We start from the raw sequence: 461,373 nt of genomic DNA, 5'->3' as shown, positions 1-461,373 counted from the left end.
CTGAAGGTAATTGTAACATTCTCAAAGTGTGACCTGTTGGTGCTGTGTCAAAAATGATATGATCATATTCATTAAAAGCTTTTTCATCAGTTATCATCCCAGAAAATTCATTAAAAGCTGCAATCTCTACAGTACACGAACCTGATAATTGCTCTTCCATGTTATCTATAACTGATTGCGGTAATTTACCTCTATATGGAGATATTACACTTTCCCTATATTCAGCTGCAGCAACTTCTGGTTCAAAATTTGCTACTGTTAAGTTTGGAACTTCTTTTATTTGAACACCTTTGTTATTTAATTCCGTATTAAATACATCTTGAAGGTTAGAAGCAGGATCAGTACTTACAAGCATAATATTTTTTCCTTGATCTGCTAAATTTAAAGCTACAGCGCAAGCTGTTGAAGTTTTACCAACCCCACCTTTTCCTGTAAAAAATAAATATTTAGTTAAGTTTACCTCTTTTATATCAAATGCTTTAAACATAATTTTCCTCCTCTTTCTAGCAACATCCATCCTTACATCCACAACTTTTTGTTGATTTCTTTATGCTAGCTTTCTTTATAGTAAGCTTTAAAGTATCTGAAGGTATGCCAAGCAAACTACAGAATTCCTCATTAGTCGGATACTTGCCCTCTTTAACTACAACTCCATCAACCATAATTATAGGTAAAGCTTCGACTCCCTTAGTATTTAAAATTTTATTTATTACTTTATTAGTTACAAATATCTGTGGATTATTAGTTAAATTATATCTCTCAATTACTATTCCTTTGTTTTTTAAGGTATTTAAGACAGTTGCAACTCTCAATAATTCTTTATCTACAGATGGTCCACAAACACCTGTTGAACAACACATTGCTGGATCAAATATTATCATTTTTTTCATTTTCATTAACTCCTTTATATTATAAATATAATTTAATTCTTATTTACAAGTACAATTTGATTTATTCTTACAAATGCAATCTTTCGTCTCTGTCACAAGATTCATCATAAACAATGTTAGCTTATTACAATTATTAATATTTAAGCTGTAATAATTCCAAAGCCCTTCTTTTCTAACTTCTACAAGACCACATTCACTTAATACTTTCATGTGATGCGAAAGGGTTGGTTGAGTAAAATCAAAATATTCTAGAATATCACATGCACATCTTTCACCACAGGATAATATATCAATTATTTTCAATCTGCTTGGATCGCATAGTGCTTTGAAAATTTTTGCATTTTCTTCATAATCCATCTTCATTCATACCTTTCCTATATAGATATATGTCTATATACTCAATATAGAACATCATCGATGCATTGTCAATATGACTTAGTTACTTAATTTACTTTTAACACAACTAAATATACAACAATCTATATAGTTATATTATTCAAGAACTAAATTACTGTTACAAAATAGTATTATGAAATTTTTATAGTACTTATACTAAGGCACAATCAAAAGATTACCAGAGTCTATTTATCTTACAACAAATAAAGCGATGTATTAACTACATCGCTTTATTTGCTATTATTTAAATTGAAAATGTTCATAGTTAAAATTTGAAATATTAAAATTACTATCTTTAAATTGCTTTTTTAAATTCTCTCGCATTGGTTTGGGTCCACAAAAATATACCTCTATGTCATCTTTTATATTTACAAAATTACTTATCTCTTTTACTGATAAAAATCCTTTTTCCTTTGAGTTACATAGATGTATTCTTAAGTTATCCTTACTTAAAGCCTGCAATTCATCTGTATAAGCTCCCTCTGCTTCATTATTATATGCATAGAAAAAGTCTATTGAAAAATTCTTATCTATATTAGACTGAGCAAAGCTCCTAAACGGTGTTACACCTATTCCTCCTGCAATCCATATTTGATTTTTTGCTCCAGTTCTATAATCAAACTTACCGTGTGGTCCTGATACTGAAAATTCACTTCCTACTTTAAGATTATCATATAATGCTTTAGTATCGTCTCCCAGCGCTTTAATTGTGAACTGTATATATCCTTTTTTTGGTGCCTGACTTATGGTAAATGGATGAGATAAAAACTTATTATCCTTATCTAATATCTTTAAGAAAGCAAATTGACCAGGCTTAAATTCCATATCATTTCCAAGTGCAGTTCCTGTTATCTCTAGAGTTCCATTAGCTACACTCTCTAACTTCTGTACTTTATATTTGTATTTAAAGGAAAGTTTTTCATAAAAGAATGTACTATAAGCTACAGATATTAATCCTATTAAATTTATAATGTCCATCCATATAGCATATGGTCTGATTGAAAATACAGCATAAGTTGCACTTCCATAATAATGATAAATTCCAAATGCATATGGGATAATCATGAATTTGTGAATAGTCTTCCATCTTTCATAATTTAGTTTTTTTGCAACGATGGCTATAATTATAAGAGCTATAAATAAATACATACTAAAAGTTCCAAACATAGCATAAGGATCTTTTACTCCTTTTATGCCTGATGCTCTTTCAGCTCTTTTTCCAATATCCATTGTAATATTATGAAAAATAGCTAAAAGAAGTGCGGATATACTTAAATATCTATGATAAATATATGATCTATCTAAACCATCAAATAAATTATCCAAAATCTTGTGTCTAGTAGAAATAAAATTAATAAATGCAAATGCAATTAAAGCAAATGATGCTAATAATTGTGAATATCCAGTCATGGCTGAAATTTCTCTTGTTGGTTCAATAAATAACCATGTTATCCAGGTTATTGCCATGCTTAATAGAATAATTGTAATCCCTAATTTCTTTTTCATAAGTTCCCTCCTTTAATTTTAGCGATAAGTAACTGTATACTATTCTTTAATTTAATATATAATATTAAGCTTCTGCAGATAATCATTATCTTGTAATTATTATTCTATAATTATTATAATACTCCTTCTAAGTTTCGTATAGTAACACAAATTTCTTTTATTCATAATCCATGATGAATATACATGTTCTTACCTCATAACTTATCTTTAGTGATAGAGTGTATTATACGTCCCCCCCTTACGTTAATATAATTCATTCCTCTATGTAACATTACCTTTCACTTATAACAATTGAAACATGAAAAATGTAACTTTAAAAAATCAAACTATAGTAAAATAGCATCCGGATTAAAAGCACATGGAATAAATACCTGCCATAAAAAAAGCCTACCCCATGCCATAAATTCACATACAGGTAGACTATAGTAATTACCTATGATTTTTACTAAAACTTGTTTAGTCACATGAACTACTCCATGATGATACTGGGGTGGTGCATATATAGAGTATACTTTAAGCGGCTTATTACCAGTATTTATAATATTATATCATGTATCAGCAGGTATCATAATTGCAAAACCATCACGTGCATTTACTTGAAACGCTAGATTATCTTTACTCATTCCCATTTTAATAACAGCTTGGCGGCCTTATTAATATTAACAACTAGCGTTTGTGACCCATAGTCTTTCATATAATATTCTTCACTAAAATGTCTACAGTGCTTATCATAAATCTATTTCTTAATGCTGCCACTATATCCTAGTAATGAAAAATACGATCTGAAAACAAGGTATATGATTTATCTATTATTATAATTCATTCAAATGTATAAAATAGCCTGTGCTTGTAACAATTTCATCTTTAATTAATTAGAATATACCGTTATTCACTCCATCTGTTAATCCCAAATCGTCTGCGCGGACAATTAATTTTATTATAAAGTCCTTCAATCTGATATTACTAATATCTTAATTATATAATTTACACATCTGCAATTTAAATTAATAAAATTACTCGCCGTAGCTTTTATCATCTCATGATGACATGTTCGTATACTCAATCCTTAAATTCAGGATATTTTTGTACACGTATTCTAACCCTGGTTTTAGTCTCTATATACATAGATATTTTTTTAGATTAATTAAATATTAAATAACCAAGATATATACTAAACCTGATCATATTGTATTATCCTATTGCAAATTTCTTCTTGAATTTCTCCGTTATCATTTTCAAAACTTTCTTTATCAAACTTTATACGAATTACTCTCTCATCAAGGTCTAAACACTCTTGAAATAATGAGTAAGATGGGAGATGGAATAAAGCTTTTTTATAGTCCCCTCTTTAGTTCTTTACAAATAAGCAATGCTATTTCGCGAACTTTTTCATATTCACTGTTACAAGCATTTATAATATAAGGTTTATACTCTTCCTTATAGTTATTACTCATATAATTCAGTGCGTTAACCTTCCATTTCCAAAGTTCATCTGGTGAAAGATAGAAAAATTTAGGTTGAACATTCTCACGATAAAAACTTTCTTCCATACTCAAAATATTTTCAGGAGTCAATTGAGAAGCTAATTCTTCAAGACCCAAAAATTCCTCAGATTCTTTCCACTTTCCTTTATTCATAGGACATGCATCTTGACAAATATCACATCCATAAATGCAATTTCCGAAAGTTTTTCTTAATGGTTCCTGATGAAGATTACGGCCTCCAAATGTAGTTAGAAATGAAATGCAAGTATTAGGCAGCATTGTATATGGTTCAGAAAGAGATTTAGTTGGGCAGCTCTCAATGCAACGCCTGCATCCTTTAGGGCACTCTGGAACATTATTAGTTTCCTTTAATTCCATTTCTTGATCTGTAACCCAAGCGTCTAAATGAACCCACGAACCCGATTCAGTATATAAAAAATTATTTCTTCTAATTATTCCAATTCCAGCTTCCTTAGCTGCCCAGCGCATTCCAACCACTCCAAATTTCTGGTCAGTTTCTACTTTTAAACCAAGCTCTTTCATATATTTATCCAATTCACGGTTATTCTGATATTCTTTTGTATTTTTATCTACACGTGTATCAACCAAATAAGCCTTAGCAATATTTCCCTTCAATTTTTCCGGGATCTTATATTTACCATATACAGCCGTAACTACTACAACCGACTTTGCCCATGGATATATTTCAAATATATCAATTAAACGATGTTGCATTTCGTAAAAAGGTCTTGATTGAGGAATTTTTTCCATACGCTCCTCAAATTTTTCAACATATCCCTTCATTAAGCTAATAGGAATAATACCACACTTTTCATATCCAAGTTCATAAGCTTTTTGTTGAATCATTTTTTCAATTGTTTTCATAATATTTAATCACATCCTGTAATAATTTTATAGTCAGTTGAAACTCTGCTATTAAGAGTAAACACCTCTTTCTAATACAATGACAATATTTTCAATCATATTAAGTCCCTCTGAAGCTAATCCAGATTTATCTGTAGATACAGATTTTGTAATAAAGTCTTAAAATGTTCTTATCATACAACTTAGAGTGGTACATGAATAATACTATTATTAAGCATAACCATAACTAATATTAGGCAAGTTACCATTGCCCCAAGATACGGATTTCCTGTTTTTCTAAAGAAATGACGGTTGAAATACGGAATAATAAACATTAATGGTATAAAACCAAAAAGTTGACCTACAAACAACCAATTTGTAGTCCAAAATACTTTTCCAGTAACTGCAAGATGTACATACTGAATAATCAAAAGCATAAGTAATCCTAAACAATTTTCCAAAGCACATATAAGTATACTTATCCACTCTTTTTGTCCACCAAAGCGACTGGCATAGTTTACGCGGATTGAATTATAAAGGAAAAAGATAATGAAAAATGGCAAATACATAAGTGAAACTAATAAAATAGTAGTATTAAGTGGTCTTACAGCTATTAATACAAATCTAAAATCCGTATGAAAAAATTTATAAGTTATTTCTACTAATCCGTAAAATGTACTAAATATACATATAGCTAATACAATAGTTTTTACTAATTTCTTTAAATCTATTTTTATATTCCATATTTCATTTTTCTTCCAATGAAGTTTATATGTAAAAGCAAAGATAATTAATCCAACAATTCCGTTGAATAGAGTCCAAAGTAGAATAGTATTATTAGCTTCTTCTGGAAACCACAAAGTATTTATTCCTTTACTAGCATTTCTAAACAGAAGATATGATATTTTGGGAATTGAATTATATGAAATAAACGCAATTAAAATAGCAGCAATAAATGTACCTGCAAAAATTATCTTCTCTTTCTTGTTATATAAAATTGGTTTAGGAATATTCTCTACAAGTGAACTGAATATTTTTGTACGCAGCAATATACCTGCAAATGGAACAATAAACAAAAATGCACCAACAAGTGCTATAAGGCTAAATATCTCTTTTATAAACCATATTTGATTTGTAGGCATAAGCGTATTATTTATATGAAAGCTAGTTGTAAAAAACTTTAGCATATCAGAAACATCTGAAGTATCGTATGGCTGAAATATATGATCTATTTTTTCATTATAAACCACTCTTAATGTTTTATTATCTGAATCACCATACATTTTACCAGTTTCAACTGATGAAATTTTATCTGATTCACTAAAAATACTATTAACCATTTCTAATGCCTCTGGTGAATTCTTCATGTGAGCATTATGATTTTGATTTCTGTATGAGCCTTCATCATAATAACCGTAGCTTAATCCTAGATTAGAATCTATATTCTTTAACGTCTTATTAGTTAAACTAAGATCATAGCCAACAATAAAAGCAGAAGATATTTTACTTGGTTTTTTATCTCTATTTGCTTCTTCACCAAAGTAAGCTGCCACCTGCAAAGCAGCATTTCCACCTGCTGAATGCCCAGTTACACCAATTCTTTCTTTATCAACATAATTAAACACATTAGTTTCTGTAATATATTTTATTATTGGTATAGCACCATATCCCTCTTCTCTAACACTGTCTTCACTTAAAGTGGTACTTGAATCACCTTGATTATAGGGGTCAATTGCAAGTGTAACTATTCCTCGACGAGCTAGTTCAAGTGAATTACTTATTTGAGTTTCTTTAGTTCGTGAGAACCCAGGTATTATAACTACCATAGGAGCCGGATTACTAGCTGTTGCTATTTTAGGTTTAAATAAATCAGCTTTAACCCACTGGCCATTTTCAGTAGGTATCTTAATTCCAATAACATCAATTTTATTCCCATCAGTCTGAATAAAGTAAGCACCAATACTTCCTATTAAAATAAGTATAAGAGCAATACATAATAAACGAATATCCCAATTCTTTATAGTTCTTTTTTGTATAATATCACCATTCATATTCTTCTCCTTTAGTTCTTTGTCTAATTGTTAAAGATCTCTTAATTCTTTCACAACATTCTCAGGTGATTTTCCACATACGGCTTCAACAAGATTCTTAGCAGCAACCATAGCCATATCAAACTGAGTTTTTTGAGTAGCAGTTCCAATGTGTGGAAGTGTCACTACATTAGGCATGTTAATTAATTCATTATCCAAACTGATGGGTTCTTTTTCATATACATCTAACCCTGCTCCAAATATTTTATTACTTTTAAGAGCATCTATAAGTGCTGTTTCATTTACGGTTTGTCCTCTTGATACATTTATAAAAACAGCAGTATTTTTCATCAATTTAAATTCTTCAAAATCTATTAAATGATAAGTTTCTTCTGTTAATGGAGTTAAGAGCACAATAAAATCAGACTTCTTTAAAATATCTTTAAAATCTGAATATTCTACTCCTAATGTCTCTTCCAAATCCATGCGTCTATTCCTGTTATGATATAAAACATTCATATCAAATCCAAATTTTGCTCTTTTAGCAACAACCTCTCCAATTCTTCCCATACCTATAATTCCCAAAGTTGACTGATGAACATCTATCCCATAAAAATTTTTATCAATGCTATTTTTCCACTTATTATTTTTTACATATTTATCTAATTGAGTTATTTTACGTGAAACAGATAAAATTAATCCAAAAACTAAGTCTGCAACACTGTTATTCATTACATTTGGTACATTAGTACCAATGACCTTTCTTTTCTTCATTATTTCTATATCAAAGTTATTATATCCAACTGTAAAATTACTTACGACCTTTAACCTTGGAGCATATTTAAGCAAATCCTCATCGATTTTAATACCCATAAGCAACACTCCATCTTTATCAAAAAGTTTATGCTTTAATTCATCTTTAGTTATATCTCTGTCAGCCTGCCATATTTCATATTCACAGTATTCACCGATATATGCTTCTACTTCTTTAGGTATTTTCATTGCAATAAATACTTTTGGTTTTTCCATGATATCATTTCCTCCTCTATAAAAAACATATTAATTATCATAATACTAGCAAATATAAGTTTATTTGTATAATTGATATTTTCAATAATACATTTCATTTTTATAAATGTATTATTATATTTTAAAATGTATATAGGATAAATTCTATTCACCTCAATAGTTCATTTTTTATGAACTATTACTTTGATTATTTCAATTTTACAAATGTTAATACCGATAATATACTAATTCTAATGCTATTAAGAAGCATATTTAAATTATATTATTGGGGGTTACAATGATCAGGTATATTCAAACTAAATTAAAATTTAATAAACTAAACTTTCACTACAGCTGGGTTATAATGCTAGTAACTTTTTTTACTTTGTTAATATCTTCTGGAATTCGTTCAACTTCAGGATTACTTATAATACCATTTGAGCAATATTTCGGATGGAATAGAGCATTTATTAGTTTTGCATTAGCAATTAATCTTGCATTATATGGTCTACTTGGCCCATTTTCTGTTGCTTTAACTAACATTTATGGTGCTAAACGTGTAATGATTATTTCACTAATATTATTGTTTTTGGGTACTTATCTATCTTCTTGGATGCAAACGCCAGTGCACCTGACAATACTTTGGGGAATAATTATCGGAATTGGATCGGGTTTAACCACTCAAGTTTTAGGATCAGTTATTGCTCATAGATGGTTTTCAAAACACAAAGGCTTGGTAATTGGAATTTTTGGTGCTAGCGGCTCTGCTGGTCAGCTTGTATTCTTACCTTTATTTGCAAAATTATTAGAAAATCACTCATGGAAATTTCTAATATACATTATCTCTTGTGCTGCTCTACTCACTTGTATATTAATATTTATATTTATGCGTGACAAACCAAATAATATGGAATCCTTAAAGCAAGATCCGCCTAAGGAAGTTTCTAACCATGTAGAAACTGGAGATAATCCGTTTAAATTAGTTTTTCATAGTTTAAGAACAAGTATCCATTCTAAAGAGTTTTGGTTATTGTCAATTAGTTTTTTCGTTTGTGGTGCCTCTACAAATGGATTAATAGGAACTCATTTTATACCTGCCTGCATGGATTGTGGAAGTACCGAAGTTTATGCCGCTGGATTATTATCAGTAATGGGTATTTTTGATATTTTCGGAACCACTCTTTCAGGATTGTTATCAGACCGCTTTGATAATAGATGGTTATTATTTTGGTATTATAGTTTACGTGGTTTTTCCTTAATACTTCTTCCGTTTGTTATTGGATCAAGTCATCTAGGTATTGATATTTTTGTAATATTCTATGGTTTAGATTGGGTGGCAACTGTACCACCAACTGTACGCCTATGTAACGATATATTTAAGGAAAATGGTAATATGGTATTTGGGTGGATAATGGCTATTCACCAACTAGGATCAGCAGTAGCAACAATTTATGGCGGGACATTATATACACTAACTGGTAATTACATTATTACTTTTATTTCAGGTGGTTTATTCTGCTTACTTGCTTCATTTATTGTTTTAAGATTAAATTCACCTCAAAAAAAAATTATAACTACATAATAAATTATAATTTTTAGACAATCTTTTAACATCATATAAAACATAGGTTGAAATTATTTTTCAACCTTAAAATTTTCTCTTACTAATTGGATAAATAATGACATTGCAGGACTGATCCATTTATTCTTATGGTGAGCATATATTGCTGTAATTTTATCATCTGAGCAACCTATCTTTATCTCTTTTAACTTTCCACTTTTTAGCTCTTCTTCTACCGTAAATCGCGGTAAAAATGAGACTCCTAAATTATTAATTACAGATTTTTTTATTGCTTCTATGCTCCAAAGCTCAATTGTATTATCTAGAAATATATTATTACTAAAAAAATAATTCTCAATTATTTGTCTATAAATAGATTCAACTTCATTAATTACAAGACTTGTCCTAACTTTTTGATTTTGTTTACAAAAATCTATATTTTCTTCTAAAAATGCTGGAGAACATACCAAAGCTAGACTAAAATTAGAAAGTTTTACTGAAAGCAAATTATTATTTTGAGCACCTACATCATACATTAAGCCAAGATCCACATTTCCATCCAATATAATATTTTTTATTGAGTAGCAATTCATGGCCATTATAGAAAGTTTTACATTAGGGGCTTTTTCTTTAAATAAACGTAAAACATCTTGTAACTTATAAGACATCAATGATTCTGCAACAGCGATTTTTAGTTCTCCTGTTATATTATTATTATATTTGCCGATATTTTCAATCTTTTTTACTGTATTAAGTAATTCATCCGCATGTGGTATCAGCTCTTTTCCAAGTGGGGTTAATATCATATTGCGTCCAATTTTTTCAAATAGCTTTATTGATAACTCCTGCTCTAACTGCTGAATTTGTGATGTAACAGTAGATTGTGTATAACCTAATTTTGCTGCAGCATTTGTAAAATTTCCTTCTTCAATAATGCTTTTAAATGTTTTAAAATGTCTAATATCCATTAATATCACTCCAGTCTCTATACTAAATACAATAATATATTTGAAAAAACGAATAGTCAAAGTAAATTAAACAAGTCGCTTCATAATTAGTTATGAGAAATATAAAATTATTAAAGCTTCCGATATAGCTGCATTGAGATGGTATAATGACTTTACCATCTCAATATTGATTTCATTTAGAGCTACAAAGCAATAACTTAATCAGTTCACCTTTTATTCCTAATGCATTGACACAAATTTAAGTCATTTACATTCTATAGTCTATTATAATTATTCCGGATAATAAATTACCATGCTCAAGCGACAAAGCTCATTGCCCGAATTTTTATATTTATGCGGTCTATCTGCTTTAAAACGTATAGAACCACTACCTTCAACAGATAGGACTTTGTCATTAACTTCCACACTCAGGCTTCCAGAAAACACAGTGATAAACTCTTGGGTTCCCTCAGGGTGCGCCTCAGCATCCAAATGACTTCCTTCATCAAGTTCAATATATAGTATTTCAAATCTACGGCTCCCATCAAATAAAAATATGGGATGGTTACGATAATGTCCATTATCCTCAAGTAAAGGTTGAATAGATTCCATAGGAATCACCTCGTATTCTGCTTCTGGCCTGCTCACTAGTTCAGTGAAAGAAATTTTTAACCCCATAGCAATCTTCCAGACTGTAGAAATCGTAGGATTGACATCTCCCCTCTCAATTTGCCCAAGCATACTTTTACTTACTCCTGATAATTTTGAAACTGAATCAAGACTCATCCTTCTTTGCTCTCGTAACCGCTTTAGATTATCAGCAACAATAGAATTTATATTATCCAATATTTTTACCTCCAAACCATTGACAGTATATTGGACAAGTTGTACAATATACTAAACAATGTATGATATACTGTTTTTTGTGTTCATTATATCATACGAAATTAAGGAGGTAAATAATTAATTATGAACTTTGCTGCATTCTTTTCATATGTTTTTCTAACAGCTTTGACACCTGGTCCTAACAATATAATGTCAATGACAAATGCAAGTAAATACGGTTTTAAAAAATCATTTCCATTTAACATGGGAGTTTTGTATGGATTTTTAATCGTCATGTCTTGTTGTGCTACATTTTCTAAAGCCCTATATGGTTTCATCCCATCTGTAAAGCCCGTGATGCTTTGCATTGGAGCAGCCTACATACTTTGGCTTGCCTGGACAATTTGGCGTGATAAGCCTCATGATGGAAAGAAAGGTCTGTCATTAACAAATACAGTAACTTCAGGCATGATCCTTCAATTTGTAAATGTAAAAGTTATTTTATACGGAATCACTGCCATGTCTTCTTTTGTCTTGCCATATTATCAGAATCTACCTATCATTGCCGTTTTTGTCTTGATTCTTGCTGTAATTGGTTTTGCTGGCACCTGCTGCTGGGCTATGTTTGGTGCTGCTTTTGAAAGCTTCTTTAATAACTATGGTAAAATCTTAAATGTAATCATGGCGTTGTTACTTGTATATTGTGCAGCAACAATGATTCTTGATATTTGGAAATAACCAAAAAAATAGTCTGACAAGAAGTTCTACTACAAAGCTATTTGCCAGGCTGAACTTTACCATTTATTCAAAGACAAGTTACTAAATTTGATGTAGCATAAACTTAAAAGACTGAAATAAGATTTAGTTTTGAAATCTTATTTCAGTCTTATTTTTTATTATAATTTTTGTAATATAATTTTCATCTATTAATCTTCATTACACTTGCATTTCCTATAGAACTCTTCTTTGTTTTCTTTGAAGAACTAGATTGGCTAAATTCATATAGAAATAATTATATAACAAAAAGTACCTATATTTCTATAGATACTTTTTAGTTAATTTATTTATACATTAGTAGTTGTAAGTGGCACGTATACTCTTGCTGCAAGTTCATCATCTAACATATATAATGCTGCTGGATTGTTCTCAGATCTCTTAAGTTTCTTTATAATATTATTCAGATTATTTTCTTCTTCAACTTGTTCATCAATAAACCATTTAAGTAAACTCTTAGTTGCATGTTCTTTCTCTTCTTCTGCTATATCAGCAATATTATATATTTTTCTTGTAACCAATTGTTCGTGAATATAAGCCATTTCAAAAACATGCGATACGTTATCAAAATTTGTATGCGGTTTTTCAATCTGTTCTAATTCTACTACACCATTTTTTTGGAATATGTAGTTATAGAATTTCATCGCATGATCTAATTCTTCTTTACTTTGAACTTTGAAAAAATTAGCACATCCAATTAAATCAATAGATTCACAATAAGCTGCCATTGCCAGGTAAGTGTATGCTGAGTATAATTCAAAATTAACTTGTTCATTAAGACTATTAAGTAATTTTTCGCTTAACATATCAACATCTCCTTAATAAAAAATATTTAAATTATATAAATTTAATTTTATACTCTATATTTACTTATTTTTAAATAATAATTATTATTGTCTACTTAAATTATATACCCTACATAATGATTTATCAAATTATATTTTGCAAATATATACATAATCTTTAGACTTTGGAAATGTAAAATCTATATCTTTAATAGAACCAACAAACACATTTAATTCTCTCTTTAAAAATAGATAAGGTTAAGTTAATTCACGCCTTTCACTTCTTCATTAATCTTTTTATTTTAATTATATAGAGTTTAAAAATAAATACTATTGATAAATGCAATCAAGTAAAAATAAACTTTTATTATAGTATAAACAGATTTAAATTATATATACTATTAATAAATAATGTAAACTAATTAATAATTAATATTTACAAAATGCAAAATAAAGTATATTATTAGATAATAAGGTAAGAGATGGATTGCCTAAAATTATTTTATAAGAGAGGTGGTTGCAATGAAATGTAACTTATTAATTGGAGGAAGCGCTGGACAAGGAATGGATACAGTGAGTGATTTCATTGAAAAAGCTCTAAAGAAATCTGGCTTTTATGTTTTTTCCAATAAAGATTATATGTCTAGAGTAAGAGGAGGGCACAATTTTACACAAATTAGATTTGGAGATGAACCAATTTATTCTCATATTGAAAAATTGGATCTAATACTTGCATTAGATAAGGATACAATAGAAATTCATAGAAATAATCTAAATAGTGATGGAATAGTAATTGCTGATGAATCTATTCAAGATGAGGATAGCAGACTAAAAAACTTTTCATTACTGAAAATTGCAAAAGATATAGGCTTACCAAAGTCATTTACTTTTGTTGCAGCAGGAGCGATATTAAAGTATTTTGGCATAAAAGGCCAATTTGATGAATTTATAGCAAAAAAACTTCCGGATATTATAAGAGATAAGAATATAGAGGCCTTTAAAAGAGGTAATGATTTAATTGATGAAAAGTTCACATTTACAGGAAAAGATCTATCAAAACATCTTATTATAAACGGTAATGATGCTATAGGGCTAGGTGCTCTAGTTGGCGGGGTGTCATTTTATTCAGCTTACCCAATGACTCCAGCTACTAGTGTAATGACATATCTTTCTAAGAAATCATTGGAGGCTGGCATAATTGTAGAACAAGCAGAAGATGAAATCAGCGCTATAAACATGGCAATTGGAGCATCCTATGCTGGAGCTAGAGCTATGACTGGTTCATCCGGTGGAGGAGTTTCGTTAATGGTTGAAGCTTTTGGTTTGGCTGGAATAACAGAAACACCTTTAGTTGTTATCGATTCACAAAGACCTGGTCCTGCTACCGGACTACCAACTAGGACGGAGCAAAGTGACTTAGGTTTCTTATTAGCTGCCTCGCAAGGAGAGTTTCCGAGAATAGTTTTGAGTGTTAGGAATGCTGAAGATGCCTTCTATCAAACTTTTAGGGCATTAAATTTAGCTGATAAGTATCAAACTCTAGTAATAATATTAACAGATCAATATCTTGCAGATTCTAAAATTACTGTTCCAAAATTTTCTCTTGAAGAACTTAAGATCGAAAGGCATATAAGCGATGGAAATGGAATTGATGAAGAGTATAAGAGATATAAGGTGACCGAATCCGGAATTTCACCACGATTAATTCCTGGAAAAATTGATGGACAAGTAGTTTTGATTGATAGTGATGAACATACTGAGTATGCTCATATAACAGAAGATGCTGAAATAAGAAATACTCAAATGGAAAAGAGAATGAGAAAATTAGATAAGTATCTAAAAGAGGACATACAAGAACCAGAATACATTGGAGAAGAAGATATAGACATACTTTTAGTTGGATGGGGATCTACTTACGGAGCAATAAAAGAATCAACTGAAACTTTAAATAGTTTAGGTTTAAAAGTAGGAGGAATTTCTTTTGGTGATATATACCCATTACCCGAAAAACTTTTAAGAAAGTATAGTGCTATAGCAAAGAAAATAATCAATGTAGAACAAAACTTTACAGGACAGCTAGGAAAACTTATAACCCAGGAAACAGGAATTTTAATGGATGACAGTATTTTAAAATACAGTGGTTCTCAGATAACTTCAAATGAGATAGTTACAAGATTATATAAGGAGGTGTAATTTATGATAGAGTTGAAATTATATGATAGTAAAGATGATAATACTTGGTGCCCAGGTTGCGGCAACTTTTCTATACTACAAGGAATAAAAGAGGCCGTATCAGAGCTAAATATTAAACCAGAAAAACTTATGATGGTATCTGGTATAGGTCAGGCTGCAAAAACTCCTCATTATATAAGAGCAAATGGATTTAATGGATTGCATGGAAGAGCGCTTCCACCTGCTCAAGCAATAAAAATGGTAAATCCCAAGCTTAACGTAATAGTTACTTCAGGAGATGGAGATGCTTATGGTGAAGGTGGAAATCATTTTATTCATAATATAAGAAGAAACTTAGATATTGTTCAATTAGTGCATGATAATCAAATTTATGGACTTACAAAAGGTCAAGGATCACCAACAACAGCAAGAGGACAGAAAACTTCCATGCAATTCGATGGTGTGATTTCTGAACCACTAAATCCTTTAGCTTTAGCCATAACGATTGGTGCAACCTTTGTTGCTAGAAGTTTTTCTGGAGACAAGGAACATTTAAAGAGTATGATAGAAGCAGCAATTAATCACAAAGGTTATGCCTTAATTGATATAATGCAGCCTTGTGTTAGCTTTAATAAGGTTAATACCTTTAAATGGTATAAAGACAGAGTTTATTATTTAGACGAAAATTATAATCCTAATGATAAAGGTGCAGCCATTATTAAAGCTATGGAGTTTGGAGATGATGGCATTCCACTAGGAATTTTATATAAAGAAGAAGGAAAACCTACATTTCATGATCTGCATCCAGTATTAAAAAGTGAGAATATAATGGTTGATAGAAAATGGATTCCAATTGATGGAGAAAAGTTTGTAGAGGAATTTATGTAGGATTTTTATGAAGCAATGATATAATTAAAATATATAAATAATAATATATTAGGAGGAATGAAAATGAAGAGTTTAAAAGGAAGTCAAACAGCTGAAAATTTAATGAAGTCATTTGCAGGAGAATGTCAGGCAAGAACCAGATATACTTATTATTCAAGTATTGCTAAGAAAGAGGGTTTTGTTCAAATATCAAATATATTTATGGAAACTGCAGAGCAAGAAAAAGAACATGCTAAAAGATTTTATAAATTTCTTAAAAATGATTTTGTGGACGAGCCAATAGAAATACAAGCGTCTTACCCAGTTTCATTCCATGATGAAACTCATAAGAACTTGCTTGCAGCTGCTGCTGGTGAAAATGAAGAATGGACAGAACTTTATCCATCCTTTGCAGAAATAGCAGAGAAGGAAGGGTATCCAGAAGTTGCAGCAGTTTATAGAAAAATACTTGAAGTAGAAGAACGTCATGAGATTAGATACAAAAAGCTCGCTAAGAATATTGAAGAAGGAAAAGTATTCAAAAAAGATGAAGTGACCCTTTGGAAATGTATTAATTGCGGATATATCTATGAAGGAACTGAAGCACCAATTTCATGTCCTGCTTGTGCACATCCACAATCATACTTTGAAGTATTCTCAGAGAATTATTAAACTTATCTGCATATCTAATTATTACATTAAATATTAATTAACTCGTTGTGCTAATTCAATTTACTAGCACAACGAGTTAAATTAAATTACATTGATTACTCTACCGAACAGTTTTTCCTCTTCTAATTTTTAATTGCATCCCTACATTGAAAATCAACGCTATGCTTAATAAAACTAGTGCAATTAGCATAATATTGTGTAAACCACTATACATAACTTGTCTCATAAGCGGTAATAAGTTTTTAGGTAAATCGCCTACACTTTGAGAGTCACTTAATTTATTTAACATATCAATTGTAATCTTTCCTTGAGTTTCAGCAACACCTTTATTTAGAGCATTATTCAAAATTACGCCATATATTGACGACATAAATGTTTGGCTTAAAATACGTAAAAGGTACGCAAATGAAGTTGCAATTGGAATATCTCGCTTCTCCGCATCTTGTTGTACACTAATTTGCAAAATATTAAAACTCAAACCTAAACCAAAACCTTCAAATGCCCCTGATACCAATAATAGCCATAATGGTATATTTACTCCAGCTAATACCATTATACTAAATGAAATTATAAAAGCTAAAGTTCCTAAAGCAACAATACGATATTTTCCTAATCGTGATTGCATGGATGATCCAACTACTGCACCAGCAAAGTTTGTAATAGAACCTGGAATCTGAGTCGCACCTCCAATTAAAGCACTCAAACCTATCAACCCTTGTGCCCACATTGGTATGTAAATATTAAAAGCAACGAATGCTCCCCATAAAAGAGCGAATAATATGAAATCAACTACTAACGGACCATTTTTAAACAATCTATTAGGAATTATAGGATCAGCTGCCTTTTCTTCAACTTTAAACAGTACTATCAATAAAATTAAACCAACTATAATCAATATACTAACTAAGCTTAATGAAGCTGTTTCTATAATTTGAATTCCCGTTAATAGTGTTACTAAACTAATTATCATAATACCAGCACCTAAATAATCAATTTTTTCACCTATAGAAATTCGTTTAGGCTCTTTAAAGAAAATTTGAACACTTAGTATTGAGATTAACGCAATTGGGACATTAATATAAAATACCCAATGCCAGCTAAAAGTATCTACTATCCAACCACCAATTAACGGTCCAATAATTGCTGCTGCACTAAAGCTTGCTGTAGCATATCCAATAACCTTTGACCTCTTCCTCAAATTCGTATACAAATCTGCATAAATAATAAACGGGATAGTATTCATTCCACCTGCACCTATTCCCATAATAGTTCTTGCAATCAAGAAAAGAATAATATTACTCGATAAGGCTTGAAATATTGAACCAGCTGCAAATAATAATGTGGCTATTTGATATGATCTTTTGTTTCCGATACGCTCCCCTAATTTACTCCAAAGTGGAGTTACCACTGCCATTCCTAATAAAAAAACTGCTACTATCCATCCCATGTATTGAATTCCATGTAAATCACTTATAATTGCTGGCAAAGCAGTGTTAACAATTGTCCCATCTAAACCTGCCATTGCATTTGATAGCAATAACGCCAGTGTTACAATTAAAATTCCTTTCTTATTCATCTTTTGAAAAATCCTCCTAACTAAACTTCAATTTGCACTATACAATCTATATGCAAACTTCATTCTTTGAATAAATATCCCACTTGCAAATGATACACCTCCTAATCATATTACAAAATGATTCCAAGCATTACATTATAAAAAAGCTCTTCCTCAAAATTAACTATTCAAAAACAATATGGAGCTAATCCATATTATAAATAATGCTATTTGCTTACTATATCTCTTAAAAAGCAAAAGCTGCAGCGTATAAATATTAATACACCACAGCTAAAGTTTTAAATATTATCTACCACATTACTTTCTTTTGTTTGACGAATAATTACTTAATTCCATGTTGCATTTTCAGTAAAGTCAATTCCTTGCCTAATTGTAGGCAAAACATACTATGTCTAAATTATAATAATTTTTAAATACCTTTATCTTTTAATAACCTTTATTATGACACATATATGTTTTTTTCTTAAATGACATACTAATTTTACAACTTAGAGTTAACACTAAGTCAATATGTTTTTTAATTTTTACGGCTAAAATGAAAATTATGCGTAATAATTTACGATTTCTAACTATACCAATTTCTTATAACTGCTGTACTTTCTTGACTTGGATAATAATGCTTATCACTGCTTTGTTCACCTATTGCAAATATAGAAAATCCTAAAAACCAATATATATTTTATTTCATAAATAAAAAAGAATGATCTACTAGGGTGTATAGACCATTCTGAATACTGATTAACATTTATTTAATAGGAGAATAAATAATGTTTAACTACTTTATATTTATATAATACTTGAGATTTGTGACAATAATATGGCAAAACTAAATTTATGTTATCTGCTGCCTTTAGCAACATTATTCATAAATACATCACAAATTAATAAAATTACTTTAGGCACATGAAAATTAATAACAATTCCAAAGTTGCAATGGATATTTTTCATCAGGCAAGGAGGCAAATTGACCTCATAGCGGGCTTATTAGGTCAATTTGCCGTCGCAGCATGGTGGAAAATAGACTGGCAAATGGACTCGTTATTTTTTGATTGTGTGCCTTACACATTTTTCAAAATCATTTTAATGGCAAAACATATTAATAGAAGTCCTATAATTATATTTAATAGTTGTATTCCATTAGTTGATAAGAATATTTTAGTGAAGCTTCCTATTAAATTAATTAGTGATAAAAAAAATATTGTAGATAAGAATGCTCCAAAGCCAAAAGAGTAAATATCCTGCTTTTTTATATTTTCTTCTGTAACTTTTGTTGAAAATATACCCGCCCAGAAAATTATTGTTAACGGATTCGATGAAGTAATTATAATTGCACTAGTAAATGCGTCAGTAGAAATCAAAATATCATGTATATTTAAGCTTGGTATAAATTCAATATTAAATTGATTTAATATAGTATTAAGACCAAAAATAAGCAAAATTATGGAACCAAACATTTTTAAACCTATCTTTACGTTCTTTCTATCAATTATTAAAGCTATACCAAGGACAGCAACAACAATAAAAAAGCCATCAACTAAAGCAACACCTAATACACCTATTTCCCCAATATAAAAGCCATTTAATGATGCCATTTGAAATATAAATAAGCAAACAGGTCCAATTGCAAATTGTAATAACATGCCAAATTTAAAACCTTTAAAAATCACTTTACTACCTCTTAAACATTAATGTCTTCTTTTAATGAAGAAAGAGCTATTATTGTATTTGATTTAATTACACCTTTTATATTTTTCAACATATTTGATATAAAATACTCAAGTGACTTGGTATCTTCTACAAGGATTTTTAATAAATAATCATACTCACCAGCAACATGATGACACTCTAATACAGAATTGTATTTAACAATGTCTTTTCTAAATCCATCTATATTTTCTGTCTTATCAATGTTAACAAAGACAAACGCTAAAAGCTTAAAATTAATTTTATCTCTATTAACTTTTATAGTGTATTTTTCAATTATATCTGCTTCCTCCATCTTTCTTATTCTTTCCGCTACAGCAGGAATAGATAGATTTACTTTTTTACTTATTTCTGAAGCAGATGCTCTACCATTTTCTTTTAATACATCAATAATTTTTAAATCAATTGTATCCATAACATTAAGCCACCTTTAAATTTATTTAATTAATGTTATTGTACAAATAAATTTAATTTAGATAAACAATTTCTAAAATTACGATAAAATATTAGGTATTTATAGTTATAACTTATAATATTTAAAGTTTATGATATTAATCTTAGTATTAAACTTAAATATATGTAAGTGGTTAATATTTGCTTTGTCTAATACATAAAATTTATATACTATGTATTACTAAATTAAATAAGATTTAATTTACACAAATTCCAATTCACTAAACGCTTTTATAAATTCTTTCACTCCATAATTCTCAAATTCTACTTCAATCATCATATCATCTTCCTTTAGGACTTTTCCCGTTCCGTATTTCTTGTGGCTTACCTTTTTAATTGATATTTCATTTATTTCTTCAACTACTGGTAATTCCACTTTTTCAGTAACCGAAGCTTCTTCTTTAATTCCTTGAGCCTTTGCCTCTTGAATTTGTTTTTTAAGTTCTTGAAGATTTACATTATTATTTTTAACCTTATCATTTTGGATTAATTTCTCTGGAATCATATGAATATATCTACTTTCTCCAGGCGCTGCCTTATGATAATCTGGATTTGTATAATAAGAAAGTTCTAGATAATCTTTTGCTCTAGTGATTCCAACAAAAAATAATCTTTGTTCCTCTTCTTCCTCCATATCTCTTGTATGAAGTGGAATTAACCCATAATTAACTCCTGTAATAAACACATAAGAAAACTCTAGACCTTTAGATGCATGTAAAGTCATAAGCTTAACAGCGTCTATATCGCTATTTATATCCTTCTTTAAAATATTTACTCCATATAAAGCTGATGAATTTATAAACTCTCTAAGTCCATCTAAAAATGGCATTTGTTTTTCTTTCACATATTCTATGATTATATCAAGCAACGCATTTATAGCTTCTTTATCATCTATATATGTAGCTGAAGTTGGCTTTATATACTTATCAAATTCAAAATAATTATAAATCTTTTCTGCCATCTTAATTTCAGAACATTTATTTAAAAATTCATGCATCTTTTCTAGTATTTCTGATTTAATTATGTTCTGCTCTTTAACTATCTTTCTTGCAGTCTTTTCTGTCATTTTCTCTCCATATTCTTTATTGCTAAGAACATAAATTGCAGAGGAAAAATCATTAGGATTTACGCAAAAACGAAATAATTTGATCATCCAATTTAACACTGGACTGTCACTTATGGTTTTCTTCATTGATACTTCAAAAGGAATATCATTTTTTAAAAACACATCTTCAAAGACCTGAGACTGGTTTTGTAGTCTATAAAAAATTGCAATCTCCTTATAAGGCACACCTGATTTATGTATTTCCTTGATCTTATCTACCAAATAACATGCTTCATTAAAAGGATTATAATGATTTTTAACTATGATTTTATTTTCAGTTTCTCTAGCACCCATTAAGCGGCTTCCATTTTGCTGAAAGCACCTTGCTGCTTCTAAAATAGCATTACTTGAACGATAATTTATTGGAAGGGAAAGCTCCTTTGCATTATATTTATGCTTTAATGTATAAACCACATTTAAAGAACTTCCACGCCAGGTGTAAATAACCTGATTTGGATCACCAACTGCAAATAACTTAGTATTTTCACCTTTTAACTTATCAATAAAATCAAGCTGTATTTTATCGCTGTCTTGAACCTCATCAATAATAATCCACTTAGGTTCTATTTTATGCTCACCTAATAATAAATTTGCATTTTGCAATATATCTGAAAAAGACATCTTATTTTGTTTTATCTTTTCTTCCTTTAGTAGCTCTATAAGCTTAAATATATCATCATCATAAGGAGAAATCTTTTCTTCCTCTTTCTCAATAACCATAGCTTGCTCAAGTCTCTTTTTTAAACGGTTCTTATATTTAATTTTGAGCTTTTCTTCTTGAATTATCTGCAAGGCAATGTCTAATTCCTCATCTGGCTCTATTACTAAGAAGTCTTTTTCATATCTTATTTTTTCAATTGGCAATACTTCTTTAAGTAAATTAAGGGCCACACTATGAAATGTTCCAAACCCCTCTAATTCCTCTGATTTTATACTCTCATCAGAAACCATTAATCTTTCTTTAATTTCATTTGCAGCTTTATTAGTAAAAGTTAATACAATCATATCTTTATAACTGATATTTTTTGCATAATGAAGATACACGATTTTTGAAATCAAAACTGTTGTTTTTCCACTTCCAACATTTGCATTTACAACACATGCATCACTTTCATCAAGTACTGCTTCTCTTTGATATTCATTTAATCTTTCTAGCTCTTTTTCATAATGCATGTTATTCTCCTATTCTGTAAGATCTTCATATCTTCTTTGTAATTTACTTTTTACATTTTTTCTATCTTCATCTATCTCTTCAAGTCTGACACTTAATTCAATTCCCATTGGAGCATCTGTATGGAAAGAAATAATATTTATTATGCTCTTTTTATTACTTTCTTCCATTACCCATTCTCTATAAAATGCATTATTTAAAACTAAAATTAAAGTACTATTATCTATTTCAACCTTAGGAATTGTACTTAAAAATTTTGCAAAAGCATCTCCATTCTCCTGCATATACTCACAGAATTCTTTCCATTTTTCCTGTAATTCATTAAACTTAAATGCTTTCTTAATAAATGTTGCTGGAGCATATTGTGCTAACTTAATATCCTTTGGTGCCTCTATTTCCTCTAATAAATTCTTAAGCCCCCATAGAACCATAGCTTTATTTAATTGATAATCTCCAATACATGCAGCGCAGCCATCATCACATGTACATCCCCCTAACATCTTGATTGCATTTTCAATAATATTTGCAGTTAAGTCAAATACTTTTTCAGAATAGCCAAGACCACCTACGTATTTATCATAAATAAACATATAAACTTCGCTATCATAATTTTGACTTATTTCAATTGCATTGTTAGACATTACAACACCTATGTCTTCCTGTTCTGTCATAGTTGCCATCATTGCTGCATTTTTAATTGCATAACATACACCTTCAAAATGATTATTTCTTATAAAGCCTCCATTTTGACTTTCCTGAAGGAGCCTTCTATATACTGTAACAACATTGTCAGGAATCCTTATCCAAGTGCTTTCTGTATCATAATCCTTTGATAATGGTTTTTCTAACTGTTCAAAACCTAAATTTTGATGATTGTGAAATTGCAGCTTTTTATACATATAAACTATTTCATCAACATTTACATCTCCAAAAGTCACTTTAGTACGTTCATATTCCATATCCTTGCTTCCTTGAATTATTCTTATATTTGTAGTGCCTCCTGGCATTGTATAATAATTTCCATTAAAAGGAATAGCAAAAGCAGTTCTACTTTCTAAGTCAAGCTTTACAACCTGATATTGAACTCCATCATGCATATAAATTGCTCCATTATGAATTTCACGAAAAGCCTGCATTTCATCCATTTCTGTAATTTCTTTATTGTTATCTTTATTTATAAGTTTGTACCTTGCTTTATCGATATTTCTTAGGCTGAAATCCCCTGCTGGAAATGAATTACCACACCATGCAAACTTTCCACTTTGATTTGTTAATTCACTTGCTCTGATTAAAACAGGAATTGTTTCACCTAAATCTGGAAAAATTGAAATATCATCTAAAGTTAATGGGATTTCAGCAGCTGCAGCACGTATATGTGCAAGTTCTATTAAAAGGTTATTCTTATCAATTACTGCATTTTCACTTCCACTTTCAAAAAGCCAGTCTGGATTAATTGCTATATACTGGTCAAAAGGCAGGTTATCAAAAATTAAATAATTTGTACTTTCAATTCCGCTTCTTCCTGCTCTTCCGCTCTGCTGCCAAAAAGATGCCCTAGTTCCTGGATATCCAACAATTACAGTTGTATCAATTTTACCAATATCTATTCCAAGCTCTAAAGCATTTGTTGATACTAAACCTCGCAGAACTCCAGTAATCATTTTATTTTCAATTTCTTTACGCTCAAGTGGAGTATATCCTCCTCTGTATCCAGATATCTTATCTTTTAAAGACGCTCCAAAAAAGTTTTCCGTCTCTAATTTATCTCTTGCTTCTTTTAATACAACCTCAACATTTCTTCTTGATTTGGCAAAAGCAATAAAGCTATTATCATTTTCCACTAAATCAGGTATTAAATCAGCAGCTACTGAAGTTGATTGCACCTGTCCATAATATTTTTTATCATTCCCCATAATCTTTGGTGGCTGCACAAGCTTATAATTTTTCTTTGGAGCTGGTGAACCATCCATGCAAACCTCAAGAAATTTATGTCCGCATATTTCTTCTGCAAGTTCAACTGGATTTGCTATAGTTGCTGAACTGCATAAATACTGAGGAGATGAATTATAATATCTGCACACCCTGCCAAGTCTTCTAAATACATTCGCAAGATGTGAGCCAAAAGCACCTCTATAAGTATGAAGTTCATCAATCACAATATATTTTAAATTAGAAAAGATAAAATCAAAACCAAACTTACTGTGATTCGGTAAAAATGCAGCATTTATCATTTCAGGATTAGTTAAAATGATATTAGCATTTTTTCTAATTCTGCTTCGTTCGTTTACAGGAGTATCCCCATCATAAACTCCTGCTGAAATCCTGTTAGACCCGAAATATTCTAAGTAAGGCAAAATCGCACGATACTGATCACTTGCAAGAGCTTTTGTAGGATATATAAAAATTGCCCTTGCTAAAGGATTCGATAAAATTTCTTGAATAACTGGTAGTAAAAAACTTAAAGTCTTTCCACTGGCTGTAGATGTAGTTATTACAATATTATTTCCTTCTACTGCTCTTTCAAACATTTCCCCTTGATGGCAATATAACTTTTCAATACCCTTTTTAGAAAGATAAGTACATAATTCTTGTGATAAGTTATTTGGGTAATCCACATAAACAGCTTCTCTTTTAGGAATTGTTTTATTGTATATGATTAACTCATTTATATTCATAAGTATAGCTCCTATTCTGCTAAATTACTAAATATTATATTAAAGCATAAATAATTACAGCTTAGTTTAATTCATAAAATAAACTAAGCTACATTCTTAGAAACATTTTTCATGTTACTAAGCTTTAGTGCGAACGTATATTCTTATTAAAATTATACTTAACATGGATTCTATTGTAAAGAGACCTTATTTTGTTTTTCCAAAATATTAATCATTAGAATACATAATTAAAGGCAGCTTAAATCATTTAAATTTAATCTGCCTTTAAAAATATTTATTTAGCTTGTAAAAACTCTTCATAAGTTTCTATTTTATCCTCTCTATTGTTCATTTGTAACCAGTTATTATAATTTGTAATATTAGCTTCTAGTTTCTTTAAATTTAGTATTGTTCCATTTTTCTTTTTGAGTTCTGCATACATATTAATCTTTATTAGATTTCCCATTTTCATCATCTCCTTGAATAATTAAGATATTATTTATTTTAAACATATTTTATCCTCACAATATTTTATAACTTTTTAATATTTATCTTTTGTTCATCACTTTGATATCCTTTGTATGATTTAAATTTAACATATTCTTTTATAATATTCAATAGTATTTAATAATAATTATCCATTTATTTTTCGACACGTCTAAATAAATTTTATACCTTGAATGTATACCCCTAGTGAAACAAATATAATATGTTTCACTAGGGGCATATATAATAATATGGTTGTTATATAAACAAATTAAATGTCTTAACATATTCTAGGTAGCATATGTGCTTCTAGATATAATATTTCTCTACGCTAGACTCTTAATTTTCACTTTGTTCTCCTTGGATGCTTTTAAGAATAGCAATTTGATCTTGTATCTCTTCCCTTTCTACATTGATTTTTGTCCATTCCCCAACTAAATTCCCATAAGTATGCTGAAGGTGATCATAAAGATTGTCAGAATGTATATGACTTCTAGAACTTACTATAACAGTAAACGTCTTAACTTTATTAATATTATTGGCTGCACATATGTTTTTTAATTCCTCTGAAATCTTACTTAATAAAATAGTATCATGCATATTTTCACTCCCCTTTTCTTTCATATACCTTATTCTTAATTATATATTTTTCTATTCTCTTCAAAATTTCTTTAGAAATAGCTTCTAATTTTTCTTGCAATACAAAGCTTAATCCAAAACCAAATTCAACTTCCTTTACCTCAATTGCATAAACTTCTCCTTTAGTACTAGGATAATAAAGTTTTAATAGATCCAAAAAACTATACTTATGCTGAGAGTATCCTTTTTTCTTAGAAATATAGGCATTTAGTGGAAAGCATGTAATCTCGCCAGGCTCTTTTCCATAACATGCTGAATCCAAAACAAAAATATAATCATCTTCTTGTACATTAGAAATTCCATATTGAACATCAGTTTCAACATAAATAACTTCAATTTCTCTTTCTAAAAGCCTCTCTTCTATAACTTTTGCTACTTCAATTCCTATAGCATCATCTTTCATTAAAATGTTTCCCATAGCAATAACCTTAATATTTGAGCATACATTTTTGTGAGTATCCTCTTCTTTGCTTTCAAAACCATTTACAGCTGTATTCAAACCAAAACCTCGACTATTTCTGTATCACCTGTGCTTCCAATTAAATGAGTTGCACACGATACGCATGGATCAAATGATCTTACAATACGTCCAATTTCTATAGGCTCTTTAACATTGTCTAATTTAGTTCCAATAAGTGCTCTTTCTACAGTTCCAGGAAGATTTGATTCATCTTTAGGCGACAAATTCCATACAGTAGGTGTTATGATATTATAATGATTGATAACTTTTTTATCTATTTCAATCCAATGTCCAAGAGCACCTCTAGTAGTATCAGTTAAACCCACCCCATAAGCTTTTTCTGGAATATCATAAGCCTTTTGATTATTTGGTTTTAGTTCTATTCTTTCAGCAAGTTTCTTTATTATTCCTAGTATCTTTTCTGTTTCTAGCACCCTTGCAATGTTTCTATCCATGCATGAATGTCCATTTGTGTATTCTCCACTAACTATTAAGCGTGCTAATGGTCCAACCTCCATAGGTAGACCTAAATAACGAGGAGCTTTTATAAAAGTGTATGCATATGGCTTAGATAAATCCACTTCTTCTAACCCTTCGTCCTTTTTATACCAGGAATAATGAATTTGCTCTGTAATTTTATCTGGTTCTAAATTATATTTAATATTATCCTTCATTACTCCTGGCTTAACATAAGTGATCTCTGGATCTTCATATTTATCAAATACTCCATAAGTCATAAAATATGGATAAGATTGTCCTTTTTTAAAATAATCAGAATAATATTTTGAGATGTTCTCTACATCTTCTTTCATTCTGGTTGTTACAAAGGATTCTATATTTTTAATGATACTTTTTATTTTTTCTAGCTTATATGCATCTATATTTACAGTTACTCCTCCTGCAAAAATCCCGTGATTATGAGGTGCCTTTCCTCCTAGAAGTGCTAATCCTTCATGAGCTAATCTGCTAAATTCAATACTTTTTACGTAGTCCTCTTCTATTTTTTTATTTATTCTTTCTGGAAGCCTGAACTCAGTATATTGTTGTTCTTCTACTAATTTTATACTCTCTATTTTTGCGTAACTAGGCATAGAAAGTAAATAAAAATGTCTTAAATGATTTTGTATAAACTCAAAGCCATGCAAAAGATCTCGAATATAATTATCATTTAAACTAACGGTTATCTTAAATGCATCTTCTAAAGCTAAAGTAGACGCCATAGAGTGAGCTGTAGAGCATATTCCACAAATTCTCTCTGTAAAATATATAGCATCTAAAGGTGCTCTTCCTTTTAACATTTTTTCAAATCCCCTAAAAAGCAATCCACTAGCATCTGCTTTAGCAATTGTGTTTCCGTCTACTTCTGCTTTTATTTCTAAAAAACCGCTTATTCTAGTTACTGGATCTATAGTTATTATTCTTCCCATATCCTCCTCCTTGTGGCACACTCAATAAAACAATTAATATGCTTGTCTATTATTTTATTTCATGTACCTAATACATTACAAAAGGTTCCATCCCGTCCGGAAACTGTGATTGCGCACATCCAATGCAATTTGTATTATCCCCAATAGGCCAATTAACGTAGCCATTCCATTTTCTCCTTGGACAATCAGTTTTTGTGACAGGACCTCTGCAGCCTAATTTGAACATACAACCTTCTTCTCCAAATTTTTGTGCAAATATGCCTTTATCAAAAAATCCTCGTCTTGTACAATTATCATGAATCGTAACTCCATAAAAAATAAGTGGCCTTCCTTCATCATCTAACTCAAGCATGCCATAACCAACTAAATGTGCTATAGTTCCAACTACCCAATCTGGATGACACGGACATCCAGGCAGCCTTATAACCTGACGATTTAAAACTTCCTGTACACTCTTACTTTCTGATGGATTCGGTTTTGCAGCAGATATACCCCCATGAGAAGCACAAGTCCCTACAGCTACAACATACTTTGCTTTTCCTCCAGCTAATTGTATTGCCTCTAATGCTGTAATATTTCTCCCACTATAATTGGCCAAAATGTTATAACGTCCATTTTCTTTTGTAGAAACTGCTCCATCTACTAATAATATAAATTCTGTATCTAGTGTTTCTAAAAATTTTTCAAATGCGAATTCTCCTTCTAAGCCCATAAGCGTGTTATTATAAGTAAAATTCACAATATCAGTTAAGATATCATAAAGTCCAGGATTTTCACTATTAAGTAAAGATATTATATTTCCTGAGCAGCCTGTTGCTTCTAGCCAAATAACATTCATCTTTTTGATATTTTTATTTTCAATTGCTTTTGCAACATCATTTGCAAATCTTTTTGAAGTATGAATTTTAACCTTTGTGAGTGGACATGATACTTTTCCACTAGTCAATTTAATTCCTCCAATGGATATTACTTTACTGCACTTTAAGTATTGAATTCTTCTTATCAGTTATAATAATTACAATATCAGCTTTTAAAATGTTTTTAATATTAAAACGAAGGTACATAAACATCTTTTCAGTTAAAAGTTTATGATTATAGTATTGTAAAAATGTATATAAACCAACTAAAAAAGAGATAAATTATTTTTCATTTTTTCCACCCATGGTCACTGTAGAGAGAGGAAATGGCCTTGGCTCATTTAATAGAATTTCCTGCTTATTACGATACAATAAGCAAATTAGAAGAAGATGCAAAAAATATTGGTCTATCAAAAATGCCATATACAGGCAAATAATTATACGCTATTACTAAAAATACTAATAAAAAAACTCCTACTGCATTTATTGTAGTAGAAGTTCTGAGTTTTCAAAAATATGCTTAAATGAGAATTTCATTCCCTTAAAACTATTCATATTTTTAAAACATTATCTATTTATTATAGTTATAATTTAAACTCCACATGCTAGCTTTATTTGTTAACAATGTGAAGTTTAATACTAAATTATGCAATTTTATAGATGAGCATTAACCTTATTTACTATATTATCTTTAGGCATAAAGCCTGCTAACTTTTCTACTGGCGCTCCATCTTTAAATATAATCATTGTTGGAACAGCTGATATACCATATTTATCTGCTACATTACCGCTTTCATCAATATCTAATTTGAAAAATTTAGCTTTATCTGACATTTCACTGCTAACACCTTCGAATACTGGACCTAACATCTTACATGGCCCACACCAAGTTGCAAAAAAGTCAACCACTACTATCCCTTTAGTATTTTCAACGTTTTTAGCAAATTCATTACTATTTATTATTTTTGCCATAATTAATTCCTCCAATTTAAATTATATACTTTATAATTTCCAATTTATTTATACTTTAATTATATTTTCATTCCTGTTCTTCTTCTGTGACTTAATCACTTAATAATGATTTAATTTCATTATCCAATTCTGCTTTAGTTATTTCCCCCATGTAATCTTTAATAATATATATGTTGCAATTGAAAATTTACAATGTACAATTCACAATTATGGTTGAAATCCTTACAGGATTTTTTCAATAATTGTGAATTGTGAACTGTACATTGCAATATATATCCATTATTATTGATAAACAAAGCTTAAGGAATAGATGCAACAGTGTTTATAATGTTTAAATAAAAAATAATAGACCAATATTTTCGAATACTGATCTATTGTTATTTTATATTTCATACATATAAATTTCAAAACCTCAAATTATTTCTTAATTTCTACGCTATTGCTTTTGCACCAGTGCTTGCAAAATCCTGCCTTTTTACTACACATAACTTTATCAGAACCACAGTTTGGGCAAATAACTCTATCCTGGTCATAATTTATTTCATAGATCGTCTCACATTCTGCACATTTAAATTTGCAAAGCTTTGTAGTATAGTGGCCTCCGTTTATTCTTATTGCCTTTCCTTCTGTTAAAGCTATAGCTACTTTTTTTCTTGCACTATCTATTATATTTTGAAAGGTCTGTCTTGATACCTGCATTTTTTCAGCACATTCTTCTTGATTTAATTCCTCAATATCTTTAAGTCTCATTGCTTCAAGCTCTTCTACCTTTAAAATCATTTCTTCAATTTGACATTTTGGCTTTCCCCATGGTACAAAGTAATCATCTTCTGGAAAAAACTCAACTCTTCGGAATTTTGTTGGTCTTGCCACTTTTTTATCCTCCCTGGATTATTATATATTTAAATTATTATAATACTAAAATCTGTTTCCGCTGTTTAACTATTTCATTATACTCAATTTAATAAAAAGCTTCAAATAGCATATACAATAACAAATCCATACTTTCACTATTCATGATTTTTTATCTTCAACCTATATATCTTATAAATTTATCTATTTTTTAAGCAGCATCATAAACATTTTATGTACATGCACATCTTTTCCTTATACTGCATTTTAAGTATATATTAATTATTTCCATATGACCTTATTTAATTTCAAATCCTAAGATTATGCATGATAAAAAGCATAAAAAAACTTAGCCTAAAGAAGCTAAACTTTCTTGTACTTTTAATAATGCCTTCAAATGCTACTGAACATTATACATGCCTTTACTCAATATACTTAAATATCGCTTCGTATGTTTTTGTTCTTCTTTTTGTATGTGATTTAATACGTCACGTACTTCGGTATCTTTAAATTCAAAAATTACGGTATCATAAGTTCCTGAAACATATTTTTCTGTTATTAATAAATCTGAACTTCATTGATAGAATCACTTTTGCAAAAAAAGAGAAGTCGGTTATTTTACCTTCCTCTCTTTTTTCTATTCAACAATTTTTAGAAATATTGCATATTTTCTATCTGCAACATTAATATGCTCACTTATCCATTCAAATAGAAAATCGATAATTTCTAAGATCACCTTTCTTTGATTATCATCTATATCTTTTTCATCTCTAGATGCAACTTCTTTTATCTTATATACATAAAATCCATGCTCTTCTTCCTGATCATGAATATGATCATAATTATATTCTTTAAGCATCTTTTCTTCATATTCAAAATGATATTTTGTATATTCTAATAGCTCATCAACTATTGTCATTATTTCATCATATCTATCATATCCATCATCTATTATTGCAATATCATATGCTCTTTTTCCTATTTCAAGCAGCTTCTTATGTTGTTTATCAATTTCCTCAATATTTAAATTATACTCTTCTTTCCATTGAAATGCTGATATTCTTTTCTTCTCCTTAATTATTAATGATATCGTCTTTTAACCATTTTGGAAATAAGGTTTTATTGTAAATCATGTAATTTATACTCACACTCATGCAAATAATACTTCTGCTGCTTCACTACTTTAGGATTAGACAAATTACAAATATGTAAGTTATATAAAGGCACCATTTAATAAGGCTAGCTATTCTCATTAGCTAGACTTATCATAGTGCTAAAAGTTTATTCATTTTTATAATCGCCCTTAAATATCTCCTCAAAACTCTCCATATATTTCTTATATTCATCAATAGTAAACTTAGGTTTAAACTCTTCCTTAATTTTCTTAGCTTCCTTTGCTTTTTCTTTTAGTAATCTATAGGCCGTTAAAGCCATGATTTTTGCAGTAGCAATATAAGCTATTTCATCATTTACTACCTTGAAATATTCTGAATGTAATCCACCTTCAACTCCTCCTGTTGCAAATTTTAATACTGGCATAATATGAGTCAAATCTCCAACATCACTAGAACCTGCTGTATGTTTATTAGGATCAGCTTCCTCAACCATTCCATTAGGCAGTATCTCATGTGCTATTTCTAAAATTTCTTTTGATGGCTTTAGAGGTATTACTGGAAGATAACCTGGTCCCGTAATTATCTCTATCTCCGCTCCAACTGCTAAAGCTCCAGACTTAAAGGCTCTATCGACTTTTCTGTTAGCATCTCTAATAGCTTCAACATTCTTTGCTCTGACTAAACTTTCAATTACTACCTCATCAGGAATTACATTCACCAATCCTCCTCCTTTAGTTATTATTGAATGAACTCTAACTGAATCTTCATCTTTAAAAGTTTCTCTTTGATATGCTATTGCATTCAAACCCAGTGAACTTGCATTTACAGCATTAATACCTAAATGTGGTGTTCCTGCTGCATGAGATGCTTTTCCTTTATATTTTGTAACTTTTGATACGAATCCATTGCTTGTACTATCTCCTACTACAATATCTGCTCCTGTAGGATCAGAATGATGTACTACAGAAAGGTCTATATCATTAAATGCTCCTATTCTAATAAGCTCGCTTTTACCTCCTCCATACTTAATTAAATTCTTTTCTTTTAATGAAAGTTTAAACTCTATTTCACCATACTCTTCAGCAGGTACCGCAAAAAACACTACATTTCCATCTAATGAATTCTTTATTTCATCATCTGACAACGCAATTGCTGCTCCTATGATTCCTGCCAATTGAGTATGATGCCCGCATGCGTGACAAGCTCCTGTTTTTTTATCAGCAAATGGGTTATCTGGTGATACAACAGCGTCTAATTCTCCAATTAATGCCAAATTTATCTTTTCTGTATTTCTCCTCTTTAAATACCCCTTTATACCAGTAATTGCAAGATTGGTTTCAATTTCTTCACTATTCTCTTTTAAAATTTCCAATACCTTTTCTGATGTTCTCTTTTCCTTATATCCAAGTTCTGGATGTATATATATATCTGTTGCAAAAGAAATAATTTTCTCTCTATTTTTATCAATAATATCTATAATCCTTTTTTCAATTTTATCCATCATTATTCTCCCCTTCTATAATCTCCTCAAAATTTCAATCTATTTTATTAGTACCTGCCTATTATTTTCTTTACAAATCCTTATATACTTTTAATTCAAAATACACAATTTGCATTCTATAATTGTTTGATAAAATTACTCTGTAATTTCTGTAATTCTCATTTTAAAAAGTTCTTATGCTGTTTTTTTATATTGTGAATTGAGAATTTTTTACCAATTTTTAACAATCTTAATTTCATCATTTTTTCAAATTACTGAAATTCTATAATCTCATATTCAATAAATCTAAGAGGCTACTCTCTTAAAAAAATTAATCAGAGTAACCATTTTTACATTAAATATTAATTATAATTGCTTATATAGCACTATATTATTTTATTTCATCTGGTATAAACCAGTAATTATTCTTATTGTGTTCTGCCATATAATCTTTGAAATCCTTAGATTTATAGGCCTCTACTATATCCTTTGCCCACTTGCTATCTTTGTTCTTTTCATCAACAACCACTTGAAGCTGTAATTCTTTACTAACATCTTCTGATAATAATGATTTTGAAGGATCTATTTTAGATGCATAAACCATACTTCCTGGAAGTACTGCAAAGTCTATATCATCTAATGCACGTGGAATTTGTGCAGAATCCATTAGTGTTATATCAAGATCATAAGTATTTTCACTGACATCATTTATAGTTAATGTTGTTGGGTTTGCATCTTCCTTTAATTTAATCCATCCAGCTTTTTTTAGCAGTCTAAAAGCTCTTGCTGTATTTGATGGATCATTAGGAATTGCTACTTTTTGACCTTTAGCTACTTGATCAATTGAAGTATGCTTATTTGAAAAAATTCCTGCTGGAACTGTTGGAATAGGCGTAATTGGAGTTAGTTTATTATTAGTTTCTTTATTAAAATTATTTGCATATGCACTGTGCTGATCTACATTAAAATCAATACTTCCTTCTGTTAATGCTACATCAGCTTGTCTCAAATCTGAAAAATTCACTTCTTTAATTGTATAACCATTCTTCTCTAATATAGGCTTAACAGCACTAGTGAATAGTTCACTATAAGGTCCAGGGGATATTCCGATTGTTAAATCCTTCTTTTCTGTAGCTTTTGTATCAGTACTTGCAGTACTTGCACTACTTCCGCATCCTGCTAACCCCAAAGCAAACAGACTTGTTGTTAGTCCTATAATAATTTTAGTAAATATATTCTTTTTCATTTTTATTCTCCTAACTTATTGATTATTTAGTTCTATTTTTATATTTCCCATCGTTTTAGTAGCATTTAAGGTCATAATAATTCTATTTATTCTTATAAATTTATAATGATTGACATCCTATTTGTTAATGCCTTCTCACCTTTCTAGCTAATTTATTTCCAAAATTCTGAATGGCTTGGACAAAAATTATTAATATTATTACCGTAATGAGGATTACTTTTGTATCAAATCTTTGATATCCATAAGAAATAGCCACATCACCTATTCCCCCAGCTCCGATGGTTCCTGCCATTGCAGTTGCTCCAATTAATCCAATTGTTGCTGTTGTCAGCGATAAAATTAAAGATCCCATTGCCTCTGGTAAAAGAAAATGCCATATTATTTGTACTGGCGTTGCCCCCATTGACTCTGCAGCCTCAATTATCCCATCATTAACTTCCAGCAAAGAATTTTCTATAAGCCTTGCAATATAAGGAATTATATATATTATAAGCGGAACAATTGCTGCTTTCGTTCCAATTGAAGTTCCAACAATAAGTCTTGTAAATGGAACAATTGCTGCAAGCAAAATTATAAATGGTACTGAACGAACAATATTAATCACATTATTTAACGCTGAGTATATAGCCTTGTTCTTAATAATTCCTCCCTTATTAGTAATAACAAGCAATATTCCAAGAGGAATTCCCAAAAGGGATCCAACCAAAAGCGATACACTTACCATTTGTAAAGTTTCAATAATAGCCTTAATAATCTGCGTTCCGGTTATTGTTGTCATATCAAAACCTCCTCAACTCCAACTTTTCTATCTTTCATATATTTATTAGCATTTTCTATATCTTCTTTTTCACCTTTTAATTCCACAATAAGATGCCCAAGTATATTCCCCTGTAATTCTGTAACATTAGCAAATAATATATTTGGCTGTACATTAAATTCACTACATGCTTCTGCAAGTATAGCCTTCTTTGAATTTTCACCTATAAATTTAAGTTTTAAGACTTTGCTATTCTCATCTTCACCATTAATTTCATCCAATATAACTTGTGGTACCTCATCATGGACAACAGTCCTAACAAAATTCTTTGTGGTTTGTTCTTTTGGATTACCAAATACTTCTAATAGATTGCCTTGTTCAATAATTTCTCCATTTTCCATAACAGCTACTTTATTACAAACTTCTCTAATTACAGCCATTTCATGAGTGATCATTAAGATCGTTATATTATACTCTCTATTTATTTTCTTCAGTAGCTGCAATATAGATCCTGTTGTCTGAGGATCTAATGCTGAAGTTGCCTCATCACATAAAAGTATTAATGGATTAGTAGCAAGTGCTCTCGCTATACCAATTCTTTGTTTTTGCCCTCCTGATAATTCACTAGGGTAAGCTTTAGCTTTATCCTCAAGTCCAACAAACTCTAATAGTTCATTTACCCTGCTCTCAATTTCATCCTTTGGTCTATGATTTAATACAAGAGGAATAGCAACATTTTCAAAAACGTTCTTAGACTCAAGTAAATTAAAATGTTGAAATATCATTCCTATCTGCTTTCTAACTTCACGAAGTTCTTTAGTTGTAAGCTTTCCCAAATTCTTATTATCAACAATCACTTCGCCTGAAGTAGGTTGTTCCAAGTAATTTACCATCCTTATTAACGTACTTTTTCCTGCTCCGCTAAATCCAATAACACCAAAAATATCTCCTTTATCAACTTGTAAGTTAACGCCCTTTAAAGCTTCTACTTTTGCACCCTTTTTATTAAATATTTTTTGTATGTTTTTCAACTCTATCATTAAAAGTCCTCCCTTTATATATAATAAAAAGACTTTACTATATATTCCCCATAGGATTAGTGTGTTTTATTGTTTTTAATTCTAACCATTTCTGTCTGAATTGTCAATATATTTTTTCACACTTTTTACTTTTCATCATAAAACATCATAAAACATCATAAAACATCATAATAATCAATAATATCCATCAAATTATATATAAATCTATTAGAGTAAAATATAGGAACAAGTAAAACTGCTATAAATAATATTAATTATCTATAGCAATTTTACTCCATATTACCATATTTACAAAGTTAAAATTCAATCTCTGGAAGACATTAAGGAAAGAGTCAATTCTCCAATACTGCATAATTCCTGTATGGTAGTATACTCCTCACATGAGTGACATTGATTCATAGCATTAGCTATAACTATTCCCTTTATGCCTTCTTTGGCTAATATATTATTATCGCTTCCACCAAAGGTTTCAACTAATTGCGGCTTAAGATTTTGTTCCTCGGATACTTTCAGGAATCTTTTTATTACAGAATGGTCTCTAGGTGCTTCATAAGCTTCACAATGAACCTCAATCTTAAAATCTACTTTTGCATCAATTGTTGAAGCTGAATTAATGAACTTTTGTTTAACCTGTTCTGCTAATTCCATAGCTTTTTCATTGGAATAACTTCTAATTTCACCCTTAACTATATATCTATTAGGTACTATATTAGTTGATATTCCGCCTTCTATTACTCCAATATTAATGGTAGTTTCTTCGTTTATTCTCCCCATTTTCAACCCATTTATTGAATTTGCTGCTACTAAAATTGCATGTATACCTTTTTCAGGCGAGAAGCCAGCATGTGAAGCCTTTCCATTTATTGTTGCAGAAAACGATAGAATTATAGGCGCCTTAAATGCTGCTAAACCTACTGGACCTGTTAAATCTAAAATATACCCTTCCTTTGATTTTATTTTAGAAAAATCAAATTCCTTTATACCTTTACAATATACTTCTTCTGCAACTGTAAATAAAATTTCTATGGGACGATGTGATATATTTTTATCTTTAATTGTCTGTAGTGCTTCTAATATTGCTGCTATTCCAGAACAATCATCAGCTCCCAATACAGTTTTCCATCACTTCTTATCTCTCCATTTTTATGAATCACAGCTACTTTACCATCGCAATGTTCTACAGAGTCCATATGAGAACAAAACAATAAAGGCTCTAAAGATATATTTCCTTCTTTGAAGGCATATATTATGGATATCCAAAGAATAAGTATAATCCTTAGTTTGGATATCTATACGCCAAGATATCCTATATATCATGTTTTCCAATCAAGCCGACTAAGCACTGTTATAGCATTACTATTATGCCATTCTTTAGACATTCGTTAAATAAAATATTCTAAGTAAATAGACTTATTTATATTAATTATACCTAATATAAATGACATGCCACAATATGCTCATCTTCCATTACTTTTAAAGTTGGTGCAGTTTCAGAACATATAGGTTTTGCATGTGGACATCTAGTGTGAAATCTACAACCTGATGGAACGTTCATTGGACTTGGTATATCACCTTCAATTATATTGGACGCAGCTTCTTTTGCTTTTTTAGGATCTGCTATAGGTATGGACGACAAGAGTCCCTTAGTATATGGGTGAAGTGGATTTTTGTACAAATCATTGCTTCTGCCTATTTCAACAATGCTACCTAGATACATTACCCCTATTCTATCTGAAATGTGCTTTACCATAGATAAATCATGAGCAACAAAAAGATAAGTTAAACCCATTTCTTTTTGCAAATCCTCAAGCATATTAACAACTTGAGCTTGTATAGATACATCTAAGGCTGATATTGGCTCATCACAGAGTACAAAATCTGGATTTGTTGATACTGCTCTTGCAATTCCAATTCTTTGACACTGTCCTCCACTAAATTCATGCGGAAATTTTTCCATATCAGCTTTTTTTAGTCCCACTATTTGAAGAAGATTTTCAATTTTTTCTGTTCTCTCTGCTTTACTTAAATTCGTATGTAAAGCTAATGGTTCATCAATTAGCTCTTTAGCATTCATATAAGGATTAAGTGATGAATATGGATCTTGAAATATAATCTGCATTTTTTTATAATATTCTCTCATTTGCTTTTTGCTTAATTTTGCAATATTAGTTCCCTCAAAAAATATATCTCCATCCGTCACATCATAAAGCCTAGTTATTGTTCTGCCCAAGGTAGATTTTCCACAGCCTGATTCTCCAACTAATCCAAATGTTTCTCCTCTTTTTATTTCCAACGAAACTCCATCTACAGCTTTTATAACATTGTTTTTATTATTAACAATTCCACTTTTAACTGGAAAATACTTTTTTAAATCTTTTACTTCTATTAATATGTCATTAATTTTATCCATATATTTTCTCCTTTCTGCAAATTGTTTTTGTTAAGTTAAGGCATATGAAAGAAAATAACAAACTTCAACTTTAATACTTTTTCTTTCTTAAAGATAAATAATAAATACTCGGTTTTACACTTCTTTTATAAGATTAACCTAATCTAATATACATTATTTAGCAAAAAGGCACCTACTCTTATGTGTTTCACTAAAACTGTTATATTCCGGCATTTTACTAACACACTCTGACTTTGCAAATACACATCTTTCTGCAAACGGACATCCCTTTGGAGGATTTAAAAGAGAAGGTGCTGAACCTTTTATTGGCTCTAATCTAATTTTCTCATCACCTTGTACCTTTGGTATTGAATTCAATAATGCTTTTGTATATGGATGCTTTGATGAATAAAAAATTTCTTCTGTAGTTCCTTCTTCCATTATTAAACCTCCATACATAACTGCAATCCTATTACATAAACTTGCTACTACTCCTAAGTCATGTGTTATAAGTATTACTGACATATTATTCTTGTCTTTAAGCGAATTTAAAAGTGCTAATATCTGAGCTTGAATAGTAACGTCAAGAGCTGTTGTTGGCTCATCGGCAATTAACAGTTTAGGATTGCATGCAAGTGCCATTGCTATCAATACTCTTTGTCTCATACCTCCACTGAATTCATGAGGATACTGGTTAATTCTTTTTTCAGGCATTGGTATTCCTACATCATTTAAAATGTCAATGGCCATTTTTTTAGCTTCCCTTTTATTAACGCCTTTATGCCTTACTAAAACCTCTATAATATGCTCCCCTATTTTCTTTAATGGATTTAAGGCTGTCATTGGATCTTGGAATATCATAGCTATTTCTTTTCCCTTAATTTTTCTCATTTCTTTTAAAGATAAATTTAATATGTCATTGCCTTCAAATAAAACTTCACCAGAATCTATTTTAGCATTTTGAGGTAGTATTCTCATTACAGATTTCATAAGAACACTTTTTCCGCTTCCTGATTCCCCAACGACACCTAAAATCTCTCCTGATTTTACTTCAATATTTACACCCCTTACAGCTTCTATTTTATTATTTTTACTGTAAAAGTTAGTTTTTAAATCTTTTATTTTAAGAAGAGCTTCATTACTCATAATATTATCTTTCACCTCCTGCTGTCTTAGGCTCCACAATTACTCTTAGAGTATTTCCAAGTTTATTAAAAGAATATATTGTTAGAATTATTAATACGCCTGGTAATATAGCCATATAGGCAGCACTTTGTAAATTAGCCTGTGCATTTTGAAGTAAATTTCCCCATGAAGACATTGGCTGCTGAATTCCAAGTCCTAAAAAACTCAATGAAGATTCTGTCATTATAGCATCAGCTATGCCTGTTGTTGAAGCTATTATAATAGTTGGAAATACACTTGGGATAATGTGCTTAAATATTATGGTTTTTGAAGATTGTCCAATAGAAATAGCATATAACACATATTCCCTTTCCTTTATTGAAAGTGTTTCTGCACGTACAAGTCTTGCAATCTCCATCCATGTAAATAAACCTATTACTATGATTATAGCTTGTAATCCTGGCTTTAAAAATATACTGATTACAGTTACAAGTATTAGCCAAGGAATAGATGATATTATGTCAACAAAACGCATTAAAATATTATCTATTTTCCCTCCAAAATATCCGCTTATTGTACCAACCAAGACTCCTATGGATGTAGATATTATCATTGCAAGAACTCCAACTATAAGTGACACTCTGCCTCCATATATAGTTCTAGTTAAATAGTCTCTTCCAAGTTCATCTGTCCCAAATAGATGACTTAAACTTGGAGATTGCAGCATATTAGCTGTATCTGTTGCATCAGGGTTTATAGGTATAAAAAATGCAAACACTGAAATAAATACTATAAAAATCAGAAAAATTATTGAAAAAATAGCACTCCTACTATTTTGAAGTTCGTTTATAAAATTCTTTATTCGTCTATTTTCCATATAATTTATCTTACACCCCTTATTCTTGGATCAACCAAGCTATATAATATATCAGATAATAAATTTCCGAGTATAACTAGTGTTGATGATAGCACTAAAACTGCCATAACGACAGGATAATCCATTCCCTTAATAGCTGTTATGAAATATGGACCAACACCAGGCCATCCAAAAACAGTTTCAGTTATCATACCTCCTGTTACAAGCATAGGTAATGCTATTCCTATCTTTGTGATTATAGGAAGTAATACATTTTTACATACATGCTTAAATAGTATTTCATGAGTACTTCCGCCAAAGGCATTTTGAACTGTTACATAATTTTGAGATATCTGGCCAATGGTTGAGGATCTTACATACCTTGTGAGTTGTGGCAAAAAGTACATAGTTAAAACAACACAAGGCATTATAAAATGAACTAGAAAATCAGAAAAAGATTGCTGTCCACCAATAGTATTCATCCCCAATATAGGAAATATTGAAAGCTTATATCCGAAAATAAATATAATTATCATGGCAAGCCAAAAAGTTGGCATTGCTATACCTATTGAACAAAAACCATCAATGATTTTGTCAATAACTTTATTTTTATTTGCTCCCGCTAATAAACCAAGAATTATCGAAATTACGACTGCCAATAAATATGATGGAAAAACCAATTTTACAGTAGCTGGTATTCTTGCAACCAACTCATTAGCTATACTCTCATGTGTAACTATTGAATATCCAAATTGTCCATTTAATATTCCTTTAAGCCATAAAAAATATTGAACATAAGCTGGTTTATCAAATCCATATTTTGCTTTTATTAAATTCACAGTTTCTTCTGGCATATTCGGAGTAGCCATCGCATCAATTGCATTATATGGAGCCAACTTAATAAAAGTAAAGCATATTATTGAAATTATTAAAAGCAATGGAATTGCTTGTACAATTCTCTTTAATATATATCTAGTCAATCCAATTTCACTTCCTTTTTACAAACTAATTATATGAGACTGCTACAAAATTAATTTTTAGCACTATTTCCGTGGATCTAATATATTGTGCTATTCTTCATTTTGCAACAGCCTCCTATGATTGTCCTATTAAAATTTTTATTGATTTTGCATTATTTAAACTGCAATTTTGACATATCTTCAAAAGTATATACTGGAACTAATGCAGCATCTTTTACCCCATCTATATTAGAGCTCATAACAAGTATTCTCTTATTTTCAAGGATAGGATAGAAATATCCATCATTCTGAATTTGTTTTTGAATCTCATTATAGATTTCTTTTCTCTTAGAATCATCTTTTTCTACTCTTCCTGCATTAAATAAATCAACTAATTTATTATCATCGAAATGGCTGTAGTTATGTGCACCTGGTATAAATAGTGAATTAAAGGTATCTGGATCTATTCCCATAATATATCCTCCAAGGAACATATCATAATCACTATTTTGATCTTTCATTTTTTGAGTTATAGCCGCATCTTCTCCTCCAGCAAGTTCAACATCTATTCCAACTGCTTTAAGGTTTTGTTGAATTATAGCAGCCTCTTTTTGATAAGGTACATTATTCCCAACATATCCTAGTTTAAGCTTAAGTCCAGAAACACCAGCTTTTGTTAAAAGTTCTTTTGCTTTATCTTGATTATAATCATATTTTTCTACATCATCTGTATGATATTTACTTTCATTTGGAAGGAACGTATAGGCTTCTTTAGCATATTCATCTGATCCAAAAGCAGCATTTATCATATCTTTTCTGTTAAGTGCATAGAATATAGCTTTCCTTACATCTTCATTTTGAAGTTTAGGTGATTTAGAATTCATTACCATATAGGCAATTCTACCTTCATCATAGGTATAAGTTGATAATTTATCGCTCTTTAAATCTTTTAAGTCAGCAGATTGAACAACTAGCGCATTTATTTCTCCCTTTTGAATAGAAAGCTTAGCAGTATTTGCATCTGGTATAGTCTTAAACACAATATTTTGTATCTTTGGTACACCTAAGAAATAGTCATCATTTTTAACAAGTTTAACATATTGCCCTGCTTTGTATTCCTCCAATTTATAAGGCCCAGTTCCTACTGGTTTTGCATTCTTTTCACTATTTTCAAAGTTTGTCTCTCCTTCATATATATGTTTAGGCATTATGAAAATATCCCCTAAAAGCTCCATTGCTGGTGCACTTACTTCTGGAAGTATGAAATTAACTGTATAGTCATCAACTTTTTCAACTTTTACAGGTTTACCATTAAATATTAATTGACTATATGCCCATCCAGCATTCTCTTCCTTTAACATTTCATTATATGTGAAAACTACATCATCAGCTGTAAATTTAGTACCATCACTCCACTTAACATCTTTTCTAAGTTTTGCAGTATATGTTAGCTTATCATCTGATGGTGTCATGCTCTCTGCTAAAAAATACTCAACTTTATCTGCATTATACATGTATAAGGGTGAGTATAAAGCTTTTATTTCCATCAATCCATAACGATCACTGGTTGTTATTACATTTACAGAATTACCTGGATCTCCATCAATACCATAGGTAAAGGTATCTTGGTTTGAAGAACTTGTTTCTGTTTTTGCGTTATTACTAGTTACACCGCATCCTGCAAGTATTGTCATTGCGGCAACTCCTGCGATTAAAATTTTTGATAATTTTCCTATTTTCATTTGTATTTCCCCTTGCCTTAATTAATATTTTTAGTTCGTATAAACTTTTTAATTTAACATAAAAGTAACTTTGCTAATCCCCTCATATAAACTCGTTTCATTTTTCCTACTAGCCCAATAGGATTTATGTATTTTGTTCAATTAATTCTAATCATTTTGATAAGAATTGTCAATACTAATTTCGGAATTCAATAATATTTTTATTCTTTAGCTATTATCAAAATTCACTAAAACCTCTCAATTATAAGTTATTACTTTAATGAGCAAAGTATTAGCAAATTATAATTAATACGAGAATAAAATCACAGACGACTGTGAAGTCAAAGTTTTTTTACTTATCCAGCTTTTCTAACATAAATTAAAAAGCTGGGCAGATGAATATAATAAAAAAACTAATGGCACAATGTAAATGAGTATCTACTCTTCACAACGTGTCATTAGCTCTTATAAATATTAATTTATCTTCATAAAAAAATAATCAAATTAGTGTACAAATCAAATTACTGAAATAAAAAGTAAAATAATAAATATCACTCTCACCATTTTAGATTGATTTGTCATAATTAAATAAACTAAAACCTTCTAAATCATTGATTACAAAATTCATACAAATCTGATGACAGAATATAATCTAATTCCTTTTCATTTGACCAGCCAAATTACAGTTCCAAGATTCATCAAACCATTTTTTAATTTGCCAGCTAGTATTAGCATAGTAAGTTGGAGTTGCAAAAACAACTGTTTTACTTTTTTTATATACTCATAATCTATATTTTCAACATCAAATATTCCTACTTCAATATTTTCAGTAGTTTTCATACCCTTAGGAATTTCTTCTGCCATTGTATGTGTCTTTCCTGTTTTACTAAAATAAATAATTGATAATTTCATCTTTAATATCCCCCCAAATTTGAATTTTACATTGATAATTTTTCAGGAAATAGTTTATCCTTATAATAAGATTCAGCTTGATATATAGCACCTAATGGATTATGTGCTAAAACCCTGTCTTTCACTGCAAAGATAGTTATTGGAGCTTCTGAATATTTTATAAACAAAGAATCATGTCCCACACACAATCCCAATAGGATATTTAAATCTGTTTTAGCTTTATTTAAAAATTCTGCTTGTCCAATTGGATTACACATTGGAACTTCTGACTTTATATCAATAAAATCTTTTGATACGCCTCCATTTTTACAGATTATTGAATTCACATTAAATCCATTATAACTTAAAACTTTACTTAAAATTTTAGCTTCGCTTGATAAACCAATGCAAAATGCAATACCTATATTTTTAAACTCACATCTATTAGCAAAATCCATTATCTCTTCTAATCTTGTCTTCTCACAATATCCTTCACTCACAACTAATGCTGATGCTTTAGCTATTTTCAGATTTTCTTCATCCTTATAAACTTCTTTAATTTTTTCAATTTGTTTATCAAGACTTGGACAATTCTTAGGCGCTTTATCTAATTCCTTCTTATTGCATGCATGAATAGCACATAAAGCACAATTGTACATATAATTCACTTCTTTCATTAATAAATTTTATAAAATATATAGTAATTTTTTGTATATGATAACTTTATTTACAACCATTCACATTTCAAAATTGAATAAATAAGTTGATCATACTTGTTTTCATCAATCCAATAATGCTCACGCAATTTTTACCATAATAAAATAATTATAACATATTCTCATATTAAGCATGATTTTACCTCTCATATAAATATTTTAATTTTTATTACAATAAAAATCCTGATTCCTAAGAATGCTTAATATTAAATCTTAGAATCAGGATTCACTATTTATTCTGCTTTTTATAATCATAAGCGTAATACATATGATTTTTGTTCTACTTAATTGCACTATAAAACTAATAAAATAGTATTAATTATTTAAAAAGACTAGGAAGAAACAATGAAATCTGCGGAACAAATGTTAAGATCATTAGAACTACAACCATAAGTCCATAAAATGGCATCAACGATTTTGTGATTTTTTCTATAGAAATCTCTCCAATAGAACAACCTACAAATAGTGTTGATCCAACTGGAGGTGTAAGCAATCCTATTCCGAGATTTAGCATTAATATTATTCCAAATTGAATTGGATCCATTCCAAAACGTGTTACTACTGGCAAAAGAATAGGAGTTGCAATTAGAATTAATGGTGCCATGTCCATTATGCATCCTAAAAATAGAAGTATTACATTTATTATAATGAATATTATTATTCTATTATCTGTAACTGCAAGTAGTGCGTTTGTAACTAACGTTGGCAGTTTAGTTACAGCAATCATATAGCTAAAGCCAGCTGAAGCAGCGATAAGTCCCATTACCATAGATATTGTTTTTACAGATTTTTTTAATATTGGTCCCATTGTTGATAAAGGTACATCTCTATAAACAAAAAATGTAATTATAAAGGCATAAACTGTTGCTAAAGCTGCTGATTCTGTAGCTGTACATATCCCTGACATAATACCACCCATGATTATTACGGCAGTCATAAGTCCAAGAATACCATCTTTTAACATAGATAATCCTTGTTTAAAGGGAATTCTTTCACTTTTAGGATACTTTCTCTTTAGTGCTATAATATAACTAAATACCATTACACATAACCCTAAAAATACACCAGGCACAATACCTGCTATGAATAAACTGCTTATTGATAAACCACCTGCTGCTAAGGAATATATAATCAGATTATGACTTGGAGGTACAAGAACTCCCTGAGTTGCTGAAACAATTGTTACATCAACTGCAAAATCCTTATCATAACCTTCCTTTTCCATCATTGGAATCATAATTGAGCCTATGGATGTTGTATCTGCAACTGATGAACCTGATAATCCTCCAAAGAAAAAGCATGCAAGCACATCAACCATAGCAAGTCCACCTCTTATTCTTCCTACTAATACCCTTGCAAAATTAACAAGTCTTGTAGAAATTCCACCTTGACCCATTATTTCTCCGGCAAGTATAAAAAAAGGAATTGTGATTAAAGAAAATGAACTAAGACCTTTTGCCATCTGCTGAACTACTGACATAATAGAAATGTGCATATATAAAGCTGCCACAACAGCTGATAATCCTAATGAAAAAGTTATTGGAACTCTTAATAATAATAAACCAAAGAACACACCTAATAGTATTAAAATCCCCACTGTATTTACCATAACTCTCCTCCGTTCCGTATTAGTTTTCTCTATTTAAAACCAAATTCATGATTCTTGCTATACAATAAAAACTTATCATTACACCCGAAACAGGGATACACATATATAAAAAGCCTGTTCTTATCTGTGTAGCTGGCATAATAGACATCATAGTATGACTGCTTAATTGTCCACCATAAAAAATCATAATCAAACCAAAAATAAGTACAGCAATTTCATCGAAATAATAAATAATCTTTTGTATCTTTCTTGGAAATAAATTAACCAATGCACTAATAGTTAAATGAATACCTCTTTTAACACCTATTGCACAAGCTATAAATCCCATCCAAATCATTAAAATTACTGAAGTTTCCTCTGACCAGCTTGGCGTAAACTTCAATACGTACCTGCAAAATACTTGTGAAAAAACAAGACAAACTAAAAACACTAAAATTCCTGAACAAATATATTCCATAATGAGGTCAATTCCATTTAAAAACTTTTTTACTTTATCCAATACTATCTCACTCCTTCAGTTAAATTAATAAAGGAACCCTCTTAGGATTATTAAACTAGTTTAATCAGGTTCCCTTATTATATAATTTACTTTTAGGTATATGAAAGAAAATAATAGGTTAATGTGTTTATCTATTATTTTTGATTATGGCTTATCTTATTTAAAAGTCTATTTTGTATTTATAATTAAATCAGTTATTTCTTTCCACTCTGGATGTTGATCATATAACGATTTAACTTTATCTTGGAATGCTTGTTTGTCATCCAATTTAGTTATAGTGACTTTTCCTGCAGCTGCAATTTTATCTTCAGCCTCTTTTTCTTGCTTTAACCATTCAGTCTTTTCTACTTCAGCTCCTGCTTTAGCTGCTTCTACTACTAATTTTTGATCATCAGTACTAATTTTATCCCAAGTCATTTTGCTCATTACCATAAGTTCAGGTACTCTTGTATGTTCATCAACTGTAATGTGAGTTGCAACTTCGTAATGATTAGTAGACAAATAGCTTGGCCAATTATTTTCAGCTCCATCTATTACTCCAGTCTGCAATGCACTATATACATCTCCGTATGCCATAGGCGTAGGTGATGCTCCTAACGCTTGAACTAAATCAAGCATAGGTTTACTTTCCTGCACTCTAATCTTTAATCCCTTTAAATCATCTGGAGTTTTTACATCTTTCTTTGTATTGTAAAAGTTTCTAGAACCAGCATCAAGCCATGCTAAGCCTACCATTTTACTATCAGACTCTAGACTATCAAGAAGCTTCTTTCCTGCATCTCCTTCTAAAGCTCTGAACATTTGATCTTTATCTTTAAACAAATATGGCTGTGCTACTGCTCCCATTAAGTTATTAAATTGAGCTAATTGCGAGCAGCTTGTACGAATAGCATCTATAGCTCCAAACTGGACTTGTTCAGTAGTACTGTTTTCATCTCCAAGCTGACCACCTATATATACTTCAACTTTAATTCTTCCATTTGTTTTTTCTTCCAACTGCTTTGCAAACTCTCTATCTCCAAGTACTGTAGGATATCCTTCTGGCTGATTATCAGCCATTCTTAATGTCATCGCTGGAGTTTCCTGTTTTGCTGTATCTGTGCTTGTTGTAGCAGTTTTATTTCCACATCCAGAAATCACTCCTATTGTAAACATAACACATGAAATTAAAGCAATAATTTTCTTTTTACTCATTTTTGTTCCCCCTTATGTATTTCTGATTTAATCATAAATTTTCCTGAAAACATTTTCAACGAGAACCATTTGCGAATTTATGCAATTTCTTGTCCTATTTAAATAATTTGAAATATTTTAAAAATACCCAGCTTAGGCACATGAAAGAAAATAATAGACCAAATATGCAAGTATACTGGACTGTTATTTTTTTGATTGTGCCTTAAAATAAATAACCTGAGCATTTTTACTCTAATTGGCGTACATATTGTTTAGGCGATATTTTCTCATATTTCTTGAAGGCTTTGCTAAAATAATTTACGTCAGCATATCCAACATCCATAGCTATCTTTTTAATAGGTATATTTTTTTCTTGAAGCATAGCTTTTGCCTTATCCATTCTAATTTTTATAATATATTCCCTTATAGGCATATGTTCATTTTTACTAAAAATTCTGCTTAAATAAAAAGTGCTCATAGACACATATTGCGCTAAGGTATCTAAGCTTATTTCCTTCATATAGTTTGTTTCTATATATTTTTTTACTTTTTCTACAACATCAATATTGTTGCTCTTTTTATATTTTTTTATGAAGCCTATTAAGTTTTTAATTGCCATACTTGTATAACTTCTTACTTCTGCCAGTTCACTTAAGTTAGCTAATTCTTTCAAAAGAGCATTTTTTCCAGATTCTTTACCAGTAAATTCATTTATATTATCAATTACAATGTTCAGCATATTAGATATACTTTCTTTAATTACACAGAAATCATAATTCTCTTTTTTCATTGTTAAATGATCTAAAACATTATCAAATTCAATATTAGCCCCATTTAAATCCTCATTTATGATTTTGCCACACAAAATATTATATTTGTTAATCCCTATGTCTTTCTTCTCTATGATTTTTGATATTTGTTTTAATGGAATTGATCTTTTAGCCTCTTTGTATGAATAGTACATTTTACTAGTCCCGTTATTTATAGATCCAATGCTAATTGCTAAATTCTCTCCTTCATTTAATTCTAGTTCATATGACAAATCATTCAAAATTCTCTTAAATCTTACACCTAAAATCTTACTGCCTAAGGATTCATCAAAAACAAAAGCAATAATGTTATTTAAGCACAATCCAACTATGCTATTGTTAAAAATCCCATTAAGTTTATTCTTTATTGTTCTAACATTTTTTTCTTCAAGTTTTCCAATCGTATCCAGACTAAATAATATACAACAAAACTCAGTACACTTAATGCTTAAAATTTCCGCATATTCTTTAAATTGTGTTTCTGTCATGGCCACTCCAAGTACTATATCTTCTATAACCTGTTTCTCTATATATGGAATTAATTTACTATAGTTTTTCTCTAATTTTTGATTTTTAGTTTCACTAGATACCTTAGATCCTGCTTTTTCAATAACCTTATCAAGGGAATGAAAAAATTCATTATTAGAAAATGGTTTTAATAGATAATCACTGACACCAATATTTATTGCCTTTTTAGCATAATCAAAGTAATTAAAGGCTGTTAATATTATGAATTCTGTATTCTTACATTGTTTTTTTATAATATTACTTGCTTCTAATCCATTTAATATGGGCATGTTAATATCCATAAATATGATATCTGGTCTAAGTAAAAGTGCTCTTTCTACTGCATCTCTTCCATTAGATACCTCATCAACTATCTGTATACAATGAGAATAATGCTTATCTAAAAGAAAACGTAAAGCTCTTCTTTCCAAGATTTCATCTTCAGCAATTAATAGCTTTAACATAACTTTCATCCCCCTAAATTGGAATTAATATTGCTACTTCAGTCCCTTGTGCTTTTTGACTTCTAATTTGTAATAAATCATCTCTGCTATAATATAGTTCCAGCCTCTTTTTTACGTTTAATATTCCTAGTCCTTTTTTTTCATCAGTTTGCTTATCCAATAACTTCCTTAATATTTCATTCTCCATGCCTATTCCATTGTCTTTAATCTTAATAGAAATAATTTGTTGTTCTTTTTTTATACAAATGCTTATTATCCCATCCTTGTCCTTTTCCTGCAGACCATGAATTATTGCATTCTCTAAAACAGGCTGTATAAGCATAGGTGGTAATTTTATTCCATCTATATTATTATCTATATCAAATACAAATGACATCTGATCCTGGAAGCGGGTTTCTTGAATTGTAATATAAGCTTTAATTGCATTTATTTCATCTTTTAACTCTACCAATTTATCTTTATAATATAAGTTATATCGCAATATCCTTGATGTAGCTTCTATAAGCTTTACAGTGTTATCAGCTGATTCAAACATTGCTATTCTTCCTATAGTATTTAATGTATTAAATAAAAAATGGGGATTTATCTGAGATTGAAGTGCTATTAGCTGTGTTTCCTTAATCAATTTATCTTTCTCTGCACTTTTACGCATTTCAATTTGATAATTATTCTCTATTTCAGCTTTTTCGTTTATTTCATTTATAAACTGTCTAATATTATTTTTCATTTTGTTAAAAGCATTTGCTAAACTATTCAAGTCATAATATTTCTGCTCCTCAATATCAGTTATTTCCCATCTTCCTGCAGATAATGCTTCTGCATAACTGCATAATTCTCCAATAGTTTTATTTAAATTTTTACTTATCACTATTGTAAAGCTAAAGCCAATTATCACAATCAATATTAGAAAACTATAGATATTTATTTGTTCATTCTTATAATTTATTAACTTAAGTTCATACTCTTTACTGCTATAATTTAAGTATGCTACTTCTAAAAGGCTTATATTATTGTTAATATATAAATCTGCTGTCTTCAATTCTATTAATCCATCATAAATTTGTGAAGCCATCTGCTTTGAATTCTTCACTTGATTTATTAAGTCAAGAGATCTATCTTTATAATTATCAAACATGTTCAATAAAATCCTTAAATAAATTCCGCTCTCTTTATCATTTTTCATAACTGGAGTAATTTCATTGATTATATCTGTGATCCTATAATTTGAGTCATTATATTTTATAATATCATTGTCATCTTTTGTTTTTATAAATGAATTAAAAGCATCTGAACTTTTTAAAAATTCTGTAGATAAATTATTAAGCTTAATATTAACACTTGCAAACTCATCATATTTATTAGATATAACATTCCTTTCATACAATGAAAAAATGCATCCAATACAAATGAATATAATAATGACTATGTAAGTAAGTTGAATCTTTTTTATCATATATACTTTCTTAATAGGCTTTTTAATTTTACTCATCCCCTTTTGTTGTATACAATTACATACGACTTAATTATATTATACTGATTTCAATTTAATTACATATTAACAATATTTTACTAGACGGATGTTAATCTAATTAATATATATCATTACTTTTGTAATAATGTTCCCAATAATACTATATATAATTAATCACAAGTAATATCAACAGAGTTTTAAGCTGCAAATAAATGCTTCCATTAAAATCATACGATAAAAAGGCAATAAACACTCTATCGTTGAATGTTCATTGCCTTTAAGTTTTCATGTAATATTTTCCAAGTTTCAACTGCATTTAAACCTTTCAATTTATTGTTATTTAATAATTCATCTTTATCCAAAGTAATCTTTCTCATCCAAACTTCTTAATTCTTATATTGTACCATAATTTCGATAATTACTCCGAAATAAAGACTATTACGGCTGCAATAATCAATTAAAGTAACAAAATTACTGTATATAAATAAGTGAAATAAAATTTACGCATCCAAATTTTAACTAATATTTGAATAATACTCTAAGACAATATTCCTTATTTGTAAAAATGAATTTTTTATAGAGACAAGATTCATTAATCATGTTATAATTTCTAGTGTTGTTAAAGTTTATATATCAATTTGCAATTTATAAGAAGTAAAATGTCATATTGAATTTTGCTTTTAATTATTAAATTTAAAATTTAGAATAAAAGAAGGAGAATATGAATGAAGAAAATAAAATTCGGCCTGGCATTACAAATTCTTGTTGGGCTTATACTTGGAATTATAGTGGGTGGATTGTTTTATGGTAATCCTGCTGTTGAGGCATATTTAAAGCCTATTGGAGATATTTTTATACGACTAATTAAAATGATAGTGGTTCCAATTGTTTTTTCATCCCTTGTAGTAGGTATTGCTGGAACAGGAGACATTAAACAAGTAGGTAGACTTGGAGGAAAAACCCTTCTTTATTTTGAGATAGTAACTACTATTGCTATTGTTTTAGGACTTTTCATAGCCAACGTAGTGCATCCAGGTACAGGAATAAATATGCAAGACCTTGCAAAGTCTAGCATTGATACTTATGTAAGTACTGCAGAAAATGTATCTCATCATAGCTTTGCAGATACATTTATAAATATAGTGCCTACTAATATTTTTGATTCACTTTCAAAGGGGGATATGCTTCCAGTTATTTTCTTTGCAGTTATGTTCGGTTTAGGAGCTGCTGCAATTGGTGAAAAAGGAAAACCCGTTATACAATTTGCTCAAGGTACAGCTGATGCAATGTTTTGGGTAACAAATCAAATAATGAAGACAGCACCTTTTGGAGTATTTGCTTTAATTGGTGTAACAGTTTCTAAGTTTGGACTTTCATCTTTAATTCCACTAGGAAAATTAATACTTACTACTTACAGTTCAATGATTTTATTTATACTAATAGTATTTGGATTAATTGCGAAATTAATTGGGACAAGTATCTTTTCAATCATAAGAATATTAAAAGACGAACTTATACTTGCTTATAGTACTGCAAGTTCCGAAACTGTTCTACCTAAAATCATGGAAAAGATGGAGAAATTCGGATGTCCTAAAGCCATTGCAACTTTTGTAGTACCAACAGGTTATTCTTTTAATTTGGACGGTTCTACCCTTTATCAAGCTATTGCAGCTATATTTATAGCTCAATTATATGGTATTAATTTATCTATACCTACCCAAATTAATTTAATGATTGTATTAATGCTTACTTCAAAAGGTATAGCAGGCGTACCAGGAGTATCTTTTGTAGTTCTTCTAGCTACTCTTGGTTCTGTTGGAATTCCAGCCGAAGGTTTAGCTTTTATAGCAGGAATAGATCGTATACTTGATATGGCTAGAACTGCTGTAAATGTATTAGGTAATTCTTTAGCAGTAGTTGTTGTATCAAAGTGGGAGGGGAAATATAATTCTATAAAAGCTCAAAAGTATATAGAATCAATTAAGAAAATTGCATAGCGATCGTTTAAAAAAATGAATTATTAAGTATTTATAATTGCAAATGGATGTCTCAGACTAGAAAATAGCTTCTAGGTGAGACATCCCTTATTATCATTTGGAGCTGCTCCATAATCTGTTACTGAATAAGCATTAGCTGGCTTTTGAATAGCTATCAGTCATGATTTTATTCCCATCCCTCCTTCCAGCCCTCTGTATGTAAACTAAATAAATATTATTTAAGAAGTTCATTCCAGTCCAAATTACTTTGCATAGTTAATGCGTCATAATCTGCTCCGAGCTTATCATGTTCCGGCCCAACTCCTAAGGATCTCATATGGCCTGCTCTCGCTGCTACTATCCCAACTTTTGAATCTTCAACTACAAGACACTCTTCATTCTTTAAATTTAACTTTCTTGCTGCTACAATAAATACCTCTGGATCTGGTTTTGATTTACTAACATCAAGCCCACAGCTCACCTCATTAATATACTTATTTAATCCAGTCTTCTCTAAGATAAGATGTGTATTTTTACTAGCCGAGCCAACTCCTATTTTTATTCCTCGGTGTTTAAGCATTTCTAATGTTTCTATAACGTCCTTTAAAACAGCTCTAGAATCTAATTTTTCCAATAATCCAATGTAATAATTATTTTTTTCTTCAGCAAACTTTTCTTTCTCTTCCTTTGAATAAATCACTTTTCCCTTTGAAAGTACAACTTCTAAGGACTCCATTCTGCTTACACCTTTTTGTCTTTCATTATCTTCCTTTGTATAATTAATAATGCCTAGTTTTTTAGCCAACATGTTCCACGCATCAAAATGCATTTCATCTGTTGATACTAATACCCCATCAAGATCAAAAATTACGCCTTTAATCATTTTATCTATCTCCTTTTCATATCTACTTTACTTGCTTGTACACTATCGATTTTATTTATTCGGTATACAATTTTGGGTTTTAATGTTAAAATATTAAACAAGGTTTAACCTTAAACTTCTCAAAGAGGTGGTTTAAATAATGGCAACAATTAAAGATATAGCTAAAGCTGTTGGCGTGAGCTTCACTACTGTTTCTAATGTAATTAATGGTAAACCTGGTCGTGTTTCAGCAGAAACTATAATAAAAATTAATAAAGCTATAGAAGAATTAGGATATGTTCCAAACATGTCGGCCCGTTCACTAGTTTCCAATTCTTCAAAAGTTATTGGTGTAATAAACCATATAGTTACTAACCACAATAGCAATTTTATGGAAGATCCATTTCATTCTATATTTATTGGAGCAATCGAATCTACTTTGCGAGAAAATGGTTATTATTTAATGTTACGTACTGTGGAGACAAGTCAAGACTTGATTTTTTTTCTTAGAAACTGGAATGTTGACGGTTTAATTTTGGCTGGTATTTTTGAGGACGATTTTTATGATGTATTGGCCAAACTTCATATTCCAATAATTTTAATAGACAGCTATATTTCTAATCCTAATATCTGCAATGTAAGTCTTGAAGACTTTAATGGTGGTTATATTGCTACTAAATATCTCATTGATCATGGTCATACAAATATAGCCTTTGCTTCACCTTCTATAAAATATAAAGGTGTTGTTTCAGAACGTTTTGAGGGTTACAAAAAAGCACTTTCAGAAGCTAACATAGAATTTAACAATAAACTTGTTTTTGAACAGGAAATTGACACTACTACAACTATTAACCTTGGAATATCTTTAGCAAGGCGAAATGATTTTACTGCAATATTTGCAACTGCTGATATACTTGCTGCTGGTATTATTACTGGTCTAAAGCAAGCTGGTAAAAGAGTTCCTGACGATATATCTGTCGTTGGCTTTGATGATATTAATTTATGTAATTTAATATCACCTGCCTTAACTACAATTCATCAAGATGCTCCATTAAAAGGTAGACTTGCGGTAAACTACATAATTGATAAACTTGAAAATAAGCCTATTAATAGGAAAGAAACTATTCTTCCGGTCAGACTTGTAGAGCGGGAAAGTGTAAAAACTATTTAAATTCAGCAGAGGAGTAGAAATATTCCCCTGCTAAATTAATTTAATCTCAGCCTCATTATTAATTATGTCAATTTGATATAATTTATTTAAATATAATACTTTAAAGCTAAGTCTTTTCCAATTAGCTGGCATGCAAGGCTTAGATTTTACTATTCCATCTTCAAAATATATTCCGCCAAAGCCTTCCACAACTGTCATGTATGCTCCACCTGAAGAAGCAGGATGAGTCCCCCCTATATAAATGAGTCCAGCCCATTGTTTACCCTTTCCTTCTATATCTGTAAGTGCTGACTTTAAGAAAAACTCATATGCTTTATCTGCTAATCCGCATTTGCATGCAACTAAGGCGTACATACACGCACTTAGGGATGATCCATGCTCTGTTCTTGGCTCATAATACTGCCAATTTTTAAGCAATACTTCCTTTAAATATTCCTCATGAAACAAGTTAAGCATTGTTATAACATCTGCCTGCTTTATAACCTTTGTATGAGATGCTATCCCATAAGCTCCTCCCCAATATTCCTTATCATCTATTAATCTTTCCCTTAATTTATCAATTTCTATATCTTCTAAACCGTCGTAGCCGTCAAATTGTGAAATTATTGATGTTTTATTATCAGGTATTGGTATATATATTTTATTAGCTGCGTCAGCAAATCTTACTTTTAATTCATCTAAATTATATTCTTTAATAATATTCCATTCCTTACTTTTAGCTATCTCTATTATTTTTATGGCACTTTCAAAGGTAAACTTAGCCATCCTATTAGTATAAGCATTATTATTAACTCTTTCATGATACTCATCAGGTCCTATTACATCTCTAAGTTCATATACCTCTGACTCCAGCTTAGTCAAAAGTAAATCGTAATAAAATTCTGCGCACTCTACTATTACCTTATCTCCGCCTTCGGCTAGTAACTCATAATCCCCTGTTTGATCAATATATTTCATAATTCCATGCACAATAGCCGAAGATATATGAATTTGCTTGTCCTTAAAAAAGGTTCTCATAGGGCGCCCTGTAAATACATCGGTTACATTATAGTCAGAACATGCATCATACCCGCCTTCTTGACTTTCCCATGCATAAAATGCTCCTTTATATCCATAAGACTCTGCTTTTCTTTTAGCTCCATCTAATGTATCAATTCTATATTTTAATAATGTTTTAGCTACCGTTGGTTCAGTATTTAAAAAGAAGTCTAGCATAAACATTTCTGTATCCCAGAATACTGCTCCTTTATAGGTTTGTCCTGATAATCCTCTTGCTGCAATTGAAAGGCTGTCAGAATGTCTAGGTGCTATGCAGTGAAGGTGGTATATAGAATAATTAAGTGCTTCCATTGCCCTATCATCACCATCTATAATAACCTCTGAAATTTTCCAAAGCTTTTCCCATTCATTTTTATGAACTTTCAATAAATCGTCGTAGCCTCTATTATATAAATCACTAGTGAGCATTTTTGCTTTCTTTAAGGCATCACCGCAATCTTTACTTGTATATATGCTAATAAATTTATATATTGTGTAACTTGAATTATTCTCAGCATCAATACTTATTTTTCTAAGTAACTTATTACCTTTCTCTATTTTTTCTTCGCACGCTTTAAAAGCATATTTAACTTTCTCACAGGTGTATACTTTATCTTTGTTTTCATGAGTTAAAGCCTCTTCAATCAAGGTGCCATCCTCAACTAAGCATGTAATTTTGTCATAGTGAGGGCCATTAATATTCCAAACATCTCCATCAATTCCCGTATATATATTGAGGTTTCCAGCACTTTCTGTAATGATGCTATATTTCATTAAGATAGAATGTTTGTCAGCCATTCCTGCAAATCTTTCAGCTTCAATTTTTAATTTTCCTTTTGGAGTACTAAAAGTTGTTTCGCATTTAAAAATTCCATGCCTATAATCTAAAATCATTCTATTATTTAAAGTTTTAGCATTTGGCAGACGATATTCCTTTCCATCAAATTCAATATAAGTGAATAAGGCATTTGGTGCATTAAGCGGTTCTCTCCATGAACTTCCCACTTGATCATAGATTCCAGACAAATTAATAGCCACAAATTGTTCCTTTTCATATTCAGGCAGTGTTCCTCGTATTCCTAGATATCCATTACCTATAAGAAACTTATTTCCATTTTCGGATATTCTATCTTTGCTATATTGATTTTCTTCTACTAACCAATTGATCATTCTACCCTCTCCATTCAATGGGAATATTTATAGATGTTCTTTCATCGCTTAAAGTTACCAATTTCCCATATACTTCAATCTGAAGCTTTGTGCCGTTTAATGTATAAAAACTTACATTTTCCTTGCTTACTTCTACTACAATTACATCATTGTGATAACCTAATCTAAAGGAATATCCTTTCCAGGCTTTAGGAATTGATGGATTGAAACTTAAAAGCTCTTTATCTGAACGCATACCACCAAAACCATATAAAATATTCATCCAGGCTCCAGCTATTGAAGTTGTATGTAAGCCTTCACGTGTATTGCGATTGTAATTATCCAAATCCATTCTTGTTGCAAAGCCAAAGAAATCATAGGCTTCTGCATGCTTTTTTAGCTGTGCTGCTAGTATTGAATGTACTGATGGTGAAAGGGAACTTTCATGAATACATCTAGGTTCATAATATTCATAATTAGCTTTTATCTGTTCCTCTGTAAATCTGTTATTATATAAGAACATTAGCATTAACACATCAGGCTGCTTGATCATATCATTACGATAAATCCTATCGTATGTCCAATGATTATATAATGGAAAATCCTCAACTGGAATATTATGAACATCAATATGTGGTAAATTAAAATATCCCTCATGCTGCTCAAAAAGTTTAGTTTCTTCATTATAAGGAATGCACATTTTTTCAGCAATTATATTCCAATTTGCCATTTCTTCCTGTTTTATATTAAACTCCTTAACTATAGCATCATAGAGACTTCTATTCTTGTTCTTTAATCTCTTTAATACATCTAGAGTATATTCGAGTGTAACTTTCCCCATATAATTTGTATAGCAATTATTATTGACCATCATTTGAAATTCATCAGGTCCCATTACGCCATAATAACCATACTTAGATTTATCACTATTCCAGTCTCCTCTTGTTGCAAGCATCCTGCTTATTTCTATTAATAATGGAATTCCTGTTTTAAATACAAATTCTTCATCTCCGGTTATATTCTCATAATGCCATATTGCATATGCAACTGCTGTTGATGCCTGAAGTTGTAAACTAGCATGCTGCCATAAACTACAGCATTCCCTTCCACTAATGGTTGCTATCGGAAAAAATGCACCTTCACAATCTAATTGTTTTGCTCTTTCTTGTGCCTCTGGTAATGTAATAAGTCTGAACTTTAATAAATGTTTAGCCGCTTCAACGTTGCTAAAAATATAAAATTGCAGGCAGTATGCCTCTGTATCCCAAAAAGAATTACCACTGTATGCTTCTCCAGTCAACCCTTTTGCGCCTATTATATCCCCCGGCTCAGCCCCCTGATAAGTTTGATGCATTTGAAATATACAAAATCTTATACCTTGCTCATTTAGTTCATCACCATCAATTACAATATCTGACTCTGCCCATATTCTATCCCACCAAGCTATACTTTTACTTTTAATATCATCATAAACAAGTGCTGTAATATTTTTCTTCTCTTCTTCACACTTAGTTTTTAACTCATTAAATACCATATACTTTTTATTCTTATTAACTATATTGTTAATAACTTTAGTAAAAATAGATTTTTCACCTTTAATAAGATTTATTGTGAATTTCTTCAATACTCTTTTTTCTTCAATAATATCTTCTTCATTTTTATATATACAATCAAATTTACAAGAAGAAAATACATTTTGATTTGTATTTATTGTAGTTCCTAATATGCTTAAATAACCTTTTCCACTATCAGAATTACTGCATTTCCACAAGTTTTCACCTGCCATATAATGAATATTTGTAAAATCTAGCCCTGAAATAATTTCAATATCACCGTTAAAATTAATTGGTGTAATACTTATTCTTTGCCCTGCTAAATGAACCTCTTCCATTGATAAGAAACGTTCAAATTCTAATTTCAATTCCTTCCCACTATTTAATTTCCATATAAATGAGCGGTTTAAAATACCTGTCTTTAAATCAAGTTCTCTTCTAAAATCTTTAATAATACATTTATTTATATTAAGCTGCTCGCCATCAATAATTATACGAGTATATAGCCAATCTACTGAATTCACCATAAATTCAGTCTTCTTTATTATTCCTTTATATGAAGGACCAACTACCGCTTGTTCTTCATATACACCATTAAAATAACTTCCAAGGAGGCTTTCTCCACTGTATCCTTCTTCAAAATATCCTCTTATACCCATATATTCATTGCCAAGAGAATATATAGATTCTGATACCTCTGAATAATCTTTATTAAATCCTTCTTCTATTATTTTCCACGGGTCTGTAATATAATATTTATCTGCAATCTTTGTCATGTCTTACTCCTTTACTGCACCTGCTGTGGCACCATCTGTAATTTGTTTTTGGAATATTGTAAATAAAATAATTGGTGGAATAATTGAGAATGCTACTGCCCTTAGCATGTCTATATCATTAACCTTATTTGAATTATGATATGCAAATAATTTAACCATAACAGTTTCCTTTTCAGTACCATTAAGTACTAAATATGGCAACAAGAAATCAGACCATGCTGCTGTAATTGTAAAAATCACAACTACCATAACTATTGGCTTTGAAAGTGGCAATATGATTTTAAAAAATATCTTAAACAACCCACATCCATCTAACTTAGCCGCTTCTATTAATTCATTTGGTAAACCTTCAAAGAAGTTTTTAAATAAAACCACATAAAATGCATTTGCACCAAATACAAACCATAATGGTATAAAAGAATCATTTAATCCTATTTTGTTTATATTTACAAACAATGCCACAATGCTTGATGTTGCTGGAATTAACAGACTCCACATTACCAGTCCTAGTACTATCTTGTGCCCTCTTGGCTTTATTATTGCTAGTACATAAGCTAAAAGCCCATTAAATATTACAGAACATATAACACTACCAACTACCACTATTGCAGAATTCACATAATAATTAACAAAATTTAATTTTTCCCATGTATCAACATATTGCTTTATATCAAAAAGTTTTGGAAGTATAGTAGCATCTATTCTAAATTCCTTAATATCCTTAAAACTCGCTAAGAATACCCATATGGAAGGGAATAGACATACTGCGACCATTAATAGACATAGTATAAAAATGATCACACAAAGTATTTTTGTTTTACTAGATTTAACATCATAATAACGAATTGCTCCATCTTGTTTTTCTTTATACTTACTAAAAAACATTATATTATCTCCCTTCCACTATTTTTTGCTTGCTGTTAGCTTAAAATATAGTCCACTTAGTGCTATAAGCACTATGCATACAACAACTGATAACGCTGCTGCTGCTGGAAAATTATAATCTCTAAATGCGAAATTATATACTAATTGCATAATTGAAATGCTTGCATTGTTTGGACCACCGTTTGTCATAACCATTGGCTCATAAAGAATTTGGAAAACTGATATTATTTGAAGAATAAGCATTGTTTTTGCAAGTGAAAATATTTTAGGAAGAGTAATATGTCTTATTCTCTGTAATACTGTTGTTCCATCTATTGTTGCAGCTTCATATAATTCTGGATTAATACTGCTTATACCTGCCATATAAATTAAAGCTGTAGCACCTGCACTCTTCCAAGTCATACTCACTACAATAAGAGGAATTGTTAACTTTGGATTGGTTAACCATAGCTGAGGATTGACGCCTATCTTTTCTAATAAAATATTTAATGTACCTGTTTGTCCAGGTTTAAAGAAAAATCCCCACATAATTACTGTTGCAAGTCCTGGCATAATATTAGGAAAATAAATTCCAACTCTGAATAAGCCTTTAAAATGAACCGTTTCACTTATGAGAATAGCTGAAATTATAGGTGCTATAAAGCCTATAATTAGTGACCAGCCAATATATGAAAAAGTATTTTTAAATGCAGCCCAAAAATCTGGATGTGATAATATGCTAAAATAATTATCTAAGCCCACAAATTTAACAAGCCTAATACCATCTGCTTTATATAGCGAAAGTCTAATGTTTTCTAGTAACGGATCCCATACAAAAAATGCAAATAAAACAAGTGTTGGAAGCATTATAATCCAGCCCATCAAATCATTTTTCTTAAAAAATTTATGTTTAACCTTAGTTTGAGGTTTCTTATCAGGCTCTAATAACTTTGGTATCAATTCTTCCACTTTTTTCACCTCCTTAGAGATCTTTAATTCAAAAGGGTAATCTTATAAAGAATACCCTCCTGATGAATTAAATAGACATTAATTAGTTAAAATATTGTGTATTGTGCAATTAAAATAATATTATTTATTAACTTTTTCATCTAAAATCTTTTGATAATTTTCATTAGCTGTTTTCATTAATGTTGGAACATCTGCATTTTTATCAGTGATTACTGCTTGAATTACTTTTGTTAATTCAGAATATAAATCTTGCGCTGATCCTGGCTCTTCCATTCTAAGATTTCCATCTTTACTAATGGCATCAAAGTATGAGCTATACATTTTTTCATCAACATTGCTATTATCTTTAATAACCTTATCTTGTGCATCCATTACGTCTTTATTAACCCAGCATGGGAATCTTTGAATAACAGGAACTCCACTATTAACTTTATTTTTTGCATCAGCTTCCATACCTGCAATAGAATCTTCTGTTGCAGTAGGCGCCTTTCCCATAATTTCAATGTAATCTAAAGCAGCATTAATTTCATCCTCTGTTGCATTTTTTGCGAACATATAAGGTGTACCACCAGACAATGAAAATTGAGCACCATTTGGTCCTGCTGGTATTGCAAACATTGCTAAATCTTTTGCAGGAAGACCATTATTTTCAGTAGGTTGGTTAACTGCATCATTTGCTGCAATATACATGCCAGCGGCTCCTGTACCTAATTCTGAAAAACCTGTACCCCAATCTTCATTTGTAGGATCTGCTGTAAGGCAATCATACTTCCACTTTAAATCTTTTACAAAATTCATTGCCTCTATAGCTTCTTTACTATCAACGTTTGATTTATATTTTCCATTTGAATCCACTGTACATAATGTAGCTCCAAATGCCCATGCTATATTTGAAAAATGCCATCCACCTGCTGCATCCTTAGCTAAAAGGCAAAATCCTGCTTTACCTGTTTTCTGCTTAATTGTTTGTGCGGTTTTTGCTAATTCATCCCAGGTCTTAGGAATAATAGGATATCCACTACTATCAACTAGTCCAGCTTCCTTAAATAATTCAACATTTGCCATGACACCTAATGCATATCCATCACGTGGAATGCCATATATTCTTCCATTGCTATCTGATAGAAGTTTCTTAATTTGTGGGTTAATTGCAGTGTCCCATCCACGTTTCTTCAATATATCCGTAATATCAGCAACATATCCTCCTTTAATAAGTTTTTGAGGCTCAGTATACCAGGTTTCAAATACAGTTGGTAAATTTCCCGCCTCAGCCATAGGTACAAATGTTTCTGTAGAATACTTATAATAATCAGGAACAACTTCAACATTAGGATCTTTTGCTTCTAATTTTGTTTTATACCCTTTGTGTAATTCAATCTCATCTTTCAAAGTATCTTCTGGCCAAAGACCCATTTTTAATTGAATCTTCCCATCTGATTTTGCAGTGCCGCTTGTACCTTGAGACTTTGAACCACACCCTGTAATCAATGTGGCTGCTAATGATGCAATTAACACCATGCCTAAGATTCGTTTAATTTTTTTCATAACTTTTCCCCTTCCTATTTTTTGATAAACACTTTTAAAGTTTAACGTTAAACTTAGCGTTTTATAATAGAATAATATTTAAGAATCCAAAGCTTGTACATTTTTAGTCATTTTAGTCTTAATAACGTTTTCAGTTTTACGTTAAACCTATTATAGCATCTATAGTAAATAGTGTCAATATATGGTTATCTATCTTCATAGTATTTTTTTAATAATTGATTTCTTGTATGAATCAAATCAACAATTAAATACTACTAAAAATTATATTTTATAAATAGTTCTAATAACTTTAACTGGTACCACTAGTTAAGTTACGCCCTATAATTCTTATTTCTCTGTTTGATATTTTTCTGCATGACAACTTTGTCATATGACATACTTGTCATGCAGAAAAATTTATGCTATGATGTCCTCAAGAGGAGATGATTTTATGCCTAAAGATACTTTCAAAAATTTGAATGAAGATAAAAAGCAAAGAATTTTTGATGCAGCTGTACAAGAATTTTCTACTTGTTCTTTCAGTGATGCATCTATTAATCAGATTATTAAAACAGCAGGAATACCACGTGGAAGTTTTTATCAATACTTTAATGATAAAGAAGACCTCTACTTATATATGATAGAAGAAATTTCAAATCAAAAGAAAAAGCTTATCCCTGAAAGAGTTTCAAATCCAGATGATGAGTTTTTTGAAACTTTTATACAAAAAACTAAAGAGTCACTTGAATTAGGTAAAGCTAAACCTGAATACACCAAGATAGGCATGCTCATGCAAATGGATAACTCTGAATTTATTGCTAAATTTCGTACTGCTTCCATTGAAAAGTATAGAAAACAACTAAAACATAATAAGGAATGCGGGCTTATAAGGCAGGAAGTTAATACTGATATAGTTTTGGATATGCTTTTCTCATATACCTTAGAGGAATATTTTAAAAGTGGCTTTGATGAAAATGAGTATTTAAAAAAGGTTATCGATGCCATTAATATAATCAAAGAAGGAATCAAAAATAAATAGGAACTAATAATAAAATTATCCAATTGCTTTATTCATTGAATTAAGGAGGAAAATAACTATGAATCCATATGTACTTGGTTTTCAAGATATTGATAAAACAAAGCTAGCAATTGTTGGAGGTAAAGGCTCTAACCTTGGTGAGTTATCTAGAATTGATGGAATAATTGTACCAGAAGGTTTTTGTGTTACTACTGAAGCCTATAAAAAAATAATTGGCAATAGTAGTGAATTTAATTCATTACTAAATGAATTATCCCTTTTAAATGCTAGTGATATAGAAAAAATCAGTGAAATAAGCGAAAAGATTCGTAAGGTCATTGAAGATATGACAATTCCAAAGGACATTGATGATGAAATAACCTTTCACCTTTCAAAACTTGGCGAAAGAAATGCTTATGCTGTACGTTCTAGTGCTACAGCAGAGGATTTACCAACTGCCTCATTTGCAGGACAGCAGGATACTTATTTAAACATTATGAGAAAGCCTTCTATTCTTAAACATATTAGTAAGTGTTGGGCATCACTGTTTACAGATAGAGCCGTAATCTACCGTATGCAAAATGACTTTGACCATAGCAAGGTTCAGTTATCTGTAGTTATTCAAAAAATGGTGTTTCCTCAAGCTGCAGGAATTATGTTTACAGCTGATCCTATTACATCTAATAGAAAGATTGTATCTATTGATGCCAGCTTTGGGCTTGGTGAAGCTTTGGTTTCAGGACTCGTGAATTCTGATATTTATAAAGTGCAGGAAAATAAAATTATTGATAAAAAAGTATCTGCTAAAAAACTTGCAATTTATGCATTAAAAGAAGGCGGTACTGAAGAAAGAGAGATTGAAGGCGAGCGTCAAAATATTCAGACACTGACAGATGATCAAATTTTGCAGCTTGAGCAGATGGGTAGAAAGATTGAGTCTTATTTTGGTCGTCCACAGGATATTGAGTGGTGCCTTTATGATGATAAATTCTATGTTGTTCAAAGTCGTCCAATTACTACTTTATATCCTACACCACAAGTTAATGATAATAAAAACCATGTTTATTTATCCTTTGCTCATAGACAAATGATGACAGAAGCCATGAGACCATTAGGTTTAAGTTTCTTCCAAATATTCTTTAAGCAATTTGGAATACAAACAAATATGCCCGTGATAGGCGGAAGATTGTATATGGATATATCCCATGATCTTGCTTCACCAATAGCAAGAAATCTTTTTATCAGTGGTTTAGACAAGGTAGATGTTTTGATGAAGAGTGCACTTATAAATCTTCAAAAACGAAAAGAATACCTTAAATCGCTTCCTAAAGGAAAGACATCTTTGAATGTAGAAGGAGGTATCCTATCTTTCGGAATTCAAATGATAAAAGAATATCTCAGAAATGATCCATCTTTTGTTGAAAAATCTGTAGCTGAAAATCAAGCACTGCTTAGGAATAAAGAACAAATATTTTCTTCTATTTCTGGAGAGGAGCTCTTTGATTTCATTGTAAAGGACATGAAGGATATAAGGGCTGCTATGTTTAAAGTCTATGGAGCTTATTTTGCAGGCTCTTATGCCTCTAACTGGATAAACAAAAATATGAAGAAATGGCTTGGTGAAAAAAGTGTAGCAGATACCCTCGCTCAATCAGTATCAAACAACGTTACTTCCGAAATGGGATTAGAGCTCCTTGATGTAGCTGATGTAATAAGACAGTATCCAGCTGTAATTAAATATCTTGAGAATGCAAAAAGAGAAACTTTCTTTGAAGATTTAAGTAAAATAGATGGAGGTAATATTGTCAGCGACTCTATTCACAGTTATCTTAAAAAATATGGTATGCGCTGCTCTGGAGAAATTGATATTACCAGAACAAGATGGAACGAAGACCCAATGCTTCTTGTTCCACTAATACTAAGCAATATAAAGAATTTTGAACCTAATGCCTACAGTGCTAAATTTGAACAAGGACTTCTTGAAGCTAAACAAAAAGAATCTGAAATATTAAGTCGCTTGAAGCAGCTGCCTGGTGGTAATAGGAAGTTAAAAAAGACAAAGAAAGTCATAAGTGTTTTACGTAATTTTGCTGGCTATAGAGAGTACAATAAATATCTTTTAATCTGTTATTTCTGGATTGTAAAACAGGCATTACTCAAAGAAGCCGAAACCTTAAAACAAGATGATGTAATCAAAGACATAGATGATATATATTATCTAACCTTTGATGAACTTAAAGAAGCAGTTAAAACAAAACATGTTGACTACGGCATCATAACTAAGAGAAAAGAAGAATATGAAATTTATAAGAAATTAACACCACCTCGTATAATGACTTCTGATGGAGAAATAATTTCAGGCGAATACGATACAGGTAATATGCCAAAAGGAGCAATAGCTGGAACTCCTGTTTCTTCTGGTATTGTTGAAGGGCGAGCTAGAGTTATTTTAAATATGAATGAAGCAAAAATAGAAGAAGGCAATATTTTAATTACAAAATTCACCGATCCAAGCTGGACACCAATCTTTGTTCTTGTTAAAGGTTTGGTAACAGAAGTAGGTGGAATGATGACTCATGGTGCTGTTGTTGCTAGAGAATATGGTCTTCCAGCAGTGGCAGGCGTAGATGACGCTACAAAACTTATCAAAGATGGTCAAAAAATTAGAATAAATGGAACTGAAGGTTATATAGAAATCTTATAGCCTGAAGATAAAATTTTCTGTTTCAGTAGGAATAAAAAAGTACAACTATATAAGCGACCCAATCTGGGCCGCTTTCATAAACTCTAAGACTGGAGGTACATACTCATGAAAAGAGAAAAGAAAATTACTAATACAACTCTTATATTGTTATTACTTGGACGGATGATATCCTATACTGGAACAGGAATTCAAATGTTGACTTTTTATACTCTCTCATAAAAATTAGTGACTCATTATAAGTGCTATACCTAACTCAGATAAACTAAAACAACCCACGAAAAATCCAAACTTGAAATATTCGTGAGTTCCATTCTGGAGACTATATATAGTCTCTAGAATTTATTTTTGTTATATATAGCTTTAAACAGCAACCTTAACTAGTGATTTCTTCTTCCATTTTCCTTGCTTATAACGAATGACACTTGCTATAGCTGTTATAGTCCAAGTCAATCCACTGGTTGTCCATACGCTCCAAACTCCCAAAAAAGGAATTATTGACAGGGCTCCTGAAAATCCAACTCTTCCTGCTACTTCCACAAAACCATTAATCATAGCATAAAATGCATCACCAGTGCCATTTAGCAATCCTCTTGTAATATAAATCATTCCAAGAGGGAAATATGCACAGCTGGTAATCTTTATTGCACTAGCTCCAAGAGTTATTACAGCTTCATCATTAACAAACACTTCCATGATAGCCCGTCCTCCAAGCTGAGCTGCTAAGAGTGCCAAAATACTGAATCCAGCTACTATTAAAATGCTTTTATGATATCCCTTTTTAACTCTATCCAATTTATCAGCACCCATATTCTGCCCTGAAAAAGTGGACATTGCTGCACCTAAAGAATTGAATGGCTGTTGTATGAGCTGCTCTACTCTGCTTGTAGCAGTGAAAGCTGCAACCGCTGTCTCTCCAAAGCCATTTACAACGCTCTGCAGAGCCACAAGAGATACTGCAATAGCTGAATTCTGAATTGCAACTGGGACGCCAATCTTTATACATTTAGTAATCATTGACTTATTTACCTTCCAGTGTTCCCTTTTTAATTTAAAATATGGGTTTTTAAGTACTGCAAAAACTATGCAGCCAACAGCAGCACATGCCTGAGAAATAACTGTAGCAAAAGCTGTCCCAGGTACACCAAATCCAAATTTAAGAACCAAAATCAAATCCAAAACAACATTAATTGCGCAGGAAACAATTAAGAAAATTAAAGGTGTTCTTGAATCACCCAGAGCCCTAAGCATAGCCGCTATAGCATTATAAGCAGCCACAGCTATCATCCCTCCAGATGCTATTCTTAAAAAAGCTACAGAATCATTTAAAATTTCTGGTGGTGTATTCAAAAGCTGTAACACCTGACGTGCCAAAACAACTCCCAGTATACTCATAATTACTCCAGATATTCCAATTACATAAGTTGAATTAGCTATAGCTCTTTTTACTTGTTCTTCTTCCTTAGCACCAAAATATTGTGAAATAAGAATTCCTATTCCAACGGATAACCCTAAACATACAGAGAAAAAAAGAAAGCATAAGGAACCACAAGCTCCTACTGCCGCTAAAGCATTAGCACCTACATACTTTCCTACAACAATTGAATCAATTAAGTTATAAAACTGCTGGAATACGTTTCCAGCAAGCATCGGCAAAGTAAATTTTATAATGTGAGAAACTTCATTCCCTTCTGTCATATCATCTACGTATTTTACTGACATAATTTAAAACTCTCCCTCTTTTGTCAACTTATATTCATAATACCAAAATTATTCACATATTTATATCTTACACTATATACCCAATTATTCAATACAGCATTTCCTTATACATATCCCTTGATTAATGCAACAGGAAGCTCCTTAGGCCTATTACACCTGCTTAATAAATCAACATACTGTTTTGTTCTAGAACTAATATAAAAGGCATGCATAATCTCAAGTACGTGATTAGCCAATTCCCCACTTACTCTTGTTTTTTCACCTGTTTGTATACAGTTTGCCATATCTGCAATTCCAATTCCTCTGCTATTTTCTATATACATATGAGTAAGAGAGACTCTTTAAATTCATTTTCATGAGCTAGTTTAAGCAGTACAGGACCTCCAAATGTATTAGGATCAGGAACTATAAGAGTTCCAAGTGTACCGTAGATTTCAATACGTGGTAACGTACTGCTCCATATATCAAAACTTGTTATCATTGTAACAATTGCACCGTTTCTGAATTCAATAGTACCTGTCACATGAGTCGGTACTTTCACATCCATCACCTTACCAAACTTTTTATCACTTGTTATAGTTCTTTTAGAAAAAGAGGTTTTTGCCATTCCACAAACAGTTTTTGCTTCTCCTAACAATGATACTAGAGCTGTAAGATAATATGGTCCCATATCAAACATTGGTCCACCGCCTTCTTCGTAATAGAACTCTGGATCTGGATGCCAGCTTTCATGTCCATGACAAGTCATAAAGGCTGTGGCTGCTACAGGAATGCCAATAATTCCATCATCTATAAGCTTTCTGCAAGTCTGAAGTCCTCCTCCCAAAAATGTATCTGGAGCACAGCAAAGCATAAGTTGCTTTTCCTTTGCAAGCTCTACAAGTTCCTTTCCTTGTTCTAGAGTAAGGGCTAAGGGCTTTTCCACATATACATGTTTTCCTGCAAGTAGGGCCTTCTTACATATTTCAAAGTGCATCTTAGGCACTGTTAAATTTAGTACTATTTGAATTTCTACATTCTCGAGCAATTCTTCAGTTGTTAAAACATGAGGAATACTATATTTTTCTGCAGCTGCTCTTGCACTTTTCCCATTCAAACTAGAGCATGCATATACTTCGGTGTTCACAAAAACCTTCGTTAAATTTTCAAAATATATTGAGCTTATATTTCCACAACCTATAACTCCAATTTTTACTTTATCCATTTTATACACCTTCCTTCCTAATTAATACTTATAATTTACATATAAATACAATCAAAATTTTCTTACCAATTAGTATACTACACTTACTTAATGAATTATGCTGGCAATATATTAATCTAATGTAGACATATATTGTATTAAAAAGATTAAAATTGCCTCTCAAAAATATAAGCAAGAGTTAATTGTTTTTTACCAAAAGGGAATTAACTTTGGAGTATTTAATGATTTAAATCCTGCTATATTAATTATGCAAGATGAGGCATTTTTTAAAGATATGCTAAATCCATTATATTTAATGAATAATAACTTAACTATACGTACTGCTATAAATGATTATTATAATTGCAAAAAAGTTCAAGTCCTTAAAGATCAATATCATAAATTTAGTGATGCTGAGTGGGAAGAGCTTTCAGAATATCTAGTTCAAAAAGTATCCTCAAGCATTATGTAAACTTAGATAAAAATTTTGTCTTTATAATAACTATATCTATATAACAATAAGATACCTGCAAGATACAAATTTTATATCTTGCAGGTATCTTATTGATATTTCTATAACATCTGATTTCAAAAAATATTACTCTATCCCATAAAATTCTTCCTTCTTATATCCAATATAAGTATCAGTTTCATCATTTATGGGAATAATTTTTATCATGAATAGATTATAATTGTAGCTTTACCTATTATTTTTATATACCTTATAATGTGGCTTTTCACAATTCTTTTCCCAAAAACCTTCTATTCCTAAATTTTTAATTTCTAGATTACCTTGGAGCCACTGCAGATATACTTCTTCTTCAAAAATTTTCTGTGTTTTATCACAGGGAAATTCAGCACATTCACCGCAATAATCAATATCATGTTCTTTTGTGCAATCAAGAATAAAGCATTCCTTTATACTACATCCATGATGTTCTCTGTTGCGACATCCTGAGCACTTACCAGCACTGTACTTTACCAACTCTTCTTGAAAGATTTTAAATCTTTCAAGCTCATTTGAAGAATGCTTTTCATAAAATTCATAGATACCTTCCATATATTTTGATAATTGTTTTGCTACTCTAGAAATCATCCCATGTTCATAAGCACTACAGGTATGGCACATTAAAGAACATGGAGCTATTTTTTCTAACAATTCTTTTTTCTTCACATTCTTATCCTCCTTATTATTAATCCTGCTAGGCTGAGTCAACAGAAATATATCTGTAATTAATTTTAATTGAGCATAATTATTAATGTTATTGCATGATGTATCATAAATTTCGCTAATTTATTCAAACTATATACATAATTATTTAATATAAATTAATTATTTTTCTAACAATATATGAATTTAAATTTCTTTTCCTTTTTCCAAAAGACAAATGAATAAAATTATATGCACCGTTATTCCATACGTTAAAATCATGGATACCTCCTTTGATAATTATCTCATAATAATTATCAATATTATCCCTGGCAATATCTGCAAGACTTTGAACCGCTTTCTCATATCCATATTTACCTGCTATTTTATCATCGTCTCCACAGGTAAGGTAAAGTAAATGTAACCTGTATTCACTTGATGCTATATTAGTACCCAATACTTTACCATCACTTGATGTAGGCGCATTTGAAAAAGCACCTATATAAGCAAACAAATCTTTCATACCTTGCGCTAAAACAGTCTTATCAAGTTTATTATCCCAATCACTCTTTGTTCCTGTATATACCGTTGAATCACACCTATAGCCACCAACAATCAAATTTAGTGCCTGCATTCCACCCATTGAAAGACCAGCGATGGCCCTATGCATTCGATTATATGCGATTCCTTTTAGCGACGTATTTTTTATATTTGCATACACATTATAATTAGCTTCAATGAAAGGTATCAAATCATATCTTAGCTCATAATCAAAATAATAGAAGCCAAGCATATTGATTCCTTCTGAATTAAATGAGCAGTCTGTCCAATCACATGTACTTCTACCCTCAGGAAATACCACAATCATTTTATATATATCACCATTTGCAATAAGATTATCAAATATGTTACATATAATAAAATTTCCATCAACCTTACCGTTGCTGTTTAACCATTCATAACGATTTCCACCTACTCCATGGAGTAGATACAATACATTATATTTCGTATCTTTATCATCTGGGTCATAACCTGCTGGCAAGTAAACATTACATTTCTTTGTTATCATCTCTCCCTTAACAGTTTCTCTTCCAACTTCCTCTGAACTTATATTTTGATCCGTCACTAATTGGCGTGAAAAATTAATATAATTTCTCACACCATATGAAACCTCGGTTATAGTTCCTTGAAGCTCCTTTTTAACTGCTTTTTTATATTCATTAGGTACAGTTGTCACATCAATATTCTTCATGTTTTATTCTGTATCCTTTCCTTTATTTTTACTTAATATAAAAAATTCTTATTCCATTCCATAAAATTCTTCCTTCTTATATCCAATATAAGTACCAGTTTGATCCTTTACAGGAATAATTTCCAGCATGCACAGATGATTAATTGAAATTTTCAATTCTATTTTGTAAACACCATCTTTTTCAAGTAATTTATAATCCATTTGAAGCGGTTCTGCTGAAGCCTGCACTATCTTTAATTGTTCTCTGTTTAGACTACGAGGCTTTCCAAGATTGCTCCAAGTCTGCATTGGATTTGCATGAACTCCTCCCACTTCCTTTTTAACTAAAACTGCCTGCTTCCCTGTTGCAGGTAATTTTAGAACATAGGCCTCATCAGATGATTCTTTACTATCCTGAAAGTCATTGAAGTTCCATCCAATAATTACATATCTGTCTTCATTTTTAGTAACAATCAAATTATCATCACGGTAAAGCAGCTCTTTCCCAGCCTTAGAGAAAAATTCAAAAGCATAAAAGGTTGGTTTCTTTATGGAATTCATTGAAATCAACCCAAATCCTCCATGGAACACTGATTTAGGAACATCCATCTCCTCGAATACATCACTGAATGTCCAATAGGAATAAGAATCTGCATACTCTCCTATTTCACTTAGAATACGAGCAATATATGCTGCATGAAAATCCGTATCATGAACTGGGCAAATTGGAACATATGAGCTATTGAATTCCGTTATATGAAGAGGCATATTAGAAATACGTGGATAATCCCCCATAATTCTTCTAGTCTCTTTTAGTTCATCAATCATTTGTGATGGTTTATTCACAGTATGATATATATAATGCCCTCGCTTAGTTGGCTGATTGGCAGTATAACAATGACGGGTAATAAAGTCTAGCGGTGAATTCTTTTCAATGCAGTGCTCAAAAAATGATCTAAGCCATTTTTCTGTTTCGACACCACAGATTGCTGGTCCACCAACCTGTATTCGTGAATCAACCTTTTTAACGGCCTCTGCTGAATAATCATAAAGGATGAAATATTCTTCCATGGTACCTGCCCAAAACGAGACATTAGGTTCATTCCATACTTCAACTGGCCATGTAATTACTTCTTCCCTGCCATATCTCTCTATTAGATGATTTAATGTAGTCGTAATGAGTTCTGCCCATCTTTCGTGGGATATTGGTGGAGTCACATTTCCTTTCCAATAAAACACAGTCTTATCTCCAGTTTTGAGCTTTTCTGGCATAAATCCAAGCTCTAAAAATGGCCTGATGCCATTTTCAAGATAAGTATCTATTATTCTATCTAAATAGGTAAAATTATAAAACGGATATGTCTTCCCATCCATTTCACATTCACGATATATTCCAACATCATCGCAAAATAATCCATGACCACGGATATACTTAAAATTTATGGACTGCTTAACTATTTTTAAATGGTCAATATATTCCTTTTGAAGAGCGAGCCCCATTCTGCCAGTGCCAACACAATATGTTACGTTGTTTTTAAAGGGCCTGCCTGAAGCTGGTATCTTAACTTCTTCTAACATATTAAATCCTCCTCAATTTAGCCTTTACTTTGTTATAGGATTGTACTCAAACCAAAAGAAATCCGCATAATTATTAGTTTTTTCTCCATTGCCGCTTCCATACATCCCAATAGTACATCCAACAAATCCATCAGCCACTTCCGTACTTAAATTTGTGGTATTCAAATTTTTATATAATAACTTATGGTCAGCTCCATCGATTCCATAATAAAAAGATAAATTTTGTCCTTTACTTACTAATTTTAAATACAATCTATTTGAACTTATTTGAATTTCATGAATTACAATATCTTCTCCATTACTACACTCTACGATTTGTAATACATCATTCCCATGTTTCTTTATATATTCATACCTAATATGATATTTATTATTTTGTACTATAGCTACTCCTGCGCTTTCCCTTTCAGCCATAGGCTTAAATTCCATCATAGTAGATACAACATAATAATAATCTTTTTGCCTAATTCCAATGTAAGCTGGATTATCCAAATCTTTTAATGACTGCTCATTTAAATATAAACGTAAACAACCTTCCCTCTCTGTAAGAGAATATAAATTTTCACTTGGATTTCTTAAAAACATCCAATTATTTTCTAATGTTTTTTCATAAAAATGATAACAACATTCTTTGGGCTCTATTTCATATTCTTCGAGTTCATGTTCCTGTTCTAATTGTAAAACGCCTGAACCAGGATTAACTACTGGCCAATCTTCTTCCCATATTACCTTTGCCAAAAATGTCTCTCTCCCAGTATTGCAATACCCATTACATGTTCTACTTGCGAGCATTACCATAAACCACTTATCATCTTGCGTTTTTACTAAATCTCCATGACCAACATTTTTTATTGGATATTTCATTCCTAAATGTCTATGCGTAAGAATTGGATTACGTGGATTTCCCTCGTATTCTCCGTAAATTGAAGTACTTCTGGCAATAGTAATACAATGTTCTGATGCAGTTCCTCCCTCTGCTATCATTAAATAATAATAATTATCCTTTTTATATAAATGAGGACCTTCTGGCCAAATTACATTTCTCATGGCACCTTTCCAAATTTTATGGCTATCTCCTACAAGACATAGATTGTTTAAATCCAATTCTTGAATCCAAATTTCCCAATCTCCATTGTAACGTACACCTTTTTGATTTGGTCTTGTGCCAACATAATATGCTCTTCCATCATCATCAAAAAATAAGCTTGGATCAATACCTTCTGCTCCTTCTAACACATAGGGATCAGACCATGGTCCTTCTGATTTCTCTGCTTTAACAATAAAATTACCACCATGAGGAACATTGGTTGTTATTAAATAATATATTCCATCATAATAACGTAATGTTGGTGCATATACTCCTTGTGAATGCTCTATACCTGTTAAATCCAGCTGCGATTTTCTATTAAGTATATTTCCTATCTGTTCCCAGTTAGCTAAATCCCTGCTATGGAATATTGGAACTCCTGGGAAGTACGCAAATGTAGATGTAACTAAATAAAAGTCTTCTCCTACTGCACATATTGATGGATCTGAATAAAATCCTGATAAAATTGGATTTCTTATTTTACTCATACCTGTCTCCTCCTACATCCAAATTCTATAATTTCCGCTTAACGCTAAAAAAGCAAATAAATATAGACAATTATCATAATATCTTCTATTCCCAGTTCTTAGAGGTGTATTCCAAAGTAAATCAACGCATTCTTTCCTGTACTTCCCCTTACTGGCTAATGAGGCCATTGCATTAGTTGCAATAATAGCTACTGGATGTAGCGCTTTTTCTTCAATGATAGTTCCATCAATTTCATACACCAAATCATTCTTCTCTTTAACTGTCTCACAGAAAAAGGTTTGAATTTTATCAGCACATTCACATTCCCAATCATAAGCTTCAAACCATTCATAATCTAATCCTAAGTTTGCTGCTACCCTATATGCATCACTATAATATCTTTCATGCTTATTTTTATTATATGGCTTTCCATCATAATATGAATATTCAGCAGCTAAGCCTGTAATAGGATGGCAAGCCTTCTTTAGAAATTTTCTGCTAGCTTTTGCTGCTTTCTTCCAAAATTGACCATCTTCTTCATTGCTCCAAATAGAAAACAATTCATAAAAATGAGGCAAATGATATGATGGATCTGTAAAATTAACTCCTGGTACAAATTTTATTAATTTATTTTCCTTATCCCACATTGGTTCTCCATCTTGGTTTTCTCCTTTGTGTATGCATTCATGGAGAATATCTTTTGCTTCCTTTGAATAATTAAAAATCCCGTCTCCGTCGCCCCATCTATGCGAAGCAAAAAATAATGCCATAGCAAAATATTCTTCACCATCAGAGGCTGGTCCATATGAATTTTTTTCTCCATTAGGACTTACGGACCATGCAAAATAACCTTTATTTAAGCCTTTATCCATATACATATAGGTTTTCGTCCATTTCCATAGTCTATCAAACTCTTCCTTCATATTCCTTTGAACACACATCATCATGGCATAAGACATTCCTTCTGTTCTTGCATCATTGTTTCCTGTATCCACGAAATATGCCATATCCTCCCCAAAGGGATGGTATAGTCTTTCATCATCATCTCCATAAAATATAGTATTGTAGATATTCTCTAATCTATTTTCAATATCACATGGAGCATATCCGCATTCCTTAAATACATTACTATACGAATTTGTTTTATAAGCACTCATTACAATTACTCCTCATATAATATAATTAAACATCTTAAATTTTTGTTAATTTTTATTCTTTTACCCCACCAATAGTAAGACCTGAAATGAAGTATTTTTGTAAGAATGGATAAATGAAAACGATTGGTAATGCTGTTACAATTGTAATAGCCGCACGAATAGATTGTGATGTTACAATACTTCCAGAATTTTTTGCTATATCAGCAGTACCAGCCCCCCCTTGTTGTGTTGCAGCCGATAAAACCTTCATAAGTTCATATTGAAGGGTTGTTAAAGATGGACTCTGTGCACAATAAAGCATAGAATCAAACCAAGAGTTCCATTGTCCAACTGCAATAAACAATGCAATTGTTGCAAGTGCAGGTTTACATAATGGTAAGATAATTTGAATAAAAATTCTAAACTCTCCTGCACCGTCAATTTTTGCAGATTCAACTAAGCTATCTGGCAAGCCATTCATATAAGTTCTTAAAACAATCATATTAAATGCAGCAACTAAGCCTGGTAAAATGTATACCAAAAAATTATTTGTTAAGTGTAAATCTTTCATTAATACATAGGTTGGAATCATTCCACCATTAACATACATTGTTAACACATATACTATTGAAAGCTGCTTTTTAAATATAAATTTTTTTCTACTTAAAACATATGCGAGCATTGCTGTTAAAAACACTTGTACTACTGTAGCAATTACAGTTCTTGAAACCGATATAAATGCTGCTTGTGTTAAGTTAGGGTTGTGAAATACTGTTTTATAGTTTTGAAGCGAAAATACTCTTGGCCATATATAAATACCACCTCTTACTGAATCAACACCATCATTGAATGAAATAGCTAATGTATTTAATATTGGATATAGAGTTACAACCACAAATATTGCCATAAATATTCCTATAATAGTGTCCCATATCTTATCATGTCTGCTTCTTTTTTTAGTCCCTACCATTTAAATTCTCCTCCTTTAGAATAGCCTTTCTTCTCCAACTGATTTTGCAAAACGATTTGCTATAAATATTAAGATTATACTTATTACACTTTTAAATATACCTGCTGCTGTAGCCAAGGAGTAATTACTTAAACTAATACCGTATTTCAAAACAAAAATATCTATTGTTTGAGATACATCTAGAATAAGACCATTTCCAAGTATATATTGAATTTCAAAACCTGCATTTACAACATTTCCAAGATTCATAATAAGTAATATAATTATTGTTGGCTTAATACCTGGCAATGTAACATGTAACATCTTTTTAAATCTTCCTGCTCCATCTATCTCCGCTGCTTCATATAAATCCGGATTAATAGCTGTGATCGCTGAAAGATAAATAATACTTCCCCAGCCAACTTCTTTCCAAACATTAGTTAATCCAACAATTCCCCAAAAGTATTTGGGATTTGCAAAGAAATTAATAGGTTGACTTATTACATGTAATCCCATTAATATTTGGTTTATAATGCCTGGATCTGGTGAAAGAATCATTTGTACAAGACCTGTTACGATTATCCATGAAAGAAAGTGTGGAAGATAAGATACTGTTTGTACAAATTTCTTAGCCAAAACTCTTCTCACTTCATTTAGCAATAATGCAAAGCCAATTGAACAAATAAAACTCAAGGCTAAATTAATTATGGCCATACATAATGTATTTCTTAAAACATTTAAAAAACTTGGATCTTTGAATAAAATTTTAAATTGGTCAAAACCGCACCAAGTCTGATCAAAGATGCCTTTTGCTGGTTTATACTTTTGAAATGCCATTACCCACCCAATAAGAGGTGCATAACAAAATACTGCAACCCATATTACAAATGGAATAGACATAATAATTAGAGTTTTCTGTTTCTTCATTTGTTCGAATATATTCTTTTTTGTTTTTATTTCTACATGTAATTTCGGATCTTTTACTCCTAATTCCATAATAATTCTCCCTTTTCTTATTTTTCTTATATTTTTTAATAATAGGGTATCTAAAAAGATACCCTATTTGTTATATATTATTTAGTTCTTGAATTTTTCTACTCTTCTCTTTACCTCTTTAGTAAGAGCATCTTCATATGCCTTTATATCTGCTTGAGTTGTTAATGTTGTTTGATACTCATTCCATGTTGAGTCAAAATCACTTGTGCTGCACATAACAACCTTTGGAAGCCATTTCTTTTTAATATCATCCATTTTTATCATTGCCATATTTTGTGGATCATCCGCAGACCAACCACCAGTTGCTGAATAAATTGGATACCAAGGTTCATTCTTTTCTGCTGGAACATTTAAAAAATCAGTCCATTTCTTATAACCATATCCATTTAAAACCTTCTTATCATCATCTGATAAAGTGGCTTCAAATTCACCTTGTTGTTGTTCTGGCCATATACAATTAATGCCATCATCTAAATAACCTGTAGCATATTGAGGGAAATAAGAGTATCTGCATTGATTAGCCTGCATCCAATCTTGATTTCTATAATTTTCTCTCTGCTCATCTGTCATATAAAATACACCTTTATCATCTACTTTATAATCTTTATCCTTTTCTCCCCACCATCTTAATGCTAATACATCATTGTCTAATAAATCATTTATAACTTTTAATGCTCCATCTACATCTTTACAGCTAGTTGTGATTCCAAGTCCACTTCCAGTATTAAAGGCTGGTTGAGCTCTATATTGTGGTTTTACATTAGGATCAAGGGTCAAACCTAATGGCACCCAAGTTTTCTCATCCATATGCTGTTGCTTTAATGCTTTTTCTGCATCTTCAAATTCCCAATGCTGATCAACCATTCCAAGCACTCTTCCTGTCGAAAGCTTTGATTTATATTGGTCATAAGATAATGTAAATGTTTCAGGATCTATAATTCCCTTATTATATTCTTCATTTAGTTTTTTAAAATATTTTTGTGCTTCTGGAATTGTATTATAGTTTTTAGCTGTAAGTGTTTCTTTATCTATAATTGCTTTTCCATCATTAGGGTATCCAGCTACGAATTGAGGTGGATTTTCCAAGCAGAAATATCTCCAATCATCACATAGAATATCAAAACCTATGGTTGGTTGTCCATTTATTGTTGGATTTGCCGCTTTATATTTCTCAATCAAATCAAAATATTGATCAACAGTTTTTATTTGTGGATAATTAGCCCATTCTAGAACTGCTTTTTGAATCCAGAAAGCCTCATCATTGTGTTGTACTTGTGTATCTTTTCCTCTAGTCTTTCCAAACTGCTGTATATAATAAATATGCCCATCAGGCTTTCTTAATTTTTCCCATTCATCAGGTGTTAAATAGTTTTTAATATTAGGATATTTGTCTATCTTATCTTCCAATGGAACAAGTGCACCTGCATCTACTAGCGCTTGAGTTCCTTCTCCTCCCTCAATAAAATCTGGATATTCACCTCCTGCAATCATTACCCCGATTCTTTCTTTAGCTGTTTGTCCTGTAAGCCATTGTTCATTTACTTTAGCTCCTATTTTTTCAGCTATTACATTTTTCACTCTGTCATTATCAGGAATTTCCTTTCCTGCAACAGCAAAGAACGCTGTAAATTCCTTAATTTTTCCATTACTAGTGCTTGTATCCTTTGTTTGATTACCACAACCTGCAAGAAGGCTTAATGATACAAATCCTGTTAAAAGCATACTAGTAATGAGTTTTGTTTTTTTCATTAAATTTCCCCCTATCATATTATTTAGATATTTATATTTTAATAATTATGAGCTTTATCTTGTAAACGTTTTGTTTACAAGATAAAGTTTATCATTTGTGCATACATCCAACAACCTAACAAATTATATAAAAAACATTAAAAATTATGCATTTGTACATATATTCCAACCAACAATAAATGCTGAAATAGTCATAAAGCCTGAAGTATTCTTCCATGGTTCCAGCCCAAGATGCAATATTAGGCTCATTCCATACTTCAATCGGCCATATGACTATTTCTTCTCTATCATATCTATCTATTAAATGATTTAATGTAGCTGTAATTAGTTCTGCCCACTTTTCATAGGATACAGGGCGTTACATATCACCTCACAATAATATCCATAATCACATTTCTTAACTCTGGATTTAAATCCTTTTCTTCTGTTAAATCAAGCACTGGATAATTATCAATATCAAAATGAACACGACGAAGTCCAGAAGATCTAGGTCCATTAACTCCTGGTCTCGCATGATAAGCATTCCATACATTTCCATCTTCATCTATAACATAAGAATTATGACCGGGACCGTATTCTCCTAGTGCACTTCTAGAAGTAAGTAGAGGATAATTTCCCTTTGTCCAACTAGCAGGATCTAACAAGTCTGCATTTTTATCTGCACATAGAATTCCTACAACATAAGTAGCATCTATCATTGCACTAGCAAAAGTTAAAAATACCTTTCCATCTCTTATCAAAGTAAATGGTCCTTCATCAACAAAAACATTGTTATTTGCCCAGCCATAATCTGGCTTAGAAATAACTACTGGATCACTTATTAGCTTCCATGGCTCCTTTGGATCAACTTTAGCAATATAAAGCCATGCCCCAATATCCTCTGGTAAAAATTCACGTTGTGACCAAACTACATAATACTCTCCGTCTATTTCGAAATTTGTCATATCAAGAGAAATGGTTTTCCCTTCTTCACATAAATAATTTCCATCTTTCTTTACTACACGGTGTGGCCTAGACCAATCTTTTGCATCCATTGGATTTCCATCCTTTTTTAGCTTCATAACATGTGATTCTTCATAAAAAAACTCTCCTGAGGTTGCCCCATGTAAGATATATAAATCTCCTTCAACTATGTGAAATTCTGGTGCCCATAAAAGACCTTTAATATCCTCATACATATTAGAATCAATTATCAATTTTTCTTCAGCCTTTAATAAATCTGGTATGTTATCTGCTTCTCTCATATATAAGCTGTGATTTCCATCAGCATCATTTGTTGCAATAAAATAATACTTTCCCTTCCATTTTCCTATACATGGGTCCGCACGGTCAGTAGCAATAGGGAATTCATAATGATCTTGATGTACTTTACCAGTTATTCTATACTTTCCTGACTTATTCCAATCTATTTCTGATAAATTCCAATCTACATTCTTCATGGCTGTTGTTCCATCACTATAAATAGCAGTAGCCTTCACAACTTTTAGTTCTTTTTCTGATGTAATATTCACACTTTCAGGTACTTTTATTTCCACATTAGTAGGCACTATAAGTTTACAAATAAGGTGATGTGCCACTTCCATCGATACACTTATAACATTCCTTGGTACTACTCCCTCTATTTCTGTATTAACATTTTCTATAACAAAGGCTTCTGTCTTTTCAGGTATCGAAGCACTGTTTATATTCAATATATCAGCAGTAAAATTCTTATAATAATTCCCACTTTCGTCACTCCAACAAATTATATAAACTTTTTTATCCTCATCATACTGGCATTTTATATCACTTATATAAGTGTCTCCTTTTAAATCAATCAATCCAATTTCCTTATACTGCAAAAGATCTGCTGAAGTAAATAGAAGCACTCGTCCTTTACTCTCCTCATCATTTTCACCCTCTGCCCCTGTACGTACAGCAAGAATTCCAAAAGTGCCGTCTGCCAAATAGAAAATATACGGATTTTTCAAGCTTTTTGCATTGAGAGATCCATTATCATTTTCTGTTGCTTTAGCAAATAAAATTCCCGAATTATGATTTAACTCCTGAAATCCCACTCCATCTTCACTGTAAGCAAGATGCATACTATATGCTAATTTTTCAGAATAAATCAAATTTTCCTGTGGTTTTCTTGTATAACAAAGTACATATTTTAAATCTTCTTTCTCTTTATATATCATAAAATATTTCTTCCTTTCTTAATTGATAAATTAATTTTTCATTTCAAAATGTTATACTTAAACTTCGAAAATTCAGCACTTCCACCAATTTCCTTTGTAGAGAACAGAAATAAACCAAAACGGCATCCAGCAAACTGATCCATCTTCCATACAAGATTATGTGTGATGCCAAGCTTTATCCATGCTTCTCCATCCTGATAGTAAAACTCACATTCATCTATTTTATTTTCGAAATTACCATATGCTTTTAGTGTTACTTTAGCATGTTTTACAGGAATTCTTCCATACTCCACTCCAGGCTCTTTATCTATTAAATTTCCAAAGATTGATTTATCATCAGTACATTTTGCTAACATTACTAAGTAAAATTGTTCATCTTCTTTTGTAAGTGCAATTAATCCATACGAACTAATTAGAAAACATAAGCCTGCATAATCACCATTCTTAAGTTCCTTGCCATCTAAAGTCACTATTGCCTCACTCTTTGGTCCCATGGCACGTTGTGTTAGAGTATTTACTGCATAATTTATGTTTGGAGAAACTTTTCCTGAATGAATACAATACACTCCAGGTTTTTCCATAACTGACCATAATTTATTATTTGGTATATGATTCCATTGCCAAAACTCTTTTAACTTAATCTTCCCCTTCTTATCAGGCTTATAAATAAAGTCATCATCTCCAACCAGTAATTTGTATTCATATCCTGGTTTATTATCTAGAATCTCAATGTATTGAGGTGCCTTTTCATTAAATACTGGGAAATCATTTTCAAAGTGCATTGGAACAATAACAGGTACACGTCCAACGGCACCACGATCTTGAAACAGCATAGCATACCACTTTCCATCTGGAGTATCCACTATTCCTCCTTGTGCTATACCAGAGTTATGAAATCCCATATCATCATCAAATACTTCTCCACCAACAAATTTTCCCTCTATAGAGTCAGATACAAAACATGCTTGAGTTCTATGCCCATTTTTAGACTTTAGCATGTGAATAAAAAAAGCATAATATTTACCATTAATTTTATAGAAATGGGCACCTTCGTAACCAAGATAATACTCTTGCGTTTCTCTTACAATTATTCTATCTAATCCATCTAACTTAGGACCTGAAAGGTCATCTTTCAATTCCGTAATATGAATTTCATTATTGCCATAAATTATATAAACTCTATCATCATCAAAAAGCAGTGAGCAGTCATGATAAAATCCTTCAATATTATTCTTTTCCCACGGACCTGTAATATCCATAGCTGTATATAGGTAAGTCTTATGAGTGTCATTTGCTACAAAACACACATAGAATTTTCCTTTATTATATCGCAGTGATGCTGCCCACATCCCCTTTCCATAAATTTGCTTATCATCTTCTAGCTTTTGCTCTCGTGTATCCTCTAAAATGTCATATACGTAAGTAGCTACTTCCCAATTAATAAGATTATATGAACGCAATATAACACAGCCTGGCATAAAATGCATTGTGGTACTAACCATATAGTAAGTATCATCTATTCTTATTGGATCAAGATCTGGATAATCAGCCCAAATAATCGGATTTTCACTCATAAACTTGTCTCCCTATCTTTAAATAATTCTTATATATAACAATAGCTCAATTAAGTTAAAAATTGTTTTCTATATTGTATTGGTGTTTTTTCTTTAATTTGAACAAATTTATTAATGAAATAATCCGGATTGCTATAACCAACTTTTTCAGCAATACTATAAACTCTATCATTGCTGCTTTTTAATAATTCTGCTGCTTTTTCAACCCTATATGTATTTAAATAATCTTTAAAACACACCTTATATTTCTTTTTAAAAATTTGTCCCAAATATGCGCTATTAATAAAATACTTTTCACTTAAATACTTTAAACTTAATTTTTCCATATAGTGCTCTGATATTTCCTTATCAACTTGACTTAAAATTCCTTGAACTGAATTTTGCCTCAATTGGCTTAAATACTTTGAAAACTCTAACGAAAAATCTTTTAAATGTTTTGCACTCCCTCTGCTTATTATTTGCTCGAAGGAAATTGAACTAATATATTTCATAACCTCTTCCTGATTATCTTCGAGATCTAACCTTCTTGCAATATTAACCAGATTACACAACAAATAATTTATATTTATGTTTATAATCTCCAAATCTATCTTGCACTCCCTAAAGCTATCATAAATTTTATCAACACATTTTATAATTTCTTCTTTATTATTTTCATCTATTTCATGGATTAAATCATCCATATATTGCTTTTCTACATCATAGCTAAGTTCCTTTTTTTCCATAATTTGATCATAATATGAAATAATATTTCCATTTGAAAAATCTGAAAATAATTTAGCTATAATTGCAGTTTTATATGACATTGACAATTCTCTAATACTGCTTACTTTCTCCCCAATGTAAATATAAAAATCATATTTTTGATTTTTCCTCATATCCTTTTGCAATTTTGCAATGTATTCATTTTCATTTAAACCGTACTCTTCTGCTAATTTTTTATCATATATAAATCCAATATCATAATAATTTTTATACTTGCTTCCATCAAAAATTACATTATAACAATTTTCTCCAAGCCATCTTATCATCTTCTTATAAAATACTTCTTTTCCATTTCGTTTTTCATCATCAGTAATATTGCTATAAGCGTCATCATAATAATTAATTTCTATGATTACATATCGTAAGTCTTTTGAAAAATTCTGATATTCATTAACATATTCTAAAGTAGCATTATCACATTTTCCATTTATGATCTCGCTTAAATATTTATCATACAAAACCTTATCTTTTGTTTTTTGTATGATTTTTTGATTTTCCTGCTTAATATATTCGTCTTTGAAGCTATTTAAAACTTTGATTAATTCATCTTTTCTAATGGGCTTTAAAACATAATCAGTTACATTGTATTTTATTGCTTTTTTAGCATATTCAAATTCATAGTAGCCGCTTAATACTATGAATTTAATTGTATTTGATATATTATTTCGTACATGTTCAATTAATTCAATACCATTCATTTCAGGCATTTTTATATCTACAATTATCAAATCTATCTCTTTTTTCTCTAATTCCTTTATTGCTTCAATACCATTTGCGGCTTCACCAATAATTTCATAACCATACTTTTCCCAATTAATTAGAATCTTAAGACCTTGGCGAATAAACGGTTCATCATCCACTATTAAGATTTTAATCATATTCCTTTTTCCCACCTTAATAATATTATTTTCTCATTAATTACATTGTTTTTTCATTAGTTCATCGAGGTAAATCTGTAATTTTACTTCCGTTCCTTTCTTTAACTTGCTATCAATTTTAAATTTCATATTATTATTGCAATACATCTTCAAACGCATATAAGTATTTAAAATACCAATACTCTTACTTCTATTGAGCATGTCCATTTCTGCATCTTTTAATTTATTCATAATCAAATTTAGTTCCTCTGCACTCATTCCACATCCTGAGTCTAATATTTCTATAAATAAACTGCTCTCATCTTTGATTATGTTAACATTAATCCCTGCTTTATATGATACTTCTTCAATTCCATGAACACACGCATTTTCAACAAACCCTAAAATAGATAACTTCGGTATTTTTATTCTTTTACATTCTTCCATAATATAAAAGCTATAAGATAATTTATCACCAAAACGATACTTTTGAATTTGAAGATAATTTTCTACAAATAGCATTTCATCTTCAATTGTAATAAAATCCTCCCCCCAATTTATTGTAGTTCGCAGTAATGTAGATAAATTTTCAATTACATCTGCAGTCTCTATTTCACCCTTTATCAAGCTTCTCATGCGAATACTCTCGAGGGTATTAAACATAAAATGAGGATTGACTTGACTTTGCAAAGCTTTTAGCTCCGCCTGCTTTTTAGCTAGTTCAAGCTTTTGCTTTTCTGCATCTCTCTTAAATACAACTTCTATTAGTTCCTTAATTCTTAAAACCATTAAATTATAGCTACGAATTAAATTTCCAATTTCATCATTGCCATAACTACATTGTATTGTGAAAAATTCCTCATTTTCTACCTTACCTAAATATTTACTAAGTAATGTTACTCTATGCCTAATAGAATACGATACTAAAAAAATAATAATAGTTGGTAGTAACAAATTAAATATTATTAATCCTAACAATATTTCTTTCCGTTCAGCAATTCTAGATAAAAGATTTATTTCATCTTCTGTAATAATAATATTCCACTCCTCATTTGCTGCTTTAAAGCTAAAAGAATCATTTAATTTGACTGCCTTATTTTCAATACAATCTACCGTATCAAATTCCTTCCATCCATCATTTGATACTTTATTAGAAAACAAAATAAAGTCTTTATTGCAAACATATAAATTGCCATCCATTTTCTCATTCAAAATATCATTGTATATTACATTATAATCTACATCTATTTTTAAAATATTTTCATTTTTAGAACTAAAGTTGTCTAACTTTCTAATAATACTAATAGTTCTAGGCATACTACTATTTTGAATAATCTTTTTATCATTATCATAATAAACTGAAATAGTCATATTTTTATTGTTATTACAAAATTGTTTATACCAGTCACTCTCTCGAATTTCCGGAGTCAATTTTCTAAAATTATTGCTATTGCTTATAGTATCATTATCTGTGTATATTGTAACTTGATATACATGCTGTGAATTATAGTAGTAATTGATTACATTATTTTGCAGCAAAAAATTATATTCTTCATAATATTGAAGAAGGTTATCATATTTTTGAGTAATAAACTGATTTAATCCTACATCCTTGTGTAAATGATTTGATACTAGTACGCAATTTTCTAACACTGCCTCTAAATTATATTTAACTCTATCTATGGCATATTCCATATTGGTCTTCTGTTCTTTTACTTCATTTTGTTTAATCGTTAAATAGAATACTGAATTGGTAACTATCATAGGAATTAACACACAAAACAAATATATTAATAATAATTTTGACTTAATACTATAATTATTTAGAACATCATATCTTTTCATATATATCTCTCCAGTCAAAATTACAAAATTTATTATATCTAATAATACATTATTATTGATTTCAAATCAACTAATTGTAATTTAAGTAAATTTTATCCATGAATTATTATAATTCTATTTTTAAAATTATAAATTGATGATTATCTTTAATTTTATAAAAATACTGTATATAGATTCACTCAATCCATATACAGTCTTTTATGATTTGTTTTTATAGTTCTATTTTTTAAATTTACATTTTATCAATACTAAGCTGCTCATCACATATTTAAAATAAAATCTACAATATCTTTTGAAACATTAGGATTAGAATAACTTTTTTGAGATATTTTAATTTCACTCAGTCTTTGTCCATTATTTGCAAGTAAGTCACTTATAATATACTTTATGCTTTTGTTGCCTGTACATACCACTCCAAGATTATATTTTTGCACAAATTCTGGATTTCCTTCTTCTTGACCTGGAAGTGCGCCTGTTATTACTAGAGGTACGTTACATGCAATAGCTTCCATCATGACATTAGGACTGCCTCTAGTAAATGCAATATCTGAAGATATCATTAGATCTTGTACATTTTCCGTAAATCCATAAATTTCAACCCTCCCCTTATACTTTTCTCCTAAGGTTTGTTCTAATCTATTCTTCAATTTTTTGTTTCGGCCTACAGCAATTTTTACAATACAATTGAAGTTATTAAGGAGAATTTCAGCTATCTTTCTCATGTTGCCTACACCTTCTCCCCCACTCATTATTAGGCATTTTAAAGGATTATACATATTATATTCCATATTAGATCTTATAACTTTATGAAATCTAGAACGTACTGGGAACCCTAAAGTTTTTACTTTTCCCTCAGAAATACCGTATTCTATGCACTTTTCTTTTGCTTCATAAGTTGGACTTATAATATAATCTGCTCTTTTATCTGCCCATAGTGGATATATACTTACAAGATCGGCAATTAGAGTAATGAATGGAATCTCAATATTATTTTTTTCTAATATATTAATAATGGATCCATTAAAATTTGGGTGAACAGATAAAATTAAATCTGGTTTTATTTTCTTTAATAGCTCCATAAAATTATGTTCTATTAATAATTCAACAGCTTCATTAACTAATGATGCTTTAATCATTGACAATTCCCATATAAGTTCCCATAAATTTTTAGAAGTTCTGGTTATAGGTCCATAGGATTTGCCTATTTTAAGCAATGTGCTTCCACCAAGTGAGAATCCATCTACAACATTAACATTAATCTCCTTGTTTTCTCTAAAGTTTTCACATAGAGACTCTGTTATACTCTTATGTCCATGACCTGTAAAATCAGATGAAATGATGAGTACATTTTTAATCATAATATCAATCCTCTCATTATTCAGATTATTAAATATGATAAGTTGTAATTACTAAGGCACAATCAAATCTGCCCGCTTACGAAGAATTAATTTAACTTTTCCAATATCCTGAACATTACTTTCAGCCATTTTTACATAGAATATTGCTGCTGGAATAAAAAAGATTTGAAATATAATAAGAGTGATTACATAATTGCTTGGTTCTCCTGCGTATTTTGATACAACTGTAAGTAAATAACCAATCCCAACATTGCCTAAAGTTCTACCTAAGCTGCTTGCAACATTAGCTATACTAAAAGCTGTTCCCCTGTGCTCTGGAAGATTCACATCTGTTATTAATGCAAGCCAGTTGGGTGTGTTTGCAGACTGGGCTGCTGAAGCAAGAAATGATAATACGAAAATTAAAGTCATCCAAGGATTCATAACTATCTGTTTCAGTAAACTTAATAAAATTGCTAATGTACTCTCATCGTATATTTCTAAGTTTTTCATTGGAATTGCAAACATTGCAGAATAAAGCGGCATTGCTATACATACAAAAAATGAAGTTAGTATCGCTCTTCCCTTGTAAGTTTTCCTTTGAAACTTATCCCCGAGATAACCAAAAAATCCTGTTGTTAGTCCACCTAATTGAAATAAGGCATAAAGATACCCAGCAACAATAATAGCTGTCGTATTACTGTACCCTTGCTGTTGAACTTTCGAAATATACAATGTAGGAAGCCATATTAAGCTTCCCGTAGAAATATTTAAGAAAAATCCTTGTAAAAGTAAAAATATATTGCTATTCTTTAAAATTATTTCTTTAAGCTGACTAATTTCTATCTTATAAATATAATTTTCCCCTTGTTTAACTAACTTTTCTAATTCAGGTTCTGATTCTCCGAGCCTTGGTTCTCTTATAAAAAGATATAAGCTAATTAATAAAAAGCCTACTATGCTTACTATTTCAAAGGGCTTTCTCCAACCTGAAGATGTACCAATTAATGATGCTATCAGCGCTCCTAAAATTCCTCCAAAACCTTGAGACATTCCCCAAAAGCTTAAAATCATTCCACGAAATTTATACGGAATATAATCGCTCAAAGTACTAAATCCAATTGATGATATGCATCCCAATCCTATTCCAGTTAAAACTTGAAAAATCAATAATTCAAGATAAGTACTGCTATAGGAAGTTAAAAGCACCGATGATGACCAAATAATAGTTCCTATAATAATAAGCTTTCTCCTATTAAGTCTGCCCGCAAGATATCCCCAATAAACTGATGATATTGAAGTTATTAAAATATTAATAGCCGAAACAATTCCAAGTTCAAATAAGCCTATATTTAAATCACTTGCAATTGAGGAGAATAATGTTGGAAATAATCCTATAATAACATTATCAAAAGCTGCTAGAGTTACAAAAACAAATATAGTATAAATCATCTTCCAATTAAGATTATTCATAGCGTCCAAGGCTCCTTTAGTTTAGTGCATATCTAAACATTATATAAGACTAAATTTTAAATGCTGCATTCTTTGAATCTAAGCTTAATAAATTTATATGGATTTTATTTTATAAATATATTTCTTTCTATATAAATTAACATTCCATGTATCAAAATTAACATTTATAATACATTTCAATGCTAATTTGTTCTGAAGTAATATTCATTCATATCTTAATAATATATATCTATATGATTCATATAATTTGAGGTAAGTAAATTATATGTTACAGTGATTTACATTCTTATATTTTAAATATTGATATAACTTCTAAAAGCTTATCTGTACATTCCTTTGTTTTAGCTGTTTGTTCTATAACCCCTTCTGTTAAATAGACTACATCATTTGACTTTGCTGCAATTGTAGTTGTTCCTGCTGCACCTTCATTTGTTGCCTGTGAAACTTCATTTATCGCTGTAATAATATTTCCTGTCCCACTAATTAGTTCCTTGGATATCTCCCCAATACTATTAACCAACTCATTAAATACTACAGCATCATTTCTATATTGCTCTCCTGCATCAACCAATTTATCATAATCTTCAATTACTTGATTTCCAATAAAGTTAATTACCTCATTTGATGTTTCCTTCAGATCATCTACAGCCCCAACTACTTCTTTGTTTATTTTTTGAATTTCTATTGCTGTCTCTTTTGAAGTTTCTGCAAGCTTTCTTATTTCCTCTGCTACAACAGCAAATCCTCTGCCAGCTTCTCCCGCTCTTGCTGATTCTATTGCTGCATTAAGTGCTAGCAGATTAGTTTCTTCTGTTATTTCTAGTATTTTACCTGTTAATTCATTTATTTTATCTACAGCTTTAGCTTTACCAACTGCTGTTTTTAAACCATCTTGCATTTTCAATGCTACACCATTTGATACTTCTTTAGATTTAATTGCATCTGATTTTAAATTTATTGCTCTTTCTTTGATTTCTTTTGCTGCCATTTCACCAGTCATTATATTTGCTTCCATAGTCTTTATTACAGTTTCCATGTTTGTTGATGATGCATTTACTTCTTCAGTTGAAGCTGCTGTTTCTTCCATACTTGCAGATAATTGTTCTGTAGTAGCAGATACATCAGAAATCATTATATTTAAATCATCAATCTTTTCTTTAGTCACATTAACTGAACTCAAAACTATATTACATTCATCATTTATTTCAGTTATTATATTTTTATAAGATTTTTGCATTTCACTAACCGATTTGAACATCTTACCTATTTCATCTTCTCTCTCAAGATACTTATTATCAATTTCTATTGTAAGATCTCCACTAGCTAATAGTCTCATCTGCTTCTCTGCATATTTTATGCCTTTTGTCATTTTCCTTATTACAAAACCTATTACTAATATCACAATTATCAGTGATATTAATGCCGCTGCTAAGATAACATTAAATATCTTATTGTAACTTTCTAGTATCTTTTCATTAGGAATCTCACTGCATAAAATCCAATTTGTTTTGGTATTTTCTAAATTGACAGGATATGATACCATTAGAACCTCTTTATTATCTTTTACTGACTTTCCATAAGTATAAGACTCTTTTCCTTGTGAAGTTTCACTTATAATTTTACCTAAATCATCACCACTTTCTTTAGCATCCTGCATTTTCAAGCTTGGATCTTCCCCACTAGCTATGTAAATCCCCTTGTTCGATATTAATTCAACAGTTCCACCAAGTGGCTTTTTCTCTAACACTAATTCCTCTAATGTATCAAGTTTATAATCTAGTGATATTACACCTAAAAATTTCCCTGTATCATCTAGTATCGGCATTGCTAAAGATACCATTGAGACGTCTTGTCCATTTACATTGTAGACTGTCGGTTCTGTAATATAAGTTCCTTTTAATTCTTTTGGCTTATTATACCAAGTCATATCTGTTTGATCATCATAAGCTGGTAAAACTACTACTTGATTACCATCCCTGCTTGCATATGGTATAAACATTCCATTCTCTGCAAATTCTTTTCTGCCTTTATACTCTTCATCTTTTCCATCAAATGCATTTGCTTCAAAGGCAACAGTCACTCCAAATACTTCAGGATGTTCATTTAATATTCCCTTCTGCATTTCAATAACTAAATCTCTGTTTTGTAAGTTAAGATCTATTTGCTTGATTAAAGAATTTCTTAGATCTTCTCCTATAACTTCTAATCCTTCAAAATTAGATGTAATCTGCGTTGCATATGATGACGTTATTTCTTTTGCTAACGTTTCACTATCATTTATGCTTTTTGATTTTATTTGTATTAGTATACTTGAGAATACCCCTATGTAACACATAAATATTACTGCCACTATAATTATGTTTATTTTAGTTCCAAAATTCATTTTTTTTATCATAGTCATATCCTCTCCTTTAGCGACATGTAAAGCTCTAAAATAAGTAGCTTCAGATATTAGTTATTTTTTTGTACTATTTAATCAAAATATATACTATTTTATAACTTAAAATCTATGCTTTAACTAAGATTTAATTCAATCTTAAGTGAATATTTACATTACTTAAATGTTCGTATAAATAAAAAATATATAGATTTTAAATAAATTTTGCTGTTAAATCATTTAAAACCTATATATTGATTGTGCCCTATCCTTTAAATCTTTGATAATGTCGTAGTTCCTGAAATAAGTAGTATATCTTTCATATTTAATGATACTGTGGAAAAAAATGAACTCATATTAGGAATATATAATATTCCTCCAAGCATTATTAAACATGCAATAGTTGAAATATTCATATATTTATTTTTCCTACTTTTATCATTTCTGCAATCGTACACAGTAAACATCTGTGAAATAACCAAATTAGTAAAAGCTAATGTCCTCGCCTTTTGCAAACTGGCTCCAAACAATAACGCCCCTTTAAATACTCCAAATGTTGCTAAACCAACTATAGCTCCTGTCTTTAATATATTTTTCTTAAGTTTCTTATCAATAATTTCATAATCGTTTGATATTGGAGGATTTTCCATTATATCCTTAGCTGGCTTTTCAAAAGTCAATGCTGCTCCCAATATAGATTCAGATACAACATCTATCCATAATATTTGTAAGGATAGAAGCATTGGAATACCACCAAGCACTGATGCAGATAATATAGCTATTATTTCCCCTAAACATCCTGTAAACAAATATCTCATTGAATTTCTTATATTCATATTTACTGTTCTGCCCTCTTCAATAGCTGCTACTATCGTTGAAAAATTATCGTCAGTAAGAATTATATCTGCTGTATCTCTAGCAACATCACTTCCGTTTTTTCCCATAGCTATTCCTATATCTGCTTCTTTAATAGCTGGTGCGTCATTCACACCATCACCTGTCATCGCGACTACTTTTCCTGCTTTCTTAAAAGCTTTTACTATTTTATACTTCTGCTCAGGTGACGTTCTTGCAAAAACTTGTATTTTATTAATTATAGAAGCTAATTCATCATCACTCATATCATTTAATTCAGTTCCTGACATTACTATCCCATCTGTTAAAAGTCCTATTTTTCTCCCTATAGCTGCGGCTGTATTTTTATTATCTCCTGTTATCATTACTACCTTTATACCTGCTCCTTCGCACTTTCTTATACATTCTTTTACTTCTTCCCTTGGCGGATCTTCCATACCGACTAATCCTAAAAATACAAAATTATTATCTATATTTTTACTGTCTTTTAATATTTTCTTATAAGCAAAAGCTAAGACTCTCAGTGCTTTTGATCCCATTTCATCTGCAATCTGCTGTAAATTTTCCTTATCATTGCTGGTAATCAATCTTTCACTACCATTCTCATAAATTCTTGTACATTTATCTAATACTTTACTTACTGAACCTTTACAATAAGCTTCTCTTTCTTCTTTGTCTTCAACTAAAACTGTCATGTATCTAGTTGAACTATCAAATGGAATTTCTTCTACTCTTTTATATTTATTAATTATCTCATCTACTGCCATATTATTTTTAGATGCAGCTATTAATAAAGCGCCTTCTGTTGGGTCACCATGAACCTGCCACTTTCCATCACAGTTAGATATGTTAGAGTTGTTGCAGAGTACACCCGCAGTTATTATTTTATCTAAAGATTCTTTTTTATTTATTTCTCCAGACTTAAGTATTATATCTCCTTTAGGCTTATATCCCGAACCTATAACCTCATATATATTATTATCAACATGAATTTCTTTAACAGTCATTTCATTCACAGTAAGAGTTCCTGTTTTATCACAACATATTATATCTGCAGCTCCCAGGCTCTCAACCGCCTGTAATTTCCTTACAATCGCATTCTTTGAGGCCATCTTTTGAACCGAAACAGACATAGCCGCTGTTACTACTGCTGGCAAACTTTCAGGTATTGCTCCTATAGCAAAACTTACTCCAAAGATAAATACTTGTACTAACGATAATCCTCTAAACGCTCCTAAAGCGCTTACCCCCATACAAATTACAAACGCTAATTTAGTAATTTTGTTAGTAAATTTCTTTATTTTCTTCTCAATAGGAGCAGATTCATTTTTTATATTCTGAAGCATAAATGCAATTTTTCCCATTTCAGTATTTAATCCTGTAGCAACGACAACAGCTGTGCCTCGACCAGATAGTATATTAGTCCCCATGTAAATCATATTATATCTATTAGCTAATTCTTCATCCTTATTACATATATCACTGCTTTTACAAACTGCTGCACTCTCACCTGTAAGAACTGCTTCTGAAGCCTTCAGGTCATAACATTCTATTATTCTAGCATCTGCCGGTACTTTTTCTCCTGCTTCAATAATAATTACGTCTCCCGGAACAACATACTTTGCATCTATAATATACCTTTTTCCATTACGTATTACTGTTGCATTGCGCACCATCATTTCTTTAAGAGAATATAAAGATTTTTCCGCTTTATGCTGCTGTAATGTGCTTAGTATAGTCTCAATAGCTGTAAGTCCCAAGATAGCTACTGCATCTGCAATCTGACCTAATATAAATGATAATGTTCCTACACCAACTAGTAATTTAGTAGAAAATTCATTAATGTTTTCAAAAACTCTCCTAATTAGTGATTTTTTTTTCGCTTCTGATATAACATTTAATCCTATTTCTCTTATTTTACTATCTACCTGGGCTTTTAAAAGACCATTTGCAAAATTAGTGCCAAGCTCTTTTTCAATATCAGATACTTTGATTGCGTGATAATCTTTACTGCTTGGTGATCTTGAAACTTTGTTAAGAGTTCCTTTTGCTTCATGTGTTTTTAGGTTTTTTTCTACATTTTCAAAATTTATAGCTTTTCTATGTTTTAAAGATGCTGCTTCTATATCTATGGGTTCACTGTTTTTTATTCTTGTGGAAATTAATCTATATATTTGTTTTTTTACAAATTGCTCATTTATTAGTTTATCGTCGTAAACAATTAATAAACTTCCTGTAAATGCATTTGCCTTACAATACTTAACTCCAATTATATTATTAGCTAATCTTTCTATATCTAAAGCTTTTTCTGCATCTCTATAAATATATTGTATATACACCCTTACTCTTTTATATAGTATTTCATTGTTAGTTATTTTATAAGCTAAAGACATCTTTTCCTCCTACTATTTTTATTTTACGTTAATTGTATGTTCCTCATTTGTTGAAAGATAAATAAATTTTTTCCAGCAAAAAAATATTTATTCATGAAAATCTTTGTATTCTTATAAATGCCAATATTTACATGAACATTTAATATTAAATTAACTTTAAATTTAAATAAATTTTACATTGGTCGTTTATTATCTTATTTGTAATCAAAATTAAATAGAGGCAGGTGTTGGCTATGGTAGCTAAAGAAGAATATGTTATGGGTATGCATATGCATTTAATCGAAGAAAAATGTATAGAAGTATTAGAGCAAGAACTTGATACATTTTTTGAAATACGTCTAAAATCTATTTATTTGATTTATGAGTCATATATAAGGGGTTATGTAAAAAACTTTAATGATGTTATTAAATGTCTTAATCTTTCTGAGCATGAGATAAAAGCTTTTATTGAAACTGTGATATATAAAATAAGTAAAATAATAAATTGTAGTTTTTCTAAATGTGCTATATATTTTAATAAGAATAATGAAAAGGAACAACATATTCATTGCGTTGAAAATAATATTAACGAATTTAGAAGAACAGAAAAAGTATTGAGCTTTTGTGAGTGGGTTTTAGATAAATCTTCATCAAAGATGTTTGAGGTATGCTGCCAGGGCAAAATAATTAACTATGCTTTTAATGGTTCGAATTTTCCCAAAAAAATTCTTGGCAGCATAAGTTTAAAAAATCAAAAACAAAAACATAGTGATATTATACTTGAACAATTAAAAGGTTTTTTACTAAATCTAAAATGTGATCTACGAAATGGTCTTCTTCAATTAATATTCTTTTTAATTAATTCAGAATACTAGCTTAAAAAAATCTTTATAGAACTATATGGTAAAGGCATACTTAAACTTGTTACCTAAATACTACTCTGATTATTCCTAATATCAAACCAATAAAAAATCCGCAAATTGCTCCATTTACTCTTATCCACTGCAAGTCATCTCCAACCTTATATTCTATTAATTCTATTAATGTCTTAGTGTCTATCTTTTCAATGTTTTCTTTTACAAGCTTTCCTATTTTCTCGTGATTATTATTAATATATTCTGATGCCTGCCCCTGTATATACTCCTCTAATTTATCTATTAATTCAACATTTGATAAAGCTTTTTCTATTACCTTATCTATTGATGGCAGCATTATTTTTTCTATATAATTATCATCATTAATATATATTAAAATTCTACTTTTTAATCCATTTAAGCTTTCTACTATAAAATCATTTAACTTAACATTATCAGGCACGCTGCTTTTAAACTCATCTATCTTTTGTATAATTATTTCATCGCTGCTAATACTCTTTATATTGTTCTCCATTAGTTCAAGAATCATTTTTCTGTTTAAACTATCTGACTTCTTTAAGTCATTAAGCGCAGAAATAATTAAATTTTGAACTATGCTGCCTATTTTATCCTTTCCTACAATATCTATTACTGTATTTAGCATGTATTGTTTTATCTTACTTGATCCTAATTTTTTTACAGTACTAAATACTATATCCCCTGCTTCCTTTTTTATTTCCTCTTTCTGTACTAATTCCGTGCATTTCTTAATCAAAGCATCTAGAATTTTTTCTTCATAATTATTCTGTAAAAATATTTTAACTCCTGTCTCCAGAAGTTTTCTAGAGTCTAACTTATTTAGATAACCTCCTATTAAATCGAGTAAGTATAATGAAAGTTTATCTATAGAAATATAATCTATGGTGCTTTTTATAATGTAGTTAATCTTTGATTTTACTTCTTTAGAATACATATTATTTTTACATATATTTAAAACCCTTCTTACAACATTCAACTCCTGAACCTTATTAATAATGCTGGCCTTATTCAATAAATTGTTCTCTACAATTGAAACCAAGGCTGTAGTTATTTTTTGACGATTCTTTGGCAGTAATGCAGTATGAGGAATTTGGATACCAAAAGGATAGCGAAAAAGTGCTGTTACTGCAAACCAATCTGCAATCCCACCTACTAGGCCTGCTTCAAATCCACTTCTAAGTATCATCATTATAATTATATTATCTGATGAAAATAGCGTAAGGAGAAAACCTGCAAACATAATAACTAATGATATTGAAGCCTTTTGATTAGTTTTTATTTTCATGTTATACCCTCCTCTTATTGTCAGTATGTAAAAATATTGCAAAATTTATACCATATATAAATTTTTTTAAATCCCTATTATATTTTCTTTATATATGGGTACAATAAATATTAAAATTTTATAAAAATAAATACTTTGGAGGTAATTTATATGGAAGAAATAGAAGAATTAAACCAAGAGATCAATGGACTTAAAGGAAAATACGACTCATTGCTTCAAAAATTGGATAGCATAGAAAAGGAAAATGCTCAAAAAGAAAATAATATTAAGCAAATGGAAAATAATTTTACAGTTATAAACAATAACCTAAAGGAACTTATGGAAAAAATCGATTCTGTGATTGAAGAAAAAGAAACAACTAAAATGTTCAGTAATACCAGAAAAAATAATTTTTCTTTTATGAACATGGTTGCCTCTCCAATGAGAAAAGCTACTGTTGGTACTATGCGCGCAGTTTTCTCCATGACTGATTACGCTTCAGAAAAGGTTGCTCATGCACGTGAGGGCTTAGAGGATATAGTTGCAGAAGCTCAATATGAAAATAAAAAAAGAAGATCAACCATGATGCCTAATGCTGAAGGTTAAAACCAAATATGAATATAAAAAAGTTATCGTCAATTCCAGGAAGAATACGTTTATATATAGAGGGGCTTAAAGGAAATTTAAGTGCAGTTATAAATATAAAAAATCTTCTAAAATCAATTCCTAGTATAGATTCAATTCATATTAATATAAAAACCGGAAATATATTGTTAACTTATGATTCATATTGTATTGATGAAGATTTGATATGCAATGTCATATCTTCATCACATATTAAAATAAATAATTTAAATAGTATAACTTATACTGAAAATAAATTAAATATTTTTTCCAAGGAATTATTTTCAGGTACAAAATCTCTATCTCACAGGCTTTTAGCCATATCAATATCTGCAGCTTCTTTTTTACTTTTTACGGCTGAACCTATTTATACTCTTTGTTCTCTTATTTTTGGGATTCCTGCAATATTATATATTAATTCATATGTTTCACTTAAGTACATATTAGAAAATGCTGCTTTAAATGATATTCATATTAAAGAAGCTAATTCTATAGAGCGTATTAGAAACATCAATTATATTTTAATACATCCCCAAATAGTATTTAATGATTGTTACTTAAAAAATCCAAAATTAATGGACCATCCTGAAATAGACGGTTTTATATATGCAAAAAAAGTAACTGATCCAATTAACATAGAAGCTAGAAGTTTAATAAAAAACCTGAGATATATTGGAATTAATAATATAGCTATTCTTGAAGATGATCAAAATAAGAAATTAATATTATATGCAAATAAAACACTTGGACTTTATAATATTAAAGAAGATGCTAAGCACAATAATTTAATAATTACTCAAGAAAACGTTTTCCCAAACATTAATGATATAGATAGAAGCCTTATATTAGGTATACTTCATGGCCTCAAATCTTCCAATAAAGATATTAACATAACTTGCCACGAATTATCTAAGATTCCATGGATAATTCAAGACTGTAGAATCAGCCAAGAATACTTAGTAAGATCTCAAGCTGTTGCTATAAGCATAAATATATTGGGCATCTTTTTTGCTTTAATCAAACATATAAATTTAAGTGGAACTATTCTCTTATATTTTCTAAATACATTTGGAAATTTATTTTATATTAGACATAAAACATTAATGCACACTAAAAAACAATATTAAGGAGTTACTATTTATGGAAAGCAAAAAAACTTTAGAAACAATTGAAATGGATTTATCATCTATAGAAAAAAGAGTCAACGAAATTATAACACTCAGCTTAAAAGCAATAAAGGAAGATCCGTCACTTGAAAAGGAAATACTAAATGCTTTTATGACTACATCTTCGAGAATAAGTAATTACTTTTTTAAGGAAACAGAAAATACTAATACTGAACATGTAGGCAAAGCCATAGTAAAATATGCAATGTTTAAAAAATTTTAATAACACTCTATTGTATAAATTGTATTTCAACGGACATAATTAGAAAAAGCATTATGTAATAACTGGAGGTATTTAAATGATATTAAATAATAAGAAATTGCTTTTGGGATTTACTTTAGGCTTTTTAGGTAATTCCTTATATAGTTCAATAAAAAAAAATACATTGAATTATTCTTCAAATAATAATAGCTTTTCTAGAAATACTATAAAAGATGATGATATAATTAATAGTTTTAAAGAACTAAAGGAACAAGCAGTTCTGCTTGAAAGCAGATTAAATGAATTAAAAAAATGATATTCATTTAATTCTAATATTGATGAGGTGATTTATTTTGGAATGCTTAAGTGCTTTACCAGGAAGAGTACGATTTAAGTCGTTAAATATATATTATAATACAGAGCTTTCAGAACACATAGAAAAATACATATTGAGCCTATATGGGGTAAAATCTACTAAAATCACCAAACGTACTGGCTCAATTCTAATTATGTATGATATTAAAAAAACAAACTTACATATACTTAAAGAAGATGTAGAAAATGCTCTCTCTACGAGCATTATTACAGATAATACCAAATTAAATAATTTCCAAGAATATTTTCATGCAATAGACAATAAAAAAAGATCCAAAAGAAAATTTTTATTTTGGAGCTTATTTTATATTTTTCTTAAAATAAAAAACTCTACTTATGGTAAGTTTCCAATAAGCAGAAATTTAACTGTACTCAAGGTTGCTTCTTTAGTGACCATTGTTAGTGGATATCCATTAATTAAAAAGCTATATAAAAAATTTGCAAAACCGCTGCCAGCAAATGAAGATATTTTACTAGAGCTTACTGCTTTATCTTTTACTATTATGAGAGAAAGCTCTAAAGGTATTTTAGTTCTTATGCTGAAAGCCTTAAATGACTACATTAAATTTTCTGCCGAAGTTGAAAGTAGAAAAGCACTGATAGATTCATATAATATTAATTATAAAATGGCTTGGATTAAATCGCTTAATGGAGATAAAATTTTAGTTTCAATAGATACCTTGAAAATTGGAGATTTTATTTATGGTAATACTGGTGAAGTGATACCTGTCGAAGGTATTATTGAAGATGGAAATGCAGTCATAAATACTTTATATCACTCAGGTCAGCCTATAATTTCACGTATAAGTAAAGGAGCTAAAATTCATGAGGGAACTGCAATAATTTCTGGTGAACTAACAATTAGAATCCTTAAATTACCAAACTTCACAGAAAAACAAGATATTTCACCGGAAAAATTTTATCTTAACAATAGAAGTAAAAAATTTCAAAGCAAAGTTACTAATTTTGCAATATGGGCTGCTGGTTTGAGTTATATATTCACCAATAATATTTTAAATGCATTCTCTGTATTTTTAGTATTAAGCCCTAAAGCCACATCAGTAGCTTTAAATTCTGGAATTAAGAACTACATCTCATTGCTAAACAAGAATGATATTTACTTAAGAAATCCAAATGTATTCCAGAACATATTGAATATAGATAAAGTTATCTTCGATAAAACAGGAACTTTAACCTATGGAAAAATGAATATTATATCAATAATATCATTTGATAATAAATATTCTAAAGAAGAACTTCTTAAGATATGCACTGCCTGTGAATATGAGCATTTTCATCCAATCTCTATAACATTACAAGATGCTTGCAGTAATTTTGAAATTAGTAAGCTTAATAATTCTGTACTTCTACCATCTGAAGGAATAAAAGCAAATTATGATAATAAAGAAATACTAATTGGTAATATGAAACTAATGGTGGATAATCAAATAGATATATCACAAGGTATAAAAAATTACATGGAATATCAAGAAAAATCGCTTCCCCCTATTTTTATAACTGTAAACAAAACTCTTACAGGCATGTTGATTATTGATGATATTATAAAGAAGGATTCTAGGGAGCTAATTAACAGACTACGATATGATGGAATAGATAATATCGCTATACTAACTGGAGACTCCTATTCAAAAGCACAAAAAGTAGGTCTTGAACTTGGAATATCACAAATATATGCCGATATGAATTACTGTGAAAAAGCTAATATAGTTAAAAATGAAAGTACTGAAAATACTGTTATGATGATTGGTGATGGAATTAATGATGCATTGGCTATGAAAGCTGCAGATGTTAGCGTAAGTTTTGCAAACAGCTCCTACGATATGATAAAACTTCACTCAGACTGCCTAATATATGATGATAATTTGACCAAACTTGCTGATTTAATATTTCTATCCAAAGCATCCTATATAGCTATTAATCGTACTATACTTTTCTCAAAGATATATAATATTACTCTTGGTTTTATTGCTTTTGCAGGTGGTTTAGATATATTTGCAGCAAAATCCCTAAATACTTTAAATTCACTATTAGTATTACTTCTTAATCAAAGGATTTATTATATAAGTCGCTAAAAAATTCAATATACATAAAATAAAGACTGTAATAAGATTTTATTTTCATTCTTATTACAGTCTATTGATTTATATATATGTTGCAATTATTTTTTCTATAAAAACTTTGATCTATAATTTATTAATTATACTAGCATTATAGGCTGCACCAAATCCATTATCTATATTTACTACGCTTACTCCACTAGCACAGCTATTTAGCATTGATAATAATGCTGAAATTCCACCAAGATTTGCTCCATAACCAACACTTGTTGGAACTGCTATTATAGGTTTGTCCACAAGACCACCTACAACACTTGCCAAAGCTCCTTCCATCCCGGCAATTACTATAACAACTTTTGCCCCTCTGATAACATCTAATCTTGAAAAGAGCCTGTGTATACCTGCAACACCTACATCTGTTATTTTAATTGCTTTATTTCCAAAGATTTTAGCAGTTTCATATGCTTCTTCTACTACTGGTAAATCAGAAGTTCCAGCTGCAACTATAGCTATATAACTTTCTGTAAGAGGCTGTTTTTTTTTATTTATTGTTATTGTTCGTCCAAGCTTATTATATTCTGCATCCTCACATATTTCCTTTACTGCATAAAACATTTCCTCAGTAGCCCTTGTACCTAATATGTTATTATTTTTTGTAAGCATGAATTTAACAATTTCTTTAACTTGTTCCACAGTTTTTCCTGCACAATATATAACTTCTGGATAGCCAACTCTTATTTCTCTATGATTATCTATTTTAGCAAATCCCAAATCTTTAAAAGGTAAATCTTCTAACTGCTCAAGAGCTTTGTCTATCTTAACTTTATTATTTTTAACACCTTCTAATAGATCTCTGATTTCTTCTTTATCCATTAAGACTTTTTCCTCCTTAATTTTCTATTACATTTTAATAGTTTATTACTGCCTTTAATCAACATACTATCTTTAATTATTAGAAATTTTATTTATAGTTTCGTTAAAGCTTCCTACTCTATAGCCTTGAAGATCTAACGAGACATATTTAAATCCGCACTCTTTTATATTCTTTGCAATATTATCTAAAAGCTCTTCATCAAATAATTTACTTCTATCAGATCTAGCCACTTCAATTCTTGCTAAATCCCCGTGACATCTGACTCTAATAGCTCTAAAACCTATGCTCATCATATATTTTTCTGCATTTTCAATTTTCTCAAAATCTTCTTCTCTTAATTCATTTCCATAAGGTATCCTTGTTAAAAGACATGCATATGGTGGCTTATCCCAAGTATTAAGTCCTAGTTCTTTTGAAAAAGCTCTTATTTCTGCCTTTGTTAATTTACATTCTAAAAGAGGACTTTTCACGTCTAATTCCTTTAAAGCTTTAAGTCCTGGTCTATAATCACTTATATCATCAAAATTTGTTCCATCAATTACACAGTCATAACCTTGCTTTTTAGCTACATCTAATATCATATTAAATACTGCTGTCTTACAAAGATAGCATCTATCTTCTGGATTAAACCTGATCGAATCAATAATTGGAGCCTTTATAATCTCATGCTGTACTCCAAGTTCCTTCACTAATTCCTCTGCTTCTGCTATTTCCCACTTTGGAATATACGGAGAAAGAATTGTTACAGCTTTTACTTTATCTCCAAGTGCTTCTTTAGCTGCTTTAAGTAAGAAAGTACTATCTACTCCTCCTGAAAATGCTAAAACCACTTTTCCTAGACCTTGTAAATACTTTTTTAATTCGATGTACTTTTCATTGTTTATCATTTATTTTACACCTCTCGCCCACAAATTTAATTTAAATCTTGTTTATCCGATAGCTAGCATCCGTAACCCTTAAGCTTCTTTAAGTTGCTGGTAACGGCTGCACGCTCCTGGACATTATGCCCCTTAAGGGTATAAGTTCCACTAAGATTCAGATGAGAATCAAACTTCATTTGAATCAATTCTCACTTGATATACTGCTTTATATACCTTATCAATAGATACATTTTTTTCTTTAGCTATAGTCTTGCATTCCTCATATTCCGGTTTATACTTCACCAATTTTCCTTTATAATAAGACTTTTTAATTGTAATATCTCCATACTCAGTTTTTACTTTTGAAAATTCTCGGTCTAGCATTATCTTTTCAACCTCATATTTTCTTATACCTATTGAAGTTGTTTCCTCAAATATAATGTCTAACACAGCTTTTTCACTCTGTTCATCAACTAATACGCTTAATTTTACTCCCGGTCTTCCCTTTTTCATAGATATAGATGTTTTAAATACATCTAAGGCTCCCGCCTCAAAAAGCTTTTCTTCTATGTATCCATAAATCTCTGGATTCATATCATCTATGTTAGTTTCCAAGATATATTGCTTTTCTACTTTCTCAAGACTTTCCGCATCTCCTAGATATATTCTTAAAACATTTGGAATTTCTAAATCTCTATGTCCTATTCCATATGCAATCTTTGTAATTGAGAAATCAACTTTTGAAGTAAATTCCTCGACATTTGCTGAAAGTATTGCTGCCCCAGTAGGAGTAGTTGTTTCAAATTGCACTATTCCAGTATTTATAGGAATATTCTTCAATATTTCTGTTGTTGCAGGGGCTGGCACTGGCATAAGACCATGAGCACATTTAACGAAACCACCTCCAACTTGAACTGGAGATGCAATAATTTTATCAACATTTAAATAATCTAAACAAATAGCTGCACCCACCATATCTACAATTGAGTCAATAGCTCCTACTTCATGAAAATGCACTTCATATAAAGCTTTTCCATGAACTTTAGCTTCTGCTTCTGCAACCTTCATAAACATTTTTAAACTAAGTTCCTTAACTCTATTACTTAAATCACTTGAATTTATTATACCTTCTATGTCCTTTAAGTTTCTATGGTGATGCTCGTGATTATGAGCATGCTCCTCATGATTATGCGTATGTCCATGACTATGATCATGTTCATGAGTATAATCATGTTCGTGAGCATGATTGCTATCATCATGATGGTGGTCATCTTCATTGTGATGATAATGCTCATGCGAATGTTCATGTAAAGCTTGCTCTGAAACATGTGCTTCATCTTTAAGTTCATCTTCTAATATAACATCCACTCTAGTTCCTGTTATTCCAAGTTTTGCAGCTTTTTCTACTCTTATTTCATATTCAGAATTTAAATTAAGTTTTGAAAGTTCCTTAACTAAATATTCCTTAGGTACACCTAAATCTATTAATGCCGCTAAATTCATATCACCACTTATGCCACAAAAACAATCGTAATATAAAATCTTCATGTTTATCACTCCTTATCGTTGTTTAAGCTTATTTGATTCATTTCTATCCTATTAAATTATATTATGAACATTTACATTATCAAAAATTTATTCTATTTCTCTATGCAAATGAAATATTCTCTAATTAAATATTACTATACTAAAAATCATATATATTCTTAGGGTTTTGATCCACTGCTTAAAATTCTTTAACTATATTTCTTAAGCCTATACCCCTAAAATATATATGATTTTATTAATTGGTGTTTTTAAATATCTTTTATATACTGTTTATGCAAATAATGCTTTAACATTTTTAAGTTCTTGACGAATCTTAATTGCTTGTGGACAATGACTTTCACATTTACCACACTCTACACACTTATCAGCTCTTTCTCCCTCAGCTAATCCACCAAATCCGCTATATCTAGCTTTTAATTCTTTTTCTGTAGCTGGAGTTACAAATATATTATATTCATTATAACATGAAAAATTCTTAGGGATATTTACACCAGCAGGACAAGGCATGCAGTATTCACAAGCTGTACAATTAACCTTTATTCTTTCCTTAAATGCATTCTTAACATTATCCATTATTTCTAACTCTTTTTCAGTTAATGAATTAGGCAATGCTTCACCTGCAACTCTTAAATTTTCTGTTACGTTATCCATAACATTCATACCACTTAAAACTACAGATACTTCTGGGTGGTTCCATACCCATCTTAATGCCCATTCTGCTGGAGATCTCTTAATTTCTGCTTTTTCAAAAGTATTCACAACTACTTCTGGTAGATTTCTTACTATCTTACCACCTCTAAGAGGCTCCATGATAACAACTCCTAACCCTCTATCTGCAGCATATTGTAATCCCTCTGTTCCAGCTTGAAATTCTTCATCGAGATAATTATATTGAATTTGGCAGAATGACCAATCATAATAATCTACTATATCTTTAAATACATCTAATTTATCATGGAAAGAAAAGCCTGCATATCTTATTCTTCCATCTTTAATTGCTGAATCTAAAAATTCATCTATTCCTAAATTTTTTAAATTTTCCCAAACACCTGCATTTAATGCATGCACTAAATAAAAATCTATTTTATCTGTTTGGAGACGTTCTAATTGTTCATTCAGATATTTGTCCATATCTTCTCTAGTCTTAATTAACCAACTAGGAAGCTTTGTTGCAAGGTTAACTTTTTCTCTATATCCATCCTTTAGCGCTCTTCCTACAAATGGTTCACTTTGTCCTCCATTACCCATACCTGTACCATGATAAGGATATGCAGTATCTACATAGTTAACTCCTTCATCAATAGCATGACGAATCATTTTTATGGCTTTCTCTTCATCAATTTTGGTAGTATCACCATCAATAATAGGTAATCTCATACATCCAAAGCCTAGAGCTGAAACCTTTTCATTTGTTTTACCCAATGTTCTGTATAACATACAAACCCCTCCAAAATAAATTAATATAATTAAACAAACAAGACATTGTTAATGAGTGGTAAAATCATTTTGGTTATTCCAGCTCTTTCACTAAATCTCATTTATTATTTTTATTATGTTATATTTTCAAATTCATTCTATCACTTAAAGTCAACTCAAAGTCAAGTATTTTTTAAATCTTGCGGTGTAAAATGAAAATGTAACTTCTTGATTGCAATAGTAAAGTCTTGCTTAATTACTTTAGTCTTGAGTTAGTTAAACTTAAATTTTATTAGCATTTTTTATTACTATTGCATATTAAATTGCCCAAAGAAAACTTACAATAATCATTGTCAAATGGGATTATGTTTAAGTTTTTCTCTTTTTAGTTTTATCAGAAACATAATCCCATTATTTTATTAATTTTTAATACTTATACATCTGTAAAATGCATAAAATATTATGCTTCAAATCCCTCAGCTACATCCTTTAAAGATTTTGTAATCTCAATATGTTGTGGGCAATGTCTTTCACATTGCTTACATCCTATACAATCAGAAGCTTTTCCATGCTCTAGAGTTAAATTATTATAGTAAACTTGCGAAATTCCAGGACCAAATTGTTTTTTATTATTATATAGAGAGAAGTATTTTGGTATTGGAATATTCTTTGGACATCCATCTACACAATACTGACATGCAGTACATGGAACTGCAATGCTACTATTAATAATATCTGTAGCCTTTTTTATAATCTCTTTTTCTTCATCATTTAAAGGCACGAAGTCTTTCATGTAATCCGTATTATCAAGAAGTTGCTCCATATTTGACATTCCACTTAGTACCATCATTATTCCTTCATGACTTGCTACAAATCTTATTGCCCATGATGGTACAGACATGTCTTTATGATATTCCTTGAATAACTTTTCTGCTTCCTCTGGCACCTTTGCAAGAGTTCCTCCTTTAATTGGTTCCATAACAACAACTTGTTTATTATGCTTTCTTGCGACTTCATAACATTTTCTAGATTGTATACTTTCATTATCCCAATCGATATAGTTGATTTGTAATTGAACAAAATCTACTTCTGGATGTGCAGTTAATATTTCATCTAGTAAATTTGCGTTATCATGAAAGGAGAAGCCCATATTTTTCACTTTTCCTTCTTCTTTCTTCTTTTGAACAAATGCAAAACTATCAAATTTTTGAGCTGTTTTATAATTTGCCAAACCTAAGTTATGAAGAAGATAATAATCAAAATAATCAACTCCGCACTTTTCTAACTGCTCGTCAAAAATTCTTTCTTGATCTCCTTCTTTTTTCAAAAACATAGTTGGAAGCTTTGATGCTACGGTGAAGCTGTCTCTTTTATGACGTTTTACTAAAGCTTCTCTTAAAGCTATCTCACTTTTAAATGCATGATACATATAAGCTGTATCAAAATAAGTAAAGCCTCTTTCTAAAAAGGTATCTACCATTTTATTTAGTGTTTCAAAATCAATGCTTTCTTGATTTTCTTGATCTTTTAATGGTAAACGCATGAAGCCAAATCCCAATTTCTTCTTTTCCATCTTTGTGTTCCTCCTTGATTTTTGCATTTTTTAAATAATTTCATGAATGCAGACAAATATCTTCGATATTTCTTTTATATTATTTTCTATACTCTAAAAATAATTATTCTTCATTCACTTATTTACTTATGCTAATTCTGTAAATTTTTACTCATAAGAAGTTTTATAAGGCACATGAAAATAAATAAGAATGCAATTTTAAATGCTTAACTTCTTCTTTAATTGTTGTACTTTACTTCCTTAAGATTCAGTCTAACACTTAGAGTTTACTCAAAGTCAAGTACTTTGAGTAAAACTATTTGTAAAATGAAAAGGTAACTTCTTGATTGCAATACTAAATTCTTGATTAATGACTTTAGTCTTGCACTATTTGTTAAATTTATACGAAGCGTATCCCTCTATATAAGAATTATTAAATAGCAAAGCTTATATCTCTAATTAACCAATAGCGATATAAGCTTTGTTTTATATTATGCCCTATATAATTTTAAAAATCTTGACGAAGCAGAAATCACAATTTCCTATTAGCAATTATACCGCATCAAAAAAACACATTTGGTCACTTTCTGGCAGACCTTTTAAGCAGTCAAACTTCTTAAGAAGTTCTATTGCGGCATTTCCAATCTTAGAACGCTTTCTTACATCTTCTATAGAGTTAAATTCCTTTTCTATAGCAGCATTTGCTATACCTTCAGCTGCCACATTTCCCATACCAGCTATACTGTTAATTGGAGGTCTTATACCATCTTCCTCAACTTGAAATTTTGTAGCATGAGACTTATATAAATCAATTGGAAGGAATTTAAAGCCTCTTTCATACATTTCTAGAACTATCTCTAAGTCATCATACATATCCTTATCCTTAGGAGCTGCATCATTACCAAGAGCCTGAATTTCCTGCATTTTTGCCTTAACCTTTTCTTTTCCAAATATCATGAACTCTGCATCGAAAGCTTTTGCTCTAATACTAAAGTATGTTGCATAATACGCCTGTGGTATATGCACCTTAAACCAGGCTATTCTAAAGGCCATCATTACATAAGCTGCTGCATGGGCTTTAGGGAACATGTATTTTATCTTCTTACAAGAATCTATATACCATTCAGGCACCTCATTTTCCCTCATTAGCGCTTCATATTCGCCCCATTTAGGTTCCTTTAATGCTTTTCCTTTACGTACTGTCTCCATTATCTTAAAGGCCGTGTTTGGCGGTAATCCTTTTTTAATAAGATAAACCATAATATCATCTCTTGTACACACCGCATCACTTATGCTGGTAATCACGCCACTATCAATTAAATCCTTAGCATTTCCAAGCCAAACATCAGTACCATGTGAAAGTCCTGATATACATAGTAAGTCTGCAAAAGTTCTTGGTTTTGTATCTACAAGCATTCCTCTAACAAACTTAGTACCAAACTCAGGAATTCCAAAGGTTCCTACCTCTGAATTTATCTGCTGTGGAGTCACTGAAAGAGCCTCTGTAGAGAAGAATAACGACATAGTTTCCTTATCATCCATAGGTATTTCATGTGGATTAACTCCAGTTATATCTTGAAGCATCCTTATAACTGTCGGATCATCATGCCCCAATATATCAAGCTTTAAAAGATTCTGGTCAATGGAGTGATAATCAAAATGCGTTGTTATAATATCTGAATTAGGATCATCAGCTGGATGCTGCACAGGGCAAAATTCAAATATTTCACGTCCCTTTGGTACAACTATAATTCCTCCTGGATGCTGACCTGTAGTTCTCTTTATACCAGTACAGCCTACTGAAATTCTCATTGTTTCAGCTTTATTTATAGGAAGGTTCTTTTCCTCATAATATTTTTTCACATAACCAAAAGCCGTTTTTTCTGCTATAGTACCTATTGTACCAGCCTTAAAGGTTGTGCCTTTACCGAAAATAACTTCTGTGTATCTGTGAGCTTTTGCCTGATATTCTCCTGAGAAGTTTAAATCTATATCTGGCTCTTTATCTCCATTAAAGCCTAAGAAAGTTTCAAATGGTATATCTATACCATCCTTATGTAGATTTTCTCCACATACAGGGCATACTTTATCAGGTAAGTCAAAACCATTTAAAACACCATAATCATTAAAATCAGAATGCTTACACTTAGGGCATCTATAATGTGGCGGAAGTGCATTTACCTCTGTTATACCTGTCATATTAGCTACAAAAGATGAACCAACTGACCCTCTGGAACCAACTAAGTATCCATCTTCATTTGATTTCCACACCAGTTTCTGAGCTATTATATACATTACGGAAAATCCATTTTTTATAATAGAATCAAGTTCTTTATCTAGCCTTGCTTGAACTATCTCTGGAAGAGGATCTCCATATAATTCATGAGCCTTTTCATAGGCTATATCTTTAATAGTCTGTTCACACCCTTCTATGTGCGGCGGACATTTTTCTGGAGATATCGGACTTATCTGCTCACACATATCTGCTACCTTATTAGTGTTTGTGACTACAACTTCATATGCCTTTTCTGCTCCCAAGTAATCAAATTCTTTAAGCATCTCCTCAGTAGTTCGTAAATATAATGGAGCTTGATCATCAGCATCCTTAAAGCCTTGACCTGCTTCTAGTATACGTCTATATATTTCATCTTCAGGATCCATAAAATGAACGTCTCCTGTTCCTACTACAGGTTTATTTAATTTTTCTGCAAGTCTTATAATCTTTTTATTAATCTCTTTTAGATATTCTTTGTTTGGTACCTGCTCCTGTCTTACTAAATAATCATTATTCCCTAGGGGCTGAATTTCTAAATAATCATAGAACTTTGCAATATTCTCTATTTCCTCTTCAGATTTTCCTAATAATATTGACTGATATAACTCACCTTCACTGCAGGCACTTCCAATTATTAAACCTTCAGAATACTTTTTAAACATGCTCTTTAATATACGTGGCTTTTTATAGAAATAATCTAAATGAGAATATGATACCAGTTTATATAAATTCTTTAAACCAACATAATCCTTTGCTAATATTATTGCATGGTAAGTTTTAACCTTTTTATAAGCTGCCTTCTTAGATTCTTCATCAGAAGCATATTCTTCTATATCTTCAAGTGTTTCTGCTCCTCTTTCCTTTAGCTTTTCAAGCATTATGTTAAATACCTTGACAGTGGTATCAACATCATCTAAGGCTCTATGAGCAACTTCCACCTTTATACCAAGATTTTTTGCAATTCTACCTAGTTTATAAGATTTAAACTCTGGAAAAATATCTTGGGCTAAAGACAAGGTATCTAAATAGGTAAAATCAAAATCGTGACCTAATACTCTAGCATTATGTTTTAAAAAGTTAATATCAAATTCAGCATTATGGGCAACTAAGACACATCCTTCAATAAATTCAAGCATTTTAGGAAATACCTCACCTATAGTTTCTGCATCTCTTACCATTTCATCAGTTATGTTAGTAATTTCTACAACTCTCATTGGAATTGATTTTTCAGGATTTACAAAAGTGCTGAATTTATCTATTACTTTTCCATCCTTAATTTTCATTATTCCTATTTCAGTAATTTTCTCTGTCTTTGGCGAAAAACCTGTAGTTTCTAAGTCCAGAACACAATAGGTTGTATCTATACTCTGTCCTTTTATATTTGTCACAGATGGTTTTTTATCAGGAGCTAGATAAGCTTCTACTCCATATATTATCTTCATATCTGGATTATCTCTTCCAAGGAGCTTATGTGCTTCTGGAAAGGACTGCACAACTCCATGATCAGTTATAGCAATAGATTTCATTCCCCAGCTCATGGCTCTCTTAATTAAATCAGTAGCACTAGTCATAGCATCCATCTGGCTCATCTGCGTATGCATGTGAAGTTCCACCCTCTTCACCTCTGCATTATCCATTCTTTTAGCCTTCTTAATTCCATCTGTTTCAATTACAGTATTAGCAATAAGTTCAACTTCATGAGAGAAATTACTATACCCTGCATTTCCTGCAAGTCTAAGCCCCTTTGCCTTTTTTATTCTAGAAAATACTTCATCATATTCACCTGGTTTACAGAATATCTTACAAGTCATTGAGTTTGACCCATCATATAAATCAAATGAAATTAACATCTTTCCGCTTCTTAATTCCTTTGCCTCAATGTTAGATATTTCACCCTCTAGGGCTATCCTTCCCTCATTTGGCGTAATATCATTAATTTTTATTATAGGCTCCTTAATATTAGCATTTCTCCCCATAATCAAGAATGGATTCTTCTTACTATCTCCCTCAACCTTTATTTCTGTCTTATTTTCAGGCACTTTAGGAGCTGCTTCAGCAGCTGGAGCATTTGTACCTTGAGTAGTTTTAATTTCTTTTAGCACCTTAATTTCATTTGCACGTTTGTCTTCTTGCATTTTTGCTATCTCTTCACTGCTTACTTTATCAATAAAGTTTATATTATATTGCATGCCATACAAACTTTTTATAGTCTTATTAATTTTTTTATCATACTCCATTGCTTTTAAGAATCCTGATACTGGAATTTTGAAATTAAAGTTTATTGTATTTCCTGCTATTTCATATTCACTATTATTTGCTGCTGCCTTTAAAGCAGGATATTTTTTAGACATAGAAAACACAATATTTTTGAGTTCTTCTTCTATTGGCCTTATGCTGACTCCATCACTATATTTTATAGTAATTCTAGAATCATTTAATTCAAACTTTTCTTTTATAAAATTATTAAAGCTCTCAATTTCTTCTATATCAATATAATCATCTGAACTGATTTCCATCTCTAAAATTTTAGTTTTCTTTCTCAAAACTACATTTTCTATAACGGCAGTATTTATCTTCCCACCAGATTCGTAATCACTAAAAGCTTCATTTACTTTTTTCATACCACTCATTATCCTTCTTTAAAAAATTTTTAGTATACTTATTATATTTGTCTTATATAACACCTATACTATTTTTTAAATCTCAACGAATTTATCTTTTGTAAAAAAATATCTTTTATTCTTTAAAATAATACATCTTTAAATATATCTTCAAAATAGTCCCTACAAATCTATATTTTTATAATCCGCTTATTAATCTAAGCACTTAAAATGCTCACAAATACGTGTTGTGCATCGCATCTATGAGCAAAAATCAAACAGTCAAATAAGGCACATTCTCAACGAAAATTTCACCTTTAAATTTATGAAAATATTTAAAAATCTATTTTACAATCGAACTTACTAATTATATCATCTTTTATAACAAATAGCATGATTAATTTTAAATAAAATCACCGTCATATATTTCTTTTGCTAATGGGAATGGTTCAAGTGCTCTTTCTAAAATTCCTTGTACATATCCAATAAGTACCCCATAATTTACAATAGGTATTTCATGTTTAACTGCGTTATCAATCCTTGAAAGCATTGCTGCTCTATTTAACATACATCCACCACAATGAATGATTAACTTATATTTTTTTATATCGTCAGTAAAAGAAGATCCTGAAGAGTATTCAAAATTTATTTGCTTACCAGTCATTTGACGTACCCATCTTGGAATTTTTACTGTTCCAATATCATCACATTGTTTATGATGAGTGCAGCCTTCTGAAATTAATACACTATCCCCATCTTCTAAGGATTCTATTGCTTTTGCACCTTTTACAAGCTCAATGAGGTTACCTTTATATCTTGCCTGCAATATTGAAAATGATGTAAGCTTTATATCCTTAGGTGTATCTGCTGATGCCTTTAAAAATACTTGTGAATCAGTTATAACAAGCTTAGGCTTTTTCTTTAAATTTTCAAGTGTTTCTCTTAATTCATGTTCTTTAGTTACAACAGCTATTGCATCACTTTCTATTACATCCCTTATAGTTTGCTGTTGTGGAAGAATAAGTCTTCCTTTAGGTGCTGCCTTATCAATAGGTGTAACAAGAACTACTATATCTCCAGGACTTATAAGATCTCCAACTAGCTTAAACTTATCCTCATCATCTGGTATTATATCTATGATTTTTTGCTTAAGTTCATCTATTCCGTCTTTACTTAATGCAGATGTAGAAATAATAGGTATGCCGATTTCTTTCTGTATCTCATCTATTTCTTCTTTTGTTCTGCTCTTTTGGTCTGCCTTATTAAAAATACATATTACTGGTATTTTCTTTTCTTTTAGCTGGCTTATTATAGCTTCGTCCTTATCTATTATTCCTCTAGTACTATCTACCACTACTAGAGCTACATCTGTCTTAGCTAAAACTTCAAGAGTTTTCTTTTTTCTTGATTCTCCTAATTCACTTTCATCATCAAGACCTGCTGTATCAATTATCATGCAAGGTCCTATAGGAAGAATTTCTATAGCTTTATAAACTGGATCAGTAGTTGTCCCCCTTACATCAGAAACAATAGAAATTTCCTGATTTGTAAGTGCATTTATGATACTTGATTTACCTGCATTTGTCATTCCAAACAAAGCAATATGTACTCTTTCTCCAGAAGGTGTTGTATTTAAACTCATATTATTACTCCTCTAAATATCGAATTTACAAGGTATTATAAGCCCCATGTCATGGCATTTTACAAGTACATTGTACCCAAAAAATATGGGTATCACTTTAATATTTTTATTTGGTTTCTTCTATTATAATATAAAATATTAATACATATTGCAAAGGTAATTCTTCATCTAATTTTTCATTTTCTTCGTCTGATGAAAAATAATCATGACATTTTGGACTCGTTATTTTCTTTCATATACCTAATTAAATTAGGCTCTACATAATTCTAGTATATGAGTTATAATAAATACAAATGAATTTTATTAAAATTTAATATGGAGGTTTTGAATGAAAAACAAGGATAAAATTACTTTAACTAAGGAACAACGAGCCGATATGATTTCTTCAATAAAAGAATATTTTTACAATGAAAGCGGAGAAGAATTAGGTGATTTAGCATCAGGTAATATATTAGATTTTTTTATAGATAAATTATCATTGGAATTTTACAATCAAGGGGTTTACGATTCTTATAAATATATGAATAGAAGTATAGATGATCTGCTATCAATCCAGAAGTATTAGAAATTTCGTCAATGAATGACGAAATTTTTTAAAAATTTTTAAAACTAATATTTTAGTAAAATGTGTTATTTAAATTAGAACTTATATATTGCAATGCATAATTTACACTTAACAATTTTAAGGAAAGTCGAGGACTTTTTTTCCTTAACTTTAAATTGTGAAATGTAAACTGATTAAAGGGGTGTTAATTTTGAATTATAGAATAGAACAAGACTTATTAGGTGAAAAAGAAATAGAAGATTCTGCCTACAGCGGAATAAATACAGCAAGAGCTTTAGAAAACTTCGATTTAAATAGTAAAACTGTAAATTTAAAGTTAATAAAAGAAATAGCTCTTATAAAAAAAGCTGCTGCCATGACACATAAAAAATTAAAACTACTTTCTCCTGAAAAAGCTGATGCAATAATAAATGCCAGCGAAGAAATCATAGAAGGAAAATTTGATGATGAGTTTAAAATCAGTGCCTTTCAAGGTGGAGCTGGTACTTCTACCAATATGAATGTGAATGAAGTTATTGCTAACAGAGCTATAGAGCTATTAGATGGAACTAAAGGAGATTATAATTTAGTACATCCTTTAAACCACGTTAATATGTCCCAATCAACTAATGATGTTTATCCTTCCGCTCTCAGAATTGCCGCAATTAGATTAATAAGAAAGTTAAGCAATTCTTTATCAAATTTGCAGGAAGCTCTTCAAATAAAGGAAAATGAATTTTCAGATATAATAAAACTTGGGAGAACTCAATTAATGGATGCACTGCCAATGACAGCAGGTCAAAGTTTTGGAGCATATTCTAAAGCAATAGAGAGAGACAGATGGAGAATATATAAAGTAGAAGAAAGATTAAGACAAATTAACCTTGGAGGTACTGCAATAGGAACGGGCCTCAATGCTACAAATAAATATGTATTTTTGCTTACAGATATTATTCAAGACCTTACTGGCCTTGGTATTGCAAGATCTGATTATCCAATGGACATTACACAGAACTGCGATATATTTGTAGAAACTTCTGGGCTTCTAAAATCCTGTAGTGTAAATCTCCTTAAAATTTCAAACGACTTAAGATTGCTGGGCTCTGGGCCTCGTGGTGGAATAGGAGAAATTATTCTACCAAAAATGCAGGCTGGTTCAACAATTATGCCTGGGAAAGTAAATCCAGTTATTCCCGAAATGGTAGCACAAGTCAGCATGAGAGTAATTTCTAATGATAGTGCTATAACTATGGCGAGCTCTATGGGGCAATTAGAACTAAATGCCTTTACTCCGCTTATAGCTGAATGTTTACTAGAATCTCTTGAACTTCTTGATAGAAGTGTAATAATTTTTAAAGAAAAATGTATAGATGAACTTAAAATAGATGAGGATAGATGTTTAGAAAATCTTGAGAATTCTTTGGTTTCTGCGACTGCTTTAGTTCCTTATTTAGGCTATGATAAATCTAGCTTAATATCCAAAAAGGCTTTAAATACTGGAAAAACCATAAGAGAAATTCTTTTGGAAGAAGGTATTTTACCTGTTGAAACTATAGACAAAATATTATCTCCTGCGGAATTAATAAGAACTCATATATCTGGAAAATAAACTATAGATATCTAACTTTAAATTTAAACTTATGTCATAACTAACCGAAAGGACAGGTACTCTGTTATTTCTGATGTGGTATATACTTCAATGTATAAATCTAATTATTATTTTATATTTATATGTAAAACCAATATTAATTTAACTTATGCCAGTAAATTTATTTAATATTTACTAAACTTAAACGTATCTCATACAGAGAAATCTGATACATATTAATTATAAGCTTGTTTTATATGTAGTATAATTTTATATACTTATTGATTTTTTGTATATACCTACATCAGAAATTACATAAGTCTAGATTCAAGGTTGTTCATCTAGGGAAAGAAACTATTTTATGACGATATGCTTCTGAACACTCCATATTCTTTAATCGTTCAATTACGGATTTATCGCCCCAAAAATGCATTGGATATACTTCATCTGTATCAGTGTTCTTCATAAAATAATCAAGCCCCAAATGGAATTTATCCTCTAGTCTAGGATCTAAAACCACAAAGGCAGCATCAAAATGTCTATTCTTTATTTTTGCTATCTCTTTTTCATACTGCCCTATATTATCTTTATGACTCTCTTCATCCTTATGATTCCAATACCATAAGTGAAGATCTCCAGCATGATAAATACTTTTTCCATCTGCGGTAACAATAAATGCAACGCCTTCATCTGTTGACTTTAAAGTTTCTATTTTTAAATCTGACATTTCAAGAATTTCATTACTGCCAATAAACTCAATTTTTTCATATGTGTTAATATCAACACCATTAGTATTAAAAAATGTACGTCCAAATTTACGCTTAATATCTCTTGATAATATATACTTAACATTAGGATATATTTTTAGTAACTGAAAAATTGACATGTTAAAATGATCTTGATGATTATGACTTGAAAATACATAAATTGTTTTTTTCTCATCAAAAACCGGAATCTGTCCTTTAAAATAATCAAATATCAAAATCACATTATCCAGCTCCACTGAAAAACAACTATGTTCAATATATGTAATCTTCACTTACATCATCCTCTCTATTAATTTATATTTTATAAATTATATCACAAAATAATAATTTAGCATTAAAATGATTTCCTGATTAATTATTTTGCTCACTTTGAAAAAGAGTATCTAAATTGGATATCCAATTTAGATACTCTTCACTAACATTTTAAGATTGAGTAAGTTTTCCTGTTGAATCTAAATAATACCATGTACCATTAGTATCTTGGAACCATCCAGTCCTCATAACACCACTTTTGTTTAAGTAATACCAGCTTCCATCTAAGTATAACCAGCCAGTTTTCATCTCTCCGTCTGAAGCAAAATAGTACCAATTATTATCAACATAAAGCCATCCAGTTACTGCATATCCATCCTTATCTAAATAATACTTCTTTCCAGTATTTGCATCAAACCACCATTGACTTTTTAATGCATCTCCAGTTCCATCTAGATACTGCCATTTACCATTAACTTGCTGCCACGAATTGTATTTACCTACACTGCCTCCGTTTACTGTTGCATTTGTATTGGTTTGAGTTACATTTGATGATTTTCCTCTATATACATTAAGTGTATAGGTTTCATTATCCTCATCGCCTTCAACATCTATTGTTATTGTATTATTACCTTCATTTAAGCTGATTGTTTTTTCAAAATTGTCATTTTCCTCCACAGATTCACCATTGATTTCAACTACATCATCATCATTTTTAGGAGTTGCTCTAACTAAAATTTCTTCAACTTTATCATCAACATTTACATTATAAGAATATTGATCTTCAGAAAAATCTATAGTCCCATCACTTAAGTAAATATCCTTTAAGTTTGCATACTCTTTATCCAGCTCTTCATCTGAAGGAATTACACCAGCCTTCTTTACATGAATTATATAAGTATGCTCACAATTAGTTACATCTCCATCATCATAAGCATCTTTATAATCATCTTCGCTTTTATAGGTTCTTAAGTACACATCTTCCGTATTTGAATCTATATTTATATATCCTCCAACATCTTCTCCCTTTTCTGTTTTATCATCTGACGTAAATTGTTTAACTACATATCCGCTGCCTTTAACATCTGCTGATATTTGAAAACCATCAGCCCCTGTGAGTTCTAGATAATAATCTTTTTCTGATGATAATGTTATCTCATCACCATAGTAGCTATCAAGTAATTTAATCTCACTTCCAGTACTTCTTGTTATAATTAATGAACTCAATTCTCCATCAGTGGCACTTCTATATGTCGATGCATATGCCTTAATACTTCCAAACATAAAATCATTGCTTGTCCCTATACATGAAACTGTTCCAATTACAAGAGTCAGCGCAATAATATTTCTAATACTCTTATGCATTCTCTTCCTCCTAATATATATACTAATAATATCTGCCTTAGCTACTATTTAGAGCTTGATAATACTATCCAAGGCTTTTGAAGATACTCTTCATTTTGATTATAAGCAATTATTGCGTTTCTTAAATCAATTTCTGCCTGCTCAGTGCTTACAACTTGTGCATTGTAATCTGATTCAGTAATCATTCCTAAGTCATACTTAAGCTTATAGTTGCTAAGCTGCTCATTATTTATTTCAATTTCTTTCTTGCAATAGTTAATACTATCCTCATAAGTTTGAAGATTTGTATAATATGATCTTAATTGTTCCTTGAAAGCTTTCTTCTCTTCACTTATTGCAACTTCATTTGAGTAATTATTTAATTTAGTATTTAAGTATGCTAATCTTGCCGCTAAAATATTTGTATATTGGCTTTGTGCACCATTATAAGCAGCAAGTTTCTCCTCATATTTTTGATATGCATTAACATCTGTATTAGAGTCAGATGGCTTTGAAGGCTTAGTTGCCTCTTCAGCGTCACTTTTTGCTTGATCTAAGTCATCTGTAGTTATATTATTATCTTTTTCATAATCTTTATCATAATAATCTTTACTAGTCTGAAGTAATTCTTCACTATACTTTAAATATGAATCAATAATATTGTCTAAATAGTCATCTAAAGATCCATCAATTTTAAATGGTTCAAAGTTAATATCTTTTTCTAACGTATATTGGCTAGCATCTTTTCCAGTTAATAATTGAAAAGCATATTGAGCATCTTTTAATTTATTTTGGTTTGTAGTTAAATCATTCTGCTCTTTTTGAATTGAAAGTTCAGTTGTTTTTATATCTATTGATGTTTTAATTCCTAAGCTTTGCTTTAAGTTTGCATCTTGAAGATTTTTATTGTCGACCGCTAATTTTTTTGTTGCCATATCTATCTGCATCTGGCTTGTAACAAGACTATTATACTGGTCAGTAACTTTTTGTGTTAAAGAATCTTCATCAAAATCTCTTTGCTGCTTTAACTTATTTAAAGTTTCATCAGCAGTATCATTATCATAATCTTCCTGATCATCACTGACATCATTAAAATCATCTTTGTCTTCATTAATGCCATTAATTTTATCTTGATACGATATTTTTTGTTCATCAAGTGCTAATGTATCGCTGATACTAATTGCTGCCTTTATAGCATCATCTAAAGTAAGAACATTTGACTTTGCAGTAGTTGTACTTGCTGCATTTGAAGCCGTAGTTGTAGTAGTAGATGGATTTGTTGTAGAATCTGCTGCAAATACTGGTATAATGCTTCCACTCATAACACTTACACCTATTGCAAATGCGATTATTTTATTTATATTTTTTCTCATGTTTAATCTCCTCTTTATTAATTTTTTAATATAAATTTACTTGACTAGTCGATATTTTCAATTTACTTTGTATTTTCTAATTAGACTTTGTATTCACATAAATACTATTTCTTTAGTATTTACGTAATTATATTCTACCTTGTTAATAATTAAATTTCAATAAATCAGTAATTGGAAAATTAATAAACAATATACAATTTCGGAAAATCAATTAATAATTTATAATACTCAATTAAGGAAGATATTCTTTCGGAATATCTTTAATAATATTTTTAAGAAAAGCCCGTAGGCTTTTCTTCCTTCATTCATTGATAATTGTACATCATCAATTATCATTTATGAGCTTACAAATTTAAATCTGTTGACTCTATTTCAGCTTTTGATGACTTTCTGCGAAATACTTTTCTAAATCTTCTTTTTAAACCATCAAGTAATGTGTACATAATTGGTACTACAAACAATGTTAATATTGTTGACGTAATTAATCCACCAATTATTGCTTCTGCCATCGGCTTACGCATTTCAGTACCTGATCCTGTAGCTAATACTGTAGGAATCATACCAAATATCATAGCTAAAGTAGTCATGATTATTGGTCGTAATCTTACAAGTCCTGCTTCTACTAGTGCTTCATTTCTCGGCATTCCTTCTTTAATTCTTTCCTTGGCTGCATCAACAAGCAAAATACCATTCTTAGCAACAAGTCCCATAAGCATTACTATACCTATTAAAGCCACCATACTTAATTGACTTCCTCCAATAAATAATCCTATTATTGCTCCAATCATTGCAAGTGGTAAAGCAAACATTATAGCTATTGGATCAACAAAACTCTCAAACTGTGCTGCCATAACTAAGTACAATAAAAGAATTGATAAAACTGAATTTTGTACCATACTAGTCATACTTTTCTGCATTGTTCCATTTGTTCCTCCGACGGATAATGAAACTCCTGCCGGCAATTCACTCTTTATCTTAGCTAAATATTGGTTTTGGAAAGTACCTGTAGCTGAACCTTTGACGTTACAAGAAAGTTCAACCTGTGCCTGTTTATTATATCTATGCAATGTTGAAGATGTTGTTCCTACAACTTTCTTAGTCACTTGGGTTATAGGGATCAGCTTACCGTTTGACCCTGAAACATAGATTCCATCAAGATCATTAAGATTTTTGCGCTGACCATCCTGAAGCATTACTTTAACATCATATCTATCTGTTCCACCATCATATTTAGTTACAGTAGAACCATTAAATAATGTACTTAATGTATTTGCAACATCTGAAGCATTAACTCCTAAATCCGCTGCCTTATTATGGTCTACGGTCATCTTTACTTCTGGTGTACCTGAGCTAGTATTAATACCAACATCGCTTGCTTGCGGATCTTTAGCCATCTCTGCTTTCATTTTTTCTGCAAAAGCTTGAACTTTTGTTCTATCATCTCCAACAAGATCGTAAGTTACATCTTTTGAACCTCTTCCGCCGCCTCCTCCCATGGATGCAGCTGATACTGTAATTTCCATTCCAGGTAAATTTGACATATCGCTTCTAAGCTTCTCTGATATATCTCTCGCACTATCCTTACGCTGTTTCTTATCTACCAATGTAATATTAACTGTTGCACTGCTATTATTAACTGTTGAATAAATATACTGTACTTCAGGATTCTTCTTAATGATCTCCTCAAGTTGTTTTGTTTTTTGTGAGGCATTATCTAAAGTAATTCCTGTATCAAAGTTTGCACTAACACTTATCCGTCCTTCGTCAGTTGTAGGCATCATTGCAAAGCCTAATGATGAAACAAGAAAAATGCTTCCAACAAACATTGCTCCACAAGCAAGCAATACTATCAATCTTTTATGAAGAAGAACAGCTAAGAGGTGTGAGTATTTCTCCGCCAAAGCATCAAATTTATCATTAAACGCTCTGAAAAATCTTCCAATAAATGTTTTGCTTTCTTTTTTTCCTGACTGTAGCATTTTAGATGACATCATAGGTACAAGGGTAAAGGATACAAATAATGAAACTGCCATACTAAAAACAATTGTAAGTGCAAATTCAATAAAGAATTTACCAAGTATTCCTTCTATCATTGCCATAGGGAAGAAAACTGCTATAACTGCTGAAGTTGTTGCTATTACGGCAAATCCAATTTCCGAGGTAGCATCTTTAGCTGCTTGTATTGGAGACTTACCCATATGCAGATGCCGTACAATATTTTCTATAACAACTATAGCATCATCAATTAAAAGTCCTACCGCTAGTGACATCGCCATTAAAGACATAGTGTTTAATGAGAAGTTCATCTCCTTCATACAAATAAAGGTGGTTATGATTGAAATTGGAAGGGATGATGCACTTATAAGAGTACTTTCCCATTCATTTAAGAATAAAAATACAATAATAACTGCTAATATACATCCCTCTTTAATAGTGTCCATAACGTCATTTACTGTATCTTGTATAGAAGTTGAGTTATCACTAACAACATCTACATGCATTCCATTAGGTAATGAAGCTTGAATCTGAGCTAATGCTGCTTTAACATCTTTTGCAACCTGAACAGTATTGGCACCAGACTGCTTAACTATATCAATACCAATTGATGGATTTCCTTGATAATAAGCCTGACTTTTTCTCTCCTCAATTCCATCTTCAACTGTTGCAATATCTTTTACTCTAATTTCTGTACCATTTTTATTAGATATTAAAATATTCTTAAAATCTTCTATTTTTTGTATTTTACTGGTTGTCGTAATAGATATTTGATTATCTCCATCAGTAACCTTTCCAGTAGATTGATCTATATTATCATTTTTAATAGCATTTACTACACTACTTGATGTAAGGCCATATTGCATAAGCTTGTTATTATCAAGTTTTATATGAATTTCTCTTGTATCCTCACCAGATACGTTTATCGCCCCAACACCGGAAACTGCATATAATTTTGTCTTTAATGTATTATCTACAAAATCTCCCATTTCTTGATTATCGTCTAAACCATAAGCAGCTATAGATATTATTGATTGTGCTGACATATCAAACTTAGAAATAATAGGATCATCAGCATCTGTTGGTAATTGTCCTCGAATACCTGAAACTTTATCTCTAACCTCCTGCGCTGCAACTTCACCATCTTTACTTAAATCAAATTCTATAACGGTTTGTGAGACACCTGAATTTACAGTCGAAGTTATATTCTGAACACCGGAAATTTGCTGTACTGCATCCTCTACTTTTTTTGTTATTTTACTTTCAATTTCTTCTGGTGTAGCTCCGCCTTCTGTAACTGCAACTGAAACATAAGGTAAATCAGCGTCTGGCATATCATTAAGTGGTAATTTTTCATAAGACATATAACCTAAAATAGTGAGGGCAATCATTATAACTGTTATAAATACAGGTCTTTTAATACTAATATTTGCAATATTCATTTGTCATCCCTCCTATTTAGAAGCTGTGTCTTCGGCACCGCCATCTTGTTTAGCAGATGTATCATCTGTTGTATCACTATCTTGTTTAACCACTGCATCTACTTCATTTCCATCTTGCAGTGTGCTTGTATTTGAAGTGATTATTTGATCACCGTCGTTTATACCAGATGTTATCTCTACACTATTATCATCAGTTTCTCCAATAGTTACCTTTGTTTTCTTAGCTATTCCATTATCATTTATAAATATTGAATAATCTCCTTCATTTCCAACCAATGCATTTACTGGTATAGTAATTACATCAGTAGTTTGTTCACTAACTAGAGTTACTTTTCCATAAATACCTGGTAATAAAGATTTATCACTATTATCTATTTTAACTTTGACATTGAAAACTCTTGAAGTTGCATCTGCTGCACCGTCCATAGTCTGTATGGTTCCATTATAGGTTTGATCACTTCCATCAACTGTAACTGTAGCTTCTTGTCCTATTTTCACACTACTTATTTTTTCTTGTGGTACCTGAATTGTTGCATATACAGATGATATGTCATTAACAGTTGCAAGGGCTGTACCTGTTGCTGCCATTTGTCCAACATTCATATTCTTTCCACTTATTACACCACTTATTGGTGCCTTAATTGCTGTATTAGCTAAATCACTTTGATACTTTTCTAGCGTTACCTGCTGTGCTTGTATATTGGCTTTTGCTGTTTCAATGTTTGCCTGGGCTGTCTGAATACTTGCATTTCCAGAATCATAATCAGCCTTATAAGAATTTAAAGTTTTTTCTGCTGTTTCAAGATCTGTCTGTGATATGGCTTTGTTATCAAAAAGAGTTTTTTGTCTGTCATAATTACGCTGAGCATCATCCACATTAATTTTTAATTTTTCTAGAGCTACTTGTGCTGAATTTAATGACTGTTCTGATGCCTGTTCCTGTTTTTCATATACAGCTATTGAAGCTTGCGCGGTTTTTATATTATTTTGTATATCCTGGTCATCTAAAGTTGCTATAGTATCACCTGCATTTACATATTGTCCATTGTCAACTGATACTGAAACAATTTTTGCTGAAAGTTTACTTGTTACTGTTCCTTGCTGATAAGCTTCTAACGTAGCTTTATATGTATCTCCTGCATTTTTTTCTGTTGTCTTAGCAGTTTGAACTTCTACTGAAGTTTTACTTACTGTAACTTGAGTCGTCTTGCCTTTTGAACTTGCTGATAGCTTGGTTCTAGCCACCACTACCCCACCTACTACAACTGCAATTATTACAGCATATATAACTATTTTTTTTACATTTTTCATTTCTATCCTCCCATTTTCTTAATAACAAATACTTCTTACTCATTAATTCTAAAAACAACATTCCATTTTAAGAATTAGATTTTCACTCTATAAAATACCTGGATAACTCCACACCTTCCATTTATATTTAATATTACTCAAAATAATCATAATAACTGATTATAGCATAGAATTATTAACTCAAGTTAAACTTTTCTATTTTACTTAAAATTTTTCAATCCATTTCTAATTCATAGTATAAAACAAATAAAATATGCCGTATTACAATAATATTTTTTAAACTCAAACATTTAAGATTGAATTTTAACTTATTATTAATAATTTTGTAATAAAACTTCAAATGTAAATCTAGAATATCCATTTGAAATTAAAGTATATATTTAAAATATTAACTCAATATTAACTAAATATTAATTTTCCCAAAAAATTTACTTAAATATTGATGCTCAACATACTTAATTTACAATACTTTAAAATGCATATAAAACATAGTATAATTAGTGTAATTATTCTGCATGGGGGGGAAATACAGATGTTTCACATTCTAATTGTAGAAGATGATAAAGAACTATGTGAATTATTTTCTACTGTATTACTTAAAAATGGATATAAAACAACCTGCTCAAAAGATGGTATTGAAGCTCTTGAAGTTTTAGATAAAGAATACATTGATTTAATTATTTCCGATATAATGATGCCTAATATGAATGGCTTTGAATTAGTTAAATCTATTCGAGATGCTCAATTTAATCTTCCTGTATTAATTATCACAGCAAAGGAAAGCTTTCAAGATAAACAACGAGGTTTTTCACTTGGAATAGATGATTATATGGTGAAACCTATAGATGTTAATGAAATGGTATTAAGAGTTGGTGCACTACTTAGGAGGGCTCAAATTATAAATGAGAGAAAACAATATATTGGCGAAACTATGCTTGAATTTGATTCCCTATCCGTATACCAACATGGAGAAGTAACAGTGCTTCCCCAAAAAGAATTCTACATATTATATAAACTAATTTGTTATCCAAACCACATATTTACAAGGCAACAGCTTATGGATGAAATTTGGGGAATTAATTCGGAAACAGATATTCGTACAGTAGATGTGCATATTAACCGCTTAAGAGAGCGTTTTAAGGATAATATAGATTTTGAAATTTCAACTGTAAGGGGACTTGGGTATAAAGTGGTGAAGAAACATGAATAATAATCATAGCTTTAAATTAGGTTTGGTTTTTTCTCTTATAACTTTTCTTATTATATTAGCTACAGGTGCAATTGTTGCGATTATTACAGCTATATACTTCCATCTAAATGCATTTTCAACTCATTCTATATTAATACCTATTATTAATTTATACATGGTTAGTGTATTTGTCGGAACAACTATTTCAGCTATAGTAGGAAAAAGAATATTATCACCTCTTGTAAAATTTAGCGAAGCATTAATGGAGGTAGGAAAAGGCAATTTTAATATTAAATTAAATGAAAATAAGCATAATCCAGATGAGCTTAAAACTATGTATCGTAATTTCAATATTATGGTTAATGAATTAAATAATATAGAAACTTTCCGTAGTGACTTTATTGCTAATGTTTCTCATGAATTTAAAACACCTCTTGCTTCTATAGATGGTTATGCTATGCTGCTACAGGATAAAACTTTAACAGAAGAAGAAAAAAATCAATACATTAACAAAATTCTTAGCAATACAAAAAGACTATCAAATTTAGTCTCTATTATTCTTCAGATATCAAGACTTGAGAATCAGGGAATCATTGCTCAAAAAAACAAATTTAAATTAGATGAGCAACTCAGACAAACCTTATTGCTTTTTGAATCAAAATGGACCAGCAAAAATATTGACCTAAATGTAGATTTAGATCCAATCACTTTTTATGGAAACGAAGAATTAATAATGCAGATATGGGCTAATATATTTAGTAACGCAATAAAATTCACTCCTGACAATGGAACTATAAAATGTACTTTAAAACAGTCTTCTAATTGGATTACTGCTGTAATTTCTGATACTGGTATCGGAATGTCAAAAGATGTACAAAATCATATCTTTGACAAGTTCTATCAAGGAGATAAATCCCACTCCTCTGAAGGCAATGGTTTAGGCTTAGCATTAGTAAAAAAAATTATTGATTTATGTGATGGTAAAATAGAAGTGCAAAGTGAATGTGGAAAAGGTTCTACTTTTATTGTAAAATTACCATGTTAATTAAGTGTTCATATTTTAGTGCAGTTAAAACAAAAATGTAGTCATGCTTAGTGACTACATTTTTGTAAATTTAGCTTAAATCTTACAAATGTGCTCTTACTTTATTTGTTATATTTTCTTTAGGCATAAATCCAGCTAAATTTTCCACTGGGTGTCCATCTTTAAATATAATCATCATTGGCACTGCTGCTACTCCATACTTCCGAGCTATACTGCTGCTTTCTTCAACATTCATTTTAAAGAACCTAGCTTTATCCCCAATTTCATTGCTAACTCTTTCGAATACTGGAGATAACATTTTGCAAGGTCCACACCAGGTTGCAAAAAAGTCAACGACAACTACTCCCTTAGTATTTTCAACATTTTCAACAAACTCTCTACTATTTATTACCCTTGCCATATTTATTCCTCCCTTTATTTACTGGAAGATTCATCTATACTATTATAATAATTAAATATTATTACATTGCCTGCGATTTAATCACCCAGCATTAACTTTTATCTTCTATTTCCTATTTACCCATTAATTTTTAGAGGCTTCATAATATTATATTCAAATTTATTTAATAAGTCCCTTGAATTAAAATATTCATATCCTCTACTAACTTCTACAAAAAAACAGATAATCTAATCTTACTTAGGCTATCTGTTAATAATTTCTGCAAATATGTTTTTATACAATTTTAAAATAAATACGCTCTGGACTCATGCTATTTAGTATATTCCTTTAAAACTTCATAAGTATATTGTATTATTTCATCGCAAGTTATACCCTTTTTCTTAAGTTCAATACACTCTATGGTTCCGTATTTTTCTTTAACTTTATTTATTATATCTTTTGTTACAATTCTTGAATTATTCTTTTCTTCATTTGAGTTTCTTCCTTTTAATGCTCCTACTGCAATAAGTGTTCCAGTAATTGCTCCACAGGTCCCCCCTACAGCCATACCTCCTCCAAAAGGACTTGCAATTGAAACCGGAATATCTGAATTGTTATCCTCATTAAACGCCTTTATTATAGATTCTGCACAGTTATATCCTTCTTTATGAAATTCTAATACTTTTTCCATATGCCTACTCCTCATATAACTTAAAATTTTGTTATGTTTTTCTTCATAATTCTTTAATCTTTACTAAACTAATTTTTATCTTCTTCTTGTTCCAACATATGAACCCATTCCACCAGAAACATTAATAACCTTAAAACCTTGGCTTCCAAGGCTATTACAAGCTCTTGCACTTCTCCCACCTGATTGGCACATTATGTAATACTCTTTGTTTTTATTTAAATATTTTTCTGGCTCGTTTAAAAGTTCTCCCATTGGTATATTCTTCGAACTTTGTATGCTTCCACCTTCATACTCATACTTTTCTCTTATATCAATCAATTCAATCTTTCCAATTAAATTGTCCACATCATTTACATTAATAACTCGTCCTTCATTTCTATTCAAAAAATCAAACATCTTAAATTCCTCCTAAAGTTTTATCTTAATTATTATTTTTTATTATGATAATACTTAATCAACTTTTCAATATCTCACTCAAGTCTTTAAGTATTATTATTTTTCCTCTTTCCAACCTTATATATCCTAATTTTTCTATACTTTTAAGCTTTCTGCTTACAACTTCACGAACAGAATCTATTTCAAAAGCTAATTCACTATGAGTTACATAAATTATATTACTTCTTCTATTTATTAGAAACCTTATAAGTCGCGTTTCTAATGATTCGTGAATAATCTCTTCTTTATTCCCTATTACTGTATTGAACTTGTTATACAAGTCTTTATACATATATAATAAAAACTCATTATCTTGAATTAGATATTTTCTAACTACCTCAAAGGGAATTAAACATACTTTTGAATCTACTATCGCTTTACCTGTTATATTCAAAGATTCTAAATTTGATAAACAACTTAAGGCTTCATGGCAAAACTCTCCTTGTTTTATATTATAAAGGTTAGTTTCTTCCCCTTCCTCGTTAGTCTTTTGTATTTTTATTATTCCTTCTATTACAAATAGAACTCCATGACAATTTTCTTCTGAACCTGCCACATACTCATTGGAATATACATTTTTTAAAACTGCCTGATTACTTATTATGTTATGATTATTTTTATCAATTTTTTTTAGTATTGGATAAACCTCATATAAAGATTCCAAATCCCTTAAACTATCATCTAACACTTTGCTCAAATTATTCATCATCCCCCTCTTAGTTTTATTATATATTAATCTTTTACAGATATATGTGACTTAGTCACATATATCTTATATCTATCAGATCAATTAACTTTATAGCCTTCTATACTCAATATATATTATAAAAACGAGCTATCCTTAAATAAAAAATAACAGATAAATATAAATATAATATATTCATCTGATATTTCTTTGTTTCTTATATATTTCTGTTACTTTGAAAAAATCATTTTTAATGACATCAAAATCATTAATACACCAAAAGATTTTTTCAATACAGATATAGGAATAATATGAGCTATTTTAGCTCCAAACATTGATCCAAAAACTAAAAAAATGCATATTAAAATTCCTGCCTTTACATCAACCTGGCCTTGCTTGTAATACTGAATAAATGCTGCGATTCCAACTGGTGGCAACATAATTGCAAGTGATGTTCCCTGAGCCTTTAGCTGACTAAAACCACATAAGTATACTAGTGCAGGTACAATTACTATTCCGCCTCCAACTCCAAACATTCCGCTTAATATTCCAGCAAGTATTCCAACTGCTATAAATGCTATTATATTCATTGGCTATATACACTCCCTTCTATTTCGCTCTTATAATATCTTAAAAGAAGATATGCTATCTATATGATCACTCATCTTCCTTATCTTCTATTATTTTTTGTATTATCATAGCACATGCTCCCACTGCTATAGATTTATCTTTATAATATCCATTATTACTAAATATAATTTTATTATTTTTAATATGACACTTTTCTAGAGCGGTCTTCTTAGCTATATCATAAAACAACTCTGAATGTTGTATTAAAGGTCCACTTAATATTATCAGTTCTGGATTAAATAATTTTATGTAATTTGCAAGGCCTATTCCTAAATATACTGCCGAATTTCTAATAACTTCAACTGCATCTTCATTTTTCTTTTCAGCAAGGCTACAAATATCCTTATAATTTATTTTATTTACTTCTTTACTTTCATTTAGAAGCAACTTATCCTTTACTTTATTAATAAACTTTTTTGTTATATTTGATATTGATACATAACTTTCTATACAACCATAATTACCACAGGAACATAATTCTCCATCTGCTTCAACAATCATATGTCCAAAGGCATCTTCTAAGTTATTGATCGTACGAATTAATACGCCTGATGATATTATTCCTGTTCTTATTCCAACACCACAATTTACATATGCGAGATTCTTTTTGCCTCTTCCAATTCCAAAATTATATTCTCCAATAACAGCTGCATTTGCGCCATTATCTATACATATTGGTACTTCTAATTCCCTGCTTAAAACGTCATATAAAGGTTTAATCTCAAAACCTCCCACTATCCCTATTCCAATTCCTATAATTGATGATTTTTCTACCTGTAATTCTGCGTATAAACTTTTTATAGTATTCGGTATAATATTCCCTACAGTTTCAATTTTATACGCCTGATTTAACAGTTTCTCTTTTACTACCTTTAATTTTAAGTTTGCTATTACTATTCTGGTATATGTTCGAGAAATATCAATACCGATAATATAGAATCCCTTAGGATTCACATCATATAAACTCGGCTTTCTTCCACCAGTTGATTTTCCAATATCACTTTCAATAATTATTTTTTCATCAATTAATATTTGAAGATCTCTATTTAGTGTTGTTAATTTTATTTTAGTCATGTCAATTAATTCACTTTTAGTTATAGGTCCATTCTTCTGTATGACATCAAATATATATCGGCCTCTATCCTCTAATGATTTGAAAACACCATATATCTCCAAAACTCCACTTCCTTCCATGAGATTAAGAATATCATCTTTATACAATATTAGAAACAATATTTTCTATGTTTTTAATGAGCTCTCATCCATTCAGCTAAAACATTTCCATGAGTATAATTCAATTCACTTTTGGCAGTTCCACAGTAACTATAGTTCCTTTATCAGTTTCACTTTCTAAGTATACATTTCCACCATGCGCTTGAACAAAACTTTTTACAATAGTAAGTCCTATGCCTGACCCACCTGTATTTTTACTCCTAGATGAATCACTTCTATAAAATCGTTCAAATACGTAAGGTATATCCTTTTCAGGTATTCCAATACCATTATCAATAACCTTAATTACTATATTTTGCTTTTCATTCTTTAGTGCTACTGTTACTTTACCTTTTGCCTTTAGATATTTATAGGAATTTGTGATTAAATTATTCATAATCTGCTTAAATTTATCTACATCAACCACTGCAATGACATTTGGCTCTATGTCACCAGTTAACTCATATTCTGCTTTAATATAAAGCGGTTTATAAATATTCAAAATTTTCTCTAATTCCTCCGAAAGATTGGCTTTACTTCTATTTAAAACTATATTAGTCTGTTCAAGTTTTGCTAAATCTCTAAGATTATCTACCATTTTAGTCAGTCTTTCTATTTCCTCATAAAACACCTGGAATTTTTCATAAGTAGGTTCCCATATTCCATCCATAAAAGCTTCTACATGGGTTTTCAATGTAGTAAGCGGTGTTCTTAGTTCATGAGCCATATCAGAAGTTAATCTTTTCCTAAGCATCTCCTGACTATTTAAAGTTTCTGCAAGATAATTTATAGAATTAGATAGTTCAATTATTTCTTTAGTCTTTGTACTGCTCTTTACTCTAACATTTAAATTACCATTTCTAATTTCATTAGCAGTTTCAGTTATCGTAGATAAAGGTTTTGATATTTGCTTTGATATTATAAGGCTAATTACAATTCCAAATATTAAAGCTATTATAGCCGATATTACTAATGAATGATTTAAAGTACTTAGAAATGTTACTGATGCAGAAGATAAATAAGAATCTCCAAAATAACCAATAGTTATACTTCCATTCACCTTATCATTAACTTCTAATGGATATTCATTTTCAGTATATTCACCCATATTAATTCCTGAAGGATTCTTCATCATATGTCCCATCATATTATTCATCATATTATCATGCTGCAAATATGATTTTCCCGAAGAATAAATAGTATTATTATTTATATCTTTAATCTCAATATATAATTCTTGCAATTCTGCATATCTTTGAATTTCCTCAGTATTTATTTTAGAATCTCCTTTTTGACTACTGTATAAATCATCAATTGATTTAACTACATTTTCTATCTTTGTTTTATGTTCGTCTACCAAATATTCTTTAAATTTTTCTCCGACTGTATAATTAGATATTATGCTCGCCAAAATAATTGAACCTAAAACTGCTAGTATAAAGCCTAATGCTATTCTCTTAACTAATGATATTTTCATTTTTTTACCTCAGCAAAGTTGGGATTAAATTTATATCCCATTCCATATACCGTTACTATATATTCTGGTTCCTTAGGATTACTTTCTATTTTTTGGCGGATATTCTTAATATAAGTATCTACTGTCCGGTCAAAACCTTCATAATCTATTCCAAATGCCTTTTCAACTAACTCTTCTCTTGAAAATACTTTTTCTGGATTTGATAAAAAAACTATTAAAATCTTAAACTCATTTGCTGTCAAGTTCACGGCCTCATTTTGCTTTTTTACTATCATTTTTTTTATATTAACTTCTAGATCATTATTATTAAAAGATAATATATCTGCCATTGGAGCAAAATCCTTATATGATCTTCTAAGTAAAGCTCTAACTCTTACTACAAGCTCACGAACACTAAAAGGTTTAGTTAAATAATCATCAGCCCCTATAGATATTCCTTCTATTTTTTCATCTTCTTCTGCTTTTGCAGTAAGCATAATTATTGGTATGCTTGAGGTTGTTCTAATTCTCCTGCATACTTCTTCACCATCAAGCTTCGGAAGCATTAAATCTAAAACTATGAGATGAATAACTTCCTTATTATATACTTCTAATGCTTTTTCTCCATCCATTGCTGTAATCACATCAAAACCATCTCTTTCAAGATATGCCCTTACAACATTTACTATATTTGCTTCATCATCTACCACTAATATCTTAAATTTATTATTAATACTTATCACCTCCAACTTTGGTGCTTATATTATAATGTATGATTCAAAAAAAGACTAGGGTAAGTCTATAATAAATAACAACAACTCACTCTAATCTTAACCATACTTATTTTCATGTGCCTAATTCTTTTGTGAAAGAATTTCTTTCCTTTTTAAATATTCTTCCTGAGTCATCTCTCCATTAGCAAACTTTTCATTGAGTATCTTCATTGCACTATTAGATTTATTACTATAGCTCTTAAATAACTTTACAGCTAAAACTATTACCACAATAAATACTAGCATTCTAAAGCCCATTCCTAAGAACATTCCTCCATATCCTATATTGCTTACTGGTCCAAAACCACCATATCCACTGCAAAACATTGCTTAATTCCTCCTATATACATATTAATTACTCTTCCTGTAATAATTATATAAATGAAATGTGGAGGAATTGTGGAGAATATAGAATGTTTATATAAAGAATAAAATCATATAATATACTATCATTATTGCAAACCCAAGTGGAACCCCTAATTTAATCCATTCCCTGCTTTTGATTTTTAACTTTCCAGCTGAAATAATATTAGGTATATTTCCTGGAATCATCATTCCTCCACTAATCAATAAGCCCATTAATACTGCCTTAATTTGAATTAATGACATTTTATCGCTTACCTCTGCAGCTGCTAAAGTAGCATTATCTAACACTGCTGAAGACATATTAAACCAATATAAATAACCTGTATTAAGATGTATTATATAAGTATCAATTATTGGTTTAAAGCCTTGTCCAAGTAATTCTAATGCTATAACAAACAAAAAAATCTTTAGCGCTCTTACAAATATCACCATATTAGTTTCCTCTATAATAACTTCTTCATTACTTTCTTTCTCGTTCTTTTCTTCTTTCCCGTATATAGTTCCTATGAATCCAAGAATTAATATACCTGGTATGATATAAATTCCAAACTGGTTCAATAGATACCAGAAATCCACACCCAATTTAGAAATCACTGTTGTTGACAATGGTTCTCCTATAGGAGTTAATACTGCTCCAATTCCAATTGAAAAACATGCAACTATATCAAGACTTATCTTGTTCTCTCTACTTATTGGAAGTATGCTCACTATTTCTACTAGAAGAAGTGCTGCTATGATTGCAGTTATTATACTTGATAAAAGTCCTATAATGACTACTAGTAAAAATATAAAAATTCTTAATGGAATATACCTCAAAATATATGAAAGTATGCTCTTTATATGAACCGATAATATTTTAAATACAAATCCACCTATTAACACTGCTAAGGATATTATATACATAAATTTATTTTCAATAATATGAAGTAGAAATTCTCGACTTACAGAATTTGAAACAATGGCTGCTACTATCCCTATCGTAAATAAAAAAATTTCAAGATTACTCTCCACCTTCTTTGATATGATTGGCAACACAAAAGTTATTCCCAATAGTAAAATTAATATATAAAGCATCTTCATCACTACCTTCCTATTTTCAAGTGACTTTAATCAACGTATGCTTTAATTACATAGCAACTCTTAAATTCAAAACAGAGCTATATAGAATACTTAGCAGCCTCGCAAAAATGGCAGGAAACTCAAATAAGAACTTCCCGCCTTGGAAACAAAATCATAAATCATTAAAATCGCTTTATACAAATAATACCATATAATTTATGCTAATTCAATTTTAATTTCATGCTCTTTCCAATTACTTACTTTGCTCAATACTTTCTGTTCTAATCCAATAGGCAAACCTTATAGAATAAATTTTGGTACCAATGTTCATAATTTATCTTTTACACACTCTCACTCTCTTATTTTCCAAAAAAGAATAAATTAAGCAGCTCGCGGGCAAGATATTTCCATAAATTCAGGAGGTTAAAACAATGAATCTAGCAAATATAAATATACCCTACTTATTAACTAGGATAACTTTAATATTTTTAGTATTGTTAATCTTAACACGAATATTAGGTAAAAAACAAATGAGCCATTTAACATTTTTTAACTACATTACTGGAATTACAATTGGTTCTATTTCAGCTAATATGATTCATGAATTAGATGAATCCTTCATAGAGGATTTAATAAGCTTGATTTGGTGGTGCATCTTAACTCTTTTACTTGAATATATTGGATTAAAATTCGGAAAATTAAGGCAATTAATTGATGGTCAGCCAACCATATTAATAAAGAAAGGTAAGATAATTAAAGACGAATTAAAAGCAAATCGTGTTAATATAGATGATCTATCCATGATGCTCAGAAAACAAAATATTTTTTCTATCAAAGAAGTAGAATATGCAATATTGGAGCCTATAGGCAATTTAAGTATAATGAAAAAGCCTCAAGAACAACAAATAACTAAATCTGATATGAGTATTCCATTATCTACTTTAAAATACCTGCCATCTGAAATTATTGTTGATGGTAAGATAATCCAGGCTAATTTAAAAGAATTAAACTTAAGTGAAACTTGGCTAGAAGCTGAACTAAAAAGACAAAATATATCTTCTATAAAAGATATATTCTATGCTGAAATCCAAAGTGATGGCACGCTTTTTATAGACAAAAACTACTCCTGATTACTTTATAATTTTATATAGAACAAAAGTGTCTGCGACACGCTCCTTCGGAGAAATTATTAATAGTTAAATTAAAAACCATAGAGATTGCTGTTCCTCTATGGTTTTCTTCTTATAGTTTATAACTTTTGCCATATACCCCATTGTATTCTTTAGGTCTCATAACTCCACCACATTTTTCGCATGAAAAACAAGGCGGTTCATCTATATTACTTTGATCCATCTCATCAAAGTATTCTACAACCTCCCTAGGTATATTTTCTGTTATTCCACAATTTAAACATTTATATGGTATTATATCTTTCACTTAACATCCCTCCAACTATGTTGTTGTCGGCTTTATTTTACCATATAGTACTCCTTTTGCAATTGCATATATTTCCAGGATGTTTTCTAATTTTTCTTTCCCTTCACTTATAAATTTATCTTTATATAAATTTTAATTACAGGTTGCTATTTAAATTTCTCATATATGGACATACTAAAATATCAAATATTTAAGCAGGAGGTCCATATGAGAAAAAGATTAACTGTTAATACAAAGCATGCATCTTATGAAACTATAAAAGCGCTATATAAAAGTGAGAAAAATCCAAAAATTAAAACTAGATTATTAACTATATTGCATTTATTTGAAGGAAAATCTAGTGTTGAAATTTCTCTTCTTTTAAAACAATCTGATGCTACGATTAGAACGACTATTCATCGATATAATAAATTTGGATTAGAAGGCTTGAAAGACTTAGAGCACGCCCCAAAGAAAACAATTTTAACATCAGATGAACTTGCTATTGTTGATAATATTTTAAAAGAATCCCCCTATAATTCCGGTCTCAATTATAATAATTGGACTGGTGAACTTCTTGTAAATTGGGTAAGTTTAAACTTCAATAAAAAAATTTCACTTGGTACAGCTTATAATATATTTTCTAGACTTAACTACTCAAAAACTAGAGCTAAAAGATTAAGTAATAAAATTGATAAAGAAACTTTAACTAATTTTAGAGAAAAACTATCGAATTTGATAATATCAAAAGACGAAAATACTGTGATTCTCTATGAAGATGAAGCTATTATAACATCAGAGCCGTCTGCGACTGCCGTTTGGACTAAAGTCGGAGTTCAGCCTATAGTTAAAACTTTACCAGGTGGCACAAGAAAAAGAGCTGTTATATTTGGTGCTACTAACCCTGAGACCGGTGATCTTATCTATAAGATTTCTGATAAAGGAAATTCAGATAATTTTAAGTCTTTTTTAAAATACGGTCTCTGAAAATTATCAAAATAAAAAGGTTATATTCATCGCGGACAATGCTAGATATCATCATTTTAAAGGTATAGATGATTTCTTAGAAGGTATAGAAAATATTTCTTTTTTATACCTTCCACCATATTGTTCTGAGTTAAATGCAATTGAGCACCTTTGGAAAAACTTACGCCAAGCTGTAATTCATAATACTGTATTTGAAGTTTTTTCTCAGTTAATTCAACAAATTAAGTCACATTTAGATGCATTAAATTTGGACAAGGGTAAACTAAAAAAGCTTTGTTATTTTATACAGTAGGTTTACCCCGTATGATATTAGCAGTTAGTTATTAAAATTTATATAAAATATTCTCGCATCGAGCCGTATCGTGGATACACTATATCATTAAATCTCATCTTACCACCACATTTAGAACATTTGCATGGATCTACCCCAAAAGACGCAAGAATTCGATATTCCCACTTTTCTATTGATTTCTTAATTTGTATTATTTTCTTATCTATCATCTTGATAAATTGATCTTTATCCTTACATCTCCTCGAATACAGTCCAAAATATCTCACCATTTTAAAATTCTTGTCTGGTATATGTATTATAACTTTTTTATAAACTCAAAGACTGACACTTTCTCTATTATTTCTTTATTGTCTTCATGTCTTTTATATTTAAATGTTACACTTTCACCATCATACGCAATTATTCTTGATTCTGCTATCGCAGGTCGTCCAACATATCTTCCAATATATTTTGCAGCTATCTTTGCTGATTTTATTTCATTTTTAGCATGAACATAAAATCCATCTTTATTATTTTTATATATTTTGTTCTTTAATCGTCTAAAACTATCTTTATTTCCTTCTCTTTTTATTATTTCATCTAATAATATTTTTTGCCATCTCTTTCTTAATGCTTCATACGAAAAATATTTAAAATTTCTCCAGGTAGTTAGCTTACCCTTTCCACCTTCTGTAACCATCATGTGGACGTGGGGATTCCACTTTAAATCTCGTCCAAAAGTATGTATAACTGCTATAATTCCAGGTATAAATTCTTCTTTTTTATTTTGCTTATACATCCAACTCGTAACAGCTTTAGCTGCACATTGCGGAAGTAACTTCAGCCTATCTCTTTCTCTTCCGAAGTAATTTCTAAGTTCCTCTGGTATTGTAAATACCATATGTCTATGCTTTACATTTATTAATTTTCCCAGCATTCCATTAACCCAATTATCAACATAAACCTTTCCACATGATGTACAAAATCTACTTTTACAAGTGAACCCAACTTTCTTTATTTCGCCACATTCCTTACATTTTAATTCAATATAACCATTACTTATATCCTTGCATTTCATAACTTTTTTTACTTCTGCAATAACACTAGGTCTAATTCTGTTTTTATATCTTTTATAAAATTCATTCCAATTTTCCTCTAATATTCTTCTTAATTTACTCTTAATCATTTCATCAATTTACCACATATATTTTTCTAATGCAAGTCTACGCCGCGCTTTCAGCGAGCGCGATTTTTATACTTTCCTATACAATAAAAAAGAGGTCGATTAAACCTTAAAATCTAATCAACCTCTAAAAATAACTATTTAGCTTGCAAAAACATCTCATAATTTTCTATTTTATCCTCCTTATTTGTTTTCTTTAACCAGCTATTATATTTAGAAATAGCTTCTTCAACAGTTTTTAATTTTAATTCATTCTTTTTTTTCTTAGATTCTGCATAAATATTAATCTTTATTATATTTCCCATTCTCTCACCTTCTTTCATACATCTAATAATACAACGAAATTGTTAAATTTTATAGCGAAAAATCTTAAAAAAAAGTAAAAAATATAACCTTAAGTTTTTTATCTCTTAACTTTAATTCTTTAATTGAAATATAATTGTAAACCAATAAATATTATAGTAAATTAATTTTTTTAACGGAAAAAGGCTTGTTAATTTTTTCTAAATTTGACTTGACTTTTTACACTAGCATATCTATAATAAAATTAATATAACAATTATTGGCAAAGTAGTCTAATATTTATAAATATTAGACTACTTTTCTTTTTTAATGGGATATCTCCCCAGACAAAGGAGTCAAAGCTTGGTTAAGCTTGACTCCTTTTTTGCTGTTAAAAATTTCATCAAAAAACATTCCAATGAAAGGAGGTATTAAAAATGAAAAAGCAAAACGCACTTTGCTCTCCAGACAGATCAAAGAAAATACTCATTAATTTCCTTTTTATAGCTGATATGATAATTATCTTTTTAGGCATATTTTTTAGCATTTTCAGTCTAGTTAATGATATTCACTTTAAAGTTTTAAGTTCTTTAATACCAGGTACAGTATTTGGCTTACTGGTTTTATATTTAGGAATAAGATATTACTTTTCAGTTACTAAATTGAAAGAGGAACTGCTTAAATCTTCATCAAAATTTTCATGGAATAATTTTAAAAGAAAAAAAGAAAAGAAATTTATCTATAAGAAATAATATTAATTTTATATATTTTTTAAGGAGGAAAATTTATGAAAAAATCATTTAAATTAGCTGCAATTATATTATTCTTGGGCGCTTTGGCTGTAACCTTAGTTTTAGCACTTTCACCAGCTGGAGGTTCCGATCCTACTGGAGCTTCTTATGTTGCAGCAACAGGGAACGAAACTCTTAGCGATGTTGCAACAGTTGCTAATAAAGGTTATTATGGTGCAAACTTTACATGGGTCATGATAACCGGATTTATGGTTTTCTTCTTCCAATGCGGATTTGCAATGGTTGAAACAGGATTTTGCCGTGGTAAAAATGCTGCACACACTATGACTATGAACTTTATGGTATTTTTAGTTGGTGCAGTTGGATACTTCTTAACAGGATTTGCTATTCAATTTGGCGGTTCTGGTGGAGCTGCAGGTCTTGGCACTGGTGGAGCCGCTTTAGGCTCAATGCTTTCAATACCCGGCCTTGGCGGTATTATGGGGTATAACGGCTTTTTCTTATCTGGTTTTGGTGTTTACGATCCAGGAATTTATGCATTATTCTTTTTCCAAATGGTGTTCATGGATACTACCGTTACAATACCAACTGGTGCTATGGCTGAAAGAGTAAAATATTCTGCTATTGTCATTTTATCTTTCTTTATTTCAATGTTCCTATATCCTTTCTTCGGAAATTGGGTATGGGGCGGCGGTTGGCTTGCAACTCTTGGTCAAAATTTTGGACTTGGTCATGGAGTTGTTGATTTTGCTGGTTCTGGTGTTGTTCACTCAATGGGTGGTATGCTTGCTTTAGCAGGAGCTATTGTTATCGGACCTAGAATTGGTAAATTTAAAAAAGATGGGACCTCAAGACCTTTCCCTGGACATGATATACCAATGGCTATTATAGGTACTATTGTCTTATTCTTCTGCTGGTTTTCATTCAATGCCGGTTCAACATTAAACGCTTCTGATTTCAGGTTATCTGTAGTCGCTACAAACACAATGATAGCTGGTGCAATAGGCGGACTTGTTGCTATGTTTTATATGTGGGTTAAATACGGCAAACCAGATCCATCAATGACTGCCAATGGTGCCCTTGCTGGATTGGTTGCAATAACTGCCCCTTGTGCATTTGTAAGCGCTCCTTCTGCCTTCTTTATAGGTGGGATTGCAGGATTACTTGTCTGTCTAGCAGTAGCCTTTGTAGAAAATAAATTAAGGCTTGATGATCCAGTTGGAGCAATTTCTGTTCACTGTGTTAATGGCCTTTGGGGAATTCTTTCCTTAGGACTATTTGCTGATGGTTCTTATGGTGATGGTTTAAATGGTGTTTCAGGAGGAGTAACAGGCTTATTCTTTGGTGATCCTTCTCAATTTGCAGCTCAATTAATAGCAGTAATTGTATTATTTGTCTGGGGATTTGGAGTTTCGTATATTTTCCTAAGAATTGTCGATAAAGTTTGGGGCATTAGAGTTACACCTGAAGCTGAGTTAAACGGCTTAGATATTCCTGAAATGGGCGTTTCTGGATACCCAGATCTACAATTAGTAAAATCTCCTGAACTTGATTATAATTCACCAGATAATGCTGAAATAAAACAAATCTTAAGGTTTAAACAAGATACTCAATCAATATAATATAGTGAAAGAGAGGTAATGGTATGAAAAAATTAGAGATTGTTATTAACAGTGAAAAATTAGAAGATTTAAAAAAAATTCTACACGACTGTAATGCAACTGGTGTAATGATTTCAAATATTATGGGATACGGTAATCAAAAAGGATATAAAACAATTTACAGAGGTACCGAATATAAGGTAAATCTGTTACCTAAAGTTAAAGTAGAAACAGTTGTAGCACCAGATGTTGCTGAAATTATAATAGATAAAGTTCTAAAAGAAATCAGTACAGGTAATTATGGAGACGGAAAGATTTTTATTTATGATGCTGAAGATGTTGTAAGAATTCGTACTGGTGAGCGTGGAAAAGACGCTTTATAAATTTTATAAATCTAAAAATGGGCTGTTGCACTAAAAAATGCGGCAGCCTATTTCTACTTAAGCATATAATATAATGTTACGTATAAGATCCAATATTTTCAGCTTATTTTAATTGAACTTTTAGTTCCTTGTATCTTTTAAGTGAATCTTCAGCTTCTTTAATCCATTGTTTCTTAATTTGGTTTGCCAATTCTTCCAAAAGTTTTTGTCTGTTTGCAACATGATACCTATTAAATTGAATTACTTTTCCCTCTTCAATTTTTTTAGCTGCAGTAACATTTAAATGTCCTTTAAAAGGTCTTATTTCTAAAACACCATGCATTTTATCACTCGACAGCATGTACATAAATCCTCACTCCTTTTTTGTGAATTATAATTTTCTATTCAAATCATTTCCATAATCAACATATCTTATACATTTCTCATTAAATTTCTTTAACCTTTAAATTAAGTGTAAATCTTCCATTAAATCGAAATATTTTTTATAATATTGTTAATGAGAGATTTTAAGAATGGAGAATATTAATGGATATTGAAATATTAATGAATACGTATGGAACTTATATCTATAACTATGCCTTAAAATTATCCTGCCATCCATCAGTTGCAGAAGATTTAACCCAGGAAACCTTTATTAACGCCTGGCAGAAACTAAATAGTTTAGAAGATCAGACTGCTATTAAAGCTTGGCTTAGAAAAATATGTTTTAATAATTTCTTAATGCTAGAAAGAAAGAATAAAAATACTGATGAGTTACTTTATGATGATGTATCACTCTTAGAAAGGGAAGGACTCCTGCTTACAAATAATCCTCCAAAGCCTGAAGATGAAGTAATTGTTGAAGAGGCCATTCAAGCTCTTCAAAATGGCTGCTTTCTCGCAATGGTAAGACGCCTGACTCTACATCAACGGATAGCTTTTTCTTTAATTGATATGTTTGGATTATCTTTAGATGAAGTATCAACTGTAATTGGTATTTCAAAAAATGCGACAAAAGGACTTCTTTATCGTGCCCATATGAATTTAGATTCGTTTTTTCATAATCACTGCAATCTTTTAGATGTTAATAATCCTTGCAGCTGTAAGGCTTGGATTGAATTCTCTAAAACAAGATCAGATTTACAAAAAAGAGCAAACAAGCATAATTTGATTGAAAAATTGGATTTCACAAAATCCAACTATACCTTTAACATAGAAGTTAGAAATAAAATAAATTTCTTATATAAAAATATGCCAGATAAAAAACCTCCTAAGGAATGGTATGAAAGAGTTGTTAAAATAGTAAATGAAATGTATTAAAAAACAAATAATTTTTTATTAAAGCGTGACTTTCCTCTTTTTACTGCATCTATATAAGTGAAAGAACAAAATCGCAAATTTTGATTCTCATTTAAGGAGGAATTTTTATGAATAACTATGATCAAGCTGTAAAAGACTTAGCCCCTTGTGGAAATGACTGTTTAAGATGCGTATATTATGAAAAAAGTAAAGTAGTGCTATTAAGTAAGGAACTAAATGAAAACTTAATAAACTTTGAAAAAATGGCTGAGAAAATAAAAGATTTTATGCCTATATTCAATTATTACGAGCAATTTTCAGCTATTTTAAAACACTTTTCAAGCGGTAATTGTCCCGGATGTCGTTACAGTGATAAACCAAAATGTCAGTGTAGCATAAATACTTGTCATAAGAATGAAAATATAAATTTTTGTTTTGAATGTTCTAAATATCCCTGCGCTCCTACAACATATAATGAAGAATTAACTAAAACATGGAAAGAGAATAACGATGCTATGAAAAAAATTGGTGCTTATAATTTCTATCTTACACAAAAAGAGCAGCCAAGATATAAATAGCATGAATTTATAGATATCCAGCTTTAAAATTAAACTTATGTGGTGATTAACCGAAATTACATACATATTTATTCCAGCGGACTTATGAAATTTCTGGTATTGCACACACAAGAGTTTAACAATTATAGATAATTATCTCATAGATAAGTCTAATTTATAACTTGCAACTGATATTTTAATAAATTATGAGCTGAGGAAGAAAAGCATGTAGGCTTTTCAGAAATATATTTCAGAAATCCCGCTGAGGGAAAAGTGAGAGTCCAAGTCTTGTATTTGGTTTCTCGAACTTTCTCTTTGAGCTTCATCCTTAACTCATAACTTATACTTCATAACTCATAACTGTGTGTAGTATAATCTAAAAATTACAAGTAATAAATCAAGTTCTTGATTTGTTCATCTATTCAAACTTTTAATTTTTATAAGTTAAATATTCAATGTAATTATTCTATCTACTTGGTTTTTAAACATATTCCATGTCCAGTAGCTACAAAATTGGGATTTAACTTTAGCAAAGCCTGTTGTAATTCTTTTAGCTTCTCTGAATCTGGCACCTGTTCTAGTTTAATATTATTTATTTCAGTATTCCAATCTGATTCTTTTACAGTACCTATTTCTTCTCCGAAACTAATCATTAAATCACTGCTAAAAAATATTCCACGATTATTTTCCATAACTAATAAACCATCCCAAAGATGCATTTCTGATGGATATCTAATAAATTCTAGTTCATAATCATTAGTGCGCAGTATCTCTGCTGGCTTTTTTACAATAACTTCAGCGTTTATTCCAAATCCATCTAACTGGCGAGCTGTAACCGCTGAGCATATTACCTTGGCTTTTGGAAACTCTTTTAATATTACAGACAATCCTCCACATTCGTCACTTTCAAAATGTGATACGAAAATGTATTTTAAATTTCTATCTCCAAGTACAACTTTTAATTCAGGCAGCATAATTTCTGCCTGCATAGCATTACCAGTATGAAATAAAATAGGATCCTCACCTAATAATAAATATTGATGAAACGAAAGATTAATCTGCTTAACATGTGTGCTAAATTGATGTAAGTCTTTAAAAATCATTGTCATATTTCATTCCTCTTTCCAATTAAATTATATTATATATACTTTATTTTCCTACTTTACTTCTTTGTAATTTCTATTCTCCAAAGCTCTGGTCCTTGCTCTAAGTATTCCCATTCAAATTGATTAGGACGTTCCACATTAAAATGATCATATAGTGGACGAGGATCATGATCATTTATAAGTTCCATTGTCTCCCCAACTTTTAATTTGTTAAAAGTATCAAAAATCGCTGGGCGTTTCTCCTTTGGTACATATATCCTTACATCAATAGTTTCAGTAATATTTTTCATATATAATTCCTCCTTAAATTAGAATCAAAATCTATGATTTTGTTCTTCTAAATTTACTTAGCATACAAATATGATTCGAGTTCCCTTATTTTTAATATTTATATAATTATTTCATTTTATTATATTGTATTGTACCCATTATATTATTTTTTTAATGTAATTTATTTCACATTAATTTACCTTTTAACATATATTCTTATATTCTTATATTCTTATATTCTTTACTTTCTTATTTATAAAACAAATCCCAACTACAATTAAGTAGTTAGGATTATATATAAATGAGATTTTGAGAGAGCTAATTTATTAATTAATCAATTGGTCAACTTTTTATTAGATTTATCAAGATAATATTTTTTATGCTTCCATGAACATCTTCATATCATCGTCAACATTTGTGATTCCACCAATTCCAAAGTTATCAACTAATACTTTAGCAACGTTTGGTGAAAGGAATGCTGGAAGTGTTGGTCCTAAGTGAATGTTCTTAACCCCTAAGTGTAATAATGATAATAGTACTATTACAGCTTTTTGTTCATACCAAGCTATGTTGTATGATATAGGTAATTCATTTACACTCTTTAAGCCAAATACTTCTTGAAGCTTAAGTGCTATAACAACTAATGAATATGAATCATTACATTGTCCTGCATCTAATACTCTTGGAATTCCTCCAATATCACCTAAATTTAATTTATTGTATTTATATTTAGCACAACCTGCAGTCAATATAACTGTATCTTGTGGTAACTTTTGTGCAAATTCTGCATAGTAATCTCTTGATTTTGCTCTACCATCACAGCCTGCCATTACAAAGAATCTCTTTATAGCGCCTGATTTAACAGCATCAACAACTTTATCAGCTAATGCTAAAACTTGATTATGAGCAAATCCACCAACTATTTGTCCTTTTTCTATTTCTGTAGGTGCTTTGCATTTCTTAGCCATTTCTATAACTTTAGAAAAATCTTTTGTTCCATCTGCCTTAGCTTCTATATGAGCACATCCTGGCATTCCTGTTGCACCTGTTGTAAATAATCTATTCTTGTAAGAATCCTTTGGAATAACTATACAGTTTGTAGTCATAAGGATTGGACCATTGAATTTTTCAAATTCTTCTTTTTGTTTCCACCATGCATTACCATAGTTTCCTGCAAAATGTGAATACTTCTTAAATTTTGGATAGTATTGTCCTGCAAGCATTTCTCCATGAGTATATACATCTACTCCTGTACTTTCTGTTTGCGCAAGTAACATTTCTAAATCTCTTAAATCATGTCCTGAAATTAATATTCCTGGGTTAGTTCTAACTCCAATATCAACAGTTGTTATTTCAGGATGTCCATAACTTTCAGTATTAGCTTTATCAAGTAATGCCATACCATCTACACCGAATTTACCTGCTTCAAGTGCAAGAGCAACATAGTCGTCAGCTGTTAAAGTATCATCTATTGTAGCTGCTAATGCTTTTGCCATAAATGCATGAACTTCTTCATTATTATATTTTAAATTCATTGCATGCTTCATATAAGCAGATAATCCTTTTAATCCGTAAGTTATAAGTTCTCTTAAGCTTCTTATATCTTCATTTTCTGTTGCAAGAACTCCAACTTTTTCAGCTTTAGCATCAAATTCTATAGTATTATCACCAGTCCAAGTTACAGCATCTGGTGCAATAACTTCTGTAGTTTGCCCTCCAAATATTTTCTTGAAGAACCCTCCACTTACTTTAACTTCTCCAACTTGTCCGCCAGCTTTAATAACTTTAGCTTTTAATTCTTCTCTTATTTTTAAAGTTTCTTTTACTCTATCTAAAATAGAATCTCTATCAAAATTAGCATTAGTAATTGTTGTAAATAGATTTTCTACTATAAATTTATCAACTTTAGAGTCTGTAACATTTACTTTTCTTCCTTCATTACTTACTATAGCTAGTCCTTTAGTTGCATATATTAATAAGTCTTGAGCTTTTGCTACATACTCATCCTTACCGCATACTCCTACTTTAGTACAGCCTTTGCATCCAGCTGTTTCTTGACATTGATAACAAAACATTGACATATTATGCCCTCCTATTTCTTTATATAAAATATTAATAATTTCTTTTTTAATTTCTTGCTTTTGACAATTTAGAGTTTACTATATTCCATTAATGATTTCTGTAACATCCGTTACTAATTTATAATTTTCTATAAAAATAAATAAGAGTTCTGATTCTTAATTTTCTGAATCAAAACTCTCTTATATAATCTAAAATCTCACTTAACATGTTGTTTCAGCATAAATTTACGTAATAAATAATATACTGAATATAAATTATTTCATTATTTGCACTAAAAAATTAATTTATAAAAAGTAAATAAACTAATTATTTAAAAATGTCTTCGTCTACTAAATGATAAGGATATGTTGATACAATTATATTGTCATTTTTCAATAAAGTTTCCCTAATAACGAAACTAGTATGATTGTGTAAAACTTCCCCAAAGCGTTCATGTGTTACGAATTGTGGAACAATTACAGTTATTTTTTCATTATCAGCTGTTGAATTTGCAATTAATTCAATGCTTTTAATTAATGGTGTGATTACAGCTCTATATGGAGAATATTTTGTAACAAGTAATATATCAGTATCTAATTCATTCCATCTAATTTTTAACTTCTCCATAGCCTCCTTATCTGGCGATATATTAAGAGCAATTACATTATCACTTATACTTTGAGCATATTGAAGCGCCCCTATAGTTGCTTTATTTAAACTGGCAATTGGAACTACTACTATATGGGTGTACTTTATTTTAAAATCCACCTTTTTTAAATTTAATTCACTAACGCTTAAACCACAAGCCACTTTATCATAATGCTTTTTAATCTTTAACTGAATTAAAATTATAATTGGAATTAAAATTACAACTATAAATGCCCCTTCACTAAACTTCTCAACTAAAATTATTATTGTTGTAAGCGTCGTTACCAAAGCACCAAATCCATTAATAAAAGCTCGTTTTACCCATCCTTTATCCCGTTCTTTTCTCCAATGGTTTACCATACCAAACTGTCCTAAATTAAAAGATATAAAAACACCAATAGCATACAATGGAATTAATCTATGGGTATCTGCCTTAAATATAATAACTAGAAGGCATGCTATAAATGATAGAGCTATAATTCCAAAAGAAAAGCTGAGTCTTTTTCCTCTAAGTGTAAACTGCCTAGGGACAAATCCATCTTTTCCGACTATGTACATGAGCATTGGGAAGCCTGTATACGCTGTATTACAAGCCATAAGTAAAATTATAGCTGTACTAAACTGAATTATATAATACATTATTCCATTACCAAAAATGGCAGTTGCTATTTGAGAAACAACCGTGGGTCCATTTACAATAGGTACCGCTGTATAAAATATAGCAAGTACTGAAGTCCCTCCAAATATAAAAAATATCAAAGCCGCAAGTAATACCATAACAGTCCTTGCACTCTTTTGGCTTGGTTCCTTAAAGTTAGGAACAGAATTACTAACTGCTTCCACACCTGTTAAAGCAGAGCACCCAGAAGAAAAAGCTCTTAGAATAAGGAATATTGATAAATTTTCTGTAGTTCCTGCTGGAATAGAATACATAGGTTCTGGATGTATTCCTAATATAAAATATTTAAAAAATCCATAAACTATCATAAATATCATACTTAAAATAAAAATGTACGTAGGTATAGCAAAAATTTTGGATGATTCACTTATACCTCTTAAATTTAAAATAGTTAAAATTATAATTATCGCTAAAACAAAAATAACTTTATATGGAGCCAAACCGATAAACGCAGAAATAATAGCATCTGCCCCTGCACTGGCACTAACTGCAACTGTTAGTATATAGCTGATTATTAATCCCGAACCAGCAGCCAAACCAGATTTGGTTCCAATATTTTCTTTGGCAACCTTATAGGCGCCTCCACCTTGAGGATAAGCTCTGATAATTTGACTATATGAAATTGTAAGTATTATTAGAAGTCCTATAATCATAAAAGAAGTCCATGTAAGCCACTCATATGCAGCTGTTCCTAAGACTATTAAAACAAAAAGTATTTCCTGAGCTGCATAGGCCACGGATGAAATTGCATCACTGGCCATAATTGCAAGTCCAAAAGGAATATTGTACTTTTCATGGCAGCCTTGCTCATTTGCTAAAGGTTCTCCTAATAAAATATCCAAAAATTTTGTAATCATTTATTTTCCCCCTATTATTAATCATACAAAAACTATTGTATATTAAGAATAATCTTAAGACAACAATGTAATCATTATCTATAGGATAAAAACCTCGTTAATATGTGTATATATATTAAATTATCTCTATTTTTTTATGAATTATGCTATTTTTCATCATGCTATATATATATATCTTCAATTGTATACATTTTTTAACAAGTCAATTTATTATATTCCCTTAAAAGACAAATTTCAATGTTAATAAATTGGGAAGATTATCTCTTCAAATATAATCCTCATCCGTTATTTTTTATTAATACACCTTTATTTCATCTAGCTCACATGCTGCCCAAATATAAAGTATAAAAAAATTTATAATGCACTAACAAGCTTATAATAGAAAAAGCTTGAATTCTATTATTCATGAATCCAAACTCTCTTTTTTTATGTTTTTATATTTATAATTTTAGCTTTTTATTATATTCTCTTATAATATCAATAGATTTCTTTAATTCTACCATTTCATCCTCAGACAAATGATATTCAACAAGTTCCTTTACTCCCTGGCTGTTTAAGACAGCTGGCACACCTGCGTATACTTCTTTTTCATCATATTCTCCATTAAACATTGCAGATACAGGAATAACTTTATTTTCATCATGCAATACTGCTTTAATAATTTGAACTGTAGTCGCAGCAATTCCAAAAGTAGTAGCACCTTTTGCATTTACAATTCTATATGCTATCATCTTTATATCTTCTGATATAGAATTTATATTAAACGATTCTAATCTCATTTTATTATCATTAAGGATATCTAAAAATCTCTTACCTCCTACTGTGACTTGACTCCAAGGAATTATTTGAGAATCCCCATGCTCTCCCATACATAGTGCATGCACACTTTGAGGATCAACGTTCATAGTATCTGCTAAATGATATTTTAATCGTGCAGAATCTAATGCTGTACCTGTGCCAATAATTTTATTTGCTGGAAGTCCTGAAAGTTTATGTACATAATATGACATAACATCTACAGGATTTGTTATTACAACAATGATTCCTGAAAATCCACTTGCCATAATAGCTGGAACAATACCCTCCATTATTCCAGCTGCTTTTTCCATCATATCTAGCCTTGTCTGGCCTGTAATATAAGGTAATGCAGCTGCAATTACTACTAAATCTGCATCTTCGCAGTCTGAGTATTCACCATTTTTAACCCTCATTTTGTTACCACTATACCCGAGAGAATGCTGCAGGTCAGTTGCTTCTGCCCATGATTTTTCCTTATTAATATCAATTAATATCAGATCATCACATACATGATTCATTACTATATCAAATGCTACTGCTGCTCCAACAGCCCCTGTACCAACAACTACTACTTTGCTTCTACCGATTGCCATTTATATATCCCCCTAATATAATTTATTTATAAATATTATATTCCCAAATATTAAAACTTAATATGTTTATTACTATTCATTTTTCTCAAGAAACTTATCTATTAAATTTCTCGCAAGACTAAACTTTAACGGTAAATTAGGAAAAGTGTCTTTTGAAAACCAACCTGCATCTGTTATTTCCTCTCCATCTACCTTTATTTCACCAGATTCATATTCTGCAAAAAAACCAAGCATCAAGGAATTCGGGAATGGCCAAGGTGAGCTCTTATAATATTCAACATTCCTTACTTTTATTCCGACTTCCTCAAAAATCTCCCTCTTTACTGCACTCTCTAAATCTTCCCCAGCCTCAACAAATCCTGCAATTAAACTATACATATTATCCTTAAATCCACTATTATGAGCGAGAAGTATCTCATCTCCTTTTGTAATTGCAACTATTATTGCTGGGCAGATAACTGGATACATTACATTATTACAGCTTGGACAAATTTTAGCCATTTCATCTTTCTTATTTTCCGTTTTAGAACCGCATTTACCACAAAATCTATGAGTTTTATCCCAATTTAATATTTGATTGGCTCTGCCTGCTATTAAAAATAATTCTTCATCTCCTAATATTCCAATATCTCTTAAAGAAATTGACTCAAAATCCCCATGCAAATTTAATTCTGACTCAGCTTCTATAGCAAAACAAGCCTTTCCATCAAACTCTCCAATAAAAAAGTCTTCTTTATTCTTAATATTTAGCTTATTAATTTCACCATAATTAGGAATAATTAAATTTTTCCCTTCTCTTTTGACTAATATATTACCTTTAAACATTATAAGATATAAATCTTTATCTGCTGGTTCCTTCGTCATATCAGATACTATCCTAAATTTAGCATTCATCTTTGTTTAATCCTTTCGTTTCATCCATTTATTTCAATATATCATATTCCGTAAATAAAATAATTTCTTTTAAAATTATATCATTAATTTAAGCTTTATGTGTACACAGATATAATTAAATTTAAGAATACATAAAGAGATGCAATTAATTTATTTTTAACGTCTTCTTTACTCTTTTATAAATTCAAATTAATGATTATATCATAATATATTAGTATAAGGGCATAATCAAAATATAATCTACCTATATGCTTAATATCTTTGGTTTATTATTTGATTTATATTCTAAAAGCTATTTAAAGGCGGTGCTAAAATGCAGACTAAAAAATTAACTATTTATACTTATAATATCAACATAGGCTCAAAGATCATGAAACGATTTAATTCATCAAAGGGAACAAATCTTTTAATAATCTTGTTTGTTTTTTTATTCCTAGCTCTTTCTTTTGAATTTATTTTTAATTCTTATAAAATATTTAACAGCGCTAGCAATAGAGAAACCTATGTTGCAAACTTTAAGTCAGATATTAATAGTCTTAGTGAAACAGCAGCTATGATTGAATCAGAAAGAGAATTAAATGATTCCTCTAAAATAAGCAGCTTTGGCTCTGATGGGGAAGTACTATCTATAAATGAATTAAAACCAGATTTAAAATCAGCATTAACTAAAATTGCAGATATAAATAATGATGGTACTTTATCTAATGAAGAAATATCAGATCTGAAAATAATGAAACTAAAGCCAAACGTTTATGAGCATGAACTTAAAGAATTTCAATTTCCTTTAAGATCATCAGACTGTAATTTGAAAAATTATGTCATTATAACTGAAGGCAAATACGCAGGTACAATACTTTATAATGGTCCTTTAAAATTCATTGATAATGATAATATTCGATATTTTGGATTAGAATTACACAATTAGATGTTTTTTATAATAATTAAGGGTAGATTAAACTCTATTAATAGTTTAATCTACCCTTAATTATTACTATTCAGCCCGCAAGAATTTTTCATAGCTTTCTATTTTATCCTCTCTGTTATTCTTTTTTAACCAGCTATTGTATTTTCCTATATTTTCTTCTAATGCTTTTAACTTTAATTTGTTACTTGTATCCTTTTTCATTTCCACATACATATTAATTTTAATTATATTTCCCATACATACCACCTCCTTCTTAATTATAATACATCTTAAATTTGAGTTTTTGGTACTATAATTCAAAAGGACAAAAAATCACGCTCCGCTAGTATAATTACTATTTTCTATGATGACCGCCTTGTATCCAAGCCCCATCTGGGCCTAAATAATATGAACCAATATATATATCCTTAACCATTATCCCTGATGTATTTAAGTAATATAAGTTGCTTTTATACTCAAGCCATCCTGTTACCATTTCACCCGAATCATTTAAATAATACCAATCTCCTTTATCCTGAATCCACCCTGTTAACATTTTTCCAGTACGTGTATCTAGATAATACCACTTTCCTTCACTTTTAATCCAGCCTGTTTTCTTCATGCCAAAATCATCTAAATAATACCAAGTTCCACCATCATTGTACCAACCAGTTTGTATTGAAGGGCCGCTGTAATAACGCCAACTGCCATTAACACTTGTCCATCCATCTGCCTTTGCTTCTATCTCATTTACTTCTCCAAAGGTAAATATTCCAGTCAAAGTAATTAAAGTTATTAATACTGTTTTTAATATTCCATCTTGCATCGCTTTATCATCCTCTCTATATTATAAAATTAATTACTATTATTTTTATTAACATAACTTATAAAATAGAATTGATCTTTGAATATAAGACACGGTAATCAGAATTTTTCAGCCTAAAATATAATTTCTAATATAATTTTTTATAACTTTATCTAATGATAACATACCTTTCACTCTCATCACAAATTTTCCCTTGAAAATATAACATTTTTACAATTTCACGCTATTTTTTCCTGAACCCCTTTATGTGTTGAGGTATTTAATATATTATTATATTATAATGAAAAATATTGTTAGGGGGGTTCTTTTATGTCTAACTTATTTAAACATTCTATTGAGGTTAATCCAAGGCAAGCAATGGTAAATATTACTTCCTATGTGAAGGAAGACATTAGAAACGCAAAAATAAAAAACGGTATCGTAGTAGTTTATTGTCCTCATACAACTGCTGGAATTACAATAAATGAAAATGCTGACCCTGATGTAGTTCATGATTTAATATATGGTTTTGAAAAAACATATCCATCTAGTGATTCTAATTACAAACATTTTGAAGGAAATTCTCATGCCCATTTAAAATCATCTACAATTGGCTCATCCCAAACTTTTATATTAAATAATGGAAATATAATCTTAGGCAGGTGGCAAGATATATATTTTTGCGAGTTTGATGGACCAAGAGATAGAATTTTCTATGTGAAAATATTAGAAGGTTAAACAACTTTGAGCTTAGACTTTTGTGGTAACTTACCGAAATCACAAAGATTTTAACGAAAATCCAATAAAAAATCACTTGTGATTTTTATAACAATTCACAAGTGATTTATGATACTAATTATTAAATTTGTGCCTCAAAACTGAATCTATTGATTAATATTGCACTCCTCTTTAATTTAAAATAATGTATCTTCACTCAGCATGATGGCCTGTATTTTCTATGCAGCTTTTTATTTCTTCCTGTGTAGCTGGAGTATTATATATTACTTCAACACTCCCACGTGCAAGATCTACGCATACTTTATTTACACCTTCAATTTTTTCTAATGCATTTTTTATTTGCGTCTTCATATTCTCATTTGCCAATCCATCAACTATATAATGTTCTCTTTCCATACACACTCTTCTCCTTTATTTTAAAGTTACAAGTATAGTATATTCAAAATCATTTTTTATATTTAGACATATTCAAAAAATAACAAGTTAGAATTCTAATCTATTGCTCAGCTACTTTTTTATCTGATTCAAAATAGAAACATCCTTCTAAACTTGCTATCTTATTATATGGTATATTAATTTAATATTAATTCATCTAAAGTTCTCTTTGGCACATGATGGACTTGTTTTTCATCTCTCCAATATTTGATATCTCCAGATTGACCTATGGTTTCAACAACTACTTCTTCCTTTGGGTATCCTAGTGCAACAACCAAAGAAATTTCATATTTTTCATCTAAAGAAATACTCTCTCTTAAGTGCTTTCTATCGATATTTGCAATAATACATCCTCCAAAGCCTTTTTCAACAGCACCAAGTAATATACTTTGAACTGCTATTCCTTCATCTTGAGGCATGCCGCTTCCAAATGTAGTATCTCTAACAACAACTATATAGGCACTTGGCTTTTCTCCATCTTCCGGACCATCCCAATCCTTATAATATCCAGCCCAAAATATACATTTGCTTATTTTATCATTTTCTTCCTCTGAATTCGATAAAATAAACCTTATACTTTGTTTATTGGCACCTGAAGGTGAAAGTCTAGCTAAATCCACCAAATCTTTTAAAGTATCCCTCTCAATGGATTTTTCTTGATGAAATCTTCTATATGATCTATTTTTTAATACAAGTTCTTTGATCATTTCTAACATCTCCTATCTATCTTAACTTTTCAACTTCTTTATGTATATCTTGCATCCTCATATCTGTAGATGCTATGAGCTCTGCACATTCTTTTAAATCTTGTTTAATATGTGCTGGACTTTCTCCCGATGTTTTGTAATATAGCTTATGTTCAAGGCTTGCCCAAAAATCCATGGCTATTGTTCTAATCTGTACCTCTACCCTAACCGGCTCTACATGATCTGAGAAAAATATAGGAACCTCCACTACTAAATGAAGACTTCTATAACCATTAGGCTTGGGACTTTTTATATAGTCTTTTTCTTCAATTAACTTAATATCATCCTGTCTTATAAGCATATTAGCTATATCATAAATATCACCAACAAAAGAACAAATAACTCTTATCCCAGCAATATCATTTAAGTTTTTCTTAGCAGACTTAATACTCATTTCAAAGCCTTTGCGTCTAAGCTTCTCCATAATACTATTTGGAGTTTTAACTCTGGATTTCATGTATTCTATTGGATTTCTTTTTCTTTTAATCTTAAGTTCATCATCTAAAATATCTAATTTAGTCTTAACCTCTTTTATTGCTGAACGATATATAAGTAAAGTTTCACTGATTTCTTCTATCCTCTCTTCAATCATGTCTGGAGATAAAATTTTATCACCTATTTCCAAAGCCATCTTATCATTTTCATTTAATTGACTCATAAGATTCTTGTCCTCCCTGATTTTTAAAAGACTCTTTTTAATAAAAAATACATCTAACTCTTTATGTATTCCTTATACTATCACCATTTTAATTTAATCTAAGAGAAACTTCAAGTTACTATTCTTTTGTTAAAAAAACTAATGCTTTTTTTCTGCCAAATTTCTCAACTTGCTCATGAGTTGGCAGCCAGACATCTATTATATAAGTCCCATCGTTTTTAACCACTACAGCTCCACCTCTATCTTCAACCTTAAACATACCATCCTTCTTATAATTTTCTAATTCTGGAATGAAAACTTCACTTCCTAATGGAATTTCCTTGGGTGCCGCAACAACTCCAACTCTAGTATGTGTCTGCATTGCCGTCTCTGATCCCCATGCTTCTGAGCATATGGCACAATTACAGTACGCTGTTAATTCTACTTTAATAGGTATAGGAATTGAAAACATTGGCTTATTTTTATGTATTTCCTCATAAGTCAAGTTAGGAGGCTTTTCATCATATTCTTCAACATAATCTTTTTTCACATATCCGACTGCATCTTTATACTTTATCTTATACCAATCATCATCTTTCCATAAAATGTCAAATGTCATTCCATTATATAAATAATCATCTGCAGGACTTTCTAAATCCGGTTTCTCTCTAATACACAAATTAGATTCGACATTTATTACTTGTCCATACTTTTTAGTTACTGTAGCAATGCTTACAGCCGTTTCTTTATTATTACTCGAATTACCATTTGCAGTATCAGCCGACTTATTTGAGCCGCTTTTACTTGCATTACTATTTGCCGCATCATTTGAATTATTAGCATTATCATTAGACGCACTACTAGATTTATCATTATTTTTTTGTTCAACAGAATTATTAGCTACCTCACTAAATACAACCTTGCAATACCCCGCTAATCCTCCTAGAACTATTGCTACACATATATATGTTATGCATACATATTTCTCTAATTTTGACAATAACTCATTCCCCTTTATTTCCCAAATTAATCAACTTCTTTACAATACATTCTATTATATCATATTTTTTCACTATTATAGTTCTCATGCTACTTATTACATTATTTAGGAATTCAATTTTTATTTAATAGCAATTTAAAAAGCACTTAATCTCAATGATTAAATGCTTTTTACAGAACAATATTATTTTTACAACTTTATTTTTATGTCCGCCATTAAAGGATAATGATCCGACGGATATTTCCCATCAATGTTATACTTAACTATTTCCGCACTGATTACCTCTATTTCTTCTGATACAAATATGTAATCAATATGAACTCCTCTTTTAGTTCTTTTAAATTTGTCCCTTGTGGCTTCATTATATAAAACTTCATTTATATCTTGTACTGGTGTTAATTTTTTTCTTGAAAATTTTCCGTCTTTAAAATTTTTTATAAGCTTGCTATCTGGAGTGTCATTAAAATCACCCATTAATATAATAGGAAGCTTTTCTCTTTTCTCTTCCCTCTCTATAAGCTCCATGAGCTTTTTTAATTGATATTCTCTAGTCTGCGGGAAAAAATTATCTAAATGAGAGTTACAAATTCTAATTTTTTTATTTTCATCAAGCTTTACCACAGCCATTGTACATATTCTAGGCAGATATGATTTCCATATGCGACTCCCAACTTTGCTAGGAGTTTCAGACAACCAGAATGTATTTTGCTCTTGTATAGTATACTTTTCGGAAATTAAAAAGTTATTTCTTTCTGAAGAGATTTTTTTACTGCGTGCTTCTCCAATAATATTATATCTCTTAACGTTTTTCTTTATATCCATAAACATATTATACTTAACTTCCTGAATTCCAATAATATCGCACTCACACTCATTCATAAGATAATAAACCATATCTTTTCGCATATCCCAGCTATTGTTAAAATCAAAAAAACTATCCCGTCTTAGATTAAATGTCATTACTCTCATTTAGCACCTTCTTTTGGCATTATTCAAAAACAACAAGTCAATCCGCCTGCCTATTTTTTTCAATTCATTAAATACTTATGAGTAAAACTTAAATTTCATTATAGCTCTTAATTGTTATCATATACTACACTTGTTCCTGTTGTAGTTTCACTAGTTATAATTGCAGGAGCTGTAAAATCGTATTTTTTGTTTTCAACTGTAGCTGAATCTGATACTAGTTTACCGTTTGCATCAAAATAATACCAAAATCCTCCATTCCATAACCAGCATTTATTAGCCATCATTCCATTTGACCAGAAATAATACCAATTTCCATTATCCTCCTTCCACCCAGTTACCATATTTCCATTATCTCCGAAGTTATACCAGTTATTGCCAATATACTTCCATCCTTTTGCCTGCACGCCCTTTTCTACCCAGTTCCAATTTTTCTTATATTTATCTTGTTTCCACTCTGCTGAAGCTCCTATAGATGTAATACCTATTGCTGATACCGTAATCAATAAAGATAAAATTAATTTCCTTATCATTTCATTTTTCTCCCCTTTACTTCAAAATTATTTAACTATAAATATATTACAATTTATTTAATATATTTGCAAATAAAGCCAAAAACTCATGAATTTGCATGTCTAATACCTATTTAAAATTGAGCGCATAAAAAGAAATATATGAAAAGTAAAATGATTTTATCTTTACTTTTCATATATATTTCTTCATTAATTAAATCCTTTATATAAGCATATTCAATAATTGACGAGGATCCTTTGCTATATAATCCGCCCTAGCTTGAGTAAGTTCTACTACGTCTCCATATCCATAAAGTACGCCTATCACTTTAATGTTATTTTCTTTTGCACCAATAACATCGTGTTCCCTATCTCCTATCATAATAACCTTTGATAAATCAGATATCTCGGCTCCTTGTAATGCATATTTTATAACATCACCCTTATTTACTCTAGTTTCTTCAAAATCAGCTCCTGCCACAAACTCAAAGTAATTATCTATTTTAAAATATTTTAATATTTGTTTTGCATATACTTCAGGCTTTGAGGTAGCAAGAATAATCTTTTTATTATTTTTTTTAAGGGTATCTAAAAGCTCTATTATTCCATCATATAAGCTATTCTCATAAATACCCTTATCTGCGTAGCGCTCTCTATATTTTTTCATTCCAAGCTCTGCTTTTTCATCATCAAAATTATAAAAATTCTTAAAAGAATCCTTTAAAGGTGGTCCAATAAACTTATTTAGTTCCTTAAGGTCATTTACCGATATACCAAAGTACTCCAAAGCATATTGGACAGATTTTGTTATTCCTTCTCCTGAATCAGTAAGTGTTCCATCCAAGTCAAATAATATGTATTCAAAATTGTTCAAGTAAAACTTCCTCCTTGTATCTATACAATTAAATTGTCTAAATAAATTATATCATATATTAAAATATCATAAATGAGACTATATATGAAACCTCTGCTGATATAAATAAAAGAACGCTTAATCTCATGATAAAACGCTCTTTTCTGCTTAAATTTGATTTTCTTTAATTATTGTTTATACATTTTTTCATAGTATTGTTTATAATCACCGGAGGCAACATTTTTCATCCATTCTTTATTATCTAAATACCATTTAATAGTCTTTTTAATCCCAACTTCAAAGCTACTTTCAGGATACCAGCCTAATTCTTTTTTTATTTTATCTGGAGCTATCCCATACCTTCTGTCATGACCTTTTCTATCTTTAACATATTTTATTAAATCTTCAGTTACCTTTTGATCCACATTCTTGTTTATATATGATATAACTGTCTTCACTATTTGAATATTGGTCCTTTCATTATGACCTCCAATATTATAGACTTCCCCAACTCGTCCATTATTAATGACCATATCAATAGCCTTAGCATGATCTTTAACGAAAAGCCAATCTCTTATATTCATCCCATCTCCATAGACAGGTATATTTTTATGATTTAAACAATTATTAATTAATAAAGGTATTAATTTTTCCGGAAATTGAAATGGTCCATAATTATTTGAGCACCTTGTTATATTTATTGGCATTTTATAGGTATCATAATATGCTTTAACCATTAAATCCGAACTCGCCTTGCTTGCTGAATACGGGCTGTGTGGATCTAGTGGTGTTGTTTCAAAAAAAAATCCATCAGGTCCTAATGACCCATACACTTCATCAGTTGATACCTGCAGAAACTTAACTCCATTTTTAAATCCCTCTTTTGTCTCCCATGCATCTTTTGCACAATTAAGCATATTAACCGTACCTAATACATTTGTTTTGGCAAATATCTCTGGTTCCATTATGCTCCTATCTACATGAGATTCTGCTGCAAAATGAACAACATAACTAATCTCATGTTTTTTGAAAATATCTGCAATTAACACCTTATCACAAATATCTCCTTGAATAAACTTATATCTCTTGTCGTTTTCTATTTCTTTAAGATTTTCTAAATTACCTGCATAAGTCAGTTTATCTACGTTGATTATATTAATTTCTTTATACTTATTCAGCATATATAAAATGAAATTCGATCCTATGAAACCTGCGCCGCCTGTAACTAAGTAAGTTTTCATTCTACTAACTCCTTTATTCTATCTATATTTAATTACACCTCTTTAGTAAATATATTATAATCTGGATATTTACTTAGGTCTACTTCACTTAATCTTTGATTTGCTTTGTCTTTTTCAGATAAAATTATATTTTCTACCTTATCTATAGGCCACTTTATATTTATATCAGAATCATTCCATATTATCCCTTCCTCATATTCTGGTGCATAAAAATTTGTACACTTATAATTAAATATAGCCTCATCAGATAATACTAAAAATCCATGAGCAAAACCTTCTGGAATATAAAACTGTTTCTTGTTTTCCTCACTTAAAATAATTCCTGTCCATTTTCCATAAGTTTTAGAATCATTTCTCAAATCTACTGCAACATCAAAAACTTCTCCTTTAGTGACTCTTAGAAGTTTTCCTTGGCTATACCTCTTTTGAAAATGAAGTCCTCTTAAAACTCCCTTAGTAGATTTAGATTCATTATCTTGAACAAAATTCATATTAAGTCCGGCTTTTTCAAAATGTTTCTTATTATATATTTCCATGAAATATCCTCTGTTATCATAAAAAATCCTAGGTTCTATTATATATACTCCACTTATTTCTGTTTCATAAAAATTAAAATTACCCATTTCTTCACCTCTAACTTCATTTCTAGAACTCTTAAAATTCCTCTACCACTTCCATTAAATATTTTCCATATCCAGTTTTTATTAATGATTTAGCAATTTCCATAACTTTTTCAGATGTTATCCATCCTTTTCTATAAGCAATTTCCTCAAGACACGCTACATATATTCCTTGCGTATTTTGAATTGCTTCAACAAAATTAGAAGCTTGAAGCATAGATGCATGTGTTCCAGTATCAAGCCAGGCCATTCCTCTTCCTAGCAATTCAACTTTTAATGTTCCTTCATCCATATAAGCTTTATTTAAATCTGTTATTTCCAATTCTCCCCTTGCTGACGGCTTTAGCATTTTAGCCTTTTTAATTACTGAATTATCATAAAAATAAAGTCCTGGCACTGCATATTTAGATTTCGGCTTTTCTGGTTTTTCTTCCAAAGAAATAACCTTACCACTGTCATTAAATTCAACAACTCCAAACGCCTTAGGGTTTTGAACATAATATCCAAATATATATGCCCCTTTCTCTAGGCTTGCAGCCCTTTTCAAATGCTCTGAAAAACTTTGCCCATAAAAAATATTATCTCCAAGCACCATTGCAACGTTGTCATTGCCTATAAACTGTTCTCCTATAATAAATGCTTCAGCAAGACCACTCGGACTTTCTTGAACAGCATATTCTATATTTAATCCAAATTCTTTTCCATCCTTAAATAACTCCTTAAAGCTTTCAATATCTCTAGGAGTTGAGATAATTAAAATATCTTTAATATCAGAAAGCATTAATACTGACATTGGATAATAAATCATAGGCTTATCATAAACTGGTATCATTTGCTTTGATATTGCTTTTGTTGCTGGATAAAGGCGGGTTCCGGAGCCACCTGCTAAAATAATTCCTCTCATTTTTTAATCCCCCATTGTATCTTAATCGGCTATGCTAATTAAAATAATTTTGTTTATTAATTATGCTATGAAAAAGTCCATTATATAGTTACTTTCTAAGTTCTAAAAAATTAAATAAACACTAATAATTTGATTTCAAATGGTAATACTAATTTAAGGTTATATAATGACCAGAATAAAATCCTAAAAATACAATAATGGTTTATGGAGGAATTTTAAATGAAGAGATTTATTTGTACTGTGTGTGGATATATCCATGAAGGTGATACACCACCAGAAATTTGCCCAATATGCAAGGCTGGTGCTGACAAATTTAAAGAAATGACTGATGAATTAAATTTTGCTGACGAGCATAGAATTGGAGTTGCAAATGGCGTCAGCGATGAGTTGTTAGAAGGATTAAGAGCTAATTTTACTGGAGAATGCACTGAAGTTGGTATGTATTTGGCAATGTCTCGTCAAGCTGACCGTGAAGGTTATCCTGAAGTAGCCGAAGCTTACAAAAGAATTGCCTACGAAGAAGCTGATCATGCTTCCAAATTTGCAGAAATCTTAGGTGAAGTTGTAGCCCCTGATACTAAGTCTAATTTGAGTGCTAGAGTTGAAGCTGAATATGGAGCCTGTGAAGGTAAAAAGAAACTTGCGACATTAGCCAAAGAAAATAATTTAGATGCAATCCATGACACAGTTCATGAAATGTGTAAGGATGAAGCAAGACATGGAAAAGCTTTTAAAGGCTTACTTGATAGATATTTTAGCAAGTAATATTATAACTAAATTAAACTTATATTAAGGAGTGTGTTTTTTATGGAAAAAATCAGTTGTGATGTAACCAATTGTTCACATAATAAATCTGGCCTATGCTATTCAAATAGAGTTGATATTGGTGGAATGTCTGCAAGTACAGAACGAGGAACCTGTTGCGGATCATTCTTAAATGAAGCTCATTACAGCAATTTAACTGATAATACAAATTCAAGTGGTCAATGTGATTCTTTAACCTGTAATGTTCAAAGTTGTACTCATAACTACAATAAACTTTGCGAATTAAACTCTATAAGCGTATCCGGTTATGGCTCTCAATTATATTCCGAAACAAGATGTTCCAGCTTTGATTCTAAAAAATAATTTACCTCATATTATTAAAAGCTGAAAGCTATATATTTAGCTTTCAGCTTTAGAAATTCTTTAATTTTTATATAATATATAGAAATCAAAAAATTATTAAAGCCTTGCTTTATTAATTCTATGACTTACCCATCCACATCGCGGACATCCTTCCTTTAACAGCTTATCTCTATTTTCTTTCTTACCACATCTAGGACAAGTCTCGATATTTTGTGGTGATTCATATTCCTTTACTTGTTCATCAAGAATTTTTTTCCACTTTGCTATAAGCTCGTCATTACCCGAGAAGCATGCCACCTTATTTTTATCTTTATCTCGATATAATATAAAAATAGATTTTTCTCCTACTAATGTATTTCCTAAAGCGCCACCTTCTATAGTTACATTAATAATTTTATCTGTCTGAAGATCAAAAAGCATTTTTTTATCAAACTCATACCACCAGCACAGCCTTTTATCGGTGAGATACAAGTGACCTGCTTTCCACTGATTTTCAACTTTCCCGTTAACTTTCTCAGACATCAAATACCATAATTTATCATCATCAATTAAATTTTCTTCTTTCTGCAAGTACTCCCCAATTGGTTCTTTTTTATCTGGAACAGCAATATTATTCTCCAAAATAATTCTCTTTGTTTTTAATGTGTTTTCTATTGCTTCCTTTAGTTTTTCAACATCATTTGAGTGCAAAGGCATTACCTCATCTTCCTTTAACAAAAGATAAATTTCCTTTCTGTCTATACCTGTATAATGTGGTTTCTCTTTGATGTCGATTGCCTTTATATCTTCATAATTTGTTTGAAATAAAATTTCAGCTGGTAGTTTTCTAAACATAAGCAATCGTTTGTTTGTAATATATATAGTTCCAGGTCTCCAGCATTCATATATTCCCTTACTATACCAATGAGTTCCAAATGTAGAGAAAATAACATATTCATCAGCTGTTAGAGGAGGGGCAGATTCTCGTTCTTCTTTTGCAGCTATAGCACGTTGAGCTTCATCCCAGTCCTTCATAATTCCATATTCAAGCATTGTTTCTATACCAGCTAAGGCAAGCTTTAGATTCACACCAAGTAATGGTATTCCTGATACAGATATTATTATATCTGTATCCAATAAAATACCTTTATCAAGAATTCTATCTAATAAGTCAGTAAGTGTTGTCTGCGGACTCCGAGTCGGTTCCATTAAAAATTCCCCTCTCTGCTATGGATAGTGTCATGCTATCCTTAATTGCACTGCTCCATGTTTTAGGTTTTCCTAAAGCTATAAATGCCCGCTTATTTCCTTGCTCATCTTCGAAGTCTATACATAACTGCCTTATCCTTATTCCTAAAATCCATACCCTCTTCTCAATTCCAAGCTTTATTATGTTATTTAGCTTAATTTCAAGTGTTTTCTTAGCTACATTATTGAAAACTATACGTCTGCTGGTAAGAAAAAAATAACCTTGCCTCCAAGAATCTCTTACCCACAATGAACCTTGTGACCATAAGATAATTTTTTCACCTTTATCTATGTCAATTTTATTCATTCTTCTCCCCTTTTTTCCGGTGTAACAAAACTAAAAGGTGCCCATGGCCCACTAAATCTTATTGATACACCATCTTTATGTTCTATTTTTTCAAGCTCTTCACCTAATTTTGCGACCTTATCTGTTCTAACCAAACAAGATAAATTCATAATCATCTGTTTGTTTCCTTCAACTTTTTTAGTCTTTCCTATTACAATATCTTCTGTGCATGCCTTTACCATGCTATAAAATTCTTTAAAATATGAATCAGCTGTTTCCTCAATCTTTTCTTTAACTAAATCTTTGAGCTGTTCCCTCTCCATATAGGCTATTCCCTGAGGCATCGCATCTATTTCTTTCTTTTTTCTCATAAGCTCTTCATTTGTTTCTAAAAGTTTTGTACTTAAATCTTCTGTATCAATCATTACTTGAACTCCGTATTCTCTTTTATTCTTAAGTTTAATTATTTTTTGATGGAAATCATCATAATTTTCATCTATCCATACTTTTAATTCTTCTCTAGAGCTCCTTCCACTTTTTCCTTCAATAATCATATCAAAGCCCATAGGAAGTACTACTCCATATTTTTCCCATATGGCATCTAAAACTTCCTGCTGAGTAAAGAGCCAATTCTTTACTACCTCATTGTCCTCTGATTGATATGGTTCTGGTAAACATCTATGGACTGCTATGCACATATCTCTATATTGTATAGTGCACACTTCAGCCTTATCAAGTCCTATTTCTCCGAAGTTTTCTGGTGCTCCTTTGTCTGCTATCCCATAAACATATAAAGCCGTTTTTTCATCATTAACTTCATCTTCTAGAATACTTTCATTTATAGGAATATTGTTCTCTGCCACTTCAATATGTTTAAATTCTATCGGCGCTTTAACTTCTTCCTCGTGTTTTTTATTTTCAGTATCATCTATCTGTTCTTTATTGAACTTATTAATTTTTTTATCTGCCTTTTTTATAGAATTTTGTACAACCTCAAATTTATTTTCTAAATTTGCCAGCTTTCCTAAGACATCTATTTTATCAACTTTTCTCTTTTTTTTTATGTTCTTACCTGAAAACATACCCAATGTTAAAATCATTAGCTGAATTTTACTATCATCCACATCAACTTCCAATGCCTCAAGCACCTTTTGTATATTTATCTCATTTATTTCTTTTCCAAGTTCCTGTAAAATCAAAGCTATATAAATATACTCCATAATTTCTCCTGCCTTTTTTCTAATATTTTATTCAACTTCATCTTCCCATCTCTCTGGATTAAGAAGTCTATCTACAACACTATCCACAATTTCATCTAGTCCATCTCTAACACCTTTAACAGATTCAGTGATCCCCTGTTCTTCTTTTATTTCCTCAATTGCTATGTCTAACTCCATAAGTGCACTTCCTAGTCTTTCTATTTCCTCTTCAGTTAAAATTCCACTTTTAATTCTTGCTCGAGCTTGGTGCTTTAAAGCATCTCTAATTATTTCGAGCAAGGCCATTATTAATCCTAATAATCCATGTTTTAAATTATCCTCGTTTATATCAAGCGCCATATCTTTCCTCTTTCCATTGTTTAAATTTTCTAAGTTTACAGTGATGCATGAAATGCCTGTATCTCAATATGTCTAGTGACTTTTTTGAGATACCTTATCTAATCGAATGCTTAATATACCATTGCGTTGTTCTATCTTCACCTTGTCTTCAAGTACTTGTATAGATGGAGATATATCAAAAACAACAACTATTTGATCCCCTTCATCGAAAACATCCGCTAATGGTTCATTTTTTCCCATCTCTAATAACTCTTCATCTTCTGGATAATCTAATAACCACCAGCTGAAAAGTATTTTTTCACCAGTAAAGTGATCTATCTTTGATTCATTAAATTCAAGTATTGGCCTTCCTAATAGTTCCTGCGCTGTAGCATTTATTATTTCTTTCAAAATATATAAAACCTCCATATCAGTAGAAGCATCTATAAGCTTAACTAATTTGGAGAGTCTACAATGTTTATGCCACCTAAAATACCATAATATTTTTCTACTTTTTTCATCTAAAGAATCCATAAAAAATTTTATATTTTTTTTTGATTGTTCTTCCATATTACTCTCCTTTTCATTTCATATGGTATTAACATTCATAAGAAATATTATTTTTCTGCTATTAATTAGAAGCTGGTATCACTGCTTTTTGTTTTTCTTCTAAACCTCTCTTTGCTTTTGCACTAACCCATCCACACCATGGACAGCATTCATCAAGCAACTCTTCTTTGTTTACTTCTTTACCACATTGAGGACATGTTTCTATGCCGGCTTGTGTCTCTTTCCATGCAGCTGTTTCTGTATTAGTACCTGATGGAAATTCAAGCCCATATTTTGCTGCAGTAGCAAATGAAGCAAGAGCTGCTCTTACTTTAACACCTAACAATTCTACTCCTGCTACAGACACCGTTATATCTGCATTAATTACTAATCCTTTATCTAAAAGTCTATCAATTACATCTACCAAACTTCCTCTTTCATTTTTGTCTCGACTCGCCTCTATCATATTATCGCTTCCTTTTTTAAATCTCACAGTATCTATATTCAAATACTTTACTAAATATTACACTTTCTAATCTACTATTTGATTCTCTCTTTTATATTCCCTTATTTCTCTTAATATATTGAGTAATTCTCCTTCTATCTTTTCATATGTTTCTTCATCTATTTCGCCACTATCCAGCTTTTCATATAGTTCATTAAGCATTTCCTTGTATTTGCCTTCATCTAACATTTCTTTTTCGCCCTCTTTATATATAACATCAAACACATCTATTATCCTGTTAAAAAACCACATACGCTTTCCTCCATAATCACTATTTAAAGCAATATAACTTATATTAAATTGTACTTTTTAAGACTCTAAAAACAAAAAACAAGCTATGCTCATAGCAAAACTATTAGCATAACTTGTTGACACAATATGGCGTAAAATAGGCAAATAATTTTATCTGCTTTTTTATTACCCCAGAAAACAATACTAAATATTTCCGTTTTTTACTTCAACATGTTAAAGTTATCCTAACTCATATTAATGCTTATATCAACAAAATTATATGGTGGCCACGGTCCGGTATAATTAAAAAGTAACTTATCCTTATATTTATCCGCTAAGGCCTCAACTTTTTTATCAAAATCATCTTCCATAGATTTATTGATTAAAAAATAAGAAATAAGTACAGTCTTAATAGGAAGTTTATCTTTAATATTACTGTTTGCACTTAATTTTTTTAAAGGCTCATAAATACTATCATTATACTCTTTACGTTTTGAGAATATTGACTCCTGAACTAATCTTCCTAATTGTATCTTTTCGTTTAATACTTTATTTTCATCTTTTCCTTCAACAATCTTCTTTAATTTTTTTATTTCCTCGGTTTCTATATCATCATTAAAATAATCATTACTCCATTTTATCGTAAGTCCAACTTCCATTTTATCCTTAAAAAACTCTAAGTGTTCTTGAAATTTATTATAATTATTACTTATAATATTTTCTACATCTTTCTTGCTATTCCCAACTGTTCCAAAAGCAACCGGAAGAATAGTGTGCTCTTTCATAACTCTAATTATAATCTCTTCATAAGCCAATATATTCTTTCTAGTTGGATCATAATCAATTATTGGAACTTCACTCACAACCGCAGATATTTCTTTATATGGAATTGTATAAACAGGTGCATTTAAATTCCCTAGTTTTGAATTTCCAAAATTCACCTTTTCCTTTTCTTTAATAAAGCAATAGATATACTTTCCAAATGCTGTCATTTAATCACCTACTTTTGATTATATTTTTAAAATGTACATATTTAATGACTGCTGGTTTTTCATTTGAATCATCAGTTTCAACATTATATATATAATCTGCTAAAGCTTCTAAAGCCGCTTTTTGGCATATTTCCATTATATCTGCACCTGTAAAGCCGTCAGTGGCCTCTGCAAGTTCAATTAGATCAACATCATCAGCAATTGGCTTTCCCTTTAAATGAATTTTAAGTATTTCTATTCTTTCCTCAAGAGTTGGTTCTTTAAACTCTAAAGTCATCCCAAATCTTCCAGGTCTTAATAATGCCGGATCAATTATATCTAGTCTGTTTGTAGCTCCTAATATTAAAACACCGTTTAAGTCTTCTACTCCATCTATTTCTGTTAGCATTTGACAAAGCATTCTTTCAGTAGCACTTCCATCTGATACTCTTCCCCTTGCTGGCACAATAGAATCTATCTCATCAAAAAAAATGACACAAGGTGCTGCTTGTTTTGCCTTTTTAAAAATCTCTCTTAACCCTTTTTCTGATTCGCCTACCCACTTTGATAAGAGTTCAGGACCTTTTACTGAAATAAAATTTGCATTATTCAAAGATGCAATAGCCTTTGCCATAAGTGTCTTTCCAGTACCAGGTAGTCCATGAAAAATAATCCCTTTAGGAGCTCTGCATCCAAATTTCTTATATAACTCTTCATATTGAGTTGGCCATACAATTGATCTGGTTATTTCATCCTTTATGTTCTGTAAGCCTCCTATATCATCAAATCTTACATTTGGTATATCTACAAAAACTTCTCTTATAGCTGAAGGCTCAATATCTTGAAGAGATTTATAGAAATCATCCATAGTTACTTTTAAAGTTGAAATCTTATCATATGGTATATTAGAAGTAGAAAAGTCTATTTGAGGAAAAATTTTTCTAAGAGCTGTCATGGCTGCTTCCCTGCATAAAGCCTGCAAATCAGCGCCAACGAATCCATGAGTTAATTCTGCCAGTTTGTCTAATTCAACGGTTTCACTAAGGGGCATATCTCTAGTATGAACATTTAAAATCTTCAATCTGCTATTTTTATCCGGTATACCAACTTCAATTTCTCTATCAAATCTTCCTGGCCTTCTAAGCGCCGGATCAATTGAATTAGGTAGATTTGTAGCTCCAATTACTATTACTTGACCTCTATCTTTAAGCCCATCCATTAATGCTAAAAGCTGTGCTACTATTCTTTTCTCCACATCACCATTTGAATTTTCTCTCTTAGGCGAAATGGCATCTATTTCATCTAAGAAAATAATACTTGGCGCATTATTGCTCGCATTTTCAAATATTTCTCTAAGTTTTGCTTCACTTTCACCATAGTATTTATTCACAATTTCTGGACCATTTACATGAATAAAAAATACATTAGTCTCATTGGCTACTGCTCTCGCAATCAATGTCTTTCCTGTACCTGGTGATCCATATAAAAGCACTCCTCTAGGTGCCTCTATGCCAAGCCTGTCAAAAACTTCTGGATATTTTAATGGAAGTTCTATCATTTCTCTAATCTTTTCTATCTGAGATTCAAGTCCACCTATATCTTCATAAGAAACACCATTTTCTTTCCTAATTATCCCCTCTTTTTTGACTTTAAGAATTGTAGCTTCATTTATTGTTACTGCTCCTTCAGGTTCTGTAGATATTACAGTATAATCCTGATACGAATAACCTAACAGTTTAACACGTAAAGTGTTTCCTTTAAATACAGGTATTCCTTCCATAGCATTCTTTATATGTTTTAAATCTTCATTATTTAATGTATTAGATTTCTTACTAATAGAGCTAAGTTCAATCACATTTGCATTTTTAGAGCTAACTAGCTCTATCTCAATATTTTCATCAACTCCAACACCTGCATTCTTCCTTAGTATGCCGTCCATTTGCACTAAGCCTTGTCCTTTATATTGTTGATGAATTGGCAATACTCTTGCAACTGCTATATTTTTTCCTGTTAATTTTACTATATCCCCTATAGCTGCCCCGATTTTAATAATATCCTTAGGATCTATCCTAACTATTGCCTTTCCAACATCCTTTACTAATGCTTCTGCAACTTTCAACGTATACTTATTTTCATTATCAGACATACATACACCTCTTTATATTGTCCATATTTAAAAAACTCTAAAGCCCAAGTAACTACATTACTTAATCTCAGATGTCTTATTTATGATTATTGAATATATTGAATTATTTAGCTGTGATGTGATACTTTCTGTTATAGGTACAAAAGATAGCTTTATATTTTTAATATAAATATTATTATTAACTTCTGCCTCGATTTTTAATATGTTGTTTTCAACTTCAATTTTTATATCTTCTTCACTAACTCCTGGTAATTCCATTACTATTAATACTCTTTCCTCTTCATCAAATACATCTGTTGCAGGCTCTATAATTTTTTCATTATTATAACTATCTTTCATTTTGTTGAATGAGTTAATATCTTTTATTCCCTTAAAGTTTTCTCCTCCTATTTTTATATTAACTCCATAATTTGCAGTAACTTTTTTACTTTTTTCAGGATCATTTAATGCACCTTTTATATCAACTTCACTTTCTTCATTCTCTAGCATGTCACCTACTATATTTATCAATTTATCTAGTCCTCTAAATATAGACCCCAACCCTATATTGTCATCATCCTGCTTCTTCATATCAATACCCCACCCTCTAAACAATTTTAGTTAATGACTCATATTTATTTATAATGCAGCTACCATTTATATTTTTAAATTATGACAGTATCTTTATATAAATCCGTTATTTTCCATAGCTCTCCTTTGTGTAGAAACGACCTCATATCCCACTATCTCTTGTTTATCATCTAAATAAACATTATATATTTCTACCATATCCCCGATACCTTTTCTAGTAGTATATTCAGGATCAATTTGCACCTCACATATACTTTTCCAATTTTCTCCATCTTTTACTACGCCAAGAATTCTACATTTTTCTTCTAATACTTCCTCAAAGAATTTATTTACAGAATTAATAATTGATACCATTAACATAGATTTGTCTCCTTTATAAATTAATTTTAAGGTTAGGCTGAACAAATCCAGCTTAACCCCATTTAAAAATATCTTTATAATTCAATTAAATTTCAGCAGCTACTAAATCACCTTTAAGTAGTCCAACAGCATCGGCATAAACTAACCAAGTATGAACACTTGCTATTACGACTCTTGCTTCTATAGCTAATAATTCTATACCAACTAAAGATACTCTTGCCCAAATATCAATAACTATCCCTTTATCCAATATTCTATCAATTACCTCTGCAAGACTTGAACTGTCTATTGCTTTTTTCATTATATAATTCCTCCTTGTATGATTTATATTTCCAAATATAAAATGAATTTCATGCTCTATTGATATCTTATTTATATATCTTGAATTTAATTACACTTTTTTAAATATTAAAAGCGTTATTTATAGCCTTATCAATCAATAAATTATATTTTTCTTTTTCTAAGGCATTTATACCTAACATACTGCTTGATGAATTATATACATCTCTACAGACTTTTCTAAATTTTTCATTGTTAGGATTAAGCTCCAAATCCATTCTTTTTACAATTTTTGCAAGCATTATGCTGCCTCTTATTGATAGCCAATTTTTCTCTTTAATACTATTTCTTATATATCTTGTTATATTAGTTATTATTCTTGCGTTATGCTCACTAATTCCAGATTTATAAGCTATGATTAATCGTTCAGTATTAATATCCATATCATTGATATCTATGGTAATCATTCTATCTATAAGCGCATTTGCTGACTTGTATACGCCCGCATATTCTTCCGGATTACTTGTAAAAATCATTCTAAAGTTAGGATTAATTTTTAAATAAGTATTTTCAGATGAGTATTTTGGTATATCTATCATTTGCTCCTCTAATACTGATAGGAGAACATTATTTACTTCTGGTTTTGCCCTTGTAAATTCATCATAAATAACTGTATATCCATCTTTACATGCAGTAGCTAATCTTCCATCTGTCCATACTTTCTTTGCTTCTTCTTTACGCTTATAAACCGAACTAATGTAATTATCTACGATTAATGATCTTCTAGTTCCAAAGTATCCTCCAATTAAATCAAGATTACTAAAATCCTCGCTTCCACACATAAATACTATTGGTCGTCCTATTTTTTGAGCAATATGAAAAGCAAGCGCGGTTTTACCTACACCTGCAGCACCTCTTAAGTGAACCGGAAATCCTGTTTCTAGATAGTTACTGACTCTATCGGTTAGCTCTTTTATATATTGTGTTTCAACATAGCTTTCATTTAAATCAATGTCAAAATACTTAGGCTCTTCCATGTCAACCTCCCTGTTTTAATGATATTACTCCAATACCAGAAACAAAAAATAATAAATAGTATTCTTTGTTTCTGATAAGTATATAGCTTTCACTCACAATCCTAATCATTAAATATTTTCATTTGCAATATAGATTAAAATATACCAATCTAATTCATTTATTCATTATTTTTTGAAAGTTTCTCATATTTATAGTATGAGATCTCTGCATCAGGTGTAATTTAAAGCTTAATCTGACGCAAAGAATTTGTTACTTATGCAAGAGCTTCTTCTTCATAATGATGTGGTTTCAATAAGCCTACAGCATCAGCATAAACTAGCCAAGTATGAACGCTTGCTATTACTACTCTTGCTTCTATAGCTAATAATTCTATACCAACTAAAGATACTCTTGCCCAAACATCAATAACTATTCCTTTATCCAATATTCTATCGATTACCTCTGCAAGACTTGAACTATCTATTGCCTTTTTCATTATTCATTTCCTCCCAATTAATAATTCTTTAGATAAATACGACTTATCTATATAGTAAATAATATTCAATAAATTTTTATCTGTTCCAAAATATTTTATAAATTATAATATATAGAAAAATCTCTACTTACCCACATTGTATATAATATAAAAAATCAAAGAATTTGTTACTCCTTAAAAAGACTTTAGTGGTTAAATTATACATTCATCTCTCATTTTTAAGAAGCGTTTACAATTGTATTGATTTCTAGTACCTAAATGCATATAATAGCTTCTATATACTTTAAGTGACGCTTTTTATTAAGAATTATATTAAGAAATAAATTCCTAAAAAATAAAAAAGTTCTTTGCATTAGGTTATGACTTTATCTTTATCCTAATGCAAAGAATCCATTACTTATAGTTTGTAGCTATTTTTAATTAGATAACTGCAAGTTCATCCTCATGATGATTAGGTTTCAATAGACCTACAGCATCAGCATAGCATAACCAAGTACGAACACTAGCTATTACTACTCTAGCTTCTACAGCTAATAATTCTATTCCTACTAATGATACTCTTGCCCAGACGTCAATAACTATACCTTTCTCTAGTATTCTATCAATTACTTCTGCAAGACTCGAACTGTCTATTGCTTTTTTCATTATAAAGCCCTCCTAAAAATAATTCTTTAGATAAATTTTACTCATCTATATAATAAATAATATTCAAAAACTTATAATTTGTTACTAAGATTTCAGTAATCTATTAGGATTACACCAATTCTTTACAAATATTTAATCTTTATAATAATAAAACTTTTCTCACTAAAACAGGAGATAGCATTTGCAATCTGCCTATACTATCTCCATTTATAATTATTTCAATTTTCCTATAACAATAATAAACACATATTAATTATATTTTATGACCATTTTATTATTCAGTAAATTGAAGTTTCTCTATTTCTCTATGCAACATAATACTTTTTCTTTAAATAACTTATATCCGTCTTTTTTACCTTTTTCATAACCTATTTCGATTCCTTCTTTTTTACCTTTTTCATAACCTATTTGGAATCCTTCTTTTTTGCCTTTCTCAAATCCTATTTCAAGGCCCTCTTTTTTACCTTTCTCAAAGCCTTTTTCAAAGCCTATCTCGATTCCTTCTTTTTACCTTTTTCATAGCCTTTCTCAAAGCCTATCTCGATTCCTTCTTTTTTACCTTTTTCAAAACCTATCTCAAAGCCTTCTTTTTTGCCCTTTTCAAGGCCTTTCAAGAATCCTTCTTCATAAGCTTTTTTACAAGGATCTTCTGGTGGACATTTTTTTTCATGATAAGATTCAAATTTCTCTTCATATCCAACAAATTTATCATTAAAATCTCCATAGTTACCCATAACTTTTTTCCTCCTGATTAATTGTTAAATTAGTGCTTCCTAATTAGTATATTATGCCGGTTTACTTAATTTGTTACAAACGTAAAAAAAATTCCAAAACATTCTCTCATGATACTATAAGAAAATATTTGGAATTAAAATAATCAGTCTTTACATGACTTTATTTTTATAAGTATAAATTAATTAAAAATTCTATTCCTGCTTTTGTTTTAAAATATTTTTCTTTAATGCTTTTAATTTGAGGAATTTTAATCTCATCTTCATAAACATTAACTAAAAAATCTGCTTCAATTAATATTTGATAATCGACTCCATCAATTTTTCCATATGTGTGATGGTGTCCAATTAAATAACATACCCTATCTATAAAAGCTTCATCAAAATTATATTTTAAAAGCATTTCCTTTGCTACTGGCGGGCCTTCAATCTCTTGATAATTTCCAGCAGAAGAATTATATTTTTCTTCGCTAAGTTTTATGCCTATATCATGCATGACAGCAGCAACTTCTAAAATATTTTGAGTCTTTTCATCAAGCTTCTCTAATTTTCCAATAGATTTAGCAAAAGAAAATACCTTTAAAAAATGATTTACTCTTCTTGGATCTTTTGCATAATATTTTATCATTTCACTTATAATTAAACTAATGTTTTCTTTCATAAATTTTTTAGTGAGGTTTTATAAAAAAACTCCTCAACTAAATTCACCTTCTCTCCTTATTTAATATTAATGTTATATAATTATACAACATTAATAGAACAAAATCGAAGGTTACTTTGGATCCGGAGATTTTTTTATAATGCCTTATATTTTATCTTCATTATTAAAGTTATTACAATTTTCACAAGATGGAATAAACAGTATTTCGTCTACAATAGCTCTTGTTGAAATTAAAACACTAATATCAAATCGTAGGTTTCTATTTATCAAAACTGGAGTATTTATTAGCTTGGCATAAGACTCCATTACAAATTGTACTCCTTGCTGCTCAGCATAAGCTGGTATATATAATGTTGCTTTCTCAGTTCCTTCGACTCTTCCTCCCGTAACATACCTCTGTTCTTGTTCATCTTTATACCAGACATCATATGGAATATAAAAGTCATATTCTAATGTTGAATATTCTCTATCTGTGACCTTTACATTCTTTTTTTCACTTACAACTACACATTTTTTAAATATAACTTCTTCTATTTGAATGATTCCTTCACCTTCAGGATATAATTTAATTGTTACTTCAGAAAAAATCACCTTTTCCTTATATGTTGATAAAACCTTCTTTGCAAGTACTGTTATCCTATTTTCCTGCTTATACTTATCCTCTGGATTCACTATTGTAAAAGATTCCTTTTTAACTTTAATATCGTTTTGAATGACTATTCCAATATTATATGGAACAGTATTATCTTTTCCCAAAGTAAAGGTATCGAGAATAGTATTGCTTGATATATCAATCTTATCAATTACGCCCTTTCCTTCATCATTGCGACTAGTTACAAACAATATTTTTCTATTTGGAGATAATCTGAATTTCTGTAGCTTAGATAACGTGGTTTTTATCACCTTTATACATTCTTTTTTTACTATATCTATAACTTCAATTCTATGTAATCCAATATTTAATCCATATAATATATTTCCCTTCTGTTCTAAAGCAGCTATAACTGATCCTTTTTCTAAATATATATTTGAAACTTTTTCACTTGCAATATCTAATATAAAAACTTTTTCTTTATCTCTTCCTTTATTAGCGATATAAATATGTTTCTCATTTTCATCTAAGAGAATACAATTAGGCGAATTTCCAATGTTCTTATATATCCTAATCAACTTAAAATCTGATGTATCATAAACCTTTATTTCATTCTGTAAAACATCAAGCACAAATAACTTTTTTTTATTCTTATCGAGCATTAAACTGTCTGCCGCAGTAAATCCTGTCAATGCTTTTATCTTACTACCATTTTCTAAACTGTAAATACATATTTCTTCTGTATTACATACATAAATTTTCTGAGCGATGGAATCTACTTGAATATTACCATTGTTAGGCATATTCCATGTTCTATTAGAATCGTATGAACTATCTATAAATCTCACTTTATTATTTCTATCACTAGCTATATAAACATTATTCTGCTCATCTACAATGATATTTTGAGGTCTTGGACCAATTTCAACTTCTTTTATGATGCGATAATCATCATCATCAACAATATATACCATGCCTTTTTCTACGCTTGACACATAATAAATTATTTTCTCTCTTCTATCAACCACAGACTTGCCATCACCCTACTCATTGCTTAAATATATTCAAAAATCCTTAAGGCTACCCACCAACTTCTTATCTCTATAAATGTGTTCTTTTTCTAATACTATTGCCATGTCATTTTCTCTATATATCTCATATTAAAAGATATGCTTTTCATATAATTATTATTCAATAAAAGATGAAAAAATCATAATCTAGCAAAAAGAATTAAACTATGTAATATTAAAATTAAGTAGTAAAAAAGTGCATGAAATTCTATATTTACATGCACTTTCATTTTTAATATTTACATAAATGGTAATTGTAAAATATCATTTATCATACAAATTCACCAATATAACTTTTTGGTAAAATTTCACACAAACTGCTTTAGAAAATATACAAATTTAATTACTCTTCGTATTCATAATAACAATCAGCTATTGGCAAGCGTATTCTCTCTGTTCCTGAAGATATTTGAATAAGTGGTATATATAATAGCTTAATGTTAGTTTCATTCTCTTCATACATATACTCACCATATGGTCCTTGTGGCCTATGGTGGTGGTGCCTATGCTTTCCGTGTTCTTTTACTGACGAAGTTCTATCATTCTTTTCACTTACTTCATAATCATCCTCATACTTAGCTATTATTTCAAGGGCAAGCTCTCTTGGAGTTCCAAATTTTTCAATAACCGCATTAACATCTCTATACTCATCTGAACGTGAAATACGTCTAATAAGATCATTTTCTATTTTGATTTTATCAACATCATCGGCATCAATTTGTAACATTACATCATCAACATACTTCAATATTCTTTGATTTATCATATGATTCCCTCCAGTTCAATATATACGCTATATTTTAAGTTGTCCCAATACATATTATGTTATTACTCTTCGAATAGTTCGTAATTAATTAAGTTTCATATTTTTTACTTAATATATGCAAAACTTTAGTTAATCTCACCTTATTCAACTAATTCATAGGTTTCGTTTTTCCCTTCCTTTATAATTTTAAAGGTCGCAGTTTGAATGATATTGTTTCTTTCTAATTCTTTTTGAACAATTTCTATATCTGCTCCTCTAAATTTTATTGCCTGTGTACAACTGATATTAATTTTATTAGGAGCATTAACCAGCTTCACCTTAATCTTTCTAGCAATTAGGCGTTCATACATATACATTGCCCTATGATGAGATGTAAATGTCATTATATAATCATATTCCTCTGCTTCCATATCTATATACATTCCTTTCCCTTTGCTCAAAACTCAAAATGCAATAAAATATTATCACATTTTGGTCTTGAACTAATTATTAGATTTAATTAGGCTTCTTTTTTAATAATCGTTCCATAATAGTTTGATTTCTTTCAAATTCAAGTTCTTTGAACAATCGCTTATTTTCCTCACTCATCTTCTCAACTTCTCGCTTAATTAATATATTTTCCTCCGTACATTTTTTTAACTCATTTTCAATATTAGCTTTGCTTTTTTTTTCTTCTATTAACTGATTGCTGGCACTTTCCAATTCCTTTTGAGTATTCTGCTGCAATTCCAGAAAAACCTTGTAATTTTCATCTGCTTTTCGCTTTTGTTCTAGTGCTCTAGCAAACCTTTCTTCATATTCTTCCATAGATCTTTGCTTTTTTCTTAACTGTATATTTAAAGATTCAATTTTATTTTCTAAACTTTTCTTCTCTAATCTTACTCGCGATAACTCAAGCTTTAATTTCTGAAGTGCTTCATTGCCTATATCTTCATTTTTTCTATTTCTCTCATATTTTAATACTCCACTTGTATTTGCTATAAGCTGACTTGGAATATATAAATAGAAATCTGGCTCATCAGTACCATATACTTTCATTGCCATAATTGATTTATACTCAGCAGAATAAGTGAAGCAATTATATTGTTTTACTGGGAGCTCACTTTCCCTATTAACCAAAAATGGACTGCTCCATTTTTCATCCTCAAAGCTTGCACAAAATATTTTATCTTCTTCTAACCAGCAACAATACAATTTGCTACTTTTAATAAGTAATATTGGTTCATGCAATTCTTTACTGCTTTCATAAACTCTAAACTCTTGAATCTCTCCATTTATGTCTATACGTACATGATCAAAAAAATATATTGCATCTTCCCTGAATTTATTTAGTACATGAATATTTTGTTTATCTACCAGCACTTCAAATCCAATATCTTCTCCTTGAATGCCATAGAGTCTTTTTGCTTCTGACCAGGTATTATTCTCATAGCTGCTATAATTTAATGATGATTCATCTCCCTCATCTGTAACAAAAAATATTTCAAGATTCATATCTTCATTAATATTTATTGTATAATGATCCCTTATACTATGTGTGAGGATAATGTCATATAATGTATTATTTTTTATTTCCTTCCCATTCCATTTACAATGCATTAATACCCCGTGATCGCTGCCATCATTGCTTACTAATAAATAAAAAATATGCATATCAGCCCCAATAATTTTAACCTTAAGATTCTGTATTTCAACTTCATATTTTTCTATTTCATATAATGTCTTTCCTACCCACTGTTTATCCTGCATTGTACAGTATTTTAGCTCTCCATTTATGTTCGTATATACTATATGGATTGTCTCATCTTCTTCAACATGAACAGCAAACTCTAGTACATCCTTATCAATCAAAGTATCTTTTGTCCATTTTCCTTCCCCATACATAATGCTATAATTTAATTCTTTATTGTCATTTTGAAAAAAGCTCCATATATTATCTCTATAATCAACATATATCCAAGGATATACACTACTCATCTTCATTACCTCCCTCATAAAATTATATTATTAAAGAAAATTTATTATTCATCTAATAATATAAAAAATTGTCATAAACTTTCTTTTTATTTTCACCACTTTAATATTCTTACATATAATGCATTGTAAGTATTAAATAAACTTACATCCCTATAATTTTTAGAGAGGAGGAGAATTTATATGCCCGTTAACCTAAAAAAATTTTCTCCACGTCCGGGTCTTGTAAATAAACAGGGACGTTTACCTGATCCGTCTGAATTAGTTTGTATTGAAGTACCTAAGATTTTTGATCAATGTTTAATAAAAAGATGTCTTGTATACGGCGAAGGTCCTGATACTAATACAACAGATTCAGAATTAAGAAGTAACCCATTGACAGATCCAAAAAGATATATTGGTAGTAGAGATTTTAATTTAACATTGCTCTCTGTGGATAAGATTCCACTCCAGGGAAAACCTGGTTTTAAAAAAATAGTTATTTCTTATAGGATTTCTTTCTATGCCGACTATATTGACGCTAATGGTGTAAACAAAAGTGAATTATATGAAATTAATAGAACAGACCTAATCGGTAAATTCTATTGTCCTGATTCTATAGCTCAAATTTCAGCTAGTTTCACACCTGTTCAGGACGCACAAGATTTGGATTCTAATATAATAAAACTTGAAATGGTTGCCGATGCCTTAGATGGTGAATTACTAGAAGATGAGAGCGGGAACGATGTTTTAGATATAACCTTGGGATACTATATTGTCGTAAAGTGTGAGCTTATTGTGCAACTCCTTATTCCTGCTTATGATTATTGTCCAGTTCCAAAAGAGCCATGTGAGGAAGAACCTGAGGAAGATCCATGCGAAAGATTTGAAAGAGCTCCAATTCCTAAGTTCTACCCAGATCAAAACTTAGAGCCATTATTCTCAGACAATGACGATAATGATTAAAATTTTTTATAGTCGATAAATAGTATAATTCTATCAAAATTTAGTAATTAAAAAGCTGTATCAACACTATCTTGGATTTTGTGGTATTTTGTAATAAAACTACGTATTATTATCATCACCGTTCTACCATGAAACTCATATATTATAACTATAAAAAGTCTAGATATTTAAATTACAAATATAAGTAATTTGAAATTAAAATTTCTTTAATAAAGGAGGATTTCGTTTATGAATTCAATGTCAAAATATCATGATGACTGCTGTAGAAAAGACCCTTGTCATCATGAAGAATGCAAAAAAGAACCTTGTTGCCATGAGGAACCTTGTTGTCATGAAGAATCTTGTCCAACATTAATAAGATGTAGTCAACCTGGCTCAGTAACAATCCCAGCAACTACAGTTTTAGGAACAGTTTTTCCTCTTACTTCACTTACTGTAAATACTTCTTGCGTAAAGAATCCTTGTATAAAACTAGAATTTTCAAGTAATCTTATTGCTACAGTTGCTTTTACAGGAACTTTAAACTTCCAAGTATTTAAACAATGTAGAGGTCAATTCACTCCAGTTCCTATTGGACCTTCATATCAATTTAACTTAGTAGCATTACTTTCATCTCAAACATTCTCTTTCTTTGTTTGTGATTGCGATTCTTGTTCTTGTGATGATTGCTGCACCTATACTGTAACTGCAACTGTTACTAGTGCTGTTACTGTTGGTACTTTAAGTATTAATAATGCATCTTTAGGCGCAATAGTAGCTTGTGGAACAGGTTCATGCTGCTAATAACAATACCCAAAACAGATTAACACTTTAGATTTTGCTATAATTTAATACTAAAATAATATTCTAAACTTTGCAAAATCTAATATAAATTATCTATATCATCATAGAAAATTATTCTTTAATTACTTGCAAAATCTAGAATTAAAAATAATTTAAACTCGAGGTTACTAACCTTGAGTTTTTCTATTACATATAAAAATAAATATACTATTTAACTAGTACTGGAGGTAACTATGAAAAAACATTTTACTTTATATTGGCCTGGTCTACAGAATTTTCATCTTACGAAAGATGTTGGCTTAATTCCTTATGTTTTTCAAAAACATTTAAATTATGAAGTTTCTATTTTATGTGACAAAAACGAAGAGCATTATGACGAATCATTAACCAAAGACATTAATCTTAATTTTATGGACGATGAAAATTCAGTAACTGCATTATTGAAAAAAACTGATACACTCATGTTTATTGGTCTTTATGATTTCAACTTAAATATGATGGAAAGATTTCGCTCAATCAACCCTAATGGAAAAATCTACTTAAAATTAGACTTAAATAGATATTGGTTAAGCAGAATAACCTTTAATGAGCGTATGATTAACTTATTAAATAATAATATTATGGTTTCTGTAGAATCCAAAAATCTTAAAAAAATAATTGATGACACCTGGCCCATAAAAGTAGAGCATATACCTAATGGCTTTTATGATTTCTTTAATAGTTCTCTGATAAAATATAGCGATAAAGATAATATCATATTAACAGTTGGCAGATTAGGTGCTTATGAAAAAGCTACTGAAATTTTAATGGAAGCCTTTAAAATAGCTTCTGAAAAACTTCCTGATTGGAAACTAAAATTAGTAGGTCCAATAGAACCAGGTTTTGATAAATATATTGACAATTACTTATATCATTACTACCCTCACCTACAAAGTAAAGTTGTCTTTGCAGGGCCTATTTATGATAGAAAATTGCTTATGAAGGAATATGAAAAATCGAAAGTATTTTGCTTAACATCAAGGGTTGAAGCCTTTGCCCAAGTATTCGGAGAAGCAGCCTTTAATGGAAATTATATTATATCTTCTGATGTAGATGGAGCATTAGATATTACAGCTGATAAAAAATATGGAGATATTTTTCCTATAAATAATTTTGAAGCTCTCGGAGGAAAGCTCATCTCAATTTGCTCTAATGAAGAAATTCTTCAACAAGTATGTAACGATATTCAAATTAATACACGAAATAATTTTGATTGGATAAAAATCTGTGAAAAAATAAATTCCTTTTTTTAAGATAAGAGAATGTTATCAATATTTGCACGCTTTTAGTTGACTTTCATAAAATACAATAGAACAGCAATATGCTATTTTAAGTATCGCTGTTTATAGGCAAAAATTTATCATACTAAACTATTACAGGAGATATTAAATTAATGTTTCAAAATAGGAAAACTTCAATAATAATACTAACTTATAACAATCTTAATTATAATCGTATATGCCTTGAGAGTATAAGAAAATATACAACTTCTGGCACCTATGAGATAATTATTGTGGATAACAATTCTAATGATGGAACTAGAGAATGGCTTAAACAACAAACTGATATCAAACTTATTTTAAATGATGAAAATTTAGGCTTTCCAAAAGGCTGTAATCTTGGAATAGATATTGCTGAAAAAGATAATGATATTTTAGTTTTAAACAACGATACAAAGGTTACACCAAGATGGCTTGATAACCTCAAAATCTGTCTCTATAGTGACGAAAGAATTGGAGCTGCTGCATCCATTACTAATAATTGTTCTAATTACCAAGCAATAAGTGTTCCTTATACAGATATAGAAAATATGATTGATTTTGCAGATAAGAACAATATTTCTAATAGTGAAAAATGGGAAGAAAAATCCAGACTAGTGGCTTTCTGCATGTTAATTAAAAGAGAGGTCATTAACAAGATTGGAACTTTTGACGAAAGGTTTACCCCTGGTAACTTTGAAGATGATGACTTGTGCATGAGAATTATAGAAGCTGGATATAAACTTATGGTTTGTAATGATAGTTTTATACACCACTTCGGCAGCACCTCCTTTAAGGAGAATTATACAAAATTCAGCAACATTTTAAAAACAAATGCTCATAAATTTGAAGCAAAATGGGGTTTTAATTCGAACTCTCAAAGTCTATTAAAATTTGATATTATAAGTCGTATAAACGAACCAAGAGAAAAAAAATTAAATATTCTCGAATTTAACTGTGGCCTTGGTTCTACGCTGCTTAAATTAAAATATATGCATCCTAACTCAATGCTATATGGAATAGAACCAAATAAAAATATAGCCAGAATATGTGAGAAAATAATAGAAACAACAACTGAGGATTTTGAGGAAAACTATACAATGAACTTTAAAGAAAGTAAACTAGGTTTTTTCGACTATATAATTATTGGAAATAAGCTTCAATTTAGTAAAGACCCGTGGAAATTGCTAACTGAGTTAAAAAAGTTTTTAAAACCCACTGGATATATAATAGCTACAATACCAAATCTAATGCATTATTCAGTTATAAAAGGTTTATTAAAAGGAAGCTTTATGTATAACAATGATTCCATATTAAATCCTCATTACACTAAATTTTTCACCTTACCAGATATACAGAAAATATTTGAAGAATGTGGTTATGTAAATCCATATATATTCCATTATTCTAAAGAAATATCTCAAGAAGATGACATTTTTTTAGATCGAATATGCGATATTGTTGGAAGTAATATGAAAGGCTTTTTTATGTCCTATCAGTATGTAGCCAAGTTCCAGAATAATAATTCCATCTAAATACTACTAATAACCCAGCTAACCTAAGTCATATAAATACATGACTTAGGTTTCTCTATTTTTCATTCATCTTTTCTTTAAATAAAAAACAATGCAAGATATTATCACATTATGTGATTATTTATTATGCTGTGTCACTTCTAATTATTTTACATATATTATATTAGCCCATTATATAATGGGCAAATTATTCGAAAGTAGAAGAAAATGAAGGAGATGATACAATGGCTAGCGTAATTCTTAATCCCACCGCAGATGCATATATATCATTGTTAAATCCCAACACAAACTTCGGATTTTCAAGTCTTCTATTTACAGGAAGATTTGTTCAGCCTAATGACTTATTCAGAAGTTTATTAAAATTCGATTTAACTGGTTCTGTTCCGTCCGGAAGTTCTATAGCAAACGCTTCTTTAAATTTATTCGTTTTTAGAAAAGATCTTCCTGATGCTGTTTTGTCTCCACAAACTGTCAGCGTATTTACAAATGCAAGCGACTTTTCTGAAAGTACAGTTACGTGGAATAATTCACCAGCAATAAATCCGACAATTTATTCTATAAATGTAACTGATGCAGATGTTGGTAGGTATATAAGTATTGATATAACTAATTTAGTAATAGATTGGGCAAACAACCCAGCAACAAATTTTGGTGTAACATTAACTGGTATTGAAAATGTAATTGATACAATTATAGGTTACCTTTCAAAAGAGTGGGCAATTGAAACACAAAGACCATTCCTTAGCATAGAATTTCAATCTGGAATAACAGGCCCTACTGGTTCCACCGGACCTACTGGTCCTACTGGCCCTACCGGACCTACTGGTGCCACTGGCCCTACTGGTGCAACTGGAGAAACTGGACCCGCAGGAAATACTGGCAGCGCAGTTACTGGTGCTACTGGACCTACTGGTGTAACAGGTCCTACTGGCGTTACAGGTCCTACTGGACCTACTGGTGCTACTGGTGTAACAGGTCCTACTGGTGATACTGGCGATACTGGTCCTACTGGTGATACTGGCGTTACAGGTCCTACTGGTGATACTGGCGTTACTGGCCCTACTGGTGATACTGGCGTTACTGGCCCTACTGGTGATACTGGTGATACTGGTGTTACAGGCCCTACCGGTGATACTGGCGTTACTGGTGATACTGGTGTTACTGGTCCTACCGGTGATACTGGCGTTACTGGCCCTACTGGTGATACTGGCGTTACTGGCCCTACTGGTGATACTGGCGTTACTGGCCCTACTGGTGATACTGGCGTTACTGGCCCTACTGGTGATACTGGTGTTACAGGCCCTACAGGTGATACTGGCGTTACTGGCCCTACTGGTGATACTGGTGTTACAGGTCCTACCGGTGATACTGGCGTTACTGGTCCTACTGGCGATACTGGTGTTACAGGACCTACCGGTGATACTGGTGTTACAGGCCCTACCGGTGATACTGGCGATACTGGTGTTACAGGACCTACTGGCGATACTGGTGTTACAGGACCTACCGGTGATACTGGCGATACTGGTGTTACAGGACCTACTGGCGATACTGGTGTTACAGGACCTACCGGTGATACTGGTGTTACAGGACCTACCGGTGATACTGGTGTTACAGGACCTACCGGTGATACTGGTGTTACAGGACCTACTGGCGATACTGGCGTTACAGGACCTACCGGTGATACTGGTGTTACAGGCCCTACCGGTGATACTGGCGTTACTGGTCCTACTGGCGATACTGGTGTTACAGGACCTACCGGTGATACTGGTGTTACAGGCCCTACCGGTGATACTGGTGTTACAGGACCTACTGGCGATACTGGTGTTACAGGACCTACCGGTGATACTGGTGCTACAGGTCTTACCGGTGATACTGGTGCTACAGGTCCTACTGGCGATACCGGTGCTACTGGTGCTACTGGTGCTGGTTTAGCAGCAGATGGTTATGTATATGAACTTGCAACAATAGCCGATTCAACTGTTGTTGGTGGTGCAGACGTTCCATTCTCTAACAATGGACCATTAAGTGGGGTAACTCATACACCAGGTACCACTACTATTACCGTAACAAGTGCTGGCGTTTATGAAATCAATTATGGTATAAGTATAACAGCAGGTGTTGGTTCACAAATTGCAATTGCTGTAAATGGTACTGTTGATGCATCTACTCCTATAACAGCTTTAGTTGCTACTGGTGAATTATTCGGAAGTGCTATATTAACTCTTGCTGCCGGAGATGTCATCACTTTAAGAAATAACTCAGCAACTCCTTTAGTAATGACATTAGCCCCAGGTGTTGGTTCTCAGTTGACTATTAAGAAATTAGATTAGTATATAAAAACTGCTCTCTGCTTGTAAAGCAGAGAGCTTTTATATAAAGCACAATCAAATAAATAACAAGTCCATATGTATAATATAGAACTTTAAAATTAAGATAATAGTACATCTATCAAAATTCTACATATCATCATAGTACACACTATCAATAAATTTCAATACAAATTTCTACTTTCTAATAAAGTTTGTATTTTCTAATCTTATGAATGACGTCTAAAAGCTATTTTTATTAAAATAAATTTTAGACACTATTCATCGTACTACACCATTTTTCACAATTTTACATATATTAACTAAGGATATATATGTATTATTCTAAATTAAGGAGATGATGCAATGCCTACTACTATTCTCATTCCTATTGCAGATGCATATATCTCATTGTTAAACCCAAACACAAATTATGGATTTTCAAGTCTTCTATTTACTGGAAGATTTGTTCAACCTAATGATTTATTTAGAAGTTTATTAAAATTTGATTTAATTAATGCTGTTCCTTCAGGAAATACAGTTTCTAGCGCTTCCTTGAACTTATTTGTTTTCAGAAAAGATCTACCTGACTCTGTTTTATCCCCTCAAACCGTTAGTATATTTACAAATGCAAGTGACTTTTCAGAAAATATAGTTACATGGAATAATGCACCATCAATAAATCCAACAATCTATTCTATAACTGTCACTGATGCAAATATTGGTAATTATATAAGCATTAATATCACTAATTTAGTAATAGATTGGATCAATAACCCAGCGACAAACTTTGGTATAACATTAAATGGTATTGAAAATATAATTGATACTATTATAGGTTACTTCTCTAAAGAATGGACTGTTCCAAGTCAAAGACCATTTCTTAGCATAGATTTCTTCTCTGGTAATACTGGCACTACAGGACCTACTGGCGACACTGGCGCTACTGGAGTTACAGGTTCTACTGGACCTACTGGCGACACCGGAGCAACCGGAGTTACTGGCTCCACTGGATCTACTGGTAATACTGGCACTACCGGAGTCACAGGTTCTACTGGATCTACCGGTGACACTGGCTCAAGCGGAGTTACGGGTTCTACTGGCGACACCGGTGCAACCGGAACTACAGGGTCTACTGGACCTACTGGCGACACTGGTGCTACCGGAGTCACAGGTTCTACTGGATCTACCGGACCTACTGGCGATACTGGTGTAACCGGAACTACAGGTTCAACAGGGCCTACCGGCGACACTGGTGCAACTGGCGTTACAGGTTCCACTGGATCTACTGGTGACACTGGCGCTACTGGAGTTACTGGTTCTACTGGACCTACAGGTGATACTGGCGCCACTGGAATTACAGGTTCTACTGGATCTACTGGTGATACTGGCGACACTGGCTCAACCGGAGCTACAGGTTCTACCGGGCCTACTGGCGACACCGGGGCTACTGGAGTTACAGGTTCTACTGGATCTACCGGTGACACTGGCGTAACCGGAGCTACTGGGTCTACTGGATCTACTGGTGACACTGGCGTAACCGGAGTTACAGGTTCTACCGGAGCTACAGGGTCTACCGGACCTACTGGCGACACTGGTGCCACTGGAATTACAGGTTCTACTGGATCTACAGGCGATACTGGCGTAACCGGAGCCACAGGGTCAACAGGATCTACCGGTGACACTGGTGCTACTGGAGTCACAGGGTCAACAGGATCTACCGGTGACACTGGCGCTACTGGAGTTACTGGTTCTACTGGACCTACCGGCGACACCGGGGCGACTGGAGTTACTGGTTCCACTGGATCTACCGGTGACACTGGTGACACTGGCTCAACTGGAGTTACTGGTGATACTGGCGTAACCGGATCTACAGGTTCCACTGGATCTACTGGCGACACCGGTGCAACTGGCGTTACAGGTTCTACTGGATCTACCGGTGCTACTGGAATTACAGGCTCAACTGGAGCCACAGGTGACACTGGCGCTACTGGAGTCACAGGTTCTACCGGATCTACCGGTGACACTGGCGCTACTGGAGTTACAGGTTCTACTGGATCTACCGGTGACACTGGTGCTACTGGAGTCACAGGTTCAACAGGATCTACTGGCGATACTGGTGCAACTGGCGTTACAGGTTCCACTGGATCTACCGGTGACACTGGCGCTACTGGAATTACAGGTTCTACTGGATCTACTGGTGATACTGGTGATACTGGCGCAACCGGAGTCACAGGCTCTACTGGACCTACAGGTGATACTGGCGCAACCGGAGCCACAGGTTCAACTGGACCCACCGGTAATACTGGAGCTACCGGAATTACAGGTTCCACCGGATCTACTGGTGACACTGGCGCTACTGGAGTTACTGGTTCCACTGGACCTACTGGCGACACCGGGGCGACTGGAGTTACTGGTTCCACTGGATCTACTGGTGATACTGGCTCAACTGGAGTTACAGGTTCTACTGGATCTACCGGCGACACTGGCGCTACTGGAGTCACAGGTTCTACTGGACCTACTGGCGATACCGGCGCAACCGGAATCACAGGCTCTACTGGACCTACCGGTGACACTGGCGTAACCGGAGCTACAGGTTCTACTGGACCTACCGGTGATACTGGCTCAACTGGAGCTACAGGTTCTACTGGATCTACCGGCGACACTGGCGCTACTGGAGTCACAGGTTCTACTGGACCTACCGGTGATACTGGCTCAACTGGAGTTACAGGTTCTACTGGATCTACCGGTGACACTGGCGCTACTGGAATTACAGGTTCTACTGGACCTACCGGTGATACTGGCTCAACTGGAGCTACAGGTTCTACTGGATCTACCGGTGACACTGGCGCTACCGGAGTCACCGGCTCTACTGGACCTACTGGTGATACTGGTGATACTGGAATTACAGGTTCTACTGGACCTACCGGCGACACTGGTGCAACTGGCGTTACAGGTTCAACAGGATCTACTGGTGACACTGGCGCTACTGGAGTTACTGGTTCCACTGGATCTACTGGCGACACCGGTGCAACTGGAGTTACAGGGTCTACTGGACCTACAGGTGATACTGGCTCAACTGGAGTCACAGGTTCAACAGGATCTACCGGTGACACTGGCGCTACTGGAGTTGCTGGTTCCACTGGACCTACCGGCGACACTGGTGTAACCGGAGCTACAGGGTCTACCGGACCTACTGGTGACACCGGTGCTACTGGACCTACAGGTTCTACTGGAACTACCGGCGACACTGGTGTAACCGGAGTCACAGGTTCTACTGGAACTACTGGCGATACCGGCGCAACCGGAATCACAGGTTCTACTGGAACTACCGGCGACACTGGTGCAACTGGCGTTACAGGTTCAACAGGATCTACTGGTGACACTGGCGACACCGGGGCGACTGGAGTTACTGGTTCCACTGGAGTCACAGGTTCTACTGGATCTACTGGTGACACTGGGGCTACTGGCGTTACAGGTTCCACTGGACCTACCAGTGATACTGGCGCTACCGGAGTCACAGGTTCTACCGGACCTACCGGTGATACTGGCCCAACTGGAGTTACAGGGTCTACTGGATCTACCGGTGATACTGGCTCAACTGGAATTACAGGTTCTACAGGATCTACCGGTGACACTGGCGCTACTGGAGTTACTGGATCTACTGGCGACACCGGGGCTACTGGAGTTACAGGTTCTACTGGACCTACCAGCGACACTGGTGCTACCGGCGACACTGGCGCTACCGGAATCACAGGTTCTACTGGAACTACTGGTGACACTGGTGCTACTGGAATTACTGGGTCTACAGGTGATACTGGCTCAACTGGAGTCACAGGTTCAACAGGATCTACCGGTGACACTGGCGCTACTGGAGTTACTGGTTCCACTGGATCTACTGGCGACACTGGCGCTACCGGAACTACAGGGTCTACTGGAACTACCGGCGACACTGGTGCTACCGGAATCACAGGTTCTACTGGATCTACCGGTGACACTGGTGCAACCGGAGCTACAGGGTCTACTGGATCTACCGGTGATACTGGTGCAACTGGAATCACAGGTTCTACTGGACCTACTGGTGATACTGGCGCTACTGGAGTCACAGGTTCTACTGGAACTACAGGCGATACTGGTGCTACTGGAGTCACAGGTTCTACCGGATCTACCGGTGATACTGGTTCAACTGGAATCACAGGTTCTACTGGACCTACCGGTGATACTGGCGCTACTGGAATTACAGGTTCTACTGGACCTACTGGTGATACTGGCGCAACCGGAGTCACAGGTTCTACTGGACCTACTGGTGATACTGGCGCTACTGGAGTCACAGGTTCTACTGGAACTACAGGCGATACTGGTGCTACTGGAGTCACAGGTTCTACCGGATCTACCGGTGATACTGGTTCAACTGGAATCACAGGTTCTACTGGACCTACCGGTGATACTGGCGCTACTGGAATTACAGGTTCTACTGGAACTACAGGCGATACTGGTGCTACTGGAGTCACAGGTTCTACCGGACCTACCGGTGTAACTGGTGCAACCGGAATCACAGGCTCTACCGGATCTACCGGTGATACTGGTTCAACTGGAATCACAGGTTCTACTGGACCTACTGGTGATACTGGCGCTACTGGAGTCACAGGTTCCACTGGATCTACTGGTGATACTGGCTCAACTGGAGTTACAGGTTCTACTGGATCTACTGGTGACACTGGCGCTACTGGAGTCACAGGTTCTACTGGATCTACCGGCGACACTGGTGCTACCGGAGTTACAGGTTCTACTGGATCTACTGGCGATACCGGTGCAGCCGGAATCACAGGTTCTACTGGATCTACCGGTGACACTGGCGCTACTGGAGTTACAGGTTCTACTGGACCTACTGGTGACACTGGTGCAACTGGCGTTACAGGTTCTACTGGACCTACTGGTGATACTGGCGTAACCGGAGTTACAGGTTCCACTGGATCTACTGGCGACACTGGTGCAACCGGAGTTACAGGTTCCACTGGAACTACTGGCGATACCGGCGCAACCGGACCTACTGGTGACACCGGCTCTACTGGAGTTACAGGTTCTACTGGACCTACTGGCGTAACTGGTGCTACCGGAGTTACAGGTTCTACTGGACCTACCGGTGACACTGGCGTAACCGGAGCTACAGGTTCCACTGGATCTACTGGCGTAACTGGTGCAGGAAGTACCTTAGCTCCTACAATGGCGAGCGCTTCCTTAACACTTAACCCTAATGGAAGTGTTACTATACTATCTAGAGATGTCACTGCTAGCACTAATCAAGTATTAAAACTAGATTCAATGTCCGAAATTAATATTGTAACGGCAGCAGCATTAGTAACTTACAATTATACGATTCAATTTCAATTGTTACGTGGTGGAACTACTATCGCTACAATTAGCATTACTAATTCTGATGATCTTACGCTTGCTACTTCTAGAAATTTAACTGAAATTCCTAATCTCACCTGGTCTGATACTCCAGGTGCTGGAACTTTCACCTACACTGTTCTGCTTACAATGTCTAGCGCTAATATTAATTCTGCTACCACTACTACTAGAGCACTAAATATAACAGTATTTTAACTAACCAAAAGAAGATTACCTGTGTTTTTTATTCAGGTAATCTTTTTTTATCATCATATCAATATGTGTCAAAATATTTTTACTACCATATTATATAGTGTAAAACTTTAAAGAAGGTGGTTATTTGATAACTATTAGTCTTTGTATGATAGTTAAAAATGAAGAAGATGTAATTGCAAACTGCTTGGAATCAGTAAAAGATATAGTTGATGAAATGATAATTGTTGATACTGGTTCTGATGATAAAACCAAAAAAATTGTTAAAAAATATACAGATAAAATTTATGATTTTAAATGGATTGATGATTTTTCTGCCGCAAGAAATTTTGCTTTTAGTAAAGCTACCAAGGATTATATTTTTTGGCTAGATGCTGATGATGTTGTATTGCCTGAAGATGGTGAAAAATTCAAAGTTTTAAAAGAAACTTTAGATCCTACTGTTGATTCTGTAACTGCCAAGTATAATACAGCTTTTGATGAATACGGAAATGTTACTGCAAGTTACAGGCGTAATCGCCTAGTTAAGAGGAGTAATAATTTTCAATGGTTTGGCTTTGTTCATGAATATCTAGCAGTTGGAGGAAATATAATTAACAGTGAAATTGCAATAACTCATAGGAAGTTAAAGCAAACTCCAAAAAGAAATCTCGAAATTTATCAGAATAAATTAAAAGAAGGAGTTGTATTTACACCAAGAGACATTCTCTACTACGGCAATGAATTATATGACCATAGAATGTTTGATGAAGCATTGCAATACTATAATAAATTTTTGGATTCAAAGCAAGGCTGGTTTGAAGATAATATCAGGGTCTGTGAAAAAATATGTGACTATTATCAATCAATAGATAAGGTAGAAGATGGGAGAAGATATGCATTTAGGAGCTTCGAATATGACACTCCTAGAGCTGAAGCTTGCTGTAAAATAGGCTTTTCTTTTTTACATGAAAAGAAATATAAGCAGTCAGCTTTTTGGTACGAGCAAGCTACCAAACTAGAAAAGCCAAAAGACAGCTGGGGATTTTTTAATGATGCATGTTGGACATGGTTACCTCATTTACAATTATGTGTTTGCTATGATAGACTCGGAGATCATAAGTTAGCGTATGAGCATAATGAAATTGCTGCCAAATTTAGGCCTAATGATTCGCGTATACTATATAATAGAAACTATTTTAAAACCATAGGAATTGGTTAATAAATTAAATGAACAGAATATCTTTAAGTTATTCTGCTCATTTATTTGTATTCAATATTAAAATTTATAAATTTTAATATCTTTTCTATGCCATCTATAAAATTTACATTACAAGACCATCCTGTATTTTGTTTCAATTTATCTACAAGTGGTTCAAACCCTGTTGCTGTTTCACTGTTATACGGTATTGCTCCAAATTGCAATTCACTCTGCGATTTGCAGGTATTTTTCATATCTATTATAAATTCTTTAAGCTTTCTGCTTTCACCACTTGCCATGTTATATATTCCATCAACGCAGGAAGTATTTGCAAGCAGATACATTGTTCTCGCTAAATCTTCTACATAAATAAAATCCCACATTTGTTCACATTTAGTTAATTGTACATTTTCATTTTTTATCATCTTATGCAATACTGACATAACAAGTGTTTCCTTATAATCATAAATTCCATATACACTAAATATTCTTGCCCATATAAATTTAATATTATTTTTCGCTGCAATTTTTCTAAGAGTCTTATACGCTTTTAATTTGGATTTCCCATATTCATCTGTTGGCTTTGAACTGTGAGTTTCGCTAATTTTCCCTATGCATTTACCATATTCAGCCTGGGAGCCTGCTCCTATAAATGTATCGCATCCTAATAATTTAGCTGCTCTCATTGCACTTATTGCAAAGTAATAGTTTTCTTCTTGAATAGCGGCATCATTTCGATATGGTAATCTGGTCCCATTCCAAGCTAGATGATAAAATATATCTACTTTTTCAATTTTAATTTTCTCTGTAATCCTATCTATTTCTTTCATATCCATTTCAATAATCGTTAATAAATTACTTTTAGGTAATCTATTTAAGTTTTTTGAATTAGGTCTGGCTACAGCTATGACATTACAATCATTTTTAAGATATTCTTTAATTATATGTATTCCTATAAAGCTAGTAGCACCAGTTATTACTACATTTTTCATAACTTATCATCATCCTTTGGATTGCTAAATCATAAATCTAGTAGAACTAGCTAATTACTAGCTTTACTAAGGCATACTCAAGCAAATAACAAGTCCATTTGCCAGCCTATTTTCATATGCCTAATTTAAATATCACAAATTTTTATCAGCCTATTAAACATTTCTCTATCCAAGGCAGGATCTTGATCATATATGGGTTTATTTATAGCTAGTTTTGGATATAAATAAGTAGCATCAGTTAAACAAATCTCTATAAAGCAAGGATTTTCATCTACTAATCCACTTGCACATTTTGAAATTTCTTCTATTGAATTTATTTTCATATATGGCAAGCCATATGCCTTTGCTATTTTTTGAAAATCAGGTGTTGTATATCCCTTCTCCTTTTTTGTTTGTACAAAATTAGAATCCAGGTACATTTCTTGAAAGTGGCGAATCATTCCTAACGATTTATTATTAAGCAATATTACTTTAACAGGAATATTTTCTCTTGCTATAAATTGAAGCTCTTGAATATTCATCTGCAATCCGCCATCTCCATTGAAAGAAATAACACTTTTTCTGCTTCCATAATATGCACCAATCGCGCATGGAAGCGAATACCCCATTGCACCATGCCCTCCAGAAAATAGCATTCTTTGATTGCTCTTAATTACAAAAGACTGCGCTATCCACACCTGATTTTGACCGACATCGGTTGTTATAATAGAGTCATCTGGAACAATACTCGAAAACTCTTTTACAACGCTGTTTTCATATTGTGAATCAATATCTTTAAGCTCCTTTTTTATTTTAGTACATGCATCTATCCATTTTTTATAATTGGCCTTTAATTTAAATTCATTTGCATTTAACATTGGAATCATTTTCTCTAAGTCTGCTAAAATTGATATTTCATCAGCTTTTATTCTATTTGTGAGTTCAAAATCATCTATATCCACTCTTAAAAGTTTCGCCCTATCTGCAAAAATTTTAAGATTACTTCCTGTTTGTCTGCAATCAAGCCTAGAGCCTAAGCTTATAATCAAATCACTATTTGATATTATAAAATTTGCACATCTATGCCCATAAGCGCCTATAAATCCATAATTATTTTTAGTGTTACTAGGTAGTACATCTCTTCCAATCATACTTGTGACAACTGGAATTCCTGTTAGCTTTACAAATCTTCTAAACTTTTTAATAGCATTTGCGATATTGATACCATTTCCAGCTAAAATGACTGGCTTTTTAGAACTTTTTAGTATTTTGAGCATAGTACTTTTCATATCATTATAGTCCAAATTATCTATTTTACTTTTATTTTCTTCATAACATCTTAATTCTTCTAAAATAACATCAGCTCTTTGAATATTCATTGGAATATCAATTAAGACTGGTCCTTTTCTACCATTGCTGCTTAGATAAAATGCTTTTTCAAGTTCATACCTAATATCTTTTTCATTTTCAATCTTTACTGCATATTTTGTAATAGACTTTACAATGCTTACAATATCAGTTTCCTGAAATCCTTTTTGCCTTATGGGAAGATTTCCTTTTGCTTCATAAGTATTAACCTGACCTGTAATAAAAATGCATGGTATAGAATCAAAATAAGCATTTGCAATACCAGTAACTAAATTTGTAGCACCAGGTCCGCTAGTAGCATATGCAATTCCAGGTTTATTTGAAACTTGTGCATATCCGCAAGCAGAAAAAGCTGCTCCTTGTTCATGATAATTTAAATGAATTAAAATATGTTCTTTATATTTATCAAAAGAATCCATAAGATGTGTTACCATTCCACCTGGATATCCAAATACATCACTAATTCCTCTCTCTATAAGAAAAGATACAATATAATCACTTACCTTCACATTACAGTTCCCTTCATAATTGTTTATTAACTGCCTCTTTAATTGTATCTGCCATATAATTTATCATATCATTACTCATTTCTGGATACACTCCTACCCAAAAACTATCTCTCATAATTTTGTCTGTATTCTCAAGACCCCCAACTATGCGATATCCATTGCCGTTTGCTCTCATTTCATCAAAACATGGATGTTTTATTAAATTCCCTGCAAACAGCATTCTGGTTTGAACACCTTTACTTTCAATATATTGGACAAGTTTATTTCTATCTACTCCTTTTTTGCATGTAATAAGAAAACCAAACCAGCTTGGATTAGAATTCTGACAAGGTATGGGCAGAAGAAGCTTATCTTCTAATTCTACTAATTTCTCTTTTAATTCTTTAAAGTTTTTACGTCTTTTTTTAATGAATGCTGGTAATTTTTTAATCTGTGCACATCCAATGGAAGCCTGCATATCAGTTGCCTTTAAATTATAACCAAAATGTGAATATACATATTTATGATCATAACCTAATGGCAATTCACCATATTGTTTATCAAAACGGTGATTGCAATAGTTATCCATTCCTGGCGGGCAGACACAATCTCTTCCCCAGTCTCTAAGTGAACGAATTATTTTATTAAGTAGTGGGTCATCTGTATATACTGCTCCTCCTTCACCCATAGTCATGTGATGTGGAGGATAGAAGCTTGAAGTACCAATATCTCCTATAGTACCAGTAAACTTTTCTTCTCCATTTATTGTATATTTTGCCCCTAAAGCATCACAATTATCTTCAATGAGCCATAAATTATTTTTATTGCAAAAATCTTTAACTGAACTTAAATCAAACGGATTTCCTAATGTATGAGCCACCATAACTGCCTTTGTCTTATCTGAAAGAGCCTTTTTTAGCCTTGTCACATCAATGTTATACTGTGGAATTGTGACATCTACAAAAACTGGTATTGCACCAAATTGAATTATAGGTGCTACTGTAGTCGGAAATCCTGCAGCAACAGTAATTATTTCATCTCCCTTTCTAACAGCTCTATTTTCTAAAAGCGGTGAAGTAAGTGCCATAAAAGCAATTAAATTAGCGCTTGAACCTGAATTAACTAAACTGCAATATTTTATGTTTAATAACTTAGCAAATTCAGTTTCAAACTTCATGGTATATCTTCCTGCTGTAAGCCAAAATTCAAGTGAACTGTCCACAAGATTTACCATTTCTTCACTATTATAAACTCTAGCTGCATAAGGAATTCTTTCTCCCCTTTTATAATTAGTTTTTTTATGGTATTTATCATAGTATTCACTGACAAGTCTTAAAATCTCCGCTTTGTCTTTTTCCCTAACTAGCTCATCTGCCATATCTTATTCTCCCTTATAGAAAAATTCTATAATCTGTCTATTCATACATTCATTTATATCATCTTTTTTTAAATAGCATTTTGCCCATTCGACGGTATTTTCTATTGCAGTTTCTACATTCCATGTTGGCTTCCAGCCAAATACAGTTTTTATCTTGGAACAATCTAATTTTAAAAAGCTTGCTTCATGAGGCCCTTCAATAAGTTTATCTTGCCAATTCATACCTTCTCCCCACTTTTTGCAGAATAATTTTACTAAATCTATAGTCTTTATACAATCATCCTCATTAGGACCAACATTATAATATCCTGAATATTTCATATCTTCATATTGCTTTTGTGCTATCAAAATATATGCTCCTATTGCTTCTAAAACATGCTGATATGGCCTGATTGAATACGGATTTCTTATACTAATAGGTTGTTTTCTTTCAGCAGCTCTAATACAGTCTGGAATTATTCTATCACTTGCAAAATCCCCTCCTCCTATCACATTGCCAGCCCTTGCTGTAGAGACAGCAGTTTTTCCTTCTGCAAAGAAAGAATTTTTATAACTATGCGTAACAAGTTCGGAGCATGACTTACTATTAGAATAAGGATCAAAGCCATCTAATTGCTCATTTTCACGATATCCCCATTCCCATTCATTGTTTTTATACACTTTGTCTGTTGTAACATTTAAAAATGATTTTACACATTCATTTTTTCTGATACATTCAAGTATGTTTACCGTCCCAATCACATTAGTCTCATAAGTTAAAACCGGATCTTTGTAACTATCACGCACAATAGGCTGCGCTGCAAGATGAAATACTATTTCCGGCTTATATTTACCGAACACCTCCATAAGTCTTTTTAAATCTCTAATATCTCCAATTATGGAATTTAACCTCTTTCCAATTCCAGATAACTCAAACAAACTTGGTTTCGTAGGTGAATTTAAAGAATACCCTGTAACTTCCGCACCAGCTTGTACAAGTATTTTGCAAAGCCAGGCTCCTTTAAATCCAGTGTGACCTGTTACTAAAACTTTCTTTCCTTTATAAAACTCAAGGGTTGCTACCATTTTTTCCATGGGGCTTCACCACTTTCCCATAAGGCTTCAAGCTGCTGCTTATCCCTCTGTGTATCCATGCACTTCCAAAAGCCTTTATGTCTGTATGCCATAAGTTGTCCAAGCTTAGCAATTGTTTCTAGAGGCTCTTTTTCAAATACTGTAACATCACCTTCAATATAATTGAAAATTTTAGTACTTAGTACCATAAAACCGCCATTAATCATACTTCCACAATTATCATTCTTTTCACTAAAAGAATTGATCACATTATCTTTATTTATATCAAGAACTCCAAATCTCTGTTCAATATTTATTGCTGTCATACTTGCCATCTTTCCATGACTTTTGTGAAATTTAGCTAACTCAGAAATATCAACATCACTGACTCCATCTCCATAAGTAAGCATAAATGTGGAATCACTGATATATTTTTGTATTCTTTTAACTCGCCCTCCTGTCATAGTATTAAGACCCGTATCCACCAATGTAACTTTCCAAGGCTCTGAAAAATTACTGTGTACTGTCATTTTATTATTTTTATCAAAATTAAAGGTAACATCGCTTCCATATAAATAGTAATTTGAAAAATACTCCTTAATCACATGTGATTTATATCCACAGCAAATTATAAAATCATTATATCCATAATGAGAATATATTTTCATAATATGCCATAAAATAGGCATGCCTCCTATTTCAATCATAGGCTTTGGCCTCAAGTGACTTTCTTCTGAAATCCTTGTGCCAAATCCGCCTGCTAATATAACGACTTTCATCTATTACTCCTTTTTTAATTGCTTTCTTTAAAAATTTCAGCTATTTATTTGCATAATTTCAAGTCTTAATATTTTATATAATATAAGCACAAGGAATATAATACACACTCAAAAAATAACAAATCCATCTACCAGTACATTTCTTCACTTCATAGGCATAAATCATTTTTTATATACTTATATGCAGCAGAAAAAAGGTTATGCGAAATAATGCTGAATAACTCCTTCATCAGAATAAAATAATGCACTTTTTGTATTCAACTATACTGAATCATCATAGTATATACTGAATAATTCTTTAGAATTTAATTACCTTCCTGTGCTTGACAGAAATGCAATCAAAAATCCAAACCATTATTAAATAGAGGTGTAATAAATGACCATTGAAAAAAAATTAAATAATATTTCCTGTAAAAACTATTGCGATATTCATAATATGAAATATTCCATTATAAAGAACGAGCATCTTCAAAAACTATATATACCAAATTATAGAGATACCAAAGATTTTATTAGTAATATAGATGTACCATACCCTGAGATCCTTATTTCTGAATTAAGCGATGTTAATATAATTGGTGCTAATTATATTATTTTTGATAAAGATAATTATTGCATTTATGATATTGCACTTAAAGATGATGAAAAAAAATTTGATTTAAAAATTAACAATACAGTATATGTAGATAAGGATATTACATGTATTAGTTATGACGATCCTGCTTTGAGTATTGAAGAAGGTATAATGCTTACATCGGGATGTGCTTTTAACTTCTCTCATTTTCACACAGAGGTGCTTTCTAAATTATGTCTTATTAATGAATTTAAAGAATATGCTGATATGCCACTATTAATTGATGAAATTTGCTTTAGTATACCTCATTACCTAGAAGAATTACAGCTGTTAAATAAAAATAATCACAAAATAATCTACCTAAGAAAGGGAAACTGCTATAATGTAAAAAAGCTTATATATCTTTCAGATTTAGTAATGTATCCAATTGAAATAAAAAGAGGTTGTCCACTCCATTACAAAGATTCTGTTTTAAATGATTTATGTATTAAACCGCTGAATAAAGCTTTAGCAATTGAAAATAACAACATATTTAAAAAAATATATATCTCCAGAAGAAATTCAGGCAATCCTCGATTAGAAAATCAAGATATTATTGAACAGATTTTCACCGAGCGTGGTTATGAAATCATCTATCCTGAATTTATGTCTTTTGCAGATAAATTAAAGATATTTTCAGAAGCTGAATTCATCGCTGGTCCATATGGTGCTGGCTTTACAAATATTCTATTTGCAAATAAAAATGCAAAAATCATATGTATACAGCCTAAGGCCATAGAATCACCTTGGATTTCTAATATATCAGGCATATTAGGGCAAGAATCTTATTTCTTAGATGCAGAATTATCTAAAATAACCCCTCATAGATATTGGCAGAATGCATTCAAACCTGATGCAGAATTTGTAAGAAATTTTTTAACACAATTTAAATAAGTATATATCTTTCAAGTATGGTACCTCCTTACCTCTATATTAGCTTGTACACTTTTATTAAATTCGTAATACTATAAATTCTATTATTAAATTTCATGTAACATTAACATTGTTCAATTCATAAAATGTATTAATTTTATATGATTTCTAATTGAAATAATTCTATTATAAATGAAACAAATAATTCTAAAAATTCATTTAATATTTTAAAGTTAATATTCACATATATAATAAAAATTTAATCTTAATATATTATTGACAGATTGAAAGGTGGCTTATAATTAATGCCTGTCCAAAAAGTTTTAACAAATATTACTTGTAAAGAATATTGTACTTCTCATAATTATAAATATTCTGTTATAAAAGAAGCACATCCTCAGAAAATATACTTGCCAAATTATAGTGATAATACCGAAGCGATTGCTTCTATAGATAGTAAATTTCCCGAAATTTATACAGCTGAATTATCTAATGTAAATTTAATTGGTGCTAACCCTATAATTTTTGATGATAAAAATTTTTGTATCTATGATTTAGCATTTAAGAATTATGAAAATAAATTTGATTTTAGAGGCAATAACATTTTTGACATGAGAAATCATCAAGCTTTTATTGGTTATACTGAGTCATCTAAAATTATTAAGGAAGGAATAATGCTTACTTCAAGTGCCTCTTCTAATTATTCTCACTTTCAAATTGAAGTAGCTTCTAAATTATTACTTGTAAATGAAATTTCCGAATATAACCACATTCCAATATTAGTTGATGCGATTTGTCTTACTATACCTCAGTTAAAAGAAGAATTGGAGATGTTAAATAAGCAAGGAAGAGAGATTATCCCTTTAATTAGCGGTTATAATTATAAAGTAAATAAACTAATATACATTTCAGATTTAGCGACCTATCCCTTAAATCTAAAACCAGGCTTTTTAGTAAAATATGAAGATATTATCATTGACGATTTGGCTATCAAACCTCTAAATAAAAATTTATCAATACAAAACAATAATCTTCATAGAAAATTATATATTTCAAGAAGAAAATCTCCCATACCAAGGTTAGAAAATCAAATTGAAGTAGAAAATATTTTTAAATCCTCTGGTTTCGAAATTATATTTCCTCAAGATATGTCTTTTCATGATCAATTGCAGACTTTTTCTGAAGCAGAATTCATAGCTGGTGCATCTGGTGCTGGACTTACAAATGTAATATTTGCAAATAAAAATGCAAATATAATATTTATACAGCCAAAGAGCATTCAATCACCATGGTACTCAACTATAGCTGGTATATCTGAATTAAAATACTATTTTCTAGATGGAGGTCTTTCAGGGCACTCCAATATGCCATATTATCAAGGTACTTTTATATTAAATGAAGAATATTTAAGAGATTTTCTAAACACTCTCTTAAAAACTAACTAGATAAACTCTTTTATTATATTAATATGATAAAGGTAGTTTCAAGTAACTAAGCTGTTAGGGAAGGTGCAGTATCAAATGGTAATAAATATAAATGAAAATAAAATCGCATTTATTACTTGCGTAGATGATGAAGCTTCATATGAAAGAAGTCTATCGTATGTTAATAAACTTCCAGTACCTAGTGGTATTGAAATTGAAATAATAGCCATAAGAAATGCCAAAAGTATAGCTTCTGCATATAATGAAGCAATTCAAAAAAGTGACTCTAAATATAAGGTTTATCTTCATCAAGATGTCTATATACAAAATAGCAATTTTATAAATGAAATATTAAATATATTTAAAAATGATTCAAATATAGGGCTTATTGGTATGGTTGGAGCAAAAATCATTCCAGTATCAGGAATATGGTGGGAGGATTCCAAAAAAGTAGGGAAAGTCTACGACAGTCATAGTGGAACCATGGACTTATTAATTTTTAATGAAATTAATGATTTATATTCCGAAGTAAAAGGAATAGATGGATTTATGATGATAACACAATATGATCTTCCATGGATGGAAGATATTTTTGATGGGTGGCATTTTTATGATGCCTCACAGAGCATTGAATTTATAAAAAAGGGCTTTAAGGTAGTAGTTCCTAATCAAAAATTTCCGTGGTGCATTCATGATTGCGGAATTGTAAATACAACAAACGGCTTTGAAGAATATCGCAATAAGTTCCTGGATACTTACTCTAAAGACATATTTCCTTTAGTCAGCATATTAATTCCTGCTTACAATCAAACTAAATATCTAAAGTCTGCACTTGACTCCGCACTAAACCAAACATACCGAAATACTGAAATTATTATATGTGATGATAGTACTACTAATGATGTACAAGCTTTGATTGAACAATATATGTTAAAAAACAATAAAATTAAGTATTTTAATAATGGTGGTCCACTTGGTCATAGGGGTAAGCTTAATGTTAATAAGTGTTTTAAAGAGTCATCAGGTGAATATATAAACTATTTATTACACGATGATCTTTGGGACTTTAATAAAATAGCTAAAATGATTGATTATTTTCTTTATGATGATACCCTTTCTCTAGTAACAAGTTATAGAAAAATGATTGACGAGAATGGTAATTATTATAACGATAATTTTAGAACTGTCTGTCAATATTCTTATGATACTCTCTTAACCGGAGAAAAAGCTGGGAAAAAACTTCTTTTATCAATGATTAACTATATTGGTGAACTGACTACTGCTATGTTTAAAAGAAAAGCCTTGGAATTTGACTGCGAAAACTATAATTTAATCGACTATGATAAATACCAAATATACTGTTTAGGTGATATATCCTTGTGGCTTAAATTATTGCAAAAAGGAAATATGATGTATATTTCTGAACCCTTAAGTAATTTTAGAATTCATAATTCTCAGAGCATTCAAGATACCACTTTAGCTTTCTGGGCTTCACTTGATTTTTTTAAGCTGATTATTTCTTCGTATGAAAATAGATTTTTTCTTAAAGATAAAAGAGAGCTTCTACAAAGTCTTTTAGCATGGTATAAAGAATATAATGGAGACCTCATTAGATTTATTGAACAATATAATAATGAAGCTGAAAATAATGAAGAAGTAATGAAACTTAAAGATGAATATATACGTTGTTACACTAAATTTATAAATATATTATTAGAGTAATTGCATCATTTACTAAACTTAAGCTTATATCAATCGAAGTTTAATATAAGATACTATCAAATAATAAATAACAAGTCCACTTGCAAGGCTATTTGGGACTCGTTATTTATTTGATAGTACCTAACTTCAATGTTTTGATATAAGCTTAAGTCCAATAATTGTTGAAATTATTTATATTGATAGGTAATTTTATCTTATAAATAAAGTATATATTGATCATATGCCACAGCCGATGCACCGAAACCTTCCTTTTGATTTATTAATCCTTCATTTAAATATCTTCCCTTGTTTTCATTTGATATACCAAAATCAAAATATTCTTTGTCCTTATAAATTTCATTAATCAACTTATCAAAAATAATATCTAAAGCACCTATTGCTTTACCCTCTTCTGATGCCGATATATATTGAACATGAACATTTTCCTTATTTTCATAAACTACTACTCCGCCTAATAAAGTATTATCTTTGTAAGAACAAAACAACTTTATATTATTAGGAAAGATACTAGCAAGACTTTTAATTTCATTTACTGTATGAACAGGTCTTGATTCATGCTTTTCCATGAGATTCTGCTCTAAAATCACCCAATATTTATCATAGTCATTAGTTTCTAAGACAATTATATTATTTTTTAAGGCCTTATTTATCTGCCTTTTTCTTCTGGTTTCATAATCATTCTTTTTACCTAATTTTATTGAAGATGAAATATTCCTAATATGGAGTTTAGCATTATTTATAAATAATGCATATAAATCCTCCTGTGAAGGAATTTCGTGATAAATATAAGGAATAGGCTTATATAAGATTGTTTTAATATTTTTCCCTTTACAAAAATTAATTAATAAATTAAACATTTCTAACATAGTAGTTGTTTTCATTTTCTTATCTAATATAAAGCCACCATAGGTTAACCCTCCATGACTCATAAGCTCATTACCTTCTATATTTGCTGGAAGTATACCTATCAAATTTTTCTTATTGTCGTAAAACATAAGAGACATATCAGTAAATCTATCTTTATGATAATCCATATATTCTCTCATAATAAGAAATGTAGCGTTTTTACTTTTCCTTACAAATTCATTCCAAATGCTTTTTTTATCTTCACTATACACTTCTAAATCCATTAAATAATTACTCCTCCAAAATTGCATAGCCAAAGCCTGTCTTACCATGCCTGTTTCCATTATAAAACATGTAAGTTTTACTATTGAATTTTACTATATTAGGATAACAAATCATTTCTGAATCCCAGCCACTTTCCGATTTTTCAATTCCTGCTTCTTCATCTAGTCTTGTCCAATCAAGCCCATTTTTTGATGTTGCAAATCCAATTTTATATGGTTCATTGGTACTTCTTATTGAATACCACATTTTATACATATCATTTTCCTTTATAACCCATGGCCTTCCAAAACCATATTCATATTCATTCTTGAAGCTTATACATGTATGATTTTCACTAATCCATTCAATTCCATCATATGAATAGGCATATTTTATAACATATTTAGGATAACTTTTATCATTTACTAGAATCCAGTTTATAGCAGAAACATACCAGCATTTAAAAATATTATCTTCTACTATTATGCTTGTTGCAGAACGCAAATACGGTTCTTCTTTCGTTCTATCAAGAACAGGTACCCTTGAAACTTTAGTAAAATTTTCCCCATCTTCGCTTGTGGCTAACCCTGCAAAAAGCATATGAGGTACTCTTTCACATCTTTGCCACCCATAATAATATAAATATTTTTTGTTATCCACTGTTAAGATGCAGGATGGATTAACCCCAGAATCGTCAAAGGTACCAATATTTCCTATATCTAATACTGGCTTTTCACTTATGTTTTTTATATTTTTTAAGTTTAACATGTCCACATCAATATAACCGATTCTCCCATACATTTCTCTATCCAGTGTGGCAAAATAAATCCTTACAGTGTCATTACTTATAATATCTGCAGTTGGAATGAGTGCATAGCTCTGCATCCACTCAAATTCACCTTTAGGTGAAAATATTAATCCTTGCTTATTCCATTTCATAAAATCATTCCTTTAAAGAATTCTTTGTTCTTTCAGATAAAAATTCCACATCAGATGCTTTACCTTTTACAATTTTACCACTCTCAATATCCTTTAAAACTAAAGCACCTGCCCCAATAATACAGTCACTTCCTATATTAATATTATTTATTATCGTTGCATTAACCCCTATAAAACAATTATCTCCTATATTGCAAAATCCGGATACAACTGCATGAGATGCTACAAAGCAATTATCTCCAAACCTTGAATGATGGCCAATATGATTTCCACTCCATAAGACAGTATTATTCCCCAATTCAACAAATGGCTGCACCACATTATTTTCAAATATAAAGCAGTGCTCTCCCATCTTTACATTTTTCCATACAAAAGCATGTGAACTAATATATGAAGCTAATTTATATCCTTTATTCTTGCATTCCTTCATTAACCTCGTCCTTAATCTATTTAATTTCTTATAAACGGTCGCAACAAAAACATAGTGATTCTCTGGGTCATACAACTTTTCTATATCTTCAAGAGGAATAACTGGTAATCCAAGCATTTCTTTATCTTTTAAATAATCTTTTTCAACAGAGAAGGCTACAACCTCATAATCAGAATCATAAGTAAAATATTCATATGCTATTTGCGCAAATGCGCTATCACCAATAATTATTAATTTTTTATTTTTATCCATTTATTTATCCTCCTAAATTAAGGTTTTATAATTAATATATCTTCTCTCCTGTTTGCCATTGGAAGCTTTTTATCCTGAGGAAGTATATAACTATCAAATCCTGATAACCTACACCTTTGAATAATTGACATTACAACCGAGTCATCCATATTTTTTGCTTCAATATCGTTAAACTTTACTAGTGGCCGCTCCCTCCTGCCTGTAAAATTCTGATGATATTTTATTCCCTCCTTAGATGCAAAAAATCTTTTTCTTTTTGATATATTAGGAATATCTCCAATAAGCATTACTCCTAGCTCTTTTAGAAGCGTTAATGATGTATCAATGAAATCAAATATGCTTAGTTCATTAAATACATATTGAATTACGCTGTAAGTTATAATACAATCAATTTTTCCTTTATAATTTTCTATAAATTTTTCACAGGATTTAGGATAATATCCTTTAACTTTTAATACAAAATCATATTCTGGAATATTATTAAGCATTTCCTCTGAATCAATGAGTATTAACTTGTGCTTATTTACCTTGCAGTATTCAATTAACATTAAAGTTAAGTTACTACATCCGCATCCAATATCTAAAATTGTTTTATTTCTGCCATCTTCTATTCCAAGCTTAGTTATTATATCCTCAAGTATAAATTTCTCTTTATTCTGCCTATATTCAATTGGAAAACCAACCTTTTCTATATTATTTAACTTATCACTTTTGGCTAGTTCTTTAAATTTCTCATAACTCAAATCCTTAAATATATCTGATTTTAAGTCCACATTATACCTCTCCTTGAACATTTATCTATATATCATACTTTCTAATTTATGTTTTTTATCACCATTCTAGACCATTCAATAATCTTTTATTAAATTAATGTTACTAATATATAATCAAATAAATAGCAAGTCGATGTGTATGAAATTTACTTTTAAATTTATTATATGTAAGCTTTAAGTACACTTTCTTATTATCAGCATAAAATATATAGATGAGCTAGATTTTGTATAATATGGAGGTGACTAAATGTATAATTGTTCTCTGTTTAAATTTTTGAGTATAGACAGCAACTATGGAAATCTAACTCCTATTGAAGGATTACTTGATGTTCCTTTTGATATAAAACGAATTTATTATATTACTAACGTTCCACAAAACACAGCAAGAGGCTTTCATGCCCATAGAAAGCTCCATCAAGTACTCGTATGTGTAAGCGGCTCTGTAAAAATAAAGGTAAAGAACCCTAAAGAAGAAACTGAATTTATATTGGACAATTCTTCTGTTGGCTTATATATTGGTCCATATGTTTGGAGAGAAATGTATGATTTTAGCAAAGATGCAGTCCTCCTAGTACTTGCATCTGATTATTATAATGAAAATGACTATATACGAAATATTGATTTTTATATGAAGGAAGCTGCAACTAGATACAAGGAAGTGATTATATGAAAATACCATTTTTAAACCTTGAACCAATGCATGCTGAAATAAGAAATGAAATTCTAGCTGCTTTTGAAAAAGTATATGATAAAAATATTTTTATTTTAGGAGATAGCGTAGATGCTTTTGAAAAAGAATTTGCTAATTACTGCAATGCACTTTATTGTATAAGCTGTGGAAATGGCTTAGATGCTCTTTCTATCATTTTAAGAGGATATGATATTGGAGAAGGTGATGAAGTTATTGTGCCTTGTAACACGTATATTGCTACTGCCCTTGCAGTTTCGTATGTTGGTGCTAAAGTTGTTTTAGTAGATCCTGATATTAAAACTTTTAATATTGATATAAATAAAATTGAAGAAGCTATTACTCCAAAAACAAAAGCTATTATCGCAGTTCATTTATATGGCAGACCAGCAGAAATTGATAAAATAAAACTTATCTGTAAGCAGCATAACTTGAAGCTTATAGAAGATGCTGCTCAAGCTCATGGAGCTATATACAACGGTAAGCGAGCTGGAAACCTAGGTGATGCAGCTGGTTTTAGCTTTTATCCCGGAAAAAATCTAGGAGCGCTCGGAGATGCTGGTGCTATTCTCACTAGTGATATTACTTTAGCTAAAAAAGTTAAAGCTATACGAAATTATGGTTCAGAAATTAAATATCATAATGAATATAAGGGCGTAAACTCCAGACTTGATGAAATGCAGGCTGAATTTCTAAGAGTTAAACTTAAATATCTTGATAAATGGAATACTGATAGGCAAAAAATAGTTAAGCTTTATCTTGAAAAAATTAATAATAGTAAAATAATTCTTCCTTATATAGACTCTGTTCAAAAGTCCATCTGGCATGTCTTTGCTATAAGAACAGAATTTAGAGATGAGCTGCAAAGTTACTTAAATACTAATGGAATTAACACTTTAATTCATTACCCAATACCTATTCATCTTCAAAAAGCCTATAAAGATTTAGGATATAAACAAGGTGATTTTAAAGTAGCAGAGACTCTCTCAAATACTGTCTTAAGCTTGCCTCTATGGCACGGCATGACTATTGAAGAAGTTAATTATATTATAGATGTCTTAAATAAATGGTGATCACTAAATGCTTATATATTATAATAAGAAACATTAAATAAGGACCTAAATATAGGTCCTATTTTTATATAAATTTTTAATTATTTTCTAAATACGATTATCTTTTATCTGTTTTGCCACTTCATTTGCAGCAATCATTCCACTTTGAAGTGCTCCCTGCTGCGAAACATGTTTTTGCGAAATATGCTCTCCTGCAAAAAACAATTTACTTTCCATTTCTGGAACTGTTACATCATAGGAGAAAAGCACTTTATCTCCTGGCTTTGATAATGCTCCTCCAGTCCATATATACTGTACATCTGACCAAATTAATGATTTGTAATCAATCAATTTATCATCAAGGTAATTACGAGAAAGACCATGAACTCTTTCTACATATCTCATTACATCATCAAGTAATAATTCTGGATTTTCATTTCCAATTCTTTCTGCTTCCTGTCCCCAGCTATAACCAGCTAATAATACACCTGCTTCTTTATAACTGGTTCCAGGTCTTAATGCCCATCTTCCATATTTATTAGCTATAGGTTTTGCATGATCTGAAGGATAGGAAATTGAAACTAGTGGAAGATCAGTATAAGTGTTTCCTCCTATTATTTGTGTTTGTGCATTTCCCATTTCCCAAAATCTATCCGTAAGATATAGATATATCTTGTGGGCTGCTTTATAATTCATTTCACTTATTGCCTGCATCTTTCTATTTGTAAGAAGAGGTTTTATTTCCATCCTCCTTAAACTTGAAAATGGTATAGCACATATTACATAATCAAATTCTTCAGATGTTTCTTTATTATTTATATAATCCATGTATTTAAGAATAACTTTATCTTTTGAAGGAGAATCATAGATTCCACTAACAGGAAAGCCCATTTTTATTTCTACTTTCCCTAAACGTTCTTTACCAATATTTTTGTATACTTCATTATTTTTATCACACAATGCTTCATACAAGGAAAGAGGTAAATTTATCATACCATCTGTAATTCGATAGGTGTATTGAAAATCCTCTGTATAATACTTTTGAAGAATTTCAGTAAGACTTAAATCAAAAAACTGTCGTCTACCTTCCAAACATCCAAGCATTGATATGAAATCTTGACTAAGGCCTGCATTCTCATATAGGCTTCTATAATTCATTTTATCTATTTCAACTATTTCATCAGAATATTCAGGTTTTGTTTGGATTAATTCCCTCTTTAATTCTACCGGAAGAGATTTGAAATATTTTCTACATATACTTTCCTGAAACTCTCTCCAGTTTTTTTTCATTTCAGCTTCCTTTAAGTCAAACTCAATATATATAGAATTTTTAACATTTTCTCCATTTATATCGTTAAGCATGCGTTCATTTCTAACATAGAATAAAGCGTTACTATTATAATCCACAAAAGGTGTGGTATCAAGTTTAAAAAGATTTATATAGTGCCAGGTAGTTTCATGAGATATCGGCACACACATTGGTCCAAGCTCACCAAAATATTTTCTATTTCTGTCAAAATAATGAGTATATACTCTCCCTCCTACTCTTTGACTCGCTTCAAATAAAGTAATGTTGCATCCTATCTTTCTTAGTTCAACTGCAGATGCGAGTCCAGCTTCTCCAGCACCAATTACCGCTACTTTTATATCTTTAGCTACTCCTATCGGACAAATATTACTTATATCCTCAGGAGGACTCATTGAATTAACTATATCACTAAAATCATCTAATCTATCCTGCATTTTTAATATATATTTAAGCATTGTATATCTTTCAGACTCGTTAGGATTATCCATTTGATACGGAATATCTGATTTATTATTAGAATTCATAACTTTCACATCCTAATTTTTATTACATATATAATTATATATGTACCCAAAGTTCTTCTTAGGTTATTTGCCTTTATATATTCTCATGATTACAGTAAGAAGCTTTTCTATATCATATAATGTATTAAAATATCCCGGACTAACTCTCACAGTTCCAGCATATTCTGTACCAATCACCTTGTGTATTAATGGTGCACAATGATATCCTGTTCTCACCGCTATTTCTTCATTATCTAACTTTTCTCCAACAATAGATGCATCCACCCCCTTTATATTAAATGAAATAACAGGACCTCTTTTCTTTCCACTGCTTTCTCCATATACCTTTATATAAGGAAGTCTTTTCATTTCATTTAATAGATATAACGTTAGTTCACTTTCATGTTTTTCTATACTTTCTATTCCAACTCTTTTAATAAATTTTATACCTTCTCCGAGACCTGCAATCCCTGGTGTGTTTAAAGTTCCACTTTCAAACTTATCTGGCATAAAGCTTGGCTGAACCATAAAATGTGAATTACTCCCTGTACCTCCTTCCTTGAAATTCTTTAGTTTTATACCTTCTCGTATAAATAAACCTCCAGTGCCCTGGGGCCCAAGTAATCCTTTATGGCCTGAAAATGCCAGTATATCAATATTATCTTTTTCCACGTCAATTGGTATAATTCCAACACTCTGAGATGCATCTACCATAAATATAACTCCATTTTTCTTTGCAAGCCTTCCTATATTTCTAATATCCTGAATACTTCCAAGTACATTAGATACATGACTTACTATTATCATTTTTGTGTTTTTCTTAATTTCATCATTAATATCATCAATATTAATATATCCTGCTTTATCAACTCCAACTAAACTCACTTCAATTCCCGCTTTACTTAGTGAATTTAAGGGTCTTAAAACAGAGTTGTGTTCAATTACTGTACTTATAACATGATCGCCTCTTTTTAAAACTCCTTTTATTCCTGTATTTAATGCTTCTGTTGCATTACTTGTAAAAACTAAATTAAAAGGGCTAGGAATATTAAATAAGTTGCTTATTTCTTCTCTTGTCTCCATAATTTTGGCGGATGCTCTTACAGCTATTTTATAGGCGCTCCGCCCTGGGTTTGCAGCATAATTTTTCATGCAGTTTAGTGTCTCTTCATAGACTTCTGTTGGTTTAGGAAACGATGTAGCTGAATTATCTAAATAAATCATTTGAAACTCCTTATGGAATTTATGCGTTACGCTAATTAAATAGTAAAAAACTCTAACAAACCTCACAAATCCTAATTATAATTAAATAAAATAAAAATTAATAATAAGGACAATGATTGAAATGCTAGAGTTCACTTATTATACTATTGATAATTTTCATAATACAAAGAACTTTTCGCAGTTTTCATTGTATTAAATAATAATGTGTATCAATGTAATAAAATATACTACATATTAAAAGATATCAAGCTATTCCGTAAAAATATTTTTTAACTAACAAAACGCATAAATAAATACTCATATTTGTGCACTTTTAGTGAAATTAAAACTTTATGTCCTTATCGTCATCTGAATAATCTGGATCAATATAATTGTCATCGCAATCTGGGAATAATGGGTCTAAATTTTGATCTGGATAGAACTTAGGAATTGGAGCCCTTTCAAATCTTTCACATGGATCTTCCTCTGGTTCCTCAATACATGGTTCTTTTGGAACTGGACAATAGTCATAAGCTGGAATTAAAAGCTGTACTATAAGTTCACATTTTACAACAATATAATATCCTAACGTAATATCTAAAACACTATTGCAGTCTTCATCCTCTAGTAATTCACCCGCTAAAGCATCTGCAACCATTTCAAGCTTGATTATACTAGAATCTAAATCTTGAGCTTTATGAACCGGCATAAAACTAGCTGAAATTTGAGCTATAGAATCAGGACAGTAAAATTTTCCTATTACATCTGTTCTATTGATTTCAAACAACTCACTCTTATTTACACCATTGCAGTCAATATAATCTGCATAGAAAGAAATCATGTACGAAAGTACTATTTTTTTGAAGCCTGGCTTCCCGCATATTGGTGTTTCATCGACGGATATTAACTGTACGTTAAAATCTCTGCTTCCTATATATCTCTTAGGTTTTTCCAATGGATTACTTCTCAATTCACAATCTGTTGTACATGTGTCAGGACCTTCACAATATACAAGACATCGTTTTATTAGGCATTGATCAAAAATTTTAGGTATTTCAACGCAAACTAATTCAGAAGGATCCGGTAAACGCCCCTGTTTATTTACAAGGCCTGGACGTGGTGTAAATTTTTTAAAATTTATGGACATAAATTCTCCTCCTTAAAAAAGACTATAACAAACGTAATTTCTTTAATATTCATACTACATCGTATGTAAAAATTTTGAAATTGTGACTCAAAAAAATTATATAAAATATTTTTTATTTAACTACGTTTATATTTATATTGTATGTTGTCCGTCTCAATTTATCTTTAGAATTATGCATAAATATATTCTTACATAAATATACATAATCAATAAATATAATATAATATAAGGAGATAAAATTAATGGAAAATTTTACAGAGGTTAAGTGTAGCGCCACAACCTATTTATGCAATATTAAACCTAATATTAATTTTAGCAATGAAGGAATTTTACTCGTTGGATCTATAAATAATAAATCTCAAAACTATAATGTATTTAAATCATTAATGCAGTTTTATATACCAGATTCAGACATTGATTCTTCTAAAAGAATATATTTATATTTATTTCTTGAAAATCTACATTATGCACATAATAATTTTACTATTAGTATTTCTCTTCATAGTACTGACTCTGATATTAACGTTTCAACTGTAAATTGGCTTACATGCCCTAAGAGAAATGCGCTTTCTGAAATGAATATAAATATTCCAAGCCAATCTACTAAAAAATATATAAAAATTGATATTTCTAATATTATAAAGTCTTTGAATTCTAATACCAATATTTACAATATAGTATTAGAACCATTAAATTTAAAGCCATCTTACATGATTCAATTTGATTCTAGTAACTCTGAAAATCCACCTTATTTAGTTGCTATAAAAGATTTCTTTAATAATGAAGATTCTTCTAATAGTCCTGAAATTGATAATAGCGATTTTGACACTAGTAATAATACTGATGCTGATACTGATATAGATAGTCATAGTGATAATGATAATTACAACACTGAAATAAATGAAGAACTAGAAAATGAAGATATTTCTCTTAATGATAAATTTAATACAGAAAACTCTTCAGATAAAATAATTAATGAATTAAATACTCAAAATTCTAAGTTTGATAAATTAGAACATAACTTATTAAATTTAATTGATTCTTTTAGCACTGTTGTCGACAATGTAAAGAATAATTCAGCAGCCATAGATAATGATATTGTTCCTACCATTAATAAATTTGCTGAAAATTTTTCTAACATAAATAACAGTACAGACATATTAAAAAATTATATAGAAGATCATACAAATTCATACACAGATTTTTCAACCAACTTAAGTTCTAAATTAAATGAACTTATAAAGACTGAAATTGAAAATCTAAAGACTTCTGTGAATAATGATCTTCTTCAACTAAAAAACTCAAATGCTCAAAATATATCTGATTTAGACGGTCTTGTGAAAAATATAAGTTCAGATATAAATGATAATATAAACTTATTGAAATCTCCTATTGAAAAATTATTGGATCAAACAAATTCAACCATGGAGACTATATTAAATAATCTAATAAAGACTGAAATTGACGCCCTAAAAAATTCTGTTGAAAATTTAAATTCAAAAGCAAGTACAACTTCTGATTCAGCTGAGCTTCTAAAAAATGAGATTAATGCCTTAAAGAATTCTGTAAATGATGATATCTCATTATTACATTCTTATGTTGCCAGCAGTGTATCTAGTTTAAATGATTCAATAAAAGGTATAAATGAAACTCTTTCTCAATTATCTGCCCAATTATCAAAATTATCAGAAGCAAAAGATACTATAAATCACGAATCTATTTAAAAAAATATAAGGTCATGAGCTTATTAATGTTATTATGAATACTCTTTTATTGGAGCATTCATGATACTACCTCTAAGCTCATGACCTTAATCATATTATATTTAAGCTTTATTTTATGTTATTTAACAAATTCGACATTTCTATAGCCGAAACCGCACATTCATAACCTTTGTTTCCTGCTTTAGTTCCTGCTCTCTCAATTGCCTGCTCTATAGTATTTGTTGTAAGTACTCCAAATATTACTGGTTTTTCACTTTCAAGAGAAACATTAGCAATCCCTTTTGATACTTCTGAGCAAACATAATCATAATGTGATGTGGCACCTTTTATTACTGCCCCTAAACAGATTACTGCATCATATTTAGGATTCTTTGCCATCTTCTTTGCTACAAGCGGAATTTCAAAAGCCCCTGGAACCCATGCAATATCAATATCTTCTTCATTTGCTCCATGTCTTTTTAAACCATCTAATGCACCTTCTAAAAGTTTTCCTACAATAAATTCATTAAATCTCCCTACAACTATTCCAAACTTCAAACCTTGTGAAACTACATTTCCTTCAAATATATTCATTATATTTTCCTCCATTATTTTAAATTATTTTGCGTTAAAATTTTATAAATGTAATAAATGATTCATCTTTTCCTTTTTGACTTTTAGATAAAATTCATCATTTTTATTTGATGGCACTTGTATTGGAATCCTTTCAATTACTTTAATGTCGTTTTTTTCAAGTCCCTCTATTTTATCTGGATTATTGGTAATCAGCTTAACACTATTTACTCCAAGGATTTTAAGCATATCTGCACTTATTTTATAATCTCTCATATCATCCCTAAAACCTAAAGCTAAATTTGCTTCCACCGTATCTAGTCCTGTATCCTGAAGTGCATATGCCTTTAATTTATTTAAAAGCCCTATACCTCTTCCTTCCTGTCTCATATACAAAAGTATACCTTGCTCTTCTTTAGCTATCATCTCCATTGCTGCTGCATATTGTTCACCGCAGTCACATTTTCTTGATCCCAAAGCATCTCCTGTTAAACATTCAGAATGAACTCGTACGAGCATAGGTTCCTCAGTCTTAATATCTCCTTTAATTAATGCCAAGTGGCACTTTGAAGAATTTTTTTCACTAAAAGCTAATACTTTAAAATCTCCATATTTTGTTGGTAATTTAGCTTCGACTTCTTTAGTCACACTTAAATGCTCCTGTGTTCTATATTTAACTAAGTCTTCTATTGTAATAATTTTTAAATTATGCTCTTTTGCAAATTTTATTAGGTCATCACGCCTAGCCATGGTTCCATCATCATTTATTATTTCACATATAGCTGCTGCACCTTTAAATCCTGCAAGTTTCGCTAAGTCAACTGAAGCCTCTGTATGTCCTCTTCTTTCTAAAACTCCACCATTTTTAGCAACCAAAGGAAATACATGACCAGGTCTTCTAAAATCATCTTTTTCTTTTGCAGTTACAAGTTCATTTATCGTATGAGCTCTCTCAAATGCTGAGATTCCTGTTGTTGTATCCTTATGATCTATTGACACTGTAAATGCAGTTTCATGATTATCTGTATTTCTTTCTACCATCGGATTTAATCCTAATCTCACTGCTATTTCTTCTTCTACTGGTGCGCAAACTAAACCTTTTGCATACTTAATCATAAAGTTAATATTTTCACCAGTGGCCATTTCTGCTGGAATTACTAAATCCCCCTCATTTTCTCTTCCTTCATCATCAACAATTATTACTAATTTTCCTTCTTTAATATCTTTTAAGCCTTCTTCTATGCTATTAAACTTCATATCTACATCTCCTGACTTTAATTTATATACACATATTTTTTTATTAGGGCCACATCTTTTTTTACTGATTAGAAGCCACTGTTTTTTAAGAACTCCATAGTAACATCTCCTTTTTTTTCTTCCTTATCTGCATTTTTTCCACCAAATAATTTTTCTATATACTTCCCTACTAAATCGCATTCTAAATTTACTATTGAGTTAACTTTCTTTTCTGGAAGAATGGTATTATCTAAAGTGTGTGGTATAATTGAAACTTTAAACACTTGATCATCAACATAAGCGACAGTTAAACTTATTCCATCTATTCCTATTGAGCCTTTATATATAATGTATTTCAAAACATCCTTAGGTGCGGAAATAGTAAACCAGGTTCCATCCTTTTCTTCATTTATTGCAACTATTCTGCCAATTCCATCTATATGACCACTTACAATATGACCTCCAAGCCTGTCACTTAACCTTAAAGCTCTTTCAAGATTCAACTTATCGCCAACTTTAAGATTTCCCAAATTGCTTTTAGATAAGGTTTCTCCCATTGCTTCTGCTTTAAATGAATTTGAGCTCATCTCTTTAACTGTTAAACAAACTCCATTTGTTGCTATACTATCTCCTATTCTTGTTTCCTCTAAAACATTTTTGCATTTAATTTCTATTAGTCCAAAGCCACTACTCAAATTAAATTCTTGCAATATTCCAACTTCTTCAATAATTCCAGTAAACATTCTTTCCTCCTTGCTTCAACATATTGAAAAATAACAACTCCCCATATTAACTTACGTTTCTTTTCATACGTCTTATTTATTTTCTATATATCCTTCTATAATTAAATCTTCTCCAATATTTCCATAACTAATATTCATCAATTTCACTGCTTCACTTAATTTTGAAAATCCCTGTCCTGCTATGCTGCTTTTACTTTGTTCTCCTCCTAGTATCTTTGGAGCAATGTAAAATATAACTTTATCAACAATATTCTCTTTAAGCGCTGAAAAATTTAATGTTCCTCCACCTTCAATAAGCACTGAATCGATGCCTTCCTCCCCAAGCTTTTTTAGAAGCTCTTTTAGATCCACTCTATTATTTTTACTTGCCACTTCTATAACTTTAACGCCTAAACCTCTAAGCAGCTGTTTTTTATTTTCATCAGAATCTATTGATGTTGCAACAATAGTATTCTTATCTTCATTTTTAACTACTTTAGAGTCTAAAGGAATTCTAAGATTAGTATCTACAATAATTCTTATCAACTTTTTCTCACTGTTAATTCTACATGTAAGCTCTGGATCATCTGCTATAACTGTATTTACTCCAACCATAATTGAACTTACTCTGTTTCTTATGTTTTGTGAATCTGCTCTTGATTCTTTAGACGTAATCCATTTAGATTCCCCACTATAAGTTGCTATTTTTCCATCAAGAGACATTCCACTTTTTAAAATAACAAAAGGTATCTTAGTTGTAATATATTTTATAAAAATCTCATTCATTTTTTTGCACTCTTCTTCTTTAACCCCAACTATTACCTCAATACCATGCTGCTTTAATTTTTCTATGCTCTTTCCAGCAACTAATTCATTTGGATCTAACATTCCAATTACGACCTTTTTGAATTTCTTTTCAATCAATAAATCTACACATGGAGGAGTTTTTCCATGGTGAGCACAAGGTTCTAGTGTTACATAAATAGTACTTCCTTCTACATCCTCTGTTGCATTTTTTACTGCATTCCTTTCAGCATGAGCCTCTCCATAGCATTCGTGATAGCCTTCCCCAATTAGCTTGTTGTCCTTAACTATAACCGCCCCTACTAATGGATTAGGGTTCACTCTGCCAATTCCCATTTTTGCTAATTTCAATGCTCTTTCCATATACTTTTCATTCAAAAAATCATCATCTCCCACAAAAATAAAAGATCTATATATAATCTTGTAATAATTTGAGATTTTTATACGCGCAAAAAACCCTGAATTTCAAAATCTTCAGGGTTTAGTTATAATTCTAATTAATAACATTATTTATAATTAAAATTTTAAAATATAAGTTTTTAAAATTGTATACTACTTACTTTTTATATTACTTAAAATAAAAACCCTGAATTTTACAATTCAGGGTAGACTTACAAAAAGTAATAATATTTAAGTTTTAATTATAACTAATATTAATCACTATCTTCTTTCATCCAGACTTTACTGTCGGCTTCGGAATTTAACCGAATCTGCTAATTATAGCTCGCGGGCTGTACCGCCGATAGGGAATTTCACCCAACCCCGAAGATTTTATATTAAATTTTCTATATATAAAATATCATATTATTAAAAAAATGTAAAGCACTAATTAAACTTTATCATATCAAATTCTTTTTTCTTTTCTTTTAGCCATTTAATCATTTCTGAATCATTCCAAACTTCTAATCCCAAGCTAGCATATTTCGCAGCTTCAACTTCGCTTCCAATTTTAATCAAGTTAGGCAGTGAAGCAGGTATATTTTTTTGTCTTAAAAGATATGGTATAACATATGGATTTCTTCTATATGCTCTTCTTAACAAATGTTCAGCTTCGTCAACTCTGTTTGTTTTATATAATAAAGCTACCTTACTATAGTATATAGCTGCTAGATTATCTTTTTCATATTTTTTCAATAAATCTTCTAGTTCAGAATATTTATTTTCAATTAGAAGCCAGTTAACAACTATAGCTCTAACCATCAAATTATCTCGTTCATTATATTTTAAAATCTCAAGAGCATTTTCTATTGCTGCTTCTCTTTCTCCAATTCTCCATAAATGCATAGCTAAATTGTACTTAGCTCCAAAAAAAGGTTCAGCTATTTTTAATTTAAATAATTCTGGCTCAGCATTCTCTAAATTATCTATTCTCAATGAATTTTGTGCTGCCTTAACTGCCCTTTCCAAAAGAGTTTTCTTTTGAGCCGCACTTAAGCTAGTATCTTTTGACAAAATAATATATGCATCAGCACAATCTTTCCATACGGTTAATGCTTCTTTTGCATACTTCGCTTTGCTATTATAATTCTTTTGTTTCCAAGCATGATCTATAATTGCTTGTGCTTCAAGTAAATTTCTATGTACTGCAAATTTAAATGGTTCTTTTCTATCTATTTCATCCTTTTTGTCTACTTTTACTAAATCGTTTCCTGTAACTGCCGTTTCATCTTTCACTTTTGACATCTTATCCTTTAAAATGTCTTTATTGTTATTTTTACCTATTATCCACTGTTCATTTTCTTTTGATAAGTCTAATAGATTTTTTACTTCCTTTGATTTACTAGAGCCTGTACTACTGCTTACTCCAAATGCCTTATATAAATCAGCAGCTTTAACATATGGTTCTTCCTTTGAATCAAATAAATTATTCACTGTTCCTATAGCATGCACTATTCCTGCTGCCCATGAGATACTTTTTCCCTTTTTTAAATCTTCTTCACAATTTAAAAATAATGTTTCAGCAGCTCGAACACAAATATTTTCGTATTCTTCATTAAGAAATTCACTTGAAAAACTTTTTATTTTTTCAACTATTTCTTCATACTTGCTAGCTATTTCGTTAGATAATTTTTGCATTTCTTCTTATAGCTCCTTTATAAAAAATCTTTAACAAATTTGATTTTATCCTACAATATATATACTTTGCAAGTATATTCGCCAAATTTGTATTTTTGATTTTAAATTAATGATATTAACCCTTAACTTTTCACTAATGTTATTATTATATCACACTTATAATAATTATATCTACTCATTAATTTTTCTGAACCTTTTTGTTGATATTTAAACTCTTTTAGCACACTCAAAAAAATTATCACAAAATATGCGTACACTTTTTTCATTATAGTGGAGATTTAATTGTTTTACGCTTTAACATGCCTTAACTATATTCTTTTGCACTATTTATATTTTTATTCATATATATATGAATATAATAATTTTAAATCCAGGAAATGTATATATGCTGTCTAAATTTTTATATAATCTTTGCTTATTGCTTTCAACTCCATATAAAGATCTCAATTTAATTCATGGAAATTTTAATTATTTAGACAATTACATACTTGAAAAACTTTACTTAAAAAAATTATTTGATTTTAAGTGGAGAAAAAAAATGAAGTCTATATTTAAAAATTTTCATTTTGATTATAACTATAATATATTAGATATGAATAGTCACTTTACTAAATTATTGCTTAATTTAAAAATTTTCTTTATTATTGAAAATTCTACTCAAGACATACCATCTGCCTGCACCCAGAATTATATTATTATCTTAGAATACTTAAACAATAGATTTCACTTACGATTACTTCTAGAAAATGAGGAGGATCCCCTTTTATATAATTATATTTTAAATGATGATTTTTCTCATATATATGATCTTATTTCTTCTGAAAAACTGAAATCATATGAATATAAATTTCCTTCAATTGATTTATTATATGGAACTTTTCAAACTTTTATTTCCTCTTCCAAAGATGCTCCAAATAAAAGAAAAAGTTTGGACTTTAATGTTGACGAGGCTTGTACTTACGCAGAAACTTATGCCTTAAATCCAAATCCTAATTATAAATCCTTTGAAGGCATTGGTGGAGATTGCACAAATTTCATGTCCCAAATCCTTTATGCCGGAGGACTTAATAAAACTCCAACCTGGAAACCATATACTAACGCATGGATTAGGGTTGAAGAGATATATTCATATCTAATATCACATAAATTAGGAACTAAACTTCCTGATGATACTTATTTAGATAGAGGTTCTTTAATTCAATTTTATACTCCTGCTATAGGCAAATTTTTTCATAATGGCTTTATAACTTACAAACTTGAAAATAATGATTGTCTCTATTGCTGCCATAGTTATAATAAACTAAATTATCCTCTTAGCGAGATCTATCCAAATAGATACCCAACTCTTAGAGCCTTAAAATTTGACTAATTCTTTTATAGATGAACAGCTTTGAAAATAGAGTTATGTGGTAGCTTACCGAAATCACATACATTTTTATTCCGCAGGACTTGTGAAATCTTCGCTGAAAGTTCTAAATGTGAGCATGCACCCATTTCTGCATGCTCCCGAGACAAACTCGTGACAAGCAGCAAATGGAACAAGCTCACATTAAGAACTTTTAGCAGCTCAATTTCAAATGCCTGCTTCACAAAAATGTATATAATTTCTGGTATAAATGCACACAAAAGTTTAACATAAATGCATAAATATTCTATATAAAAAGTTTGTTTATCTATATAGATATAAAATTTAAGACTTTGACATATACATTGGCGTAAGAACTATAAATTAAAAGATTTGTACAAATGTATAAATTTACTTTTTGATTTAGGTATCTATATGTGATTGAAACTTAGAAATCGGCTATCAAAAAAAATTAGTTCTCCTCAGAAAAAAGAGGCAATTTTATTGCCTCTTTAGTTTTATACAGTTATTTCACTCTTAATTTTTAATGCTTCTTCATTATTTTTTATAATTGGATCTACATATTCGTCTATAAATTCTACAACTTGGCTTGGTGCTCTTCCAACGAATTTAGCTGGGTCGATAACTCCTAATATCTCTTCTTTTGTAAGACCGAAAGAATTATCATTTATGATTCTTTCAATTAAGTCATTATCTAAACCTTCACCTTTTACTCTTTGAGCTGCTGCCATTGAGTGAACTCTTATCTTTTCATGTAATTCTTGTCTATCTTTGCCTCTCTTTACAGCTTCCATCATTATATTTTCAGTAGCCATAAATGGTAATTCTCTTTGTACATGGGAAGCTATTACTTTATCATATACTACCATATTTTCAGCAATATTTATGTATAAATTTAATACTCCATCCAATGCTAAGAATCCTTCAGCTACAGACAATCTCTTATTAGCTGAATCATCTAAAGTTCTTTCAAACCATTGAGTCCCTGCAGTAATTGCTGGATTTAATGCATCTACTATAACATATCTAGCTAAGGCACTTATTCTTTCACTTCTCATAGGATTTCTTTTGTATGCCATTGCTGATGATCCTATTTGATTCTTTTCAAATGGCTCTTCCATTTCCTTCATGTTTTGAAGCAGTCTTAAGTCATTACTAAATTTATAAGCACTTTGTGCAATTTCTGATAAAGTATTTAAAACTATTGAATCAAGTTTTCTTGGATAAGTTTGCCCTGTTACCCCAAAACTTTTTTCAAAGCCCATTTTTTCTGCTACAATTTTATCTAATGCTTTAACTTTACTTTCGTCTCCATCAAATAGTTCCATAAAGCTAGCTTGGGTACCAGTAGTCCCTTTAACTCCTCTAAGCTTTAATGTTGATAGAAGGAAATCTATATTTTCTACGTCCATCACTAAATCCTGCATCCATAGGGTAGCTCTTTTACCCACTGTTGTTAGTTGAGCTGGTTGAAAGTGTGTAAAACCTAATGTTGGCATATCTTTATATTGAATAGCAAATTTTTTTAAATGATTTAAAACTGTAACTATTTTATTTTTGATTAGGTTTAATGCATCTCTCATTATTATAATATCCGTATTATCTCCTACATAACAAGATGTAGCACCTAGATGAATAATACCTTTAGCACTTGGGCATTGAAGGCCATATGCATATACATGACTCATAACATCATGCCTGACTTCTTTTTCCCTTTGAGCTGCTTCTTCGTAATTAATATCATTTATGTGTTCTTTTAATTCTTTTATTTGCTCTTCAGTTATATTTAAACCAAGTTCTCTTTCACCTTCCGCAAGAGCCACCCATAGCTTTCTCCAAGTAGTGAATTTCATATCATCAGAAAATATAAAACTCATTTCTTTAGATGCATATCTTGAATTTAAAGGTGTACTATATAAATTTCTCATTCAAAAACCTCCACACGAATATATTTTATTCTTTCTCATTCAACATTCGTATTATATCATATTTTTTTTATTTTTGCCTATTGAATTTTCAATTTTACGATAATTTTATGTCTAATTTTTTATAAATTTTAATTTTACTTTTTGTTATTATTGTCTCTAATATTCATATAAATATAATAATAGAGCACGTTAAAAAATAAAAGATCGGAGTGAAAAGTTATGTGTAAGTTAAATATTTTTGACAAGATTTCCTTAATACTAATTTTTATAGGTTCTATTAATTGGGGAACAATAGGATTATTCAAATTGAACTTATTGAGCATCTTTCTCTTTAACAATTCTAAACTTGAAAGAATTATGTATATTATAATTCTTCTAGGCGCTCTAGATTTAATTTCATTATTATTTAGATGGAATTTATTTGCTAACAACAAATAAACCTATTTTATTTATTAAATTAGAATCTATACAAAATAGAAAAAAGGTTCCATATTATAAATATGGAACCCTATTTTGTATATTAGTCTTCTAATGTTTCAACTAATTTAACAATTTCTTCAACTGCTAAAGCTTCGTCATCACCTGAAGCTACAACTTTGATTACAGCGTCCTTAGTTACCGCTAAAGATAAAACTCCAATCAAGCTCTTAACATTTGCTTTCTTACCGTTATACTCTATGCTAACGTCCGATTTAAATGATGATGCTTTCTTAACTAATAAAGTTGCTGGTCTAGCATGAAGACCAGATGAATTTTTTACTGAAACCTCTTTTGCTATCATTAACATTACACCTCTTTACAAAAAAATTAATAAATATAGCATTTAACTATTATAGTATAAACGTTTTTATAAATAATTTCAACTCAAAAATCATTCTATATTTCATCAATTTTAAATAAACTCATTATCTTGGTTGTACTATTAACTTTATGGCTGTCCTCTCTTCTCCATCTATTTGTATATCTGTGAAGGCAGGTACACACACAATATCTTTTCCGCTTGGTGCAACAAATCCTCTTGCTATTGCAATTGCCTTAACTGCTTGATTTATTGCGCCTGCTCCTACTGCCTGAATTTCTGCGATATTCTTTTCTTTTATTATTGCTGCTAATGCACCTGCTACAGAATTAGGATTTGATTTAGTTGATACTTTTAATACTTCCATTTTTGTCTTTCCTCCTAAAATTTAATATACAAATCGTTTACATTAAATATATTCTATATCTTTCTTTAAATTCCTTTATATAATTGTAAAATTTTAAAATTATTTTTAAAATATTATAATCATGTTATTTATTCTTTAAAATAAAAGATGAAGTATATTTTTTAAAAATATACTTCATCTTTTTACTTAGCAAAATCTACTGCTCTAGTTTCTCTTATAACATTGATTTTAATTTGTCCTGGATATTCAAGTTCTTCCTCGACACTCTTAACTAAATTGCGTGCCAATTCAACTGTTCCAGCATCATCTACTTTATCTGGTTTAACCATAATTCTAATCTCTCTACCAGCTTGAATGGCATATGACTTTTCTACACCTTCATGTGAATTTGCAATTTCCTCTAATTTTTCCAATCTCTTAATGTATGCTTCTAATGTCTCTCTTCTAGCGCCTGGTCTAGCCGCTGATACTGCATCTGCCGCTTGAACTAGTACTGCTTCTAAAGATTGCATTTCTACATCTGAATGATGCGCTGCTATTGCATTTATTACTAATGGTGATTCATGATATTTCTTAGCTAAATCTCCACCAATTAAAGCATGAGGCCCTTCTTGCTCTTGATCAACAGCCTTTCCTATATCATGTAGCAATCCTGCCCTTTTAGCCAAAGTAACATCTAAACCTAGCTCTGAAGCCATTAAGCCAGCCAAATACGAAACTTCTATGGAATGTTTTAAAACATTTTGACCATAACTAGTTCTATACTTCAATCTACCAAGAAGTCTTATTAATTCTGGATGTAGTCCATGTACGCTAGTTTCGAGAGCTGCCTGCTCTCCTTCTTCTTTTATACTACTTTCCACATCTTTATTTGCTCTTTCAACCATCTCTTCGATTCTCGCTGGATGTATTCTGCCATCCACTATTAACTTTTCTAGTGCCATTCTTGCAACTTCTCTTCTTATTGGATCGAAGCTGGAAAGAATGACTGCTTCTGGAGTATCATCTATAATTAAATCCACTCCTGTTAATGTTTCTAAGGTTCTAATGTTTCTTCCTTCTCTACCTATTATTCTACCTTTCATCTCATCATTCGGTAGTGCAACAACGTGTACAGTTGATTCAGACACATGGTCAGCAGCACATCTTTGGATCGCAGTTGTAATTATTTCTCTTGCTCTCTTGTCTGCTTCTTCCTTTGCCTTACTTTCAATATCTTTTACCATTAAAGCAGCATCATGACTTATTTCTTTTCTTATTTCATTTAAAAGAATTTCACGTGCTTCTTCACTAGAAAGAGCTGATATCCTTTCAAGCTCTAATCTTCTTTCCTCATAAAGCTTCTGTACCTTTGCTTCTACTTGATCTACCTCAAGCATTCTTTCATTGATTGTTTCATCCTTTTTCTCAAGAAGCTCACTTTTCTTATCAAGTGCCTCTTCTCTTTGAATTATTCTTCTTTCAAGCCTTTGAATTTCATTTCTTCTGTCCCGAGATTCCTTATCAAAATCACTTCTTAATTTATGAAGTTCTTCCTTTGCCTCAAGGATTGCTTCTTTCTTTTTAGCTTCTGCATCCCTTTTGGCTCTGTTTAAAACTTCTTCTGCTTCTTTTTCAAGCGATTCTATCTTAGTCTTCGATATATTTTGAATCGTTTTATAAACCACTATTCCTAATATTAGTAAGACTACTATATCTACTAATATAATTACTGCTAGTTGCACATAAACACCTCCTAATTTATTATTTCTCATTATATTACTAACAAGAAAGTATAGTAAGGTGTCATATTCTTCTCACTGCATTTGGAATATGATAAACCAGTATTCCTTTTTATTCTATATTAAAAACAAAATTATGTCAAGTTTACTCATATAATGGCTATCCCTCGTATCACATTGTTTTCGCCTATACTAAAGCATTGTAAATATAGCTACATATATGTTTAATCATACATGCAGCTATACTTATAATTCAACCTATTAATATATTATGAAGTGAAATTATTTTTATTCATACCTTAGTTAAATTTATTTTTATTTTTCTACTTTCTCTTCAATACTTTCACTTATCTCATCATTAGCATTCTCGATTTTTTCTTCTGATTTGTTTATTTTAATCAATTCTGCAGGTGGAAGATTATATTTTTCTCTAATTTGATTTTCTATATCTAACGCTATTTCTGGATTTTCCTTTAAATACAACTTAGCATTTTCTCTTCCTTGGCCTAATCTTATATCATTATAAGAAAACCAAGCGCCGCTTTTTTGAACTATCTCTTCCTTTACTCCAACATCTACGATATTTCCATATCTTGAAATACCTTCATTGTACATAATATCAAACTCTGCTTGTTTAAATGGTGGTGCTACTTTATTTTTAGTTACCTTTATTCTTGTTCTGTTACCGATTATCGCATCACCTTGTTTTATTGAATCTATTCTTCTAATATCAAGTCGCACTGATGCATAGAATTTTAATGCTCTTCCTCCAGTTGTTGTTTCTGGAGATCCAAACATTACTCCTACTTTTTCTCTTAACTGATTAATAAATATAGCAACACAATTAGTCTTATTTATTGTTCCTGCAAGTTTTCTTAAGGCTTGAGACATAAGTCTTGCTTGAAGCCCAATATGCGAATCTCCCATTTCTCCTTCAATTTCAGCTTTTGGTACTAACGCGGCAACAGAGTCTACTACTAAAACATCAATTGCGCCAGAACGAACTAGAGCTTCTGCAATTTCAAGTCCTTGCTCTCCTGTATCAGGCTGAGAGATTATTAAACTATCAACATCCACACCAAGTTTTTGGGCATAGCTAGGATCTAATGCATGTTCAGCATCTATATATCCTACAGCTCCGCCTTTTTTTTGTGATTCTGCTGCTATACTAAGTGCAATTGTAGTTTTACCTGAACTTTCTGGTCCATAAATTTCAATAATTCTTCCTTTAGGTACTCCACCAATTCCAAGGGCTATATCTAAATCTAGGCATCCAGTTGATATAGCATCCATATTAGAAATATTATGATCACCCAATTTCATTACTGAACCTTTACCAAATTGTTTTTCTATATGACTCATAGCACTTTCAATTGCTTTTAACTTTTCTGCATTTATATTTCCCATAATACTAATAGCTCCCTTCTATCGAACTTATGTTCTGTATTTATTATAAATTAATTCTAAACTATAGTCAATAATTAATTCTAGGCATATACAAAGAAAATAATAGTGTAAAATATGCAAGCTACTCTGCTATTTTTTTGAATGCACCTTATAAAAAGTCCCTTCTTTAACTGTTAAAGAAGGAACCATTTAATTTATATCCAATTTTATATATTCTTAAACATAAAATTTTTATTTTTTCATATTTTTAGCTATAGCTTCTACTTATCATAAGAAACGGCTTCTTTATTCTTCTTAAAATAGTCATAGCCAGAAATTAATGTTACAATAACCGCAAGCATAAGAGCTACTGTAGGCACTATGACAAAGAATTTTTTTAAGTAGTAATTATCTATTGTAAAAATATTCAATAATTTTGCATCATGTATGTTTATTTTTAATAATAATAAAATTATTGCTATTATTTGAATAACTGTTTTTATTTTTCCCCACCAGCTCGCTGCTATAACTCTTCCTTGTGCTGCTGCTATTGATCTTAAGCCTGAAACTGCAAATTCACGGGCGATTATAACAACTGCTGCCCATGATGGTACCACATGCACTTCAACCAAAGAGATTAAAGCCGCTGTAACTAATAATTTGTCTGCTAAAGGATCCATAAATTTTCCAAAATTTGTTATTTGATTCCTACTTCTAGCAATATACCCATCAAGCTTATCAGTTAATGAAGCTAAAATGAATATAAATGTAGCTATAAAACTACCATAAGGTATATCTCTCACGGCTATAAATATTAAAAATACAGGAACCAAAACTATTCTAATTAGGGTTAACTTATTTGCAAGATTCATCCACAACAACTCCCACTAAATCATAATCCATATTTTCAATTATCTTTACTTTTATAAACTCACCATTATCTATATTTTTTGATGATTCAAACAATACATTTGCATCTATATCAGGAGCCATTTCATAGTTTCTCCCATAATAATACTTACCATTATATCCCTCAACAAGAATATCATATAACTTTCCAATTTTCAATTTATTTATTTCTCCAGAAATATCTTTTTGTAATATCATTAATTCTTCTTCTCTTTTTTTCTTAACAGCCTCACTTATCTGCCCTTCCATTTTGGCTGCTGGCGTATCTTCCTCTTGTGAATAAGTAAATACTCCTACTTTATCAAGTTTGTATTCTTTTAAAAATTCCATGATTTCGTTAAAATCATCATCATTTTCATTTGGAAATCCCACTATAAAAGTTGTTCTTAAAACAATTTCTGGAACGTTTTTTCTAAGTTTTTGTATCTTATCTATTATATCTTGTTTACTTGTTTTTCTTCCCATAAGCTTTAAAATCTTATCACTTATATGTTGTATCGGTAAATCTAAATACTTTACAATCTTATTATTATTTGCGATTTCTTCTATAAGTTCATCGTATATTTCCTCTGGATAGCAGTATAGCACTCTAATCCACTTAATCCCTTCAATTTTTGATAATTCTTGAAGTAATACATGAAGACTTTTCTTTCCATAGATATCACTTCCATACAAAGTCGTATCCTGAGCTATGAGTATTATTTCTTTTACTCCGCTTTTACTCAAATCTTTCGCTTCATTTATAATGTTTTCCATTTTCCTACTTCTAAATTTTCCCCTTATTTTAGGAATTATACAATATGTGCAAAAATTATTACACCCTTCTGCAATTCTTATATATGCACTTTCTTTTTGAGTTGTAAGTATTCTTTTTCCTTCGTTAATATTCTCATCAGAATAACTTAATAACTCTGCTGCTCTCTTGTTTCCTTCAATGAAATCAGTTATAATTTCATTTATTTTATTATAATCATTAACCCCAAGCATAATATCTATTTCAGGTATTAACTTTTCTAATTCTTCTCCATATCTTTGTGTAAGGCAGCCTGTTGCTATAAGCAGTTTGCATTTATAATTTATTTTATAATCTGCCATTTCTAAAATTGTATCTATTGATTCCTGTTTTGCGCTTTCTATAAATCCACATGTATTTACAATAATTATATCTGCCTTCTTAGGATCATTTGTTATTTCATACTCATCACTCATTTTACCTAGTATTATTTCTGAATCAACTCTATTTTTATCACACCCTAAGCTTACCATGCCAACTTTGTACTTACTTAAAGTATAGTCATTTATTTTTTCTGTTTCACTTATTATTTCTATTTTGCTTTCAATCAAGTTTTTGCATCCTCCTGTTTTTTAATAGCTTTAATTATAGCAAATAAAAACTACATATTACAAGTTGTTATTATTAATGTTACATTAAAAATTAGTATATTACTCCTTATAAATGCAAAAATTAACACAATGTTCAATTAAATTTCACACTTAATCTAACTTTATTATTTAATTATCTTTATCTTCTTCATTATTATCATCTATAAGTTGTTGTTTTGTAATAAGTACTTGTCTTGGTCTGCTACCATCCTTTTCAGATATAATTCCTCTTTCCTCCAGCTGATCCATAATTCGCGAAGCTCTATTGAATCCTATTCTGAACTTCCTTTGAATAAAAGAAGTCGACGCCTGCCCATATTCAACAACAACATTTATTACTTCATTAAGTAATTCATCTACATCTTCACTCTTTTCACCTGATTCAGAAGTCTTTGAATCTGCTGCATTATTAATATGATCAATTATCTCTTCTTCATAATTAATATCGCCTTGTTCACTCTTAATAAACGATACAACTTGTTCAACTTCTTCTTCAGATATAAAACATCCTTGGACTCTAAGAGGTTTGCTTTCTCCTACTGGATAATATAACATATCTCCTTTTCCTAATAATTTTTCTGCACCTGATCCATCTAAGATAGTTCTAGAATCGATTTGCGATGAAACTGCAAAAGATATTCTAGATGGTATATTTGCCTTAATTACGCCTGTTATTACATCTACTGATGGTCTTTGAGTTGCTATAACTAGATGCATACCTGCTGCTCTAGCCATTTGCGCTAGTCTTCCTATGTAATCTTCCACATCATTTGGACATACCATCATAAGGTCAGCAAGCTCATCAACGATTATAACTATGTAAGGTAGTTTTTGTTCTATTATCCCTTTATTAAATAGCTCATTGTAAGATTCCATGTTTCTAACCCCAGAATCTGCAAAAAGCTTATATCTGTTTGTCATTTCATTTACTGCCCAATTTAAAGCAGCTGCAGCTTTTTTAGGATCTGTAACAACTGGAATTAATAAATGTGGTATTCCATTATACACATTTAATTCAACAACCTTTGGGTCAACCATAAGGAGCTTAACTTCATCAGGATTGTATTTATATAGCAGACTTATTATGAGTGTATTTATGCATACACTTTTCCCTGAACCTGTTGCTCCTGCAATTAGTGTATGAGGCATTTTGGTCAAATCCCCAACAACGCATTTCCCCGAAATATCTTTTCCAAGTGAAAAAGCTAACTTTTTCTTAGAATTAATAAATTCATCATTTTCTAATACTTCTCTTAAGAATACTGGTGTCTGCTTTCCGTTTGGTACTTCTATCCCAACAGCAGCTTTTCCTGGAATTGGTGCTTCTATTCTTATCCCTGAAGCTGCAAGTCCAAGGGCTATGTCATCTGACAAATTCACAATTTTACTAACCTTAACTCCAGGACTTGGCTGAAGTTCAAATCTTGTAACAGATGGACCTTTGGTAACTTGTGTTACCTTAGCATCAACACCGAAATTAGCTAAAATTTCTTCAAGCTTATTTGCATTTTCTATTAATTCTTTTTTATCACTGCTATTAAGCTTTGTACTAGAATTTGCTTTTAACAATTCCAAACTTGGATGTCTATATTCTCTTTGTTCCCTTTGCTCAAAAATATGTTCTTGTATTTCTTTATTTACAACATCCTTCACATCATTATCTAAGTTTGCTTTTTTACGCGAATTATTTGTTGTATTTTTTTCCAAGAAGCTATCTATTTCAATGTCTGATGAAACCTCCGATCTTAATTCTCGTAAAGGTTCTTCATTCTCTATCTCATTTTCATCTTCGATTTCATTTGAATTCTTCATAAAATCTAGAATCTTTATTTTTTTATCTACCTTAGATAAAAATTCTTCTCTTTCATCTTGGCTCTTTCTGTTCTCTTCACCTTTCTCAACTATATTTATGAAACTTTCACGTGCTTTTGGCTGTTCACTTCTTTCATTTACCTTTTTACTTCTTATATTTCTTATTTTTTCTCCCTTATTATATGCTTTTAACCCTAAATCATATAAAGTTATGTCAAATATTAAAATTACAGCTATTACAGAAAAAGCAAGAAGGATTATATATGTTCCTACAACTCCAACCGCCCTATAAAGTGGATAACATATAAAATATGAGATTAATCCCCCATGCAGATTTTCATTATCATTATTTATAATTAGTCTCATGTTATCAATAAAAACATCTTTATTGTCTAAGCTTTGAATATTTATAATTCCGAAAGTTAACATAATAACAAGAACCAATATAGTTATTCCCCAAAAATTCTTGTTTAATTTAATATTTCCTCTAGTTTTTATATATTGGAATCCAAAATATATTAAATAAACAGGCAATGTATACGCACCGACCCCAATTACTGCATCTGATATTTTTTGTGCTAAAGACGATAACATTCCAGCCAAAGAGGTGTATATTGCTATACCGAGTATTATTCCTGTAGCAATATATACAACGCCCACTATATCAGGATTTGTTATATTTTCATCTTTTTTACCTTTTGTAGTGCTATGTTTGCCTTTAGTTCTACCCAAATTAAATCACCTCATATCTTTATTTCTACACAAAATAAACATTCTCCTTTAATAAGATAACACTAAAAACAAAAATCGGCTATAGATTTTTTTCTATAACCTTCATTCATCTTCAAAAAATGGCAACTCTGTATACTTGTCTATTCAAACCCTTAAAGAAAATGACCTTGTATTTATGTTCTTTTGAATTCTATATATGAAAAAGTTAATCTTTCCAAATTACAGAATTAGAAACTTCACTTTTTACCTCTTGCTTTTAAAGCCTTCATATAATTAATCAGTAGCATGCTCCCTTAGGCACATGAAAATAAAAATACCAAGCCCAAAGTTGCTATGCGTATTTTTCATCACACAAGGAAGCAAAGTGCTATCATAGCAAGCCTATTATGGTATTTTGCTGATAAGCAGTAAACCAAAAGTGAGAGTCCAAATCTTGCATTTGGTGTCTCGAACTTTCACACAGTGCAATCTATGATTTTGTGTGAATCGGTTAAGCAGATATCTCAAATCTATGATTTGATGATGGTCGCTTACTCTGTGAGTACTCAGCGAGCATATGCGAGTCGAGCTTCCTTTGATGGCCAATAGGCTAACAGATGGACTAGATATTTATTTGATTGTGCCTTAATAGCCAGTGCTACAAGAGAAACATGCTTTATTTTCTGACGTAAAATATATATCGCATCAATAATTTTTTATTTACCTCATACATAAACAAGTTATTCTTCTTCCCCTATAAGCTCATTAAGCTTATCTAGTGCCTCATGTATACCACCAACTTCATCAATAAGTCCACAATCTACGGCCTGCTTTCCAATCAGCATAGTCCCTACATCGTTTAATAAATTATCTGTCTGAAGCATGAATTTTTCCAATGTTTCCTGCTTCATATTAGATGTTCTTACTATAAATTCATTTATTCTTTCCTGCATCTTCTTAAAATATTCAAATGTTTGTGCTACACCTATTACAAAACCATTCATTCTTACTGGATGAACTATCATTGTAGCTGATGGAGTTATAAACGAAAATTTAGACGAAGTTGCAAGAGGCACTCCTATTGAATGTCCTCCGCCAATCACTATTGATACAGTTGGTTTAGACATACTATGTATCATTTCAGCAATAGCTAAACCTGCTTCAACATCTCCTCCAACAGTATTTAGCACTATAAGCAGACCCTTAGTTTCTTCATTTTGCTCTATATCTATTAACTGGGGAATAATATGTTCATATTTCGTAGCCTTTGTTTGAGGTGGAAGCACCGAATGTCCTTCTATTTGCCCTATTATAGACAAAACTTGTATTCTCTTATTAGGAGCCGCTAAATTTGTGTTTCCAAGTTCCTTAACATTTTCTATCTTATCTTGTGTCTCCGATTTATTTTCATCTTTATCTGGATTATCATTATTCAAAAGATTATTACTCATATTATAATTCCTCCTATATTGTACTTTTTTTATTTTGTACATTAGGAGGTATTTTATTCATATATCAATACATATTAAAGATTGACTGTTACATTCAAGTACACTATTTCTTTCAAGAATAATTTAATCAATTATGAGTTATAAATCTAATTATCATTGCATCTTAAAGTTTAAAGGTTCTATGTAAAACATTTATTGCTTCTTTTTCATTCTTAGAGTGAACTAAACACCATATTGTCATATGTGAATCAGCTGTCTGCAATACTTCTATATTGTTATCATTTAGAGCATTTATAATTTTAGCCATTACTCCTGGTATTCCCTTCATTCTAGCTCCAATAACAGCTATTTTGCTACAATTCTCAATTAGGTTATATTTTAAATTTGCATTATCTAAAATCTTTTCTAAAACATCTTTATCTTTTTCATTTATAGTGAAAATTTGTTCTTTAGGAAATATGTTAATCAAATCTAAACTTATCTTGTTTGCTGCTACTAAATCCAATACATTCTTATATTTAATATTTCCTTCATTATCAGAAGCTTTAATAGAAACTTGAATCCTATTTTTTTGACTTGTTATACCTGTCATTATCTTATCGTTGCCTTTATCACCAAAATTATTAATTAAAGTTCCTTTAGAATTACTCATAGTATTTTTAATTAATATAGGAATATTTCCTTCCATAGCTACTTCTACAGCCTTTGGGTGAATTACAGTTGCTCCTTTATCTGCAAATTGAAATACTTCATTATAGCTTATAACGTCTATCAGATTAGCATTTTCAACCACTCTTGGATCAGCTGTCATAATACCATCTACATCAGTATATATTTCTATAGCAGAAGCCTTAAGAGCAACGCCTAAAATGGAAGCTGTCGTATCACTTCCTCCTCTGCCTAATGTAGTCACATAGCCATTTTCTGTGATCCCTTGAAATCCTGTTACTACTGGCACTCTTCCTTGTGATACTAAATCTAAAATTTTCTTAGGCTTAACTTCAATGCAAGCAGCATCTGTAAAATTATTATCAGTTAATATTCCCGCTTGTCCTCCAGTAAGTGGCATTGCATCAATTCCAGCACTATATAAATCATTACTCATAACTACAGAACTTATAGTTTCTCCGCAACACATAAGTAAATCTTGAGCTAACTTATTTGTATTCTTAAACTTATCATCTATTAATGATAATAATGTGTCAGTAGCATAAGGCTGTCCTTTTCTCCCCATGGCCGACACAACTAAAACAGGGCTATATCCATCTTTAATAGCAGTTTTAACTTTCTCAATGACTTTTTGTCTACTTTCTTCAGTTGATACTGAAGTTCCTCCAAATTTCTGTACAACTATTTTCATTGAATTTCCTCCTAATTTACAGTTTAACTTTCTTAATTACTTCATCGTCAGCATCTAATATGATGGTTTTAGCACCAATCTTTTTTACACAATTCCATGGAATTTCTAAGAAGTCTTTGCTGCTGAAAATGTTAAATTTCCCACCGTTTAAATTAACTATTAAGTATTTAAAATTGCCTTCATCATCTATTATTAAATCGTTGTTTAATAAATAATCATACTTTTCTCCATCATTTATGTTTATAAGCTCATATCGTTCTATATCACTTAAATATCTAACCTTTTTTTCTTCACTCATAATAAAAACCTCCTTCAATACTCATAAAATAATATGATAGGAGGAGGCTTTTTATTACATATTTAAGCATATGGAGTGAAATAATTAGTTTCTAACGAGATGTACAGCCATCTACGAAGAAACATAACCAGCTCATAACTTTTTCTTAATAGATTATGCTAATGCTTAATTATAGGGCTGATTAGAATAATATTAGGATTTATTATTTTTTAATATACCTTATACATTCAGCTTATTACTATACTTAGTATTGTCATAAGCCCTTGAATTTTTTAATATTATAGAGTCTAATTTTTCGTATTCTACATCCTGCCCAACATAAGCTGCATTTAAAACTCCCTTTTTAAAACATCTATCTAAAACATATTGAATATTATCTTTATTTATCTCATCTATCTTTTTTATTACTTCTTCCTGGCTCTTTATATTATTTCTAAAGAGATATGCCTTTGCATTAGAAAACATTCTTGAACTAGTGCTTTCAAGACCTAGAATATAATTAGCTTTAATTTTTTCTTTATTAATTTCAAGTTGTCTTTCTGTTATTCCATTTTTACTAAATAGTGAAATTTCCTTATCTATAACCTCTAAAGCTTTTTCACCATAATTCCTATTCAAACCAGCATATATATTCAGCGTACCCACTGTTTGAAACGGCTGCAGATAAGATGCTATAGAATAACAAAGTCCAAGTTCTTCTCTAACTTTTTGAAAAAGAATTGACGACGCCCCGCCTCCAAATATATTGTTAAGCAGCACTAAGGAATAATTATTATCATCACCGTATGGCAATCCTTCTAAACCTAAAGAAATGTGAAGCTGCTCAATTTCTTTTTTTGCATATGAAGAGCTAACTTGTATTGCTGATTCATCATATTCTGGTTTATATTCATGCTTACTTTTCCATCCGCCAAAATACTTATTGATTAAATCTTCAAGTTCCTTATCATCAAATTTACCACATACTGATATTACAGAATTATAAGGTGTATATTTTTCACTTATAAAATTTAATATTTTTTCTCTAGTAAATGATTTAACTAAAGGTATAGTTCCTAAAATAGGATATCCTAAGGATGTATTTCCAAAAGTCACTTTTGAATGAACATCATCTAAAACATCTTCTGGTGAATCTTCACTCATATTTATCTCTTCAATTACTACACCTTTTTCCTTCTCTATTTCCTCTGGATCAAACTTAGCTTTTAATATTATATCAGATAAAACATCTAATGATAAATCCAAATGTGTATTCAATGCCTTTATATAATAACAAGTTGCTTCTTTACTTGTAAAAGCATTAATCTGTCCACCTACATTTTCTATGTCTTCCATTACTTGTTTCGAAGTTCGTTTATCAGTTCCTTTAAAGAACATATGCTCAATAAAATGAGATATTCCATTCACTTCTGGGCTTTCATTTCTCGAACCATTTTGTACCATAACTCCAACACTGATTGATTTTAAATGATCTATTTTCTCAGTTACGACTCTCAAACCATTTTTAAGGGTATATGTGTTATACATTTTGTACTTGCCCTCCTTCTTGATTAAAAAAAAGGCAATTAATTGCCCTTTATTTATCTTCTTTATTTTCTTGTTCTACTAAAGCGTCTTTTCTTGAAAGATTTATTCTACCTTGGTTATCAATTTCTGTAACCTTAACTAAAATTTCATCTCCAATAGATACCACATCTTCAACTTTGTTTACTCTTTCTTTAGCTAATTTAGATATATGAACTAATCCTTCTTTGCTAGGTAAGATTTCAACAAATGCTCCAAATGTAGTTATCTTAGTTACTTTTCCTAAGTAAACTTCTCCTGCCTTAACTTCCTTAGTTAAACCTTCTATTATCTTAATAGCCTGATTAACACCTTCATGGTCAGTTGAACTTACAAATACAGTTCCATCTTCCTTAATATCTATTTTAACACCTGTATCTTGTATTATCTTATTTATAACCTTACCACCAGCTCCAATTACATCTCTTATCTTATCTGGATTTATACTCATTGTCTGAGTCTTTGGTGCATATAATGACACATCTGTCCTTGGTGCAGATATACATTCATTAATCTTATCAATTATAGTAAGTCTAGCTTTTCTTGCATCTCTTATAGCATTTTCCACTACATTAAAACTGAACCCTTGAAGTTTAGTATCAACTTGAATTGATGTTATACCTTCTGTTGTTCCTGCTACCTTAAAGTCCATATCTCCAAAGAAGTCTTCAATTCCTTGAATATCAGTCAATATAGTTTCCTCTGTTAAATCTTCTGATGTTATAAGTCCCATTGCTATACCAGCTGCAGGTCTCTTAATTGGTACACCTGCATCTAATAATGCCAGTGTTGATCCACAAACTGATGCTTGTGAAGTTGATCCATTTGAACTTAAAACTTCTGAAACTAATCTTATTGTATAAGGGAATTCTTCTTCTGAAGGAATTAATGGTTCAAGCGCTCTTTCTGCTAACGCTCCATGACCAATTTCTCTTCTTCCTGGTCCTCTTAATGGTTTTACTTCACCAACACTGTATCCAGGAAAATTATAATGATGGATATATCTCTTTGATTGTGCTTCATCTATTCCATCTAATATTTGAATTTCACTTATAGATCCAAGTGTTGCAACAGTCATTACTTGAGTTAATCCTCTTCTGAATAATCCTGTACCATGTGTTCTTGGTAATATTCCAACCTCACATCCAAGTGGTCTAATCTCATCAAAAGCTCTTCCATCAGGTCTTCTCTTTTCCTTTTGAAGCATGTGCCTTACAACTTTCTTCTGCATAGTGTAAAGAACTTCTTTTATATCACCTGATTTTTCAGCGTATTTTTCACCAAATTCTTCATTAACTTTTTCATATACTGCATCTACTGCCGCATTTCTTTCATCTTTATCCATGATGTGCATTGCTTCTTTAATCATATCCTTAGCAAATTCTTTAACATCCTTTTCTACTTCTGAATCTACAGTATATAAAACCGGTTCATCTTTTTTCTTTCCAAACTTAGCCATAGCTTCTTCTTGAAATGCAATGATTTTTTGACATTCATTAAAACCATATTTGATAGCATCTATCATTGTATCCTCTGGTATTTCCTGCCCGCCAGCTTCAATCATCATTACTTTTTCTTTTGTAGTACATACTGTTAAGTGAAGAGTACTCTTTTCTCGTCCTTCAGTATTTGGATTTGTAACGAATTTGCCATCTATTAGCCCCACTTGGACTGCTGCAGCTGGGATTGTATATGGAATACTTGAAAGGCATAATGCAAGTGACGCTGCGTTAATGGCTAAGATTTCTGGTAAGTTATCTTTTTCAACTGATACAACTGTAGTAACAACTTGAACGTCATTTCTGTATCCTTTTGGAAATAGAGGCCTTAGTGTTCTATCAACAGCTCTACCATTTAATATTGCTTTTTCTGATGGTCTTCCTTCTCTTTTAATGAATCCACCTGGTATTTTACCTACTGCATATAATCTTTCTTCATATTCAACACTTAATGGAAAGAAATCTATTCCTTCTCTTGGCTCTGGTGATGCATTAACATTTGTTAAAATTACTGTGTCACCATAGCTAGTAAATGTTGCTGCATTTGACAACATACCTACTTTTCCGAACTCAACTTTCAATTCTCTTCCAGCGATTTCAGTCGTTAGAACATTACTCATAATTCATGACCTCCCTTAGGTTCATCTGATTATTATAATTTTCATGCTTTTATTATAATTTATACTATATATTTTAAAATAATAGAGCGGAAAACTCCGCTCTAAAAATTATCTTCTTAAACCTAATTCTTTGATTAAAGTTCTGTATCTTTCGATATCTTGATCGCTTAAATAGTTTAAAAGACCTCTTCTTTGACCAACCATCATTAATAATCCTCTTCTTGAGTGATGATCTTTCTTGTGAATTTTTAAGTGTTCAGTTAAAGATTGAATTCTTTCAGTAAGTAAAGCTATTTGAACTTCTGGAGAACCAGTATCCCCTTCACTTCTTCCAAATTTTTTGATTAATTCTAATTTTCTTGCCTTATCCATTATAAGTGCACCTCCGTGTATTATATTAATTATCCCCTAGTTCCAAGTAAAAAGATGGCACCTTAAAACTTAGAATTAGGTTCCATGTGATATTATATCAAAAGTAACTATTATTGTAAACTATATTATTAAACTCGACATGTGATTCTCATTTCTAAGCACATGAAAATTTAATTAACAAATAAAAATAGTTATTATTTTAGTTATTGTTCATTAGCAAATGATTTATCTTTTTCTAGCTGTTCTTTTAGCTCTTCTAAACCATTAAATTTTTTTTCATCTCGAATTTTTTTTATAAAATCAACTTTTATTTCTTTCCCGTATATCTCTTCATTGAAGTCTAAAATATATGTTTCTACTGTTAAGCTTTTGCCTTCTACTGTAGGATTTTTTCCAACTGAAGTAATACCTTTATATATATTATTATTTACCTTTATATTGGTATAATATACACCTATCTTAGGCAAAACAAATTTTTCATCATACTTTAAATTTGCCGTAGGAAAACCAATGGTTCTCCCTATCTGTCTTCCATGAATGACTTTTCCACTTAAGCTATATGGAATGCTGAGCATTTCATAAGCATCTGAAACCTCTCCATCTTCTAAGGCCTTTCTTATTCTAGTGCTGCTTATTACTTCATTTTTATATGTACATGGTTCCATAACGCATAGTTCATATCCATATTTATTTTGTAATTCTCTTAAAAGCTCAACATCCCCTAAGTTTTTATATCCAAATTTAAAATTAAATCCTACAACAAATCCTTTTGCATTATAAGTAAATATTAAATATTCTATGAATTCCTTAGGCGTTATTTGCATAAACTCATCATCAAATTCTTTAAAACATACTATATCAACTTTATTATTTTCTAAAAGTTCAAGCTTTCTTTCATTGCTCATTAATAGTTTTGGTGCATTTTCTTTATTTATAAAAGCTCGTGGATGATTTTTAAATGTAAAAACCATGCTTTTACCACTATTCTTGTTAGCAACCTCAACTACTTTATATATTAATGATAGATGCCCAACATGAAGTCCATCAAAACTTCCAAGAGCTATATAATTATTAGAATTTTGAACATCTTGTAATTCTTTATCTATAATAATCATTTCTTTACTCCTAAATAAAGCACATTAAAAAATAGTATTTAATAAATTAAGTTCATTATTCTTTAATAGTACCTAAAATCATGCTCAAAACACATCCTCTTAAGGATGCTTAACCTAAATTAATAATTTTTCAATTTTAAAGCCTTCATCATCTTGTTTTCCAATACCTATAAAAGTACCTTCACTATCATAAACTCTATATAAAACATTTTTTTCTCTTTTTTCATTTGTCAGTCTCTTGTCGAATACTTTGACCCCGTTTATTAACAACTTAGTAAATGAGCTATTTACTGTTAACTTAGGATAAGAGAAAAGTGCTTCTTCAATCGTTATTATATAATCACTTATATTTTCTTTAGTTAAATCTTCAATATTAACACTATTTTCTTGTACAAAAACAGATGTTTCATATCTATTTAACTCTGTCATAGCTGCCCCTACTTTTAATTTTTCACCAATATCATAGCATAAACTTCTTATATATGTTCCTTTTGAGCAGGCTACTTTCATAGATACATAAGGTAAATCAATTTTGAGGTTAGATATATTAAATATGTTGACTTTTCTAGCTTCTCTTTCAATCTCTATTCCCTGCCTAGCAAGCTCATATAATCTCACTCCATTTTTCTTAAGTGCAGAGTACATTGGAGGAACCTGATCATATTCTCCAATAAAAGATAGAATGACTTTTGAAACTTCCTCTTCTGTAAGATGACTTGTTTCATTTCTTTCTACTACTTCGCCTTCAAGATCATATGTAGTTGTCTTTACTCCAAACAAAAACTTAACCTCGTAGCCTTTATTACTATTCATTATATAGTCAATAGTTTTTGTTGCTTTTCCAATACATACCGGCAAAACTCCTGTTGCTTCAGGATCTAGCGTGCCAGTATGTCCAACTTTTTTTTCATCAGCTAATTTTTTTATCTTTCTCACTACATCAAAAGAAGACATTCCTTTATTTTTGAATATGTTTAATACTCCATTTATGTTTGAAGCTTTTTCTGTATTACTCATAAGCAAAGTTCCCATATCTTTCTTTATAAATCTATTTCATCTTTAAGCGTACTTAACAGATTTTCTTTGGCTTTTTCTAAACTTACACCTTTTTGTATTAATCCTGCTGCTTTAATATGACCGCCACCGCCATATACTTCTGCAACTTTCCTTACATCTACATCATTTTTAGATCTTAAACTCCCCTTGATTCCTTCATCAGCTTCTTTTAAAAGCATCGATACTTCTACGCCTTTAATTCCAAGGCCAACATTAATTATGTCCGAAGTATCAACCTTTTCTAAATTAAGCTCATTTAGTAGTTTTTTAGGTATTTGAAGAACCGCTACTTTATTATTTAAAACAAGCTCTATATTAGATAAAACACATCCCATTAATTTTATTTTTTCAAAAGGCTTATTATCAAAAAGGCTGCTATGAATTTTACTATTATCTATTCCAATTTCTATAAGTTTCCCTGCTATATCATGAGTTCTCTTAGTCACATTGGAATGTCTGAAAGATCCGGTATCTGTTACAATTCCACTATAAACAGCATTACCTATAGCCACGTTAATATCAGATTTACTTTTTAAATCAATACCTAATTCCTGAATTAATAAATATGATATTTCACATGTAGCAGAAGATGTTGCATCTACATAATTAAGTACTCCATAATTGTCATTGGAAATATGATGATCAATATTAATTATCTTTCCTTCATAATTACTTAAATCTGCAGATATTCTTTCTACATTACCACAATCTAGGATTATCACTAAATCTGTATCTGCTCTTGGCTCTAAAGTATTTCCGTCAATTTCATTTCCCAAAGAAAGGAAAGAGAGGTTATCTGGAATAACATCTCTTGATACAATATAAGAATCCTTTCCTAAATATCTTAGCGCATTTAACAGCGCTAAGGTACTTCCTATAGCATCTCCGTCTGGAGACGTATGAAACGATAATCCTATCCTTTTTGATTTTAAAATTTCAGCCTTTATTTCACTAAGACTATTCATTACTCTTTACTTATCCTTTGAATTAATTCATCCATGTGCATTCCATAATTTATAGAATCATCTAATTCAATAATTATTTCTGGGGTGTGTCTTAAATTAATTTTTTGTCCTACTGACTTTCTTATAAAACCACTAGCATTCCTTAATGCCTCAAGATTACTTTTCTTTTCCTCATCATCTTTTGAAAATATGCTTACATAGACTTTTGCATATCTTAAATCTTTGGTAACTTTAACATCTGTAACTGAAATCATAGCTGTAAGTCTTGGATCTTTAATTTCATTTTGAATTAAACTACTAATTTCTCTTTTAAATTCTTCGTTAATTCTTCCACCTCTATAATTTGCCATGTCTGTTTCTCACCTCTTTAAAGTTCTTTTCTCTTAATTGCCTCCATCTCAAAGCATTCAACAATGTCGCCTTCCTTAATGTCATTAAACTTTTCAACAGTTAAGCCACATTCATATCCGCTATTAACTTCTTTAGCATCATCTTTAAATCTCTTTAATGATGATAATGAAGATTCAAAAATTACTATTCCTTCTCTTATAACTCTTGTTTCTGCGTTTCTTTTAAGTTTACCAGTAAGTACATAACATCCTGCAATTGTTCCAATATTTGAAATCTTGTAGGTTGTTCTTACTTCCGCTGTTCCAAGTATAACTTCCTTATATTCTGGTTCAAGCATTCCTATCATAGCTGCTTTAACATCATCAAGTGCATCATATATGATTCTATAAGTTTTAACATATACACCTTCTTTATCTGCTTGAGCAGCAGCATTACTATCAGGTCTTACATTAAACCCTATAACTATTGCATTAGATGCTGTTGCAAGTGTTATATCTGTTTCAGTTATAGCACCAACCCCGCCATGGATAACTCTTACTTTTACATCATCAGTAGAAAGTTTTTCAAGTGAACCCTTAATAGCTTCAACCGATCCTTGAACATCTGCTTTTATTATAATAGCAAGCTCTTTAACTTTACCTTCTTTAATTTGACTATATAAATCTTCAAGTGAAACTCTATGATTTGCAAGTAAAGTTTCTGCCTTTAATTTATCTTTTCTGCTATCAGCCATATTTCTAGCAGTTTTCTCATCTTTCACTTGATTAAATCTGTCCCCTGCTTCTGGAACTTCTGAAAGTCCTAAAACTTCTACAGGAATAGATGGGCCTGCAGATTTTATCTTTTTACCAGTGTCATCAAACATAGCTCTTATTCTACCATATGTAGAACCAACTAAGATTGAATCTCCTACTCTTAATGTTCCATTTTGAACTAGTAAACTTGCAACTGCTCCTCTACCCTTATCAAGCTTCGCTTCAATTACAGTTCCTACTGCTCTTCTATTCTTGTTAGCTTTAAGTTCAAGCATTTCTGCTGTAAGAAGAACCATTTCTAATAATTTATCAATATTTAGATTTTGTTTTGCAGATACTTCTTCACAAATAGTATCTCCACCCCAATCTTCTGCAAGCAATCCTTGTTCAGCTAACTCCTGCTTTACTCTATCTACATTTGCACCTGGCTTATCAATTTTATTTATTGCAACTACCATAGGTACTCCAGCTGCCTTACAGTGATTTATAGCTTCTTTAGTTTGTGGCATTATTCCATCATCTGCTGCAACAACTAATATAACAACATCTGTAATTTGTGCTCCTCTAGCTCTCATTGCTGTAAATGCTTCATGACCAGGAGTATCTAAGAATGTTATCTCTTCTCCATTCAATTTAATAGTATACGCACCTATGTGTTGAGTTATACCACCTGCTTCAGTATCTGTAACCTTTGCTTTTCTTATAGAATCAAGTAAAGATGTTTTACCATGGTCAACATGACCCATAACAGTTACTATTGGAGGTCTCTTTTGAAGGTTTGCTTCATCGTCTTCCTCTATTTCTAATACTTCTAATTCTTGAATTTCTTCTTTCTTTTCAACAATAACTTCATATTCAGTACATACTTTTTGTGCTGTTTCAAAATCTATTTCTTGATTTATTCCAGCCATAACTCCAGAAAAAATCAGTGTTCTTATTACATCATTTGAAGATTTATTTAACTTTTCAGCTAATTCTTTAACCGTTATGCTTGCACCTATTTCTATTACTGGAGCATTTTCCATGTTCTTTTCTTTTTCTGCCTTTAGCTCTGCTTCTTCTTCTTTTTTAGTTTTTTTCTTTTTTTTGCTTACGTTGTTAAGTTGTTCAGCTAATTCGTCTTCATATAAATCTACGATGCTCTTTTTACTTTCAGTTTTCGCTGCTGAATTTTCTTCTGATCTTCCTGCTAATAATTCCTTAATTAATACAGCATCTTCATCTTCAATTGTACTCATATGATTTTTTACTTCTATATTAAATTCTTCCATTAATATAGTTATTAATTCCTTTGACTCTATGTTTAATTCTTTTGCTAATTCATGTACTCTTATTTTTGACATGCAGTCACCCCCGTATTATTATCTACTCATATATTTTTTCCTCCTCATATAGCATTAATAATTTATCTGCTATATTTTTATCCAAGATTCCTAGGATCATAATCTCATTACGTCCAATTGCAATTCCTAATTGTTCTTTTGGGAAATCTTCAATATATGGTATTTTTTTTTCTATACAATGTTTTTTAAATTTATTTCTAGATGCATTTGATAAGTCTTCCGACATTATAAACAAATATATTTTAGTTTTATTTCTTAAGTCATCGCATTTACTATATCCTTCAAGTAAAGCTCCAGACTTTTTTGCAATACTCAAAAAATTAAAAAACTTATTCATCACCAATTTCTTCCTTTAGTTTTTCATAAACTTCTTCACTTATAGGTATTTCAAGATTTCTACTTAGTCTCTTCGTCTTAAATGCTTTTTCAAAACACTCAATGTTCTTACAAACATATGCGCCTCTTCCTGATTTTTTACCAGTTAAATCCACGCAGACTTCCCCTTCTGGAGTTTTTACTACTCTTATTAATTCTTTCTTTGGTTTCATTTCCATGCAACCAGTGCACATTCTTAAAGGAATTTTCTTAACCTTCATGAAAAAGCACCCCTTTATTCTTCTATTTCTTTAATTGAAGTTTCTGAGTCATTTTCTTCATCAACTTCAATATCATCTGAAACATCAAAATCGTTAATTTGTTCATTTTCTATTTCTACTTCAGTATTTAAAATTCTTTCATCTTCTTCATCTTGTGCTTCTTTTTGAGATTTACTCTTAATATCTATTTTCCAATTTGTAAGCTTAGCTGCAAGTCTTACATTTTGACCTTCTTTACCTATTGCAAGTGAAAGCTGATTATCATCAACAACAACCTTAGCTGATTTGCTTTCTTCATCAACTTCTACACTTAAGACTTTAGCTGGGCTTAAAGAATTAGCTATGAATTCTTTTGGATCCTTGCTCCACTTTATTATGTCTATCTTCTCATTCTTTAGTTCATTAACTATACTTTGTACTCTTACTCCCTTTGGTCCCACACATGCTCCCATTGGATCTACTGCTTCATCATTAGAATGTACAGCTATTTTACTTCTTGAGCCAGCTTCTCTTGATATGCTCTTAATTTCAACTACACCTTCAAAGATTTCTGGAACTTCAAGTTCAAATAATCTTTTTACTAAACCTGGATGTGTTCTTGAAACATGGATTTGAGGACCTTTACTTCCATTCTTAACCTCTACTATATATAGCTTTAACTTTTCATTGAATTTATATTCCTCATTTGGGATTTGTTCATTAGGGCCTATCACCCCTTCTAACTTTCCTAAATTAACAAAAACCATTCCTTTATCTTTTCTTAAGATAGTTCCTGTAATTATATCAAATTCTTTTTCCTTGTAGTCATCATATATGATATTTCTCTCAGCTTCTTTAATTCTTTGTGTAACAACTTGTTTTGCAAGTTGAGCTGCAACTCTACCAAAATTCTTAGGAGTTACTTCTAAATTTATAACGTCATCAGCTTCACTTTTAGGATTCATTTCTTTTGCTTCTTCTAATGAAATTTCTGTTACGTCATCATATACTTCATCAACTACTGTCTTTTGAGCATATACATGTATTTCCCCAGTTTCTCTATCAATATTAACTTTAACGTTTTGCGCATTTGTATTAGCATTAGCATAATTCTTTTTATATGCTGCAACCATAGCATCTTGAATAGTTGTAAAAAGCAAATCTTCTGAGATCCCCTTTTCTTTAACTAATTCTTTAAGAGCACCTACAAACTCTTCATTCATTTTCATACCCTCCTCGTTATATTTCCCCTTCTAAATTTGCATTTTTTATTTTATCTTTTGGAATATTAATTTCTGCGTCTCCTTCAACTACTATTTCATTTTCCAAGACATCTTTTAATATTCCTTTTATACTTTTTGACCCATTAATTGAACTTGTAAACTTAACAAGCACTTCGCGTCCTATAAATCTCTTGAAATGTTCTTCAGTATACAAGCCTCTATTAAGACCAGGTGAAGAAACTTCTAAATAATACGCCTCTTTAATTGGATCTTCAGCATCTAACACATCACTTATCCTTCTTGAAACAGATTCACAATCATTAAGCGATACTCTATCATCTTCTTTATCTATATATATTCTTAAATAAAAATCTCCATTTTCTTTTACGTATTCTACGTAATATAATTGACAAGATAATTCTAAAACAATAGGCCTTACTAATTCCTCAATTTTCTCGATCAATACGTCTTTCTTCATTTTCTAACCCTCACTTTCATCTTTTAAAAACCCACACTAATATAAACATCAAGCATGAAAACTAAATTTATTTGTCTATATCTTATGCATTTTTAAAATTTGTAATCAAAAACGCAACTATCTTAAGTTAGTTGCGTTACAAACAGAAAGAGCGGGTAATTTTCCCACTCCTTTTTTCTAGCTATTAGAAATTAATCTTCTTATATGATAACATAAACAAATCAATATTACAAGAAACAATTTAATGCAATTCACAGTTTACAATGTACAATTCACAATTATGGTTGAAATCCTCTGGATTTCTTTAAATATATTTCAAAAATCTACATGCAGATTTTATTATATCTATTGCAAATTTAATTATTCACAATAACTCGAAATCCTATAAAGATTGCAATTATCATTGCCAGTTGCACATTACACTATATATTTTTAAAAATTTCACAGAAATTTTCTCCTCAACTGTAAACTCTTAACTGTTAACTGCTTTAAAGTTTCTCTACTTCTTCCATAAGAGCATCTATCAATTCTTCTTCTTTTACTTTTTTTATTATTTCGCCTTTTTTGAAAATTATTCCTTCTCCAATGCCACCAGCAATTCCAAGATCACACTCTCTTGCTTCCCCTGGGCCATTTACTATGCAGCCCATAACTGCAACCTTAATGTCTTTTTTGCAATTTTCTAATCTCTTTTCAACCTCTTCTGCAATTTTAATCAAATTAATTTGAGTTCTTCCGCAAGTAGGACATGATATAAATTCAATTCCTTTTTTCTTTAAACCTAATGCTTTTAAAATTTCGATTCCAACTTTCACTTCATTTACAGGGTCACTAGTGAGTGATACTCTTATAGTATCTCCTATACCTTCTGAAAGAAGTGTCCCTATTCCTATGCTTGATTTAATTGTTCCTTTTTGAGCAGTTCCTGCTTCTGTTACTCCTAGATGAAGAGGATAATCACATTTTTCTGCGATTAATCTATAGCACTCTATCATCATCTGCACATTTGAGGATTTTATCGATATCACAATATCACGAAAATCTAAATCTTCTAAAATTTTTACATGCCTTAATGCACTTTCAACCAAACCTTCAGCCGTTGGCATTCCATATTTCTCTAAAATATCTTTTTCTAGAGACCCTGAATTAACCCCAATTCTTATTGGAATCTGCTTCTTGCTGCAGGCTTCTTTTACAGCTTTAATTCTATCCACACTACCTATATTCCCAGGATTTATTCTAAGAGCTGAAACACCATTTTCGATAGCTCTTAATGCCAATTTATAATCAAAATGTATATCTGCAACTACTGGAATAGAAGCTCTTCTTGTTATCTCACCTAAACTTTCTGCATCATCCATATCTAGCACTGCACATCTTACAATATCACAGCCAGCATCATACAGTTTTTCTATTTGTTTTAATGTTCCCTCTATGTCCTTAGTACGCGTTGTCGTCATTGATTGTACTGTAATTGGAGCATCTCCTCCAACATATATATTTCCAACTTTAACTTTTCGTGATTTTCTTCTCTCCATCTAACGTATCGCCTCTTACTTTCTCTAAATTAACACACTAAATCAGTTAAGAGTTATAAGTTATGAATTAAGAGTTAATGATGAAATCCCTACAGGGATTTCTAAAAAATATTATTATTTAGAAAGGCCAAAGGCTTTTCTTCCTAAACTCTTAACTTTCAACTCTTAATTTTTAACTGTTTAAAATTGTACTGGGAATACTATATCTTTTATTGTCACCAGTATCATTAATGCTATAAGAGTTGCAAAGCCCATATAATTCAATCCTGCAACTATCTTATCTGGAACCTTTCTCCTAGTTATGAACTCTATTAATAATATTACACACCATCCACCGTCTAATGCTGGGAATGGTAACAAATTAAATACTGCTAAGTTAACACTTAAAAATCCCACAAAATAAATTAAATTCCAGATTCCCGCTTGAGCACTTGCTGCAGACATTTTTACTATTGTAAGTGGTCCTCCTACATCAGTTTTAAGATTAGCTTTTCCTGTAAATATCATTTTAAGACCTTTAAATGTTTGAGACACTAATGATGCTGTTTGATTTAAACTTTGCTTGAAGCTGGTTCCGATATTTGGATTTTCTATTTTATCAGGATACCCCATTCCTATTTTATATTGCCCTTCATCATTAATTTTAGGTGTTATAACTATATTCTTCTCCTCACCGTTTCTGTCAACTAGAAAATTAGTAGTTTGACCTTTTGATAAATATATATCAAATATAATATCATCAAAGTAAAAGACTTTAGAATTTCCTATCTTCAAAATCTTATCTCCACTCATTAATCCAGCCTCATATGCAGCTGATCCATTTTCTATTTCACCAGCAGTTGTTGGTCTGTATCCAAAATTATATGTTATGGTTGTAAATATAACTATTGCTAATAAGTAATTCATTACTACACCAGCAATTATTATACTTATTCTTCTTAAAGGAGGTTTAGCAGAAAAACTTCTTTCATCTTGAACCGCTTCTTCTTCTCCCATCATTTTTACATATCCACCAACTGGAAATATACCTAAGGAATATTTTGTTTCCTTTCCTTGTTTAGATAAAATCTTTGGTCCCATTCCAATTGAAAATTCTTCAACTCTTACACCATTTAATTTTGCTAAAGTAAAATGACCTAGTTCATGTACAATTATTAAAACTCCGAAAGCTAAAATAGCCAAAATTATATACATATAAAAAACTTACCTCCTTAAAGCACTACTTTTTTGATTACATATTCTTTTACTCTCTTATCTAAGTTAATAATATTTTCTAAAGTCAACTCTTTTTTGACCTCATCCTTAAACACTTCCATACACTTTTCTATTAAATTTGGTATTTGTAAAAATTTTATTTTTTCATTTAAAAATAATTCTACTGCTGCCTCATTAGCTCCGTTCAAAATAGTTGGCATAAGCCCCCCTATTCTTCCAGCCTTAAAAGACAACTCTAAAGCCTTAAACGTATCTAAATCTGGTTTTTCAAAGGTTAGTTTTGATATTTCATAGAAGTCTATTGTATCTGCAATAAGCTTCTCCCTCTTCTCATAGTTTAAAGCATATTGAATAGGCAATCGCATATCTTGAGCTCCAAGCTGTGCTATTATGCTTCCATCAGTATATTCAACCATAGAATGTACAACACTCTGTGGATGAACTACAACCTGTATATTATCATAATTACAATTAAAAAGCCAATGAGCCTCTATAACCTCAAGCCCTTTATTCATAAGAGTTGCTGAATCTATGGAGATTTTTTTTCCCATATTCCATTTAGGATGTTTCAACGCATCTTCAACTTTTATATCAATAAGTTCCTCTTTTATCTTCCCTCTAAAAGGACCTCCAGATGCAGTTAAAATTATTTTTCTTAAAGCATTAGTATCATTCCCTCTTAAAGACTGAAATATAGCACTATGCTCTGAATCTACCGGAAGTATTTTTACATTATTCTCTTTAGCTGCTTTCATTACTAATTCCCCTGCAACTACTAATGTCTCCTTATTAGCGAGAGCAATATCCTTTTTAGCTTCTATAGCCTTCATGGTAGGCTCTAAACCTATCATACCAACTACAGATGTCACTACTATGTCAATTTCCTCTAAACTAGCTATTTTATTAAGTCCTTCTATTCCATCCAAAACTTCTACTAATCTATTGCCCACTTTGCAATATTCTCTTATTTCATGAGCACTTTTAAAATCCATCATGGCTACATATGAAGGTTTAAATTCTTCTATTATTCCAATGACTTTTTCTACAGAAGTGTTGGCTGTCACTCCTATTAACCTTAATTCACCATTTGATTTTCTAATTACATCCAGCGTTTGAGTTCCTATTGACCCAGTACACCCTAGTATAGAAATTTTTTTCATTCTCTTTCCTCCTAAAAGCAAATCCCAAGCTAGCATCATACTACTGACAAGTAAATCAAAAACTTGATTTATTACTTGTAATTTTTAGATTATACTGCACACACTTACAACTCATAACTGGTTAATTCATTTTATCTAGTTCACACATAACAGGAATACAAGTTGCAAATCTAATTTTTAATGTGAAATTCTTGGTTTGTGCTATAAATTATTTCTTTTGCTATAATGCTATACATTGGTCCGACTAATATTCCTAGAAGACCAAATATCTTAACTCCAATATATATCGATAATAATATAACCAAAGGATGAATATCTAATTTGTTTCCTAAAAACTTAGCCTCTAATATTTCTCTGACAATTTCAACTAAAACATATAGGCAAATAAGCCCAAATGCAGTGATAAAATTCTTCATTATAATATTGTATATTATAATTGGAATAAATACAATTATAGTTCCCACATAAGGCAAAATGTCCAATATACCGCAAATTACTCCAAGCATAAAGCAATCAGGAATCCTAAGCACCAAAAAACCTATTATTATTTCTAATGTCGAAATTAAAATTAACATTCCCTCAATCCCTATCATTTGAATAAAATTTCTCTTTTGACCAGTAAACTTTGTCATTATCTCTATCGGGAATAGCATTGAAAATAATTCTATTATTTTTTGCTTATCTACCAATACAAAAAAAGTGCATATATTCCCTATAAAATAAGCTAAGATCCCATCCCCAGTACTTAATGCTCCTTTTCTTATATTTTGGTCATTAATTATGGAAATTACACTTCTTCCTATCTTAATATTTTCTAAATCTACATTTAAAGTAATAGAAATATCTTTAATAAGTTTATTTATTAAATCTAAATTTGCAAAATATACTTTTTTAAATATGTAAAATATTTCGCTGCCTAAATATACTCCAATAAGCACTATAGATATATTAATAACTATTATACTTAAGGCACCCGCTATTTTACTCGGAATTTTAGCTTTTATCATAATTTTATAAATAGGCGCACATATTACAGTCATAATAATCATAGATAAAAAAGGCCTAAAATAGTACTTTATTAAGAATGTTACTATTATTACTAATACAAGAGAAAATAAAAGTGAAAAAAGTTTTTTATATGCCGTAAAAATAATCCTCACCTCACTAAACTTTTAATCATTGCTACTTTTATAATATATGCATCTAATTTTCTCTTAAAAACTCCTTATTTCATTTACATAAAAAATACTTATGAAAAAAAAAAAAATTAAACTTTATATTTGAACTATAAAGTTTAATTTCTAAATCAATGTAACTATTAAATTTTTATTATAAATGTTAAATAATAAAAAACTACAGTTGCCGAAAATATTATACTGTCAAATCTGTCCAATATTCCCCCATGACCCGGAATTAAGTTACTATAATCTTTTATTCCTACATATCTCTTTATTGAAGATGCAACCAAATCCCCCAATTGTCCAAACAAGCCACATAGCGCACCTATCAAGAAATAATTATATATTGGCATAATATTAGTATAATGCTGTATTACTATTCCAAAAACTCCTGTAAAAACAGTTGCACCTATAAGACCACCAAGTGAACCTTCTATTGTTTTCTTAGGTGAAACTTTAGGCGATAATTTATGCTTTCCAAAGTTTTTGCCACAATAATATGCCGCTGTATCTGAAAGCCATGAACCAATAAATATGATCCAAACTAAAAATTCTCCTTTGTTTTTTGCATTAATTAAGTATACAAAACTAAATAAAATCCCACAGTATATAAATCCAAGCACCGTAAGCGAAACATCTACAAATGTATACTCCAGATTTATAACCGGAAGTATTAACAATATAAATGTTGCAATAACAATAATATACATCATATATTCAAAATTATTATTCAAAAGATAATATATTATTAATAAAATATACCCTATACTCTTTATTGGTTTTAAATTTTTCTCTTTTAATGCATTGTAAAATTCCCATAGTGCCATTATAGATATTGCAAAAACAAACCCTTTAAGATAAATTCCTCCAAGAAAAACAAATATGATAAACGGAGCAATCATAGCTGCACCTAGATATCTATTATCAGACTTCAAAATCTAATCACTCCCCTATTTTACTTTTCCAAAGCGCCTATCCCTATTTTGATAATCCGCTATAGCTCTTTGTAAATCCTTTTCCTTAAAATCTGGCCAATTTATATTTGCATACCAAAATTCTGAATAAGCACATTGCCATAATAAGAAATTACTAAGCCTTTGCTCACCAGATGGTCTGATAATTATATCTGGATCCGGTATACCTTTTGTATATAAATATTCTTCCACCAATTTCTCATTAATGTCCTCTTCATTTATTTTATTACTTTTCACTTCTGAACTAATCAGTTTTATTGCTCTAACAATCTCATCTCTTCCACCATAATTTAAAGCAAAATTCAAATTTATTTTTGTATTGTTCTTAGTAGTCTCTATAGCGTTTTCTAATGCTTTTTGACATTCTTCAGGTAATTTTGACATATCTCCCAAAAGATTCATTTTAACACCATTTTCATGACATTCTCTCAATTCCTTATTTAAATAAGTAACTAAAAGCTTCATTATTGCTCCAACTTCATCTTTAGGCCTAGCCCAATTTTCAGTTGAGAAAGCATATAAAGTTAAATTTTTAACTCCAAGTCTTGTGGCCTCTTTCAATATCCTTCTAATACTTTCCATTCCAGCTTTGTGTCCCATACTTCTTGGTAAATTTTGACTTTTAGCCCATCGTCCATTCCCATCCATTATTATTGCAATATGATTAGGTATGTTATTCATATCAAGCTCAAATTCTTTATTTTCTTCTTTTTTTGATTTAAATATATTTAACATATTTTCTCCCCCTAGTTTACTAACATAACTTTATTAAGCCCTATTATTTTGAGCAAGTTATATAAACTAAATATTTTGCACCTGAGCTAAGCTTAGCTTTTTATTATTATTTGAAACCCACTTCTCATTTATGTACTTACTTATAGATTATACTATGAATACTAAGCTAGAATGCTTATAGAGAAGGTTTCAAGAATGAAATATGCAATAAGCAGTTCATACAAAATCTTTTCTTTTAAGAAAAAAACCTGCTTTTTAGCAGGTTTTAAAATTCAGGCTTATGAAATAATATGCCTTAAACTGATAAGACCTCTTTTTCCTTTGCAGCAATTATAGCATCTATTTCTTTCACAACTGCATCAGTCTTCTTTTGAACATCATCTTCAGCTTTTTTTATTTGATCTTCTGATAAATCAGCATCTTTCTTTAATGCTTTTATTTTATCATTAGCATTTTTTCTAATCGATCTTACGGCTACCTTAGCTTCTTCCCCTGTTTTCTTTACATTTTTAACAAGATTCTTTCTAGTTTCTTCTGTTAATTCTGGTATCACTAATCTGATAATAGAACCATCACTTGAAGGATTTAATCCTAAATCTGATTTTAAAATAGCTTTTTCTATATCTTTTAATATGGGTCTTTCCCATGGTGTTATCATAAGTACTCTTGGCTCTGGAGCTGAAACATTTGCCACTTGGCTAAGTGGGCACATGCTTCCATAATACTCGACTTGAATTCTGTCAAGCATTGTTGGGTTTGCTCTTCCAGCTTTCATTGTTGATAAATCTGATTTTAATACAGATATTGTTTTTTTCATTTTTTCTTCTGCATTTTGAATAATATCCTTAATCATGATTTCCCTCCTATTTCTTTTTTAAGTCACATGAAAGAAAATAATAGACAAAATAATAATCTGTTATTTTCTTGGTTGTGTCGCAACTAATGTACCTATATTTTCTCCATATATAGCCTTCTTAATATTTCCTGGTTCATCTAATCCAAATACAAGGATTGGAATTTCATTATCCATGCATAACGAAGTCGCTGTAGAGTCCATTACTTGTAATCCTTGCTCTAATACCTCTATATATGATAGTGTATCATATTTTTTTGCATCTGAATACTTATGAGGATCTTTATCATAAACCCCATCAACCTTCTTAGCCAAAAGAATCACATCTGCTTCAATTTCAGCAGCTCTAAGGGCTGCAGTTGTATCTGTTGAGAAATATGGATTTCCTGTACCAGCTGCAAAAATAACAACTCTTCCTTTTTCCAAATGCCTCATTGCTCTTCTTCTTATGAATGGTTCCGCAATTTCCTTCATCTCTATAGCAGTTTGTACTCTTGTTTTAACTCCCACTTGTTCTAAAGAATCTTGAAGTGCTAAAGCATTTATACAAGTTGCCATCATTCCCATATAATCCGCAGTAGTTCTATCCATGCCTTCTCCACTTCTGCCTCTCCAGATGTTTCCGCCACCTACTACTGTTCCCACTTCAACACCCATATCAACTAATTCCTTAATTTCTAGGGCTATTCTTTTCGCTACATTAAAATCAAGTCCAAATCCATTAACTCCTGCTAATGCTTCTCCCGAAAGCTTTAAAATCACTCTCTTGTATTTACAATCTGCCATTTATAATTACCTCCCAAATATTTTAAGGATTATCTGAAAACCTTTTTTAAAATTATATTTACTTTACTTCTTAAACGCATGAAAAAGTAATAGAATATTGCTTATCTATTAGTTTCTCATTGCGCTTTAAAAAAAGAGAACACAAAGTGTTCTCTTTAGGCTTCAACTATTTACCGATTTGTCTTGCAACTTCTTCAGCAAAATCTACCTTTTCAACTTCGATTCCTTCTCCTCTTTCGTATCTTACGAATCTAGTTACTTTAATTGGAGAACCAACCTCTTTAGATTTTTCTTCTAAGAATTTAGTGATTGTTTTATCGCTATCCTTAACCCAAAGTTGTTCTAAAAGACAAACTTCTTTGAAATACTTTTGAATTCTTCCAACAACCATTTTTTCAACTATTTTTTCTGGCTTTCCTTCATTTAAAGCTTGAACTCTGTAAATTTCTTTTTCTTTTTCCATAGATGTTGTATCTACATCATCTTTTCCTAAGAATAATGGGTTTGCTGCAGCAATTTGCATACAAACTTCTTTAGCAACTTCATCTAAAACGTCAGAAGCTTTATCACAAGAAAGTTCTACTAAAACTCCGATTCTTCCGCCACCATGAATATAGCTGCTAACTATTCCATTATCAATAGCGAATTTAGTAAATCTTCTTACTGACATGTTTTCACCAAGTTTTGCTATTAAAGCTTTTAAGCTTTCTGTAACAGTAGCATCTCCTTCAAACTTTTCATTAAGAAGTTCTTCTACTGTTGTAACAGAAGTTTCAGCTACCATTTTAGCTAATTTGTCAGCAAAACCAACAAATTCTTCATTTAATGCAACGAAATCTGTTTCACAGTTGAATTCAAGAACTGCTCCAGTTTTCTTATCACTTGAAATATATGTCTTAACTATACCTTCAGCAGCAACTCTACCTGATTTTTTAGCCGCATCCGCAAGTCCTTTTTCTCTTAAAAATTCTACTGCCTTTTCAATACTACCTTCTGTTTCAACTAGAGCCTTTTTACAATCCATCATTTTTGCTCCAGTCATTTCTCTTAGTTCTTTAACTAATTGTGCAGATATATTTGCCATAATTTTAATTTCCTCCTCTATATATAAAGTAATCCTTAACATTTAATTAGGTATATTCAAAAAAATAATAAGCCTGTTTGCCAGTCTATTTTTGTTATACTTTCCAGTATAATTACTTAATAGCCCAACTATGATGCGATTATAATCATTTAAGTAATGAAAAACAACCGCATCATGGACTTATTATTTCTCTTCATATCCTCACAAGGGAAGTTGAAATCTACTCACTTACCTCGCTTTAATTATTCAGCTGCTAATTGTTCACCTTGTCTTCCTTCTATAATAGCATCAGCCATTTTAGCAGTTATTAATTTAACAGCTCTGATAGCATCATCATTACCTGGGATTACATAATCTACTTCTTCTGGATCACAGTTAGTGTCTACGATAGCTACTACTGGAATTCCTAAAATTTTAGCTTCTAATATAGCATTTTTTTCTTTTCTTGGATCAACAATAAACATTGCTCCTACATTTGAAGCATCTAAGTTTCTGATACCACCAAGATTTTTTTGAAGCTTTTCTAATTCTCCTTTAAGTTTTATAACTTCTTTCTTAGGAAGAACATCAAAAGTTCCATCTTCTTGCATTTTTTCGATTTGTTCTAATTTTCTTATTCTACCTCTAATAGTTGAGAAGTTTGTCAACATTCCACCTAACCATCTGTTATTTACGAAATGCATATTACTTCTTATTGCTTCTTCTTCAATAGCTTCTTGAGCTTGTTTCTTAGTTCCAACGAATAATATATCTTTTCCTTCTTCTGATACTTCTTTAATGAAGTTATAAGCTTCTTCAGCTTTTTTAACTGTTTTTTGAAGATCTATGATATAGATTCCGTTTCTTTCTGTGAAGATATATGGAGCCATTTTAGGATTCCATCTTCTTGTTTGGTGTCCGAAATGTACACCTGCTTCTAATAATTGTTTCATTGATATTACTGACATTTTGTTACCTCCTTGGTTTTTACCTCCACTATCTTTAGCTCATAAATTTCCCTTAATTTAAGGGCACCTAATTTACAAATTGGATAGTGTGTGTATTTTCTTACCTTTAGTAGTATATCACAAGGTATTTAACTCATCAACAAAAATTTATGAATTATTATAAAAGTTTTCTCAAAATCATTAAAGTTTATACACAAACCTTAATTAATTTACAGTTAACAATTCACAATTTACAATTAAGAAGAAAATTCCACAGACTTTTCTTTAAAATATTTGTTAAAAACTCTTTTTAAAAAAGTGAAATTCTAATTTTTGTATTTTAACTCTTGTACTTTCTCTTTGAGCTTCATCTTTAACTTATCGCTTGCACTAAGTTAATTTCTTAATATGTTTTCTATGTAATAAAAAAATAGCTATAGGTCAATATTTCCCCATAGCTATCACATTATTTAATTTTCTTTAATTCTTCTATTAGCTTCTCATTTAGTATTCTAATATAAGTTCCCTTCATACCAAGGGATCTTGATTCGATTACTCCAGCACTTTCGAATTTTCTCAGCGCGTTCACGATAACACTTCTAGTTATACCTACCTTATCTGCTATCTTTGAAGCTACTAATAATCCTTCATTTCCATTTAACTCGTCAAAAATATGTTCAACAGCTTCTAGCTCAGAATATGAAAGAGTTCCTATAGCTAACTGAACAACTGCTTTTTTTCTCGCTTCATCTGCAATTTCATCCTGCATAGCTCTAAGCATTTCCATTCCTACAATTGTTGCACTATATTCTACTAATACTAAATCATCATCAGTAAATGGGTTTCCAAATCTAGCTAATATTAATGTTCCCGTTCTCTCTCTGCTTCCTATAATAGGTATTATTGTTGATAGTTTATCAACCTTTTTGCATTTTCCAATTTCCTGAAATACACATCTACCTTCATTAGGAAGGTTAGCTAACGTTTCATCCGCCTCAAGTAAAGTTTTATTATAATCTTCTGGAAATCTCTTATCTTCTATTACCTTTTTCTTCATAGCATCACATTCAAAATCTTTACCAAAAGCATATCCGAGTACTTTTCCTTTTTTACTTATTATGTATACATTACACTCAAGAACTTCACTCAAAAGCTTACATATATCTTGAAAGGCTACAGGTTCCGTACCAGATTTCTGTAGAATTTTATTTAACATTCTAGTTTTATTTAATAATGATGACATATTGTTATCCTCCTCAGCAACTGTATTACAATATTGTTAATAAATTTAAGATGTAATTGATAGAATATTCGTAATTTATTGAATTTTCTTACAAGTCGCTACTAAAATTAGTTTATCATATAAAATTCCGCATTTCAACACTCTTTTTGTGTTATCGACAAAATAATGTTGCTTACTCTTCTTTTATATTTCCTAGTGTCTACTTTTCATTTTCTTCTGTTTCATCCTTTTTCACTTCTTCTTTATAATTACATTCACTATTAGAACATTGTATATACTTTCCTTTGGCCTTTGAATACTTTAACACCATATACGAATTACATTTTGGACATTTTTCTTTTACTGGTTCATACCAACTTACAAATTTACATTCCGGATAGCCTGTGCACCCAAAGAATTTCTTTCCTTTTTTACTCTTTTTAGCTACAATAGGCTTTCCACATTCTGGGCATGGTACATCTAACTCTTCAACTATTGGCTTAGCATTTTTACACTCCGGATACCCAGGGCATGCCAAAAATTCACCATATCTTCCTCTTTTGATGACCATCATACGGCCACATTTCTCGCATTTCACATCACTAACTTTGTCTTCGATTACAACCTTTGATATTTCTTTTTCGGCTTTTTCAATTGCAATCTTTAATGGATTAAAGAATTCTTCTACAATTCGTGTCCAATTTTCATTTCCTTCTTCAACATCATCGAGTTTCTTTTCCATATCTGCTGTAAAATCAACATCAACAATCTGCTTGAAATATTCGCTCACTATATTATTTACAATTTCGCCAAGCTCTGTAGGAATTAAATTTTTCTTTTCACGAACTACATAGTTTCTTCCGAGTAATGTCGAAATAGTTGGTACATAAGTACTAGGTCTGCCTATGCCTTTTTCTTCTAGTAACTTAACAAAAGATGCTTCTGTATATCTTGGAGCTGGCTGTGTAAAATGTTGAGTTCCTTGAAGAGAATCTAATTTAAGTTCTTCATCTTCCTTTAATTCTGGTAATATTACAGAATTTTCATCATCTTCATTCGAATATTCATATATCTTCATAAAACCATCAAATGCAATTACTGATCCTGATGCCTTGAATTTATAATCTCCATTTTCTATATCTATGGAATTTGTATTCAATTCACAAGACGCCATTTGGCTTGCTACAAATCTATTCCATATTAACGAATATAATTTATATTGCTCTGCAGTTAAATTCTCTTTTGCCATCTGCGGTGTAATTTCCACATACGTAGGTCTTATAGCCTCGTGGGCATCTTGAATATTCTTCTTTCCTTTATATATTCTTGCTGAACCTGGCAAATATTCTTTTCCATAAGTATCTCCTATAAACTTTTTAGCACCTTCTTGTGCTTCTTCAGAAATTCTTACAGAATCAGTTCTCATATAAGTTATTAAACCTACTGTTCCATAACCTTTTATCTCCACGCCTTCATAAAGACCTTGTGCTATTGACATTGTTCTTTTAGTCATGAAATTTAATTTCCTATTTGCATCCTGTTGAAGGGTACTCGTAGTGAATGGTGGAAGTGGATTTCTGCTTTTCTTCCCTTTTTTTATAGCTTTAACAATGAACTTTCCTCTTTTTAGCTCTTCTACAATAGTATTTGAGGTCTCTTCATTTTCGATTTCTATCTTTTTTCCCTTATAGGTTGATAATCTAACTGGAAACTTTTTCTTTTCCTTTTTAAGCGTACAATCTATAGACCAATATTCCTTAGGAATAAATTCATTTATTTCCTTTTCTCTATCACATATTAATTTTAAAGCTGCTGATTGTACTCTACCAGCACTAAGTCCCCATTTTACATTTCTCCATAAAATTGGGCTTATCTCATAACCAACTAATCTATCTAATATTCTTCTTGCCTGCTGTGCATCCACTAGGTCTAAGTCTATTTTTCTTGCCTGTTTTATTGATGCTTTAACAGCATTTTTTGTAACTTCATTAAATACAATTCTGCAAGTTTCATCTTCTGATATTTTTAAAATATTTGCTAAATGCCATGATATAGCTTCTCCCTCTCTATCAGGGTCGGTAGCTAAATAAACTTTATCTGCTTTTTTAGCAGCTTTTCTCAATTTATCTATTAATTCACCTTTACCTCTGATTGTTATATATTTAGGAGTATAATTATTTTCTATATCAACACCTAATGTACTTTTTGGTAAGTCTCTTACGTGTCCCATAGACGCCTCTACAATATAATTCTTTCCTAAATACTTTCCGATTGTTTTTGCTTTTGCTGGCGACTCAACAATTACAAGTTTTTGACCCATATTATAACTTCATAAAAAATATGAAGTATTCACCCCCCTGCATATTTTTATATTGTTTTCACATAGTAATTTCCAGGTAAACAAATAATCTCATTTTTTATCTGCATTTCAAACAACAACGCATATAAAGCTCCTCTATCAACAGATGCATTTTTAAAAATATCATCTATGTGAACTGGCGAATCTGTAATTAAATCTAAAATTTCGCTCTTTTCTGGCGTAAGCTTTATAGGATTTTCTATATATTCCAAATCAAGAAATACTCGTAAATCATTTATATCTGTACAGGCACCTGCACCACCATCTCTAATTAATTTATTAGCACCTCGTGCTCCTTCATAAAATATAGAACCTGGTACTGCAATAACTTTCTTATCCTGCTCATTAGCCAGTCTGGCCGTTATTAATGATCCACTTTTTTCAGAAGCTTCTGTAACTACTATCCCTTGGCTCAACCCACTAATTATTCTATTCCTTCTAGGAAAATTTTCTCTTAATGGTTCTGTACCAAGCAAAAATTCTGAAACTACCACGCCTTTTTCCGCTATTTGAGAAAACAACATTTTATTTTCAGCTGGATATACTATATCTATGCCACATCCTAGCACGCATATGTTATATCCATTATTTTCCAAAGCAGTTTTATGTGCAATCGAATCTACTCCTCTTGCACCTCCGCTTATAAGCGTTATATTATTAGTAATAAGCTCCTTTGTCAAGAGTTTTGTTACAGTTAGTCCATAATTTGAGCATTTTCTTGCCCCTACAATTCCTATAGATTTGTTTTTTATAACCTCTATATTCCCCTTATAAAACAGAAAATATGGGGGATGTAAAATCCCACTCAATTTCTCTCTATACAAAGGATTATCATACGTAATGTATCCAATACTTTTTTTATACAATGTCTCTTTTAAATTTAATACTTGATAATGCAAATCTTCTTTCTGAAAATTTTTTAATTTTTTATTTATAATTTTATTTTCTTTTAAAATCTCTTCAAAATTATTATATACATTTTCTGCTGTGTTATATTTATTTATTAACTTTATTTTTTGAAAATTTGATATATCAAGAAGTATTAACCATAATTCATAATTCATACTTTTTCTCCCTTTCTATATAATTTCTCCATTAATATTTTTTCTATAACTAAAAGCTTCTAAAATATGTCCTTCTGATATATCCTTTTCATTGTCTATATCAGCTATAGTTCTAGCGATTTTTATTACTTTTCCATACCCTCTTAATGATACATTAGACGTATTATAATAATGTTTTAAAATTTCTGCACATTTCTTATTAACTCTACAAATTTCAAAAATATCCTTTCCTTTTATATCTGAATTGTATTTATAAGTTGTATTTTTAAATCTTTGTCTTTGAATCTTTATTGCTCTAAGAACATTCTCTTTCATAATTTTCGAGTCATAAGAATCTTTCTCTTTTTTTATTTCATCGTAATCTAATCTCGGCACATAATTTAGAATATCAATTCTATCTAGTAATGCACTTGAAAACTTATTTGAATATTTATTTATTTTTGAATTAAAATAGTATTTATTATCATTAAAATCTTTATCTTCGTTATTTTCTACAGGATTAAATGCTCCTATAAGCAAAAAGTCAGCTGGCATTATATAATTGCCATTAAGCCTTGTTATATTTACACTTTTTTCTTCAAGGGGCTCTCTAAGCGATTCTAATGCTTCCTTTTTAAATTCTAAGATTTCATCCAAAAACAATACTCCATTATGTGCTAATGTTATTTCTCCAGGCTTTATTTCTTTGCCACCGCCAATTAATGATAATTTTGTTGTGGTATGATGTGGTGCTCTAAATGGCCTTTTTACATAAGACTCTTTATTAATAAGTCCACATGCACTATAAATCTTAGCAACTTCCAACAGTTCCCCTTGGGATAATGAAGGTAAAATTGATATCAATGCTTTTGCAAGCATTGTCTTTCCACATCCAGGCTCGCCATAAAGAATAATATTATGTTTTCCAGCCGCTGCTATTTCTAATGCTCTCTTAGATGAGTATTGCCCTATAATATGACCATAATCTAACAAATCATAATCTTCTTTTTCTTTTATTTCATCACTATCGTCATAAGGAAGCATATCTTCATAGGTTATATAAGAAATTACTTCTTTCAAAGTTCTTAGAGGATAATACTTTCCTCCTTTAAAATAATAGGTCTCTTCCAAATTTTCATAAGGAAATATGAATTTATTAATATTCTTTCGAACCCCCTCTATTATTATAGGTATGGTGCCCTTTACACCTTTTAATTCACCAAATAAAGATAATTCTCCAAATATAATATAATCATCTACGTTTTTTCTACAAATTTGGTTAGATTCCATAAGAATTCCAAGTGCAATAGGTAAATCCAATAAAGATCCAATTTTTCTAACATCTGCTGGTGCCAGATTAATAGTAATTCTACCCAATGGGAATTCAAATCCACAATTTATAATCGCTGCTCTAACTCTTTCTTTTGCTTCCTTTACCGAAGCATCTGGAAGCCCGACTATATTGAATATTGGTAGTCCCTTAGATATATCTACTTCAACATTAATTAAGAAACCTTCCAATTGATTATGAGTTGCGCTTATTATTTTCACTGCCATGTAATTCACCTCTTACAGAATTATAGACACACATTTGAATATTAATTCTATAAAAATAAATTTGTTTAAAATTTTTTTCATTGTTAATACTTTCAATATAAATTATGAACTGTAAACTATACTAAGGTTGGTGATGAAATGAAAAAATTGAATAAAGATGTAGGAAATTACTGTGAAGATTTAGCTAAAAATTATTTAAAAAGAAACTGCTATTTTATCTTAGATTGCAACTTTAAAAATCATCTTGGTGAAATAGATATTATTTGTACTCGAAATAATATATTAATAATTGTTGAAGTTAAAGGGAGGTATAATTATGACTACGGTTTACCTAAAGAATCCATTAGTTCTTCAAAGCAAAAATCTATAATTAAAGTTACTACTGCATATATATCTTACAAGAAGTTATTTAATCTCAATGTACGTTTTGACGTTATTGAAGTTTATTTAAACTCAAACAATAATATTTTTGAAATAAAGCATATAAAGGACGCTTTTAGATTACCATAAAATTTTTTCATTATCCGTCAATAATCTACAAATTACTAATATTGTTTTTATTTATTTACGCATAAAAAAAATCTATACAAATATTTTTATTTCCAATAATATTCGTATAGATCAAACTGTTATAAATTCTTAATTTATAATACTCATATACATAAAAGCCAAGTTTTTCCTTCTTGTTTTATAGTAATTTTGTTAAAAAGCTATTCCTATGAATACTGCATTTTCCATAAGTTTTTAAACCTTCTATATGTTTTGCTGTTCCATAGCCAACATTATTTTCAAAATCATAGTATGTATATTTCTTTGCATACTCTTTCATGATTTTATCTCTATATACTTTTGCGACAATTGATGCTGCCGCAATGCTGACGCTTTTAGTATCTCCTTTTATAACTGATTTATTTTCAATCTGAATATTTTTAACCAAATACCCATCCGATAATACTAAATCAGGCTTTATCTCAAGCGAATTACAACTTTCTAGGAATACTTTATTGTTTGAAAAAGCTATACCTTTTTCATCTATTTCTTCATTAGAAGAAACTGATATGCTATAACACACTGCTTTTTCTTTAATAATTTCAGCAAGCTCTTCTCTTTTTGCTTCTTTTACCTTTTTTGAATCATTTATATATAAAATTAAATCTTCGTCTAAAGCGTTTAAATCCAATATAACACTGCAGGCAACAATTGGACCCGCAAGAGGTCCTCTGCCTACCTCATCTACTCCTGCAACATATTTATAGTTTCCAAAAGATTTATCAAAATCATACATTTTTTTAACTCTTTTAATCTCATTTAAATATGAATCTAACTCTTTCTCAATTTTCGTTTTAAGGGATAGTACATTTTTTCTTTTATCTTCCCTTAACCAATTGATAATTTTATCATAATCTCCATTTTTATATACTTCAATTGCTGAGATCTCTGATATTTCTTTTTTTATTTGAGAAAATGATAGTGACTTTATATCCTCATTAATTATCCTCATTCTCTTCTACTGGACGTTCCAATGTAATAGCGCCCATTTTCCCTCCCCTAAATTCATCAAGTAGGATAACTGCTAATCTATTATAATCAATTTGTCCTCCCGAAATTAATGTTCCCCTCTTCTTACCTATAGCATCTAACGTATCTAAAGGATTTTCAAAAACTTCAGCTAGTTTATATCTCTCTTTTAATTTATCCTCATAACTACCTTGCAATCTTTCAACGAGTTTCAAAGCCAATTCTTCTATATCCATTATTTCGTCTTTTATTGCACCCGTAAAAGCTAAATTTAAAGCTGTTTCATCATCTTCAAATCTAGGCCATAAAACTCCTGGTGTATCTAAAAGTTCAATTCCCATTCCAGTTTTTATCCATTGCTTACTTTTTGTAACTCCTGGTTTGTCACCTGTCTTGGCTATATTGTTTCTTGCCATCTTATTTATGAAAGTCGATTTTCCGACATTAGGTATTCCAACTACCATAACTCTCATTGTTATGTTAACCATACCTTTTGCTTTTAATCTATCATGCTTTTCCTTTAAGAGACTTAATAGCATAGGTTTTATATTCTTAAGTCCATCACCTTTTAAACAGTTAACTTCTAATACCTTAACTTCTTCTTCTGTTAAGTAATTTATCCACTCTTTAGTTACCCTATTATCAGTCAGATCACTTTTATTCAAAAGTATAATTCTTGGTTTTCCCTCTAGTAATTTTTTAATATCTGGATTTGCAGAACTTCTTGGAATTCTAGCATCTCTTATTTCAATTACAGCATCAACTAATTTTAAATTCTCTTTAATTTCTCTTTGAGTTTTTTTCATATGTCCTGGAAACCAATTAATTGCCATATGAATTCCTCCTTAAATTTATTTTATATAAAAAGTAAAGTGGGTATACCATGCTTTAATTGACAATTTATTCATCATCAATTGTAAACTTATGTATTCTTCTTTAACTTAGTTTTAACCCAAATTAAATTTCTAACCCTCTCTATAATTTCCTACAGAAATAAAAAAAGGACTGAAACAGTCCCCTTTTTATACTATCTAGTTAATAATTCTTTAACTTTAGCAGCCTTACCAACTCTATCTCTTAAGTAGTAAAGTTTAGCTCTTCTTACTTTACCTCTTCTTGAGATTTCAATTTTTTCAATTGTTGGTGCATTTATTGGGAATGTTCTTTCAACTCCAGTTCCATAAGCAACTCTTCTTACAGTGAAAGTTTCTCTTAAACCACCATTTTGTTTTTTGATAACAGTACCTTCGAACATTTGAGTTCTTTCCTTGTTACCTTCTTTAATTCTAACATATACCTTTATAGTATCTCCAATTTTGAAACTAGGTAAGTCAGTTCTGATTTGTTCTGCTTCTATAGCTCTAATTATTTCGTTCATTGTGCATTCCCTCCTTAATGATAATTTGACGTTCTTAACATATATAAATTGACAGAGGAACGCCCGTACTAGCACAAATCATATCATATCACATAATTTTCTATATTTCAATAAAAATCATATTATATTTTTTACTTTTTTGTACTACTCTGTTTTAAAAGCTTAATATCTTCTTTAGTCAAAGTAATATTTTTATATAAATCAAGTCTAGTTCTCTTAGTTATTTCAAGAGATTTAAGCCTTCTCCACTTCCTTATATTTTCATGATGTCCAGATAGCAGTATTTCTGGCACCTTATCTCCTTCAAATTCTTCAGGTCTGGTATATTGAGGATATTCTAATAATCCATTGTAGAAAGATTCATCCATAAAGCTTTCTTCTTTTCCAAGCACTCCAGGTTTAAGTCTTAAAATACAATCTATTACTGGAATCGCAGCCATTTCTCCACCTGTCAGAACAAAATCTCCAAGAGAAATTTCCATATCTATATGTTTATAAACTCTCTCGTCTATTCCTTCATAATGACCGCATAAAAATATCAAATTATCTTCTTTTGAAAGATCCTTTGCAAGCTCCTGATTAAATTTCTTTCCTTTAGGTCCTAAAAATATAACCTTCCCACTATTGCTTTCTTTAGCATGTCGTATAGAATCTACTATTGGTTGAGGTGACATAACCATACCAGCTCCACCGCCATATGGATAATCATCAACTTTCTTATGTTTATTTAATGTAAAATCTCTTATATTTAATATATCGAAATCAATTATCTTATTTTCCCTTGCTCTTCCTATAATGCTGTGCTCAAAGATAGAAAACATTTCTGGGAACAAGGTTAATATACTAATCTTCATCCTGCCATTCACCTACTGGCCTTACAACTATTTTTTTAGCATTGATATCAACATTAAGTACTATATCCCTAAGAACTGGTATTAATAATTCTTTAGGCTCTTTAATCCAATATACATCATTATTAGGAGTACTAATTACATCAAAAACTCTTCCAATTTCTTTTTCATTTGTATCGTATACTGTGCATTCTTTTAAGTCCACAACATAATATGTATCTGGTGGAAGCTCAGGTTCACTATCACGTGGTATTTCAATATATTTTTCCTTATAAGTTTCAGCATCATTCATAGAATCTACGCCTTCTAACTTTAAGATAACTCTATCCTTTTGAAATTTAACTCCTAAAATATTTTTTGGTGCTCCACCTACTAAAACAGTCTTTAGACGTTTAAATTTATTAACATCCTCTGTCAAAGGATAAACCTTAACTTCACCTTTAACTCCATGAGTATTCACAATTTGGCCTATTTTAAATAATTTACTCACTTTTTCACCTCGTTTTTTATATTAGACATTGTAAAATAAAAACAAATCAATCCACTCTCCAATTTCCCATCATATTACATCACTAATTCCTCTAATAATCTCTGCTATAAAAGAAATCATCTTTTTGGATCTGATGAAAAATATCCTCGATATATGTTTACTTGTTATTTTCTTTACTAAGCCTTAAATTCTCATATAAAAATATATATCCTATAAACTGCTACTATATAACCAAACAAAAATCCATGCCTATAACCAATTTCACACTATAATTATACCTTAATATATTTAGCATTAAAATCATTAACAACTTACTTACAAAGTATACATCAACCTAAATTATATGTAATGTCTTTTTCATAATTGTTATCGCACAAAAATATACATATTCTAATTAAACTCTTAATATAGATATTCATATCGTATCTTTAACTTATAAATACAATGATTCTGCAACCTTTGTAAATTTTGCGTTCACCTCTACACCAGAAATCATATACATATTTGTGTAAGAGGCATTTTAAATTGAGCTGTGATGATTCTTGGAGGAAGGTTGTTCAATTTACTGCTTGTCCTAAACTTGCTTTAGGAACATGCAGAAATTGGCACAACCTTCCTCTTAGAATCTTCCAGCGAAAATTTAATAAGTCCGCTGAAACAAATATGTATATGATTTCGGTAGATTACCGCTAAACTCCAAGCCCCAGCCATATATATTTTTTGAATATATTTAAAAAGAGTTAGGTTACCCTAACTCTAAATTTTTTAGATGATTTCTACTATAACTCGTTTATTTTGTTTAACTGCTGCAGCTTTAACAACTGTTCTTATAGCTTTTGCAATTCTACCTTGCTTACCTATAATCTTACCCATGTCTTCTGGTGCTACTTTTAACTCAAGTATTATGGATTGTTCTCCATCCACCTCATTAACAGTAACTGCATCAGGATTATCAACAAGGGATTTAGCCATAAATTCAACTAATTCCTTCATAAACGTCCACAATTAATATGTATTAATTGCAGAATTCACCTCCAAAAATTACTTAGTAAGACCTGCATTATTGAAAAGTCTCTTAACTACTTCTGTTGGTTGTGCTCCATTAGATAACCATTCATTAGCTTTTTCTTCGTTGATTTTAACTTCAACTGGTTCAACTAATGGATTGTAGTATCCAATTTCATCGATGAACTTACCATCTCTTGGTGCTCTTGAATCTGCAACTATTATTCTATAGAAAGGAGCTTTTTTAGCACCCATTCTTCTTAATCTGATTTTTACTGCCATTTTAATTTCACCTCCTTTAAAGGATAATAAATATATTTCAACTCTAAGGTCTAGAAAGGTAACTTTCCAAATAAGCCGCCTTTCTTAGCCTGCTTCTGGAATGATTTCATTTGTTTCATGTTCTTTTTCATCATTTCATAGCCCTTCATGAGTTTATTAACTTCTTGTATGTTTGTACCTGATCCTTTAGCTATTCTGCTCTTTCTTGATGGAGACTTTAATATAAGGCTTGGATTTCTTCTTTCTTTACTTGTCATAGATTGAATAATCGCCTTAGTTCTATCAAGCGCTTCAGTTCCTTTATCAAAGTCAACTCCTTGAAGTTCCTTTGAATTTAAGCCAGGTATCATTTCCATAATTTTATTTAAAGGTCCAAGCTTTTTCATCTGTTCCATTGCCATTAGATAATCTTCAAAGTTAAATTCTTGATTTAACATTCTCTTACCTAAATCAGCAGCTTCCTTTTCATCAATAGCTTCTTGGGCTTTTTCAATAAGTGATAATACATCACCCATTCCTAAAATTCTTGAAGCCATTCTATCAGGATGGAACACTTCAAAGTCATTCATTTTTTCACCGACACCAGCAAACTTAATTGGCTTATCAATTATGCTCTTGATTGAAAGTGCGGCTCCACCTCTTGTATCACCATCAAGCTTTGTCAAGATAACTCCGCTTAAATCTAAATCATTATTGAAGCTTTCTGCTACATTAACAGCATCTTGACCTGTCATAGCATCAACAACTAATAATATTTCTGATGGTGTCACATTTTCTTTTATGCTTTTTAATTCCTGCATTAATTCTTCATCAATATGAAGTCTACCTGCAGTATCTATAATAACTACATTATTACCATTATCCTTTGCATGAGCTATTCCATTTTTTGCAATTTCTACTGGACTTATTTTATCACCCATTGAAAATACAGGAATTTCAATTTGCTTTCCAACAACTTCTAATTGCTTAATAGCTGCTGGTCTATAAATATCACATGCTACCATTAGTGGTTTCTTATTATTTTTTCTAAGGTTCAACGCAAGCTTACCACACATGGTAGTCTTACCTGCCCCCTGCAGCCCAACTAACATTATAACTGTAAGTCCTGAACTGCTATAATTAAGTTTACTTTCACTTCCACCCATAAGATTAGTAAGTTCTTCATTAACTATCTTTATTACCTGTTGTCCTGGTGTTAAGCTTTCAAGAACTTCACTTCCCACACACTTTGAACTAACAGAAGAAATAAATGTTTTAACAACTTTATAGTTAACATCTGCTTCTAATAAGGCAAGCTTTACTTCTCTCATGGCTTCTTTTATATCTTTTTCAGTTAACTTTCCTTTTCCTTTTAATTTTCTGAAAGTTTCCTGTAACTTTTCACCTAATCCTTCAAAAGCCATGTTTACTTCCTCCTTAAATTATAAACTTTCTAGTTTTTCTTTATATTTTATAATATCCTTCTCATCTATGGAATATTTATTTTTTAATTGTTCTAAAAAATTCATAATCTCTTTTTCTTTATTTACACTCTTCTCAAGTAAGTGAAGCTTACTTTCATAGGATAGAAGCTGTTTATAACATCTTTTAATTAAATCGTGAATAGCCTGGCGACTTGTTTTGTTAAGTTCTGCTATTTCAGCTAAAGATAAATCATCATCATAATACCATTGCATAATTTCAACTTGTTTCTCTGTTAATAATGAACTGTAGAAATCCATAAGCAATGAGATCTCAACTCTATCTTCCATTTCTAATCACCTTACCCACAAAAGAGATTTTAACAATATTTTTCACAAGTGTCAAGTACTTTTACTTAACACCCTAAAAATTTTTTCCAAACAACATTATACTTTCATATTTTCATTAATTTTCTTTGTATACACTATATAAAACAAAACAAGTGATAAGTTATGAATTATAAGTTAAGGATAAAATCCCCTATTTGAGGATTTCTAAAAAATATATTTTTCAGAAAAGCCTTAAGGCTTTTCATCCTCAACTGTTAATTGTTAATTGATTAAATTAGTGCTTCTGCAAAAGCTTCTGCATCAAATTCTTGAAGATCCTCAACACCTTCTCCAACACCTATATATCTTACTGGAATGTTTAAGCTTTGCTTTATCGATAAAACAACTCCACCTTTTGCAGTTCCATCTAATTTAGTCAATACTATCCCATCGATCGGACAAGCCTCCATGAATTGTTTTGCTTGAATTACAGCATTTTGTCCTGTAGTTGCATCTAAAACAAGCAACGTTTCCTTTTTATATCCTTCAAGTTCTCTATCTATTATTCTATTTATCTTTTCAAGTTCATTCATTAGATTTTTCTTATTATGAAGTCTTCCTGCAGTGTCACAGATTAATAAATCAACATTTCTAGCTTTAGATGCTTCTATGGCATCAAAAACTACCGCTGCCGGATCTGAACCTTCTTGATGTTTAACTATATCAACACCAGCTCGACTGCTCCACACTTCAAGCTGATCTATAGCTGCTGCTCTAAAGGTATCCGCTGCTGCAAGAAGCACTTTTTTGCCTTCTTCTTTATTTTTAGCTGCAAGCTTTCCTATTGATGTAGTTTTCCCAACCCCGTTAACTCCAATTACAAGCATTACCTTTTTTGCACCGTCATTTTCTTCTGAAGCGCCTTCTAATAACATTTCTTTAATTACTTCTTTTAATGCTGGTTTAACTTCCTTTGGATCATTTATTTTTTCTTTACGTATCTTATTTCTTAATCTTTCTATTATATCTACCGTAGTATCCATACCTACATCTGATATTATTAATATTTCTTCTAATTCCTCATATAAATCCTCATCTATAGTTATTGCTAAATTTAATACTTCATTAATTTTATCTGTTAATCCATCCCTTGTTTTACTTAATCCATCTTTTAGTTTATTAAATAAATTTCCAAACAAATTCATTTCCTCCTAATTAAAATTTTCAGTTAAATCAACTGATACTACCTTAGATATACCTTTTTCCTCCATGGTTACTCCGTATATGATATCACTAACTTCCATAGTACCTTTTCTATGAGTTATAATTATAAACTGAGTATTATGAGAAAACAATTTTAAAAATTCTGCATATCTATATACATTTGCATCATCCAATGCCGCTTCTATTTCATCTAGAATACAGAATGGCGTTGGTTTCATTTTTAAAATTGCAAAAAGCAACGCTATTGCCGATAACACTTTTTCTCCACCTGACATTAAGTTTATATTTTGAAGTTTTTTTCCTGGCGGTTCCACATTTATGTCAATAGCGGCTGTAAGTTCATCACCTTCACCTAAGATAAGTTCTGCACTACCTCCTTTAAACAGATCTTTAAAAGTCTCATTAAAATTATAATTTAAAACTTTAAAATTCTCTTTAAATAGAGTTTTCATTTCAGTAGTCATTTCTTCAATAACAGATTTCAGTTCTCTCTTTGCATTTTCTAAATCTTCTGCCTGTGTTGACATAAACTCATATTTTTCTTTTATTTCCTCATATTCCTCTATAGCTGCTAAATTAACGATGCCAAGTCTTGTTATCATTCCCTTGGTAGTATTAATTTCTTGTCTCAACGCCTCTTCATTTTCTACCGGCTCACTTATATCTACTGCTTCTGCATATGTTAATTCCAATTCTTCATTTAATTTTTTATAGATATGTTCTTTATCAGCTTCTTTTTTAGCCTTAATCACTTCTTTTTTATTAACTTCAACTTCCTTGATGCTGACTTCATCTAATATGCCGCTTATTAAATTATCTTTTTCTTTAAATTCTTGTTTTAATTTTTCTTTTAGTATCTCTTCATCTTTAAAATTTAATTCTAATTTATTAATACTAATAGTATTATTTTCTATTTCTTTATTCTTTACCTCTATATCCGAAGTTAAACTTTCAATGCTCGTTCTATTTTCAATATTTTCTTTATTTAGAACTTCACTCTTGTAATTTAAATCTTGAATTTCTTTATCCATTCTAGAAAATTCATTTTTTCTATTTTCTATAGCTTCATCTAAAGTTGCTTTATTTATTTTCATTTGTGTAAGCTTAGCGTCACTATCATTTACTTCTTTAGCTTTAGCTTTGATTAATTCCTCTAACTCTACACTCTTACTCTTATTAGATGTATTTTCATTTTCAATAGATTTAATTTCTTCTTCTTTAGTTTTTAATTTTTCTAAAATAGCTTCCTTTTCATTTACTATCCTTTTAAGCTCTTCCTTAGTTACTTCTAAATTTCTTTTTAATTTATCAGTATCATTTTGTAACCCTTTGACTTCACTGTCCTTTTTAGTCAGCTCAATGTTTTTTTCATGAACCTCGTCTCTCTGATTCAATATCTCTTCATCAAGCTTTTTAATTTCATCCTTAATAGCTTGTACCATTTGAGTTAATTCTTCATACTGCTTTTTCTTTTCACTTATATTTTTTGTTAATTCTTCAATTTCTCTTTTTCTACCTAGGACATTAGAATTTCTTCCTTTTATGCTACCACCAGTTAAAGCTCCACCCGGATTTATTACTTCTCCCTCTAAGGTAACAATTCTTTGATTATATTTCCCAATACGCGCTATTTTAAGCGCACAATCCATATCAGTAGCAATTATTGTTCTCCCAAGAACATAGTTCATTATATTATGGTACTCTCCATCATATGAAATTATGTCACTTGCAATGCCAACATATCCATCCGCCTCAGTTATATTCCTGTCTAGCTCTAATTTTTTCCCTTTTATTACGTTTAAAGGCAGGAAAGTTGCTCGTCCTAAATTATTCTTTTTTAAATATCCAATAAGAACTTTAGCTATTTCTTCATTCTTAGTTATTACATTTGAAATTGCAGCTCCAAGTGCAATTTCTATAGCTACTTCATACTTTTTATCAACGCTGAAAATCTCACCTAAAACCTTAGTATCTTCAGCAGCAGTAATTCTTTCTTTATGAACTAATTCCATTAATGACTTTACCGATCTATTATAACCCTCGTAATGCTTTTCTAAGTTCTCTAACATAGTTTTATTAGCATCAAGTTTAGATAAAGTTCCACTTAATTCTCTTAGTTCGTTTTCTTTTCTTGTTAAATTTGCAGATAATGTGCCCATCTTTTTTTTATCTTCTGCAATTTTTATTTCTAGTAACTTTATATCATCTTTCTTATTTTCAATTTCATTATTTAAATCTTTATAAGTTGCTGAATTAATTACTATGTTGCTTTCTATAGATGAAATGGATGAATTTAAAGTTTCTTTTCTCTCTTCTCTAAGGGAAATATCTTTATTTAAAATAGTAATCTCATTCTTTATATCAGAATTACTTCTTAAAAGCTCAAATTCACCTTCTTTTAATGCTCTTAACTCTTCTTCAATAGTTCTAAGCTCCTGTGAATTCTTTGTATTAACCCCCTCTAATCTGTTTATTTCTTCATTTTTACTTTTTTGCTCTTCTAATCTTTTAGCTAATTCTTCTTCTAATACTGATTTGTTTTCATTTAGTTCATTTATCTTAACCGCAATATCACTTAATTCATAATTATTTCTATTTATTTTATCTTCAAAGCCTTTAATTCTTTCCTTGTATAATTCAATGCTTTTTTGATCTTCACTAATAACTTCTTTTAAATCATAATATTGCTCTTTTCCTTCCAAATTCTTTTTTTCTAATTCTTCTATTTTGTTTTCTAAGCCTTTAAGTTCCAGCTTATCATTTGCAATTTCTTTTCGTTTATCTTCAATTTCCTTAATCTTTAAATTCAAATCTTCATTAAAGCTCTTTAGCTCTTCTTCCATTCTATCTATAGTATGAACTATAATCGATACTTCTTTTTTCTTTAAATCTTTAGATAATTCATTGAACTTCAGTGCCTTTTCCCTTTCAATTCTTAAAGGCTCTATTCTTTCTTTATAGGTCGATAAGATATCATTTATTCTAACTAAATTTTCATCTGTATTACTTAGTTTCTTTTCTGCTTCTTCTTTTCTATTTTTAAACTTTACAATACCTGCTGCTTCTTCTAATAAAGCTCTTCTATCTTCTGGTTTTCCACTTAGTATAGCTTCGATCTTACCTTGTCCTATTAACGAATATCCTTCCTTACCTATTCCAGTATCCATAAAGAGATTGGTTACGTCCTTAAGTCTGCACTTTGAGTTGTTTATTAAATATTCAGATTCTCCCGACCTGAATATTCTTCTTGATACCGTTACTTCATTATATTCTGTTGCAAGCTTCTCATCGCTATTATCAAGAGTTAGCGAAACCTGTGCAAGTCCTACAGGTTTTCTAAATTGGGTTCCTGCAAAAATTACATCCTCCATCTTTCCGCCTCTAAGCACCTTAACACTCTGTTCTCCAAGTACCCATCTTACAGCATCAGAAATATTACTCTTTCCGCTTCCATTTGGTCCTACAACAGCTGTAACCCCTTGTTTAAATTTCAATTCAGTTTTGTCCGCAAAGGATTTAAATCCTCGTATTTCTAGAGATTTTAAAAACATGTTCCCTCTTCTCCTTAAAAAGAAAATATACTAGGCAGTAATGATAAAAGAAAAATTAATATTATAAAAATAGTCATCCCAACCATCATTTTTTCTCTAGTCTTTTTTTTCATGCTAACTATCACTCCTTATTATAATTTAGTTTATAGTAAAGCCTAATAAATATCAACTTAGATCAGTTTACAGTTAACAATTTACAATTCACAGTTAGGAAAAAAAGCCTCCGGCTTTTCTTAAATTATATTTTGTAAAAATCCCTTCAGGGATTTTTATCCCAAACTTATCACTTATAACTTTTAACTCTTCACTAGTTAAGCTTTTTACTAAATTAAAGCGAGAGTTTCCTCTCGCTAATATATTATATCTAATTTTTTATCTCTTAAACAGAGTTTTATAAAGCCCCGCTTAATATCCTCATCCTGTTTCACAATAATATTTTTGCTATTTTCTTTTAATTTATTAAAATATATCTTTTTATTAGCATAAAGCTTACTTAAATCTTTAGGATTAATATAAATTACAACATCCTTTTCTTCTTTTAAGTTCTCTAAAATCATATCTGCAATCAAACTACCTTCTACTAACTCCCTAAAAGCCGGATGGAATGGTCCCGCCACAACATCCTTTCCTTCAGTTATACTTTCTGTAGGCTGAAGTCCAATTCTTATTACATTGATTTTATTTTTTCTGTACATATCATATATAGTTTTACTTATGTCTACCGCCTCTTTAAGTGAATAAGGAATGTATTCCTGACACCTATACATTTTTTCCATTGGCGTATCTTTTATGACCAGTGAAGGATATATTCTGCATATATCTGGTTCCATTTCAATTGACCTTTTAGCTGTTGCTATATCCCTCTCAAATGTATCTCCAGGAAGCCCTGGCATAATCTGATGACCTAAAACAAATCCATATTGCTTTACCAGTCTGGATGCATCTATAACATCCTGAATGCTGTGACCTCTTCCTGCCTTTTTTAACACTTCTTCATCTAATGACTGAACACCAAGCTCTATTATGTCTACTCCATATTCCTTAAGATAACTCAATATATAATCATTAATGTAATCCGGTCTTGTAGATAATCTTATTTTATCTATAAGTTCTTTTTCTTTAAATTCTTTAGCCACCTGTAACAGTTCTCTTTGTTTTTCTTCTCTTATGCCTGTGAATGTCCCCCCAAAAAATGAAACCTCTATAGTTGCATTTTTATTACTTATGGTTTCTAGATACTCACAAATCGTATCCTTAACTGTTCCACCCGTAACATCATCGTCAGCACCTGTTATTCTATCTTGATTACAAAATACACAATTATGCGGACATCCTTCATGTGGTACAAATATAGGTATTATATAATAGTTCTTACTCATGAGCACCTTCCAATACATCTAACGCTTGCTTTGCAGCATTCTGCTCTGCTTCTTTTTTACTATATCCAGAACCTTCTCCCATGAGTTTTTTATCTATAACTACATTAGTAAAAAACTTTCTTCTATGAGGTGGTCCTTCAAACTTAGTTAATTCATATTGAATTGCTACTTCTCCATCTTTTTGAAGAAACTCCTGAAGCTTTGTTTTAAAGTCTAATACAATCTCATTATTTATTGCCTTGTTTATTACTTCTTCAAAATGAAGCAATATAAAATCTCTTACAAAGCCAATTCCCTTATCAAGATAAACAGCAGCAAGTATTGCTTCAACTGCATCTGCCTGTATAGAAATTCTTTCTCTTCCGCCTGTAAGCTCTTCTCCTTTGCTCATTCTTATATAATGACCAAGATTTATTTTCCTTGCTATTTCATAAAGAGAATTTTCACATACTATTAAACTTCTTATTTTAGTGAGTTCTCCCTCACTCTTATGTTTATAGTTGTTAAAAAGATGTTCAGTAATGCAAAGCTGAAGCACAGAGTCTCCTAAAAATTCTAATCTCTCATTATATTCAGCATCCTTAAATTGATTAGCAAAAGAACTATGTGTAAGCGCTGTTTTTAGCAATGTAGGATTATTAAAATAAACTCCTAAGTTTTCTTCTATTTCTTTAAGTGTATATCTATTCATGTATTCCACTCCTTGAAGTTTATTCTTCAACTTGCTAATTTCCTCTTAGATGACTAAGTATAACAAATTCAAGAATAAACTAATATTTTATCTTTAAAATTCAAACCCCTTTGTTTTTTAATTTGATTTAGCTGATGCTATTATACAATATACATCTTTTAAAGCATAAGTACAACTAAATCTAACCAAATAAAACACCTTATCCAAAAGCTCCTTAATAAATACAAAATCCCGCACAACTGCGGGATAATTTTATTCTTCGTGATGAGCTTTTACGTAATTGACAACATCTCCAACTGTTTTAAAGTTTTCAACATCTTCGTCTGGAATTTCCATATCTAGTTCATCTTCTAGAGCCATTATAAGCTCAACTATATCTAATGAGTCCGCATTTAAATCTTCAATAAAAGATGCTTCCATAACAACGCTTTCTACATCGATACTTAACTTATCAGCAATTATTGCTTGGATTTTTTCAAACATTTGTTTCACCTCCCAAGTTCTACATTTAGATAATATTATATATTATTTAAATCGTCAATATTAGTTTCAATATATTTTAATTAATTTTTCAAAGAAAATTCATTTTTTAGCTCTTTTAGTACATTATTCTCATAAAAAACCTTAGTTTGCTTAATTGCATTTTTAAAAGCTTTAGCATCAGAACTGCCATGAGCCTTTATACAAATTCCATCTACTCCCAAAAATGGTGCACCGCCAACTTCTTTATAATCAAATTTTTTCATTATATTTTTTAATACAGGTTTTAATAGAAGCACACCTAATTTAGATATAATTGACGATTTAAGTATTTCATCTTTCACTATGCCTAAAACACTTGCTGCCGATCCCTCATACATTTTAAGAGCTGTATTTCCTACAAAACCATCACTTACTAAAATATTAGTGTCACCTGTAGGTATATCTCTTGGCTCAATATTGCCTTTAAAATTAATAGAATTTTCCTCTTTTAGGAGTTTAAAGGCTGCTTTAGTAAGTTCATTACCTTTTTCTTCTTCTTCTCCAATATTTATAAGTCCTATACTCGGATTTTGTACATTTAAAACCTTTTGATAATATATTTTTCCCATCTTAGCAAATTGCAGCAAAAATCCAGGCTTACAATCCACATTAGCACCAACATCTACTATCATAAAGTTTCCACGTCTTCCAGGCATTATTGGTGCAAGCGCTGGCCTTTCTACACCATTAATCCTCCCTATTATCAAAGTACAGCCCGCTAGAAAAGCTCCTGTACTCCCTCCAGATATTATTCCATCACATATGCCTTCTTTAACTAAATTTAAAGCCTTGACTATGCTAGCGTCTTTTTTCTTCCTTAATGCCATTACTGGATGCTCACTTGGCAAAATGACATCTTTAGCATCGATTACAGTTATTTTATCTTTAGGATAAGTATATTTAGCCAATTCTGATTTTATAGTCTCTTCTGGTCCAGTAATATACAATTCGATGTTATCAAATTCTTTTAGAGCTTGAATTGCACCATCTATTACTGCTATAGGCGCATTATCTCCCCCCATACCATCTATGGCTATTTTCATCATAATCCCCCCATTTTATTCAGTTATGAGTTAAGAATTATGAATTAAAAGTTTAAGGAAATTAAACTCTTAATTCAGCTTATAATTTATAATAAGGCACATGAAAGAAAATAATAGACCAAAGATTTTATGTCAGGCAAGGAAGTAAATTCTGCTCATAGCGGATCTATTAGTAAAATTTGCTAACGTGAGTAGAGAACCAAAATCTATGATTTTGTGTGAATCACTTACTCAGCGAGCATATGCGAGTCGAGCTTCCTTTATGACACAAAATAGGCAAGCATACTGGTCTGTTATTTTTTTGATTGTGCCTTAAGTAATCAAAGCGGCTAATGCCATTAAAAGTTATACATAATTAGTCATAGAAAAGACTGCTGGCTTTTCTGTAAAGTACTTTTTAGCGATTCATTTAGAATTTATATCCCAAATTATCACTTATACCATATTATTTATTACTAAGTAATATTCATATTTATACATATGTAGAACTACTCATTATAGATATTCAACTTATAAATTATACTTATAAATTAGAATTGATAATTTTGATTTTTTATCTATAAATAAAAATAGTGCTGCATATATATAAATATTACTTTCTAAATATAATAAAAGAAAGTCATAAAGACTTTCTTTTTATTTTTCAGAAGCTACAACTTCCTTACCTTTGTAATAACCACAACTCTTACATACTCTATGAGCAAGTTTCATTTCGTGGCATTGTGGACATTCAACTATGCCAGGTAAACTAGCTTTGAAAGTTTGAGATCTTCTTGCTTTTACTTTTGCTTTTCCTGATTTTCTTGCTGGACAACCCATTCATTACACCTCCTTATTATCAAACAAACCTTTTAAGACTTCAAAACGTATATCTACATTTTCTTTTTGGCATGAACATGAAGCATGATTTAAATTGCATCCACATTCCTGACAAAGCCCTTTACAGTCGTTCTTACAAACTCTTTTAATAGGCAAAGTTGAAATAATACTATTTTCAACAATATCTGTGATGTCTAAAACATCATCCATTACAACAATAGCTTCATCATCTTCACTATCTCTATTAGTTGTAAACCTTTCTTCTATATCAATATCTATTGGATAGATAAAGGTATCTAAACATCTGGAACATGTCATTTCTAAATTAGTTTTGATTTTAGCATTTAATATTAATATATCACTATCGGATGAAATCACTCCAATAACTTCACATGGACCTACAGACTTAATTGCATCTCCTTCAAAGTTAAATACAGGTATCTCAAAAGTGTAATCAATATTTTTGCTTCTGTCTTTACCTGAAATAATATCAGAAATTTGTACTTTCATAAAATCACAGGACAATAATTTATATAATATACACAAAGTAGACTATATAATATTCTCCATTTTCACTCCTTAGCACATATATTTATAAAACAAACACAACTAATTATATAAATTGAGTTCCAAAAAGTCAAGGCATTTATTATAAATATAGATAAAATTTAGACTTATTACAAACTCATTTATAAGTTATGAATTAAAAATTATGCTGCTCCAGCATGCTTAATTTCAAAGTCCATGTGCCAGAACAGCATAATATTGATTAAACTACATGCGTTTAATTGGAATTTTGCTCATCTCTAAACTAAAGCTAAAGTTTCCTTAGCTATCATTAATTCTTCATTTGTAGGAATTACAAATACTTTTACCTTTGAGTCTGGTGTAGAAATTTCCATACCATCACCAATATTTTGGTTATCATTTTTCTCTACATCTATTTTTATTCCTAAGAATTCCATGTTAGTTAAAGCTCTTACTCTTACTTCTGGAGCATGCTCACCAATTCCAGCTGTAAATACAATAGCATCTACGCCAGCCATTGCTGCTGCATAAGCACCTATTTGCTTTTTAATTTGGTATCCATAAATGTCCATAGTAAGTAATGCTCTAGGATCATTTCTTTCTTCAACAGCAGCTCTTATATCTCTAAAGTCTGTTCCTAGTCCTGATACTCCTAAAACTCCTGATTTTTTATTTAAAATATCATTTACTTCATCTATTGAATATCCTTTTTCTTTTACTAAGTAAGTAACAATTGCTGGATCTATGCTTCCTGATCTTGATCCCATTATAATACCATCTAAAGGAGTGAATCCCATTGTAGTATCTATAGATTTTCCACCATCAACTGCTGTTACACTTACACCATTACCTAAATGACAAGTAATAGTCTTTAAATCTTCTATGTCCTTCTTCATCCATTTTGCAACTTCTCCAGCTACATATTTATGAGATGTTCCATGGAATCCATATCTTCTTATATGCTCATCTTTATATAATTCATATGGAAGTGGGTACATAAATGCTTTTTCAGGCATAGTTTGATGGAAAGCTGTATCAAATACTGCTACCATTGGAGTTTTTGGCATAAGAGCCTTACAAGCATTGATCCCAATTATATTTGGTGGATTATGAAGTGGTGCAAGCTTTGTAAATTCTCCAAGATTTTTGATTACAGTTTCATCAATTACAACTGAAGTTGCATATTTTTCTCCACCATGAACAACTCTATGTCCAACAGCAGAGATCTCATCCATAGATTTAATTACGCCATGAGCATCATCAACTAAACTCTTTAATACTAGTTCAATTGCATCTTGATGATCTTTTAATGGTGTTTCAACTATATATTTATCTTTTCCTTCAACTTTTTGAGTTAATATTGATCCATTAATTCCTATTCTTTCAACAAGTCCTTGAGCTAAAGCTTCTTCAGTACTCATATCAATAAGTTGATATTTTAATGAAGAACTACCACAATTTATAACTAATACTTTCATATTCTCTCTCCTTTGTCCTTAATAATATCATTATATTGTTACTTATTTTTTTAATTATTACTTAACACTTTGTGCTTGAACTGCTGTTAATGCAACAACATTTACTATATCATCAGAGCTGCATCCTCTTGATAAATCGTTAATTGGCTTTGCAAAACCTTGGCAAACTGGTCCTATAGCTGTTGCATTTGCAAATCTTTGAACTAATTTATACCCTATATTACCTGCTTGTAAATCTGGGAATACTAAAACATTAGCCTTTCCTGCTACTTTACTATTTGGTGCCTTTTGTGCTGCTACCTTTTCTACTATTGATGCATCTAATTGAAGTTCACCATCTATATCTAGGTCAGGTCTTAATTCTTTTGCTTTTTGAGTTGCATTTCTAACTTTATCAACAACTTCATGACTTGCACTTCCCATTGTAGAGAATGATAACATCGCTACCTTAGGATCCATATTGCATAAGCTTTTAGCAGTTTCCGCTGTTGCTATTGCTATTGCAGCTAATTCATCTTCATTAGGATTTGGATTAACTGCACAGTCTGCAAATAATAAAGTTCCATTATCTCCATAAGTTGATCCTGGTACTTGCATTATAAAGAAACTTGATACAACTGATACTCCTGGTGCTGTTTTTATAATTTGTAATCCTGGTCTTAATAAATCTCCAGTAGTGTGAACAGCTCCTGATACCATTCCATCTGCATCATCTAATTTAACCATCATTGTAGCAAAATATAAAGGATCCCTAACTATTCTGTCTGCCTTTTCCATTGTCATACCTTTATTTTTTCTCAATTCATAAAAAGCTTCAATATACTTATCTAAATTAGCTGATTCATCTGGATCTATTATTTCAATTCCTGATAAGTCTACATTTAATTCTTTAGCCTTACTATCTATTTCGCTCTTCTTACCTACTAAAATCGGATATGCTAATCCTAACTCATTTACTTTTTGTGCCGCTGCTATATTTCTTTCTTCATTTCCTTCTGGAAGAACAATTTTCTTTTTATCAGATTGTGCTGCTGTCCATATTTTTTTCATAAGGTCCATAATTATTCTTATCTCCTCTCCATACTATCCTATCTCTAATATTACTATACTCCTATATTAGCCGATTTTTCAACATAAATTCTAGATAAAATTGAAGTCTTTAGATTTGCAATAATCTAAATTATCTGATAACAACATTCTAAAATAAGAATATAGGAAAAGTATATTTTTTAACAATTAAATGTTATATGAAATTACTTTTTAATTCTTTATAAAATAACCTTATATATTTTATATTTTTAATAATTAGTATATGAATAACTTCAACTTTTACCCATTACATACTTAAATTTATACTAATAAACACATCAAAAAGCCTTATATGTGCTCTCATATTCCCAGTTTTTCTCTTTAAAGATGTTTACTCCAAAATCTCTCTTTCAAAACAATAATCTGATTTTTCAGAAAACAATGGTCTAATATTGAAAAAATCAGCAAAGTTTATTTTTTAACAATGCTTTTTTTATTTTTTAACTAGATTTTAATAAAGAATACAACAAATTATATTATTAATATTTATCTATTTTATATTATGATATACTATCATTATCTTTATAAGTACATTTTAAACAGGATATAATTTTAAGCTATATAATTACTAATATATTATTAACTATAAACTAAATTCAGAAAGGAAATGATTAAAATAATTACAGGAATAATTACTGAGTACAATCCGTTCCATAAAGGGCATGTGCATCATTTACAAAAGGCTAAAGCTGATACTAATGCAGATGGTATAATTTGCGTAATGAGTGGTAATTTTATGCAAAGGGGAATTCCAGCAATCATAGATAAATGGAAAAGAGCTGAAATGGCGATAAAAAACGGTGTGGATTTAGTTTTAGAATTGCCTTTAGTTTATTCAATCTCTTCAGCTGAACATTTTGCTTTTGGAAGTGTATCTCTTTTAAATTCATTGGGAATAGTTGATTATTTATATTTTGGAAGTGAAGAAGGAAATATTTCTATATTAAAAGACATAGCTAAGACCTTAGCCTCTGAACCTGAAATATATAAAAATCTCTTGAAAGACAATATAAAAATGGGGCTGCCTTTTCATTCAAGCAGATCAAAAGCACTTAGTGATTATTTGAATTCAGACGTAGTTTCAGCTGTATTATCTAATTCTAATAATATTTTAGGAATTGAATATATAAAGGCTTTAATAGGATTAAACAGCTCAATAGTTCCTAAGACCTTGAAACGAGAAGGTGCTGCTTACAACGATATTAATTTAAATTCATCCTTCTCTTCAGCTACGTCAATTAGAGAACATCTTAAAGAAAGACCCTTAACCGAACTAGCTTCCCTTATTCCAGAGGCTAGCTATAAAATTTTATACGATTTGCAGCGTAATAGCTATCCTTTTACTTTTGAAGAAGATATGTTTAAATACATTAAATATAAATTACTCACAAATAATAAATCCCTTTTTAATCTTCCTGATGTTTCTGAAGGGTTGGATAATAAAATATTGGCAGAGATTATAAATGCAAATTCTTTAGACGAACTGATATTGAAATCAAAGAGCAAGAGATATACTTATTCCCGAATCAGCAGAATACTCGCTCAATCTTTTTTAAATCTTGAAGACTTTAATTTATTTGAATTATCAAAAACTCAGGCTCCTTATGCAAGAGTTCTAGCTTTTAATTCTATCGGACAAAAGATGTTAAAAGACATCAAGAAAAAAGCAAGCATTGATATAGTTGTTAAAGTTCCAAGAAATAATTTATGTGATCATATGAAAATTGATCTACTAGGAACAAAGGCATATTCAATTTTAAATCCTATGTTAAACCCTATGGATGATTATTTAAAAGGCCCTTTCAGGTATGCTTAACTTTGAGTCCCAAAACGGATTTCATATTTAAGTAATATTTAACATAACCACAGGAATATACATATTATTGATTGGAGTGATTTCATGATATATGTTGCTATTTTGTGGTTTTTAATCATTAGCTTAATCATCGTTTTAATTAAACTGCTTAACATTAAAAAGAATATTATAATCTGTATCTTAATTTCTATTTTAATAGTTCTGCTGGCTATAAATATAAATGAATGTATCTCAGCTGCTATAGACGGCTGCAAATTGTGGTATAAGTCGATACTACCAACAACATTTCCTTTTGTAGTTATTTGCAATTTATTAATCTATTACGATGGAATAAATCTTTATTCAAAATTTTTAGGTCCTTTAATCTGTAAACCGTTAGGACTTTCAAGAAATTGTTCCTTTCCTATTGTTACAAGTATTTTATGTGGATATCCACTAGGTGCAAAGTACTGCGTTGACTTATATTCTATGGAGTATATTGACAAAGAAGAATATGAAAGACTTTTAAATATAGCTTCTAATGTAGGTCCATTGTTTTTAATAGGTTCTGTTGCTGGAACCTTACTTGGTAATATCTCTTTAGGCTATATTTTACTACTTGCCAATTACTTGTCACCGTTATTTATAGGATTCATTACAAAGAAAAAGAGGAACTCAATAAAATTAAGCTCCTCGACTCGTCACAAATATGAATCTATAGATTTTGGCTCTGCATTAAAAAATGCCGTACAAAACGGAATAAATACTACGTTATCAATTGGTGGGTTCATAGTAATTTTTTCCGTAATTATATGTCTCATTAAAAATAGTATTTATATATATAATACAGTTATGCATTTAGAAAAAGTGCTTAACTTATCTTCTGGAACATTATATTCAATGCTTTTAGGAAGCATAGAAATAACAAATGGATGTAGTATAATTTCTAATCTCCAAATTTCTATTCCTTTAAAGTTAAGCATAATAAGTTTTCTATGTTCTTTTTCAGGGCTAGCTATAATAGCTCAAGTAAGTTCTTTTGTTAATGATACTAAAATTAGTTATAGTAAATATATCTTTCTTAAAGTAATACAAGGAATTTTTAGTTTTATTATAACTTATGTATTACTGAAAATACTACCAACAAGCGTATATACCTCTAATTTAGGAATAAATCATCACTTTTATTTGTATACATTGTTGTTTCCAACCGGCTTACTAATTTTATTAACAGTTTCATTATTTTTAATAACAAAAGTTCTAAAATTATTTATTCATGCTTCGTAACTCTTTTATGTTTTCTTTTATAACAGACGCTGTACCAGTTAGATTAGAATCTATTTCTTTAGCAACTATTTCAAAGCTCTCTTGAAGACCTTTTATTAATCTTACTTTTTGTTCTTCTATTTCATGATCTAACTGACTTAATATTTCATCCGAATAATCTCTTGAGCCTAATCTTATAGCTTTAGCGTCTCTTTGTGCTGAAGCTATAATTTCTTCCGCTCTGAGTTTTGCTTCCTTTACAATATCATGCTTTTCAATATTTTGTCTCATCATTGTCATAGTTTCTTTTCTGACCGAATCATATTCTTTTTTAGCCTCATTTAATATCCTGTCTCTTTCACTCATAACCCATTCAGCCTTTTTAAATTGGTCTGGCATATAATTTATTATTTGATCAATAACTTCAATCATTTCTTTTTTATCAACCATAACCTTGCTGCTCATTGGCACTTTTGGTGAATTTTCAACCAAGTCTTGTAAATATTCTAACAGCTCAATAATATTTACATCCATCTTTTCCATAAAAACACCCCTTAGTTATTTATTTTCGATATTATATCTGAAACAATTTCACTTGGCACTAGTCCTTCAATATTCCCTCCAAACTTTGCTATTTGTTTAACACCAGATGAACTAATATGTAAATTTTTAGAAGCCGACATCATACAGACAGTTTCTACACTCGGATCTAAGTCAGTATTTGCATATGACATTTGCATTTCATATTCAAAATCAAAAGTTGTTCTTACGCCCTTTAGAATTATATTTGTATCACATTCTTTTAAGAAATTGACTAAAAGTCCATTAAAGCTTCTAACTTCAACATTTTTTATATCTTTTGTAGCCTTTTTTATAAGTTCAACTCTTTCACTTGTATTAAAAAGAGATTTTTTATCAACATTGACTAATACTGCTACTATAATTTTATCGAACACTTTAGTCCCTCTCTTTATAATATCGAGATGACCATTAGTTATTGGGTCAAAACTTCCTGGGTATACTGCAACTCTCATTGTTTATTTCTCCTTATAATAGCATACTGTCGTATTTCCATATTTCTTACTCTTAGACAACCTTATGTTCTCATATCCTTCATAAATTTCTTCAATGCTATCTATTTTAGTAACTATTATTCCGTCTTCCTTTAACATTTCATTATCCTTTATAATTTTCATCGCCTCTGGAATCATTTCCTTACAATAAGGTGGATCAATAAATATTATATCAAACTTTTTTCCCTTAGCTGCTAATTTTCTGAGCCCTTCATATGCATCAATATTCATTGGAAAACAAAAATCTTGAAACTTAAGATTTTCTACATTTTGCTTTAAAAGCGGAAAGGTATCAGAACTCTTATCAAATAGATAAACCTCATCAGCTCCTCTGCTGGCTGCTTCTAAACCTAAGCTTCCAGTTCCTGCAAAAACGTCTACAACAACTGCTTCTGGTATATATGATTGAATTGTACTAAACATAGCTTCTTTAACTCTGTCTAGTGTTGGTCTTGTTTCCATTGTAGCTGGAGGTATCAATTTATGTCCTCGTGCTCTTCCTGCTATTATTCTCAAACTTTCTTCCTCCTTAGGCATGTGAAATAAGATAACAATTCAAATAGTATATAACACTGAGTTGTTATTCTTTGAATATGCCACAACGCCATATATTTTATATATTAGCACATATATGCATAAAATTTCAATTTAATTGAAACAAATATATTTGCTGCTCTTCTCCAAGTTTTTACTTAATTCATTTATTATTTCTTTATTCAACTCATATTCATTTTGTAACATATTGCTTGCTTCTAATTTAGCGCACCTTAAGATCTTTATGTCTTCATAAAGATTTGCAAGTATGAAGCCTTCATCACCGCTCTGTTTCTTTCCGAACATCTCACCTGCACCTCTAAGTTCTAAATCTTTTTCAGATATTAAAAAGCCATCACTGCTTTCTGTCATTATCTGCATTCTTTTTTTAGTTATGTTGCTTTTAGCCTTTGCTATTAAGATACAATAAGAAGCGTATTCTCCTCTTCCAACTCTTCCTCTAAGCTGATGCAGCTGAGATAAACCGAATCTTTCTGCATTTTCTATGATCATAACAGACGCATTAGGCACATTTACTCCTACCTCAATTACAGTTGTTGAGATTAAAACATTAATTTCATTATTTTTAAATCTTTTTATTATTTCGTCTTTTTCTATCCCCTTCATTTTTCCATGGAGAATTTCAACTTTTAAATTTTCAAATATTCCACTTGTAAGATTATTATATATTGTTTCCACTGACTTTATTTCTTCTTTTTCATCTTCTTCAATAAGCGGGCATACTATATATACTTGTCTTCCTTTTTTAATCTCATCATAGGCTAAGTCATAAGCTATGTCTCTTTTATCATCCATGTAAAATCTAGTATCTATTTTCTTCCTGCCTGGTGGTAACTCATCGATTATTGATACATCAAGATCTGAATAAAGGTATAAAGCTAAAGTTCTTGGAATAGGAGTAGCTGTCATAACTAAACAATCTGCTCTTTTCCCTTTGTTTATAAGCTTACTTCTTTGTTCAACACCAAACCTGTGTTGTTCATCTGTTACTATTAGTCCAAGCTTTCCAAATTCCACATCATCTTGAAAAAGTGCATGAGTTCCAATTACTAAAATAGGTTCAGATGTCTTTATTCTTTCTTTAATTCTCTTCTTTTCCTTTGCAGACGTACCACCTGTAAGCAGTTCTATTTCTATGTTAAAATCCTTATAAACTTTCTTAGCTTCTTCAAAATGCTGAGCTGCAAGTATTTCTGTTGGTGCCATAAGTGCACATTGATAGCCATTTTTTATTACATTAAAGATAGCTATTAATGCTATAATTGTTTTACCACTTCCAACATCTCCTTGAATCAATCTATTCATAGAAGACTTAGATTTTTGATCTCTTAAAATATCTCTTATAACTCTAGTTTGGGCATTCGTAAGTGGAAATGGTAACTTTTCTTTAAAACTGCTCAGATCCTCTGCCCATTCAAAAAGTATTCCATTTTTATTCTTTTTAAGTTTATATTTTAGCAATAATAGCTTTAATGAATATGTAAACAATTCTTGAAACTTAAGTCTTGTCTTTGCTTTTTCAAGCATCTCTTTATTTTCCGGGAAATGTATGCTTCTTATAGCATCATTCAACGAAATCAAGTAATATTTATCTAATATGTTCTGTGGCAAGTTCTCTTTTACTTCCACATGTGCTAATATCTCATTTATTAACTTTTCAAATAGCTTATTGCTTATATCACCCTTTAATGGATACTTAGGTATAATTTCGCTTGATAGTGCCTCTTCACACGCAATTGTTGGATTTACAACTTCTAAAGTATTCCCTATTCGTTTGAACTTACCCATCAAATTATATTTTTCACCTATCTTAAAAGAATTTCTTATATACCTTTGATTAAACCACTTTGCATTTACTGTGCGATTATCATATTTAAATTCTATTGTCGTTAATGTTTTTCCTGTCTTTGTCCTTATATCACTTCTAAATCTTGTTACCTGACATATTAGAATCTGTTTATCTTCTCCTGTAATCTCTTCAAATACAGCATTGCCATCAACAAATTCATAATCTCTTGGGAAATATAACAAGATGTCTAATATATTAAAAATTCCACATCTATTTAATTTCTCAGAAGCTTTTGGTCCTACTCCCTTTAAAGCAGAAATATCACTATATATATCCAAACATTCTCCTCCTTTCTATTAATGAAAAAAGTGGCTGTACCATGCTTAATTGATCATTGTCAGTTTATTGTACACTCTAACTAGTTAAGAGTTATGAATTATTAGTTATGAGTTTAAGGATAAAAATCAAACGTCTTCTTCCTGAAACTCATAATTCATAACTTATAACTCTTAACTAGCGGTATCTTCTTCTAAATTTATATCTAACCAAACCAAAGATCTATATTTATTCTACGGATATTAAATAATAGTAAAGTGGTTGGTTTCCTTTATAAAACTGTATATCTAAATCATCATATTTTTCCTGAAGCTCATTTTCAAAGTTTTTAGCTTCTTCATCGCTTACTTCTTCTCCATAATATACAGTAATAAGTTCACTTTCTTCATCTATCATATCATCTAGAACTTTACCTGCAACCTCTTTTTTGTCTTCACCGACTTCTTTTATCTTGCCTTCTACAAGTCCTAGCATATTTCCTTTTTTAATATTTATTCCATCTATTTCAGTATCACGAACTGCATAAGTTACTGAACCTGTTTTAACTTCATCAATTGCGTTCTTTAAATTATTAAAATTCTCTTGAACTTCTGAGTCAAAATTAAAAACAGTAGCACATGCTATTCCTTGTGGAATAGTTGTTGTAGGTACTACGAATATATCCTTATCAGATATTTCTGCTGCTTGATTGGCTGCCATAATAATATTTTTATTATTAGGCATTATGAAAATATGTTCAGCATTAATATCATTCACTGCCTCTAAAATATCTTGAGTAGATGGATTCATTGTCTGACCACCTTCAATTACACAGTCAATGCCTAGATCCTTAAATATATTTGATATTCCATCTCCCATTGCAACTGTTATAAATCCATATTTCTTCTTTTCATTATCTGCTTCTTCAGATTGAGCCTTCAAAAGACTTATTTCTTTGTCTTTAGCATTAATTAGGATTTCTCTATGCTCTTCTCTCATATTATCAATTTTAATTTTTGATAATTCTCCTATAGCTACGGCTTTTGATAAAACTAATCCCGGATCATTTGTATGTATATGAACTTTAATAACATCATCATATCCAACAACAATCATAGAATCCCCGAGAGCTTCTATTTCATCTTGAAAAGCTTTTGCGTGTTTTGCATCACCTAATATTATAAACTCAGTACAATATCCAAACTTAATATCAATTTCTTCTGTAGCCTCAGCTAATGTATTATTCGATGCACCTGCTGTTATATCTTTTATTTCTGCCTTAATTCCATCCTTTAAAGCCTCAAACATTCCTTGTAGTATGATATACAGTCCCATTCCACCTGAATCAACTACTTTTGCTTTTTTAAGTGCTGGTAATAATTCTGGAGTTTTATCTAGCATGTCTTTAGCACTAACTGTTATTTCTTCCATAAGGCTAATCACATCTTTTTTCTCAGATGCTACTGCTGTTTCTGCTGCCGCTCTGATTACAGAAAGTATAGTTCCTTCTGTTGGTCTCATAACTGCTTTATATGCAGATTTAGATCCTTCAAAGAAACCAATAGCAAATTCAACAGCATTAACTTCTTTTTTACCTTCTAAACCTTTTGAAAAGCCTCTTAGTATTTGAGATAATATAACCCCTGAATTACCTCTAGCGCCCATTAACGCACCTTTAGCTAATCTTTTAGATACTTCCCCTATTGATTCAGTATCTATATTTTCTATTTCTTTGACCGCTGCCTTAAATGTCATAGACATATTCGTTCCGGTATCTCCATCAGGAACTGGAAATACATTTAGTGCATTTACAAAATCACTTTGTTCTAATAATTTGTTGCTAGCATTTACAACCATGTTATAAAAATCATGGCCGTTAATTTTTGTATCTTCCATTTAGTTTAACCTCCTAAACTCTAACCGCTTGCACATTTACTGTTATAGATGAAACCTTTAAACCTGTATAGTTTTCAACGCTATAACGAACCTTTTGAATTATATTATTAGATATAACAGATATTTTTGTTCCATATTCAACCATTATGAATAATTCTATCTGTAATTTTTTTTCATCTGTTAATTGTATCTTTACGCCTTTGCCTAAATTTTCTATCCCCATAAGTTCCCAGAATCCTTCACTAGCATTTCTAGAAACCATTCCAACTACGCCATAGCATTCCATTGTAGATAATCCTACAATCTTAGCTAATACTTCCTGTGAATAATTTATATTGCCATTTTCGTTTGAAAATCCAACCATTCATATTCCTCCTAAAATCTTATATCTTATTTTATATTCTATATTAGAACAATATTTTATTCAAGTATTCCCCAAATATAGGTAAATAATTTACAAAATAGACTTATAACTTAAAACTGATATTTTTTTATAAGTTAAAGCAATAACCCAAGCAGTTACAAGTAACAAATGACAAGTTAGCGGAAGAAAACCTATATGTTTTTCAAAAATATATTTCAGAAATCACTGTAGAGATTTTACCATTAACTCATAATTAATAAATACTTATAACTCATAATTAATAAATACTCTTGCCTATTACATTTTCCTATGATATAATTTACTCTGTCCTATTGAAGATGATTATCTTTGGAATATAAGGAGGTGTTTTCTAATGGCAAGAAGATGCGAAATTTGTGATAAGGGTGTTGTAGCAGGTGTACAATACAGCCATTCACATCGTCAATCAAAGAGAACTTGGGCTCCTAACATAAAGAAAGTAAAAGCTTTAGTTAACGGAACACCAAAAACTGTTCATGTATGTACAAGATGCCTTAGATCTGGAAAGGTTCAAAGAGCAATATAGTTCATAATAAAAAATGCAATTGTTATCCCAATTGCATTTTTTATTTTGCCTTATTGTAACTTAAAAGCATTTTCATATCTAAACAAATACAAACATATCCTATGTAGCCTAGCTTTTCTTTCTAAAAAACTTTATTATATTTGATAAAAACTTAGGCAATTTAAAAGCTATTATTTTCATTAATATCCTCCTCGTATAATATTAATATTTAAAACATTAATCCTAAATTAAAATTCATGTTATTATATTAATATTCAATCATACAGGATAATGTTCCTAATTTTTAATATTTTTTATTCAATCACCTAAAAAATTCTGCTGCTATTAAATATTATTCAGAATATGCTAATTATAAATCAAATCCCATTATACTCCAATATATAAAAAAGCCTAAAAATCCAAATTCCATATTTGGATTTCTAAGCTTTCTTTCTGCCTATTGAACCTTAATTGTTCATTGTTAATATATGTATTATTAATCAACTGAATGAATAACCAATAATTCTCCTTGATCATAGCTAATATCTATCGGTGTATCAACAAACTCATTACATATAGCCCTTGGATCAAGCAAACTCATATCATAACCATCTAAATTGTATTTTGCACCCTTAATACTAAAATTAATAACTTTATCGCTTAGTGCATGAAATGAAATATTCTCACCAATTTCACCATACAAAGTCATCTTACTTTCACCTAGATATAACCTGTTGTTATCATCGATTATTTCTAAAACTGCTCCTCTTTTCTTAGTCGTTAAAAGAAGACCTATATTACCTAGTGTGTGATCTACTCTAGACCCAATTGCTCCAAATAAATATATTTTCTTAGCTCCTCTTTTAATTGCTTCCATTATTGCAATTTCGGTATCCGTATAATCTTTTTCAGGCGGAAACTCTAAGACCTCCTTAGCCTTTAGTTTCATTTTATCCAAAATTTCCTTTTTAGCCGAATCAAAATCTCCTAAAAGCAAATCTGGCGCAATATTATATTTATAAAGACATTCACTACCTTTGTCAGCAGCTATTATGAAATCTACTCCTTCAAGATGCTTTCTTAATAAATTTTCTGAGGGTGGATCTCCTCCACTTATAATTGCTACCTTCAAATTATTACCCCCTTAAGGCTTTTATATTGTCGCTGACTTCTCCACCATTAAATACTGCTGATCCAGCTACAATAACATTTGCACCTGCTTCTATAACAGCTTTCACATTAGACTTATCAATTCCTCCATCAACCTCTATTAATAACGATGGATTAAGTTTATTACTAAGCTCTTTTATTTCTCTAATTTTATCCAAAGAATATGGGATAAATTTTTGTCCTCCAAACCCTGGATTCACAGACATAATTAAAACCATATCTAAACTTGGTATTAAATCTTTAAGCACGCTTGTTGGAGTACCTGGGTTTAAAGAAACTGCTGCTTTCTTCCCTTTAGACTTAATATAATTAATTGTTCTATCTATATGTCTATCTGCTTCATGATGGACCGTTATTATATCAGCTCCGGCTTCTATGAATGCATCTATATAATTTGATGGATTCTCTATCATCAGATGCACATCAAATATCTTATTTGTTCTATTTCTTATTGATTTTATAACTGGTAAACCAAAAGATATATTAGGCACAAAGGATCCATCCATTACATCTATATGGATAAAATCCGCTCCTCCCTCATCTATTTTCTCAATGTCCTCTCCTAATTTCGAAAAATCTGCTGATAATATTGATGGTGCTATTTTTACCATTTGTTTTTTTCCTCCTCCATTACTTCCTCTAAAGTTTTCACGTAAAATTCATATCTATACTTATTAATTTCCCCTTGTTCTACAGCTTCTTTTATAGCACAATTTGGCTCTTTATAGTGTAAGCATCCTCTGAATTTACACTTATCATTATACTGAAGAAATTCAGGAAAACAATACTTTAAAGAATCTTTATCCATTAGTTCCTTTATTTCCAATGTAGAAAATCCAGGCGTATCCACGATATATCCATCTGCAACTTCTATAAGTTCACTATGCCTTGTTGTATGCTTTCCTCTTCCAATCTTTTCGCTGACACTTCCAGTTTCCATATGCTCTTTGTTTGAAAGCTTATTGATAAGCGTTGACTTCCCAGCTCCAGATGGACCACATAAAACTGTTATATTCCCTTTAATCTTTTCTTCTAACCGCTCTATTCCTATTCCTTTTTTAGCATTAATATAAAGTACCTCATAGCCTATATCATTTATTCTTTTCTTTATTTCCTCACGTTCCTCTTCAGATACTAGATCTATTTTATTCAGGCAGACTATGACCTCAATATTGTTGTGCTCACATAAAATTAAAAACTTGTTTAATAGCTCAAAATTTATATCTGGATTCTTAATTGCAAAAACAATAAATGCAAGAGATACATTTGCAACTGTCGGCCTTATAAGTTCACTTTTCCTCTCATGTATTTTTTCAATAACTCCTTCTCCATTCTCTATTTTTATTGTAACGTCATCTCCAACCATAGGCTTTATTGCATTATGTCTAAATTTTCCCCTAGCTTTACATTCTATTAAGCCTTCTTCTGTCTTAATATAATAAAAGCCTCCTATTCCCTTTATTATCTTTCCATTCATATTTTCCCTCCATGTTTTATAAAATCTAAAAACCTAAATTTGTATTTCAATAATTCTTTAAAATATTAATATCTATAATCAAAAATTTAATATATAAATACGCAAATATAAAATTAAACTTATACATTTCCTTACTAAATCATATACATATTTATTCTATATACATTCTATATCTGAAATTATCTCTAAATATAAATAATCTAAAACCATTATATCGAAATTCACAAAAAAAATTTACTAATAACCTACAAATATTTTTTAATAAAATATAATAATTTACATACACCTCAAATTATAAGTCATAAATCTAATTCTTACCATGTTGATCGTTACCAATATGATACATATATTATAAAAGGAGAGGTCTTTTATATCAACCTCTCCTCTTACCTTTTTAGTGATTTGTTGTTTTATTTGTTGATGTTTGAGTGCTAGGTCCTTCTACTGGAGATCCTCCTGGAGAATTTGTACTTCCTGGACCTTGTTGTGAATTACTTGCTGTATTACCTTGCCCGCTTTGTGATGTATTTCCTCCACTTTTACTTGGATTGTTATTTGATTTAGTATCTCCTGTATCTCCTGCATCTCCTGGATTAGCTGTTACAGGCGGTTCTTGTTTTGGCGTATAAGAGCCTACTGTTATAGTAATAGTTGTTCCTGCTTTTTCCTTATCATTACCCGATTGGAACAATACCTTACCATTATCAGTTTGATTTTCAGTTGTTTGATAATTTACAGAGGCCTTTAAGCCTGCATTAGACAATGTACTCTTAGCCCTATCTTCATCAAAGCCCTTTACACTTGGTACCTGAACATATTTAACCTCTGGTCCTTTACTTACGACCACTGTTATCTTATCATCTGGACCAATGTCAGTATCTTTCTTTGGTGTCTGACTTATTATTTCATCTTTTGGTACATCGTCACTGTAGTCATATGCTATATTTTTATCATCTAATTTTAAGTCCATCGAATCTAAAATTGTTTTTGCTCGATCTAAAGTCTCTTCTCTAAGATCAGGCATTTTACTCTTTTCTGTTCCACTGCTTACAATAACTCTGACCTGGCTTTTTTCATTAACCATTGTTCCAGCATCTGGATTCATTTTAATAATTGTTCCTTCTGGTTTGTCGCTAGCTTCTTTTCCCGCATTCACCAGTTCCAAATTTAAAGCTTGAAGCTGCTTTGTAGCATCATCAACAGTTTCTCCAGTTACATCTGGTACTTGAACTTGTTTGCTGCTGACTGAACCCGTTTTAAGCATATATGTACCAACACCTATCCCCAGTAATACTAATACTAAAACAGCAACTATACCTATTTTTATTATTTTCTTTTTATTCTTTCCGGTTGATTTTTCATCATCATCATCTTCTTCATAATAATAATCGTCATCTTCATCATCATCATACTCATCATCTCTAGTATTTTTCACTTCTTCATGTTTTGGTATTTGTTCTGTCACAGCTGACATTATTATAGTATGATCATTTTCATCTTCAGGCTCTATGAGGGCATTAGGATCTTCTTTAATCTTTTCAAGATCCGCAATCATTTCTTTAGCGGTTTGATATCTCTTAATCGGATCTTTTTCCATCGCCTTTAAAATTAGTTGGTTCAGGCTGTCAGGTACTTTTGAATTAATGCTTTTGGGCGGCACAACTTCTTCTTGCAGATGTTTTAATGCTATAGTTACAGCAGTGTCTGCTTGAAAAGGAAGCCTTCCTGTAACCATTTCATATAATACAACTCCTAGTGAATATAAATCCGTTCTACAATCAATAAAAGTTCCTTTTGCTTGTTCTGGAGAAAGATAGTGGGCAGATCCCATTATTGTACTAGTATTTGTAATAGTTTCTGAAGAAGAAAATTTTGCTATTCCAAAATCAGTTACCTTCATAACTCCATCTTCAGTTACTAAAATATTCTGTGGTTTAACATCTCTGTGAATTATATTGTTTCTATGAGCACAATCTAAAGCTTTAGCTATTTGAACCGCTACTGATATAGCTGTTTCATAATTCATCTTTCCGACTTGCTTTATTATATCTTTTAAAGTTTTGCCCTTAACATATTCCATTACAATGTAGTTTATCTCATCTTGAGTTCCTACATCTAATATATTTACTATATTATTGTCAGATAGGGTTGCAATGGCGGTTGCTTCACCTTTAAACTTCTCTACTATGCTAGGATTATCACAAAACTCATTTTTTAGAATCTTTACTGCAACAAAACGATTTAACTTATTATCTCTCGCTTTAAATACTTCCGACATGCCTCCTTCCCCTATTTTTTCTAACAACTCGTATCTGTTTCCAAGTACAATTCCATCCATACTTATATCTCTCCTCCAAACAACAATACTGTTATATTATCTCTGCCGCCTTTTTCCTTTGCCAAATATACTAACCTGTCAGCCATACTCACATAATCCTTTTCCTCCATGACAATTTGTAGAATTTCTTCCTTTGTCAATTCATTGGTTAATCCATCCGAACATAAGATATACAAATCATATTCATCTTTTTTAAGCTCGAACACATCAACATTTACACTACTTGATGTTCCCAAAGCCCTAGTAATAATATTTTTCTTTGGGTGGTTCTCAGCTTCCTCTTCACTTATACTTCCATTATCAACAAGTTCTTGCACTAAAGAATGATCCTTTGTAATCTTTTTAATTTCATTGTTCTTAATTCCTAAGCAACAACTATCCCCTACGTTTGCAACATGTATGAATTTTTCAGTTACAAGACAAGCTGTAACTGTAGTCCCCATGCCATTTAAATTTTCATTAGTATTAGAAAAATCAAATATATCTCTATTTACCTTTTCAATAGCTTCTACAATCAAACCTTCCAACTCGCTGGAAGAAAATTTTTCATTTATATAATTTACGATTCTTACGGCAGCCATTTCACTTGCAACTTCTCCTGCATTATGTCCACCCATGCCATCTGCAACCACGTAAATTTTAAATTCATCTTTTTCTAAATACAAAGCATAATCTTCATTTAAAGTTCTTTTTAATCCTACATCACTAACTAAGCCTACCATATTATTCCCTCTCTATTTCTTGGGTTTGTATATAACTTCTTCTAAGTTGTCCACATGCTGCGTTAATGTCACTTCCCATTTCTCGTCTTACAGTAACTTCTATCCCATGGTTTTTCAATATTTCTGAAAAATCATCTATTGATTTTTTGGAAGATCTTTTGTAGGAATTTTCTTTTATCTCATTTACAGGTATTAAATTAACATGGCAAAGCATACCTTTTAATAGTCTTCCTAATGCTTTTGCATCTTCCGTGCCATCATTTACATCTTTAACTAAGGCGTATTCAAATGTAATTCTTCTGTTTGTCTTACGGATATAATATTGGCAAGCTTCTAATATTTCATTAATACTATACTTGTTTGCTATGGGCATAATTTCTCTTCGTTTTTCATCACTAAATGCATGTAATGAAATTGCAAGAGTTACGCTTAATTCTCTATCCGCCAACTCATATATTTTAGGCACAAGTCCACATGTAGATAATGTTATATGTCTTTGACCAATATTTAATCCATATTCTGCCGAAACTACTTCTAAAAATTTAACAACATTTTCATAATTGTCTAGAGGTTCTCCACTACCCATTAGGACTATATTAGATATTCTCTCATTAATATAATTTTGAACCACAAGAACTTGAGATAAAATTTCTCCTGTTGTTAAATTTCTTACTTTCCCTTCAATAGTAGACGCACAAAATTTACATCCCATTGCACATCCAACTTGAGTGGATATGCATATGGAATTTCCATGCTTATATCTCATAAGAACGGATTCTATTAAATTTCCATCTTTAAAACCAAATAAAAACTTCTCTGTCCCATCAATATTAGATTTATAAACTTCTATTATTTTGGGTAAATCTATAACAAAATTTTCTTTTAGCTTTGATATTAAATTTTTAGGCATATTTTTCATACCTTCAAACTCTATTACGCCTTTATATACCCATGATAATACTTGTTGGCCTCTAAATGCACTCTCTCCATTTTCCTTCATCCATACTTTAAGTTCTTCTAAAGTATAATCTAGCAAATTATTCATTTACTCACCTACTGTTACTATCTTTTTTCAAGTTTTGCAATAAAAAAGCCATCCATATTTTCATTTGGCATAATAGTCAAAGAGCCATTTTTATTGTATATTAAATTATTTTGATTTCCAATAAATATTTTCTTTATACTGCAATCCTTGTGGCTACTTAAAAACCAATCAATGTTTTCTTCATTTTCTTCTTTATTTAGAGTACAAGTTGAATATACCATTATTCCGCCACTTCGTAAATACTGCCACGCATTTTCCATTATTTCACGTTGAATTGGTATAATTTCTCTTAAATCAGACCTAGTTTTATTCCATTTAATTTCTGGTTTCTTTCTGATTATTCCAATTCCTGAACATGGTACATCTATTAGTATTCTGTCACTTGATTCAACCAGCTCAGGATTTAACTTAGTTGCATCATTTGTATTAATCTCAACGTTAGTTATTCCAAGTCTCTCACAATTTTCTTTTATTAATCCCAGTTTAGATTCATGTATATCAAACGCTAATACTTTTCCAGTGTTTTGAAGCATCTCTGCTATATGAGTAGTTTTTCCACCTGGCGCACTACATAAATCTATGACTTTCATGCCTTCTTCTAATTCTAATAAAGGCGCTACAACCATGGCACTTTCATCTTGCACTGTAATCTTTCCTTCTTTAAAAAGAGGATTACTTTCTATAGATTTACCGCCTTTTATACAAATTGCTTCTGGGCAGATAACTCCTTCTTCAACATCATATTCAAGCTTCTCTAATTCTTCAAAAACTTCATCATAATCAGCTTTAATCTCATTTACTCTAACGCTAACTTGTGGAATTGCATTTAATCCTAGCATTATTTTCTTTGAAAGATTTTCTCCATACTGCTTAATGAGTAGTCTTATCATCCAAGGTTCAAAAGAAAACTTATATGCATATTCGTCAATTTTATTACCTACAACTTCAATTTCATCTGGGTTCTTTGTAAAACTTCTAAGTATACCATTTACGAGCTTTGAATCATTCTCTGATATTTCCTTAGCCTCTTCTACAGCTTCATTACATGCAGCATAACTTGGTACTTTATCCAAGAAATTCATTTGATATACTGCTACTCTTAAAATATTTAAGATATCTTTTTTCATTAACTTTATATCTTTTACGAAGTTTGAAATTATAATATCTAATGTTTTCTTTCTTCTTAAAACTCCATATACAATTTCAGTTAACAATGCCTTATCTTTATCATTTAATTCTGCTTCATTTAATTCTTTTGCTAGTATTATATTAGAATAAGCTCCCTCATCTAAGACTCTATTTAATATTTTTACTGCTAGTTTTCTACAATCCATATGCTACCTCTTCTAATCATCTATTTCTATCATTGCTTATTGCAATAAGTCTTATTAATTGTGATACTGCCATAAGTGTTGCAGCTACATAAGTCATAGCCGCTGCATCTAGTACCTTTTGTGCACTTTTAGTTTCATCACCATATAAAATTCCTCTTGAGCCTAGTATCCTTAAAGCTCTGCTTGATGCATTAAACTCAACTGGTAATGTTACTATTTGAAATATTACCACTCCTGAAAATAAAAGTATTCCAAGTGTAGTTAATCCTCTAAATCCCAGAAATAAACCTGCTATAAATAATATCCATGATAAACTTGAACCAAGGTTTACAGCCGGTACTATTGAATTTCTTATAACTAATGGCGCATATCTTTCTTTGTGCTGAATTGCATGCCCAACTTCATGAGCAGCTATTCCCGCTGAAGATATAGTTCCATTATAAAAAACTTCTGGTGATAATCTTAATACCTTTTGGGATGGATCATAATGATCACCAAGCTTAGAATTTACGACTTCTATTCTAACATCATGAAGTCCTGCTTCATCCAGCATCATTCTTGCAACCTGCTGTCCAGTATATCCATTTCTGGTTCCAACTCCACTATATTTACTATATGTGCTGTTAATTTTAGTTTGTGCCCAAAATGAAATTATTATTGCTGGAATTAACATTATCATTGTTGGGTCAAAAAACGGATAAAAATGCATTAGTACATCCCTCCATTATTTTAATATTATATTTTTACTTATTTCATGCCCATTAATATACTGTTCTATAGTCAGCGGTTTGCCATTTGGAAACTGTACTTTTTTTATAAGAAGCACACCTTCTTTGCATGCAACCTTAACACCATTTTTGCTCACATCTATAATAGTTCCTGGTTCCTTTGAAGTATCTTCTTTTAAAGCTTCTGTTTCAAATATCTTCATTCTTTCATCATTATAATTTGTATACGCAATTGGCCAAGGATTTAATCCTCTTACTAAATTATGAACCTCTATTGAACTTTTATTCCAATCAATACTTGCAATATTTTTATCTAATGGCTTTGCATAGAAAGTTTCATCTCCCTGTTTTTTTGGAATTATACTTTCATCTATTATTCCCTCTATGCTTTTAACTAAAAGATCTGCTCCTCTTTCCTTTAATATATCATATAATTCTCCTGCAGTCATATTATCAGTGATTTCAACCTCATCTTTAAGAAGCATATCACCTGTATCTATACCTATATCCATAAGCTGAGTAGTATTTCCCGAAACTTTTTCGCCATTTATTACTGCCCATTGGATTGGTGCAGCACCTCTATACATCGGAAGTAGTGATCCATGAAGATTTATGCATCCATATTTAGGTATATCTAATACTTCCTTAGATAAAATTTGACCAAAAGCTACTACAATCATAAAATCAGGCTGTAAATCCTTTAATTTTTGAATTAATTCTGCATCTTCTCTGAGTTTTATTGGCTGATATACTGGAATTTCATGCTTCACTGCTTCTTCTTTAACTGCTGAATATGCCAGCTTCTTACCTCTGCCTTTAGGCTTATCTGGCTGGGTAAGTACAGCTGTAACTCCATATTTCTCAATTAGTTTACTTAGAGAAGGAACTGCAAAATCAGGAGTGCCCATAAATATTATATTCATTTTATTTTCCTCCTGCTTCTATTTACTTTTTTGAAGGCTCTTTAGCTCTATCAATGAACAAAGTGCCATTAAGATGATCATATTCGTGTAAAATTGCTCTTGCAAGTAATTCTTCACTTTCTATTTCAAATTCTTCACCTTTTTCGTTTAAAGCTCTAGCTCTAACATAGTTAGGTCTCATTACCTCTCTTGTTTCCCCTGGTAAGCTAAGACACCCTTCTTCATCTATCTGTTTTCCGTTTGTTTCTATTATTTCAGGGTTTATAAATACTAAAGGACCTTCTCCAATATCTACAATAAACAATCTTTTTAATATGCCAACTTGAGGTGCTGCAAGACCAACTCCATCTGCTTCATACATAGTTTCTTTCATATCTTCAATTAATGTTAATAATCTATCGTCTATTTTTCCAACTTCTCTACATTTCTTACGTAATGTATCGTCACCATATTGTCTTATATTTCTTAATGCCATTTTTCGCACTCTCCCCTACGTCATATTGTTAGGATTAATATCTATACTAATCCTTATTTCATTATATACACTCTTATTTAATTGATAAAGTATATCTTTTACTTTTTCGCTAAATTCATCGTTAAAATTTCCTTTTATTATTATCTGCCACCTATAATTTTCTTTTAGTTTAGTTATAATACAAGGAACGGGTCCTAGCATAGTAATATCTTCTACTATTAATTTTTTCAGATTATATTCTAAAGTATACATAAATTTTTTTAATTTTTCTTCAAATTTCGAGGAACCATTAATTAATAATATTTTACCAAAAGGAGGATTACTCATCAACCTTCTAAGTTCTATTTCCCTATTAAACAAGGACACATAATCCTCTTCCTTGGCATATTGTAAGCTATAATGATCCGGTGTATAGCTTTGGACAATAACTTTTCCCTCATCTTCACCTCTGCCAGCTCTTCCTGCAACCTGAGTAATTATCTGATAAGTTCTTTCTGCTGATCTATAATCTGGTATATTTAAAGACATATCCGCGGCTAAAATCCCAACCAAAGTCACATTTTTAAAATCTAACCCTTTAGATACCATTTGAGTTCCTATTAAAATATCCGCTTCTCCATTTTTAAAGGAATTATAAATAGATTCATGTGAATTCTTATGCCTTGTTGTATCAACATCCATTCTTAATACTTTAGCCTTTGGGAAATACTTTTTCACTTCCAATTCAACTCTTTCTGTTCCCGCTCCAAAAAACTTCACATATTTACTGCCACACTTCGGACATATCTTAGTAACCTTCTCTGCTCTTCCACAATAATGACATATTAAATATCCATTTTTATGATATGTCATGGAGACATCACATTCCGGGCACTTAAATACATGCCCACAGCTTCTGCAGGAAATGAACGTTGAATAACCTCTTCTATTCAAAAACAAAATAACTTGTTTTTTATACTGTAAAGTTTTATCAATGTTTTCTAAGAGTTCTCTGCTGAATAATGAGAGATTTTTACTTTTGAGCTCTTCTCTCATATCTATTATATGCATTTTCGGCATTTTCTTTCCATTAACCCTTTTAAGCATTTCAATTAAAGTATAATCACCTTTTAATGCTTTATAATAACTTTCAACGCTCGGCGTAGCAGATCCCAATATTAGTTTACATTTTTTTTGCTCACATATAAATTCACTTACTTCTCTAGTATGATACTTGGGGTTATGATCAGATTTATATGTATTTTCATGTTCTTCATCAATTATGATAAGCCCAAGATCCTTAAGTGGTAAAAACAATGCACTACGTGCCCCTATAACCAATTTAGCTTTTCCAGTCTTTACTCTATACCATTCATCAAATCTCTCTCCATCGCTTAACCTGCTATGAAATAGTGCTACATCTTCTCCAAATCTTCCTTTAAACCGTTCTATCATTTGAGGGGTTAATGATATTTCAGGTACTAAAACAATTGCGCTCTTACCTTGACTTAACATCTCCTGAACTAATCTTATATAAACTTCAGTTTTTCCTGATCCTGTAACACCTTTTATTAGATATTTTAAGTTTGAGCCATTTAGAATTTCGTTTAAACATTTTTTTTGCTCTTCCGTAAGAAACTCATTGTTATAATTCTCATATTTACGAGCGTTGTATCTAAAAACCACTTGTTCTTCTATCTTTAATACATCTTTTTCTATAAGCTTATTTAGACAGTATAAAGAAAATTGTTTATCACTTGTAATTTCTGTTTTAGTATAAACACCATTATTTTCAGCTATGAAATCATATAATTTTATATAATTTTCTTTCTTAAGTTCATCTACATCTATTTGCTTGTTAATATATACAACTTTTTTCTTTTTTTCCTTTGAACCTTTCATAATTCCAACCGGAATCATAAGGCGGATAGCATCAATGTACTTGCAAAGATACTTTTTTCTCAAAAAATGAATGAGTTCCATTTTATCTTCTGTCAATATAGCTTCATCATCACATAAATTTAGGATCTTTTTAACTTTATATTGAACTTCATCTGTATTCTCATCCACTATAGAAAATACGAATCCTTCTACCGGCTTACTTCGCATTCCAAATGGGACCTTAACTCGAAATCCGACCCTTATATCCTCTACGAGTTCATCCGGTATTTTATATGTAAATGTTCGATCTATTTCTAAGGCATCGCTATTAATAATTATTTCAGCATACATAGTACTTCTATACCACCCCCCTTTTTACAATTTTAGATTTATTTATCTATTTACCCTATATTAACAAAAGAAGCGCAAATTTCTAGCGCTTCTCAAGTATGATATCAAATAAGTTACTTGCTATTTTTTCTTTACTCATTTTATCTAAATGCACTTTTTTACCTTCGTTAGATAAAATAATTACTTTGTTATCCTCAGAAGCAAAACCAGTGTCATCTGCGGTTATATCATTTGCTACAATATAATCTAAATTCTTTTTCGAAAGCTTAAGTTTAGCATTTTCTTCTAAGTTTTGACTTTCAGCCGCGAAACCCACTAAAATTTGTTTTTCTTTTTTATTTCCAAGCTCCTGCAAAATATCATTATCTCTAATAAAATCTATAGATAAATCATTGTCAGCCTTTTTAATTTTCTGTGTACTATAATTTTTAGGCTTATAATCTGCAACAGCAGCTGATTTTATAACTATATCTGCATCGCTAAATGCCTTTAAAGCTTCCTCTCTCATCTCTTCATTTGTTGAGACTTTTATGAGGTTAACATTCATAGGCGCTTCAATAGAAGTAGGACCTGATATTAATGTGACATTCGCACCTCTATTTCTTGCTTCTTTAGCTATTGCATAGCCCATTTTTCCAGTTGATTTATTTGTAATAAATCTTACTGGATCTATTTCAGCTACAGTCGGCCCTGCTGTCACTATAACTTTTTTATTTAACAAATCTTTTTTTTCGTTTATTTCCATCAAAACTCTGTCAACTATAACTGCCGGACTCTCAAACTTTCCAGCTCCAGTTGTCCCACAAGCCATTCTACCTTCAATTGGATCTATAAATTCATATCCATACGCTTTAAGCTTCTTAATATTATCTTGAACAATAGGATTTTCATACATATTTGTATTCATAGCTGGTGCAAAAATAACTTTTGCTTTTGTTGCCATTATTGTGGTTGAAAGCATATCATCCGCAATTCCATTTGCAACTTTTCCAATTATATTAGCCGTTGCAGGCGCTACTAAAAGCAAATCTGCTTTTGTAGCTAAACTTATATGTTGGATTTCCCACGCCTTTGGTTCTGCAAACATGTCACAGGTAACCATATTTTGACTTAATGATTGAAATGTAAGAGGTGTCACAAACTTTGTAGCGCTTTCTGTCATAATGACATCAACATTTATGTCTTTTTTTACAAGCATACTTACAATATCCAAAGCTTTGTATACTGCGATTCCACCACTTACACCTAACACTACATTCTTCTTCATTTTATTTTGAACCTTCTATTACAACTTCATATTCAATTGCATCTTGATCTACCTCATTTATTGCAATTGTTAAAGGCTTATTTGAATTTAATGAAATACGCGGATTAGAACCGTCTATTATTTGCCTTGCTCTTTTTGATGTTAAAATTACTAAAGAATATCTGTCATGCACCTTTTCTAATAAATCTACCACTGATGGATTAATCATAGAGTTGTTCATGAATAATTCCCTCCTTTGAATCTAATATACTTTCTTTTATTCTATCTACCCTGCATTTTTCAGCAGCTATTATTGCTTCTAACTTTTCAACCGCTACATCTACTTTATCATTTACCACTGCATAATTATATTTTGATACAAAATTTATCTCTTGGTAAGCTGATTTGAATCTTTTCATTAAAGATTCTTTAGTTTCACTGCCACGATTTATTATTCTCTGTCTTAATTCAGACATAGATGGTGGAAGTATAAATATAAATACACCATCACTTGCATTTTCTTTAACCTTTAAAGCACCTTGAATATCTATTTCTAGAATAACATCTTTACCGTTTTCTAAAAGTTCTTCAACATTTGATTTAGGTGTTCCATAAAAATTATCATATACCTCTGCATATTCTAAAAAATCATCTTCTTCTATTCTCTTCTTAAATTCATCTCTACATATGAAATGATAATTAACACCGTCTACTTCTCCATTTCGTGGATCTCTTGTAGTTGCTGATACAGATAAAGCTACTTCTTTATTTCTTTCTAAAAAGCTTTTACAAATAGTACCCTTTCCTGCACCTGATGGTCCTGATATAACTATTAATAATCCTCTCCCATTTGCAACCATTATTCATCATCCTCGTCAACTGCAATATCATCTTTTGTAGACAATCTGTGAGCCACAGTTTCAGGTTGAACTGCTGACAATATAACATGATCACTATCAGTTATTATAACCGCTCTAGTCCTTCTACCATAGGTAGCATCAATTAGCATTCCCCTGTCCCTTGCTTCTTGAATAATTCTTTTAATAGGCGCTGATTCCGGACTTACAATTGCGACTAATCTATTGGCCGAAACTATGTTTCCAAAACCGATATTTATTAATTTAATTCCCATTTTCTTCCTCCTAATTATTCAATATTTTGAATTTGCTCTCTTATTTTTTCAGTAATATTTTTAATTTCAATTACTTTATTAGTCATATCTATATCTGTAGATTTAGATGCTATAGTATTTGCTTCTCTATTAATTTCCTGAATTATAAAATCCAGCTTTCTTCCGATTGGTTCATTTAAATCTAAAGTGCTCTTTACTTGACTCAAATGACTTCTGAGTCTAGTAATCTCCTCATCCACAGCAGCTTTATCAGAGAGTATTGCCACTTCTAAAGCAATTCTGGTTTCATCAATATCTACACCAGACAGTAACTCATTCAGTCTCTCTTCAAGTTTTTTCTTATAGTTTTTAGGTATAGAATCTGCTACTTTTTCAATTTCTTCAACATATTTTTCTATCATTTGAATTTTCAGCAGAATATCAGTTTTTAGCTTTTCGCCTTCTCTGCTTCTCATCTCTTCCATTAAATTAAGAGCACCTTCAATTAATGGAGAAATCTCACAAAAAATTTTATCCAAATCTTCTTCTTTTTCTTCTAATGTGATTACATCTGGAAGTCTTGCTATTTTAGTCGTAGATATATCATCAATCGAATTCAATTCATCTTGAATTCTTTTAAGGCATTCATAATACTCTTTAGCTAATTCCATATTTAAATTTACTTTTCCAGAATTACTTCCATAATTTTTATAATTAATAAAAACATCAACTTTTCCTCTGTTTAATCTTTTACTAATTATATTTCTTATTTTTTCTTCTAAAGCTAACATAGTTCTAGGCATCCTAATATTTATGTCTAAATACCTATGATTTACACTTTTCATTTCTACTGAAAAACTTACTTCTTTTCCTTCTTCACTTTGAGCCCTTCCAAAGCTAGTCATACTTTTTATCAAATTCGCACCTCCTTTATATACACCATGCCAATTCAATTTAAATCAATCATAATTAATTTATTCTTCTGTGTCAATAATTTGTTCACATATTGTTAACATTTTATTTTTTTAACACTGTAATTTTTTCTTCATCAATTGAAAATTGTACATTGTGACTTGTAAATTAAAACCTCTCTACATCATGATTTTATAAGCTTTCAAAGCTAAAAAATTTTACAACTTCTTGCAAAAAATAAACAGCCTAATTGAAACTGGAATTAGACTGCTTATAAATACATAAATATATTCAAACTATTTTATATCTCTTAAATATGTATAGATCATCTACGAAACCTTAAATTTACTTATTTGTTGCTTTTGTCTTTGCACATTTTCCTCCAAGCCACTACATTTCATTCGCACATTGTCAGATTGCATAGTTATATAATTCACTTTTTGAGCCGCATTTACTGCTCCCTGAGTTCCATCGGTTGAAGCTTTTGCCACACTATTTATAGATTCCATCATTTCACGTAAAGAAACTGATAACTCTTCTGTAGCCGAACTAAATTTTAGTACTAGCAAATCAATAAAAACCGCATCCTTGCTATATTGGTCAGCCACTTCAAGCATTGTATCATATTCTTTTACTACTTCATTTTCTACAAAATCAATTAAATCATTAGAACTTGAAGATAGATTTGTTACTGAATTTGTTATTAAAGCAGTTACTTTTTTAATTTCAGATACAGTAGTCTTAGATTCTTCAGCCAATTTCCCTATTTCTTCTGCTACAACTGCAAATCCTTTTCCAGCATCCCCTGCTCTAGATGCTTCTATAGAAGCATTTAATGCTAACAAGTTAGTTTGTGCTGATATTTCCATTATTGTATCTGATAATATCTCAATTCTTTCTATTACTTTTGAACCTTCAATTGATTTCTGAACCTCTCCTATAATTTCTTTAATAATTTCTTGTACTTTCTTTTCAGATTCATCAAAATTATTTTTTATATTTTTAGCTCTGTCGCTTATTATTTTAGCTTCACCAGCCCCTTTTTTAGATTCTTTAGTTATATTACAAATAAAACTTTCTATTCCTTTTGCTGAGACAGACATTTCTTCAGTTGCTGCGAGATTTTCTTCCATACTTGCTGACAACTCTTCGGTGACAGATGCCACTTCTTCAATATTAGTATCAAGTTCATTAATATTCTCGACAATATTGCACACAGTTTCTTTTACATTATCGCTTCCTGTAGTTATTTCTTCAAACAATTTTCTGAGTGAACTTCTCATTATAGTTATTGCACTCATTATATCTCCTATTTCATCTTTTCTCCCTGTCATCTCCTGCAGTAAATCTTTTGAAAAGTCTCCTTTAGCAATTAACTCTAAATTTTTTATCGCTAAAGATAGCGGGTTGGTTATAGTTTTGTTAATAATAGTTGAAATTACAATTACAACAAGAGCAACCAAACAAGCTACCACAATTAATATTATTATCGTTTTATTTATAAAGACTGATGCCTGCCCTTCTACTGATGCATTATTTTCATTTGCCAATGTAACAACCTTGTCTATGTATTGCCTATGATTATTATAAGCTTCTAAAAGTGGTCCATTAACTATACTTTCTGCCTTTTCTTTATCTCCCTGTCTAACTGCTGAAAATAATTCATCATCTCTTATTTTAAAAAACTGAACAGCATACTTGTATGAATCTTCTATCATATACTGCCTCATGTCCCCTTTTGGCAGGGTTTTATCCCAATATTCATGCCTTTCATTATAATCCGCTTCTAATTCCTCACTTCTTTTAATTATCTCTTCTATTTTACTGTTATCAGTTTCATTCAATAGTTGATATGCCAGCAAATCCGATTCTATTATGTATTCTGGAGGCGGTAAAATATCAGCCACCAAGTCCTTCCCTTGAACTATTTCATTGTACATTTCCCCATTTACTTTGACCTTAGATAGGGAATATAATGAGCACAATCCAAAAATAATAAACCCTAACATAAAACAGCAAATCACCACTATGAGCTTACTTCTTATTTTTAATTTGTTAATTAACTTGAACATTTTACCCTCTCCTTCTATTCTAACAAGTTGACAATTAATATAGCTTATTTGCCAGAGCTTGCCCTTATCATAATATAGTTATTTATAAAAAGACCGATCTTAATAAAAATAAAGATCGGTTGTAGCCGCCTCATACGCTATAATTCAAAATTAAAATAGAACTATTTTAATCACATTTTATGAAGGCTTTACCTTCACAGGCAGTTCATAAAAAAAAGATCGCCCACAAACATTTATTAAAATGTTGTAAGTAATCTCCATTGATATTATTATTTTTTGGCAGGTCGGCGTATCCTGCATCTCTGGTTACTAAAAATAGCGCATGAGGAGCCTTTTCTCACCTCAAAAAATAAACTTAACTTAAAAGAATATCATAGTATCTTCTCTTCTAATTCAGTTTTTTCAACTTTAATTAATCTACCTCTGTATATTCTTGAATTTAACTTTGACAAGGTTATGGGATACATTGTTGCTACGTATATATATTCATCTTCCAAATCAATCTCCAACCCTAAAAGTATAATGATATTATCGACCTTTCTTATTAATTCAAGAGAGCCACAGACTCCTCTTCTATAATCCAATCCAGCATATTCAGGATCTTTTATGATTTTTTCTATAATATCTATTATATTATCTTTCATTTTTTTGGTGAATTGCTTACCATGTCTTTTTTTTATGTGGTTTATAACACCCGGAGAGGCATAAACAATTCTAGATAAATCAAGCTCCAAGAGCTCACTTATAGAGACTTTTATTTTTCCAACTTTCTTATAAGCCTTATACTCTCTTTTCATAGATACCCCTCATTTATATCCTTTTCTTTATTATATCCTAATGGTATGTATTTTTCCACTTATTAATATAAAACATGGTAAAAAAAGTGTTGATTTATACTATCTTATATAAAGAAATATGTAGTAATTAATCATCCATTATATTTCTATTTAACTGTCCCTTAGAAATCAACACTTTATGAAAATATGAAATTTTTATATACATCCTTCTAAAGTATTATACAAATCAATCCGCCATTTCCTTCATTAATTATCTTTTGTAAAGTCTTTTGAATCTTTACTTGGACATCTTCCGGCATCTTATAAAGCTTGTTTTGTAATCCCTCTTTTACTAACACTTCTAAGGATTTTCCAAACATATTACTCTGCCAAAGTAGAGTTGGGTCTGTTTCAAATTGTTCAAGAAGCCCTTTTACTAATTCCTCTGACTCCTTTTCAGATCCCATTAATGGACTTATTTCTGTTTTTATATCACATTTTATAAAATGCAAACTTGGAGCACTAGCTTTTAACTTTACTCCATACTTATTTCCTTGTTTAACTATTTCCGGTTCTTCAAATTTCATTTCTGCAAGCTGTGGTGCAACTAATCCATATCCAGTTTCCCTTACATCATCTAAAGCATCCTTGACTTTATCATATTCACATTTTGCATGAGTTAAATCTTTTATTATTCCAAGCAGGTCACTTTCTGAGTTAACATCTAAATCACATATTTCACTAAGTACTTTATAAAAAACATCATCTTTAGGTTTCATAAGTACATTGGCAATTCCACGTCCTAAATCAACCTCTTTTATTGTAGCTTTCCCCATATAATCGTCATTTTCAAAATTATTCAAACAATACTTTATATCTCTAACTTTACAAACATCTTGACTCATGTTCATAATTATGTTGAAAAAATCCTTTTTAAGCCAATGGCTGCCCTCTAACTTTTCTAACCATTCAGGCATATCAATATTAATTTCTTTTACAGGGAATTCTGTAAGTACATGTTTAAATACGTCTTGAACATCTCCCTCCTGCATATTTTGGACATCCATAACTTGTACTGTAACATTATATTTATCCTCTAATTCCTTTTTTAATGTCTTAGCTTCTGACGAGTTAGGTCTGTTTGTATTTAGGACTACAATAAATGGTTTGTTTAAAGATTGTAATTCATATATTACTCTCTCTTCTGCATCTATATAATCATCTCTATCTATTCCTGTTATACTGCCATCTGTTGTAATCACAAGACCTATTGTTGAATGATCTTTAATTACCTTTCTTGTCCCAATTTCTGCAGCATCTTCAAAAGGAATTTCATAATCGTACCATGGTGTGTGAACCATTTTACTCTGTTCTCCATCCATGTATCCTAATGCCCCTTTTACTATATATCCTACGCAGTCAACCATTCTAACTTTGAACTTAATTTCATCTCCTAAGTTTATTTCAACAGCTTCATTTGGAACAAATTTAGGTTCTGTTGTATGAATGTTCTTTCCTGATCCGCTTTGTGGTAATTCATCTTTCGCTCTCTCTTTTTTATAAGTATTATCAATTTTAGGTATTACCATAAGGTCCATGAACTTTTTTATGAATGTAGATTTTCCTGTTCTAACTGGACCTACAACTCCTACATATATGTCCCCTTGGGTTCTATCAGCTATATCCTTGTATATGTTAAAATTATCCACAAAATTCCCTCCTATATTCTTTTTCCAATATATATATATTCATTCAAGTTATAAAATATACAGTTAATGTTAAATAAAAAAATCGCAGGCGACTGTGGAGCCGGAGATTTTTTTACGCATCTGCCTTTCCGAACGCATGTGAGAAAAATCTGGCAGGCGAATAAGATTTATTTTTTATTCTTTTTGACACACAAAACCTACTTAATCGGCCTTTTCAATAAGTTATACACAGAATTAACTTTATTATAAATTCCTAAAGAATAAAAAAATATCAGGATTACTCATTTATCATTTTGAGCAACTCTGATATTCAAAAATGTTATTTAATAAAAAGAATCTTATTATACGCAACGTGTAATTTGTTATTTTACTAATATACTTTTCTAAATCCTCTTACACCATCTGTAAAACCATGATTTTCATAAAATTTATGTGCTTTCTTTCTAAAATCAGATGATACAAGAATTGCATAAGCACATTTTTTTCTTTCAGCAAAACTGTCAAGTGATTCCATAATCTTTTTCCCTATACCTTTTCCCCTCAAGCCTTCCTTAACCACTACATCTTCTATTATTAGAAACGGTACAGTTAAAGTCTTGCAGCATATTCCAATTGCGGAACCAATAACTTCTTCCTTTTCTTTAGCAACTGCAACAAAATAATTATCATCTAACAACATTTCATTATACATTTCAAAGGCTTTATCAAATGATATTGTAAAGGGAATAATATCTTTATGCAGTTCCAATACCTGTGAGAGTTCCTCTATCTTTAGCTTTTCAATAATCATAATCTTAAACTATCCCTTTCGTAGTCCATATCATCAATATTTCTATAGATTTAACTTCTGTTGGAAAATATTAATTTTCATTATGAATAACATAAATTCTTTTACTTGCTTTCTAGATGAATTTCTGTATCACTTACTTCTAAAAATATCTCCATATACATTATTTCAGAAAAACAACATTTAAATATTTCTTCCTCAACTCCATCTCTTTTATAATAATCGTGAGTATATCTATTTCTGAGTCTTGCTATTTTTAACAAAAATTCACTCAACGTATCATCAAAAAAATCATGAATCCTCGCCCTTTTTATCAATTCCATTGCTGAGCATCCATCTACATAATTGTCTGTCATTACCAAATACGTCTCTGCCATATCAATTATATACTCAGTGAAGTCTTGAAAATATCCTAGTATTGATCTTCTCAAATATATAGAATTAGTGTTATTAAACTCTTTCATTGCACCTCTCAAAAGTGAAAGTGTATCTTTTGCAACATAGAATTTCTTCTCTAATCTTTCCTTTTTATACTTATAATATGGAGCCATTAATATCCCCTCCTAATAAGCTCTGTATCTTCTTTTAAAAGCGTATCCAGCCATTCATTATTCCTCAAATATTTATTTACATATAATCTAAAATCAATTTCTTTATCAATGTCAAAAATAACTTTATCCTTACTGTCTATATAGCATCTTGCAAAAATTGAATCGAACTCGTTTATATACAAAAATGTTAATTGAATATTATCATATTTATAGAACTCTTGTAATAAAGGAATTAGTTTATCTTCTACATGAAATTCAAAAGAAACTCCTCTTCTCTCATTAAGCAACACCAATATATCTATATCGCTCTTATTTTCTATCCAACTTTTCGTATTATAGCTTCCAAAAAGAGCTAATGCAATTATATTATCTTTATCCTCAAAATCAAATCCTCTCAAAACCATATAAGCCTCCAATAAGAATCATTTTTCATACCTTATACTTAATTTCCTTTATCCTATTATACTATTGTTAAGTCAATTTCCATATAAAAATTTTCTTCTTATTAAAATGAAAATAATCTTATTCCTTCGCTGTAAATTCTTCTAATACTTGCATAGCGAATCTTGCATTAGGGTAAGTTATAGAACCACCACCAATAACTCCTATCTTTACCGCTTCCATAATCTCATCTATATTCGCATTAGCATTCAAACAGCCTTCTATATGATAACAAATGCATTCATTACAACGGCTAACTACTGAAATAGCTAGTCCCATAAGTTCTTTATGCTTTTTATCTATTGCACCAGCAGAATATGTATTATCATCCAATGCCCCAAATTCTTTAAAGAAATTATCAGCTTCAATAAGTTTTGAATTATACTTTTTTCGGTAATCTTTCATTTCTTCAATGTTCATAGTTATTCCTCCTACATTATTAATATTTACCCGGTCTGATATTACCATTCAAAATCAATTATAGCATAAATTGTAAGCATCATATTATTCAATTTTTAAAGAACTCTTTTTATTAATTCATCTACTCCAGTGCGTATCATACCGCTTATTATAATATTGCTTTCCAGATAGCCAACGCTTAAAATATATATTTAAACATAAAACTTATCGATATTTATGTAGATCTTAATAGACAATAGTGTAAAAGGATTAAAGATGTATCGTTTCCACTTTGGTTATCATACTAATAATATTATAATTTAATATAAAAGGAGAAATCTTATGGAATATCCCCCTTCACATCGCCACATGCTGGCTAAGCTTTTCAACTGTGATTCTTCTATATTAAGTAATAGTGAAAAAATAACTGTATATATTCGTGAATGTATTAAAGAGCTTAATCTTGGTGAAATTAATAATTCATTTTTTCTATATAATCCCCATGGAATAACTCTTGTCATCCTATTAAACGAATGCCAGCTAACACTTAATACTAATGCTAACAAAAAGTATGCTACCGTTGATTTATTTGCAATATCAATCGAAATTGATTCTTACCGCGCTTTTAAGTATTTAAGCAAAGCCCTAAAGTCAGATAAATGTCAGATAAACGAACTAATATCTGATACTATTAACTACTCACTACCGCAGTTTATCCCTCAAAGTAATTACACGAAAGATTCACGGAATAAACGCCCCATAATATCTATTTTAGGTAGCGGCGGCGGTGTCGCTAAATCCGTTTTATCTATATTAAATAAAACAACGAACGATGAAAATGATCCTATTAATACCTTTATTAAATCGTCAAAGCTACATCTAATTGATTTAAAGCAAAAAGATGTACAATATTATGAAAAAAGTTTTCCTAATTTGAAGGATAAAATATCTCTGCATCAATTCGATGTGAATAATCATAAGAAATTAAAAGCCCATTTAAAAGAAACCAATACCTCTATAGTATTAGATATGTCCTTTGGCGATACCGTTGACGTATTAAAATGCTGCAACTCCTTAGGAATAGTATATATAAACTCCGCATTTGAAAGTGTAAGTGTTGATAAAAATGAATCTTTTGCAGGATTTTCATTACAAGAAAGATATAGACTTTTTGAAAGCAATAGGGATAAGTTTAAAAATACTTCTGCCATAATTTGTTCTGGCATGAATCCTGGAGTTGTACAATGGATGGCCATTTATTTAATGAAAAAATATCCCAATAAGCATCCTAAGGCTTGTTATATAGTAGAAAATGACACCTCCTTTTTTGAAGATGAAAAATTAGCAGATAAAAATACCATTTACACCACCTGGTATCCCGAAGGTTTCCTAGATGAAGCCATTTATAGCTACCCAACATTCATAAAAAAACATCAGCCGCTATTTCTTTATAACAAGGTATATGACCTTGAATTTAAAGTTACCTTAGGGCAAAACCAATTTTACGGCTGCCTTATGCCTCATGAGGAAGCTGTTACACTTGGAAAAATGTTTGATATGGAAACTGGATTTATATACAAAATAAATGATCATACCACAAACTTAATTAAGTCAAATTTAAACAATATCGATGTCTTGTGGAATAAGCCAATGAAAGTTTTAGATCCTGAAGTCGCTCCTTTAAAAGGTGATGATTTGGTTGGAATACTTCTTGTTTTTGAAGATAGTGAAGCCTATATGTACAATAAGCTAAATAATAAAGAAACATATGATAAATATAAAACTAATGCCACATATCTTCAAGTTGCTGCTGGAATTTATGGTGCTTTAGCAGTAATGTTGCTAGATGATATTCCTCGAGGAATTTATTACGTTGATGAACTACTTGTTAGTACTAACAATAATTATGGTAAATACTTAAGCTATTATTTAGATAAATTTATTATAGGTGAAAATAACCACTGCGATGGAGACCTCATAAATAGACTTATCAAAGTCAAATAAGTGAAACTATCACAAAAGAAAAATAACACACTATATTGATTTTCTACTTATCATATTAATCAATATAGTGTATAAAAAATTAATTTTTCAGACGCTTATTTTTAGCAGCTATAACGTCTTTCTTCTGTATAAAATTTCATATCCATTTTTCTTGACTCTCTCTGTTATATAGAATCCATTTTTTTCATAAATCTCCTGTGCCTTAGCTTCATTGCTGTCGGTTGAAGTATAAAGACAAATATACTTTTTTCCTCGTTCCCTAGCTTTATCTATAATAAAATCTAAAAGTAACTTTCCTACACCTCTTCCTCTATATTTTGCATGAACACAGTACCAACCTAGCCATATAGTATTCTCATAATTTTCTATAAGTGTATACATTCCGATAAATCCTATAACCTTCTTTTTAGAATTTATCGCAGTAAAATATTCAATACTCATTACATGCCTATCAATTTTAGTTACGTACTTTTGAAATTTTTTCTCATCAATGCTAGCCTCTATCTCTTTTCTCATGGATTCCTCTTCATCTGTAAAAACTGTTTCAACTAATTTAATACTTTTATTTAAATACTTCTTTGTTAAAACAAGTATTTCTATATCTTCATCAGAGTCCATAATGACCTCCTTAATTTAGTAATACCATTATTAAATTAAAATGTAATAATCTTTCTTAAAATACCATCTGCACATTACTTTAAGCTCATCCAACAAATTGTAACCTTAATAATCTACTTTATTAGCTACTACTTAGTACCTTATAATACTTTATACATTATATAATATACATGCATATTAACCCTAAATATTACAATTATAAAAAGTATATGATAAATTTAAATGATACATTTCACTATAGCAGTAATAAATTAACTAATCTTCTCTCCACCAATCCAAACTTGTTTGATATTTTTTATGTCATTAATATTTACAGTCGGATCACCTTCTATCAAAAGAAGATCTGCTCTATATCCATTCTTAATAATTCCTCTATCATTCATACCAAAATACTTTGCTGGAATACTTGTTGCACTTTGTAATGCTTGAATCGGAGTAAAACCAGCATCAACCATTAGTCCAAGTTCATTAATAAGTGAAACTCCATACGGTGCAGAATATGGAGTTGTTGGGTCGTCAGTATTAGAATCACTTCCAGCTATAATTGTCACACCAGCTTTATAAAGTCTTGCAACTGATTCCTTAACATAGTCATAATTCAATGGCGCGTTAGGATTAAACTTTTTAATTGACTCAACAATTCCTTTCATTGTTACCATAGAGATTGGGAAATTTGTTGTTTACGAAAACAGCATCCCCTTTCAAGATATTGATTTCATGCTAATAGACAAGGTTAGCCCACTTATATGTGCTCAATTACAAAAGAACATTCTTTTAAATTTAGATAACAATAATCTCCCCAATTACTTATTAGCTGACCTTATAGAAGGAAAGCGGATTGATGAGTCTATTATAAAAAATAGACAACACTATTTAAAATGGGCTAGGACAGAACATCTTTACATTATGGTTATCGGAAGTAACAGACAAGAAGCTTTCGACAGTAAGATTCCTTCCATTTTTAGAATTTTGAAATCGTACATTCCTGTTGGACAGTGTATTATTTATGCTCCTGGAATTATAGCTTTCCTTGATCAATTGCTATTTGATAAACTTTTTAACTCCACCAATAGCGAATTTAATGACTTCTTGAGCAAAAATAATCTATATGCTGGAATCAGCCAGAAGTATACTCTTTTGAACGATTCAAAAAAACACTATTTGAATGCTGTTAAAGCTATGGAGATAGGACTAAAAAGAAACATGCATTGCTCCTTATTCGAGGATTGTACCTTGTATATTATATATGAATTAATCTCAAGCAAATATGATCAGCTGGATTTTTGCCATCCAGCTGTCTCAATGCTTGCGGTTTATGACAAAAATAATGGAACAAATTTTCTAGAAACATTGAAACAGTATATCTTTTATTCTTCATCTCCAGGAGAAGCTGCAAAAATATTAAATATTCATCGAAATACTTTATTCTACCGTATCAACAAAATAAAAGATATGACTGGTATAAGCTTAGAACACGGTGACGAAATATGCAAAATTTTTTTATCTATTAAACTATTAGAGATAAAGGCGGAAACACCCTAATTATAATTATTGTAGATACAAACCAAGGAAAAAGTGCTCCTTTCAGCAAATGTTGGCACTTTTTCTTACCAACATATCTTGTTAAAATCCAATAGCTCCAAAACAGACTAAGTTCCTAACGAAAGCAACGAGCAAAAAATATAAAATTTACCTATCTACTTTTGTTCTAATAATACATAGCGACACCAACACTATACATCATTGCCAAGTTTACAAATTTCTCTCTATTAATGCCCCTAAATGTTCTGCTAAGATATCAGGAGAAAAAGGCATTCCATTTATAAACCACCATTCTATCAGTCCTACTATGGCCTGCCCCAAAAATTGCTTGACAGCATCTTTCCTTAATCCCGAATTTACTCCTTCTGTAACATTTACTTCATCCTCTAATTTATAAGTAACTAAATCAATGAAGCGATTTCTAAAATAAGGGGCACCTTTACTTGCTAACATCGTCGAAAAGAATAAATAGTTATTCTCAAAATATTTACACCAAATAAGTAATAAACTCCTATAATTTAATTCCGTAACAGATTTACACATTTTATGTAATTCGTTTATATGTGATGCTATAAGTTTATCTAACAAATCAAATTTATCAGTGTAATGAAGATAGATAGTTCCTCTGCTGACATCAGCCCTATTTGAAATATCCTGTATTGTAATGTCGTCAAAACTCTTTTCAGACATCAACTCAATAATAGCTTTTTTAATTGCTTCTTGAGATTTTGGTATTCTTCTATCAACTTTTGACATAGTGAGATTCACCAAACTTTCTTTAAAAATAATATACAATTTCAATTAATCTGTTCATTACTAAACAAATCAAGAATATCTAACAATTGAAAGCATTCTGTTTTTATTTATAATTAATTTTATACTGTTGTTCATTAATAAATCAATGTTAATTAATGAATTACCGTTTATTAATTTCAAGGAGGATTTTATATGAAAGTATTATTAATTAATGGAAGTCCTAAAAAAAATGGATGCACCTATACCGCTTTGTCTGAGGTATCTCAAGCACTTAAAAAAAATGGCATAGAAACAGAAATTTTTCACTTAGGAACAAAAGCAATTTCTGGATGTGTGGGTTGTTATTCTTGCATCAAAACAGGTAGATGCTTTATGAATGACCAAGTAAATGAATTTTTAGAAAAGGCAGCTGAGGCAGATGGTTTTATTTTTGGCTCTCCTGTACATTTTGCTTCTGCTTCGGGTATGTTAACATCATTTATGGACAGAGTATTCTCTACCAATTTTTCAAATGACATTTTATCTTATAAGCCTGCTGCAGCAATTTCAAGTTCTCGTCGTGGTGGTAATACTGCTACATTTGATCAAATCAACAAATATTTTACAATAAGCAATATGCCTATCGTATCATCTCAATATTGGAATATGGTACGTGGAAATACTCCCGAAGAAGTAACTCAGGATTTAGAAGGCATGCAGACAATGCGTACTCTAGGTAATAATATGGCATGGATGTTAAAATCCATTGAAGCCGGAAAAGCTTCAGGCGTGACTTTACCTGAAAAAGAAGCCTCAGTACAATAAACTGCTAAATCTTTTATTATTATTTCTAAAAATCAAGCAGAAAAAAATAGCTATTTAAGAATGTGCATAGCTTTATATACAAAAAAAAATGGAGCAACATTTCCACCCATGCTTCTCCACTCACTCAATATACACAAAAAATAACAAACCAAATATACAATTATATTACCTTATTATTTTTAAATTTCTATACACATATCCTCTTTAAGAATTTACCTTATATGCACTATATTCAATAATTATTTATATAAATTAAATTTTTGTGTGCTGCTTACACATGAAATTGCATACATATTTGTAACCTCAAGGGTCATAATATGCAAGAAGCATTTGAAATTAAGCTGTCGAAAGTTCTTAAGCAGAGAACCCAAATCTATGATTTGGTGTAAATCGCTTACTCAGCGAACGAATGTGAGTCGAGTTTCCTCTAATGTTTGTTCCATTTACTGCTTGTCATAAACTTGCTTTAAGAACATGCAGAAACGGGCACAAACTTCTATTTAGAACTTTCCAGCGAAAATTTCATAAGTCTTCTGGAACAAATATGTATGTAATTTCGGTAAGCCGCCACACACTTTTAATTTCAAAGTTACATCCTAAAATAATTCACTTTTCTTATCCCTATTCATGAGTTCATCGACGATAACTTTAGCATCTTTACCTTCAAATAAACCTTTATAAAGTCCATCAGTTATTGGCATTGATATGCCGATCTTTTCTTTTAGTTCATAAAAAGCCCTGCATGCTTTTACGCCTTCAACAACCATACCGACTTCTTTTAAAGCTTCATCAACGGACATGCCCTTACCAATTAATAATCCTGCTCTCCTATTTCTTGAATGCATAGATGTGCAGGTAACTATCAAATCTCCCATACCAGTAAGTCCATAGAAAGTTTCTATTCTACCTCCAAGAGCTATTCCAATTCTAGTAATTTCCTTCATACCTCTTGTAAGAAGTGCTGCTTTAGTATTATCACCATAGCCAAGCCCATCAATAACTCCTGCTGCCAGTGCTATAATATTCTTTACGGCGCCACCAATCTCAACTCCAATTAAGTCATCATTAGTGTAAACCCTAAAATACGGAGTCATGAATAAATCCTGAACATCTATTGCACATTTCATATCTTTAGAGGTACTCACAATAGTTGTTGGTATTTTCATAACAACTTCTTCAGCATGACTTGGACCTGATAAAACTACTATAGGATTCTCAAGTTCTTCTTCAATTACAACTGATAGTCTTTTATCGCTACTTTCTTCAATTCCTTTAGCAATTGATATTATTGGTACATCATTAGATACTTTACCTTTTATTGCTTTACACATGCTTCTGATAACATGAGAAGGAACTGATAACACTATATATTCAGCATCCTTTATAGCGTCATCAATGTTATTAAACGCAGTAACTCCGTTTGGAATTATTAAGTCTTTCATATACTTTTCATTTTTTCTCTCAAGGTTAATTTCGTTAACAACATTTTGATCTCTATCATATATATTAACAATATTATTTTTTTCTGCAAGCAAGGCAGCTAAGGCAGTTCCAAAACTGCCTCCTCCTAGAAAAGTAATTTTACTCATAATTATTCCTTTCTTTGTCTATATTCAATTTGAATACCAGTTCCTTTAAAGTCAAAACTATTTCTTAATTGATTTTCTAGATATCTCTCATATGAAAACTGTCTTGTACTTTCATCATTTACAAAGAAAACAAACTTTGGTGGTCTAGTTGCAACCTGAGTTACATAGTAAATCTTCATTCTCTTAAGAGAAACTACTGGAGGCTCTTTCATAAGAACTGCCTTACTTATAACATCATTTAATATTCCTGTTGAAATTCTCTTATTATAATTGTCGTAGCAATATTTTGCTATATCAAGAACTTTTCCTACTCTTTGACCTGTTAATGCAGAAATAAACAGATATTCAGCATAACTTAAGAATTTCAAATTTTGTTGTAAGTCTTTTTTAAATTTATCTAAAGTTTTGTCATCTTTTTCAACAAGATCCCACTTATTAACTATAACCATTATAGCTTTTCTCATTTCATGAGCATAACCAATAATCTTTTCATCTTGTTCTGTAATACCTTCAGTTGCATCTATCATAAGTATGCAGACATCTGCTCTTTCAATTGCTGCATAGGTTCTTACTACGCTGTATCTTTCAATTTCTTCTTTAACTTTACTCTTTCTTCTAAGCCCCGCTGTATCAATTAAAATAAACTTTCCGTTTTCTGTTTCTAAGTAGCTGTCTATTGCATCTCTTGTAGTACCTGGTACATCTGATACTATTACTCTTTCTTCACCAAGTAATTTATTAATTAATGAAGATTTTCCTACATTAGGCTTACCAATCATGGCAATTCTAATATATTCATCCTCTTCTTCTTCATATACAGATTTATCAATGTTTTCAACTACTTTATCAAGCATATCTCCAAGACCTAAACCTTGTGATGCTGATATTGTTACTGGATCTCCTATACCTAAATTATAGAATTCCCAGGCATTATCCTCTTCCTTTAAAGAATCAACCTTATTAACTACTAAAACAACTGGCTTTTTACTTTTTCTAAGCATAGCTGCAACTTCATTATCTGCGGGTGTTAAACCTTCTTTACCATCAACAATGAATACAATCACATCTGCTGTCTCAATTGCAATATTTGCCTGTCTTCTCATTTGCTTGACTATAATATCGTCTCTTTCCGGTTCAATACCACCCGTATCTATCATAGTAAAACTATAATTTAACCATTCTGCTTCCGCATACACTCTATCTCTTGTAACCCCCGGCGTATCTTGTACTATTGAAATTCTCTTCCCCGCCAGTCTATTAAATAACGTTGACTTTCCAACATTCGGTCTTCCAACTATTGCAACAATCGGTTTACCCATTATTATTCCTCCTCTTTATATTTAGGCATATTCGTATTATTTTCTTTCACATGCCTCATTTAGTTTCTCAATCAAATCTTCTCCTGTGTAATCAACTACAATTACTTTAACATCCAAAGCCGATTCAATATCTTTAATTTTCATATCATCCAGCATAATTTGTTCATCAGAGTCTGCTAATTCATATCCTTTTCTAAACATATTATTAGACATCAATAAATACTTAGTATTTATTATTCCCTTTAACTGATTTATTATATCAGTTCCAGTCAAAAGACCTGCTATGGTAATTGTTTCACCAAAATAGTTATTTATTACCTTATAAACATCAAGCTGTATGCTTGGATTTTTATCTTTTATCCTTTTGCTGGCAGCTAATAACTCATTATAAGCAAGCTCTCCTGTAACAATAGAAAAACTTCCTTTCACGCTTACATCTAGCTCGTCTAAAGTGCTGTCTATAGCATCTCTAAAGCATCTCACCATGCCTATACCATCTTCTATCTGATGATAGTCATCATAAAATTCCTCATCAGGAATTTCCTTGCCTGCAACTAAATAAAATTCATCAGATAATCTAACAAATGGTGATCCAGTTTCTTTAATATATCTCTCCTGAAGCTTACTAATACTTTCAATTTCTTTTATAGATGCTTCCTTTGTATATGTATTAACATGTTTAAGTCCTTGCCTGAACTTAGTTATTCCTATTGGCACTACTGCAACATCTGAAACTTGTGGATATAAGGTATATAAATCCTCAATTGTTCTTTTAAGTTCCTCTCCATTGTTTATTCCTGGAACACAAACTATCTGTGCATTCATAGAAATGCCTGCCTCTGCTAATCTTTTCATTCTGTCAAAAACGCTTCCTGCAAATCTGTTATTTAACATTTGAACTCTTAGCTCCGGATTAGTTGTATGCACAGAAATATTTATTGGACTAATATGATATTTAATTATTCTATCAATATCTTCATCTTTCATATTAGTTAAAGTTACAAAATTACCTTGTAAAAAAGATAATCTAGAATCATCGTCCTTAAAATACAGAGTCTCCCTCATGCCATCTGGCAGCTGATCTATAAAACAAAAGATGCATTTATTGCTGCATGATTTTGCCTTATCCATTATGCCTCCGCCAAATTCTATGCCTAAGTCCTCTCCATATTCCTTTTCTATTTCAATTTCCCATACTTCACCATCAGGTTTTTCTATTTCTAAAACAATTTCCTCATCAGCAGATAAGAATTTATAATCTATAACATCATCTATCTTATTATCGTTTATTGATAATAAAACATCATTCACTTCAATTCCAACTTCTTCTGCAATTCCATTAGGTAGTACTTTTGTTATAATATTTTTCATTATTTCACTCCCAATTATAACATACTTATCCTAGTTATATTACCTTAATACCTTTGTTAAGTCAATAAATTCATATATATATGAAGCTTTATTCTTAGACTTTTGTTAAAGCTTGCTGAAATCACATACATCTTTATTCATAAGTACTTACGAAATTTTCACTAAAATACTTTAAATCCTTCTGAATATATATTTTTCTAGGTTTTCACTTTAACTCATTACAAACTCTTGAAAGATCTGTTCCCCTTTACCTAATTTGTATTCTCCCCCAATAGGTCCGCATACCTCCCCTTCTTCATTTTCTTCTGACATTTCAATTAAAGTATCTTTTTTCTTTCTTGCATTACTTTTTTTAGGGTCTCGAATTAGAGACAAACATTTTTGAGTTATTTTTTCTTCCGATTCCCTATTATCTTGTTTCTTAACACTTTTCTCTTGTGCTTTTGGACTAGAATCTTCTTTTTCTTCATTACTTTTATTTTCTATAGTTTCTTCTATATTTGATAATTTACTTTTTTCTTTAACCTTTATATTTTGGTGCTTTGCAAAATTAATTACTTTATACACCTTATCTTCAGAAAGTTCAATCATTTCTAATTCCATCAATACATCAAAAGCCGTTCTTACTGAGTCTACATCTCTATTAAACTCAATAGCTAATGTTTCTATTGTATATGGAATACTCTTAGAAAGGTATAGCTCCCCTTCTAAATTAACTTTCCCTGCCAAGACCACAACTCTTGTCCAAACATAATGAATAAGATCTCTTTCTGGTTTCATGTCTATTATTTTGAATTTAGTATCATCATACATGCTAACCTTGAACTTTACATACTTTCTTTCTCTCATATTTATCATTCCCCTTTATTTTTTAATCAATATATTAATTTTATTTTACTAACAAGGATATATGCTTTACGTAATAAAATAACAACTTTTTTATAAATTTTTTTCCATCAAATTACTACAAATTTTTATAAATACTTTATTTTTAATTCCGTTATAACATTTAATAGATTAACTGAACGATGTACATCTCCATTATTTTTTTGATTATTAATAAAGCAATGTTATAATTAAAAGCATACAAATAACAGCAGAATCACTTGCTGCTGTCCTACTTTAACAAGAAAGTGAGATGAATTCAAATTGAATTATCTATATAACATTCTAGCCCAATATATATTAACTCAATTTGTGGATAGAGTTGCACTGCTCCTCCTGTGTTTATTTGTCATAACAAGGCTTAGAGGCTTTAGAGAAATATTCCGAAATGAAAATTACAGTAAAAAAGACTACATAGTTGCATGCACAGTATTTTCTTTATTTGCTATAATGGCAAATTATACTGGAGTTAATGTTGAAGGCTCTCTAGTAAATGTAAGAACAATAGCCATAGTATCTGGCGGTATAATATTTGGTCCAGTAGTCGGAATTACAACTGGAGTAATATCGGGGGTACATCGATATCTGATGGATGTAGGGGGAATAACTTCAATACCATGTCTTATAAGCAGTATAACTGCCGGAATAATAGCCGGATATATTAATAGAAAAATTCAAAGAAACTATAGATGGATAGCTGGAATAATAGCTGGAGTATTTTCTGAAACCATAACAATGCTCCTTATACTCTTATTAAGCAAGCCCCTTTCCTTAGGATTGGATATAGTATCTAAAATAGCCTTTCCAATGATACTTGGGCAGGTTTCTGTTGGCTTTATTGTCCAATTAATTCAAAGTATAGAAGATGATAAGGAAAAAATAGCCGCCAAGCAGGCAAAACTAGCACTTGATATAGCTAATAAAACTCTTCCTTATTTTAGAAATGTAAACAGTGATTCTCTGAATAAAATCTGTACCATTATACGTGATGATATTAAAGCCGATGCCGTATCAATAACTGATACAAGAAATATCCTGGCTTATATTGGGATTGGAAAAGAATATTATAACATTGAACACGAGATAATAACTGAAGCAACTAAAGAAGCCATAAGCAATGATAAGATAGTCATCAAAAACAATGGTTTTCAGGATAAAAGTTCAATGCTGAAATCAGCAATTGTAATTCCACTTAAGGTCAAAAATGAAGTTGTAGGCGCTTTGAAAATATACTATGCAAGTTCTAACAGGATAACTTATTCTCTTCAAACTCTTGCAGTAGGACTTTCTCAAATTATATCAACTTTGATGGAGGTATCAAAGGTTGAACAAATGAAAGAAATGGCTAATAAAGCAGAACTTAAAGCTCTTCAAAGACAGATAAATCCGCATTTTTTATTTAACGCACTAAATGCTATAACTTCTTTTATACGAATAGATCCAAATAAAGCAAGGGAACTTATAATAAACCTTGCTAGCTATTTAAGATATAATTTGGAATTAAACAGCGAATTTATTGATATAAAAAAAGAATTACAACAGGTAAAAGATTATATAGAAATAGAAAAGGCCAGATTTGGAAATAAATTAAATGTAATTTATGATATAGATGATGTTAATATTAAGATACCAAGTCTTACAATACAGCCTTTGGTAGAAAACGCCATAATTCACGGTATCTTAAAAGATAAAGGACTCGGAACAGTACAAATTATCGTAAAAGAAGAAGGAGAAAAAGTTAAGATCTCTATAATTGACAGCGGCATAGGCATAAGTGAAGAGGCAATTAAAAATGTTTATACTAATTCAGTACCTGAAAATAAAATAGGACTATATAACGTACATTTGAGGATTAAGCTTATTTACGGAGAAGGGCTTATTATAAAAAGATTAGAAAAAGGTACTAGGATAGAATTTTATATAAAGAGAATATAAGAGAAGGTGATCATATGAAAGCTATAATAGTTGAAGATGAGTTCTTAGCACGAGAAGAACTTAAATTTTTTATTAAAAATTACAGCAAAATAGAAATTATAGATGAATTTGAAGATGGAATAGATGTACTTAAATTTATTCAAAATAATGAGATTGATATTATATTCATGGACATAAACATACCATCGTTAGATGGAGTATTACTTGCTAAAAGTATAAGTAAGTTTTCTAAAAAACCTTACATAGTCTTTATAACTGCTTATAAGGAACATGCTGCAGAAGCCTTTGAAATAGAAGCCTTTGATTATATATTAAAGCCTTATTCAGAGTCTAGAATTGTAGCTATGCTAAAAAAATTAGAAGCTGCCAATAATGACAAAGAAAATACTGTCCCTAAGAGCAACTTGTCAAATAAGATAAATCTATGGAAAAATGAAAAAATAATAGTAGTCTCTATGAATGATATATATTATTGCACTGCTGAAGAAAGAATAACCCATGTTTTTACCAAAAATGATGAGTATTCAGTGAGCCTTGGTATAGCTGAGTTTTATGAAACTCTTCCAAAGGATACTTTCTTTAAATGCCATAGATCCTATATTGTTAATGTAAATAAAATCAGAGAAATCATACCTTGGTTTAATAACACTTACAATTTAAAACTTCAGGATATAGATTTCCAAATTCCTGTAAGCAGGAGTAACATAAAAGAGTTTAAACAACTTATGAATATATAAATGTATCCCATGTCGATTTTTATGCATTTCGTTCAATAAAGCGTAATTTTATATTTCACGGACTTATAATAAAATCAAGGAAGCAAGCAACATAAAGAGTTAACTAAAGAATGTTGTAAATGCCTTAATAAATATTTGCATATAATTAAGGAGCGATGAACGATGAAAGAAAAAACTGAAAATCGATGGTTAATAGTTTTAGGTACAATTATTGCACAATTAGGTCTTGGAACAATTTATACTTGGAGTTTATTTAATCAACCTTTAGTGGATAAATTTGGCTGGCAGTTGAGTGGGGTAACTGTTACCTTTTCTATAACAAGTTTTGCTTTAGCCTTCTCTACTTTAGCTGGAGGAAAACTTCAAGATAAATTAGGAATTCGAAAACTAATATCAATTTCAGGTTTAGTTCTAGGCGCTGGACTAATATTAACCTCTAAAGTTACTTCAATATCTATGTTATATTTGACAGCTGGTGTAATAGTTGGTGCCGCAGATGGCATCGCATATCTTACATCACTTTCAAACTGTATTAAATGGTTTCCTGAGAAAAAAGGACTTATTTCAGGTATTTCAGTTGGAGCTTATGGTACTGGAAGCTTAATATTTAAATATATTAACGGCGGCTTAATCAGTAGTGTAGGTGTTTCGGAAGCATTTTTGTACTGGGGAATAATAATTATGGTACTAGTTGTTATTGGTGCTCAATTAATAAAAGATGCCCCTGTAATAGATACATCAGCTAATCAATCTAACGGTAACATAAATAAGAAAGAATTTTCAGTAAAAGAAATGTTAAAAACTAAAGAAGCGTATTTTCTATTCGTAATATTCTTCACAGCATGTATGAGTGGTCTTTATTTAATAGGAATTGTTAAAGATATAGGTGTTCAATTGGCTGGTCTTACACCTGCTGTAGCCGCAAATGCAGTTGCTATGATAGCAATCTTTAATACAGCCGGAAGAATCATCCTTGGTGCCTTATCTGATAGACTTGGAAGATTAAATGTAATACTCTTTACCTTAGCTGTAACAACTGTTTCAGTATTTGTTTTAAGTTTTGTACATTTAGACTTTATGATTTTCTTCGCCTGCGTTGCTTCAATTGCATTTTGCTTTGGCGGAAATATTACAGTATTCCCTACTATTGTAGGTGATTTCTTCGGCTTAAAGAACCAGACTAAAAATTATGGAATTATCTATCAGGGCTTTGGCTTTGGAGCTCTTGCAGGTTCATTTATCGCTGCAATAGCTGGTGGATTTATACCTACCTTTATAATTGTAGGTGCCTTATGTCTAGTATCTATAATTTTAACTTCAATAATGAAAGCTGAAACACATAACGCAAGTGTAAAACCAGCTGCCTCAAAGTTAATACAAGAAGTTGCTTAGTAAAAATATATTAATTAAGAAAAGCTTAGATATGATATCTCTAAGCTTTTCTTATTTTTATAATATGCGTATATTTCAGCTTATTTTCATTTTAATAAATTTTATATTTATAAAATATAAAAAAACATTTTGCTCTTCTGAAATATATATGTTATGGCTAACAATTTACAATTCATAATTTATAATTGTAAACTGTACATTGCGAATTTCAATATATATAAATTAAAGATCTTTCAGAAATGAAATTATCGCTTTATTTACTTCTTCTGATTTTTCCTGCTGTGCCCAATGTCCGCAATCTTTAATAAATATAGTTTCACGAAGGTTTGGAACAAGATTTTTCATTCCAGAAATTATTTGCTCCATTCCCGGAATACTTAAACCAACATCACTATCCCCCACCATAAATAGAGCTGGAATTGTTACTTTTACTCCATTAAAGCAGCGTATACTTATCATTAGCTTCTGGCTGCTCTGTATCTCCAAAGCCTCTTAAATCTGGGGCTACTACATGGAAGCCTGCTTCAGCTAATACAGGAATCTGATACCTCCATGAGTACCATATCTCAGGAAACCCATGAAGCAATAATACAAGTGGTCCTTCTCCCTGTTCAGCTATATGCATTTTAATACCGTTTGTTTCAATAATTCTATGTTTTAATTCACTCATTTTGCTTCTCCTTATTCATACAAATTATAAATAAAAGCATAATCGTTTGTTCATTAAACACGTGTTGTTAAAGCGATTTGTGCATGCTATGATTATAATGTACTAAAATTAATACTATAAACGAGCGTTTTTACATCCAATAACTTACCAATAATAAAAAATAGAACATTTATAAAATCATTTGTTATAATTAAGTTCTCACACAAAAAATAACAAGGAGATAACATAAATGTTCATAGGCTCAATTATAACAAATTCATCATCTATAATCAAATTCTTAAAAGAATCAAGATTTGCAATTTATTTTACTAAGCCGCAGCTTCATATTATAGCTCTTATTATGAGTGCTATGATAAAAAAAGGATTTGTAGGTAAAGTTACTGACGTAGCCGACCTTATGCCTTTCAGGCATAGGACGAATGTAGGAAAATTCTTATCTAAAAGTCCTTGGAATGAAGACTTTGTTGAAAGAGCACTCCGTAATTTGGTTATAAAAAAGATTTGGGAAATTTCTAAAGCAACTGGAAAACCAATCTATGTCGCTATAGATGATACTATCTCGGAAAGGACTGTGCCCTCGTCAAAGGCAGTAAAACCTATTGAAAAGTGTAGTTTTCATAATTCTCATTTAAAACATAAAACTGTTTACGGACATCAATTAGTAACTGTTATGCTTATTTGTGATGATGTTGTTATGCCATACTCAATATCTATTTACGACAAAAAGATTAAGAGTAAAATTCAAATGGCTATTGAGCTTATAAATTCCTTACCATCTCCAAAAAATGAAGGATATGTTTTGTGTGATAGCTGGTATAGTTGTAAAAAGATTTTTAATGCTTCTAAAAAAGCTGGTTTCAAATATGTAGGTGGATTACGTACTAACAGAGTAATTTATCCTACTAATCATGAAAGACTTGGTATTAAGCTTAACGCTTTCGGGAAAACACTAACTAAAGAGGATGTCGACCTAGTTAAAGTTGGCAACTCAGAGTATTATGTATATTCCTATAAAGGAAAGTTAAATGATTTAAAAGAAGCCTTAATAATTCTAAGTTGGCCTAAAGAAGCTCTTTTTAAAGATGGCTGTTTAAGAGCTTTTATAAGTCCTGATTCTAATATGTCATTATTGGAATTGCTAAACCACTACAAACATAGGTGGCCGATCGAAATTTTCTTTAGAGAATCTAAGAAAAAACTAGGATTAGATGATTATCAAATTCGCAGTGAAAAAAGTATAAAAAGATATCTGCTTATTATGATGATTACATATGTTTATTGTGGATTAGAAGTATCCGAAGATACTTTAAAATTTAGTGATGGATTAAAAAATGCTAGAGTTCAATTAGAGGCCGAAAAAATAACTTTCATTTATGAAAAAACTCAAGCTGGAGAGCCTATTGATACCATTTTAGAGCTTTTCAATGTTGCATAAGTATCTTTTTAGTTATTCAATTGGAAATATTTGTTTGCAATTTCGCTCGTTTATAGTTAATAGTTCAACCAACAAAAATTCTATAGTGTTGGTTACTAACAAAGATATAGTTATGATATGAAAAGTATGCTAATGAATAACAAAACCTTTTCAAAGAATGAAGAAGATAAATTAGAATTACTTACCGTTATGATTAGCAGCGGCATATATTGTGCTACTAAACGCTGGAATAGTAAAGACACTTTAAAAGATACTTGTCTATTAGTTAAAGAAATTCTTCCTTTTATGATTTCAGGCTTAAAATCAACAATTGAAATGTAGAGCTCTTATTAAACTAATTTAATATATAACATAAACAAACGAAGACATTTTATGATTTAAAATACCTTCGTTTGCGTAACTATTAAAAACAGTTATGATGTTTTTAATTGATTTGACCTTATAAACACTTTTCATTACTATAATCAAGCTTCTTTATACCACTGATATAAATACGTCTTCTTTTCACTGGTGAATTGAATATGTGTTATTACACTTAATTATTTATACATATAATCTCTAGTCCATGGTAATTCATTATTTACGCCTTTATTAAATAAAAATTGATGAATGCTTATATTTCCGCTGTTAAAAGATGCTGCGCTGGCATTTAAATATAATCTCCACATTCTTATAAAAGTTTCATCTTTAGTTTTTCTTATTTCAGGCAATGCATTTTCAAAATTTTCTGCCCAATGCTCTAAAGTTCTTCCATAATGAAGTCTTAAGTTTTCTGCATCATTCAAACTAAATCCTACATCGGACATACAGTTAACTAATTCTTTAACTGCTGGTATATATCCACCTGGAAATATATATTTATTAATCCATGTATTATTTCCGCCAATCTCTGTGGATGTTATACAATGAAGTAAAGATACACCCTTATCATTTAATAAATTATTTACAGATACAAAATACTCTGCAAGGTGGTCTTGTCCAACATGTTCAAGCATTCCTACACTAACTACTTTATCGAAAGTTCTATTCTTTAGTTCCCTGTAATCCACAAGTTGAACTTCAACTAGATCTTCTAATCCTTCATTTTTTATTCTTTCTTTAACTTTTGCTAATTGTTCAGCACTTAAAGTTATTCCCATAGCCTTAACTTTATATTTTTTTGCTGCTGAGGTAATAAGCTCACCCCATCCACAACCTATATCAAGTAAAGTTTCTCCTTCTTTTAAATTTAGCTTCTTAAGAATATGCTCTACTTTATTCTTTTGTGCCTGAATTAAAGAATCATCTTTAGACTTAAAGTAACCGCAAGAATAGGTCATAGTATCATCTAACCATAACTTGTAAAAATCATTTCCTATATCGTAATGAAATTCTATGTTCTTCTTACTGTTTTTAATGTTATTTGTAGCTATCTTTAACAAACTTGAATATTTATCACTATTACTTAAAAAGCTTTCTTTATTGTTATATAAAGACTCAATAACCTTTTGAACACTTCCTTCAATATCTATCTTATTGGTCATATAAGCTTCACCAAAAGTTAAGGAAGGGTCCTTAATAATATCCGCCTTAGGAATAGGTTCATTAAAAATTATTTTAAATTGAACTTCTCCTTTTCCATAGATTTCTGAGCTGCCATCCCAAAGTTTCAATTCAAAAGTATCTGAAAATAAATTTTTGAACAATGTTTTGTAAAATACTTTGTCAATTATCATGACATTCATCTCCTTTTTCGTGTTTAAATATTATTATCAAATCTATATAAATTTTACTAATAATCTGATGTAAAAAATTAATATATATTGCAATCAAAAATTCTTATTTAGACTATATTCACATACTCAAAATAGCAATATTATTGAAAATAATCCAAATAGCCTTCATAATTGAAGATATAAACATTGTTTATCTAATTCAGTATATATGATTACATTATGTGTTGCTTGGACTATGTTCACAGAGTTGCACAATATTCATAATATCGTAGGAATAATATGAATGGCGATTTGCTAAAATTCCTAGATGGTAAGTCATTCCCCATTTCCGTTGTCAAACACCATTATGAAAAGAAGAAACCATTATTGTTTTTACCGCCATATAGTCCAGAAATGAATTTTATAGAGGAGTTATGAGGATGTAAAATAATTTTTGATGTTTTTAAACCTTTTAATAGTTAAACTTAAGTATAAAATTATTGTGACAACCCTATATTTAAGTTTAACTATTAGTTTTATAAATGTAAAACAATTATTACTTATGTTAATATAAGTATAGATTATATTAAATTATACAAGGAGGTTTGTTATGAACTTTGAACAAATGGAATATATTAAAGAAATTGTTAATACAAAATCAATTTCTCTCGCAGCGCAAAATCTTCATATTTCTCAATCAGCTATAAGTCAATCGCTATTCCAATTAGAAAAAGAATTAGAAGTGAAATTATTTAAAAGATCTCGAATGGGAACTATACCTACAGAGGACGGTAGAAATATTATTAGAAAAGCTCTGGAAATTGTGAGAAAAGTGGACGAAATAAAAACAGAAGCTCAGATTATGAATTCTTCATTAAAAGGAGAATTAAAAATTGCATTTTCTCCAAGTGCATTAGCAGGATTTCTGCCATATGCTCTATCATCATTTAAAAGAGATTTTCCTCAAATCAAGATAAATCTTATAGAGACTTATCGTAATACAATTATTGAGAAAATTAATAATAATATTATCGATTTAGGATTTATACCTGTTAATAAACATACAAAAAAAGAAGCGCTGGCTAATGTTAATTTTAAATACTTAGACTATGGAGGTGAAATGAAAATCATACTTTCTAAAAATTCTCCATTAGCTTATGGTGACGCAGTAAGCATTGAAGATTTATTCAATTATCCAATTGTCATATACTCTAGTGAATTTTGCGAAAAAGTGCTTAAACCTTTAAAAAAGAAGAATATATCTATAAATGTTTTGTTCACAACCACAAACTCTGAACTTATAAAAAAAACCGTAGCTGAGGGATTAGCATTTAGTATACTTCCTAGTTCAATGCTAAGAGATGATCCTTATGTAGAAAGTCAAAGAATTGTCCCTATTTCATTAATTGATCGTGAATTCGATTCTGACTTTAAATTTGCTTGTATATATTCTAAAAAAAGCGGTAATAAAAGAATAATAGATAACTTTTTAAATTATCTATTATAAATTACATAAAGACATATATAAATTTGCCACCATTCTGACACAATTGCTCACTATAATGAACTTATAAGATTGATAAAACTTTTTTTCATAAATATTTACCCTATAAATATAAAAAGCAACGTTCATATTCCCCTATGAATGTTGCTTTTTGTTTATTCTTAAATAGCTCTATAAATTCTTCAATTCACTTTTTAGTTACTCTCTATCTAGTATACCCTTAAGACGTTTAATTTCTTCAATATAACCTTCAGCTGCCACCGCTGCAATTGCTCCATCACCAGCAGCAGAAACAATCTGTCTTAAATATTTAACTCTATTATCTCCAATAGCATAAACTCCTTCAAAGCTAGTTTCCATGAGTTCATTTACAGATATATAACCGTTTGAATCAAACTTAAGATTACTGTTTTTTAAGAAATTAGTTGATGGTACCATACCTACAAAGAAAAATACTCCTTGGCAGTTTATCTCTTTTATATTTCCAGTGTTTAAGTTCTTAATTTTTACTCCTTCTACATTTTCATTCCCAAGGACTTCCTCTATGGTTGAATTCCAGATAAACTCCATCTTTTCATTATTAAAGGCTTTTTCGCTGCTTACTTTATTACAATCGAGAATACCTTCATCATGAAGCACTATGACAGTCACTTTACTTGCAAACTTTGTGATGTACATTCCTTCTTCAATCGCCTGGTCACCGCTTCCAATTACAACAACATGTTCTCCTTCAAAAAACTCAGCATCACAAGTTGCGCAGTATGCCACTCCATTGCCTTGGAATCTCTTTTCGCCAGGAATGTTTAGTAGTCTAGGCTCGCTGCCACAAGCTATGATTACAGCCTTAGCTAAGAATTGCTTTCCTTTCTTAGTGGTAATGAGTTTTTCTCTTAATGACAAATCAGCACCTACAACTTCATCTCTTAAAAATTCAACTCCAAAGTTCTCTGCGTGCTTCTTAAAGTTTTTCATAAGCTCTGGCCCGCTGATTTGTTCATAACCAGGATAGTTAACTACTTCCCTTGTTGTATTTACGAGACCTCCAACTACTCCTTTATTAATTACCAGAGTTTTAAGTTTAGCTCTTCCACCATAAATTGCAGCTGAAAGTCCTGCAGGCCCACCACCTATGATAATTAAATCGTAGGAATTAGTCATATCGCCCATACTTTTAATCACTCCTCAAAAACTTCAGCAATTTTTTCCTCAACTGCATCATCTTCTACGTTACCAGCTAATTTTCCTTGGTACTCACCATCCTTAAAAAACAGGATTTGAGGAACACCTTTTAAAGAAAATCTCTGAAATAAATTTTTTTGTTCTTCAACGTCAACATAATAAAAATTATACTTACCATCATATTTTGATTTTAAATCTTCTAAAATTGGTACTACACCTTGACATACACTACAGCTTTCTCTAGAAAAAATCACTAGGCTTGACTCAGCATTGTCATATATAATTTCATCAAACTCATTTGAATTCAAATGTTGTAAAGCCATTCTATTCACTCCTTTATAATTCTTCAATCTATTTTAAAAACAGCTATCAGAGTGCTACTTTCTGATAGCCATAATTCTTTATTAAGAGAGATGGATTTGTTATTTTTCTGATTATGCCTAAATATCTTCTGAGAAAATTTGATAAATTGGAGCTCCTTCACACTGTGCAGGATAACGTAAACCTAGTAATACAGAAACTGAAGGCGCAACATCAACTTGCCTTATAATACGTTCAGTTGTAAATCCATTCTTTATCCCAGAGCCTGCTGCTACAAAGATTGGTGACACCGAGGTATCAAAATATCCTTCTGAAGTCGAAAGACTATCTCCGTGGAGTCTGTTATATTTTTCTTCGATAGAGAAGAATATATCACCACATTCTGGTCCATGAGTACCTATTAAGACAGCATCTTTATTTCTAAGGCATATGCCCACAACTCTTTTACCGGTTTTATCATCCCTGTAATTATACAAGTCAGAGATTATTTGTTCTTCTAAATCATATTTATCTTTAGGATCTACAATACCATATTTATCACGGCCTTTTAGATTAATATAAATATAATTACTACGAATCTGAACAGCTCTTGTTTTCTCCCAATCTACTTCTCTTGTTGAATTACCATCTTTATCTTTTTTCAAAACTGTATACCCAAGCTCTTCCATGACTTTTGTATTTAATCCGCCATACTCACCTAAAATTGGAGGTACATTTTCTCCAACCATAAGCCCATGATCGCTTACAAGTAATACAGTCCATCCTTCATCTAATAGATGCAGGAATTCACCAATATAATCATCTGTTTGTATATAGAATTTTTCAATAAATTCCTGATATACTTTTTCATCAGTGTAATCCCATGGCTCAAGCGTCTTAGCAAGATGCCATAATTGATGTCCTGCACAATCAATATTATGAAGATGAGAGAATACTACATCATATTTTTTCTCCTTAATGCAATAATTAAGACAATCCGCCTGCCACTTATCGTAAATTGCCCAGGATGGTTCAAAGATTTCCCTTACTAGTTCATCATCTTCTCCACCGATTAAGCTAACAGGCGGAACATGTCCAACATTCTCAGTAATATCTTTGTATAAAGATTTTTGATGCCATAATTGATCATTGGAGATGTCAAGAGCATTACTAATCCAGACTCTAACCTTATTGCCTTGTGGATCAAGTTCTAAAATCTTCATTGAACGACATGCAGGCTTTGTCACTTCTTTCTTTGTAACATCGTCTATTATACCTGTTACCATCTTATCTTTCTCTAAAATGACGATTGGTTCATCTGCTTTCTTATTTTTATAAATTGCTACTTTATCATATTCACCAGCTTCATTTTTAAGAATTAAGGCTGGACGTCTAGTTACACCGCTTGAAGTTATTATAGTGAATTCTTTTGCTCCTTCCGGCGCACTTTTCCACCCCTTTGCCTGTTTAAGTGGAGAATTTACAATATCATAAGCCACTTTACTTCCAATAACAATTTCTGTATCATTATCATCCATAACATAGGTACGAATTTCACCGCCTTGACGGGCTGTATCTCCCCACCAAAGTTCCATCATTTCATCATCAACTTCATCGTCTAAAGTGCCTTCTAAATCTGTAATTATACAACCAACACCTGCTGGCTTTTCGACTCTTGGTGCATAACGAACCTCTTCGATTTCAGGCGAAGCAACAATAACTTTTTCCCAATCAAGTTGTGCAACTCCCATATTAACAGATCCTGGCTGAGTTCCATCTACAACACTCAAGTTTTCACTGTGAGAAGTTGGCGGCCAAGAACTGCCTGGCCAATGCCAAACTAATGTTTTTAAATCAGCTTCTGATGTAATATTCCAAATCTGTTCAGCAGTGCAGTTACGCGAATCCATATTATAAACAACTGCATCAAGACTTTCAGGAGATTGTCTCCAGTAACAAGTAATTCCATGTGTTCCTGGATAAGCACCTGTAGCAAGTGTTGTCCAACAAGGCGGTGTAATTGTTGGGATTGCACCAATTTGTCTTAAATCATTTCTAGCTGAACCACGTTCAATCAGCTTTTTTAAATTTGGCATTTTTCCTTCTTTTAAAAATTTTTGACTCACTCTTGGATCCATGCCATCTACGCCCAAAACCAATAATTTTTGAGTAAGTGCTGCTCTTTTCATAATATTTATCTCCCTTCAACAATTCTGTCGTTAATGTACCTCCACCAAGAGAACAATCAACAAAAAAATTTCTATTACTCTTAATATTGATACTTATTTTTGTGAATAGATCGTATAATTTGTTAAACTTCATTTTCTAAATCATTTCCCTGAATCAATTCTATTAACGAATCTCTAAGCTCTCCAAATTCTTCTGAAACTCTGATTTTTTTAAAGCTATTATCATCATATTGTTGAAGTGGATTTTTAAAATCACTCACAATTCTTCCCGGATTGGCATTCATTACAATAATCCTAGTTGATAAAAGAATCGCCTCTTCCACATCATGAGTAATAAAGAAAAAGCATTTATTAGTTTCTTTCCATATCTTCTTTAGATGTTTTTGCATAGCTTCTCTCGTTAATGCATCTAATGCGCTAAAAGGTTCATCAAGCAGAACTACTTTTGAGTCTGCCGCTAATGTTCTTGCAATTGCTGCACGCTGCTTCATACCTCCAGACAATTGATGAGGAAGCAGTTTTCTAGCTTTTTCTAAACCAACTAAGTCAACATAATGATTTACGATTTCTACTCGCTCTTTTTTAGGAATCTTCTTCATCTTAAGTCCAAATTCAATATTCTTTTCAACACTTAACCAAGGAAAGATGTTAGGCTGCTGAAAAACAACTCCTACATCTGGATTTGGCTTAGTGTGCGGTGCTCCATTTATAAGTACTTGCCCTGAGATATCTGTATTATATCCAGCGATAGCATTTAATAATGAAGTTTTCCCACATCCAGATGGCCCAAGAACACAAACGAAATCATCATCAAATAATTTAAGCTCAATGTTATTTAAGACATTCGAATACTCTTTTCCATTTTTATATATTAAATTAACATGTTTTAATTCAACAGAACAATTTTCTTTTCTTTCTTCTGGTCTATTTATTTCTACTAACGATTCCATATTATATCTCCTCGTATCTATTAATTATATAAATCGTTTCTTACTGCCTTCTTGAAAGTTTCAATATCTGGTGAAGTAGTAACTGCTTTTTGAGTTAATAAGAAATCACTTGTATCCTTTAGAATTTGTGGTAGTGTCCCTTGCTTGTCTGCTGTTCCTATATATTTTGCCTGCTCAGACTTATCTAAAACAGAAATTTGATTCATAGCCTGCTTTGTATCATCAGTACTTAACCCAAGTTCTGATGATAATGTTTTAACTACATCATCTGATTGAGTTTTATATGACTTAGTAGCTTCATCTAATATATCGATATATGCCTTAACTACATCTGGATATTTGGCTGCAAAGTCATTACTTACAATACCAAATTCACCTGTAACTCCTCCTTTATTCGCAACATCTTCAGATGTAAGTATGACTTTCCCACCGTCTGAAATGAGCTTCGACTGTGCTGGCTGCCAAATGTATGCTCCATCAATTTCCCCTCTGCTCCATGCTGCTATAATGTCTTGCGCATTCATATCTAAAATAGTAACATCATTTTCTGAAATATTATTTTGCTTTAATGCGGCAAGTAAACTATAATGAGAAGTCGAACCAAATGGAGTTGCAACTTTTTTACCTTTTACATCTGCTATTGAATTGATTCCAGATGTATTTTTTGCAACTAATGCTTCACTTGCGCCAATTATATCATGCAAATAATAAATTTTATAAGGAAGATCATTAACAATTCCAGTTGTCCCTGGAGGTGTACCAATTGTTGCTATATCTATAGATCCACTAGCCATTGCAGTATTTACATCTCGTCCAACATCAAATTGAACATACTTAATTGAAACCCCCGGGAATTTTTTTTCAAGTAACTTTTCTCCTTTTGCAAGAAGTTCTCCATTTGGAGACTGAAAATATCCTAAACGTATTTCTTTTGGCAAAGCTGAATCTGAAGCTTGAGTATTTCCTGCCGTACTAGCTGTTTTTGCTCCTGAGCAGCCTGTTACTAAAATTCCAATAGATAAAATAGCTGATAAAAGTATTGTATATTTCCTTAATTTCATAAATAACACTCCTTAAAATTTTAATGTAAGCTTTTGATTTTCACTAATAAGTTGCTACTGGATTTTTAATTTACTTCTCTAACCATGGTGAAGCTTTTCTAATTAAAAACCTTACAAAAGAGTCTAATATAATTGCTATAATTCCCATAATTATAACTCCAGCATAGACAATATCATTTCTAAGATATTTACTTGCATCTAATACCATCCAGCCTATTCCTGATACGGCTGCAACCATTTCTGCTGCAACCAAAGTTGCATAAGCAACACCGATAGCTGTTCTAAGACTAGTCAATATATCTGGCAGGCATGATCTAAAAATAACACTGATAAAAAGATTCACTCCGCTGGCACCTAATGATTTAGCACCATTAATTCTATCTATTGGTACCTTTTGAACACTAAATATAACCCCAATTAACAAAGGTGCGAAAGCATTTAAAAATAATAGGATAATTTTTGATTCATCTCCAATTCCAAACCAAAGTACAATTAATGTATAATACGCTAGTGGCGGAAGTGGACGATAAAATTCAATAAATGGATCTAGAATTGCCCTTACAGTCCTTGAGCTACCTGCAATAAGTCCTAAAGGAACACCAATTATTATTGCAAAAAAGATAGCAATAAAAAGTCTCTCCATACTTACAGCAATATGAGATACTAGACTTTCTCCCTTATAACCTTGTTTTGCTAATTCAACAAATGCCTGCCATACTTTTTGAGGCGATGGAAGGAACACCGGATTAATCAAACCTTTACTTGTAGTAATCTGCCATATGCAGAAAAACACGAGTACTGAGATAAATGAAACACCAAGATAAAAACTTCTACCTTTTTTTCTTTTCACTGTTTTTGGAGTTATATCTTGATTATTCATAGTAATTATTTTCACCTCCCTGATTCTTATGGCATATATTTTAAAAATTTCTTTTTATCATACATAGCTCCCCTTTTTACTTTTACTATTCCTATAAAATTACTATGATTAATATTAAATATATCTTACTAAACGCTTCCTTCATTGTCAATAAAAAAATACATAAAACACATCGAATAACTAAGGATTAATTTTTTAAATTTCCTTTTCAATATAAAATTATATTTGTCTATTATGCATATTCTATGATTATTACACTCTTTCCTCAAGTTCATTTATTGAACATAGTTATATTATCATTGTTCATTGTTCATGGCAATAGGTTCAGAACAAAAGTGTCTGCGACACGCTCCTTCGGAGAAATTATTATTAGTTAAATTAAAAACCATAGAGATTGCTGTTCCTCTATGGTTTTCTTCTTATAGTTTATAACTTTTGCCATATACCCCATTGTATTCTTTAGGTCTCATAACTCCGCCACATTTTTCGCATGAAAAACAAGGCGGTTCATCTATATTACTTTGATCCATCTCATCAAAGTATTCTACAACCTCCCTAGGTATATTTTCTGTTATTCCACAATTTAAACATTTATATTGTATTATATCTTTCACTTAACATCCCTCCAACTATGTTGTTGTCGGCTTTATTTTACCATATAGTACTCCTTTTGCAATTGCATATATTTCCAGGATGTTTTCTAATTTTTCTTTCCCTTCACTTATAAATTTATCTTTAAAATATTCTCGCATCGAGCCGTATCGTGGATACACTATATCATTAAATCTCATCTTACCACCACATTTAGAACATTTGCATGGATCTACCCCAAAAGACGCAAGAATTCGATATTCCCACTTTTCTATTGATTTCTTAATTTGTATTATTTTCTTATCTATCATCTTGATAAATTGATCTTTATCCTTACATCTCCTCGAATACAGTCCAAAATATCTCACCATTTTAAAATTCTTGTCTGGTATATGTATTATAACTTTTTTTATAAACTCAAAGACTGACACTTTCTCTATTATTTCTTTATTGTCTTCATGTCTTTTATATTTAAATGTTACACTTTCACCATCATACGCAATTATTCTTGATTCTGCTATCGCAGGTCGTCCAACATATCTTCCAATATATTTTGCAGCTATCTTTGCTGATTTTATTTCATTTTTAGCATGAACATAAAATCCATCTTTATTATTTTTATATATTTTGTTCTTTAATCGTCTAAAACTATCTTTATTTCCTTCTCTTTTTATTATTTCATCTAATAATATTTTTTGCCATCTCTTTCTTAATGCTTCATACGAAAAATATTTAAAATTTCTCCAGGTAGTTAGCTTACCCTTTCCACCTTCTGTAACCATCATGTGGACGTGGGGATTCCACTTTAAATCTCGTCCAAAAGTATGTATAACTGCTATAATTCCAGGTATAAATTCTTCTTTTTATTTTGCTTATACATCCAACTCGTAACAGCTTTAGCTGCACATTGCGGAAGTAACTTCAGCCTATCTCTTTCTCTTCCGAAGTAATTTCTAAGTTCCTCTGGTATTGTAAATACCATATGTCTATGCTTTACATTTATTAATTTTCCCAGCATTCCATTAACCCAATTATCAACATAAACCTTTCCACATGATGTACAAAATCTACTTTTACAAGTGAACCCAACTTTCTTTATTTCGCCACATTCCTTACATTTTAATTCAATATAACCATTACTTATATCCTTGCATTTCATAACTTTTTTACTTCTGCAATAACACTAGGTCTAATTCTGTTTTTATATCTTTTATAAAATTCATTCCAATTTTCCTCTAATATTCTTCTTAATTTACTCTTAATCATTTCATCAATTTACCACATATATTTTTCTAATGCAAGTCTACGCCGCGCTTTCAGCGAGCGCGATTTTTATACTTTCCTATACAATAAAAAAATATAATTTAATAAATGAAATTATAGACAAACAACTGACTAAATTATTTTTGTGGTAAACTTAAAATACCTTTTAATAAATTAAATTATTCTAAAAGTAAGCATTATGGTATTTAAACAGATAAAAAAATATAGAGAAAAAACTTCTCTATATTTTTGATTATATTATCTACTTACCAAATAATTTAAGCATTATCTTATTTTTTTAAATTTAATACACATCTATGTCCATCTACATCAAAGCATTTATTACATGATATACATCTAACTTTATAGCTAGGATTCTTCTCCCACTTATTTATTAAATCAGGTTCTGAATTAAGCGGCCTAGCTAATGCGAAATATTGAACATTGCTTTCGTTTAAAATTTCCTCCATCCCATTAATGCTTCTATTACCACTCACTAAGATTACAGGTGTTGTTATTTGCTTTGACAATTCCTCCGCAAAATCTTTGAAATGCGGCTGAAATTCTACACCAGGTACTTTAGATCTTACAGACTTATTATCATTTTCCCAAACTTCATTAAATGATTCATTTCCTCCTGAAACTTCTATTGCATCTATTCCCATTTCAGATAATCTTCTACATACATATAGACTATCTCTTCTTGTTAATCCTCCTTCAGCAAAATCTTCAGAATTTATTTTTATTAATATCGGAAACTCTTCTCCTGCTTTACTTCTTATATTTTCATATATTTCAAATATTATTCTAGCTCTATTTTCAATTTCTCCTCCATATTTATCTGTTCTTCTGTTATAATACGGACTTAAAAAGTGATTTAGAAAATATCCATGTCCAGCATGAAGTTCTACTCCATCAAAACCAGATTTCTTAACTCTTAAGGCAGCATCTCCATAAGCATTGACTATATAATCTATATCTTCTTTTGTCATTTCTTTTGGCGTAACCTTTGAGACCTGATTTTCAACACTGGACGGGCCAAAGACTTCTTTATCTGTATACTTTGTTTGAGACCCACCATATACGATTTCCATTATTATGTTAGAATTATAATTATGAACTAAGTCAGTTAATTTTTTATATTCCTCTATAAAAGAATCATCATATATTCCTAACATTTTAGGATTTGGCTTTTCATTTTCTGTAACATAAGTATAACTGGTTATTATTGTTCCCACACCACCTTTAGCAAACTCTTCATACATATCATATAATTCTTCTGTCATATGCCCCTTATCATCTGCTAAAGCTTCCCATGTTGCTCCTTTAAAAAATCTATTTTTTAATTTCATATTTTTAATAGTGGTATTTTCAAATAAGTTTTTCATTCTCTTGCCTCACATTCTTGTATTTTCTGTAAGGCTATTATATAATAAAGCAAATTTTATAAAAAGTATGCACTTTTTTGTTAGGTACTAACTAAAAGGAGAGAATTAAATGATAGATTATAATCTTGTAGATATTAAACCCTTTTCCTATTCTATGTCACTAATTAATGGCAAATGGAAAATGCACATTTTATTTTGGCTATGGAAAACAAATATTCTAAGGTATGGAGAATTAAAAAAAGTTTTAGGTGACGTTTCCCATAAAATGTTAAGCAATCAATTAAGGGAGCTAGAATTAGATAACTTAATTATTCGCAAAGAATATCCTCAGGTTCCTCCAAAAGTAGAATACAGTTTATCAGAAAAAGGTTTATCACTTATGCCTGTTATGGAAGCTCTTTGTAATTGGGGCCATGATCATATTAAAGATGAGCACTTTGATTAAATAGAATCCATACTATAAATTAGTTTTTATGATTTCAATGTATTATAACCATAAAAATACTATCTACAATACTTATTTAGTATTGTAGATAGCCTAAAAATCACTAATATTTTATGCCTGGATTTTTATATGAGAAAATGTTTTAAATTCAAATAAACCTTTATCAGTTAATTTAATTTCTGGAATAACGGGAAGAGTTAGAAAGGATAGAGTTAAAAATGGATTAAACTCTTTTTCAAATCCTATTCTATTTAAAGCTTTATTCAAATCATAAAGCTCTTCTTTAACTTTTAAATAACCATTCTCAGACATTAATCCTCCTATCGCAAGGGGTAATGATGCTACAACTTCTTTACCTGAAACAATTGCAATTCCTCCATTCATCTTTTTTATATGATCTACTGCTAATAGCATTTCTTCATCAGAGGTTCCAATAACAACAATGTTATGAGAGTCGTGAGCTACCGTTGTTGCAATGGCTCCACTTTTTATACCGAACCCCTTAACAATACCTAGCCCAATATTTCCTGTTGAATGATGTCTTTCTATTACAGCTATCTTTAATTGATCCTTTAAAATAGATGTGCTAAAATAGCCATTATTTATATCAGCTTTTTCGATTTTATGATATGTCATTAGGCTATTAGGAACAATTTCTATTACATTACATAATTCCGAAGATAATTGTATTTCCAAATCATTTTTTCTAAGTTCTTTCATATTTATCACAGGTAATTTTGAAGCTAATTCTTTGTTATTTTCACTTCCATTAATTATTGCATCATTTACTTCTCCATTCTCTACAATACATTTTCCTCTCTTTATAACTTTATTAACTAGAATATTATGCAAATCATCTACTATTAATAAGTCAGCCTGATATCCAGGTGCAATTGCTCCTAGACTACGAAGTCCGAAAAACTCTGCTGCATTAATAGTTGCCATTTGAATTGCTGTAATAGGATCAAGACCTTCTTTTATAGCAAGTCTTACATTATGATCCACACTTCCTTCATCAATCAAATCATCAAGTAATTTATCATCTGTAACCAACATACATCGCCTTGAATTTATGGGAGTAATAACTGGCAGAAGTGACTTTAAATCCTTAGCAGCTGTACCTTCCCTAATCATTAAATACATACCTAATTCCAAACGATCTTTTGCATCTTGTACATTAGCACATTCATGATCTGCATAAATTCCTGCTGATGCGTATATATTTAATTCTTCTTTACTAAGCCCAGCAGCATGTCCATCCACAATACCTCCATTTATATTAGTATTAATAAGTTTTTTAAGCATTTCTTCATTTAGGTTAGCTACAGATGGAAAATCCATGACTTCTGCAAGACCTAATACCCTTGGATGTGAGTAAAAAGGTTCTAAATCATCTGCATCTAGTCTTGCTCCACTACTTTCAAATGGAGTTACCGGAACACAGGAAGGAAGCATAACAAACACATCGATAGGTAACTTTTCTGATGCGTTTAACATAAAATTAATCCCTTCTGTCCCCGCAACATTAGCAATTTCATGTGGATCTGCCATTACTGTAGTAACTCCATGCTTAATTAGTACCTTTGACAATTCATTTGGTGTAAGCATTGTACTTTCAATATGCATATGACCGTCAATAAATCCAGGAACTATAAACCTACCATGTGCATCTATAATTTCTTCACCCTCATACTCTCCAATACCTGCTATATATCCATCTACAATTGCCACATCACCTTCTGTGATGCTTCCAGTAAAAACATTTACTATCTTTCCATTTTTTATAACAACCTCTGCTTTTATTTCCTTCTTTGCTACCTTAATTCTTTTCTTTAAAAAAGACATATTACTTTTCATAAACTACACTCCTTGCTACAACTAATAAATTTATTTTGTTTATATAAATTTTATTATCATATTGCTAATTTAAATTATAAGTCTCTAGTATAGATTTAGATGTAATAGCAATTTACCATTGAAATTTATATAAAATAAAAAAATCCTGATTACGAAGAAAAATGAATAACCAATTTTCTTCGTAATCAGGATTTTGTGGTTCCTGGTAGAGACCTTCAAACCATATTATTGAAGTTATACGAACTACTTTTCTATTAATTTTTATATCATTATAGCTTAGTATAAACGTCCTGTCAATTTAAATTAACAAATTTAAATATAATTAATTATTTAAAAAATCAAATCTTTGGAAAGTAGCTTTTAGGGATTAACCACTCAAGAACCCTCACATTATTAATATCCTTATAGAAAAATTTATTTACTATAGAACTCAAAATGCAGTAACTATTTTATCATTTTTATCACCTATTTTTTATATGCTTAAATATTTTCAGATTAATATCAAAAAAGAGTTATAAGAAAATCTTATAACTCTCAAAATAATCACAAACTATCTTCTATTATTTTGTTGTTTTCTAGCTCTTCTACAATCAGGACATCTTACTGGTTCGTTGTCAAATCCTTTTTCTTTGTAGAATTCTTGTTCTCCAGTTGTGAAAACAAATTCATTTCCGCAATCTTTACATACTAAAGTTTTATCTTCCATTTTAAATTCCTCCTTCTAAATTAAAGATTAATATATCGATTCATATAATTCTCTAAAAGGAGAAATGCATAATATCTATAAAAAACCTTTTTCATTACAAAACTTATTATAACAGCTTTTCTTTTAAATATCAATCCTTTATTTTCATTTTTTTTAATATTTATATTTCTGTTAATTAGTTTTTAATATTTATAATTTATGAATGGTTAAATCATAAAAAAAGACTGTAAGATAACTCTTAATATAATACATAATAAATAGTATTTTAAACATTCATAAATTTATTGTAGTATACACTATATTGAGCCTAAAGTATAGTGTTTTTATATGGAAATGCTATACAAGTTAGCGTTATAAATAAATTTCAAAGATATATTAATTAACACCTAATATCCAAGGTTTCTGAATAGTGGTTTTTAAATTGTTATAAGCATTAATAATATTTCTTAGGGAAGTATCCAATTGTTGACTTTTTAAAACTATAGCTTTATAATCATTTTCTGTCATCATTCCTATATCTACTGATGTTTTGGCATATCTAAGCTTAGTATTTGTTGATTTTATTACATCATTTAAATCATTTATTTTATTTTCCAAATCAAGTAATGTTGAATAAGCTTGTTTTAATCCATTTTTCAAACTCTTTTTTGAGTCATCTAGTTTCACTTGAGCCTCCTCTACACCATATTTACCATCTAAATAACCACCATACTTAGTAATATCCATATAATACTGTAATGCACTTTTCTCATAACCTATAATTTGAAGAGCATAAGTACTAAGTCCAACGGAATAAGCACCTTCATCTAGTTCACTATTTCCTGTATCATCATCTTTTTTCATATATAAAGCTGGAGATGGAATGCCACCAGATGGCATTTGGGGAATATCTTTATCAATAACATCCTTTACCCCATCATCCTTTAAATCTTTTAAATAATCCTTTGTAAGATCAATTAACTTTTGATTATATTCTAAATAAGAATCAATTTTATTATCTATGTAATCATCAATTGAACCGTCAATTTTGAATACATCATATTTTATATTTTGATCCAAAGTGCAATAATTTGATAAATTTAAATTAGTCAAAACACCTAAATAATTCATACTGTCTCTTAAGGAATTTTCTTTTGCAGCTATATCATTTTTTAAAGAATCAATTTCAATTTGTTTATCTATTAATTGATTTGAAGTTGCCATTCCTATGTCCACTTTTGTTTTTATTGTTCCTAAATCTTTATTTTTTATCTCTAAGTTCGTTTCAGATTGATTTAAGTCTATTTGTTTTATAATGATATCGTTGTATTTATTAGTAATATCATTAGCTATTTGATCCTGCAAAAAATCTCTTGATTGATTAGTTTGCTTTTCCAAAAGTTCAAGCTTATCATATGGAAAGTCATATACTTTTTCACCAAGACTTTCATAGAAATTATTGGTTTTCTTTTGAAGTGTCTCTTTGTTTCTGTACGTTAATATTTGCTGTGACTTTAAATTTATATCTTCACTATTGTTTATGGCCGAATTTACAACCTGATCTAAAGTAAGAATCGGCTTTTCATTAGATATTTGTCCATTTATTATTGAGTTACTTTCGTCGTTTATTATTTCAGTATTAATGCTTTCATTGCTTTTTTGTGTATCTACTGCGAAAGCCGGAGTTACAATTGTATTCATTATACTTAATCCAATACAAATAGCAGCCACTTTTCTAATATTTTTCTTCATTGCTTTCCCCCTACCTTAAGTATTTAAAATAAAAGTTTAATATTTCTATTTTTATTAAACCCAATTCTGCTTAAACTATTATTTTGCCTCTTCTGCATAAATTGCTGTCAACATTTCTTCATCTTCACTCTTCTCTTTTTTTCATATAATTCTTCTCTTATTTATATATTTACTTAGTGCAATTCTAGCAGAATATAATACTGCTCCTGCCAAGAACCATTCTAAAGCATAAACTACTCCATTTTTTATAGCTGGTAATATAATACCCCAGCCTGATCCTTTTAGATTTAGGAATTTTAATGGAAGTGCTACATTCATAAGCGGCCATATGCTCTTAATGATTTTAGGAAGTCCACTAGGCATAGCATACTCTGGAAATGGTATTCCACTGGCTAAAAGTGTAACTATATTCATCATGGTATAAAATTGAGTAAAATATATCAAATTATCAAATATGGCTGCAAACACAACCCCAATAGCTGTAATACCTGCAAGAAATACGGAAGTTAATGCCGAATATTCTAATATGTTTCCATGAAGAGGTAAATCAAAATATTTGTCTAAAATTAATAAAGCAATAAAACTAGAAAAAACTGCTATAGTAATAATCATTAAAATTCTTGCTAACATAATGAATATATTTTTTATGATATCTTTTGGCTTAGCATTAATTAACTTCAATTGCTTTCTATTTTTTATTAATCCAGGTACTAAAAAAGTCATAAGAAAGGTTCCCTGCAATAAGTATGGTACAAGTAAATACATTAAATATCTCATGTAACTAAGCTGAGGTTCATAAAGTATGCGTTCAGTATAAGAAAAAGTTGCAATAGATTTAGCAGCATCGTAGGGCAGCATATTTTTTCCTTCAAACACCTTTAGCTGAATTCCAGCATTTATGGTTCCTATAACTGCATTACTATAAGCATACAAATTATTTCCAACAACAATATTGGTTTCATCTATTAATAATGCAACACTTGGCGATTTCTTTTTAACAACATCTTTATTGAAATTTTTAGGTATAACAATTCCGCCGCTGACCTTCTTATTTTTAATTACCTGCTGCAAATCTTCCTGTGAATCCGTATAGTAATTAATGTTTATCCCCGGGCTTTTTTTCAGTTCTTCTATTATAGTTTTAGATAAAGATGAGTTATCCATATCTACTATTCCAATTGGAATATTTTCTACATAGATTTTGCTGAACATAAAGGCAATAAGAACTACTGTACTAATATGAATAAAACTAAGATAAACGATACTTTTTTTATCTCTGGCTAGAAACTTCAGAAATCTCATCTTTATTCCTCCTCTCCATAACTTTATTCCATATTTTATTTTTAACGGTTGGTAATTTTTCCAACGTACTTTGAATTATCATTAAAATCAATATGGCAATCCATGTATAGATCATGTATTTTATTAAATAATTCAAATTATCTAAAACATCATTAAAATTCAATCCTAAAAGAGATAACTCTCTCATTGGAATACCATAATATAGGAAAGGAATATATTTAGATATAGTCTTAAATACATCAGGTGCAGACATCAAAGGAAATGTATAACCTGCCAGCAAAACTGTAGCTGAGACAATAAGACTAGAACTACTTACAGCTTCAAGCTTTTTTTTCATAAGCAATTTGAATAGTATGCCTAGATTAACAGTAATAATACTAAAAATTATAGTTAATGCAATTGCAGCTTTAATAGATCCTCTATAGGGCATTTGAAAATATTTATATTGTATAAATATCAATAAAAAAATTGAAATTGAACCTATTAATCCAGAGGCAATACTTTTAATTAATAATAAAAAATAATTTTCCTTTTCCTTTACTATCAAAACTCCAAGTATAATGATTCCTATTTGTGCAATTCCAATTAACATTCCCTGAAGCATAAAATTAGTTGTACTTCTCGTTGAATTCCCTATAAATATAGAATTAATTTGTATAGGAATAATATTATTTTTAATTTCTTCAGGCATTATTCCAAGTTTACCTTCTCCAAGCTTCATTAAATAACTAATCCTTATAGTTCCTAAAATTTCGGCTATTCTACTTTTACTAGCACTTACCGCCGACATCTGCGCCCCATCATAGCAAATCATAATTCTAGGTGCTTTTCCAGCAGTTAAATCCTCAGAAAAATTTTTAGGTATAATAATGCCCACTACAACTCTTCCTTCATCTATTAAGTTTTTAGTTTCATCATCTCTATCACCATACTTAACTATATTAAATACTTCATTTGTATTTACTTGTGTAACAAAGTTTTTACTCAAGGCAGAATTATCATGATCTACCACTATAGTTGGAATATTGTTAACCACATGCTGACTATATGTATAACCTAAAATAAAACTTGAAATAGCCGGTAATATTAAAAGTAATATACTCGAAACTATAACTTCTTTTGAATTTTCAATCGTTTCTTTAAGCCTCAATACTATTTCTTTCATGCCTATTGTCACATCACTTTCCAAAATCAACAAAAGCTGTCATACCCGAACGAAATGCTTTATCATTATCTGCAAGTTCAATCTTAACACCATAAGATAATACATCAAATTCACCATTATCATTTGTTGCTCTTTTAACTGCAAAATCAGCATCTTTATTAATTCTAACTACTTTTCCCTTAAATGTTTCATCATTATATGCCGGGATCTTCACTGAAACGTCTTGATTCAAATCTACTTTAGACAAATCATTTTCTCTAACATTGCACAATATTGATGGCTCATTAGTTTTAGTAACTACAGCAAGCTGCATTCCTGTTGATACAGTTTCACCCTCCTCAACATTCACTTGTGTCATTGTGCCGTCTTCTGGTGCAGTAACTGTTGCATAATCAAGATTTACATTAACTCCCTGAAGCGCTGCTTCTGCCTGCTTAATCTGACCTTGAACTGATTCAACTGATGCATTAGCCTGATCTACTTGTGCCTGTGCTGCTTTTATATCTTCTGGTCTTGCACCCTTTTGTACCAAATCATATTTGTCTTTAGCTACCTGTGTCTGAGTTTCAGCATTATCTAAATCCGACTTAGTAATTGAACCTTGCTGATACAAAACATTTAGTCTATCTGAAGTTATTTTTGCAAGATCATAAGCTGATTTAGCTTGGTCAATTTCCTCTGGCCTGGCACCATTTTGTGCTTCTTCAAGTTTTGCACTAGCTGCATCTCTAGCTGCCTGTGCTGCACTTAATTGAGATTTTGCTGTTTCAATTTGAGCTTGAACCTGAGCCTGCTGAGCCGCTAATGTATCACTATCAATTACAAGTAGTACATCTCCCTTTTTTACGCTGTCTCCTTCTTTGACTTTAACTTCTTTAACCTTTCCAGGGATTAAAGTATTTACATTAACATCAGTCATATCTACATTTGACTGAACTATTAAATCATTTGAAGTCTGCTTTACCAACTTGTCCCCTGTTAACGTAAATAATGAAACACATCCTGTAAATGCATTAGTTACAAATAATAAAACTACTAATATTGTTATATTTCTTATTTTCATAAAATTCCTCCTATCAATCAACCTAATACCTTATTTATAAAATTAAAATTCCATAATTAGACGGTTTCTATCTTCTTCTTCTGATGTAAAAGTATGTATTGACATGATATTTTTTGTATACTATCATCTATATATAGACACAAGTCTATTATAGAAATATATGGTTTTTTATTCAATAATCAATATTAATGTATAAGTCTGTTAATAAACTAAAATGTTATATTTGTCTATTATACAAGTATTCCTGTAATAAAGTGTTTTGGACTTTGTAAGAAATAAAAAAACCTGATATAAACATATTGTATGTCACTTGCAAGACGACAAAACATTTATATCAGGAGGTTAACTTAAATGAATAATATAATAATGGTTCCAAATACTTTAATTTTAGGAATAGACATCGCAAAGGATAACCACTATGGTCAATTTATAGTAAATGGTGAATATATTAAAAAACCATTCTTAATAAAGAATACCAAAGAATCTTTTGATTGTCTATTTGAAATAATGAAAGAATTGACTGAAAAGTATGGAACAGTTCATACTCTTGTAGGGATGGAACCAACAGGTCATTACTGGAAAAATATCGCCTATTATTTGAAAAATAGAGGCATAAGCTTATGCTTGGTAAATCCTTATCATGTTAATAAAACCAAGGAACTAGAAGACAATAGTCCAACTAAAAATGATAAAAAGGATTCTAGAGTAATAGCAAGACTTATATATCAAGGTCAATATCTTACATGTATGTTTGATGATGAATTATACGTTAATTTGAGAATAGCTAGTAATAGCAGGCAGGATTTAAAAAAGCAATTAATTAGAGAAAAAGTTAGACTAATAGCGCTATTAGATGAATATTTTCCTGAGTTAAGAAAGTTATTTTCTGATATTTTAGGTAAATCATCATTAGAAATACTAAAAAAATGCCCGTTCCCGAAGGATATAAGAGGTACAGGGATTGACAAAATTACAGAATTGCTAAAAGGTGCCACCCAAAATAGAGTTGGAATAAAAAAAGCAACTTTAGTTTGTGAAGCAGCAGAAAATTCTATAGGTGTCCCTGTCGGTTTAGATGGAGCTAGATATAGATTAAATCTTATAATTAAAAATTTAGAAAACATTCAAAAGCAAATAGATGATATTGAACTTATAATGCAAAAATATTTAATTCAAACTGGTTATTCAGAATACATCTTAAGTGTAAAAGGAATAGGTATAGTTACTGCATCTAGTTTCTTAGCAGAAATAGGAGATGTATCAAAATATGATGATTATAAGCAAATTCAGAAAGTTGCAGGTTTAAATTTAAAAGAAACTAGTTCCGGCAATAAAAAAGGAAAAACAGAAATAAGCAAAAGAGGTAGGCCTAATTTAAGAAATATTTTATATCAAGCATCATTGGTTATGGTCGCTAAAAATGAAGCATTTAAAGAAGTTTATGAGCATCTTACAAAAAGAAATAATAATAAACTTACAGGAAAACAAGCAATAGTTGCATTAAGCGTAAGACTTATCAAAGTCCTTTATGTTTTATGTACTAAAAAAGAACTTTATTCTAATGACAAAGTTCATGGACTAGAAAGTTATCAAAAAGTAGCTTAAGGAAAGTATAAAGATTGTATTGGAAAAAGATTGTTCTTTAAAAAGAGTAAGGTTAAGCGCGTTCAACCCTCCATAAGGGCTTAATTGACCCAGTATACAAGGATTACTGCAACACCTGCTCTAAAATGCAGAACGAAGGAATGATAGAGGCATTAAAAATATGTACTCAGGGAGACATGATAGGGTCAGCATTAGAGCGTTCGAGGTGTATACCTTAAAAAATTGAAATATTAAGCTTTAATTGGTGGGTTCTACGACTCTTAAGTAAAATAAATCTATTTATTCAATATAATCTCAAGTTATTCATTTGAACTACTTTATGATATAAATGAAATCTTAAGAAATTAAGAGAATAATAAAGAAAATACTCAATTTATTGAGATAGGAGGATTATAATGAAAGATAGGCGTATAAGAAAAACACAACAAGCCATTCATTCTGCTTTTGCAAAATTACTAATAGATAAAAATATTAATGATATTACCATAAAAGAATTATGTGAAGTTGCTGACATTAATAAGAGCACATTTTATCTACATTATAAAGATATCTATGATTGTGCAGATTGCTTAATGAATTATGTTGTAGATAAGACTCTTAAAATTATGGAACCCTATGACTTCACTGAACTAGTAAATCATCTACCAGACATAATGGATGAGATATTGCTTATATTTAGAGAAGATAGAGAACTCTATATACCGTTTTTTAATTCATCAAGGCATTCTCTTTCTCTATATAAAATAAAACAACTTACAATTGAAAAGCTCCTAAAAAAAACCGAAAACAATAACCTCCCTAGAATCATTAATAAAACTACTATATCATTTATTGTATGCGGAATTTTTGGTGTTCTTGAGCAAAATGAATTTGATGAAATAACTCCTGATGCAACTTCATTGCTAGCACATAAAATTCAAAATGGCTTTATTCCTTCTAAAGATTTTTTAAAATAAATATAGACCAGTTAAATTATATACATAAACATAAAAACACCCGTAATATTGAAAATCTAAATTCAATATTATGGGCGTTTTCTCTTTCGCAATAACTCAATAGATGCATAACATGCAATCAATCAAACCTGATCTGTTCTTCCTTTATATAACTTCATTCATTTAAATCAGTATAAACTCCACTTTTAGAGTAAATAGTCCATTCGCAGATATTTGTTACATGGTCTCCTATTCTCTCCAGATACTTTATTACGAATAGAAGGTTTATTCCCTTTTCAGTTAAACTTTCATCTAGTTTTATATCGTTAACAAAGCCTGTGAATAAAGATTTATAACAAGCATCTATCTCATCATCTTTTTCGCAGATTTTATAAGCCATTTCATCATCATTCTCAATATATGCATTTATGGCTAACTCTATCATCATTCTCACCTTTTTCTCCATTTCCCATAGAGTTTCTAAGCTCTTTGAAAAATTATTAACCTTGCCACCCATCCTTTTGGTTATTTTGCATATATCAACTGCATGATCGGCCATTCTTTCTAAATCCGTAACTATCTTTGATGCAGTCATAACTTTTCTTAAATCTGTTGCAAGAGGCTGCTCTGCTGCAATAAATTTGATGCATAGCTCTTCTATTGTCTTTTGCAATTCATCAACCTTATCATCACTTTTAATTATATTATCAGCTATTTTTATATCATAGTTCTTTAAACTTAACATGCTTTCATATATTTGTTTCTCTACCAGGTTAGCCATAATTACCAATTGCCTATTGATATTCTTTACCCTAATATCCTGTGATCCTCTCGTCATTGTTTTTCTCTCCTCTTTTTACCACTTATTATGTACCTTATTTATTTTTTAGAAATTCAACCTATATTTCCACTTCCACTTTATATTCTTGTATTTAAACCGCTTTTATATTCCTGTTTCATATATATTTTTCTTATATTACATTAATATACTAGAACAGTCAAGAACTATAGATATCCAAATTAAGAAATATATTTATAGATTTAAATATATACTATACCAGAAATTACAGGTACTCTTTTATGCAGTGTTACATTAGAGAATTAGTTGTAGGTATTTCTTCATCAGAAGTTGTTCCATTTTTGCTTGTCACAAGCTTGTCTTGGGAGCATGCAAAAATGGTGCAACTTTTGGTGTTAGAAATCCTTAGGCTAATTCTCTTAAGTAACCGAAATAACAGAGTCCCTGTAATTTCGGTTACTTATCACATAAATCTAAATTTAAAATTGGATATCTGTAAAAGCAAAAGATGCCCTTTATAAAAGGACATCTTCGTTTATTACAAGAAATTTATGTTTTACTCGTTTAAATCCACATAAACTCCAGTCTTTGAAAAAATAGTCCATTCGCATATATTAGTTACATGATCTCCTATTCTTTCTAGATATTTTATTACAAATAACAATTGTGTTCCTTTTTGAATTAAATTTTCATCTACTTTAATTGCATTTATTAAACTTGTAAATAATGATTTATAGAATGCATCTATTTCATCATCACTCTCACAAATCTTATAGGCTAATTCATTATCTTCATTAATGTATGCCTCTATGGCAGATTTAGTCATCATTCGTACTTTCTTATCCATTTCCCATAATTCTGATGAACTTCCTTCTAATGACTCTATCTCTCCACCTATTCTCTTTGTTATCTTACAAATATCAACTGCATGATCTGCCATTCTTTCTAGATCTGTAACTATCTTTGAAGCAGTGAATACTCTTCGTAAATCTGTTGCAAGCGGCTGCTCTGTTGCAATAAACTTAATGCATTCTTCTTCTATTCTTTTTTGCATTTCATCAACTTTATCATCATCTTTGATGATTTGATCAGCTTTTTCTAAGTCATAATTCTTTAAAGTAAGCAGACTTTCACATATTTGCTTTTCTACTAAGCTGGCCATTTCTATTAATTCCTTGTTTATATTTCTTACTCTAATATCTTGTGATCCTCTTGTCATAATTCCAATGCCCCTTTCTCATCTTAGCCAAATCTACCTGTAATATAATCTTCTGTTCTTTTATCCCTAGGATTATAAAATATATCTTCTGTTTTTCCATATTCTACAACTTCACCACTTAAAAAGAATGCAGTTTTATCAGCTATTCTTCCTGCTTGCTGCATATTATGAGTTACAATTATAACAGTATAATTCTTTTTAAGTTCATCCATAAGTTCTTCCATCTTACCTGTAGATATAGGATCCAATGCTGAGGTTGGTTCATCCATTAAGATTACTTCTGGTGAAACTGCAAGAGTTCTAGCTATGCATAACCTTTGCTGCTGACCACCTGATAATCCAAGAGCACTTGATTTAAGCCTGTCTTTAGTTTCATCCCAAAGTGCTGCTCCTCTTAAGCTCTTCTCCACGATTTCATCTAATATCTTTTTATTCTTTGTCCCATGTATTCTAGGTCCATATGCAATATTATCGTAAATGGACATTGGGAATGGATTAGGTCTTTGGAATACCATCCCAACTCTTTTCCTTAAATATATATCGTCGCAATCTTTATATATGTCTTTACCTTCAAATAAAACTTCACCTGTTATCTTTACAATTTCAATTAAATCATTCATTCTATTTAAAGTTCTTAAAAATGTGGACTTACCACATCCTGACGGCCCAATAAGTGCTGTAACTTCATTTTTATTTATTGACATATTTATACTCTTTAAAGCCTGATTTTCTCCATAATACAAGCATAAGTCTTTAGTTTCTATAATATTCATAACTATCTCCTACTTCCCACTATAAGCTTTCATTAATCTATTTCCTAATAGTCTCGCTCCAACATTAAACAAAAGAACTACAAGTATAAGTACTGCTGCTGTTCCATTTGCAATTTGTGATGCATCTGGTACAGTTCCTTCTGAATTTAATTTCCATATGTGAACTGCTAGAGTTTCTGCAGGTCTGAAAAGTGAAAATGCAGAACGGCTTCCTGACAAATCTATTGTGCTGAAGTCTAAATTTCTCGAACTTAATCCAGAAGTATATAAAAATGCTGCTGCTTCCCCAAATATCCTTCCTGCTGCTAAGATTATACCTGTTAATATTTCTCCCATAGCTGTTGGTACTGTAATTTTAGCTAGCGTCTGCCATTTAGTTGCGCCAAGTCCAAGAGATGCTTCCTTTACTCTTTTGCTTGCAGATGTTATAGCATTCTCTGAAATTCTAGTCATTGCTGGTATATTTAATATACTTACGGATAAAGCCCCTGCAAGAAGCGAGTATCCAAATCCACCCATATTAACAAAAACTAATAAGCCAAACATACCTATAACTATAGATGGAAGTGATGACATAGTTTCAAGAGACATTCTTATGAATCTAAGAATTGGCCCTTCTTTTGCATATTCAGCCAAATAAATCCCTGCTCCAATTCCAATTGGAATTGTAATTATTAGAGATACAATTAACATATAAAACGAATTAAAAAGCTGAGGGAAAATTCCTCCTCCAGGTCCCGATAACTTAGGATTCCCAAACAAAAACGATGGCTTTAACATACTCCCGCCTTTATATAAGATATATACGATAAATGCACCAAGTAAACACACAATAAACATACTTATCATGTAGAATATAATTGTTGCAATCTTGTCAATCTTTTTTGCATCCATTATACTGCACTCCTTTTTTCAATCATTCTAACTATAACAATAAATATAAAAGAGATCACAAGTAAAATTAATGCTAATGTCCATAATGCATCATTTTCAGGAGTTCCGCCAACACTATTAGCCATCTCCATTGTTATAATACTAGTTAATGTTGCCATTGATCCAAAAAGGTTATCTGGTATTTTTACAGTATTACCAATTACCATTTGAACTGCTAATGCTTCTCCAAAAGCTCTTGCTATTCCAAGTACTACTCCTGTAAGTATCCCTGTTCTTGCACCTGGAACTATTACTTTATAAATAGTCTGCCATCTTGTAGCTCCAAGCCCATATGAAGCTTCAATATGATCCTGAGGTATGGTTGTTATAGCATCTATAGATAACGTCGCTATAGTAGGTAATATCATTAATGATAGAACTAAAATTCCTGCAATTAAAGAAAATCCCATCCCACCAAAATGATTTTTAATAATTGGGACTAACACTGAAATACCAACCCATCCATAAACAACCGAAGGTATTCCAACTAATATTTCTAATGAAGGTTTAATTATCTTCTTTCCAAACTTACTTGATATAACATTCACAAAAATTGCCAAAGCAATAGCAATAGGTGCACTTAAAATAACTGCACCTATTGATACTGCGGTTGAACCTAAGATGAATGCGAGAGCTCCAAAGGAAGGCTCTCCTCCTTTATTTGGCTTCCAATCACTTTTGAATAAAAAATCTGTGACACTATATCCATCAGCTGTAAATATTCTTATTCCTTTTGATGCTATGAATATTATTATTGATATTGTTATAAGTATTATTAATATTCCGCATACTCCTGCAAAGCCTTGGCCTAAATATTCATTGATAAGCCTTTCCTTAAAACTTCTTTTCTCCATCTTTACTCATCCTTTAATTTGAAATTATTTTACTTTCATGTCACTTCCTGCAACAAATCCCAACTCATCTAGTATTGATTTGTCGATTTTATTTGTAACATAATCTATAAAGTCTTTAGCTACACCTGTTGGTTCTCCTTTAGTGTACATATGACCCCAAGACCAGAATTTATATTTACCAGTACTTATGTTGTCTTTGTTAGCTTCAACACCATCAAGTTTTACTAACTTTAAAGTATTCTTAGCTTCTTGATCGTTCATGTATGCAAGTCCTATATAACTTATTGCTCCATCATTTTGCTTCATTGCACTTAATACTGATCCATTTGCATCTTGAGTTACTCCTAAAGAATCATTTTCTAGGGATTTATCTCCACCAAGTACTACTGTTGTAAATGTTGCTCTTGTTCCTGAATTAGAAGGTCTGTGAACTACTAGTATTGCTTTATCAGGACCTCCAACTTCTTTCCAGTTTGTAACTTTTCCTGAGAATATATCCTTAAGTTGATCTGAAGTTAAATTGTCTATTCCTAAGTCTTTTCCTACTACAATACCAAAACCTTCAGCTACAACTTTATGATCTACTAATTCTTTTGCTTTATCTGCACTTAATTTTTCTTCTGCAAATATGTCTGAATTTCCTACATCTACTGATCCATCAGATACTTGTGTAAGTCCTGTACCTGATCCTCCACCTTGAGCATTGATTTGTGCATCTGGATTTGCCTTAGTATATGGATCTATTGCTTTTTCCATTAATGGTAATAGTGCTGTTGATCCACTTAAAGTTATAGATCCTGATACTTTATCAGTTGATTCAGTCTTTGCTCCATTATCTGATTTTGTTCCACCATTTGATGAGCTTCCACATCCCACCATAGCGCCACCTAAAACTGTTACTAGTAAAGCGCCTATAACAAATTTCAATGTTCTCTTTTTCATGATAATTTCCCTCCATAAATAAATTCAACTTCATTTATTTTTCATATTTTTTCTATCTACATATACTATAATATAACCAGTTAGTTAATCTATTATTATAGGTATGTTAAGTTATATTAGAGGAATGTTAAAAAAATTTAACATTGAGACATGTAAATTGTCATAAATTAAACTATATTAGTGTTGTAATGCAGGTTCAGCGTTCTCAAATTGACATAAAAAAGACTGCATATTACATGCAGCCTACTGTACATATGGAATTTTAACCTCAAAAACCGTTCCTTCTCCAAGCTCACTTTTAACATTAATTTCTCCATTAAATAGTTTAGCAATATGTTTTACAATTGCCAGACCTAGGCCGGTACCGCCCTTCTTTCTTGACTTATCGACTCTATAAAAGCGTTCAAATACTCTTGATATATCTTCTTTAGGTATTCCTATTCCATTATCTTTTACTGTTAGACAGTAGAATCTATCTTTATTATAGCTTGATATTTCTACTTTTCCCGATCCGTCTTTTGAATACTTTATAGCATTTTCTACTAAATTTAAGACTAACTGATAGAACTTATCTTTATCTCCTATGATATTTCCTGCATAATCATCTTTAAATTCTAATTTTATATTTTTGTTAACTGCAATTTTTCTCATAATGTTAAGTACTTCTTCAATCACTGAATTTGGTTTAAATTCATTCATGTCAAAAGTTAAATTACTTTCAATACTTGATAGTACTAATATATCGTTTATTAATCTTGACAATCTATCTGCTTCTTTATCTATAATATCCAAAAACTTTTCTCTTGTTTCATCATCTTTAACCAGCTTTAATGTTTCAGCAAAGCCCTTTATAGAAGTTAATGGAGTCTTTAGTTCATGTGATACATTAGCAACAAACTGACTTCTCATAAGCTCTACTCTATTTATATCTGTAATATCTTGAAAAGTTATAACCTTCCCTATGTTTTCCTCACCGTCAAACATATCTGATTTCTTGATCTTAAAGTCTCTCTCCACTGGATGCAGCATTTTTATTTCCTTATCACTTTCTTCTTCCTGTTGCAAGAAATCACTTATATCATAATCATTTACGTAATCCAATAAATACTCCCCGACAATGTTTTTCTTGATTCCTAATAACAGTTCTGCACACGGATTAATTGAAATAACTTTATCTTGATTATCAACTGCCACAACACCGCTATTCATGCTTTTTAATATTGATTCTATTCTATTTTGTTTATCTATTACTTCATGAATTTTAATCTGCAATTGTTCAGCCATATTGTTAAAACTATTCCCCAAAGTTCCAAGCTCGTCATTAGTTTTAATATTAGCCCTTATTTTATAATCTCCGTGAGTCATTTTAAGAGTTACACTTTCCAATTCTTTTACTGGATCAACAATTTTTTTCACTAACCTTAGTGATAAAATTATTGAAAATGGGATAACCAAAGCTAATATTCCTAAACAATATACAAGATTTTCTTTTTGAAGCATAGTTATTGTATAAACACTAACAGAGCTTCTTATTACATAATTATTGCTTAATTTAGTTGCATAATAAATTAAGTTAGCTTTAATTGTAGCACTATATCTCTTAGAATGACCTTCCCCCGTTTCAAATGCAGCCTTAACTTCTTCTCTCTCTTTATGGTTTTCCGGGCTTAACTGTTCATTATCATACAAGACAACACCATTATTATCTATAAGTGTAAAACGTACATTTATACCATTTATTTTGGTATCATTTAACGCTCTAAGAGCCTCATAATCATTTTTGCTAATATCTGTAGCAGTATTAAGTTCAGAAATTAAATAATTTATGTTTTTAAGTTCTTCATCTGTATTTTTAATTTGTTCCATATTTATTATTAAAATAAAAGATGAAGCCACAATTATTATTGCAAATAACACCGTTATAATAACTGAAGTCAATATTTTATTTTTCATTTTTATTCTGTCGGGTTAAATCGATAACCCACTCCCCTTATAGTCTCAATAAATCTTGGATTCTTATCATCCTCTTCTATCTTCTTTCTTAGGTATCTTATATGAACATCTACAGTTCTTGTTTCACCAATATATTCATATCCCCAGATTTTATCCAATAAAGTTTCTCTTTTAAGTATCTTACCCCTGTTTTTTATTAATATTTGAAGAAGTTCAAATTCTTTTAAGGTTAAATCTACCTTTTTTTCATTAACATATACTTCATGTCTCTCAAAATCCACCCTAAGATTTTGTGAATCATAAACATCATTTTCTTCTATTTCATTAAATGTATTTGTCCTTCTTAATACAGCCTTTACTCTTGCAAGTAACTCTCTTACAGAAAAAGGCTTTGTTATATAATCGTCAGCTCCAAGCTCAAGACCGAGTATCTTATCTAATTCCTCCCCTTTTGCTGTAAGCATTATTATTGATGTCTTTTTCATTTCATTATCTCGCTTTATTTCCTTGCAGACATCAAAACCATCAATTCCTGGCAACATTAAATCAAGCAGCAATAAATTTGGTTTTTCTGCCTTAGCTATTTTTACTGCTTCTATACCATCGTTTGCTGTAAAAACCTCATATCCTGCGTTGAGTAAGTTAAATCTTATTAACTCAACTATATGTTCTTCGTCATCCACTATTAATATTTTTTCCTTAGCCATATTTTTATTTCCCCCTTAACATAATAAAAGCAAACATTCTCCCATAAGAACCTTGAGATTTTCTATATGAATGTAATTTTATAGTATCAGTGCAATAAGTACATAAATTTATGCTGTTAATATTACATTCTTTTACACCAGCACATCTTAAATCATCGATTATACACGCTTCAAGATTAAGTTTTCTTCCATCAAATAACTCAGCTTCGCTTATATTTTTCTTTTTCTCTATGAAATTTGATTTTAGCTCTTCTGAAACTTCATAGCAGCACTTTCGAATATGCGGTCCAATATATGCTTTTATATTTGCTTCATCTATATTAAATTCATCCTTCATTTTTTTTATTGTTTTCAGAGTTATGGATTCAAAGGTTCCTCTCCATCCACTATGAATTGCTGCTATTACTCCATTTTTTTCATCTACTAATATTATCGGAACACAATCAGCTGTAAAGACACCAATAACAACATTTTTCTCGTTAGTTATTATTGCATCACCTTCCTCATCTTTAATGCTTTTTTTATCTTTTTCATATCTTAAAATTTTATCACTATGAATTTGCTTAAGATATATAATATCATCTGCATTAAGGTCTCTCTTTAATGAGTTTAATTCCATTACTCCTTCTTCTGTATTTCTATTAAAACTTCTTCCTTTTTCAGCATTTGTAAAAACAATCCTTGATCTTTCATTATCTATAATTAAGAAATCTTCTTCTTTTCTTACTGAATTAAGCTCTATCTTATTCACTTCAATCCTCCAAATTTTCACAGTATAACTTGCCATAGATATCAAAATTTATTTACTATTTACTTAATATTAACATTCTCTTGCTTACTTATCACCTTTATTAACTAAACTTTAACTTATATATAACATTTTTTTATAATGCTTATGACAGCTATATTAAATAAGAAGCTATATTATCCTCATTTATAAATTTCAACCTTATATTGCTGCATCATAAAAAGGACATTGAAATTATATTCAACATCCTTAACATCAAAATTATGTTACAAGATTCTTTATTTCTTCTAAGAAAGTATTTATATCCTTAAATTGTCTATATACTGATGCAAATCTTACATATGATATTTCGTCTAATTCTTTTAGCCTAGCCATAACCATTTCACCTATATGCTCTGATTGAACTTCCGTAACCATACTATTAGATATTGCTTTTTCAATATCATATGCTATCTCTTCAATCTGTTTTCTTGATACAGGTCTTTTTTGGCATGCAATAATTAATCCATTAATTATCTTCTCTTTATTAAAGTTTTCCCTAGTTAAATCTTTTTTAATTACTAAAATTGGAAAGTCCTCTATCTTTTCATAAGTAGTATAACGCTTAGTACATTTTAGGCATTCTCTTCTTCTTCTAATTGTTGAATTATCCTCAGTTGATCTTGAATCAACAACCTTACTTTCCTCAAAACCGCAAAATGGACATTTCATACTTTCATTCACCTCTTTGCTTTCGTTTATTAGGTATATAAAAAATAACAAGCAAATCCTATAGTCTATTTTGCATCATCTTTCATATGTATCTTTACCTAATAATCCACTATGAGACAAATCATAGCTCTTTTTTTGAATGAAAAATGTACGCATGACCTCTTAAACCAGTTACTTTATTCCATATACCTTAAACCTTATACTTATTATACATACTTTTTCTCAATATGGCTATATATTGTTTGTGCTAACTTTTTCTTCTTTTGCATTTACCAATATAACATCTTTACCTATCCTAACTATGTCTTTCCACAAAATTTCTTTTTCATCCTCTTTTGTGAACCACGACTTTAATTCCCCAGGTAATATTAACGAAACTATTTTATTAGTATCACAATCTATTTTAAAATCTCTTATGAATCCTATTTTAGTTCCAGTTAATATGTCGATTACTTCCATATTTCTCATAGCATTCAGTGAATGTAGTTCTAGTTCCATATTTTTCACCCCATAATTAATATATTACTAGTATTTTATTTCTATACATGCTTTCTCATATGCTTTAAAGCTGTCTTTTCTAATCTTGAAACCTGCGCTTGCGAAATTCCAATTTCATCTGCAACTTCCATTTGAGTTCTTCCATTAAAAAATCTTAAGTTTAATATCAACTTTTCTCTATCAGTAAGTTTTTTCATAGCTTCTTTTATTGAAATATTTTCAAGCCAATGTTCATCAGTATTTTTACAATCACTTATTTGATCCATCACATAGATAGCATCTCCTCCATCATGATAAATAGGTTCAAATAATGATACTGGATCCTGTATTGCGTCTAATGCAAATACTACTTCTTCTCTTGGTAATTCTAGTTCCTTTGCGATTTGCGATATAGTAGGTTCTTTATTATTATCTTTTATAAATTTTTCTCTCATAATTAGTGCTTTATAAGCAATGTCCCTTAATGACCTGCTTACCCTAATAGAATTATTATCTCTTAGGTACCGTCTAATTTCGCCAATTATCATTGGCACTGCATAAGTTGAAAATTTAACATTTTGAGATAAGTCAAAATTATCTATAGATTTCATAAGGCCTATGCAGCCTACTTGAAATAAATCGTCAATATTTTCACCTCTATTATTAAACCTTTGGATTACACTAAGCACTAATCTTAAGTTTCCTTTTATAAAAGTCTCTCTAGCAGTCTTATCTCCCTCTTTCATCTGCAAAAAAAGCTGTTTCTTCTCTTTCTCTTTAAGTACAGGGAGTTTTGAAGTATTAACGCCACATATTTCTACTTTGTTAATTATCACAAGTATTCACCCCTTCGAAAGTAATAATCCATTGCATTAAACATTATTTCCGCTAGGCAATACTTTTATACTCGAAGACAAGCTAAATCATTCTACTTATTTCTTTTTTTAATCTTTTAATTATTTTCTTTTCCAATCTTGATATATATGATTGAGAGATTCCAAGCATGTCAGCAACCTCTTTTTGTGTCTTTTCTCTAGTTCCATTTAATCCAAATCTTAGTCTAACTATTTCCTTTTCCCTATCATTTAAACTTTTCAATGCCATAATCAGTAACTGCTTATCAACTTCATCTTCTATTAAATTGTAAACAGTATCATTTTCGGTTCCTAGTATATCTGAAAGCAAAAGTTCATTTCCATCCCAATCAATATTTAAAGGTTCATAAAATGAAATCTCAGCTTTTATTTTACTATTTCTTCTTAAATACATTAATATTTCATTTTCTATACATCTTGATGCATAAGTAGCAAGCTTTATTTTTTTTTCAGGATTAAATGTATTAACTGCTTTTATTAATCCTATAGTTCCAACTGATATTAAATCTTCAACATATACACCTGTGTTTTCAAATTTTCTTGCTATATAAACTACTAGTCTTAAATTTCTTTCTATTAGTATACTTCTAGTATTCTCATCTCCATTATTTAATTTATTCACTAAATCTTCTTCTTCATCCTTTGAAAGCGGCGGAGGCAGTGCATCATTACCTCCAACATAATATAATTTTCTCCTAAACAGCTTAAATTGACTTATTAATTTATTAAATAGCAGAATTAACTTTTCCATTAATACCCTCCTTATATACTACTCCCCTTGATAGTAATGCATTGAATTCAGATTCCTTGTTTAACTTTTCTTTACATGGACATATTACTGCATCAATCTCTTCATACGGAAGATTTTTATTTCTTATTTTTATATTATTAACCCTTATTCCTTTAAGATCGCCACCATATCCAATAGAACTATAGAGTATATGGTACGTATCTTTATTAAAATTAATATCACTTATTAAATTTTCTTCAACCAATATACAGGGAAGATTTGTAATAGGTTCTCTAAGTTCATTTCCAGTATCTAAAAAACTTTTAAACTTATATTTCTTATCTTTCACTTTAAATTCAATTTCAAAAATAAAATTATTTGTAAATAATTTATCTCTTATATATTCTATAAATCTATCACAAGCAATATATATAAGCATTATCGCTAAAATAATATACTTAACTGAATATTTTTCAATTTTGAATGAACTTCCAATAATATATACATTTTGCTTTAGTGATAATAAAAAGCATACTCCGCTTAAAGTAAATGATATCATCAAAAATATAGCTAATAACTTCATCATATTAAAAATACTTGTCCTTCCATATGCTAATCTAAGCATGATGCAAGCTACAATTAATTCAAAAGGCAGATAAGATAGAATTTTCAGTCCTGGAATTACAAGCACTAAGGTATATACACCGCCTATAAAACTTGAGCTTATTAATGCAATTACTTTACACTTATGTTTTATACACCTCATGGTCAAAGTTAATAAAAAGAAATTTACTATACAATTTTCTAAAACCAAGACATCTGCATAAACCTCCATGTTAACTCCCCCCGCCTGTATGAAGTTTATTATATACTTATTTATTTTAAAAATTTGTCACAATCACATTAGATAATTCTGTTTTTTTAATTGAACTTTTTACATATATTTACACTATGTTTTTTTGTTTACTTTTTTATATTTAAAACTAACTTATTGTGTAAAAATAAATTCTTCTATCTTATATAAATTTGCTAGAAATAAGCATAACAAAACATTATGCAACACATATATACATATAAAAATAGAACAGAAATTTATTGCAAGCTAGAAACTTATATATGAATCTTAAACTATAAGTCGGGCTAATATCTCTAATTAGCGCGACTTATTTAAATCATATATATTTCTTAGTCTAAAATAAATTTCTGTTCTATTTCATCAAATTAATAACAATACAATTTTATGTGTATATTAGTGTCTCTTTTGTCTTCTCAAGAAAACAGGTATATCTAAATCATCAGGTTCGTAACTATTATGCCCAATTTCTGGTCCTTTTGCATCAATAGCAGCTTCAGGTTCTTCTTTTACTGCTTCTTGAACCTTAGGTCTTTTTGATTCTTCTATTATTGAATTTAATTCAACTTTGCTATTTTCATTTTCAAAACCTGTTGCTATAACAGTTATTCTTATTTCTTCAGTAAGCGTTTCATCAATAACTGCTCCAACGATTATGTTTGCATCTGGATCTACAGCTTCACGTACAACGTCTGCTGCATCATAAACCTCTAATGCTCCAAGGTCTGCACCACCAGTGAAGTTTATGATTACATCTGTAGCTCCATCTATTGATGTTTCTAAAAGAGGAGAAGATATAGCCTGCTTAACAGCATCTTGAGTTCTGGTCTCGCCTTTTCCAAATCCAACACCCATATGAGCTAAGCCTTTATTTAACATTACGGCCTTTATGTCTGCAAAATCGGCGTTAATTACACCAGTTATTGTGATCAAATCTGAAATTGCTTGTACACCTTGTCTTAAAACTTCATCTGCTAGTTTAAATGAATCTAATAATGTTGTTTTCTTATCTGCCATACTAAGTAATCTCTCATTAGGAATTATAACTAATGTATCAACTTTTTCTTTTAAAGTTGCTATTCCCATTTCAGCATGTCTCATTCTTCTTTTGCCCTCAAAAGGGAATGGTTTTGTAACTACTCCTACAGTTAGTATATCCATAGACTTGGCTATCTCAGCAACAATAGGAGCGGCACCAGTTCCTGTTCCACCACCCATACCGGCAGTAATAAACACCATATTAGCACCCTTTATTGAAGCTGTGATTTCTTCTCTGCTTTCCTCAGCTGCTTTCTTTCCTATCTCAGGATTTGCACCAGCACCTAGGCCTTTAGTTAATTTTTCCCCTATTTGAATCTTTACATTTGCATTAGAAAGCATCAATGCTTGCTTATCTGTATTTATCGCAATAAACTCAACATTCTTTAACCCTTCAACAATCATTCTATTTACGGCATTACTTCCACCGCCACCACAACCAATTACTTTTATATTGGTTAATTCTTGTATATCTGTCTCAAAATCTAACAAAATAATTCCTCCCCTTAAAAAATCTTACTAAAAAAAACTTTAACTTTTTTAAAGATATGATTTTCATCTTCATTATTGTGTAAATGTTCTTTCTCATTAATTGCCTTAATTTCATTATTGTTATTAATCAGAACCACATTTCTATCTTCTAATAAATTTAATCTATCATATACTTCCTTGGCTATTGCCATTGAAGTTATATTTTCCGAATTCTTTATTCCCAAATCATTTCTTCTTATGATTTTAGTTTTTATTTTTAAATTCTTACGAACGATTTCACTAATATCTTCAAAATAGTTAATACCATCCCCATATAGAATTATACTACAAATTCTATCATAATGACCAGTATTTTTTATTTTTATATCAATGTGACTTAATGTTTCTTCAATTCTAGCTTCCACGACTTCATAAAATAATTTTTTAGGTACTTTTATAGTTCCTACTTCAATTTCCTCTGAAATCGAATCATCTACATATAAAGACTTATAATTGCTAGAATAAATCTTTTTTATATTATCAGCTTCTAAAAACGAAAACTTTCCACAAATAGATAAATCATTTGTTATATTGTTTCCTCCAACTAGAATATTATCTATATTCTTAGGAATGCCATTATTAAACAATGCTATATCTGTAATACCAGCTCCAATATCTACCAAAGCACTATATCCCATAGAATTATTTTCATTTAGAAATATTTCTTTCCCTGATAATATATTTAATTTAAAAAATTGAATATTATACTTCGTTCCTTTAAACAAAGCATAGTATTTCTCTATTTCACTTGTTTTTGCTATTACTAAAGTAAGGTTTACTTCAAGGTCATTTCCCTTCCAATGTAATATATCTTTATATATTACATTACCATCTAATATATAAAAGTTTATGATTATATCTATTACTGATTCATCATCATTTACAGAAATGCTATTTTTGCCTTTTTTTAATGCTTTCATCAAATCTTTACTCGTAACCTTATTCTCGTCTAGTCTAACACTTACTGTTTTCTCGGTAATCCTAACTTTGTTTGAAGAAATTCCAATCGCTAAATTTTTTATTTCTTTTTTTACGTCTCTCTCTACTTCACTTAGTAATGTTATTACATTATCCCTACATTTTTCAAGATCTATTAGTAGCCCCTTCTCTATACCTACTGATTTACAAGATTTAACCCCTAATATTTCTAATTCATTGTCTTCTTCAGCCGCTACTGTTACAGACATCTTTTTGGTGCCAAAATCTATAGCTGTAATTATCTCTTGTTGCATAACTAATTCTTTCCCTTCTTTGCAGAAAAAAATCTACTAATTGCATTATATTCAACATGTTTTTTTAAAATCCTCTTTTATTTGATTGAATCTTCACCTCCTATTCCAAATATCTTTAAAGACTTTCTCATTTTTGATTTTAATTCCTATCATGCTTCAAAAATTATATCACAAGGATAATCTTTATACGAGTTACTAAGCCTAGTGATTTCTTTCTATTATTGCTTATTAAAAGTTATCGAAATATTAAATTTTCTATATAAATATATTATCGAAATATTTATTCTTATCATAAGCCTTTCCTTAATAGTATATTATGGTATTTTAAAGTTAATTTTTAGCATACTTATAAAAATAAGGTACTATATTAAAAATAGCACCCTCTTTCTAAGTATGTCAATATTTCTTTCTATAATTAATTCTTATTCTTCTAATTAATTTAAGTTTTTGTAAACAACTCCTTTTTTAATTTTTTCAAAGCCTTTTTTTCTATTCTTGATACATAAGAACGAGAAATCCCTAAACTTATTGCTATTTCCCTTTGAGTTTTACATTTTCCATCTATTAGACCATATCTCATAATCAGAATAGCACTTTCTCTTTTAGTTAAGGATTCCACTAACTTTTTATATAAAGCTCTAACCTGTAAATTATTTTCAACTTTTTCTAAAACACTATCTTTCTCACTGCTTAATATGTCCATTAAACAAAATTCATTTCCTTCTTTATCAACTCCAATTGGATCTTGAAGATAAATTTCACTTTTTTGCTTTTTATTATTTCTAAACAACATTAAAATTTCATTTTCAATACACCTTGAAGCATAAGTAGCAAGTCTAGTTCCTTTACTAGAATCAAAAGAATCAATCGCTTTTATTAATCCAACAGTACCAATAGAAATCAATTCATCTACATCTTTATTAGGAAATGAGTATTTTTTCACTATATGCGCTACTAATCTTAGATTTCTTTCAATCAAAATACTTTTTGCACTTTTATCTCCCTCTCTAAATTTCTTCAAATACATTTGCTCTTCTGTTTCATCTAATGGCAATGGAAACGTATTATTATTTGTTACATATCCTGTCAAAAAAAACGAATTGCATATTAACTCTATAACGCTATTTAATATAAACACCTTTTTCCTCCACAGCAGTGCTTGATATTATAATATGTTTAAGTTTTAAAAAAGTTGCTTAGGCACATGAAAAAAATAATATACCAAATATACAAGTATACTGGTATATTATTTTTTTGTTCCATAATGAATCTTTACTTTTTCCTATGCAATTATCATGATATCTAAATTCCTATTCCATTCCATTTAATTTCTTAACTATATCCTTAAATACTGGCGCCGCAGTATCCCCTCCACCTAATTCTTCATTATCTGTTGCCTTTGAAGAATTAATATCAGGTGTAAAGACTACCATGGTATACTTCTTATCTCCTATACTAAAGAAACCTGCAAACCATCCATGAGTTTTGCCTTCACTCCCCGTTGAAGAACCTGTCTTCCCTCCGATGTCCAAATTTCCTATATATGCTTTTATTCCAGTACCATTTTTAACAACCTGTCTCATTGAATTTTGAATGATTTTAGAGGTAGTATCACTAAATACCCTCTTCGAATCTGTTTTGAACGTTTTTATTGCATTATCATCCTTATCTAAAATACTATCAACTATATATGGTTTTTCATATACTCCATTATTTACAACTGAATTTATAGCTCCCAGCATTTGTATTGGTGTTACATTCATACATTGACCTATTGATATATTATTTATTCCTGAGTCTTTGTCTGGCTTAACACCTTTAGCTTCATTTCTGTTATCACCTTCTAAGTTCAGCACTCTATTATATAACCCTAATTCCTCTGAATAACTCATTAATTTCTCATATCCTACCTTGGTTCCTATTTCTGCAAATATATCATTACATGACTTTTCAAAGGCTTCTTCAACTGTTAACCTTCCAAATACCTTCCTATCTATTTTTCCCGTTCCAACAAATGTGTCATTAATATTTATAAGCCCCATATCTAAAGCTGCTCCAAGAGTTATGACCTTATAAATTGACCCCGGTTCATATCCTATCTGCTCAATTCCTAAGTTTATATTAGCTGCACTTTCATCTTTCTGAACCATGGCTCTTATCTTTCCAGTATCAGCTTCCATTATGGTTACTCCTATATTACTTAGCGATGAAAATTTTTCATCACTTAATACTTCTCGCACCTTATCTTCAATCTCTTTATCTATAGTCAGCTTTAAATTTTTATTATTATCACTTATACTTACAGACTTCTTTGAATAAACTGCGCTATTGTCTAAATAAAATTCACTTTGCGGTTTCTCATTATCCTTTAGATAATCGTACATCTGCCCTTCAAGTGAATCTGCTTCTTGATTATCATCTAATATTTTCGATAACATATTTGCAGTGCTCCACGCCTTTTTATTATCCACTTCGTCATATGTATAAGTGTATATTCCTTTAATATTTTTAAGACTATTTATTTTATTGTAAGTATCTTCTGATATATTGAAATACATTTTTCCACTTTGCTTCATTATATCTGTATAATTGAATTCCGGATTTTCTGACTTCATTATAAAGTTCAAAGCCATTAAATCTTCTAGTGTTTCTTCATAATTATTCAAACTAAATGGTCTAGTATCAATTACAAGTACATATTTCTTATTATATTGCATTAAATCTTTTCCATTAGTGTCTAAAATCATATAATTCATATTACTGATATTTTCTTGCTGGTGATTTTGATATGAACCAACAACCTTATCAGATGGATATACTTGCAATATAGATAAACGCACCGTTAATATTAATATAGCCGTCATAAAAATAGCTAGAATTTGCATCAGCCTTTTATTTCTTTCAAATCTCTCAGTAAAAATAAAAAAACACCTCCCTCTAGCTTAAATTCTAGCCTTAAAGAAAGTGTTTTATTCAGTATGGTAAAAGTTATGTGGTTACTTGCCGAAAGCACATAACTTTTTATTCCACAGGACTATGAAACTTTCGCTGAAAGCACTAAATAGGAGCTTGTAGCAAAATTAGCTTGCTCCGAATATTCATTCGTACAAGCTAATTTTGAACAAGCCCCTATTAAGTGCTTTTGGCATCGAAATTTTCAAATGCCTGCTTCACAAAAATGTATTTGATTTCTGGTGTAGTTATACACAAAAGTTTAACAAAATTATATCCATACTTTATATAAAACAAATTTTAATCACAAACAAAAAAACTTCTTCTTGTAAATTACGGATTTATTATTCTTTATCTTTAACAATTAAATCTTTTTCTTTTAGTGGAATATCTACTCTTACTTTATATATCATTTTAGCTCTATTTGCCGATTCTATTGGAGTTCCGTTTTCTTCTGTCATATCATGAAGAACAACTTCGAAATTATCTCCTTCTGGTCTTAAAACTTCTACTGTATCATCATTTAATACTTTATTTTTTTGTTCAATAGTTGCTATTTTTGTTTCTTCATCGTATGCTCTTACTATTCCTATTATATCTGCATGTCTTATATACGCTGAATCTTCGTATACCTGCTCACCAGTCTGACCATAGTAAAAACCTGTATGATAAACTCTATGACTTACTTTATTTAAATTTTCCATCCATTTTGGATCAAACTTATAATTATCTGGGTCCTTCATATATGCATCCACAGCCTGCCTATATGATTTAACTACTGCTGCAACGTAATATAAACTCTTCATTCGTCCTTCAATTTTAAGAGAGTATACTCCAGCCTTTATAACATCATCTATATGTTCAATCATACATAGATCTTTTGAATTCATTATGTATGTTCCATTTTCATCTTCAACTACTGGATAAAATTCATTTGGTCTTTTTTCTTCAACTAGATGATATTTAAATCTGCACGCTTGAGCACATGCTCCTCTATTTGCATCTCTTCCAACCATATAGTTAGAAATTAAGCATCTTCCTGAATAGCTTATACACATTGATCCATGAACAAATGCTTCTATTTCGCATTCTTCTGGAAGATTATCTCTCATTTCTTTTATCTCAGTTAAGCTAAGCTCTCTAGCCATTACTATTCTTTTTACACCTTGCTCATACCAGAATTTAGCTGCTCTCCAGTTAACATTATTGGCTTGAGTGCTTAAGTGAATTTCTAAATTTGGCGCAACTTCTCTAGCTGCTGAAATTATTGCAGGATCTGATGCTATTATTGCATCAACACCTGTTTCATATAGCTCTTTTATATAATCTTCAACGCCGCTTAAATCTGCATTATGAGGGAAAACGTTCATTGTTACATAAACTTTTCTATTTCTATCATGTGCATACTGTACGCCTTCTTTTAACTGTTCATTTGTAAAATTATCGGCAAATGCTCTTAAATTTAATTTGCTTCCGCCAAGATACACAGCATCAGCTCCAAAATCTATTGCTATTTTAAGTTTATCTAAATTCCCTGCTGGTGCCAAAATTTCTGGTCTTATCATTTTAATTTACCTCCTCTTTGTAACTGCAATCCCATCGCCCATTGGTATGACTGATGTTATTAAGTTTTCATCTTGAGTAACCAATTCCAAATAAGTTCTCATTCTCTTTACTATTGTAATTTTTCTTCTTTTAACTAATTCTTGAGATGCCACCATACCTCTAAATAAAACATTATCAGCAACTATTACCCCATCATTATTAAGCAATCTTAAACAATGTGGCAAAAAGTGATTATAGTGACCCTTACCTGCATCCATAAAAATCAAATCAAAAGGTCCATTTAATTTTTCTAAAATCTCTAAGCAATCGCCCTCTTCAATCTTGATCTTATGATCTAAATTAAATTTCTTTAAGTTAATGTTTGCAAGTTCAATCATTCTTTCATCACGTTCTATTGTAACAATTTCCGGTTCTGTCCCCGCAGATTGATACATCAGTATTGATGAAAAACCTATTGCTGTTCCAAGTTCTAATATTCTTTTTGGTTTCTTCATACTAGTCATGAATTCCAGAAATACACCTGTTTCTTTTTGAACAATAGGTACCCCATTTTCTCTCGCAAAAGCTTCTATCTCTTTTAATGTTCCCTCTCTCTCAGGAATTAAACTTCTAATATATTCTTCCATATAGTCATATGTGATTTCGCTCATGAATTTCCTCCAAATTTCAACTCTAAATATACGGCACATGAAAATAGACTAGCAAATGGACTTGTTATTTATTTGATTGTGCCTAAATTCATTGTAAACTATTTAATAAATTTAATCTTACTATTCTTTAAACTCTAAAAGAGTTTGTTCCAAAACTTCTAAATCATAACTCTTAACTGAATTAGTATCCTAATTCCTTTTTCTTATTTAAAAAATCATCATAATCATTAGTAAAATAGTGGGATCCATCTTTTTGTAATATGTAATATAAATAATCCGTTTTCTCGGGCGTCAATGCAGCTTTAATACAGTCTATTCCTGGATTTGCTATAGGCCCTATTGGCAGTCCGCTATATTTATATACATTGTAAGGTGAATCTATCTCTAAATCCTTGTTTGATACTACATCTACGTGATGTCCCAAGGCATAAATTACTGCTGCATCTATTTGAAGCTTCATATTTTTTTCTAATCTATTATAAATAACTGATGAAATTAATGGTCTATCCTTTGGAACTCTGGCTTCTTTCTCTATCATAGAAGCTATAGTAATTATTTTTTCTACATCTTCATCTTTTACATCAACTTTAGTTTGAGCCTTAACCTGTTTCATTATTTCATTAAATCGATCTAACATAAGTTTTACTATATCTTTTGCATTAGCGCCTTTTTCAATTAAATATGTATCAGGATACAAAAATCCTTCTAAATTATATCTCTTGCTGCTATCAGCTTTTATATAATCTGGCAATTCGTAACTTTTAACTGCATTTAAAAATTCATCCTTAGAGCAAATCCCTTTTTCATCTACCGTTTTTGCAATATCCTCTATTGAGTATCCCTCCGGAATCGTCAGCTTAACTAAATCTTTATCTCCATCCTTATTTTCTAAAGATTTTATTAAGTTCTCTAAGGTCGTGTCTGCATTTACTTCATATATTCCTTCTTTTACATTAACTTTTACTTTATCTATAGACAAATTTAACTTAATGAACAGCTTACTAGATAATTTATTCTCTTTATCTAAATCGTTTAATATATCATAAAAGCCTTCACCCGGCTTTACTTCTATAATAATTTTATCTTCATTAGATTTCAATGGTTTTGTTACAGCTTTATTGTATAAAATTATGAAAATTAACGTTATCATCACGACAAAAAATATAATTAGTTGTATCGTTCTCTTTAAAGTTATATATTTTTTCATAAAAGATATATACTTGTTCATAAACTTTCTCCTAGATATAATTAAAAGTAAATAGTCGTGTAGTTAAGACCATTTACTTTAATTATATTTGTTTTAATAACTATTTAAAGTATTTTTAGCTAAATTATTTTTTATTTCTGCTAATCATTCTTCTTCTTTCAGCGCTATCTAAAATTCTTTTTCTCATTCTTATATTTTGTGGTGTAACTTCCACTAATTCATCAGCATTTATAAATTCCAAACATTGCTCTAAAGACATTTCAACTGGTGGAGTTAATTTTAATGCATCATCAGCACCTGATGATCTTGTATTAGTAAGTTTCTTCATTTTACATACATTAATTTCAAGATCCTCTGCTCTTGCAGAAACCCCAACAATCATACCACCATATACAGGAACACCAGCACCTATGAATAATTGGCCTCTTTCTTGAGCACTATATAATCCATATGCTATTGAATCTCCTGCTTCAAACGAAACTATTGATCCTCTGCTTCTTCCTGGAATATCACCTTTGTATTTTTCATACGAATGGAATACGTGATTCATAATTCCATTACCTTTTGTATCAGTCATTAATTCACTTCTAAATCCAATAAGGCCTCTAGCTGGAACTGTGAATTCTAATCTTGTATATCCATTTACTGCAGATGTCATATTAACCATTTCTGCTTTTCTTGGTCCAAGCTTTTCCATAACAGGTCCCATAAATTCTTCTGGAACATCAATTGTTAAGTACTCAATTGGTTCTTCCTTGTGGCCATCTACTTCTCTAAATATAACATTTGCCTTTGAAACTTGGAATTCATATCCTTCTCTTCTCATTGTTTCAATAAGAACTGAAAGGTGAAGTTCTCCTCTTCCTGAAACTTCAAAGCAATCTGGAGTAAGTTCTTTAACTCTTAAACTTACATTTGTTTCAAGTTCTTTCATTAATCTATCTCTTAAATGTCTTGATGTTACAAACTCACCTTCTTGACCTGCAAATGGTGAATCATTAACCATAAAGTTCATATTTAATGTTGGTTCATCTATTTCAAGAAATGGTAATGCTTCTGGCATTGATGAATCTGCTATAGTATCACCTATATTAGCATCAAGAACACCACTTACTGCAACTATATCTCCCATTGAAGCTTCTTCTGCTTCTTCTCTCTTTAATCCTTTGTACGTAAATATACTAGTTATCTTGTAATTAGAACATGATCCATCATTCTTTAACAAAGCGACTGTTTGATTTCTCTTTACTGTACCTCGATGTATCTTACCAATTGCAATTTTCCCAACAAATGCATTTGTATCTAGTGTACTAACAAGCATTTGAAGTGGTTCATCTATATATCCTTCTGGCGGTGCAACATATTTTAATATTGTTTCAAATATAGGAGTCATATCATTGTTGTCATCTTCTACGTTATATTTTGCAAAACCTTCTCTCGCTGATGCATAAATAATTTGAAAATCTAATTGTTCATCATTAGCTCCAAGTTCAACGAATAGATCAAATACTTCATCAATAACCTCTGTTGGTCTAGCATTTGGTTTATCTATTTTGTTGATTATAACTATTGGCTTTAAACCTAATTCTAATGATTTCTTTAAAACGAATTTAGTTTGTGGCATTGGTCCTTCATAAGAGTCAACAACAAGTAAAACTGAATCAACCATCTTAAGTACACGTTCAACTTCTCCACCGAAGTCAGCATGCCCTGGTGTATCTACTATATTTATTTTTATATCATTATAAATTACTGCAGTATTCTTTGAAAGAATTGTAATTCCTCTTTCTTTTTCTAAGTCATTAGAATCCATTACTCTTTCTTCTACTTTTTCATTAGCTCTAAATGTATGGCTTTGTTTTAATAAAGCATCTACTAAAGTTGTCTTACCATGGTCAACGTGGGCTATGATAGCAATATTTCTTATGTCTTCTCTTTTAATTAATTCCATTATTATTCCTCCAAACAGTATTTAAACTGCGAATTTTTTTATTAGTTTTTCTATAAATAAAATATAAATTAGTTAAAATTTAAGTATATATTGTAAATTTTTTCTTATATCATTGTAATATAATGATTAATTTAAATTTATTATTACTTCATGTAAACCTATAACTATTTTTCTCCAAAAGAAAATTGGACACTTAAAGCATCCAATTTCCTACACAACTATTTTAAATTCTACTCTTTTCATCAAGAAAAGTCAAGTCCATTACAAACTAATTACGGAATTTACAACTAATGACCAAATATTAATTTAATAATCCTTAAAATTCCATAATTATCGGTAATATCATAGGCTTTCTCTTAGTTTTTTCGTATAAGAATTCTCTAAGTTCATCTCTCATTTTAGACTTTAATGTTGCCCAATCAGTGATTTGTCTTTCTTCACAACTTTTAAGCACTGATTTTACAATATCTCTCGCTTCATCCATAAGTCCTTCGGATTCCCTTACATATACAAATCCTCTTGAAATTATATCTGGTCCAGATACAACTTTACCAGTTTGCTTTTCTATTGTAATTACTATTGTTAAAATACCATCCTGTGAAAGATGCTTTCTATCTCTTAAGACAATATTTCCTACATCTCCAACACCAAGTCCGTCAACAAATACTTGACCAGAAACAACGGTACCAGTTTTCTTTATATAATTTCGTGCAACTTCTATTACGTCTCCATTTTCAGGTATAAGTAAATTTTTCTCTGAAAGGCCGACTTCCATTGCTACTTCACCATGTTTCTTTAAATGTCTGTACTCTCCGTGAACTGGAATGAAAAATTTCGGCTTTACTAGTGCTTGCATTAGCTTAAGCTCTTCTTGACAGGCATGACCCGAAACATGAATCTTTTGCTCGGAACCGTATATAACTTGAGCACCTTTCTTAAAAAGTTGATTTACAACCTTTGAAACAAGCTTCTCATTTCCAGGTATTGGTGTTGCAGAAAGTATAACTGTATCTCCTGGCACAATATTGATCTTTCTATGTTCTGACGCTGCCATTCTTGCAAGCGCAGACATTGGCTCACCTTGGCTTCCAGTTGTTATTACTACAACCTTCTCATTTGGGTATTTCGAAATTTGATCCACAGGAATAAGAACATCTTCACTTACATTTAGGTATCCAAGTTCTATTGCCACCTGAACAATATTCTCCATACTTCTTCCAGAGACAGCCACCTTTTTTCCATAAACTTCTGCCGCTGTAATAATTTGTTGGATTCTATGAACATTAGATGCAAATGTAGCAACTATTATTCTTCCCTTTGCTTTGCTAAAAAGCTGTAAGAAAGTTTCTCCAACAACTTTTTCAGTCATTGTATATCCTGGCCTTTCAACATTTGTTGAATCTGCCATCATAACTAAGACACCTTTTTTACCTAACTCCGCTAATCTTCCAAAATCCATCATTTCCCCATCTATTGGAGTATAATCAATTTTGAAATCTCCTGTGTGAAGTACCACTCCAAGTGGTGTATGAACCGCGATTGCGACTGAATCCGCAATTGAGTGATTCGTTTTTATAAATTCCACTGAAACGCTATCTAATTTTATTATATCTTTTGGCTTAACTCTTATTAGTTCTGTTGATGCTAACAAACCATGTTCTTTTAATTTTGTTTCAACTATTCCAAGAGTAAGCTTAGTACCATAAACTGGAACATTTAATTGTCTTAATACATAAGGCAATGCTCCTATATGGTCTTCATGACCGTGAGTTAAAAATATTCCCTTGATCTTTTCCGAATTTTTAATGAGATATGAAACATCAGGTATTACAATATCAATTCCAAACATATCATCATCTGGGAACTTTAATCCACAATCTATTATAATAATATCTTCCTTATATTCAATAGCTGTTATATTCTTCCCAATTTCGTTGATACCACCAAGAGGAATTATTTTTATCTTCGCTCTTTCATTTTTCATACTTCCCCTCCTTTTTCCTATATTATTTATAAACAAAGGTTCTTTCTCTAAGTACCTTTAAAGAATAATAAGTTAACGCTGTTTTAATTTTAGTATTAAGTTCCCACTAAGATCCTCTATGTTAAGCTAAATTCTTCTTAAATATAAATCACGCATGAAAAGTTTTCCTTTATTTTATCAGACATCAACACAATAACCCAATGTAGTTTCAATTAGGCTTATTCATCGTAATCTGATACATCATATTTAAAAACAGGTTTCGACTTTTTATTTTCTTTCAGATACCTTATTAAAATTCCTTTTATTCATCATTTAGTTTTCTTTCTGACATTCATCACATATTCCATAAAATTTTACACTATGATCTAAAATCTTAAATTTATATCGGTTTTGAATATCCACCTCAAGATCTTCTAATAAATCATCTTGTACTTCTAATACTTTATGGCAAATATTGCAAATCAAATGATGATGTCTATGTGTTTCATTAGAATGTAATATTTCATATCTACTACATCCATCATTTAGTTCTAATCTAGATATAACTCCCAATTCTTCTAACAAAAGAATAGTTCTATATACCGTTGCAAGCCCTATTTCCGGGCAGCTTTTCTTTACTTTATCATATATTTCTTCCGCCGTTAAGTGTTGACCTTCATTGTCGATAATTGTATCAACAATTGATCTCCTTTGCGGCGTTAATTTATAACCCTTCTTTTTTAAATCTTCCTTTAAGGCATCCATATCAATTAAATTTGATACATCCATATCTAACACCTCACTTAATTATATTAACTTAAGTCATGACAAATATATTTTAATTACATTACTTCTAAAATTAATGAGTACTTATTTTTACGCCTATTCTTCAAATAAACCTTCTTCACTCATAAGCGTTTCATAAGTATCTAATACCATTTCAAATTCTTCATCATCTTCTTCTAAAGCTATAAATATTTCACTACCATCTTCATCTTTAAAAATCTTAAAAGCGTAAGCTTCATCAGTTTCTTCAAATGTAGGTGTTGCAATGATATATTGCCCTTTTAATTTTTCTATTTCAAAGTATATAATAACCTCAAATTTCACATCATTTCCATCTGCATCAGGTATATATACATATTTTGCATCTTTATCCATAAAACATATCCCTTCTGTTTTAATTTTTCTCTTTTATAATTCTATAACATACTTTTAAACTTTTTTAATACTCTGATAATTTATTATACTTAAACCCATTTAACATTTATTATGCTAATAGTCATATTTATTAAATTAAAATCCATCCATAAAAATCCAGTATACCATTTCACTTTAAATGGACATTAATTATTTTGAAATCCTATCTAAATATCCTTGTAATATATAAGTAGATGCTACTTTATCTACTATCTTCTTTCTTTTATTTCTTGACAAATCCGCTTCAAGCATAGCTTTATGCGCTGCAACAGTAGTTAGACGTTCATCCCAGAACTCAACTCGAATTCCAAGTTCTTCTTCCACTGTCTTACCAAAAGCCATAGTTATTTCTCCTGACGGTCCTATAGTTCCGTTCATATTTTTAGGCAATCCAACCACAATTGCTTCTGCCTTATATTCATCACAAAACTTTTTTATTTCCTTTATATCTTGCTCTTTATTAGTTCTTCTTATAGTAGTAAGACCTTGAGCTGTGAACCCTAACGGATCACTTACCGCCACTCCTATTGTCTTCGAACCTACATCTAATCCAATTATTCTCAAATTATAACACCTTTCTGGCATATTTGTAAAATAATAATTCAACTTTTGCTGGTCTATTTTCTTTTATATGCCTAAAAAATAAAAGTGCCCGTATAAACGGGCACTCTCTACTTTATCTCTAAATAAGATTTTATAACTTCTTCTAGTATATCATCTCTTTCGAGTTTTCTTACTAAAGCTCTTGCTCCGTTGTAATTAGTGATGTAAGTAGGGTCTCCTGAAAGCAAATATCCAACTAACTGATTTATAGGATTATATCCCTTCTCTTTTAATGAATTATAAACCTCAGTTAATATTGTTTTTGTAAGAGTTTCTTTATTCTTACTTAAATCAAATTGCATTGTATGTTCAATATTGTTACTCATAAAATTGTTGCAGTAAGCAACCCACCCCCTTAATCATGGTATAAGGAAACGACATCCATATATATTTATTATTAACTTTATATTTAATATTTATTCACTAATCTATACTTTGATTATACTCTATATTTCATAAAAAGTATACTACTTTACTAAAGTTCCCACTTTTTTATAAGATTCATCAATAGCTTCCTTTATTTTTTCTGGCAATTTTCCACCTGCTTGAGCCATGTCCGGTCTTCCACCACCGCCACCGCCAAGTATAGCTGCTATATCTTTAATTAATTTTCCACAATGAGCACCTTTAGCTACTGCTTCTTTGCTTGCCATAGCGCAGATTGCAACTTTTCCTGAACCGGCACTCATAAGTAAAACTATACTATTTTGAACCTTATCTCTTACCTTTTCACAAACGTCTCTTAACGCATCACTATCAACATCTTTTAATTCATATGCTATTACATTAACACCATTTATATCTTTTGCTGCTGCAATTATATCATCTAGACCCATTGTTGCAAATTTTGATTTTAATGCTACTATTTCTTTTTCTTTTTCTTTTAATTCTTTAGCTTGTTGATCAAGTTTAGTTAACACTTCTCTTTCTGAACATTTAAGTCTACTAGAAATTTCTTTTAATAGATCCTTCTTCTCATTAACTAGTTTATAAGCTTCATTTCCAATTACAGCTTCTATTCTTCTAGTTCCAGCAGCAATACCACTTTCGGATACAATCTTAAATAATCCAATCTTTCCTGTATTATCTATATGTGTTCCACCACATAATTCTTTAGAATATTCTCCAGCCATTACAACTCTGACTTTATCAGAATATTTATCATCAAATATACCTATAGCTCCAGTATTCTTTGCATCCTCAAGATCCATAACTTCTGTAATAACTGGTGTAACACTAGTTATTGCTTCATTTACTAATTCCTCAACTTTAGCTATTTCTTCTTCTTTCATAGCTTCAAAGTGAGAGAAGTCAAATCTAAGTCTATCATCACTTACATATGATCCTGCTTGATGAACATGTGATCCAAGTACTGTAACTAATGCTTTATCTAAAAGATGCGTTGCTGTATGGTTCTTTTTAATACTTTCACGTCTAGCTTTATCTACTTCTAAAGTAACCTTCTCGCCTACCTTAAGCTCTCCTGATAAAACTTCTACAAAATGAACTATTTTTCCACCAATATTCTTTTTAGTGTCAACAACTTTTGCTTTGAATCTATCATTAAATATAACACCTGTATCACCTATTTGTCCACCCATTTCTGCGTATAAAGGTGTAACATCAGTAACTATAATAGCTTTATTTCCTTCAGTTATGCTCTCTGCAAAATCTTCGCCTTCTATTAATACCTTAACCTCTGCATCTAAAGCATCATTGTCGTATCCATCAAAAACCGTTTCAATATCCGCTGGAATTACATCTAAAGTTTTTACATCTGCTCCCATATAATTCGAAGTTTTTCTTGCGCTTCTAGCTCTATCTCTTTGAACTTTCATTTCTTCATGGAAAGCATCTTCATCTAAAGATAAACCTTCATCTTCTAATATTTCTTTTGTAAGCTCCATAGGGAAACCAAAAGTATCATATAATTTAAATCCATCAGCACCCTTAAGTACTTTTTCATTATTTTCTTTTAATTCACTTACAAATCCATTTAATATTTCCATTCCTGAGTCTAAAGTTTCTCTAAATTTATCTTCTTCTATTTTAATAACCTTTTTAATATATTCTTTTTTAGCTTCTAATTCTGGGTAAGCAGCCTTTGAATCTCTAATAACAATATCACATAAATTGCAAAGGAAAGCATCTTTAATCCCCAAAGTTTTTCCATGTCTTGCTGCTCTTCTTAAAAGTCTTCTTAAAACATATCCTCTTCCTTCATTTGATGGCATTACATCATCAGAAATCAAGAATGTTATTGATCTTATATGATCAGTTATGATTCTTAAAGAAATATCTTTTTTACTGTCTTCACCATATTTAATATTTGCAAGCTTAGATACTTCATTTAAGATATTTTCTAATGTGTCAATTTCAAAAACGCTATTCTTATTTTGCATTACAACTGAAAGTCTTTCAAGCCCCATACCTGTATCTATATTAGTGCTTGCAAGCTTCTCATAGTTACCTTTTCCGTCTCCATCAAATTGAGTAAATACAAGGTTCCATACTTCAATTATTTTATCCGCATCAGATAATACTTCAAATTCTTCTGAATTAGTTGGAACTTCATCTGTTCTACTAAAGTGAATTTCTGTACAAGGACCACAAGGACCTGCACCATGTTCCCAGAAATTATCTTTCTTCCCTAATCTAAATATATGATTCTTATCTACATCTGTAAGTGTAGTCCAATATTCATAAGCTTCATCATCATCTAAATATATTGTTACATATAATTTTTCCTTCGGCATTTCTAAAACTTCAGTTAGGAATTCCCATGCCCATGGAATTATTTCCTTTTTAAAATAATCACCAAAAGAGAAGTTTCCAAGCATTTCAAAGAAAGTACAGTGTCTGCTTGTGATTCCTACGTTTTCAATATCACCAGTTCTAACGCATTTTTGACATGTTGTGATTCTTCTTCTAGGTGGTTCCTGTAGCCCAGTAAAATATGGTTTTAATGGAGCCATACCTGCATTTATTAATAATAAACTCTTATCATTCTTTGGCACCAAAGAAAAACTTTCTAATCTTAAATGTTCTTTACTTTCAAAAAATTTTAAATAAGCTTCTCTTAAATCATTGGTTTTCATAAATTTCATAAATTATTCCTCCACTTTTTTCAGTTAACAATTAGAAATTAACAGTTGATGATAATATTCCTATGGAATATCATTTTATTTTGTTTTTTAAATCTTCTAATGAAGATATTATTATTATTATTTTAAATTTATTTGATTGTGCATTATTAAAGAATAAAAAAAAGCCTTCTCCCTACACAGAGCAAAGGGACGAAAGCTAAAATTCCGCGGTACCACCCTAATTATGTATGAATTTCATACATCACTTAGTAATTTATAGCTCCTAGGCAGCTTCAAAATATATAGCAAAAAGTTTTCACCAACCACTTTCTCTCTAAAATATCTATAATAAATTTACTCATCCTATTCATCGCTTAATATTTAATTATTTCACCAAAAATTATATTTCATATAGATAATTATGTCAACATTAAGAATCTTCAACAGCTTATTTTCAAATGCCGACTGCACAAAAATATTTATGATTTCTGATGGACATATGCATTTAAAGACTTACAAATATATAGCTATATCCCATTTTGTTTTAAATTTAATATATATGTTGCAATTGATTTTCTACATTTAACATTTAGATATTTACTTAGCAGATAGACATCCTAAATGTAATTTTATTATTGCAACATATATACTTTAATCCAAAGATTAATATTTAGTTAAAATAAATAATAATTTATATCATCATACAGTACCTTTATAATAACAGCAACCGGAACCACTAAGACCATCCCTATAAACCCGCCTATTTTGTCTCCAATAAGCAAAAGAATTATAACTACGAAAGGATGCATGTCAGTGCTTTCTCCCGTTATCTTTGGAGATAAAATATCTCCTTCTAATTGCTGAATGAAAAACATTCCAAGCGTTACCCAAAGTGCTTTTACAGGCGAATCTAAAAGTGCAACTATAATTGCTGGCACTGCACCAAATATTGGTCCAAAATAAGGTATTATATTAAATACAGCATTTAGAATAGAAATCCATATAGGAAATTTCACTTTTAGCGCAAGTAATATAATAAATGTTAATACTCCAATTAATCCAGAAAGCAATAACTGACTTGTTATATATCTTGTTAATACTCTATCTATATTAGATAAGATTTTCCTTGTTATCTCTCTTTTTTCAGTTGGTAATAATAATAACATCTTATTATAAATCTTACTTCCATCGCAAAGGAAATAATAAATCATAATTGGTACAATTGCAAATAACATTATATCATCACCAATATTCATAAATCTTTCTACAACACTTTCTGAAAAATTCATCCAAAAAGCATTTCCTTTTTCTAAGATTTCATTGTATATTGCACTATTTGTAATAACTCCATTCTTATTAAATTTTCTTAATGTTTCTTCTAGAAAACTCCTTATATTTTCAAATACATTGCTGATATTTAATAACTCATTGAAAAGCGTAGGAACTATTACTATTACACACGTAACAATAATCCCAAGCACTATTAATATAACTAATACAGAGGCAATTTTTTTACTTACTTTAAATTTTCCTTCTATTGCGTCTCTGATAGGTGTTAATGTATAAGCTAAAATAAAAGATATTAAAATAATATTTGTTATAGCATTTACAGACTCATTGAAAAGGTAAGCTAATATTAAAGTTATGCAAAGCAGCAAAGTAATTACTAATAATATTGATTTCTTATGCTTTCTTAACTGCATTATATCTCTCCATATTATGAGGCATTGATTTAAACAAAATCCAATCCTTTCCAGTGTATAATATATATTTTTCTCCAAGTATGCATCTGCTTAAAAGAACTATCTGCTTACCTTTTATCATCTTATCTACTAACCCTGATGTCATCACTATTGCCTTTATTGAATAATCTTTTATATCTATTATCAAATCCTCTAAAACACCTTTTACATTACCCATTGTATCAATTATCTCCATATATTTAATTTCCTTAAATGTTAATCCATTACCTTTTCTTATTAAATTTATTATCACATCTTCGCCTATATCAATAATATCTTCCATATCAACATAATCATTCTTAGAAAACAAGCTGCTGTTTGATACCTTAAAGCCCATAATCTTTCCAAGGTGAAAATCTATATATAAATCTTCTATAATTCCAATTTTCTTGCCTTTAATATTGTAAACATTTTTAAAAAAGAAATCTCTAGTCTTAAACATATATCCCTCCAGCTAATAAAATTCCACAGTCATTATCTATACAATGCCCAGCTATTAGGAAAATTATTCATAATTAACTTATATATAGATCATATTCCACTACAATAGCATACTTTTCACTTGTAATTTTTCACCAATTAAGATATATATATATATTGCAATTGATTTCCTGCATTTTATATTCAGGCATTCGCTTAACTTGCAAGTATAATAAATGCAACTTTATTATTGCAAGCAACATATATATAATAAATTACTTTTTTCATCGTCTCATATAAGTTTACAAAAAAATTATAGCTGAGAGTATCTACCTTTATACTCTCAGCTATAACAAAAAATAAATTTCTATTAAATTATTTTTTCAATTATTCCGCCACCAACAACTATTTCATCATCATAAAATACAACTGATTGGCCCTTAGTTATTGCTCTTTGTTTTTCAGCAAAAGTAACCTTTACTCTGCCATTTTCCATGGGAGATAAAACCGCACTTGCTGGTTTTGCTGAATATCTAATTTTAGCTTTAACCTCTATTTCCTTTTCAAGTTTATCAAATGCGATAAAATTCACATCTGTCGCAATTAAGCTATTTTTAAATATATCCTCTTCAGCGCCTAATATGACTTCGTTTGTCTTAGCGTTTATTCCTGTTACAAAAACTGGTCTTCCAAGTGAAAGCCCAAGGCCTTTTCTCTGCCCTATGGTATAATACACAATTCCTTTGTGTTTTCCAAGTACGTTACCATTCTTATCAACAAAGTTTCCAGGCTTAACCCTGTCTGGTTTTGCTTCTAAAATATATTTTCCATGATCATTATCAGAAATAAAACAAATCTCTTCACTGTCTTTTTTATTATGAACAGCAAGACCTATTTCTTTTGCTATTTCTCTTATTTTAGTTTTTTCGTACTCTCCACATGGCATCAATGTATGTGCTAATTGATCTTGTGTAAAATTGTATAAAGCATAAGTTTGATCTTTTCTGTCATCATCAGATCTTATTAAAAGATATCTATCATCACGCTTTTCAATTTTAGCATAATGACCTGTAGCTACGTAATCAGCTCCTATACCTTTTGCTCTTCTTAAAAGTTCATCAAATTTTAAGTGTTTATTGCATTCAATACAAGGATTAGGTGTCTTTCCATCTATGTATTCCTGAACAAACGGGTCTATAACTTTTTCTTTAAAATAATCTCTAAAATTTAAAACATAAAATGGTATATCTAGTTTGTCACAAACTCTTCTTGCATCATCAACAGCAGAAAGGGAGCAGCAGCCCCCTTCCCTTTCTTCAAATTCATTATCATGCTGCCAAATTTGCATTGTAGCACCAATAACTTCATATCCCTGCTGTTTTAATAAATATGCAGCAACAGAACTATCTACGCCACCACTCATACCTACTAAAACTTTTTTCTTCATAAATCACCTATTATTCTTCTCCATGTACAGCAGCATGTAAATCTTCATCACTATGCTCTTCCATTGGTATTACTTCTAATCCGTTTTTCGCTCTATAATCATTAATTGCCTTATGAATTGCTTCTTCTGCAAGTACTGAACAGTGCATTTTTACTGGTGGAAGTCCATCTAAAGCTTCTGCAACAGCTTTATTAGTTAATTCCCATGCTTCATCTAAAGTTTTTCCTTTAATTAATTCAGTTGCCATTGATGATGAAGCAATTGCAGATCCACATCCAAAAGTCTTAAATTTAACATCTTGTATTATGTTATCTTCAACCTTTAAATAAATTTTCATTATATCTCCGCATTTAGCGTTTCCAACTTCACCTACACCATTTGCATCCTCTATTTCTCCTACATTTCTTGGATTTTGGAAATGTTCCATAACTTTTTCACTGTATATCATATTATTTATCTCCCTTCTTTAAAAAGTCATCCCATAACGGTGACATGTTTCTTAATCTTTCTATTATTGGTGGTACAACTTCTAAAACATAATCTACATCTTCTTCAGTTGATCCTTCGCCCATTGTAAGTCTTAATGATCCATGAGCGATTTCATGAGGAAGACCTATTGCAAGTAATACATGTGAAGGATCTAAAGATCCTGATGTACATGCACTACCGCTTGATGCACAAACTCCCTTAAAATCTAATGATAATAGGATAGATTCACCTTCTATAAATCTAAAACAAACATTAACATTTCCAGGTAATCTCTTATCTCCTTTTGGTCCATTTAATCTTGTATATGGAATTTTTAAGAGTCCATCCATCAACTTATCTCTTAGAAATGTTAACTTCTTCATATGTTCTTCTAAATTATTGTGTGCAAGCTCCATAGCCTTTCCAAGGCCTACAATAGCTGCTATATTTTCAGTTCCAGCTCTTCTATTTCTTTCTTGAGCTCCACCATGAATTAAGTTATCAATCTTAATTCCTTTCTTTATATATAAAACACCGATACCTTTTGGTCCATAGATCTTATGACCTGCAAGTGATAACATATCAATGTTCATATCTTTAACATCTACCGGCACATTTCCAACCGCTTGAACTGCATCTGTGTGGAAGAAAATATTTTTTTCTTTGCAAATTTCTCCAATTTCTTTTATCGGTTGAATTGTTCCTATTTCATTATTTGCAAACATTATACTTACTAAAATAGTTTTGTCTGTTATTGCATTTTTTAAATCTTCTAAATTTATGAAACCTTCTTCATTTACATCTAGATATGTAACGTCAAAACCATTCTTCTCTAAATATGCACAAGTATGAAGAACTGCATGATGTTCTATCTTAGTTGTTATAATGTGATTTCCTTTGTTTTTATGTGCTGATGCAATTCCTTTTATTGCCCAGTTGTCAGCCTCTGATCCACCCCCTGTAAAATACACTTCATCAGGTAAGCAGTTTAATGCTTCTGCAACTTGTTCTCTAGCTTTATCTATAGATCTTTTTGTTTCTCTTGATATTCCATAAAATGAAGATGGATTTCCGAACTTTTCAGTAAAATAAGGAAGCATCTCTTCTAATACTTCTGGTTTTACGTAAGTCGTTGCTGAATAGTCCATATATACATTTTTCATTATTCTTCACTCCTATCTGCTATCTTAATGCCGCCTTTACTTTTCTTTGCAGCTTCATAATCATCAATTATATCCTGTAATGTAATTGAATTCATAACACCATCTATACTTCTCTTAATTTTTTCCCATACCGCTTTAGTAGCACAACTATCTGAACTCTCACATTCTATACCATCTATGCAATCTGCTACCTCAATAGGACCTTCTAAAATAGTCATTATATCTCCTACCGTTATTTCACTTGGTGGCTTGCATAAAACATATCCGCCTTGTGCTCCTCTTATACTTCTTATAACATTTGCACGTCTAAGTGGACTAAATAATTGTTCTAAATAGTATTCAGAAAGATTTTCTCTTTTTGATATAGTCTTTATAGAAACAGGAGCGCCTCCATAGCTAGATGCTAAATCTACCATTGCCCTAACTCCATATCTTCCTTTAGTTGAAAGCTTCATTCTTTCACCTCTTTGTTTAATTAATATAATAATTTTGCTTATATCTTACCAAATTACTCGGCTTTTGTCAAACCATAATTTTTTATTTTCTCCCAATACTTCCTTATGCTTTCTTCATACTTATTATTTTGTTCACAATAATATATTTTTCCTTCTAGTTCTTTTGGCATATAATTTTGTTTTACATAGTGATTTTCATAGTCATGAGGATATTTATATCCAGCAACTCCAAGTTTTGCTGCCCCCATATAATGAGCGTCTTTTAAATGCATAGGAACATCTCCAAAATTAATGCTTTCCAAATCATTCATTGCTGCATCTATAGCTAAACATGCACTATTTGACTTTGGCAAAGTTGCTAAGTATATAACTATTTCAGATAAAATAATTTTTGCTTCTGGAAATCCAACTTTTAAAGCAAGCTCTATACCTGAATTAACAACAGATAATGCATTTGGAAAAGCGAGTCCTATATCTTCAGCTGCAATAACAGAAAGCCTTCGCACAATAGCAGTTAAGTTTCCACCCTTAATAAGTCTTGCCAAATAATGAATAGCAGCATCGGGATCACTTCCTCTAATGCTCTTTTGAAGTGCGCTTAATAAATTATAAAATTCATCGCCACTTGAATCTGCTCTCATGTTAGACTGTCCTAAGCTCTCAATATACTCAGCAGAAATGGTTCTAATATTTTTCACTTGTGAATTTATAGCAAGTTCCAATATATTATAAGCTTTTCTGTAATCACCTTGAGATATTTCCGCAATATAATTTAGTGCTTCATTGGAATATTCTATTTTTACTCCCTCAGCTGTTAACTTATTTATGGAATTTTCTAAGCCAATTATAATATCAGAAGTTTCCAATGGTTTAAAGGAAAATATATTACATCTGCTTATAATTGCTTTATGTATTACAAAATAAGGATTTTCAGTAGTACTTGCAATCAAAGTTATTCTTCCATCTTCTATAAATTCTAATAGAGCCTGCTGCTGTTTCTTATTAAAATGCTGAATTTCATCTATATATAAGACTACTCCATTATAACTTAATAAGTTATTCATATTATCAGTTATATCCTGAATATCTTTTACAGATGCAGTTGTCGCGTTTAACTTATAGAATTTCTTGTCTACATAATTGGCCATTATGTTAGCCAAGGTAGTCTTTCCTGTTCCAGGAGGTCCATAGAATATACAATTACATATGTTCCTACTTCCTATCAAATTATATAATGGCTTTCCTTCACTTAAAATATGCTTCTGTCCTACAAAATCTTCTAATTTATCAGGCCTCATCAAATCTGCCAATGGTCTCATTGTTTCACCTCTTTGTGCCATTATATATAAAAGAATTAATACATTTTATATACCTATTCTATATATAATTTATTCCTGAACATCCAACAAAAAATATTATAGCATAGAAAATATACTATTCCAGTAACTTTAATAAATTTTTCGATTAATTAAGACAAAAATGCGGATAATCTTTAATTTCGACCATCCGCATTATATTTAAAACACTCAAACTAGTTTAATATTCATATTATAGCACATATTGATTGAAAAGTATAACCTTTTTTATTTTACTTAATCATGATTTCCTCTGGCTTTGAAGATGCAACATAATACAGCTTACCACTATCACTATCTAGTATTGAGATATTAGCAGATATTTCAACTGCTCCACTTGCACCCTTATCAAGTTTATATCCATTTGTATAATCTCCAGTTATATATGCATCCTTTCCATTTAGAGTTATATAAACATCTTTTGTAACAGTATATGTTTTACCAGTTGCATATATATATTCCTTATATGTTCCTGGTGTAAAGCTAACTGCAGGCTTTATAGTAGTTGTTCCATCTGCATTTTTGTCCACTTCAGCCTCTTTAGTAATTTCTGTAGAAGCTTTATATTGATTTTCTACCAGCTGCTCAGTAAGCTGAGAATAACCTCCCCCATGGTGATTAGAAGTGCTATTCTTTACTGTATTATTCGTATCAGCTGTCTCTGTAGGATTAGTTATTGAAACTGGTGCCCCGGCAGATGTGAATGCTAAAACTAGAGCTGGCACTTTGTCCCCTATAGCTTCTCCTGTTGCTGCAAAAGTATAAACTACACCATTAATTGTTACTTGACCTTTTTGCATTGCTCCGTTTGGGGCAAAGTAATATATTTTATTATCAATCTTAATTACACCAGTCTGCATTGCTCCAGAAGCTGAAGCAAAATACATTACTCCATTATCATTTATCCATCCTGTTTTCATAGCACCTGATGGCTGCATATAATACCATACTCCTCCATCATTTACCCAGCTTGTACTCATTGCACCCGATGGCTGCATATAGTACCATGTACCTTTATCATTTAGCCATCCTGCCTTCATGGCACCTGATGGCTGCATATAATACCATATGCCTCCATCATTTACCCAGCCTGTTTTCATATATCCGTCTGAACCAAAGTAATACCATACACCATCTATACTTTCCCATCCAACAGAATATGAGCTTCCCTCTGTATTCCACCATCCACTATTATCATGTTTCCATTCTGCCGAAGCACTTATTGGCGATAGAGCTGCTATTGTTAATGCTGCTGCTATTGCCGCTAATATTTTTCTTATTTTTAAGCTTTTCATTATTATTATTATACCCTCCTTGTATTCTTCCAAAAGAAACTCTTTTTTCTAATATTTAAGTAAAGCCTTTGCGTACGAAACTTCTTCCCACGATATACCACTAACTCTATCTATAATTGTTTGTAAATTATCAGAGTTAAGTTGAATTATGATGTTTCCACCCTTTGTTATAGATGCAGTTGTCTTTCCTTGACTATCCTTCCCAAATGTAACATCAAAACTTTTATCATATGCCTTTGTAATATCAATGACCTTTTGCTCTGCATTTATTCTATCTGTTCCAACTTTAGAATCCATTGCCTGCACTTTTTGTGCAATCTCTACAAATTTATTCTTAAATTTATTGAACGTATCCTCATCTTTTGTTGCTTTATCTAAAACACTTGCTACTGTATCGTTTTTATTATTTTGAATTTTAGTTATAAGTTTATCTATAGATGCATTGCTTGAAAGCTGGGAGTCAATTTCATTTAGGACATCTTCACTTAAAATGTCTCCAATCTTAGTATCTTTGTCAACTCCAGAAAATACACCTGTTGGATTGGTACCATTTTTATATTGATTCACGGCTATTTTTATTAAGTCAGCATTACTAGGTATAGTAACTGCTGATGCCCCAATAGATGTAGAACAAGATAACACAAGTCCAACTGTTCCTATTGCTAATACTTTTTTGACCTTCATTTTATTCTATCCCCTTTCATTATTGTGACTGCGTAATTATAAGTTAATTATAGTTATTTGCATCAGCCTATTGTAAATTTTTACCATATACTTTATATTATATCATTTTCCTTTTAATTACAATATATATTAACTTTACTTTGTAATATATATATGTTGCAATTAACAATTTACAAAGTACAATTGACAATTGCAGTTGAAATCCTTACAGGATTTCTTGAAAATGTAGAATTATTAAATCAATATATATAGTTAAATAAATATATGATGAATTTTACATTCATTTTGTTATTTTTTAAAAATTTGTTTATTTTTTCCATTTAGCATGGTAAATTATATATAAAGTCTTTCTTATGGTCTTTTAAATACAGACTTTAAATCAAATGTATAAGAGGTGTTAATAATGAGAAATTTAAAACTAAAGACATTACTAATCATTATGGCTGCAACACTTTCAGCTTCGGTAGTTATAATTCCAACTAAAGCCTCAGCTGCTTGGATACAAACTGATAGCGGTAATTGGAACTACAGTAATGAAAATAGCTTAGTTTCTGGATGGAAATCTATTGACGGACAATGGTATTTCTTTGATTCTAACGAAAATATGAAAACTGGATGGTTAAATAACGAAGGTACATGGTATTATCTTTCCACTTCTGGAGAGATGAAAATCGGCTGGATAAACGATGGTGGCACATGGTACTATACTAATTCATCTGGTGCTATGCAAACTGGATGGCTGCTTTATAATGGTTCCTGGTATTATCTAAATCCATCAGGCACTATGCAGACTGGACTTGCTAACGTAAATGGTAAAACTTATTACTTAAGCGAATCCGGAGCAATGAAGACAGGAGATATTACTGTTAACGGAATAAATTATACCTTTGCTGCTACCGGAGAAAAAATCAGTTCATCTGCTGTAAATACGACAGCTACCGCTAGTACAGGGACAACTGCTAGCGCAAGCTCTAGTTCGTCAACTTCAGGAACCTCAGACGGGTCTAGTTCTGGCAGTTCAGGTGGGTCATCTGGTGGTTCAGGCAGTTCTAACTCAAGTTCATATTCTAAAAGCTTATATGGAACTTGGAATGTATCAAGTATCATAACTCCTAAACTTAAGAATGCTGTTTCTAATGAAAAAAAGGATGCTCTCGTAGGTTTAGCTGTAGGACAAGAATTTACAATAAACAGTAGTGGAATAACTGTAAATGGTTTTGGAGATGTTGATAATTCTTCTATTCGTGAAGGTATTATGACTTCCTCAACTTTTTATAGCAAATACGGAAATGCCTTTAAAGAATTAGGAATATATGGTGATCAAGCTAAATATATTTCCAGCAATATAACTATAAATTATAATTCCCAAAATCATAACATCCCTGTAACTGTTCTCATTGTAGATGACGGAAACGTATATGCCTTAGTAGACAACTACGCACTTTATAAATTAGCAAAACAATAATATATACTTTACTTATTTAATTTTAAGTAAAATTAAAGTATGCTGTTACAGTTTTTATAATTAAGACAAACTGTAACAACATACTTTATATTTTTTATTAACCTAATCTGTTCTATCTATTCCATATATAATTTTTATACTTGTCCCCGAAAAGTTTTAAATTTCCTAGATGCTTGTGCTGAACTTGTACCTCACTTACTAATGTACATATCTTTCTAAACACTTTTTATAGAATAACATTTCCCTTAGCAATCCTTTAACTGTTTCCAAAATAATTTAATCTTCTTCTATTAGTTCCACTTCTGATAAATCTATTTCTAAATCTTTAAACCTTATAGCATTAAATTTCTCGTTTAATGTACAACTATGCTTCAATTCATATTTATTATTTACTAATGAATAGATCCATATTTTTTTACTCATTGGTGATACAATCCAATATTCTGGTACACCATATTCTTCATATAGGTCTTTTTTAGAAATAAGATCATCATCCGGATTTGATGGACTTAAAACTTCTATAATTAATTGTGGAATTCCTATATAACCTCTATAAAAAATTTGATTTTTGTCACAATACACTGCAACATCTGGAGCCACTTCAGCTTTTTTCGATTTTATTAAATTATCAATACTATTTTTATCAGATTTAATAATAGTTGGATCTTCTTTAGTTAGAAATAAAGCAGCTTCAATTGAAACATTACAAGACTTCTTGAAATAATTTTTTAATTGTAAATATAATTCTCCTTGTAACTCTATATGATTATATATAGGTCTTGGCGACATATATTTTACATTATTAATCCATTCTTCTTTTAATAATGAGTTTTCTAATTTATTAGGTTCCATACTATCATCTCCTCTATACAATAACTATATCATAAAATCACCTAATAATTTAATTATAACCTACATTTAATCTTCTTAAAGATTTTACACAGTTAATCTCTATACTAGTGCTTAACACCTTTTTTTAGAAGTATATATCTTATAATAAATGAAATAAAAAACTGCTAAGCCTATTATTGAGCCAGAAAAATCTACTAAAACATCACTAACCATAGCTGTTCTCCCAGGGATAAAAGACTGATGGAATTCATCAGTTACTGCATAAAGCAAGCAAATAAATAATATGTAAATCACTGCATCCTTTCCTTTTTTGTTATATATGAACAGTATGCCGCTTACAAAAATAGCTAATGTCATATATAAAAATCCATGGGCATTTTTTCTGATTATTTGATCTAATTGACTTAATTTTGCTGACTGTAAATTAGGTGTATTTTTATTTGCTTGTGCCTCATGGTTTACTTCTGCATTTTGACTTACTTTTTCATCACTATTAGTGGATTTATCTAGTCTCGACTGACTTATTGTATTATCTGGTAGTTCATTTTGCAATTTTGATTTAGCTTCCTCAATTATGTTAACTACTTTAATACTTTCGCTATGAGAAACCTGCCCATTGCTGCTTGACATGAAAAATATAAATCCCATCCAAAATAAACATAAAAGTATAATAACTTTCTTCACTTAAGTACCTCTTTTCTTTATTAATTTAAATCTGTATAAAGATAAACGTGAATATTTAATTATTTACCTATATTTCATATATTAAACAATCATAAACACTTCAAAATAAAAAACAGATAAGATTATTGAATTAATTCATCTTATCTGTTATATTTAATTTCCATATTATTTAAAATTATACTTAATGATTTTGTGATTTTATTCAAATTGAATATTTTTCACTTATATTTTATCTCAATGCTACTTTTCACTTTTATCCAAATAAAGTTCTATCACTTAATGCTTCTGCTCCATTAGCTTTTTCAAAAAGCCCAAGAAGTTTATTATTATCTAACTTTTCTTTTTCTTCATCTTTAACATCTACTAGTATTTTACCTCTATGCATCATGAAAAGTCTGTTACCATTTTCAAGAGCATGTTTTAGATTATGTGTAACCATAAGGGTTGTTATTCCGCTTTCCCTAACAATTTTCCTAGTAATATCCATTATTATCTCCGATGTTTTTGGATCCAAGGCAGCAGTATGCTCATCTAAAAGCAACAACTTCGGTTTAGACATTACTGACATAAGCAGCGTCAAGGCTTGTCTTTGTCCTCCGGATAAAAGCAATACCTTATTATAAAGTTTATCTTCTAAGCCTAAATTAAGCTCTCTCACCATCTCTTTATAATAGTCTATTCTCTTCTTATTTATACCAAATCCAAGTCCAAAGGTTTTTCCCTTGTTATCTGCAAGAGATATATTTTCTAATATGGTCATATTAGGTGCAACACCTTTAGATGGATCTTGAAATACTCGTCCTATAGACTTTGACCTTACATACTCCGGCTTATCAATAACTTCATCTCCATCTAATAATATGGACCCTGTATCAGCTTCTAATGTTCCCGATATCATATTCAATAATGTTGACTTACCAGCTCCATTAGAACCAATTATACTTATGAAATCACCTTGTTTAACTTCTAAAGACAATTTATCAAACACCCTGTTTTCATTTATTGTATTTGGATTAAATACTTTGGATAGTTGTCTCACCTTTAGCATCTTTTGCACCACCTTCCACAATAGTTTTTTTCTTTTTAAATTTAAGAACCCCACTGTTAGAACATAATGCTATAACTACAATTATTGCAGTCATTAGTTTTAAATCATTAGCATTTAAACCTAATTTTAAGACAATTGCTATTGCTGCTTTATATATGACTGCACCAAATATTGATAATGTAGTCACTTTAATAAATGATATTCTTTCAAATAATGATGTACCAATTATTACAGCTGCAAGCCCCATTACTACTGTACCCGTTCCCATTCCAACATCACTAAAACCTTGATATTGTGCAGTTAGCGCCCCAGCAAGTGCAACTAACGCATTACTTATCATAAGTCCTAAAACCTTAACTAAATCTTTATTTACCCCAAGAGATGAAACCACCTGTTCATTATCTCCTACAGCTCTAAGTAAAAATCCTGATTTTGTTTTCAAATATAAATCTAATAATATTTTTACAATAATAACTATTACTAAAATCAATACTAGTGCCGGAATAGATAATTTAAACAAATTCGGTGTATTAAACAATGGGATATTAGCTTTTCCCATTATTCTTAAGTTTATAGAATATAAACCTATCATAACTAATATTCCAGCCATTAAGTTTGTTATCTTAAGCTTTACGTGTAAAAATGCTGTTACTCCTCCAGCTATTGCCCCACCTATAGTTGCCACTATTATTGTGATCCAAGGATTAACTCCTTTTACCAGCAGTGCTGCAGAAATTGCAGCACCAAGTGGAAATGTTGAATCTACAGATAGATCAGGAAAATCTAAAATTTTGTAAGTTATATATACTCCAATGGAAACTAGTGAAAATAGTAGTCCTTGTTCTAAAATATTTATTAAAACTCCCACTATTCAACGCCTCCAGTTACCTTCTTACAACTTTCTTCTATATCTGATGGAATTGCTACATTTAACTTTTTAGCAACATCAGTATTTATAGTATATGACATATCACTTAATGTACTTATTTCAACATCTGATGGTTTCTTTCCATCTAAAACTTCTGCTGCTTTGTATCCTGCCTCTTTACCTAATTTATAATAATCTATACCTATTGATGCAAGACCGCCTTTTTCTACAACCGCCTCTTCTGCACCTATTATAGGAACGTTTTTATCTAAACAAAGTTTGCCAACTAATGCATAACCAGATGCAACTGTATTATCTGTTGGCGTATATAATGCATCTATTTGATCTAATGCACTTGTTAAATTTTGATTTATTTCATTTACAGTAGTAACTCCAACTTCTTTCACTGCTAGTCCTTCTTTTTCAGCTGCTTCTTTAAGTTCATCAACTTGAACTACTGAATTTGTTTCTGAAGTATTATAAATTACACCTATTGTCTTTGCATTTGGAAGTAATTTTTTAAGAAGTTCTATTTGCTTGTCAACTGGAACTTTGTCCGATGTTCCAGTAACATTTGTCCCTGAACTTTTCCAATCTTTTGCTACTTCAGCCTTTACAGGATCTGTTACTGCTGTAAATACTATCGGAATATCTTTAGTCGAATTATATGCCGCTTGAACTGCTGGTGTAGCAATTGCAAAAATCAAATCTTTCTTTGAATCTACAAATTGCTTAGCAATTGTTTGTGCATTAGCTTGTTCACCCTGAGCATTTTGCTGTTCAATCTTAATATTTTTTCCTTCTTCATATCCTTTTTCTTTTAGTCCGTCAACAAACCCCTTATTAGATGCATCTAAAGCATCATGTTGAACCAATTGAATTACTCCAACATTTTTTACTGCTGATGAAGTTCCCCCTTGGTTATTTGAATCTGTCGCACCTTTCCCACATCCTGCAAGAATCCCTCCAACTAAAACTGTGCATAATAGCATCGCTGCTTTCTTTTTTCCTACCATCTTTCCATCCTCCTACTATTTAGATATTATCAATTTCCTACTATACTACTTTGTTTAATCCTACAATTAATGTCGCAATTATATAACTATATTTATGCTAATCCATCAAATAAATTGATAATATTTTATAAATCTTTTAAGTTATAATACCATAATTTAATATTCTTGTAAAGGCAGGCCATACAAGCTTTAGACATTATTTTAATATTTTTAACCGAAAATTATACTTTCATCACATCAAAAGGAAAGCCTTCTAGTGACAAATGGCAAATTCAAGGGTAAAATCCTTAAAAATATGATTTCTAAACAATATTATTTAAGAAAAATCTGTAGGCTTTTCTTACTTTATTTAAATGAATATCAGAAAAACAAGAAAAAAATAAAAAGCAGTAAGAATTTAAACGCCTCACTGCTTTTTAATTAGAAAATTACTTATATAGCAATTACTATACTTAACTCATGTACGAAATATAAATACTATTTTAAATTATATACTTTGCTAATACCAAAAGACTATTGCGGTTATTAATAAGCAAAATGTACTGGATTTGGAGTAACATATCTTACAGTGTTATCAGATCCAACTAAAGTAATTACTGTTTCTATTGTTCCGTTCTTACCTTTTTGAATTTTAAATCCATCACTAAGATTTCCCTCTAAACCTACATCTGTACCATCATCAAAACTTATGTGTACATTTTTTGTTCCAGTATAAGTCACTCCACCTATTGTTGTGTTAACTGGATCACCTGCTGCAAAATCTACATTTGCTTGTACTGTAACAGTTCCATTATTGTTATCAATTGGAGCTCCTAAGCTAATCTTTGTATCTCTTACAAATGCATTATCTATGGCTTTTTGTTGTTTATCTTTTGTGCTGCTTCCGCTACTGCTGCTTCCGCCACCACCGCCTGATGAACCTCCGCTGCTTATTGGTGTAGCTGTACCTGTACTACCTGTTGTATTTAATGCTGCTGAAACTCCTGCAGATGTAAATGCTAAAGTTGGAGTTGGTAATACACTTCCAACTGCTTCTCCGCTCAATGCAAATGTATAAACTTTACCATCTATTGTTACAGTTCCTTTTTGCATTGCTCCACTTGGTGCAAGATAGTATATCTTTCCATCAACTTGGATTACACCAGTTTGCATTGCTCCTGATGATGCTGCAAAATACCATACTCCATTATCATTTATCCATCCAGTTTTCATTGCTCCCGATGATTGTAAATAGTACCATGTACCTCCATCGTTAACCCAGCCAGTTTTCATTGCTCCTGATGATTGTAAATAGTACCATGTACCTCCATCATTAACCCAGCCTGTCTTCATATATCCATCTGTACCAAAGTAATACCAAGTATTATCGATATTACTCCAGCCAACAGAATAAGAACTTCCTTCTGTATTCCACCATCCATAAGAATCTTGTCTCCATTCAGCTGATGCGCCTATTGGAGATAAAGCTAATACTGAAGCTGCAACTGTTGCTGCTGCAACTACTTTTCTTAATTTTAAACTTAACATTATTATATTGCCCTCCTTAATAATTTTCGCTTTTAGTTATTATGTTAATCTTGATATCTTAAGCTAACGAAACTATTTTATCTGCAATAATTTAGACTCTATTTTTCTTATTTTCATGCTAGTAAAAATAAACACAAGCAGTCCTACAATCAATGTTATAAGACCATACACGGATAGAAGTTCTAATAAATATTTTATTGCATAAGAAATAATTTCTTTGAAATAAACTGGCCCAATATTAATCTTTTCATAAAATTTAAAGATATGAGCACCTGCAAATATTGAAAATAATATCAGTCCCGCTATTAAAAAAGCCCTGCTTATCTGTTTTAATGAGCATATAATTTTTTTCTTATTCGTTTTAATCAAAATAATCATAAAGATTATAGGTAAACTCATAAACATCCAAAACATTTTATATACTATTGAGGTTACTTTTGCAATTTTTTCAATTCTGCTATCATTGAATACTTTGCTCAAGTCTAGTTTTTCAACTTCTTTTTCAATATCATTGTCAGCTTCATCAATTAACTTATTTTGTATAATCTCTAATTGACTTCCAGCACTTTGTGCAGGTTTAGCATCACCCTTCTGAGAACCTGACTTAACACTTTCTTTGTTATTTTCATCTGCCGAACTGCTCTTAATATCTGATGAGGCATTATTTCCACTTGCTTTACTTTGATTTTCTCCAGAGCTTTCTTTATTACTATCACTTTCATCTTTTGCGGGGTCCCCATCAATTGTTATGCCATATCCCGCTAATATTTTTAAAGCCTGCTCTTCGGTTATTCCTTTTTCTTTTGCTTTTTGAATTGCCTGTTCTTCAGTAAGACCTTTTTGCTTTAAAATTTCTCTTACCCTAGCTTCCGCTTCATCCTTTGACATTAACCTTTCTACTTTTAAAGAATCTTGTCCAACTTGTGCTTTAGTTTTAACGACCATCATTTCATCCACTTTATATTTATCTATAGCATTTGATGTATTTTGAATGTCTATATGACTGTTATAAGACAAATCTCCAGTTGGTTTTATTAAGCTTTGCATCGTAGAATGTATCATGTCTGCAACTCTTTGCTTATATACCTCTGTGTCTACTGGCTGTATATTGTTTTTACCAGTTTTCAGATAATCTATAATTCCTGGAATTGCTGCATCTGCTTCTCTTTTTATATCATCTTCAGTTATTATTGATTCTTTAATGTCATAATTAATATTCTTAGCACTTAATATCGCATCTATTTTACTATATATTGATTCTTTAACTTGTTCATAAGCATTACTCTTTTCAAGTATCCTTGTATATGTATTTCTATTTAATATAACCACTTGAAAAAATATACATAATACCCCAAACATTATACTAAGCATTAATAATACTTCAATAATAATGCTCATGCTTCTTTTAGTCTTATTCATGCTAATATATTAATCCTCCTTGATGATGTAAATCCATACTTCACTAAACACTAATTAGCGCTATTTAAATCTTTTTCTGCAGCAAGAGCCTTATCATAATCTAAATCATTTACTTCATTAATTGCTTTTTGAACTTCAGTTTCATTAACTTCGCCTAATAGCTTGCTGCCTTCCATTAATGTTGCACTAGTTTCACCATATCCATCTTTACCAAAGTTAACTTTTAATTTGCTATTGTATAAATTTACAAAGGTTCTGAACTCTGTTTCTGCAGCAACTCTTTTGTCCCCTGTTTTATTTTCAGCCTCTTCTAATTTTCCTGCAGCAGTTATAAAATAGCTCTTAAATCTATAAAAAGTATCTTCATTAGTAGTTACTTTATCTAATGCTGCTTCGAAAGTTAAATCGATGTTATTTTCAAGTTTTGTTTGAGCTTCTGGGCTTGCTATTCCAACTGCTGCTATTACAGTGCTGTTTGCAACGCTTCCAATTTTAGAATCCTTATTAACCCCCGAAAATAAATCTGTTTGATTTTTTCCATTTTGATATTGTTGCTTTGCCATAACCTTTATTAAAGTCTTAGTTTTAGGAGATAATCCATCAGATGTTGTAGCAGCTGATGCTCCAATAGATGTTGCACTAACTAATGCTAATCCAATTGCCCCTATTGATAATAACTTTCTAATTTTCATTTTATTCTGACCCCTTTCAATATTAAAAATATTGCTTAATAGTTATAATTACCTTTACAAGAAATTATAACTATTTACTACATACATATACATATATTATAGCATTTTCCCCCTAATTACAATACATTTTCCACCATATTTTGAATTAATACCACATTTTTAACTAAAATAAATCACTTCATATTTATCAGTAAATCCAATAATATTTAATAATTTCTTTGAATTTTGTCAGATATAATGGTAAATTATATATATGATTTTAAATTTTATAAAATTAGTCCTTAAGTTGGAAACAGCTAACTAATATATTACATAGGGAGTGTTAAAATGAAAAGAAATAAACTAAAAAATTTATTTGCTATAATGGCAATCACGCTCGTAACTTCAATGGCAGTCTTACCAGCATCTAAAGCTTCAGCTGCATGGCTTCAAGCAGATAATGGTAATTGGAGTTATTCAGAAGGAGATAATTCAGTTTATGGCTGGAAGTCAATTGATGAAAACTGGTACTTCTTCGATACAAATGGATTTATGAAAACCGGCTGGTTAAATGACAATGGCAGCTGGTATTATTTAGCCTCTTCAGGAGCTATGAAAACCGGCTGGATCAATGATGGAGCCTCATGGTACTATTTACAATCATCAGGTGTAATGAAAACTGGCTGGCTTAGCGATAACGGCAGCTGGTATTATTTAAATTCAGCTGGTACTATGCAGACTGGATTAACAGCCATAGATGGCAAGACTTATTATTTAAGTGAATCAGGTGCTATGAAAACTGGAAACATTACAATAAATGGTGTAAATTACACTTTTGCTGCAAGCGGTGAAAAAGTAACTTCAACAAATGCTAGCCAAAATTCTACTGCTACAACAACAAATGCTAACACAACTACTTCTTCAACTACCGACTCTTCAACAACTACTAGCGGAGGCAGCGGCTCTTCAGCAGGAGGATCTGGTGGAGCTTCAGGAGGTACTAATTCTGGTACAAGTACATCATATTATAAGAGCTTGTATGGAACTTGGTCTTTAGGTGATTGTGTTTCTACTAAGATGACAACAGAAACAAATTATACACCTGCTTTGGTAAATGCTTATTTAGGTGGAAACACTACATTTACAATTAACAGCGACGGAATTAATTACAATGGATCATCTGATTATTCTATATCTAATGCAGCTATTAAAGAAAGCACTATGACTTCATCAGAGTTTAAAAGCAAATATAATAATGTTTCTTTCAGTGATGCAGGTATCTCTGGAGATAGCGTTAAACATATCACTGTAACTGGCTCAGGTCATACTGGAAATATTTTCATTGCTAATAATGGAGATGTATATATCTTAGCTAAAAATTTGCTTTATAAAATGGATAAACAATAGGATTACTATATCTATCTCAATTAACAATTGACACTTATTCAAAAAATTCTCATAAAATTTTAAGAGCTTATAAGTTTCAGATATTATGGCAGTACAATAAGCTCGAGATTCTTATAACATAAATAAAAAAATATGCTATTACTGAAAAGTCTCAAAAACCAGGACAAACAGTAATAGCATATTTTTTAAATCTATTTTTTATCATACCAACATATATATGTAATTAAAAACTTGAAATGTATATATCACAATTTGTAATACACAGTTTACAATTAGAAATATTTGTTATTCCCTTCTTAAAGAATCTACCGGATCCAACTTAGCTGCCTTGTTAGCTGGGAATAATCCAGCCACCATACTTATTGCAACACTTAATGCAATTCCAAACATTTTATAAGAATTCTTTATTAACACCAAATCAATATGAAATAACTTATTGGACATTATATTTATTCCTTTCATAGCAGCTACTGAAAATGCAACCCCAATAACTCCCCCAAAAAGTCCAATTAAAAAAGCTTCGCAAATAAAAATTCTTCTTATGTCCTTACTTCTTGCTCCAATAGCTTTAATTATTCCTATTTCTTTAGTTCTTTCAACTACACTTATGTACATAATAATTATTATCATGATTGCAGAAACCATTAAAGACACCCCGGAAATTCCAGATAACACATATGTTAAAATGCTTATCATCTCATTAAACATATTTACCATTTCTTCCTCTGATGAGCCTGAATATCCAAGCTCCTTAACCTTGTCCTTAATTGAAGCAGTATATTTATCATCAGTTGTTTTTAGATACATAACATTAGGATTCAATTTATAATTATTAGCTGAATATAAATTCTCTAGGTCCGAATAATTCAATAAAACAGATTTCATTATTGCCGTAAGATCTCCGCCTGCAGTAGTATAAATTCCACTTATTACAAAATCCTTAGTCAATACTTTCTGATTCACGAAAATATGTAATGTTGCTGTTTTCCCTATAACATCTCCTCCAAGCTTATCACTAACAGCCTTATTAACCAATATCTCTCCAGCCCCTGGCAGCTCTCCATCCTGAAGATTTGATTTTGTTATATTTGATGATATAGTCGAAAGTCTCATTATATTACTTCCACTTCCATTGCAGCTTAAAGAATTAGCTCCCATTGAAATTTCAGTAAATCCATTTTCCACAGAAGCTACATTTTCTACTTCCGATAACTTTTGAATATCTTCATCTTTAAATGAGCTTTGCTTATTTATGTTAGGTTTTTGTATCGTGCCAATATCAAAATCTACTGTTTCTGAATCATCACTAGGCATATTAACTTCTATTACCATTGGATTAACATAGCTGTTCATAGTGTTATTAAAATAAGCCTTAATTCCATTCCCAAAAGAGAGCATTAAAATAAGGCTCATTATTCCTATGCTTGACCCTATAGAAATAAATATATTACGTATTGCTTTTTCCTTCATATTATTCAGAGCTAACTTTATAGAATCTAAAATACTAAGATTTTGTCCTCTTCTTCTAAAATGCTTTTTATCACTGCTTTTAACTTCATCATAACTAATTTCATTTTCTAATTTAAATAAATACTTATCATCAATAATTTCACCATCTGCTATCTTAATTACTCTGCTGGAGCAGGCTGCTATCTTTTCAGAATGGGTAACCATTATTACAAGCTTTCCTCTTTCTGCAATTGTTCTCATTATTTCAAGAACCTGCATTGAAGTTTTTGAATCCAAGCTGCCTGTTGGTTCATCTGCAATAATTATTTCCGGATCATTAATTAAGGCTCTTGCAATAGCAACTCTTTGCTTTTGACCTCCAGACAGCTGATTTGGTTTCTTGTAGATATGATCCTTTAAGCCAAGCTCACCTAACATCTTCTCTGCACGCTTAGTACGCTCTTTCTTTCTGACATTTGATAAAGTCATAGCCATTGTCACATTATCCAAAATAGATAAATGAGGTATTAAATTAAAACTTTGAAATACAAAACCTATTTTATTTTTCCTATATGTATCCAGTTCTTTCTTTCTTAATTTTTTAATATTTTCTCCGTTAACAAACAATTCCCCGCTATAGTTAGAGTCTAGTCCACCTATTATATTCATTAATGTAGATTTTCCACTACCAGATTCTCCAACAATAGATACTAATTCATTCTTATTAAAATATAAATTTATATTTTTTAACACATGAATCTTTTCATTTCCTTTTGATTTATAATATTTATTAATATCATTTATCTCTAATAAGTTCATCTATACTCCCCTTTTGTATATCTTTATTATTAAAATTAAGCATTTAATTTATGCTCTTCTTACAATCACAGCTCCCCTTAAGCCTGATTGTTAATTTCGTTCTAGCTTTTTAGAAGCGTATATAGTGTATATTTTATAATAAACAAAATAAAATATTAATAATCCTATTATAGCTCCACAAAAATCAACTAATATATCGCTTACCATAGAAGTCCTTCCAGGTACAAAAGCCTGATGGAACTCATCAGTAACTGCATAAAACAAACATGTAAATAGTATATAAATCACAGCATCTTTCCCTTTTTTGTTGAAAGAAAATATCGTGCTGCTTACAAAAACAGCTAATGTCATATATAAAAATCCATGAGCATTCTTTCTAACTATATGATCCAATTCCTCTAACTTTGCTGATTGTAAATTAGTTGTATTTTTATTAGCTTGTACCCCGTTTCCTGTTCCTGTATCTCCATTTGCCTTTTGCTCATTATCAGCACTTTTATCTGCCTTTATCTCACTTGTATTCTTATCTTGAGTTTCAGTTTCTATTTTTGATTTAGCATTTTCAATTATTTTAACCACTTTAGTGCTTTGACCATGAGAAATCTGTCCATTATTACTTGACATATAGAATATAAATCCCATCCAAAACAAGCATAAAATTATAGTAATTTTCTTCATTTTAATTACCTCTCTAATTTCTTTACGTCATAATTTTTTCAATTTTATCTTTTACATTTACTACAAAATAGATTTGTATACTATTATACCCCATGACCTTATTACTTAAAACCAAAAATTATGTTAAAAACATTAATTTAATAAAATTGTCATACTCAGTTAATCAATATGAATATTTTCTTTATTTTTATAAATAAAATTAATATCTAAATTAAGGAATTTTTTTATTATTTTTAAAATATGTATTAATATGGAAAAAATTTCTGGTATAATTTAGTTAGTACCTTGAATAATTAGGAGGTGGCTTTATGCACTTTTTTAACATATTAAAAAAGAAGTATGATGAATACGGGTTTGATTCAAAGGGATTTCATAAAAACGGAACACTATATGATGAACGTGGTTTTAACAAGAATGGGCTTCATAAAAACGGCACATTTTTCAATAGCGAAGGGTACAGTAGAGAAGGATATGATAAAAACGGATATGATAAAGATGGCTTTAACAGTGCCGGCTTTGATAAAGATGGATATAACAGAAATGGCTTTAACATACTTGGCTATGATCGAAATGGAGACTATCTAGAAATGAGCTACGAATGGAAAAAATCAAGATAATAAATACCAAAACTTATGCACATTATAAAACTCATCTTCATCTAAATAATTAGAAAAACCATAGAGATTTAAGTTTCTCTATGGTTTTTCTTTTACAAAGCATTATTTTCTTCTATCTTGCATGCTCATCGCCAAAAAGCACCCCAAATGTCTTTATGATTAAAATTACATCAATCAAAATATTTCTTTCCCTAACATATTTAATGTCTAACCTCATCCAATCTTCAAAGTCAATATCACTTCGGCCAGATACCTGCCAATAACAGGTTAGACCTGGTTTAACTTTTAATCTTTTAAGCATCCAATCTTCAAAGCACATAACTTCTTTTGGAAGAGATGGCCTCGGTCCTACTAAACTCATATCTCCTTTTAATATATTAAATAACTGTGGCAGCTCATCTATGCTTGTCTTTCTTATAAACTTACCTACTTTTGTAACCCTAGGATCATCTTTAAGCTTAAACATCGGTCCACTCATCTCATTCTTCTCTCTTAACTTGTCCTTTAGTTCTTCTGCATTTGTTACCATTGACCTAAATTTATACATCTTAAAACTTTTTCCATCCTTCCCAACTCTCTCTTGAGAAAAGATAGAACTGCCTGATGATTCAGCTTTTATCAAAATAGCTACAATTAAAAGTACTGGACTTAAAATTATAAGTCCAATTGCTGAACATATGACATCTATGATTCTCTTAACAAAATCATATAAAATCCAGCTATTTCCCAGCTGTTCTTCAAGTAAAATCTCCTCCCTATTAACTTGTAGTTGCTGCATATTATTCTCTCCCCCTTATAAAAGCATTATTAAATGATCACAATAAAAGCTAATACCATAGCGCTTATTTCCTTAACTAATAAGGCATAATCAAAAAATGACTAATTTTTTTTACACGCTAAGAAACCGACCTTTATATATAAATCATAAAGGTCGGTTGCACTGCTAACTCACCATATATAAAGTGCCCAAAATAAAATATATGGATCATAGTTTCCTTAATAAAAAGTCATATTAGATTTTCGCTTATGTAAATAATTATTCTATACATACGTAAAATTTATAATTTATTTATCTGTATGATTATGACCTATTAAATCATACTTAATATTAATTATTTACCAAGGCTATTTTACCATATATATACTCACATGTTAATATATTCAGAACTACAAAAAAATATTAATTTTTTTGTACTTCTAAAATATCTTTTTAAATACCAGTCAGAAGCTTGTTACTAATCTGCTAAAAATTTATCTTAACTTTTCTATTTCATCAATAGACAATCCAGTTTTAATTGCTATAGTTTCGTTATCTAATACATCTAATAAATTTTCAGCTATTTCAAAAGCTTTTTTCTTTTCTCCATCCTGCATACCTTGTTCTATACCTTTTTGTATACCTTGTTCTATTCCTTTTTGTAGACCTTGTTGTATTCCTTGTTCTATCCCTTTTTGCATTCCTTTTTCTTCAGCTGTTTTCATTTCCGCTATGTAATCTCTTAGTCTTTTCAAATCATTTTCATATATTTCTCTTTCTTCTCTATCTAAGTACATAACATCAAGTTTTTCAACTGCTTTCTTTACAGCTTCATCTACTGCTAATTCTTCTGGAATTCTATTTTTTTCAAGTTCGTATGCTCTATTCAAAAAAACAATCCATCTATCTAATGCTGTTTTTACATCTTTAAAATCCTTTTTAAATTTATTTAATTCCACAAAATGCATTTCAAATACAGTTGATAACTCTTTTTTACTTTTCTGATTATAAACTTTATATACGTTATGAAAATCATCTTCGTCTAAATAATCAAAATCCAATATATTTATAGATATTGTTTTTCTCAGCTTATCATAATTATATCCGCCTTCTAACTGATCTGAATATACCTTTGCCCAGTAATAAAATGCTCTCTTCTCATAAAAGAGCTGCTCTGAAAGCTGCATTTCTATATCATACCAAATTCCTCTTTCATCTACTCCTTTTATATCTAGTATACTCATTTTATCTTCCTTATAATTTGCTATATTATAAGGGTTTTTAAGGTATACATCTTTTATCTGCTGATCTTCTGACAGCATTGAGTTTATGAATGAAATTAAAATATCTTTATTTTCTTCACTTCCAAATAGCTTTTTAAATGCAAAATCAACCTTTGGATTCAATCTACACACAAGCTTCACTCCCTTTCTAATTCATAATACATATTCAAATTTAACATTAATTCTATTAATATTATAGCCTATAAATTATTTGCTTAAAACAAAAATTGCACTAAACTTTCATTTAGTGGGACAGCCCCATAATATGCTATTTCACTTTTATCATCAAGGCTGTTCTTTAATTCTTCTGCAAATGTAAATTTTCGACTGCCGAATTCTCCAACAATGGATATTAATTCATTTTTTTAATATAAATTTATATTTTTTAACACATGAATATTTTCATTTTCTCTTGATTTGTAATATTTATTAATATCTTTTAACTCTAATAAGTTCATCTATACTCTCTTTTTGTATACCCTATCATTAATATTAGTATTTAATTTATAATCTCCTGCTAGTCAATTACATTCTCTTAATTATAGATTGCCCCTAATTACACGCTGCACTTTTTTATTAAGCATCCTGAGTACTCAACTTATTTTTGTAAAAGCAATTTGAATTTTTGGTTATTTGATGGTAATATGGACTTATATGGTATTTAACTAATAATATGTAATTATTTGTATTAAACATTAACTTATACATAAAATTACATTTACTATGTTCAGTTAGTTCTGTAAAATTATTGTAGAAAAATATTATAATGTTTTGCACAATTTCTTTTTCTTTTAAATTATACTCTATTTTTGTTTTATCTGCGTATATTACTCACAGGGGGAAATTAAATGGATTCAGAAACAATATCTATTGAAGAAATTTTTCAGATACTTAAAAAGAAATGGAAATTAGTAATTATTTTGCCACTTATAACAACAGCAATATCTATTTTTTATAGTTTTTATATAGTTAAACCACAATATGAAGCTTGCACTAAAGTCTTTGTAGGTAAGGAAACTGCGGACAAAGAAAAGTATGATAATAATGATGTAGAAATGTATCAAAAATTATTAAAAACTTATTCTGAATTAGCAAAAACTAATACTTTAGTTTCAAAAGCACTAAAAGAACATAACATAGATTTACAATCATCAGCTGTACTTAATGCGCTTACAACAATTCCAACGGCAAATACTCAAATACTGGAAATAAGATATATAAATTTAAATAAATCATTAGCTAAAGATACAGTTTCTGCAATAACTGATGAATTTATTAAAGAAACACAGGAGCTTATCCCTGATAGCACCGTGAAAGTAATAGAAGATGTTGTAATATCTGAAACATTGACTAGTTCAAAGAAAAGAATGTATGTAGCTATAGGGTTTATAATCGGTCTTATGTTAAGCTTCGGAATTATTTTTTTAATAGAATTTCTTGATTATACATTTAAAGACAAAGAGAAATTAGAAAGAATTGTTCAGCTGCCGACTTTCGGCATAATCCCTGATGACACTAAGGTACGAAAAATAAAAAATCATATAACGCTTATAGTAGAAAAAAAGCCAAAATCTATTGTGGCAGAAGCTTACAGGACACTAATAACCAATATCCTATATTCTGAATCAGAAAAAACTATCAAAACCATATTAGTTACAAGTTCAAAATTGCAAGAAGGGAAATCGACAGTAGCTGGAAATTTAGCTTTATCTTTTGCTGAAAACGACAAAAAAGTAATAATAGTAGACTGTGATCTTAGAAAGCCTTCTTTACATGAAAAATTTAATATATCTAATACTTCTGGTTTATCTGATGTTATACTAAAAAGAGACTCCTTAGATAATGTAATTCAAAAGCATAACAAAAACCTTTATGTAATCTCTTCTGGGAAATTTACCGAAAAACCAGCAAGTATGTTAGCATCCCAAACAATGGATGATATACTAACTGAATTAAATCAAAAATACGATATAATCCTGCTAGACAGCCCGCCTGCCCAAGCAGTTACTGATGCCCAAATTCTATCATCAAAAGTAGACTGTACTTTAATTGTAATACGTTCAGGCCTAACAAATGCTAAATCAGTATTAGAAACCAAAAGCCTATTAACAAAGGTCAGCGGCTTAGTAATTGGAACTGTGTTACATAGAACTGAGTATAATAAGGATACATATTATTATAGAAGTCATGGTTCCAGCAATAAGACTACTAGAAGTCTGCTTGGTTGAATTTCGTGCTTCTGGATCCAAAGAGAATAGCTGTATGAATATAACATTATATTCATACAGCTATTTACTTAAAACAAAAATTGCACTAAATAATTCTTTAGTACAACGCTTGTACTTGTAAATTTTCGGACATCCGAGGTGCTTCTGAGGGAACTTGTGAATGCAGTTGCTAAATTACATACTGCTAGAATTGATGGTTAATTATTATTCTCAAATTAACTTTTCCTCGTTATTTTTATTTAATTATTGCTGCTCTTAATTTACTACTTGCCTCATCTAAAAGTTTTTGCCAATCATCAACACTCTTAGTCCCTGACATTACTGAATCGATTGTTCCAAGATATATATCTGTCCAGTTTACACCTTCTACCGGATTAGTAGCTGCAAAGCTGCCCATTATTGGTAATGCACCATTATCATATATCTTATATAATTCTTTTTGCAACGGAGTTAAATATTTATCAGCAATTTTTAAAGCACCATTTACCGGAACAACTGCTTTAGCATTTTCAGCTATTATTCCAACAGCCTCATCGCTATACATATAAGCCATAAATTCTTCTGCCAATTCTTTATTAGAAGCATCTTTAGGGATATACATTTGTTCAAGGAAACTTACAGAATATTGCTTATCCCCAGCTTTGTATGATGGATATGGCATAAATCCCCATTCAAATCCATCTGCTCTTGGAGCATCCTTCATTTCATCTGGTAACCAATTTCCATTTGGAATAAATAATGCTTTATCATCTAAAACTAATTGTTGATTCTTAGTGAATCCTTGCTTATTAGCATTTCCAACAACTGATGGTTCTAAATAATTTTTCATTTTGCCAATTGTATCTAATGCAGTTCTAGCTTCTTTTGTGTCCCAAAAGCCTTCCTTATAATTAAAAGCATCTTTAACTTTATCAATACCACCATTTGCTGCTAATAAAGGCGGCATAACACAATCAAAATATCCAGAAGTAGCATATGAGAACAATGATATTCCATCAGCTTTAGCTTTATCTCCTAACGCATACATTTTCATCCCAGGTTTTTGGAAGTGTATATCCCTTTTGTTCAAAAAGATGTTTATCATAAAATAATCCTGTTGGACTGTAAAACAATGGTGCCAAATATGTTTTTCCATCTCCATAAGGATTAGTTGCTGCTGTATCTAAAAATCCTGGTAATATCTTTTCCTTTACAGTAACATTTTCTCCTGGAACCTTTTTATTTAACACTCCTGATAAATCTGATAAAGCTTGATCCTTAATAAATGTTTCAGTTAAAGCTTCCTTTGCGCCAGTAGCCAAATAAATAAAATCTGGTACATTACCTGCTTGAATTTGCGGACGAAGAATGTCTGCTAAGTTAGAAGCACATGTTAATTCTACAGTAACCCCTTCATGTTCCTTTTCAAAGTTCTCTTTTAACTTCTCCCAATAAACTTTTCCATAACCACCTTCAAACGCTGCTACTTTTAGCACCTTATTTTCCTTTGTACTGGTTCCCACTGATGTACTGTTACCGCATCCAGTTAACATAGGAAGCAAAATCATTGAAGCTAATATCATTGATAATAATCTTTTTTTCACAGTCTCTCCCCCTTTTATTTTAGCATTTTATACTTACTCTACTATGTGTACAAAATTTATTACTATAATTTTTTTGCTCTTAATTTTAGTTACGTTTGTAAACGTTATAAATATTGTTTATTATATAAATATACCTCTGCCAATATCCCGCCTAAGCCTATAAACATAATTAGCAATCCAATATAATTATTAATAGATCTCCCTTCAATAACTAAAAATATTGATATTAAAAAAATTAATATATAAATTATTTTTTTCACTTATTCACCACCTAGTATAATAAAATAATATTTATTTAATATTAATCACGTTATTAAGTGACATTTCATAAGTCTTCAACTCAATAAAATAATGCTTATTTAACATCTATCCATATTATTTCACATGGTTTCAGCTCAATTTTTGCGGCTATGCCTATGCCGTCATATACATTTGTTGTTTGTTTTTCATTAGAGTTATTTACAACAGCATATTTTTTACAATCTAAATATGCAGCCACTTCACAGTAAATATTATCACAATACCACTTTTTCATTCTTTCTTCTTTATTAGCTACATAAAAGCACGCTCTCGTTAATAAACGGGTATTCTGTGCTGAATATGGTAATCCTGCAATATAAACTGCACGGCCTTTTCCGTAAGAATTAGATGCCATTAATAAATTATCCTTTTCAATTTCTATTATTTCTGTACTTTCTTTAATAGCATATATATTCTTTTGGCTTTCTCCAAAATCTAGAGGTTCAACTACATCTTCTGTTATGAAATGCTTATCTGCCTTCATATTAAAATATTTGTCTTCACTTAGTGAAAAACCTAATTCTTTATCAACGCCTAAAGCATCTGATAATTGAAAAAATTTCCCTTGATTTAATACTGCTGACGGTTCTCCAACTCCAATAAATCCTCCTCCATTAAATATCCATTCTCTCACAGTAGTAATTACCTTTTCATCTAACCATGTTTCACCACCACTAAATGCTGTTCCTGAATCTCCAGCATTTATTATTACATCAATATCTTTTGGTATTCCATTATTTTTTATGTCATCGAAGCTAATGAATTCCACATCTACACTCATTCCACTTAAGGCTTCTATAATTCCAATATAAGTGTAAGCTTGCTTGTACCATAAAGCATGTGCTACCATATGGGTTTGCCATGTACGAAGCTTCCCCCAGCAATTTAACACACCAATCTTTAATCCACAATAAGGCTTTACTCCATTTATATTTTTATATATTTCTCTGAATTCATCACAAATATCCTTAATATAATCTACAAATTCAGGAAATTTATATGCTAGTGATAAATATCCACCATATCCTATTCTATCTACTGGTTTTCTCATTATTGCCCTTCTGGCTGTCAGCCAATTTTCTCTAGCTTCTATTATAGGGTCATTTCCTTCATAAAATACATCTGGAAAGAAATAAGGTAAAAACCTGCCTTCCGTATACTTAACTCCAGGTATATCCGAAATCATTCTAAGAGTAGCTCCACTCCCTACAGATCCAACTACAGCATCTAATTCAATACTATCAAAATATTTTCCATAAGGTTCTGTTCCTATCCATGTATCTCCAAGAAACATCATTGCTTCTCTTCCTTTTTCATGTGTTATATCAACTAATTTTTTAACATTACAAGCAACAAATTCTTGTTGAAAATCCATATAATCCAAATATTTTTGTGTTGGAACTCTAAACGTACTATTATAGTATCCTTGATCAATTATATCTTCTGGTCTTAATTTATATCCCTTAACTTTTTCAAATTCCATTAAAGCTTGTGCACTTACACTTGAGCTGTATCCAAACCAATCAACATATTTTTCTTTTCTCTTGTTATTAAATACTAATGTAAAGTGGTAAAAGAATGTTGTAAAACGAACTATATTAGAATCTGGATGCTCATCTAACCATTCATACATTGCTTCAATTACATGATTATTTGTTTTTTCATGCCTTATGTCAAAAGGTAATTCATGTGGCTTATCCTTCCAATCATTAGTAATATGGTTATACATTTGTGTAGGATCCCAAATACAATATGCTAAAAATGAAACTGTATATTCATGCCACTTCACTGCATTTCTTATTGTTACTTTTTGAGTCTTCTCATCATAATCCCAATCCTTTATATCTACAATGCCTCCAGTAGTTCTATCTATTACCTCCCAAAAATATTTTATATCATGATAAGAATCTGGCTGGACCTGCTCTTCTAGATATCCATTCATTATATCTATCACCAATGTTTCTTCTTGAGCTAAAACATATTTACTCATTAAATAAGTTTCTTGTAATTCATTCATATTCGCCTCTGCCCACTCATTATCTCCACGAGCTGGAAAATATGTTGAATATATTTTCTCTGCTACACCTTTAATTTCAGGCGGAAGCTTAAATCCATCGCAGTCTCTAATTGCATCTGCTCCCCATTTCTCTAGTATTTCAATAGTTTCTTTCATAAAATTGTCATCAGTTGGTATCGTCACTCTTCCTTTATTCATTGCAATCCTCCTAATATTATTCTTTTATTCCTCCTACAGTCATACCTTCTGTTAATTTTTTTTGAACTAATATATATAAAATTATTGTAGGTATCATAACAATTACAAGACCTGCATACATGGAACCGTAATCAGTTGCTGTTTTTTGTACTTGCATTAAATTTATTAATCCCAGTGGCAAAGTTTTTGATCCATTTGGCAATAAAGTCAATGCTATAATATATTCATTCCAAAATGCCAAAAAATTAAATAATATGACAGTTATAATGCTAGGCTTGGCCATTGGTATAATAACTTCTACTAAAGTTCTTAACTTGCTGCATCCATCAATATAAGCAGCTTCTTCATATGATTTAGATAATGTTTGAAAATAATTTATTAGTAAATATACTGTAAATGGTATTGCTGTTGCTGCATAAATTATACTCAAAACAATTCTGCTATCTAAAAACACTTCCATACTAGCTGGTAATGCAAAAATTTCTCTCACTACTTTTTCTCCATCTAAAACTAATAGAAAAATGGGGATTACTATATAATTTACATTTATAAATAAACCAGCTGCAAATAATATATTAAAGAATTTTCTGCCTTTAAATTCAAATCTTGATAAAACGTAAGCTGCTGGTATAGAAACAACTAATAAGATAACAAGAGCTAATGCAGTTACAATAATTGAATTTATAAAATATTCTCCCATATGTGCATCTACAAAGGCTTTTCTAAAGTTTTCAAAATAAAAGCCTTTTGGGAGAGCCCATGGATTACCATAAAACTCAGACTTATATTTCAATGAAGCTAAAAATGACCAGCCTAAAGGTACTAATATGCTAAGCGCAAAAATACATAGGCAAATATAAGTAAATAATTTCATTAACCTTTGGCCAGATCTGTCTTTAAGTGAATTTTTCATACCTGTACCTCCTAAAACTCTATAACATCTCTTTTAGTTATTTTGTTTATTATTACGGATAGTAAGAATGAGAATACAAATACCACTACCCCTATTGTCATTCCATATCCATAAGCTGAATTACTATAAGCTTGGGAGTACATATAGCTTAAAAATACTTCTGAAGAACCATCAGGTCCACCCATAGTCATAACTTTTACAAACAAAAAGCTTAAATTTATTGTACTTATTACAAAGAAAGTTAATGTAGTTCTTACAGTGCTCCATATTAATGGAATTGTTATTTTGAAAAATTGTTGTATTCTTGTTGCACCTTCTAATTCTGCTGATTCATAAATACTGCTTGGAATGCTACTCATACTTGCCATATACATTACCATATAATATCCAACAGCCTGCCAAATCATTGCTACTGCAATGCACCATACTACAACTTGCTGATCTCCAAGCCACATTCGTGTAAGTGATTCGAGGTTTAAAGCCTTTAACGTTGCATTAATTATTCCTTGATTCGAATCAAGTATTGCTGAAAATATACCTGATATTACAACTACGGATAATATATTTGGAAAATAAAATACTATTCTAAAAAAATTTTTGAATTTTGTATCTTCCCTTGTTAAGATTGCAGCTGATGTTATGGCTAGAGCTAAAGTAACTATTGTCACTATTACTAATAAAAAAACTGTATTTTCAAAAGATCTTAAAAAATTCGCATCATTTAGTAATATCTTAAAATTATCCAGCCCAACAAACTTCTTTTTGTTTACTAAACCTCCCCATTTAAACAAAGACATCCAAAACACGTTAATCGTTGGTATAATCATAAATATTATAAATAGTATTGTTGCTGGAAGTAATGATAACACTACAAAAATTTTATTTTCCTTGCTCTTACTAATCATTAATTTATTACCTCCTTTTCCTTTATCTTGGTAATTATATAATATTATTTCGTAATCATTTTCACAACAAGATTATTGTCATTTTTTTTAGTTATCTTGGCTTTAATCACAATTTAAATTAAATTTATTTATTAAATAAATTGAAATCAATTACAAATAATGATATATTTCCTAATAAGGTACTCTTTAAAATCTACACATTTATACTTAATAAACTTTTATCATATAATAAATAATAATTTTGAGGTGTTTTATGAGTAATACAAGATATCTAATACATGAGAAGGATCTTTCTAATTTTAATTTTCAACTTCTTTATATTAATAAATCAAAATTTGAAAATGATTGGCCTAGCACTCGTCACTTTCATCCATTCATGGAAATTTTCTTTATAACTGATGGTGTTGGATATTTCGAATTTGATGATTCTACTATAAAAGTTAATCAGTGGGATCTTATTATTATAAATCCCAACTGTCTTCACACTGAAAAATCTAGTTTTGAAAATATTCCTCTAGAATACATAGTTCTAGGAATTGACAATTTTTCAATTAACTTTTCCGAAATTCATCACTTTACTGAGGATGATGAAACCATTAACAATTTATATAAGATACTACACTTTAATTCAAATAGTTCTTCCATATTAAGTTATTTAAATTCTCTAATACAAGAAATTGAAATTAAAGATTATAGATATGAAACTGCTTGCAAAAGCATACTTTCTCTTTTTCTAATAAATGTTTTAAGAAATAATTCTTCCATGCTATTCATTGAAAACCCAAATAAAAACTTAAACTTAGAATGTATTAAAGTAAAAAATTATTTAGATACTCATTATGCTAATAACATAACCTTAGATCAGTTAGCATATATATCTTATATGAACAAATATAATTTAGTTCATACCTTTACAAAGCAAATTGGTGTATCTCCTATCGCTTATTTAATAAATAAACGAATAGATGAGTCTAAAATATTATTATCTACCACAAATTATTCCATTAGAGATATAGCCTCAATTGTTGGCTTCTCCAATTCTTCTTATTTTAGTCAGATTTTTAAAAAGCAGACAGCTGTTTCCCCTAGAGCATATAGATCAAAAAGTAAATTATAGAGATAAAGTACAAAAAAAGATGTTCACAATTTTCAGCGAACATCTTTTTTATAATTAATGTTATTTATACATATTATCATAGTATTTTTGATAATCACCAGATGTAACATTATTCATCCATTCTTTATTATCTAAATACCATTTAATAGTTTTCTTTATTCCAACTTCAAATGTAGTTTCAGGATACCAGCCCAGCTCTGCCTTTATTTTATCTGGAGCTATTCCGTATCTTCTATCGTGACCTTTTCTATCGTCTACATACTTAATCAAATTTTCAGTTACGTTTTTATCAATATTTTCATTTATATAGGATATAACTGTTTTTACTATTTGAATATTAGTTCTTTCATTATGCCCGCCAACATTATAAACTTCACCAAGTCTGCCGCCATTAATAACCATATCAATTGCTTTTGCATGATCTTCTACAAAAAGCCAGTCTCTTATATTCATCCCATCACCGTATACAGGTAACTCCTTATGATTCAAACAGTTATTTATTAACAATGGAATTAACTTTTCAGGAAATTGAAATGGCCCATAGTTATTTGAGCATCTAGTAATGTTTATAGGCATTTTATAAGTATCATAGTAAGCTTTAACCATGAAATCCGAACTTGCTTTACTTGATGAATATGGACTATGTGGATCTAATGGTGTTGTTTCCATAAAGAATCCTTCATCTCCCAAAGAGCCATAAACCTCATCAGTTGATACATGAAGAAACTTAACTCCTTCTTTAAATCCATCTTCTGTTTCCCATGCATTTTTAGCACAATTAAGCATATTAACTGTTCCAAGTACATTAGTACTCACAAATACTTCTGGTTCTTTTATACTTCTATCAACATGTGATTCTGCTGCAAAGTGAACAACATAATCTATATCATTATTTTCAAATAAATTTAAAACCAATTCTTTATCACAAATATCCCCTTGAACAAAGGTATATCTTTCGTCATTCTCAATTGATTTAAGATTTTCTAAATTTCCCGCATAAGTTAATTTATCTAAATTAATTATTCTAATGTCCTTATATTTATTTAACATGTACAAAACAAAGTTTGAGCCTATAAAGCCTGCTCCACCTGTAACTAAATATGTTTTCATTATTACAACCCCTTTATTTTACTTATCTAATTTGTCTGATGTCTAGCTCTTCTAATACTCCCTAACATCTAAAAGTGAAAGTGATTCACATAAAAATATAGATTACATTTTTAGTTCTCGACTTTTATTTAAGAAGGAGTAAAGAATAGCACGACCCTAGATTAACTCAACTAAATTTAGAGGGAGACTAAAACTCCCTCTGAATAAGTTTCGTTTTACTTATAAATGATTTTATTGCATCCTTCCAGTCTCGCATTTCATCACCTATAGTATTTCTAAGCATCATATTATCAAGAGATGAATATTCTGGTCTTTTTGCTGGAGTTTTATACTCCTCTGAAGTACAAGGTTTAACTTCACATTTCTCGCCAGATAATTCAATTATCATTTTAGCAAAGTCATACCAGGTGCATTCTCCTTTACCTGTACAATGATATATTCCATATTCTTCTGTTTCTATAAGCTTTAATATATGATAAGCTAAATCATTAGCATTGGTAGGGTTACCCCTTTGATCATTAACTACTGTAATCATGTCTTTCTCTTTTCCAAGTCTTCTCATGGTATAAACAAAGTTATGGCCTACATAACCATAAAGCCAAGCTGTTCTTACTATAAAATATTTTGAAGAAAGTTCTCTAACATAGTTTTCACCTAAAAGCTTAGTTTTTCCATATACACTATATGGAGCTGTTAAATCATATTCAGTTAATGGTTTATTTCCTACTCCACTAAATACATAATCAGTTGATACCTGCACTAATTTAGCCCCAACTTCCTCAGCTGCTATAGCTAAATTTCTTGGGCCAATTGAATTAACTTTAAATGCAAAATCTTCATTACTTTCACAGCCATCAACATTTGTTGCTGCTGCACAATTAATTATTACATCTGGCTTTAAATCATTTATTTTATCTTTAACTTGTCCTAAGTCAGTTATATCTAATTCATCCACGTCTAATGCTATGACTTCAGATTTCTTCATACCCTCTGAAATTTCACCTATTTCAGCTTTTCCACTTTTTATTATATCTAAAATTTCATTACCTAATTGACCTTTTGAGCCTGTTATTAATATCTTCATAAATCCATACTCCTTGAAATCCTACAATCTAAAATCTTCATAATCACTTAAATCCAATTCTTTAAAGCTTGGATGATTTTTATCCTTTTCAGATAAAATTATATTTTCTATACCATCCATTGGCCATTCTATATTAATATCTGAATCATTCCACATAACTCCACCATCATATTCTGGAGCGTAAAAATCTGTACATTTATAATTAAATACAGCTTCATCTGAAAGTACTAAAAATCCATGAGCAAAACCTTCCGGAATGTAAAATTGTTTTTTATTTTCTTCACTTAAAACAACGCCTTCCCACTTACCATAAGTAGAAGATCCTGTTCTTAAATCTACTGCTACATCAAAAACCTCACCTTTAGTCACTCTGACAAGTTTACCCTGACTATGTTTTCTTTGAAAGTGAAGTCCTCTAAGTACACCTTTGCTAGATCTAGATTCATTATCTTGAACAAAATTCATATTAAGACCAGCCCCTGAAAAATCTTCCCTATTATAAGTTTCCATAAAATAACCTCTGTTATCTCCGAAAACTTTAGATTCTATTATATAGACTCCTTCTATATCGGTTTTATTAAAAATAAAATTCCCCATGTTCTTAACTCCTCATTTCCTATTAATAGCTACAATTTATGATTTAGCCTTTTGAATTTCTACTTCCTCTACTATGTCTATTAAGTACTTACCATATCCTGTTTTCATTAATGGTTTAGCAAGTTCAATGACTTGTTCTGAACTTATCCATCCTTTTCTGTAAGCAATTTCTTCAAGGCAGGCTATATATGTTCCCTGAGTACTTTGTACTGCCTCAACAAAATTAGAAGCCTGAAGCATAGATGCATGAGTTCCAGTGTCAAGCCATGCCATTCCTCTGCCTAATAATTGAACCTTTAATGTTCCTTCTTCCATATAAACTTTATTTAAATCAGTTATCTCTAACTCACCTCTTGGTGAAGGCACTAACTCTTTAGCTTTTTTAACTACTGAATTATCATAAAAATAAAGTCCTGGCACTGCATATTTAGATTTTGGTTTTTCTGGTTTTTCTTCTAAAGATATAACTTTTCCATTATCATCAAATTCAACCACGCCAAAAGCCTTCGGGTTTTGAACATAATATCCAAATATGCATGCACCACTTTCTAAACTAGCTGCTTTTCTTAAATGCTCTGTAAAGCTTTGTCCATAAAAAATATTATCCCCAAGAACCATTGCTACATTATCATTTTCTATAAACTCTTCTCCAATAATAAATGCTTCTGCAAGGCCTTTAGGCTTTTCCTGAACTGCATATTCAATATTTAATCCCAATTCTTGTCCATCTTTAAAAAGCTCTTTAAAATTAACTATATCTCTTGGTGTAGATATAATTAAAATGTCCCTAATTCCTGCAAGCATTAAAACCGACATTGGATAATAAATCATTGGTTTATCGTATATTGGTACCATTTGCTTTGACATTGCTTTTGTTACTGGATATAGGCGAGTACCTGATCCTCCTGCTAAAATAATTCCTTTCATATCTTATCTCCATTTCCTACTCTTATACTGTCTAAATATTCTTCAAAATCTTCTTTAATCTCTGGAATTTTCATTGCATACTCTAAATTGACCTGTGGTTAACTAATTCCTCCAATAGAAAAACACTGCATAAAATTTATTATTTAGCAGGCACTTGTAATTTGAATTCTTATACTCCTGGGGTGCTATTAAGAAACTTATGGCCAATTTTCCAACTATTGGATTATTTGTATTTCCTTTTGATAAAAATGTATATCCCTACTAACGTTAAATACACAATTGCTCCAACAAAAACATCAGAAGCCAGAGAAAGTATTTTACTATTAATTGTTGGTAACACATGCATTACACATAACATTATAAATCCAAATGATAGGAAGAGTAGTGCATTGGGAATATATCTAACAAAATTAACTTCTTTTCTAACTTTATAAAACTGATAGAAACATACAATAATCTCTGCACACACAGTCCCTACGGCTGCACCCAAACCACCATACTTTTCAATCAGTAGTAAATTAACCAGAATATTTACTATTGCACCAACTATTGCTGATTTAATATAAATCTGATCTTTCTTTTTTGGGATTAAATATTGTGTACGCAATACATTCCCACATCCAAAAAAGAGTAGTGTAATAGCAAGCATTCCTAAAATTGGTTCGGTCTTTTGAAAATTATCGCCAAAATAAAAAATTACAAATTCATCTTTTATAGCAAACAAGCCAAACGAAGCAGCAGATACATATATCATTACAGCATTCATAGTAATATCCATATATTTCTTGCTAGTGTTTTCATCACTTGAAGAGAATAGTGCTGTCATCCGAGGCAGCATTACTGTACCAATCGCTACAATTAGCGACTGTACTATATTAATTATTTTTTCAGCATTTTCATAATAACCGACCTCATCCATAGTACACATATAACCTAACATGATTTTATCCAATATCTTATATATGCTTACTGCAATTACGGGAATGAACAAAATAAAATTGGGCTTAAAATGCGAAAGAACATTATGCCAAGACGGCATTTTGATATCAACTAATTTTTTTACATATGGCCACAAACATATCTGACTGATAATTGTACATAATGCCATAATAAGAATATAAATATATACATCATTTTTTGTTCTAACAAAAATAAAAATACAAATAACTGACAATAACTTTACGGCTGTATTTCTAATGACTGTAAGTTTGAACTGCTCCATTCCAAAAAAGAACCAGTTAATATCAAATAAAGCCGAAATAACCCATACTACCATAATAACAGCTGCCACTTTATCGACGCTAAAGAACTCAATATATATAGCATACAAGGCTACACTGACAAAAAAACATATCATCTGCATACAGTAGATTTCGCAAAAAATTCTTGAACGTTCCTTTCTATCTGCTTGAACAGAAGCAATTACCCTATTACCATAATTTGAAAGTCCCAATGTAGTAATATATGTGAAATACATTGCAATAGACTGTGAAAAGGAATATGTTCCAACCCCACTTGCTCCTATTTTCCTTGACAAATATGGTGCTGTAATAAATGGTACTACTAAAATCAATATTTGATATACAAAATTATATGTTATATTTTTCTTAAGTTGCCCCATTATTTTTATCCTCACCTTTAATTATGTGTGCGGGAATACCAACAGCACAGCTATTTTCGGGTACATCCTTTAATACAACTGCGTTAGCACCTACTACAGAGTTGTTTCCTACATGTATTTTTCCAAGAACTTTTGCTCCAGCAAATATTACTATATTGTCTCCCAATATTGGATCATCCCCATAGCCTGCTAAACCATATATTTTTTGTCCTAGCGTGACTTGTTGATATATCGTGCAATTATCACCAATTACAACCTCATTACCAATAATTGTTCCTTGAAAATGTGCAAACCTAAAGTTTTTCCCAATTTTTGGATTTCTTCCAATATCAACATGATATTTTAGAGACAATTTTTTCCTTAAGTGCTTCTTAATTTGCGAATTTTCCGATGCTAAATAATATCGAATTAAGATAACTACCCTAAACTCTAACGATCTATAATAAAGCAAAAAAGATCTAATCATTAACATTTTCCTCTTGCCATATATATTAATGTACTCTTTCTTTAAAATATCAAACATATGCCACCTACCATTCTTTATTTGCACAACTCTTTAACCTGTTGATCTAAATGCTCCAATGAAAAATACTTTTCATACAGTTTTCTAGCTCCTTTTGATACTTCAAAACTTATATGTCTATTTTTGAAGCATTTTTCAATAGCTACTGCTAATTCATCATCACTCTCAAAATTATATATATTGCCATTAACCCCATTTTCCATTAATCCGGATTGACCTGTTTTAGATGAAGTAATAAAAGGACATCCAAACATCATCGCCTCCGTTATAACAACTGGCAAAGGATCATCTATCGAACAACAAACAATAAGATCAGATTCAAGATAAATTTTATACATATCATTTCGAGCTATAGGACCAATAATTTCAATGTTATTATTAGTACCTATTTGGTCGAGTAATCTATTTTTATATAACTCATCGGCAGATCCTGCAACAATTTTTATTCTAATGTTTTCACGAATTTCTTGATTGAGTAAACTATACGCATTCACAATTTGCATTTGGTTTTTTCGCGAACATATTCTTCCAATCACTGAAATGACATATTCTTTTCTTTTAAAGCTTTTTTTGCTGGCAAACTCATAAAAGTGATTTTGAAATTCATCAATACAACCGTAGTACATGATACCGTAATCTAAATCATTTCTTAATTTTACTAATGAATCTTTAATCCTTTCACTTACGCACATAATGCGAAGATTTTGATTTGTCTGTTTTGGCATATAATGAGCGAATGATTTCAGTATTCTGTCTTCTTCATGAATCCACCATATTATTTTATGATTCAACTTATTATTTTCAATAAGTTGGTCTATATATTTATACATTGTAATTGTGTTTACTACTATAGCATCTAGATCTAATTGTTGTATTTTTCGAATATACCATTTATACATAAATCCCATTCTAAAAGCAGGAATTCCCCTTTCTCTGGCATCACTTATAATTTCTCCACCCTTGCCCGCCAAAAAGAGAGTTGTATTATTACTAGAATTTAAATATTTTGCATATTCATATAAAACAACTGGTGCACCACCACTTCCATCTGAATTATTACTTATCAATATAATAATTTTTTTCCCTTCCAAACTACGTAATGTATTATTAAAGGAAAACCAATCTATTAAAAACTCTTTTTGGTGACGTATGAATCTTGGTATTCTCTTTACTATATTCAATATCTTCGCCCTCCTGTATGAATATTAATAAGTGTCTTTTGGGAATACAATACAAATCTAATATAGATAATTGCCAATGCAAAATTGGGCTTTGCAATTTCTAAATCTCCAAAAGTGTAGAATAATAGCACAACCATTAATGAATAAAGACAAATATTACGTTCACTTGGCAATCTTTTTGTTTTTACATAAGACAAATTCGCAAAAAAGCCCAACAGAAACATTCCAATAACAATTCCAACCTCTCTTGCATCATAAAATAAATACCAAAATACGGAAACATATGCATTAGCACGTAAAATATCTCCAATCGCATTCCATTCATTCATAACACTTAGTGTCAAATCATAAATTTGTGCAAAAAAATCAGGTACAGAAAGTACTGGTAATAAATTTTTGACAACATAAAAACATGGATACGAAAATCCAATCCATGAAGCGAAACCATATCCATATTGACCTGTTGATGATACTTTTTCACTCCAATACTCAAACATATACGGTTGCATTGCAAAATCTAGATATATCGTTTTCCATGCAGATTTTGTTCTTGACATAGTCATGATAATTAGAGAAATTACTACCAGAACTCCGACTATCAAAAAGATTTTCTTTTTTTTACGTTCTTCTTTTTGGGTTTGCCTATCTCTTATTTCCTTTTTGCTTTTTAATGAAAATGTATATGCTACAATCATAAATATCGCGAATTGGATAGCGCTTTGTCTACCACCTGTTGATACAATCCTAAGCAACAAGATTAATAGACAACATACCAATAATTTTTTATCTCTTTTTCCCATCCAAAAATCTACAGCCGTCGTTGCATTAATTGCTATATACATCGGATTTGTTATTAAAAATCCTATTGCATTAAAAATACCACTATTTCCACCATTGTCTGTATTATATAAATAGTCTTGTACAACACCTAAGCTAAAACCGCTTTTTATTAATTCGATTCCGTAACTTCCAAAGTTAACTAATAGATAAATAATACAAATCAAAGCAAAAATATATGTTAATTTGTAGTTTAGATGATTTTTTACTCCATCATAAGGGTTAATTCCACCACCATTAAGTGATATTCTTCTTGTCTTTCCAAATATACATATTGATATAAAAACATATCCAATAATAAAACTTACTAATCCACCAATTATTAAATAGTATGTCCTATCTTTTGCTGGATACAATGTATATAGTTGTAACATTGACAAAAACATGATAATAGACCATAGTGTCAATAAAATAGTTATAGGATTACATATTTTTTTCTCCCATTTCGCAGCAATAACTGCGATAAGTAAAAATATAATACAGCACACAATAACTGCAGGTCTCACTCTATCTCCTCCTCGCTTTAATATCATCTATAAAGTTCACACTGTTAAATAATATCAACCAGTTATCATAAGCTTTATATCTAATGCAAATTGCTTTTTTCTCATATATAAAGACGTGTATGGCAGTATTTTTAAGAGCGACGTTATTTTTCTTTTCTCTAATAGTTCAATTCTTATCTTGTACCACCTTTTCATTTTATCTATTAACATAATACGTTCTGCATGTTGATTATCTTGTTTTTCAAGTTCTTTTAGCATGTCTAAAACTTTGATATGCCTATAATAAATTTCTAATTGTTCCTGAATACTATGTTTCGATACATTAGTTGCACTATCTTTGTGTCGTCTGTATTCCATTAAAACTTCATTATAGCAATATAAGCCATCTGTTTGCACTGCCAGATACCATAGCATTGCATCATGTGGTGATTCCGAAAACCAATATTTAACAAACTTTTCCTTAAGATCCTTTCTAAAGCAATATGTACATCCTGGATAAAAGACACTTAAACAAAGTTTATCAAATTCGATTTTTTCAAGTTTCTTCTTGCCTCTATTGCCCTTGTTTTTAAGAACATTCGCACCTTTTTCATAAAAAGAATGAAAGCCTGATACTAATAATTGTATATGTTGATATGAATTCATCTTAATGACCATCTTTTCTACTTTGTCTAGATGCCAAATATCATCCTGATCACATAAAAAAATCAAATCACCTTGCGTAGAACAAATTCCAAGAAAAAAGTTTTTTTTCCATCCTACATTTTCTTCCCCATATATGAATATCCAGTTCTTTAATTTATAAGTATCTATATATTTACAAACGATTGAAATCGTATTGTCACTCGAACCATCATCTCTAATAATAACTTCGTCAATCAATAACGTTTGATTTCGTATTGAATCCAACTGCTCAACAATATATTTTTCACCATTATATGTAGTAATCACTAATGAAATCATAATATTCCCTCGTTTCTCTATTTTATAGCATATTGTTGCTTGTTAGGAATACGACTGAAAATAGCTTCTAATCCTTCCTAACATAAACAATTTACAATTTTTATTCTATAAATCATGTGCTGTGTGCATGATTTTCTTAGATATTCAACATACTTATCCCTACATAAAAATTCTATAAAATCTGACTCCGAATAAACTCTTAACTTATTTTAAAAAATCTCTGGCAATCTTTAAAGAATTATATTCCTTCAACACCAGCAGGGAGTTATGATTTATAACAAGCAGAGATAGAGAAACAACATAATAAAAAACGTACATGTATATTTTTCCACAACATCGAATATTTAATCCAATTTGACTAAAGTCTTTTAACAAATTTTCACCTACATTATTAAATCATCTACACTCATCACTTTTTAAACTATCCAAAATATTTCTTATTTCGCATCATCATTAATTTGGGAATAACATACGGACACACAACCATAATAACCGCTCTGAGTTTCTCTCTCGGTCTAATTCTAACAAGAAATGCATACTGTGCCTGTGTTCTTGCTATACGACGAGACTTTTTGAACATCTCAGGATACTCCTTCTCAGCTGATGCCATTACCATAAAATTAAATACATCACAATTAGTATGCCAACTAGCATATTTCCACGCTATATCTATCTTAGAGCTGTGAATTATAAAATTCTTCTTTATATTCTCTATAGCCATCAATCCGTTTTCCCATTTTTTAGCCGAAAATTTAGTTGTTGCACTTGTCGGATTATTTCTGCGATAAAAATATATTCTTTTGCGGCCTATAGCCACCTTATTCGCCCTCTGAAAAGAGGTAATATTAAAATTGAACCCTTCCCCTATAAATATCGTTGGAATAAAGCGTATATCATTGCCTAAGAAATCTCTTTTGAACAATTTGCAGTAAACTCCAATTGGGATATTATATGAAAGAATATCGACCGTTGTTTCTTCTGCAGTATATATTTCTTGCTTATCCTCAGCAATTTGATTTGGATAAAAAGTAGTAAACATCTCTTTGGTTAAAGATATATCTGCATCATTTTTCACTGAGAGATCAAGCAAATATTCTACATAATCTGGCATTAAGTAATCATCTGCGTCAGAAAAGCACACGTAATCTCCAGTTGCAGCATCAATACCAGTATTTCTAGCAGCGCTGACACCAGCATTTTTTTTATGTATAACTTTAATACGTTTGTCTTTTTGTGCGTAGGAATCAGCAATCTCGCCCGCATGGTCAGGAGAACCATCATCCACTAAAATAACCTCAATATTTTTATGTGTCTGTTCCATAATAGATTCGACACATCTTGGTAAATACTTTTCCACATTATATATCGGAACAATTACTGATACCTTTATATCATCTATATTCATTTTCGATAATCCTTTCAAATAATTTCGGTGCAGACACTTGTTATTCTTCTATCATTCTTTTTAGAATAGACATCGAAATGCATCTAAACTTTTCTAGTGTTTGGTTTGCATAGGAAAATTCAATATGTCTTTCTGCAAGTGTCACATCATTTTCATTTTTCAAAATACGGCTCGAAAGACCTGTTAACTTAAGTATACTCGAATTTCTTGTTCCTGTGTTGTTGTTAGGTAACACCTCTACGAACGGGGTATTAAAGTTTATCGCAAACACTGTGCCATGAAAAGAATCTGTAATCATACATTCAGCATTTTTTATATATGCTAAAAAGTCCCCCACTTTCGGAGCCCAGATAAATTTCCCAGGCCTAGCAATCTGGTGTAATGACGCTGAAATACGGATCAATGGAAGTCCTTTGCATTTTGCCACTTTTTCTGCGTATTCACCTAATTTTTTATCATTATGAAGCTGATATACTAGTACATACTTTTCTTTAAGATGTGACGAAGATATATAACTTTCCCAATCCTCAACATTCATTAACAAAGTAGGATCTAGCACTTGCTGAACATCAATATTCATTTTTTGTAATAATGAAACTGCACTATCCTCGCGCACCGCAATGTGTTGATATCTAGACAGCCACTTTTTATAATATTTCTCTAACTCATTTGTCATTTCAGTATGTCCAAAACTTGCCGCATAAGAAATTCTTTTATCTGAATCATCTGTAAACGACAAACAATACGAACTATCATATGAGCCATCCTCTACAGGTCCCCATACTTGATCACTGCCTGTCATATATACATCAGCTTTTGGTTTATCACATTTCAGCTGTTCTAGTGATGTATAGCGTTTTGTGCTAATTAGATATTTTTTTTGTTCTCGCTCAAATTTTCTACCAGCCAAAATACTTTCTGGCTGACGAAGTGCCAAATAAAAGCATCTTTTAATTCGATTATTATACCAATTAGGTTTTCTTCTAAGCAATGTAACCTCATGATACCTATATGATTCATCATCTCGAATATAATCTATGATTTCACATTCATGTCCCAGACGATTTATTATTGTTTGAGTCGCTATTGCTTGCAATAATGACCCATAATTTGAAATTGCATGTCTTGTAATCACTGCAACCTTCATATTCAATCTTCTCCTTCAATATTTATTTTTTCATCTGTGCTTCAATATCTTCATTCACAATTTGCTCACCAGTCTTGTTCTTCAACTGTTCTCTAGATGCTACGCTCAATCCATTGTTGACAGTTGCACACATATCACAAGTGCTACATTTATCTAACTGCTCTTTTGTAATTTTGCCATCACGATACTCACAAACAATTTTATTTTCATACATGCTATATTTTTTGTCTTTAAACATATTTAGGAACTTATGTTTAGTAACCCATAAAGCTGGCTTCCAAATATATTTCTTCATAGCTGGTGATGCAGAACCTATCATCCAACAATTTCTATCACAACATTTAACTTTGTTTCTAACTTCTTCAGATTCTTTACTATTCCATAATTCATCCCAAGATTGTTCATTTAAATTACCCATAACTTCTTTATCTTTAGTTCCATTACACGGCATTACATCTCCATATGGATCAATAAAGAAAGTATCAAATGCCATATCACAAGGTAATAAACGTTCTTGTCCATATATATAATTAATTAACCCATGATTGAAATATGCTCTAAACCACTTTTTAGGACTATTAGACTTTAGTAACTCATTGATTAAATTTTCAAATTCCTGAGCTACCATCGGGCGATTCTTTATTATATTCTTTGCTTCAACAAAATAAAAACTATTATGTAATGATGCAGTTGCAAATTCCATATTCATTTCATTTGATAAATTATATAAAGGAACTAAATCTTTTGCATTTGTATCTTGTACAGTCATTCCAAATCCAACATCTTTCATTCCCATTTCCACTAATTTCTTTAGCGTCCCGTATCCTTTATTAAATCCATCATCTAACCCACGAATATCATTGTTAGTTTTTTCAAGCCCCTCCATAGAAATACGTATACCTATATTAGGGAACTCTTTACATAAATCTACAATTCTATCGGTAAAGAAACCATTAGTTGAAATAACTATTCTCTCAGACTTTTTATAAAGTTCTCTTACAATTTCCTTTAAGTCTGTTCTAATAAAAGGCTCACCACCAGTTATATTAGTGAAATACATTTCAGGTAGTTTTTTTATTGTTTCTATTGATAATTCTTCATCTGGTTTTGAAGGACATTTATATCTATTACACATATTACAACGTGCATTACAGCGATATGTTACAATAACAGTTCCATTTAGTTTTTTCATAATCTTTTTCACCATCTATCCTTGATATATATTAATAATTTTTTTGTAATATTGTTCTATTTTATCAAACTTAATCTCTCTGCAATTTCTACTATAGGAATCTGTAACTTCTTTATTATTCCATAAATTATATATCTGTTTTTTTAATTCAGCAGCGTTGCCACTTTCAAATAACTCACCTGTCTCATGCACCTGAATCAATTCCGATATACCACCAATGTTAGCACCTACTACCGGTGTTCCATACATCTGACTTTCCATTACAGAAAACGGACAATTTTCATACCATTCTGATGGATAAACACTAAATCTAGCTTCTCTAATTAATTTTTCTAATGAACTACCTGATTGAAATCCTACATTTTTAATATTAGCTTCCTTTTCTATTTCTACTTCTAACGGCCCTGAACCTGCAAATATAAATTTCACTTCCGGAAGCATTTTACATACATTAATTAGAGTCTTAATGCCTTTCTCCTTAGAGAATCTTCCAAAATACAACACATAATCCTTCTTCTTAACCTCTTTCCATTCTACTTCATCTATAAAATTATGAAGTGTAACTGTTTTTGTTTTAAATAAAGGATTCGTATCCATCTTTGACTTCATAAACTCACTACAGCATATAATTTTATCTATGTCTCTATATGCTTTTTTCACATTCCAGTATTTAGCCTCTAATGTACCTATAGTACTCTTTGCTAGAGATCCATGAATACATTTTCCTTTAGCACAGTTCCAAAACTTACCTCCAAGGCATTTCTCGCAATTTTCATGAGTATTAGGGTTATTCATCATATGATTTGGACACAAAAGCTGATAGTCATGTGCTGTAAATATAATTTTCACTTTTCGTTTTGTATCTTTTTCATATTTTTTCATCTCTAATATAATCGACGGAGTTAATTGATAATTAAAATTATTCAAGTGCACTACGTCCGGCTGAAAATCATCTAAAATCATTCTGATTTTTTTTCTTGCCTCAAATGAATATATTGTTTTTATCGGATATGTTACTTTTGAAAATTTACTATGACAATGAAAATCCATATTTGAAGTATACGCTCCAACATTATTACCAACGCAACGTTCTTCATGTTCCATTCCAAAATATTGAACTTCATGTCCTTTAGAGCTAAGATACTGCCCTAATTTAAATATATACGTTTCCGATCCACCATTAGGATATAAAAATTTATTTACCATTAATATTTTCATCAAACTATTCCCCTAACTATTCTCTCCAAAGATTTGATGTCTTTTATAACATTAAAATTCATTCTGAAATATCAATAAGCAATTTATTTTTCTTTGAATATAATACTTCGGTTTTCTCAACAGCTTTATTCCAGCTATATTTATTTAGTACATAGTCTTGTACATTTTCCTTATAACTTTTAACTTTATCTTTATCATGCACTAATTCACATAGCTTTTCATAAAGATTCTCTACATCCCCCTTTATAAAGCTTTCCCCATGAATTCCAATAACCTCTGTATTCTCGTCAATATCACTAACAAGGCAACAGTTTCCATAACTCATAGCTTCTAATAAACTGATTGGCATTCCTTCAATATCACTTGGAAGCACATATAAATATGCATTACTATACAATTCTTCTAGCTCTTTGCCTTGAACAAATCCAGTCATAATAATACGCTTATCTTTAGCTGACTTTTCATTAATCTTATCAACTTTCTTCTTTATAGATTCAACATAATCATTCGTGTGACTACTACCTCCAGCAATCACCAGTTTCTTGTCTGTATCAATTTTTTCAAAAGCTTCTAGTAGATAATCAAGCCCTTTTTCAGGAACAAGTCTTGCTAGAAATAATATATAATCCCCTTTTTGTATATTGTACTTTTCAGTTATAATTTGTGCTTCTGCAATCTTAGTTTCATTAATACCATTAGGAATATAAACCGTATCTCTTTTATAGTTATCCTTAAAGTATTGTTGAACATTTCTAGACAGTACTATTATTTCATCTGCGTATTTAGCAGCCATTCTCTCACCAAACTTTAAATATTTAGTTGCAAATCCTCCCCACTTAGATCTCTGCCAGTCCAAACCATGAATTGTAGCAACAGTATATATGCCTAGTAAATGTGGAATCCAAATCATAGAGCAAGGACCCTCTGCGTGAAAATGAATCACATCATAGCGCCCTAATAAAGCTCTTACAGTAGCTAGGAACGAATAAATAATTGCATTTAGCTTTTTATTTTGAAAAGTAGGAATAGTAACAATTTTACAACCTCTATAATTCTTACAATTATTGCTCTTAACATCATATTTTCTTCCAGCTACATTATATCCACTTCGATTATAAATATCTACTTGTATCCCCTGTTTTACCATGCGTGTGGAAAGTTCTTCTACTACTACTTCTACTCCTCCCTCACGGGATGGAACTCGTTTATGACCTATCATTGCTACTTTCATACCACTACCCCTATCTTGCATGCTTATCACCTAACAGCACCTTAAATGTCTTTATTATAAGCTTCAGATCAACCAAGGTATTTCTTTCCTTTACATATTTAATGTCCAATTTCATCCACTCTTCAAAACCAATATCACTTCGTCCTAATACCTGCCAGTAACATGTAAGCCCCGGCTTTACACTAAGCCTCTCAATCATCCATTCTTCGAATTCCAGCACTTCTTTAGGCAGCGATGGCCTCGGGCCTACAAGACTCATTTCACCTTTTAAAACGTTTATTAATTGAGGAAGCTCATCTATGCTTGTCTTTCTAATAAATCTGCCAACTTTTGTTACTCTTGGATCTTCTTTTATCTTGAACATTGGTCCATTCATTTCATTTCTGTCATATAGCTCGTCCTTTAAATCTTCTGCATTAACCACCATAGATCTAAACTTATACATAATAAATTTTTTTCCGTTTAACCCTATTCTCTCCTGAGAAAAAATACAGTTACCTTTTGACTCAAGTTTAATTAAAATGGCTGTTACCAAAATTATAGGACTTAAAATTATAAGTCCTATAATCGAGCAGATTACATCTATAGTTCTTTTAAAGAAGTAATACCCCGTTCCTATGACTTCACTGCTATCCTCAAATAAGACTTCATCGCTATCTACTTCCAGTTGCTGCACCTTACTGTCCTCCTTACAAAATATAATACTCTGAACAATTTATATAATAATTCTTATGCAAAAAACATTTATATATTCCTATTTTTTACTCTTATAGGATAAGTAATATTTTATCACCAAATTATTCTTATTGTAGCATATTATTTACATTTTGTTAAGATTTCCTTAAGGTTTCTTTAATAATGTAATCATTTATATTATTTTAAAATGATAAATTTCTTTTTATTTCCTAAGAAATGAGAATATGGATTTTTTTTCTTTAATCTTCTCTCCTTTAAAATCTATCATTTCATTATTTAACAATTTAGCTGAACTGCTTTCAATTATATTTTTATTAACTTCTCCTATTAAAGCTAAAGCTTCCTTAATTCCTGTATTTCTAGTTTCTGCATTATGTGCATCAGAGCCAATAAAGTTATAAATATTTTTATCTAAAAACACCTTAGCTGTCTTTCTTGCACTCTCTCCATATTTTCCTTCTATGCTTCCAGCATTCATTTGAAATAAATAGCCCAGATCAATAAAAGCATTAATAAATGATGGCTTTTCCTTAAAAAATTTATATCTTTCAGGATGTGCTATTATTGGAATTATATCTCTAACTTGAAGTTCATAAAGTATATCAAATGCATTTTCTTCAAACTTATGCATGTCAAATTCAATTAACATATATCTTGAATCATTTATTGTTCCGATATTTCCTTTAACGTAATCTTCTATTATTCTTTCAGTAAAATATACTTCCTGTCCGCTATATACTTTTATGTCTATTTTATTATTTTCTAAAATTTTATTAATTTCTTTTACATAACCCTTTACTTCATCAATTCTAGCTTCTCCATACTCAAGGAGATAATGAGGAGTGGCTACAATTTCTTTAGTCCCGTCTTTTTCTGCATTTTTAAGCATTTTTATAGTTATTTCCATGCTTTTAGATCCATCATCAATTCCTGGAATTATATGTGAATGAATATCTATCATCATAAATCCTCCTTATATTATCATAATACACAATTATTCATTATGCCTATATTTATCCATAAACCTATTAACATATGCAGAAAAGAGAGAATTTAAATCATAGAATTCCTTTCTCGAACATCTTCTGCTATATTTTTCACAAATAACCACATAAGCAACCTTGTTTTTATAATAGCCATTAAAATTCACTAAACTTAATCATATTACTAAACCAAAAATCAGTAACATGTTGTATGCAGCGTTTCATTAGGAATTTAGATGGTGTGATTCTTGAACAGAAGTTGTTCCAAAATGCTTGTTCAGAATTAATTTCTGAGGCAAGCATTTTGGGCACAACTTCTGTTCTTAGAATCACCCATCTAAATTTCTTAGAAACCGAAATACAACATGTTACTGATTTCGATTAATTATAATTAATTCTTCTTTTCATCATCTTTAGTTCCATAATAGTAATAATACTTTCCTCTTGTATTCTCTACTGCGTGCAATACAGTTCCTAATATATTTGCTCCTACTTTATCTAAAAGTCTCTTAGCATCAATTACAGATTCTCTGCTTGTTCTTTTTGCTCTTACAACCAAAATAGTCCCATCAGCTTTTGTTGAAAGAATCTGTGCATCTGTTACAGCTTGAAGCGGTGCGCTGTCTAGAATAACTATATCGTATCTTTCTCTTAACGCTTCTATTAACTTAGTCATGCTGCTTGATGATAACATTTCCGATGGATTTGGAGGAATTTTGCCTGATGTAAGTATGTCTAGATTATCATTACGCTTTAATACAACATTATCCAATTCTTCTTTTCCTATAAGCACTTCTGATAATCCCTTTAAATTAGATACTTTAAAATTCTTATGTACTGAAGGTTTTCTTAAGTCACAGTCTACTATTATTACTTTTTTCTCATTTTGAGCAAATGATAATGCTAAATTTCCTGAAACTGTTGACTTTCCTTCTGCTGCTTCCGCACTTGTTACAACTATAGTCCTTATCTGTTTATCAAATGATGAATATTGAATATTAGTTCTTAAAGTTCTATATGCTTCAGAAACTATTGATTTAGGCTTCTTTTCAACTACGAATCCCCTATATTGTTGGCTTGCCACTGCCTTTTCTAACTTTCTCGCCTTAAACATCTATATCCCCCTAATCTAAATCATCTGGAATTGCACCAATAACAGGCACCTCTAAAATTTGTTCTAACTGCTCTTTTGTTTTAAATGTATTATCCATAAATTCTAGTAAAAACGCTAGGCCTACACTTACCATTAAGCCAAGTAAAAAAGCAATAGCTATATTTAATTTTTTATTAGGACTAACTGGCTGCTCAGGCAATTTCACTTGTTCTACTACTTTAACATTACCATTTGGTATAAGTTCTGTAGCTGTCTTTATAAACTGGTCAGAAATGGCCTGTAATATTTCTTCACTTTGATTTTTATTTTTACTTACATATTTTATTTCTAATATTTGAGTATTAGCTGTTGGCGTAACTGTCAAATTATCTAAAACGTCTTGCGAATTTATGTCCGCTCCTGTTTTTTCTATTGCTTTTTCAACTAAATCATTTGTTTTTACAACCTCTGCATAAGTCTTTAGCAATTGTTGATACATTTGAACATCACTGCTGTTATAGCTTTGGTCTTTAGAATTTGTATTTTCTTTTCCTATAAAAACTTTTGTATTTGATTCATATTTTGGCGCAATTACAAAAAAGCTTACAAGTCCAGCTAAGATAGTTGCTGTAAGTGTTATAGATACTATCATCTTCCATCTTTTCATTAGTATATCTATTATTTCTTCAATTCTAATACTTTCTTCATTTTTTATAATCTCTTCGCTATTCATTCGTCAAACTCTCTCCATATTTATTATATTTTAGATTCACATTTGCCTTCATTAAATATTATTTACAATAATATGATTAGCTGATATATACTTCTAAATTAATTTCCTTCCTCATACTTATCCCCCTAATTTTTAATAACTTGTCTATTTTTTTACCAATTAACATTATATCATAAAACATTTATCTTTTGACAAAAACTCTTGAATTTTAATAAACTTTTTCTACAATTAATTTCCACCATTTAAATAGTATTATATTTCTGATTTTTCAATGATTCCCTATCTTTACCCCACATTTTATATAATAAGTGCAATCAAAAAATTCAGCAACAAGATTGTTTCTCACTGCTGAATTTTTATTTCATTTTAATTTATTAATAATATTTTCAAATTTTATCCAAATAGTGTTCTATGATTCAATATTTCTCTACCATTTTTTCTACAATTTAAAAAGGAAAATATACTTAGACTCATAATGGTAATGCTCTATGCCCTATTCCTATAACTATTTCATCTAGATGTAATAATCCAATATTTAAAAATATACATACCGATATATGCTCTCCGCCTCTTGCTATTCCAATTTTGCCTCCAACATTCAAGCCATTAGCTCGCTCTGAAATTTGAATTATTGCATCTCTGGTTGCACCAATGACAGCTCCTTCATGCAGATGTTCTTCTCTTATGAGCTCATTTCTTTTTGCTGCAACTAATGCACTTTCAAGAATTTTTGATACTGATGAATTAATATTCCCACCTATATTTACGGCTGTTACCTTTATTCCTTTTTCACTATAAAATTTTTTTAAATGTTCTTCTTCATGTCTATCGCATATAGCCATTCTAGTAGCAATTTTTGCAACCTTTGTACTATTACTTTCCATAAGCTTTAAGCACCTCACTTTATTATTTAAGTATAACACATAAGTTCTCTCTTTATTAATCAATATTATATGCTTCTAATTGTATATATAAAATAAAATTTAGGCACATGAAAATAAAAATAAGGCACACACATAATTAGTGCATACCTTCATATATAACATATTAGTTCTTATTAATAAAAGTTTCCCATTTTTCTAAATTTATCATATCTATCTTCAATTAAAGTGTTTAAATCTTTTTCTCTTAATTCCTGAAGCGCACTTGCAATTGTCTTCTTAATTGCTTCTGCTGTTTTAATCTGATTTTTATGAGCGCCGCCTCTAGGTTCTTTTATTATATCATCTATTATTCCAAAATCTTTTAAATCTTTAGCTGTAATTTTCATAACTGATGCTGCTTCTTTTGCACGGCTTGCATCCTTCCATAAAATAGATGCAAATCCTTCTGGTGATAAAATTGAATATATTGAGTGTTCCAACATAAACACTTTATCAGCAACTGCTAAAGCGAGTGCTCCGCCACTTCCGCCTTCACCTGCTAAAATAGATATTATTGGAGTCTTTAATCTGCTTAATTCAAAAAGATTATTTGCTATAGCTTGACCTTGCCCTCTTTCTTCTGCTCCAAGCCCAGGAAATGCACCTGGCGTATCTACAAAACAGATGACAGGTCTCTTAAATTTTTCAGCCTGCTTCATAAGTCTTAATGCTTTTCTATATCCTTCCGGATTTGGCATTCCAAAGTTTCTCTCTATATTTTCAGCTGTGTTGTTTCCTTTTGTAATTGCTATAACTGTAACACTTATATCATTAAATGATGCAATTCCGCCAATTACAGCTTTATCATCTCCAAAGCTTCTATCGCCATGAAATTCAATAAAATCCTTGAAAATAGTTTCAATGTAGAATTTTCCTGTTGGTCTGTCTTTGTGTCTTGCTATTTCAACACTTTCCCATGGTGTTACACTTATTTTTATAAATTCTTTATCCATAACTTCTCACTCCATGTAAAATAAGAATTTTATATATGCATGCTCTCATATTTTTTCTTTCAACAATGCTATCTACAAAACCTTTTTCAAGTAAAAATTCAGCAGTTTGAAAATTATCTGGCAGGCTTTCTTTAATTGTATTTTCAATTACTCTTCTTCCTGCAAATCCAACCAAGGCATTTGGTTCACTTAAAATAATATCGCCTTCCATTGCAAAACTTGCTGTTACACCGCCAGTCGTAGGGTCTGTTAATACAGAAATATATAAAAGACCTGCTTCATCATGTTTTGCAAGAGCTGCACTTATTTTAGCCATCTGCATAAGTGAAAAAATCCCTTCCTGCATTCTGGCACCGCCTGAGGTTGTAAAAATTATAACTGGAAGTTTATTTTCTGTAGCATATTCTACAAGTCTTGTAATTTTTTCTCCAACTACAGTACCCATGCTTCCCATCATAAAGAAACTATCCATAATTGCACATGCAACTTCTATTCCATTTACTTTTCCAACTCCAGTAACAACTGCTTCTGTACTGTCTGTCTTAGTGCTTTTTAATTTTTCTTCATAACCTTTGAATTCCAATGGATTAGTGGTTTTTAAATCTTTCAAAAATTCCTTAAAAGTATCCTTATCAAAGAATACCTTTATTCTTTCTTTTGCATTTATTCTAAAATGATGGCCACAATTAGTGCAAACATGCTTAGAATTTTCTAAATCCTCAGCATAAATCATAGTATTACATTTCTCACATTTTATCCACATTCCTGATGGTATATTAGGTTTTTCTTGTGGTTTATCATTCCTAATAACTGAACTTTTGATGGTTGCATATTGTGGTTTTTTTATAAATAAATCTTTAAGAGACATCCTTCTTCACCATCTTTTCCGCTAAAAATGAGGTATCATAATCACCTTCTAAGAATTCTTTAGTTTCAAGTATTGATAATTCAAAATTAATATTAGTCTTTACTCCACCTACTGCAAATTCTGATAATGCTCTATTCATTTTAACTATTGCTTCATCTCTATTATTGCCAAAAGTTATTAATTTAGCTATCATCGAATCATAACAATGTGGAATTTTATATCCGCAGAATATTGCCGAATCAATTCTTACTCCCATACCACCTGGAACACAAAGTTCATTTATTACTCCTGGACATGGTCTAAAATCGTGTTCTGGATCTTCTGCATTAACTCTACATTCTATTGCATGACCTTTAATTTTTATATCTTCTTGAGTAAAATTCAACTTTTCTCCTGATGCTATTTTTAATTGTTCTTTTACTAAATCTATTCCTGTAATCATTTCAGTAATTGGATGTTCTACTTGAATTCTTGTATTCATCTCCATAAAATAGAAGTTATTATCTCTATCAAATAGAAATTCTATAGTTCCGGCATTTTTGTAATTTACTGCACTAGCTGCTTTCTTTGCAATCTCACCCATCTTAGCTCTTAACTCTTCTGTTAATACATTTGATGGTGCTTCCTCTAAAACCTTTTGGTTCTTTCTCTGCATTGAGCATTCTCTCTCACATAAATGTACCACATTTCCGTGTTCATCAGCTAATATTTGGAATTCAATATGCTTTGGCTTTTGAACGAATTTCTCTATATATAAAGAATCATCTCCAAAGCAGGCTCTTGCTTCTGCTTTAGCAGTCTTGAAGCCCATTAAAAATTCTTCATCATTGGTTGCGATTCTTATTCCCTTTCCACCGCCCCCTGCTGATGCTTTTATCATTATTGGATAACCAATCCCTTTAGCAATTTCTAAAGCATGGTCCTCATTTCTTATTTCACCTTCGTAACCAGGAACTACTGGTACTCCTGAAGCTTTCATAATCTCTCTTGCTTTAGCCTTATTTCCCATAAGCTCAATTGTTTCATAGTCAGGTCCTATAAATTTAATGTTGCATTGCTTACACATCTTTGCAAACTTTGGATTTTCTGATAAAAAACCAAAACCAGGATGTATGGCATCAGCACCGGTTAAAACACATGCGCTTAAAATGTTTGTTATGTTTAAATAACTATCTTTTGGCATTGCAGACCCAATACATACAGCTTCATCTGCAAGCTGAGTATGAAGCGCTTCTTTATCTATTTCAGAATAAACAGCAACTGTGCTTATCCCCATTTCTCTACATGCTCTTATTATTCTAACTGCGATTTCGCCTCTATTAGCAATTAGCACTTTCTTTAACATTCCTATCACCTACCCTATAGCGAAAAGTATTTCTGCTTCGCAAACTGTCTTCCCATCAACTGATGCTACTCCCTGACCTATTCCTATAGAACCTTTAATCTTTATAATTTCGCAGTATAAATCCAGCTTATCTCCTGGTACTACCTTATTCTTAAATCTTACTTTATTGGTTCCTGCAAATAATGGAGTCTTACCTTTAAATTGTTCCATAGAAAGAAGTGCAACTGCACCAGCTTGAGCTAATGCTTCAACTTGAAGTACTCCCGGCATAATTGGTTCTTCAGGATAATGACCTTGAAAGAACGCTTCATTAGCAGATACATTTTTGTATCCTCTTACAAATTTCTTTTCATTTACATCCATTTCTGTTACTCTGTCTATTAATAACATAGGATATCTATGAGGTATAATTTTTTTTATCTCATTTATATCAAGCACTTCCTATACCTCCTTAATCTTGAATAATGGCTGACCATATTCTACCATATCCCCGTCATTAACTAAACGCTCAACAATTGTTCCGTTAAATTCGCTTTCTATTTCATTCATAAGTTTCATTGCTTCAATAATACAAATAACCTTTCCCTTAGAAACTGTACCTCCAATTTCTACGAAAGGTTTGCTTTCTGGTGAAGCTGAAGAATAAAATGTTCCTACCATAGGAGCAGTTATAACGCTTATATCTTTATCATCTATAACTGTCTCTTTTTCAGTAACCACGATTTCTTCTTTTTCTACAACTGCATTTTCTACTTTTTCTTTTGAAATAACAGGACTGCTTGATGTACTTACTAAATTACTTGTATTATCAGCCACTCCTCTTACTAATGATTTATCCATCTTAATATGATCATTACCACTTTGAAGCTCAAAAAATGCTAAGCTTGACGAATCCACCAATTTAATAAGCTCTTTAATCTTTTCAAATTCCATAAAAATATCCTCCTCTAAATAATTACCTAAAGCAATAAGTATGCCAAATAATTTCATGCCATACTATGGAGATAATATTTCATAAATAAATACTATCTCCTTTCTGGCATAAAATTTATGTAACATTTTAATAAGTAATAATTATTAATTTTATAATTTCTAAAAGAAAATTTCAAATTTTACATTTCGTCCTTAAAATTTTCTCCTTGAAATTTCCCCATTAACTTATTATAAACTGTTAACTATAATTTGTTAACTAAATAAACTATTTCCACTTCTTTAAAAGTAATGTTGCATTATGTCCGCCAAACCCTAATGAATTAGAAAGTGTATATTCTAACTCCTGCTTTCTTCCAACATTAGGAACATAGTCTAAATCTAATTCTTCATCTTTTGTTTTATACCCAATTGTAGGCGGAATAAATCCTTCCTGAAGAGCCTTAGCACATGCTATTGCTTCAATTGCTCCAGCAGCTCCAAGTAAATGTCCTGTCATAGATTTTGTTGATGATATAGGGACATTATAAGCCTCTTCTTTAAAAACTTTCTTAATTGCAAAAGTTTCAAACTTATCATTTAATTCTGTTGAAGTTCCATGAGCATTAATATATGAAACATCTGAAGGTTTAATTCCTGCTTCTTCTATAGCATCCTTCATAGCTCTTGCAGCACCTTCTCCTTCTGGATCTGGTGAAGTAATGTGATATGCATCACAAGTTGAACCATAACCAACAACTTCTGCTATTATATTTGCGCCTCTTGCCTCTGCATGTTCTAAAGATTCAAGTATTACAACACCTGCACCTTCTGCAATGACAAAGCCTCCTCTGTTTTTATCAAAAGGTGTGGAAGCCTTTGACGGATCATTACTAGTATTTAAAGCTTTCATGCTGTTAAAGCCTGTAACGCCAAGTCTAGTTATAGGGGCTTCTGCTCCACCTGCAAGCATTACATCCGCATAACCATGTTTTATAGTTCTAAATGCATCACCAATATTGTTTGTTCCTGTTGCACATGCAGTTACTGCTGATGTACATGGCCCTTTAAGTCCGTATTTAATCGCAACATTTCCTGCTCCTAGGTTTACTATTGCCATTGGAACAAAAAATGGAGATACTCTCCTTGACTTTCCAGTTGCAAGTTTGCTGCATTCATCTTCTATTGTCTGGAACCCACCGATTCCTGATCCTAACATTACACCAAATCTATCTAGATTTTCTTTTTCTAAATCTATTCCTGAATCTTTTATTGCCTCATCTGATGCTACTAATGCAAATTGTGCAAATCTATCTAATCTCTTTGACTCTTTTTTACCTATTAAAGTCTCCGGATCAAACCCCTTTACTTCTGCAGCAATTTTCACATCTACTAAGTCTTGATCTATTAAAGTTATAAAATCTATTCCTGATTTTCCATTTCTTGCATTATTCCAAAATGAATTAACATCATTTCCTATAGGAGTTAAAGCTCCCATACCCGTTATAACAACTCTTCTTTCCATAAATTAATTCTTCCTCCGTTACATTAACATTCCGCCATCAACTTGAATCACTTGGCCTGTAACATAATTTGCACCTTCGCTAGCTAAAAATGCTACAGCTTCAGCTACATCATTTGCTGTTCCAAGTCTTTTAAGTGGTATGTTTTTCTTCATTTCTTCTTTATATTTTTCTCCTAAGGATTCTGTCATATCTGTTTCAATATATCCTGGCGCAACTGCATTTACAGTAATCCCTCTAGAACCAACTTCTTTTGCAAGAGATTTAGTCATTCCGATTACTCCTGCTTTTGATGCAGCATAATTAACTTGCCCTGCATTACCTGTAATTCCAACTACTGAAGAAAGATTTATTATCTTTCCTTGTTTTTGTTTTATCATGACTGGAGTTATTGCCTTTAAACAATTAAATACACCTTTTAAATTTACATCAATAACGCTATCGAAATCTTCTTCCTTCATTCTAAGTAGTAATCCATCTTTTGTGATTCCTGCATTATTTACCATGATATCTATTGTTCCAAATTTTTCTTTAGCAGACGCTACAATGTTTTCTACTTCTTCTGATTTAGAAATATCTCCTTTTATACATAAGGTTTCAACGCCCATGCCTTTTATTTCATTTTCAACGTCTAATGCTTCTTTTTCATTACTTCTATAATTTATAACGATATTAGCTCCAAGAGAAGCAAGTTTTAAAGCTATTGCTCTTCCTATTCCTCTTGATGCACCTGTGATAATAGCACATTTTCCTTTTAACATAAAAATCCCCTTTCGACAGTTTACAGTTTACAATGATTAGTTCACAGTTTCGGAACAAATACCAAAGGAATTTGAAAAATGTATTTTAGAACTCCGACACTGTGTTCTTCCTTCAACTGTAAATAGTTAACTGTTAACTGAATTAATTGTGTTTTTTAATGATTCCATATCTTCTACATTTAAAAGTGCTGCATCCTTATCTATTTTCTTAACGAAGCCTCTAAGTGCTTTTCCTGGACCTACTTCAATAAATGTATCTACGCCTTTATCTATCATGTCTCTTATAGTCTTTTCAAAAAGTACAGACGTTCTTATATGTCTCTTTAATAATTCCTTAATATCGTCGCCTTCTTCATAAGGTAATCCCTTAACATTTGAATATACTACCTTATTAAACTTCTTAATGTCAACTGTCTTTATAGTATTATAAAATTCTTCACTTGCAGATTCAAGAAGTGAACTGTGGAATGGACCGCTGACTTTAAGTGCTTTTCCAAGGCCTCCTAATTCTTTTGCAATTTTAACTGCTTCATCTATTGCATTATTTTCACCTGAAATAACTACTTGCCCTGGGCAATTATAATTAGCACCTTCTACTACGCCAAAAGCACTGGCTCTATCTAATAGTTCCTTTAACTTTTCATCATCTAATTTTAATATAGCTGCCATTTTACCTAGTCCCTCTGGTAAAGCGCTGCCCATGATTCTTCCTCTTTCTTTTATAAGTAATAATCCTTCTTCTAATGAAAGAGCTCCTCCATAAATTAGCGATCCATATTCTCCTAAGCTAAGACCTGCAGTATAATCTGCTTCGATTCCATTTATCTCTAAGGCTTTTAATGCAATAAGAGATGCTACAAGAATAGTTGGCTGCGCATTTTCAGTTGCTGTTAACAGTTCCTCTGGCCCCTCAAACATCATTTTTTTGATAGGCATTTTTAATATTTCTTCACTGCGCTCTAAAAGCTCGTTACATTCTGGTATATTTTCACAAAGTTCTTTTGCCATTCCAATAGTTTGAGCTCCTTGGCCTGGAAAAAGAAATGCGGTTTTCTTACTATTCATGTTTCCCTCCAAATTTTCCAAATAATCCTTCTGCTTCACTAAATAGTTCTTCAATTATTTCTTTACATGTTTGCTCTTTACAAATAAGTCCTGCAATTTGTCCTGACATAAGTGATCCATTATCCACATCACCTTCAACTGCTTTTCTTAATGCACCTACACCGATTTTTTCTATTTCTTCAATTGGTGCTCCATCTTTTTCTAATTGTAAATAAGTTCTTGCAAGCTTATTTCTAAGTACTCTAACTGGATGGCCTGTGCCTCTTCCTGTCACTTCTGTATCTCTGTCTTTTGCTGCTAATACTTTATCTTTATAGTTTTGATGTATTGTACATTCTTTAGCAACTAAGAATCTTGTTCCAATCTGAATACCTTCAGCTCCTAGCATGAATGACGCTGCAACTCCTCTTCCATCACCAATTCCGCCTGCAGCTATCACTGGTATTTCAACTGCATCAACTACTTGTGGAACTAATGCCATTGTAGTCACTTCTCCTACATGTCCGCCTGATTCAGTTCCTTCTGCTATAATTGCATCTGCGCCTGCTTTTTCCATTCTCTTAGCTAAAGCAACTGAAGCAACTACTGGTATAACTTTTATGCCATGAGATTTCCACTTTTCCATATACTTTCCTGGACTGCCTGCACCTGTTGTAACAACTGGTACGCCTTCTTCACATACAAGGTCTGCTATTTCTTCAGCATTTTCTGACATTAGCATTATATTTACTCCAAATGGTTTATCCGTCATCTTTTTAGTTTTTTGTATTTGCTCTCTTACCCACTCAGTTGGTGCTGCTCCTGTTATTATTCCAAGGCCGCCTGCCTCACTTACTGCTGAAGCCAAAGAAGCATCTGCAATTCTTGCCATAGCTCCTTGAAATATTGGATATTTTATCTTTAACAGTTCACACACTCTATTTTTTTCCACAATAAATTCCTCCTGCCATTATCAGCTCAAAATTATTTTTTATTATGCCTCTTAATATAATAAATGGGATAATTTCTTTATTTGCATTAACTTTAAATACATTATAAACAAAATAGCCTAGATAAATAATTTTACTACATATATCATATAATTATCAATTACATCAAAAAAAATTAAAAATAAGTTCACATCTATAAATTACTTTGCTTTACTTCTTTGCTATAATATTTATCTATGTATTACTATAAACTTCAATCCTGAAATTTTTGTCTTCCCATCAAATCAAACAAGTTCTTACCACTCAATTAAAGTGGAAGCATATGTTAATCCTCCGCCAAATGCAACTAAAATAATTTTATCGCCTTTATTAATCAAATTCTTTTCATACATTTCATTTAATACAATAGGTACTGATCCTGCTGAAGTATTCCCGACTCTATCTAGATTTAAATAAAACTTTTCTTCCTCTAGGCCTAATTTCCCAGCTGCTGATTTTATAATTCTATAATTAGCTTGATGTGGTACTATATATTTAATTTCATCTAATGAAAAATCTGTATCTTTTAATATTTCATTAACTGCTTCTACTATTACTGTAGTTGCAAACTTAAATACTTCCCTTCCATTCATTTTAATTATTCTTTCTTTTATTTTTCCTTCCTTAGTAAAAGGCGTATTAAAATCAGCTCCACCTATAGTTAATGATTCTCCCTTTGCTCCATTAGCTCTTAAATATGATTTTATAATTCCTTGTGTTCCATCTTCTTCCTGCTTAAGTACAGCAGCACCGCCACCATCACCAAAAAGAATACATGTACCCCTATCTGACCAATCCATTACCTTTGAAAGAACTTCTGCTCCAACTACAAGTGCATTTTTATAATTCATAGATTTCATCATGGATTTTGCTATTTCAAGCCCATACAAAAAGCCAGAACAAGCAACATTTATATCAAAACAAGCTGCTCTATCTGCTTTTAATTTACTTTGAATTATACATGCAACAGACGGTATGAATGCATCCGGTGAAACTGTCGCTACTATTATAAGGTCTATGTCTTCAGCTTTTAAACCAGCTCTTTCAAGAGCTATTTTTGACGATTCAAAGGCAATATCTGATGTGTCTTCCCCCTCTGATATTCTTCTCTCCCTGATTCCCGTTCTTTCAATTATCCATTCATTATTTGTTTCAACAAACTCACTTATTTTATCATTTGTAACTACTAGAGATGGTAAATATGCGCCAATTCCTGCGATTTTAATATTACTCATATTGCTCTCCTTTATTATTCCAGTTTATATTTTTCTTTAAAAAAGTCATTTAATTTATTTAAAGAAGAAATTAAGATTTTTTCCTCCTCTAAGCTTAAGCCTTCTATTGCATTATTTATCATTTTTTTGTGAAATCTCTGATGAAGTTTATAAGCCATTATACCTTTCTCAGTTAATTTAACTAAGACAACTCTTTTGTCTTCTTCTATTCTTTTCCTTTCAACATAGCCTTTTTTAATTAATTTATTTATAGCAGTTGTTAAGGTACTTACAGTAATTTTTAACTTTTGAGCTACCTCTGACATTGTGCTTTCGTTATACATCCCAATAACCTCCATTGTATGAACTTCTGTTATTGAAATATCTGAAAGTATACCATTTTTTAAGCTTTGTTCTTCAATTTGTAAGACATCATTAAATAACTGCACCAAAATCTCATTGATCATTGTAGTTGATTTGTTCATTCACTTACACTCTCCACTTTGGTATCTTAAGAATCATTTTAAAATTGAAAATTATATCATACATCTATAAAAATGAAAAAATTGTTAATTTTTACCCATTTAAAACCTTATTAAAAGGCTATACAAAATGCATAGCATCAATAAATATTTTTTAATATGTTTTAGTATTCTATAAACAAAATAATGTGGCTATTTATTCTTCAAAAGTCTGATAATTCAAAAACTTTCGGCATCAAATAGTTTGATAATCAAAATATACTATACTAAAAATTCATTGTCAAATAATTCTCATTTTTTTCCACATTATGTAGATGCTTTAATTTTAACATTTTATATGATATAATTAATTAATTATATCTAAATATTAATTTTTAACATAGGAGGTGTATAACATCATGACTAGAAAACTAATTTTAGCTGCAGTTATAGCATTAAGTATCGTAATGGTTTCATGCAGCACAAAACCTAAAGATGCTGTGAGCTCCAACAATAATCCCGATACTACTTCTGATACCCCTACTGTAGAACAAAACAAAGACAGCAGCAGCTCTTCTGAAACAGAGAATAATAAACCTAGTGAAGATGCAAAGGTAAATAAGATAAAGCTTTCTATATACAGTATAGATGAAAATTCTTTAGAACCTAACGAATCAAGTACTATTGAAGTAAATGAGAATTTAAGTTTAGAGGATAAATTAAAACAATTATGCACAACATTGTCAGAAAAGAAATTTGATAACTTGTCACTTGAAGTTAAATCAATAGATACTGTTAATGGCAAAAAAGTTGCTACAATTAACTTAACTGATGCTAACAATAAAAAGTGGTCACAAAAATTCCAAGGTTCTACTGGTGGCGCAGTTACAACCAATACTTTAATTGAAAATTTTCTTCAGTCAAGCAACAAATCCAAAGGTGAATGGATTGACGGAGTAAAATTCCTATATAATAATGAAAAAATAGAGTATGAGCATGCATCAGATTTATCTGATATTCAATATAGAAATTAAGATTAGGCAATGTGGTAACTTACGAAATCACATACATTTTTATTCCACAGGCTTTTCAAAAAACATATTTTAGAAATCCCCTTTAGGGGATTTCTTCTTTTATTCGTAACTTATATAATTCATAGCTCAAATATGTGTTCTATTTGCTTATACTCCTTAAGTTCTCTTATTGGATCTAATTCTTTATCTTTCTTCATATAATCTATAAAGAAGTTATTTAATTCTATGCTCTTTTCTACATCTTTCAATGCCTTTAGATTTTCTTTTATGTTTACATAAAAACAAGCCCTATTATAATATAGAAAGCTTTCTTCTTCATTTTCTTTTATTCCTTCACTTATGATTTCTATAGCCTTTCTAAAATCTCCATGTTCTTTATATATAATGGATAGATTTAAAAAACTATAGGGATACTTAGGATTTTCTTCAATGGACTTATTATAATATTCTTTACTTTCCTCTATTTGCCTAAGCTTATTTAATATTACCCCTTTATTGAATAAAATCTTATAGTTTTTATCATCGATTTCTAAGGCCATATTTATATACTCCAAGGCTTCTGCATTTCTATTTAATTCTTCTAATATACAGGCTATGTTTGCATATGCCCAGACTTCTTTCGGGTTTATTTCTATAGCTTTTTTATAATAATTAATAGCTTCATCTTTCTCATCAAATTCATCATATATATTAGCTAAAAAGAAGTAAGCTTTATCATAATTAGGGTTCTTTTCTATAGCTTTTTCATAGTATTTCTTTGCTTTTCCAAGTTCATCATTATCATCATAAATTATCGCCAAGCCGTAATATGCTCTGGCCTCTTCCGTATCTTTCTTTAACACTTCAAAATACTTCTGCTCCGCTTCTGGTATTAAACCTATCTCATGATATATCAATGCCATATCTATTAATAATTCTATATCTTCTTTTCCGATATTAAAAGAATATGCTTTTTTATAGAATTTAAGAGCCTTTAATAAATTCTTTTCCGATCTCAAGTTTCTTGCCATATTTAAATAATTATTATACAAATAATTTTTGCTTTCCATATTTAATCTTCATCCTTGTTATATTTTTTAATTTTCTTAATATGCTTATTTTATCATTATATCACCAATAGGGTAAAAGCGCTTAATTGTGAGATTATAGCTAATTATACAGCTACTTGAGAATACAATTTTTCATATTTCTTCATTATTATATGAAATGTTAAAATTCATTATTAACTGTATAAAACGCATAATATTAATAATTAAAGATAAATTATATTCCAAATTTCTTTCATTCCTCATTTTATATGTTTTATACTATGGCTAAATATTTTTTACAATTTATTCACAGTTTATTTACACATAATTCAATAAATTTATGTAAAAATTAAAGTAATCATCTGTTAAAATTAACCTAATTTTAACAGATGATTACCTAAATAAATTATTTTAAACTATATGCATTGCAATACACAATGTACATTCAACCATAATTATCAACTATACATTGTAACTTTTCAATTGTAATGTATATTATTTATATGTTCCTATATCACTTCTACAATATGCACCTTCAAAAGTAACATACTTAATATTTTCATAAGCATCACTTCTAGCTTCTTCTAAAGTTTTTCCAAGCCCTATAACAGACAATACCCTGCCGCCATTTGTCTTTAAGACTCCATCTTCAGCTTTAGCTCCAGCTAAGAACACCTTATCTTTTACCTTTTCATCTATTTTTATTTCATACCCCTTAGTGAACTTTCCAGGATATCCTTTTGATGCTAAAACAACATTAATACAAACTCCGTCATTCCACTCAATTGTGGTCTTATATAGTTCTTCTCTTAGTGCTGCTTCAATAACTTCTACCAAATCACTTTCCATTAAATAAAGAACTGATTGAGTTTCTGGATCTCCCATTCTTACGTTATATTCTAGAAGGTAAGTCCCCTTATTAGTAATCATAATACCAAAGAAGATAATCCCTTTATAATCAAAGCCTTCTTCTTTAATTCCATTTAAAGTCTTAGCCATAATATTTTCTTCAAAGTCCTTCATTACATCTTCTGTAACATAAGGATTTGGAGCGAGCACTCCCATGCCCCCTGTATTAGGTCCTTTGCCATTATCAAATATCTGCTTATGATCTTTTCCTGATACAAATGGTATAACTGTCTTACCATCTGTAATTGATAAAATTGAAGCTTCAATACCTTCAAGGAATTCTTCTATTACTATTTTTTGCCCTGCTCCATTAAAGATATCCTCAACCATATAATCTTTTACAGCCTGAGCTGCTTCATCTTTATTCGCACATATAGCAACACCTTTTCCAGCAGCAAGCCCGTCTGCCTTTACAACTGTTGGATATGAACAGGTTTCTAAGTATTTAAGTGCTTCATCTGCACTCGTGAAAGTTTCATATTCTGCAGTTTTAACTCCATATTTTTTCATGAATTCTTTCGAGAAGCTTTTACTGCCTTCAAGTCTTGCAGCACTTTCAGCCGGTCCAAATATTTTAAGTCCTTCTCTTTTGAATTTGTTTACAATACCTTTTGTCAATGGATCTTCTGGTCCAACTATTGTTAAATCAATAATTTCCTTCTTTGCAAACTTAACCAATTCATCTAAATCGGTTATATTAATATTTTCGCATTTATGTTCAATTGCAGTTCCACCATTTCCTGGCGCAACAAATATCTTTTCTACCTTTGGACTTTTAGCTAATTTCCAAGCTAAAGCATGTTCTCTACCACCTGAACCAATTAAAAGAAGTTTCATACAATACCTCCAAATTTATTCAGTTAATAGTTAGCAGTTAACAATTAACAGTTGAGGATAAGATTCCTACAGAATCTTTTAAAATATTATTTAATTTCCAAACGCCTTTGGCGTTTGTTCCTTAACTGCTAACTGTGCACTGTAAACTGTTAACTGATTGAATTAGTGTTTAAAGTGTCTATATCCTGTGAATACCATTGCTATTCCATGTTCATTACATGCATCTATTGATTCTTGATCTCTCATGGATCCACCTGGCTGAATTATAGCTTTAATTCCGTTTTTAGCTGCTTGATCCACAACATCTCTAAATGGGAAGAACGCATCCGATGCAAGAATTGTAGCTCCTTTGCCTCTCTTTAACGCATCTTCTGTTGGCCAAATTCTATTAACTTGACCTCCACCAATTCCTAAAGCTATTCCATTATGAGCAACAACAATAGCATTTGATTTAACATATTTAACTACTTTCATTCCAAATAATAAATCTTTCATTTCCTCATCAGTTGGTTTCTTTTCAGTTACAACTTTGATCTCTTCAATTAATTTATTATCCTCTTCTTGAACAAGCATTGCTCCATCAACTGTAACCATATATCTATCTGCTTTTGGCTTATTATGAAATTTAAGAACTCTTAAATTCTTTTTAGTCTTTAATACTTCCAAAGCATCTTCATCATATTCTGGTGCTGCTATAACCTCTAAGAAGATCTTAACCATTTCTTCAGCAGTCTTCTTATCTACTTTCCTATTAAATGCAACGATTCCCCCAAATATAGAAGTTGGGTCCACTTCATAAGCTTTCATGTAAGCTTCATATGCGTCGTCTCCAACTGCAACTCCACAAGGCGTATTATGTTTTAATGCGCAGCATGCTGGTTCATCAAATTCATTAGCACATTTCCAAGCAATATCACAGTCTTTAAAGTTATTGTAAGATAATTCTTTACCATTTAATGTTTCAAATGTATTCATAGCCCCATCAAGCATTGTTGATGAATAAACTGCTGCAGTCTGATGTGAATTTTCTCCGTATCTAAGTCCTTGCATCTTCTTATATGAAACCGAAAGATATTCTGGATATTCTTCCTCATCATCAGCTAATAAGAAGTTTGAAATAGCACCATCATAAGCACTCATAAGATTAAATACTTTACCTGCTAACTTTTTCTTTGTCTTTAAAGATGCTTCTCCGCTTGCTTCAATTTCTTCCATTACAACTTTATAGTCGTTTTTATCTGAGATTACTACAACATCTTGGAAGTTCTTAGCAGCTGCTCTAAGCATTGTAGGACCTCCAATATCTATAAATTCAACCTTCTCTTCAAACTCCAAGTCTTCTTTAACTTTTTCAAAGAATGGATAAAGATTTACAACTACATAATCTATTGTATGAATATTTCTTTCCTTTAAAGTATCCATATGTTTTTCATTATCTCTTATAGCTAAAATTCCAGCATGAACTAATGGATGAAGAGTTTTTACTCTTCCATCTAGCATCTCTGGGAAATTAGTAACTTCATTAATTTCAATTACATCCAAACCATTTTCCTTAAGATATTTATAAGTCCCACCTGTTGATACAATTTCAACATCTTTTGCTGCTAAAAATTTAGCAAACTCTAAAACTCCATCTTTATCAAATACACTTATTAAAGCTCTTTTTTTCATAAAACACCGCTTTCTTCAGTTAACAATTAACAGTTAACAGTTAACAGTTGTAGATAAAACTCCTGACGGAGTTTCCTTAAATTATGGTTTTTTTCAACTGCAACCCTTAACTATAAACTTTAACTAAGTTTTTTATAAAATAATTTAGAAATTACGTAGTAAAAAATGAGAATCAAAAGCTAACTGATTCTCGCTTTGCCATTAACAAATTCAACTTTACCTTCACTGATTAATTTGATTGCCTGTGGCAATAGTATATGTTCTTTTTCCAAAATCCTCTTTTGGAGTGTTTCCGCATCGTCCTCAAAGCAAACTGGCACTACCTCTTGAAGAAGTATTGCTCCCCCATCAACTTCACTATTCACAAAATGAACTGTGCACCCTGAAAATCTTACCCCACTTTTAATTGCGGCTTCATGAACCTTTATTCCGTACATCCCTGGCCCGCAGAAAGCTGGAATTAAAGATGGATGAATATTTATTATCTTATTATCAAATTCTTTTAGTATTTCTCCATCTAAAATTGCTAAAAATCCTGCAAGAACTATTAAATCAACTTTTCCCTTTGTTAATTCTAATATCTTATCTGAAGCTTCTTCTCCATATTCACGCCTAGAAACAACAAAAGTTTGTATATTATGTTTTTTAGCCCTCTCTAACGCATAAATATTATCGCGGCTGCCTATAACCATTTCTATTTTAACATTGAGCTCTTTATTTTCTACTGCATCAATTATAGATTGAAGATCTGTTCCTCCCCCAGAAACTAAGACCGCTATTTTAAACAAATACCTTCACCTCCAGATGTTACATAACCTATTTCATAAGCTTTTTCTCCCATTTCTACTAAAGCTTTTATAATAGATGCCACATCTTTTTCATTAACAGCAAGCACAAAGCCTATACCCATGTTAAATGTGTTGTACATATGTTCTTTATCTACACCTTTTTCGATAATTCTTTCAAATATAGCTGGAAGTGGATATGAATCTTTCTTTATTACAGCTGTAAATTCTCTGCCATTGAACATTCTTGGAACATTTTCAATAAAACCACCACCAGTAACATGTGCCATTCCTTTTATTTCATAACTTTCTAATAGCTTAAGTACAGGTTTCACATAAATCTTAGTTGGAGTAATTAATGTTTTCCACACTTCTTCACCATTAAATTCTTCATTTAGGTCTGGAAATACTTTTCTAATTAATGAATATCCATTAGAATGAACTCCTGAAGATGCAATTCCTATTAATTTATCTCCTTCTTTAATATTACTTCCATTGATGATCTTATCCTTGTCAGCTATACCTACAGCAAAACCTGCCATATCATATTCGCCTTCTGAATAAAAACCTGGCATTTCAGCTGTTTCTCCTCCTATTAAAGCGCAATCAGAATCAACACATCCGTCTGATATACCTTTAACTAAATCTGACGCAACTTCTGCTTCAAGTTTTCCACAAGCAATATAGTCTAAGAAGAATAGTGGTTTTGCTCCATGACATAAAATATCATTTACGCACATAGCAACACAGTCTATTCCAACTGTATCGTATTTCTTATTTTTAAATGCAATTTCAAGTTTTGTTCCTACCCCATCAGTTCCAGAAACTAATACTGGCTTTTCATATCCTGATGGTAATTCAACCATTCCTGCAAAACTGCCAAGTCCATTTAAAACATATTGACTCATAGTTCTGGCAGCATATTCTTTAATCAATTTAACCGATCTATATCCTTCTTCTATATTAACTCCAGCTTCTTTGTAAGTAATCATTTATTAACTCCGCCTTTCAAAATGCTATTAGACATATTCAAAAAAATAGTTAATGATATGCCCTAGTAGATATCTAAATCTCTTTTTCTACTGGTGCTGCTACTGGATAAATGCCATTGAAGCATCCCATGCAGAATCCTTCTCTATCATCAAAGCTTCTATAAACGCCTTCTTCGCTTAAATATCCTAAATAGTCTGCTCCTATCATATCTCTGATTTCCTCTACACTATGATTGGCAGCAATAAGTTCACTTCTATAAG

The 461,373-nt window shown here is 30.7% G+C and carries 420 protein-coding genes, 5 pseudogenes, 3 riboswitches and 1 other annotated feature (2 of these 429 cut by a window edge); of the genes and pseudogenes, 68 read left to right on the top strand and 357 right to left on the bottom strand.

Annotated features, from left to right (window positions below; translation table 11 throughout):
- From arsA to CDLVIII_RS10190, 9 genes and pseudogenes are all read right to left on the bottom strand, one after another.
- Positions 1 to 487, bottom strand: the start of a protein-coding gene (gene arsA, locus CDLVIII_RS10220) for an arsenical pump-driving ATPase (RefSeq protein WP_009169378.1). 1,262 nt of this gene lie to the left of the window's left edge; only the first 487 of its 1,749 coding nucleotides appear in the window; it begins with the start codon at positions 485 to 487; the stop codon falls past the left edge of the window.
- A 16-nt stretch (positions 488 to 503) separates the two neighbouring features.
- Positions 504 to 890 carry an arsenite efflux transporter metallochaperone ArsD gene (gene arsD, locus CDLVIII_RS10215; protein ID WP_009169377.1) on the bottom strand — a complete coding sequence of 129 codons (387 nt, stop codon included), beginning with the start codon at positions 888 to 890 and terminating at the stop codon, positions 504 to 506.
- A 39-nt stretch (positions 891 to 929) separates the two neighbouring features.
- Entirely contained in the window at positions 930 to 1,253 is a 324-nt protein-coding gene (locus tag CDLVIII_RS10210) for a metalloregulator ArsR/SmtB family transcription factor (RefSeq protein WP_009169376.1), read from the bottom strand.
- A gap of 273 nt (positions 1,254 to 1,526) precedes the next feature.
- Positions 1,527 to 2,792, bottom strand: a complete 1,266-nt coding sequence (locus CDLVIII_RS10205; protein WP_009169375.1) for a ferric reductase-like transmembrane domain-containing protein — start codon at positions 2,790 to 2,792, stop codon at positions 1,527 to 1,529.
- 326 nt (positions 2,793 to 3,118) lie between these two features.
- Positions 3,119 to 3,256, bottom strand: a complete 138-nt coding sequence (locus CDLVIII_RS31190; protein ID WP_186005616.1) for a hypothetical protein — start codon at positions 3,254 to 3,256, stop codon at positions 3,119 to 3,121.
- Positions 3,248 to 3,436, bottom strand: a pseudogene (locus tag CDLVIII_RS29795) (cupin domain-containing protein); the annotation flags it as partial. The gene CDLVIII_RS31190 and the pseudogene CDLVIII_RS29795, both read right to left, overlap by 9 nt.
- 690 nt (positions 3,437 to 4,126) lie before the next feature.
- Positions 4,127 to 5,161: an epoxyqueuosine reductase gene (locus CDLVIII_RS10200; protein ID WP_009169374.1), complete on the bottom strand. Its 1,035-nt coding sequence runs from the start codon at positions 5,159 to 5,161 to the stop codon at positions 4,127 to 4,129.
- A 182-nt stretch (positions 5,162 to 5,343) separates the two neighbouring features.
- On the bottom strand, positions 5,344 to 7,191 hold the full coding sequence (locus CDLVIII_RS10195; protein WP_009169373.1) for an alpha/beta fold hydrolase: 1,848 nt from the start codon (positions 7,189 to 7,191) through the stop codon (positions 5,344 to 5,346).
- 30 nt (positions 7,192 to 7,221) lie between these two features.
- Positions 7,222 to 8,199: a D-glycerate dehydrogenase gene (locus CDLVIII_RS10190; RefSeq protein WP_009169372.1), complete on the bottom strand. Its 978-nt coding sequence runs from the start codon at positions 8,197 to 8,199 to the stop codon at positions 7,222 to 7,224.
- A 277-nt stretch (positions 8,200 to 8,476) separates the two neighbouring features.
- Here CDLVIII_RS10190 and CDLVIII_RS10185 point away from each other — a divergent pair, with 277 nt between their 5' ends.
- Positions 8,477 to 9,760: an MFS transporter gene (locus CDLVIII_RS10185; RefSeq protein ID WP_009169371.1), complete on the top strand. Its 1,284-nt coding sequence runs from the start codon at positions 8,477 to 8,479 to the stop codon at positions 9,758 to 9,760.
- A 53-nt stretch (positions 9,761 to 9,813) separates the two neighbouring features.
- On the opposite strand, the gene CDLVIII_RS10180 is transcribed toward CDLVIII_RS10185, so the two are convergent.
- Together CDLVIII_RS10180 and CDLVIII_RS10175 are read right to left on the bottom strand one after the other, a co-directional pair.
- A complete protein-coding gene (locus CDLVIII_RS10180) occupies positions 9,814 to 10,707 on the bottom strand; it encodes a LysR family transcriptional regulator (protein WP_009169370.1) in 894 nt (297 codons plus the stop codon).
- A 270-nt stretch (positions 10,708 to 10,977) separates the two neighbouring features.
- Positions 10,978 to 11,532, bottom strand: coding sequence for an XRE family transcriptional regulator (locus tag CDLVIII_RS10175; RefSeq protein WP_009169369.1), 555 nt, complete (start codon positions 11,530 to 11,532; stop codon positions 10,978 to 10,980).
- A 123-nt stretch (positions 11,533 to 11,655) separates the two neighbouring features.
- Between CDLVIII_RS10175 and CDLVIII_RS10170 the strand changes: the two genes are divergently transcribed.
- Positions 11,656 to 12,249, top strand: coding sequence for a LysE family transporter (locus CDLVIII_RS10170; RefSeq protein ID WP_009169368.1), 594 nt, complete (start codon positions 11,656 to 11,658; stop codon positions 12,247 to 12,249).
- A 326-nt stretch (positions 12,250 to 12,575) separates the two neighbouring features.
- On the opposite strand, the gene CDLVIII_RS10165 is transcribed toward CDLVIII_RS10170, so the two are convergent.
- Entirely contained in the window at positions 12,576 to 13,091 is a 516-nt protein-coding gene (locus tag CDLVIII_RS10165; protein WP_009169367.1) for a ferritin, read from the bottom strand.
- A 501-nt stretch (positions 13,092 to 13,592) separates the two neighbouring features.
- Here CDLVIII_RS10165 and CDLVIII_RS10160 point away from each other — a divergent pair.
- From CDLVIII_RS10160 to rbr, 3 genes are all read left to right on the top strand, one after another.
- Entirely contained in the window at positions 13,593 to 15,263 is a 1,671-nt protein-coding gene (locus tag CDLVIII_RS10160) for a 2-oxoacid:acceptor oxidoreductase subunit alpha (RefSeq protein WP_009169366.1), read from the top strand.
- A gap of 3 nt (positions 15,264 to 15,266) precedes the next feature.
- Complete coding sequence (locus CDLVIII_RS10155; RefSeq protein WP_009169365.1) at positions 15,267 to 16,130, top strand: thiamine pyrophosphate-dependent enzyme; 864 nt, start codon at positions 15,267 to 15,269, stop codon at positions 16,128 to 16,130.
- 63 nt (positions 16,131 to 16,193) lie between these two features.
- Entirely contained in the window at positions 16,194 to 16,781 is a 588-nt protein-coding gene (rbr, locus tag CDLVIII_RS10150; RefSeq protein ID WP_009169364.1) for a rubrerythrin, read from the top strand.
- 100 nt (positions 16,782 to 16,881) lie between these two features.
- Here rbr and CDLVIII_RS10145 read toward each other — a convergent pair whose 3' ends face one another.
- The 32 genes and pseudogenes from CDLVIII_RS10145 to CDLVIII_RS32480 all read right to left on the bottom strand — a co-directional run bounded on the left by CDLVIII_RS10145 (position 16,882) and on the right by CDLVIII_RS32480 (position 52,341).
- A complete protein-coding gene (locus CDLVIII_RS10145; protein WP_009169363.1) occupies positions 16,882 to 18,357 on the bottom strand; it encodes an MFS transporter in 1,476 nt (491 codons plus the stop codon).
- Positions 18,358 to 19,415: 1,058 nt separating this feature from the next.
- Positions 19,416 to 20,024, bottom strand: a complete 609-nt coding sequence (locus CDLVIII_RS10140) for a LysE family transporter (protein ID WP_009169362.1) — start codon at positions 20,022 to 20,024, stop codon at positions 19,416 to 19,418.
- Between the two features lie 11 nt (positions 20,025 to 20,035).
- Complete coding sequence (locus CDLVIII_RS10135) at positions 20,036 to 20,476, bottom strand: Lrp/AsnC family transcriptional regulator (RefSeq protein WP_009169361.1); 441 nt, start codon at positions 20,474 to 20,476, stop codon at positions 20,036 to 20,038.
- Positions 20,477 to 20,716: 240 nt separating this feature from the next.
- Complete coding sequence (locus CDLVIII_RS10130; protein ID WP_009169360.1) at positions 20,717 to 22,792, bottom strand: ATP-dependent helicase; 2,076 nt, start codon at positions 22,790 to 22,792, stop codon at positions 20,717 to 20,719.
- A gap of 9 nt (positions 22,793 to 22,801) precedes the next feature.
- Positions 22,802 to 25,465, bottom strand: a complete 2,664-nt coding sequence (locus CDLVIII_RS10125; protein WP_009169359.1) for a DEAD/DEAH box helicase — start codon at positions 25,463 to 25,465, stop codon at positions 22,802 to 22,804.
- Positions 25,466 to 25,739: 274 nt separating this feature from the next.
- Positions 25,740 to 25,910, bottom strand: a complete 171-nt coding sequence (locus tag CDLVIII_RS31185; RefSeq protein WP_009169358.1) for a hypothetical protein — start codon at positions 25,908 to 25,910, stop codon at positions 25,740 to 25,742.
- A gap of 359 nt (positions 25,911 to 26,269) precedes the next feature.
- A complete protein-coding gene (locus CDLVIII_RS10120) occupies positions 26,270 to 26,530 on the bottom strand; it encodes a hypothetical protein (protein WP_009169357.1) in 261 nt (86 codons plus the stop codon).
- A 4-nt stretch (positions 26,531 to 26,534) separates the two neighbouring features.
- Positions 26,535 to 27,068, bottom strand: a complete 534-nt coding sequence (locus CDLVIII_RS10115) for a hydrogenase maturation protease (protein WP_009169356.1) — start codon at positions 27,066 to 27,068, stop codon at positions 26,535 to 26,537.
- Entirely contained in the window at positions 27,065 to 28,456 is a 1,392-nt protein-coding gene (locus tag CDLVIII_RS10110) for a nickel-dependent hydrogenase large subunit (RefSeq protein WP_009169355.1), read from the bottom strand. The genes CDLVIII_RS10115 and CDLVIII_RS10110 overlap by 4 nt, the downstream gene beginning before the upstream one ends.
- A gap of 67 nt (positions 28,457 to 28,523) precedes the next feature.
- Positions 28,524 to 29,360, bottom strand: coding sequence for a hydrogenase small subunit (locus CDLVIII_RS10105; protein ID WP_242835966.1), 837 nt, complete (start codon positions 29,358 to 29,360; stop codon positions 28,524 to 28,526).
- Positions 29,361 to 29,967: 607 nt separating this feature from the next.
- Complete coding sequence (gene trxA, locus CDLVIII_RS10100) at positions 29,968 to 30,285, bottom strand: thioredoxin (protein ID WP_009169353.1); 318 nt, start codon at positions 30,283 to 30,285, stop codon at positions 29,968 to 29,970.
- 417 nt (positions 30,286 to 30,702) lie between these two features.
- Positions 30,703 to 31,158 (bottom strand): DUF134 domain-containing protein, encoded by a 456-nt coding sequence (locus CDLVIII_RS10095; protein WP_009169352.1) that lies wholly within the window; start codon positions 31,156 to 31,158, stop codon positions 30,703 to 30,705.
- Positions 31,159 to 31,537: 379 nt separating this feature from the next.
- Positions 31,538 to 31,708 (bottom strand): annotated as a pseudogene (locus CDLVIII_RS29790) (spore coat protein); the annotation flags it as partial.
- Between the two features lie 66 nt (positions 31,709 to 31,774).
- Positions 31,775 to 32,128, bottom strand: coding sequence for a hemerythrin family protein (locus CDLVIII_RS10090; protein ID WP_242835965.1), 354 nt, complete (start codon positions 32,126 to 32,128; stop codon positions 31,775 to 31,777).
- Between the two features lie 290 nt (positions 32,129 to 32,418).
- Positions 32,419 to 33,756, bottom strand: a complete 1,338-nt coding sequence (locus CDLVIII_RS10085) for an amidohydrolase (RefSeq protein ID WP_009169350.1) — start codon at positions 33,754 to 33,756, stop codon at positions 32,419 to 32,421.
- Positions 33,757 to 34,123: 367 nt separating this feature from the next.
- Positions 34,124 to 34,978, bottom strand: coding sequence for a MetQ/NlpA family ABC transporter substrate-binding protein (locus tag CDLVIII_RS10080; RefSeq protein ID WP_009169349.1), 855 nt, complete (start codon positions 34,976 to 34,978; stop codon positions 34,124 to 34,126).
- A gap of 124 nt (positions 34,979 to 35,102) precedes the next feature.
- Positions 35,103 to 35,756: a methionine ABC transporter permease gene (locus tag CDLVIII_RS10075; protein ID WP_009169348.1), complete on the bottom strand. Its 654-nt coding sequence runs from the start codon at positions 35,754 to 35,756 to the stop codon at positions 35,103 to 35,105.
- Positions 35,753 to 36,775, bottom strand: coding sequence for an ATP-binding cassette domain-containing protein (locus CDLVIII_RS10070; RefSeq protein ID WP_009169347.1), 1,023 nt, complete (start codon positions 36,773 to 36,775; stop codon positions 35,753 to 35,755). The genes CDLVIII_RS10075 and CDLVIII_RS10070 overlap by 4 nt, the downstream gene beginning before the upstream one ends.
- A gap of 303 nt (positions 36,776 to 37,078) precedes the next feature.
- Entirely contained in the window at positions 37,079 to 37,885 is an 807-nt protein-coding gene (locus CDLVIII_RS10065) for a M20/M25/M40 family metallo-hydrolase (protein WP_242835875.1), read from the bottom strand.
- A gap of 319 nt (positions 37,886 to 38,204) precedes the next feature.
- Positions 38,205 to 39,185, bottom strand: a complete 981-nt coding sequence (locus CDLVIII_RS10060) for an oligopeptide/dipeptide ABC transporter ATP-binding protein (RefSeq protein WP_009169346.1) — start codon at positions 39,183 to 39,185, stop codon at positions 38,205 to 38,207.
- 153 nt (positions 39,186 to 39,338) lie between these two features.
- Positions 39,339 to 40,310: an ABC transporter ATP-binding protein gene (locus CDLVIII_RS10055; protein ID WP_009169345.1), complete on the bottom strand. Its 972-nt coding sequence runs from the start codon at positions 40,308 to 40,310 to the stop codon at positions 39,339 to 39,341.
- A 4-nt stretch (positions 40,311 to 40,314) separates the two neighbouring features.
- A complete protein-coding gene (locus tag CDLVIII_RS10050; RefSeq protein WP_009169344.1) occupies positions 40,315 to 41,166 on the bottom strand; it encodes an ABC transporter permease in 852 nt (283 codons plus the stop codon).
- A 5-nt stretch (positions 41,167 to 41,171) separates the two neighbouring features.
- Positions 41,172 to 42,125 carry an ABC transporter permease gene (locus tag CDLVIII_RS10045; protein WP_009169343.1) on the bottom strand — a complete coding sequence of 318 codons (954 nt, stop codon included), beginning with the start codon at positions 42,123 to 42,125 and terminating at the stop codon, positions 41,172 to 41,174.
- 152 nt (positions 42,126 to 42,277) lie between these two features.
- The gene (locus CDLVIII_RS10040) at positions 42,278 to 43,846 is read right to left on the bottom strand and encodes an ABC transporter substrate-binding protein (RefSeq protein ID WP_009169342.1); all 1,569 of its coding nucleotides are present in this window, start codon (positions 43,844 to 43,846) and stop codon (positions 42,278 to 42,280) included.
- Positions 43,847 to 44,488: 642 nt separating this feature from the next.
- Positions 44,489 to 44,737, bottom strand: a complete 249-nt coding sequence (locus CDLVIII_RS32730; protein WP_009169341.1) for a hypothetical protein — start codon at positions 44,735 to 44,737, stop codon at positions 44,489 to 44,491.
- 26 nt (positions 44,738 to 44,763) lie between these two features.
- The gene (locus CDLVIII_RS10030) at positions 44,764 to 45,375 is read right to left on the bottom strand and encodes a DUF1847 domain-containing protein (protein WP_009169340.1); all 612 of its coding nucleotides are present in this window, start codon (positions 45,373 to 45,375) and stop codon (positions 44,764 to 44,766) included.
- Between the two features lie 376 nt (positions 45,376 to 45,751).
- Entirely contained in the window at positions 45,752 to 47,041 is a 1,290-nt protein-coding gene (locus CDLVIII_RS10025) for a TRAP transporter large permease (protein WP_009169339.1), read from the bottom strand.
- 19 nt (positions 47,042 to 47,060) lie between these two features.
- On the bottom strand, positions 47,061 to 47,540 hold the full coding sequence (locus CDLVIII_RS10020) for a TRAP transporter small permease (protein WP_009169338.1): 480 nt from the start codon (positions 47,538 to 47,540) through the stop codon (positions 47,061 to 47,063).
- Between the two features lie 168 nt (positions 47,541 to 47,708).
- Complete coding sequence (locus CDLVIII_RS10015) at positions 47,709 to 48,734, bottom strand: TRAP transporter substrate-binding protein (protein WP_009169337.1); 1,026 nt, start codon at positions 48,732 to 48,734, stop codon at positions 47,709 to 47,711.
- A 226-nt stretch (positions 48,735 to 48,960) separates the two neighbouring features.
- Entirely contained in the window at positions 48,961 to 50,493 is a 1,533-nt protein-coding gene (locus tag CDLVIII_RS10010) for a helix-turn-helix domain-containing protein (RefSeq protein WP_009169336.1), read from the bottom strand.
- Positions 50,494 to 50,506: 13 nt separating this feature from the next.
- Positions 50,507 to 51,877, bottom strand: a complete 1,371-nt coding sequence (locus tag CDLVIII_RS10005) for a histidine kinase (protein ID WP_035301718.1) — start codon at positions 51,875 to 51,877, stop codon at positions 50,507 to 50,509.
- A 341-nt stretch (positions 51,878 to 52,218) separates the two neighbouring features.
- The gene (locus CDLVIII_RS32480; protein ID WP_278245907.1) at positions 52,219 to 52,341 is read right to left on the bottom strand and encodes a hypothetical protein; all 123 of its coding nucleotides are present in this window, start codon (positions 52,339 to 52,341) and stop codon (positions 52,219 to 52,221) included.
- Positions 52,342 to 52,689: 348 nt separating this feature from the next.
- Here CDLVIII_RS32480 and CDLVIII_RS10000 point away from each other — a divergent pair, with 348 nt between their 5' ends.
- A complete protein-coding gene (locus CDLVIII_RS10000; protein WP_009169334.1) occupies positions 52,690 to 53,961 on the top strand; it encodes a cation:dicarboxylase symporter family transporter in 1,272 nt (423 codons plus the stop codon).
- A gap of 214 nt (positions 53,962 to 54,175) precedes the next feature.
- On the opposite strand, the gene pgmB is transcribed toward CDLVIII_RS10000, so the two are convergent.
- Positions 54,176 to 54,823, bottom strand: coding sequence for a beta-phosphoglucomutase (pgmB, locus tag CDLVIII_RS09995; protein WP_009169333.1), 648 nt, complete (start codon positions 54,821 to 54,823; stop codon positions 54,176 to 54,178).
- 139 nt (positions 54,824 to 54,962) lie between these two features.
- Between pgmB and CDLVIII_RS09990 the strand changes: the two genes are divergently transcribed.
- Positions 54,963 to 55,973: a LacI family DNA-binding transcriptional regulator gene (locus CDLVIII_RS09990; RefSeq protein ID WP_009169332.1), complete on the top strand. Its 1,011-nt coding sequence runs from the start codon at positions 54,963 to 54,965 to the stop codon at positions 55,971 to 55,973.
- Between the two features lie 30 nt (positions 55,974 to 56,003).
- On the opposite strand, the gene CDLVIII_RS09985 is transcribed toward CDLVIII_RS09990, so the two are convergent.
- The 5 genes from CDLVIII_RS09985 to CDLVIII_RS09965 all read right to left on the bottom strand — a co-directional run bounded on the left by CDLVIII_RS09985 (position 56,004) and on the right by CDLVIII_RS09965 (position 63,867).
- Entirely contained in the window at positions 56,004 to 58,181 is a 2,178-nt protein-coding gene (locus CDLVIII_RS09985) for a glycoside hydrolase family 65 protein (RefSeq protein WP_009169331.1), read from the bottom strand.
- Position 58,182: 1 nt separating this feature from the next.
- On the bottom strand, positions 58,183 to 60,489 hold the full coding sequence (locus tag CDLVIII_RS09980) for a glycosyl hydrolase family 65 protein (protein ID WP_009169330.1): 2,307 nt from the start codon (positions 60,487 to 60,489) through the stop codon (positions 58,183 to 58,185).
- Between the two features lie 3 nt (positions 60,490 to 60,492).
- Positions 60,493 to 61,374: a carbohydrate ABC transporter permease gene (locus CDLVIII_RS09975; protein ID WP_009169329.1), complete on the bottom strand. Its 882-nt coding sequence runs from the start codon at positions 61,372 to 61,374 to the stop codon at positions 60,493 to 60,495.
- A gap of 18 nt (positions 61,375 to 61,392) precedes the next feature.
- Positions 61,393 to 62,322 carry a sugar ABC transporter permease gene (locus tag CDLVIII_RS09970; RefSeq protein ID WP_009169328.1) on the bottom strand — a complete coding sequence of 310 codons (930 nt, stop codon included), beginning with the start codon at positions 62,320 to 62,322 and terminating at the stop codon, positions 61,393 to 61,395.
- A 120-nt stretch (positions 62,323 to 62,442) separates the two neighbouring features.
- Positions 62,443 to 63,867 carry an extracellular solute-binding protein gene (locus tag CDLVIII_RS09965; RefSeq protein WP_009169327.1) on the bottom strand — a complete coding sequence of 475 codons (1,425 nt, stop codon included), beginning with the start codon at positions 63,865 to 63,867 and terminating at the stop codon, positions 62,443 to 62,445.
- A gap of 430 nt (positions 63,868 to 64,297) precedes the next feature.
- Here CDLVIII_RS09965 and CDLVIII_RS09960 point away from each other — a divergent pair, with 430 nt between their 5' ends.
- Both CDLVIII_RS09960 and ppsA read left to right on the top strand, forming a co-directional pair.
- On the top strand, positions 64,298 to 64,885 hold the full coding sequence (locus CDLVIII_RS09960) for a TetR/AcrR family transcriptional regulator (RefSeq protein WP_009169326.1): 588 nt from the start codon (positions 64,298 to 64,300) through the stop codon (positions 64,883 to 64,885).
- Positions 64,886 to 64,943: 58 nt separating this feature from the next.
- The gene (gene ppsA, locus CDLVIII_RS09955; RefSeq protein ID WP_009169325.1) at positions 64,944 to 67,568 is read left to right on the top strand and encodes a phosphoenolpyruvate synthase; all 2,625 of its coding nucleotides are present in this window, start codon (positions 64,944 to 64,946) and stop codon (positions 67,566 to 67,568) included.
- A gap of 360 nt (positions 67,569 to 67,928) precedes the next feature.
- Here ppsA and CDLVIII_RS09950 read toward each other — a convergent pair whose 3' ends face one another.
- The 3 genes from CDLVIII_RS09950 to CDLVIII_RS09945 form a co-directional block, all read right to left on the bottom strand.
- A complete protein-coding gene (locus CDLVIII_RS09950; RefSeq protein ID WP_009169324.1) occupies positions 67,929 to 69,287 on the bottom strand; it encodes an MATE family efflux transporter in 1,359 nt (452 codons plus the stop codon).
- Between the two features lie 104 nt (positions 69,288 to 69,391).
- Positions 69,392 to 69,610: a hypothetical protein gene (locus CDLVIII_RS31910; protein ID WP_242835873.1), complete on the bottom strand. Its 219-nt coding sequence runs from the start codon at positions 69,608 to 69,610 to the stop codon at positions 69,392 to 69,394.
- Positions 69,601 to 70,491, bottom strand: a complete 891-nt coding sequence (locus tag CDLVIII_RS09945) for a Gfo/Idh/MocA family oxidoreductase (RefSeq protein WP_242835871.1) — start codon at positions 70,489 to 70,491, stop codon at positions 69,601 to 69,603. Before CDLVIII_RS09945 ends, CDLVIII_RS31910 begins: the two co-directional genes overlap by 10 nt.
- A 247-nt stretch (positions 70,492 to 70,738) precedes the next feature.
- On the opposite strand from CDLVIII_RS09945, the gene CDLVIII_RS31180 reads away from it, so the two are divergent.
- A complete protein-coding gene (locus CDLVIII_RS31180; protein WP_009169322.1) occupies positions 70,739 to 70,942 on the top strand; it encodes a hypothetical protein in 204 nt (67 codons plus the stop codon).
- A 228-nt stretch (positions 70,943 to 71,170) separates the two neighbouring features.
- Here CDLVIII_RS31180 and CDLVIII_RS09935 read toward each other — a convergent pair whose 3' ends face one another.
- From CDLVIII_RS09935 to CDLVIII_RS09860, 17 genes are all read right to left on the bottom strand, one after another.
- Positions 71,171 to 71,644 (bottom strand): DUF3795 domain-containing protein, encoded by a 474-nt coding sequence (locus CDLVIII_RS09935; protein ID WP_009169321.1) that lies wholly within the window; start codon positions 71,642 to 71,644, stop codon positions 71,171 to 71,173.
- A 145-nt stretch (positions 71,645 to 71,789) separates the two neighbouring features.
- Entirely contained in the window at positions 71,790 to 72,872 is a 1,083-nt protein-coding gene (locus CDLVIII_RS09930) for an alpha/beta hydrolase-fold protein (protein WP_009169320.1), read from the bottom strand.
- A gap of 48 nt (positions 72,873 to 72,920) precedes the next feature.
- A complete protein-coding gene (locus CDLVIII_RS09925; RefSeq protein ID WP_009169319.1) occupies positions 72,921 to 74,429 on the bottom strand; it encodes a glycosyl hydrolase in 1,509 nt (502 codons plus the stop codon).
- A gap of 24 nt (positions 74,430 to 74,453) precedes the next feature.
- Entirely contained in the window at positions 74,454 to 76,004 is a 1,551-nt protein-coding gene (locus CDLVIII_RS09920) for a glycoside hydrolase family 43 protein (protein ID WP_009169318.1), read from the bottom strand.
- A gap of 12 nt (positions 76,005 to 76,016) precedes the next feature.
- Positions 76,017 to 77,141 (bottom strand): glycosyl hydrolase family 8, encoded by a 1,125-nt coding sequence (locus CDLVIII_RS09915; protein WP_009169317.1) that lies wholly within the window; start codon positions 77,139 to 77,141, stop codon positions 76,017 to 76,019.
- Positions 77,142 to 77,193: 52 nt separating this feature from the next.
- Positions 77,194 to 78,090, bottom strand: coding sequence for a carbohydrate ABC transporter permease (locus CDLVIII_RS09910; RefSeq protein ID WP_009169316.1), 897 nt, complete (start codon positions 78,088 to 78,090; stop codon positions 77,194 to 77,196).
- A 15-nt stretch (positions 78,091 to 78,105) separates the two neighbouring features.
- Complete coding sequence (locus tag CDLVIII_RS09905) at positions 78,106 to 79,065, bottom strand: ABC transporter permease subunit (protein WP_009169315.1); 960 nt, start codon at positions 79,063 to 79,065, stop codon at positions 78,106 to 78,108.
- Between the two features lie 81 nt (positions 79,066 to 79,146).
- Positions 79,147 to 80,814, bottom strand: a complete 1,668-nt coding sequence (locus CDLVIII_RS09900; RefSeq protein WP_009169314.1) for a sugar ABC transporter substrate-binding protein — start codon at positions 80,812 to 80,814, stop codon at positions 79,147 to 79,149.
- A 115-nt stretch (positions 80,815 to 80,929) separates the two neighbouring features.
- Positions 80,930 to 81,115, bottom strand: coding sequence for a hypothetical protein (locus CDLVIII_RS31905; RefSeq protein WP_242835963.1), 186 nt, complete (start codon positions 81,113 to 81,115; stop codon positions 80,930 to 80,932).
- 64 nt (positions 81,116 to 81,179) lie between these two features.
- Positions 81,180 to 82,994: a family 43 glycosylhydrolase gene (locus CDLVIII_RS09895; protein WP_009169313.1), complete on the bottom strand. Its 1,815-nt coding sequence runs from the start codon at positions 82,992 to 82,994 to the stop codon at positions 81,180 to 81,182.
- Positions 82,995 to 83,032: 38 nt separating this feature from the next.
- Complete coding sequence (locus CDLVIII_RS09890; protein WP_009169312.1) at positions 83,033 to 84,568, bottom strand: glycoside hydrolase 43 family protein; 1,536 nt, start codon at positions 84,566 to 84,568, stop codon at positions 83,033 to 83,035.
- A gap of 50 nt (positions 84,569 to 84,618) precedes the next feature.
- Positions 84,619 to 86,211: a response regulator gene (locus CDLVIII_RS09885; protein WP_009169311.1), complete on the bottom strand. Its 1,593-nt coding sequence runs from the start codon at positions 86,209 to 86,211 to the stop codon at positions 84,619 to 84,621.
- Between the two features lie 36 nt (positions 86,212 to 86,247).
- The gene (locus CDLVIII_RS09880) at positions 86,248 to 88,035 is read right to left on the bottom strand and encodes a sensor histidine kinase (protein ID WP_009169310.1); all 1,788 of its coding nucleotides are present in this window, start codon (positions 88,033 to 88,035) and stop codon (positions 86,248 to 86,250) included.
- Positions 88,036 to 88,295: 260 nt separating this feature from the next.
- Positions 88,296 to 89,393 (bottom strand): glycosyltransferase, encoded by a 1,098-nt coding sequence (locus CDLVIII_RS09875; RefSeq protein ID WP_009169309.1) that lies wholly within the window; start codon positions 89,391 to 89,393, stop codon positions 88,296 to 88,298.
- Between the two features lie 51 nt (positions 89,394 to 89,444).
- Entirely contained in the window at positions 89,445 to 90,845 is a 1,401-nt protein-coding gene (locus CDLVIII_RS09870) for an MFS transporter (protein ID WP_009169308.1), read from the bottom strand.
- Positions 90,846 to 91,131: 286 nt separating this feature from the next.
- The gene (locus CDLVIII_RS09865; protein ID WP_035301715.1) at positions 91,132 to 93,240 is read right to left on the bottom strand and encodes a methyl-accepting chemotaxis protein; all 2,109 of its coding nucleotides are present in this window, start codon (positions 93,238 to 93,240) and stop codon (positions 91,132 to 91,134) included.
- Positions 93,241 to 93,494: 254 nt separating this feature from the next.
- Positions 93,495 to 96,470 (bottom strand): HAD-IC family P-type ATPase, encoded by a 2,976-nt coding sequence (locus tag CDLVIII_RS09860; protein ID WP_009169306.1) that lies wholly within the window; start codon positions 96,468 to 96,470, stop codon positions 93,495 to 93,497.
- Positions 96,471 to 96,703: 233 nt separating this feature from the next.
- On the opposite strand from CDLVIII_RS09860, the gene CDLVIII_RS09855 reads away from it, so the two are divergent.
- The gene (locus tag CDLVIII_RS09855) at positions 96,704 to 97,324 is read left to right on the top strand and encodes a hypothetical protein (RefSeq protein ID WP_009169305.1); all 621 of its coding nucleotides are present in this window, start codon (positions 96,704 to 96,706) and stop codon (positions 97,322 to 97,324) included.
- 49 nt (positions 97,325 to 97,373) lie between these two features.
- On the opposite strand, the gene CDLVIII_RS09850 is transcribed toward CDLVIII_RS09855, so the two are convergent.
- On the bottom strand, positions 97,374 to 98,627 hold the full coding sequence (locus CDLVIII_RS09850) for a DUF445 domain-containing protein (RefSeq protein WP_009169304.1): 1,254 nt from the start codon (positions 98,625 to 98,627) through the stop codon (positions 97,374 to 97,376).
- A 150-nt stretch (positions 98,628 to 98,777) separates the two neighbouring features.
- Here CDLVIII_RS09850 and CDLVIII_RS09845 point away from each other — a divergent pair, with 150 nt between their 5' ends.
- The 5 genes from CDLVIII_RS09845 (at position 98,778) to CDLVIII_RS09825 (ending at position 103,066) form a co-directional block, all read left to right on the top strand.
- Entirely contained in the window at positions 98,778 to 99,212 is a 435-nt protein-coding gene (locus tag CDLVIII_RS09845) for a hypothetical protein (protein ID WP_009169303.1), read from the top strand.
- Between the two features lie 8 nt (positions 99,213 to 99,220).
- Positions 99,221 to 100,357: an HMA2 domain-containing protein gene (locus tag CDLVIII_RS09840; protein WP_009169302.1), complete on the top strand. Its 1,137-nt coding sequence runs from the start codon at positions 99,221 to 99,223 to the stop codon at positions 100,355 to 100,357.
- 13 nt (positions 100,358 to 100,370) lie between these two features.
- Positions 100,371 to 100,619 carry a hypothetical protein gene (locus CDLVIII_RS09835; protein WP_009169301.1) on the top strand — a complete coding sequence of 83 codons (249 nt, stop codon included), beginning with the start codon at positions 100,371 to 100,373 and terminating at the stop codon, positions 100,617 to 100,619.
- Between the two features lie 76 nt (positions 100,620 to 100,695).
- Positions 100,696 to 100,914: a hypothetical protein gene (locus CDLVIII_RS09830; RefSeq protein ID WP_009169300.1), complete on the top strand. Its 219-nt coding sequence runs from the start codon at positions 100,696 to 100,698 to the stop codon at positions 100,912 to 100,914.
- A gap of 37 nt (positions 100,915 to 100,951) precedes the next feature.
- Positions 100,952 to 103,066 carry an HAD-IC family P-type ATPase gene (locus CDLVIII_RS09825; RefSeq protein ID WP_009169299.1) on the top strand — a complete coding sequence of 705 codons (2,115 nt, stop codon included), beginning with the start codon at positions 100,952 to 100,954 and terminating at the stop codon, positions 103,064 to 103,066.
- Between the two features lie 111 nt (positions 103,067 to 103,177).
- Here the strand turns inward: CDLVIII_RS09825 and larB are convergent, their stop codons facing one another.
- From larB to hydF, 7 genes are all read right to left on the bottom strand, one after another.
- On the bottom strand, positions 103,178 to 103,924 hold the full coding sequence (gene larB, locus CDLVIII_RS09820) for a nickel pincer cofactor biosynthesis protein LarB (protein WP_009169298.1): 747 nt from the start codon (positions 103,922 to 103,924) through the stop codon (positions 103,178 to 103,180).
- Between the two features lie 72 nt (positions 103,925 to 103,996).
- A complete protein-coding gene (gene larE / locus CDLVIII_RS09815) occupies positions 103,997 to 104,812 on the bottom strand; it encodes an ATP-dependent sacrificial sulfur transferase LarE (protein ID WP_009169297.1) in 816 nt (271 codons plus the stop codon).
- 159 nt (positions 104,813 to 104,971) lie between these two features.
- Entirely contained in the window at positions 104,972 to 106,333 is a 1,362-nt protein-coding gene (gene larC, locus CDLVIII_RS09810; protein WP_009169296.1) for a nickel pincer cofactor biosynthesis protein LarC, read from the bottom strand.
- 270 nt (positions 106,334 to 106,603) lie between these two features.
- Positions 106,604 to 107,770, bottom strand: a complete 1,167-nt coding sequence (locus CDLVIII_RS09805) for an aldo/keto reductase (protein ID WP_009169295.1) — start codon at positions 107,768 to 107,770, stop codon at positions 106,604 to 106,606.
- A 439-nt stretch (positions 107,771 to 108,209) separates the two neighbouring features.
- Positions 108,210 to 109,322, bottom strand: a complete 1,113-nt coding sequence (locus CDLVIII_RS09800; protein ID WP_009169294.1) for an aldo/keto reductase — start codon at positions 109,320 to 109,322, stop codon at positions 108,210 to 108,212.
- 531 nt (positions 109,323 to 109,853) lie between these two features.
- Positions 109,854 to 114,197 carry a DNA polymerase III subunit alpha gene (gene polC / locus CDLVIII_RS09795; protein ID WP_009169293.1) on the bottom strand — a complete coding sequence of 1,448 codons (4,344 nt, stop codon included), beginning with the start codon at positions 114,195 to 114,197 and terminating at the stop codon, positions 109,854 to 109,856.
- A 382-nt stretch (positions 114,198 to 114,579) separates the two neighbouring features.
- Entirely contained in the window at positions 114,580 to 115,818 is a 1,239-nt protein-coding gene (gene hydF, locus CDLVIII_RS09790; RefSeq protein WP_009169292.1) for a [FeFe] hydrogenase H-cluster maturation GTPase HydF, read from the bottom strand.
- A 328-nt stretch (positions 115,819 to 116,146) separates the two neighbouring features.
- Between hydF and CDLVIII_RS09785 the strand changes: the two genes are divergently transcribed.
- Positions 116,147 to 116,383: a DUF2164 domain-containing protein gene (locus CDLVIII_RS09785; RefSeq protein ID WP_009169291.1), complete on the top strand. Its 237-nt coding sequence runs from the start codon at positions 116,147 to 116,149 to the stop codon at positions 116,381 to 116,383.
- A 190-nt stretch (positions 116,384 to 116,573) separates the two neighbouring features.
- A complete protein-coding gene (locus tag CDLVIII_RS09780) occupies positions 116,574 to 117,971 on the top strand; it encodes an aspartate ammonia-lyase (protein WP_009169290.1) in 1,398 nt (465 codons plus the stop codon).
- A gap of 316 nt (positions 117,972 to 118,287) precedes the next feature.
- Here the strand turns inward: CDLVIII_RS09780 and CDLVIII_RS09775 are convergent, their stop codons facing one another.
- From CDLVIII_RS09775 to CDLVIII_RS09755, 5 genes are all read right to left on the bottom strand, one after another.
- On the bottom strand, positions 118,288 to 118,989 hold the full coding sequence (locus tag CDLVIII_RS09775) for an MBL fold metallo-hydrolase (RefSeq protein ID WP_009169289.1): 702 nt from the start codon (positions 118,987 to 118,989) through the stop codon (positions 118,288 to 118,290).
- A gap of 151 nt (positions 118,990 to 119,140) precedes the next feature.
- Complete coding sequence (locus CDLVIII_RS09770; protein ID WP_009169288.1) at positions 119,141 to 120,334, bottom strand: cadherin-like beta sandwich domain-containing protein; 1,194 nt, start codon at positions 120,332 to 120,334, stop codon at positions 119,141 to 119,143.
- A gap of 44 nt (positions 120,335 to 120,378) precedes the next feature.
- Positions 120,379 to 121,686, bottom strand: coding sequence for a TolC family protein (locus tag CDLVIII_RS09765; protein ID WP_009169287.1), 1,308 nt, complete (start codon positions 121,684 to 121,686; stop codon positions 120,379 to 120,381).
- A 344-nt stretch (positions 121,687 to 122,030) separates the two neighbouring features.
- Complete coding sequence (locus CDLVIII_RS09760) at positions 122,031 to 125,123, bottom strand: efflux RND transporter permease subunit (protein ID WP_009169286.1); 3,093 nt, start codon at positions 125,121 to 125,123, stop codon at positions 122,031 to 122,033.
- Positions 125,124 to 125,135: 12 nt separating this feature from the next.
- On the bottom strand, positions 125,136 to 126,434 hold the full coding sequence (locus CDLVIII_RS09755) for an efflux RND transporter periplasmic adaptor subunit (RefSeq protein ID WP_009169285.1): 1,299 nt from the start codon (positions 126,432 to 126,434) through the stop codon (positions 125,136 to 125,138).
- 532 nt (positions 126,435 to 126,966) lie between these two features.
- On the opposite strand from CDLVIII_RS09755, the gene CDLVIII_RS09750 reads away from it, so the two are divergent.
- Together CDLVIII_RS09750 and CDLVIII_RS09745 are read left to right on the top strand one after the other, a co-directional pair.
- Complete coding sequence (locus CDLVIII_RS09750; protein WP_009169284.1) at positions 126,967 to 127,644, top strand: response regulator transcription factor; 678 nt, start codon at positions 126,967 to 126,969, stop codon at positions 127,642 to 127,644.
- Positions 127,637 to 128,668: a HAMP domain-containing sensor histidine kinase gene (locus tag CDLVIII_RS09745; protein WP_009169283.1), complete on the top strand. Its 1,032-nt coding sequence runs from the start codon at positions 127,637 to 127,639 to the stop codon at positions 128,666 to 128,668. Before CDLVIII_RS09750 ends, CDLVIII_RS09745 begins: the two co-directional genes overlap by 8 nt.
- Before the next feature lie 82 nt (positions 128,669 to 128,750).
- Here CDLVIII_RS09745 and trxA (CDLVIII_RS09740) read toward each other — a convergent pair whose 3' ends face one another.
- From trxA (CDLVIII_RS09740) to CDLVIII_RS09695, 10 genes are all read right to left on the bottom strand, one after another.
- A complete protein-coding gene (gene trxA, locus CDLVIII_RS09740) occupies positions 128,751 to 129,068 on the bottom strand; it encodes a thioredoxin (RefSeq protein WP_009169282.1) in 318 nt (105 codons plus the stop codon).
- 310 nt (positions 129,069 to 129,378) lie between these two features.
- Positions 129,379 to 129,738: a C-GCAxxG-C-C family (seleno)protein gene (locus tag CDLVIII_RS09735; RefSeq protein WP_009169281.1), complete on the bottom strand. Its 360-nt coding sequence runs from the start codon at positions 129,736 to 129,738 to the stop codon at positions 129,379 to 129,381.
- 75 nt (positions 129,739 to 129,813) lie between these two features.
- Entirely contained in the window at positions 129,814 to 130,134 is a 321-nt protein-coding gene (locus tag CDLVIII_RS09730) for a rhodanese-like domain-containing protein (protein WP_009169280.1), read from the bottom strand.
- Between the two features lie 58 nt (positions 130,135 to 130,192).
- Positions 130,193 to 130,879: a Crp/Fnr family transcriptional regulator gene (locus tag CDLVIII_RS09725; RefSeq protein WP_009169279.1), complete on the bottom strand. Its 687-nt coding sequence runs from the start codon at positions 130,877 to 130,879 to the stop codon at positions 130,193 to 130,195.
- A 209-nt stretch (positions 130,880 to 131,088) separates the two neighbouring features.
- Positions 131,089 to 131,448, bottom strand: a complete 360-nt coding sequence (locus tag CDLVIII_RS09720; RefSeq protein ID WP_009169278.1) for a sulfite exporter TauE/SafE family protein — start codon at positions 131,446 to 131,448, stop codon at positions 131,089 to 131,091.
- 67 nt (positions 131,449 to 131,515) lie between these two features.
- Entirely contained in the window at positions 131,516 to 132,709 is a 1,194-nt protein-coding gene (locus CDLVIII_RS09715) for an ROK family protein (RefSeq protein WP_242835869.1), read from the bottom strand.
- Positions 132,710 to 132,782: 73 nt separating this feature from the next.
- Positions 132,783 to 134,177 (bottom strand): HAMP domain-containing sensor histidine kinase, encoded by a 1,395-nt coding sequence (locus tag CDLVIII_RS09710; RefSeq protein ID WP_009169276.1) that lies wholly within the window; start codon positions 134,175 to 134,177, stop codon positions 132,783 to 132,785.
- Positions 134,174 to 134,890 (bottom strand): response regulator transcription factor, encoded by a 717-nt coding sequence (locus CDLVIII_RS09705; protein WP_035302189.1) that lies wholly within the window; start codon positions 134,888 to 134,890, stop codon positions 134,174 to 134,176. Before CDLVIII_RS09705 ends, CDLVIII_RS09710 begins: the two co-directional genes overlap by 4 nt.
- A gap of 120 nt (positions 134,891 to 135,010) precedes the next feature.
- Entirely contained in the window at positions 135,011 to 135,256 is a 246-nt protein-coding gene (locus CDLVIII_RS09700) for an SHOCT domain-containing protein (RefSeq protein ID WP_009169274.1), read from the bottom strand.
- Positions 135,257 to 135,346: 90 nt separating this feature from the next.
- Positions 135,347 to 136,369 carry a DUF1646 family protein gene (locus CDLVIII_RS09695; RefSeq protein ID WP_035302186.1) on the bottom strand — a complete coding sequence of 341 codons (1,023 nt, stop codon included), beginning with the start codon at positions 136,367 to 136,369 and terminating at the stop codon, positions 135,347 to 135,349.
- 416 nt (positions 136,370 to 136,785) lie between these two features.
- Here CDLVIII_RS09695 and CDLVIII_RS09690 point away from each other — a divergent pair, with 416 nt between their 5' ends.
- The gene (locus tag CDLVIII_RS09690) at positions 136,786 to 137,484 is read left to right on the top strand and encodes a DUF421 domain-containing protein (RefSeq protein ID WP_009169272.1); all 699 of its coding nucleotides are present in this window, start codon (positions 136,786 to 136,788) and stop codon (positions 137,482 to 137,484) included.
- A 112-nt stretch (positions 137,485 to 137,596) separates the two neighbouring features.
- On the opposite strand, the gene CDLVIII_RS09685 is transcribed toward CDLVIII_RS09690, so the two are convergent.
- Positions 137,597 to 137,791: a hypothetical protein gene (locus CDLVIII_RS09685; protein WP_009168857.1), complete on the bottom strand. Its 195-nt coding sequence runs from the start codon at positions 137,789 to 137,791 to the stop codon at positions 137,597 to 137,599.
- Positions 137,792 to 137,998: 207 nt separating this feature from the next.
- Between CDLVIII_RS09685 and CDLVIII_RS09680 the strand changes: the two genes are divergently transcribed.
- Positions 137,999 to 138,757 (top strand): IS630 family transposase, encoded by a 759-nt coding sequence (locus CDLVIII_RS09680; RefSeq protein WP_035301713.1) that lies wholly within the window; start codon positions 137,999 to 138,001, stop codon positions 138,755 to 138,757.
- 330 nt (positions 138,758 to 139,087) lie between these two features.
- On the opposite strand, the gene CDLVIII_RS31900 is transcribed toward CDLVIII_RS09680, so the two are convergent.
- The 3 genes and pseudogenes from CDLVIII_RS31900 to CDLVIII_RS31175 form a co-directional block, all read right to left on the bottom strand.
- Complete coding sequence (locus CDLVIII_RS31900; protein ID WP_242836050.1) at positions 139,088 to 139,318, bottom strand: hypothetical protein; 231 nt, start codon at positions 139,316 to 139,318, stop codon at positions 139,088 to 139,090.
- A gap of 21 nt (positions 139,319 to 139,339) precedes the next feature.
- Positions 139,340 to 140,214, bottom strand: a pseudogene (locus tag CDLVIII_RS09675) (transposase); the annotation flags it as partial.
- A 134-nt stretch (positions 140,215 to 140,348) separates the two neighbouring features.
- Positions 140,349 to 140,516, bottom strand: a complete 168-nt coding sequence (locus CDLVIII_RS31175; RefSeq protein ID WP_009169271.1) for a hypothetical protein — start codon at positions 140,514 to 140,516, stop codon at positions 140,349 to 140,351.
- Between the two features lie 414 nt (positions 140,517 to 140,930).
- Between CDLVIII_RS31175 and CDLVIII_RS09670 the strand changes: the two genes are divergently transcribed.
- The 3 genes from CDLVIII_RS09670 to CDLVIII_RS09660 are packed head-to-tail and all read left to right on the top strand — an operon-like array spanning position 140,931 to position 143,229.
- On the top strand, positions 140,931 to 141,245 hold the full coding sequence (locus CDLVIII_RS09670) for a hypothetical protein (RefSeq protein ID WP_009169270.1): 315 nt from the start codon (positions 140,931 to 140,933) through the stop codon (positions 141,243 to 141,245).
- A gap of 35 nt (positions 141,246 to 141,280) precedes the next feature.
- Complete coding sequence (locus CDLVIII_RS09665; RefSeq protein ID WP_009169269.1) at positions 141,281 to 142,867, top strand: ammonium transporter; 1,587 nt, start codon at positions 141,281 to 141,283, stop codon at positions 142,865 to 142,867.
- A 23-nt stretch (positions 142,868 to 142,890) separates the two neighbouring features.
- Positions 142,891 to 143,229: a P-II family nitrogen regulator gene (locus tag CDLVIII_RS09660; RefSeq protein WP_009169268.1), complete on the top strand. Its 339-nt coding sequence runs from the start codon at positions 142,891 to 142,893 to the stop codon at positions 143,227 to 143,229.
- 103 nt (positions 143,230 to 143,332) lie between these two features.
- On the opposite strand, the gene CDLVIII_RS09655 is transcribed toward CDLVIII_RS09660, so the two are convergent.
- Complete coding sequence (locus tag CDLVIII_RS09655) at positions 143,333 to 143,575, bottom strand: hypothetical protein (RefSeq protein WP_009169267.1); 243 nt, start codon at positions 143,573 to 143,575, stop codon at positions 143,333 to 143,335.
- 179 nt (positions 143,576 to 143,754) lie between these two features.
- Between CDLVIII_RS09655 and CDLVIII_RS09650 the strand changes: the two genes are divergently transcribed.
- Both CDLVIII_RS09650 and CDLVIII_RS09645 read left to right on the top strand, forming a co-directional pair.
- Positions 143,755 to 144,528 (top strand): RNA polymerase sigma factor, encoded by a 774-nt coding sequence (locus tag CDLVIII_RS09650; protein ID WP_009169266.1) that lies wholly within the window; start codon positions 143,755 to 143,757, stop codon positions 144,526 to 144,528.
- 107 nt (positions 144,529 to 144,635) lie between these two features.
- The gene (locus tag CDLVIII_RS09645) at positions 144,636 to 145,085 is read left to right on the top strand and encodes a DUF3795 domain-containing protein (protein WP_009169265.1); all 450 of its coding nucleotides are present in this window, start codon (positions 144,636 to 144,638) and stop codon (positions 145,083 to 145,085) included.
- Between the two features lie 449 nt (positions 145,086 to 145,534).
- Here the strand turns inward: CDLVIII_RS09645 and CDLVIII_RS09640 are convergent, their stop codons facing one another.
- The 6 genes from CDLVIII_RS09640 to nudC all read right to left on the bottom strand — a co-directional run bounded on the left by CDLVIII_RS09640 (position 145,535) and on the right by nudC (position 152,970).
- Positions 145,535 to 146,173, bottom strand: a complete 639-nt coding sequence (locus CDLVIII_RS09640; protein ID WP_009169264.1) for an MBL fold metallo-hydrolase — start codon at positions 146,171 to 146,173, stop codon at positions 145,535 to 145,537.
- A gap of 53 nt (positions 146,174 to 146,226) precedes the next feature.
- The gene (locus CDLVIII_RS09635; RefSeq protein ID WP_009169263.1) at positions 146,227 to 146,460 is read right to left on the bottom strand and encodes a DUF2249 domain-containing protein; all 234 of its coding nucleotides are present in this window, start codon (positions 146,458 to 146,460) and stop codon (positions 146,227 to 146,229) included.
- 357 nt (positions 146,461 to 146,817) lie between these two features.
- Entirely contained in the window at positions 146,818 to 148,521 is a 1,704-nt protein-coding gene (hcp, locus tag CDLVIII_RS09630; RefSeq protein WP_009169262.1) for a hydroxylamine reductase, read from the bottom strand.
- A 307-nt stretch (positions 148,522 to 148,828) separates the two neighbouring features.
- The gene (locus CDLVIII_RS09625; RefSeq protein WP_009169261.1) at positions 148,829 to 150,685 is read right to left on the bottom strand and encodes an APC family permease; all 1,857 of its coding nucleotides are present in this window, start codon (positions 150,683 to 150,685) and stop codon (positions 148,829 to 148,831) included.
- Positions 150,686 to 151,125: 440 nt separating this feature from the next.
- Positions 151,126 to 152,076: an L-lactate dehydrogenase gene (locus CDLVIII_RS09620; RefSeq protein WP_009169260.1), complete on the bottom strand. Its 951-nt coding sequence runs from the start codon at positions 152,074 to 152,076 to the stop codon at positions 151,126 to 151,128.
- A 72-nt stretch (positions 152,077 to 152,148) separates the two neighbouring features.
- On the bottom strand, positions 152,149 to 152,970 hold the full coding sequence (gene nudC / locus CDLVIII_RS09615) for an NAD(+) diphosphatase (protein ID WP_009169259.1): 822 nt from the start codon (positions 152,968 to 152,970) through the stop codon (positions 152,149 to 152,151).
- 313 nt (positions 152,971 to 153,283) lie between these two features.
- Between nudC and CDLVIII_RS09610 the strand changes: the two genes are divergently transcribed.
- Positions 153,284 to 153,895: a hypothetical protein gene (locus tag CDLVIII_RS09610; protein WP_009169258.1), complete on the top strand. Its 612-nt coding sequence runs from the start codon at positions 153,284 to 153,286 to the stop codon at positions 153,893 to 153,895.
- A 66-nt stretch (positions 153,896 to 153,961) separates the two neighbouring features.
- Here the strand turns inward: CDLVIII_RS09610 and CDLVIII_RS31170 are convergent, their stop codons facing one another.
- Complete coding sequence (locus tag CDLVIII_RS31170; protein ID WP_009169257.1) at positions 153,962 to 154,132, bottom strand: hypothetical protein; 171 nt, start codon at positions 154,130 to 154,132, stop codon at positions 153,962 to 153,964.
- Between the two features lie 97 nt (positions 154,133 to 154,229).
- On the bottom strand, positions 154,230 to 154,700 hold the full coding sequence (locus CDLVIII_RS09605) for a cell wall-binding protein (RefSeq protein ID WP_009169256.1): 471 nt from the start codon (positions 154,698 to 154,700) through the stop codon (positions 154,230 to 154,232).
- A gap of 309 nt (positions 154,701 to 155,009) precedes the next feature.
- Between CDLVIII_RS09605 and CDLVIII_RS09600 the strand changes: the two genes are divergently transcribed.
- Positions 155,010 to 155,417, top strand: coding sequence for a secondary thiamine-phosphate synthase enzyme YjbQ (locus CDLVIII_RS09600; RefSeq protein WP_009169255.1), 408 nt, complete (start codon positions 155,010 to 155,012; stop codon positions 155,415 to 155,417).
- 192 nt (positions 155,418 to 155,609) lie between these two features.
- Here CDLVIII_RS09600 and CDLVIII_RS09595 read toward each other — a convergent pair whose 3' ends face one another.
- The 10 genes from CDLVIII_RS09595 to rfbA (CDLVIII_RS09550) all read right to left on the bottom strand — a co-directional run bounded on the left by CDLVIII_RS09595 (position 155,610) and on the right by rfbA (CDLVIII_RS09550) (position 163,331).
- A complete protein-coding gene (locus CDLVIII_RS09595) occupies positions 155,610 to 155,813 on the bottom strand; it encodes a heavy metal-associated domain-containing protein (RefSeq protein WP_009169254.1) in 204 nt (67 codons plus the stop codon).
- Between the two features lie 176 nt (positions 155,814 to 155,989).
- Positions 155,990 to 156,559, bottom strand: a complete 570-nt coding sequence (locus CDLVIII_RS09590) for a nitroreductase family protein (protein ID WP_009169253.1) — start codon at positions 156,557 to 156,559, stop codon at positions 155,990 to 155,992.
- A gap of 16 nt (positions 156,560 to 156,575) precedes the next feature.
- Positions 156,576 to 157,256 carry a GTP pyrophosphokinase family protein gene (locus CDLVIII_RS09585; protein ID WP_009169252.1) on the bottom strand — a complete coding sequence of 227 codons (681 nt, stop codon included), beginning with the start codon at positions 157,254 to 157,256 and terminating at the stop codon, positions 156,576 to 156,578.
- 118 nt (positions 157,257 to 157,374) lie between these two features.
- Complete coding sequence (locus tag CDLVIII_RS30600) at positions 157,375 to 157,965, bottom strand: SH3 domain-containing protein (RefSeq protein ID WP_242835961.1); 591 nt, start codon at positions 157,963 to 157,965, stop codon at positions 157,375 to 157,377.
- A 459-nt stretch (positions 157,966 to 158,424) separates the two neighbouring features.
- Positions 158,425 to 159,204 (bottom strand): endonuclease/exonuclease/phosphatase family protein, encoded by a 780-nt coding sequence (locus CDLVIII_RS09575; RefSeq protein WP_009169250.1) that lies wholly within the window; start codon positions 159,202 to 159,204, stop codon positions 158,425 to 158,427.
- A 107-nt stretch (positions 159,205 to 159,311) separates the two neighbouring features.
- A complete protein-coding gene (locus CDLVIII_RS09570) occupies positions 159,312 to 159,734 on the bottom strand; it encodes a cell wall-binding protein (protein ID WP_009169249.1) in 423 nt (140 codons plus the stop codon).
- A gap of 202 nt (positions 159,735 to 159,936) precedes the next feature.
- Complete coding sequence (locus CDLVIII_RS09565; RefSeq protein ID WP_009169248.1) at positions 159,937 to 160,587, bottom strand: HAD family hydrolase; 651 nt, start codon at positions 160,585 to 160,587, stop codon at positions 159,937 to 159,939.
- A gap of 167 nt (positions 160,588 to 160,754) precedes the next feature.
- Entirely contained in the window at positions 160,755 to 161,807 is a 1,053-nt protein-coding gene (gene rfbB, locus CDLVIII_RS09560) for a dTDP-glucose 4,6-dehydratase (RefSeq protein WP_009169247.1), read from the bottom strand.
- A gap of 32 nt (positions 161,808 to 161,839) precedes the next feature.
- On the bottom strand, positions 161,840 to 162,430 hold the full coding sequence (rfbC, locus tag CDLVIII_RS09555; RefSeq protein WP_009169246.1) for a dTDP-4-dehydrorhamnose 3,5-epimerase: 591 nt from the start codon (positions 162,428 to 162,430) through the stop codon (positions 161,840 to 161,842).
- A gap of 31 nt (positions 162,431 to 162,461) precedes the next feature.
- Positions 162,462 to 163,331 (bottom strand): glucose-1-phosphate thymidylyltransferase RfbA, encoded by an 870-nt coding sequence (rfbA, locus tag CDLVIII_RS09550; RefSeq protein WP_009169245.1) that lies wholly within the window; start codon positions 163,329 to 163,331, stop codon positions 162,462 to 162,464.
- Between the two features lie 219 nt (positions 163,332 to 163,550).
- Between rfbA (CDLVIII_RS09550) and CDLVIII_RS09545 the strand changes: the two genes are divergently transcribed.
- Positions 163,551 to 164,096, top strand: coding sequence for an NADH peroxidase (locus CDLVIII_RS09545; protein ID WP_009169244.1), 546 nt, complete (start codon positions 163,551 to 163,553; stop codon positions 164,094 to 164,096).
- Positions 164,097 to 164,138: 42 nt separating this feature from the next.
- Positions 164,139 to 164,459, top strand: a complete 321-nt coding sequence (locus CDLVIII_RS09540; RefSeq protein WP_009169243.1) for a DUF1540 domain-containing protein — start codon at positions 164,139 to 164,141, stop codon at positions 164,457 to 164,459.
- 96 nt (positions 164,460 to 164,555) lie between these two features.
- Here the strand turns inward: CDLVIII_RS09540 and gvpJ are convergent, their stop codons facing one another.
- The 21 genes from gvpJ to CDLVIII_RS09435 form a co-directional block, all read right to left on the bottom strand.
- The gene (gene gvpJ, locus CDLVIII_RS31165; protein WP_009169242.1) at positions 164,556 to 165,647 is read right to left on the bottom strand and encodes a gas vesicle protein GvpJ; all 1,092 of its coding nucleotides are present in this window, start codon (positions 165,645 to 165,647) and stop codon (positions 164,556 to 164,558) included.
- Positions 165,610 to 165,993: a hypothetical protein gene (locus tag CDLVIII_RS09530; RefSeq protein WP_009169241.1), complete on the bottom strand. Its 384-nt coding sequence runs from the start codon at positions 165,991 to 165,993 to the stop codon at positions 165,610 to 165,612. The genes gvpJ and CDLVIII_RS09530 overlap by 38 nt, the downstream gene beginning before the upstream one ends.
- Positions 165,990 to 167,192: a GvpL/GvpF family gas vesicle protein gene (locus CDLVIII_RS09525; RefSeq protein WP_009169240.1), complete on the bottom strand. Its 1,203-nt coding sequence runs from the start codon at positions 167,190 to 167,192 to the stop codon at positions 165,990 to 165,992. The genes CDLVIII_RS09530 and CDLVIII_RS09525 overlap by 4 nt, the downstream gene beginning before the upstream one ends.
- Positions 167,193 to 167,219: 27 nt before the next feature.
- Entirely contained in the window at positions 167,220 to 167,531 is a 312-nt protein-coding gene (gene gvpK, locus CDLVIII_RS09520) for a gas vesicle protein GvpK (RefSeq protein WP_009169239.1), read from the bottom strand.
- 72 nt (positions 167,532 to 167,603) lie between these two features.
- The gene (locus tag CDLVIII_RS09515; RefSeq protein ID WP_009169238.1) at positions 167,604 to 168,080 is read right to left on the bottom strand and encodes a hypothetical protein; all 477 of its coding nucleotides are present in this window, start codon (positions 168,078 to 168,080) and stop codon (positions 167,604 to 167,606) included.
- A 61-nt stretch (positions 168,081 to 168,141) separates the two neighbouring features.
- Positions 168,142 to 168,552, bottom strand: a complete 411-nt coding sequence (locus CDLVIII_RS32475) for a gas vesicle protein (RefSeq protein ID WP_278245905.1) — start codon at positions 168,550 to 168,552, stop codon at positions 168,142 to 168,144.
- A 39-nt stretch (positions 168,553 to 168,591) separates the two neighbouring features.
- A complete protein-coding gene (locus tag CDLVIII_RS09505) occupies positions 168,592 to 168,816 on the bottom strand; it encodes a gas vesicle protein GvpG (RefSeq protein ID WP_009169236.1) in 225 nt (74 codons plus the stop codon).
- A gap of 224 nt (positions 168,817 to 169,040) precedes the next feature.
- Positions 169,041 to 169,787 (bottom strand): GvpL/GvpF family gas vesicle protein, encoded by a 747-nt coding sequence (locus tag CDLVIII_RS09500; RefSeq protein WP_009169235.1) that lies wholly within the window; start codon positions 169,785 to 169,787, stop codon positions 169,041 to 169,043.
- A gap of 4 nt (positions 169,788 to 169,791) precedes the next feature.
- Positions 169,792 to 171,912 carry a CDC48 family AAA ATPase gene (locus tag CDLVIII_RS09495; protein WP_009169234.1) on the bottom strand — a complete coding sequence of 707 codons (2,121 nt, stop codon included), beginning with the start codon at positions 171,910 to 171,912 and terminating at the stop codon, positions 169,792 to 169,794.
- 57 nt (positions 171,913 to 171,969) lie between these two features.
- Entirely contained in the window at positions 171,970 to 172,482 is a 513-nt protein-coding gene (locus tag CDLVIII_RS29250; RefSeq protein WP_009169233.1) for an Hsp20 family protein, read from the bottom strand.
- Between the two features lie 93 nt (positions 172,483 to 172,575).
- A complete protein-coding gene (locus CDLVIII_RS09485) occupies positions 172,576 to 172,842 on the bottom strand; it encodes a hypothetical protein (RefSeq protein WP_009169232.1) in 267 nt (88 codons plus the stop codon).
- An 85-nt stretch (positions 172,843 to 172,927) separates the two neighbouring features.
- Positions 172,928 to 173,143, bottom strand: a complete 216-nt coding sequence (gene gvpA, locus CDLVIII_RS09480; protein ID WP_009169231.1) for a gas vesicle structural protein GvpA — start codon at positions 173,141 to 173,143, stop codon at positions 172,928 to 172,930.
- A gap of 100 nt (positions 173,144 to 173,243) precedes the next feature.
- Entirely contained in the window at positions 173,244 to 174,158 is a 915-nt protein-coding gene (gvpN, locus tag CDLVIII_RS09475) for a gas vesicle protein GvpN (RefSeq protein WP_009169230.1), read from the bottom strand.
- A 254-nt stretch (positions 174,159 to 174,412) separates the two neighbouring features.
- On the bottom strand, positions 174,413 to 174,634 hold the full coding sequence (gene gvpA, locus CDLVIII_RS09470; RefSeq protein ID WP_009169229.1) for a gas vesicle structural protein GvpA: 222 nt from the start codon (positions 174,632 to 174,634) through the stop codon (positions 174,413 to 174,415).
- Positions 174,635 to 175,054: 420 nt separating this feature from the next.
- Positions 175,055 to 175,279 (bottom strand): gas vesicle structural protein GvpA, encoded by a 225-nt coding sequence (gene gvpA, locus CDLVIII_RS09465; RefSeq protein WP_009169228.1) that lies wholly within the window; start codon positions 175,277 to 175,279, stop codon positions 175,055 to 175,057.
- 488 nt (positions 175,280 to 175,767) lie between these two features.
- A complete protein-coding gene (locus tag CDLVIII_RS29245) occupies positions 175,768 to 176,013 on the bottom strand; it encodes a hypothetical protein (protein ID WP_050816247.1) in 246 nt (81 codons plus the stop codon).
- Between the two features lie 166 nt (positions 176,014 to 176,179).
- Positions 176,180 to 176,671 (bottom strand): HD domain-containing protein, encoded by a 492-nt coding sequence (locus CDLVIII_RS09455; RefSeq protein ID WP_009169227.1) that lies wholly within the window; start codon positions 176,669 to 176,671, stop codon positions 176,180 to 176,182.
- A gap of 144 nt (positions 176,672 to 176,815) precedes the next feature.
- Positions 176,816 to 178,291, bottom strand: a complete 1,476-nt coding sequence (locus CDLVIII_RS09450; RefSeq protein ID WP_009169226.1) for a hypothetical protein — start codon at positions 178,289 to 178,291, stop codon at positions 176,816 to 176,818.
- 385 nt (positions 178,292 to 178,676) lie between these two features.
- Positions 178,677 to 179,099: a hypothetical protein gene (locus tag CDLVIII_RS09445; RefSeq protein WP_009169225.1), complete on the bottom strand. Its 423-nt coding sequence runs from the start codon at positions 179,097 to 179,099 to the stop codon at positions 178,677 to 178,679.
- A 140-nt stretch (positions 179,100 to 179,239) separates the two neighbouring features.
- Positions 179,240 to 179,539: a DUF3343 domain-containing protein gene (locus CDLVIII_RS09440; protein WP_242835868.1), complete on the bottom strand. Its 300-nt coding sequence runs from the start codon at positions 179,537 to 179,539 to the stop codon at positions 179,240 to 179,242.
- A gap of 55 nt (positions 179,540 to 179,594) precedes the next feature.
- Positions 179,595 to 181,076, bottom strand: coding sequence for a hypothetical protein (locus CDLVIII_RS09435; protein ID WP_009169223.1), 1,482 nt, complete (start codon positions 181,074 to 181,076; stop codon positions 179,595 to 179,597).
- Between the two features lie 180 nt (positions 181,077 to 181,256).
- Between CDLVIII_RS09435 and CDLVIII_RS09430 the strand changes: the two genes are divergently transcribed.
- From CDLVIII_RS09430 to CDLVIII_RS31890, 6 genes and pseudogenes are all read left to right on the top strand, one after another.
- Positions 181,257 to 182,018: a hypothetical protein gene (locus tag CDLVIII_RS09430; protein ID WP_009169222.1), complete on the top strand. Its 762-nt coding sequence runs from the start codon at positions 181,257 to 181,259 to the stop codon at positions 182,016 to 182,018.
- Positions 182,019 to 182,246: 228 nt separating this feature from the next.
- On the top strand, positions 182,247 to 182,801 hold the full coding sequence (locus CDLVIII_RS09425) for a DUF4489 domain-containing protein (protein WP_009169221.1): 555 nt from the start codon (positions 182,247 to 182,249) through the stop codon (positions 182,799 to 182,801).
- 233 nt (positions 182,802 to 183,034) lie between these two features.
- A complete protein-coding gene (locus tag CDLVIII_RS09420) occupies positions 183,035 to 184,093 on the top strand; it encodes a glycosyltransferase (RefSeq protein WP_009169220.1) in 1,059 nt (352 codons plus the stop codon).
- A 140-nt stretch (positions 184,094 to 184,233) separates the two neighbouring features.
- A complete protein-coding gene (locus tag CDLVIII_RS09415; protein ID WP_009169219.1) occupies positions 184,234 to 185,634 on the top strand; it encodes a glycosyltransferase in 1,401 nt (466 codons plus the stop codon).
- A gap of 224 nt (positions 185,635 to 185,858) precedes the next feature.
- Positions 185,859 to 187,964 carry a DNRLRE domain-containing protein gene (locus tag CDLVIII_RS09410; protein ID WP_009169218.1) on the top strand — a complete coding sequence of 702 codons (2,106 nt, stop codon included), beginning with the start codon at positions 185,859 to 185,861 and terminating at the stop codon, positions 187,962 to 187,964.
- A 342-nt stretch (positions 187,965 to 188,306) separates the two neighbouring features.
- Positions 188,307 to 188,771: pseudogene (locus CDLVIII_RS31890) on the top strand (DNRLRE domain-containing protein); the annotation flags it as partial.
- A gap of 38 nt (positions 188,772 to 188,809) precedes the next feature.
- Here CDLVIII_RS31890 and CDLVIII_RS31885 read toward each other — a convergent pair.
- Positions 188,810 to 191,695 (bottom strand): DUF4573 domain-containing protein, encoded by a 2,886-nt coding sequence (locus tag CDLVIII_RS31885; protein ID WP_242835959.1) that lies wholly within the window; start codon positions 191,693 to 191,695, stop codon positions 188,810 to 188,812.
- A gap of 1,997 nt (positions 191,696 to 193,692) precedes the next feature.
- Between CDLVIII_RS31885 and CDLVIII_RS09400 the strand changes: the two genes are divergently transcribed.
- Entirely contained in the window at positions 193,693 to 194,745 is a 1,053-nt protein-coding gene (locus CDLVIII_RS09400; protein WP_242835867.1) for a glycosyltransferase family 2 protein, read from the top strand.
- 41 nt (positions 194,746 to 194,786) lie between these two features.
- Here CDLVIII_RS09400 and CDLVIII_RS09395 read toward each other — a convergent pair whose 3' ends face one another.
- The 5 genes from CDLVIII_RS09395 to rfbF all read right to left on the bottom strand — a co-directional run bounded on the left by CDLVIII_RS09395 (position 194,787) and on the right by rfbF (position 200,761).
- Complete coding sequence (locus CDLVIII_RS09395) at positions 194,787 to 195,716, bottom strand: NAD-dependent epimerase/dehydratase family protein (protein ID WP_009169215.1); 930 nt, start codon at positions 195,714 to 195,716, stop codon at positions 194,787 to 194,789.
- 125 nt (positions 195,717 to 195,841) lie between these two features.
- Positions 195,842 to 197,572 (bottom strand): thiamine pyrophosphate-binding protein, encoded by a 1,731-nt coding sequence (locus tag CDLVIII_RS09390; protein WP_009169214.1) that lies wholly within the window; start codon positions 197,570 to 197,572, stop codon positions 195,842 to 195,844.
- Between the two features lie 13 nt (positions 197,573 to 197,585).
- Complete coding sequence (gene rfbH, locus CDLVIII_RS09385) at positions 197,586 to 198,929, bottom strand: lipopolysaccharide biosynthesis protein RfbH (protein WP_009169213.1); 1,344 nt, start codon at positions 198,927 to 198,929, stop codon at positions 197,586 to 197,588.
- 3 nt (positions 198,930 to 198,932) lie between these two features.
- Positions 198,933 to 200,003, bottom strand: coding sequence for a CDP-glucose 4,6-dehydratase (gene rfbG / locus CDLVIII_RS09380; protein ID WP_009169212.1), 1,071 nt, complete (start codon positions 200,001 to 200,003; stop codon positions 198,933 to 198,935).
- Positions 199,988 to 200,761, bottom strand: a complete 774-nt coding sequence (gene rfbF / locus CDLVIII_RS09375) for a glucose-1-phosphate cytidylyltransferase (RefSeq protein WP_009169211.1) — start codon at positions 200,759 to 200,761, stop codon at positions 199,988 to 199,990. Before rfbF ends, rfbG begins: the two co-directional genes overlap by 16 nt.
- 376 nt (positions 200,762 to 201,137) lie before the next feature.
- On the opposite strand from rfbF, the gene CDLVIII_RS09370 reads away from it, so the two are divergent.
- The 3 genes from CDLVIII_RS09370 to CDLVIII_RS09360 all read left to right on the top strand — a co-directional run bounded on the left by CDLVIII_RS09370 (position 201,138) and on the right by CDLVIII_RS09360 (position 205,393).
- Positions 201,138 to 202,268: a glycosyltransferase family 61 protein gene (locus CDLVIII_RS09370; protein ID WP_009169210.1), complete on the top strand. Its 1,131-nt coding sequence runs from the start codon at positions 201,138 to 201,140 to the stop codon at positions 202,266 to 202,268.
- A gap of 284 nt (positions 202,269 to 202,552) precedes the next feature.
- Entirely contained in the window at positions 202,553 to 203,692 is a 1,140-nt protein-coding gene (locus CDLVIII_RS09365) for a glycosyltransferase family 61 protein (RefSeq protein ID WP_009169209.1), read from the top strand.
- A 75-nt stretch (positions 203,693 to 203,767) separates the two neighbouring features.
- Positions 203,768 to 205,393 carry a glycosyltransferase gene (locus CDLVIII_RS09360; RefSeq protein WP_009169208.1) on the top strand — a complete coding sequence of 542 codons (1,626 nt, stop codon included), beginning with the start codon at positions 203,768 to 203,770 and terminating at the stop codon, positions 205,391 to 205,393.
- A gap of 194 nt (positions 205,394 to 205,587) precedes the next feature.
- Here the strand turns inward: CDLVIII_RS09360 and CDLVIII_RS09355 are convergent, their stop codons facing one another.
- The 4 genes from CDLVIII_RS09355 to CDLVIII_RS09340 are packed head-to-tail and all read right to left on the bottom strand — an operon-like array spanning position 205,588 to position 208,897.
- Positions 205,588 to 206,523 (bottom strand): GNAT family N-acetyltransferase, encoded by a 936-nt coding sequence (locus tag CDLVIII_RS09355; RefSeq protein ID WP_009169207.1) that lies wholly within the window; start codon positions 206,521 to 206,523, stop codon positions 205,588 to 205,590.
- Positions 206,524 to 206,530: 7 nt separating this feature from the next.
- Complete coding sequence (locus CDLVIII_RS09350; RefSeq protein ID WP_009169206.1) at positions 206,531 to 207,442, bottom strand: hypothetical protein; 912 nt, start codon at positions 207,440 to 207,442, stop codon at positions 206,531 to 206,533.
- Between the two features lie 4 nt (positions 207,443 to 207,446).
- Positions 207,447 to 208,124: an acetyltransferase gene (locus CDLVIII_RS09345; RefSeq protein WP_009169205.1), complete on the bottom strand. Its 678-nt coding sequence runs from the start codon at positions 208,122 to 208,124 to the stop codon at positions 207,447 to 207,449.
- A gap of 17 nt (positions 208,125 to 208,141) precedes the next feature.
- Entirely contained in the window at positions 208,142 to 208,897 is a 756-nt protein-coding gene (locus tag CDLVIII_RS09340) for a methyltransferase type 12 (protein ID WP_009169204.1), read from the bottom strand.
- A gap of 247 nt (positions 208,898 to 209,144) precedes the next feature.
- Here CDLVIII_RS09340 and CDLVIII_RS09335 point away from each other — a divergent pair, with 247 nt between their 5' ends.
- Together CDLVIII_RS09335 and CDLVIII_RS09330 are read left to right on the top strand one after the other, a co-directional pair.
- Positions 209,145 to 209,567: an FdtA/QdtA family cupin domain-containing protein gene (locus CDLVIII_RS09335; RefSeq protein WP_009169203.1), complete on the top strand. Its 423-nt coding sequence runs from the start codon at positions 209,145 to 209,147 to the stop codon at positions 209,565 to 209,567.
- Entirely contained in the window at positions 209,564 to 210,658 is a 1,095-nt protein-coding gene (locus tag CDLVIII_RS09330) for a DegT/DnrJ/EryC1/StrS family aminotransferase (RefSeq protein ID WP_009169202.1), read from the top strand. Before CDLVIII_RS09335 ends, CDLVIII_RS09330 begins: the two co-directional genes overlap by 4 nt.
- An 87-nt stretch (positions 210,659 to 210,745) precedes the next feature.
- Here CDLVIII_RS09330 and CDLVIII_RS09325 read toward each other — a convergent pair whose 3' ends face one another.
- From CDLVIII_RS09325 to CDLVIII_RS09315, 3 genes are all read right to left on the bottom strand, one after another.
- Complete coding sequence (locus tag CDLVIII_RS09325; protein WP_009169201.1) at positions 210,746 to 212,470, bottom strand: NAD(P)/FAD-dependent oxidoreductase; 1,725 nt, start codon at positions 212,468 to 212,470, stop codon at positions 210,746 to 210,748.
- A gap of 63 nt (positions 212,471 to 212,533) precedes the next feature.
- Positions 212,534 to 213,673, bottom strand: coding sequence for an aminotransferase class V-fold PLP-dependent enzyme (locus CDLVIII_RS09320; RefSeq protein WP_009169200.1), 1,140 nt, complete (start codon positions 213,671 to 213,673; stop codon positions 212,534 to 212,536).
- Between the two features lie 322 nt (positions 213,674 to 213,995).
- Entirely contained in the window at positions 213,996 to 214,799 is an 804-nt protein-coding gene (locus CDLVIII_RS09315; RefSeq protein ID WP_009169199.1) for a hypothetical protein, read from the bottom strand.
- A gap of 242 nt (positions 214,800 to 215,041) precedes the next feature.
- On the opposite strand from CDLVIII_RS09315, the gene CDLVIII_RS09310 reads away from it, so the two are divergent.
- Positions 215,042 to 216,523: a DNRLRE domain-containing protein gene (locus CDLVIII_RS09310; protein WP_009169198.1), complete on the top strand. Its 1,482-nt coding sequence runs from the start codon at positions 215,042 to 215,044 to the stop codon at positions 216,521 to 216,523.
- 108 nt (positions 216,524 to 216,631) lie between these two features.
- Here the strand turns inward: CDLVIII_RS09310 and ribE are convergent, their stop codons facing one another.
- The 5 genes from ribE to CDLVIII_RS09285 all read right to left on the bottom strand — a co-directional run bounded on the left by ribE (position 216,632) and on the right by CDLVIII_RS09285 (position 221,913).
- Complete coding sequence (gene ribE, locus CDLVIII_RS09305) at positions 216,632 to 217,096, bottom strand: 6,7-dimethyl-8-ribityllumazine synthase (RefSeq protein ID WP_009169197.1); 465 nt, start codon at positions 217,094 to 217,096, stop codon at positions 216,632 to 216,634.
- A 42-nt stretch (positions 217,097 to 217,138) separates the two neighbouring features.
- Positions 217,139 to 218,332 (bottom strand): bifunctional 3,4-dihydroxy-2-butanone-4-phosphate synthase/GTP cyclohydrolase II, encoded by a 1,194-nt coding sequence (locus CDLVIII_RS09300; RefSeq protein WP_009169196.1) that lies wholly within the window; start codon positions 218,330 to 218,332, stop codon positions 217,139 to 217,141.
- A 68-nt stretch (positions 218,333 to 218,400) separates the two neighbouring features.
- The gene (locus CDLVIII_RS09295; RefSeq protein ID WP_009169195.1) at positions 218,401 to 219,054 is read right to left on the bottom strand and encodes a riboflavin synthase; all 654 of its coding nucleotides are present in this window, start codon (positions 219,052 to 219,054) and stop codon (positions 218,401 to 218,403) included.
- Between the two features lie 72 nt (positions 219,055 to 219,126).
- Positions 219,127 to 220,215: a bifunctional diaminohydroxyphosphoribosylaminopyrimidine deaminase/5-amino-6-(5-phosphoribosylamino)uracil reductase RibD gene (gene ribD, locus CDLVIII_RS09290; protein ID WP_009169194.1), complete on the bottom strand. Its 1,089-nt coding sequence runs from the start codon at positions 220,213 to 220,215 to the stop codon at positions 219,127 to 219,129.
- 280 nt (positions 220,216 to 220,495) lie between these two features.
- Positions 220,496 to 220,611, bottom strand: a riboswitch (FMN riboswitch).
- Between the two features lie 51 nt (positions 220,612 to 220,662).
- On the bottom strand, positions 220,663 to 221,913 hold the full coding sequence (locus CDLVIII_RS09285) for a DUF6398 domain-containing protein (protein ID WP_009169193.1): 1,251 nt from the start codon (positions 221,911 to 221,913) through the stop codon (positions 220,663 to 220,665).
- A gap of 538 nt (positions 221,914 to 222,451) precedes the next feature.
- On the opposite strand from CDLVIII_RS09285, the gene CDLVIII_RS09280 reads away from it, so the two are divergent.
- The gene (locus CDLVIII_RS09280; RefSeq protein ID WP_242835864.1) at positions 222,452 to 223,282 is read left to right on the top strand and encodes an amidase domain-containing protein; all 831 of its coding nucleotides are present in this window, start codon (positions 222,452 to 222,454) and stop codon (positions 223,280 to 223,282) included.
- A 494-nt stretch (positions 223,283 to 223,776) separates the two neighbouring features.
- On the opposite strand, the gene purB is transcribed toward CDLVIII_RS09280, so the two are convergent.
- The gene (gene purB, locus CDLVIII_RS09275) at positions 223,777 to 225,207 is read right to left on the bottom strand and encodes an adenylosuccinate lyase (RefSeq protein ID WP_009169191.1); all 1,431 of its coding nucleotides are present in this window, start codon (positions 225,205 to 225,207) and stop codon (positions 223,777 to 223,779) included.
- A gap of 219 nt (positions 225,208 to 225,426) precedes the next feature.
- Between purB and CDLVIII_RS29770 the strand changes: the two genes are divergently transcribed.
- Positions 225,427 to 225,645 carry a DUF378 domain-containing protein gene (locus CDLVIII_RS29770; RefSeq protein ID WP_009169190.1) on the top strand — a complete coding sequence of 73 codons (219 nt, stop codon included), beginning with the start codon at positions 225,427 to 225,429 and terminating at the stop codon, positions 225,643 to 225,645.
- An 82-nt stretch (positions 225,646 to 225,727) separates the two neighbouring features.
- Here the strand turns inward: CDLVIII_RS29770 and CDLVIII_RS09270 are convergent, their stop codons facing one another.
- The 36 genes from CDLVIII_RS09270 to CDLVIII_RS09095 all read right to left on the bottom strand — a co-directional run bounded on the left by CDLVIII_RS09270 (position 225,728) and on the right by CDLVIII_RS09095 (position 265,949).
- Positions 225,728 to 225,988 (bottom strand): HPr family phosphocarrier protein, encoded by a 261-nt coding sequence (locus tag CDLVIII_RS09270; protein WP_008424732.1) that lies wholly within the window; start codon positions 225,986 to 225,988, stop codon positions 225,728 to 225,730.
- A gap of 124 nt (positions 225,989 to 226,112) precedes the next feature.
- The gene (locus CDLVIII_RS09265; RefSeq protein WP_009169189.1) at positions 226,113 to 226,373 is read right to left on the bottom strand and encodes a stage V sporulation protein S; all 261 of its coding nucleotides are present in this window, start codon (positions 226,371 to 226,373) and stop codon (positions 226,113 to 226,115) included.
- A 182-nt stretch (positions 226,374 to 226,555) separates the two neighbouring features.
- On the bottom strand, positions 226,556 to 228,097 hold the full coding sequence (gene rny, locus CDLVIII_RS09260) for a ribonuclease Y (RefSeq protein WP_009169188.1): 1,542 nt from the start codon (positions 228,095 to 228,097) through the stop codon (positions 226,556 to 226,558).
- A gap of 312 nt (positions 228,098 to 228,409) precedes the next feature.
- A complete protein-coding gene (gene recA / locus CDLVIII_RS09255; RefSeq protein WP_009169187.1) occupies positions 228,410 to 229,501 on the bottom strand; it encodes a recombinase RecA in 1,092 nt (363 codons plus the stop codon).
- Between the two features lie 260 nt (positions 229,502 to 229,761).
- Positions 229,762 to 230,352, bottom strand: coding sequence for a CDP-diacylglycerol--glycerol-3-phosphate 3-phosphatidyltransferase (gene pgsA / locus CDLVIII_RS09250; RefSeq protein ID WP_009169186.1), 591 nt, complete (start codon positions 230,350 to 230,352; stop codon positions 229,762 to 229,764).
- Positions 230,336 to 231,655, bottom strand: a complete 1,320-nt coding sequence (gene rimO, locus CDLVIII_RS09245; protein WP_186005591.1) for a 30S ribosomal protein S12 methylthiotransferase RimO — start codon at positions 231,653 to 231,655, stop codon at positions 230,336 to 230,338. Before rimO ends, pgsA begins: the two co-directional genes overlap by 17 nt.
- Before the next feature lie 246 nt (positions 231,656 to 231,901).
- Positions 231,902 to 234,316 (bottom strand): DNA translocase FtsK, encoded by a 2,415-nt coding sequence (locus tag CDLVIII_RS09240; protein ID WP_009169184.1) that lies wholly within the window; start codon positions 234,314 to 234,316, stop codon positions 231,902 to 231,904.
- A 719-nt stretch (positions 234,317 to 235,035) separates the two neighbouring features.
- The gene (locus CDLVIII_RS09235) at positions 235,036 to 235,746 is read right to left on the bottom strand and encodes an ATP-dependent Clp protease proteolytic subunit (RefSeq protein ID WP_009169183.1); all 711 of its coding nucleotides are present in this window, start codon (positions 235,744 to 235,746) and stop codon (positions 235,036 to 235,038) included.
- 163 nt (positions 235,747 to 235,909) lie between these two features.
- Positions 235,910 to 237,106, bottom strand: coding sequence for an aspartate kinase (dapG, locus tag CDLVIII_RS09230; protein ID WP_009169182.1), 1,197 nt, complete (start codon positions 237,104 to 237,106; stop codon positions 235,910 to 235,912).
- 16 nt (positions 237,107 to 237,122) lie between these two features.
- A complete protein-coding gene (locus CDLVIII_RS09225) occupies positions 237,123 to 237,404 on the bottom strand; it encodes a YlmC/YmxH family sporulation protein (RefSeq protein WP_009169181.1) in 282 nt (93 codons plus the stop codon).
- A gap of 219 nt (positions 237,405 to 237,623) precedes the next feature.
- Positions 237,624 to 238,931 carry a pitrilysin family protein gene (locus tag CDLVIII_RS09220; RefSeq protein ID WP_009169180.1) on the bottom strand — a complete coding sequence of 436 codons (1,308 nt, stop codon included), beginning with the start codon at positions 238,929 to 238,931 and terminating at the stop codon, positions 237,624 to 237,626.
- A gap of 49 nt (positions 238,932 to 238,980) precedes the next feature.
- Complete coding sequence (locus CDLVIII_RS09215) at positions 238,981 to 241,086, bottom strand: polyribonucleotide nucleotidyltransferase (protein WP_009169179.1); 2,106 nt, start codon at positions 241,084 to 241,086, stop codon at positions 238,981 to 238,983.
- Between the two features lie 108 nt (positions 241,087 to 241,194).
- On the bottom strand, positions 241,195 to 241,458 hold the full coding sequence (rpsO, locus tag CDLVIII_RS09210; RefSeq protein WP_009169178.1) for a 30S ribosomal protein S15: 264 nt from the start codon (positions 241,456 to 241,458) through the stop codon (positions 241,195 to 241,197).
- A 203-nt stretch (positions 241,459 to 241,661) separates the two neighbouring features.
- Entirely contained in the window at positions 241,662 to 242,573 is a 912-nt protein-coding gene (locus CDLVIII_RS09205; RefSeq protein ID WP_009169177.1) for a bifunctional riboflavin kinase/FAD synthetase, read from the bottom strand.
- A 114-nt stretch (positions 242,574 to 242,687) separates the two neighbouring features.
- Positions 242,688 to 243,563, bottom strand: coding sequence for a tRNA pseudouridine(55) synthase TruB (gene truB, locus CDLVIII_RS09200; protein WP_035302172.1), 876 nt, complete (start codon positions 243,561 to 243,563; stop codon positions 242,688 to 242,690).
- 50 nt (positions 243,564 to 243,613) lie between these two features.
- Positions 243,614 to 244,594, bottom strand: a complete 981-nt coding sequence (locus CDLVIII_RS09195; RefSeq protein ID WP_009169175.1) for a bifunctional oligoribonuclease/PAP phosphatase NrnA — start codon at positions 244,592 to 244,594, stop codon at positions 243,614 to 243,616.
- Positions 244,594 to 244,944, bottom strand: a complete 351-nt coding sequence (gene rbfA, locus CDLVIII_RS09190) for a 30S ribosome-binding factor RbfA (RefSeq protein ID WP_009169174.1) — start codon at positions 244,942 to 244,944, stop codon at positions 244,594 to 244,596. The genes CDLVIII_RS09195 and rbfA overlap by 1 nt, the downstream gene beginning before the upstream one ends.
- A gap of 17 nt (positions 244,945 to 244,961) precedes the next feature.
- The gene (infB, locus tag CDLVIII_RS09185; protein ID WP_009169173.1) at positions 244,962 to 247,043 is read right to left on the bottom strand and encodes a translation initiation factor IF-2; all 2,082 of its coding nucleotides are present in this window, start codon (positions 247,041 to 247,043) and stop codon (positions 244,962 to 244,964) included.
- Between the two features lie 22 nt (positions 247,044 to 247,065).
- Positions 247,066 to 247,380 (bottom strand): 50S ribosomal protein L7ae-like protein, encoded by a 315-nt coding sequence (locus tag CDLVIII_RS09180; protein ID WP_009169172.1) that lies wholly within the window; start codon positions 247,378 to 247,380, stop codon positions 247,066 to 247,068.
- Positions 247,373 to 247,639, bottom strand: a complete 267-nt coding sequence (locus CDLVIII_RS09175) for a YlxR family protein (protein WP_009169171.1) — start codon at positions 247,637 to 247,639, stop codon at positions 247,373 to 247,375. Before CDLVIII_RS09175 ends, CDLVIII_RS09180 begins: the two co-directional genes overlap by 8 nt.
- A gap of 14 nt (positions 247,640 to 247,653) precedes the next feature.
- A complete protein-coding gene (gene nusA / locus CDLVIII_RS09170) occupies positions 247,654 to 248,841 on the bottom strand; it encodes a transcription termination factor NusA (RefSeq protein WP_009169170.1) in 1,188 nt (395 codons plus the stop codon).
- 16 nt (positions 248,842 to 248,857) lie between these two features.
- A complete protein-coding gene (gene rimP, locus CDLVIII_RS09165; protein ID WP_009169169.1) occupies positions 248,858 to 249,319 on the bottom strand; it encodes a ribosome maturation factor RimP in 462 nt (153 codons plus the stop codon).
- A 488-nt stretch (positions 249,320 to 249,807) separates the two neighbouring features.
- The gene (gene ispG, locus CDLVIII_RS09160) at positions 249,808 to 250,857 is read right to left on the bottom strand and encodes a flavodoxin-dependent (E)-4-hydroxy-3-methylbut-2-enyl-diphosphate synthase (protein WP_009169168.1); all 1,050 of its coding nucleotides are present in this window, start codon (positions 250,855 to 250,857) and stop codon (positions 249,808 to 249,810) included.
- 180 nt (positions 250,858 to 251,037) lie between these two features.
- Complete coding sequence (locus CDLVIII_RS09155) at positions 251,038 to 252,051, bottom strand: M50 family metallopeptidase (protein WP_009169167.1); 1,014 nt, start codon at positions 252,049 to 252,051, stop codon at positions 251,038 to 251,040.
- Between the two features lie 17 nt (positions 252,052 to 252,068).
- Positions 252,069 to 253,232, bottom strand: coding sequence for a 1-deoxy-D-xylulose-5-phosphate reductoisomerase (gene dxr, locus CDLVIII_RS09150; RefSeq protein ID WP_009169166.1), 1,164 nt, complete (start codon positions 253,230 to 253,232; stop codon positions 252,069 to 252,071).
- Positions 253,233 to 253,402: 170 nt separating this feature from the next.
- Positions 253,403 to 254,392 (bottom strand): AI-2E family transporter, encoded by a 990-nt coding sequence (locus tag CDLVIII_RS09145; protein ID WP_009169165.1) that lies wholly within the window; start codon positions 254,390 to 254,392, stop codon positions 253,403 to 253,405.
- A 158-nt stretch (positions 254,393 to 254,550) separates the two neighbouring features.
- On the bottom strand, positions 254,551 to 255,345 hold the full coding sequence (locus CDLVIII_RS09140; RefSeq protein ID WP_009169164.1) for a phosphatidate cytidylyltransferase: 795 nt from the start codon (positions 255,343 to 255,345) through the stop codon (positions 254,551 to 254,553).
- Positions 255,346 to 255,360: 15 nt separating this feature from the next.
- Positions 255,361 to 256,119, bottom strand: coding sequence for an isoprenyl transferase (locus CDLVIII_RS09135; RefSeq protein WP_009169163.1), 759 nt, complete (start codon positions 256,117 to 256,119; stop codon positions 255,361 to 255,363).
- Between the two features lie 295 nt (positions 256,120 to 256,414).
- Positions 256,415 to 256,972: a ribosome recycling factor gene (gene frr, locus CDLVIII_RS09130; protein ID WP_009169162.1), complete on the bottom strand. Its 558-nt coding sequence runs from the start codon at positions 256,970 to 256,972 to the stop codon at positions 256,415 to 256,417.
- 63 nt (positions 256,973 to 257,035) lie between these two features.
- Entirely contained in the window at positions 257,036 to 257,758 is a 723-nt protein-coding gene (pyrH, locus tag CDLVIII_RS09125) for a UMP kinase (RefSeq protein WP_009169161.1), read from the bottom strand.
- A 166-nt stretch (positions 257,759 to 257,924) separates the two neighbouring features.
- Positions 257,925 to 258,842: a translation elongation factor Ts gene (gene tsf, locus CDLVIII_RS09120; RefSeq protein ID WP_009169160.1), complete on the bottom strand. Its 918-nt coding sequence runs from the start codon at positions 258,840 to 258,842 to the stop codon at positions 257,925 to 257,927.
- Between the two features lie 242 nt (positions 258,843 to 259,084).
- Positions 259,085 to 259,789: a 30S ribosomal protein S2 gene (gene rpsB, locus CDLVIII_RS09115; RefSeq protein WP_009169159.1), complete on the bottom strand. Its 705-nt coding sequence runs from the start codon at positions 259,787 to 259,789 to the stop codon at positions 259,085 to 259,087.
- A 445-nt stretch (positions 259,790 to 260,234) separates the two neighbouring features.
- The gene (gene codY, locus CDLVIII_RS09110; protein WP_009169158.1) at positions 260,235 to 261,011 is read right to left on the bottom strand and encodes a GTP-sensing pleiotropic transcriptional regulator CodY; all 777 of its coding nucleotides are present in this window, start codon (positions 261,009 to 261,011) and stop codon (positions 260,235 to 260,237) included.
- Positions 261,012 to 261,210: 199 nt separating this feature from the next.
- Positions 261,211 to 263,310: a type I DNA topoisomerase gene (topA, locus tag CDLVIII_RS09105; protein WP_009169157.1), complete on the bottom strand. Its 2,100-nt coding sequence runs from the start codon at positions 263,308 to 263,310 to the stop codon at positions 261,211 to 261,213.
- A 47-nt stretch (positions 263,311 to 263,357) separates the two neighbouring features.
- Positions 263,358 to 264,413, bottom strand: coding sequence for a DNA-processing protein DprA (gene dprA / locus CDLVIII_RS09100; RefSeq protein WP_009169156.1), 1,056 nt, complete (start codon positions 264,411 to 264,413; stop codon positions 263,358 to 263,360).
- 15 nt (positions 264,414 to 264,428) lie between these two features.
- Positions 264,429 to 265,949, bottom strand: coding sequence for a YifB family Mg chelatase-like AAA ATPase (locus CDLVIII_RS09095; protein ID WP_009169155.1), 1,521 nt, complete (start codon positions 265,947 to 265,949; stop codon positions 264,429 to 264,431).
- A gap of 138 nt (positions 265,950 to 266,087) precedes the next feature.
- Here CDLVIII_RS09095 and CDLVIII_RS09090 point away from each other — a divergent pair, with 138 nt between their 5' ends.
- Positions 266,088 to 266,459 carry a YraN family protein gene (locus tag CDLVIII_RS09090; RefSeq protein ID WP_009169154.1) on the top strand — a complete coding sequence of 124 codons (372 nt, stop codon included), beginning with the start codon at positions 266,088 to 266,090 and terminating at the stop codon, positions 266,457 to 266,459.
- A gap of 178 nt (positions 266,460 to 266,637) precedes the next feature.
- Here the strand turns inward: CDLVIII_RS09090 and CDLVIII_RS09085 are convergent, their stop codons facing one another.
- The 19 genes from CDLVIII_RS09085 to pta form a co-directional block, all read right to left on the bottom strand.
- Complete coding sequence (locus CDLVIII_RS09085) at positions 266,638 to 267,450, bottom strand: ribonuclease HII (RefSeq protein ID WP_009169153.1); 813 nt, start codon at positions 267,448 to 267,450, stop codon at positions 266,638 to 266,640.
- Entirely contained in the window at positions 267,437 to 268,300 is an 864-nt protein-coding gene (gene ylqF, locus CDLVIII_RS09080) for a ribosome biogenesis GTPase YlqF (RefSeq protein ID WP_009169152.1), read from the bottom strand. Before ylqF ends, CDLVIII_RS09085 begins: the two co-directional genes overlap by 14 nt.
- Before the next feature lie 194 nt (positions 268,301 to 268,494).
- Positions 268,495 to 268,845, bottom strand: a complete 351-nt coding sequence (rplS, locus tag CDLVIII_RS09075; RefSeq protein ID WP_009169151.1) for a 50S ribosomal protein L19 — start codon at positions 268,843 to 268,845, stop codon at positions 268,495 to 268,497.
- Positions 268,846 to 268,976: 131 nt separating this feature from the next.
- Positions 268,977 to 269,699 (bottom strand): tRNA (guanosine(37)-N1)-methyltransferase TrmD, encoded by a 723-nt coding sequence (gene trmD, locus CDLVIII_RS09070; protein WP_009169150.1) that lies wholly within the window; start codon positions 269,697 to 269,699, stop codon positions 268,977 to 268,979.
- The gene (gene rimM, locus CDLVIII_RS09065; protein WP_009169149.1) at positions 269,689 to 270,186 is read right to left on the bottom strand and encodes a ribosome maturation factor RimM; all 498 of its coding nucleotides are present in this window, start codon (positions 270,184 to 270,186) and stop codon (positions 269,689 to 269,691) included. The genes trmD and rimM overlap by 11 nt, the downstream gene beginning before the upstream one ends.
- Before the next feature lie 765 nt (positions 270,187 to 270,951).
- Entirely contained in the window at positions 270,952 to 271,179 is a 228-nt protein-coding gene (locus CDLVIII_RS09060; protein WP_009169148.1) for a KH domain-containing protein, read from the bottom strand.
- Between the two features lie 48 nt (positions 271,180 to 271,227).
- Positions 271,228 to 271,473, bottom strand: a complete 246-nt coding sequence (gene rpsP, locus CDLVIII_RS09055) for a 30S ribosomal protein S16 (RefSeq protein WP_009169147.1) — start codon at positions 271,471 to 271,473, stop codon at positions 271,228 to 271,230.
- Between the two features lie 50 nt (positions 271,474 to 271,523).
- Positions 271,524 to 272,876, bottom strand: a complete 1,353-nt coding sequence (ffh, locus tag CDLVIII_RS09050) for a signal recognition particle protein (protein ID WP_009169146.1) — start codon at positions 272,874 to 272,876, stop codon at positions 271,524 to 271,526.
- Positions 272,877 to 272,894: 18 nt separating this feature from the next.
- On the bottom strand, positions 272,895 to 273,224 hold the full coding sequence (locus CDLVIII_RS09045) for a putative DNA-binding protein (RefSeq protein WP_009169145.1): 330 nt from the start codon (positions 273,222 to 273,224) through the stop codon (positions 272,895 to 272,897).
- Between the two features lie 269 nt (positions 273,225 to 273,493).
- Positions 273,494 to 274,402, bottom strand: a complete 909-nt coding sequence (gene ftsY, locus CDLVIII_RS09040) for a signal recognition particle-docking protein FtsY (protein WP_009169144.1) — start codon at positions 274,400 to 274,402, stop codon at positions 273,494 to 273,496.
- Between the two features lie 12 nt (positions 274,403 to 274,414).
- Positions 274,415 to 277,978: a chromosome segregation protein SMC gene (gene smc, locus CDLVIII_RS09035; protein WP_009169143.1), complete on the bottom strand. Its 3,564-nt coding sequence runs from the start codon at positions 277,976 to 277,978 to the stop codon at positions 274,415 to 274,417.
- Positions 277,979 to 278,328: 350 nt separating this feature from the next.
- Complete coding sequence (locus tag CDLVIII_RS09030; RefSeq protein ID WP_009169142.1) at positions 278,329 to 279,357, bottom strand: radical SAM protein; 1,029 nt, start codon at positions 279,355 to 279,357, stop codon at positions 278,329 to 278,331.
- On the bottom strand, positions 279,350 to 280,048 hold the full coding sequence (rnc, locus tag CDLVIII_RS09025; RefSeq protein WP_009169141.1) for a ribonuclease III: 699 nt from the start codon (positions 280,046 to 280,048) through the stop codon (positions 279,350 to 279,352). Before rnc ends, CDLVIII_RS09030 begins: the two co-directional genes overlap by 8 nt.
- A 252-nt stretch (positions 280,049 to 280,300) precedes the next feature.
- Positions 280,301 to 280,531, bottom strand: a complete 231-nt coding sequence (acpP, locus tag CDLVIII_RS09020; protein WP_009169140.1) for an acyl carrier protein — start codon at positions 280,529 to 280,531, stop codon at positions 280,301 to 280,303.
- An 80-nt stretch (positions 280,532 to 280,611) separates the two neighbouring features.
- Positions 280,612 to 281,613, bottom strand: coding sequence for a phosphate acyltransferase PlsX (plsX, locus tag CDLVIII_RS09015; protein ID WP_009169139.1), 1,002 nt, complete (start codon positions 281,611 to 281,613; stop codon positions 280,612 to 280,614).
- Between the two features lie 636 nt (positions 281,614 to 282,249).
- On the bottom strand, positions 282,250 to 282,432 hold the full coding sequence (gene rpmF / locus CDLVIII_RS09010) for a 50S ribosomal protein L32 (protein ID WP_009169138.1): 183 nt from the start codon (positions 282,430 to 282,432) through the stop codon (positions 282,250 to 282,252).
- A 3-nt stretch (positions 282,433 to 282,435) separates the two neighbouring features.
- On the bottom strand, positions 282,436 to 282,942 hold the full coding sequence (locus tag CDLVIII_RS09005) for a DUF177 domain-containing protein (RefSeq protein WP_009169137.1): 507 nt from the start codon (positions 282,940 to 282,942) through the stop codon (positions 282,436 to 282,438).
- 296 nt (positions 282,943 to 283,238) lie between these two features.
- Positions 283,239 to 284,438: an acetate kinase gene (locus CDLVIII_RS09000; RefSeq protein WP_009169136.1), complete on the bottom strand. Its 1,200-nt coding sequence runs from the start codon at positions 284,436 to 284,438 to the stop codon at positions 283,239 to 283,241.
- A 57-nt stretch (positions 284,439 to 284,495) separates the two neighbouring features.
- Complete coding sequence (gene pta, locus CDLVIII_RS08995) at positions 284,496 to 285,497, bottom strand: phosphate acetyltransferase (protein ID WP_009169135.1); 1,002 nt, start codon at positions 285,495 to 285,497, stop codon at positions 284,496 to 284,498.
- Positions 285,498 to 286,134: 637 nt separating this feature from the next.
- On the opposite strand from pta, the gene CDLVIII_RS08990 reads away from it, so the two are divergent.
- A complete protein-coding gene (locus tag CDLVIII_RS08990) occupies positions 286,135 to 287,343 on the top strand; it encodes a nucleotidyltransferase (RefSeq protein ID WP_009169134.1) in 1,209 nt (402 codons plus the stop codon).
- Positions 287,344 to 287,427: 84 nt separating this feature from the next.
- Entirely contained in the window at positions 287,428 to 288,609 is a 1,182-nt protein-coding gene (gene ylbJ, locus CDLVIII_RS08985; RefSeq protein ID WP_009169133.1) for a sporulation integral membrane protein YlbJ, read from the top strand.
- On the opposite strand, the gene CDLVIII_RS08980 is transcribed toward ylbJ, so the two are convergent.
- The 6 genes from CDLVIII_RS08980 to CDLVIII_RS08955 all read right to left on the bottom strand — a co-directional run bounded on the left by CDLVIII_RS08980 (position 288,589) and on the right by CDLVIII_RS08955 (position 294,580).
- Positions 288,589 to 289,131, bottom strand: a complete 543-nt coding sequence (locus CDLVIII_RS08980; RefSeq protein WP_009169132.1) for an ATPase — start codon at positions 289,129 to 289,131, stop codon at positions 288,589 to 288,591. The genes ylbJ and CDLVIII_RS08980 overlap by 21 nt on opposite strands.
- 11 nt (positions 289,132 to 289,142) lie before the next feature.
- Positions 289,143 to 289,622 carry a pantetheine-phosphate adenylyltransferase gene (gene coaD, locus CDLVIII_RS08975; protein ID WP_009169131.1) on the bottom strand — a complete coding sequence of 160 codons (480 nt, stop codon included), beginning with the start codon at positions 289,620 to 289,622 and terminating at the stop codon, positions 289,143 to 289,145.
- 3 nt (positions 289,623 to 289,625) lie between these two features.
- Positions 289,626 to 290,177, bottom strand: a complete 552-nt coding sequence (rsmD, locus tag CDLVIII_RS08970; RefSeq protein WP_009169130.1) for a 16S rRNA (guanine(966)-N(2))-methyltransferase RsmD — start codon at positions 290,175 to 290,177, stop codon at positions 289,626 to 289,628.
- A 132-nt stretch (positions 290,178 to 290,309) separates the two neighbouring features.
- On the bottom strand, positions 290,310 to 292,343 hold the full coding sequence (gene recG / locus CDLVIII_RS08965) for an ATP-dependent DNA helicase RecG (protein ID WP_009169129.1): 2,034 nt from the start codon (positions 292,341 to 292,343) through the stop codon (positions 290,310 to 290,312).
- Between the two features lie 226 nt (positions 292,344 to 292,569).
- On the bottom strand, positions 292,570 to 294,216 hold the full coding sequence (locus CDLVIII_RS08960; RefSeq protein WP_009169128.1) for a DAK2 domain-containing protein: 1,647 nt from the start codon (positions 294,214 to 294,216) through the stop codon (positions 292,570 to 292,572).
- 13 nt (positions 294,217 to 294,229) lie between these two features.
- Positions 294,230 to 294,580, bottom strand: coding sequence for an Asp23/Gls24 family envelope stress response protein (locus CDLVIII_RS08955; protein WP_009169127.1), 351 nt, complete (start codon positions 294,578 to 294,580; stop codon positions 294,230 to 294,232).
- A 373-nt stretch (positions 294,581 to 294,953) separates the two neighbouring features.
- Here CDLVIII_RS08955 and rpmB point away from each other — a divergent pair, with 373 nt between their 5' ends.
- Positions 294,954 to 295,145, top strand: a complete 192-nt coding sequence (rpmB, locus tag CDLVIII_RS08950; RefSeq protein ID WP_002579588.1) for a 50S ribosomal protein L28 — start codon at positions 294,954 to 294,956, stop codon at positions 295,143 to 295,145.
- A 475-nt stretch (positions 295,146 to 295,620) separates the two neighbouring features.
- On the opposite strand, the gene CDLVIII_RS08945 is transcribed toward rpmB, so the two are convergent.
- The 23 genes from CDLVIII_RS08945 to CDLVIII_RS08835 form a co-directional block, all read right to left on the bottom strand.
- Entirely contained in the window at positions 295,621 to 296,256 is a 636-nt protein-coding gene (locus CDLVIII_RS08945; protein ID WP_009169126.1) for a thiamine diphosphokinase, read from the bottom strand.
- 4 nt (positions 296,257 to 296,260) lie between these two features.
- On the bottom strand, positions 296,261 to 296,905 hold the full coding sequence (gene rpe / locus CDLVIII_RS08940; RefSeq protein WP_009169125.1) for a ribulose-phosphate 3-epimerase: 645 nt from the start codon (positions 296,903 to 296,905) through the stop codon (positions 296,261 to 296,263).
- Positions 296,899 to 297,771 (bottom strand): ribosome small subunit-dependent GTPase A, encoded by an 873-nt coding sequence (gene rsgA, locus CDLVIII_RS08935; protein ID WP_009169124.1) that lies wholly within the window; start codon positions 297,769 to 297,771, stop codon positions 296,899 to 296,901. Before rsgA ends, rpe begins: the two co-directional genes overlap by 7 nt.
- A gap of 394 nt (positions 297,772 to 298,165) precedes the next feature.
- Positions 298,166 to 300,109, bottom strand: coding sequence for a Stk1 family PASTA domain-containing Ser/Thr kinase (pknB, locus tag CDLVIII_RS08930; RefSeq protein WP_009169123.1), 1,944 nt, complete (start codon positions 300,107 to 300,109; stop codon positions 298,166 to 298,168).
- A 2-nt stretch (positions 300,110 to 300,111) separates the two neighbouring features.
- Positions 300,112 to 300,831 carry a Stp1/IreP family PP2C-type Ser/Thr phosphatase gene (locus CDLVIII_RS08925; protein WP_009169122.1) on the bottom strand — a complete coding sequence of 240 codons (720 nt, stop codon included), beginning with the start codon at positions 300,829 to 300,831 and terminating at the stop codon, positions 300,112 to 300,114.
- A gap of 1 nt (position 300,832) precedes the next feature.
- Positions 300,833 to 301,876, bottom strand: coding sequence for a 23S rRNA (adenine(2503)-C(2))-methyltransferase RlmN (gene rlmN, locus CDLVIII_RS08920; protein WP_009169121.1), 1,044 nt, complete (start codon positions 301,874 to 301,876; stop codon positions 300,833 to 300,835).
- 17 nt (positions 301,877 to 301,893) lie between these two features.
- Positions 301,894 to 303,210, bottom strand: a complete 1,317-nt coding sequence (gene rsmB, locus CDLVIII_RS08915) for a 16S rRNA (cytosine(967)-C(5))-methyltransferase RsmB (protein ID WP_009169120.1) — start codon at positions 303,208 to 303,210, stop codon at positions 301,894 to 301,896.
- Positions 303,211 to 303,226: 16 nt separating this feature from the next.
- Entirely contained in the window at positions 303,227 to 303,919 is a 693-nt protein-coding gene (locus tag CDLVIII_RS08910) for a zinc metallopeptidase (protein WP_009169119.1), read from the bottom strand.
- 15 nt (positions 303,920 to 303,934) lie between these two features.
- Positions 303,935 to 304,861 carry a methionyl-tRNA formyltransferase gene (gene fmt, locus CDLVIII_RS08905; protein ID WP_009169118.1) on the bottom strand — a complete coding sequence of 309 codons (927 nt, stop codon included), beginning with the start codon at positions 304,859 to 304,861 and terminating at the stop codon, positions 303,935 to 303,937.
- Positions 304,862 to 304,883: 22 nt separating this feature from the next.
- Positions 304,884 to 305,336, bottom strand: coding sequence for a peptide deformylase (def, locus tag CDLVIII_RS08900; protein ID WP_009169117.1), 453 nt, complete (start codon positions 305,334 to 305,336; stop codon positions 304,884 to 304,886).
- Positions 305,337 to 305,351: 15 nt separating this feature from the next.
- On the bottom strand, positions 305,352 to 307,547 hold the full coding sequence (priA, locus tag CDLVIII_RS08895; protein WP_009169116.1) for a primosomal protein N': 2,196 nt from the start codon (positions 307,545 to 307,547) through the stop codon (positions 305,352 to 305,354).
- Positions 307,548 to 307,629: 82 nt separating this feature from the next.
- Positions 307,630 to 308,814: a bifunctional phosphopantothenoylcysteine decarboxylase/phosphopantothenate--cysteine ligase CoaBC gene (gene coaBC / locus CDLVIII_RS08890; protein ID WP_009169115.1), complete on the bottom strand. Its 1,185-nt coding sequence runs from the start codon at positions 308,812 to 308,814 to the stop codon at positions 307,630 to 307,632.
- Between the two features lies 1 nt (position 308,815).
- Positions 308,816 to 309,034 (bottom strand): DNA-directed RNA polymerase subunit omega, encoded by a 219-nt coding sequence (gene rpoZ, locus CDLVIII_RS08885; protein ID WP_009169114.1) that lies wholly within the window; start codon positions 309,032 to 309,034, stop codon positions 308,816 to 308,818.
- Positions 309,015 to 309,653: a guanylate kinase gene (gmk, locus tag CDLVIII_RS08880; RefSeq protein ID WP_009169113.1), complete on the bottom strand. Its 639-nt coding sequence runs from the start codon at positions 309,651 to 309,653 to the stop codon at positions 309,015 to 309,017. The genes rpoZ and gmk overlap by 20 nt, the downstream gene beginning before the upstream one ends.
- Positions 309,653 to 309,925, bottom strand: a complete 273-nt coding sequence (locus CDLVIII_RS08875; RefSeq protein ID WP_009169112.1) for a DUF370 domain-containing protein — start codon at positions 309,923 to 309,925, stop codon at positions 309,653 to 309,655. Before CDLVIII_RS08875 ends, gmk begins: the two co-directional genes overlap by 1 nt.
- Positions 309,926 to 309,939: 14 nt before the next feature.
- Positions 309,940 to 310,821, bottom strand: coding sequence for a YicC/YloC family endoribonuclease (locus CDLVIII_RS08870; protein ID WP_009169111.1), 882 nt, complete (start codon positions 310,819 to 310,821; stop codon positions 309,940 to 309,942).
- A 324-nt stretch (positions 310,822 to 311,145) separates the two neighbouring features.
- The gene (locus tag CDLVIII_RS08865) at positions 311,146 to 312,888 is read right to left on the bottom strand and encodes a methyl-accepting chemotaxis protein (protein WP_009169110.1); all 1,743 of its coding nucleotides are present in this window, start codon (positions 312,886 to 312,888) and stop codon (positions 311,146 to 311,148) included.
- Between the two features lie 371 nt (positions 312,889 to 313,259).
- A complete protein-coding gene (locus CDLVIII_RS08860) occupies positions 313,260 to 313,685 on the bottom strand; it encodes a hypothetical protein (protein WP_009169109.1) in 426 nt (141 codons plus the stop codon).
- Positions 313,686 to 313,894: 209 nt separating this feature from the next.
- Entirely contained in the window at positions 313,895 to 315,373 is a 1,479-nt protein-coding gene (gene spoIVA, locus CDLVIII_RS08855; protein ID WP_009169108.1) for a stage IV sporulation protein A, read from the bottom strand.
- A 370-nt stretch (positions 315,374 to 315,743) separates the two neighbouring features.
- Positions 315,744 to 316,163, bottom strand: coding sequence for a GNAT family N-acetyltransferase (locus CDLVIII_RS08850; protein ID WP_009169107.1), 420 nt, complete (start codon positions 316,161 to 316,163; stop codon positions 315,744 to 315,746).
- 101 nt (positions 316,164 to 316,264) lie between these two features.
- Positions 316,265 to 316,711 carry a hypothetical protein gene (locus CDLVIII_RS08845; protein ID WP_009169106.1) on the bottom strand — a complete coding sequence of 149 codons (447 nt, stop codon included), beginning with the start codon at positions 316,709 to 316,711 and terminating at the stop codon, positions 316,265 to 316,267.
- Positions 316,711 to 317,115 (bottom strand): nucleotidyltransferase domain-containing protein, encoded by a 405-nt coding sequence (locus CDLVIII_RS08840; RefSeq protein ID WP_009169105.1) that lies wholly within the window; start codon positions 317,113 to 317,115, stop codon positions 316,711 to 316,713. The genes CDLVIII_RS08845 and CDLVIII_RS08840 overlap by 1 nt, the downstream gene beginning before the upstream one ends.
- A gap of 118 nt (positions 317,116 to 317,233) precedes the next feature.
- Complete coding sequence (locus CDLVIII_RS08835) at positions 317,234 to 317,572, bottom strand: carboxymuconolactone decarboxylase family protein (protein WP_009169104.1); 339 nt, start codon at positions 317,570 to 317,572, stop codon at positions 317,234 to 317,236.
- A 321-nt stretch (positions 317,573 to 317,893) separates the two neighbouring features.
- Between CDLVIII_RS08835 and CDLVIII_RS08830 the strand changes: the two genes are divergently transcribed.
- Complete coding sequence (locus CDLVIII_RS08830) at positions 317,894 to 319,555, top strand: S-adenosylmethionine decarboxylase (RefSeq protein ID WP_009169103.1); 1,662 nt, start codon at positions 317,894 to 317,896, stop codon at positions 319,553 to 319,555.
- A 108-nt stretch (positions 319,556 to 319,663) separates the two neighbouring features.
- Here CDLVIII_RS08830 and CDLVIII_RS08825 read toward each other — a convergent pair whose 3' ends face one another.
- Positions 319,664 to 320,173 (bottom strand): GNAT family N-acetyltransferase, encoded by a 510-nt coding sequence (locus CDLVIII_RS08825; protein ID WP_009169102.1) that lies wholly within the window; start codon positions 320,171 to 320,173, stop codon positions 319,664 to 319,666.
- 251 nt (positions 320,174 to 320,424) lie between these two features.
- A complete protein-coding gene (locus CDLVIII_RS08820; RefSeq protein WP_050816246.1) occupies positions 320,425 to 320,832 on the bottom strand; it encodes an amidohydrolase family protein in 408 nt (135 codons plus the stop codon).
- 58 nt (positions 320,833 to 320,890) lie between these two features.
- Between CDLVIII_RS08820 and CDLVIII_RS08815 the strand changes: the two genes are divergently transcribed.
- Positions 320,891 to 321,715: a helix-turn-helix domain-containing protein gene (locus tag CDLVIII_RS08815; RefSeq protein WP_035301710.1), complete on the top strand. Its 825-nt coding sequence runs from the start codon at positions 320,891 to 320,893 to the stop codon at positions 321,713 to 321,715.
- Positions 321,716 to 321,925: 210 nt separating this feature from the next.
- On the opposite strand, the gene CDLVIII_RS08810 is transcribed toward CDLVIII_RS08815, so the two are convergent.
- Positions 321,926 to 322,471, bottom strand: a complete 546-nt coding sequence (locus tag CDLVIII_RS08810; protein WP_009169101.1) for a TetR/AcrR family transcriptional regulator — start codon at positions 322,469 to 322,471, stop codon at positions 321,926 to 321,928.
- 192 nt (positions 322,472 to 322,663) lie between these two features.
- Between CDLVIII_RS08810 and CDLVIII_RS08805 the strand changes: the two genes are divergently transcribed.
- Positions 322,664 to 323,275, top strand: coding sequence for a flavodoxin family protein (locus tag CDLVIII_RS08805; protein WP_009169100.1), 612 nt, complete (start codon positions 322,664 to 322,666; stop codon positions 323,273 to 323,275).
- Between the two features lie 596 nt (positions 323,276 to 323,871).
- Here the strand turns inward: CDLVIII_RS08805 and CDLVIII_RS08800 are convergent.
- The 4 genes from CDLVIII_RS08800 to CDLVIII_RS29765 all read right to left on the bottom strand — a co-directional run bounded on the left by CDLVIII_RS08800 (position 323,872) and on the right by CDLVIII_RS29765 (position 328,403).
- Positions 323,872 to 324,864 (bottom strand): NAD(P)H-dependent glycerol-3-phosphate dehydrogenase, encoded by a 993-nt coding sequence (locus CDLVIII_RS08800; protein ID WP_009169099.1) that lies wholly within the window; start codon positions 324,862 to 324,864, stop codon positions 323,872 to 323,874.
- A 2-nt stretch (positions 324,865 to 324,866) separates the two neighbouring features.
- On the bottom strand, positions 324,867 to 326,183 hold the full coding sequence (gene der, locus CDLVIII_RS08795; protein WP_009169098.1) for a ribosome biogenesis GTPase Der: 1,317 nt from the start codon (positions 326,181 to 326,183) through the stop codon (positions 324,867 to 324,869).
- Between the two features lie 36 nt (positions 326,184 to 326,219).
- Positions 326,220 to 327,554: a DUF512 domain-containing protein gene (locus CDLVIII_RS08790; RefSeq protein WP_009169097.1), complete on the bottom strand. Its 1,335-nt coding sequence runs from the start codon at positions 327,552 to 327,554 to the stop codon at positions 326,220 to 326,222.
- Positions 327,555 to 327,764: 210 nt separating this feature from the next.
- The gene (locus tag CDLVIII_RS29765) at positions 327,765 to 328,403 is read right to left on the bottom strand and encodes a phage replisome organizer N-terminal domain-containing protein (protein WP_009169096.1); all 639 of its coding nucleotides are present in this window, start codon (positions 328,401 to 328,403) and stop codon (positions 327,765 to 327,767) included.
- Between the two features lie 348 nt (positions 328,404 to 328,751).
- On the opposite strand from CDLVIII_RS29765, the gene CDLVIII_RS08780 reads away from it, so the two are divergent.
- The 3 genes from CDLVIII_RS08780 to CDLVIII_RS08770 all read left to right on the top strand — a co-directional run bounded on the left by CDLVIII_RS08780 (position 328,752) and on the right by CDLVIII_RS08770 (position 332,503).
- The gene (locus CDLVIII_RS08780) at positions 328,752 to 330,374 is read left to right on the top strand and encodes a sensor histidine kinase (RefSeq protein ID WP_278245903.1); all 1,623 of its coding nucleotides are present in this window, start codon (positions 328,752 to 328,754) and stop codon (positions 330,372 to 330,374) included.
- Between the two features lie 14 nt (positions 330,375 to 330,388).
- A complete protein-coding gene (locus CDLVIII_RS08775) occupies positions 330,389 to 331,111 on the top strand; it encodes a LytTR family DNA-binding domain-containing protein (protein ID WP_009169094.1) in 723 nt (240 codons plus the stop codon).
- A gap of 162 nt (positions 331,112 to 331,273) precedes the next feature.
- Complete coding sequence (locus CDLVIII_RS08770) at positions 331,274 to 332,503, top strand: OFA family MFS transporter (RefSeq protein WP_009169093.1); 1,230 nt, start codon at positions 331,274 to 331,276, stop codon at positions 332,501 to 332,503.
- A gap of 222 nt (positions 332,504 to 332,725) precedes the next feature.
- Here the strand turns inward: CDLVIII_RS08770 and CDLVIII_RS31875 are convergent, their stop codons facing one another.
- Together CDLVIII_RS31875 and CDLVIII_RS31870 are read right to left on the bottom strand one after the other, a co-directional pair.
- Positions 332,726 to 332,962, bottom strand: a complete 237-nt coding sequence (locus tag CDLVIII_RS31875) for an alpha/beta hydrolase (protein ID WP_050816245.1) — start codon at positions 332,960 to 332,962, stop codon at positions 332,726 to 332,728.
- Positions 332,940 to 333,173 carry an alpha/beta fold hydrolase gene (locus CDLVIII_RS31870; RefSeq protein ID WP_050816244.1) on the bottom strand — a complete coding sequence of 78 codons (234 nt, stop codon included), beginning with the start codon at positions 333,171 to 333,173 and terminating at the stop codon, positions 332,940 to 332,942. The genes CDLVIII_RS31875 and CDLVIII_RS31870 overlap by 23 nt, the downstream gene beginning before the upstream one ends.
- A gap of 229 nt (positions 333,174 to 333,402) precedes the next feature.
- Between CDLVIII_RS31870 and CDLVIII_RS08760 the strand changes: the two genes are divergently transcribed.
- Both CDLVIII_RS08760 and CDLVIII_RS08755 read left to right on the top strand, forming a co-directional pair.
- Positions 333,403 to 334,608, top strand: a complete 1,206-nt coding sequence (locus CDLVIII_RS08760; RefSeq protein ID WP_009169092.1) for an IS701 family transposase — start codon at positions 333,403 to 333,405, stop codon at positions 334,606 to 334,608.
- A 117-nt stretch (positions 334,609 to 334,725) separates the two neighbouring features.
- On the top strand, positions 334,726 to 334,929 hold the full coding sequence (locus CDLVIII_RS08755) for a hypothetical protein (RefSeq protein ID WP_009169091.1): 204 nt from the start codon (positions 334,726 to 334,728) through the stop codon (positions 334,927 to 334,929).
- Positions 334,930 to 335,147: 218 nt separating this feature from the next.
- On the opposite strand, the gene CDLVIII_RS08750 is transcribed toward CDLVIII_RS08755, so the two are convergent.
- Complete coding sequence (locus tag CDLVIII_RS08750; RefSeq protein WP_009169090.1) at positions 335,148 to 336,323, bottom strand: cyclopropane-fatty-acyl-phospholipid synthase family protein; 1,176 nt, start codon at positions 336,321 to 336,323, stop codon at positions 335,148 to 335,150.
- A gap of 589 nt (positions 336,324 to 336,912) precedes the next feature.
- Here CDLVIII_RS08750 and CDLVIII_RS08745 point away from each other — a divergent pair.
- Positions 336,913 to 337,809 carry a LysR substrate-binding domain-containing protein gene (locus CDLVIII_RS08745; protein WP_009169089.1) on the top strand — a complete coding sequence of 299 codons (897 nt, stop codon included), beginning with the start codon at positions 336,913 to 336,915 and terminating at the stop codon, positions 337,807 to 337,809.
- Positions 337,810 to 338,037: 228 nt separating this feature from the next.
- Here the strand turns inward: CDLVIII_RS08745 and trxB are convergent.
- The 10 genes and pseudogenes from trxB to CDLVIII_RS08700 all read right to left on the bottom strand — a co-directional run.
- Positions 338,038 to 338,973 (bottom strand): annotated as a pseudogene (gene trxB / locus CDLVIII_RS08740) (thioredoxin-disulfide reductase); the annotation flags it as partial.
- Positions 338,974 to 338,981: 8 nt separating this feature from the next.
- On the bottom strand, positions 338,982 to 339,308 hold the full coding sequence (locus CDLVIII_RS08735; RefSeq protein ID WP_009169087.1) for a thioredoxin family protein: 327 nt from the start codon (positions 339,306 to 339,308) through the stop codon (positions 338,982 to 338,984).
- 117 nt (positions 339,309 to 339,425) lie between these two features.
- A complete protein-coding gene (locus CDLVIII_RS08730) occupies positions 339,426 to 341,474 on the bottom strand; it encodes an alkaline phosphatase family protein (RefSeq protein WP_009169086.1) in 2,049 nt (682 codons plus the stop codon).
- A gap of 122 nt (positions 341,475 to 341,596) precedes the next feature.
- Positions 341,597 to 342,424, bottom strand: a complete 828-nt coding sequence (locus tag CDLVIII_RS08725) for an ABC transporter ATP-binding protein (protein WP_009169085.1) — start codon at positions 342,422 to 342,424, stop codon at positions 341,597 to 341,599.
- Between the two features lie 20 nt (positions 342,425 to 342,444).
- Entirely contained in the window at positions 342,445 to 343,485 is a 1,041-nt protein-coding gene (locus CDLVIII_RS08720; RefSeq protein ID WP_009169084.1) for a glycine betaine ABC transporter substrate-binding protein, read from the bottom strand.
- 70 nt (positions 343,486 to 343,555) lie between these two features.
- A complete protein-coding gene (locus CDLVIII_RS08715; RefSeq protein ID WP_009169083.1) occupies positions 343,556 to 344,365 on the bottom strand; it encodes an ABC transporter permease subunit in 810 nt (269 codons plus the stop codon).
- Between the two features lie 419 nt (positions 344,366 to 344,784).
- Positions 344,785 to 344,979 (bottom strand): hypothetical protein, encoded by a 195-nt coding sequence (locus tag CDLVIII_RS08710; protein ID WP_009169082.1) that lies wholly within the window; start codon positions 344,977 to 344,979, stop codon positions 344,785 to 344,787.
- Between the two features lie 15 nt (positions 344,980 to 344,994).
- The gene (locus CDLVIII_RS31865) at positions 344,995 to 345,741 is read right to left on the bottom strand and encodes an IS91 family transposase (RefSeq protein WP_050816243.1); all 747 of its coding nucleotides are present in this window, start codon (positions 345,739 to 345,741) and stop codon (positions 344,995 to 344,997) included.
- A gap of 50 nt (positions 345,742 to 345,791) precedes the next feature.
- Positions 345,792 to 346,115 carry a transposase zinc-binding domain-containing protein gene (locus CDLVIII_RS31860; RefSeq protein ID WP_050816242.1) on the bottom strand — a complete coding sequence of 108 codons (324 nt, stop codon included), beginning with the start codon at positions 346,113 to 346,115 and terminating at the stop codon, positions 345,792 to 345,794.
- A gap of 394 nt (positions 346,116 to 346,509) precedes the next feature.
- Positions 346,510 to 347,607, bottom strand: a complete 1,098-nt coding sequence (locus CDLVIII_RS08700) for an NADH:flavin oxidoreductase (protein ID WP_009169081.1) — start codon at positions 347,605 to 347,607, stop codon at positions 346,510 to 346,512.
- A 112-nt stretch (positions 347,608 to 347,719) separates the two neighbouring features.
- On the opposite strand from CDLVIII_RS08700, the gene CDLVIII_RS08695 reads away from it, so the two are divergent.
- Positions 347,720 to 348,052: a helix-turn-helix domain-containing protein gene (locus tag CDLVIII_RS08695; RefSeq protein WP_144005421.1), complete on the top strand. Its 333-nt coding sequence runs from the start codon at positions 347,720 to 347,722 to the stop codon at positions 348,050 to 348,052.
- 111 nt (positions 348,053 to 348,163) lie between these two features.
- Here CDLVIII_RS08695 and ade read toward each other — a convergent pair whose 3' ends face one another.
- The 6 genes from ade to CDLVIII_RS08665 form a co-directional block, all read right to left on the bottom strand.
- Complete coding sequence (gene ade / locus CDLVIII_RS08690) at positions 348,164 to 349,909, bottom strand: adenine deaminase (RefSeq protein WP_009169079.1); 1,746 nt, start codon at positions 349,907 to 349,909, stop codon at positions 348,164 to 348,166.
- Between the two features lie 162 nt (positions 349,910 to 350,071).
- A riboswitch (purine riboswitch) is annotated at positions 350,072 to 350,171 on the bottom strand.
- A gap of 288 nt (positions 350,172 to 350,459) precedes the next feature.
- Positions 350,460 to 350,615, bottom strand: a complete 156-nt coding sequence (locus tag CDLVIII_RS08685; protein ID WP_009169078.1) for a zinc-ribbon domain-containing protein — start codon at positions 350,613 to 350,615, stop codon at positions 350,460 to 350,462.
- Between the two features lie 375 nt (positions 350,616 to 350,990).
- Complete coding sequence (locus CDLVIII_RS08680) at positions 350,991 to 352,346, bottom strand: TolC family protein (protein ID WP_009169077.1); 1,356 nt, start codon at positions 352,344 to 352,346, stop codon at positions 350,991 to 350,993.
- 141 nt (positions 352,347 to 352,487) lie between these two features.
- Positions 352,488 to 353,648: an ABC transporter permease gene (locus tag CDLVIII_RS08675; RefSeq protein WP_009169076.1), complete on the bottom strand. Its 1,161-nt coding sequence runs from the start codon at positions 353,646 to 353,648 to the stop codon at positions 352,488 to 352,490.
- On the bottom strand, positions 353,617 to 354,837 hold the full coding sequence (locus tag CDLVIII_RS08670) for an ABC transporter permease (RefSeq protein ID WP_242835862.1): 1,221 nt from the start codon (positions 354,835 to 354,837) through the stop codon (positions 353,617 to 353,619). Before CDLVIII_RS08670 ends, CDLVIII_RS08675 begins: the two co-directional genes overlap by 32 nt.
- Positions 354,827 to 355,876, bottom strand: a complete 1,050-nt coding sequence (locus CDLVIII_RS08665) for an efflux RND transporter periplasmic adaptor subunit (protein WP_009169074.1) — start codon at positions 355,874 to 355,876, stop codon at positions 354,827 to 354,829. Before CDLVIII_RS08665 ends, CDLVIII_RS08670 begins: the two co-directional genes overlap by 11 nt.
- Before the next feature lie 351 nt (positions 355,877 to 356,227).
- Here CDLVIII_RS08665 and CDLVIII_RS08660 point away from each other — a divergent pair, with 351 nt between their 5' ends.
- Together CDLVIII_RS08660 and CDLVIII_RS08655 are read left to right on the top strand one after the other, a co-directional pair.
- The gene (locus CDLVIII_RS08660) at positions 356,228 to 357,481 is read left to right on the top strand and encodes an IS110 family transposase (protein WP_009169073.1); all 1,254 of its coding nucleotides are present in this window, start codon (positions 356,228 to 356,230) and stop codon (positions 357,479 to 357,481) included.
- Positions 357,482 to 357,876: 395 nt separating this feature from the next.
- Entirely contained in the window at positions 357,877 to 358,437 is a 561-nt protein-coding gene (locus CDLVIII_RS08655) for a TetR/AcrR family transcriptional regulator (protein WP_009169072.1), read from the top strand.
- Positions 358,438 to 358,591: 154 nt separating this feature from the next.
- Here CDLVIII_RS08655 and phoU (CDLVIII_RS08650) read toward each other — a convergent pair whose 3' ends face one another.
- The 37 genes from phoU (CDLVIII_RS08650) to CDLVIII_RS08470 form a co-directional block, all read right to left on the bottom strand.
- Complete coding sequence (gene phoU / locus CDLVIII_RS08650) at positions 358,592 to 359,254, bottom strand: phosphate signaling complex protein PhoU (RefSeq protein WP_009169071.1); 663 nt, start codon at positions 359,252 to 359,254, stop codon at positions 358,592 to 358,594.
- A 517-nt stretch (positions 359,255 to 359,771) separates the two neighbouring features.
- Entirely contained in the window at positions 359,772 to 360,434 is a 663-nt protein-coding gene (gene phoU / locus CDLVIII_RS08645) for a phosphate signaling complex protein PhoU (protein ID WP_009169070.1), read from the bottom strand.
- A gap of 23 nt (positions 360,435 to 360,457) precedes the next feature.
- Positions 360,458 to 361,207, bottom strand: coding sequence for a phosphate ABC transporter ATP-binding protein PstB (gene pstB / locus CDLVIII_RS08640; RefSeq protein ID WP_009169069.1), 750 nt, complete (start codon positions 361,205 to 361,207; stop codon positions 360,458 to 360,460).
- Between the two features lie 9 nt (positions 361,208 to 361,216).
- The gene (gene pstA / locus CDLVIII_RS08635; protein ID WP_009169068.1) at positions 361,217 to 362,101 is read right to left on the bottom strand and encodes a phosphate ABC transporter permease PstA; all 885 of its coding nucleotides are present in this window, start codon (positions 362,099 to 362,101) and stop codon (positions 361,217 to 361,219) included.
- A complete protein-coding gene (gene pstC / locus CDLVIII_RS08630) occupies positions 362,101 to 362,994 on the bottom strand; it encodes a phosphate ABC transporter permease subunit PstC (RefSeq protein ID WP_009169067.1) in 894 nt (297 codons plus the stop codon). The genes pstA and pstC overlap by 1 nt, the downstream gene beginning before the upstream one ends.
- 24 nt (positions 362,995 to 363,018) lie before the next feature.
- The gene (locus tag CDLVIII_RS08625) at positions 363,019 to 363,936 is read right to left on the bottom strand and encodes a phosphate ABC transporter substrate-binding protein (protein WP_009169066.1); all 918 of its coding nucleotides are present in this window, start codon (positions 363,934 to 363,936) and stop codon (positions 363,019 to 363,021) included.
- A 243-nt stretch (positions 363,937 to 364,179) separates the two neighbouring features.
- Complete coding sequence (locus CDLVIII_RS08620) at positions 364,180 to 365,889, bottom strand: sensor histidine kinase (protein ID WP_009169065.1); 1,710 nt, start codon at positions 365,887 to 365,889, stop codon at positions 364,180 to 364,182.
- Between the two features lie 2 nt (positions 365,890 to 365,891).
- A complete protein-coding gene (locus tag CDLVIII_RS08615) occupies positions 365,892 to 366,596 on the bottom strand; it encodes a response regulator transcription factor (RefSeq protein WP_009169064.1) in 705 nt (234 codons plus the stop codon).
- A gap of 4 nt (positions 366,597 to 366,600) precedes the next feature.
- Positions 366,601 to 367,347, bottom strand: coding sequence for a peptidoglycan editing factor PgeF (gene pgeF, locus CDLVIII_RS08610; protein ID WP_009169063.1), 747 nt, complete (start codon positions 367,345 to 367,347; stop codon positions 366,601 to 366,603).
- A gap of 258 nt (positions 367,348 to 367,605) precedes the next feature.
- Positions 367,606 to 368,055, bottom strand: coding sequence for a transcriptional regulator NrdR (nrdR, locus tag CDLVIII_RS08605; protein WP_035301706.1), 450 nt, complete (start codon positions 368,053 to 368,055; stop codon positions 367,606 to 367,608).
- A 231-nt stretch (positions 368,056 to 368,286) separates the two neighbouring features.
- The gene (locus CDLVIII_RS08600; protein ID WP_009169061.1) at positions 368,287 to 368,553 is read right to left on the bottom strand and encodes a YlmC/YmxH family sporulation protein; all 267 of its coding nucleotides are present in this window, start codon (positions 368,551 to 368,553) and stop codon (positions 368,287 to 368,289) included.
- 41 nt (positions 368,554 to 368,594) lie between these two features.
- Positions 368,595 to 369,368 carry an RNA polymerase sporulation sigma factor SigG gene (gene sigG, locus CDLVIII_RS08595; RefSeq protein ID WP_009169060.1) on the bottom strand — a complete coding sequence of 258 codons (774 nt, stop codon included), beginning with the start codon at positions 369,366 to 369,368 and terminating at the stop codon, positions 368,595 to 368,597.
- Between the two features lie 82 nt (positions 369,369 to 369,450).
- Positions 369,451 to 370,158: an RNA polymerase sporulation sigma factor SigE gene (gene sigE, locus CDLVIII_RS08590; protein WP_009169059.1), complete on the bottom strand. Its 708-nt coding sequence runs from the start codon at positions 370,156 to 370,158 to the stop codon at positions 369,451 to 369,453.
- Positions 370,133 to 370,972: a sigma-E processing peptidase SpoIIGA gene (locus CDLVIII_RS08585; protein WP_009169058.1), complete on the bottom strand. Its 840-nt coding sequence runs from the start codon at positions 370,970 to 370,972 to the stop codon at positions 370,133 to 370,135. The genes sigE and CDLVIII_RS08585 overlap by 26 nt, the downstream gene beginning before the upstream one ends.
- Positions 370,973 to 371,386: 414 nt before the next feature.
- Positions 371,387 to 372,520 carry a cell division protein FtsZ gene (ftsZ, locus tag CDLVIII_RS08580; RefSeq protein ID WP_009169057.1) on the bottom strand — a complete coding sequence of 378 codons (1,134 nt, stop codon included), beginning with the start codon at positions 372,518 to 372,520 and terminating at the stop codon, positions 371,387 to 371,389.
- Between the two features lie 14 nt (positions 372,521 to 372,534).
- A complete protein-coding gene (locus CDLVIII_RS08575; protein ID WP_009169056.1) occupies positions 372,535 to 373,791 on the bottom strand; it encodes a cell division FtsA domain-containing protein in 1,257 nt (418 codons plus the stop codon).
- Positions 373,792 to 374,230: 439 nt separating this feature from the next.
- Positions 374,231 to 374,929, bottom strand: a complete 699-nt coding sequence (gene sigK, locus CDLVIII_RS08570; protein WP_009169055.1) for an RNA polymerase sporulation sigma factor SigK — start codon at positions 374,927 to 374,929, stop codon at positions 374,231 to 374,233.
- Between the two features lie 172 nt (positions 374,930 to 375,101).
- Positions 375,102 to 376,676, bottom strand: coding sequence for a penicillin-binding transpeptidase domain-containing protein (locus tag CDLVIII_RS08565; protein ID WP_009169054.1), 1,575 nt, complete (start codon positions 376,674 to 376,676; stop codon positions 375,102 to 375,104).
- 411 nt (positions 376,677 to 377,087) lie between these two features.
- On the bottom strand, positions 377,088 to 378,308 hold the full coding sequence (locus CDLVIII_RS08560) for a U32 family peptidase (RefSeq protein ID WP_009169053.1): 1,221 nt from the start codon (positions 378,306 to 378,308) through the stop codon (positions 377,088 to 377,090).
- 6 nt (positions 378,309 to 378,314) lie between these two features.
- Positions 378,315 to 378,959, bottom strand: a complete 645-nt coding sequence (locus tag CDLVIII_RS08555) for an O-methyltransferase (protein WP_009169052.1) — start codon at positions 378,957 to 378,959, stop codon at positions 378,315 to 378,317.
- A gap of 181 nt (positions 378,960 to 379,140) precedes the next feature.
- Positions 379,141 to 380,166, bottom strand: coding sequence for an endolytic transglycosylase MltG (mltG, locus tag CDLVIII_RS08550; protein WP_035302156.1), 1,026 nt, complete (start codon positions 380,164 to 380,166; stop codon positions 379,141 to 379,143).
- 124 nt (positions 380,167 to 380,290) lie between these two features.
- Positions 380,291 to 382,117 carry a translational GTPase TypA gene (typA, locus tag CDLVIII_RS08545; protein WP_009169050.1) on the bottom strand — a complete coding sequence of 609 codons (1,827 nt, stop codon included), beginning with the start codon at positions 382,115 to 382,117 and terminating at the stop codon, positions 380,291 to 380,293.
- A 316-nt stretch (positions 382,118 to 382,433) separates the two neighbouring features.
- Positions 382,434 to 384,101: a ribonuclease J gene (locus CDLVIII_RS08540; RefSeq protein ID WP_009169049.1), complete on the bottom strand. Its 1,668-nt coding sequence runs from the start codon at positions 384,099 to 384,101 to the stop codon at positions 382,434 to 382,436.
- Positions 384,102 to 384,413: 312 nt separating this feature from the next.
- Positions 384,414 to 384,869, bottom strand: coding sequence for a Fur family transcriptional regulator (locus CDLVIII_RS08535; RefSeq protein WP_009169048.1), 456 nt, complete (start codon positions 384,867 to 384,869; stop codon positions 384,414 to 384,416).
- 93 nt (positions 384,870 to 384,962) lie between these two features.
- Positions 384,963 to 385,241, bottom strand: coding sequence for a DUF1292 domain-containing protein (locus CDLVIII_RS08530; protein ID WP_009169047.1), 279 nt, complete (start codon positions 385,239 to 385,241; stop codon positions 384,963 to 384,965).
- Positions 385,242 to 385,430: 189 nt separating this feature from the next.
- A complete protein-coding gene (ruvX, locus tag CDLVIII_RS08525) occupies positions 385,431 to 385,844 on the bottom strand; it encodes a Holliday junction resolvase RuvX (RefSeq protein ID WP_009169046.1) in 414 nt (137 codons plus the stop codon).
- 107 nt (positions 385,845 to 385,951) lie between these two features.
- Positions 385,952 to 386,209 (bottom strand): IreB family regulatory phosphoprotein, encoded by a 258-nt coding sequence (locus CDLVIII_RS08520; protein WP_009169045.1) that lies wholly within the window; start codon positions 386,207 to 386,209, stop codon positions 385,952 to 385,954.
- A 141-nt stretch (positions 386,210 to 386,350) separates the two neighbouring features.
- On the bottom strand, positions 386,351 to 388,990 hold the full coding sequence (gene alaS / locus CDLVIII_RS08515) for an alanine--tRNA ligase (RefSeq protein ID WP_009169044.1): 2,640 nt from the start codon (positions 388,988 to 388,990) through the stop codon (positions 386,351 to 386,353).
- A gap of 182 nt (positions 388,991 to 389,172) precedes the next feature.
- Positions 389,173 to 389,349 (bottom strand) — a binding site (T-box leader).
- A gap of 294 nt (positions 389,350 to 389,643) precedes the next feature.
- Positions 389,644 to 390,672: an AI-2E family transporter gene (locus tag CDLVIII_RS08510; RefSeq protein WP_009169043.1), complete on the bottom strand. Its 1,029-nt coding sequence runs from the start codon at positions 390,670 to 390,672 to the stop codon at positions 389,644 to 389,646.
- The gene (locus tag CDLVIII_RS08505; protein ID WP_009169042.1) at positions 390,653 to 391,153 is read right to left on the bottom strand and encodes a PRC-barrel domain-containing protein; all 501 of its coding nucleotides are present in this window, start codon (positions 391,151 to 391,153) and stop codon (positions 390,653 to 390,655) included. The genes CDLVIII_RS08510 and CDLVIII_RS08505 overlap by 20 nt, the downstream gene beginning before the upstream one ends.
- A 348-nt stretch (positions 391,154 to 391,501) precedes the next feature.
- Positions 391,502 to 392,578 carry a tRNA 2-thiouridine(34) synthase MnmA gene (mnmA, locus tag CDLVIII_RS08500; RefSeq protein WP_009169041.1) on the bottom strand — a complete coding sequence of 359 codons (1,077 nt, stop codon included), beginning with the start codon at positions 392,576 to 392,578 and terminating at the stop codon, positions 391,502 to 391,504.
- 10 nt (positions 392,579 to 392,588) lie between these two features.
- Positions 392,589 to 393,026 carry a Fe-S cluster assembly scaffold protein NifU gene (gene nifU, locus CDLVIII_RS08495; protein ID WP_009169040.1) on the bottom strand — a complete coding sequence of 146 codons (438 nt, stop codon included), beginning with the start codon at positions 393,024 to 393,026 and terminating at the stop codon, positions 392,589 to 392,591.
- A gap of 1 nt (position 393,027) precedes the next feature.
- Positions 393,028 to 394,209, bottom strand: coding sequence for a cysteine desulfurase NifS (nifS, locus tag CDLVIII_RS08490; RefSeq protein ID WP_009169039.1), 1,182 nt, complete (start codon positions 394,207 to 394,209; stop codon positions 393,028 to 393,030).
- The gene (locus tag CDLVIII_RS08485) at positions 394,209 to 394,664 is read right to left on the bottom strand and encodes an Rrf2 family transcriptional regulator (RefSeq protein WP_009169038.1); all 456 of its coding nucleotides are present in this window, start codon (positions 394,662 to 394,664) and stop codon (positions 394,209 to 394,211) included. The genes nifS and CDLVIII_RS08485 overlap by 1 nt, the downstream gene beginning before the upstream one ends.
- 53 nt (positions 394,665 to 394,717) lie before the next feature.
- On the bottom strand, positions 394,718 to 395,983 hold the full coding sequence (locus CDLVIII_RS08480) for a replication-associated recombination protein A (RefSeq protein ID WP_009169037.1): 1,266 nt from the start codon (positions 395,981 to 395,983) through the stop codon (positions 394,718 to 394,720).
- Positions 395,984 to 396,252: 269 nt separating this feature from the next.
- Positions 396,253 to 397,314, bottom strand: a complete 1,062-nt coding sequence (locus tag CDLVIII_RS08475; RefSeq protein ID WP_009169036.1) for an N-acetylmuramoyl-L-alanine amidase family protein — start codon at positions 397,312 to 397,314, stop codon at positions 396,253 to 396,255.
- 48 nt (positions 397,315 to 397,362) lie between these two features.
- Positions 397,363 to 397,998 (bottom strand): hypothetical protein, encoded by a 636-nt coding sequence (locus CDLVIII_RS08470; protein ID WP_009169035.1) that lies wholly within the window; start codon positions 397,996 to 397,998, stop codon positions 397,363 to 397,365.
- A gap of 403 nt (positions 397,999 to 398,401) precedes the next feature.
- On the opposite strand from CDLVIII_RS08470, the gene CDLVIII_RS08465 reads away from it, so the two are divergent.
- Positions 398,402 to 399,463 (top strand): N-acetylmuramoyl-L-alanine amidase family protein, encoded by a 1,062-nt coding sequence (locus CDLVIII_RS08465; RefSeq protein WP_009169034.1) that lies wholly within the window; start codon positions 398,402 to 398,404, stop codon positions 399,461 to 399,463.
- Between the two features lie 276 nt (positions 399,464 to 399,739).
- Here the strand turns inward: CDLVIII_RS08465 and CDLVIII_RS08460 are convergent, their stop codons facing one another.
- The 8 genes from CDLVIII_RS08460 to CDLVIII_RS08425 form a co-directional block, all read right to left on the bottom strand.
- A complete protein-coding gene (locus tag CDLVIII_RS08460) occupies positions 399,740 to 400,315 on the bottom strand; it encodes a Uma2 family endonuclease (protein WP_009169033.1) in 576 nt (191 codons plus the stop codon).
- 111 nt (positions 400,316 to 400,426) lie between these two features.
- The gene (locus CDLVIII_RS08455; RefSeq protein WP_009169032.1) at positions 400,427 to 400,999 is read right to left on the bottom strand and encodes a VanZ family protein; all 573 of its coding nucleotides are present in this window, start codon (positions 400,997 to 400,999) and stop codon (positions 400,427 to 400,429) included.
- Positions 401,000 to 401,252: 253 nt separating this feature from the next.
- On the bottom strand, positions 401,253 to 402,047 hold the full coding sequence (locus tag CDLVIII_RS08450) for an ATP-binding cassette domain-containing protein (RefSeq protein WP_009169031.1): 795 nt from the start codon (positions 402,045 to 402,047) through the stop codon (positions 401,253 to 401,255).
- Positions 402,013 to 402,915: an ABC transporter gene (locus CDLVIII_RS08445; RefSeq protein WP_009169030.1), complete on the bottom strand. Its 903-nt coding sequence runs from the start codon at positions 402,913 to 402,915 to the stop codon at positions 402,013 to 402,015. The genes CDLVIII_RS08450 and CDLVIII_RS08445 overlap by 35 nt, the downstream gene beginning before the upstream one ends.
- A complete protein-coding gene (locus tag CDLVIII_RS08440; RefSeq protein WP_009169029.1) occupies positions 402,915 to 403,931 on the bottom strand; it encodes an ABC transporter substrate-binding protein in 1,017 nt (338 codons plus the stop codon). Before CDLVIII_RS08440 ends, CDLVIII_RS08445 begins: the two co-directional genes overlap by 1 nt.
- 525 nt (positions 403,932 to 404,456) lie before the next feature.
- On the bottom strand, positions 404,457 to 405,458 hold the full coding sequence (locus tag CDLVIII_RS08435) for an N-acetylmuramoyl-L-alanine amidase family protein (protein ID WP_009169028.1): 1,002 nt from the start codon (positions 405,456 to 405,458) through the stop codon (positions 404,457 to 404,459).
- Between the two features lie 72 nt (positions 405,459 to 405,530).
- Entirely contained in the window at positions 405,531 to 406,877 is a 1,347-nt protein-coding gene (locus CDLVIII_RS08430) for a DUF4199 domain-containing protein (protein ID WP_009169027.1), read from the bottom strand.
- Positions 406,878 to 406,927: 50 nt separating this feature from the next.
- On the bottom strand, positions 406,928 to 407,569 hold the full coding sequence (locus CDLVIII_RS08425) for a hypothetical protein (protein ID WP_009169026.1): 642 nt from the start codon (positions 407,567 to 407,569) through the stop codon (positions 406,928 to 406,930).
- 327 nt (positions 407,570 to 407,896) lie between these two features.
- Between CDLVIII_RS08425 and CDLVIII_RS08420 the strand changes: the two genes are divergently transcribed.
- Entirely contained in the window at positions 407,897 to 408,955 is a 1,059-nt protein-coding gene (locus tag CDLVIII_RS08420) for an N-acetylmuramoyl-L-alanine amidase family protein (RefSeq protein ID WP_009169025.1), read from the top strand.
- 285 nt (positions 408,956 to 409,240) lie between these two features.
- On the opposite strand, the gene CDLVIII_RS08415 is transcribed toward CDLVIII_RS08420, so the two are convergent.
- Both CDLVIII_RS08415 and CDLVIII_RS08410 read right to left on the bottom strand, forming a co-directional pair.
- Positions 409,241 to 411,223: an ABC transporter ATP-binding protein/permease gene (locus CDLVIII_RS08415; RefSeq protein WP_009169024.1), complete on the bottom strand. Its 1,983-nt coding sequence runs from the start codon at positions 411,221 to 411,223 to the stop codon at positions 409,241 to 409,243.
- Positions 411,224 to 411,313: 90 nt separating this feature from the next.
- On the bottom strand, positions 411,314 to 411,901 hold the full coding sequence (locus CDLVIII_RS08410; protein WP_009169023.1) for a VanZ family protein: 588 nt from the start codon (positions 411,899 to 411,901) through the stop codon (positions 411,314 to 411,316).
- 308 nt (positions 411,902 to 412,209) lie between these two features.
- On the opposite strand from CDLVIII_RS08410, the gene CDLVIII_RS08405 reads away from it, so the two are divergent.
- Positions 412,210 to 412,518: a hypothetical protein gene (locus tag CDLVIII_RS08405; RefSeq protein ID WP_009169022.1), complete on the top strand. Its 309-nt coding sequence runs from the start codon at positions 412,210 to 412,212 to the stop codon at positions 412,516 to 412,518.
- A 112-nt stretch (positions 412,519 to 412,630) separates the two neighbouring features.
- Here CDLVIII_RS08405 and CDLVIII_RS08400 read toward each other — a convergent pair whose 3' ends face one another.
- Both CDLVIII_RS08400 and CDLVIII_RS08395 read right to left on the bottom strand, forming a co-directional pair.
- Positions 412,631 to 413,296 (bottom strand): sugar transferase, encoded by a 666-nt coding sequence (locus tag CDLVIII_RS08400; protein WP_009169021.1) that lies wholly within the window; start codon positions 413,294 to 413,296, stop codon positions 412,631 to 412,633.
- A 142-nt stretch (positions 413,297 to 413,438) separates the two neighbouring features.
- Positions 413,439 to 413,523, bottom strand: a riboswitch (cyclic di-GMP riboswitch).
- A 246-nt stretch (positions 413,524 to 413,769) separates the two neighbouring features.
- Entirely contained in the window at positions 413,770 to 414,690 is a 921-nt protein-coding gene (locus CDLVIII_RS08395) for an Rpn family recombination-promoting nuclease/putative transposase (RefSeq protein ID WP_009169020.1), read from the bottom strand.
- 716 nt (positions 414,691 to 415,406) lie between these two features.
- On the opposite strand from CDLVIII_RS08395, the gene CDLVIII_RS31855 reads away from it, so the two are divergent.
- Positions 415,407 to 416,786 (top strand): polysaccharide biosynthesis tyrosine autokinase, encoded by a 1,380-nt coding sequence (locus CDLVIII_RS31855; protein ID WP_009169018.1) that lies wholly within the window; start codon positions 415,407 to 415,409, stop codon positions 416,784 to 416,786.
- Positions 416,787 to 417,021: 235 nt separating this feature from the next.
- Here the strand turns inward: CDLVIII_RS31855 and CDLVIII_RS32725 are convergent, their stop codons facing one another.
- The 6 genes from CDLVIII_RS32725 to CDLVIII_RS08370 form a co-directional block, all read right to left on the bottom strand.
- Positions 417,022 to 417,819 (bottom strand): carbohydrate ABC transporter substrate-binding protein, encoded by a 798-nt coding sequence (locus tag CDLVIII_RS32725; protein WP_347462205.1) that lies wholly within the window; start codon positions 417,817 to 417,819, stop codon positions 417,022 to 417,024.
- A complete protein-coding gene (locus CDLVIII_RS32720; RefSeq protein WP_347462204.1) occupies positions 417,794 to 418,369 on the bottom strand; it encodes an extracellular solute-binding protein in 576 nt (191 codons plus the stop codon). The genes CDLVIII_RS32725 and CDLVIII_RS32720 overlap by 26 nt, the downstream gene beginning before the upstream one ends.
- A 104-nt stretch (positions 418,370 to 418,473) precedes the next feature.
- The gene (locus tag CDLVIII_RS31160) at positions 418,474 to 418,629 is read right to left on the bottom strand and encodes a hypothetical protein (protein WP_009169016.1); all 156 of its coding nucleotides are present in this window, start codon (positions 418,627 to 418,629) and stop codon (positions 418,474 to 418,476) included.
- Positions 418,630 to 418,724: 95 nt separating this feature from the next.
- Positions 418,725 to 420,884 (bottom strand): 1,3-beta-galactosyl-N-acetylhexosamine phosphorylase, encoded by a 2,160-nt coding sequence (gnpA, locus tag CDLVIII_RS08380; protein ID WP_009169015.1) that lies wholly within the window; start codon positions 420,882 to 420,884, stop codon positions 418,725 to 418,727.
- A gap of 16 nt (positions 420,885 to 420,900) precedes the next feature.
- The gene (locus tag CDLVIII_RS08375) at positions 420,901 to 421,797 is read right to left on the bottom strand and encodes a carbohydrate ABC transporter permease (protein WP_009169014.1); all 897 of its coding nucleotides are present in this window, start codon (positions 421,795 to 421,797) and stop codon (positions 420,901 to 420,903) included.
- An 11-nt stretch (positions 421,798 to 421,808) separates the two neighbouring features.
- On the bottom strand, positions 421,809 to 422,702 hold the full coding sequence (locus CDLVIII_RS08370; RefSeq protein WP_009169013.1) for a sugar ABC transporter permease: 894 nt from the start codon (positions 422,700 to 422,702) through the stop codon (positions 421,809 to 421,811).
- A 253-nt stretch (positions 422,703 to 422,955) separates the two neighbouring features.
- Here CDLVIII_RS08370 and CDLVIII_RS08365 point away from each other — a divergent pair, with 253 nt between their 5' ends.
- Positions 422,956 to 423,819 (top strand): AraC family transcriptional regulator, encoded by an 864-nt coding sequence (locus CDLVIII_RS08365; RefSeq protein WP_009169012.1) that lies wholly within the window; start codon positions 422,956 to 422,958, stop codon positions 423,817 to 423,819.
- Between the two features lie 60 nt (positions 423,820 to 423,879).
- Here CDLVIII_RS08365 and rfbB (CDLVIII_RS08360) read toward each other — a convergent pair whose 3' ends face one another.
- From rfbB (CDLVIII_RS08360) to CDLVIII_RS08215, 30 genes are all read right to left on the bottom strand, one after another.
- Positions 423,880 to 424,929: a dTDP-glucose 4,6-dehydratase gene (gene rfbB / locus CDLVIII_RS08360; RefSeq protein WP_009169011.1), complete on the bottom strand. Its 1,050-nt coding sequence runs from the start codon at positions 424,927 to 424,929 to the stop codon at positions 423,880 to 423,882.
- A 187-nt stretch (positions 424,930 to 425,116) separates the two neighbouring features.
- Complete coding sequence (gene rfbD, locus CDLVIII_RS08355; RefSeq protein WP_009169010.1) at positions 425,117 to 426,013, bottom strand: dTDP-4-dehydrorhamnose reductase; 897 nt, start codon at positions 426,011 to 426,013, stop codon at positions 425,117 to 425,119.
- A gap of 21 nt (positions 426,014 to 426,034) precedes the next feature.
- Positions 426,035 to 426,610: a dTDP-4-dehydrorhamnose 3,5-epimerase gene (rfbC, locus tag CDLVIII_RS08350; RefSeq protein ID WP_009169009.1), complete on the bottom strand. Its 576-nt coding sequence runs from the start codon at positions 426,608 to 426,610 to the stop codon at positions 426,035 to 426,037.
- 36 nt (positions 426,611 to 426,646) lie between these two features.
- Positions 426,647 to 427,537, bottom strand: a complete 891-nt coding sequence (gene rfbA, locus CDLVIII_RS08345; RefSeq protein ID WP_009169008.1) for a glucose-1-phosphate thymidylyltransferase RfbA — start codon at positions 427,535 to 427,537, stop codon at positions 426,647 to 426,649.
- A gap of 223 nt (positions 427,538 to 427,760) precedes the next feature.
- Positions 427,761 to 429,158 carry a flippase gene (locus CDLVIII_RS08340; protein ID WP_009169007.1) on the bottom strand — a complete coding sequence of 466 codons (1,398 nt, stop codon included), beginning with the start codon at positions 429,156 to 429,158 and terminating at the stop codon, positions 427,761 to 427,763.
- Positions 429,145 to 429,681: a serine acetyltransferase gene (locus CDLVIII_RS29215; RefSeq protein ID WP_009169006.1), complete on the bottom strand. Its 537-nt coding sequence runs from the start codon at positions 429,679 to 429,681 to the stop codon at positions 429,145 to 429,147. The genes CDLVIII_RS08340 and CDLVIII_RS29215 overlap by 14 nt, the downstream gene beginning before the upstream one ends.
- A 17-nt stretch (positions 429,682 to 429,698) precedes the next feature.
- The gene (locus tag CDLVIII_RS08330; protein WP_009169005.1) at positions 429,699 to 430,862 is read right to left on the bottom strand and encodes a glycosyltransferase; all 1,164 of its coding nucleotides are present in this window, start codon (positions 430,860 to 430,862) and stop codon (positions 429,699 to 429,701) included.
- Positions 430,859 to 432,205 (bottom strand): O-antigen polymerase, encoded by a 1,347-nt coding sequence (locus tag CDLVIII_RS08325; RefSeq protein ID WP_009169004.1) that lies wholly within the window; start codon positions 432,203 to 432,205, stop codon positions 430,859 to 430,861. Before CDLVIII_RS08325 ends, CDLVIII_RS08330 begins: the two co-directional genes overlap by 4 nt.
- A 54-nt stretch (positions 432,206 to 432,259) precedes the next feature.
- On the bottom strand, positions 432,260 to 433,168 hold the full coding sequence (locus CDLVIII_RS08320; RefSeq protein WP_009169003.1) for a glycosyltransferase: 909 nt from the start codon (positions 433,166 to 433,168) through the stop codon (positions 432,260 to 432,262).
- A gap of 421 nt (positions 433,169 to 433,589) precedes the next feature.
- The gene (locus CDLVIII_RS08315) at positions 433,590 to 434,573 is read right to left on the bottom strand and encodes a glycosyltransferase (protein WP_009169002.1); all 984 of its coding nucleotides are present in this window, start codon (positions 434,571 to 434,573) and stop codon (positions 433,590 to 433,592) included.
- A 40-nt stretch (positions 434,574 to 434,613) separates the two neighbouring features.
- The gene (locus CDLVIII_RS08310; protein WP_009169001.1) at positions 434,614 to 435,720 is read right to left on the bottom strand and encodes a polysaccharide pyruvyl transferase family protein; all 1,107 of its coding nucleotides are present in this window, start codon (positions 435,718 to 435,720) and stop codon (positions 434,614 to 434,616) included.
- 22 nt (positions 435,721 to 435,742) lie between these two features.
- Entirely contained in the window at positions 435,743 to 436,912 is a 1,170-nt protein-coding gene (locus tag CDLVIII_RS08305) for a radical SAM protein (protein ID WP_085959793.1), read from the bottom strand.
- A gap of 15 nt (positions 436,913 to 436,927) precedes the next feature.
- Positions 436,928 to 438,130 (bottom strand): glycosyltransferase family 4 protein, encoded by a 1,203-nt coding sequence (locus CDLVIII_RS08300; protein ID WP_009168999.1) that lies wholly within the window; start codon positions 438,128 to 438,130, stop codon positions 436,928 to 436,930.
- Between the two features lie 58 nt (positions 438,131 to 438,188).
- Positions 438,189 to 439,361, bottom strand: a complete 1,173-nt coding sequence (locus CDLVIII_RS08295) for a glycosyltransferase family 4 protein (RefSeq protein WP_035302149.1) — start codon at positions 439,359 to 439,361, stop codon at positions 438,189 to 438,191.
- 10 nt (positions 439,362 to 439,371) lie between these two features.
- Positions 439,372 to 440,037: a sugar transferase gene (locus CDLVIII_RS08290; RefSeq protein WP_009168997.1), complete on the bottom strand. Its 666-nt coding sequence runs from the start codon at positions 440,035 to 440,037 to the stop codon at positions 439,372 to 439,374.
- A 222-nt stretch (positions 440,038 to 440,259) separates the two neighbouring features.
- Complete coding sequence (locus CDLVIII_RS08285; protein ID WP_009168996.1) at positions 440,260 to 441,018, bottom strand: CpsB/CapC family capsule biosynthesis tyrosine phosphatase; 759 nt, start codon at positions 441,016 to 441,018, stop codon at positions 440,260 to 440,262.
- Positions 441,019 to 441,431: 413 nt separating this feature from the next.
- Complete coding sequence (locus tag CDLVIII_RS08280; RefSeq protein WP_009168995.1) at positions 441,432 to 442,154, bottom strand: CpsD/CapB family tyrosine-protein kinase; 723 nt, start codon at positions 442,152 to 442,154, stop codon at positions 441,432 to 441,434.
- A 10-nt stretch (positions 442,155 to 442,164) separates the two neighbouring features.
- Positions 442,165 to 442,866 carry a Wzz/FepE/Etk N-terminal domain-containing protein gene (locus CDLVIII_RS08275; protein ID WP_009168994.1) on the bottom strand — a complete coding sequence of 234 codons (702 nt, stop codon included), beginning with the start codon at positions 442,864 to 442,866 and terminating at the stop codon, positions 442,165 to 442,167.
- Positions 442,867 to 443,336: 470 nt separating this feature from the next.
- On the bottom strand, positions 443,337 to 443,750 hold the full coding sequence (locus CDLVIII_RS08270; RefSeq protein ID WP_009168993.1) for a HutP family protein: 414 nt from the start codon (positions 443,748 to 443,750) through the stop codon (positions 443,337 to 443,339).
- Between the two features lie 173 nt (positions 443,751 to 443,923).
- The gene (locus CDLVIII_RS08265) at positions 443,924 to 444,742 is read right to left on the bottom strand and encodes an acetyl-CoA carboxylase carboxyltransferase subunit alpha (protein ID WP_009168992.1); all 819 of its coding nucleotides are present in this window, start codon (positions 444,740 to 444,742) and stop codon (positions 443,924 to 443,926) included.
- On the bottom strand, positions 444,735 to 445,610 hold the full coding sequence (gene accD, locus CDLVIII_RS08260) for an acetyl-CoA carboxylase, carboxyltransferase subunit beta (protein WP_009168991.1): 876 nt from the start codon (positions 445,608 to 445,610) through the stop codon (positions 444,735 to 444,737). The genes CDLVIII_RS08265 and accD overlap by 8 nt, the downstream gene beginning before the upstream one ends.
- Entirely contained in the window at positions 445,600 to 446,955 is a 1,356-nt protein-coding gene (locus CDLVIII_RS08255; RefSeq protein WP_009168990.1) for an acetyl-CoA carboxylase biotin carboxylase subunit, read from the bottom strand. Before CDLVIII_RS08255 ends, accD begins: the two co-directional genes overlap by 11 nt.
- A gap of 9 nt (positions 446,956 to 446,964) precedes the next feature.
- A complete protein-coding gene (fabZ, locus tag CDLVIII_RS08250) occupies positions 446,965 to 447,393 on the bottom strand; it encodes a 3-hydroxyacyl-ACP dehydratase FabZ (protein ID WP_009168989.1) in 429 nt (142 codons plus the stop codon).
- A 3-nt stretch (positions 447,394 to 447,396) separates the two neighbouring features.
- The gene (gene accB / locus CDLVIII_RS08245) at positions 447,397 to 447,888 is read right to left on the bottom strand and encodes an acetyl-CoA carboxylase biotin carboxyl carrier protein (RefSeq protein ID WP_009168988.1); all 492 of its coding nucleotides are present in this window, start codon (positions 447,886 to 447,888) and stop codon (positions 447,397 to 447,399) included.
- A 265-nt stretch (positions 447,889 to 448,153) separates the two neighbouring features.
- Positions 448,154 to 449,389 (bottom strand): beta-ketoacyl-ACP synthase II, encoded by a 1,236-nt coding sequence (gene fabF, locus CDLVIII_RS08240; protein ID WP_009168987.1) that lies wholly within the window; start codon positions 449,387 to 449,389, stop codon positions 448,154 to 448,156.
- Between the two features lie 18 nt (positions 449,390 to 449,407).
- Positions 449,408 to 450,148 carry a 3-oxoacyl-[acyl-carrier-protein] reductase gene (gene fabG / locus CDLVIII_RS08235; protein ID WP_009168986.1) on the bottom strand — a complete coding sequence of 247 codons (741 nt, stop codon included), beginning with the start codon at positions 450,146 to 450,148 and terminating at the stop codon, positions 449,408 to 449,410.
- Positions 450,149 to 450,274: 126 nt separating this feature from the next.
- Positions 450,275 to 451,213: an ACP S-malonyltransferase gene (gene fabD, locus CDLVIII_RS08230; protein WP_009168985.1), complete on the bottom strand. Its 939-nt coding sequence runs from the start codon at positions 451,211 to 451,213 to the stop codon at positions 450,275 to 450,277.
- Entirely contained in the window at positions 451,206 to 452,144 is a 939-nt protein-coding gene (fabK, locus tag CDLVIII_RS08225) for an enoyl-[acyl-carrier-protein] reductase FabK (RefSeq protein WP_009168984.1), read from the bottom strand. Before fabK ends, fabD begins: the two co-directional genes overlap by 8 nt.
- Before the next feature lie 294 nt (positions 452,145 to 452,438).
- Positions 452,439 to 453,416 carry a beta-ketoacyl-ACP synthase III gene (locus tag CDLVIII_RS08220; protein ID WP_009168983.1) on the bottom strand — a complete coding sequence of 326 codons (978 nt, stop codon included), beginning with the start codon at positions 453,414 to 453,416 and terminating at the stop codon, positions 452,439 to 452,441.
- Positions 453,417 to 453,430: 14 nt separating this feature from the next.
- Entirely contained in the window at positions 453,431 to 453,880 is a 450-nt protein-coding gene (locus tag CDLVIII_RS08215) for a MarR family transcriptional regulator (protein WP_009168982.1), read from the bottom strand.
- A 395-nt stretch (positions 453,881 to 454,275) separates the two neighbouring features.
- Between CDLVIII_RS08215 and CDLVIII_RS08210 the strand changes: the two genes are divergently transcribed.
- Entirely contained in the window at positions 454,276 to 454,890 is a 615-nt protein-coding gene (locus tag CDLVIII_RS08210; RefSeq protein ID WP_009168981.1) for a hypothetical protein, read from the top strand.
- 119 nt (positions 454,891 to 455,009) lie between these two features.
- On the opposite strand, the gene CDLVIII_RS08205 is transcribed toward CDLVIII_RS08210, so the two are convergent.
- From CDLVIII_RS08205 to purF, 6 genes are all read right to left on the bottom strand, one after another.
- On the bottom strand, positions 455,010 to 455,939 hold the full coding sequence (locus tag CDLVIII_RS08205) for a tetratricopeptide repeat protein (RefSeq protein WP_009168980.1): 930 nt from the start codon (positions 455,937 to 455,939) through the stop codon (positions 455,010 to 455,012).
- Positions 455,940 to 456,413: 474 nt separating this feature from the next.
- Complete coding sequence (purD, locus tag CDLVIII_RS08200) at positions 456,414 to 457,664, bottom strand: phosphoribosylamine--glycine ligase (protein WP_009168979.1); 1,251 nt, start codon at positions 457,662 to 457,664, stop codon at positions 456,414 to 456,416.
- Positions 457,665 to 457,826: 162 nt separating this feature from the next.
- Positions 457,827 to 459,335 (bottom strand): bifunctional phosphoribosylaminoimidazolecarboxamide formyltransferase/IMP cyclohydrolase, encoded by a 1,509-nt coding sequence (gene purH / locus CDLVIII_RS08195; RefSeq protein WP_009168978.1) that lies wholly within the window; start codon positions 459,333 to 459,335, stop codon positions 457,827 to 457,829.
- A gap of 179 nt (positions 459,336 to 459,514) precedes the next feature.
- The gene (purN, locus tag CDLVIII_RS08190) at positions 459,515 to 460,123 is read right to left on the bottom strand and encodes a phosphoribosylglycinamide formyltransferase (protein ID WP_009168977.1); all 609 of its coding nucleotides are present in this window, start codon (positions 460,121 to 460,123) and stop codon (positions 459,515 to 459,517) included.
- Positions 460,111 to 461,112: a phosphoribosylformylglycinamidine cyclo-ligase gene (purM, locus tag CDLVIII_RS08185; RefSeq protein WP_009168976.1), complete on the bottom strand. Its 1,002-nt coding sequence runs from the start codon at positions 461,110 to 461,112 to the stop codon at positions 460,111 to 460,113. Before purM ends, purN begins: the two co-directional genes overlap by 13 nt.
- Before the next feature lie 73 nt (positions 461,113 to 461,185).
- Positions 461,186 to 461,373, bottom strand: partial view of an amidophosphoribosyltransferase gene (gene purF, locus CDLVIII_RS08180; protein WP_009168975.1) — the end only. Its footprint extends 1,228 nt past the window's final position; 188 of the gene's 1,416 nt are visible here — the last part of the coding sequence; its start codon lies off the right edge, out of view; it ends in the stop codon at positions 461,186 to 461,188.

Source organism: Clostridium sp. DL-VIII (assembly GCF_000230835.1).
In the GTDB taxonomy this organism is placed as follows: Bacteria; Bacillota; Clostridia; order Clostridiales; family Clostridiaceae; genus Clostridium.
The sequence above is the reverse complement of the archived record's forward strand: the minus strand, read 5'-3'. Positions and strand labels throughout refer to the sequence as shown.

Bases quoted from the DNA above. Each gene is read 5' to 3' on its own strand.
- CDLVIII_RS08910 (WP_009169119.1), bottom strand. From the start codon at position 303,919: ATGCATTTTTATCCGTTTTTTGACCCAACAATGATAATGTTAATTCCA.
- CDLVIII_RS08820 (WP_050816246.1), bottom strand. From the start codon at position 320,832: ATGGTAACAATGAAAGGAATTGTTGAGTCAATTAAAAAGTTTAATCCT.
- CDLVIII_RS08450 (WP_009169031.1), bottom strand. From the start codon at position 402,047: ATGCTAAAGGTGAGACAACTATCCAAAGTATTTAATCCAAATACAATA.
- CDLVIII_RS09445 (WP_009169225.1), bottom strand. From the start codon at position 179,099: ATGATAAATCAAAGAATATTGAAGTATGTTGATGATGTAATGTTACAA.
- gnpA (WP_009169015.1), bottom strand. From the start codon at position 420,884: ATGAATAAAGGAAGAGTGACGATACCAACTGATGACAATTTTATGAAA.
- purM (WP_009168976.1), bottom strand. From the start codon at position 461,112: ATGATTACTTACAAAGAAGCTGGAGTTAATATAGAAGAAGGATATAGA.
- CDLVIII_RS08280 (WP_009168995.1), bottom strand. From the start codon at position 442,154: ATGTTTAAGGCGAGAAAGTTAGAAAAGGCAGTGGCAAGCCAACAATAT.
- CDLVIII_RS09725 (WP_009169279.1), bottom strand. From the start codon at position 130,879: ATGAATAATTTGAGCAAAGTGTTAGATGATAGTTTAAGGGATTTGGAA.
- CDLVIII_RS31855 (WP_009169018.1), top strand. From the start codon at position 415,407: ATGGATTCAGAAACAATATCTATTGAAGAAATTTTTCAGATACTTAAA.
- gvpN (WP_009169230.1), bottom strand. From the start codon at position 174,158: ATGGAAGAGCCTAAGTATTTTGACATTGATTTAAATGAAAGCTATGTT.
- tsf (WP_009169160.1), bottom strand. From the start codon at position 258,842: ATGGCAAATATATCTGCACAATTAGTTAAAGAACTAAGAGAAATGACT.
- CDLVIII_RS08485 (WP_009169038.1), bottom strand. From the start codon at position 394,664: ATGAAGCTTTCAACTAAAGGAAGATATGGAGTTAGGGCAATGGTAGAT.
- CDLVIII_RS09605 (WP_009169256.1), bottom strand. From the start codon at position 154,700: ATGCAAGATGGAATATTAAAAACAGTATTAATAACTTTAATTACTTTG.
- rbfA (WP_009169174.1), bottom strand. From the start codon at position 244,944: ATGGCAAATTATAGAGGTGGAAGAATTAACGAAGAATTTAAAAGAGAA.
- dapG (WP_009169182.1), bottom strand. From the start codon at position 237,106: ATGAAAATAGTTGTACAGAAATTTGGAGGAACTTCAGTATCAACTGAA.
- CDLVIII_RS08465 (WP_009169034.1), top strand. From the start codon at position 398,402: ATGAGAAATTTAAAACTAAAGACATTACTAATCATTATGGCTGCAACA.
- CDLVIII_RS09710 (WP_009169276.1), bottom strand. From the start codon at position 134,177: ATGAAAATATCATTAGTTAAGAGAATAGCATTAGGCTTTATACTAGCA.
- CDLVIII_RS09315 (WP_009169199.1), bottom strand. From the start codon at position 214,799: ATGTCCATAAATTTTAAAAAATTTACACCACGTCCAGGCCTTGTAAAT.
- CDLVIII_RS08800 (WP_009169099.1), bottom strand. From the start codon at position 324,864: ATGAGTAAAATTACTTTTCTAGGAGGAGGCAGTTTTGGAACTGCCTTA.
- accD (WP_009168991.1), bottom strand. From the start codon at position 445,610: ATGTCTCTTAAAGATTTATTTATAAAAAAACCACAATATGCAACCATC.
- CDLVIII_RS08715 (WP_009169083.1), bottom strand. From the start codon at position 344,365: ATGAATAATCAAGATATAACTCCAAAAACAGTGAAAAGAAAAAAAGGT.
- CDLVIII_RS09745 (WP_009169283.1), top strand. From the start codon at position 127,637: ATGAATAATAATCATAGCTTTAAATTAGGTTTGGTTTTTTCTCTTATA.
- CDLVIII_RS31900 (WP_242836050.1), bottom strand. From the start codon at position 139,318: ATGGTGAGATATTTTGGACTGTATTCGAGGAGATGTAAGGATAAAGAT.
- trxA (WP_009169353.1), bottom strand. From the start codon at position 30,285: ATGGCAAAAATAATAAATAGTAATGAATTTGCTAAAAACGTTGAAAAT.
- CDLVIII_RS09300 (WP_009169196.1), bottom strand. From the start codon at position 218,332: ATGAAGTTTAATAGCATAGAAGAAGGCTTAAAAGATATTAAAGAAGGA.
- CDLVIII_RS08205 (WP_009168980.1), bottom strand. From the start codon at position 455,939: ATGGAAAGCAAAAATTATTTGTATAATAATTATTTAAATATGGCAAGA.
- CDLVIII_RS09045 (WP_009169145.1), bottom strand. From the start codon at position 273,224: ATGGAAGATAGAGTTGAGATCTCATTGCTTATGGATTTCTACAGTTCA.
- CDLVIII_RS09635 (WP_009169263.1), bottom strand. From the start codon at position 146,460: ATGAAAAATATTACTGAAACTATTGATGTAAGGATATATGTACCAAAG.
- CDLVIII_RS09310 (WP_009169198.1), top strand. From the start codon at position 215,042: ATGGAAAATTTTACAGAGGTTAAGTGTAGCGCCACAACCTATTTATGC.
- CDLVIII_RS31875 (WP_050816245.1), bottom strand. From the start codon at position 332,962: ATGATAAGTATACGCTGCTTTAATGGAGTAAAAGTAACAATTCCAGCT.
- acpP (WP_009169140.1), bottom strand. From the start codon at position 280,531: ATGTTTGAAAAAATCCAAGCAATAATTGCTGATAAGTTAAGTATCGAT.
- rfbA (WP_009169008.1), bottom strand. From the start codon at position 427,537: ATGAAAGGAATTATTTTAGCAGGAGGATCAGGTACTCGCCTATATCCA.
- CDLVIII_RS29250 (WP_009169233.1), bottom strand. From the start codon at position 172,482: ATGAAGAAGCAGGATGATGACAATATAGGGTTGGGGTCTATATTTAGA.
- rpe (WP_009169125.1), bottom strand. From the start codon at position 296,905: ATGGTAAAAATAGCACCATCAATATTATCAGCAGATTTTTCGAAATTA.
- CDLVIII_RS09195 (WP_009169175.1), bottom strand. From the start codon at position 244,594: ATGAATAGTCTTAGTGAAATAAAGGCTGAAATTTTAAAATCAAAAAGG.
- CDLVIII_RS09870 (WP_009169308.1), bottom strand. From the start codon at position 90,845: ATGAATAATCTTAATTGGAAGATGATTTATACTATATTTGTTTTTGTA.
- ppsA (WP_009169325.1), top strand. From the start codon at position 64,944: ATGAATCCATATGTACTTGGTTTTCAAGATATTGATAAAACAAAGCTA.
- CDLVIII_RS08435 (WP_009169028.1), bottom strand. From the start codon at position 405,458: ATGTTAAGTTTAAAATTAAGAAAAGTAGTTGCAGCAGCAACAGTTGCA.
- CDLVIII_RS09360 (WP_009169208.1), top strand. From the start codon at position 203,768: ATGGTAATAAATATAAATGAAAATAAAATCGCATTTATTACTTGCGTA.
- CDLVIII_RS08660 (WP_009169073.1), top strand. From the start codon at position 356,228: ATGAATAATATAATAATGGTTCCAAATACTTTAATTTTAGGAATAGAC.
- rfbD (WP_009169010.1), bottom strand. From the start codon at position 426,013: ATGAAGATATTAATAACAGGCTCAAAAGGTCAATTAGGTAATGAAATT.
- CDLVIII_RS08825 (WP_009169102.1), bottom strand. From the start codon at position 320,173: ATGGACTCTGATGAAGATATAGAAATACTTGTTTTAACAAAGAAGTAT.
- CDLVIII_RS10030 (WP_009169340.1), bottom strand. From the start codon at position 45,375: ATGTACAATTGTGCTTTATGTGCTATTCATGCATGCAATAAGAAGGAA.
- CDLVIII_RS08520 (WP_009169045.1), bottom strand. From the start codon at position 386,209: ATGAGTAACAATATTGAACATACAATGCAATTTGATTTAAGTAAGAAT.
- CDLVIII_RS09410 (WP_009169218.1), top strand. From the start codon at position 185,859: ATGGCTAGCGTAATTCTTAATCCCACCGCAGATGCATATATATCATTG.
- polC (WP_009169293.1), bottom strand. From the start codon at position 114,197: ATGAAAAAAGTAAATGAAGCTTTTAGTGATTACGAATCTGGTGGGAAG.
- CDLVIII_RS09620 (WP_009169260.1), bottom strand. From the start codon at position 152,076: ATGGCAATCGGTAGAAGCAAAGTAGTAGTTGTTGGTACAGGGGCTGTT.
- CDLVIII_RS09830 (WP_009169300.1), top strand. From the start codon at position 100,696: ATGATATTAAATAATAAGAAATTGCTTTTGGGATTTACTTTAGGCTTT.
- CDLVIII_RS08305 (WP_085959793.1), bottom strand. From the start codon at position 436,912: ATGAAAAAACTAAATGGAACTGTTATTGTAACATATCGCTGTAATGCA.
- CDLVIII_RS09220 (WP_009169180.1), bottom strand. From the start codon at position 238,931: ATGTATAACACATATACCCTTAAAAATGGTTTGAGAGTCGTAACTGAG.
- CDLVIII_RS09295 (WP_009169195.1), bottom strand. From the start codon at position 219,054: ATGTTTACTGGAATTATTGAAGAAGTTGGAATATTGCAAGAATTTAAT.
- CDLVIII_RS08790 (WP_009169097.1), bottom strand. From the start codon at position 327,554: ATGAAAAATATTATAACAAAAGTACTACCTAATGGAATTGCAGAAGAA.
- CDLVIII_RS08480 (WP_009169037.1), bottom strand. From the start codon at position 395,983: ATGAGACCATTGGCAGATTTGATGAGGCCTGATAAATTAGAAGATTTT.
- CDLVIII_RS09430 (WP_009169222.1), top strand. From the start codon at position 181,257: ATGCCCGTTAACCTAAAAAAATTTTCTCCACGTCCGGGTCTTGTAAAT.
- CDLVIII_RS08510 (WP_009169043.1), bottom strand. From the start codon at position 390,672: ATGCAGTTAAGAAAGCATAAGAAATCAATATTATTAGTAATTACTTTG.
- CDLVIII_RS09515 (WP_009169238.1), bottom strand. From the start codon at position 168,080: ATGGAAGAACAATCAAAAAAAAATATAAAATTTTTTATGGATTCTTTA.
- CDLVIII_RS09855 (WP_009169305.1), top strand. From the start codon at position 96,704: ATGGTAGCTAAAGAAGAATATGTTATGGGTATGCATATGCATTTAATC.
- CDLVIII_RS10130 (WP_009169360.1), bottom strand. From the start codon at position 22,792: ATGCATTATGAAAAAGAGCTAGAAAGATTAAATGAATATCAAAGAGAA.
- CDLVIII_RS09180 (WP_009169172.1), bottom strand. From the start codon at position 247,380: ATGAATAAGTTTTTTAATTTTTTGAGTATTGCAAAAAAGTCTGGAGCT.
- CDLVIII_RS08310 (WP_009169001.1), bottom strand. From the start codon at position 435,720: ATGAAGGTTGCAGTGATTACAAGACATGCAATTTCAAATTATGGGTCA.
- ylbJ (WP_009169133.1), top strand. From the start codon at position 287,428: ATGATATATGTTGCTATTTTGTGGTTTTTAATCATTAGCTTAATCATC.
- CDLVIII_RS08810 (WP_009169101.1), bottom strand. From the start codon at position 322,471: ATGTCAAAAGTTGATAGAAGAATACCAAAATCTCAAGAAGCAATTAAA.
- CDLVIII_RS09720 (WP_009169278.1), bottom strand. From the start codon at position 131,448: ATGAATATAATAGCATTTATAGCAGTTGGAATACTTGCTGGAATATTA.
- CDLVIII_RS31175 (WP_009169271.1), bottom strand. From the start codon at position 140,516: ATGGGAAATATAATAAAGATTAATATTTATGCAGAATCTAAGAAAAAA.
- CDLVIII_RS08535 (WP_009169048.1), bottom strand. From the start codon at position 384,869: ATGGATGTATCAAATTTAATTGATATGGATGCCTTAAAGGAAGATTTA.
- CDLVIII_RS09395 (WP_009169215.1), bottom strand. From the start codon at position 195,716: ATGAAAAATGTAGTAATAACTGGTGCTACTAGCTTTATAGGAATACAT.
- trmD (WP_009169150.1), bottom strand. From the start codon at position 269,699: ATGAAGATTAGTATATTAACCTTGTTCCCAGAAATGTTTTCTATCTTT.
- CDLVIII_RS10025 (WP_009169339.1), bottom strand. From the start codon at position 47,041: ATGGTAAATACAGTGGGGATTTTAATACTATTAGGTGTGTTCTTTGGT.
- CDLVIII_RS08960 (WP_009169128.1), bottom strand. From the start codon at position 294,216: ATGGAAGATACAAAAATTAACGGCCATGATTTTTATAACATGGTTGTA.
- CDLVIII_RS09690 (WP_009169272.1), top strand. From the start codon at position 136,786: ATGAATCTAGCAAATATAAATATACCCTACTTATTAACTAGGATAACT.
- CDLVIII_RS09945 (WP_242835871.1), bottom strand. From the start codon at position 70,491: ATGGATAAAGTAAAAATTGGAGTTATAGGTTGTGGAAATATAAGCTCA.
- CDLVIII_RS08830 (WP_009169103.1), top strand. From the start codon at position 317,894: ATGGAATATCCCCCTTCACATCGCCACATGCTGGCTAAGCTTTTCAAC.
- CDLVIII_RS08585 (WP_009169058.1), bottom strand. From the start codon at position 370,972: ATGGAGGTTTATGCAGATGTCTTGGTTTTAGAAAATTGTATAGTAAAT.
- pknB (WP_009169123.1), bottom strand. From the start codon at position 300,109: ATGGATGGAATTGTACTTGGAAACAGATACGAGTTGTTAGAAAAAATA.
- CDLVIII_RS09660 (WP_009169268.1), top strand. From the start codon at position 142,891: ATGAAAAAATTAGAGATTGTTATTAACAGTGAAAAATTAGAAGATTTA.
- rfbB (WP_009169247.1), bottom strand. From the start codon at position 161,807: ATGAAAACTTACTTAGTTACAGGCGGCGCAGGTTTCATAGGATCGAAT.
- CDLVIII_RS08400 (WP_009169021.1), bottom strand. From the start codon at position 413,296: ATGCAGCAACTACAAGTTAATAGGGAGGAGATTTTACTTGAAGAACAG.
- rpmB (WP_002579588.1), top strand. From the start codon at position 294,954: ATGGCAAGAAGATGCGAAATTTGTGATAAGGGTGTTGTAGCAGGTGTA.
- rbr (WP_009169364.1), top strand. From the start codon at position 16,194: ATGAAGAGTTTAAAAGGAAGTCAAACAGCTGAAAATTTAATGAAGTCA.
- CDLVIII_RS08720 (WP_009169084.1), bottom strand. From the start codon at position 343,485: ATGAAATTAAGGAAATATACAATACTTTTATCAGCTATTTTATCTATT.
- CDLVIII_RS09700 (WP_009169274.1), bottom strand. From the start codon at position 135,256: ATGTTTTGCAGTGGATATGGTGGTTTTGGACCAGTAAGCAATATAGGA.
- CDLVIII_RS08750 (WP_009169090.1), bottom strand. From the start codon at position 336,323: ATGATAATTGACAAAGTATTTTACAAAACATTGTTCAAAAATTTATTT.
- CDLVIII_RS09585 (WP_009169252.1), bottom strand. From the start codon at position 157,256: ATGAGTCAATTAAATGAAAATGATAAGATGGCTTTGGAAATAGGTGAT.
- CDLVIII_RS09345 (WP_009169205.1), bottom strand. From the start codon at position 208,124: ATGGATAAAAATAAAAAATTAATAATTATTGGTGATAGCGCATTTGCG.
- infB (WP_009169173.1), bottom strand. From the start codon at position 247,043: ATGTCAAAAATAAGAGTACATGAATTAGCAAAAGAATTAAACATAGAG.
- CDLVIII_RS08725 (WP_009169085.1), bottom strand. From the start codon at position 342,424: ATGGAATCGTTAGTAGAAATAAATAGACCAGAAGAAAGAAAAGAAAAT.
- CDLVIII_RS09985 (WP_009169331.1), bottom strand. From the start codon at position 58,181: ATGATCAATTGGTTAGTAGAAGAAAATCAATATAGCAAAGATAGAATA.
- CDLVIII_RS10200 (WP_009169374.1), bottom strand. From the start codon at position 5,161: ATGAAAACAATTGAAAAAATGATTCAACAAAAAGCTTATGAACTTGGA.
- CDLVIII_RS10040 (WP_009169342.1), bottom strand. From the start codon at position 43,846: ATGAAAATAGGAAAATTATCAAAAATTTTAATCGCAGGAGTTGCCGCA.
- CDLVIII_RS09610 (WP_009169258.1), top strand. From the start codon at position 153,284: ATGCAGACTAAAAAATTAACTATTTATACTTATAATATCAACATAGGC.
- CDLVIII_RS31860 (WP_050816242.1), bottom strand. From the start codon at position 346,115: ATGAAATGCAAGGATATAAGTAATGGTTATATTGAATTAAAATGTAAG.
- CDLVIII_RS10210 (WP_009169376.1), bottom strand. From the start codon at position 1,253: ATGAAGATGGATTATGAAGAAAATGCAAAAATTTTCAAAGCACTATGC.
- CDLVIII_RS09890 (WP_009169312.1), bottom strand. From the start codon at position 84,568: ATGAGTGAAAATCCGATTATTTGGGCTGATTATCCAGATCTTGATCCA.
- CDLVIII_RS09090 (WP_009169154.1), top strand. From the start codon at position 266,088: ATGAAAAAATTGAATAAAGATGTAGGAAATTACTGTGAAGATTTAGCT.
- CDLVIII_RS08615 (WP_009169064.1), bottom strand. From the start codon at position 366,596: ATGGCTAAGGAAAAAATATTAATAGTGGATGACGAAGAACATATAGTT.
- CDLVIII_RS08575 (WP_009169056.1), bottom strand. From the start codon at position 373,791: ATGCAACAAGAGATAATTACAGCTATAGATTTTGGCACCAAAAAGATG.
- CDLVIII_RS09730 (WP_009169280.1), bottom strand. From the start codon at position 130,134: ATGTTTGATTTTTTGAATAGAAATGAAGGACGAGTTATTAATGTAAAT.
- CDLVIII_RS08680 (WP_009169077.1), bottom strand. From the start codon at position 352,346: ATGAAGAAAAATATTAGAAAAGTGGCTGCTATTTGTATTGGATTAAGT.
- purB (WP_009169191.1), bottom strand. From the start codon at position 225,207: ATGAGAAATTTATATAGTACACCTTTAAATTCAAGATATGCATCTAAA.
- CDLVIII_RS10135 (WP_009169361.1), bottom strand. From the start codon at position 20,476: ATGGATACAATTGATTTAAAAATTATTGATGTATTAAAAGAAAATGGT.
- CDLVIII_RS09265 (WP_009169189.1), bottom strand. From the start codon at position 226,373: ATGGAAGTATTAAAAGTATCAACTAAATCAAATCCTAATTCTGTAGCA.
- CDLVIII_RS08475 (WP_009169036.1), bottom strand. From the start codon at position 397,314: ATGAAAAGCTTAAAAATAAGAAAAATATTAGCGGCAATAGCAGCAGCA.
- CDLVIII_RS10080 (WP_009169349.1), bottom strand. From the start codon at position 34,978: ATGAAAAAGAATATATTTACTAAAATTATTATAGGACTAACAACAAGT.
- hcp (WP_009169262.1), bottom strand. From the start codon at position 148,521: ATGTCAATGTTTTGTTATCAATGTCAAGAAACAGCTGGATGCAAAGGC.
- CDLVIII_RS09595 (WP_009169254.1), bottom strand. From the start codon at position 155,813: ATGGAAAGAGAACATTATATAGTTGATGGATTGGCAAATGAGAATATG.
- topA (WP_009169157.1), bottom strand. From the start codon at position 263,310: ATGGGTCAAAAACTTGTAATTGTTGAGTCGCCAGCAAAAGCAAAAACA.
- CDLVIII_RS10160 (WP_009169366.1), top strand. From the start codon at position 13,593: ATGAAATGTAACTTATTAATTGGAGGAAGCGCTGGACAAGGAATGGAT.
- CDLVIII_RS09785 (WP_009169291.1), top strand. From the start codon at position 116,147: ATGAAAAACAAGGATAAAATTACTTTAACTAAGGAACAACGAGCCGAT.
- CDLVIII_RS08215 (WP_009168982.1), bottom strand. From the start codon at position 453,880: ATGAACAAATCAACTACAATGATCAATGAGATTTTGGTGCAGTTATTT.
- CDLVIII_RS08425 (WP_009169026.1), bottom strand. From the start codon at position 407,569: ATGAAAATTAGAAAGTTATTATCAATAGGGGCAATTGGATTAGCATTA.
- CDLVIII_RS08470 (WP_009169035.1), bottom strand. From the start codon at position 397,998: ATGAAGGTCAAAAAAGTATTAGCAATAGGAACAGTTGGACTTGTGTTA.
- smc (WP_009169143.1), bottom strand. From the start codon at position 277,978: ATGTTTTTAAAATCTCTAGAAATACGAGGATTTAAATCCTTTGCGGAC.
- CDLVIII_RS08430 (WP_009169027.1), bottom strand. From the start codon at position 406,877: ATGAATAAGACTAAAAGAAGCATGAGCATTATTATTGAAGTATTATTA.
- CDLVIII_RS09680 (WP_035301713.1), top strand. From the start codon at position 137,999: ATGAGAAAAAGATTAACTGTTAATACAAAGCATGCATCTTATGAAACT.
- CDLVIII_RS08600 (WP_009169061.1), bottom strand. From the start codon at position 368,553: ATGGAACTAGAACTACATTCACTGAATGCTATGAGAAATATGGAAGTA.
- CDLVIII_RS09645 (WP_009169265.1), top strand. From the start codon at position 144,636: ATGAATAACTATGATCAAGCTGTAAAAGACTTAGCCCCTTGTGGAAAT.
- gvpK (WP_009169239.1), bottom strand. From the start codon at position 167,531: ATGGCGCTTGATATAAACGAGGATAATTTAAAACATGGATTATTAGGA.
- fabD (WP_009168985.1), bottom strand. From the start codon at position 451,213: ATGAATAGTAAGAAAACCGCATTTCTTTTTCCAGGCCAAGGAGCTCAA.
- codY (WP_009169158.1), bottom strand. From the start codon at position 261,011: ATGTCATCATTATTAAATAAAACTAGAATGTTAAATAAAATTCTACAG.
- CDLVIII_RS31170 (WP_009169257.1), bottom strand. From the start codon at position 154,132: ATGGGAAATATAATTAAAATTAATATGTATGTGGAAATGAAAAAGGAT.
- CDLVIII_RS09695 (WP_035302186.1), bottom strand. From the start codon at position 136,369: ATGCTTTATATATTAATTTTACTATTGGGAATAACTTTTGTGTTGCCA.
- CDLVIII_RS09950 (WP_009169324.1), bottom strand. From the start codon at position 69,287: ATGTCAGTAAAATACGTAGATGATATGACAGAAGGGAATGAAGTTTCT.
- CDLVIII_RS08370 (WP_009169013.1), bottom strand. From the start codon at position 422,702: ATGATTAGTAAGAGCAAGGAAAATAAAATTTTTGTAGTGTTATCATTA.
- pgsA (WP_009169186.1), bottom strand. From the start codon at position 230,352: ATGAATCTTGCAAATAAGTTAACCCTAATTAGAATAGTTTTGGTTCCT.
- CDLVIII_RS09750 (WP_009169284.1), top strand. From the start codon at position 126,967: ATGTTTCACATTCTAATTGTAGAAGATGATAAAGAACTATGTGAATTA.
- CDLVIII_RS29770 (WP_009169190.1), top strand. From the start codon at position 225,427: ATGTGTAAGTTAAATATTTTTGACAAGATTTCCTTAATACTAATTTTT.
- CDLVIII_RS09910 (WP_009169316.1), bottom strand. From the start codon at position 78,090: ATGGTAGGGACTAAAAAAAGAAGCAGACATGATAAGATATGGGACACT.
- CDLVIII_RS09880 (WP_009169310.1), bottom strand. From the start codon at position 88,035: ATGAAAAGATATGATGTTCTAAATAATTATAGTATTAAGTCAAAATTA.
- CDLVIII_RS08815 (WP_035301710.1), top strand. From the start codon at position 320,891: ATGCTAATAGACAAGGTTAGCCCACTTATATGTGCTCAATTACAAAAG.
- CDLVIII_RS08675 (WP_009169076.1), bottom strand. From the start codon at position 353,648: ATGAGATTTCTGAAGTTTCTAGCCAGAGATAAAAAAAGTATCGTTTAT.
- CDLVIII_RS31185 (WP_009169358.1), bottom strand. From the start codon at position 25,910: ATGGGAAATCTAATAAAGATTAATATGTATGCAGAACTCAAAAAGAAA.
- rimO (WP_186005591.1), bottom strand. From the start codon at position 231,655: ATGGTAAGCTTAGGGTGTGATAAAAATAGAGTTGATTCAGAAATAATA.
- arsD (WP_009169377.1), bottom strand. From the start codon at position 890: ATGAAAAAAATGATAATATTTGATCCAGCAATGTGTTGTTCAACAGGT.
- CDLVIII_RS09420 (WP_009169220.1), top strand. From the start codon at position 183,035: ATGAAAAAACATTTTACTTTATATTGGCCTGGTCTACAGAATTTTCAT.
- frr (WP_009169162.1), bottom strand. From the start codon at position 256,972: ATGATTAAGGATATTATTCAAAATGCAGAAGAAAAAATGAAAAAAACA.
- CDLVIII_RS09760 (WP_009169286.1), bottom strand. From the start codon at position 125,123: ATGAATATTGCAAATATTAGTATTAAAAGACCTGTATTTATAACAGTT.
- CDLVIII_RS10110 (WP_009169355.1), bottom strand. From the start codon at position 28,456: ATGGGAAGAATAATAACTATAGATCCAGTAACTAGAATAAGCGGTTTT.
- ffh (WP_009169146.1), bottom strand. From the start codon at position 272,876: ATGGCTTTTGAAGGATTAGGTGAAAAGTTACAGGAAACTTTCAGAAAA.
- rpsB (WP_009169159.1), bottom strand. From the start codon at position 259,789: ATGTCAGTAATATCAATGAAACAATTATTAGAAGCAGGTGTACATTTC.
- dprA (WP_009169156.1), bottom strand. From the start codon at position 264,413: ATGAATTATGAATTATGGTTAATACTTCTTGATATATCAAATTTTCAA.
- CDLVIII_RS10120 (WP_009169357.1), bottom strand. From the start codon at position 26,530: ATGCATGATACTATTTTATTAAGTAAGATTTCAGAGGAATTAAAAAAC.
- CDLVIII_RS09530 (WP_009169241.1), bottom strand. From the start codon at position 165,993: ATGAATAAAATTGACATAGATAAAGGTGAAAAAATTATCTTATGGTCA.
- larE (WP_009169297.1), bottom strand. From the start codon at position 104,812: ATGATAAACAATGAAAAGTACATCGAATTAAAAAAGTATTTACAAGGT.
- CDLVIII_RS31870 (WP_050816244.1), bottom strand. From the start codon at position 333,173: ATGAGTGAATTAAAACATAGAATTATTGAAACAAACGGTATTAAAATG.
- rnc (WP_009169141.1), bottom strand. From the start codon at position 280,048: ATGAATAGATATACACTTAAAGAAATAGAAGAAAACTTAGGAGTTTAT.
- CDLVIII_RS08990 (WP_009169134.1), top strand. From the start codon at position 286,135: ATGATTAAAATAATTACAGGAATAATTACTGAGTACAATCCGTTCCAT.
- CDLVIII_RS09425 (WP_009169221.1), top strand. From the start codon at position 182,247: ATGAATTCAATGTCAAAATATCATGATGACTGCTGTAGAAAAGACCCT.
- CDLVIII_RS08300 (WP_009168999.1), bottom strand. From the start codon at position 438,130: ATGAAAATATTAATGGTAAATAAATTTTTATATCCTAATGGTGGATCG.
- typA (WP_009169050.1), bottom strand. From the start codon at position 382,117: ATGGAATTAATTAAAAGAGAAGACATAAGAAATATTGCTATCATAGCC.
- CDLVIII_RS08275 (WP_009168994.1), bottom strand. From the start codon at position 442,866: ATGAATAGCGAAGAGATTATAAAAAATGAAGAAAGTATTAGAATTGAA.
- CDLVIII_RS10000 (WP_009169334.1), top strand. From the start codon at position 52,690: ATGAAGAAAATAAAATTCGGCCTGGCATTACAAATTCTTGTTGGGCTT.
- CDLVIII_RS09455 (WP_009169227.1), bottom strand. From the start codon at position 176,671: ATGAAAGAAAACATTAGTTTAATTATAAGTGAAATGATAAAATATTAT.
- CDLVIII_RS09325 (WP_009169201.1), bottom strand. From the start codon at position 212,470: ATGAATTCTAATAATAAATCAGATATTCCGTATCAAATGGATAATCCT.
- CDLVIII_RS29215 (WP_009169006.1), bottom strand. From the start codon at position 429,681: ATGTTTGATATTTTAAAGAAAGAGTACATTAATATATATGGCAAGAGG.
- rpsP (WP_009169147.1), bottom strand. From the start codon at position 271,473: ATGGCAGTAAAAATCAGATTAAGAAGAATGGGTGCTAAAAAAGCTCCT.
- CDLVIII_RS10180 (WP_009169370.1), bottom strand. From the start codon at position 10,707: ATGGATATTAGACATTTTAAAACATTTAAAAGCATTATTGAAGAAGGA.
- CDLVIII_RS08845 (WP_009169106.1), bottom strand. From the start codon at position 316,711: ATGGCTCCATATTATAAGTATAAAAAGGAAAGATTAGAGAAGAAATTC.
- CDLVIII_RS09650 (WP_009169266.1), top strand. From the start codon at position 143,755: ATGGATATTGAAATATTAATGAATACGTATGGAACTTATATCTATAAC.
- rimP (WP_009169169.1), bottom strand. From the start codon at position 249,319: ATGAAGAAAGACGTATTGATCGAGAAAATTGAGGAATTAGTAAGGCCT.
- nudC (WP_009169259.1), bottom strand. From the start codon at position 152,970: ATGAATGCTAAATTTAGGATAGTATCTGATATGACGAAGGAACCAGCA.
- CDLVIII_RS10205 (WP_009169375.1), bottom strand. From the start codon at position 2,792: ATGAAAAAGAAATTAGGGATTACAATTATTCTATTAAGCATGGCAATA.
- sigE (WP_009169059.1), bottom strand. From the start codon at position 370,158: ATGGAAAAGTTAATTCTGCTATTTAATAAATTAATAAGTCAATTTAAG.
- CDLVIII_RS09930 (WP_009169320.1), bottom strand. From the start codon at position 72,872: ATGAAGAATATTGATGTGACAACTGTACCTAATGAATATAAAAAAGCA.
- CDLVIII_RS09875 (WP_009169309.1), bottom strand. From the start codon at position 89,393: ATGATTAAAAATGTACTCATCATTTCATCTGATTTTACAGGTCATGGA.
- accB (WP_009168988.1), bottom strand. From the start codon at position 447,888: ATGGAATTTGAAAAGATTAAAGAGCTTATTAAATTGGTGGATTCGTCA.
- CDLVIII_RS08730 (WP_009169086.1), bottom strand. From the start codon at position 341,474: ATGAAAAGAGCAGCACTTACTCAAAAATTATTGGTTTTGGGCGTAGAT.
- CDLVIII_RS10050 (WP_009169344.1), bottom strand. From the start codon at position 41,166: ATGGAAAATAGACGAATAAAGAATTTTATAAACGAACTTCAAAATAGT.
- rfbF (WP_009169211.1), bottom strand. From the start codon at position 200,761: ATGAAAGTCGTTATATTAGCAGGCGGATTTGGCACAAGGATTTCAGAA.
- CDLVIII_RS08805 (WP_009169100.1), top strand. From the start codon at position 322,664: ATGAAAGTATTATTAATTAATGGAAGTCCTAAAAAAAATGGATGCACC.
- CDLVIII_RS09665 (WP_009169269.1), top strand. From the start codon at position 141,281: ATGAAAAAATCATTTAAATTAGCTGCAATTATATTATTCTTGGGCGCT.
- nifS (WP_009169039.1), bottom strand. From the start codon at position 394,209: ATGAAAAATGTATATATGGACTATTCAGCAACGACTTACGTAAAACCA.
- CDLVIII_RS10145 (WP_009169363.1), bottom strand. From the start codon at position 18,357: ATGAATAAGAAAGGAATTTTAATTGTAACACTGGCGTTATTGCTATCA.
- CDLVIII_RS08840 (WP_009169105.1), bottom strand. From the start codon at position 317,115: ATGGTTTTGAGAGGATTTGATTTTGAGGATAAAGATAATATAATTGCA.
- CDLVIII_RS08295 (WP_035302149.1), bottom strand. From the start codon at position 439,361: ATGAAAGTAGCAATGATAGGTCATAAACGAGTTCCATCCCGTGAGGGA.
- CDLVIII_RS08755 (WP_009169091.1), top strand. From the start codon at position 334,726: ATGAAAAGTATGCTAATGAATAACAAAACCTTTTCAAAGAATGAAGAA.
- CDLVIII_RS09155 (WP_009169167.1), bottom strand. From the start codon at position 252,051: ATGTATATAATTTTGGCTATTTTAGCTTTCGGAGTTTTAATAATTGTA.
- CDLVIII_RS10075 (WP_009169348.1), bottom strand. From the start codon at position 35,756: ATGACAACAATAACCGGAACGCAGATTATTAAGGCTATTATTGAAACT.
- def (WP_009169117.1), bottom strand. From the start codon at position 305,336: ATGGCATTAAGAAATATAAGACAATATGGTGACGATACATTACGTAAG.
- hydF (WP_009169292.1), bottom strand. From the start codon at position 115,818: ATGAGTTTAAATACAACACCTTCTGGAGAAAGAGTACATATTGCTTTG.
- CDLVIII_RS09905 (WP_009169315.1), bottom strand. From the start codon at position 79,065: ATGGAATTAGGAGTAAAAGATCCGAAATTACATGTAGAAATAAAAACA.
- CDLVIII_RS08410 (WP_009169023.1), bottom strand. From the start codon at position 411,901: ATGAAGAAAATTACTATAATTTTATGCTTGTTTTGGATGGGATTTATA.
- nrdR (WP_035301706.1), bottom strand. From the start codon at position 368,055: ATGAAATGTCCATTTTGCGGTTTTGAGGAAAGTAAGGTTGTTGATTCA.
- priA (WP_009169116.1), bottom strand. From the start codon at position 307,547: ATGTATGCTGAAATAATTATTAATAGCGATGCCTTAGAAATAGATCGA.
- CDLVIII_RS09975 (WP_009169329.1), bottom strand. From the start codon at position 61,374: ATGTTTTTTAGTAAGTATAAAGAAAAACAAGATGGAGCAATTCGTTAT.
- CDLVIII_RS08875 (WP_009169112.1), bottom strand. From the start codon at position 309,925: ATGGGAATTAAATTAATAAATATCGGTTTTGGAAACATAGTTTCGGCC.
- CDLVIII_RS08265 (WP_009168992.1), bottom strand. From the start codon at position 444,742: ATGGATAAAGAATTTATAAAAATAAGTGTAACACCATGGGAAAGTGTT.
- rfbG (WP_009169212.1), bottom strand. From the start codon at position 200,003: ATGGAAAAAATGGTAGCAACCCTTGAGTTTTATAAAGGAAAGAAAGTT.
- purD (WP_009168979.1), bottom strand. From the start codon at position 457,664: ATGAAACTTCTTTTAATTGGTTCAGGTGGTAGAGAACATGCTTTAGCT.
- rfbC (WP_009169009.1), bottom strand. From the start codon at position 426,610: ATGGGGAATTTTATTTTTAATAAAACCGATATAGAAGGAGTCTATATA.
- gvpA (WP_009169231.1), bottom strand. From the start codon at position 173,143: ATGAAAAAAGCAATAGACAGTTCAAGTCTTGCAGAGGTAATTGATAGA.
- fabG (WP_009168986.1), bottom strand. From the start codon at position 450,148: ATGTTAAAAGGAAAATGTGCTATTATCACAGGTGCATCAAGAGGAATA.
- CDLVIII_RS09755 (WP_009169285.1), bottom strand. From the start codon at position 126,434: ATGAAAAATGTAAAAAAAATAGTTATATATGCTGTAATAATTGCAGTT.
- CDLVIII_RS09865 (WP_035301715.1), bottom strand. From the start codon at position 93,240: ATGATAAAAAAAATGAATTTTGGAACTAAAATAAACATAATTATAGTG.
- CDLVIII_RS32725 (WP_347462205.1), bottom strand. From the start codon at position 417,819: ATGAAAATGTATGCGTTAGGAGATAAAGCTAAAGCTGATGGAATATCA.
- larB (WP_009169298.1), bottom strand. From the start codon at position 103,924: ATGGATAAAGAAGAAATCAGAGATCTATTAGAAGGTGTTAAAAATAAT.
- CDLVIII_RS10165 (WP_009169367.1), bottom strand. From the start codon at position 13,091: ATGTTAAGCGAAAAATTACTTAATAGTCTTAATGAACAAGTTAATTTT.
- CDLVIII_RS08420 (WP_009169025.1), top strand. From the start codon at position 407,897: ATGAAAAGAAATAAACTAAAAAATTTATTTGCTATAATGGCAATCACG.
- CDLVIII_RS09920 (WP_009169318.1), bottom strand. From the start codon at position 76,004: ATGAGTAAAATAAGAAATCCAATTTTATCAGGATTTTATTCAGATCCA.
- CDLVIII_RS09525 (WP_009169240.1), bottom strand. From the start codon at position 167,192: ATGGAGTATATTTATATAGCTTTGATTTTACAGGAACTTGGAAAAGAA.
- CDLVIII_RS08625 (WP_009169066.1), bottom strand. From the start codon at position 363,936: ATGAAAAAGAGAACATTGAAATTTGTTATAGGCGCTTTACTAGTAACA.
- CDLVIII_RS09735 (WP_009169281.1), bottom strand. From the start codon at position 129,738: ATGGAAAAAGTATTAGAATTTCATAAAGAAGGATATAACTGTGCAGAA.
- CDLVIII_RS09365 (WP_009169209.1), top strand. From the start codon at position 202,553: ATGCCTGTCCAAAAAGTTTTAACAAATATTACTTGTAAAGAATATTGT.
- CDLVIII_RS09270 (WP_008424732.1), bottom strand. From the start codon at position 225,988: ATGATAGCAAAAGAGGTTTCAGTAAAAAATTCATCTGGTCTTCATGCT.
- CDLVIII_RS10010 (WP_009169336.1), bottom strand. From the start codon at position 50,493: ATGTTAAAGCTATTAATTGCTGAAGATGAAATCTTGGAAAGAAGAGCT.
- CDLVIII_RS32480 (WP_278245907.1), bottom strand. From the start codon at position 52,341: ATGAGAAAGATTACTTTGGATAAAGATGAATTATTAAATAACAATAAA.
- purH (WP_009168978.1), bottom strand. From the start codon at position 459,335: ATGAAAAAAAGAGCTTTAATAAGTGTATTTGATAAAGATGGAGTTTTA.
- CDLVIII_RS09925 (WP_009169319.1), bottom strand. From the start codon at position 74,429: ATGTTAGAAGAAGTTAAGATACCAGCTTCAGGCAGGCCCTTTAAAAAC.
- CDLVIII_RS10085 (WP_009169350.1), bottom strand. From the start codon at position 33,756: ATGATGGATAAAATTGAAAAAAGGATTATAGATATTATTGATAAAAAT.
- CDLVIII_RS08685 (WP_009169078.1), bottom strand. From the start codon at position 350,615: ATGGAAGATAAAACTTTAGTATGTAAAGATTGCGGAAATGAATTTGTT.
- CDLVIII_RS10055 (WP_009169345.1), bottom strand. From the start codon at position 40,310: ATGAGTAATGAAGCTCTTCTTAAAATAAAAGATTTAAAAACTAACTTT.
- CDLVIII_RS08860 (WP_009169109.1), bottom strand. From the start codon at position 313,685: ATGAAAAGAGAGTATAAGGCTTATAAGAAAGTTGGAAAAATAAAAGTC.
- CDLVIII_RS09000 (WP_009169136.1), bottom strand. From the start codon at position 284,438: ATGAAAGTATTAGTTATAAATTGTGGTAGTTCTTCATTAAAATATCAA.
- CDLVIII_RS10015 (WP_009169337.1), bottom strand. From the start codon at position 48,734: ATGAGTAAAAAGAAAATTATTGCTTTAATTTCATGTGTTATGTTTACA.
- CDLVIII_RS09235 (WP_009169183.1), bottom strand. From the start codon at position 235,746: ATGAGTAATAATCTTTTGAATAATGATAATCCAGATAAAGATGAAAAT.
- CDLVIII_RS09205 (WP_009169177.1), bottom strand. From the start codon at position 242,573: ATGATTATTATAGATAAAGAATTACAAGATGTTCAAAATTCTAATAAT.
- plsX (WP_009169139.1), bottom strand. From the start codon at position 281,613: ATGAAAATAGCCATAGATGGTATGGGGGGAGATAATGCGCCTATAGCA.
- CDLVIII_RS08980 (WP_009169132.1), bottom strand. From the start codon at position 289,131: ATGGAAAAGATGGATGTAAATATTATTGAGCTGTTAGAATATTTACAA.
- rsgA (WP_009169124.1), bottom strand. From the start codon at position 297,771: ATGAATGGAAAGATAATAAAGGGAATAGGAGGCTTTTATTATATTAAG.
- coaD (WP_009169131.1), bottom strand. From the start codon at position 289,622: ATGAGAGTTGCAGTATACCCAGGAAGTTTTGACCCAATAACTAATGGT.
- CDLVIII_RS09350 (WP_009169206.1), bottom strand. From the start codon at position 207,442: ATGAAATGGAATAAGCAAGGATTAATATTTTCACCTAAAGGTGAATTT.
- CDLVIII_RS09895 (WP_009169313.1), bottom strand. From the start codon at position 82,994: ATGATATATAAAGAGAAAGAAGATTTAAAATATGTACTTTGTTATACA.
- gmk (WP_009169113.1), bottom strand. From the start codon at position 309,653: ATGGTTGCAAATGGGAGAGGATTATTAATAGTTATATCAGGACCATCA.
- CDLVIII_RS09370 (WP_009169210.1), top strand. From the start codon at position 201,138: ATGACCATTGAAAAAAAATTAAATAATATTTCCTGTAAAAACTATTGC.
- larC (WP_009169296.1), bottom strand. From the start codon at position 106,333: ATGAAGATTTTATATTACGATTGTTTTTGTGGCATAAGTGGTGATATG.
- CDLVIII_RS08955 (WP_009169127.1), bottom strand. From the start codon at position 294,580: ATGGTTGGATTTTCAAACGAAAATGGCAATATAAATTATTCACAGGAA.
- gvpA (WP_009169229.1), bottom strand. From the start codon at position 174,634: ATGAAAAAGGCAATAGATAGTTCAAGTCTTGCAGAGGTAATCGATAGA.
- CDLVIII_RS09590 (WP_009169253.1), bottom strand. From the start codon at position 156,559: ATGATCAAAGAACTTGTATTAAAAAATAGATCATATAGAAGATTTCAT.
- CDLVIII_RS08540 (WP_009169049.1), bottom strand. From the start codon at position 384,101: ATGAAAAATGAAAGAGCGAAGATAAAAATAATTCCTCTTGGTGGTATC.
- CDLVIII_RS09540 (WP_009169243.1), top strand. From the start codon at position 164,139: ATGGAAAAAATCAGTTGTGATGTAACCAATTGTTCACATAATAAATCT.
- coaBC (WP_009169115.1), bottom strand. From the start codon at position 308,814: ATGAAGAAGAATGTAGTGTTAGGTGTAAGTGGTGGAATCGCAGTATAC.
- phoU (WP_009169070.1), bottom strand. From the start codon at position 360,434: ATGACAAGAGGATCACAAGATATTAGAGTAAGAAATATAAACAAGGAA.
- CDLVIII_RS29245 (WP_050816247.1), bottom strand. From the start codon at position 176,013: ATGGGTAACTATGGAGATTTTAATGATAAATTTGTTGGATATGAAGAG.
- CDLVIII_RS09060 (WP_009169148.1), bottom strand. From the start codon at position 271,179: ATGAAGGAATTAGTTGAATTTATGGCTAAATCCCTTGTTGATAATCCT.
- fmt (WP_009169118.1), bottom strand. From the start codon at position 304,861: ATGAATATAATATTTATGGGCACTCCTGATTTTGCAGTTCCTTCTCTA.
- CDLVIII_RS08255 (WP_009168990.1), bottom strand. From the start codon at position 446,955: ATGTTAAAGAAAGTGCTAATTGCTAATAGAGGCGAAATCGCAGTTAGA.
- gvpJ (WP_009169242.1), bottom strand. From the start codon at position 165,647: ATGGAACCGACTCGGAGTCCGCAGACAACACTTACTGACTTATTAGAT.
- CDLVIII_RS08405 (WP_009169022.1), top strand. From the start codon at position 412,210: ATGCACTTTTTTAACATATTAAAAAAGAAGTATGATGAATACGGGTTT.
- CDLVIII_RS09005 (WP_009169137.1), bottom strand. From the start codon at position 282,942: ATGAAAGTACAAATTTCTGATATTATTTCAGGTAAAGACAGAAGCAAA.
- pstB (WP_009169069.1), bottom strand. From the start codon at position 361,207: ATGAATATTATAGAAACTAAAGACTTATGCTTGTATTATGGAGAAAAT.
- rplS (WP_009169151.1), bottom strand. From the start codon at position 268,845: ATGAACGAAATAATTAGAGCTATAGAAGCAGAACAAATCAGAACTGAC.
- CDLVIII_RS08775 (WP_009169094.1), top strand. From the start codon at position 330,389: ATGAAAGCTATAATAGTTGAAGATGAGTTCTTAGCACGAGAAGAACTT.
- mltG (WP_035302156.1), bottom strand. From the start codon at position 380,166: ATGAAAAAATATATAACTTTAAAGAGAACGATACAACTAATTATATTT.
- CDLVIII_RS09570 (WP_009169249.1), bottom strand. From the start codon at position 159,734: ATGATAAGGAAATTAATTTTATCTTTATTGATTACGGTATCAGCAATA.
- CDLVIII_RS08440 (WP_009169029.1), bottom strand. From the start codon at position 403,931: ATGGTAGGAAAAAAGAAAGCAGCGATGCTATTATGCACAGTTTTAGTT.
- CDLVIII_RS08555 (WP_009169052.1), bottom strand. From the start codon at position 378,959: ATGAGCGAAATCACATATGACTATATGGAAGAATATATTAGAAGTTTA.
- rfbA (WP_009169245.1), bottom strand. From the start codon at position 163,331: ATGAGAGGAATTATTTTAGCAGGTGGCTCCGGAACCCGCCTTTATCCA.
- CDLVIII_RS08865 (WP_009169110.1), bottom strand. From the start codon at position 312,888: ATGTTCAAGTTAATTAACAAATTAAAAATAAGAAGTAAGCTCATAGTG.
- alaS (WP_009169044.1), bottom strand. From the start codon at position 388,990: ATGAAATTTATGAAAACCAATGATTTAAGAGAAGCTTATTTAAAATTT.
- CDLVIII_RS09625 (WP_009169261.1), bottom strand. From the start codon at position 150,685: ATGATTACAAAATTTTTGGATATTTTATTAGGAGAACCTTTAGCAAAT.
- rpmF (WP_009169138.1), bottom strand. From the start codon at position 282,432: ATGGGTTGTCCAGCAAGAAAATCAGGAAAAGCAAAAGTAAAAGCAAGA.
- CDLVIII_RS09495 (WP_009169234.1), bottom strand. From the start codon at position 171,912: ATGTCTGATAATGAAAATAAGTATACGTTGAAAGTTGCAGAAGCATTA.
- CDLVIII_RS10070 (WP_009169347.1), bottom strand. From the start codon at position 36,775: ATGATAGAGTTGAAAAACATACAAAAAATATTTAATAAAAAGGGTGCA.
- rsmB (WP_009169120.1), bottom strand. From the start codon at position 303,210: ATGGATTGTAGAAAACTAGCAGTAAAAATATTAAATAGAGTCTTAGAT.
- CDLVIII_RS08375 (WP_009169014.1), bottom strand. From the start codon at position 421,797: ATGAAAAATTCACTTAAAGACAGATCTGGCCAAAGGTTAATGAAATTA.
- CDLVIII_RS09640 (WP_009169264.1), bottom strand. From the start codon at position 146,173: ATGACAATGATTTTTAAAGACTTACATCAATTTAGCACACATGTTAAG.
- trxA (WP_009169282.1), bottom strand. From the start codon at position 129,068: ATGGCAAGGGTAATAAATAGTAGAGAGTTTGTTGAAAATGTTGAAAAT.
- CDLVIII_RS09805 (WP_009169295.1), bottom strand. From the start codon at position 107,770: ATGTTATACAGAACATTGGGTAAAACAAATGAAAAGGTTTCAGCTCTA.
- ade (WP_009169079.1), bottom strand. From the start codon at position 349,909: ATGAAAAGTAATATGTCTTTTTTAAAGAAAAGAATTAAGGTAGCAAAG.
- rfbC (WP_009169246.1), bottom strand. From the start codon at position 162,430: ATGGGTAATTTTAATTTTTATGAAACAGAAATAAGTGGAGTATATATA.
- CDLVIII_RS08770 (WP_009169093.1), top strand. From the start codon at position 331,274: ATGAAAGAAAAAACTGAAAATCGATGGTTAATAGTTTTAGGTACAATT.
- CDLVIII_RS09800 (WP_009169294.1), bottom strand. From the start codon at position 109,322: ATGGAAAAGAAGAAATTGGGATTTGGCTTCATGCGTTTACCATTAAAA.
- CDLVIII_RS08850 (WP_009169107.1), bottom strand. From the start codon at position 316,163: ATGATTATTGAAAAGCTAAAGATAGAGGAACTCTCACAGGTATTGGAA.
- rpoZ (WP_009169114.1), bottom strand. From the start codon at position 309,034: ATGAACAACTCTATGATTAATCCATCAGTGGTAGATTTATTAGAAAAG.
- CDLVIII_RS10060 (WP_009169346.1), bottom strand. From the start codon at position 39,185: ATGGATAAAATTAATGACATATTAATAGAAGTAAAAGATTTAAAAAAG.
- CDLVIII_RS09765 (WP_009169287.1), bottom strand. From the start codon at position 121,686: ATGAGAAAAAATATAAATAAAATAATCGCATTTGCAATAGGTGTAAGT.
- CDLVIII_RS09860 (WP_009169306.1), bottom strand. From the start codon at position 96,470: ATGTCTTTAGCTTATAAAATAACTAACAATGAAATACTATATAAAAGA.
- CDLVIII_RS09965 (WP_009169327.1), bottom strand. From the start codon at position 63,867: ATGAAAAAAATTAAACGAATCTTAGGCATGGTGTTAATTGCATCATTA.
- CDLVIII_RS09845 (WP_009169303.1), top strand. From the start codon at position 98,778: ATGGAAGAAATAGAAGAATTAAACCAAGAGATCAATGGACTTAAAGGA.
- rfbB (WP_009169011.1), bottom strand. From the start codon at position 424,929: ATGAAAACATATTTAGTTACAGGTGGAGCAGGCTTTATAGGCTCAAAC.
- CDLVIII_RS08270 (WP_009168993.1), bottom strand. From the start codon at position 443,750: ATGGAAAGTAATAGTACAAAGGTTGCAAAAATTGCTACTAGAATGGCT.
- CDLVIII_RS10155 (WP_009169365.1), top strand. From the start codon at position 15,267: ATGATAGAGTTGAAATTATATGATAGTAAAGATGATAATACTTGGTGC.
- CDLVIII_RS31180 (WP_009169322.1), top strand. From the start codon at position 70,739: ATGCAAGATGAGGCATTTTTTAAAGATATGCTAAATCCATTATATTTA.
- CDLVIII_RS09655 (WP_009169267.1), bottom strand. From the start codon at position 143,575: ATGTACATGCTGTCGAGTGATAAAATGCATGGTGTTTTAGAAATAAGA.
- CDLVIII_RS09980 (WP_009169330.1), bottom strand. From the start codon at position 60,489: ATGACAAAGATTGCAGATAAATATTATATTACAGACCCGTGGAAAATA.
- CDLVIII_RS09900 (WP_009169314.1), bottom strand. From the start codon at position 80,814: ATGAAAAAAACAAAACTCATTACTAGTATGCTTTTAACAGGATTTGTA.
- CDLVIII_RS08530 (WP_009169047.1), bottom strand. From the start codon at position 385,241: ATGGATAAAGATGCAAAATATGTATATATACCTGATGCAGATGGAAAT.
- dxr (WP_009169166.1), bottom strand. From the start codon at position 253,232: ATGAAAAAAATTTCTATACTAGGGTGTACTGGGTCAATAGGAACTCAA.
- CDLVIII_RS09575 (WP_009169250.1), bottom strand. From the start codon at position 159,204: ATGAGAGTAATGACATTTAATCTAAGACGGGATAGTTTTTTTGATTTT.
- CDLVIII_RS08925 (WP_009169122.1), bottom strand. From the start codon at position 300,831: ATGGTAGGCTTAGTTAGTGATGTAGGATTAAAAAGAACTTTAAATGAA.
- ylqF (WP_009169152.1), bottom strand. From the start codon at position 268,300: ATGGCAATTAATTGGTTTCCAGGACATATGAAAAAAACTCAAAGAGAA.
- CDLVIII_RS08700 (WP_009169081.1), bottom strand. From the start codon at position 347,607: ATGAAAAACTTATTTGAAAATACCACTATTAAAAATATGAAATTAAAA.
- CDLVIII_RS08505 (WP_009169042.1), bottom strand. From the start codon at position 391,153: ATGTTTAAGACTAGAGATTTCTTTTTTAAAAATGTTTACAATATTAAA.
- CDLVIII_RS10185 (WP_009169371.1), top strand. From the start codon at position 8,477: ATGATCAGGTATATTCAAACTAAATTAAAATTTAATAAACTAAACTTT.
- CDLVIII_RS09505 (WP_009169236.1), bottom strand. From the start codon at position 168,816: ATGTGGTTTTTTAACAGGATAATAGATGTGTTTGATGTTATATATAAA.
- CDLVIII_RS09915 (WP_009169317.1), bottom strand. From the start codon at position 77,141: ATGAGTGCTTATAAAACAAATTCGTATAGTAATGTATTTAAGGAATGC.
- CDLVIII_RS10195 (WP_009169373.1), bottom strand. From the start codon at position 7,191: ATGAATGGTGATATTATACAAAAAAGAACTATAAAGAATTGGGATATT.
- CDLVIII_RS09885 (WP_009169311.1), bottom strand. From the start codon at position 86,211: ATGATTAAAATCTTAATAGTGGATGATGAACCGTTTATTCGCCAAGGT.
- CDLVIII_RS08655 (WP_009169072.1), top strand. From the start codon at position 357,877: ATGAAAGATAGGCGTATAAGAAAAACACAACAAGCCATTCATTCTGCT.
- CDLVIII_RS08285 (WP_009168996.1), bottom strand. From the start codon at position 441,018: ATGATAGATATTCATTCACATATAATTCCAGGAATTGATGATGGATCT.
- CDLVIII_RS09215 (WP_009169179.1), bottom strand. From the start codon at position 241,086: ATGAGTAATGTTCTAACGACTGAAATCGCTGGAAGAGAATTGAAAGTT.
- CDLVIII_RS08210 (WP_009168981.1), top strand. From the start codon at position 454,276: ATGACTAGAAAACTAATTTTAGCTGCAGTTATAGCATTAAGTATCGTA.
- CDLVIII_RS32730 (WP_009169341.1), bottom strand. From the start codon at position 44,737: ATGAAATTATCAATTATTTATTTTAGTAAAACAGGAAAGACACATACA.
- CDLVIII_RS09485 (WP_009169232.1), bottom strand. From the start codon at position 172,842: ATGTTAATGGTATCAATTATTAATTCTGTAAATAAATTCTTTGAGGAA.
- CDLVIII_RS09960 (WP_009169326.1), top strand. From the start codon at position 64,298: ATGCCTAAAGATACTTTCAAAAATTTGAATGAAGATAAAAAGCAAAGA.
- CDLVIII_RS09850 (WP_009169304.1), bottom strand. From the start codon at position 98,627: ATGAAAATAAAAACTAATCAAAAGGCTTCAATATCATTAGTTATTATG.
- CDLVIII_RS08745 (WP_009169089.1), top strand. From the start codon at position 336,913: ATGAACTTTGAACAAATGGAATATATTAAAGAAATTGTTAATACAAAA.
- CDLVIII_RS08760 (WP_009169092.1), top strand. From the start codon at position 333,403: ATGTTCATAGGCTCAATTATAACAAATTCATCATCTATAATCAAATTC.
- pyrH (WP_009169161.1), bottom strand. From the start codon at position 257,758: ATGGCAGATTGTAAATACAAGAGAGTGATTTTAAAGCTTTCGGGAGAA.
- mnmA (WP_009169041.1), bottom strand. From the start codon at position 392,578: ATGAAGAAAAAAGTTTTAGTAGGTATGAGTGGTGGCGTAGATAGTTCT.
- phoU (WP_009169071.1), bottom strand. From the start codon at position 359,254: ATGACGAGAGGATCACAGGATATTAGGGTAAAGAATATCAATAGGCAA.
- nifU (WP_009169040.1), bottom strand. From the start codon at position 393,026: ATGATATACAGTGAAAAAGTTATGGAACATTTCCAAAATCCAAGAAAT.
- CDLVIII_RS09330 (WP_009169202.1), top strand. From the start codon at position 209,564: ATGAAAATACCATTTTTAAACCTTGAACCAATGCATGCTGAAATAAGA.
- CDLVIII_RS09500 (WP_009169235.1), bottom strand. From the start codon at position 169,787: ATGACAGCATTTGGAAAGTATATCTATTGCTTTATTAAAGAAAAGGAA.
- CDLVIII_RS08365 (WP_009169012.1), top strand. From the start codon at position 422,956: ATGAGTAATACAAGATATCTAATACATGAGAAGGATCTTTCTAATTTT.
- CDLVIII_RS09400 (WP_242835867.1), top strand. From the start codon at position 193,693: ATGATAGTTAAAAATGAAGAAGATGTAATTGCAAACTGCTTGGAATCA.
- CDLVIII_RS09030 (WP_009169142.1), bottom strand. From the start codon at position 279,357: ATGAGTAAGAACTATTATATAATACCTATATTTGTACCACATGAAGGA.
- CDLVIII_RS09225 (WP_009169181.1), bottom strand. From the start codon at position 237,404: ATGAGTGAAGAAAAAAAGGTTAGATATTTAAGTGATATAGAACGATAT.
- CDLVIII_RS29765 (WP_009169096.1), bottom strand. From the start codon at position 328,403: ATGAGAGAAAGAAAGTATGTAAAGTTCAAGGTTAGCATGTATGATGAT.
- CDLVIII_RS09335 (WP_009169203.1), top strand. From the start codon at position 209,145: ATGTATAATTGTTCTCTGTTTAAATTTTTGAGTATAGACAGCAACTAT.
- CDLVIII_RS09770 (WP_009169288.1), bottom strand. From the start codon at position 120,334: ATGCATAAGAGTATTAGAAATATTATTGCGCTGACTCTTGTAATTGGA.
- CDLVIII_RS09545 (WP_009169244.1), top strand. From the start codon at position 163,551: ATGAAGAGATTTATTTGTACTGTGTGTGGATATATCCATGAAGGTGAT.
- CDLVIII_RS09355 (WP_009169207.1), bottom strand. From the start codon at position 206,523: ATGGATTTAGAAGTGTATAGTGAAGATAAAAAAAGCATTTGGAATGAA.
- CDLVIII_RS08415 (WP_009169024.1), bottom strand. From the start codon at position 411,223: ATGAACTTATTAGAGATAAATGATATTAATAAATATTATAAATCAAAA.
- CDLVIII_RS09285 (WP_009169193.1), bottom strand. From the start codon at position 221,913: ATGCAAAAATTATCTAACGAAATAGCTAGCAAGTATGAAGAAATAGTT.
- CDLVIII_RS09990 (WP_009169332.1), top strand. From the start codon at position 54,963: ATGGCAACAATTAAAGATATAGCTAAAGCTGTTGGCGTGAGCTTCACT.
- CDLVIII_RS09085 (WP_009169153.1), bottom strand. From the start codon at position 267,450: ATGAGGATAATTAATGAGGATATAAAGTCACTATCATTTTCTCAAATA.
- pgmB (WP_009169333.1), bottom strand. From the start codon at position 54,823: ATGATTAAAGGCGTAATTTTTGATCTTGATGGGGTATTAGTATCAACA.
- pstA (WP_009169068.1), bottom strand. From the start codon at position 362,101: ATGGATGCAAAAAAGATTGACAAGATTGCAACAATTATATTCTACATG.
- CDLVIII_RS09175 (WP_009169171.1), bottom strand. From the start codon at position 247,639: ATGAAGGTTAAGAAAATTCCTTTAAGAATGTGCACTGGTTGCATGGAA.
- CDLVIII_RS09095 (WP_009169155.1), bottom strand. From the start codon at position 265,949: ATGGCAGTGAAAATAATAAGCGCAACTCATAATCAATTGGAAGGTTTC.
- rpsO (WP_009169178.1), bottom strand. From the start codon at position 241,458: ATGGATAAGGCAAGAAAATTAGAATTAATCAAAAAATTTGGAAGAAGT.
- recA (WP_009169187.1), bottom strand. From the start codon at position 229,501: ATGGGAAATATAAATGCAGAAAAGTTAAAAGCAATTGAAAGTGCTATG.
- pstC (WP_009169067.1), bottom strand. From the start codon at position 362,994: ATGGAGAAAAGAAGTTTTAAGGAAAGGCTTATCAATGAATATTTAGGC.
- CDLVIII_RS09320 (WP_009169200.1), bottom strand. From the start codon at position 213,673: ATGATTTATTTAGATAATTCAGCTACATCGTTTCCTAAACCAACAGAA.
- CDLVIII_RS08315 (WP_009169002.1), bottom strand. From the start codon at position 434,573: ATGAATATAGATGATATAAAGGTATCAGTAATTGTTCCGATATATAAT.
- CDLVIII_RS08320 (WP_009169003.1), bottom strand. From the start codon at position 433,168: ATGATTTCATTAGTGATTACTACATATAATGGTGAAAAATATATTGTT.
- CDLVIII_RS31910 (WP_242835873.1), bottom strand. From the start codon at position 69,610: ATGTATATAGAAAATAGCAGAGGAATTGGAATTGCAGATATGGCAAAC.
- CDLVIII_RS08835 (WP_009169104.1), bottom strand. From the start codon at position 317,572: ATGAACATTGAAGAAATGAAAGATTACCGAAAAAAGTATAATTCAAAA.
- CDLVIII_RS09600 (WP_009169255.1), top strand. From the start codon at position 155,010: ATGTCTAACTTATTTAAACATTCTATTGAGGTTAATCCAAGGCAAGCA.
- CDLVIII_RS08620 (WP_009169065.1), bottom strand. From the start codon at position 365,889: ATGAAAAATAAAATATTGACTTCAGTTATTATAACGGTGTTATTTGCA.
- CDLVIII_RS31865 (WP_050816243.1), bottom strand. From the start codon at position 345,741: ATGATGGTTACAGAAGGTGGAAAGGGTAAGCTAACTACCTGGAGAAAT.
- CDLVIII_RS09415 (WP_009169219.1), top strand. From the start codon at position 184,234: ATGTTTCAAAATAGGAAAACTTCAATAATAATACTAACTTATAACAAT.
- CDLVIII_RS08220 (WP_009168983.1), bottom strand. From the start codon at position 453,416: ATGAGTAATATTAAAATCGCAGGAATTGGCGCATATTTACCATCTCTA.
- rfbH (WP_009169213.1), bottom strand. From the start codon at position 198,929: ATGGCAGATGAGCTAGTTAGGGAAAAAGACAAAGCGGAGATTTTAAGA.
- CDLVIII_RS09835 (WP_009169301.1), top strand. From the start codon at position 100,371: ATGGAAAGCAAAAAAACTTTAGAAACAATTGAAATGGATTTATCATCT.
- CDLVIII_RS09135 (WP_009169163.1), bottom strand. From the start codon at position 256,119: ATGTTAAATATATTTAAATCAAAAAAAGAAGAAAATAAAGAATTTGAG.
- fabF (WP_009168987.1), bottom strand. From the start codon at position 449,389: ATGGAAAGAAGAGTTGTTATAACGGGTATGGGAGCTTTAACTCCTATA.
- CDLVIII_RS10190 (WP_009169372.1), bottom strand. From the start codon at position 8,199: ATGGAAAAACCAAAAGTATTTATTGCAATGAAAATACCTAAAGAAGTA.
- CDLVIII_RS09670 (WP_009169270.1), top strand. From the start codon at position 140,931: ATGAAAAAGCAAAACGCACTTTGCTCTCCAGACAGATCAAAGAAAATA.
- pta (WP_009169135.1), bottom strand. From the start codon at position 285,497: ATGGACCTTATGAAAAAAATATGGACAGCAGCACAATCTGATAAAAAG.
- gvpA (WP_009169228.1), bottom strand. From the start codon at position 175,279: ATGAAAAAAGCAATAGACAGTTCGAGTCTTGCAGAAGTAATTGATAGA.
- CDLVIII_RS08460 (WP_009169033.1), bottom strand. From the start codon at position 400,315: ATGGAACCTAATAAATTAGAAAACTCATTATTAAAAGAAGAATGGATT.
- ispG (WP_009169168.1), bottom strand. From the start codon at position 250,857: ATGGAGAGAAGAAAATCACGAAAAGTTAAAGTTGGAAATATATATGTT.
- nusA (WP_009169170.1), bottom strand. From the start codon at position 248,841: ATGAATGAAGAGTTTGTAGGTGCTCTTAAAGAATTAGTTAAAGAAAAG.
- CDLVIII_RS08665 (WP_009169074.1), bottom strand. From the start codon at position 355,876: ATGAAAATAAGAAATATAACAATATTAGTAGTTTTATTATTTGTAACT.
- CDLVIII_RS08735 (WP_009169087.1), bottom strand. From the start codon at position 339,308: ATGGCTTTACAACATTTGAATTCAAATGAGTTTGATGAAATTATATAT.
- CDLVIII_RS10125 (WP_009169359.1), bottom strand. From the start codon at position 25,465: ATGAATATAAATGAGTTAATCATATACAATAAAACAATTCCTAAAAGA.
- CDLVIII_RS08565 (WP_009169054.1), bottom strand. From the start codon at position 376,676: ATGCAAATTCTAGCTATTTTTATGACGGCTATATTAATATTAACGGTG.
- CDLVIII_RS09840 (WP_009169302.1), top strand. From the start codon at position 99,221: ATGAATATAAAAAAGTTATCGTCAATTCCAGGAAGAATACGTTTATAT.
- rlmN (WP_009169121.1), bottom strand. From the start codon at position 301,876: ATGAATAATTTGCTAGATTATACTTTAGAAGAACTTAAAGTATGGATG.
- ribE (WP_009169197.1), bottom strand. From the start codon at position 217,096: ATGAATATATTTGAAGGAAATGTAGTTTCACAAGGTTTGAAGTTTGGA.
- CDLVIII_RS08560 (WP_009169053.1), bottom strand. From the start codon at position 378,308: ATGATAAGACCAGAAATTTTGGCACCAGCAGGGAATTTAGATAAACTT.
- CDLVIII_RS09435 (WP_009169223.1), bottom strand. From the start codon at position 181,076: ATGAGTAGTGTATATCCTTGGATATATGTTGATTATAGAGATAATATA.
- CDLVIII_RS08340 (WP_009169007.1), bottom strand. From the start codon at position 429,158: ATGGGGCAACTTAAGAAAAATATAACATATAATTTTGTATATCAAATA.
- CDLVIII_RS09280 (WP_242835864.1), top strand. From the start codon at position 222,452: ATGAAGTCTATATTTAAAAATTTTCATTTTGATTATAACTATAATATA.
- CDLVIII_RS10170 (WP_009169368.1), top strand. From the start codon at position 11,656: ATGAACTTTGCTGCATTCTTTTCATATGTTTTTCTAACAGCTTTGACA.
- der (WP_009169098.1), bottom strand. From the start codon at position 326,183: ATGGGTAAACCGATTGTTGCAATAGTTGGAAGACCGAATGTTGGAAAG.